At 68.6% G+C, this 459713-nt stretch carries 465 protein-coding genes, 3 tRNA genes and 1 rRNA gene; 204 read left to right on the top strand and 265 right to left on the bottom strand.

Features of this window, described 5'->3' with window-relative positions; all coding sequences use genetic code 11:
- Positions 1-381: 381 nt before the first annotated feature.
- The 3 genes from G7043_RS29500 to G7043_RS29490 all read right to left on the bottom strand — a co-directional run bounded on the left by G7043_RS29500 (position 382) and on the right by G7043_RS29490 (position 2714).
- On the bottom strand, positions 382-1509 hold the full coding sequence (locus G7043_RS29500) for a sensor histidine kinase (protein ID WP_166051020.1): 1128 nt from the start codon (positions 1507-1509) through the stop codon (positions 382-384).
- A gap of 16 nt (positions 1510-1525) precedes the next feature.
- Positions 1526-2209: a response regulator transcription factor gene (locus tag G7043_RS29495; RefSeq protein ID WP_166051018.1), complete on the bottom strand. Its 684-nt coding sequence runs from the start codon at positions 2207-2209 to the stop codon at positions 1526-1528.
- A gap of 64 nt (positions 2210-2273) precedes the next feature.
- Positions 2274-2714 (bottom strand): MarR family winged helix-turn-helix transcriptional regulator, encoded by a 441-nt coding sequence (locus G7043_RS29490; RefSeq protein ID WP_166051016.1) that lies wholly within the window; start codon positions 2712-2714, stop codon positions 2274-2276.
- A gap of 88 nt (positions 2715-2802) precedes the next feature.
- On the opposite strand from G7043_RS29490, the gene G7043_RS29485 reads away from it, so the two are divergent.
- Entirely contained in the window at positions 2803-3204 is a 402-nt protein-coding gene (locus tag G7043_RS29485; RefSeq protein WP_166051014.1) for a nuclear transport factor 2 family protein, read from the top strand.
- Here G7043_RS29485 and G7043_RS29480 read toward each other — a convergent pair whose 3' ends face one another.
- The 4 genes from G7043_RS29480 to G7043_RS29465 all read right to left on the bottom strand — a co-directional run bounded on the left by G7043_RS29480 (position 3205) and on the right by G7043_RS29465 (position 9229).
- Positions 3205-3846: an SPFH domain-containing protein gene (locus G7043_RS29480; protein WP_242642751.1), complete on the bottom strand. Its 642-nt coding sequence runs from the start codon at positions 3844-3846 to the stop codon at positions 3205-3207.
- Positions 3847-4074: 228 nt separating this feature from the next.
- Entirely contained in the window at positions 4075-5979 is a 1905-nt protein-coding gene (gene dxs / locus G7043_RS29475; protein WP_166051010.1) for a 1-deoxy-D-xylulose-5-phosphate synthase, read from the bottom strand.
- 62 nt (positions 5980-6041) lie between these two features.
- Positions 6042-7247 (bottom strand): class I SAM-dependent RNA methyltransferase, encoded by a 1206-nt coding sequence (locus tag G7043_RS29470; protein WP_166051008.1) that lies wholly within the window; start codon positions 7245-7247, stop codon positions 6042-6044.
- Positions 7244-9229, bottom strand: coding sequence for an APC family permease (locus G7043_RS29465; protein WP_166051006.1), 1986 nt, complete (start codon positions 9227-9229; stop codon positions 7244-7246). The genes G7043_RS29470 and G7043_RS29465 overlap by 4 nt, the downstream gene beginning before the upstream one ends.
- Before the next feature lie 82 nt (positions 9230-9311).
- Here G7043_RS29465 and G7043_RS29460 point away from each other — a divergent pair, with 82 nt between their 5' ends.
- Together G7043_RS29460 and G7043_RS29455 are read left to right on the top strand one after the other, a co-directional pair.
- The gene (locus G7043_RS29460; RefSeq protein WP_166051004.1) at positions 9312-9974 is read left to right on the top strand and encodes a potassium channel family protein; all 663 of its coding nucleotides are present in this window, start codon (positions 9312-9314) and stop codon (positions 9972-9974) included.
- Positions 9974-10630, top strand: coding sequence for a potassium channel family protein (locus G7043_RS29455; protein WP_166051002.1), 657 nt, complete (start codon positions 9974-9976; stop codon positions 10628-10630). The genes G7043_RS29460 and G7043_RS29455 overlap by 1 nt, the downstream gene beginning before the upstream one ends.
- On the opposite strand, the gene G7043_RS29450 is transcribed toward G7043_RS29455, so the two are convergent.
- Entirely contained in the window at positions 10627-11112 is a 486-nt protein-coding gene (locus G7043_RS29450; protein ID WP_166051000.1) for an RICIN domain-containing protein, read from the bottom strand. The genes G7043_RS29455 and G7043_RS29450 overlap by 4 nt on opposite strands.
- Before the next feature lie 165 nt (positions 11113-11277).
- On the opposite strand from G7043_RS29450, the gene G7043_RS29445 reads away from it, so the two are divergent.
- Both G7043_RS29445 and G7043_RS29440 read left to right on the top strand, forming a co-directional pair.
- Complete coding sequence (locus tag G7043_RS29445) at positions 11278-13821, top strand: LuxR family transcriptional regulator (protein WP_166050998.1); 2544 nt, start codon at positions 11278-11280, stop codon at positions 13819-13821.
- Positions 13822-13870: 49 nt separating this feature from the next.
- Positions 13871-16423, top strand: a complete 2553-nt coding sequence (locus tag G7043_RS29440; RefSeq protein ID WP_166050996.1) for a LuxR C-terminal-related transcriptional regulator — start codon at positions 13871-13873, stop codon at positions 16421-16423.
- Between the two features lie 67 nt (positions 16424-16490).
- Here the strand turns inward: G7043_RS29440 and G7043_RS29435 are convergent, their stop codons facing one another.
- Together G7043_RS29435 and G7043_RS29430 are read right to left on the bottom strand one after the other, a co-directional pair.
- Positions 16491-17243 (bottom strand): DUF3159 domain-containing protein, encoded by a 753-nt coding sequence (locus tag G7043_RS29435; RefSeq protein ID WP_166050994.1) that lies wholly within the window; start codon positions 17241-17243, stop codon positions 16491-16493.
- Positions 17240-17620, bottom strand: coding sequence for an OB-fold nucleic acid binding domain-containing protein (locus G7043_RS29430; RefSeq protein ID WP_030464824.1), 381 nt, complete (start codon positions 17618-17620; stop codon positions 17240-17242). Before G7043_RS29430 ends, G7043_RS29435 begins: the two co-directional genes overlap by 4 nt.
- A gap of 69 nt (positions 17621-17689) precedes the next feature.
- Here G7043_RS29430 and G7043_RS29425 point away from each other — a divergent pair, with 69 nt between their 5' ends.
- Positions 17690-18346, top strand: a complete 657-nt coding sequence (locus G7043_RS29425; RefSeq protein ID WP_166050992.1) for an alpha/beta fold hydrolase — start codon at positions 17690-17692, stop codon at positions 18344-18346.
- Here the strand turns inward: G7043_RS29425 and G7043_RS29420 are convergent.
- Together G7043_RS29420 and dut are read right to left on the bottom strand one after the other, a co-directional pair.
- Complete coding sequence (locus G7043_RS29420) at positions 18343-18957, bottom strand: DUF3710 domain-containing protein (protein WP_166050991.1); 615 nt, start codon at positions 18955-18957, stop codon at positions 18343-18345. The two genes, G7043_RS29425 and G7043_RS29420, sit on opposite strands and share 4 nt — an antisense overlap.
- 4 nt (positions 18958-18961) lie before the next feature.
- A complete protein-coding gene (gene dut / locus G7043_RS29415; RefSeq protein WP_166050989.1) occupies positions 18962-19435 on the bottom strand; it encodes a dUTP diphosphatase in 474 nt (157 codons plus the stop codon).
- 24 nt (positions 19436-19459) lie between these two features.
- On the opposite strand from dut, the gene G7043_RS29410 reads away from it, so the two are divergent.
- Positions 19460-19921 carry a DUF3093 domain-containing protein gene (locus G7043_RS29410; RefSeq protein WP_313888138.1) on the top strand — a complete coding sequence of 154 codons (462 nt, stop codon included), beginning with the start codon at positions 19460-19462 and terminating at the stop codon, positions 19919-19921.
- A gap of 86 nt (positions 19922-20007) precedes the next feature.
- On the opposite strand, the gene G7043_RS29405 is transcribed toward G7043_RS29410, so the two are convergent.
- Positions 20008-20307 carry a DUF4193 domain-containing protein gene (locus tag G7043_RS29405; protein ID WP_086667480.1) on the bottom strand — a complete coding sequence of 100 codons (300 nt, stop codon included), beginning with the start codon at positions 20305-20307 and terminating at the stop codon, positions 20008-20010.
- Between the two features lie 422 nt (positions 20308-20729).
- Between G7043_RS29405 and cei the strand changes: the two genes are divergently transcribed.
- Together cei and G7043_RS29395 are read left to right on the top strand one after the other, a co-directional pair.
- Positions 20730-21461, top strand: a complete 732-nt coding sequence (gene cei / locus G7043_RS29400; RefSeq protein WP_166050987.1) for an envelope integrity protein Cei — start codon at positions 20730-20732, stop codon at positions 21459-21461.
- An 18-nt stretch (positions 21462-21479) separates the two neighbouring features.
- Complete coding sequence (locus G7043_RS29395) at positions 21480-21926, top strand: hypothetical protein (RefSeq protein ID WP_166050985.1); 447 nt, start codon at positions 21480-21482, stop codon at positions 21924-21926.
- Between the two features lie 76 nt (positions 21927-22002).
- Here G7043_RS29395 and G7043_RS29390 read toward each other — a convergent pair whose 3' ends face one another.
- Complete coding sequence (locus G7043_RS29390) at positions 22003-22809, bottom strand: inositol monophosphatase family protein (RefSeq protein WP_166050982.1); 807 nt, start codon at positions 22807-22809, stop codon at positions 22003-22005.
- Between the two features lie 116 nt (positions 22810-22925).
- On the opposite strand from G7043_RS29390, the gene ppgK reads away from it, so the two are divergent.
- The 4 genes from ppgK (at position 22926) to G7043_RS48650 (ending at position 26867) form a co-directional block, all read left to right on the top strand.
- The gene (ppgK, locus tag G7043_RS29385) at positions 22926-23687 is read left to right on the top strand and encodes a polyphosphate--glucose phosphotransferase (protein ID WP_166050980.1); all 762 of its coding nucleotides are present in this window, start codon (positions 22926-22928) and stop codon (positions 23685-23687) included.
- A gap of 239 nt (positions 23688-23926) precedes the next feature.
- The gene (locus G7043_RS29380) at positions 23927-25255 is read left to right on the top strand and encodes an RNA polymerase sigma factor (protein WP_166050978.1); all 1329 of its coding nucleotides are present in this window, start codon (positions 23927-23929) and stop codon (positions 25253-25255) included.
- A 484-nt stretch (positions 25256-25739) separates the two neighbouring features.
- Positions 25740-26282 carry a helix-turn-helix domain-containing protein gene (locus G7043_RS29375; protein WP_166050976.1) on the top strand — a complete coding sequence of 181 codons (543 nt, stop codon included), beginning with the start codon at positions 25740-25742 and terminating at the stop codon, positions 26280-26282.
- A gap of 405 nt (positions 26283-26687) precedes the next feature.
- Positions 26688-26867 (top strand): DUF7455 domain-containing protein, encoded by a 180-nt coding sequence (locus G7043_RS48650; RefSeq protein ID WP_231642793.1) that lies wholly within the window; start codon positions 26688-26690, stop codon positions 26865-26867.
- A 62-nt stretch (positions 26868-26929) separates the two neighbouring features.
- Here G7043_RS48650 and G7043_RS29365 read toward each other — a convergent pair whose 3' ends face one another.
- From G7043_RS29365 to G7043_RS29345, 5 genes are all read right to left on the bottom strand, one after another.
- Positions 26930-28084 carry an ROK family protein gene (locus G7043_RS29365; protein WP_313888137.1) on the bottom strand — a complete coding sequence of 385 codons (1155 nt, stop codon included), beginning with the start codon at positions 28082-28084 and terminating at the stop codon, positions 26930-26932.
- A 4-nt stretch (positions 28085-28088) separates the two neighbouring features.
- A complete protein-coding gene (locus G7043_RS29360) occupies positions 28089-29519 on the bottom strand; it encodes a sugar ABC transporter permease (protein ID WP_166050973.1) in 1431 nt (476 codons plus the stop codon).
- A gap of 20 nt (positions 29520-29539) precedes the next feature.
- Positions 29540-30313 carry an ATP-binding cassette domain-containing protein gene (locus tag G7043_RS29355; RefSeq protein ID WP_166050971.1) on the bottom strand — a complete coding sequence of 258 codons (774 nt, stop codon included), beginning with the start codon at positions 30311-30313 and terminating at the stop codon, positions 29540-29542.
- 75 nt (positions 30314-30388) lie between these two features.
- Complete coding sequence (locus G7043_RS29350; RefSeq protein WP_166050968.1) at positions 30389-31513, bottom strand: sugar ABC transporter substrate-binding protein; 1125 nt, start codon at positions 31511-31513, stop codon at positions 30389-30391.
- Positions 31514-31643: 130 nt separating this feature from the next.
- Positions 31644-32240: a TetR/AcrR family transcriptional regulator gene (locus G7043_RS29345; RefSeq protein WP_166050966.1), complete on the bottom strand. Its 597-nt coding sequence runs from the start codon at positions 32238-32240 to the stop codon at positions 31644-31646.
- Positions 32241-32288: 48 nt separating this feature from the next.
- Here G7043_RS29345 and G7043_RS29340 point away from each other — a divergent pair, with 48 nt between their 5' ends.
- Positions 32289-33080 carry a class I SAM-dependent methyltransferase gene (locus G7043_RS29340; RefSeq protein WP_166050964.1) on the top strand — a complete coding sequence of 264 codons (792 nt, stop codon included), beginning with the start codon at positions 32289-32291 and terminating at the stop codon, positions 33078-33080.
- 16 nt (positions 33081-33096) lie between these two features.
- On the opposite strand, the gene G7043_RS29335 is transcribed toward G7043_RS29340, so the two are convergent.
- A complete protein-coding gene (locus tag G7043_RS29335) occupies positions 33097-34782 on the bottom strand; it encodes a DEAD/DEAH box helicase (protein ID WP_242642750.1) in 1686 nt (561 codons plus the stop codon).
- 156 nt (positions 34783-34938) lie between these two features.
- Here G7043_RS29335 and G7043_RS29330 point away from each other — a divergent pair, with 156 nt between their 5' ends.
- Positions 34939-36024: a YihY/virulence factor BrkB family protein gene (locus G7043_RS29330; RefSeq protein WP_242642749.1), complete on the top strand. Its 1086-nt coding sequence runs from the start codon at positions 34939-34941 to the stop codon at positions 36022-36024.
- Between the two features lie 53 nt (positions 36025-36077).
- Here G7043_RS29330 and G7043_RS48645 read toward each other — a convergent pair whose 3' ends face one another.
- The gene (locus G7043_RS48645) at positions 36078-36332 is read right to left on the bottom strand and encodes a DUF3039 domain-containing protein (RefSeq protein WP_166050960.1); all 255 of its coding nucleotides are present in this window, start codon (positions 36330-36332) and stop codon (positions 36078-36080) included.
- Positions 36333-36363: 31 nt separating this feature from the next.
- Between G7043_RS48645 and G7043_RS29320 the strand changes: the two genes are divergently transcribed.
- Together G7043_RS29320 and G7043_RS29315 are read left to right on the top strand one after the other, a co-directional pair.
- Positions 36364-37254, top strand: a complete 891-nt coding sequence (locus G7043_RS29320) for a pseudouridine-5'-phosphate glycosidase (RefSeq protein ID WP_166050958.1) — start codon at positions 36364-36366, stop codon at positions 37252-37254.
- Positions 37251-38129 (top strand): carbohydrate kinase family protein, encoded by an 879-nt coding sequence (locus G7043_RS29315; RefSeq protein ID WP_166050956.1) that lies wholly within the window; start codon positions 37251-37253, stop codon positions 38127-38129. Before G7043_RS29320 ends, G7043_RS29315 begins: the two co-directional genes overlap by 4 nt.
- A gap of 244 nt (positions 38130-38373) precedes the next feature.
- On the opposite strand, the gene G7043_RS29310 is transcribed toward G7043_RS29315, so the two are convergent.
- Positions 38374-38688: a DUF3099 domain-containing protein gene (locus G7043_RS29310; protein ID WP_166050955.1), complete on the bottom strand. Its 315-nt coding sequence runs from the start codon at positions 38686-38688 to the stop codon at positions 38374-38376.
- A gap of 93 nt (positions 38689-38781) precedes the next feature.
- On the opposite strand from G7043_RS29310, the gene G7043_RS29305 reads away from it, so the two are divergent.
- The 6 genes from G7043_RS29305 (at position 38782) to G7043_RS29280 (ending at position 45992) form a co-directional block, all read left to right on the top strand.
- Positions 38782-40266 carry a PucR family transcriptional regulator gene (locus G7043_RS29305; protein WP_166050953.1) on the top strand — a complete coding sequence of 495 codons (1485 nt, stop codon included), beginning with the start codon at positions 38782-38784 and terminating at the stop codon, positions 40264-40266.
- A gap of 28 nt (positions 40267-40294) precedes the next feature.
- Positions 40295-41764: a DUF7782 domain-containing protein gene (locus G7043_RS29300; protein ID WP_166050951.1), complete on the top strand. Its 1470-nt coding sequence runs from the start codon at positions 40295-40297 to the stop codon at positions 41762-41764.
- A complete protein-coding gene (gene dtd, locus G7043_RS29295) occupies positions 41761-42186 on the top strand; it encodes a D-aminoacyl-tRNA deacylase (RefSeq protein ID WP_166050949.1) in 426 nt (141 codons plus the stop codon). Before G7043_RS29300 ends, dtd begins: the two co-directional genes overlap by 4 nt.
- A 250-nt stretch (positions 42187-42436) precedes the next feature.
- The gene (locus G7043_RS29290; protein WP_166050947.1) at positions 42437-43423 is read left to right on the top strand and encodes a sigma-70 family RNA polymerase sigma factor; all 987 of its coding nucleotides are present in this window, start codon (positions 42437-42439) and stop codon (positions 43421-43423) included.
- Between the two features lie 286 nt (positions 43424-43709).
- Complete coding sequence (locus tag G7043_RS29285; protein WP_390828313.1) at positions 43710-45374, top strand: fumarate hydratase; 1665 nt, start codon at positions 43710-43712, stop codon at positions 45372-45374.
- Between the two features lie 222 nt (positions 45375-45596).
- Positions 45597-45992 (top strand): glyoxalase, encoded by a 396-nt coding sequence (locus tag G7043_RS29280; protein ID WP_242642748.1) that lies wholly within the window; start codon positions 45597-45599, stop codon positions 45990-45992.
- Here G7043_RS29280 and G7043_RS50020 read toward each other — a convergent pair.
- From G7043_RS50020 to G7043_RS29235, 10 genes are all read right to left on the bottom strand, one after another.
- Positions 45942-46427 (bottom strand): alpha/beta hydrolase, encoded by a 486-nt coding sequence (locus tag G7043_RS50020; protein ID WP_313888136.1) that lies wholly within the window; start codon positions 46425-46427, stop codon positions 45942-45944. The genes G7043_RS29280 and G7043_RS50020 overlap by 51 nt on opposite strands.
- 49 nt (positions 46428-46476) lie before the next feature.
- Positions 46477-46755, bottom strand: a complete 279-nt coding sequence (locus G7043_RS50015) for an alpha/beta fold hydrolase (protein WP_313888135.1) — start codon at positions 46753-46755, stop codon at positions 46477-46479.
- An 18-nt stretch (positions 46756-46773) separates the two neighbouring features.
- Positions 46774-47313, bottom strand: coding sequence for a hypothetical protein (locus G7043_RS29270; RefSeq protein WP_166050943.1), 540 nt, complete (start codon positions 47311-47313; stop codon positions 46774-46776).
- A 110-nt stretch (positions 47314-47423) separates the two neighbouring features.
- The gene (locus tag G7043_RS29265) at positions 47424-47894 is read right to left on the bottom strand and encodes a hypothetical protein (RefSeq protein WP_166050941.1); all 471 of its coding nucleotides are present in this window, start codon (positions 47892-47894) and stop codon (positions 47424-47426) included.
- Positions 47895-47947: 53 nt separating this feature from the next.
- Positions 47948-49087 (bottom strand): hypothetical protein, encoded by a 1140-nt coding sequence (locus G7043_RS29260; protein ID WP_313888134.1) that lies wholly within the window; start codon positions 49085-49087, stop codon positions 47948-47950.
- A complete protein-coding gene (locus G7043_RS29255; protein ID WP_166050939.1) occupies positions 49084-50343 on the bottom strand; it encodes a glucarate dehydratase family protein in 1260 nt (419 codons plus the stop codon). Before G7043_RS29255 ends, G7043_RS29260 begins: the two co-directional genes overlap by 4 nt.
- Positions 50340-51242 (bottom strand): 5-dehydro-4-deoxyglucarate dehydratase, encoded by a 903-nt coding sequence (locus tag G7043_RS29250; RefSeq protein ID WP_166050937.1) that lies wholly within the window; start codon positions 51240-51242, stop codon positions 50340-50342. Before G7043_RS29250 ends, G7043_RS29255 begins: the two co-directional genes overlap by 4 nt.
- Positions 51243-51251: 9 nt before the next feature.
- Positions 51252-52130 (bottom strand): carbohydrate ABC transporter permease, encoded by an 879-nt coding sequence (locus G7043_RS29245; protein WP_313888133.1) that lies wholly within the window; start codon positions 52128-52130, stop codon positions 51252-51254.
- Positions 52127-52966 carry a carbohydrate ABC transporter permease gene (locus G7043_RS29240; protein WP_207311826.1) on the bottom strand — a complete coding sequence of 280 codons (840 nt, stop codon included), beginning with the start codon at positions 52964-52966 and terminating at the stop codon, positions 52127-52129. The genes G7043_RS29245 and G7043_RS29240 overlap by 4 nt, the downstream gene beginning before the upstream one ends.
- 143 nt (positions 52967-53109) lie before the next feature.
- Positions 53110-54429 (bottom strand): ABC transporter substrate-binding protein, encoded by a 1320-nt coding sequence (locus G7043_RS29235; RefSeq protein ID WP_166050932.1) that lies wholly within the window; start codon positions 54427-54429, stop codon positions 53110-53112.
- Positions 54430-54574: 145 nt separating this feature from the next.
- Here G7043_RS29235 and G7043_RS50010 point away from each other — a divergent pair, with 145 nt between their 5' ends.
- The 4 genes from G7043_RS50010 to G7043_RS29215 all read left to right on the top strand — a co-directional run bounded on the left by G7043_RS50010 (position 54575) and on the right by G7043_RS29215 (position 58210).
- Positions 54575-55363, top strand: coding sequence for an IclR family transcriptional regulator (locus tag G7043_RS50010; protein WP_313888132.1), 789 nt, complete (start codon positions 54575-54577; stop codon positions 55361-55363).
- 46 nt (positions 55364-55409) lie between these two features.
- The gene (locus tag G7043_RS29225) at positions 55410-56237 is read left to right on the top strand and encodes an NAD-dependent epimerase/dehydratase family protein (RefSeq protein ID WP_166050930.1); all 828 of its coding nucleotides are present in this window, start codon (positions 55410-55412) and stop codon (positions 56235-56237) included.
- A complete protein-coding gene (locus tag G7043_RS29220) occupies positions 56234-57739 on the top strand; it encodes an aldehyde dehydrogenase (NADP(+)) (RefSeq protein ID WP_166050929.1) in 1506 nt (501 codons plus the stop codon). Before G7043_RS29225 ends, G7043_RS29220 begins: the two co-directional genes overlap by 4 nt.
- A gap of 102 nt (positions 57740-57841) precedes the next feature.
- The gene (locus tag G7043_RS29215) at positions 57842-58210 is read left to right on the top strand and encodes a heavy metal-responsive transcriptional regulator (RefSeq protein ID WP_166050927.1); all 369 of its coding nucleotides are present in this window, start codon (positions 57842-57844) and stop codon (positions 58208-58210) included.
- A gap of 140 nt (positions 58211-58350) precedes the next feature.
- Here G7043_RS29215 and cpt read toward each other — a convergent pair whose 3' ends face one another.
- Positions 58351-58896, bottom strand: a complete 546-nt coding sequence (gene cpt, locus G7043_RS29210; protein WP_313888131.1) for a chloramphenicol phosphotransferase CPT — start codon at positions 58894-58896, stop codon at positions 58351-58353.
- 209 nt (positions 58897-59105) lie between these two features.
- On the bottom strand, positions 59106-60425 hold the full coding sequence (locus G7043_RS29205; RefSeq protein ID WP_166050925.1) for an NAD(P)-binding domain-containing protein: 1320 nt from the start codon (positions 60423-60425) through the stop codon (positions 59106-59108).
- A 99-nt stretch (positions 60426-60524) separates the two neighbouring features.
- On the opposite strand from G7043_RS29205, the gene G7043_RS29200 reads away from it, so the two are divergent.
- The 6 genes from G7043_RS29200 to G7043_RS29175 all read left to right on the top strand — a co-directional run bounded on the left by G7043_RS29200 (position 60525) and on the right by G7043_RS29175 (position 65383).
- Complete coding sequence (locus G7043_RS29200; RefSeq protein ID WP_166050923.1) at positions 60525-61481, top strand: ATP-binding cassette domain-containing protein; 957 nt, start codon at positions 60525-60527, stop codon at positions 61479-61481.
- Entirely contained in the window at positions 61478-62278 is an 801-nt protein-coding gene (locus G7043_RS29195) for an ABC transporter permease (RefSeq protein ID WP_166050921.1), read from the top strand. Before G7043_RS29200 ends, G7043_RS29195 begins: the two co-directional genes overlap by 4 nt.
- A 48-nt stretch (positions 62279-62326) precedes the next feature.
- Positions 62327-63001: a hypothetical protein gene (locus tag G7043_RS29190; protein WP_166050919.1), complete on the top strand. Its 675-nt coding sequence runs from the start codon at positions 62327-62329 to the stop codon at positions 62999-63001.
- Between the two features lie 10 nt (positions 63002-63011).
- Entirely contained in the window at positions 63012-64190 is a 1179-nt protein-coding gene (locus tag G7043_RS29185) for an RtcB family protein (RefSeq protein ID WP_166050917.1), read from the top strand.
- A 70-nt stretch (positions 64191-64260) separates the two neighbouring features.
- Positions 64261-64851: a hypothetical protein gene (locus tag G7043_RS29180; RefSeq protein ID WP_166050915.1), complete on the top strand. Its 591-nt coding sequence runs from the start codon at positions 64261-64263 to the stop codon at positions 64849-64851.
- A 67-nt stretch (positions 64852-64918) separates the two neighbouring features.
- Positions 64919-65383 carry a hypothetical protein gene (locus G7043_RS29175; RefSeq protein ID WP_166050914.1) on the top strand — a complete coding sequence of 155 codons (465 nt, stop codon included), beginning with the start codon at positions 64919-64921 and terminating at the stop codon, positions 65381-65383.
- A 112-nt stretch (positions 65384-65495) separates the two neighbouring features.
- On the opposite strand, the gene G7043_RS29170 is transcribed toward G7043_RS29175, so the two are convergent.
- The 5 genes from G7043_RS29170 to G7043_RS29150 all read right to left on the bottom strand — a co-directional run bounded on the left by G7043_RS29170 (position 65496) and on the right by G7043_RS29150 (position 71884).
- A complete protein-coding gene (locus tag G7043_RS29170; RefSeq protein ID WP_207311825.1) occupies positions 65496-65891 on the bottom strand; it encodes a hypothetical protein in 396 nt (131 codons plus the stop codon).
- Between the two features lie 366 nt (positions 65892-66257).
- Positions 66258-67025 (bottom strand): GntR family transcriptional regulator, encoded by a 768-nt coding sequence (locus tag G7043_RS29165; RefSeq protein WP_166050912.1) that lies wholly within the window; start codon positions 67023-67025, stop codon positions 66258-66260.
- A 31-nt stretch (positions 67026-67056) separates the two neighbouring features.
- A complete protein-coding gene (locus G7043_RS29160; RefSeq protein ID WP_313888130.1) occupies positions 67057-67842 on the bottom strand; it encodes a glutamate ABC transporter substrate-binding protein in 786 nt (261 codons plus the stop codon).
- A gap of 193 nt (positions 67843-68035) precedes the next feature.
- Positions 68036-70705, bottom strand: coding sequence for a bifunctional acetate--CoA ligase family protein/GNAT family N-acetyltransferase (locus G7043_RS29155; protein WP_166050908.1), 2670 nt, complete (start codon positions 70703-70705; stop codon positions 68036-68038).
- Between the two features lie 6 nt (positions 70706-70711).
- A complete protein-coding gene (locus G7043_RS29150; RefSeq protein WP_166050905.1) occupies positions 70712-71884 on the bottom strand; it encodes an acetoin utilization protein AcuC in 1173 nt (390 codons plus the stop codon).
- A gap of 156 nt (positions 71885-72040) precedes the next feature.
- Here G7043_RS29150 and G7043_RS29145 point away from each other — a divergent pair, with 156 nt between their 5' ends.
- Positions 72041-72667, top strand: a complete 627-nt coding sequence (locus tag G7043_RS29145; RefSeq protein ID WP_166050904.1) for a hypothetical protein — start codon at positions 72041-72043, stop codon at positions 72665-72667.
- 46 nt (positions 72668-72713) lie between these two features.
- Here the strand turns inward: G7043_RS29145 and G7043_RS29140 are convergent, their stop codons facing one another.
- A complete protein-coding gene (locus G7043_RS29140) occupies positions 72714-73565 on the bottom strand; it encodes a sulfurtransferase (RefSeq protein WP_166050902.1) in 852 nt (283 codons plus the stop codon).
- Between the two features lie 78 nt (positions 73566-73643).
- Here G7043_RS29140 and G7043_RS29135 point away from each other — a divergent pair, with 78 nt between their 5' ends.
- Genes G7043_RS29135 through G7043_RS29120 form a run of 4 tightly spaced genes read left to right on the top strand, consistent with a single transcriptional unit; the run spans position 73644 to position 78520 of the window.
- On the top strand, positions 73644-74339 hold the full coding sequence (locus G7043_RS29135; RefSeq protein ID WP_166050900.1) for a metal-dependent transcriptional regulator: 696 nt from the start codon (positions 73644-73646) through the stop codon (positions 74337-74339).
- A complete protein-coding gene (gene galK, locus G7043_RS29130) occupies positions 74336-75511 on the top strand; it encodes a galactokinase (RefSeq protein ID WP_166050898.1) in 1176 nt (391 codons plus the stop codon). The genes G7043_RS29135 and galK overlap by 4 nt, the downstream gene beginning before the upstream one ends.
- A gap of 36 nt (positions 75512-75547) precedes the next feature.
- A complete protein-coding gene (gene galE / locus G7043_RS29125; RefSeq protein ID WP_166050896.1) occupies positions 75548-76510 on the top strand; it encodes a UDP-glucose 4-epimerase GalE in 963 nt (320 codons plus the stop codon).
- 6 nt (positions 76511-76516) lie between these two features.
- Positions 76517-78520: a S9 family peptidase gene (locus tag G7043_RS29120; protein ID WP_166050894.1), complete on the top strand. Its 2004-nt coding sequence runs from the start codon at positions 76517-76519 to the stop codon at positions 78518-78520.
- Here G7043_RS29120 and G7043_RS29115 read toward each other — a convergent pair.
- Positions 78490-79533 carry a DUF4192 domain-containing protein gene (locus G7043_RS29115; protein WP_166050892.1) on the bottom strand — a complete coding sequence of 348 codons (1044 nt, stop codon included), beginning with the start codon at positions 79531-79533 and terminating at the stop codon, positions 78490-78492. The two genes, G7043_RS29120 and G7043_RS29115, sit on opposite strands and share 31 nt — an antisense overlap.
- 181 nt (positions 79534-79714) lie before the next feature.
- Positions 79715-81514: a Xaa-Pro dipeptidyl-peptidase gene (locus G7043_RS29110; RefSeq protein ID WP_166050890.1), complete on the bottom strand. Its 1800-nt coding sequence runs from the start codon at positions 81512-81514 to the stop codon at positions 79715-79717.
- A gap of 107 nt (positions 81515-81621) precedes the next feature.
- Here G7043_RS29110 and add point away from each other — a divergent pair, with 107 nt between their 5' ends.
- A complete protein-coding gene (add, locus tag G7043_RS29105) occupies positions 81622-82623 on the top strand; it encodes an adenosine deaminase (protein ID WP_313888129.1) in 1002 nt (333 codons plus the stop codon).
- Complete coding sequence (cutA, locus tag G7043_RS29100; protein ID WP_166050889.1) at positions 82620-82934, top strand: divalent-cation tolerance protein CutA; 315 nt, start codon at positions 82620-82622, stop codon at positions 82932-82934. Before add ends, cutA begins: the two co-directional genes overlap by 4 nt.
- On the opposite strand, the gene G7043_RS29095 is transcribed toward cutA, so the two are convergent.
- Complete coding sequence (locus G7043_RS29095; RefSeq protein WP_313888128.1) at positions 82917-84854, bottom strand: helicase; 1938 nt, start codon at positions 84852-84854, stop codon at positions 82917-82919. The genes cutA and G7043_RS29095 overlap by 18 nt on opposite strands.
- Before the next feature lie 615 nt (positions 84855-85469).
- On the opposite strand from G7043_RS29095, the gene G7043_RS29090 reads away from it, so the two are divergent.
- Positions 85470-85829: a hypothetical protein gene (locus G7043_RS29090; RefSeq protein WP_166050274.1), complete on the top strand. Its 360-nt coding sequence runs from the start codon at positions 85470-85472 to the stop codon at positions 85827-85829.
- A gap of 62 nt (positions 85830-85891) precedes the next feature.
- A complete protein-coding gene (gene lspA / locus G7043_RS29085) occupies positions 85892-86377 on the top strand; it encodes a signal peptidase II (RefSeq protein ID WP_166050887.1) in 486 nt (161 codons plus the stop codon).
- On the opposite strand, the gene G7043_RS29080 is transcribed toward lspA, so the two are convergent.
- From G7043_RS29080 to G7043_RS29065, 4 genes are all read right to left on the bottom strand, one after another.
- Complete coding sequence (locus tag G7043_RS29080; protein ID WP_313888127.1) at positions 86349-87002, bottom strand: endonuclease V; 654 nt, start codon at positions 87000-87002, stop codon at positions 86349-86351. The genes lspA and G7043_RS29080 overlap by 29 nt on opposite strands.
- Positions 86980-87945 carry a DUF3500 domain-containing protein gene (locus G7043_RS29075; RefSeq protein ID WP_166050885.1) on the bottom strand — a complete coding sequence of 322 codons (966 nt, stop codon included), beginning with the start codon at positions 87943-87945 and terminating at the stop codon, positions 86980-86982. Before G7043_RS29075 ends, G7043_RS29080 begins: the two co-directional genes overlap by 23 nt.
- Positions 87945-88715 (bottom strand): Tat pathway signal sequence domain protein, encoded by a 771-nt coding sequence (locus G7043_RS29070; RefSeq protein WP_166050883.1) that lies wholly within the window; start codon positions 88713-88715, stop codon positions 87945-87947. The genes G7043_RS29075 and G7043_RS29070 overlap by 1 nt, the downstream gene beginning before the upstream one ends.
- A gap of 77 nt (positions 88716-88792) precedes the next feature.
- Complete coding sequence (locus tag G7043_RS29065) at positions 88793-89221, bottom strand: hypothetical protein (RefSeq protein WP_166050881.1); 429 nt, start codon at positions 89219-89221, stop codon at positions 88793-88795.
- Between the two features lie 61 nt (positions 89222-89282).
- On the opposite strand from G7043_RS29065, the gene G7043_RS29060 reads away from it, so the two are divergent.
- Together G7043_RS29060 and G7043_RS29055 are read left to right on the top strand one after the other, a co-directional pair.
- Positions 89283-89630 carry an ArsR/SmtB family transcription factor gene (locus tag G7043_RS29060; RefSeq protein ID WP_166050879.1) on the top strand — a complete coding sequence of 116 codons (348 nt, stop codon included), beginning with the start codon at positions 89283-89285 and terminating at the stop codon, positions 89628-89630.
- Positions 89614-90159 (top strand): SRPBCC domain-containing protein, encoded by a 546-nt coding sequence (locus G7043_RS29055; RefSeq protein WP_207311822.1) that lies wholly within the window; start codon positions 89614-89616, stop codon positions 90157-90159. Before G7043_RS29060 ends, G7043_RS29055 begins: the two co-directional genes overlap by 17 nt.
- Positions 90160-90458: 299 nt before the next feature.
- Here G7043_RS29055 and G7043_RS29050 read toward each other — a convergent pair whose 3' ends face one another.
- The 3 genes from G7043_RS29050 to G7043_RS29040 form a co-directional block, all read right to left on the bottom strand.
- Entirely contained in the window at positions 90459-90887 is a 429-nt protein-coding gene (locus G7043_RS29050) for a CBS domain-containing protein (protein WP_166050875.1), read from the bottom strand.
- A gap of 142 nt (positions 90888-91029) precedes the next feature.
- The gene (locus G7043_RS29045; protein ID WP_166050873.1) at positions 91030-91191 is read right to left on the bottom strand and encodes a hypothetical protein; all 162 of its coding nucleotides are present in this window, start codon (positions 91189-91191) and stop codon (positions 91030-91032) included.
- A gap of 187 nt (positions 91192-91378) precedes the next feature.
- The gene (locus G7043_RS29040) at positions 91379-92356 is read right to left on the bottom strand and encodes a DUF6923 family protein (RefSeq protein ID WP_166050871.1); all 978 of its coding nucleotides are present in this window, start codon (positions 92354-92356) and stop codon (positions 91379-91381) included.
- 315 nt (positions 92357-92671) lie between these two features.
- Between G7043_RS29040 and G7043_RS29035 the strand changes: the two genes are divergently transcribed.
- A complete protein-coding gene (locus G7043_RS29035) occupies positions 92672-93430 on the top strand; it encodes a bestrophin-like domain (protein ID WP_166050869.1) in 759 nt (252 codons plus the stop codon).
- Here G7043_RS29035 and G7043_RS29030 read toward each other — a convergent pair.
- Genes G7043_RS29030 through G7043_RS29020 form a run of 3 tightly spaced genes read right to left on the bottom strand, consistent with a single transcriptional unit; the run spans position 93427 to position 97489 of the window.
- Positions 93427-94083, bottom strand: coding sequence for an EcsC family protein (locus tag G7043_RS29030; protein WP_166050868.1), 657 nt, complete (start codon positions 94081-94083; stop codon positions 93427-93429). The two genes, G7043_RS29035 and G7043_RS29030, sit on opposite strands and share 4 nt — an antisense overlap.
- 10 nt (positions 94084-94093) lie before the next feature.
- On the bottom strand, positions 94094-96601 hold the full coding sequence (locus tag G7043_RS29025; RefSeq protein WP_166050866.1) for a PEP/pyruvate-binding domain-containing protein: 2508 nt from the start codon (positions 96599-96601) through the stop codon (positions 94094-94096).
- A gap of 51 nt (positions 96602-96652) precedes the next feature.
- Positions 96653-97489, bottom strand: a complete 837-nt coding sequence (locus tag G7043_RS29020; RefSeq protein WP_166050864.1) for an alpha/beta fold hydrolase — start codon at positions 97487-97489, stop codon at positions 96653-96655.
- A gap of 45 nt (positions 97490-97534) precedes the next feature.
- Between G7043_RS29020 and G7043_RS29015 the strand changes: the two genes are divergently transcribed.
- Positions 97535-97993: a CGNR zinc finger domain-containing protein gene (locus G7043_RS29015; RefSeq protein WP_166050862.1), complete on the top strand. Its 459-nt coding sequence runs from the start codon at positions 97535-97537 to the stop codon at positions 97991-97993.
- Here G7043_RS29015 and G7043_RS29010 read toward each other — a convergent pair whose 3' ends face one another.
- Complete coding sequence (locus G7043_RS29010) at positions 97994-98881, bottom strand: ADP-ribosylglycohydrolase family protein (RefSeq protein ID WP_166050861.1); 888 nt, start codon at positions 98879-98881, stop codon at positions 97994-97996. It lies immediately after the preceding gene.
- Positions 98882-98914: 33 nt separating this feature from the next.
- Entirely contained in the window at positions 98915-99466 is a 552-nt protein-coding gene (locus tag G7043_RS29005) for a hypothetical protein (RefSeq protein WP_166050859.1), read from the bottom strand.
- A gap of 95 nt (positions 99467-99561) precedes the next feature.
- On the opposite strand from G7043_RS29005, the gene G7043_RS29000 reads away from it, so the two are divergent.
- The gene (locus G7043_RS29000; protein ID WP_166050857.1) at positions 99562-100083 is read left to right on the top strand and encodes an HNH endonuclease; all 522 of its coding nucleotides are present in this window, start codon (positions 99562-99564) and stop codon (positions 100081-100083) included.
- A gap of 19 nt (positions 100084-100102) precedes the next feature.
- On the opposite strand, the gene G7043_RS28995 is transcribed toward G7043_RS29000, so the two are convergent.
- On the bottom strand, positions 100103-102928 hold the full coding sequence (locus G7043_RS28995) for a vitamin B12-dependent ribonucleotide reductase (protein WP_166050855.1): 2826 nt from the start codon (positions 102926-102928) through the stop codon (positions 100103-100105).
- Positions 102929-102992: 64 nt separating this feature from the next.
- On the bottom strand, positions 102993-103463 hold the full coding sequence (nrdR, locus tag G7043_RS28990; protein WP_030464916.1) for a transcriptional regulator NrdR: 471 nt from the start codon (positions 103461-103463) through the stop codon (positions 102993-102995).
- A gap of 306 nt (positions 103464-103769) precedes the next feature.
- Here nrdR and G7043_RS28985 point away from each other — a divergent pair, with 306 nt between their 5' ends.
- Positions 103770-104189 carry a hypothetical protein gene (locus G7043_RS28985; protein ID WP_166050853.1) on the top strand — a complete coding sequence of 140 codons (420 nt, stop codon included), beginning with the start codon at positions 103770-103772 and terminating at the stop codon, positions 104187-104189.
- Entirely contained in the window at positions 104162-107221 is a 3060-nt protein-coding gene (locus G7043_RS28980) for an AfsR/SARP family transcriptional regulator (protein ID WP_313888126.1), read from the top strand. Before G7043_RS28985 ends, G7043_RS28980 begins: the two co-directional genes overlap by 28 nt.
- A 272-nt stretch (positions 107222-107493) precedes the next feature.
- Here G7043_RS28980 and G7043_RS28975 read toward each other — a convergent pair whose 3' ends face one another.
- Complete coding sequence (locus G7043_RS28975) at positions 107494-107778, bottom strand: hypothetical protein (RefSeq protein ID WP_166050851.1); 285 nt, start codon at positions 107776-107778, stop codon at positions 107494-107496.
- 222 nt (positions 107779-108000) lie between these two features.
- Between G7043_RS28975 and lexA the strand changes: the two genes are divergently transcribed.
- On the top strand, positions 108001-108678 hold the full coding sequence (gene lexA / locus G7043_RS28970) for a transcriptional repressor LexA (RefSeq protein WP_313888140.1): 678 nt from the start codon (positions 108001-108003) through the stop codon (positions 108676-108678).
- Here lexA and G7043_RS28965 read toward each other — a convergent pair.
- The gene (locus tag G7043_RS28965; RefSeq protein WP_166050848.1) at positions 108653-109402 is read right to left on the bottom strand and encodes a GbsR/MarR family transcriptional regulator; all 750 of its coding nucleotides are present in this window, start codon (positions 109400-109402) and stop codon (positions 108653-108655) included. The genes lexA and G7043_RS28965 overlap by 26 nt on opposite strands.
- A gap of 109 nt (positions 109403-109511) precedes the next feature.
- Between G7043_RS28965 and G7043_RS28960 the strand changes: the two genes are divergently transcribed.
- Positions 109512-110621: a cytochrome P450 gene (locus G7043_RS28960; protein ID WP_242642747.1), complete on the top strand. Its 1110-nt coding sequence runs from the start codon at positions 109512-109514 to the stop codon at positions 110619-110621.
- A 143-nt stretch (positions 110622-110764) separates the two neighbouring features.
- Here G7043_RS28960 and G7043_RS28955 read toward each other — a convergent pair whose 3' ends face one another.
- From G7043_RS28955 to G7043_RS28945, 3 genes are read right to left on the bottom strand one after another with little or no spacing between them, the layout of a single operon-like run.
- On the bottom strand, positions 110765-111733 hold the full coding sequence (locus G7043_RS28955) for an esterase-like activity of phytase family protein (RefSeq protein ID WP_166050846.1): 969 nt from the start codon (positions 111731-111733) through the stop codon (positions 110765-110767).
- Positions 111730-113190 (bottom strand): GTPase HflX, encoded by a 1461-nt coding sequence (gene hflX / locus G7043_RS28950; RefSeq protein WP_166050844.1) that lies wholly within the window; start codon positions 113188-113190, stop codon positions 111730-111732. The genes G7043_RS28955 and hflX overlap by 4 nt, the downstream gene beginning before the upstream one ends.
- A gap of 25 nt (positions 113191-113215) precedes the next feature.
- On the bottom strand, positions 113216-113716 hold the full coding sequence (locus G7043_RS28945; protein ID WP_313888125.1) for an ArsR/SmtB family transcription factor: 501 nt from the start codon (positions 113714-113716) through the stop codon (positions 113216-113218).
- 54 nt (positions 113717-113770) lie between these two features.
- On the opposite strand from G7043_RS28945, the gene G7043_RS28940 reads away from it, so the two are divergent.
- Both G7043_RS28940 and G7043_RS28935 read left to right on the top strand, forming a co-directional pair.
- Positions 113771-115012: an MFS transporter gene (locus G7043_RS28940; RefSeq protein ID WP_166050842.1), complete on the top strand. Its 1242-nt coding sequence runs from the start codon at positions 113771-113773 to the stop codon at positions 115010-115012.
- Positions 115005-115925, top strand: coding sequence for an SMP-30/gluconolactonase/LRE family protein (locus G7043_RS28935; RefSeq protein ID WP_166050840.1), 921 nt, complete (start codon positions 115005-115007; stop codon positions 115923-115925). Before G7043_RS28940 ends, G7043_RS28935 begins: the two co-directional genes overlap by 8 nt.
- Positions 115926-115940: 15 nt before the next feature.
- On the opposite strand, the gene dapF is transcribed toward G7043_RS28935, so the two are convergent.
- Genes dapF through G7043_RS28920 form a run of 3 tightly spaced genes read right to left on the bottom strand, consistent with a single transcriptional unit; the run spans position 115941 to position 118338 of the window.
- Positions 115941-116765, bottom strand: coding sequence for a diaminopimelate epimerase (gene dapF / locus G7043_RS28930; RefSeq protein WP_166050838.1), 825 nt, complete (start codon positions 116763-116765; stop codon positions 115941-115943).
- The gene (miaA, locus tag G7043_RS28925; protein WP_313888124.1) at positions 116753-117661 is read right to left on the bottom strand and encodes a tRNA (adenosine(37)-N6)-dimethylallyltransferase MiaA; all 909 of its coding nucleotides are present in this window, start codon (positions 117659-117661) and stop codon (positions 116753-116755) included. Before miaA ends, dapF begins: the two co-directional genes overlap by 13 nt.
- Positions 117658-118338 carry a hypothetical protein gene (locus G7043_RS28920; RefSeq protein WP_166050836.1) on the bottom strand — a complete coding sequence of 227 codons (681 nt, stop codon included), beginning with the start codon at positions 118336-118338 and terminating at the stop codon, positions 117658-117660. The genes miaA and G7043_RS28920 overlap by 4 nt, the downstream gene beginning before the upstream one ends.
- Before the next feature lie 169 nt (positions 118339-118507).
- Here G7043_RS28920 and G7043_RS28915 point away from each other — a divergent pair, with 169 nt between their 5' ends.
- Positions 118508-119866 carry a DUF349 domain-containing protein gene (locus G7043_RS28915; RefSeq protein ID WP_166050834.1) on the top strand — a complete coding sequence of 453 codons (1359 nt, stop codon included), beginning with the start codon at positions 118508-118510 and terminating at the stop codon, positions 119864-119866.
- Between the two features lie 62 nt (positions 119867-119928).
- On the opposite strand, the gene G7043_RS28910 is transcribed toward G7043_RS28915, so the two are convergent.
- On the bottom strand, positions 119929-120408 hold the full coding sequence (locus tag G7043_RS28910) for an Rv2732c family membrane protein (RefSeq protein ID WP_166050833.1): 480 nt from the start codon (positions 120406-120408) through the stop codon (positions 119929-119931).
- Positions 120405-121886: a tRNA (N6-isopentenyl adenosine(37)-C2)-methylthiotransferase MiaB gene (gene miaB, locus G7043_RS28905; RefSeq protein ID WP_313888123.1), complete on the bottom strand. Its 1482-nt coding sequence runs from the start codon at positions 121884-121886 to the stop codon at positions 120405-120407. The genes G7043_RS28910 and miaB overlap by 4 nt, the downstream gene beginning before the upstream one ends.
- A 178-nt stretch (positions 121887-122064) precedes the next feature.
- Between miaB and G7043_RS28900 the strand changes: the two genes are divergently transcribed.
- On the top strand, positions 122065-122955 hold the full coding sequence (locus tag G7043_RS28900) for a TAXI family TRAP transporter solute-binding subunit (RefSeq protein ID WP_313888122.1): 891 nt from the start codon (positions 122065-122067) through the stop codon (positions 122953-122955).
- A gap of 39 nt (positions 122956-122994) precedes the next feature.
- On the opposite strand, the gene G7043_RS28895 is transcribed toward G7043_RS28900, so the two are convergent.
- The gene (locus G7043_RS28895; RefSeq protein WP_166050829.1) at positions 122995-124383 is read right to left on the bottom strand and encodes a sensor histidine kinase; all 1389 of its coding nucleotides are present in this window, start codon (positions 124381-124383) and stop codon (positions 122995-122997) included.
- A gap of 54 nt (positions 124384-124437) precedes the next feature.
- Positions 124438-125112 (bottom strand): response regulator transcription factor, encoded by a 675-nt coding sequence (locus G7043_RS28890; protein ID WP_030464939.1) that lies wholly within the window; start codon positions 125110-125112, stop codon positions 124438-124440.
- Between the two features lie 159 nt (positions 125113-125271).
- On the opposite strand from G7043_RS28890, the gene G7043_RS28885 reads away from it, so the two are divergent.
- The 4 genes from G7043_RS28885 (at position 125272) to G7043_RS28870 (ending at position 128549) form a co-directional block, all read left to right on the top strand.
- Complete coding sequence (locus G7043_RS28885) at positions 125272-126000, top strand: amino acid ABC transporter ATP-binding protein (protein WP_207311886.1); 729 nt, start codon at positions 125272-125274, stop codon at positions 125998-126000.
- A 39-nt stretch (positions 126001-126039) separates the two neighbouring features.
- Positions 126040-126930 (top strand): glutamate ABC transporter substrate-binding protein, encoded by an 891-nt coding sequence (locus G7043_RS28880; protein ID WP_166050827.1) that lies wholly within the window; start codon positions 126040-126042, stop codon positions 126928-126930.
- An 81-nt stretch (positions 126931-127011) separates the two neighbouring features.
- The gene (locus tag G7043_RS28875) at positions 127012-127659 is read left to right on the top strand and encodes an amino acid ABC transporter permease (RefSeq protein WP_166050825.1); all 648 of its coding nucleotides are present in this window, start codon (positions 127012-127014) and stop codon (positions 127657-127659) included.
- Positions 127656-128549, top strand: a complete 894-nt coding sequence (locus tag G7043_RS28870) for an amino acid ABC transporter permease (RefSeq protein ID WP_166050823.1) — start codon at positions 127656-127658, stop codon at positions 128547-128549. Before G7043_RS28875 ends, G7043_RS28870 begins: the two co-directional genes overlap by 4 nt.
- Before the next feature lie 64 nt (positions 128550-128613).
- On the opposite strand, the gene G7043_RS28865 is transcribed toward G7043_RS28870, so the two are convergent.
- Positions 128614-128892 carry a hypothetical protein gene (locus tag G7043_RS28865; RefSeq protein ID WP_166050821.1) on the bottom strand — a complete coding sequence of 93 codons (279 nt, stop codon included), beginning with the start codon at positions 128890-128892 and terminating at the stop codon, positions 128614-128616.
- A gap of 135 nt (positions 128893-129027) precedes the next feature.
- Between G7043_RS28865 and G7043_RS28860 the strand changes: the two genes are divergently transcribed.
- Positions 129028-129669: a response regulator transcription factor gene (locus G7043_RS28860; RefSeq protein ID WP_313888121.1), complete on the top strand. Its 642-nt coding sequence runs from the start codon at positions 129028-129030 to the stop codon at positions 129667-129669.
- Here the strand turns inward: G7043_RS28860 and G7043_RS28855 are convergent.
- From G7043_RS28855 to G7043_RS28840, 4 genes are all read right to left on the bottom strand, one after another.
- On the bottom strand, positions 129659-130405 hold the full coding sequence (locus G7043_RS28855) for a succinate dehydrogenase/fumarate reductase iron-sulfur subunit (RefSeq protein WP_166050819.1): 747 nt from the start codon (positions 130403-130405) through the stop codon (positions 129659-129661). The two genes, G7043_RS28860 and G7043_RS28855, sit on opposite strands and share 11 nt — an antisense overlap.
- The gene (locus G7043_RS28850; RefSeq protein ID WP_166050816.1) at positions 130402-132270 is read right to left on the bottom strand and encodes a fumarate reductase/succinate dehydrogenase flavoprotein subunit; all 1869 of its coding nucleotides are present in this window, start codon (positions 132268-132270) and stop codon (positions 130402-130404) included. Before G7043_RS28850 ends, G7043_RS28855 begins: the two co-directional genes overlap by 4 nt.
- A 9-nt stretch (positions 132271-132279) precedes the next feature.
- Positions 132280-133044: a hypothetical protein gene (locus G7043_RS28845; RefSeq protein WP_166050814.1), complete on the bottom strand. Its 765-nt coding sequence runs from the start codon at positions 133042-133044 to the stop codon at positions 132280-132282.
- 86 nt (positions 133045-133130) lie between these two features.
- Positions 133131-133421 (bottom strand): hypothetical protein, encoded by a 291-nt coding sequence (locus tag G7043_RS28840; RefSeq protein ID WP_166050812.1) that lies wholly within the window; start codon positions 133419-133421, stop codon positions 133131-133133.
- 227 nt (positions 133422-133648) lie between these two features.
- Here G7043_RS28840 and edd point away from each other — a divergent pair, with 227 nt between their 5' ends.
- The 4 genes from edd (at position 133649) to G7043_RS28820 (ending at position 139827) form a co-directional block, all read left to right on the top strand.
- A complete protein-coding gene (gene edd, locus G7043_RS28835; RefSeq protein ID WP_166050810.1) occupies positions 133649-135505 on the top strand; it encodes a phosphogluconate dehydratase in 1857 nt (618 codons plus the stop codon).
- A 286-nt stretch (positions 135506-135791) separates the two neighbouring features.
- Positions 135792-136415 (top strand): bifunctional 4-hydroxy-2-oxoglutarate aldolase/2-dehydro-3-deoxy-phosphogluconate aldolase, encoded by a 624-nt coding sequence (gene eda, locus G7043_RS28830; protein WP_313888120.1) that lies wholly within the window; start codon positions 135792-135794, stop codon positions 136413-136415.
- Between the two features lie 215 nt (positions 136416-136630).
- Complete coding sequence (locus tag G7043_RS28825; RefSeq protein ID WP_313888119.1) at positions 136631-138592, top strand: PEP/pyruvate-binding domain-containing protein; 1962 nt, start codon at positions 136631-136633, stop codon at positions 138590-138592.
- Entirely contained in the window at positions 138592-139827 is a 1236-nt protein-coding gene (locus tag G7043_RS28820) for an MFS transporter (RefSeq protein WP_166050806.1), read from the top strand. The genes G7043_RS28825 and G7043_RS28820 overlap by 1 nt, the downstream gene beginning before the upstream one ends.
- Here G7043_RS28820 and G7043_RS50005 read toward each other — a convergent pair.
- The 3 genes from G7043_RS50005 to G7043_RS28805 all read right to left on the bottom strand — a co-directional run bounded on the left by G7043_RS50005 (position 139787) and on the right by G7043_RS28805 (position 143513).
- Positions 139787-142327 (bottom strand): BREX system ATP-binding domain-containing protein, encoded by a 2541-nt coding sequence (locus G7043_RS50005; protein ID WP_166050804.1) that lies wholly within the window; start codon positions 142325-142327, stop codon positions 139787-139789. The two genes, G7043_RS28820 and G7043_RS50005, sit on opposite strands and share 41 nt — an antisense overlap.
- A gap of 234 nt (positions 142328-142561) precedes the next feature.
- Positions 142562-142885, bottom strand: coding sequence for a hypothetical protein (locus G7043_RS28810; protein WP_313888118.1), 324 nt, complete (start codon positions 142883-142885; stop codon positions 142562-142564).
- A gap of 100 nt (positions 142886-142985) precedes the next feature.
- Entirely contained in the window at positions 142986-143513 is a 528-nt protein-coding gene (locus G7043_RS28805) for a sigma-70 family RNA polymerase sigma factor (protein WP_166050799.1), read from the bottom strand.
- A gap of 185 nt (positions 143514-143698) precedes the next feature.
- Here G7043_RS28805 and G7043_RS28800 point away from each other — a divergent pair, with 185 nt between their 5' ends.
- The gene (locus G7043_RS28800; protein ID WP_313888117.1) at positions 143699-145000 is read left to right on the top strand and encodes a DUF4142 domain-containing protein; all 1302 of its coding nucleotides are present in this window, start codon (positions 143699-143701) and stop codon (positions 144998-145000) included.
- A 153-nt stretch (positions 145001-145153) separates the two neighbouring features.
- Here the strand turns inward: G7043_RS28800 and G7043_RS28795 are convergent, their stop codons facing one another.
- The 4 genes from G7043_RS28795 to G7043_RS28780 all read right to left on the bottom strand — a co-directional run bounded on the left by G7043_RS28795 (position 145154) and on the right by G7043_RS28780 (position 148308).
- Positions 145154-145543, bottom strand: coding sequence for a hypothetical protein (locus G7043_RS28795; protein ID WP_166050795.1), 390 nt, complete (start codon positions 145541-145543; stop codon positions 145154-145156).
- Positions 145544-145610: 67 nt separating this feature from the next.
- Positions 145611-146744, bottom strand: a complete 1134-nt coding sequence (locus G7043_RS28790) for an AAA family ATPase (RefSeq protein ID WP_166050793.1) — start codon at positions 146742-146744, stop codon at positions 145611-145613.
- Positions 146737-147504, bottom strand: coding sequence for an RNA ligase family protein (locus tag G7043_RS28785; protein ID WP_166050791.1), 768 nt, complete (start codon positions 147502-147504; stop codon positions 146737-146739). The genes G7043_RS28790 and G7043_RS28785 overlap by 8 nt, the downstream gene beginning before the upstream one ends.
- Before the next feature lie 42 nt (positions 147505-147546).
- Positions 147547-148308, bottom strand: a complete 762-nt coding sequence (locus G7043_RS28780; protein ID WP_166050789.1) for a hypothetical protein — start codon at positions 148306-148308, stop codon at positions 147547-147549.
- Between the two features lie 186 nt (positions 148309-148494).
- Here G7043_RS28780 and G7043_RS28775 point away from each other — a divergent pair, with 186 nt between their 5' ends.
- Positions 148495-149298, top strand: coding sequence for a S1 family peptidase (locus tag G7043_RS28775; RefSeq protein WP_166050787.1), 804 nt, complete (start codon positions 148495-148497; stop codon positions 149296-149298).
- A 51-nt stretch (positions 149299-149349) separates the two neighbouring features.
- Here G7043_RS28775 and G7043_RS28770 read toward each other — a convergent pair whose 3' ends face one another.
- The 7 genes from G7043_RS28770 to G7043_RS28740 all read right to left on the bottom strand — a co-directional run bounded on the left by G7043_RS28770 (position 149350) and on the right by G7043_RS28740 (position 155965).
- The gene (locus tag G7043_RS28770; protein WP_166050785.1) at positions 149350-150150 is read right to left on the bottom strand and encodes an alpha/beta fold hydrolase; all 801 of its coding nucleotides are present in this window, start codon (positions 150148-150150) and stop codon (positions 149350-149352) included.
- Between the two features lie 134 nt (positions 150151-150284).
- Positions 150285-150737: a MarR family winged helix-turn-helix transcriptional regulator gene (locus G7043_RS28765; protein ID WP_166050783.1), complete on the bottom strand. Its 453-nt coding sequence runs from the start codon at positions 150735-150737 to the stop codon at positions 150285-150287.
- A 105-nt stretch (positions 150738-150842) separates the two neighbouring features.
- Positions 150843-151352, bottom strand: coding sequence for a regulatory protein RecX (locus G7043_RS28760; protein WP_166050780.1), 510 nt, complete (start codon positions 151350-151352; stop codon positions 150843-150845).
- Between the two features lie 13 nt (positions 151353-151365).
- A complete protein-coding gene (gene recA / locus G7043_RS28755; RefSeq protein WP_166050778.1) occupies positions 151366-152412 on the bottom strand; it encodes a recombinase RecA in 1047 nt (348 codons plus the stop codon).
- A gap of 146 nt (positions 152413-152558) precedes the next feature.
- A complete protein-coding gene (locus G7043_RS28750) occupies positions 152559-152753 on the bottom strand; it encodes a DUF3046 domain-containing protein (RefSeq protein WP_166050776.1) in 195 nt (64 codons plus the stop codon).
- Between the two features lie 9 nt (positions 152754-152762).
- On the bottom strand, positions 152763-154016 hold the full coding sequence (locus G7043_RS28745) for an MFS transporter (RefSeq protein ID WP_166050774.1): 1254 nt from the start codon (positions 154014-154016) through the stop codon (positions 152763-152765).
- A 53-nt stretch (positions 154017-154069) separates the two neighbouring features.
- On the bottom strand, positions 154070-155965 hold the full coding sequence (locus G7043_RS28740) for an Hsp70 family protein (protein ID WP_166050772.1): 1896 nt from the start codon (positions 155963-155965) through the stop codon (positions 154070-154072).
- Positions 155966-156074: 109 nt separating this feature from the next.
- On the opposite strand from G7043_RS28740, the gene G7043_RS28735 reads away from it, so the two are divergent.
- Complete coding sequence (locus G7043_RS28735) at positions 156075-160619, top strand: ATP-dependent helicase (RefSeq protein ID WP_166051091.1); 4545 nt, start codon at positions 156075-156077, stop codon at positions 160617-160619.
- Positions 160620-160706: 87 nt separating this feature from the next.
- Here the strand turns inward: G7043_RS28735 and G7043_RS28730 are convergent, their stop codons facing one another.
- The 4 genes from G7043_RS28730 to G7043_RS28715 all read right to left on the bottom strand — a co-directional run bounded on the left by G7043_RS28730 (position 160707) and on the right by G7043_RS28715 (position 163458).
- A complete protein-coding gene (locus G7043_RS28730; protein ID WP_166050770.1) occupies positions 160707-161696 on the bottom strand; it encodes a 1-aminocyclopropane-1-carboxylate deaminase in 990 nt (329 codons plus the stop codon).
- The gene (locus G7043_RS28725) at positions 161693-162322 is read right to left on the bottom strand and encodes a GntR family transcriptional regulator (RefSeq protein WP_166050768.1); all 630 of its coding nucleotides are present in this window, start codon (positions 162320-162322) and stop codon (positions 161693-161695) included. The genes G7043_RS28730 and G7043_RS28725 overlap by 4 nt, the downstream gene beginning before the upstream one ends.
- A gap of 87 nt (positions 162323-162409) precedes the next feature.
- Positions 162410-162937, bottom strand: a complete 528-nt coding sequence (locus tag G7043_RS28720; RefSeq protein WP_166051089.1) for a GNAT family N-acetyltransferase — start codon at positions 162935-162937, stop codon at positions 162410-162412.
- Between the two features lie 32 nt (positions 162938-162969).
- Positions 162970-163458 carry a YbaK/EbsC family protein gene (locus tag G7043_RS28715; RefSeq protein ID WP_166050766.1) on the bottom strand — a complete coding sequence of 163 codons (489 nt, stop codon included), beginning with the start codon at positions 163456-163458 and terminating at the stop codon, positions 162970-162972.
- 203 nt (positions 163459-163661) lie between these two features.
- Between G7043_RS28715 and G7043_RS28710 the strand changes: the two genes are divergently transcribed.
- Both G7043_RS28710 and G7043_RS28705 read left to right on the top strand, forming a co-directional pair.
- Positions 163662-164081, top strand: coding sequence for an SAV_6107 family HEPN domain-containing protein (locus G7043_RS28710; protein WP_166050763.1), 420 nt, complete (start codon positions 163662-163664; stop codon positions 164079-164081).
- Positions 164078-164824, top strand: a complete 747-nt coding sequence (locus tag G7043_RS28705; protein ID WP_313888116.1) for a maleylpyruvate isomerase N-terminal domain-containing protein — start codon at positions 164078-164080, stop codon at positions 164822-164824. Before G7043_RS28710 ends, G7043_RS28705 begins: the two co-directional genes overlap by 4 nt.
- On the opposite strand, the gene G7043_RS28700 is transcribed toward G7043_RS28705, so the two are convergent.
- Entirely contained in the window at positions 164801-166378 is a 1578-nt protein-coding gene (locus G7043_RS28700; RefSeq protein ID WP_166050761.1) for an alkaline phosphatase D family protein, read from the bottom strand. The genes G7043_RS28705 and G7043_RS28700 overlap by 24 nt on opposite strands.
- Before the next feature lie 24 nt (positions 166379-166402).
- Here G7043_RS28700 and G7043_RS28695 point away from each other — a divergent pair, with 24 nt between their 5' ends.
- The gene (locus G7043_RS28695) at positions 166403-166897 is read left to right on the top strand and encodes a VOC family protein (RefSeq protein ID WP_166050759.1); all 495 of its coding nucleotides are present in this window, start codon (positions 166403-166405) and stop codon (positions 166895-166897) included.
- Positions 166898-167052: 155 nt separating this feature from the next.
- Here the strand turns inward: G7043_RS28695 and G7043_RS28690 are convergent, their stop codons facing one another.
- Positions 167053-168705 (bottom strand): DUF885 domain-containing protein, encoded by a 1653-nt coding sequence (locus G7043_RS28690; RefSeq protein ID WP_166050757.1) that lies wholly within the window; start codon positions 168703-168705, stop codon positions 167053-167055.
- A gap of 107 nt (positions 168706-168812) precedes the next feature.
- On the opposite strand from G7043_RS28690, the gene G7043_RS28685 reads away from it, so the two are divergent.
- Positions 168813-169466, top strand: coding sequence for a DUF3153 domain-containing protein (locus G7043_RS28685; protein WP_166050755.1), 654 nt, complete (start codon positions 168813-168815; stop codon positions 169464-169466).
- Here G7043_RS28685 and metF read toward each other — a convergent pair.
- Positions 169463-170344: a methylenetetrahydrofolate reductase [NAD(P)H] gene (gene metF, locus G7043_RS28680; protein WP_166050753.1), complete on the bottom strand. Its 882-nt coding sequence runs from the start codon at positions 170342-170344 to the stop codon at positions 169463-169465. The two genes, G7043_RS28685 and metF, sit on opposite strands and share 4 nt — an antisense overlap.
- Positions 170345-170470: 126 nt before the next feature.
- Here metF and G7043_RS28675 point away from each other — a divergent pair, with 126 nt between their 5' ends.
- The 3 genes from G7043_RS28675 to G7043_RS28665 all read left to right on the top strand — a co-directional run bounded on the left by G7043_RS28675 (position 170471) and on the right by G7043_RS28665 (position 174071).
- Positions 170471-171538: a polyprenyl synthetase family protein gene (locus G7043_RS28675; protein WP_390828264.1), complete on the top strand. Its 1068-nt coding sequence runs from the start codon at positions 170471-170473 to the stop codon at positions 171536-171538.
- 197 nt (positions 171539-171735) lie between these two features.
- Positions 171736-173184 carry a polyprenol phosphomannose-dependent alpha 1,6 mannosyltransferase MptB gene (gene mptB, locus G7043_RS28670; RefSeq protein WP_313888115.1) on the top strand — a complete coding sequence of 483 codons (1449 nt, stop codon included), beginning with the start codon at positions 171736-171738 and terminating at the stop codon, positions 173182-173184.
- On the top strand, positions 173181-174071 hold the full coding sequence (locus tag G7043_RS28665) for a phytoene/squalene synthase family protein (RefSeq protein WP_166050749.1): 891 nt from the start codon (positions 173181-173183) through the stop codon (positions 174069-174071). Before mptB ends, G7043_RS28665 begins: the two co-directional genes overlap by 4 nt.
- Positions 174072-174079: 8 nt before the next feature.
- Here the strand turns inward: G7043_RS28665 and G7043_RS28660 are convergent, their stop codons facing one another.
- Entirely contained in the window at positions 174080-174493 is a 414-nt protein-coding gene (locus G7043_RS28660) for a hypothetical protein (protein ID WP_166050747.1), read from the bottom strand.
- 69 nt (positions 174494-174562) lie between these two features.
- On the bottom strand, positions 174563-174928 hold the full coding sequence (locus G7043_RS28655) for an Rv2175c family DNA-binding protein (RefSeq protein WP_313888114.1): 366 nt from the start codon (positions 174926-174928) through the stop codon (positions 174563-174565).
- Positions 174929-175005: 77 nt separating this feature from the next.
- Here G7043_RS28655 and pknB point away from each other — a divergent pair, with 77 nt between their 5' ends.
- Positions 175006-177036 (top strand): Stk1 family PASTA domain-containing Ser/Thr kinase, encoded by a 2031-nt coding sequence (gene pknB, locus G7043_RS28650; protein ID WP_166050745.1) that lies wholly within the window; start codon positions 175006-175008, stop codon positions 177034-177036.
- Between the two features lie 72 nt (positions 177037-177108).
- Here the strand turns inward: pknB and G7043_RS28645 are convergent, their stop codons facing one another.
- Positions 177109-178497 carry a class II 3-deoxy-7-phosphoheptulonate synthase gene (locus G7043_RS28645; protein ID WP_166050743.1) on the bottom strand — a complete coding sequence of 463 codons (1389 nt, stop codon included), beginning with the start codon at positions 178495-178497 and terminating at the stop codon, positions 177109-177111.
- Positions 178498-178650: 153 nt separating this feature from the next.
- Here G7043_RS28645 and G7043_RS28640 point away from each other — a divergent pair, with 153 nt between their 5' ends.
- Positions 178651-179658, top strand: a complete 1008-nt coding sequence (locus G7043_RS28640) for a DUF2891 domain-containing protein (RefSeq protein WP_166050741.1) — start codon at positions 178651-178653, stop codon at positions 179656-179658.
- A 206-nt stretch (positions 179659-179864) separates the two neighbouring features.
- On the opposite strand, the gene G7043_RS28635 is transcribed toward G7043_RS28640, so the two are convergent.
- The 3 genes from G7043_RS28635 to G7043_RS28625 form a co-directional block, all read right to left on the bottom strand.
- Positions 179865-180893 carry a 6-phosphofructokinase gene (locus G7043_RS28635; protein WP_166050739.1) on the bottom strand — a complete coding sequence of 343 codons (1029 nt, stop codon included), beginning with the start codon at positions 180891-180893 and terminating at the stop codon, positions 179865-179867.
- Between the two features lie 76 nt (positions 180894-180969).
- Positions 180970-181482: a polyadenylate-specific 3'-exoribonuclease AS gene (locus G7043_RS28630; RefSeq protein WP_086667152.1), complete on the bottom strand. Its 513-nt coding sequence runs from the start codon at positions 181480-181482 to the stop codon at positions 180970-180972.
- A gap of 22 nt (positions 181483-181504) precedes the next feature.
- Positions 181505-182239 carry a lysophospholipid acyltransferase family protein gene (locus G7043_RS28625; RefSeq protein ID WP_166050737.1) on the bottom strand — a complete coding sequence of 245 codons (735 nt, stop codon included), beginning with the start codon at positions 182237-182239 and terminating at the stop codon, positions 181505-181507.
- 251 nt (positions 182240-182490) lie between these two features.
- Between G7043_RS28625 and G7043_RS28620 the strand changes: the two genes are divergently transcribed.
- Positions 182491-182997, top strand: a complete 507-nt coding sequence (locus G7043_RS28620) for a hypothetical protein (protein ID WP_242642746.1) — start codon at positions 182491-182493, stop codon at positions 182995-182997.
- A gap of 66 nt (positions 182998-183063) precedes the next feature.
- Entirely contained in the window at positions 183064-183195 is a 132-nt protein-coding gene (locus G7043_RS49535) for a hypothetical protein (protein ID WP_278185885.1), read from the top strand.
- Positions 183196-183475: 280 nt separating this feature from the next.
- On the opposite strand, the gene G7043_RS28615 is transcribed toward G7043_RS49535, so the two are convergent.
- Genes G7043_RS28615 through G7043_RS28590 form a run of 6 tightly spaced genes read right to left on the bottom strand, consistent with a single transcriptional unit; the run spans position 183476 to position 187740 of the window.
- Positions 183476-184435: an ROK family glucokinase gene (locus G7043_RS28615; protein ID WP_166051080.1), complete on the bottom strand. Its 960-nt coding sequence runs from the start codon at positions 184433-184435 to the stop codon at positions 183476-183478.
- A 14-nt stretch (positions 184436-184449) separates the two neighbouring features.
- Complete coding sequence (locus G7043_RS28610) at positions 184450-184803, bottom strand: hypothetical protein (RefSeq protein ID WP_166050735.1); 354 nt, start codon at positions 184801-184803, stop codon at positions 184450-184452.
- Positions 184804-184828: 25 nt separating this feature from the next.
- Positions 184829-186052, bottom strand: coding sequence for an ArsA family ATPase (locus tag G7043_RS28605; RefSeq protein WP_166050733.1), 1224 nt, complete (start codon positions 186050-186052; stop codon positions 184829-184831).
- Positions 186049-186489, bottom strand: coding sequence for an SRPBCC family protein (locus tag G7043_RS28600; RefSeq protein WP_086667148.1), 441 nt, complete (start codon positions 186487-186489; stop codon positions 186049-186051). The genes G7043_RS28605 and G7043_RS28600 overlap by 4 nt, the downstream gene beginning before the upstream one ends.
- Before the next feature lie 23 nt (positions 186490-186512).
- Positions 186513-187301, bottom strand: coding sequence for a metallophosphoesterase family protein (locus tag G7043_RS28595; RefSeq protein WP_313888112.1), 789 nt, complete (start codon positions 187299-187301; stop codon positions 186513-186515).
- Between the two features lie 58 nt (positions 187302-187359).
- The gene (locus G7043_RS28590) at positions 187360-187740 is read right to left on the bottom strand and encodes a polyketide cyclase / dehydrase and lipid transport (protein ID WP_166050731.1); all 381 of its coding nucleotides are present in this window, start codon (positions 187738-187740) and stop codon (positions 187360-187362) included.
- 98 nt (positions 187741-187838) lie between these two features.
- Between G7043_RS28590 and G7043_RS28585 the strand changes: the two genes are divergently transcribed.
- A complete protein-coding gene (locus G7043_RS28585) occupies positions 187839-189635 on the top strand; it encodes an AMP-dependent synthetase/ligase (RefSeq protein WP_166050729.1) in 1797 nt (598 codons plus the stop codon).
- Positions 189636-189894: 259 nt separating this feature from the next.
- On the top strand, positions 189895-192768 hold the full coding sequence (locus tag G7043_RS28580) for an AfsR/SARP family transcriptional regulator (RefSeq protein ID WP_166050727.1): 2874 nt from the start codon (positions 189895-189897) through the stop codon (positions 192766-192768).
- Positions 192769-192790: 22 nt separating this feature from the next.
- Here G7043_RS28580 and G7043_RS28575 read toward each other — a convergent pair whose 3' ends face one another.
- The 4 genes from G7043_RS28575 to G7043_RS28560 all read right to left on the bottom strand — a co-directional run bounded on the left by G7043_RS28575 (position 192791) and on the right by G7043_RS28560 (position 197101).
- Positions 192791-193894: a glycosyltransferase family 4 protein gene (locus G7043_RS28575; RefSeq protein ID WP_313888111.1), complete on the bottom strand. Its 1104-nt coding sequence runs from the start codon at positions 193892-193894 to the stop codon at positions 192791-192793.
- 10 nt (positions 193895-193904) lie between these two features.
- The gene (locus G7043_RS28570) at positions 193905-194543 is read right to left on the bottom strand and encodes a basic secretory protein-like protein (RefSeq protein WP_166050725.1); all 639 of its coding nucleotides are present in this window, start codon (positions 194541-194543) and stop codon (positions 193905-193907) included.
- 154 nt (positions 194544-194697) lie between these two features.
- Complete coding sequence (locus G7043_RS28565; protein ID WP_166050723.1) at positions 194698-195699, bottom strand: C40 family peptidase; 1002 nt, start codon at positions 195697-195699, stop codon at positions 194698-194700.
- A gap of 67 nt (positions 195700-195766) precedes the next feature.
- A complete protein-coding gene (locus tag G7043_RS28560; RefSeq protein ID WP_166050721.1) occupies positions 195767-197101 on the bottom strand; it encodes an NYN domain-containing protein in 1335 nt (444 codons plus the stop codon).
- 183 nt (positions 197102-197284) lie between these two features.
- Here G7043_RS28560 and G7043_RS28555 point away from each other — a divergent pair, with 183 nt between their 5' ends.
- Positions 197285-198985 (top strand): DEDD exonuclease domain-containing protein, encoded by a 1701-nt coding sequence (locus G7043_RS28555; protein WP_166050720.1) that lies wholly within the window; start codon positions 197285-197287, stop codon positions 198983-198985.
- Between the two features lie 53 nt (positions 198986-199038).
- Here G7043_RS28555 and G7043_RS28550 read toward each other — a convergent pair whose 3' ends face one another.
- A complete protein-coding gene (locus G7043_RS28550) occupies positions 199039-199845 on the bottom strand; it encodes a dioxygenase family protein (protein ID WP_166050718.1) in 807 nt (268 codons plus the stop codon).
- 151 nt (positions 199846-199996) lie between these two features.
- Here G7043_RS28550 and G7043_RS28545 point away from each other — a divergent pair, with 151 nt between their 5' ends.
- Entirely contained in the window at positions 199997-200284 is a 288-nt protein-coding gene (locus G7043_RS28545) for an Lrp/AsnC family transcriptional regulator (RefSeq protein WP_045309335.1), read from the top strand.
- Between the two features lie 62 nt (positions 200285-200346).
- On the opposite strand, the gene qcrB is transcribed toward G7043_RS28545, so the two are convergent.
- The 4 genes from qcrB to ctaE all read right to left on the bottom strand — a co-directional run bounded on the left by qcrB (position 200347) and on the right by ctaE (position 204614).
- Positions 200347-202011: a cytochrome bc1 complex cytochrome b subunit gene (gene qcrB, locus G7043_RS28540; RefSeq protein ID WP_166050716.1), complete on the bottom strand. Its 1665-nt coding sequence runs from the start codon at positions 202009-202011 to the stop codon at positions 200347-200349.
- A complete protein-coding gene (gene qcrA / locus G7043_RS28535; protein ID WP_166050714.1) occupies positions 202008-203135 on the bottom strand; it encodes a cytochrome bc1 complex Rieske iron-sulfur subunit in 1128 nt (375 codons plus the stop codon). The genes qcrB and qcrA overlap by 4 nt, the downstream gene beginning before the upstream one ends.
- A complete protein-coding gene (gene qcrC / locus G7043_RS28530; protein ID WP_166050712.1) occupies positions 203132-203944 on the bottom strand; it encodes a cytochrome bc1 complex diheme cytochrome c subunit in 813 nt (270 codons plus the stop codon). The genes qcrA and qcrC overlap by 4 nt, the downstream gene beginning before the upstream one ends.
- A gap of 61 nt (positions 203945-204005) precedes the next feature.
- Positions 204006-204614 (bottom strand): aa3-type cytochrome oxidase subunit III, encoded by a 609-nt coding sequence (ctaE, locus tag G7043_RS28525; RefSeq protein WP_166050710.1) that lies wholly within the window; start codon positions 204612-204614, stop codon positions 204006-204008.
- 94 nt (positions 204615-204708) lie between these two features.
- Here ctaE and G7043_RS28520 point away from each other — a divergent pair, with 94 nt between their 5' ends.
- From G7043_RS28520 to G7043_RS28505, 4 genes are all read left to right on the top strand, one after another.
- Positions 204709-205110, top strand: coding sequence for a hypothetical protein (locus tag G7043_RS28520; protein ID WP_166050708.1), 402 nt, complete (start codon positions 204709-204711; stop codon positions 205108-205110).
- A gap of 66 nt (positions 205111-205176) precedes the next feature.
- On the top strand, positions 205177-205587 hold the full coding sequence (locus tag G7043_RS28515) for a hypothetical protein (RefSeq protein WP_166050706.1): 411 nt from the start codon (positions 205177-205179) through the stop codon (positions 205585-205587).
- Positions 205588-205620: 33 nt separating this feature from the next.
- A complete protein-coding gene (gene trpD / locus G7043_RS28510; protein ID WP_166050704.1) occupies positions 205621-206655 on the top strand; it encodes an anthranilate phosphoribosyltransferase in 1035 nt (344 codons plus the stop codon).
- Positions 206656-206797: 142 nt separating this feature from the next.
- Entirely contained in the window at positions 206798-207469 is a 672-nt protein-coding gene (locus G7043_RS28505; protein ID WP_166050702.1) for a lysophospholipid acyltransferase family protein, read from the top strand.
- A 224-nt stretch (positions 207470-207693) separates the two neighbouring features.
- On the opposite strand, the gene G7043_RS28500 is transcribed toward G7043_RS28505, so the two are convergent.
- Together G7043_RS28500 and ctaC are read right to left on the bottom strand one after the other, a co-directional pair.
- Positions 207694-208110, bottom strand: coding sequence for a cytochrome c oxidase subunit 4 (locus tag G7043_RS28500; protein WP_166050700.1), 417 nt, complete (start codon positions 208108-208110; stop codon positions 207694-207696).
- 14 nt (positions 208111-208124) lie between these two features.
- Entirely contained in the window at positions 208125-209057 is a 933-nt protein-coding gene (gene ctaC / locus G7043_RS28495) for an aa3-type cytochrome oxidase subunit II (protein ID WP_313888110.1), read from the bottom strand.
- Positions 209058-209249: 192 nt separating this feature from the next.
- Here ctaC and asnB point away from each other — a divergent pair, with 192 nt between their 5' ends.
- Positions 209250-211178 carry an asparagine synthase (glutamine-hydrolyzing) gene (asnB, locus tag G7043_RS28490; RefSeq protein ID WP_166050698.1) on the top strand — a complete coding sequence of 643 codons (1929 nt, stop codon included), beginning with the start codon at positions 209250-209252 and terminating at the stop codon, positions 211176-211178.
- Positions 211179-211230: 52 nt separating this feature from the next.
- On the opposite strand, the gene G7043_RS28485 is transcribed toward asnB, so the two are convergent.
- On the bottom strand, positions 211231-211995 hold the full coding sequence (locus tag G7043_RS28485) for a class I SAM-dependent methyltransferase (RefSeq protein ID WP_166050696.1): 765 nt from the start codon (positions 211993-211995) through the stop codon (positions 211231-211233).
- Between the two features lie 76 nt (positions 211996-212071).
- Positions 212072-213004 (bottom strand): carbohydrate kinase family protein, encoded by a 933-nt coding sequence (locus G7043_RS28480; protein ID WP_166051072.1) that lies wholly within the window; start codon positions 213002-213004, stop codon positions 212072-212074.
- Positions 213005-213163: 159 nt separating this feature from the next.
- Here G7043_RS28480 and G7043_RS28475 point away from each other — a divergent pair, with 159 nt between their 5' ends.
- Positions 213164-213337 carry a hypothetical protein gene (locus tag G7043_RS28475; protein WP_166050272.1) on the top strand — a complete coding sequence of 58 codons (174 nt, stop codon included), beginning with the start codon at positions 213164-213166 and terminating at the stop codon, positions 213335-213337.
- Positions 213338-213438: 101 nt separating this feature from the next.
- On the opposite strand, the gene G7043_RS28470 is transcribed toward G7043_RS28475, so the two are convergent.
- Both G7043_RS28470 and G7043_RS28465 read right to left on the bottom strand, forming a co-directional pair.
- Positions 213439-213807 (bottom strand): HesB/IscA family protein, encoded by a 369-nt coding sequence (locus tag G7043_RS28470; RefSeq protein ID WP_030465027.1) that lies wholly within the window; start codon positions 213805-213807, stop codon positions 213439-213441.
- Positions 213808-213957: 150 nt separating this feature from the next.
- On the bottom strand, positions 213958-215019 hold the full coding sequence (locus G7043_RS28465; RefSeq protein ID WP_166050694.1) for a glycerate kinase family protein: 1062 nt from the start codon (positions 215017-215019) through the stop codon (positions 213958-213960).
- Between the two features lie 42 nt (positions 215020-215061).
- Between G7043_RS28465 and G7043_RS28460 the strand changes: the two genes are divergently transcribed.
- The 3 genes from G7043_RS28460 to G7043_RS28450 are packed head-to-tail and all read left to right on the top strand — an operon-like array spanning position 215062 to position 217343.
- A complete protein-coding gene (locus G7043_RS28460) occupies positions 215062-215691 on the top strand; it encodes a DUF3043 domain-containing protein (protein WP_166050692.1) in 630 nt (209 codons plus the stop codon).
- A complete protein-coding gene (locus tag G7043_RS28455; RefSeq protein ID WP_166050690.1) occupies positions 215691-216323 on the top strand; it encodes a class I SAM-dependent methyltransferase in 633 nt (210 codons plus the stop codon). Before G7043_RS28460 ends, G7043_RS28455 begins: the two co-directional genes overlap by 1 nt.
- A gap of 33 nt (positions 216324-216356) precedes the next feature.
- A complete protein-coding gene (locus G7043_RS28450) occupies positions 216357-217343 on the top strand; it encodes an aldo/keto reductase family protein (protein ID WP_166050688.1) in 987 nt (328 codons plus the stop codon).
- Positions 217344-217383: 40 nt separating this feature from the next.
- Here the strand turns inward: G7043_RS28450 and G7043_RS28445 are convergent, their stop codons facing one another.
- A complete protein-coding gene (locus G7043_RS28445) occupies positions 217384-217584 on the bottom strand; it encodes a hypothetical protein (protein ID WP_109640573.1) in 201 nt (66 codons plus the stop codon).
- A 16-nt stretch (positions 217585-217600) separates the two neighbouring features.
- Here G7043_RS28445 and cobU point away from each other — a divergent pair, with 16 nt between their 5' ends.
- From cobU to G7043_RS28430, 3 genes are read left to right on the top strand one after another with little or no spacing between them, the layout of a single operon-like run.
- Positions 217601-218140, top strand: coding sequence for a bifunctional adenosylcobinamide kinase/adenosylcobinamide-phosphate guanylyltransferase (gene cobU, locus G7043_RS28440; protein ID WP_166050686.1), 540 nt, complete (start codon positions 217601-217603; stop codon positions 218138-218140).
- A gap of 10 nt (positions 218141-218150) precedes the next feature.
- Complete coding sequence (gene cobT, locus G7043_RS28435; RefSeq protein WP_166050684.1) at positions 218151-219194, top strand: nicotinate-nucleotide--dimethylbenzimidazole phosphoribosyltransferase; 1044 nt, start codon at positions 218151-218153, stop codon at positions 219192-219194.
- Positions 219191-219892 carry an adenosylcobinamide-GDP ribazoletransferase gene (locus G7043_RS28430; protein WP_166050682.1) on the top strand — a complete coding sequence of 234 codons (702 nt, stop codon included), beginning with the start codon at positions 219191-219193 and terminating at the stop codon, positions 219890-219892. The genes cobT and G7043_RS28430 overlap by 4 nt, the downstream gene beginning before the upstream one ends.
- Here the strand turns inward: G7043_RS28430 and G7043_RS28425 are convergent.
- Positions 219889-220980: a branched-chain amino acid aminotransferase gene (locus G7043_RS28425; RefSeq protein ID WP_166050680.1), complete on the bottom strand. Its 1092-nt coding sequence runs from the start codon at positions 220978-220980 to the stop codon at positions 219889-219891. The two genes, G7043_RS28430 and G7043_RS28425, sit on opposite strands and share 4 nt — an antisense overlap.
- Positions 220981-221072: 92 nt before the next feature.
- On the opposite strand from G7043_RS28425, the gene G7043_RS28420 reads away from it, so the two are divergent.
- Positions 221073-221348 (top strand): hypothetical protein, encoded by a 276-nt coding sequence (locus tag G7043_RS28420; protein ID WP_166050678.1) that lies wholly within the window; start codon positions 221073-221075, stop codon positions 221346-221348.
- On the opposite strand, the gene G7043_RS28415 is transcribed toward G7043_RS28420, so the two are convergent.
- A complete protein-coding gene (locus tag G7043_RS28415) occupies positions 221281-222516 on the bottom strand; it encodes an APC family permease (protein WP_166050677.1) in 1236 nt (411 codons plus the stop codon). The two genes, G7043_RS28420 and G7043_RS28415, sit on opposite strands and share 68 nt — an antisense overlap.
- Positions 222517-222718: 202 nt before the next feature.
- On the opposite strand from G7043_RS28415, the gene G7043_RS28410 reads away from it, so the two are divergent.
- The 3 genes from G7043_RS28410 to G7043_RS28400 all read left to right on the top strand — a co-directional run bounded on the left by G7043_RS28410 (position 222719) and on the right by G7043_RS28400 (position 225349).
- On the top strand, positions 222719-224203 hold the full coding sequence (locus G7043_RS28410; protein ID WP_166050675.1) for a leucyl aminopeptidase: 1485 nt from the start codon (positions 222719-222721) through the stop codon (positions 224201-224203).
- Between the two features lie 250 nt (positions 224204-224453).
- Positions 224454-224804, top strand: coding sequence for a S1 RNA-binding domain-containing protein (locus G7043_RS28405; RefSeq protein ID WP_166050673.1), 351 nt, complete (start codon positions 224454-224456; stop codon positions 224802-224804).
- An 80-nt stretch (positions 224805-224884) separates the two neighbouring features.
- Positions 224885-225349 carry an OsmC family protein gene (locus G7043_RS28400; protein ID WP_166050671.1) on the top strand — a complete coding sequence of 155 codons (465 nt, stop codon included), beginning with the start codon at positions 224885-224887 and terminating at the stop codon, positions 225347-225349.
- On the opposite strand, the gene G7043_RS28395 is transcribed toward G7043_RS28400, so the two are convergent.
- The gene (locus tag G7043_RS28395) at positions 225346-225672 is read right to left on the bottom strand and encodes an oxidoreductase (protein WP_166050669.1); all 327 of its coding nucleotides are present in this window, start codon (positions 225670-225672) and stop codon (positions 225346-225348) included. The two genes, G7043_RS28400 and G7043_RS28395, sit on opposite strands and share 4 nt — an antisense overlap.
- Positions 225673-225851: 179 nt before the next feature.
- Here G7043_RS28395 and lpdA point away from each other — a divergent pair, with 179 nt between their 5' ends.
- From lpdA to G7043_RS28365, 6 genes are all read left to right on the top strand, one after another.
- Complete coding sequence (gene lpdA, locus G7043_RS28390) at positions 225852-227240, top strand: dihydrolipoyl dehydrogenase (RefSeq protein WP_313888109.1); 1389 nt, start codon at positions 225852-225854, stop codon at positions 227238-227240.
- Between the two features lie 51 nt (positions 227241-227291).
- Positions 227292-229034 (top strand): 2-oxoglutarate dehydrogenase, E2 component, dihydrolipoamide succinyltransferase, encoded by a 1743-nt coding sequence (sucB, locus tag G7043_RS28385; RefSeq protein ID WP_166050667.1) that lies wholly within the window; start codon positions 227292-227294, stop codon positions 229032-229034.
- A 158-nt stretch (positions 229035-229192) separates the two neighbouring features.
- A complete protein-coding gene (locus G7043_RS28380; protein WP_166050665.1) occupies positions 229193-230083 on the top strand; it encodes a TIGR01777 family oxidoreductase in 891 nt (296 codons plus the stop codon).
- Positions 230080-230673, top strand: a complete 594-nt coding sequence (locus G7043_RS28375) for a phosphatase PAP2 family protein (RefSeq protein WP_166050663.1) — start codon at positions 230080-230082, stop codon at positions 230671-230673. Before G7043_RS28380 ends, G7043_RS28375 begins: the two co-directional genes overlap by 4 nt.
- Positions 230630-231358 carry a lipoyl(octanoyl) transferase LipB gene (gene lipB / locus G7043_RS28370; RefSeq protein WP_166050661.1) on the top strand — a complete coding sequence of 243 codons (729 nt, stop codon included), beginning with the start codon at positions 230630-230632 and terminating at the stop codon, positions 231356-231358. Before G7043_RS28375 ends, lipB begins: the two co-directional genes overlap by 44 nt.
- Before the next feature lie 151 nt (positions 231359-231509).
- Entirely contained in the window at positions 231510-231908 is a 399-nt protein-coding gene (locus G7043_RS28365; protein WP_166050659.1) for a hypothetical protein, read from the top strand.
- A gap of 53 nt (positions 231909-231961) precedes the next feature.
- Here the strand turns inward: G7043_RS28365 and G7043_RS28360 are convergent, their stop codons facing one another.
- Genes G7043_RS28360 through G7043_RS28350 form a run of 3 tightly spaced genes read right to left on the bottom strand, consistent with a single transcriptional unit; the run spans position 231962 to position 234228 of the window.
- Positions 231962-232891, bottom strand: coding sequence for an LLM class F420-dependent oxidoreductase (locus G7043_RS28360; protein WP_166050656.1), 930 nt, complete (start codon positions 232889-232891; stop codon positions 231962-231964).
- A 57-nt stretch (positions 232892-232948) separates the two neighbouring features.
- The gene (locus G7043_RS28355; protein WP_449279974.1) at positions 232949-233938 is read right to left on the bottom strand and encodes a CaiB/BaiF CoA transferase family protein; all 990 of its coding nucleotides are present in this window, start codon (positions 233936-233938) and stop codon (positions 232949-232951) included.
- Positions 233938-234228: an antibiotic biosynthesis monooxygenase family protein gene (locus G7043_RS28350; protein WP_166050654.1), complete on the bottom strand. Its 291-nt coding sequence runs from the start codon at positions 234226-234228 to the stop codon at positions 233938-233940. Before G7043_RS28350 ends, G7043_RS28355 begins: the two co-directional genes overlap by 1 nt.
- 97 nt (positions 234229-234325) lie before the next feature.
- Between G7043_RS28350 and G7043_RS28345 the strand changes: the two genes are divergently transcribed.
- Positions 234326-235102 (top strand): cyclase family protein, encoded by a 777-nt coding sequence (locus G7043_RS28345; protein WP_166050653.1) that lies wholly within the window; start codon positions 234326-234328, stop codon positions 235100-235102.
- 152 nt (positions 235103-235254) lie between these two features.
- On the opposite strand, the gene G7043_RS28340 is transcribed toward G7043_RS28345, so the two are convergent.
- The 8 genes from G7043_RS28340 to G7043_RS28305 all read right to left on the bottom strand — a co-directional run bounded on the left by G7043_RS28340 (position 235255) and on the right by G7043_RS28305 (position 241829).
- Entirely contained in the window at positions 235255-236172 is a 918-nt protein-coding gene (locus G7043_RS28340; RefSeq protein WP_166050651.1) for an acyltransferase domain-containing protein, read from the bottom strand.
- 64 nt (positions 236173-236236) lie between these two features.
- Entirely contained in the window at positions 236237-237451 is a 1215-nt protein-coding gene (locus G7043_RS28335; protein ID WP_166050649.1) for a ketosynthase chain-length factor, read from the bottom strand.
- Entirely contained in the window at positions 237448-238716 is a 1269-nt protein-coding gene (locus G7043_RS28330) for a beta-ketoacyl-[acyl-carrier-protein] synthase family protein (RefSeq protein WP_166050646.1), read from the bottom strand. Before G7043_RS28330 ends, G7043_RS28335 begins: the two co-directional genes overlap by 4 nt.
- Positions 238713-239426, bottom strand: a complete 714-nt coding sequence (locus tag G7043_RS28325) for a hypothetical protein (protein WP_166050644.1) — start codon at positions 239424-239426, stop codon at positions 238713-238715. Before G7043_RS28325 ends, G7043_RS28330 begins: the two co-directional genes overlap by 4 nt.
- Positions 239427-239612, bottom strand: coding sequence for a hypothetical protein (locus G7043_RS28320; protein WP_086665220.1), 186 nt, complete (start codon positions 239610-239612; stop codon positions 239427-239429). It abuts the gene before it with no gap.
- Positions 239613-239631: 19 nt separating this feature from the next.
- Entirely contained in the window at positions 239632-240567 is a 936-nt protein-coding gene (locus G7043_RS28315; protein WP_166050642.1) for an aromatase/cyclase, read from the bottom strand.
- Between the two features lie 33 nt (positions 240568-240600).
- A complete protein-coding gene (locus tag G7043_RS28310; RefSeq protein WP_166050640.1) occupies positions 240601-240852 on the bottom strand; it encodes an acyl carrier protein in 252 nt (83 codons plus the stop codon).
- A gap of 167 nt (positions 240853-241019) precedes the next feature.
- The gene (locus G7043_RS28305) at positions 241020-241829 is read right to left on the bottom strand and encodes an AfsR/SARP family transcriptional regulator (RefSeq protein WP_166050638.1); all 810 of its coding nucleotides are present in this window, start codon (positions 241827-241829) and stop codon (positions 241020-241022) included.
- A 209-nt stretch (positions 241830-242038) separates the two neighbouring features.
- Between G7043_RS28305 and G7043_RS28300 the strand changes: the two genes are divergently transcribed.
- From G7043_RS28300 to G7043_RS28285, 4 genes are all read left to right on the top strand, one after another.
- Positions 242039-242215 carry a hypothetical protein gene (locus G7043_RS28300; protein WP_166050636.1) on the top strand — a complete coding sequence of 59 codons (177 nt, stop codon included), beginning with the start codon at positions 242039-242041 and terminating at the stop codon, positions 242213-242215.
- Positions 242212-244473 (top strand): TOMM precursor leader peptide-binding protein, encoded by a 2262-nt coding sequence (locus G7043_RS28295; protein ID WP_166050634.1) that lies wholly within the window; start codon positions 242212-242214, stop codon positions 244471-244473. Before G7043_RS28300 ends, G7043_RS28295 begins: the two co-directional genes overlap by 4 nt.
- 29 nt (positions 244474-244502) lie before the next feature.
- Positions 244503-245144 (top strand): hypothetical protein, encoded by a 642-nt coding sequence (locus tag G7043_RS28290; protein ID WP_166050632.1) that lies wholly within the window; start codon positions 244503-244505, stop codon positions 245142-245144.
- 129 nt (positions 245145-245273) lie between these two features.
- Positions 245274-247502, top strand: a complete 2229-nt coding sequence (locus tag G7043_RS28285; protein WP_166050630.1) for a sensor histidine kinase — start codon at positions 245274-245276, stop codon at positions 247500-247502.
- 124 nt (positions 247503-247626) lie between these two features.
- Here the strand turns inward: G7043_RS28285 and G7043_RS28280 are convergent, their stop codons facing one another.
- Entirely contained in the window at positions 247627-248232 is a 606-nt protein-coding gene (locus G7043_RS28280; protein WP_166050628.1) for a response regulator transcription factor, read from the bottom strand.
- A gap of 110 nt (positions 248233-248342) precedes the next feature.
- Between G7043_RS28280 and wrbA the strand changes: the two genes are divergently transcribed.
- The 6 genes from wrbA (at position 248343) to G7043_RS28250 (ending at position 253920) form a co-directional block, all read left to right on the top strand.
- The gene (wrbA, locus tag G7043_RS28275) at positions 248343-248930 is read left to right on the top strand and encodes an NAD(P)H:quinone oxidoreductase (RefSeq protein ID WP_166050626.1); all 588 of its coding nucleotides are present in this window, start codon (positions 248343-248345) and stop codon (positions 248928-248930) included.
- Positions 248931-249953: a ketoacyl-ACP synthase III family protein gene (locus tag G7043_RS28270; protein WP_166050624.1), complete on the top strand. Its 1023-nt coding sequence runs from the start codon at positions 248931-248933 to the stop codon at positions 249951-249953. It abuts the gene before it with no gap.
- A gap of 78 nt (positions 249954-250031) precedes the next feature.
- Positions 250032-250850 carry an SDR family NAD(P)-dependent oxidoreductase gene (locus G7043_RS28265; protein WP_166050622.1) on the top strand — a complete coding sequence of 273 codons (819 nt, stop codon included), beginning with the start codon at positions 250032-250034 and terminating at the stop codon, positions 250848-250850.
- 79 nt (positions 250851-250929) lie between these two features.
- Complete coding sequence (locus tag G7043_RS28260) at positions 250930-252003, top strand: winged helix DNA-binding domain-containing protein (protein ID WP_166050620.1); 1074 nt, start codon at positions 250930-250932, stop codon at positions 252001-252003.
- The gene (locus G7043_RS28255) at positions 252000-253061 is read left to right on the top strand and encodes a winged helix DNA-binding domain-containing protein (RefSeq protein ID WP_166050618.1); all 1062 of its coding nucleotides are present in this window, start codon (positions 252000-252002) and stop codon (positions 253059-253061) included. The genes G7043_RS28260 and G7043_RS28255 overlap by 4 nt, the downstream gene beginning before the upstream one ends.
- Before the next feature lie 25 nt (positions 253062-253086).
- On the top strand, positions 253087-253920 hold the full coding sequence (locus tag G7043_RS28250) for an SMP-30/gluconolactonase/LRE family protein (RefSeq protein WP_166050616.1): 834 nt from the start codon (positions 253087-253089) through the stop codon (positions 253918-253920).
- A gap of 50 nt (positions 253921-253970) precedes the next feature.
- Here the strand turns inward: G7043_RS28250 and G7043_RS28245 are convergent, their stop codons facing one another.
- Positions 253971-254561: a malonic semialdehyde reductase gene (locus G7043_RS28245; protein ID WP_166050614.1), complete on the bottom strand. Its 591-nt coding sequence runs from the start codon at positions 254559-254561 to the stop codon at positions 253971-253973.
- Positions 254551-255915 carry a GMC family oxidoreductase gene (locus tag G7043_RS28240; RefSeq protein ID WP_166050612.1) on the bottom strand — a complete coding sequence of 455 codons (1365 nt, stop codon included), beginning with the start codon at positions 255913-255915 and terminating at the stop codon, positions 254551-254553. Before G7043_RS28240 ends, G7043_RS28245 begins: the two co-directional genes overlap by 11 nt.
- 128 nt (positions 255916-256043) lie before the next feature.
- Between G7043_RS28240 and G7043_RS28235 the strand changes: the two genes are divergently transcribed.
- Positions 256044-257072, top strand: a complete 1029-nt coding sequence (locus G7043_RS28235; RefSeq protein WP_166050610.1) for an MDR family NADP-dependent oxidoreductase — start codon at positions 256044-256046, stop codon at positions 257070-257072.
- A 55-nt stretch (positions 257073-257127) separates the two neighbouring features.
- On the opposite strand, the gene G7043_RS28230 is transcribed toward G7043_RS28235, so the two are convergent.
- The 6 genes from G7043_RS28230 to G7043_RS28205 form a co-directional block, all read right to left on the bottom strand.
- Positions 257128-258300 carry a nucleotide disphospho-sugar-binding domain-containing protein gene (locus G7043_RS28230; RefSeq protein WP_166050608.1) on the bottom strand — a complete coding sequence of 391 codons (1173 nt, stop codon included), beginning with the start codon at positions 258298-258300 and terminating at the stop codon, positions 257128-257130.
- A gap of 13 nt (positions 258301-258313) precedes the next feature.
- A complete protein-coding gene (locus G7043_RS28225; protein ID WP_166050606.1) occupies positions 258314-259087 on the bottom strand; it encodes an NAD-dependent epimerase/dehydratase family protein in 774 nt (257 codons plus the stop codon).
- A 9-nt stretch (positions 259088-259096) separates the two neighbouring features.
- Positions 259097-259546 (bottom strand): ester cyclase, encoded by a 450-nt coding sequence (locus tag G7043_RS28220; protein WP_166050604.1) that lies wholly within the window; start codon positions 259544-259546, stop codon positions 259097-259099.
- Positions 259547-259645: 99 nt separating this feature from the next.
- Positions 259646-261238, bottom strand: coding sequence for an MFS transporter (locus tag G7043_RS28215; protein WP_166050602.1), 1593 nt, complete (start codon positions 261236-261238; stop codon positions 259646-259648).
- A 6-nt stretch (positions 261239-261244) separates the two neighbouring features.
- Positions 261245-262420 (bottom strand): nucleotide disphospho-sugar-binding domain-containing protein, encoded by a 1176-nt coding sequence (locus G7043_RS28210; RefSeq protein ID WP_166050600.1) that lies wholly within the window; start codon positions 262418-262420, stop codon positions 261245-261247.
- A gap of 110 nt (positions 262421-262530) precedes the next feature.
- Positions 262531-263940, bottom strand: coding sequence for an NDP-hexose 2,3-dehydratase family protein (locus G7043_RS28205; protein ID WP_313888108.1), 1410 nt, complete (start codon positions 263938-263940; stop codon positions 262531-262533).
- 168 nt (positions 263941-264108) lie between these two features.
- Here G7043_RS28205 and G7043_RS28200 point away from each other — a divergent pair, with 168 nt between their 5' ends.
- Positions 264109-265284, top strand: a complete 1176-nt coding sequence (locus tag G7043_RS28200; protein ID WP_207311812.1) for an acyltransferase family protein — start codon at positions 264109-264111, stop codon at positions 265282-265284.
- A gap of 52 nt (positions 265285-265336) precedes the next feature.
- Here the strand turns inward: G7043_RS28200 and G7043_RS28195 are convergent, their stop codons facing one another.
- Positions 265337-266548 carry a cytochrome P450 gene (locus tag G7043_RS28195; protein ID WP_166050596.1) on the bottom strand — a complete coding sequence of 404 codons (1212 nt, stop codon included), beginning with the start codon at positions 266546-266548 and terminating at the stop codon, positions 265337-265339.
- Between the two features lie 118 nt (positions 266549-266666).
- Here G7043_RS28195 and G7043_RS28190 point away from each other — a divergent pair, with 118 nt between their 5' ends.
- From G7043_RS28190 to G7043_RS28165, 6 genes are all read left to right on the top strand, one after another.
- A complete protein-coding gene (locus tag G7043_RS28190; protein WP_166050594.1) occupies positions 266667-267782 on the top strand; it encodes an epoxide hydrolase family protein in 1116 nt (371 codons plus the stop codon).
- A gap of 74 nt (positions 267783-267856) precedes the next feature.
- Entirely contained in the window at positions 267857-268408 is a 552-nt protein-coding gene (locus G7043_RS28185) for an RNA polymerase sigma factor (protein ID WP_166051065.1), read from the top strand.
- A complete protein-coding gene (locus tag G7043_RS28180; RefSeq protein WP_166050592.1) occupies positions 268405-269187 on the top strand; it encodes a zf-HC2 domain-containing protein in 783 nt (260 codons plus the stop codon). Before G7043_RS28185 ends, G7043_RS28180 begins: the two co-directional genes overlap by 4 nt.
- The gene (locus tag G7043_RS28175; protein WP_166050590.1) at positions 269187-269996 is read left to right on the top strand and encodes an ABC transporter ATP-binding protein; all 810 of its coding nucleotides are present in this window, start codon (positions 269187-269189) and stop codon (positions 269994-269996) included. The genes G7043_RS28180 and G7043_RS28175 overlap by 1 nt, the downstream gene beginning before the upstream one ends.
- Complete coding sequence (locus G7043_RS28170) at positions 269996-271342, top strand: hypothetical protein (RefSeq protein WP_166050588.1); 1347 nt, start codon at positions 269996-269998, stop codon at positions 271340-271342. The genes G7043_RS28175 and G7043_RS28170 overlap by 1 nt, the downstream gene beginning before the upstream one ends.
- Positions 271339-271902, top strand: a complete 564-nt coding sequence (locus tag G7043_RS28165; RefSeq protein WP_166050586.1) for a hypothetical protein — start codon at positions 271339-271341, stop codon at positions 271900-271902. Before G7043_RS28170 ends, G7043_RS28165 begins: the two co-directional genes overlap by 4 nt.
- 12 nt (positions 271903-271914) lie before the next feature.
- Here G7043_RS28165 and G7043_RS28160 read toward each other — a convergent pair whose 3' ends face one another.
- From G7043_RS28160 to G7043_RS28150, 3 genes are read right to left on the bottom strand one after another with little or no spacing between them, the layout of a single operon-like run.
- Complete coding sequence (locus G7043_RS28160) at positions 271915-273090, bottom strand: NAD(P)/FAD-dependent oxidoreductase (RefSeq protein ID WP_166050584.1); 1176 nt, start codon at positions 273088-273090, stop codon at positions 271915-271917.
- Positions 273090-273866 (bottom strand): SDR family NAD(P)-dependent oxidoreductase, encoded by a 777-nt coding sequence (locus tag G7043_RS28155; RefSeq protein ID WP_166050581.1) that lies wholly within the window; start codon positions 273864-273866, stop codon positions 273090-273092. Before G7043_RS28155 ends, G7043_RS28160 begins: the two co-directional genes overlap by 1 nt.
- A gap of 13 nt (positions 273867-273879) precedes the next feature.
- The gene (locus G7043_RS28150; RefSeq protein ID WP_166050579.1) at positions 273880-274203 is read right to left on the bottom strand and encodes a 2Fe-2S iron-sulfur cluster-binding protein; all 324 of its coding nucleotides are present in this window, start codon (positions 274201-274203) and stop codon (positions 273880-273882) included.
- 157 nt (positions 274204-274360) lie between these two features.
- On the opposite strand from G7043_RS28150, the gene G7043_RS28145 reads away from it, so the two are divergent.
- Positions 274361-275779: an alpha/beta fold hydrolase gene (locus G7043_RS28145; RefSeq protein ID WP_166050577.1), complete on the top strand. Its 1419-nt coding sequence runs from the start codon at positions 274361-274363 to the stop codon at positions 275777-275779.
- Positions 275780-275823: 44 nt separating this feature from the next.
- On the opposite strand, the gene G7043_RS28140 is transcribed toward G7043_RS28145, so the two are convergent.
- Genes G7043_RS28140 through G7043_RS28130 form a run of 3 tightly spaced genes read right to left on the bottom strand, consistent with a single transcriptional unit; the run spans position 275824 to position 278302 of the window.
- A complete protein-coding gene (locus G7043_RS28140) occupies positions 275824-276756 on the bottom strand; it encodes a Gfo/Idh/MocA family protein (protein ID WP_313888107.1) in 933 nt (310 codons plus the stop codon).
- Positions 276753-277844, bottom strand: a complete 1092-nt coding sequence (locus G7043_RS28135) for an acyl-CoA dehydrogenase family protein (RefSeq protein ID WP_166050573.1) — start codon at positions 277842-277844, stop codon at positions 276753-276755. The genes G7043_RS28140 and G7043_RS28135 overlap by 4 nt, the downstream gene beginning before the upstream one ends.
- Positions 277841-278302 carry a nuclear transport factor 2 family protein gene (locus G7043_RS28130; RefSeq protein WP_207311810.1) on the bottom strand — a complete coding sequence of 154 codons (462 nt, stop codon included), beginning with the start codon at positions 278300-278302 and terminating at the stop codon, positions 277841-277843. The genes G7043_RS28135 and G7043_RS28130 overlap by 4 nt, the downstream gene beginning before the upstream one ends.
- A gap of 152 nt (positions 278303-278454) precedes the next feature.
- On the opposite strand from G7043_RS28130, the gene G7043_RS28125 reads away from it, so the two are divergent.
- Positions 278455-278943, top strand: a complete 489-nt coding sequence (locus G7043_RS28125) for an SRPBCC family protein (protein WP_166050571.1) — start codon at positions 278455-278457, stop codon at positions 278941-278943.
- A 62-nt stretch (positions 278944-279005) separates the two neighbouring features.
- On the opposite strand, the gene G7043_RS28120 is transcribed toward G7043_RS28125, so the two are convergent.
- From G7043_RS28120 to G7043_RS28110, 3 genes are read right to left on the bottom strand one after another with little or no spacing between them, the layout of a single operon-like run.
- Positions 279006-279272, bottom strand: coding sequence for an ACT domain-containing protein (locus G7043_RS28120; RefSeq protein WP_086665182.1), 267 nt, complete (start codon positions 279270-279272; stop codon positions 279006-279008).
- Positions 279272-280984 carry an acetolactate synthase large subunit gene (locus tag G7043_RS28115; protein WP_390828216.1) on the bottom strand — a complete coding sequence of 571 codons (1713 nt, stop codon included), beginning with the start codon at positions 280982-280984 and terminating at the stop codon, positions 279272-279274. The genes G7043_RS28120 and G7043_RS28115 overlap by 1 nt, the downstream gene beginning before the upstream one ends.
- Positions 280985-281013: 29 nt before the next feature.
- Positions 281014-281829 (bottom strand): AfsR/SARP family transcriptional regulator, encoded by an 816-nt coding sequence (locus tag G7043_RS28110; RefSeq protein WP_166050567.1) that lies wholly within the window; start codon positions 281827-281829, stop codon positions 281014-281016.
- Between the two features lie 531 nt (positions 281830-282360).
- Between G7043_RS28110 and G7043_RS28105 the strand changes: the two genes are divergently transcribed.
- Entirely contained in the window at positions 282361-283347 is a 987-nt protein-coding gene (locus G7043_RS28105; RefSeq protein ID WP_166050565.1) for a sensor histidine kinase, read from the top strand.
- A 157-nt stretch (positions 283348-283504) separates the two neighbouring features.
- Here G7043_RS28105 and G7043_RS28100 read toward each other — a convergent pair whose 3' ends face one another.
- The 3 genes from G7043_RS28100 to G7043_RS28090 all read right to left on the bottom strand — a co-directional run bounded on the left by G7043_RS28100 (position 283505) and on the right by G7043_RS28090 (position 285755).
- Positions 283505-284110, bottom strand: coding sequence for a response regulator transcription factor (locus G7043_RS28100; RefSeq protein ID WP_086665901.1), 606 nt, complete (start codon positions 284108-284110; stop codon positions 283505-283507).
- A gap of 307 nt (positions 284111-284417) precedes the next feature.
- Positions 284418-285098, bottom strand: coding sequence for an SDR family NAD(P)-dependent oxidoreductase (locus G7043_RS28095; protein ID WP_166050563.1), 681 nt, complete (start codon positions 285096-285098; stop codon positions 284418-284420).
- A 66-nt stretch (positions 285099-285164) separates the two neighbouring features.
- Positions 285165-285755, bottom strand: a complete 591-nt coding sequence (locus G7043_RS28090) for a TetR/AcrR family transcriptional regulator (RefSeq protein ID WP_166050561.1) — start codon at positions 285753-285755, stop codon at positions 285165-285167.
- An 89-nt stretch (positions 285756-285844) separates the two neighbouring features.
- On the opposite strand from G7043_RS28090, the gene G7043_RS28085 reads away from it, so the two are divergent.
- The 3 genes from G7043_RS28085 (at position 285845) to lipA (ending at position 288272) form a co-directional block, all read left to right on the top strand.
- Entirely contained in the window at positions 285845-286153 is a 309-nt protein-coding gene (locus G7043_RS28085; RefSeq protein ID WP_166050559.1) for a hypothetical protein, read from the top strand.
- Positions 286150-287040, top strand: a complete 891-nt coding sequence (locus tag G7043_RS28080; RefSeq protein WP_166050557.1) for an oxidoreductase — start codon at positions 286150-286152, stop codon at positions 287038-287040. Before G7043_RS28085 ends, G7043_RS28080 begins: the two co-directional genes overlap by 4 nt.
- Before the next feature lie 230 nt (positions 287041-287270).
- Positions 287271-288272 (top strand): lipoyl synthase, encoded by a 1002-nt coding sequence (gene lipA, locus G7043_RS28075; RefSeq protein ID WP_166050555.1) that lies wholly within the window; start codon positions 287271-287273, stop codon positions 288270-288272.
- A gap of 40 nt (positions 288273-288312) precedes the next feature.
- Here lipA and G7043_RS28070 read toward each other — a convergent pair whose 3' ends face one another.
- The 11 genes from G7043_RS28070 to G7043_RS28020 form a co-directional block, all read right to left on the bottom strand.
- Complete coding sequence (locus G7043_RS28070) at positions 288313-289071, bottom strand: SDR family NAD(P)-dependent oxidoreductase (RefSeq protein ID WP_166050553.1); 759 nt, start codon at positions 289069-289071, stop codon at positions 288313-288315.
- A 14-nt stretch (positions 289072-289085) separates the two neighbouring features.
- Positions 289086-290072, bottom strand: a complete 987-nt coding sequence (locus G7043_RS28065; protein WP_166050550.1) for a transketolase family protein — start codon at positions 290070-290072, stop codon at positions 289086-289088.
- Complete coding sequence (locus tag G7043_RS28060) at positions 290069-290893, bottom strand: transketolase (RefSeq protein ID WP_166050548.1); 825 nt, start codon at positions 290891-290893, stop codon at positions 290069-290071. Before G7043_RS28060 ends, G7043_RS28065 begins: the two co-directional genes overlap by 4 nt.
- A complete protein-coding gene (locus G7043_RS28055) occupies positions 290886-292205 on the bottom strand; it encodes an MFS transporter (RefSeq protein ID WP_313888106.1) in 1320 nt (439 codons plus the stop codon). Before G7043_RS28055 ends, G7043_RS28060 begins: the two co-directional genes overlap by 8 nt.
- A gap of 123 nt (positions 292206-292328) precedes the next feature.
- Entirely contained in the window at positions 292329-292985 is a 657-nt protein-coding gene (locus G7043_RS28050; protein WP_313888105.1) for a GntR family transcriptional regulator, read from the bottom strand.
- A 35-nt stretch (positions 292986-293020) separates the two neighbouring features.
- On the bottom strand, positions 293021-294049 hold the full coding sequence (locus G7043_RS28045) for a saccharopine dehydrogenase family protein (RefSeq protein WP_166050546.1): 1029 nt from the start codon (positions 294047-294049) through the stop codon (positions 293021-293023).
- Positions 294050-294058: 9 nt separating this feature from the next.
- The gene (locus G7043_RS28040) at positions 294059-294352 is read right to left on the bottom strand and encodes a hypothetical protein (protein ID WP_166050544.1); all 294 of its coding nucleotides are present in this window, start codon (positions 294350-294352) and stop codon (positions 294059-294061) included.
- 76 nt (positions 294353-294428) lie between these two features.
- Entirely contained in the window at positions 294429-294923 is a 495-nt protein-coding gene (locus G7043_RS28035; protein WP_166050543.1) for a GNAT family N-acetyltransferase, read from the bottom strand.
- A gap of 15 nt (positions 294924-294938) precedes the next feature.
- On the bottom strand, positions 294939-296138 hold the full coding sequence (locus G7043_RS28030) for a cytochrome P450 (protein ID WP_166050541.1): 1200 nt from the start codon (positions 296136-296138) through the stop codon (positions 294939-294941).
- Positions 296139-296239: 101 nt separating this feature from the next.
- Positions 296240-297952 (bottom strand): hypothetical protein, encoded by a 1713-nt coding sequence (locus G7043_RS28025; RefSeq protein ID WP_166050539.1) that lies wholly within the window; start codon positions 297950-297952, stop codon positions 296240-296242.
- Positions 297953-297963: 11 nt separating this feature from the next.
- Positions 297964-299211, bottom strand: a complete 1248-nt coding sequence (locus G7043_RS28020; protein WP_166050537.1) for a hypothetical protein — start codon at positions 299209-299211, stop codon at positions 297964-297966.
- A 266-nt stretch (positions 299212-299477) separates the two neighbouring features.
- Here G7043_RS28020 and G7043_RS28015 point away from each other — a divergent pair, with 266 nt between their 5' ends.
- The gene (locus G7043_RS28015; RefSeq protein WP_207311808.1) at positions 299478-300968 is read left to right on the top strand and encodes a hypothetical protein; all 1491 of its coding nucleotides are present in this window, start codon (positions 299478-299480) and stop codon (positions 300966-300968) included.
- A gap of 54 nt (positions 300969-301022) precedes the next feature.
- Here the strand turns inward: G7043_RS28015 and G7043_RS28010 are convergent.
- The 3 genes from G7043_RS28010 to G7043_RS28000 form a co-directional block, all read right to left on the bottom strand.
- Positions 301023-301097 (bottom strand) — tRNA-Val (locus G7043_RS28010).
- Positions 301098-301133: 36 nt separating this feature from the next.
- Positions 301134-301598 (bottom strand): peroxiredoxin, encoded by a 465-nt coding sequence (locus G7043_RS28005; protein WP_166050534.1) that lies wholly within the window; start codon positions 301596-301598, stop codon positions 301134-301136.
- Positions 301599-301684: 86 nt separating this feature from the next.
- Positions 301685-302116: a DUF3052 domain-containing protein gene (locus G7043_RS28000; protein WP_086665815.1), complete on the bottom strand. Its 432-nt coding sequence runs from the start codon at positions 302114-302116 to the stop codon at positions 301685-301687.
- Positions 302117-302435: 319 nt separating this feature from the next.
- Between G7043_RS28000 and aceE the strand changes: the two genes are divergently transcribed.
- Positions 302436-305195 carry a pyruvate dehydrogenase (acetyl-transferring), homodimeric type gene (gene aceE / locus G7043_RS27995; RefSeq protein ID WP_166050532.1) on the top strand — a complete coding sequence of 920 codons (2760 nt, stop codon included), beginning with the start codon at positions 302436-302438 and terminating at the stop codon, positions 305193-305195.
- Positions 305196-305198: 3 nt separating this feature from the next.
- On the opposite strand, the gene G7043_RS27990 is transcribed toward aceE, so the two are convergent.
- From G7043_RS27990 to pnuC, 4 genes are all read right to left on the bottom strand, one after another.
- A complete protein-coding gene (locus G7043_RS27990; RefSeq protein ID WP_166050530.1) occupies positions 305199-305432 on the bottom strand; it encodes a hypothetical protein in 234 nt (77 codons plus the stop codon).
- A 19-nt stretch (positions 305433-305451) separates the two neighbouring features.
- Complete coding sequence (locus tag G7043_RS27985) at positions 305452-306141, bottom strand: hypothetical protein (RefSeq protein WP_166050528.1); 690 nt, start codon at positions 306139-306141, stop codon at positions 305452-305454.
- Between the two features lie 196 nt (positions 306142-306337).
- Positions 306338-307510 carry a M14 family zinc carboxypeptidase gene (locus tag G7043_RS27980; RefSeq protein ID WP_166050526.1) on the bottom strand — a complete coding sequence of 391 codons (1173 nt, stop codon included), beginning with the start codon at positions 307508-307510 and terminating at the stop codon, positions 306338-306340.
- A complete protein-coding gene (pnuC, locus tag G7043_RS27975; protein ID WP_166050524.1) occupies positions 307507-308130 on the bottom strand; it encodes a nicotinamide riboside transporter PnuC in 624 nt (207 codons plus the stop codon). Before pnuC ends, G7043_RS27980 begins: the two co-directional genes overlap by 4 nt.
- Before the next feature lie 55 nt (positions 308131-308185).
- Here pnuC and G7043_RS27970 point away from each other — a divergent pair, with 55 nt between their 5' ends.
- The gene (locus G7043_RS27970; protein ID WP_166050522.1) at positions 308186-309280 is read left to right on the top strand and encodes a phytase; all 1095 of its coding nucleotides are present in this window, start codon (positions 308186-308188) and stop codon (positions 309278-309280) included.
- Positions 309281-309290: 10 nt separating this feature from the next.
- Positions 309291-310331 (top strand): winged helix DNA-binding domain-containing protein, encoded by a 1041-nt coding sequence (locus G7043_RS27965; RefSeq protein WP_166050520.1) that lies wholly within the window; start codon positions 309291-309293, stop codon positions 310329-310331.
- Here G7043_RS27965 and rfbB read toward each other — a convergent pair.
- From rfbB to G7043_RS27945, 4 genes are all read right to left on the bottom strand, one after another.
- Positions 310321-311295, bottom strand: a complete 975-nt coding sequence (rfbB, locus tag G7043_RS27960; protein WP_166050518.1) for a dTDP-glucose 4,6-dehydratase — start codon at positions 311293-311295, stop codon at positions 310321-310323. The two genes, G7043_RS27965 and rfbB, sit on opposite strands and share 11 nt — an antisense overlap.
- Positions 311292-312347, bottom strand: a complete 1056-nt coding sequence (locus tag G7043_RS27955; RefSeq protein WP_166050516.1) for a glucose-1-phosphate thymidylyltransferase — start codon at positions 312345-312347, stop codon at positions 311292-311294. The genes rfbB and G7043_RS27955 overlap by 4 nt, the downstream gene beginning before the upstream one ends.
- A 127-nt stretch (positions 312348-312474) precedes the next feature.
- Entirely contained in the window at positions 312475-313248 is a 774-nt protein-coding gene (locus G7043_RS27950) for a mechanosensitive ion channel family protein (RefSeq protein WP_166050514.1), read from the bottom strand.
- Positions 313249-313454: 206 nt separating this feature from the next.
- A complete protein-coding gene (locus G7043_RS27945; protein WP_313888104.1) occupies positions 313455-314984 on the bottom strand; it encodes an alpha/beta fold hydrolase in 1530 nt (509 codons plus the stop codon).
- 153 nt (positions 314985-315137) lie between these two features.
- Here G7043_RS27945 and G7043_RS27940 point away from each other — a divergent pair, with 153 nt between their 5' ends.
- The 5 genes from G7043_RS27940 (at position 315138) to G7043_RS27920 (ending at position 319950) form a co-directional block, all read left to right on the top strand.
- Complete coding sequence (locus tag G7043_RS27940; RefSeq protein ID WP_166050512.1) at positions 315138-316337, top strand: PucR family transcriptional regulator; 1200 nt, start codon at positions 315138-315140, stop codon at positions 316335-316337.
- Positions 316338-316531: 194 nt separating this feature from the next.
- Complete coding sequence (locus G7043_RS27935) at positions 316532-317461, top strand: ACP S-malonyltransferase (protein WP_166050510.1); 930 nt, start codon at positions 316532-316534, stop codon at positions 317459-317461.
- On the top strand, positions 317458-318435 hold the full coding sequence (locus tag G7043_RS27930) for a beta-ketoacyl-ACP synthase III (RefSeq protein ID WP_166050508.1): 978 nt from the start codon (positions 317458-317460) through the stop codon (positions 318433-318435). Before G7043_RS27935 ends, G7043_RS27930 begins: the two co-directional genes overlap by 4 nt.
- 46 nt (positions 318436-318481) lie before the next feature.
- Positions 318482-318718: an acyl carrier protein gene (locus G7043_RS27925; protein ID WP_030465146.1), complete on the top strand. Its 237-nt coding sequence runs from the start codon at positions 318482-318484 to the stop codon at positions 318716-318718.
- The gene (locus G7043_RS27920; protein ID WP_166050506.1) at positions 318715-319950 is read left to right on the top strand and encodes a beta-ketoacyl-[acyl-carrier-protein] synthase family protein; all 1236 of its coding nucleotides are present in this window, start codon (positions 318715-318717) and stop codon (positions 319948-319950) included. Before G7043_RS27925 ends, G7043_RS27920 begins: the two co-directional genes overlap by 4 nt.
- 188 nt (positions 319951-320138) lie before the next feature.
- Here the strand turns inward: G7043_RS27920 and G7043_RS27915 are convergent, their stop codons facing one another.
- On the bottom strand, positions 320139-320702 hold the full coding sequence (locus G7043_RS27915) for a hypothetical protein (protein ID WP_166050504.1): 564 nt from the start codon (positions 320700-320702) through the stop codon (positions 320139-320141).
- A gap of 611 nt (positions 320703-321313) precedes the next feature.
- On the opposite strand from G7043_RS27915, the gene lanKC reads away from it, so the two are divergent.
- The 4 genes from lanKC (at position 321314) to G7043_RS27895 (ending at position 327557) form a co-directional block, all read left to right on the top strand.
- Positions 321314-323878, top strand: coding sequence for a class III lanthionine synthetase LanKC (gene lanKC, locus G7043_RS27910; protein ID WP_166050502.1), 2565 nt, complete (start codon positions 321314-321316; stop codon positions 323876-323878).
- A gap of 40 nt (positions 323879-323918) precedes the next feature.
- Positions 323919-324080 carry a SapB/AmfS family lanthipeptide gene (locus G7043_RS27905; protein ID WP_166050500.1) on the top strand — a complete coding sequence of 54 codons (162 nt, stop codon included), beginning with the start codon at positions 323919-323921 and terminating at the stop codon, positions 324078-324080.
- 142 nt (positions 324081-324222) lie between these two features.
- Complete coding sequence (locus tag G7043_RS27900) at positions 324223-325839, top strand: ABC transporter ATP-binding protein (RefSeq protein ID WP_166050498.1); 1617 nt, start codon at positions 324223-324225, stop codon at positions 325837-325839.
- Positions 325839-327557, top strand: a complete 1719-nt coding sequence (locus tag G7043_RS27895) for an ABC transporter ATP-binding protein (RefSeq protein WP_166050496.1) — start codon at positions 325839-325841, stop codon at positions 327555-327557. The genes G7043_RS27900 and G7043_RS27895 overlap by 1 nt, the downstream gene beginning before the upstream one ends.
- A 30-nt stretch (positions 327558-327587) precedes the next feature.
- Here G7043_RS27895 and G7043_RS27890 read toward each other — a convergent pair whose 3' ends face one another.
- A complete protein-coding gene (locus tag G7043_RS27890; RefSeq protein WP_089950817.1) occupies positions 327588-328091 on the bottom strand; it encodes a DUF3145 domain-containing protein in 504 nt (167 codons plus the stop codon).
- A gap of 200 nt (positions 328092-328291) precedes the next feature.
- Positions 328292-329632, bottom strand: coding sequence for a S8 family peptidase (locus G7043_RS27885; protein WP_166050495.1), 1341 nt, complete (start codon positions 329630-329632; stop codon positions 328292-328294).
- A 143-nt stretch (positions 329633-329775) separates the two neighbouring features.
- Between G7043_RS27885 and G7043_RS27880 the strand changes: the two genes are divergently transcribed.
- The 3 genes from G7043_RS27880 (at position 329776) to G7043_RS27870 (ending at position 332913) form a co-directional block, all read left to right on the top strand.
- On the top strand, positions 329776-331014 hold the full coding sequence (locus G7043_RS27880; RefSeq protein ID WP_166050494.1) for a hypothetical protein: 1239 nt from the start codon (positions 329776-329778) through the stop codon (positions 331012-331014).
- A 12-nt stretch (positions 331015-331026) separates the two neighbouring features.
- Positions 331027-331386 carry a VOC family protein gene (locus G7043_RS27875; protein WP_166050492.1) on the top strand — a complete coding sequence of 120 codons (360 nt, stop codon included), beginning with the start codon at positions 331027-331029 and terminating at the stop codon, positions 331384-331386.
- A gap of 186 nt (positions 331387-331572) precedes the next feature.
- Entirely contained in the window at positions 331573-332913 is a 1341-nt protein-coding gene (locus tag G7043_RS27870; protein ID WP_166050490.1) for a dihydrolipoyl dehydrogenase family protein, read from the top strand.
- Here the strand turns inward: G7043_RS27870 and G7043_RS27865 are convergent.
- Genes G7043_RS27865 through G7043_RS27860 form a run of 3 tightly spaced genes read right to left on the bottom strand, consistent with a single transcriptional unit; the run spans position 332901 to position 334444 of the window.
- Positions 332901-333638: a TetR/AcrR family transcriptional regulator gene (locus tag G7043_RS27865; protein ID WP_313888103.1), complete on the bottom strand. Its 738-nt coding sequence runs from the start codon at positions 333636-333638 to the stop codon at positions 332901-332903. The genes G7043_RS27870 and G7043_RS27865 overlap by 13 nt on opposite strands.
- A complete protein-coding gene (locus G7043_RS48640) occupies positions 333622-333840 on the bottom strand; it encodes a DUF6343 family protein (protein ID WP_313888102.1) in 219 nt (72 codons plus the stop codon). The genes G7043_RS27865 and G7043_RS48640 overlap by 17 nt, the downstream gene beginning before the upstream one ends.
- Position 333841: 1 nt before the next feature.
- A complete protein-coding gene (locus G7043_RS27860) occupies positions 333842-334444 on the bottom strand; it encodes a hypothetical protein (RefSeq protein ID WP_166050488.1) in 603 nt (200 codons plus the stop codon).
- A 135-nt stretch (positions 334445-334579) separates the two neighbouring features.
- Between G7043_RS27860 and G7043_RS27855 the strand changes: the two genes are divergently transcribed.
- The 4 genes from G7043_RS27855 (at position 334580) to G7043_RS27840 (ending at position 342621) form a co-directional block, all read left to right on the top strand.
- Positions 334580-335008, top strand: a complete 429-nt coding sequence (locus tag G7043_RS27855) for a MarR family winged helix-turn-helix transcriptional regulator (protein ID WP_166050486.1) — start codon at positions 334580-334582, stop codon at positions 335006-335008.
- 144 nt (positions 335009-335152) lie between these two features.
- Complete coding sequence (locus tag G7043_RS27850) at positions 335153-337384, top strand: HelD family protein (RefSeq protein ID WP_207311855.1); 2232 nt, start codon at positions 335153-335155, stop codon at positions 337382-337384.
- A 19-nt stretch (positions 337385-337403) separates the two neighbouring features.
- On the top strand, positions 337404-340010 hold the full coding sequence (locus tag G7043_RS27845) for an NACHT domain-containing protein (RefSeq protein ID WP_166050483.1): 2607 nt from the start codon (positions 337404-337406) through the stop codon (positions 340008-340010).
- A gap of 10 nt (positions 340011-340020) precedes the next feature.
- Positions 340021-342621, top strand: a complete 2601-nt coding sequence (locus G7043_RS27840; RefSeq protein WP_166050481.1) for an NACHT domain-containing protein — start codon at positions 340021-340023, stop codon at positions 342619-342621.
- Here G7043_RS27840 and crcB read toward each other — a convergent pair.
- Genes crcB through G7043_RS27825 form a run of 3 tightly spaced genes read right to left on the bottom strand, consistent with a single transcriptional unit; the run spans position 342566 to position 343696 of the window.
- Positions 342566-342904 carry a fluoride efflux transporter CrcB gene (gene crcB, locus G7043_RS27835; protein ID WP_166050479.1) on the bottom strand — a complete coding sequence of 113 codons (339 nt, stop codon included), beginning with the start codon at positions 342902-342904 and terminating at the stop codon, positions 342566-342568. The genes G7043_RS27840 and crcB overlap by 56 nt on opposite strands.
- Entirely contained in the window at positions 342901-343272 is a 372-nt protein-coding gene (locus G7043_RS27830; protein ID WP_166050478.1) for a fluoride efflux transporter FluC, read from the bottom strand. Before G7043_RS27830 ends, crcB begins: the two co-directional genes overlap by 4 nt.
- On the bottom strand, positions 343256-343696 hold the full coding sequence (locus G7043_RS27825) for a MarR family winged helix-turn-helix transcriptional regulator (protein WP_166050476.1): 441 nt from the start codon (positions 343694-343696) through the stop codon (positions 343256-343258). Before G7043_RS27825 ends, G7043_RS27830 begins: the two co-directional genes overlap by 17 nt.
- A gap of 57 nt (positions 343697-343753) precedes the next feature.
- On the opposite strand from G7043_RS27825, the gene G7043_RS27820 reads away from it, so the two are divergent.
- The 3 genes from G7043_RS27820 to G7043_RS27810 are packed head-to-tail and all read left to right on the top strand — an operon-like array spanning position 343754 to position 347629.
- Positions 343754-344788, top strand: a complete 1035-nt coding sequence (locus G7043_RS27820) for an MFS transporter (RefSeq protein ID WP_166050473.1) — start codon at positions 343754-343756, stop codon at positions 344786-344788.
- A 9-nt stretch (positions 344789-344797) separates the two neighbouring features.
- On the top strand, positions 344798-345601 hold the full coding sequence (locus G7043_RS27815) for an SAM-dependent methyltransferase (protein ID WP_166050471.1): 804 nt from the start codon (positions 344798-344800) through the stop codon (positions 345599-345601).
- 54 nt (positions 345602-345655) lie between these two features.
- On the top strand, positions 345656-347629 hold the full coding sequence (locus G7043_RS27810; protein WP_166050468.1) for a putative bifunctional diguanylate cyclase/phosphodiesterase: 1974 nt from the start codon (positions 345656-345658) through the stop codon (positions 347627-347629).
- Here the strand turns inward: G7043_RS27810 and G7043_RS27805 are convergent.
- The 6 genes from G7043_RS27805 to G7043_RS27780 all read right to left on the bottom strand — a co-directional run bounded on the left by G7043_RS27805 (position 347595) and on the right by G7043_RS27780 (position 353856).
- Positions 347595-348953: an NAD(P)(+) transhydrogenase (Re/Si-specific) subunit beta gene (locus G7043_RS27805; RefSeq protein WP_166050466.1), complete on the bottom strand. Its 1359-nt coding sequence runs from the start codon at positions 348951-348953 to the stop codon at positions 347595-347597. The two genes, G7043_RS27810 and G7043_RS27805, sit on opposite strands and share 35 nt — an antisense overlap.
- On the bottom strand, positions 348950-349216 hold the full coding sequence (locus G7043_RS27800; RefSeq protein ID WP_045309221.1) for an NAD(P) transhydrogenase subunit alpha: 267 nt from the start codon (positions 349214-349216) through the stop codon (positions 348950-348952). The genes G7043_RS27805 and G7043_RS27800 overlap by 4 nt, the downstream gene beginning before the upstream one ends.
- On the bottom strand, positions 349213-350310 hold the full coding sequence (locus tag G7043_RS27795) for an NAD(P) transhydrogenase subunit alpha (RefSeq protein WP_166050463.1): 1098 nt from the start codon (positions 350308-350310) through the stop codon (positions 349213-349215). Before G7043_RS27795 ends, G7043_RS27800 begins: the two co-directional genes overlap by 4 nt.
- 39 nt (positions 350311-350349) lie before the next feature.
- The gene (locus G7043_RS27790) at positions 350350-351414 is read right to left on the bottom strand and encodes an APC family permease (protein WP_207311853.1); all 1065 of its coding nucleotides are present in this window, start codon (positions 351412-351414) and stop codon (positions 350350-350352) included.
- 10 nt (positions 351415-351424) lie between these two features.
- On the bottom strand, positions 351425-352600 hold the full coding sequence (locus G7043_RS27785) for a nitric oxide synthase oxygenase (protein ID WP_166050461.1): 1176 nt from the start codon (positions 352598-352600) through the stop codon (positions 351425-351427).
- A 182-nt stretch (positions 352601-352782) separates the two neighbouring features.
- Positions 352783-353856, bottom strand: coding sequence for an FAD-dependent monooxygenase (locus tag G7043_RS27780; protein ID WP_166050459.1), 1074 nt, complete (start codon positions 353854-353856; stop codon positions 352783-352785).
- A gap of 72 nt (positions 353857-353928) precedes the next feature.
- On the opposite strand from G7043_RS27780, the gene G7043_RS27775 reads away from it, so the two are divergent.
- The 5 genes from G7043_RS27775 to G7043_RS27755 all read left to right on the top strand — a co-directional run bounded on the left by G7043_RS27775 (position 353929) and on the right by G7043_RS27755 (position 358453).
- Positions 353929-354465 carry a TetR/AcrR family transcriptional regulator gene (locus G7043_RS27775; protein ID WP_313888101.1) on the top strand — a complete coding sequence of 179 codons (537 nt, stop codon included), beginning with the start codon at positions 353929-353931 and terminating at the stop codon, positions 354463-354465.
- Between the two features lie 108 nt (positions 354466-354573).
- A complete protein-coding gene (locus G7043_RS27770; protein WP_166050458.1) occupies positions 354574-356169 on the top strand; it encodes an ABC-F family ATP-binding cassette domain-containing protein in 1596 nt (531 codons plus the stop codon).
- Positions 356166-357377 carry a cytochrome P450 gene (locus G7043_RS27765; RefSeq protein WP_166050456.1) on the top strand — a complete coding sequence of 404 codons (1212 nt, stop codon included), beginning with the start codon at positions 356166-356168 and terminating at the stop codon, positions 357375-357377. The genes G7043_RS27770 and G7043_RS27765 overlap by 4 nt, the downstream gene beginning before the upstream one ends.
- Positions 357374-357565, top strand: coding sequence for a ferredoxin (locus G7043_RS27760; protein WP_166050454.1), 192 nt, complete (start codon positions 357374-357376; stop codon positions 357563-357565). Before G7043_RS27765 ends, G7043_RS27760 begins: the two co-directional genes overlap by 4 nt.
- A gap of 87 nt (positions 357566-357652) precedes the next feature.
- On the top strand, positions 357653-358453 hold the full coding sequence (locus G7043_RS27755) for a phospholipid scramblase-related protein (protein WP_166050452.1): 801 nt from the start codon (positions 357653-357655) through the stop codon (positions 358451-358453).
- A gap of 166 nt (positions 358454-358619) precedes the next feature.
- On the opposite strand, the gene G7043_RS27750 is transcribed toward G7043_RS27755, so the two are convergent.
- The 8 genes from G7043_RS27750 to G7043_RS27720 all read right to left on the bottom strand — a co-directional run bounded on the left by G7043_RS27750 (position 358620) and on the right by G7043_RS27720 (position 367526).
- A complete protein-coding gene (locus G7043_RS27750; protein ID WP_166050449.1) occupies positions 358620-361544 on the bottom strand; it encodes an AfsR/SARP family transcriptional regulator in 2925 nt (974 codons plus the stop codon).
- A 294-nt stretch (positions 361545-361838) separates the two neighbouring features.
- Complete coding sequence (locus G7043_RS27745; RefSeq protein WP_166050447.1) at positions 361839-362768, bottom strand: hypothetical protein; 930 nt, start codon at positions 362766-362768, stop codon at positions 361839-361841.
- A gap of 308 nt (positions 362769-363076) precedes the next feature.
- Entirely contained in the window at positions 363077-363271 is a 195-nt protein-coding gene (locus G7043_RS48635; protein WP_166050445.1) for a ferredoxin, read from the bottom strand.
- Between the two features lie 2 nt (positions 363272-363273).
- Positions 363274-364467, bottom strand: a complete 1194-nt coding sequence (locus G7043_RS50000; RefSeq protein WP_166050443.1) for a cytochrome P450 — start codon at positions 364465-364467, stop codon at positions 363274-363276.
- 78 nt (positions 364468-364545) lie between these two features.
- Positions 364546-365109: a TetR/AcrR family transcriptional regulator gene (locus G7043_RS47730; protein WP_207311806.1), complete on the bottom strand. Its 564-nt coding sequence runs from the start codon at positions 365107-365109 to the stop codon at positions 364546-364548.
- Positions 365110-365131: 22 nt separating this feature from the next.
- Positions 365132-367024, bottom strand: coding sequence for a glycosyltransferase (locus tag G7043_RS27725; RefSeq protein ID WP_313888100.1), 1893 nt, complete (start codon positions 367022-367024; stop codon positions 365132-365134).
- Positions 367021-367146 carry a hypothetical protein gene (locus G7043_RS49530; RefSeq protein WP_278185883.1) on the bottom strand — a complete coding sequence of 42 codons (126 nt, stop codon included), beginning with the start codon at positions 367144-367146 and terminating at the stop codon, positions 367021-367023. Before G7043_RS49530 ends, G7043_RS27725 begins: the two co-directional genes overlap by 4 nt.
- The gene (locus G7043_RS27720; protein WP_166050441.1) at positions 367107-367526 is read right to left on the bottom strand and encodes a DUF6542 domain-containing protein; all 420 of its coding nucleotides are present in this window, start codon (positions 367524-367526) and stop codon (positions 367107-367109) included. The genes G7043_RS49530 and G7043_RS27720 overlap by 40 nt, the downstream gene beginning before the upstream one ends.
- Positions 367527-367644: 118 nt before the next feature.
- Here G7043_RS27720 and tnpB point away from each other — a divergent pair, with 118 nt between their 5' ends.
- Positions 367645-369006: an IS607 family element RNA-guided endonuclease TnpB gene (gene tnpB, locus G7043_RS27715; RefSeq protein ID WP_166050439.1), complete on the top strand. Its 1362-nt coding sequence runs from the start codon at positions 367645-367647 to the stop codon at positions 369004-369006.
- Positions 369007-369055: 49 nt separating this feature from the next.
- Positions 369056-370123, top strand: coding sequence for an LCP family protein (locus tag G7043_RS27710; protein WP_166050437.1), 1068 nt, complete (start codon positions 369056-369058; stop codon positions 370121-370123).
- Between the two features lie 68 nt (positions 370124-370191).
- Here G7043_RS27710 and G7043_RS27705 read toward each other — a convergent pair whose 3' ends face one another.
- A complete protein-coding gene (locus G7043_RS27705; RefSeq protein WP_166050436.1) occupies positions 370192-372375 on the bottom strand; it encodes an ATP-binding protein in 2184 nt (727 codons plus the stop codon).
- A 235-nt stretch (positions 372376-372610) separates the two neighbouring features.
- On the opposite strand from G7043_RS27705, the gene G7043_RS27700 reads away from it, so the two are divergent.
- The gene (locus G7043_RS27700) at positions 372611-373387 is read left to right on the top strand and encodes an STAS domain-containing protein (RefSeq protein ID WP_166050434.1); all 777 of its coding nucleotides are present in this window, start codon (positions 372611-372613) and stop codon (positions 373385-373387) included.
- Positions 373388-373401: 14 nt separating this feature from the next.
- Here G7043_RS27700 and G7043_RS27695 read toward each other — a convergent pair whose 3' ends face one another.
- Positions 373402-373773, bottom strand: a complete 372-nt coding sequence (locus G7043_RS27695) for a hypothetical protein (protein WP_166050432.1) — start codon at positions 373771-373773, stop codon at positions 373402-373404.
- A gap of 160 nt (positions 373774-373933) precedes the next feature.
- On the opposite strand from G7043_RS27695, the gene G7043_RS27690 reads away from it, so the two are divergent.
- From G7043_RS27690 to G7043_RS27675, 5 genes are all read left to right on the top strand, one after another.
- Positions 373934-374806: a hypothetical protein gene (locus G7043_RS27690; protein ID WP_166050430.1), complete on the top strand. Its 873-nt coding sequence runs from the start codon at positions 373934-373936 to the stop codon at positions 374804-374806.
- Between the two features lie 88 nt (positions 374807-374894).
- On the top strand, positions 374895-375257 hold the full coding sequence (locus G7043_RS27685; RefSeq protein ID WP_143466928.1) for a hypothetical protein: 363 nt from the start codon (positions 374895-374897) through the stop codon (positions 375255-375257).
- On the top strand, positions 375254-375385 hold the full coding sequence (locus G7043_RS49525) for a hypothetical protein (RefSeq protein WP_278185882.1): 132 nt from the start codon (positions 375254-375256) through the stop codon (positions 375383-375385). The genes G7043_RS27685 and G7043_RS49525 overlap by 4 nt, the downstream gene beginning before the upstream one ends.
- A 4-nt stretch (positions 375386-375389) precedes the next feature.
- Positions 375390-376061: a response regulator transcription factor gene (locus G7043_RS27680; protein ID WP_313888099.1), complete on the top strand. Its 672-nt coding sequence runs from the start codon at positions 375390-375392 to the stop codon at positions 376059-376061.
- Positions 376058-377356: a HAMP domain-containing sensor histidine kinase gene (locus tag G7043_RS27675; RefSeq protein ID WP_166050428.1), complete on the top strand. Its 1299-nt coding sequence runs from the start codon at positions 376058-376060 to the stop codon at positions 377354-377356. The genes G7043_RS27680 and G7043_RS27675 overlap by 4 nt, the downstream gene beginning before the upstream one ends.
- Here the strand turns inward: G7043_RS27675 and G7043_RS27670 are convergent.
- Positions 377334-378194 carry an exodeoxyribonuclease III gene (locus G7043_RS27670; protein ID WP_449279973.1) on the bottom strand — a complete coding sequence of 287 codons (861 nt, stop codon included), beginning with the start codon at positions 378192-378194 and terminating at the stop codon, positions 377334-377336. The genes G7043_RS27675 and G7043_RS27670 overlap by 23 nt on opposite strands.
- A gap of 23 nt (positions 378195-378217) precedes the next feature.
- Positions 378218-379330 carry an MFS transporter gene (locus G7043_RS27665; protein ID WP_166051043.1) on the bottom strand — a complete coding sequence of 371 codons (1113 nt, stop codon included), beginning with the start codon at positions 379328-379330 and terminating at the stop codon, positions 378218-378220.
- 75 nt (positions 379331-379405) lie between these two features.
- On the opposite strand from G7043_RS27665, the gene G7043_RS27660 reads away from it, so the two are divergent.
- Positions 379406-380137 carry an AraC family transcriptional regulator gene (locus G7043_RS27660; protein ID WP_166050424.1) on the top strand — a complete coding sequence of 244 codons (732 nt, stop codon included), beginning with the start codon at positions 379406-379408 and terminating at the stop codon, positions 380135-380137.
- On the opposite strand, the gene G7043_RS27655 is transcribed toward G7043_RS27660, so the two are convergent.
- Entirely contained in the window at positions 380134-380835 is a 702-nt protein-coding gene (locus G7043_RS27655) for an SDR family NAD(P)-dependent oxidoreductase (protein WP_166050422.1), read from the bottom strand. The genes G7043_RS27660 and G7043_RS27655 overlap by 4 nt on opposite strands.
- Positions 380836-380944: 109 nt before the next feature.
- On the opposite strand from G7043_RS27655, the gene G7043_RS27650 reads away from it, so the two are divergent.
- The 3 genes from G7043_RS27650 to G7043_RS27640 all read left to right on the top strand — a co-directional run bounded on the left by G7043_RS27650 (position 380945) and on the right by G7043_RS27640 (position 382665).
- The gene (locus G7043_RS27650) at positions 380945-381502 is read left to right on the top strand and encodes a TetR/AcrR family transcriptional regulator (protein ID WP_166050419.1); all 558 of its coding nucleotides are present in this window, start codon (positions 380945-380947) and stop codon (positions 381500-381502) included.
- Between the two features lie 73 nt (positions 381503-381575).
- Positions 381576-381734, top strand: coding sequence for a hypothetical protein (locus G7043_RS27645; protein ID WP_166050417.1), 159 nt, complete (start codon positions 381576-381578; stop codon positions 381732-381734).
- Between the two features lie 184 nt (positions 381735-381918).
- Positions 381919-382665, top strand: coding sequence for a hypothetical protein (locus G7043_RS27640; protein WP_166050415.1), 747 nt, complete (start codon positions 381919-381921; stop codon positions 382663-382665).
- On the opposite strand, the gene G7043_RS27635 is transcribed toward G7043_RS27640, so the two are convergent.
- Positions 382631-382708, bottom strand: a tRNA-Ile gene (locus G7043_RS27635). The genes G7043_RS27640 and G7043_RS27635 overlap by 35 nt on opposite strands.
- 105 nt (positions 382709-382813) lie before the next feature.
- On the opposite strand from G7043_RS27635, the gene G7043_RS27630 reads away from it, so the two are divergent.
- Entirely contained in the window at positions 382814-383275 is a 462-nt protein-coding gene (locus G7043_RS27630; RefSeq protein ID WP_166050413.1) for a GNAT family N-acetyltransferase, read from the top strand.
- Here G7043_RS27630 and G7043_RS27625 read toward each other — a convergent pair.
- Both G7043_RS27625 and G7043_RS27620 read right to left on the bottom strand, forming a co-directional pair.
- A complete protein-coding gene (locus G7043_RS27625) occupies positions 383230-384087 on the bottom strand; it encodes an oxygenase MpaB family protein (protein WP_313888097.1) in 858 nt (285 codons plus the stop codon). The two genes, G7043_RS27630 and G7043_RS27625, sit on opposite strands and share 46 nt — an antisense overlap.
- A 67-nt stretch (positions 384088-384154) precedes the next feature.
- A tRNA-Asn gene (locus G7043_RS27620) sits at positions 384155-384227 on the bottom strand.
- A 154-nt stretch (positions 384228-384381) separates the two neighbouring features.
- Between G7043_RS27620 and G7043_RS27615 the strand changes: the two genes are divergently transcribed.
- Positions 384382-384663, top strand: coding sequence for a YtxH domain-containing protein (locus G7043_RS27615; RefSeq protein ID WP_166050270.1), 282 nt, complete (start codon positions 384382-384384; stop codon positions 384661-384663).
- Between the two features lie 6 nt (positions 384664-384669).
- Here G7043_RS27615 and G7043_RS27610 read toward each other — a convergent pair whose 3' ends face one another.
- Genes G7043_RS27610 through dnaG form a run of 3 tightly spaced genes read right to left on the bottom strand, consistent with a single transcriptional unit; the run spans position 384670 to position 387815 of the window.
- Positions 384670-385410 (bottom strand): trans-aconitate 2-methyltransferase, encoded by a 741-nt coding sequence (locus G7043_RS27610; RefSeq protein WP_166050411.1) that lies wholly within the window; start codon positions 385408-385410, stop codon positions 384670-384672.
- A 24-nt stretch (positions 385411-385434) separates the two neighbouring features.
- Entirely contained in the window at positions 385435-385926 is a 492-nt protein-coding gene (locus G7043_RS27605) for a hypothetical protein (RefSeq protein WP_166050409.1), read from the bottom strand.
- On the bottom strand, positions 385926-387815 hold the full coding sequence (gene dnaG, locus G7043_RS27600; RefSeq protein WP_166050407.1) for a DNA primase: 1890 nt from the start codon (positions 387813-387815) through the stop codon (positions 385926-385928). The genes G7043_RS27605 and dnaG overlap by 1 nt, the downstream gene beginning before the upstream one ends.
- A 26-nt stretch (positions 387816-387841) precedes the next feature.
- Here dnaG and G7043_RS27595 point away from each other — a divergent pair, with 26 nt between their 5' ends.
- On the top strand, positions 387842-388726 hold the full coding sequence (locus G7043_RS27595; RefSeq protein ID WP_166051039.1) for a sigma-70 family RNA polymerase sigma factor: 885 nt from the start codon (positions 387842-387844) through the stop codon (positions 388724-388726).
- Positions 388727-388814: 88 nt separating this feature from the next.
- Positions 388815-389441, top strand: a complete 627-nt coding sequence (locus tag G7043_RS27590; RefSeq protein ID WP_166050405.1) for a dioxygenase family protein — start codon at positions 388815-388817, stop codon at positions 389439-389441.
- Here G7043_RS27590 and G7043_RS27585 read toward each other — a convergent pair whose 3' ends face one another.
- On the bottom strand, positions 389442-390254 hold the full coding sequence (locus G7043_RS27585) for a class I SAM-dependent methyltransferase (RefSeq protein ID WP_313888095.1): 813 nt from the start codon (positions 390252-390254) through the stop codon (positions 389442-389444). It lies immediately after the preceding gene.
- A gap of 4 nt (positions 390255-390258) precedes the next feature.
- Entirely contained in the window at positions 390259-390816 is a 558-nt protein-coding gene (locus tag G7043_RS27580) for a carboxymuconolactone decarboxylase family protein (protein ID WP_166050403.1), read from the bottom strand.
- A gap of 94 nt (positions 390817-390910) precedes the next feature.
- Here G7043_RS27580 and G7043_RS27575 point away from each other — a divergent pair, with 94 nt between their 5' ends.
- Entirely contained in the window at positions 390911-391090 is a 180-nt protein-coding gene (locus tag G7043_RS27575; protein WP_030472123.1) for a hypothetical protein, read from the top strand.
- On the opposite strand, the gene G7043_RS27570 is transcribed toward G7043_RS27575, so the two are convergent.
- The 4 genes from G7043_RS27570 to G7043_RS27555 all read right to left on the bottom strand — a co-directional run bounded on the left by G7043_RS27570 (position 391087) and on the right by G7043_RS27555 (position 394847).
- Positions 391087-391605, bottom strand: coding sequence for a Scr1 family TA system antitoxin-like transcriptional regulator (locus G7043_RS27570; protein WP_166050401.1), 519 nt, complete (start codon positions 391603-391605; stop codon positions 391087-391089). The genes G7043_RS27575 and G7043_RS27570 overlap by 4 nt on opposite strands.
- A 79-nt stretch (positions 391606-391684) precedes the next feature.
- A complete protein-coding gene (locus G7043_RS27565) occupies positions 391685-392692 on the bottom strand; it encodes a serpin family protein (protein ID WP_166050399.1) in 1008 nt (335 codons plus the stop codon).
- 242 nt (positions 392693-392934) lie between these two features.
- Positions 392935-394173, bottom strand: coding sequence for a deoxyguanosinetriphosphate triphosphohydrolase (locus G7043_RS27560; protein WP_166050398.1), 1239 nt, complete (start codon positions 394171-394173; stop codon positions 392935-392937).
- A complete protein-coding gene (locus G7043_RS27555) occupies positions 394173-394847 on the bottom strand; it encodes a YdcF family protein (protein WP_166050396.1) in 675 nt (224 codons plus the stop codon). Before G7043_RS27555 ends, G7043_RS27560 begins: the two co-directional genes overlap by 1 nt.
- A 66-nt stretch (positions 394848-394913) precedes the next feature.
- On the opposite strand from G7043_RS27555, the gene G7043_RS27550 reads away from it, so the two are divergent.
- Together G7043_RS27550 and G7043_RS48625 are read left to right on the top strand one after the other, a co-directional pair.
- On the top strand, positions 394914-395645 hold the full coding sequence (locus tag G7043_RS27550; RefSeq protein WP_166050394.1) for a Type 1 glutamine amidotransferase-like domain-containing protein: 732 nt from the start codon (positions 394914-394916) through the stop codon (positions 395643-395645).
- A gap of 16 nt (positions 395646-395661) precedes the next feature.
- Positions 395662-396564, top strand: a complete 903-nt coding sequence (locus tag G7043_RS48625) for a serine hydrolase (protein ID WP_166050392.1) — start codon at positions 395662-395664, stop codon at positions 396562-396564.
- Between the two features lie 13 nt (positions 396565-396577).
- Here G7043_RS48625 and G7043_RS27540 read toward each other — a convergent pair whose 3' ends face one another.
- The 3 genes from G7043_RS27540 to G7043_RS27530 form a co-directional block, all read right to left on the bottom strand.
- Positions 396578-397438 (bottom strand): hypothetical protein, encoded by an 861-nt coding sequence (locus tag G7043_RS27540; RefSeq protein ID WP_166050390.1) that lies wholly within the window; start codon positions 397436-397438, stop codon positions 396578-396580.
- 5 nt (positions 397439-397443) lie between these two features.
- Complete coding sequence (locus G7043_RS27535; RefSeq protein ID WP_166050388.1) at positions 397444-397740, bottom strand: hypothetical protein; 297 nt, start codon at positions 397738-397740, stop codon at positions 397444-397446.
- A gap of 69 nt (positions 397741-397809) precedes the next feature.
- The gene (locus G7043_RS27530; protein WP_086665917.1) at positions 397810-399195 is read right to left on the bottom strand and encodes a glycine--tRNA ligase; all 1386 of its coding nucleotides are present in this window, start codon (positions 399193-399195) and stop codon (positions 397810-397812) included.
- 93 nt (positions 399196-399288) lie between these two features.
- On the opposite strand from G7043_RS27530, the gene G7043_RS27525 reads away from it, so the two are divergent.
- The gene (locus G7043_RS27525; RefSeq protein WP_166050386.1) at positions 399289-399966 is read left to right on the top strand and encodes a hypothetical protein; all 678 of its coding nucleotides are present in this window, start codon (positions 399289-399291) and stop codon (positions 399964-399966) included.
- On the opposite strand, the gene G7043_RS27520 is transcribed toward G7043_RS27525, so the two are convergent.
- Positions 399953-400327, bottom strand: coding sequence for an antibiotic biosynthesis monooxygenase (locus G7043_RS27520; protein WP_166050384.1), 375 nt, complete (start codon positions 400325-400327; stop codon positions 399953-399955). The genes G7043_RS27525 and G7043_RS27520 overlap by 14 nt on opposite strands.
- Before the next feature lie 74 nt (positions 400328-400401).
- Between G7043_RS27520 and G7043_RS27515 the strand changes: the two genes are divergently transcribed.
- Genes G7043_RS27515 through G7043_RS27505 form a run of 3 tightly spaced genes read left to right on the top strand, consistent with a single transcriptional unit; the run spans position 400402 to position 401383 of the window.
- Entirely contained in the window at positions 400402-400623 is a 222-nt protein-coding gene (locus tag G7043_RS27515; RefSeq protein WP_166050382.1) for a hypothetical protein, read from the top strand.
- 11 nt (positions 400624-400634) lie between these two features.
- The gene (locus G7043_RS27510; RefSeq protein ID WP_166050380.1) at positions 400635-400985 is read left to right on the top strand and encodes an ArsR/SmtB family transcription factor; all 351 of its coding nucleotides are present in this window, start codon (positions 400635-400637) and stop codon (positions 400983-400985) included.
- Positions 400982-401383: a Fur family transcriptional regulator gene (locus G7043_RS27505; RefSeq protein ID WP_166050378.1), complete on the top strand. Its 402-nt coding sequence runs from the start codon at positions 400982-400984 to the stop codon at positions 401381-401383. The genes G7043_RS27510 and G7043_RS27505 overlap by 4 nt, the downstream gene beginning before the upstream one ends.
- A gap of 175 nt (positions 401384-401558) precedes the next feature.
- Here the strand turns inward: G7043_RS27505 and G7043_RS27500 are convergent, their stop codons facing one another.
- From G7043_RS27500 to G7043_RS27440, 13 genes are all read right to left on the bottom strand, one after another.
- Complete coding sequence (locus G7043_RS27500; protein ID WP_166050376.1) at positions 401559-402302, bottom strand: TIGR03943 family putative permease subunit; 744 nt, start codon at positions 402300-402302, stop codon at positions 401559-401561.
- Positions 402299-403309, bottom strand: coding sequence for a permease (locus tag G7043_RS27495; RefSeq protein WP_166050374.1), 1011 nt, complete (start codon positions 403307-403309; stop codon positions 402299-402301). Before G7043_RS27495 ends, G7043_RS27500 begins: the two co-directional genes overlap by 4 nt.
- Positions 403306-403737 carry a hypothetical protein gene (locus G7043_RS47725; RefSeq protein ID WP_207311805.1) on the bottom strand — a complete coding sequence of 144 codons (432 nt, stop codon included), beginning with the start codon at positions 403735-403737 and terminating at the stop codon, positions 403306-403308. The genes G7043_RS27495 and G7043_RS47725 overlap by 4 nt, the downstream gene beginning before the upstream one ends.
- A 23-nt stretch (positions 403738-403760) precedes the next feature.
- Entirely contained in the window at positions 403761-404159 is a 399-nt protein-coding gene (locus G7043_RS27485; protein ID WP_166050372.1) for a YbjN domain-containing protein, read from the bottom strand.
- Entirely contained in the window at positions 404156-404974 is an 819-nt protein-coding gene (locus G7043_RS27480; protein WP_166051036.1) for an isoprenyl transferase, read from the bottom strand. The genes G7043_RS27485 and G7043_RS27480 overlap by 4 nt, the downstream gene beginning before the upstream one ends.
- A gap of 50 nt (positions 404975-405024) precedes the next feature.
- Positions 405025-407901: an NACHT domain-containing protein gene (locus tag G7043_RS27475; RefSeq protein ID WP_166050370.1), complete on the bottom strand. Its 2877-nt coding sequence runs from the start codon at positions 407899-407901 to the stop codon at positions 405025-405027.
- A 59-nt stretch (positions 407902-407960) separates the two neighbouring features.
- A complete protein-coding gene (gene recO / locus G7043_RS27470; protein WP_166050368.1) occupies positions 407961-408719 on the bottom strand; it encodes a DNA repair protein RecO in 759 nt (252 codons plus the stop codon).
- 163 nt (positions 408720-408882) lie between these two features.
- Positions 408883-409779, bottom strand: a complete 897-nt coding sequence (gene era, locus G7043_RS27465) for a GTPase Era (RefSeq protein WP_166050366.1) — start codon at positions 409777-409779, stop codon at positions 408883-408885.
- A gap of 77 nt (positions 409780-409856) precedes the next feature.
- Positions 409857-410753 (bottom strand): carbohydrate-binding protein, encoded by an 897-nt coding sequence (locus tag G7043_RS27460; RefSeq protein ID WP_166050364.1) that lies wholly within the window; start codon positions 410751-410753, stop codon positions 409857-409859.
- 43 nt (positions 410754-410796) lie between these two features.
- Positions 410797-411132 (bottom strand): cytidine deaminase, encoded by a 336-nt coding sequence (locus G7043_RS27455; RefSeq protein WP_166050362.1) that lies wholly within the window; start codon positions 411130-411132, stop codon positions 410797-410799.
- Positions 411125-412414 carry a hemolysin family protein gene (locus G7043_RS27450; protein ID WP_166050360.1) on the bottom strand — a complete coding sequence of 430 codons (1290 nt, stop codon included), beginning with the start codon at positions 412412-412414 and terminating at the stop codon, positions 411125-411127. Before G7043_RS27450 ends, G7043_RS27455 begins: the two co-directional genes overlap by 8 nt.
- 5 nt (positions 412415-412419) lie before the next feature.
- A complete protein-coding gene (gene ybeY / locus G7043_RS27445) occupies positions 412420-412965 on the bottom strand; it encodes an rRNA maturation RNase YbeY (protein ID WP_086667736.1) in 546 nt (181 codons plus the stop codon).
- 5 nt (positions 412966-412970) lie between these two features.
- On the bottom strand, positions 412971-414020 hold the full coding sequence (locus tag G7043_RS27440; RefSeq protein ID WP_313888094.1) for a PhoH family protein: 1050 nt from the start codon (positions 414018-414020) through the stop codon (positions 412971-412973).
- A 144-nt stretch (positions 414021-414164) separates the two neighbouring features.
- Between G7043_RS27440 and G7043_RS27435 the strand changes: the two genes are divergently transcribed.
- Positions 414165-414923: a GNAT family N-acetyltransferase gene (locus G7043_RS27435; protein WP_166050359.1), complete on the top strand. Its 759-nt coding sequence runs from the start codon at positions 414165-414167 to the stop codon at positions 414921-414923.
- 3 nt (positions 414924-414926) lie between these two features.
- Here the strand turns inward: G7043_RS27435 and G7043_RS27430 are convergent, their stop codons facing one another.
- The 6 genes from G7043_RS27430 to hrcA all read right to left on the bottom strand — a co-directional run bounded on the left by G7043_RS27430 (position 414927) and on the right by hrcA (position 419936).
- The gene (locus G7043_RS27430) at positions 414927-415244 is read right to left on the bottom strand and encodes an HIT domain-containing protein (protein ID WP_166050357.1); all 318 of its coding nucleotides are present in this window, start codon (positions 415242-415244) and stop codon (positions 414927-414929) included.
- Between the two features lie 9 nt (positions 415245-415253).
- Positions 415254-415844 carry a TetR/AcrR family transcriptional regulator gene (locus G7043_RS27425; RefSeq protein WP_166050355.1) on the bottom strand — a complete coding sequence of 197 codons (591 nt, stop codon included), beginning with the start codon at positions 415842-415844 and terminating at the stop codon, positions 415254-415256.
- Between the two features lie 9 nt (positions 415845-415853).
- Positions 415854-416510: an alpha/beta hydrolase gene (locus G7043_RS27420; protein ID WP_166050353.1), complete on the bottom strand. Its 657-nt coding sequence runs from the start codon at positions 416508-416510 to the stop codon at positions 415854-415856.
- Between the two features lie 484 nt (positions 416511-416994).
- Positions 416995-417726, bottom strand: a complete 732-nt coding sequence (locus G7043_RS27415) for a 16S rRNA (uracil(1498)-N(3))-methyltransferase (RefSeq protein ID WP_166050351.1) — start codon at positions 417724-417726, stop codon at positions 416995-416997.
- Positions 417723-418871, bottom strand: a complete 1149-nt coding sequence (dnaJ, locus tag G7043_RS27410; protein ID WP_166051032.1) for a molecular chaperone DnaJ — start codon at positions 418869-418871, stop codon at positions 417723-417725. Before dnaJ ends, G7043_RS27415 begins: the two co-directional genes overlap by 4 nt.
- A gap of 42 nt (positions 418872-418913) precedes the next feature.
- Positions 418914-419936: a heat-inducible transcriptional repressor HrcA gene (hrcA, locus tag G7043_RS27405; RefSeq protein ID WP_166050349.1), complete on the bottom strand. Its 1023-nt coding sequence runs from the start codon at positions 419934-419936 to the stop codon at positions 418914-418916.
- Positions 419937-420110: 174 nt separating this feature from the next.
- On the opposite strand from hrcA, the gene G7043_RS27400 reads away from it, so the two are divergent.
- Both G7043_RS27400 and G7043_RS27395 read left to right on the top strand, forming a co-directional pair.
- Positions 420111-421832 (top strand): hypothetical protein, encoded by a 1722-nt coding sequence (locus G7043_RS27400; RefSeq protein WP_207311803.1) that lies wholly within the window; start codon positions 420111-420113, stop codon positions 421830-421832.
- Between the two features lie 34 nt (positions 421833-421866).
- Positions 421867-422091 carry a hypothetical protein gene (locus tag G7043_RS27395; protein WP_166050347.1) on the top strand — a complete coding sequence of 75 codons (225 nt, stop codon included), beginning with the start codon at positions 421867-421869 and terminating at the stop codon, positions 422089-422091.
- Here G7043_RS27395 and hemW read toward each other — a convergent pair whose 3' ends face one another.
- Positions 422092-423300, bottom strand: coding sequence for a radical SAM family heme chaperone HemW (hemW, locus tag G7043_RS27390; RefSeq protein WP_166050345.1), 1209 nt, complete (start codon positions 423298-423300; stop codon positions 422092-422094).
- 87 nt (positions 423301-423387) lie between these two features.
- On the opposite strand from hemW, the gene G7043_RS50445 reads away from it, so the two are divergent.
- From G7043_RS50445 to G7043_RS27335, 12 genes are all read left to right on the top strand, one after another.
- Positions 423388-423618 carry a putative leader peptide gene (locus tag G7043_RS50445; RefSeq protein ID WP_390828153.1) on the top strand — a complete coding sequence of 77 codons (231 nt, stop codon included), beginning with the start codon at positions 423388-423390 and terminating at the stop codon, positions 423616-423618.
- A 110-nt stretch (positions 423619-423728) separates the two neighbouring features.
- Positions 423729-425408 (top strand): nitrite/sulfite reductase, encoded by a 1680-nt coding sequence (locus tag G7043_RS27385; protein WP_278185881.1) that lies wholly within the window; start codon positions 423729-423731, stop codon positions 425406-425408.
- Entirely contained in the window at positions 425405-425563 is a 159-nt protein-coding gene (locus G7043_RS27380; protein ID WP_030472080.1) for a hypothetical protein, read from the top strand. The genes G7043_RS27385 and G7043_RS27380 overlap by 4 nt, the downstream gene beginning before the upstream one ends.
- Positions 425560-426255 carry a phosphoadenylyl-sulfate reductase gene (locus tag G7043_RS27375; protein ID WP_313888093.1) on the top strand — a complete coding sequence of 232 codons (696 nt, stop codon included), beginning with the start codon at positions 425560-425562 and terminating at the stop codon, positions 426253-426255. The genes G7043_RS27380 and G7043_RS27375 overlap by 4 nt, the downstream gene beginning before the upstream one ends.
- On the top strand, positions 426252-427169 hold the full coding sequence (gene cysD, locus G7043_RS27370; protein WP_166050342.1) for a sulfate adenylyltransferase subunit CysD: 918 nt from the start codon (positions 426252-426254) through the stop codon (positions 427167-427169). Before G7043_RS27375 ends, cysD begins: the two co-directional genes overlap by 4 nt.
- Complete coding sequence (locus G7043_RS27365; protein WP_166050340.1) at positions 427170-428510, top strand: sulfate adenylyltransferase subunit 1; 1341 nt, start codon at positions 427170-427172, stop codon at positions 428508-428510.
- Positions 428511-428524: 14 nt separating this feature from the next.
- On the top strand, positions 428525-429574 hold the full coding sequence (locus tag G7043_RS27360; protein ID WP_166050338.1) for an ABC transporter substrate-binding protein: 1050 nt from the start codon (positions 428525-428527) through the stop codon (positions 429572-429574).
- 21 nt (positions 429575-429595) lie between these two features.
- Positions 429596-430372 carry an ABC transporter ATP-binding protein gene (locus tag G7043_RS27355; RefSeq protein WP_166050336.1) on the top strand — a complete coding sequence of 259 codons (777 nt, stop codon included), beginning with the start codon at positions 429596-429598 and terminating at the stop codon, positions 430370-430372.
- Positions 430356-431228: an ABC transporter permease gene (locus G7043_RS27350; protein ID WP_166050334.1), complete on the top strand. Its 873-nt coding sequence runs from the start codon at positions 430356-430358 to the stop codon at positions 431226-431228. Before G7043_RS27355 ends, G7043_RS27350 begins: the two co-directional genes overlap by 17 nt.
- Complete coding sequence (locus G7043_RS27345) at positions 431225-431920, top strand: sirohydrochlorin chelatase (RefSeq protein ID WP_166050332.1); 696 nt, start codon at positions 431225-431227, stop codon at positions 431918-431920. The genes G7043_RS27350 and G7043_RS27345 overlap by 4 nt, the downstream gene beginning before the upstream one ends.
- 121 nt (positions 431921-432041) lie before the next feature.
- On the top strand, positions 432042-432368 hold the full coding sequence (locus G7043_RS27340) for a hypothetical protein (protein ID WP_166050330.1): 327 nt from the start codon (positions 432042-432044) through the stop codon (positions 432366-432368).
- A gap of 163 nt (positions 432369-432531) precedes the next feature.
- Positions 432532-433143, top strand: a complete 612-nt coding sequence (locus G7043_RS27335) for a cyclase (protein ID WP_166050328.1) — start codon at positions 432532-432534, stop codon at positions 433141-433143.
- A gap of 30 nt (positions 433144-433173) precedes the next feature.
- Here G7043_RS27335 and G7043_RS27330 read toward each other — a convergent pair whose 3' ends face one another.
- A complete protein-coding gene (locus G7043_RS27330) occupies positions 433174-433608 on the bottom strand; it encodes a MarR family winged helix-turn-helix transcriptional regulator (protein ID WP_313888092.1) in 435 nt (144 codons plus the stop codon).
- A 4-nt stretch (positions 433609-433612) separates the two neighbouring features.
- Positions 433613-434230 (bottom strand): DJ-1/PfpI family protein, encoded by a 618-nt coding sequence (locus tag G7043_RS27325; RefSeq protein WP_166050326.1) that lies wholly within the window; start codon positions 434228-434230, stop codon positions 433613-433615.
- A 62-nt stretch (positions 434231-434292) separates the two neighbouring features.
- On the opposite strand from G7043_RS27325, the gene G7043_RS27320 reads away from it, so the two are divergent.
- On the top strand, positions 434293-435069 hold the full coding sequence (locus G7043_RS27320; RefSeq protein WP_166050324.1) for an enoyl-CoA hydratase family protein: 777 nt from the start codon (positions 434293-434295) through the stop codon (positions 435067-435069).
- Here the strand turns inward: G7043_RS27320 and G7043_RS27315 are convergent.
- The 4 genes from G7043_RS27315 to G7043_RS27300 form a co-directional block, all read right to left on the bottom strand.
- Positions 435066-435425: a DUF2690 domain-containing protein gene (locus tag G7043_RS27315; protein WP_166050322.1), complete on the bottom strand. Its 360-nt coding sequence runs from the start codon at positions 435423-435425 to the stop codon at positions 435066-435068. The two genes, G7043_RS27320 and G7043_RS27315, sit on opposite strands and share 4 nt — an antisense overlap.
- Before the next feature lie 100 nt (positions 435426-435525).
- A complete protein-coding gene (locus tag G7043_RS27310) occupies positions 435526-435789 on the bottom strand; it encodes a barstar family protein (RefSeq protein ID WP_166050320.1) in 264 nt (87 codons plus the stop codon).
- Positions 435786-436232, bottom strand: coding sequence for a ribonuclease domain-containing protein (locus G7043_RS27305; RefSeq protein ID WP_166050317.1), 447 nt, complete (start codon positions 436230-436232; stop codon positions 435786-435788). The genes G7043_RS27310 and G7043_RS27305 overlap by 4 nt, the downstream gene beginning before the upstream one ends.
- Positions 436229-436441, bottom strand: coding sequence for a hypothetical protein (locus tag G7043_RS27300; RefSeq protein WP_166050315.1), 213 nt, complete (start codon positions 436439-436441; stop codon positions 436229-436231). Before G7043_RS27300 ends, G7043_RS27305 begins: the two co-directional genes overlap by 4 nt.
- Before the next feature lie 70 nt (positions 436442-436511).
- Here G7043_RS27300 and G7043_RS27295 point away from each other — a divergent pair, with 70 nt between their 5' ends.
- Together G7043_RS27295 and G7043_RS27290 are read left to right on the top strand one after the other, a co-directional pair.
- Positions 436512-437480 carry a zinc-binding dehydrogenase gene (locus tag G7043_RS27295; protein WP_166050313.1) on the top strand — a complete coding sequence of 323 codons (969 nt, stop codon included), beginning with the start codon at positions 436512-436514 and terminating at the stop codon, positions 437478-437480.
- 108 nt (positions 437481-437588) lie between these two features.
- Positions 437589-439004 (top strand): amino acid permease, encoded by a 1416-nt coding sequence (locus G7043_RS27290; RefSeq protein WP_166050311.1) that lies wholly within the window; start codon positions 437589-437591, stop codon positions 439002-439004.
- Here G7043_RS27290 and G7043_RS27285 read toward each other — a convergent pair.
- The 4 genes from G7043_RS27285 to G7043_RS27270 form a co-directional block, all read right to left on the bottom strand.
- Complete coding sequence (locus G7043_RS27285) at positions 438982-440505, bottom strand: DUF885 domain-containing protein (protein WP_166050309.1); 1524 nt, start codon at positions 440503-440505, stop codon at positions 438982-438984. The genes G7043_RS27290 and G7043_RS27285 overlap by 23 nt on opposite strands.
- Positions 440505-442028 (bottom strand): DUF885 domain-containing protein, encoded by a 1524-nt coding sequence (locus G7043_RS27280; RefSeq protein WP_313888091.1) that lies wholly within the window; start codon positions 442026-442028, stop codon positions 440505-440507. The genes G7043_RS27285 and G7043_RS27280 overlap by 1 nt, the downstream gene beginning before the upstream one ends.
- 10 nt (positions 442029-442038) lie before the next feature.
- A complete protein-coding gene (locus tag G7043_RS27275) occupies positions 442039-443085 on the bottom strand; it encodes a nitronate monooxygenase (protein ID WP_166050305.1) in 1047 nt (348 codons plus the stop codon).
- Between the two features lie 128 nt (positions 443086-443213).
- Positions 443214-444671: a chitinase gene (locus G7043_RS27270; RefSeq protein ID WP_166050303.1), complete on the bottom strand. Its 1458-nt coding sequence runs from the start codon at positions 444669-444671 to the stop codon at positions 443214-443216.
- A gap of 128 nt (positions 444672-444799) precedes the next feature.
- Here G7043_RS27270 and G7043_RS27265 point away from each other — a divergent pair, with 128 nt between their 5' ends.
- Both G7043_RS27265 and G7043_RS27260 read left to right on the top strand, forming a co-directional pair.
- On the top strand, positions 444800-445231 hold the full coding sequence (locus G7043_RS27265; RefSeq protein ID WP_390828141.1) for a phosphohydrolase: 432 nt from the start codon (positions 444800-444802) through the stop codon (positions 445229-445231).
- 74 nt (positions 445232-445305) lie between these two features.
- The gene (locus G7043_RS27260; RefSeq protein WP_166050299.1) at positions 445306-445530 is read left to right on the top strand and encodes a hypothetical protein; all 225 of its coding nucleotides are present in this window, start codon (positions 445306-445308) and stop codon (positions 445528-445530) included.
- 54 nt (positions 445531-445584) lie between these two features.
- On the opposite strand, the gene G7043_RS27255 is transcribed toward G7043_RS27260, so the two are convergent.
- Together G7043_RS27255 and G7043_RS27250 are read right to left on the bottom strand one after the other, a co-directional pair.
- Positions 445585-446196: a class I SAM-dependent methyltransferase gene (locus tag G7043_RS27255; RefSeq protein WP_166050297.1), complete on the bottom strand. Its 612-nt coding sequence runs from the start codon at positions 446194-446196 to the stop codon at positions 445585-445587.
- Between the two features lie 37 nt (positions 446197-446233).
- Entirely contained in the window at positions 446234-446695 is a 462-nt protein-coding gene (locus tag G7043_RS27250; protein ID WP_166050295.1) for a winged helix-turn-helix transcriptional regulator, read from the bottom strand.
- Positions 446696-446790: 95 nt separating this feature from the next.
- On the opposite strand from G7043_RS27250, the gene G7043_RS27245 reads away from it, so the two are divergent.
- Complete coding sequence (locus tag G7043_RS27245) at positions 446791-447381, top strand: dihydrofolate reductase family protein (RefSeq protein WP_166050292.1); 591 nt, start codon at positions 446791-446793, stop codon at positions 447379-447381.
- A gap of 8 nt (positions 447382-447389) precedes the next feature.
- Here the strand turns inward: G7043_RS27245 and G7043_RS27240 are convergent, their stop codons facing one another.
- Entirely contained in the window at positions 447390-448727 is a 1338-nt protein-coding gene (locus G7043_RS27240) for an FAD-binding oxidoreductase (protein WP_166050290.1), read from the bottom strand.
- A gap of 70 nt (positions 448728-448797) precedes the next feature.
- Between G7043_RS27240 and G7043_RS27235 the strand changes: the two genes are divergently transcribed.
- On the top strand, positions 448798-449646 hold the full coding sequence (locus G7043_RS27235) for a LysR family transcriptional regulator (protein WP_166050288.1): 849 nt from the start codon (positions 448798-448800) through the stop codon (positions 449644-449646).
- Positions 449647-449676: 30 nt separating this feature from the next.
- On the opposite strand, the gene G7043_RS27230 is transcribed toward G7043_RS27235, so the two are convergent.
- Together G7043_RS27230 and lepA are read right to left on the bottom strand one after the other, a co-directional pair.
- Positions 449677-450501, bottom strand: a complete 825-nt coding sequence (locus G7043_RS27230; protein ID WP_166051024.1) for a DUF72 domain-containing protein — start codon at positions 450499-450501, stop codon at positions 449677-449679.
- A gap of 32 nt (positions 450502-450533) precedes the next feature.
- Positions 450534-452369 carry a translation elongation factor 4 gene (lepA, locus tag G7043_RS27225; protein ID WP_166050286.1) on the bottom strand — a complete coding sequence of 612 codons (1836 nt, stop codon included), beginning with the start codon at positions 452367-452369 and terminating at the stop codon, positions 450534-450536.
- 89 nt (positions 452370-452458) lie between these two features.
- Here lepA and G7043_RS27220 point away from each other — a divergent pair, with 89 nt between their 5' ends.
- Positions 452459-452881 (top strand): type II toxin-antitoxin system PemK/MazF family toxin, encoded by a 423-nt coding sequence (locus G7043_RS27220; protein ID WP_207311832.1) that lies wholly within the window; start codon positions 452459-452461, stop codon positions 452879-452881.
- A gap of 45 nt (positions 452882-452926) precedes the next feature.
- Here G7043_RS27220 and G7043_RS27215 read toward each other — a convergent pair whose 3' ends face one another.
- Genes G7043_RS27215 through G7043_RS27205 form a run of 3 tightly spaced genes read right to left on the bottom strand, consistent with a single transcriptional unit; the run spans position 452927 to position 456362 of the window.
- Positions 452927-453769 (bottom strand): transglutaminase family protein, encoded by an 843-nt coding sequence (locus tag G7043_RS27215; RefSeq protein WP_166050282.1) that lies wholly within the window; start codon positions 453767-453769, stop codon positions 452927-452929.
- A gap of 2 nt (positions 453770-453771) precedes the next feature.
- Positions 453772-454719, bottom strand: a complete 948-nt coding sequence (locus G7043_RS27210; protein ID WP_166050280.1) for an alpha-E domain-containing protein — start codon at positions 454717-454719, stop codon at positions 453772-453774.
- 14 nt (positions 454720-454733) lie between these two features.
- Positions 454734-456362: a circularly permuted type 2 ATP-grasp protein gene (locus G7043_RS27205; RefSeq protein WP_242642745.1), complete on the bottom strand. Its 1629-nt coding sequence runs from the start codon at positions 456360-456362 to the stop codon at positions 454734-454736.
- Positions 456363-456452: 90 nt separating this feature from the next.
- On the opposite strand from G7043_RS27205, the gene G7043_RS27200 reads away from it, so the two are divergent.
- The gene (locus G7043_RS27200; protein ID WP_166050278.1) at positions 456453-458621 is read left to right on the top strand and encodes a P-loop NTPase fold protein; all 2169 of its coding nucleotides are present in this window, start codon (positions 456453-456455) and stop codon (positions 458619-458621) included.
- On the opposite strand, the gene G7043_RS27195 is transcribed toward G7043_RS27200, so the two are convergent.
- Together G7043_RS27195 and rrf are read right to left on the bottom strand one after the other, a co-directional pair.
- The gene (locus tag G7043_RS27195) at positions 458618-459439 is read right to left on the bottom strand and encodes an SMP-30/gluconolactonase/LRE family protein (RefSeq protein WP_166050276.1); all 822 of its coding nucleotides are present in this window, start codon (positions 459437-459439) and stop codon (positions 458618-458620) included. The two genes, G7043_RS27200 and G7043_RS27195, sit on opposite strands and share 4 nt — an antisense overlap.
- A 150-nt stretch (positions 459440-459589) precedes the next feature.
- A 5S ribosomal RNA gene (rrf, locus tag G7043_RS27190) occupies positions 459590-459706 on the bottom strand.
- Between the last annotated feature and the right edge of the window lie 7 nt (positions 459707-459713).

Below are 459713 nucleotides of genomic sequence, written 5' to 3'. Positions count from 1 at the left end.
GATCGCTCCAGACGGAATATGTCTGGCAATCTGGTATTACTCTCAAAGGAACTACCTCGACGAGGAGGTAATTCATATATTACTGGCTGTGTTTCGGCACGCTGTTGAGTTCTCAAAGAACACGCGCACACCGCAGCTCATCTCCGAGGAGAGTCACTTCCGGGGCTGTGTCAGGCTTAGAAGTCTTTCGCCGCGCTCCGTTCCGGTGTTTCCCGGCCCGTTCCGCGCTGGCAGAGAGAAATTTACACGGCGGTCTTCCAACATCCAAATCGGGGGTCACGTACGGCGTAACCCCAGGTCAGACGCCACGCGGACAGCCCAAACCCGGCAAGATCGACGCACAGTGTGACCGGGACCACGCCGACAATCTTGTATCCGGTGTCAGCGGGGTGCGGCCGGCAGGTGCACGGTGACCGACAGACCACCGGTCGGCACGGCCACTGCCTGCGCAAACCCGCCATGAGCGGCCACCGCGGCGCGCACGATCGAGAGCCCCAGACCGGTGCCGGACTGGCTCGTGCGGTCCTTGCCTCCGCGGCGGAAGGGCTCGAACAGCTCCTCGACGCGGTCCGGCGCGATGACCTGACCCGACGACGACACCCTCAACACCGACCACTGCGGCCCGGTCTCCACCACGGTCTCGATCCACCCACCGACGTGGTTGTGCCGGACGGCGTTCTCCAGCAGGTTGCCCGCGATGCGCTCCAACAGCGCGGGATCCCCTACCGCGAGCGCGGGCGCGCACCGGAAGACAGCGCGCACGTTGCGTGCCTCGGCCTCCGCGCGCACGGCCCTCCACGCGGACTCGACGACAGCGGAGAGATCGACCGGCTCACGCACCGCGAGCCCAAGACCGTCCGTGCGTGCGAGCAGCAGCAGCGCAGACACCAACTGCTCCGCGCGCTCCCCCGCCGCGCGCACGACGCCGGCCATGCGCCGCAGCTCTTCAACATCCGCGTCGGGATCGGACAGAGTCACGTCCAGCTCCGTGCGCACCACCGAGAGAGGGGTGCGCAGTTCGTGCGACGCGTTCGCCACGAACCGGCGTTGCGAGTCGAAGGCCGCTTCGAGCCGGTCGAGCATCGAGTCGAAGGTGTCCGCGAGCTCAGCGACCTCGTCCCGCGGCCCTTCCAGGCGCAACCGCGATCCCAAGGACTCCGCCGACAACCGGCGCGCGGCACCAGTGACGTCGTGCAGTGGCTTCAGCACACGGCCGGTGAACGTCCACGCCATCACAGCGGCGGCCACCACCATGCACGCGAACGCGATCACCCCCGCGCGCAGCAAGTCCTGCCGGGCCGCCACCGTCAACGCGTCCGTCAACACCGTCACGTCGACGTTGACTCCGTCAACCGTGACCTGAGTGTCTGAGGGGAACGACGGCGACGAGTCGAAGACCCGCCCCACCAGCGTCCACCCGAGGAACAGCAGCACAGCACTCACCACCGCGACGAGCGCGGTGGTGAGCAAAGTGATCCGGAGACGCAGTCCAGGCCCGCGCCGACGCATGCTCAGTCCCCAAGAATCAATCTTCGGCGAATCCGTTCGACGCACTCGGCACCCGGTACCCGGAGCCCACGACGGTGTCGATGATGCCCGGCTCGCCGAGCTTCTTGCGCAACGTCATGACGGTGACGCGAACGGTCGTGGTGAACGGGTCGGCGTTCTCGTCCCACACCCGCTCGAGCAGTTCCTCGCTGCTGACGACCGATCCCTTGGCCGCGAGCAGCACTTCGAGGACGCCGAACTCCTTGCGCGTCAGCTCGATCGGTTGCCCACCGCGAGACACGGTGCGACGCGCCGGGTCCAGCTCCACGTCCTGAGCGGCCAGCACGGGCGGGGTCGCCGGCGTCGCACGCCGAGCTAACGCCCGTACGCGCGCGACCAGCTCGGGGAACGCGAACGGCTTCGCGAGGTAGTCGTCCGCACCCAGTGACAGCCCGGACACGCGATCCTCGATGGACCCGCTGGCCGTCAGCATCATGACCCTGGTGAGCGCGCCGGAGCTGAGGATCTCCTTGCACAGCTCGTCGCCGGACATCCCGGGCAGGTCGCGGTCGAGCACAACCACGTCGTACCGCGTGACGGTCGACTTCTCGTGCCCGGTCTCGCCGTCGTAGGCGACGTCCACGGCCATACCTTCACGCCTCAGGCCGCGTGCGATCGCGTCGGCCAGGGGCGCCTCGTCCTCGACTACCAGAATCCGCACGCCACAAAGGTGCCATACGGACCTGAGAGGGCGCTTAACGGCACCTTCACGCGACCTGTCGGCCTCAAGCGCGCTGGTGGTGCGTGAGCAGCACTCCGAGCAGCCGGGTCAACGTCTGCCGGTCCTGCGCCGCGAGAGGCCCGAGCAGATCCTCCTGCGCCTGGTCGAGTGCCCGGTCCAGGCGGCACAGCTGAGTTCTGCCGAGTTCGGTGAGGGTCACCATGTTTCGTCTGCGGTCCTGCGGGTCCTGCGTCCGCTCGACGAATCCCCGCTCGGCCAGCTCGGTCACGGCCGCCACGACGTCACTGCGGTCCATGTTGCAGCGACGACCGAGTTCGGCCTGGCTGGCCACGCCGAACTCGTCCAGGGCGGCCAGGACGCGGTAGTGGTAACCGCGCGCTCCCGCCTCGGCGAAGCCCTCGGAGGCCAGCCGGTGCGCGTGCACCGCCAGCTGGGTGAGCAGCCAGCTCGGCTTACCGGCAAGGCGTTCTGGGGTCTCCTCCACGCCGTCATCCTAAATCGTTGGCGCAACCAACAACGGCATGTATGTTGGTGGCGCCAACGTTGGCGCCACCAACCATTGAGGAGCTCCCGTGTCCACGACCGACCGCGTCGAGATCGCCGACCTGTTCAGCCGCCTCTCGCGACTGCTCGACGAGAAGCGCTGGGACGACGCGCACACCGTCTACGCCCAGGACTGCTCGGTGTTCTCACCCCGCAACGGCGAGCTGAACGGCATCGACGAAATCATCGGCGCCCTGCGACGAGCCGAAAACCCCGGCGAGCACACCCAGCACATGACCACGGATCTGCTGGTGGACGTGGACGGCGACAAGGCCGCCGCCTCGGCGAACTCGGTCGTCTACTTCTTCCGTGACGGCGAAGCGCCCTTCCGGACCGCAGGACTACGCCTGAGCTGTGTCGTGGTCAGGACGTCTGCGGGCTGGCGGCTGCGCGAGTTGCGGAACAATCTCGTCTGGCTGCGCGGGCAGTGATCAGGACTTCCGGGCGGGGCGGTCCACCACGACGGTCGAGGCCGCCTGCAGCGCGCGGAGCTCCAGCAACGCCGGGTGCTCCTCCGCGAGGCGGGCCGCGTTCAGCAACGACCGCAACGCGGCCGTCTCGCCACGCGCCCGCTCCAGGGCCGCACGTCCCTCGGACGCCGCCACCAGCTCGGCGAGCGCGGCCCGCCGCAGCTCACCGGGCATGACGACATCACGAACGGCGATGTCGTCAACAGTGATCCCCAACTGCTCCGCGCGCGCCGCGACACCAGCCATCATCTCGGCCGCGACGGCCTCCCGCTCAGGGTCCACCGCCGTGTGCGCACGCGTGACGACCGCACCGCGCAGTGCCAGCTGCACGGCGGTGTACAGGTCGGCCTCAGGCTCTGCCGACTCCATCACGAACTTCGTCGGCGAGGTCACGGCCCATCGCACCACAACCGTCACTCGCACCAGGACACCGTCGGCTGTCGGAACGTCCTGAGCCGCCGGGGTCATCGTGCGTGATCGGACATCGACGCGGGTCAGCACGGTCCGCATAGGCATCCGGTGCCGGCCGGGGCCGAGCTCACCGACCAGCACACCGCGGTCGAACCGGACGCCCCGCTCCCACGGGTACAACATGCGCTTCATCGTCTCCCCCCGTCCAGACAGGCCACGACCCCGGTCGGCGAGGCGAGGAACGGGAGTCCACATGGGACTCGCAAAGTTCCGCACCCCCGTGTGCGACCGGGGTCGTGGCGTCAGGATTTGAACCTGGTCTTTACAGAACCAACGCGTCCGCCCAATCGCGGGACCCAAGCCAGGAAGACCTGCTGGGCCGCTTGCGGCGAACGCTCACGAGGGCAGACGTTAGCCGAACTACTTCTCCGCGGGCGCGTCAATTTCGACTGGCAGGCACTCCAGCCGAGCGGCCCACTCCGTCACGCGGCGTGCCACGTCCTGCGCGGTGATGCCGCACAACGCCAGCACCTCGGCGCGCTCGCCGTGGTCGTGGAACTGCTGCGGCAGCGCGATGTCCCGCAACGGCACCTCCACGTCGGCGTCGCGCAACGCGGCAGCGAACGCCGAACCGAAACCACCGTGCCGGCCACCGTCCTCAACGGTCACCACGAGCTTGTGCGACGCGGCCATCTCCACGAGGTCCACCGACATCGGGTAGATCCACCGCGGGTCGACGACGGTCACGCCGATGCCCTGGTCCTCCAGCCGTTGCGCGGCCTCGAGCCCGAGCTCGCCCAACGCACCGACGGTCACCAACAGCACGTCGTTGCCTGACCGGCGAAGCACGTCAACGGGACCAACGCGCTCAAGAGCCGGCAGGTCCGCGCCGACGGAGGCCTTGGGGTAGCGGATCACCGACGGCGCGTTCGAGATCGCCACGGCCTCGCGCAGCTCCTCGGCCAGCGTGCCGGCGTCCCGCGGGGCCGCGACGTGGATGCCGGGGATGACGCCGAGGATCGACATGTCCCACATGCCGTGGTGCGACGCGCCGTCCGGGCCGGTGACGCCGGCACGGTCCAGCACGACCGTCACGCCCTGCTCGTGCAGTGCGACGTCCATCAGCAGCTGGTCGAACGCCCGGTTGAGGAACGTCGCGTAGACGGCCACGACGGGGTGCAGGCCGCCCATCGCCAGACCGGTGGCGGACGTCATCGCGTGCTGCTCGGCGATGCCGACGTCGTAGAAGCGCTCCGGGAACGCCTTGGCGAACGCGTCCAGGCCGGTGGGCCCCTGCATCGCGGCGGTGATCGCCACGACGTCGGAACGCTCGCGGCCGATCTCCACCAGGGAGTCGGAGAACACGTGCGTCCAGGTGCGCTTGGTCGGCTTGACGTTCTCGCCGGTGATCGGGTCGATGACGCCGGTGGCGTGCATCTGGTCGGCCTCGTGGTTCTCGGCCGGCGCGAACCCCATGCCCTTGCGGGTGACCGCGTGCACGATCACCGGTCCGCCGAACGACTTCGCGCGCTGCAGAGCGGACTCCAGCGTCGCCATGTCGTGGCCGTCGACCGGGCCGATGTACTTGAGGCCGAGGTCCTCGAACATCGCCTGCGGCGCCAGTGCGTCCTTGATGCCGCGCTTGGCGGCGTGCAGGGCGGCGTACAGCGGCTTGCCGAAGAACGGCGTCTGCTGAAGTGCGCTCTTGCCCTTCTCCAGCAGCTGCTCGTAGCCCGGACGCAGCCGCAGCGACGACAGGTGGTCGGCGAGACCACCGATCGTCGGCGAGTACGAACGGCCGTTGTCGTTGACCACGATCACGACCGGACGCGTCTTGTCCGCCGCGATGTTGTTCAACGCCTCCCAGCACATACCGCCGGTCAGCGCGCCATCGCCGACAACAGCGATCACGTGGCCGTTGGTGCCGTTGAGCTGCTTCGCCTTCGCCAGGCCGTCCGCGTAGGACAGCGCCGTCGACGCGTGGCTGTTGCCCTGCACGTCGTGCGCGGACTCCGTGCGCGACGGGTAGCCGGACATCCCGCCCTTCTGCCGAAGGTCGTCGAAGCCGTCGCGACGGCCGGTGACGATCTTGTGCACGTAGGACTGGTGTCCGGTGTCGTACACGATCGGGTCCTGCGGCGAGTCGAACACGCGGTGCAACGCCACCGTCAGCTCGACCACGCCCAGGTTCGGGCCGAGGTGCCCGCCGGTCTTGGAGACCTTGTCGACCAGAAAACGCCGGATCTCGGCGCAGAGCTGCTGCAGCTCCGCCTCGTTCATCCGTTTCAGATCAGCCGGTCCGTGCACGGACTCCAGCAGGGTCACCACGCCCACCTCACTCCTGAAGACTTCGGCTCAGTCTACGGAGACTCACCTGAGAGGCTTTGTCACCTGGTGCCAGGAACGAGCAGCGCGATGCATTCCACATGGTGGGTCATCGGGAACGCGTCGAACGCGCGCAGTTCCTCGAGCCGATACCCCTGAACAGTGAATTCGGCCAGGTCACGCGCCAGCGCGGCGGGGTCGCAAGCCACGTAGACGACCCGCTGAGGACGGCGTCGTGCGACTTCAGCCACAACGACCTTCCCCGCACCCTTGCGAGGCGGGTCGAGCACCACGACGTGAGGGTCCTCAACGGGCAGTCGGCGCGTCACGGCGCGCTCCACCTTGTCCACCACCCACTCGACCCTGGGCATGCGGCGAAGGTTGCGCCGGCCGTCCTCCACGGCACCGGGGAAAGACTCCACGACCAGCACGGATCCGGTCTCGCCGACCTGCCGTGCGAGCACCGACGCGAAGAGTCCCGCACCGCCGTAGAGGTCCCACGCGCGTTGGCCCGGCTCAGCAGCAGCCCACTCCCCCACGACCGTGGCGAACGTGTCGGCGGCGGCCGGGTGGACCTGCCAGAAACCTTCCGCGGAGATTCGCCACTTTCGTTGGGCGGCGGTCTCCACGGCCGTACCGGTTCCGGCGCGTCGCGCGGTGTGTCGGCCACGCACCTCACCCACATGACGGTTGCCGTCACCGTCCTGGACGATCGTCAGCTCCTGGGCTCGCCACTTTCGGTCCGCCACCGCCTCGACCATGCCCGGCCGGGAGATCACACAGTGGTCGACCGGAATCACATCGTGGGAACGAGTGCCGCGGAAACCGGGCCTTCCGTCGCGGTCGACGGCCATCCGGATCCGGGTCCGCCACTCCAGCGGGCCACCCGGCAGCGCCTCCACGACCACGTCGCGTTCGATCTTGGCCAGGCGGCTCAGCTGCTCACGGACGACCTGGGCCTTGAGCTCCCGTTGCGCCTCCCACGACACATGCTGGAAGTCGCAGCCACCGCACAGCCCCGGTCCGCTGAACGGGCACGGCGGCTCCACTCGATCCGGTGACGGCGAGAGGATCTCCACGGCGTCCGCACGGCAGAACGAGCCGCCGTTGTCCTCGTACACCGACGCCACAACGCGCTCACCGGGCAGTGCGTGACGCACGAACAGAACGCGTCCCTCATGCCGTGCAACGAAATGCCCGCCGTGTGCGACAGCGCCCACTTCTACTTCGAACTGCTGGCCGGTCCAGTCTTCTTTGGCCGAGCTCATCGGTCGTCAAGTCCCCTTCGGACAGCGCCGGGCGCGATGACGTCCTTGTCCTTGACCTTCACCGAAGACTCGAGCTGCCACGGCACACTGGTCACCATCACACCCGGCTGGAAAAGCAGCCTTCCCTTGAGCCGCAACGCGCTCTGGTTGTGCAGCAGCTGCTCCCACCAGTGGCCGACGACGTACTCGGGGATGAACACCGTAACAACGTCGCGCGGGTTGTCCGACTTGACGCGCTTGACGTAGTCGAGAACGGGCTTGGTGATCTCCCGGTAGGGCGACTCGATCACCTTCAGCGGGATCTTGAAGTTCTCCTTCTCCCACTCCGCGACGAGCTTGCGCGTGTCACCGTCGTCGACGTTGACCGTGACGGCCTCCAGCACGTCCGGCCGCGTGGCCTTGGCGTAGGACAACGCCCGCAGCGTCGGCATGTGCAGTTTGGACACCAGCACCATCGCGTGGTTGCGCGCCGGCATCGTGCGCACGCGCTCCTGCTTGCGGAGCTCCTCGGCGACGGTGTCGTAGTGCTTGCGGATCGCCGTCATCAACGCGTAGATGGCCGCCATCGCGGCGATGGCGATCCACGCGCCCTTGGTGAACTTGGTGATCAGCACGACGATCAGCACGGTCGCGGTCATGGCGAGACCGAACGTGTTGATCGCCTGCGAGCGGCGCATCCGGCTGCGCGCCTGGAGGTCTTCCTCGGTCTTGAGCAGCCGCTTCCAGTGCCTGATCATGCCGAGCTGGCTCAGCGTGAACGAGACGAACACCCCGACGATGTAGAGCTGGATCAGCCGGGTGACCTCGGCGTCGAACGCGATCACCAGCACGATCGCGAACCCGGCCAGGAAGACGATGCCGTTGGAGAACGCCAGCCGGTCGCCGCGGGTGTGCAGCTGGCGCGGCAGGTAGCGGTCCTGGGCGAGGATCGAGCCGAGCACCGGGAAGCCGTTGAACGCGGTGTTCGCGGCGAGCACCAGGATCAGCGCGGTGACGCCGGCGATGAAGTAGAAGCCGGGCGGGAAGTTGTCGAAGACGGCGTGCGCGACCTGCGCCACCATCGTCTTCTGCTCGTAGTCCTTCGGCGCGTTCGCGATCTGGTCCTGCGGGAACTCGGCCATCCGCACGTCGGTCAGCTGAGCGAGCACGATCAGGCCCATCAGCATGGTCACCGAGATGGTGCCCATCATCAGCAGCGTGGTGGCGGCGTTGCGGGACTTGGGCTTGCGGAACGCGGGCACGCCGTTGCTGATCGCCTCGACGCCCGTGAGGGCCGCACAGCCGGATGAGAACGCACGCAACACGAGGAACACGAACGCGAGGCCCATGAGGTGGTCCTGCTCGGCGTGGATCTCGAACCCGGAACTCTCCGCACGCATCTCGTCACCCAGCACGAGCCCGCGGAACAGGCCCCAGGCGATCAGGACCATGATGCCGATCATGAACGCGTAGGTGGGGATCGCGAACGCGCTGCCGGACTCGCGGATGCCGCGCAGGTTGATCGCCGTGAGGACGACGATCGCCGCCACCGCGAACAACGCCTTGTGCTCCGCGACGAACGGGATGGCCGACCCGATGTTCGCCGCCGCCGCCGAGATCGACACGGCGACGGTGAGGATGTAGTCCACGAGCAGGGCGCTCGCCACGGTGAGCCCTGCTCTGCGTCCGAGGTTGACCGTCGCGACCTCGTAGTCGCCGCCGCCCGACGGGTAGGCGTGCACGTTCTGGCGGTAGCTGGCGACCACGGTGAGCATGACCACGACGACCGCGACGCCCACCCACGGCGCCAGCGCGTAGGCGCTCAGCCCCGCCACCGACAGCATCAGGAGGATCTCCTCCGGCGCGTACGCGACCGACGACATGGCGTCGGAGGCGAACACCGGGAGGGCTATTCGTTTGGGCAGCAGGGTGTGAGCGAGGCGATCACTGCGGAACGGCCGTCCGACCAGGAGGCGTTTGGCAGCGGTGGCGAGCTTGGACACGGCCAGAGCGTAAGGGGTCCGCTCACCGGGACGGGCTAATGCTCGGTAGGTTCTGCGCAGAGTTCGCCTGAGGAGGCATGTCGTGCACGTGGTGATCATGGGGTGTGGCCGGGTGGGAGCGTCCCTGGCCAGGGCCCTCGAGCGACTCGACCACCAGGTCGCCGTGATCGACAAGGACCCGCAGTCGTTCCGCCGGCTGGGCAGCGACTTCCACGGGCAGCAGGTCATCGGCAACGGTTTCGACCGCAACGTCCTGATCGAGGCCGGCGTCGAGCGCGCGGGCGCGTTCGCGGCGGTCTCCAGCGGCGACAACTCGAACATCATCTCGGCGCGGGTCGCGCGCGAGACGTTCGGCGTCGAGCACGTCGTGGCCCGCATCTACGACCACAAGCGCGCCGCCGTGTACGAGCGGTTGGGCATCCCGACCGTGGCGACCGTGCCGTGGTCGACCGACCGCTTCCTGCGGATGTTGCTGCCCGAGGGCGCGGCGACCGCGTGGCGCGACCCGTCCGGCACCGTGGCGGTGCTGCCGATCGAGGTGTCCGAGGACTGGGTCGGGCGTCCCGTGTTCGAACTGGAGGCGGCCGTCGGCGCCCGCGTGGCGTTCCTGATGCGGTTCGGCACGGGCGTGCTGCCGGACGCAAAGACCATCGTGCAGGCCGACGACACCATCTACGTGGCGGCGCTGTCCGGCACGATCACCGACGTCGCGGCGGCGGCGCTGCAGGCACCGGAGGAGAGCTGATGCGGGTCGCGATCGCGGGTGCGGGCGCCGTCGGGCGGTCCATCGCGCAGGAGCTCGTGCAGGACGGGCACCAGGTCATGCTGATCGAGCGGGATCGGGCGCACTTCGACCCGAACTCGGTCGAGCAGGCCGAGTGGGTGCAGGCCGATGCGTGCGAGCTGTCCTCTTTGGAGGACGCCGGCATGCAGCTGTGCGACGTGGTGATCGCCGCGACCGGTGACGACAAGGTCAACCTCGTGGTGTCGCTGCTGGCCAAGACCGAGTTCGCGGTGCGTCGTGTCGTCGCGCGCGTGAACGACCCGACGAACGAATGGCTCTTCACCGAGTCGTGGGGCGTCGACGTCGCGGTTTCCACGCCACGGCTGTTGGCCGCCATGGTCGAGGAGTCCGTGACGATCGGTGACGTCGTGCGGCTGCTGACGTTGCGGCAGGGTCAGGCGAATCTCGTCGAGATCACGCTCGACGAGTCGACGCCGTTCGCCGGCCGGGCGGTCTCGGAGCTGACGCTGCCCCGCGACTGCGCGCTCGTGACGATCCTGCGCGGCGGGCGGGTCATCGTGCCGCAGCCGGACGACACGCTCGAGGGCGGCGATGAGCTGTTGTTCGTCACCACCGCCGCCGTCGAGCAGGACATCAAGACCGCGCTGGGGTACTAGACCCACCAGTACTGGTTGCCGCCGCCGTGGCAGTCCCACAGTTGCACGGACGCACCCTGCCACCAGTTCGCGCCGGCGATCTCGACGCACCGGTAGCCCGGCATCATCACCCGGATCCGCCCGACCTCGGAGCTGTTCGAGGCCGGGCGGTAGAAGGTCTGGTAGCCGGGCCTGTTCGGGTCGCAGTCGTACATCTGCAGGTGGGCGCCGTTGTCACCGTTGCCCCAGGCGGCGGTGAGGCATCTGCCGCCGTCGGCGTTGCGCAACCGCAGCCCGTCCCAGTACCAGCGCTGGGTCAGCGCGTTCACGCAGTCGACCATGATGACGCCGGCGCCGTTCTGCCCGGTGGCGGCGGTCATGCACCGGCCGTTGAACCGCGACTGGACGTAGTTCCCCGTCTGCGCGCCCGCCGAGGCGGACGTGCTGACCATCAGGCCGCCCGACACGAGCGCGAGCGAGGCCAGGAGTGCGACTTTCCGCATGAAAGGTTTCATGCGGTCCCGACGCTCGCCGCACACGCGCTGATACACACACTTTGTGCTTGATTCCGGCACCGGCGACATCCTTTGGGGGCAACGCGGTGTCTTCCTGGACACGACCGTGCTCAACTTGGGTATCTGCGCAACGGAAGCGAGCACTTACCAGCTGTGAGCGATCAGTTGCCCCTGGTCGGGCGCGAGGGTGAGCTGCGGGCCGCGCTGCGGGCGCTGGCCGGGGACGGCGCGGTGCTGTTGTCCGGTCCGCCGGGGGTCGGCAAGACCCGCCTGGCCGCGGAGGTGCTCGCCGCCGCGCCGCACCCCGCCGTGCGGTGCTACGCCACGGTCGCCACGTCCCGGATCCCGCTGGGCGCGATCGCGTCGCTCGTCCCCACGGACCTGCCTGCGATCGGAGGGACGATCCTGCCCTCATCGTCCGTGCGTGCCGCAGCCGAGCATCTCTCTCGTGGCGGTCGACGGGTGTTGTCGATCGACGACGCGCATCTGCTCGACGACACGTCGTTGTTGGTCTTGCAGCACGTTGTGCGCCACAAGCTGACGCGTGTCGTCTGCACGGCGCGGCCTGGTTGGGGCGCGGAAGGACTGACCGTCGTCCACGTCGACGCGCTCGACCGGGAACGCGCGGACACGTTGCTGGCGTCCGCTCTGGGCGGGCCCGCGGACGCGTCGACCCGGCACCTGGTGTGGGCGAACAGCCAGGGAAACCCGTTGTACCTCAAGGAACTCGTGGCGGCCGGGCTGCACTCGGGCGCGCTCACCGAGACCGAGGGCGGCTGGAACTGGAGCGGGCCGCTGGAGCTGTCCGGGCGGCTCGCCGAGCTCGTCGACCTGACGCTGGGACGGCTCGCGGAACCGCAACGGCGGGCGCTGGAGCTGCTCGCGTACGGGGAGCCGTTGGAGCCGGAGCTGATGCCGGTTCCTGCTGATCTCGTGGACATGGGGTTCGTGCGTGTCGGTGACGACGGACGCGCGCGCATCGCGCATCCGCTCTTCAGCGCGCGCCTGCGGGCGACGTGTCCGACGTTGAGAGCTCGCGCGCATCGAAGATCGCTGGCGGACCGGTTGGAGGCGGAGGGCGCGGCCCGGCGCGGTGACGCGGTGCGGGTGGCGACGTGGCGGCTGGACAGCGGGACGGCCGAGTCGCCGGACGTGCTCGCGCGGGCCGCTGAGCAGGCGCTGTCCGCGCAGGACTGGGAGCTCGCCGAACGGCTCTCGCGCGCGGCCGTGGCGCGTGGAACGACCTCGCGCGTGGGGCTCGTGCTCGGGCTCGTGCTGATGTACCAACGTCAGTGCGCACAGGCCGAGGAGGTGCTCGCCGAGACGATGGCGGCGGGCGGCGACATGCTCACGGTGATCCAGGTGGGCTGTACGCGCGCGTTCAACCTGTTCTTCGGTCTCGGCGACGAGGACGCGGCGGTGGCGGTGCTGGACGAGGTCACCGCCCAGGAGCTGCCGGCCGAGCTGGAGCACGCGGTGTTGTTCTTCGCGCTGACCTTCGCGCTGGAGGCCGCGCCGTTGCGGATCGCGCGGCTCGGTGGCGAGCTGCTGATCGCCGAGGGCGGCTGGGCGGAGACGGCGGGACGGCAGGTGCTGGCGTTCGCCGACCAGTTCGCCGGCCGCTACACCGAGGCGATCGCGCGGATCGAGGACAACCACGAGGCCGTGCTGGCGACGGCCGGGCGGTTCCCGTCGCTGATCAACGCGGCGACCGGGGTGCGCAACGAGAGCACGCTGCGCTGCGGTGACCTGGCGGGCGCCGAGACACGGGCCGCGCAGGCGCTGGCCGAGGTGATCGAGGAAGACCGCTGGTCGGTCACCCAGGTGCCGCCGCGGGTGCTGTTGAGCCAGAGTGCGCGTTTGCGCGGTCAGGCCGCTTCGGCGGTGCGGATCACCGCGGAGGGTGTTCCCGAGTCCGGTGTGCAGCCGATGATGTGGGACGTGCTGCTGCTGGCCGAGTTCGCCGCCGGTGCCGCGTTGCAGGGTCAGTCAGAACGTGCGGAACGAGCGTTGGCACGCGCTGAGGCCGGGTTGCGGCCGGCGTGGCGGATCGCGCAGTTCGCCGTGGGGGCTGCACGGTCGTGGGTGCTTGCTGGTGGTGGGCGCGTCAACGAGGCGATGCAAGCCGCTCTGGACAACGCCGCCACCGCTCGTGCGCACGGCGCGCACTCTGAGGAGATCGTGTCGCTGCACGACGCCGCACGGTTCGGCGCGGACACCTCGCCGCGTTTGTTGGAGCTCGCGAAATCACGCAAGGACCCGCTAACGACCGCGTATGCCTCGCACGCTCAGGCGCGCGCGTTGCGTGACCCGGCGGGGCTGGAGGAGGTGGCTGCGGCGTTCACGGCGTGCGGCGCCACCTTGTACGCGGCAGAGGCGCTCGCGGAGGCCAGCAGGCTGTCGCGGTTGCACGACCGGCCACGTGACGCGGACCGGTTGGAGCGGCAGGCGTCGGCGCTCGCGGAGTCGTTCGACGGCGCGACGACGCCCGGTCTGGTGGTGACGAGCACGCTCGCCGCGCTGACGCCGCGTCAGCTGGAGATCGCGCGTCTGGCCGTGGCGGGGCTGACGAACGTGGAGATCGCAGAACGTCTGGCGATCGCCAAACGCACGGTCGACAACCATCTGCACACCACCTACGCGGCGGTGGGTGTCACCGGGCGGGGCGGACTGCGGGCGTTGTTCGGCCAAGGGTGAGGGCAAAACGATGTGCGCCGTGGGCCGGGACTTCGGCACACTGCGAGTTGTGTGGCCGTTCGTGGGCAGGGTGCGTGAGCTCGAGGACGTGATGTCCGCGCTCACGTCGGCCGACGCGAAGGGTGCCGCGCTCGTGGGTCCCGCCGGTGTCGGCAAGACGCGGCTCGCGGACGAGGCCGTGGCCAGGCTGGAGCAGTCCGGCTGCACCGTGCGGCGCTGCTACGCGACCGTGGCGACGTCGTCGATCCCGTTCGGGGCGCTGGCCGCGATGCTGCCCGCCGACATGCGCACCGCGAACCCGCTGGGCCGCGCCGTCGAGCACCTGGTGGCCGAGCCGCAGCCGTTGGCGATCGTGGTGGACGACGCGCATCTGCTCGACGACGCGTCCATCGCGTTGTTGCACCACGTGATCCGGCACGGGTTCGCACGGGTGCTGGTGACCTCACGGCCCGGTGAGCGCGCTGAGCTGTGGCAGGAGGGGCTGCTGCGGCGCTATCCGCTGGGCGACCTGTCCCGGGCCGAGTCCGATCTCCTGCTGGAACGGGCGCTGGACGGGCCGGTCGACACGCGCTCGGCGGCGTTGCTGTGGTCGGGCAGCGCCGGGAATCCGTTGTACCTCAGGGAACTCGTGGTATCCGGGCGCGCGGTGGGGGCGTTGCGCGTGGCCGAGGGGATCTGGTCGTGGCACGGCGCGATCGAGCTCGGCGGACGGCTCGGGGAGCTCGTGCAGGAGAACCTCGGCCGACTGGAGCCGTCGCACCGGCACGCGTTGGAGTTGCTCGCCTATTCCGAGCCGGTGGAACTGGACCTGCTGGCGTCGCTGGTGCAGGAGGAGGCGCTCGACGACCTGGAGACCCGCTCGCTGATCCGGGTGGAATCGTCGGGGCGCCGCACGGTCGTGCGGCTCGGGCATCCGTTGTACGGCAGCCTGCTTCGCGCGACGTGTCCTGCGTTGCGCGCGCAGTCGCACCAACGCGCGTTGGCCGCCGGTCTCGAGGCGACAGGCGCACGCCGCCGTGAAGACTTGATGCGCATCGCGACGTGGCGCCTCGACGGCGGTTCGCCGATCTCGCTGGACCTCCTGGCCGCGGCCGCCGAACAGGCGTGGGCCGCGCGGGACGTGACGCTCGCGGAACGCCTCTGCCGCGCCGCCGTCGACGCGGGCGGTCTGGTCCAGGTCGGGCACGTGTTCGGTCAGGTGCTGATGTACGGCCGTGCGCCGGACCAGGCCGAGGCGACGCTCGCGGACGTGATGACCGGACCGTTGTCGACGGCGGACCTGAGCCGCCTGGGCGCCACCAGGTCCATGAACCTCCACTTCGGACTGGGCGACGCGGACGCCGCGGCCGCGATGCTCGATGCCGTCGACGTGCCCGATCTGCCGGAGGAACTGCGGGATTGGCTGAAGGTCGTCCGCACGCTGGAGGACGCGCAGCACCGGCACGTCGCCGAGGTGCTGGAGAGCACCTACCAGCCGGTGGCGCCGCAGCTGTCCATCCACATGCGACGCACCAGGGCGTTGTGTCTCCTGCAGGCGGGCCGCTACCGCGAAGTCGAGGTCGAGGTCGCCGCCTGTGAGGCGCTCGCGGCGGGCGATGAGTCGCCCGATGACTACGGCACCATGCGCATGCGGTGTTTCGCGCTGGCGTACAGCGGCCGTCTCGCCGCGGCGGAGAGCCTCGCGCTGAAGCTGCACGACTCGTTGTTCGACGATTTGGCCTTCACCGGCACGACATCGGTCTACAGCGTGTTGTCGTTCTGCGCGCGCATGCGTGGCCACGGTGCGCAAGCCCTGCGCCTGGCCCGCGAAGGCAGGCCGAACTCATCGGTGAGTCCGCTGATGTTCGACACGATCGGGCTCGTCGGCCTGGCGAGCGCCGCGGCGCTCTGCGGTGACGGTGCGCTGGCGACGGAAGCCCTGGCCCGCGCCAAGAAGTCCCGCCGCCCAGCGTGGCGACTGACCGGCACGACGGTGTCGGTGGCCCGCGCCTGGGTGCTCGCCGGCGTGGGCGACGTCCACGCCGCCGCCGACGCAGCGATGGCGGCCGCCGACGAATGCGCCGAACTCGGCCTGCACAGCGGCGAGGCCATGGCCCTGCACGACGCGGCCCGCTTCGGCGTCGACACGTCCCTGCGCCTGGCGGCCCTCACCTCCACCATGGACGACCCGATGACCTCGGCCTACGCGGCACACGCGACCGCACTCGCGCACACCGCACCGACCGTCCTGGAGGCCACGGCGACGGACTTCCTGCGCCTCGGCGCCACCCTCTACGCCGCCGAAGCCCTGGCCTCCGCCGCCCGTCTGCACCGAGCCCAGGACAACCCCCGCGCCGCCTCCCAGGCGTCGGCCCGCCAGGCGTTGCTGATGCGCGACTTCGACGGCGCCCGCACCCCGGCCCTGCGCGTCGACGGCCTGACCCACCTGACCCGCCGCCAGGTGGAGGTCGCCCGGCTCGCGACGTCCGGCCTCACGAACCAGCAGATCGCCGAGAAGCTCCACACCTCGAAGCGCACGGTCGACAACCACCTGCACGCGATCTACGGCGTGCTCGGCGTGACGGGACGCGACGAGCTCCGCACCGCGCTCGGCCCGTCCTGACCACGGCGAAAAACACGGCCGGTGCCTCTCGAAAGAGGCGCCGGCCGCGGAGAAACACGAAAAGCGGTCAGTCGCGGGACTTGTCGCGAGACTCCTTCTCCACCACGCGCTGGAGCTCGTCCATGTCCGGGGTGAGCAGGTCGTCGGCCGTACGGGCCAGGACCTCCTCCGCGGCAGTCTCGGCCTCGCGGGCCTCCTCGGCCGCCTTCAGACGCTTGTCGGCCCGGCGGACCGCCCAGACCGTGGCGACCAGCGCGATGGCCATCAGCGGGTAGCCCATACCGAGGCGGGCCACGGCCAGCCAGCCGACCTGGTCCTCCTCGTAGAGCCAGCGCTGCACCACGAAGCGGGCGAAGAAGACGAGGGCCCAGACGAAGGTCGCGATGTCGTAGTCGCGGACTGTGGCCTTGTCGGAGCGCCAGGAGCGGTCGCGGCCGTTGAGGAACGTCCAGATCACGCCGGCCAGGGGCCAGCGCAGGATGATCGAGAGCAGGAAGGCGCCGCCGTAGACGACGCTCTGCCAGATGCCGAAGAGGAAGAAGCCCTTGGCCTCACCCGTCTTGTAGGCGATGAACGCCGCGATGCCCACGCCGAACACGGCGGAGATGGCGGGCTGGATGGTGCCCTTGCGGATCGCCAGGGCCACGCCGATCACGACAGCGGCGACGAGCGCGCTGATGATCGCGGCCATCAGGTTCTTGGTGGCGAAGTTGACGATGACGAAGATGACGACGGGCAGCGACGAGTAGAGCATTCCGCTCACGCCGCCCATCTGCTCGAGGACGGTGGGCTGCTTTTCTTCGGTCTCAGCTGAGGTCATGAAGCGTTCTGCAACTCGTAATAGGGGTTGTAGAGCACCTTGCGCCCGTCGCGCACGGCGATGCGGCCACGAGCCTTGATCGTCCGACCAGGCTCGATGCCCGCGATGCGACGGCGGCCGAGCCAGACGAGGGTCACGCCCTCGGTGCCGTCGTAGAGCTCGGCTTCCAGGGTGGCGGCCGCGTCCCGGGGGCAGAGCTCCACGCTGCGGAGCCTGCCGAGGACGGTGACCTCCTCACCGGACTTGCAGTCGCAGGCCTTCACCGCGCCGACGGCCTCCGCTTTTCGCGAGAGGTCGTCCGCGTCGAGCTCGGCGACGTCACTGGTCAAGCGACGCACCAAGCGGCGCCAATAGCCGCTCATCCCCGACTCCTGCATTGCTCAAGTGGCCCCGTGGTGTGGACCGTCTGTGAGTGAGGGTACGCACGAGGGCCGACAATCTCGGTTGTGCCTGCCGAGACTGTCCTCCTCCTGCCCGGAACCGCCTCTGACGAGGTATTTGTCCGTTCCGTGTTCGCCGAGCCGTTGTCGCAGGTCGGCGCCGTTCTGACCGCTCCGCGCGTGCGCACACTCAGTGAACGGTTGACGGCCCTCGAAAATGCCTCGGCAGGCCACCCGATCGTGGTGGGCGGCGTCTCACTCGGCGCGCACGTCGCCGCGAGGTGGGCGGCCCGCAATCCGGGCAGGTGCGCCGGGCTGATCCTGGCGCTCCCGGCGTGGACCGGCGATCCCGGTGACGCACCCGCGGCCCAGGCCGCGAGGGCCAGCGCGGAGATCGTCACGCACCACGGCCTCGACACGGCTCTCGAAGGCACCACGGGCTGGCTGCGTGACGAGCTGACCCGAGCCTGGCGTGCTTATGGCGACCAGCTCGTGCCGCACCTCGAAGAAGCCGCCGGGTCACCGGCCCCCACGCTCGATGAGCTGAAGAGCCTGAACGTGCCCACGGGGATCGTCGGGTGCACCGACGACCCGGTGCACCCGATCGAGGTCGCCGAGCAGTGGGCGGACGCGATTCCACGCGCCGTGCTGACGACAACGACGCTCAACGCCTACCCGCACGCGCTGGGGCGTGCGGTGCAGGCGTGGCGAGAAGCGTGTTAGCCCTGCTGCTGGATGTGCCGGGCGATCGCTTCCGGCAGTTCGACCGGCAGCGGGGTGCGGGGCGGCATCGGCTGCTCACCGCGCACGACCACGGTGCCGCGCAGCATCTCCCGCAGCGCTGCGGAGTTCTGCTCGAAGTGCTCCTCGGGACCGGCGGCGACACCGCGCAGCATCCAGCGCGGCCCGTCGACGCCGACGAAGAGGATCTGCACGCCCTGGTTGCGCGCGGTGATCTCCTCGCCCCACTCGCCGTTCTCGCGGTTGATGCGGGCGCCGTCCTCCTTGAGGCCCTGGATCAGCTCGGCGCCGACCTCCCGCCAGAGGCCACCCGACTTCGGCGCGGCGAACGCGCTGACCGTCAGCTGACCGACGGACGTGAGGACGTGCACCGCGCGCACGGAACCGCTCTGCTGGTCCATCTCGACCTGCAACTGGGCCTCGGCCGGCATCGGCAGCAGCACCGAGCCCAGGTCGAGCCGGTCCACGTCGTCCTGGGGCGCCACCGTCGAGTCCCACGGACCGTCGACGTCCTCGAACTCCTCGTCGAGCTCCGGGCCGGTGTCGACCGCTCCGGTGGCGTGACGACCGCGCTTGCGGCGCCTTCCGAACATGCCCCTACCCCTCCGCCTTCATCCGGGCGAGCACCACGTGCCCGCCGGTCGAGCCATAGCCTCCCGCACCGCGCTCCGTCTCCGGCAGCTCAGTGACCTCGCGGAACACCGCGTGCTCGACGCGTTGCACGACGAGCTGCGCGATCCGGTCACCCCGCGACAGCACGATCGGCTCACGGAGATCATGGTTCACGAGGCAAACGCGGATCTCACCGCGGTAGCCGGAGTCGATCGTGCCGGGCGTGTTGACCACGCTCAGCCCGACCCGCGCGGCCAGTCCGGAACGGGGGTGCACGAACCCGGCGAACCCCACCGGGAGCGCGATGGCGACACCGGTGCCGACCACGGCGCGCTCGCCTGGTGGAATGACCACGTCCGACGTGGTGACCAGATCGGCGCCCGCGTCGCCGGGACGGGCGTAGGCGGGCACGGGAACCCCCGGATCGAGCCGGGTCAGCAACACCTCGACGCTGGACACGGCGGCCGAGATTACCCTGACGACGTGAGTGAGACTGCCGTGACCGCCCCTACGACCTTCCGCGAACGCCTGTACGTGACGTGGTGGATCTGGCCGCTGCCGCTGCTGGCGGCCGGGCTGCTCGCCGCCGAGGTGCACATGGGCTTCCCCGGCGTGCGGTCCTGGCTGCCGTACGTGATCCTGCTGCCGCTGACGATCGTGCTGATCGTGCGCATGGGGTCCACGAAGGTCGAGGTGGCCGACGGTGAGCTGCGGGCAGGCGAGGCCCACATCCCCCTCGCCCTGCTGGGCGACGTCGAGATCATCGCCCCGCAGGACCGGCGCAAGGCCATGGGCCCGCACCTCGACCCGGCGGCGTTCGTCGTGCACCGCGGCTGGGTCAAGCCGCTCGTGCGGGTGCGCGTGACCGACCCGGAGGACCCGACGCCCTACTGGCTGATCAGCACGCGGCGCCCGGAAGAGCTCGCCGCCGCGATCAAGTCCTGAACGACCGGCCGGAAAACACAACTGGGCGCCACCCGTGCGGGTGAGCGCCCAGTGTTTGTCGGCGGACGGTGGTCAGGCCCTGAAAATCAGGCGCAGTCGCGGCAGATGTACACACCGCCGTTGTCCTCGGCAAGCCTGCTGCGGTGGTGCACCAGGAAGCACTTCGAGCACGTGAACTCGTCGGCCTGCTTGGGCAGGACCTTGAACGTGAGCTCCTCGCCGGACAGATCGGCGCCCGGGAGCTCGAAGTTCTCCGCGCTCGCGTCCTCGTCGACGTCGACGACGCCGGACTGCGTCTCGTTCCGCCGGGCCTTCAACTCCTCGAGGGAGTCCTCAGCGAGTTCGTCCGCCTCGCTGCGACGCGGCGCGTCGTAGTCGGTCGCCATCTTCTTCACCCCTGCGGTCTACGGAGACTGTTCGTGTCGCTGGTTAACGCTCCAGCGACCTCTTTTGTGCCCCACGTCAAGGTGACGTAGGTCTCTCACACCCGAGCGCCAAGCCAACCCCCGTGACGTGACCGTCGGCTTGATCCACATGTGTGCGGAGCGCGCAGAGGGTAGCTCATTGCCCGAGTGACTCGACATCGGGTTACCCCTTACCGACCGGACGGGTGACACAACCTTTCTACGCTGGACCGATACCCTGTGCGGGAGCACGTGAACCCCGGCGTGCAACCTGGCGCCGGGCCGGTACCGTCCTGACTGTGAGCAATCAGGAGGGTGCGTTGGGTCACGCCCGTCGGGGCGCGCGACAGCCGGGCAAGGCCTAGGCTGATCACAGGGGACGGAACACGGGGAGGGCTTCGGACGTGGGACCCGGTTCGGGAAGCTTGACGCCCTACAAGCGGCGTCGGCCCGTGCCCGCGCTCGTCCTGTTCGCGGTGCTGTTGGTCAGTTCCGTGTTCGTGTGGGTGAAGGTGCTGGGCAATGCCAGCGACGTGGACGCCGCCATCAGGTGCAACGCGCCCGGTCACGTCCAGACGTCGGAGACCGCCGCAGCCGATCCGGTGGCCAACGCGGGCGGCACGCCGACCGCGCCCCCGCCCGCCCTGGGCACCGTGCTGGAACACGACGCGCTGGACCGCACGAACCCGGTGCCGCTCGGTGACGTCAACTTCAAGGTCGTCAACGCCTCGACGCAGCGCAACCACGCCAAGACCGTGGCGACACAACTCGCCGATCTGGGCCTGAAGCAGGCGGCCGAGCCGGGCAACGACGCGATCTACCCCGCCGGCGACATGAACTGCCGCGGCCAGATCCGCTTCGGCGCGCCCGGCTCGCAGGCGGCCAGGACCCTGTCGCTGCTGGAACCGTGCCTGGAACTCGTGCGCGACGACCGCCAGGACGCGACGGTCGACGTCGCCGTCGGCAAGAAGTTCGACGAGGTCAAGCCGAACAGCGACGCCCGCAAGGTGCTCGACCAGCTCAAGGAGTGGGCCGAGCAGCAGCCGGAGCAGCAGGGCGGCCAGGTCGCCGCGGCCGCTCCGCCCACCCTGAACGCGGACAACCTGTCCGGCGCCCGCGACGTCACCTGCAACTGACTTCCCGCTCGCCCTTGGATGCGGTTCAGTCTGAAGTTCAACGCAGTCGCATTGGTCGTCGTCACGGCCGTCGCCGCTCTGCTGCACCTGTGGCAGGACGCGAGCGAGCCCTGGTTCAACGTGCAGGTACTCCTCGTCGCGTTCGTCGCGCCCGAGGTCGTCCGTTTCACCGAACCGTTCGTGTGGCGCTACTTCACGCTGCACCGCACGACCTACTACGTCACCAACCAACGCGTCGTGTCCACACCCGGTAGGCGAACGCGCGCCACACGCCTGACAGCGGTTGACGCCTTGATGGTGGTGGAAGAACCAGACGGCTCCGGGTACGTACGAGTGGACCGGCGGATCATGCCCGACGGGTTCCAGCACCGCACGGTCACCGAACTGCTCCACGTGCCCGACGTGCGTGAAGTCGTCAACCTGCTCTCAACGTTGACTGGACGGACACCCGTCAACATTGACTGAATCAACGTCGATGTTGATTCAGTCAACCTCGACGTTGATCCTCCACGTTGATTCAGGCGTTGATTCAGGCGTTGATTCAGACCTTGCCGAACCCCGACTCGACCAGCGCGCCGTACATGGCGTCGGCGATGCCCGGCGCCGCCGCGAACGTCGCGTCCTCCCCCAGCTCGGGCAACGACCCCGGCAACCGCACCACGGCACCGGCCTCGGCGGCGATCAACCCGCCGGCCGCCCAGTCCCAGCGGCCCAGCCCGTGCTCGGCGTAGGCGTCGAGCCGGCCGGCGGCCACCGAGCAGAGGTCCAGCGAGGCCGCACCAGCACGACGCAGGTCGCGCACGCGCGTCGCCATCGACGCCCACGTGTCGGCCTGACGCTGACGGCGCTCCGGCCGGTACGCGAACCCGTACCCCAGCAAGGACAGCGACAGATCTGTGGTGGCGGACACGTGCAACGGCTCGCCGTCCAGGAAAGCGCCGTGGCCACGCGCGGCGGTCCACACGCGACCGGTCGCCGGCTCCACCACGGCACCCGCGACGGACTCGCCGTCGAGCTGCGCCGCGATCGACACCGAGTACCAGGGGATGCCGTAGAGGTAGTTGACGGTGCCGTCGATCGGGTCGACGACCCACGTCAGTCCCTCGACGTCCGCATCACCGTCGGGCCCGCCCTCCTCTTCACCGAGGATCGGCTCGCCGGGACGCAACTCGGACAGACGCGTCCGTACGAGTTGTTCTGAAGCGCGGTCGGCGGCCGTCACAACGTCCGTCGAAGTGCTCTTGGTGTCGAACGACACGACGGCGGAAGCACGCATGCGCTGAACAAGAGCGCCCGCCTCCCGTCCGATCGCCGTCGCGATGTCGACGAGTGGCCTGGGATCGAACACGACCGGTTCCCTCCTGCGTCACTAGCACGGGACTATCGGACAACGTCAGGCTAATGTCTGCGCACCACGGTTACTGAATCGAAGCAAGCAGGATCGAGTAGGAAGGACCACGGGGCATGGGCATCACCCGCGGGTTCGGTGTGGACATCGGCGGCTCCGGCGTCAAGGGCGGCCTGGTCGACCTCGAAGCAGGAGCACTGGACGGCGAACGCCTGCGCATCCCCACGCCTCAGCCCTCGACACCGGAAGCGGTCGCGGAGGTCGTCGCCGAGATCGTCGAGAAGTTCCAGTGGGACGGACCGGTCGGCGTCACGCTCCCGTGCGTGGTCAAGCACGGTGTCGCCCTCAGTGCCGCGAACGTGGACAAGGGCTGGATCGACTGCGACGCGCAGCAACTGTTCGCCGAGCGTCTCAAGCGCAAGCCCGAGGACATCGTCGTGATGAACGACGCGGACGCGGCCGGCATCGCCGAGATGTCGTTCGGCGCGGGCGTCGGCAAGGACGGGACCGTGGTGCTGCTGACGTTCGGCACGGGCATCGGCAGCGCGGTGTTCCTCGACGGCAAGCTCGTCCCGAACACCGAGTTCGGTCACCTCCAGGTCGACGGGCACGACGCGGAGAAGCGCGCCGCCGCCTCGGTGAAGGAGGACAAGGGCCTGTCGTGGGAGGAGTGGACGCCTCGGGTCACCCGGTACATCAACGTGCTCGAGGACCTCATCTGGCCCGACCTGATCATCGCCGGCGGCGGTGTGAGCAAGAAGGCGCAGAAATGGTTGCCGTTGCTCAAGGTTCGCACCGAGGTCGTCGCGGCCGCGTTGAAGAACGACGCGGGCATCGTCGGGGCCGCGTGGGCGGCCGCGCACGGCATCAGGCCCTGAACAAGGGCTCCGCGACCATTCGACACCGAAACGTGTCCGACTCGCCTTACTCGATCTAGCTGCGAGAACGCAGGTGAGAGCGCCTCGAACCACCTCGGGGCGCAACACCGCGTCACCGACGTCGTTACAATGGAACGCACACCCGCCAAGCAAGATCGGCGGGGAGATCCCCTGAACTCTGGCGACCGAGGTTTCGCGCCCTCTGGTTTGCCTTGAACGACCGTCGCGAAAGGGCGTACGTGGCAGCCGCAGAAACCGCATCCCGACGCTCCAGCTCCGCCGCGAGCGCCGCCAAGACGACCAAGGCGACCGCGGCCGGCGAGGCCGAGGAGAAGCCGAAGCGCAAGACGACCGCGACGGCCGCGGCCAAGAAGCCCGCCGCCGCAGCCGCCAAGGGCGCCCGCAAGCCGGCCACGAAGGCCGCTCCCGCCAAGGGCGCGACGACCAAGAAGGCCGACGGCGAAGAGCCGGAGGACATGGAAGGCGCTCCGGGCGCCGAGGACCTGGTCGAAGACGTCGAAATCGTCGACGAGCCGGTCGTCGACGAGCCCGAGGAGGCGGAGGACCCCAAGAACGAGGGTGACTTCGTCTGGGACGAGGAAGAGTCCGAGGCCCTGCGCCAGGCGCGCAAGGACGCGGAGCTCACCGCCTCGGCCGACTCCGTCCGCGCCTACCTCAAGCAGATCGGCAAGGTCGCCCTCCTCAACGCCGAGGAGGAAGTCGAGCTCGCCAAGCGCATCGAGGCAGGCCTGTACGCCGCCGAGCGCGTGCGCCGTTCCGAGGAGGAGCAGGAGAAGCTCACCCCGCAGCTGCGCCGCGACCTCCGCTGGATCGTCCGCGACGGCGAGCGCGCCAAGAACCACCTGCTCGAGGCGAACCTCCGCCTCGTCGTCTCGCTGGCCAAGCGCTACACCGGCCGCGGCATGGCGTTCCTGGACCTGATCCAGGAGGGCAACCTGGGTCTGATCCGCGCCGTCGAGAAGTTCGACTACACCAAGGGCTACAAGTTCTCCACGTACGCCACCTGGTGGATCCGGCAGGCGATCACCCGCGCCATGGCCGACCAGGCCCGCACCATCCGCATCCCGGTGCACATGGTCGAGGTCATCAACAAGCTGGGTCGCATCCAGCGCGAGCTGCTGCAGGACCTGGGCCGCGAGCCCACTCCCGAAGAGCTCGCCAAGGAAATGGACATCACGCCCGAGAAGGTGCTGGAGATCCAGCAGTACGCGCGTGAGCCCATCTCGCTGGACCAGACGATCGGTGACGAGGGCGACAGCCAGCTCGGCGACTTCATCGAGGACTCCGAAGCCGTCGTCGCGGTGGACGCCGTCTCGTTCACGTTGCTGCAGGATCAGCTCCAGTCCGTGCTCGCGACGCTGTCCGAGCGCGAGGCGGGCGTCGTCCGGTTGCGTTTCGGCCTCACCGACGGCCAGCCGCGCACGCTGGACGAGATCGGCCAGGTCTACGGCGTCACGCGTGAGCGCATCCGCCAGATCGAGTCCAAGACGATGTCGAAGCTGCGTCACCCGTCGCGTTCGCAGGTTCTGCGCGACTACCTCGACTAGGTCTCACTCAGGCATACGCACACAGCCCCGCACCGGTTCGGTGCGGGGCTGTTGTGATTTTCCCGATGTGTTTTCATGCGGCGTGTTCCAGACCGAGGTCATCCACGCCGGCGAACGCGCCTTCGCCGGACTGCCCGCGGTCGTCGAGATCTGCAACGAGGCACATGTGGCCTCTGGTAGGAGGAGCGCTTCGGGGCTCCCTGCGCCCTACCCATCTACCGAGGTGCCATCGACTCGTTCGCGGCAACCACGTGCTGCGTGGCCCCCGCGACGTGTACGAGACCAAAGACCCGGCGATGGCGCGGGCAGTGGCCGGAACTCACGATCCTCCCCTGGCCGTGACCAGGCGTGATCGTGCGCATGCAAAAGATGAGTACCCATGTACTCATGTGCCGCCTATGCATCCGCGACAGCATCAGTGTGTGGCTGTGCCGGAGGGGTGCACAGGGACAGTTCCGGACATCGGAACGAGGGGGCAGGAAACATGGGCAGGTCAGTACTCGAAGGGGCTTTCTCGCTGCTGGACAAGCTGATGGACGAGGGTGAGCTGGGGCTCACGCAACTCGCCGACCGCTGCGAGATGCCGAAGACGACGGTGCACCGCCTTCTGGACCAGATGGAGGTGCTCGGCGCGGTGGAGAACGTGCGCGGCCGCTACCGCATCGGCGCGCAGATGTTCCGGCTCGGGCACGCGTGGGAGCCGGCCGCGGGCGTCCTGCAGGTCGCGCGGCAGCCGTTGCGCGCGTTGTCCGCGACGATCAGGACGTCGACGATCCTCGCGGTGCCGCGGCGTGACCGGGTGCTCGTCGCGGCGGCGAGCATCGTGCGGGCCGAGGACGTGGCCCGGTTGCGGCCTGGGGCGACGGTGCCGGCGGGCATGGAGTTCGTCAGCGCTCCGGTGCGCACGCCGACCAGCAGTGTCATCGGCACGGTGTCCGCGGTGCTCGACAACGGGCGCAGCGCCACCGCCCTGCGGGAGGCTGTCGGGCACGCCGCACGGGCGATCAGCGCGGCCCTCGCGAGCTGATCGAAAAGCGCACGGCCGGGAGTTCGATCACGGTTCCGCGTCCGAATCGTGGGACGTTCGTGACCTGTTCGCTGCGGGCGGACAAAGGCAACCGATATCACACTCCCGGTCGCACGCAACCGACCGAACGGCCTTAACTTGCTGCTCCACCAGCGGGTTTCCGATTGCGCAGAGTGCCTGTCAAGACGGTGAACCGGTGGCGAACACGTGTGTAAGTCTGCTGCAGGCGGGTAAATCGCATAGTGACGCGAGTCGCCACGCACACGGGAACACTGACTATCGCGAGAACGTCTGTCAGAGTGGAGCCAGCGAGCACCGCGCACCAGCCAGGGGCGCTGTGGTCGCAGCTTGGTAAGAGGGCACCGGGACACTTCGTTCCGTTGCTGGGACGGAGGGAGATTCATCATGACTGCAGCACTCACCCGCCCCGAGTTGACCGCTGCCGACCGCTGCGACCGCTGCGGGGCTGCTGCCCAGGTTCGCGCTTTGCTCCCGTCCGGGGGCGAGCTGCTGTTCTGCGGGCACCACGCCCGGGCGCACAGTGAGAAATTGCGCGAACTCGCTGCTGAGATTCAGCAGGGCTGACTTCCACCCCACCTAGCCGCTCGGGGCGGAGATCCGAAAGGATCTCCGCCCCCTTCGCTTTTCTAGATGGTGTCGAGAACGGGCTCGAACGCGAGTTCCGCCGCGCCGATCAGCTTCGCGTCCCGGCCCAGCGGTGATGTCACGACCTGGGTTCCGCCGACCGCGCGCGACACGAGGCTGCGTCGCTGCACCGCGGAGCTCACCGCTTCGACGACGGAGTCCGGCAGCGCCGTGTAGAGATCGCCGAGCACGACCAGTTCCGGGCCGAGCACGTTGACGATGTTCGCGAGCCCCAGTGCCAGCCAGCCGGCGAACTCGGTGAGCGCCGCCGGATCGTCCAACGCCCGAAGCGTCGCGACCACGGCACCGCGCGGCGCGTCGTCCGGCAGGCCCAGTGCCCGGCACAGCGCCGGTTCGCCGACCTCGGTCTCCCAGCAGCCATCACAACCGCAGTAGCAGCGCCGGCCGTTCGGGTTGACCACCATGTGCCCCAGCTCGCCGACGTAGCCGCCGGTGCCGCGCAACGGTTGCCCGGACAGGATCACTCCGCCGCCGACGCCGACGTCCGCGGAGATGTAGACCATGTCCGACGACGACTGGGCCGCGCCGCGCACGTGTTCCGCCAGCGCGCCGAGCTCCGCGTCGTTGCCGACCTGGACCGGCAGCTTCAGCACCGCTTCCAGGCGTTTGCCGAGGGCCACGTCCGTCCAGTGCAGGTTCGGCGCCTCGTGCACGTGGCCGTCGGCCCGCCGCACGACGCCCGGCACCGACACCCCGACGCCGACCGCGGTGACGTCGAGGTCTTCGGCCATGAGGCGCGCCGACTCGACGATGTGCGTGATCACCTCACCCGGATCACGTGTCCGGTGCAGGTTCCAGCTGTCCCGGCCGAGGATCTCCCCGCCGAGGCCGACGAACCCCATCGCCACGTGCTCCACCCGCACGTCGATCGCCATGACGACCGCGGCCTGCGGCTGGGGCAGGACCAGCAACGACGGACGGCCCGCTCCGCTGCGCAGAGCGGGCACGCGTTCGGCGACCACACCGGCTTCGGCGAGGCCGTCCACCAGGGCCTTGATCGTGCTGCGGTTGAGCCCGAGCTCAGCCGCGAGCGACGCCCTGGTGGACGGTCCGTCGACGTGCAGGCGGCGCAGCAGCGCCGTCCTGTTGTGCCTGCGGATCTCGTCGGGACGGGTGCCGGAGATTGGTCCCGTCACCGCGTCAGCGAGCCGAGTTCGCTGCCCGGCGACGAGACAACGCGTCGACGCTCGCGGCGAGCAGCAGGACCAGGCCGGTCACGATGAACACGACGGCAGCGGGCTGGTTGAGCAGGCCCATGCCGTTCTGGATGATCGCGAGGACCGCGCCACCAATGACCGCGTCGCGCAGGCGGCCCTTGCCACCGAACAGCGACGTGCCACCGATGACCGCCGCACCGACCGACAGCAGCAGCGTGTTGCCGGCGCCGGCGTTCGGGTCGACCGAGCCGACCTTCGACGAGTACACGATCGCGCCGATCGCGGCCGCCGAGGAGGCGATCACGAAGACGCTCATCCGGATGCGCTCGACGTTGATACCGGCGCGGCGCGCGGCTTCCTTGTTGCCGCCCACGGCGTAGATGTGGCGGCCGTAGGAGGTGCGGTCGAGCACGAACGTGCCGATCACGAGCAGGACGAGCACCACCGGCACGACGTACGGCACGCCCTCGATCACGATGAGGTTGCTCGCTGCCCGGTTCAGGGACAACGCGTACGTGATGACCGCGGCCAGCACCGCGAGGGCGCCGATCTTGGCCAGCACCAGTGACGTCGGCTGGGCCACGAGTCCCTTGCGCAGCCGGGAGAAGTGCCGGGTGAGCACGACCGCCGCGTAACCGCCGACGGCGACGACGAACAACACCCACGAGCCCACGAAGTTCAGGTTGCCGTTGGCGACGTTGAAGATCGTGTCGTCGCGCAGGCCGAGCGTGCCGCCCTGGCCGATGAGCTGCAGCACGACACCGCCCCAGACGAGGAACAGCGCCAGGGTCACGACGAACGACGGGATGCCGACCTTCGCGACCAGGAAGCCGGTGACGCAGCCGATGGCCGCGCCGACGCAGACCGCGAGCAGCATCTCCAGCCAGGCGTTCGCGGGAACGCCGACCGCGGCGATGATCAGCGCGACGGCCGACAGCGCCGTACCGGCCCAGATCTTCATCCACGCCGAGAGCGCGATCGCCAGCACCAGCAAGCCGCAGAACACGTAGAAGACCGTGTCGCCCATGCCGCCGAGCAGGTTGCCGTTGTGGATCAGGTGCAGCGCCATCACCGACGCGGTCACACCGGACGCGGTACCGGCGGACAGGTCGATCTCGCCCAGCAGCAGCACGAACACCAGGCCCATGGCGATGATCGTGATGCTGGCGCCCTGCTGGAGCAGGTTGGCGAGGTTGCCGAGGGTGAAGAACGTGTCGGACAACGAACTGAACACGATGAGCAGCACGATCAGTCCGAGCAGCGCGGGCAGTGCGCCGAGCTCGCCGCCGCGGACCCTGGCCCAGTAGTCGCGGACGGCCTCGCCGGTGGACTGGGACGTCGTGTCGATGCCGAAGTCGGAGATGGCGCCCGGTTGCGGGGTCTCCTGCTCGTGCTTTTCGGTGGTGTCGGTCATGCTCGCCTCTTCGGAACTCATCAGATCGTCGCCGCCTCGGGGCGGGCGATGCCCAGGTCACCGGAACGACCGGCGGTGATCAGCTCGACCACCTGGCCGTGTGTGACTTCCTTGGATCCCACGACGGCGGCCATGCGGCCGAGGTAGAGGCACGCGATCTTGTCGGCGACCTCGAAGACGTCGTTCATGTTGTGGCTGATCAGCACGACGCCCAGGCCCTGCTCCGCGAGCCGGCGGACCAGGTCGAGCACCTGCCGGGTCTGCGCGACGCCGAGTGCCGCGGTGGGCTCGTCGAGCAGCACGACCTTGCTGTTCCACAGCACGGCCTTGGCGATCGCGACGGTCTGGCGCTGGCCACCGGACAGCGACGAGACCTGGGTGCGCACCGACTTGACCGTCCGCACGGACAGCGACGCCAGCGTCTTGCGCGCCGCCTGTTCCATGTCCGTCTCGTCGAGCAGGCCACCCTTGGTGCGCTCACGGCCGAGGAACATGTTCTGGACGATGTCGAGGTTGTCGGCCAGCGCGAGGTCCTGGTAGACGACCTCGATTCCGAGCTCCGCGGCGTCGCGCGGGCCCTTGATGTGCACCGGCTCGCCCTGGAACAGGACCTCACCCGAGTCGGTCGGGTGGATGCCCGCGATGCACTTGACCAGCGTCGACTTGCCCGCGCCGTTGTCGCCGACGAGGGCGGTGACCTCGCCTGGGTTGACGGTGAGGTCGATGTCGTGCAGGACGTGCACGGGGCCGAAGCTCTTGTTGATGCCGCGCAGCTCGAGAATCGGCTCGCTCACTGGGGTTCCTCCGTGGTTACCACGCGGCGAGAGGCGGGACGCGCCGGACGCGTCCCGCCTTCACCGCGAGCGGTGTTACTTGATGCCGAGCTGGTCGCAGGCGGCCTTGGTGTCGGCCACGCAGATCTCCGACGCCTTGACGAAGCCGGCGTCCACGACGGACTTGACCTTGTCCTTGGTGATCAGCTGCGCGGACAGCAGGACGGACTTGACGTCGCGGTTGCCCTTGTCGTCCTTCGTCTTGCCGGTCGCGAGGGCGTCGGCGGCGGCGGTGTCGCCCTTGGCGAGAGCGGCGGCCAGCTTGGCGGCGGCCTCGGCCTCGTCCTTGATGGGCTTGAACACGGTCATGTACTGGTCACCGCGGAGCACGGCCTGCAGACCGTCCGGGGTGGCGTCCTGACCGGTGACCGGCACCTTGCCGTTCAGGCCGACCTTCTTCAGCACCGTGATCACGGCGCCGGCGAGGCCGTCGTTCGCGGCGACGACGCCGTCGACCTTGCCCTGGTTGCTGGTCAGGATCTGCTCGAAGACCTGACCACCCTTCTGGTTGTCCCAGTTGTCGATCGGCTGGGACTGGACCAGCTTGAGCTTGCCCGAGTCGTAGAGCGGCTGCAGGACCTTCTTCTGGCCCTGGGTGAAGAGCGTCGCGTTGTTGTCCGTCGGCGCGCCCTCGATCTCGATGACGTTGGCGCCCTGCGGCTTCTCCTTCAGCGCGTCCGCGAGGCCCTGGCCCTGCAGCTCGCCGACCTTCACGTTGTCGAACGACACGTAGTAGGACGAGGAGCCACCGGTGTTCAGGCGGTCGTAGTCGATGACCTGAATGCCCTGGGCCTGCGCCTTCTTGGCGACGGACGCACCGACCTCGCTGTTGGGCGTGGCGATGATCAGGACCTTGACGCCGGCGTTGATCATGCCGTCGGCCAGGGTGCTGAACTTCTGGACGTCACCCTGGGCGTTCTGGATGTCGGGGACGAGCCCCTCCTTCTCCAGAGCGGCCTTCAGGAGCGGCTTGTCGAAGCCCTCCCAACGAGCGGAGGAGGCGGTCTCAGGAAGGATCACGCCGACCTTCGCGCCATTGCCGCTGCCAGAGTTCGTGTCGGTGCTTCCTCCGGTGTTGGAGGACGTGTTGGCGCCGCACGCCGAGACCGCCAGGGCGAGGCCCGCGGTAACGGCGATGGAAGCGAGAGTCTTGCTGCGCATCCGCCATCCCTTTCACTGCGCTGTGTCACAGAGAATGTTGTGGCGCACAACGTATGCCCGACATATGCGTGACCGGAACCACACTGGATCGATTAAGTCGCAACGATGCGGTAACCGTGGCGTCATTTAGTCACTCAGAGTTGTGAGAGCGTAACCACGGCGCTACAACGCTTGCGACCATTCGGCGCACGACGTCCGGAGGGGGCGGTGCGTCCCGGTCGACGAAGAGCAGGTGCGCGGTCCCGATGAGCACGGGTGCGACCCCTTCGGGATCGAGGTCACCGACGCGGCCCAGCTCCCGTTCCCGCGCCAGGTAGTCCTGGATCATGATCGCGGCGTCGGTCAGCACCGGTATTCCCGCGGGCCAGGTGTCGCGCAGCCGCCTGCGCAGGTCGTCGCGGAACGTCACGAGAGCGACGATCGCAACGGCGACCGACTCGAACACGGCGGTGATCGCTTCCGCGAGGTTGTCGACGACGGTTCCGGCGCCCGCCGCCCCGAGGAGCGCCTTCGCCCGCGCGTCCATCTTGTCGACGCGGTCGAGGACGAACTCCGCGAGAAACGCGTCGAAGTCGTCGAAGTGCCGGTGCAGGACACCCTTGGCGACACCGGCCTCGGTCGTCACCGCGCGGCTGGTGAGCGCGCTCGGCCCGCCTTCGACCAGCAGGCGATCGGCGGCGCCGAACAGCTGTTCCCGCACGTCACGCAGGTGCACACCGGTGGGCACGCGGAAATCTCCTAGCTGAAGTGGGCGCTTGCCCACTACGGTGGGCGCATGCCCACTTTAAACGATGAGACCGGCAAGCGACTCGCCGCTTCGTTCGGCGCGGAGGCCGCTCGCTACGACCGCACCCGCCCGCCTTACCCCGACGAGCTGATCGACCGGATCGTCGCGGCGAGCCCCGGACCACGCGTCGTCGACATCGGTTGCGGCACCGGCAAGCTGTCCCGTCAACTCCAGGCGGCCGGGTTCGAGGTGATCGGAGTCGAGCACGACGAGCTCATGGCCGAGTTCGCCCGTGGCACGGGAGTGCCGGTGGAGGTGTCGAAGTTCGAGGCCTGGGATCCCGCCGGCCGCCAGTTCGACGCCGTCGTCGCCGGGCAGGCGTGGCACTGGGTCGACCCCGAGGAGGGACGGCGCCAGGTCGCGCGAGTGCTGCGGCCCGGCGGCGTGTTCGTGGCGCTGTGGCACGTGTTCGCGATGCCGGACTCGGTCGCGGAGGCGATGGCCGAGGTCTACCGGAGGATCGCGCCGGAGATGCCGTTCCGCATCGGGCACAACGGCGCGGAGGCGCTGGCGGCCTACCGGTCGGGCTGTGAGCAGACCGCGGAGACGTTCGTCGGCACCGGCGAGTTCTCCGGCTCCGAGCAGTGGAGCGGCCGGTGGGACCAGACCTACACGACCGCCGAGTACGTCGATCTGATGCTCACCATGAGCCCGCTGGGCCTGCTCACGAAGGAGCAGGTCACCGAAGTGCTGGACTGCCTCGGCACCGCCATCGAGGCCGTCGGCGGGAGCTTCACGATGAGCTACGACACGCTCGCGGTCGCCGTCACGCGCGCCTGACCTACCCAGGAACGCCCTACCAGGAACGCAGCGTCGCGATGCGCTCTTCCAGTTGCTCGATGGTGGCCATCGCGGTCGGCGGGCCGCCGCAGTACTCGCGCAGCTGGTTGTGAATCTTGCCGTGCGGCTTCTTCGTGCGGTGGTGGTGCATCGCGACGAGGGTGTTGAGTTCCTTGCGCAGTGACGTGAGGCGTTCCTGCACGCCCACGGGCCTGGCCTCCCGGACGGCGACCTCGGGCTTGGGGCGCTTGGCCGCGGAGGCCATCTGCTCTTCCTGGCGCTGCAGCAACAGGGTGCGCACCTGGTCGGGTTCGAGGAGGCCCGGCAGGCCGAGGTACTCCTGTTCCTCCTCGGAGCCGGCGTGGGTCGGTGCGCCGAACGACGAGCCGTCGAAGATCACCTGGTCGAGCTCGGCCGTGGTGCCCAGCGCGGTGAAGGCGCGCTCGTCCTCACCGGGCTCGTCCTTGGCCTGGTTGGCCGCGGCCATGAGCTCGTCGTCCCAGCCGTCCTTCTCGCGGTGCGGCTTGCCGAGAACGTGGTCGCGCTCGGCCTCCAGCTCGGACGCGAGCTGGAGCAGCACCGGCACCGACGGCAGGAACACGGTGGCGGTCTCGCCGGGCTTCCGGTTGCGCACGAAGCGGCCGACGGCCTGGGCGAAGAACAACGGGGTCGACGACGACGTGGCGTACACGCCGACCGCGAGCCGCGGCACGTCGACGCCTTCGGACACCATGCGGACCGCGATCATCCAGCGCTCGTTCGTCGCGGAGAACTCCGCGATCTTGCCGGACGCCTTCGGGTCGTCGGAGAGGACGAGCGTGGGGATCTGGCCCGTGACGCGCTGCAGCACCTGCGCGTAGGCCTTCGCCACGGTCTGGTCGGTGGCGATCACCAGGCCACCCGCGTCCGGCAGACCGTTCTCCCGCTTCTGGGTGAGCCGCTGGTCGGCGGCGCGCAGCACGGACGCCATCCAGTCGCCGGCCGGGTCCAGCGCCGTGCGCCACGCCCGCGCGGTCTGCTCCTGCGTCAGCGGTTCGCCCAGGCGTGCGGTGTACTCCTCGCCCGCGCTGGTCCGCCACGACGCCTCACCGGAGTACGCCAGGAACAGCACGGGCCGGACGACGCCGTCGCGCAGCGCGTCGGAGTAGCCGTAGGTGTGGTCCGCCTTGGAGGTCTTGAAGCCGCCGTTGCTCTCCTCGTACTGCACGAACGGGATCGGCGAGTCGTCGGAGCGGAACGGCGTGCCGGTGAGGCAGAGGCGGCGGGTGGCGGGCGTGAACGCCTCGCGGATCGCGTCACCCCACGACTTGGCGTCGCCGCCGTGGTGCACCTCGTCGAGCAGCACCAGCGTCTTGCGGTTCTCCGTGCGCACCCGGTGCAACGTCGGATGGGCGGCGACCTGCGCGTACGTCACGGCCACGCCGTGGTAGTCGCGGGAGGTCATCGCGTTGGTGTTGCGGAAGTTCGAGTCGATGTGGATGCCCTGCTCGGCGGCGGCCTTCGCCCACTGGTGCTTGAGGTGCTCGGTGGGGGTGACGATCGTGACGGCCTCGATCGTCCGGTCGGCCAGCAGTTCGGCGGCCACCCGCAGTCCGAAGGTCGTCTTGCCCGCGCCCGGCGTCGCGACGGCGAGGAAGTCCTGCGGCTTGGCGGCGAGGTACTTGGTCAGCGCGCGGCGCTGCCAGGCCCGCAGCGGTCGCATTGCTGCTGTCGCTGTCACAGACGTGTTTCTCCTCATTTGTGCAGGTCACACATGGTTGTGCCCTCAGGCAGACCGTGGCCGAGGGCAACGAGAGCCTACCTGTTCCGGGCGTCGATGCCGCGAAACGTGGCCCCATGCACCATGCTTGTCACTGCGATGGGTTCGCCTACCGACAACGACGCACGCAGGTCCGGCCGCAAGGGGCCGCTGCGTCTACTCGCGCGCACGCTGTCGAAGGCGTGGCAGGGCAACATCTTCTCAGAAGCCGCCGAGGCGGCGTTCTGGCAGACGCTGTCGTTTCCCCCGCTGCTGCTCGGAGTGCTGGGCGCCATGGGTTATTTCGGCGACTGGTTCGGTGCCGAGGTGGTGTCCGCCGTCCAGGAGAAGATCATCGGGTTCACCCGGACGATCTTCAGCGCGGACGTCGTCAACGACGTGATCCAGCCCACGGTCGCGGAGATCCTCACGACCGGCAAGGGCGAGATCGTCTCCGTCGGCTTCCTGATCTCGCTGTGGGCGGGTTCGTCGGCGATGTCGTCGTTCGTCGACGCGATCACGGTCGCGCACGGCCAGTACGGCGTGCGCAACGAGTTGTGGCAGCGCATCTTCGCCCTGCTGCTCTACATGGTGTCGTTGGTGGCACTGGTGATCGGCCTGCCGGTGCTGGCGCTGGGCCCGGACGTGCTGCCGCAGTTCTTCCCGACGTCCTGGCAGCCCTACATCGAGACGTGGGTCGGCCGGTTCTACTACCCCGGCGTCGCGTTGTTGCTCGTGCTGTCGCTGTCGCTGCTCTACAAGGTCGCGCTGCCGCGAAGGCTGCCGTACCACCGGGTGCTGCCCGGCGCGGTCCTCGCGATGGCCGTGTTCATCCTGTCGTCCATCGGCCTGCGGCTGTACATCCAGTGGATCACCACGACCGGCTACACCTACGGCGCTCTCGCGACCCCGATCGCGTTCCTGCTGTTCGTGTTCTTCATCGGCCTGGCGATCACGATCGGCGCGTACTTCAACAGCGCGATCCAGGACGAGTGGCCGGCCCGGATGACCCGCCGTCAGCGCCGGCGGTGGCGGCGGCTGGAGATGGAGCGCGCGGCGTCGCGCATCCGCTCCGAGGCCGAGGACCCCGAACCCGAGACCACCACCAGCTACTCGGCGCCGTCCCCGGCCGACACGCAGCTGACCACCCCGCTGAAGATCCAGGAGCCGCCGACCTCGCCCGAAGAACAAAAACAGCGGGGGTAGCCGAAGCCACCCCCGCTGCTCGTCGAAGCTCGCGGAGTTCTACCTGCTGCGGCTCACTCGCCGCCGTCGCCGCCCTTGGGCAGGCCCTCGTAGATCTTCTTGCAGTCCGGGCACACCGGCGAACCGGGCTTAGGCGACCGCGTGACCGGGAAGACCTCGCCGCACAACGCGACCACGTGCGTTCCCATGACGGCGCTCTCGGCGATCTTCGCCTTGCGCACGTAGTGGAACATCTTCGGGGTGTCGTCCCCGGTGTGGTCGGTGCCTTCCGGCCGGACGTCGACCTCGGGGAGAGTCTGGGTGCTCACCCGCCCAGAGTACCTGGGATGATGTCCCCTCGTGACCACGCTGCACATCGCCGACGAAGTAGCCACCGCACTGGCCGAGAACCGGCCTGTCGTCGCTCTTGAGAGCACCATCCTGTCCCACGGGCTGCCTGCCCCGCGCAATCTCGCCGTGGCCGCACGCCTGGAGAAGGTGGTCCGGGAAGCCGGTGCCGTCCCCGCGACGATCGCCGTGCTCGACGGCGTACCGCACATCGGCCTTTCCTCCGCCCAGCTAGACCACGTGTGCACCGCGGGCGATCTCGCGAAGCTCTCGCTGCGCGACCTCGGCCCCGCCTACGCGCTCGGCCGCAGCGGCGCGACGACCGTGGCGTCGACCACGGCGCTCGCGCACCAGGCCGGCATCCGCGTCTTCGCGACCGGCGGTCTCGGCGGCGTGCACCGCGGCGCGCGCGAGACGTGGGACGTGTCGGCCGACCTCGACGTGGTCGCCACTACGCCGGTGCTGATCGTCTGCTCGGGCGTGAAGTCGATCCTGGACATGGGCGCGACCCTGGAGGTGCTGGAGACCCGCTCGGTGCCGGTCGTCGGCTACCGCACCTCGCGTTTCCCCGCCTTCTACCGCCGCGAGTCCGAGTTCGAGGTGCCGTGGCGCGTCGAGAACGCCGCCGAGGCCGCCGCGGTGTTCGCCGAGGGCGGTCGCGGCATGCTCCTGGCGAACCCGATCCCCGCCGCGTTCGAGATGGACTCCGCCCTGCACGACCGCCTGCTGGCCGAGGGCCTGCAGAAGCTGGTCGACGAGAACGTGCGCGGCAAGGACGTCTCCCCCGTCCTGCTGGAGCACTTCCACACCGCGAGCGCCGGCGTGAGCCTCGACGCGAACGAGGAACTCGTCGTCAACAACGCCTCCGTCGCAGCCGCCGTCGCCGTCGAGCTGTTCCAGTGAGGCCTGTGATCGTCGTGGGCGACGCCGGCCTGGACGTCGTCGCCCGCCACTCCGGCCCCATCGCCCACGGCGGTGACGTGCGCGCGAAGGTGACCATCGAGCCAGGCGGCGCGGGCGCGAACACGGCCGTGTGGCTGGCCGCGTGCGGTGCGTCGCCGATCCTGGTGGCCCGCGTCGGCGCCGACTCGGCCGGCCGCCAGGTCCACGCCGAACTGACCGCCGCGGGCGTCCAGTGCGCCTTCGCCGTCGACCCGGACCTGGCCACCTGCTGCGTGGTCGTGCTCGTCGACGACGACGGCCAACGCTCGATGCTGCCCGACCGCGGCGCGAACGCCCGCTTCTCCCCGGCGGACCTCGACCCGGGCCTGCTCGCCGCCTCGCACGGCCACCTGCACCTGTCGGGCTACGTGCTGCTCGACGCCACCTCCCGCCCGGCCGGCCTGGCCGCGCTGGAGGCAGCGCGGGCCGCCGGGTGGACGACGTCGGTGGACCCGCAGGCGGCAGTGCTGATCCACTCCGCCGAGGCCTTCCTGGAGGACGTGCGCGGCGTCGACATCCTCATGCCGAACGCCGACGAACTGCTCGCCCTGACCGGCTCGTCCGACCCCACCGCCGGCAAGGACCTGCTGACCCACGTCGGCACCGTCGTGGTGACAACGGGCCCGGACGGCGCGTCGTGGGTGGACTCCGACGAACTCATCTCGGTCCCCGCTGAAGCCACCGAGTGCGTCGACTCGACCGGCGCGGGCGACGCCTTCGACGCCGGCTTCCTCGCCGCCTGGCTCTCCGGCGCCTCCAAGCACGACGCCCTGCTCGGCGGTGTCCGCGCAGGCTCTCGCGCGGTCAGCGTCGTAGGCGCCCAGCCACCCCGCTAGGCCCCCGCACCGATATATCAGTTCCCATATATCAGTTGCCCGCCCACCCGGATGCAAAAACCGTTTGCGGACGAAGTCAAAAGACTCATTGCAAAGGCTGACTGAGCAGGCCCTTAGCAATGACTCTTTGGACTTCGTCCGCAAAAGACTCGTTGCTAAGGGGCGGACAGCGTTCGGCGACAGTCGGACTTGAGGACTTCGCAGACGGGTCGACGATGGGTTCGGCGGCGGGATTCGGCGCGCGTCAGCCGTCGATGATGGTGGTGCTCTTGGGGGCGATGGCGCGGCGCTCGGCCTCGTGGCGGTTGACCTTCTCGGTCTTGCGCGGCGGCCTGTCGTTCGCGATCAGCACGGCCATCCATGGCAACGGCACGGACAGCACGATGAAGAAGAGCGCGAGCCACCAGGTCTGGGCGAAGAGTGCCGCGAGGATGAGGCACGGGAAGCGCAGGCTCATCATGATCGCGTACTTCTTGCGCCGGGCGGCGTGCTGTTCCTCGTAGGACGGGGCCGCCTCGGTGATCAACACCGGGGTGTCGTTCCGGTCAGGACTGCTCACGACACCACCCTCTTAACTCTTTCTGGCTACGTGCTCCATGGTCCCACGTCCGAGTGACGGCCGGGACACCCGGTCGGCGGTTAACATCCGCGAGTGGTCGCCCTTGATCGCCTCGTGGACGTGCTCGGCAGTCTGGGCACGCATCTGGCGTGCGCGCCGAAGGGCCGTGACGCCGAACTCCGTGGGGTTGCCCTGCACGATCCGGCGGAAAACGTGCCGGCCGCCGCAGGAGACGTACTTCTGGGGCTGGGCACGCCTTCGGTCGCCGCGGCCGTGCGTCTCGTGTCCTCGACTGCGGCGTCGGCGGTGGTGCTGCACGGCAAGCCGCCGCTCGACGAGCGTGTGGTCGCTGCGGCGAAGAAGTCCGGTGCGGCCGTGTTGCTCGTGGATCCGTCTGTGCCGTGGAGCCAGCTTGCGAACGTCACGCAGACGCTGGTCAACGGCGGCACACGCACCGGAGACCTGTTCGGCCTCGCCGATGTGATCGCGGGTGTGGTGGGCGGCCCGGTGACCATCGAGGACCAGCAGTCCCGCGTGCTCGCGTACTCCTATCGGCAGGAGGACGTCGACCCGGTGCGCGTGCAGACCATCCTCGGCCGGCGCGTGCCGGAGGAGGCGCGGCGCGCACTCGACGAGTTCGGGGTGTTCACGCACCTCGCGTCGTCCGACGAGCCGATCTTCGTCCCCAAGCTGACCCCGCAGTTGGGCAACCGGCTCGTCGCCGCCGTGCGTGCGGGACGTGAGCTGCTCGGGTCGGTCTGGGTCGAGGTGACGGGACCGGTCGACGCCGCGCGTTCGGCCGCGTTGGTCGACGGGGCGCGGACGGCGGCGTTGCACCTGTTGCGGTCGCGGGCGTCGACGGATCTCGAACGCCAGGCCGAGGCGGACCTGGTGATCAGGCTGCTCGAACATCCGGAGTCCGCCGACGTGGCCCGCCTCGGCCTGCCGTCCGCCGACCTGCGAGTGATCGCCGTGCAGGCCCACGCCGGCGAGGGCGAGCACGGCGCGGCGGTGCTCGCGTTCCAGCGGGCCACCGCGGGCTTCGGCTGGTCGCGGCCTGGACGCAGCGCGCTGTTCGGCAACGTCCTCTACACCGTCATCCCCGCCGCCGACGATGCCGTCGGCTGGGTGCGTTCGCTGGTCCGCGAGCTGCCTGCCGAGGCCACCGTGCTGGCCGGCATCGGAGGTCCGGCCGAGGCGACGCAACTGCCGACTTCGCGACAGGAGGCTGATGAATGCCTCGCGCTCTCAACCGGTGCACCGGTTGTGTACGACGACGCCTGGGCGCAGGTCCTGTTGCACCGGCTCGCGGCCGTCGCCGAGGCTGGACGTCTCCCGACCCGTGGACCGATATCCAATATATTGCGATACGACGCCGAGTACGGGACGCAGTACGCGACGACGTTGAGAGCGTGGCTCGCCGCCCAGGGCGACGTACGGACGGCGGCACGGGAGCTCAACGTGCACCCGAACACGTTGCGGTATCGCATGCAGAAGATGACCGAGGTGACACCGCTCCCCCTCGACGATCCCGCTCAACGGCTGGCGATGGCCATCGCCCTCCAGATCACGCGGTGAACCACGGGGCGTGACAGCATCTCCACCCGTGCACCCCGATCTTTCTGCCGATCTCTGCGCCCGGCTGCGCGAGGCTTTCCTGAACACCGGCTACACCGCGGACGGCGTCGTCGACGCGCTCGGCGGGCAGGCCCACGCCGCGCTCGGCCGCGGCGAGCCGGAGCCCGCCCGCCGCGCCAGCAAGGACGCCGGGACGCTCGGCACGCTGATCCGCCTGTTCCTGCTGGGCGACCAGGAGCCGGAGCAGGACGTCCGCAAGGCACTCGACGGGGTCGACATCGACGACGCCGTCAAGAACGAGATCCTCATTGCTGACACCAACGCCGGAGATTTCCGGGCCGGGCTCGACGTGCGGCCGTACGAGGACAACTGGTGGGTCATCGCCGACCTCGACTCCGACCTGCGCGGCGGAGCGGTCTCCGAGGACCACGTGCTCGGCGTCGGCCACGCGTCCATCAGCCTCGCCCGCGCGACCAAGCGCACGCCGGTCGGCACGCTCCTCGACCTCGGCACCGGCTGCGGCGTCCAGGCGCTGCACGCCAGCACGCACGCCGAACGCATCACGGCGACCGACCTGTCCGAGCGTGCGCTGAGGCTCGCGCAGGGCACGTTCCGCATCAACAGGCTCGATGTCGAAACGCTGCAGGGCGAGTGGTTCGGCCCGGTCCGCAACCGGCGGTTCGACCAGGTCGTGTGCAATCCGCCGTTCGTCGTCGGCCCGCCGCGGGTGGACTACGTGTACCGGGACTCCGGGCTCGGCGGTGACGACGCGTCCGCGCTGGTCATCCGGCAGTTGCCCGCGTTCCTCAACGAGGGCGGCGTGGGTCAGTTGCTCGCGTCGTGGGTGCACCGCAGGGGCGAGGACTGGGAAGAGCGCGTCTCCGGCTGGCTGCCGCGCGGCGGGATCGACGCGTGGTTCGTGCAGCGCGACATCGCCGAGCCGGCCCTGTACGTCGGCACGTGGCTCAAGGACGCGGGCGTCGACCCGCGCAGCCCCGAGGGTCGGGCGAAGGCGGCCGCGTGGCTGGATTGGTTCGAGGAGAACCAGGTCGAAGGCGTCGGCTTCGGTTACGTCACGCTGCGGCGCACCGACGAGATGCACTCCCAGGTCGTGTGTGAAGACCTGCGCCACGCCTACGACGACCCGCTGGGTCCGGAGGCCGCGCGCTGGCTCGACAACGTCGCGTGGCTGCGCGCGAACCCCGACCTGCTGAGCCACCGTTTCCGGGTGGCGGACACCGTGCTGCTCGAAGAGGTGTCCGAGCCGAGCGAGGACGGCTGGCGCAAGGTCGTCGCCCGGCTGCACCGCACCGACGGGCCCGGCTGGCAGCACGAGGTGGACGAGGCGACGGCCAAGCTCATCGCCGGTTGCAACGGCGCGCTGCCGCTGGAGGACCTGCTCTCACTGCTCGAGTTCGCTTACGGGGAAATCGACGCGGAAGCGGCCTTGCCGATCGTTCGTGATCTCATCCGGCACGGAATGTTGATTCCCTCGTGAAAGCAGTTGTGGCGCGCGTCACAGAGGCGAGCGTCGAAGTCGAAGGGGCGATCGTCGGCGCGATCGACGAGCCCGGATTGCTGGTGCTGCTCGGCGTCCACCACGACGACACGGCCGACCACGCCCGCAAAATGGCGCAGAAGCTGCACGGGCTGCGCATCCTCGGCGACGAGCAGTCATGTGAGTCGACCGGCGCTCCGCTGCTGGTCGTCAGCCAGTTCACGCTTTACGGAGACACGCGCAAGGGCCGCCGTCCGTCCTGGACGGCGGCCGCGCGGCCCGAGCACGCCGAGCCTTTAGTGAACGCCGTCGTGCAGGAACTCCGCCAAAAGGGCGCGCGGGTCGAAACGGGACGATTCAGGGCCGAGATGAAGGTACGGAGCGTGAACGACGGTCCGTTCACCGTGCTCGTCGAGGTGTGACTAAACGGTTCTCAGCCAATCCTCAGATTAGTCGCGCAACCGCTGTGACTGCGGTGACGTCTTCAGGTCATGGAAGTCGGGAACGAATTCGGAATCGTCTTCGTTACCCAGGTATCAGCCAGCTAGCGATGGGATCCCGAGCGGGCCCGCCGCAACCGGCAGCCAGGGCGCAGCGCCGCGCCGCCTTGACCACCTAGCGCGACTGTCCTGACCGACAGCAGCGTGGCCCGCAGCAGGGGGAGGGAGATCCATGACCGTCACGAGGATCTCCGACCGTGAAGTCGGAGAGAACACGCCCGTCGTCGAGCACGAACTCGACGCCCAGGGTCCAGCAGCCGACCTCGTTCGAGTCTACCTGAACGGAATCGGCAAGACCGCGCTCCTCACCGCCGAGGAGGAGGTGGAGCTCGCCAAGCGCATCGAGGCCGGTGTGTTCGCGCAGCACGTCCTCGAGACGGCCAAGCGCCTCACGCCGACCCGCCGCGACGAGATGGGGGAACTCGTCCGCGACGGTCGCCGCGCCAAGGACCACCTGCTCAAGGCGAACCTGCGTCTCGTCGTGTCGCTGGCCAAGCGCTACACCGGCCGCGGCATGCCGCTGCTGGACCTGATCCAGGAAGGCAACCTGGGTCTGATCCGGGCGGTCGAGAAGTTCGACTACACCAAGGGTTTCAAGTTCTCGACCTACGCGACGTGGTGGATCCGCCAGGCCATCACCCGCGGCATGGCCGACCAGGGCCGCACCATCCGTCTCCCCGTCCACCTCGTCGAGCAGGTGAACAAGCTCGCGCGGATCAAGCGCGACCTGCACCAGACGCTCGGCCGCGAGGCGACGAACGAGGAGCTCGCGAAGGAAGCGGGTCTCAACGTCGACAAGGTCGCCGACCTGCTCGACCACGCGCGTGACCCGGTATCGCTGGACATGCCGGTCGGCACGGAGGAGGACGCTCCCCTCGGTGACTTCATCGAGGACTCGGACGCGACCGACGCCGAGAGCGCCGTCATCTCCGGTCTGCTGCAGGACGACCTGCGTCGCGTGCTCGCCACGCTGGAGCCGCGCGAGCAGGCCGTGATCCGGCTGCGCTACGGCCTCGAGGACGGTCAGCCGCGCACCCTGGACCAGATCGGCAAGCGGTTCGGGTTGTCGCGGGAGCGGGTGCGGCAGATCGAGCGCGAGGTCATGTCGAAGCTCCGCCAGGGCGAACGCGCCGCGAAGCTGCGCGCGTACGCCTCGTAGTTCCAAGAGGAGTTCCAAGAGGAGTTACGGTCGGGTGTCACTCGTCCGGCAGTATTGACTTGTGACTCAACTCACGGCACGGTCGGGCGTTACCAGAGCCACGCGACGCCCGCCGTGAGTCGGGTTTCGCACGCGAAGGAAGGTCGCGGCAGCCGGGGGCTGCCGCGGCCTTCCGCGTTTGCACCCTCCTGTGGGGCACGGAACAGCGCGGTGGTCGGGGATCACATCAATACGTCCCTTTGATGGCGGTACGGTTTTCTGATCCGAACTGCACACCGTTGGAGCTGTGTACGCCGTGCCCACCACTTTCGAGTACACCGACGTCCTTCCGCTCGCGAAGGACACCGAGACCGAGTACCGCCTCGTCACGTCGGACGGGGTGAAGCTGATCGAGGCCGGTGACCGCAAGTTCCTCGAGATCGCCCCCGAGACGCTGACGCTGCTCGCCAAGGAAGCCGTCCGCGACATCCAGCACCTGCTGCGCCCGTCGCACCTCGCCCAGCTGCGCAAGATCATCGATGACCCCGAGGCCTCGGGCAACGACCGCTTCGTCGCGATGGACCTGCTGCGCAACGCGGCCATCTCGTCGGGCGGTGTGCTGCCGATGTGCCAGGACACCGGCACGGCGATCATCATGGGCAAGCGCTCGGAGACCGTCCTGACCGGCGGCGACGACGAGGAGGCCCTCGCCAGGGGCGTCTTCGAGGCCTACCAGGAACTCAACCTGCGCTACTCGCAGATGGCGCCGCTGACGTTCTGGGACGAGAAGAACACCGGCACGAACCTGCCCGCGCAGATCGAGGTGTTCCACAAGCCGGGCCAGGAACCGGTCTACGAGTTCCTGTTCATGGCCAAGGGCGGCGGTAGTGCGAACAAGACGTTCCTCTACCAGGAGACCAAGGCCGTTCTGAACCCGAAGCGCCTCGCGTCGTTCCTCGACGAGAAGCTCCGCTCGCTCGGCACCGCAGCGTGCCCGCCGTACCACCTGGCCGTGGTGGTGGGCGGTCTGTCCGCCGAGCAGAACCTGAAGGTCGCGAAGCTCGCCTCGGCTCGCTACCTCGACAACCTGCCGACGGAGGGCTCGCCGTCGGGCCACGCGTTCCGCGACAAGGACCTCGAACAGCAGGTCCTGGAGCTGACCCGCAACTTCGGCATCGGCGCCCAGTTCGGCGGCAAGTACTTCTGCCACGACGTGCGCGTCATCCGCCTGCCCCGCCACGGCGCGTCCCTGCCGGTCGGTGTCGCGGTCTCGTGCTCGGCCGACCGCCAGGCCAAGGCCCGCATCACGCCCGAGGGCGTGTTCCTGGAGCAGCTGGAGCGCGACCCGGCCCAGTTCCTGCCCGAGATCGAGGGCGAGGACCTGTCCGACGAGGTCGTCCGCATCGACCTCACCCGCCCGATGGCGGAGATCCGCGAGGTCCTCACCAAGCTCCCGGTGAAGACCCGCGTCTCGCTGACGGGTCCGCTGGTCGTGGCCCGCGACATCGCGCACGCCAAGATCAAGGAACGCCTCGACGCCGGCGAGGAGATGCCGCAGTACCTCAAGGACCACCCGGTCTACTACGCCGGCCCGGCCAAGACACCCGAGGGTTACGCCTCCGGTTCGTTCGGCCCGACCACCGCCGGGCGGATGGACTCCTACGTCGAGCAGTTCCAGGCCGCGGGCGGCTCGCTGGTGATGCTGGCCAAGGGCAACCGCTCCAAGCAGGTCACCTCGGCCTGCAACACCCACGGCGGTTTCTACCTGGGCTCCATCGGCGGCCCGGCGGCGCGCCTGGCCCAGGACTGCATCCGCAAGGTCGAGGTGCTCGAGTACCCCGAACTCGGTATGGAAGCCGTCTGGAAGATCGAGGTCGAGGACTTCCCGGCGTTCGTCGTCGTCGACGACAAGGGCAACGACTTCTTCGCCGAGACGTCCACTCCGACCCTGCAGATCAGCTTCCGCCGCTAGCCGCCGGTCATCCCCGACAGCCGGGTCCACTGATATCCGATATATCAGTGGACCCGGCTGTCGTGCTTCCACGCCTGCCCGAGACCTTTGCAATGAGTCTTTTGACTTCGTCCGCAAACGTTTTTTGCATCCGACGGACGGAAGGGTGAGGCAAGCGAAGGCGCGGACAGAACGGCCGAGCAAACCGTACGCTTGTCCTGTATACGGCCGAGTGGAGGTGTCGTGGTGATTCATCACGTGCAGGTGACCTGTCCGACAGGTGCCGAGGACGAGCAGCGCGGGTTCTACACAGGCGTGCTCGGGTGGACCGAACTGCCGAAGCCGCCGCTGCTCGCCGCGCGAGGCGGGTGCTGGTTCGAGGTGCCGGGCGGTGGCGAGGTGCACGTGAGCGTCGAGGACGACTTCCGGCCCGCGCGCAAGGCTCACCCGGCGTTCGTCGTCGACGTCGAGCAGGTCGCCGAGGCGGTCGAGGCGGCAGGCCATCCCGTGGTGTGGGCCGACCCGGCCGAGATCCCCGGCCGACTCCGCTTCCACACGTTCGACGCGGTCGGCAACCGCGTCGAGTTCCTAGCGAGCCAGAAGCCAGTCGAGGGCGGCGTCGGCGTGGTTCAGCACTGAGATGTGGCCGTCGTCCGAACTCAGGCGGAGTTCGGCGCCGGGGATCCGGGAGGCGAGCCACCGGCTGTGCGAGGCCGGGACCATGCCGTCGCGCTCGCCGTGCAACAGCAGGGTCGGCACGCGGATGGAGGCCGGGTCGAAGCCCCACGGCGTGACGTAGGCGAGGTCGTCGTCGATCGACGGGCCGGGTCCGTTGGCCAGGGCGGGACCGACCACCTTGCCGAACCACGACCAAGGGCCACTCAGCGCTTCGAGATCAGCCGGAATGAACTCCGGGTCGTACAGAGCCCCGGAAGTCTCGTAGGCCTCTTTCGCCTCACGGCCCGCAGCCGCCGCCCGCAGCGAAGCCTCACCCGAGGCGATCATGCCTTCGAACCACGAGAGGCCTGCGGCGTCGAACGGTGCCACAGAGGCAGCGGCGACGGCGGCGGTCACGCGGTCCGGCAGCAAGGCTGCGCACGCGAGGGCGTGTGGTGCCTTGTACTTAAAAACTACAGGCTGAGTGACCGAACACCGCGAACTGCCCAAGCCCCAAAGCGTCCGCGATATGCGATATATCAGTTGCCGCCGATCCCACCGTCCGGCCTGGTACGGGCGTTGAAGTGCCGTGGCCGGGGCGGTCGTAGGAGATCCAGCGGACGCCCGGACGGAACAGCGGTTCCGGGGGCAGGCCGAGGTTGGGTGTGCCGTGGTGCCAGAACACCGGCACACCGTCGCCGACGTCGTGGACGTGGAGCCGCCGCTCCCCCAGTTGAAGATCCACGAACTCAGGATCTCACCGTCAGCCGGTCTCCTCACGGGATTCGAGAACCAACCGGCGGTCACCGAGGGGCGCGTCCAGCCGGACGGTCAGCGGCACCTGGCGGATCTCCTGGGTGCACAACGTGCCCGGAGGCTGCTTGGTGATCGTGACCAGCGTGATCTGGACGACCTCGGCGGACTGCCCGGTCACCTCGGCACGAGCCTCCTTGCAGCCACCGCCCACGCCGAAGACCTCGACGTCCCGGCCGTCGCCGAAGACGTAGGCCTCATCGCGGTAGGTGTCTGACAACGTTGTCGTGTCGACTTTTTCCTTGGGGATCGGCGTCACGCCGGGTGGCACGACCGGCTTCTCCTCCGAGATCGAGACCGGAGGCTGGACCGGGGCCGTGGGGTTCGCGCCGGACGAACCGGTGGAACCGGGCGCGGACGTGCCCGTGGTGGGCGCGCCGTGGGAAGAGCCGGAGGATCCCGGCGCGCCGGACTGCGTGCCGGACGAGCAGCCGGCAAGCCCAGTGGTGACTACAGCGGCGAGAGCAACGGCAGCAACGACGTGTCTCATGCGCACCATCCTTGCAAACCAGGCCAAGGGGCCAGGTGAAACAACACGGCGGAGGAAAGAGGTGCCCGGCCGACGGGGCAGATGCCGACCGGGCACCGTGGGAGGAAGGTCTACTTCTGTTCCTGCCGCGACGTCAGCGCGACCGTGCGCTCACCGAGGGGTTCGGTCAGCTGCACCGTCAGCGGTGGGAAGCGGATGTCCATCGTGCAGGCCTTCTTGTCGAGCGGGAGCGTCTCGACGAGCTCGATCTTCACCACCGAAGCCGACTGCTCCAGCACGGACGCGCTGGCCTTCCCGCACCCGCCCTCCTGGCCGATGACACCGACGGTCTTCCCGTCGCCCTGTGTCCACACAGTGCGCGGATACTCCGACGACAAAGCGTTGGTGTCCAGCTTCGTCACGGGTTTGCCGTCCGGCGGAATCTCTCCGGGCGCGACGCCCGGTGGCACTTCAGAGGGTGAGGTGGCGGTCGGCAACGTCGGACCGCCACCTGCCCCAGTGCCCGCGTTCTGCGCACTGCCACAGGCCGAGATCACCAGCAGCAGGACGCCAGTGCCAACTACGGTTCCTATGTGCCTCATGGTCAGAGGACGGAACCGCGCTCACAGCGGGTTGCAGTGACTTCGCTTCACAGTTACCGGGATACCGCGGCCACGGCCTCGCGCAACGCTTCGAGACGAGCGGCTGAGGCCAAACCACCGTGGTAGAGGTGGAACTCCTCGACCCCCGCGTCCAGGTAGGCCAGCCACTCCTTCGCCAGCGCCGCACCGTCCGCGGGCTTCGGCGGCAACCCCAGCACGTACGCGGCGATCCGCGTGTCCGGTGCGGCCGCACGCAGTGCCTCGATGCCGGGAACCGCGACGTCCGGGCCGGGCCAGCACATCGTCGTCAGCACGTCGACGTCCGCGTCCAGACCACCCGCGACCGTGGCGAACGGCCCGGTGCCCCACGGGTCCGCCGTCACGTGCATGCCAATCCGAACGGACGGCGCGGCGGCACGGATCTCGCCGACCAGCCTCTGCCGCAACGACCGCACGATCCCGGTGCGCACGGCCTGAACGTCCTCCGCGAGCGCACCCAGCGCTTCCTCGACGCTGCGACTTTCTCTGGGTGCACCGCGATCAACCCCGGCCCGGACCGCTTCACGCAGGGCATCCGGGTCGGCGTACAAAGCGGTGCACGAAGAACAGAAGCACAGCGACAACAGCTTCTGCTGCACCGGATTCCAGTCCGTGCCGTCGGTCTTCTCGTGGTGACCGCCGTGGAAGAACCCCAGCGGACCACAGGCTTCGAGGATGATCCCGTCCGGCGCACCGAGTTCCAGCACCTCGGACACGAGCACCGACGTGTACTCGACGACATCGGGCTGAGAAGTGCACAACGCGTACGGGTAGCGATCCCCGAAGGCGTTCACCACGGTCACATCGGGGTGCAGGTCGCCCAGGCGCGAGTTGTGCGTCAGAACAGTCCACGCGTACACCGGCAACCCGGCCGCGCGAACCAGGTCCGCTGCCTCACCGAAGGAGTTCGAACCGTCCATCCAGGACGGTTCCGCCGGCACCAACCGGCCGAAGTTCGCCTCCCGGACCGGCAGGTAGAACGCCGCGTGCCGCGCATCGACCAACCGATGCCGCGGGTGCAACGGCGTCGCTGCCCGCACGGTGTGATACGAGGCGGCAAGCGCGATCGCGTCGACTCCGAGACCCTGATACCGCGCAACGGCCTCAGGGTCTCCGATCAGGTCCCACGGATAGGCGTGGACAACCGACTTCACCACCGGGGACGCTTCCTCTCGTAGCTCGGGTCGAACTTCTGCATGTAGCCCGTGTCGTCTCGCGAAGTGATGCCACAGCGAACGTAGTTCTCGGCCAGGCGCGCCAACGCGTCACGGTCCAGCGTCACACCGAGCCCCGGCGTGGTGGACACCGGCACCGCACCATCCACAAAGGACAGAACGCCCGGCTCGACGACCTCGTCGGCCGCGTTCCACGGGTAGTGCGTGTCGCACGCGTAGTTCAGGTTCGGCGTAGCGGCCGCCAGGTGCGTCATCGCGGCCAGCGAGATGCCCAGGTGCGAGTTCGAGTGCATCGACAGGCCGATGCCGAACGTCTGGCAGATCATGCCCAGCTGCCGCGACCGCTGCAGCCCGCCCCAGTAGTGGTGGTCGGACAGCAGCACCTGCACCGCGTCCTGTTCCACCGACGGCTTGAGGTGCTCGAACGCGACCACGCACATGTTGGTGGCCAACGGCATCGGCGCCTTCGCGGCCACCTCGGCCATCCCGGAGATCTCGGGCGCCGGATCCTCCAGGTACTCGAGCACGCCGTCCAGCTCCGCCGCGACCTTCAACGACGTCGCGGGCGACCAGGCCGCGTTCGGGTCGAGCCGCAGCGGGTGGTTCGGGAACGCCTCGCGCAGCGCGCGGATCGCCTCGATCTCCTGCTCGGGCGGGAACACGCCGCCCTTGAGCTTGATCGACCCGAACCCGTACTCACCGATCATCTTCCGGGCCTGCGCCACGATGCCGGCGGGGTCGATCGCCTCGCCCCACTCGTCCGGCTCGGCGCCGGGGTGCCCGTCCCACTTGTAGAACAGGTAAGCGGAGTACGGCACGGACGACCGGATCGCGCCGCCCAGCAGGTCGTGCACCGGACGTCCCAGAGCTTTGCCCTGGATGTCCAGGCACGCGACCTCGAACGGCGAGTACACGCGGTCGACGGTGCTCTCGGCCGTGATCTTCCCGGTCAGCCCGTGCTTGTCCGGCCCGACCTCACCGCCCAGGACCGAAGCAACCCGCGCGTGCATCTCGTTCAACGCGAAGACGTCGAGCCCGACCAGAGAGTCCACAACGGACCGCGAGCGCTCCAGGTGCGCGAGGTCGCCGTAGGTCTCCCCCAGCCCCGAGATGCCTTCGTCGGTGTGCACCTCGACGATCGTGCGCAGCGCCCACGGCTCGTGCACACCAGCGGCGTTCAGCAGCGGCGGATCGCGGAACGCGATCGGCGTCAGAACAATCTCGGTGATCTTCATGCCAGCAGAGCCTTACCCGCGGCGATGATCTTGTCCAGGGCGGCGAGGTGCTCGTCCAGCGGGTCGATCAGCGGCGGGCGGACGCCACCGACGTCGAGCCCGTTCGCGCGCACCGCGGCCTTCACCAGGGCAACCGCATATCCGGGAACCTTGTCCCGCAGTTCGACCAGAGGCTTGTAGAACTCGAGAAGAAAGCGGTTCACCAGCTGGGTGTCACCCGCCTGCACGGCGTTGTAGAAGCCCAGCGAGATCTCCGGCGCGAAGCAGAACACCGCGGACGAGTACAGCTCGACGCCGATGCCCCGGTACGCGAGCTGCGTCATCTCCGCGGTCGGCAGGCCGTTGAAGAACTGGAACGGCTTGTCGACGCCCGCACGGACCGCCAGCACGATCCGCTGCATCTGGTCGAGGTCGCCGATGCCGTCCTTGAAGCCCACGACGTTCGGGATCCGCGCGGCCTCGACGGCGGTCTCCGGCGTGAACCGCGCGTTGTTGCGCTGGTACACGATGATCGGCAGCTCGGTGGCGCCCGCGACCTCGGCGACGTACCGCACGAGCCCGGCAGCCGGGTTGGTCACCAGGTACGGCGGCAGCAGCAGGATGCCCTGAGCACCGGCGCGTTCGGCGGCCTGCACGAACTGCTTGGTCGCCACGACCGACCCGCCCGCGCCGGCGAACACCGGCACCTTGCCGGCGGTCGCCTCGACCGCGACGGCCACCGCGCGCTCGAACTCCTCCAGCCCCAACGCGTGGAACTCGCCGGTGCCGCAGGCGACGAACACCGCGCCTGGCCCGGCGGAGACACCGTGCTTGACGTGCTCAGCCAGCACGTCGAACGCGATGTTCCCCTCGGTGTCGAACGGGGTCACCGGAAAGAACAGCACACCATCGAGTTGCATACCAGACACTCATCCCTTGATCGCTCCGGTGGTGATCCCACGCAGGAAGGACTTCTGCAGCGACAGGTACACGACCAGGCTCGGTACCAGCGCCAGCAACGCTCCGGCCAGCACGATGCCCGTCCCGACCATGTCGTCGGACCGCAGGGCGAGAAGTGCGACCGTGAGCGTGTAATCGGAGGGGTCAGCGGCGACGATCAGGGGAAGCAGGTACTGCTCCCAAATCATGTTGAAGCCGAACACGGCGATCACACCGAGCGCGGGCCTGCACAGCGGGAGAATGATCTGCGCGAACAGGCGCAGCTCCCCGGCACCGTCCACTTTGGCCGCCTCCTCCAGTTCGGCGGGGATCTCCTTCATGAACTCCGTCATGACGAAGATGGAGAAACCCCACGCCCCCAGCGGGAGGATGACGCCGAGCAGCGTGCCCTTCAAACTCACGTGCACCAGCGGTAGGTCTCCGATCACCAGCGACAGCGGGATCGCGATGACCTCCTCCGGCAACATCATCGTGGCGAGGATGACCAGCAGTGCGATGGCCTGACCGCGGAACTTCTTGCGCGCCAACGCGTAAGCGGCGAACACGCTCACCGCCAGCTGCAACAGCAGCGCGCCACCGGCGATGATCAACGAGTTCGTCAGGTAGTGCCAGATCTTGTTCTCCGCCGCGACCTGGAAGTTGATCAGCGACGGGTTGTCCGGGATCACCGACAGCTTGGTCGGGTCCGGGTTGTGGTCGAACGCGCCGGAGAAGATGACCAGCAGCGGACCGCAGAAAAGGATTACCGCGAGGGCGCTCAAAAGCAGCCGAACGCCTTTGCTGATCCACGCGTCGGGACGGGTGGACCAGCCGATGGCGCTGTCGAAGCGGCTCGAGTTGACGCTCACCGCGCCTCCTTCCTGCGGCGGTACCACTGCACGCTGACCGTGAGAACCAAGGTAACCAGGAACAACAGCACGGAACCAGCCGAGGCGAGACCGGCCTCGGACTGTTCGAACGCCGTTGTGTAGACGCGCGTCATCCAGACGTCCGTCGATCCGGCCGGACCGCCGCCGGTCAGGACGTACACCTCGGTGAAGACGCGCAGGCCGCGGATCGCCGCCAGCGTCAGCAGGATCGTGATGACGGGACGCAGCGCGGGCAGGGTGACGTTCCAGATCCGTTGCGGCGTCGAGGCTCCGTCGATCGCGGCGGCCTCGTACTGCTGACGGTCGATACCGGCGAGCCCGGCGAGGATCAGCACCATGTCGTACGGCGCGTGCTTCCAGATACCGACGAACATGACCGACACCAGCGAGGTGTCCGTGCTGTGGATGTACTCCCAAGGACCGAGGCCGATCCACGAGATGACCTCGTTGAGGAAGCCTTCCGGCGCCGGGTAGAAGAACAGCCGCCAGATCTCACCGATGACGGCGGTCGCCGCGACCACGGGCAGGAACACCGCGGAGCGCACGAACCACAACGACTTGGCGTGGCCTTCGAGCAGCAGGGCAAGGAAGAAGCCGATGAGCATCGCACCGAGCGTCTGCCCACCGGCCAGGACCAGGGTGTGCCACGAGGCCGTCAGGAACTTCTCGTCCTGCAGGATCGTGGCGTAGTTCTTGAAGCCGACGAAGATGTCGCCGAGGAAAGGCCGGACCTCGAACAGCGAGAGCCGGATTCCCTCGGCCATCGGGATGAACTTGAAGACCAGGAAGATCAGCGCGGCGGGGAGCAGGAACAACCACGGGACCCAGACATTTCCTCTTGGGGTGGCTCCCGTGAGGCGGCGCCGGCGGCGCCGCCTCACGGGGTGGGTTTCGACGGCACCGCCGCCACTAGCCGTCGAGCCCACGTCTTGGGTGTCCCAGTGATGCTGAACTGCCGTCACTGCGACGCCTTCTGGTTCTCGAGTTCCTTCTTCAGCGCCTCCGCCAGCGTCTTGAGCTCGGCCGACGAGTCGGCTGGGCACTTGGCGAAGATCGAGTTCAGGGTCTCCGAGGTCTTCTGCCGGAAGGGCGTGAAGTTCGGAACGCTGGGGAACGGCCGCGCCTCGCTCTTGTACACGCCCGCCACGGTCGCCCAGCGCGGGTCGTTGTACGTCGCGTTGACGTCGACGTTCTTGTTGACGGGCAGGCGGACCACTGGCTGCGGGTCGCCCTTCATGCCGGCCTGCTGCGCCTCGGGCGTGATCATGTACTCGGCGAGCTTCTTCTGGTCGGCGGTCTTCGCGGAGCCGGCCATCAGGTAGATGTCCTCGCCCTCACCGAGCACGGTGGCACCGGCCGGGCCGCGCGGGGAGGCGATGACCTCGTACTTGTCCTTGCCGACCGACTTGTCGAAGCGGCCGATCATGTACGGGCCGGTCAGGTAGATGCCGCTCTTGCCCGACTCGAACAGCGGGTGCGCGTCGTTCGTGCTCAGCGTCAGCGAGCCCGGCTGCATGACCTTGTCCTCGCAGAAGAGCTTGCGCAGGCGTTCGATCGCCTTGGTCGACTCGGGCGAGTCGATGCCGACGGAGAACTTGCCGCCGCCGTCCTCGTCGAGGATGTCGCCGCCGCCCTGCCAGATGTAGCTGGCCGCCCACCAGGCGAGGTAGCCGCGGTCGACCGTTCCGGGGACGAGCATGCCGTACGTGTCGTTCTGCCCGTTTCCATCAGGGTCGTTACGGGTGAACGCACGCGCGAGATCGTCTAACTCTTCCCACGTCGTCGGGATCGGCTTGCCGAGCTTCTCCCGCCAGTCCTTGCGGATCAGCGTGACCATCGCCTGCGTGGAGTACGGGATGGCGTAGAACTTGCCGTCCGCGCCCTTGCCGTTGTTCCAGGCCCGGTCGACGATGTCGCCGCCGCCCGCGATGTCCTCGCGCTTGATCTCCGTCGTCCAGCCCTGCTTGACGAAGTTGCCGAGCGAACCGGTGTCGGTCACGACCACGTCGGGGAGGTCCTTGGACGCGGCGCGCTGCTGCACCTGCTTGTCGAAGTCGTTGAAGATCGGCTTGTAGTCGACCTGCACACCGGTCTTCTCGGTGAACGACTTGAAGATCTTCTCGTAGACCTTCGCCGTTGCCTCCGTCGAGCGGGTCCACACCTCGAGAGGCTTGTTCGGGTCCTTGGTCGACGCCGCCGTGTTGCCACTGCTGCCACAGCCTGCGAGCAGCAATGCCACGCCGAGCGTGGCGATTGTGGTGGCGGTTCTACGGCGCATCGTCGGAGCCCTTCATGTTCAGATATATGAACTGGGGTCGTACTTGTGAACCTGATGCAGGACTGTAAGAATCAGCACAGCAACGTGTCAAGGGTGAGTTGGGCAAGTTGCTTACCGGTTTCCAGAAGACGGCCGAGGAGGCCAGGTGGCGTCGCCGATCGACAAGGGCACGGCCCGTCCGGGCGCGGTGAAGTCCGCGGACCGCACGGTGGAGCTGCTCGAAGTGCTCTCCGCGTCCGACCGCAGGCTGACGCTCACCGAGTTGCACCGCGAGCTCAGCTACCCCAAGTCCAGCCTGTACATGCTGCTGCAGACGCTGGTCGCGCGCGGCTGGGTGGAGGTCGACTCGGACCGGGGCACGTACGGCATCGGCGTGCGCGCGCTGCTCGTCGGTACGTCCTATTTGGACCACGACCCGGTGGTGCGCGCGGCGATCCGCGTGATGGAGCAGGTGCGGCAGGACATCAACGAGACCGTGCACCTTGCCCGTTTGGACGGCGCGGACGTCGTCTACCTGGCGAGCCGCGAGTCCGAGCACCACCTGCGCGTCGTCTCACGCGTCGGCCGCCGGCTGCCCGCGCACTCGACGTCGCTGGGCAAGGCCGTGCTCTCGACGCGCACGCCGGAGGAGGTCGACAGCATCCTCCCGGACATGCTGACGCCGCTGACCCCGAACACCGTGACCGATCGGGCGGCGCTGCACGAGCAGCTCGCCGGCTTCCGGAATGTCGGATATGCCCACGAACGTGAGGAGAACACGCCGGGGCTCGGTTGCTTCGCCGTCGCCTTGCCGTACCGAAACCCCGTTCTGGACGCTATGAGTTGCTCGGTCCCACTGGGCAGACTGGACCCCGAGCACGAGCGGCAGGTCATCTCCGCTCTGCTGGACGCCGCCCGGACGATCACCGAGCTCCTCCGCCAGTTCGGTCGCTGATCCGAGCACCGCCGAAACATCTGCACAAGACGGAGGGGTCCAACCCGTGACCGCACGCATCCTGATCACCGGCGCCGGTGGCGGGGTGGGAACGCTCATGCGCACCCGCCTCGCGACGGAGGGCCGCGTCCTGCGGCTGCTGGACATCGCGGAGCTACCCGCGGCCGCCGACGGCGAGAACGTCGAGCTCGTCCAGGCCACCGTGACCGACATGGACGCGATGGAAGCCGCGATGAAGGACGTCGACGCCGTGATCCACCTCGGCGGCCACAGCCTCGAGGAGGCGTGGGACAAGATCCTCAGCGTGAACATCGACGGCACGCACACCGTGCTGGAGGCCGCGCGGCGTTCCGGTGTGCGCCGAGTGATCCTGGCCAGCTCCAACCACGCCGTGGGCTACGTGGAGCGCGCCGATGGCGAGGCCGGTGACTACGTCTTCCCGCGCCCGGACACCTACTACGGTGTGTCCAAGGTGGCGTTGGAGGCGTTGGGGTCGCTGTACGCCGACCGCTACGGCATGGACGTGATCGCGATCCGCATCGGTTCGTGCTTCGAGAAACCGCGTGACGTGCGGATGCTGTCGACGTGGATGTCGCCGGACGACGGCGCACGCCTGTTCGAGGCGTGTCTTTCCGTTGCGTCGCCGGGGTTCCGGATCGTGTGGGGCGTTTCGGACAACAAGCGCGGCTGGTTCTCGCTGGACGAGGCTCGCGCGCTGGGTTACGAGCCGCAGGACGACTCCGAGGTGTACGCCGCGGAAGTGCTGGAGAAGCACGGCGGTGAACTCGACCCCTCGTCGTACGCGGCGAAGTACGTGGGCGGGGCCTGGTGCGGCCCCGATTACGACACGGCAGTCAAGGAGGCAGGGCGTTGAGCCACGTCGTTCAGGGATACAACCCGCGCACCGGTGAGCCGTTCGGCGAGCCGGTTGCGAAGACCCCCGACAGCGAGGTGGACCGGATCGCCTCGGCCGCGGCCGTCGCGTTCTCCGCCTGGTCGGTCGTTCCAGCGGCGGACCGCGCGGTGGCGCTGGAGAAGGTCGCGGACGCGCTGGACGCCGAGTCGTCGTTGCTGGTCTCCACGGCCGACAGCGAGACGGCGCTGGGTGTGCCGCGGCTGACCACCGAGTTGAAGCGCACCACGAACCAGCTGCGGTTGTTCGCGGAGGTGTTGCGCGAGGGCAGCTACGTCGAGGCCACTTTGGACACGGCGAACCCGGACATCATCCCGCCGCGTCCGGTGCTGCGGCGCGTTCTCCGTCCTCTTGGGACGGTGGCGGTGTTCTCCGCGTCGAACTTCCCGTTCGCGTTCTCGGTGGCCGGTGGTGACACGGCGTCCGCGTTGGCGTCCGGCTGTTCCGTTGTGGTGAAAGCACATTCCGCGCACCCGTCGACGTCTCGGGAGACCTCTCGGGTTGTCGTGGACGCGCTGCGCGAGGCCGGTGCGCCCGAGGGCGTGTTCGGCATCGTGTACGGCACCGAGTCCGGTGTCGCGCTGGTGAAGCACCCGGCGGTGCGCGCGGTCGGTTTCACCGGGTCGACCGGTGGCGGGCGGGCGTTGTTCGACCTGGCGCAGGGCCGGCCGGACCCGATCCCGTTCTACGGCGAGCTGGGCAGTGTGAACCCGACGGTGATCCTGCCGGGTGCGGCTGAGCGTGAGGACATCGCCGCGGGGTTCGCGGCGTCGTTGACGATGGGTGTGGGGCAGTTCTGCACGAACCCCGGTCTGGTGTTCACGCCCGCGTCGCTGGTGCCGGCGCTGGGTGAGGCCGTCGCGGCGACCGCCGGTGGCGCGATGCTGAACGAGCGGATGTGCGACTCCTACACGGCTTCGACGGACGCGCTGGCCGCGTCGGACCTGGTGTCCGTCGTGTCCACGGGTACGCGTCCGGACGAGGCGTGGGCGGTGGCGCCGCGGCTGTTCAGCGTGCCGGTGTCGGTGTTCGAGGAGAACCTCGAGAAGCTGACCGAGGAGCACTTCGGTCCGGCGGCGCTGGCCATCACGTACTCGTCGCCCGAGGAACTGCATTCGGTGCTGGCGAAGCTGCCGGGCACGCTGACCGGCACGGTGCACGCCGAGGAGTCGGACCACGCGGAGGCTGGTGCCATCGCGGAGGTGCTGCGCCATGTCGCGGGCCGGATCATCTTCAACGCGTGGCCGACCGGTGTCGCGGTGGCGTGGGGCCAGCACCACGGTGGTCCGTGGCCGTCGACGACGAACCCGCTGCACACGTCGGTGGGCGCCACGTCGATCCGCCGGTGGATCGCCCCGGTGACGTACCAGTCGTGGCCGGACGCGTTGCTGCCGCCGGAACTGCAGGACGCGAACCCGCTGGGCATCCCGCGCCGCGTCGACGGCGTGCTGGGCGTGCACTGATCGGTTTTGCGAGCGGGGCCGCTGACGTGACGTCGGCGGCCCCGCTTTTCGTTGGGATGACGCTTGACCTTGGAGTGCGCTCACAGGTTTAGCGTTGGGTGCATGAGAGTCGCCGAGCTCGCACGCCAGGTCGGGGTCCGGCCCGACACGGTGCGGTACTACGAACGCGCGGGGCTGATCGCACCGCCGCCGCGCACGTCGTCGGGGTATCGGCAGTACCCGTCGTCGGCCGCCGATCGGATCCGGTTCATCCGCGACTGCCAGCGCCTCGGGCTGACGTTGCGGGAGATCTCGTCGTTGCTCGCCGTCCGCGACACCGGCGAGTGCCCGTGCGAGCCGGCCGGGGAGTTGCTGCGGCGGCACATCGACGAGATCGACGCCGAAATGGCCCGGCTCGCGCGACTCCGCTCGGATCTGGTGGACATGGTCGGTACCGACTGTCCACCGTGGTGCCCGCCGGAGGGGAGGTGAACGGGATGGACGACTGCTGCACGAGTTGCGACTGCTGCTGACCGCCGATCGATTCGGACGGTTGACACCAATCCGGCGTGGCGCCCGCCGGATTCGGCTGTTCATCGGCGGTCACGGTGCCGTGGCCATCCCATCCGCTTCTAGAGCCTCGCGGCGATGACCCTCGCGCACTCGATCGCCTCGCACCGCGCGGTGTCGACTTCGACGTCGTAGGTCATCCCCCGATGCACCAGATCGGCCTGCACCTCGGCCATCCCGGCAACCCGATCGCCGCGCGCAAGCTCCCGGCCCGCGGCGACAGCGGGATCACACCGCACGCCGACCCACAGCACGACGAACCCGTCCAGCACCTTCTCCCACCGCTGCCGCGACTCGGGCCCACCCAGGAACACGTCGTCCACGATCACCCGCGCCCCCGCGCGCACCATCGCGGCGACCCCCTCCATCCACGCGTCCTCGAGCAACCGGAACTCGCCCCCGACGGTGACCTCACCGTCCTGCGCGAACCCGATCCCCTCGGACCCGAGCCGCAACCGCGCGGGCATCACGTCGATCAACGTGTCGACCCCGATCGCCAGCCACGCGTCGGGCAACAGGGCCTGCAGACACCGCGCGATCCCCGACTTGCCGGAGCTCGACCCGCCGTTGAGCACGATCACCTGAGCACTAGCCGCCTCGACATCCACCGGCCGACCGTACCCACGCCTCCCTCCCACCACGATCCGTTTCGCCGTCCCGCCACGCCCTTAGCAATGGGTCTTTTGACGACGTCGTCAAAAGACCCATTGCTAAACCCCAGCTCACAGCCGTCTCGCAACTGATATATCGCTGCCTCGGCCCGCCCGGATGCAAAAAACGTTTGCGGACGAAGTCAAAAGACTCATTGCAAAGAGGGTCAGCGGCGGGCGGCGCCGGCCCGGCGTTCCTCCTGCAGCTCCCGCTGGTACCCGAGGAAGTCGACCTCCAGGGTGTGCCGCTTGGACTTCACGTACCGGCTTCGCAGCGACTCCCGGTAAGCGGTGATCTCCGCCTTCATCTCCGGCGCCGAAGGCAACGCCGCACGCCCCGACACCAGATCGGCGATCCACTCCGCCTGCGCCTCGGCCAGCGGCATGATCGCCCCCAGCGGCTGGATCAGCCCGAGGAAGTACAGCCCGGGGTGCGCCGGATCCACGACCCGGCGATACAGCGACACCTCGTTGTCCGCGGACGACACGGCGGGGAACGCGGCGGAGTCCAGGAACGGGAACTCGACCTTGTACCCGGTGCAGTAAACGATGACGTCGACGTCCTCACGACTGCCGTCAGCGAAGACCACACCGGACCCGTCCAGCCGGGCGACGTTCGGCTTCACCGTGATGTCGCCGTGCCCGAGCCGGGTCAGCAGGTCGTCGGACACCGTCGGGTGCGCCGCCAAGATCCCGTGCGAGGGCTCGGGCAGCCCGTAGTCGGAGAGCTTGCCCCGCGCCAGCCGCAGCATCGCCCGCAGGGACAGCGCCTGCAGCCAGGCCGGCGCGAACCGGGCGAGCGGCGAGGTCGTCAGATGATCGGTCGGCATCCCGAACAGGTATTTGGGCATGATGTGCGCGCCGCGGCGCATCGCCAGAAACGTCCGGGAAGACACCCGCGACGACTCGACCGCGATGTCGCACGCCGAGTTCCCGATACCGAGAACCAGCACCCTCTTGTCCGCGAAACGCTCCGGCGTCTTGTAGAAGTGCGCGTGCAGCTCCTCGCCGTCGAACGAGCCGGGAAAGGCGGGTTCCGGCATCCGCGGCGACCAGTGATGCCCGTTCGCGACGATGACCGAGCTGTACGAGGACGAACCTTCCGAACCCGTGTCGCGGTCGCGCGTGGTGACCGAATACCCACCCGAAGCTGCCGAAACCGAGACGACCTCGGTCCGGAACCGGATGCGGTCGCGGAATCCGTGGTGCTTCACGAAGTCGTCGAAGTACTCGGCGATCTGGAAGTGCGACGGGTAGGCCGGGAGGTTCGCGGACATCGGGAAGGACTTGAACTCCATCATCTGCCGCGAGGTGTTGATGTGGAGCGAACGGTAGGCGGACGACATGCCGTTGTCGTTGAGGTAGCGCCAGTTGCCGCCGATCTCGGAACCCGACTCGAAGCAGTCGTACTCGATGCCGCGGGCGCTGAGCACCTGACATGCGGCGATGCCGGAAGAGCCTGCCCCGATGACGCACACGCGGTCCATGAGGATGAAGTATTTTCACGTTCAGACCGGCTGTCAATCGCCCCGGCGCAAATGCCGAAACCGGACGAAATTGTCGGACCTGAACGACATGATGCCCGCATGACAGACGCGATCGTGGCCGAAGGCCTGGTCAAACGCTACGGGTCGGTCGTCGCACTCAACGGCCTGAACCTCAAAGTGCCCGAGGGCACCATCACGGGTCTGCTCGGCCCCAACGGCGCGGGCAAGACGACGGCGGTGCGGGTGTTCACCACCCTGCTCGACGCCGACGAGGGGGCGGCACGCGTCGCCGGCCTCGACGTCCGCAAGCAAGCCGGCGAACTCCGCAAGAGCATCGGCCTGTCCGGCCAGTACGCCGCGGTCGACGACAACCTGACGGGGTTCGAGAACCTCGACATGGTCGGCCGCCTCTACCACCTCGGGCGCGCCAGGAGTCGCGAACGTGCCCGCGAACTGCTCGCCCGGTTCGACCTCGAGGACGCCGCCGACCGTCCCGTGAAGGGCTACTCCGGCGGCATGCGTCGCAGGCTCGACCTCGCGGGCGCGCTCGTCGCGAAGCCGTCGGTGCTGTTCCTCGACGAACCCACCACGGGCCTCGATCCCCGCTCACGCCTCGGCATGTGGGACGTCATCGAGGAACTCGTCAAAGGCGGCACCACGGTTCTCCTCACCACCCAGTACCTCGAGGAGGCCGACCGCCTCGCCGACCAGATCGCCGTGATCGACCGGGGCAAGGTGATCGCCGAGGGCACCTCCGACCAACTGAAGGAACAGGTCGGCGGCGAACGGCTCGAACTCTCCGTCGCCACCAACGCCGAACTCGGCATCTCCCGGACAGCGCTGGCCGATCTCGCCGTCGGCGCGATGGAGTCCGACGAACGCCAGCACCACCTCACCGTGCCGGTCGCCGGCGGGTCCTCGGTGCTGATGGAGGCGATCCGGCGGCTCGACGCCGAGTCGGTGAAGGTGCTCGACGTCGGACTGCGCAGGCCGACGCTCGACGACGTGTTCCTGACCCTGACCGGCCACCACGCGGAAGACGAGGACGAGAAGTGAAGCTGCTGCAAGCGCTCGCCGACGGGTCGGTCGTCGCCAAGCGCAACCTGATCAAGATCAAGCGGGTGCCGGACCTGCTGGTGTTCTCGACCGCCGCGCCGATCATGTTCGTGCTGCTGTTCGCCTACGTGTTCGGCGGCTCGATCGAGATCCCCGGCATGGACTACCGCGAGTTCCTGATGGCCGGCATCTTCGCGCAGACCGTGCTGTTCGGCGCCACCATCACCGGCAGCGGACTCGCCGAGGACATGACCAAGGGCATCATCGACAGGTTCCGCTCGCTGCCGATGGCGCGCTCGGCTGTCCTGGTGGGCCGCACGACGTCCGACCTGGTCAACAACGCGCTGGTCGTCGTCATCATGATGATCACCGGTCTGATCGTCGGCTGGCGCATCCACTCGTCACCCCTGGAGGCGCTCGCCGGAGTCGCGATCCTGCTGCTGTTCGCCTACGCGTTCTCGTGGGCGATGGCGTGGATCGGGCTCCTGGTGCGCAGCCCCGAGGTGTTCAACAACGCGAGCTTCATCTTCATCTTCCCGATCACCTACATCGCGAACACGTTCGTGCAGTCGGAGAAGCTGCCGTCGGTGCTGCGGCACATCGCGGAGTGGAACCCGGTGTCGGCGGTGACGCTGGCCGCCCGCGAGCTCTTCGGCAACACCTCGCCGTTGCAGGCACCGCCGGACGCCTGGCCGTTGCAGCACCCGGTGCTCGCGTCACTCGGCTGGGTGGTGATCTTCCTGCTGGTCTTCGTTCCGCTGGCCAACTACCAGTACAAACGCGCGGTGGCCCGCTGAGTGGAACGGGGTATGCCCGAGGCACCCCGGGCCAATACGTTGTGCCCCATGCGAAAGCTTCTGGTGGCAGTCACGTCGGTACTGGCGATCACGGTCTCCACGGGCACGGCGGCGGGCGAACCGCTGCCGTGCCCGGAGATCTTCGCGACGAACAACACCGCGATCATCACCGACCCCGATGATCCGCGCCTGCAGGACAAGCTGGTCAAGTTCGACCGCGAGGTGCGCGGCATCGTGCGCGCCAACGGCGGCGTCACCACCCGGTCCACGCTGCTCGACGGCGTGTTCTGGTCGAGCGATCTGCGGCAGACGACGTTCGAACGCTCGCGCAAGTTCGACGTCACCCTCAACGAGGAAAGCCTGCGGCACACGGCCTCGACGATCAGCAAGCAGTTCAGGCAGGAGTCGGTGCTCACGTTCCGCTTCCTGCCCGCGAACTCGCCGAAGGTCGACGCCGTCCAGGTCGAGGTCGACGGCATCACCGCCCAGCAGGTCCGCGAGGGCCTCCTCAACGACGCCGTCGCCCGCGAGAAGCTCGGCGGCGGCAGCGTCACGTTGCGGAACAAGGCGATCCTCATCGCGGACGTCAACGACCTCCCGACCGTGCGCGCGTTCGTCACCGACATCGGCGGGGACATGAGCAAGGCCAAGGTGCGCAAGGGTGCCTGGGAGTTCGTCGGCGCAGAAGAAACTCCTTTGTGGATCCAGCAAAACGCCGCCTAACCTCGTAGGCATGGCAGCAACTGTGGTCCGCGGCCAGAACGTGGACATCCGAATGTGGACTCGACCGGACGAGGTCGAGGAGTTCGCCATGCAACAGCTCCAGAACATCTCCGCGTTGCCGTGGGCCGTCAAGCACATCGCCGTGATGCCCGACGTGCACTACGGAAAGGGCGCCACGGTGGGATCGGTGATCGCGTTGCGCGACGCCGTCTCCCCCGCGGCGGTCGGCGTGGACATCGGCTGCGGCATGGCCGCCGTGCGCACCTCGCTCACGGCGAGCGACCTGCCGGCGACGTTGCGCGGCCTGCGGTCGCGCATGGAGGCCGTGGTCCCCGTCGGTTTCGGTCAGCACAAGGCGACCGCCTTCACCGAAAGGGACGCGGCCGACTGGACGCCGTTCTGGAGGAAGTTCGACGACCTGACGCCTGCCGTGAAGGCGCGCGCCGACAAGGCGATGCACCAGATGGGCACGCTCGGCGGCGGCAACCACTTCCTCGAGGTCTGCCTGGACACCGACCAGCAGGTGTGGGTCATGCTGCACTCCGGGTCGCGCGGGATCGGCAACGAGCTGGCGCAGCATCACATCGCGGCGGCGCGCAAGCTCGCGCACAACGCCGAGCTGCCGGACCCGGACCTCGCCGTGTTCCTCGCGGGCACGCCCGAGATGGCGGCGTACCGGCACGACTTGTACTGGGCGCAGGACTACGCGCGGCGTAACCGCGCGGTCATGCTGCGTTTGGTCTGCGACGTGCTGCGCGCCGACTTCCCGCACATCCGGTTCGAGGAGCCGATCTCGTGTCACCACAACTACGTCTCCGAGGAGAACCACTTCGGTGAGGACGTCCTGGTGACCCGCAAGGGCGCGATCCGGGCCGGACGCGGCGAGCTGGGCATCATCCCGGGCTCGATGGGCACCGGCTCGTACATCGTGCGCGGTCTCGGGAACCCGGACTCGTTCGAGTCGGCGTCGCACGGCGCCGGCCGGAAGATGTCGCGCAACAAGGCCCGCAAGACGTTCACGACCCAGGATCTCGCCGCCCAGACAAGTGGTGTCGAGTGCCGCAAGGACTCCGGCGTGGTGGACGAGATTCCGGGCGCCTACAAGGACATCGACACCGTGATGGCGAACCAGTCCGACCTCGTGGAAGTCGTGGCCAAGCTCAAGCAGGTGGTTTGTATCAAGGGTTGATGTTTCCCTTTCGGGAAGCAGGGAAAGCCTCCAGGACAGCAGAGACATTTGCCTGTCTTGGAGGTTTTCCATGTCAACGGGCGCCATCATCGGCCTGGTGGTCGCGGTTCTCGTGGTGCTGGTCGTCCTCGTGTTCGTGCTGAGGCCCGCCATGCAGCGCAAGAAGCTGCGCGATCGCTTCGGCCCCGAGTACGACCACGCGGTCGAGCGCAACGACAGCAGAACGGCCGCGGAGAAGGAGCTCGCCGAGCGGGAGCACCGTCACAGCGAGTTCGACCTGAAGCCGCTTTCCGCTACGGCGCAGGACAGTTACCGCCGGCACTGGGCGAACGTGCAGGCGAAGTTCGTCGATTCGCCGGAGAGCGCCATCGCGGACGCCGACCGGCTGGTGACGGACCTGATGGCCGAGCGCGGCTATCCCACCGAGGGTTACGAAGCGCAGCTGAGCGTGCTGTCCGTGGAACACGCACGGACCCTGGAGCACTACCGCAAGGCGCACGACATCTCCGAACGCCAGGAGATCGGCGAGGCGAGCACCGAGGACCTGCGCACCGCGATGGTGCACTACCGCGAGCTGTTCACCGACCTGCTCGAACGAGGTGCGGCGCCACGCAAGGACAAGGACCGTGAGGCCGTGCGGAAGGAGAAGACGGATGTCTGAGGCACCTACCCACTCGGCGGCGGTTCCGGCTCGCCCCCAGCAGACTTCGCAGCAGAATCCTCAGCAGATGCCACAGCAGACTGAGCGTTCCCCGCAGACCGAACGCGTGCAGCAGGCGGAACGTCAGGCGGAGAAGCAGGCTGAGCGGCACGAGGAGCGCACGCCGCAGTCACAGACCCAGACTCAGTCCCAGCCGCCGCGTGCCGACCAGCGCGAGCACCGCGCCGAGCGCCAGGAACAGCGCGAGCAGCGCACCGAACAGCGTGAGCAGCGCACAGAACAGCGCGAGCAGCGGACGTCCAGCAGGCTCGAAGACGAGTGGCAGGCCGTGCAGTACGAGTTCGTCGACGACCCGAAGGCGGCCGTGCGCAAGGCGGACGAGCTCGTGACGCGAGCGCTGGAGGAGCTCAACACCCGTCACCGCTCCCTCACCGACCAGCTCAAGGGAAACGGTGATCCACAGACCGAGGACCTGCGACTGGCTCTCCACCGTTATCGGGAACTGTTCAAGTCGCTCGTCGCCGTCAAATAGATGTGGCAGCCCCGGCGCCGCGGCCGTAACAGGTGGCGGCGCCGGCAGGCATGTCCTCAGCTGTGTCTGATCAGCTGTGTCTGATCAGCTGTGTCTGATCAGCTGTGTCTGATCAGCTGGGCAGCTCGCGGATCTCCATCTCCAGCACGTCGATCTCGTCGCTGATGGCCTCGTCGAGCATGTCGTCGAGCAACTTGCGGCACTCCGCCGATCCGCAACGCGGCAGTCCCGTGCCGAACCTGGGCACCTGCTCCCACCACACCGCCGGGTTGTTCCAGAACGACCCGGAACCCTGGTCGACGCCCTCGAGACAGCGCAGCTTCTGGTCGCTCTCCGGAAGAGCCCGCACGAACTCGATGAACAACGCCAACGCGTCGGGATTGCTCACCGGGACCGCGCCGTAGCCGCGCAGGCAGTCTTCGAGTTCAGCGAGGAACTCCGCCTTGAAGGACACGGCACACCCCCGCTCCTCCGCACCGTTGCGGACGTTCTGAATTCGTAGCGTCAACAGTACCTCCGCAGCCTGAACCGGAAACGAGTGCGAACGGGCGGTATCTTCTTGTGCCCGCAGAGGGTCCGGTGACCCGCAGTCACTTCACCCACTGGTCACCCACGTTCGTTCGTGGCGTGCCGAGACACGAGAAACCCGTTGCTGAGCTTGACGATCTGGCCCCGACCAGCTCGTCGGCCGGTGCACACCGGACGTGCCGCTCGCTCAGGGACGGGCGACCGTCAGCCTCCCGGACGCGCCGGGGAGTCACGCAAAGTGCGCGGCACATATCCGTTGGGGCCCGAAAGGAATTCCGCGCACAGTGTCTATTTTGGACACTTGAGTGCATTTTCTTCGCGCATTGAGCTGCACGCGAATCTGTTCCTAACGATCCGCGTGCAGCCTCGCGACGAAGCTGAATCGATCACCGCGGTACAGCGACCGGGCGCGTTCGATCGGGTGACCCTCGACGTCGTAGGAGACGCGGTGCAGCAGCAACATCGGCAGCGCCGGGTTGGTGCCGATCAACAACGCCTCGCGCGGCGTCGCGAGCACCGTCTCGACGCGCTCCTCGGCCTCGGCGAAACGCACGCCGAGGCGTTCGGTGAGGCATGCGTAGAGCGACCCGGCGGGGTCGAGCTTCTCCAGCAGACCCGGGAAGCGGCCGAGGCTGAGATAGGTCGATTCGAGGCCGATGCGCTCGTCGTCGGCGAGCAGGACGCGTTCGAGGTGAACGACCGGGTCGCCGGGTTCGAGCACGAGATCGCGGGCGAGGCCGTCGTCGGCGCCGATCTCCTCGACCGTGATCACCGTGCGGTTCGGCTCGACGCCCTGACGGCGCATGCCCTCGGTGTAGCTGACGAGCGACAGCGGCTGGACGAGCTTCGGCGGCGCGACGAAAGTGCCACTGCCCTGACGGCGGATGAGCAGCCCTTCGAGCACCAGTTCGCTGACGGCCTGGCGGAGCGTGACGCGCGAGACGGAGAACCGTTCGGCGAGCTCGCGTTCGGACGGCAGGACGGTGCCTTCGCCGAGGGTCTCGACGAGGTCGAAGAGCTCGGCCTTGACCGCGTAGTAGCGCGGGACTCGGCCGTGTTCGGGAATGCCCGCGCGAACGGGTCGATCAGCGCGGTGCGGCGGGACGCGGTTCACGTGGCGTGAGCCTACGTCACGCCCCGTGTGTTCAGGACGCGAGCTTCGGCGGATCGGGGATCTTGTAGCCGGAAGATCCGATGTTCGTCTCCAGCGACTTGCGCCACGCGCCCGTGTCGATCATCTTCTGCAGCGCTGCCTGGACCTTGGCCTTGCTGCTGGGGTCGTCGCGGTGCAGGCCGACGCCGTACTCCTCCTTGCTGAACGGGTCACCGACCACGCGCAGCAGTTCGGGGTTCTGGGCGGCGTAACCGGCGAGCAGCACGTCGTCGGTCGTGACGGCGTCGACGTTGTCGGCCAGCAGCGCGGTGACGCAGTCGCTGAACTTGGCGTACTCGACCAGGTTCACGTCCTTGGCGAACTGCTCCTTGACGTACGCCGCCGAGGTGGAGCCCGCGGTGGAACACAGGCGCAGGCTCGCGTTGAGCGACTTGGGGCCGTCGATGCGCGTCTCGTTCATGCGCACCAGCAGGTCCTGGCCGGCGACGAAGTACGGGCCGACGAAGTCGACGATCTCCTTGCGCTTGTCCGTGATCGAGTAGGTGGAGACGACCATGTCGGCCTCACCGCTGGTCAGCAGCGTTTCCCGGTTGCCGGGCTGTGCTTCCTTCCAGGTGATGTTCTGCTCGTCGACACCCAGTTCGTTCGCGATGAACTTGGCGACGTCGACGTCGAAGCCGCGGTAGCTGCCGTCGAGCCTGCGCACCGCCATGCCAGGCTGGTCGAACGACACAGCGATGGTCATGCGGTCGTTCGAGCTGACCTTTCCCACCATGGTGGACTTGTCGCCTCCCGCGCAGGAGGCGAGAAGAAGCACGGCCGCACATGTTGTCGCCAGCAGGCGGAGGAGCGCTCTCGGCGTCATTCGTCCCTCTTACAGCGTGGATCGCGGGCATGCGCCGACGCACCATGGGCAATGTTGCTCGGCGATGCCGGAAACCTAAGCGGCGATGGGACGCATGTCCATACCTCTGGGTGAATGAAACGACGGAATCGTTGCGGTGGACAGGTCAGCGCAGGCGTCGCGGGCCGGCGTCGTGCAGGGACGGCGGCGGGCCGACGACTATGCGCGCGCTGCTGACGAAAGCCCCTGCGGCAGAAGCAAGAACAGGTTCGAGCTTCAACGACCGCACCTCCGGAAGGTCTTCGGCCAGTGCCGCCAAACGGAGTACCAGATCCTGAAGTGCTTTCAGGTCCGCGGGTTCGTCGCCGCGGTAACCAGTCAGCAGCGGCGCGGCTTTCGGTGCCGCAACGAGTTCGGCGGCGTCGGTGTCGGTGAGCGGTACCGCCCGGTAGGCACGGTCGCCGAGAAGGTCGCTGACCAGACCCGACAGTCCGAACCAGATCAGCGTGCCGAAGCTCGGGTCGTCCTGCAGGCCGAGGACGCAGCTGACTCCCTTGGGCGCCATGCGTTGCACGTACACGCCGGGTTTGCCGCTGAGCGCGGCGAGGTCGTGGTAGGCGGCCTTGACCGATTCTCGTTGCGCGATGTCGAGTCGCACTCCGACGAGATCGGTGCGGTGGCGGAGACGTTCGGTGGTGGCCTTCATCGCGACCGGGTAACCGAGTTCGTCGGCGGCTTCGGCTGCGTCTTCGGCGCTGTGGGCGATGCGGAACGGGACGACGTCGATGCCGTAGCAGTTCAGGAGTTCGACAGCGGTGTGGTCGTCGAGCAACTGTTCGGTGTCGGTGTTGTCCACAATGGACCGGGCCCGGTCGACGTCGATGCCCTCCGGTCGCGTGAAGTTGCCCTGGGGCGCGGCACGCCAGCGGGCGTAGCGGACGGCGCGGGCCAATGCGAGAACGGCGCGTTCCGGACTGGCGTAGCTGGGGATCGAGCCCTTCCCCGGCATTTTCAGCTCGTCTGGAATTCCCTCGACCGCGAGGAACGTCGAGACGATCGGCTTCGTGCGGTGCGCGGCCTCTTTGAGCGCGCGGGCGTAGGCGGCGCCGGGGACCGCGATCGGTGGCACGAACACGACGACGAGCGCGTCGGTGTCCGCGCGGTCGAGGGCCTCCTCCACCGCCTTCGCGAACTCCTCGGGGGTGGCCTGGGCGCCGACGTCGACGGGGTCGCCCGCGAGATCGAGGTCCTGGGCGAGCAGCGTGTCGGCGGCGAGCAGGCCGATGGCGGTGGAGTTGCCGACGACGGCGACGCGCTTGCCCTTGGGCAGCGGCTGGTGAGCCAGCAGCAGAGCGGTGTCGAACAGCTGGGCCAGCGAGTCGACCCTGATCACGCCGGCCTGCTCGAACAACGCCTGGACGCTCGCCTCGTCGACCTTCGCGGCGGTGGCGGCGAGGCCCGGGACGACGGCGTGCCGGCCGGACTTGACCGCGACGATGGGCTTGGTGCGGCCGAGCCGTCTGGCGAGCCTCGCGAACTTGCGGGGGTTGCCGAACGACTCCAGGTAGAGCAGGACGACGTCGGTGGCGGGGTCGGTCTCCCAGTACTGCAGCAGGTCGTTGCCGGAGACGTCGGCCCGGTTTCCCGCCGAGACGAACGTGGACAGGCCGAGGCCCCAGCCGGCGGCGTTGGCGAGGATGGCCGTGCCGAGGGCGCCTGACTGGCAGAAGAAGCCCGCGCGGCCTCGTGCCGGGAGTTTCGGGGCGAGGCTCGCGTTGAGGCGGATCTTGGGGTCGAGGTTGAGCACGCCGAGTGCGTTCGGTCCGACAACGCGCATGCCGTGCGCTCTCGCCTCGGCCGCGAGCCTGCGTTCGGCTGACAGACCGTCCGGGCCCGTCTCGCCGTAGCCGGAGCTCACGACGACGAGCGCCTTCACGCCCTTCGCGAGGCACGCGTCCATGACCTCGTCGACGCTGGCCGCGGGGACGGCGACGACGGCGAGGTCGACGTCGTCGGGGATGTCGAGCACGGTCGGGTACGCCCTGACGCCCCTGACGGCGCGATGCTCGGCGTTGACCGGGTAGACGGGGCCGTTGAAGTCGGCTTCGAGGAGGTTCTTCAGGACCGCGTGCCCGATCTTGGTCGGGTCGGTGGAGGCGCCGATGACCGCGACTGACCTGGGGTGCAGCAGGTTGTGCACGCTGCGGGCCTCGGCGGCCTGCTCGCGGGCCCTGGCGACGGCGACGGACTCCTCGGTGGGGTCGATCGCGAACTCCAGGTGCAGCACGCCGTCCTCGAACGCCCTGCTGACCTGGTAGCCGGCGTCGCGGAACACCCGGACCATCTGCCCGTTCTCGGCCAGCACCTCGGCCTCGAACCGCGTCAGCCCGACCTCCCTGGCCGCCGCGGCGAGGTGTTCGAGCAGGATGCTGCCCAGCCCACGCCCCTGGTGCCCGTCCTCGACGACGAACGCGACCTCGGCGCTGTTTCCCTGATGGTTGCCGCCGTGGAGCCGGTCGAACCTGCCGACGGCGACGATGTCGTCGCCGAGCAACGCGATGAGCGCCACCCGGTCGTGGTGGTCGACAGTGCTGAACCGTTCGAGGTCCCGCTGCGGGATCCGCGGGTAGGGCCCGAAGTAGCGGAAGTACCGCGTCCGCTCGGACAGCCGGCCGTGGAACTCCCTGAGTCTCTCGCCGTCGCCCGGCGTGATGGGTCGCAGGTGGACGGTGCCGCCGTCGCTGAGGACGACGTCCGCCTCCCACTGCCGCGGGAAGTCGAACGGATCTCTGGCAGCGTCCCCGTGACCGTCGTTGACAGCGTCCGTTTCCGGCATTCGGCTTCAGTCCCTGGGGTCGTCGGGATCAAGTCCGTGCAGCGGGAACACCGCACGGCGAGTGTCACGGATCGCCTTGTCCACCGGCTCCTCCGTGTCGCCGCCCCACGGCTGGTGTCCAGCGTCGCATCCATCGGTCATGGACGTGGGCAACGGCCAGTCGGGCGCGATGCGTGTCGCGTGTGCCACCCACTCCGCCGGCAACGGCCGGTTGGGGTCCACGTCGCGGTCCAGCACCGTCGCCAGCAGGTGCGTCCACGACCGCGGCACGACCCTGAGCAGCTCGTACCCACCGCCGCCCAGCGCGAGCCACTTGAACCCGTGCTCGTTCACCAGTTCCCGGAACGCCTGGTAGATCGCCCGATGCCCGTCCACGCTCAACGCCAGATCCGCGAGCGGGTCCTCCTTGTGGGTGTCCACACCGCACTGGGTAACCAGTACCTGCGGCCTGAACGCCTTCACCAACGCCGGCACCGTCGCGTGGAACGCCCGCATCCACCCGCCGTCCCGCGTCCCGGCCGGCAACGGAACGTTGACCGCACTCCCCTCGGCGCCCGCGCCGCCGACCTCACCGGCCCACCCGGTCCCCGGCCACAGGCTCATCGGATGCTGGTGCAACGAGATCGTCAGCACCCGCGGGTCGTTCCAGAACGCCGTCTGCACCCCATCCCCGTGGTGCACGTCAACATCGACGTACGCGATGCGCTCGACCCCGCTGCGCAACAACCACTCGATCGCCACCGCACAGTCGTTGTAAACGCAGAACCCGGCCGCGCTGTCCGGCATCGCGTGGTGCAAGCCACCGGCGATGTTGACCGCCCGGTCCGCCTCACCCGACGCAATGGCCCGCGCCGCCGCCAACGACCCGCCGACCACCAACGCCGAAGCCTCGTGCATCCGCTCGAAGACAGGGTTGTCCGGCGTCCCCAACCCGTGGCCGACGTCCCACCCGGCCGTGGGCGCCGCCTGCACAGCGCTCAAGTACCCGGGCCTGTGCACCAGCTCGATCTCTTCGTCACTGGCCGCCTCGGGCACCCGCAACTCGACGCCCTCGAGCACCCCGAGCGCCGTGGCGAGCCGAACCGTCAGGTCGAGCCGGACGGGATTGAGCGGATGGTCGCCACCGAGGTCGTACCCGAGGAAGGACCGATCCCAGACAACAGCGGCTGGCTTACCCATGCCCAGCAACCTACCCACCGATCGGCTCAACCGGTGATCACGATTGGTCGCCGCGCGCCCGCCGCTCCGTGCCCACAGCCGCACCGCCGCCTACAGTCCCCACTCGCCGGGCCCCGAACCCGGAACCGAACTCACCGAACAGGGGTCAGACGCGACATGCACCTGCGACCAGCGGCCAACGCCCTCGCGCTGTACCTGTCTCTGGGCCTCTCCCTGGGTCTGACCCTCACCGCCGTCACAGGCTGCAGCGAACAGGTCAAGGGCTCCGCGATAGCCGACACCAACGCGGCGCCGGAACCCGCCGACCCCACCTCGACCTCGAAGAAGCCGCCCGTCAGCACCTCGGCCACGAAGCCCGCCGACCCCACCACCCAGAAGCCGGGCGACGTGAAGATCACCACCAAGAAGAAGGCCGCGGGCCTCGAAACCTGCGGCGTCCTCAAAGCCGCGGACATCGAAGCCGCGACCGGCGGCAAGTCCTCAGCGGACGGCGGCTGCATCCACAGCACCACCGGCCCGTCCACCGTCATCACCCAGATGGTCACGGTCCCCGACGTGGTGGGCTCGGACGGCGAGAAGAAGCAGATCGAGATCGGTGGCAACACCGCGTGGCAGGTCGCCGCCTCCAAGGAGGACTGCCAGGTCACCGTCATGCTGACCGACGACCCGACGGTCATCACCCCGGCCTTCTCGGTGAGCGTCCTGGCGATCGACGACCTGGACACCTGCGCCACCGCCCTGAAACTCGCCACCGAGGGCTTCAACCGCATCCCCGCCGCCTGACCACCCCAGCAGAACGCCCCAGCAGAACGACCTCAGCCGAACGACCTCAGCCGCCGGTAGCGACCTCCCGGTCCAGCGCACACCAGTTGGACCACGACCCGGCGTACAGCGCCGCCGGCTTCTCGGCCGACGTGATCCCGGCAACCTCCAGCGCCAGCACGACGGACGACGCGGTCACACCAGACCCGCAGTACGCGCCCACGGCCACGTCACCCGACACCCCGAGCTCGGCGAACCGCGCGGCCAGCTCCGGCCCGCCGAGCCACCGCCCGTCCGCGCCGACGTGCCCGGTCGACGGCGCGTTGAGCGCACCCGGAACGTGCCCGGCTTTGGGATCCACCGGCTCGGTCTCGCCGCGATACCGCGCCGCCGCCCGTGCGTCGAGCAGCACGCCTTCCTGCGCGAGCGCCGCCGCCCCGTCCGCGTCCAGCACGGGCATCTGCCCCGCCCGCACCACCACGTCCCCGGCCGCATCACCCGTCAGGCGCACCGGCTCCTCCGCGGTCACCGGCAGCCCGGCCGCCTCCCACGCGGCGAACCCGCCGTCCAGCACCGCCACCTCGCCGTAACCGGCCCACCGCAACAGCCACCACACCCGCGCGGCGACCGAACCGTCCCCAGCGTCGTACGCCACGACCTGGCCGCCCTCGCGCACGCCCGCGCGGCGCAGCACCTCCTGCAGCCGCTCCGGATCCGGCAGCGGATGCCGGCCACCCACACCGGGCGGAGCGGACAACTCGGTGTCCAGATCCACGTACACCGCGCCAGGCACATGGCTGACCTCGTAGTCTTGGCGTCCGGGTGGTCCGCCGAGACGCCACCGCACGTCCAGCACGACAGTGGCCGGACGCGCACGCAGCGCATCGGCGAGGGCCTCAGGAGTGATCAAGGGATGCACGGCTCACATCCTGCACCCGCGCGGACACCTGTGTCCCCCGGCACGACTACCATTGACACCATAAGAAGGGGAGCGGGTGTGAACGACCTCATCGACACGACGGAGATGTATCTCCGCACGATCTACGAGCTCGAGGAAGAGGGCGTGGTGCCACTGCGCGCCCGCATCGCCGAGCGGCTCGGCCAAAGTGGACCGACGGTCAGCCAGACGGTGGGCCGCATGGAACGCGACGGCCTGGTGGTCGTGGCGGAGGACCGCCACCTCGAGCTCACCGAGCAGGGCCGCAACCTCGCGATCGCCGTCATGCGCAAGCACCGGCTCGCCGAGCGCCTCCTCGTGGACATCATCGGGCTCGAATGGGAGCACGTGCACAGCGAGGCATGCCGCTGGGAGCACGTGATGAGCGAGGCGGTCGAACGCAAGCTCATCAAGCTGCTCGGCAACCCCACCACCTCGCCCTACGGCAACCCGATCCCCGGCCTCGACAAGCTGGGCGACGGCGAGCCCGCCCCGCCCGCCGAGGCGGACCTGGTGCGCGTGGACGAGGTGGCCCGCCGCGGCGGCGGACGCGTCGAGGTGCGCCGCATCGCCGAGCACGTCCAGCTCGACCCGGACCTGATGGCCGAACTGAAGGACGCAGGCGTCGTGCCGGGCGGCACCGTAGAGGTCGGGGCGCTCGGTGGCGCCAAGGTCGTCCAGGTGCGCGGCGGCAACGGCAACACCGCCGAGCTCGACCCCGCGGTCGCTCACGCAGTCCTGGTGCTCGCCCGGTGACCCAGACGACGACACCGGCGGCGAAGGCGACCGACGCCTTCCAGCGACTACACGGACGCGCCCCCGAAGGGGTCTGGTCGGCACCCGGCCGCGTCAACCTCATCGGTGAGCACACCGACTACAACGACGGCTACGTGCTGCCGTTCGCGTTGCCCCACCGCATCGCGGTCGCGGCGTCGCCGCGTGCCGACGGCGTGATGACCGTCAGCACGCTCGGCGACGACGGCGGGGTGCAGGGCGCGGACCCGGTCGTCGTGGCCGACCTAGTCCCCGGAACCGTCAAGGGGTGGGCCGCGTACCCCAGCGGCGTTGCCTGGGCCCTGCGCGAGCAGGGGATTCCCGTCACCGGAGGTGCCGACCTCGTCATCGCGGGCGACGTGCCCGCGGGGGCCGGTCTCTCCTCGTCGCACGCTCTGGAGTGCGCCGTCGCTCTCGCGCTGCTCGGCCTCGCCGGCGTCGACGCCGAGCGGCCGGACATCGCGCGCTGGGTGCAGCGCTCCGAGAACGACTTCGTGGGCGCGCCGACCGGCATCCTCGACCAGACCGCGTCGCTGTGCTGCATCGAAGCGCACGCCCTGTTTTACGACGTGCGCTCCGGCAAGCCGGAACAGGTCGCGTTCGACGCGGCTGCCAGCGGGCTCGAGGTTCTCGTCGTCGACACGCGTGCCAGCCACGCTCTCGTCGACGGCGGCTACGGCGCCCGGCGGGCGGGCTGCGAACGTGCCGCGGGCATCCTCGGCGTTCCCGCGCTGCGCGACGTCGACTTCGCCGAGCTCGACGAGGCGCTCGTCCGGCTGCCCGAAGAGCTGCGTCCGCTGGTGCGGCACGTCGTGACCGAGAACGACCGAGTCCTGCGCACCGTCGAACTGCTCCGCGCGGGCAAGCTCGCCGACGTCGGCCCCCACCTCTCGGCTTCCCACGCGAGCCTCCGGGACGACTACCGCGTCTCCTGCCTGGAACTCGACGTCGCCGTCGAGTCCGCGATGGCCGCGGGCGCTCTCGGCGCCAGGATGGTCGGCGGCGGCTTCGGCGGTTCGGCCATCGCCCTCGTGCCCGTCGAACGGCACGACGAGGTCGAACGGTCCGTGCTCGCCGGCTTCGCCTCGCGTTCGCTCACGCGACCGAGGCTCTTCACGGCGGTTCCGTCCGCAGGTGCGGACAGGGACCGGTAGCGAACAACGATCTTTACCAGGAATGCGAGGACTGTGGTGAAGCTGCTCGTCACGGGCGGAGCCGGATACGTCGGCAGCGTGTGCGCCGCCAGACTGCTCGAAGCCGAGCACGAGGTGGTCGTCCTCGACGACCTCTCGACCGGCCACGAGGACGCCGTCCCCGCGGGAGCGCGCTTCATCCGGGGTGACATCGCCGAGGTGATCGGCGATGTCCTCGCGGAAGGGTTCGACGGAGTTCTGCACTTCGCGGCGAAGTCCCTCGTCGGCGAGTCCATGCAGGACCCCGGCAAGTATTGGACGGGCAACGTCCTTACCGCGATTCATCTGCTCGACGCGATGAAGGATCACGGCACGCCGAAGCTCGTCTTCTCCTCGACTGCCGCGACCTACGGCGAGCCGCGGGAGGTGCCGATCCCCGAGACCGCGCCGACCGCGCCCACCAACACCTACGGCGCCACCAAGCTGGCCATCGACCACGCGATCACGTCGTACGCCGCCGCGCACGGCCTGGCGGCGACGAGTCTGCGGTACTTCAACGTCGCCGGCGCCTACGGCAGCATCGGTGAGCGGCACGCGACCGAGACCCACCTGATCCCGCTCGTGCTCCAGGTCGCCCTCGGGCAGCGGGAGCACATCTCGATCTACGGCGAGGACTGGCCCACCGAGGACGGCACCTGCGTCCGCGACTACATCCACGTCACGGACCTCGCGGACGCCCACCTCCTCGCACTCGACCACGCCACCGCGGGCGAGCACCGGATCTACAACCTCGGCAACGGCACCGGCTTCTCCGTCAAGCAGGTCATCGACACCTGCCGCGAGGTCACCGGCCACCCGATCCCCGCCGTCGTCGCCCCCAGGCGCGCCGGCGACCCGGCCGTCCTCGTCGCCTCCGCCGAGCGGGCCCGCACGGACCTCGGCTGGAAGCCCGAGCGCGCCGACCTCGCCGGCATCGTCCGCGACGCGTGGGAGTTCACCCGCGCCCGGCACGGAGCCTGAGCCGGCATGACCGACTTCGCCTCCTTCGAGAGCTACAACTCCACCCCGCGACTCGCATCGCTCGCGCTGTCCCCGGACGGCACCCGGCTCGTCACGGTCGTCTCCTCCCTCGCCCCGGACGGCAAGACGTGGCAGGGCGCTCTCTGGGAGGTCGACCCCACCGGCGAGCGGGACGCCGTCCAGCTGACCCGCTCCGCCAAGGGCGACTCGTCCCCGGTGTTCGCGGCGGACGGATCGCTGCTGTTCCTGTCGGCCCGCCCGGATCCGCTCGCGAAACCGGGTGAGAGCAACGACAAGAAGGCGCTGTGGCGGCTTCCGGTCCGCGGTGAGGCCGCCGAGATCCTGCGGCCGGGGAGCGGAGTCGGTCAGCTGCGGGCCGCCGGTGAGACGGTGCTGTTCACGTCGTCGGCGTACCGCTTCACGGAGTTCGGCGACGACGACAACGCCAAGCGCAAGGCTCGCGAGGACGCGGGCGTGACAGCGATCCTGCACGAGTCGTACCCGATCCGGTACTGGGACGCGGATCTCGGTCCCGCCTACCCGCGGTTGTTCGCGGCTCCTCTCACGGACGTCTGTGCCGAGAAGGTCACCACCCTCAGCGAAGACTCCGAAAGCCGGCTCAGCGACGAGGACGTCGCTCTCAGTCCAGACGGGAAGTGGGCCGTCTACGGCCACGCCGTGGACGTCAGCGCCGCTTACGGTCGCAGGATCGAACTGCGGCTCGTGGCCACGACCGGCGGCACGTCGCGGGTCATCGCTTCCGAGGAGGGGTTCTCCTTCTCGGACGCCACGTTCATGCCCGATTCCTCCGCTGTGATCGCGATCCGGTTCCGCGAGTCCACTCCGGACTCCCCATACCGGCGTGACCTGGTGCGCATCGACCTGGCCGATGACTCGATCACACCAATCGCGCCCGGCTTCCAGGAGGAGCCGGATCATCCGGTGGTGAGCCCGGACGGGTCGGCGGTCTTCTTCACCGCCAGCCACCTCGGGCACCAGCCGCTCTGGCGGCTTGATCTGGCCACGGGCGAGATCACAAAGCTGACGGTCTCGGGTTACTACAGCGACCTGGTCGTGAGCCCGGACAGCAAGGCGCTGTACGCACTGCGCAACTCGGTCGACCACCCGCCACAGCCCGTGCGGTTCTCCCCCACCGGAGCCGACCAGGAGCCAGAACGGCTGCGCGCTCCCGGCGCTATCCCCGAGGTGCCCGGCACACTCACCGAGATCTCCACCGTCGTCGCCGACGGCAGGACCGTGCGCTCCTGGCTGGTGCTGCCGGAAGGTGCCTCGGCCGACTCCCCCGCTCCGCTGGTCCTGTGGGTCCACGGCGGTCCGGTGATGAGCTGGAACGGCTGGACCTGGCGCTGGAACCCCTGGCTGATGGCCGCTCGCGGCTATGCCGTCCTGCTGCCCGACCCCGCCCTGTCCACCGGCTACGGACCCGACTTCATCAAGGCCGGCTGGGGCCGCTGGGGCGCCGAGCCCTACACCGACCTCATGGCCATCACGGACGTCGCGGTCGAGCGGGCCGACATCGACGCCTCGCGCACCGCCGCCATGGGCGGGTCGTTCGGTGGCTACATGGCCAACTGGATCGCCACCCAGACCGACCGGTTCCGCGCGATCGTCACGCACGCGTCCCTGTGGCACCTCGACGCGTTCTCCGGCGGCACCGACAGCTCCTACTTCTGGATGCGGGAGATGGGCGACCCCCTCACCCAGCCGGAGCGGATCCAAGCCAACTCCCCGCACCTGCGGGTCGCCGACATCAAGACCCCGATGCTCGTCATCCACGGGGACAAGGACTACCGGGTTCCCATCGGCGAGGGGCATCGGCTGTACTTCGACCTCGTCCGACACGGGGTCACTGCGAAATACCTTTACTACCCAACCGAAAACCACTGGATCCTCACCCCCGGCAACTCTCGGGTCTGGTACGAGACGGTGTGGGCGTTCCTGGCCGAGCACGTCCTGGATCAGGACTGGGAGCGGCCAGAACTGCTCTGAGAGCCGGTCGCGAGCAACTGACGGGCGCTGTCCATGTACTTCGTGGACAGCGCCCTCATCTCTTCCGGCGGGAACGCGGCGCTGAGGGCAGTGCGGAGGAGCTTGCTCAACGCATGGCCCGGACAGGCCTCATCGGCCGCGTCGAGCGCGATGGACGCGATCCCGCCGTCACCACGCTGATAGGCGTAGAACGCGAGCAGGCACGCGGGCTCCGCTCGTTCCGGTGCCGGGCACGACCTGGTGAGCTCCAGCCACAGATGCTCGGCCTGCCTGGACCTGGCCCCCACGGCGAAACCCATGCTCGCGTCACGCACTTCGGGCACGGCCAAGGCCCTCGCCAACGCGACGATCTCCGTGTCCGGCAACGGTCCCTTGCGCTCTGGCACAGCGTCGATCGCATCGCGCACCCGGTGCAGTTCGGTGCACGGATCGGGCTCACCGGAGTTCGTCATGAGGTCGTCGAGCAACGAGGATCTGCGTTCCAGCGCGTCGGGTGAGTCCAAAGCGGCGATCGCGGCCATGGCCGCGCGCGACTCGAACGTCACGTTGCCCTCGTGCGCCGATGCGGCGGCCAGCGCCGACAACCGGGGGTCCGGCAAGGTTCCGTGGCAGTCGATGTCGAGGTAGCAGAGCCACGGCGCGTCCTTCTCACACGAAGGTAGCCAGACGGCTTCGACGACCTCGATGCCCACGCCGCCCAGCCTGTGCTTGAGTGCGTCGACCAGTGGTGTGTGCGGTAGTTCCTCGGGCATGTGCTCCGACGGCGCGCACACGACGGCGAGGATCACCTCGGTCGCGCCTTGTTCGAGCAGCGGCGCTTCCAGCTGGGCGGCGAGCATGCCCCTGTGTCGTGGGCGCGGCAGGTCGACGCGCATGGTCATGCTGATCAGATGGTCTTTCAGCACCAGCACGACGAGTGAGTCGGTCGGGTGAAACCCCATCAGGTGCGGGATCGCGGCGTAGAGGTCGCCGGGGGCTCGGACTCGGACGGGTTTCGGGACGGTTGTGGGCATGGGCCCACAGTGGTGGGTGGAGTGGGGTCGGCAGCGGGGTGGCGGGGAAACTGTGGACAACTCGGCGGTTGTGGACAGGTTGAGATCTTGGAGCGCCTGGGGACGGGGTTTGGTCGGGGGTGTGTGCTAGGTTGTCGCGCTTCGGTCCCCGAGCGAGCGAGGACCGAAGCGCGACATGACGTCAGAACGTCTGGAACACCGTGCGCCAGCCACCGACGACCGGCAGTTCCACCGACGTCCGGGCGAGGTCCAGCGACAGACCGGCACCGGGCTTCGGGCGCAACGTGTAGTCGTAGTCGCTGGAGATCACCACGAACTCGAGCCGGTGCCCCGTCTGCAGGATGTAGTCGTCCGGCACGATCGGCACCGCGACGTCGTAGAACTTGCCGGGCTTGATCGGCGTCGTCCTGTCCGGCCGCTCCCTGTTCTGCGGGTCGGTCGAGCCGCGCGTGATGACGTGCGACCTGCCGTCCGGGGCCCGGTCGACGAGCAGCGTCGTCACGTTCGCCGCGGGACGGTCGAACGCGAGCCGCAGATGCGCCGTTGACTTGCCGGACAACCGCAACGGCTTCTGCGTCGGCTCCGAGGTGTAGGAGAGCCGGTTCGGCGAAGTCGCCTGGTCGATCAAGGACTCAGCGGTCTTCGTGGCGTCGTCGGTCAGCTTCTCGACGCCGCGGCCGGGCCAGATCCCCAGGCCTCCCTTGGCGGATCCCCCCGCGGACAGCCGCAGCCGCACGTCGGACGTGCCGGGCGCCGGCCAGTCCTTCTCGTCGACCCACGTCTTGTCCTCGCGCTGGATCGTCGCCTTCGGGTCCTTGTCGACGCCGTTGCGATGGCCCCAGAGGTACTGGGTGAACCAGCGGTTCAGCGTGCGGCGCCACTCGACCGAACGCAGCGTGTCGGCGTCCGTGTGCCCGGACTGGTGCAGCCAGATCTTGTGTGGCACACCGACCTTCTTCAACGCCGAGTACCACTGCTCGACGTGCGTCATCTTGACGTTCCAGTCGTTGAGCCCGTGGACCGCCAGCACGGCCGCACGGACCTTGTGGACGTCGTTCAGGTAGTTCCGCTTGTCCCAGAACTTGCTGTAGTCGCCGGTGATCCGGTCCTGGTCCTTCGCGATCTCGGCGATGATCGGCTTGCAGATCTCCCTGTCCGCGCGCGTGTAGACGTACTCGGCGAGCACATCGGCGTCTTCACCCTGGAAAGTGCCGGGCGCGACGACGGCGCCGTCCGCGCGGTAGTAGTCGTACCAGCTGGAGATCGCGGCGATCGGCACGATCGCTTCCAGGCCGCGGACACCGGTGGAGGCGACGGCGTTGGGCAGCGTTCCGTTGTAGGAGACGCCCATCATGCCGGTCTTGCCCGTCGACCAGGTCGCCTTGATCGCCTCGCCCGTTGCGGTGCGGGCTGACGCACGGCCGTTGAGCCAGTCGACGACGACGCGCGCGCCGATCGTCTCGTTGACGTCTCCGGTCGTCGGACAGCCCGTCGACTTGCCGGTGCCGAGCGATTCGGCGTAGACGACGGCGTAGCCGCGTGCGATGAAGTAGGCCTCGTAGCGACCCGACGTGATCGGGTTGGGGCCGAGGGCAGCGGTGATGCGTTCGTCGGAGGAGGACTTCAGCAAACGGCCGTTGCGCTTGTCCGGCACGTAAAGCTCGACGTCGACGTTGTGGTTGGCGACGTCGTTGCCGCCCGAGAAGTACGGGCTGACCATGTACACGACCGGCACCTTGAGGCCGCGTTCGGTGGCCCGCGGCCGGACGACTTCGGCGTAGACCTCGTCGTCCTTGCCGTCGCGGTCGCTGTCGACCGGTGCCCGAACCCAGAGGCTCTCCTTCACCACGTCCTTCGGGTCGAAGACGGGTTGCGCCTCGCCGTCGGAGAAGACCGGTCCTTCGGCGGCTTGGGCCGTCGTCGGCAGGAAAGGCAGGACAAGCACCGCTGTCAGCAGTGCGACTCTTCGTGCGCCCCTCACGAGGCACCCCCAATACAAGGCCAGGTACAGGGATTCGCCCTGCACCCTTCCCCTTGACTGCAAGACATGTCACCCGTCGAACGGCTCTTGACCTGAGAGCATGGGCCGTGCACATTTCCGACTTCGTCCACGCGCTGCCGAAGGCCGAGCTGCACGTCCACCTCGTGGGCGCGGCTTCCGTCGACACCGTTCTCGCGCTCGCCCGCAACCACCCCGACGGGCCGGTGCCGACCGACGAGGCCGCGCTGCGGAAGTTCTACGAGTTCACGGACTTCCGGCATTTCATCAACGTGTACGGCGTCGTCAACGACCTCGTCACCACCGGCGAGGACGTCCGCACCCTCGTCGTCGGGTACGCCCGTGACGCCGCGCGAACCAATATCCGATATGCGGAGCTGACGATCAGCGCGACGAGCCACCTGCGGGCGGGGATCGCGCCCGACGAACTCGTCGAGGCTTTGGCGGCAGGGCGCGAGGAGGCGCTCGCGGTCCACGGCGTGGCGTTGCAGTGGATCTTCGACGTGCCCGGCATCTGGGATCGCGACTGGGGCATGACGAGCGCGCGGTTCGCGTCCGAGTACCGGCCGGAGGGACTGGTCGGGTTCGGCCTGGGCGGATTCGAGTCGGACTCGCCGAGAGCCAAGTTCCGGGAGGCGTTCGCGATGGCGCGGGACGCGGGACTGCACATGGTGCCGCATGCCGGCGAGACGACGCCGCCCAGCGAGATCTGGTCCGCGCTGCGCGACCTGCGTGCCGAACGGATCGGGCACGGTGTCAGCGCAGTGCAGGATCCCGAGTTGCTGCGGCATCTCGCAGGCGAGGGCGTCGTCGTCGAGGTGTGCCCGACGTCGAACCTCCGCACCGGCGCGGTGAAGTCGCTGGACGAGCACCACTTGCCAGGACTTGTGGAAGCCGGGGTCCCGGTGACGATCAGCACCGATGACCCTGGCATGTTCCACACCGATCTCGACCGCGAGTACCTGTTGTGCCACGAACGGTTCGGGTTCAGCCGCGACGAACTCGCCGGCCTCGCGCGGGCCGCGGTGCGCGCGTCGTTCGCGCCCGTTGAGCTCAAAGATCAGTTGTTGAAGGAGATCGACGCGTTATGAGCGGTGCCGTCGTGGTGACGACGACCGTCGACTCCGCCGAGGTGGCGGAGTCGCTCGCGAGGGGCATCGTCGAGGCGCGACTCGGGGCGTGCGTGCAGATCGCCCCTGTTCGCAGTGTCTACCGGTGGGAGGGCGAGGTGCGCGTCGACGCGGAGTGGCAGTGCGTTGTGAAGACGTCCGCCATCCGCGCCGACGAACTCGTCGCGCACATCAAGGCCCACCACAGCTATGACGTGCCCGAGGTCGTCGTCACCCCCGTGGTCGGGGGCAACGACGACTACCTCGCATGGGTCTCAGAGGAGACCTCGTAGGTGACGCGGCAACGGTTCGGTGTGCAGGACGCCGAGCCGTTGCGTCGCCCTCGTCAACGCCACGTACAGCTCGCTGGGCGACATGCGTTGCGGTTCGACGACGAGGACGACGTCGAACTCCAGGCCCTTCGACGCGCGCGGCGGCATCCAGCGATCGCCGATGACGGCGATCGTGCGGCCGTCGCATGCCTCGCCGTGCGCGTCGAGTTCGTCGCGCACGGCCGCCGATATATCAGTCACGCGGCGGGCCCACGGGCGCACGCCGGTTTTGCGCACGGACACCGGCGCCGACGCGTCGGGGTCGACGAGCTTCAGGACCGGCGTGGCAACGGCCATGATCTCTCCGGGCGTGCGGTAGTTGACCTCGAGCCGGCGGTAGGTGAACCGGTCGAACATCGAGCCCCAGCTGCGGACGCCACCCGCGGCCTGACGCTGGGCCAGGTCGCCGACGACCGTCATGGACTTGTTGGGGCACCTGCGCAGCAGCACGCGCCAGTCCATTGCAGACAGTTCTTGTGCCTCGTCGACGACGACGTGGCCGTATGTCCACGTGCGGTCGTCGGCGGCGCGTTCGGCGAGGGTGCGGTGGTCGCGCACCTCGTGCCGTGCGGCCAGCACCTCCGCGTTGACGAAGTCGGTGACGATGTACTCGTCGCTGTCCGCGCGCTTGTCGATCGACAGAACGTCCATCACGCCACGGGCATATTCGAGCTGTTCCTCCTCCTCACGCCGCGCCGCCCGTTCCGCCGAGCCGTCTGAACCGAGCAGCTCGGCGAGTTCGTCGAGCAGCGGCACGTCGGACACCGTCCACGCCTCGGCGTCCTCCCGGTACAGCTCCGGCACACCGATCCGGAAGCAACGGCCCGCGTACAGGTCGGCGAGCAACTGCTCCGGCGTGAGCAGCGGCCACAGCCGGTCGACGGCGTCGCGCAACACGGTGCTGTTGCGGAGTTCGTGGCGCACGTCGTCCTCGATCTCCGGCCAGTCGACGCCGATCAGCCGCAACGCCGGCGCGACGAGTTCCTCGGCGAGCGCGAGGAAGAAGTACTTGCGGGCGGCGTTGTGGGGCAGTCCGTAGTAGCGCGTCTTCTCGCGCGCGACGGCGGCGATGTGCGCGTCGAGCGGGACGACGACGTCCTCCAGTTCGATCTCGACGGGCTCGTCGGGAAGCTCCTGCCGGTCGGCGACGGCGACGGCGAGCAGGTCCAGAACTGATATATCGCCTTTCAGCCGTTGCAACGACGGGACGTCCTCGACGTCGGTGAAAACTCCGGGATAGAGCTCGCCGGGCGTCGCGAACACGACGTCGGTCTCCCCCAGCGACGGCAGAACGTCGCCGACGTAGTGGAGAAAGCCGGTGTTCGGTCCGACGATCAGCACACCGTGCCGCGACAGGCGTTCACGGCGGGTGTACAGCAGGTATGCCACGCGGTGCAGGGCCACGGCGGTCTTGCCGGTGCCGGGGCCACCCTCGATCACCAGCACGCCGGGGCCCGAGTAACGGATGATCTCGTCCTGCTCGGCTTGGATGGTCGAAACGATGTCGCGCATCGTCGCGGTCCGCGGCGCGTTGAGGGCGTCGAGCAATGCGGTCGTGTCAGTCAGCAGTTCGTCGTCGTGGAAGTCGCGCAGTTCGCGGTCACGTACGCGGAAGTGCCGACGCAACACGACGCCTTCCGGATTCGCGGCGGTCGCGGTGTAGAACGGCCGCGCCGCCGGCGCCCGCCAGTCCAGCAGCAGTGGTTCGAAGTGCTCGTCGAACAAGCCGACGCGTCCGATGTAGGTGCGTTCGCCTTTCTCCGAGTCGATGCGGCCGAAGACCAGCCCCTCCTCCGCCGCCCGGTACTTCCCGACCTCCCTGGTCAGCACACCGGCCGCGGCTTCGCGGTCCAGTCTCTGGGTGATGGTGTCTCTCAGCACGGCCGCAAGATCAGCAGCCGCTTTGTTCCGTTCCTGATCGAGCTTTTCATACAGAGAGGTGATCCGTGCCTGTTCGCTCGCCAACACCTTGCCCCCTGTGATACAATAGTTCTGTCTTCCCGGAAAATTCATTCCGAAAATACAAAGCCATTCTTTGTATCACGGATCAGTCGCGCGCGGAACCCCTATTGCGACCCCCTGAGCTGCCGTGACCTCACCTGCAGCGTCGGCACCGTCATCGCAACCGGATCCACCAGCGCTTCGGCAAGAATGTGCACCCGTCCAGCCGTGCAGCCTCCAGCAATTCTTCGCACCGCACCTGAAATGTGCGATCCGGGGACGCAGTCCGCACTGCAGAAAACCGGGAGTGGAGGTGTTCGCTGACCGGTCACCCGGCCACGTCACGAGGTCGTGCAGCACGATGGCGACGCGACCCGGCTCGCGGCCGCCCGCGGTGTCCTCGACGAGGCAGTGCGTGCGCGGGCGCGATGTGCTGCCGGGCCTGCTCGCCGACACCGAACGGCTGGAATCGTTCGAGGAAGGCAAGCTCTTCGGCACTGACTGGCTGCGGACACTGGGCGCTGTCCCGACGAGTACCTGCGCACTACTTCACGCGTGTTTCGCGCCGGCGGACCCGCGAAGCAGGTGTTCGGGTTCGCCGACTACTCGGACCAGATCGAGAAGTGGTTCGCCGACCTCGCCGACCGCGGCAGCTCGGTGAGCATCTCGTTCCGGTTCGTCGAGCGCATCGCTTCGAACGACGTCGCGAGCGAGCGCGGCATCTTCCAGATGGTGTCGAAGCGTGCGGACGGGGACGGGCGCACGTTCTACGGCCGCTTCCACACATATGCACGGCGCACCGACGGACGGGGGCGCATCTGCGTCGACTACGACACCGACGAACGGTCAGCGACGCTGGAGGAGGAGTTTCTCGCGGCAATCGATGTGGACGACGTCGACGCGTTCGCGGCGTGACCAGCGCCTGACTCCGGGGTCTGATGCCGAGCGGTGGCGTTCTTAACTACGCTCGACCGCAAATGGACACCACCACCTCTCGCCGCGTGCCGCTCGTGATGGGCATCGCCGTGCTCGTGCTGCTGCTGGACCAGGCCACGAAGTTCTGGGCCGAGAGCGCGCTGACTGGTCGCGCGCCCATTCCCGTGCTCGGGGAGTTCCTGCAGCTCAGGCTCCTCTACAACCCCGGTGCCGCGTTCTCGATCGGCGCGGGGTCGACGTGGGTCTTCACCATCGTCGCGGCCGTCGCCGTTGTGCTGCTCGCGCGGTACGGCATGCAGCCGCAGACCAGGCTGCGTGCGGCCGCGCTCGCGTTGATGCTCGGTGGCGCGACGACGCACCTGCTCGACCGGCTGTTCCGGCAGCCGGGCTTCGCGCGCGGGCACGTCGTCGACTTCATCGACTACAACGGCTGGTTCGTCGGCAACGTCGCGGACATCGCGCTCGTCTGCGGCGCGATCCTGCTCGTGCTGCTGAGCTTCACACCGACGAAGCAGCCTGCCGCGTGAGCGTGTCGGCGCGGCGGGTCGTCTCCGGCAGCCGGTAGCGCGGAGCGAGACGCAGCACTTCGGCGCACGCCCGGTCCAGGTCGATCTTGTGGCCGACGGACACGAAGACCGGTTTCACGCCGTTCTGCGTCCGCAACGCCCTGCCGACGACCGCGTCCTCCATGACGAGGTCACTCATCGACCCGCGCGAGTGACCGGGCGGGTCGAACGTCCCCATCGCGTTCTTCGCGACGCCGATGCTCGGGATGCCCGTGTGCACGCCGAGGTGGCACGCCAGACCGAACCGCCGCGGGTGCGCGAGGCCTTGACCGTCCGCGACCAACAGATCCGGCGCGACGGTCACCCGATCGAGAGCGCGCAGCAGCACGGGCATCTCCCGGAACGCGAAGAGCCCGGCAATATATGGGAAGTCCGTCGTGTCCTCGACGACAACCTCGTCGAGGACGACCAGCGTTTTTGCATCGAACACCACGCAAACGCCCGCAACTGTGTCATTGCTACGGTAGCCGACGTCCAGGCCCGCGACAGTGTCTATGCGCAGGTCAGGGGCGCTTCGGGTGATCACCTGAGTGCGCAGGCGTTCTTGCAGGGCGACGGCGTCTTCAACCGTTTTGGGCCAGTCCACGGGCGACAGTGTGCCGTGACGCGTCGTAGTGGGCGGCGAGGAGGTCGTCGCCGAAGTCACTCGAATGACGACGCCACACGGTGTGGACGTGGTTGGCCTCGTTGGCCGTGTTGTCGTACTCGATGAGCAGTTCAGGGCCCTGGACGCGGTAGTAGTGGCCCTCGCCGCGACGCAGTGAGCCCTCCCACGAGAAGTGCAGGTGTTCAGGGTCGATGCGCGCGAACTCCTCGTCGGCGAGCTCGAACGCGAGCCGGTCGAGGTAGAAGCGGACGATGTCGACGAGCAGTTCGGCGGCGGGCTTGCCGAGCTGTGCCGGCGTCACGCCGACCGGCTCGGACGGGCTGACGCGCGGGGAGTTGCCGCTGCGGATGTCGTGCGGCGCGGTGTCGGACACGACGGCGAGACGGCGGGCGGTCGGGCCCATGCGATCGAGAAGTTCGCGGGCGAGTTCCTCTTCGAGTCGTAGTGGCTGGCCGACGACGTGCCCGCGATACGTCACACGCGCAGGGTTCGCGCCGAGGAAGAACGGTGTCGCCGACACGCGTCCGTCGGCGATGACGACGTTCACCGACAGGTGATGCCCTTCGACGCGCCATCCCCACGGCTCGTCGCCACCGGGCGTGCCGAAGAGCACCGTCCAGAAGTCGCCGCTGTGGCGGTCGCGGTGCCCGCCCTCACGGTGGTCAAGCACGTCTTCCAGCGCCATCACCGCCGCGGCCTGCGCATAGGCGTGTGGGCTGAGCACGGTCGCGAGCATTCTGTGCACAGCCTTGCGCTGGTCGCGCCTGAGGTCACCGAGCACGAGGCCGGGTCGTGCACCGGGCGTGTACGCCCAGCGATGCCTCAGGTCGTCGTCGGTGACCGCGCGAATCGCGTGTTCGCGCTGGTCACCAGCGAGCAAACTAATATATTGGTGCGTGGCGTCAGCGACGTCGTGCAGCATCATTCGAACTTATAGGCCTTGAGGTTGCGCAGCAGCAGGTAGCAGTTCTGCAGCGCGCCCGAAGTGTCGCCGAGTGAGCGGTAGATGCCCCACTTCGGGCGCAACCGGTCGTCGAGCCACGTGTCGACGTCGTTCTTCGTCGCGTCGAGCACCGTGCGACCGCCTTCGCGGACGACCCAGCGGACGCGCCCGGTGCCGTTGCCGACCTTGATCTCCACCTCGGTGTCGATCCACTTGTTGTGCAGCGGCTCGAGGTTCACCTCGCCGACGAGCACGTTGCCCTCGGTCACCTTGAACTCGATCTTCTGCACGCCACCGGTGCGGCGCAGCGACATGACCGTCACAGGCGCGGAGCCGAGCCCCGGCATCTTCGTCTGCATGATGTGCGAGAACGACGTCGTGGACTTCAGCGAGCTCGGGATGAACATGGAGTAGGTCCACTTCCACGTCTCGCCGTTGTCGATCTCGAGGTTCTGGCCGCCCGCTCTCATGCCCCGGACCTCGTTGCGCTGCCGGTCAGTCGACGTGTCCCGATCGCGAGTGTGCATGTCGAACCGGTAGTCGTTGCCCGACACGTAGATGTGCTTCGTGCCCGGATGCGAGCCGGCCCGGTCGTCCTCGACGCCCTCGAAGGCGCCGAGGCCGTCCTTGTTCGCCTGCGGGTTCCACTTCAGCTTCCAGGTGGCCGCCCGCGCGACCCCGGAACCAGCCATGAACAGTGGAACTGCCGCCATCCCACCGATCAACGCCGAACGCCGAGAGATCTCCACGCCCGTTCCTCCCCAACATCCATGGCGGCGGATTTAGGGAAAAGGTCTGCACCAACTCGGGTGCGGGCGTGATCACATCACTGACTGACTCGGGAGTCAATCTTCCGGCCGGTCCTCAGCGTCAACGGCAGGAGCGCCAGCGGGATCAGCACCACCGCGACCAGCGAGACGACGTTGCCGACCTGGTCGGCGAACGGCATGTGCGACAGGTGCCCCAGGTGGAAGATCAGGTGCGGCACGGCGTACACGAGATAGCCGACCAGCGCCGCCTGGATCAGCCTGCGCTCCATCGTCACCGCCGCGAACACGAGCACCACGCACAAGGCGAGGTTGAGCGACCCGAAGTCCCGGAGCAGGTGCTCGTTGAACGGCGGGAAGTAGGCCACCCACTGGTTCGTCGGCAGCGGGAAGTTGTCGTAGAAGAGCTTCGGGGCGAGCAGCGGCCAGCCACCGATGATCGCCTGGACGAGGGCGAGGAACGCAAGACCTGCGCGAAGAGTGCTCATGCCGTACGGACGAGACAGGGCCTCGACTTGTGACCTGATCAGGTGCTAAAAAGCTTACGTAATGAAGTTGCCACATGATGACGACGCCGTCTGGCGCGCCCTGGCGAACCCGCTGCGGCGCGCGATCCTCGACGTCCTGCGTGCCGGCCCACGCACCACGGGTGAGCTGGTGGAGGCGCTGGAGACGAGCCGGCACGTCGTCATGCAGCACCTCGGTGTGCTCCGCGAGGCCGACCTGGTGCTCGTCGAGCCGCGGGGCCGGAAGCGGGTCAACCACCTGAATCCCGTGCCCATCCAGCAGATCCACCAGCGGTGGGTCGCGCAGTACGAACAGAACTGGGCAGCGGCGCTGGTCGGCCTGAAGCACGCGGTCGAGAGCGCCGAACAGGAGGATGAGGACGTTGGCTGAACCCGGCAGCGAGCTGGTGCACAGCATCGTGATCGCCGCGCCCATCGAGAAGGTGTGGGCGGAGATCACCAAACTCGACGGCAAGCAGCGCGCCATGATGGACGCCGTTCTCGATTCCGAACTGAAGCCGGGCGCGCCGCTGTACTACCGGTCGACCGACGGCAAACGGGTCTTCGTCGTCGGGCGTGTCGTCGAGGTCGAGCCGCCGCGACTGCTCTCCCACACGCAACGACTCACCATGCGCGACGACCCGTGGACCGTCGTCTCGTGGGAGTTGGAAGAGGTCGACGGCGGCACGCGCGTCACGCTGCGCAACTCGGGTTGGCCCGCGGACGTCGAGCGTCTCGACAAGGTCGACGCCACCTGGAAGGGCATCCTCGCCGCGCTCAAGCAGGTCGTCGAGTCCGGCGACATCGGCACCGGCCTGAAGCTCCAGTACGCCATGATGCGCGCCTTCATGTGGGCGATGCCGTCGGACACCAAGACCGAGAACGTCCCCGAGCCGCCCGGCATCGATCAGGCCGGCTGAAACGCGAATCCTGTTTTAGCAATGAGTCTTTTGACGACGCAGTCCAAAGACTCATTGCTAAGCAGCAGGTCAGGCGGGGCAGCAAACCGATATATTGGTTGGCGGCGGGGTCGCTGGTGATGCTGCTCTCGGCGTGGGCAGCGCACGACGACGCCACCGAGACGGACAACGCGGGGTTGCGCGCCTCGGTGGACGTTGTGTCGGCTAGCGGCAGCGGGTCGTCGAAGCCGGCGACCACGCGGTGTTGTTGATCATCCTGGGGCCGTCGGACTGGATGTTGGTGTGGTTCCCTGGCGGGATCAGCCCTGGGCGATGTAGGCCTGCAGCTGGTCCTGCGACTGCTCCAACTGCCCGATGCGACTCTTCACGACGTCGCCGATGCTGACGATCCCCACCAGCTGCCCGTCGGACACAACAGGTACGTGGCGGAAGCGCCGTTCGGTCATCACGACCGTCAGGCTGTCCACCGTGTCCGACGGCGAGCAGGTGAACACGTCGGCGGTCATGATCGCCGACACGGGGGAAGACAGCAGGTCAGCACCTGATTCGTGCAGACGGCGCACGACGTCGCGCTCGGACACGATCCCCGCCATGCCGGACGGGCCGACGACGACGATCGCGCCGATGTTGTGTTCGGCGAGCGATCTGAGCAGCTCGGACACCGGTACGTCCGGGTCGATCGTCGCGACCGCCGATCCCTTGGTCCGCAAAACGTCAGCGATCCTCACCTGGCGCCTCCGATCCTGTCGGTCCGGTAGCACCTCAGGCTAGATCGGATCACGACAGAACGGGAGATCGAACCACGAAGGGAGCAGGGGATGCGCTCGAGTGAACGCATCCCCTGCGGTGTCGCGCCCGGTTCGGCGTCGGCTACGCGGATCCACCGCGGCGACGGGCCATGAACTGGCGCGGCTGGACTACCGGCACCCGCTGCTGTGGCAGCTGGAAGTGCGGGTTCTGATCGTTCTTGCCCCGCTTCTGCGCACGACGCGCAGCGCGGTTGGACGGCTCGGGCGGGGTGGTCGCAGGCATGCGAAAACCTCCTCGTGACGAGGGCGTGCAAGGACACGGCGGAAGACAGCCGTGAGAGAAGGACCCGCTAACAGGGTCACCTGGGCGACAACGAGGTCGCGGAGCAGCGTCAAGAGCGCCGCAGGGCTTCATCAGATGAAGAACATGTCCGCAACGCTAGCGGCGCGGCCGAGTCACGCCAACCGATTTATCCGCGGGCCCTCGCGGCGGCGGCTCCCGCGCCCAGCATCACCAGGATGATCGTCACCATCGCCCACTTGCGGGACTTCGTCAGCGGCGTGGTCTCGGCGTCGAGCGGAAGGTCCTTGCGCGGCTCGGTCTTCTGGCGCGCCGCACGCACCGGAACCGGTTGCGGCGCAACGGAAGACGGCGGCGGCGTGGTGACCGGAGGCGGCGGGACGACCGGTGACGGAACACGTGCCGCGACAGGTGCCGCGACAGGCGCCGGTGTCGGCGCGGGAGCGGGAGGCGGCGGGGGTGGCGGCACCTCGGGGCGGGGCGCGGGCGGGTCGATGCGGGGCGGCATCGGGTTCGGCAGGCAGCCCGCCGCGTCGATCATGCCCAGCTGCGGGCCCGCCGTCAGCTCCACCGCGGTACCGGACACCCGATAGATGCGGCTGCGGCCGTGGTAGCCGTTGTTGGTGGCGTAGACGGTGCCGGCCGAGTCGATCACGACGGCGCCGTAGGTGGATTTCCCTGGCAGCTCAGCGACTTCCGTCCGGCTGAGCAGCCGTCCGGACACCGGGTCGAACGTCACGACCTCGCCCGGTCCCCCGCCCGCCGCCGACACCCCGGTCAGCTTGCCGGTCGCCGGGTCCACGGCGAAGTCGTCGAGGGTCAGCGCGGGCCAGTCCAGCACGACGGTGCGCACGATCTTGAGGTAGGACGCGCTCGCGGGGTCGATGTCGATCGCGTGCAGCCGGGCGTTGTCGCGCACGTAGAACGTGGTGCCGACGACTGCGCCAGCGGACACGTCGTCGGTGCGGAACCAGTGCGCGTCAACGGGTCCGAGATCGCTGACCACGCCTTTGGTGTCGATCAGCACGACGTGCGACGGGTTCTTCCACCAGTGGTGGCCCTTCGACGTGAGACCAACCAGACGGCCCAACGCCGACGAGTACCCCAGCGCGTTCACCGCGTAGTCCAGCCGAGCTAGTTCCGTCACCCCACCGGATGACGCGTCGAACTTCGTCAACGTGGAGAACTCGCCACGATTGGATGAACGCACTTGAAATGCGTCACAGTTCGGCGGTGCAGCATGAGCAACGGCGCTGGTGAACGGCGCGGAAAGCACCAACAGGGACGAGACGGTGCTCAACGCCAGCAATTCCTGGCGCCACCGGAATGGAGCAGTCCAATACGACAACCGGGTATCACTGCTGTTGCCGCGCATTCCCACCTGACCATTGCTCGTTAACCAGACCGTGCTGTACCGGCCACAGTAGACCGTGGTCTAATCCCACACCAGAAAGGAGCCGAATTGAGCATTTACCTCACCGGCACGCTCTGGGTTGTCGGCGCCGCCGTCATCTCCACCGTCCTGGTCGTCGTCACCCGTCGGTTCGGCTCGGAGGAAGTCGGGGAGAAGAACCTCGGCGCGGGCGGATCGGTGTTCAGCATCGTCGCCGGCCTGCACGCCGTGCTGGTCGCGTTCATCCTGATCTCGCTGTTCGACGCGTCCAACGGCGCGGAGGAGCAGGTGCAGAAGGAGGCCAACGCGCTCGTCGCGGTCGACTGGTCGTCCGACTCGCTGCCGGAACCCGCGAAGACCAAGGTGGAGCAGCTGATCCGGGACTACGTCTCGACCGTCGTGGACGACGAGTGGCCGCGGATGCGCGAGGGCCAGGACGTGGACAACCGGGGCTGGACCACGCTGAACCAGCTCAGGGACACGATCGCGACGGCGGCACCGGACGGTGGCTGGCAGGAGGACCGCAAGGCCGAGGCGGCGAACCAGCTGTGGGAGGTCTACCAGGCCAGGCAGGAACGGCTGGACGCGGCGGGCAACGGCGTCAACCCGGTGGTGTGGCTCGCGCTGCTGATCGGCACCGGTCTGTCGCTGCTGTTCCCGTTCCTGTTCGGCGGGCCGAACCTGATCTCGCAGCTGCTCATCACCATCACGCTGAGCTCGACGCTGGTTCTGCTGTTGTTCGCGATCTACCAACTGCAGAACCCGTTCAGCGGCGGTGTGCACATCCAGCCGGACGCCTTCACCTCCGCGCTGGACCGGCTGAGCTAGCGCGAATCGGTCATTCCGTCCGCTTCTTCGATCTCGACCGAGAGCACCTCGCCGTCGATGACCTTCGGCAACACGTCCGTGTGAGTGAAGTAGCGATTTGCGAATGCGCCGACCGCTCTGGTGGAGGCGGCGTCGACGCCACCGCCGATGACGCCGCCCAGCAGCGGAACACCCTTCGCGGCGATCGTGCCGAGCTTCTTTGTACCGTATTTTGTGATGAGTGCCGCGGCGGCTTTCTTGGTGAACTGCTTGATGCCGACTTTTTTGAACAGTTCGGTTCCGGCGTTGCCGAGCAGGCACAGCAGGATGGCCGTCTGCACCTCTTCGCTGTCCACGTCGTGACCGCGCACCGACGCGATCGACGCGATGAGGTGCGTCTGGATCACGTACGCGGCCGCGACGTTGGACGGCAGGGAGATCGGCAGCGTGATCAGCCCGCCGAGGTTCGTGATGAAACCCTGCGCGCCGGCCAGCGCCACGTGCGTGCGGATGAGGTGCTTGATGGCGTCGTTCTCGTCGCCCTTTTTGACGAGCGCGTCGGACGCCGCGTCACGTGCGCTCTTGAACGGGCCGAACCCGTCCACGCCGGCCCGCAGCAGGTAGTCGGCGAGGCCCTGCTGGACCTTGTTCAGCTCACCCTTGGACTCAGCCACAAACCCGAGGTTACGCGGTCAGGTCCGCGAGTGTGGTCACGGCGCCCGTGCTGCCGTCGACGGTGATCCGCTCACCGGTCTTGATCCGCGTCACGGCCTCGCGCACACCCACCACCGCGGGAATCCCGTACTCGCGGGCGACAACCGCGCCGTGCGAGTTCGCGCCGCCCATCTCCATCACGAGCCCGCCGGCCGTCAGGAACAACGGTGTCCAGCCCGGATCCGTCGACGGCGCCACGAGGATCTCGCCGGGTTCGAGGTGCGCGCCGACCGGGTCCATCACGACCCGCGCGATGCCGGTGATCGTGCCCGCCGACGCCGGGGTGCCGACGAGGTCGCCCTCCGCCGGGGCGCCGTGGTGCACGGCTTCGGGCTCGGTGCCGTCCGAGAGCAGCACGCGCGGGATGTGCCTGCGCCGCATCTCGCGGTCGTAGACCTCACGCCGCCGTGCCACGATCGAACGCAGATCTCCTTCCGCGGAACGCATTTCCTCGAAGGTGAGGAAGTAGACGTCGTCGGTCTGGGCGAGCCTGCCCTGGTCCACCAACGCGGCACCGAGGTCTGCGACGCGCTTCCGGAGTACCCCGAACAGGGTGATGATCAGGTACTTCGGGTACTCCCGCAGACCGGCGAGCAACCTGGTGCGGCGCAACGCGAAGCGCACGAACCAGCCGCGGCCCCAGGCGCGCCTGGCCAGAGTCTCGATCATCGCTTCCGCTTCCGCGGCTCCCCGCGCGAAGACGGCATCCGCCGCGGCGTTCTCGTCCTCCAGCCGCAGGAAGTTCCGCACCACGCCGAGAACGTAGGTCGGGTCGTCGGACCACCTGGGCAGGCCGAGGTCGATCTCCGCGACGGCGCGGTGCCCCCACTTCGCGAGGAAGCGGTCGAGGGCCGCGGGGCGTTCGCCGTTCCGGAACTGGCTCAGCGCAACGGGATCACGTCTGATCTCCTGCGCGAGATCCCACATCGCCAGGTCCATCTCGGTGGTGATGTTGTTGGGCAGGCCGCGCAGGACGGTCTGCAACTCGCCCGGCTTGACCTTGACCACCTTGCCGACGAGCGCGAGCATCGCGAACCCGATCAGCGCGGTCGGCGCGAGTCCCGGCAGCACCGGCATCACGCACTGCCGCAACGCCTGTTCGATCGAGAGGTTCGCGGACTTCTCCAGGATGTCGCGCTCCATCAGCAACGCGTTCCGCACCGCCTTCTCCGGGTTCACCAACGCCTTCGCGGCCGTCACCGGCACGTGGAAGCGCCGCGCGAGCCGCAGAACTCGCTTCAGCGCGGGCGTGGGCGACGAGTTCCTGATCGCGAACCTCGGGTCGGCGAACAGGTCGCGCAGCACTTCGGAGGAACGCGCCTCCATCACGCCGAGCAGCCGGGTCACGAACTCGCGGCCGACGCGGCTCTGCAGAACCTTGGTGACGTCGAAGAAGATGCGCTCACCGTTCTCCACATAGGACTGGCTTTTCGGGTCGCCGATCACGATCTCGAAGGCCGACTTGGCGATCTCGCGGAACGCCGCGCGGCCCATCGGCGTGATCGGGCGTTCGAGGCCCTGCGCGAGGCTGAAGCAGAAGTAGACGTGGGCACCGCCGTCGGGGTTGTCCGGCAACGGGAACAGCGTAGTGATCGGCCGGGCCTGGGTGAGGTGCAGCTCGCCGTCGGCGTCGATCGCCCACTCGGTGTCCTGCGGTGAACCGTAGTGCCGCTGCACCTTGCGGCCGAGGACGGCGAGCGCGTGGATCTGCCCGTCGGTCAGGCAGGGCTCGTCGTTCTCGCCGACCTCGACGTGCTCGGTGCCGCCGCCCGGCAGCGAGCGGATGACGAACTTCTTGTCCCCCAACCGCCTTTCGACGATCTCGGACCCGTCGACGACGAAGTGGTCCGGGTTGACCGCGCCCGACACCACCGCCTCGCCCAGACCTGGGCTCGCGTCGATGACGATCTGGTCGCGCGTGCCGGTGACCGGGTTCGCCGTGAACATCACGCCGGAAACCGCGGACTGCACCATCCGTTGCACCACAACGGCGAGGTAGGTCGTGGTGTGGTCGATGCCGTTCGTCTCGCGGTAACTGACCGCGCGGTCCGTCCACAACGAGGCCCAGCAGCGGCGCACGGCGTCGACCACCGCGTCCTCGCCGACGACGTTGAGGAACGTGTCCTGCTGGCCGGCGAAGCTCGCGAACGGCAGGTCCTCGGCCGTCGCGCTCGACCGCACGGCGACCGGGACGTTCTCACCGAGCTTGCGGTACCCGGCGACGATCGCGTCCCGGATCTCCTGCGGCACCGGGGTTTCGACCAACGTCCTGCGGGCGTTCTCCGGGGTGGTGCTCGCCAGCTCGTCGGCCGCCGCGACCGCCCGGTACGCCCCGGTGGTGACGCAGAAGCCCTGCGGCACCGGCAAACCCGCCCTGGTGAGCTCACCCAGGTTCGCCGCCTTGCCGCCCACGGTCGCGAGCATCGTGCCGTCGACGGCCCCGAAGTCCACCACGAAATCCGCGCAGTAGTCGTCCATGGCTCTGAGGCTACGAGCGTCCGACCAAAAACTCAACACGTGATGAATAAATCACACCGTTGGGATGAACGCCCTGATCAGCGCGGCGATCTCGGCCAGGTTCTCCTCCAGCGCGAAGTGGCCGGTGTCGAACAGGTGCAGCCGCGCGCCGGGCAGGTCGCGCAGGTACGCCTTCGCGCCGGGCTCGAGGAAGAACGGGTCGCCGCGGCCCCACGCGATGAGCGTCGGCGGCCGGTGTTCACGCAGGTAGGCCTGCCACTCCGGATACTTCGCGACGTTGCTGTGGTAGTCGAGGGCGAGATCGATCTGGGGCTGCGGACGCAGGTCGAGGTAGTGCTGGTCGAGGGTCCACGTGTCGGGCGAGATCGCCTCGGGGTCGCGCACGCCTTCGAGATAGCCGAACTTCGTGCACTCCAGGGCGAGCATGTCGCGGGCGACCTGCGGGTCGCGGTTGCCGATGAAGTCCCGCGCGAGGTCCGAGAGGCCGTCCTCGTAGGCGTTGCCGTTCTGGACGATCAGGCTCTTGATCCACTCGGGGTGGCGGGTCGCGATCCGGAAGCCGACCGGGGCGCCGAAGTCGAAGACGTACATCGAGAAGCCGGTGAAGTCGATGGCCAGCAGGAACTTCTCGATCGTGTCGGCGAGGAAGTCGAACGTGCAGGGCCGCTCAGGAGCGTCGCTGTGGCCGGAGCCGGGGTGGTCGGGCGCGATGACGTGGAACTCGTCCTTGAGCTCCTCGATGAGCCGCGCGTATTGGTGTGAGGCGGACGGAAAGCCGTGCAGGAGCAGGAGCTTGGGCGCGGCCGGGTCGCCCGCCTCCCGGTAGAAGAGCTTGATGCCGTCCACGTCGACGAACCGATGCCTCGTCACATGCGTCTTTGTCGTCATGTTGCATTAGACTAATGGGTACTTGTCGTGATGTACAGTTAGATGGTGCTCGCGCTGGAGTTCGTCAACACGCTGACGTCCGAGGAAGACCACTTGGACGAGTGGCTGTCCTCGCGGGATTTGCCCTGTTCAGAAGCCCTGAGAGAGCTGCGCGGGCACGTCGAGGCGGCGGTGCTCGCGGCACGGGAGGGTCTGGAGCCGGACCTGGCGCCGTTGAACGCGGCGTTGCGCGGCGCTCCGGCTTACGACGTGCTGTCGTGGTCCGGCGTGGTGGAGGTCGCCCGCGAACGGGACGGTGACGAGGTCGCGCGGGCGCTCGCGCTGCTGGCGGGCGCGGCGGGCGAACTGCTGGCGTCACCGGCCGTGCGGAAGGTGAAGACGTGCGAAGGGCCGGGATGCCGGCTGCTGTTCGTGCCCGCGCACCCGCGACGCCGGTGGTGCGACCCCGCGACGTGCGGGAACCGGGTGCGGGTGGCGCGGTACTACCAGCGGCACAAGGACTAGCTACCCGAGGCGGCGCACCCAGTCCGGGAGTTCTTCGCGTTCCCGGCGCCACTCCGGCGGAGGTGTCGCGATGATGCCGCCGACGATCGCGGCGGTCGTGTCGACGTCACCGCCCGCTTTGACGCACGCCGTGATGGCGGCGCGGTAGTCGTCGAGGTGGTGGGCGGCGACCCAGAGCGTGAACGGCACGGTGTCCTGCGCCGTCACGCGTGAGCCGTTGCCGAGGACGTAGGCCGCCTCCTCGGCGTTCTCGATCTTGCGGGCCTTCTCGATCCCCTTGCGCACGAACGAGTCTTCGAGGTGGTCGAGAACGCTGCCGAGCAGGTCCCGCGGTGGTGATCCGGACAGCCGGGCCCTCGCCGCGAGAGCGGCGGCGTGCGCCACGGCCACACCGCCCGCGATGCCCTCCGGGTGCTGGTGCGTGACCTCGCTCGCCCGGATCGCTTGCTCCGTCACGGTTTTCGGATCGTCGGCGAAGTAGGCGCCGAGCGGCGCAATCCGCATAGCGGCGCCGTTGCCGCACGAACCCTGCCCGTCGAACGCGCTGCCGGCCGCCTCTTTCCACGGCGTGCCTTGGCGGATCTTGCGCAGGATGATGAACGCTCCCGCGCCGTACCCGCGATAGGGCTCGCAGCGGTCGGCGAAGATCGCCGCGAGCCGGTTCTGGTCGACGTCGCCGTGATCACGAAGCTCGGCGACGAGGTTGCAGGCCATTTCGGTGTCGTCGGTCCACTCCCACGGCCCTCGTGGCGGCTTGCCGGCCACGAGGTCGGGCAGCGAGCGGCCGACCATGAAGAACTGTGCGCCCAGAGCGTCACCGACGGAGAGCCCGTCGAGCGAGTCGTATGCGAGGTCCAGGCGCGCACGTGCATGCAGAACAATGCGCATCACCTGCGATTTTACCTTGGCGGGCAACAGGTTTCAGCGCAGTTGCCCGGCAGGCGTGAAGACGAAGCTGTCGCGGAACCCGCCGTCACCGCGCCGCGTCGCCATCAGCCGCAGCTCCGGCATGAAGTGGAAGAACACGAGCGAACCCGACCGATCCGGATAGGCGAGCGTCTTCGAGTACTTCGGGTTGGTGCCGCCCAGCCACAACGGCGGTTCGCCGTACTCGGCGATCACGTCGTCGAGCACGCAGTCCCGTTCGCCCAGCACACCGGGAATCCGGCTGTCCGCGTCCAGCGACAACCAGCCCTGCCGATGCGCGAGATCCGCGTACACCGAGGCCATGACGTCCTCACTGCGGTGACCGAGCACCTCGTGCACCGCGCCGCTCACCATCGCCGCGTTGGCCGCACCGCGTGCCACCAGCGCGTCGAGCTCGACCTGCCACCGGTCCGTGCGGTCGTCGGCGAACGCCAGCGCGTCGAGCAGGGTGAGGATCACCGCCTCGCCGCCGTACATGCCAGGTCGCCGGACAGCGGCGTTGAGCTGGCCGAGCAGGTAGCGGCGTAAATCGTCGAACGAGCGCATCTGTTCCCCTCCGCCGTTTTTCTATCAGTTGAGCGAGGGTGAAACGCAATCGCCGTGGTCACCGACAGGAAGGTCAACTCAACTGGGGAGGACACGTGAGCGTCGGCAACGAGCAGATCGTCGGGTACTGGGTCGAGCACGAGATCGACCTGGCCATCGACTGGAGCGAGGCGCACGAACGGTGCTGGCGCTGCGGGTACAAGGCCGAGCTGGAGCAGTGCCCCGTCGTGCCCGCGGCACTGGGCGGCACCGACACGGCCGACAACCTGGTCCTGCTGTGCGGGCGGTGCCGTCGCGAGGCCCCCAGCCACCAGGACCCGCAGTACCTGTGGAGGTGGCTGCGGGCGACGTCCGTCTCGTCCTACGACACCTACTGGACGATGCGCGGCTGGAAGGAGTTCGAGGTCATCTTCGGCCGCAAACCGCTGGAGTGCTTCAAGGAGGCCGAGATCGACCACCGCTCGCTGAACGCCGAATGCCGTGCGCTGGCGGCGGACGAGTTCGCGAAGACCGTCATCCACTTCGGCGAGGGGCGGCTCAACCCGTCGACGATCGCGTGCGTGATCGCGGAGATCGAGAAGAAACTGGCGGACCGCCACGGCATCGAGCTGCCGTGACGGTCCGCCGGGTGTTCGATCAGCTGCAGCCGGACGTGCTGCCGCAGCCCTCGCACAGGTAGCACGAGCCGGCCGGGCGCATCTTCGTGCCGCAGGTCATGCACAGCGGCGCGTCAGCGGCCTTGCCCAGGTGCAGCTCCAGCAGCTCGGTCGAGCTGCCCACCTGCTTCGGAGCCTCGACGGCGGCCTCGACCTGCTTCGGAGCGGCCTCCACCGAACCGCGCAGACCCTCCAGGTCCACATCGGACGACGCGGGGGCGCCGTACTCGCCGGCGACCTGCGCGGAACGCTCGTCGGCGGTGAAGATGCCGAGCTGCGCGCGCTTGTCGTACGGCAGGTAGTCGAGCGCCAGGCGGCGGAACAGGTAGTCCAGCACCGACGTCGCGATGCGCACGTCCGGGTCGTCGGTCATGCCCGCCGGCTCGAAACGCAGGTTCTGGAACTTCGAGACGTAGAACTCGAGCGGGATGCCGTACTGCAGACCCACGGAGATGGACATCGAGAACGCGTCCATCACGCCGGCCAGCGTCGAGCCCTGCTTGCCGAGCTTGACGAAGATCTCGCCGAGGCCGTTGTCCGGGTAGGAACCGGCGTGCAGGTAGCCCTCGGCGCCACCGACCGTGAATGACACGGTCTGCGACGGGCGCTTCTTCGGCAGCCGCTTGCGGACCGGGCGGTACTCGACGACCGTGTCCGACTTCTTCTCCTCAGCGGCCTTCGCGCCCTTGCCCGCCGACAACGGCTGGCCGACCTTGCAGTTGTCGCGGTAGATCGCGAGCGCCTTCAGGCCGAGCTTCCAGCCCTGGTAGTAGATCTCCTCGACGTCGGCGATCGTCGCCGTCTCCGGCATGTTGACCGTCTTGGAGATCGCGCCGGACAGGAACGGCTGCGTGGCCGCCATCATCCGCACGTGGCCCATGGGCGCGATCGAACGCTCGCCCATCGCGCAGTCGAAGACCTCGTAGTGCTCGCGGCGCAGGCCCGGCGCGTCGACGACGTGGCCGTGCTCGCCGATGAACTCGACGATCGCCTCGATCTGCTCTTCCTGGTAGCCCAACGCCTTCAGCGCGCGCGGCACCGTCTGGTTGACGATCTGCATCGAGCCGCCGCCGACGAGCTTCTTGAACTTGACCAGGGCCAGGTCCGGCTCGATACCGGTGGTGTCGCAGTCCATCATCAGGCCGATGGTGCCGGTCGGGGCCAGCACGGACGCCTGGGCGTTGCGCCAGCCGTTCTTCGCGCCGATCTCCAGCGCCTGCTGCCACGCCTCGGTCGCGACCTTGTGCACCGACGAGTCGTTCGCGTGGTAGGTGCGGATCAGGTCGTTGGCGGCGGCGTGCTTGCGCATGACGCGCTGGTGCGCCGTGGCGTTGCGCTTGTAACCGTCGTACGCGCCGACCGTGCCCGCGAGTTCCGCGGAACGGCGGTACGAGACACCGGTCATCAGCGAGGTGATGGTCGCGGCGAGCGCGCGGCCGCCCTCGGAGTCGTACGCGTGGCCGGTCGCCATCAGCAGCGCGCCGAGGTTGGCGTAGCCGATGCCGAGCTGGCGGAACTTGCGGGTGGTGTCCGCGATCGGCTCGGTCGGGAAGTCCGCGAAGCAGATCGAGATGTCCATCGCGGTGATGATCAGCTCGACGGCCTTGGCGAACGTGACGGCGTCGAAGCGGCCGTCGTCACCGAGGAACTTCATGAGGTTCAGCGACGCGAGGTTGCAGCTCGAGTTGTCGAGGTGCATGTACTCCGAACACGGGTTGGACGCGGTGATGCGACCCGACTCGGGGCAGGTGTGCCAGTCGTTGATCGTGTCGTCGTACTGGATGCCGGGGTCGGCGCACTCCCACGCGGCCTTCGCGAGCTTGCCGAACAGCTCCTTGGCGTCGACGCGCTCGATGACCTCGCCGGTCTGCCGGCCGCGCAGGCCGAAGTCGCCGCCGCTCTCGTAGGCGTGCATGAACTCGTCCGACACGCGGATGGAGTTGTTCGCGTTCTGGTACTGCACCGACACGATGTCCGCGCCGCCGAGGTCCATGTCGAACCCGGCGTCGCGCAGCGCGCGGATCTTGTCCTCTTCGCGCGCCTTGGTCTCGATGAACTCCACGACGTCCGGGTGGTCGACGTCGAGGACGACCATCTTGGCCGCGCGGCGGGTGGCGCCACCGGACTTGATGGTGCCCGCGGACGCGTCGGCGCCGCGCATGAACGACACCGGGCCGGACGCGGTGCCGCCGGAGGACAGCAGCTCCTTGGACGACCGGATGCGCGAGAGGTTCAGGCCGGCACCGGAGCCGCCCTTGAAGATCAGGCCCTCCTCGCGGTACCAGTTCAGGATCGACTCCATGGTGTCGTCGACCGCGAGGATGAAGCACGCGCTGACCTGCTGCGGCGAGCTCGTGCCGACGTTGAACCACACCGGCGAGTTGAAGCTGAACACCTGGTGCAGAAGCATGTAGGTGAGCTCGTGCTCGAAGATCTCCGCGTCCTGCTCGGAGCCGAAGTAGCCGTGCTCCTTGCCCGCGCCCACGTAGGTCTTCACGACGCGGTCGATCAGCTGGCGCAGCGACTGCTCGCGCACCTCGCTGCCGACGGCACCGCGGAAGTACTTGCTGGTGACGATGTTGGTGGCGTTCACCGACCAGGAAGCGGGGAACTCGACGCCGCGCTGCTCGAAGTTCACCGAGCCGTCGCGCCAGTTCGTCATGACGACGTCGCGGCGTTCCCAGGTGACCTCGTCGTAGGGGTGGCGGCCCTCGGTGGTGTAGACGCGCTGGACCTTCAGCGCGGCAGGCTTGGCAGCCGCCCGTGCGGCTGTCTTCTTGGCTGAGCCGCCGACGGTCTCGGTCACGGTGGATCTCCCTCGTGCTGGTGCTTCGAAAGTTGTTGTCAGCACGCGCTTTCACGCGTGTAGATCACTGCTCGGCCGGTGCTTCCTCGGCCCGCGCAGTGCGAAGATCAAGAATTTCCTTCTCGAAGTCCTCGACGGACGAGAAGGATCTGTAAACGCTCGCGAAGCGCAGATATGCGACCTCGTCGAGTTCACGCAAGGGGCCGAGAATGGCGAGGCCCACCTCGTGACTGGCGATTTCCGCGCAACCCGTCGACCGGATCGACTCTTCCACTCGCTGGGCGAGCTGCTGGAACGCGTCCTCGTCGACCGGGCGGCCCTGGCACGCCCTGCGCACGCCGACGACAACCTTGTCGCGGCTGAACGGCTCCGTCACCCCGGAGCGCTTGACCACGGCGAGAACCGCTTCTTCGACCGTGGTGAACCTGCGGCTGCAGCTGTTGCAGGAGCGACGGCGACGGATCACCTGCCCCTCGTCGACCTCGCGGGAATCGACCACCCGTGAGTCCGAATGACGGCAAAACGGACACCGCACGCCTGTTCACCCCTCCCCGGCGCAGCACCCGTCGCAGCAGTCACACAGGGTCGGGGTTACCCACAACCTGTGGACTACTTACAACGGTGTAACCACTAGATGTAGGGGTAGAACCTAGATCGCAACGCAAGAGGTTGCAACTCGACACGGCGTGTCGGGCGACACTCGGATGGAGGAATCCTGGGTGAACTGCGGCTACTACGCACCGGCATCGGCACGTGACCCTCGCGCAACCTCCGAGGCGACCCTCGCGTGATAATCCTGTGACGTGTCACTCGGGTGGCGCAACGACAGAGGGAGATCATCTTGGGGGCTGGGGTGAAGAGGGCGGCGATGCTTGCCCTGCTGGTGGTCGCGAGCGGCGCACCGGCACCTGCGGCACAGGCCGTCACGCTGTCCGTGACCGCGAAGTGCACGGAGGGAGACTTCAGCGGCAAGTTCACGCTGCGGTACGACCGCGGCACCGAGTACCGGCTCGTGAGGGGCACGGGCGCGGCCGGTCCGTACATCGCCGACTCCGGCGTGATGGGCGTCAAGGTCTACCACCGCGTGGGCTCCACGCAGACCGCGATGCTGGAGCGGACGAAGTCCGGCCTGAAGTCGGACGAGGTCGGCGAGGTGGCCGTCAACGGCACGAGGGTGCCCATCTCGGGGCGTGCCTGGCTCGAGGTGAAGTTCTCCGACCGCGGTGGCGCGAAGTGCACCGGCGTAGCGAACCTGCGCTGAGGTATCTGCTGCTCGGACCGGTCACGGTCCTCGGTCCGGCCGGGCCAGTGCGCCCGGCCGGACCGAAACAGGCGTCGGTGCTGGCGGCGCTGCTGCTCAGCCCCGGCCGGGTCGTGCCGGAGGACCGGCTGATCGACCTGACCTGGGGTGAGCAGGCGCCGCGCAGCGCCCGCGGGCGGCTGCAGGTGCACGTGTCGGACCTGCGCAAGCTGCTCGGCGCCGACGTGATCACGCGCGGTGCGTCCGGCTACTCGATCGAGGTCGCGCCCGGCGAACGCGACCTCGACCTGGTCGACGACGCCGTCGCCCACGCGAGGATCCTGACCGGTGAGGCCGCCATCGCACGGCTGCGCGAGGCACTCGCGTTGTGGACGGGCACGCCGCTGGACGGCGTGAGTGACGAGCTGGCCGAACTGGAACGCCCGGCGCTGGTCGAGCGACGGCTCGCGATCGTCGAGGAACTGCACGAGCTCCAGATCGCCGAAGGTCACCACGCGGAAGCGGCCGGCGGGCTGCGCAAGCTCGTCGACGAGCACCCGTATCGCGAACGGCTGCGCGCCGCGCTGATGCTCGCGCTGCACCGGTGCGGACGGACGGCCGAGGCGCTGGAGGTCTACTCGCAGGGGCACGACCTGCTGGCGTCCGAGCTCGGCATCGAGCCGGGACAGGCGTTGCGAGACGCACAGCTGCGCGTTCTGCGCGGCGAGGATCAAGCTCCCGCCCAGGCTTTCACCGAGGTGCGACCGGCCGAACTCCCTTTGGCCGCACGGGGTTTCGCGGGCCGCACCGCCGAGCTGGCCGCGCTGGAGGACGGCGAGGACGGCGTGTGGCTGATCACCGGCACCGCCGGGGTCGGCAAGACCGCGCTCGCCGTGCGGTGGGCGCACGCGGCGCGCGACCGCTACCCCGACGGGCAGCTGTACGTGAACCTGCGCGGGTTCGACGCCGACGACGAACCGCTCAGCCCGACCGCCGCGCTGGCGCGGCTGCTGCGCGCGCTCGGCGCCACACCGTCCGAATCGGACGACCAAAGTGGACTTTTCCGGTCGCTGCTCGCGGACCGGAAATCGTTGGTGGTGCTGGACAACGCGCGCGATGCCGCTCAGGTGCTGCCGCTCCTGCCGTCGTCCGGCCGCGTGCTCGTGACCAGCAGGCACCGGCTGGGCGATCTGGTCGCCCGCACCGGTGCCCGCACGATCACCCTGGCACAGCTGCCGGAACAGGACTCGCACGCGCTGCTCGTCGCGGCGCTCGGCGCGGACCGCGTGGCGGCCGAACCCGTTGCCGCGGCCGAGCTCGCCGACGTGTGCGGGCACCACCCGCTGGCGTTGCGCATCGCCGCGGCCAACGTGGGCACGAGCATCGGAGCCAGAAACATCGAGTCAGCGGTCGCGGAGCTGCGCGCCGACCCGCTGCTCGCCTTCGACGGCGCGGAGCAGAGCGCGGTCGCCGCGGCGTTCTCCGTTTCCTACCAAGCACTTCCCGCCGACCAGCAGCGGCTGTTCCGGCTGCTCGGGGTCGTCCCGGGACCGGACTTCACGCCGTACGAGGCGGCCGCGCTGCTCGGTACCGGCGCCGCCGCGGCGACCCGGTTGCTGCGGGGTCTGAGTGCCGCGAACCTGGTCGAGGCGCATGCGCCGGGCCGTTACCGGTTCCACGACCTGGTGCGTCACTACGCCGAGGAGCGTTCGGGCACCGAGGAGACCACGCCCGCGTGGGAGAGGTTGTTCGCCGGTTACCTCGCGACTGCCGACGCGGCCGTGGCGGAGCTGGGCAAGCGGGTCGTGTCGCTCCCCCGCGACGACGAACCGGCCGAAAGCCCTGTGCGGTTCGCGAACAAAGCGGAAGCCGTGGCGTGGCTGGACGTCGAGGCGCCCAACCTGGTCGCCGCGTTGCGCCGGGCCGCGGTGACCGGCCCCCGTCCGCAGGTCTGGTACCTGGCCGACGCGGTGCGGAGGTTCTTCCACGACCACGGCAGGCGTGCCGAGTGGCTGGAGCTCGCGTCGGTGCTGTTGCCGGCGGCCCGGCGACATGGCGCGCACGCCGCGGAAGCGTTGCTGCGCTTGACGATGGGCGGCGCCGCGTTCCGAGAGGGACGGCACACCGACGGCGTCGCGCACACCGAGGAGGCGGCGCGGGCCAGTCGCACGTGCTGCTGGCGCGAGTGCGAGGCGACGGCCGTGTCGAACCTCGGGTCGATGCTGGACTGGACGGGCAGGCTCGCCGAGGCGGTCGAGCACAGCCTGCGCGCGATCGAGCTGTTCCGCGAGCTGGGCAACCCGTCCGGCGAGAGTCACGCGTTGAACTCATTGAGCTGCCACTACCGGCAGCTCGGCAGGCTGGCCGAGGCCAGGGAGTGCCTCGACGAGTCGATCCACTTGTGCCGCAAGAACTCTCTCGCTTTCTGGGAGGCCGCCAACCTGGCGGACCTGGGTTCGGTGCTGCTGGCGCTCGGTGACGTCGCGGACGCCGAGCACACGCTCCTGCTCGCGCTGGAGTCGTTCCGCGAGCAGGGATCCCGCTTCGGTGAGGCGACCGCGCTCAGCGGGCTGAGCGCGGTGCACCTGGCCCGCGACGACCACGACACCGCCCGCCTGACCGCCGCCGAGGCGCTGGAGTGCGCCCGTCAGGACGGTGATCAGCAGGCCGAGGCGGTGGCGTTGATCGGACTGGGCCGCGCGACGTCCGAACGGGAACATCTGGTGCGGGCGTTGGAAATCGCGGCGCGGTCCGGCCTGCGCGGATCGGAGGCGGAGGCGTCCGCCGCCCTCGCCCACGTCCTCTCCGCGACCGATTCGCCGACGGCGCGGACGCATGCGACCGCCGCCCTCGACGTGGCGCGCGCGGGCGGGATGCGGCTCCTGGAGGCGGAGGCACTGCTCGCCGTCGCCGCCGTGGAGTCCGCCTCCGGGGAAAGCGCGCAGGCCGGACACGCGGTGCGGGAGGCCCTGCGCATCTGGCGCGACGCCGGACACGTCACCGGCGCCGCACGTGCGACACGCGCCCTGGAAGGCCTCACCGCGCGGTCGTGAGCGGGTTCCGCTCACAACCATGCTCAGATCAGGCTTCGTCCGTGTCGGTGTCGCAGCACTTGGGTGCGGCGTGCGCGGGAGCAGCGCTGATCGTGCTCACCGCGGGCACCACGCCGATCATCGCGCGTCTCATCGAGACGTCAGGGCGTCACCGGGGTGCTCGGTCTGCTTCGTCATGGTGCCTCCGCGCTGGTCTCGACTGTCACACCGAATGGTGGACAGGACCACTTCCGCGAGGCTTCGGTTTCGCTTCGGTCTTCTTCGCTTCGGTCTTACGGGGTGACGCCGGCCTGCTGGAGGTAGAGCACGCCGAGGGCGATGATCGTCAACGCGCTCAGCACACCGACGGCGAGAAGTTCGAGCGCGGACTCCCGCTTGGGCCGGACCTCGCACGAACTGGAGTCACGCGACGAGGGCACCGCGACCGGGCGCGGCTTGGTCGCCGGGCGCCGCGGCATGACACGAGGACCCGAACGGAGTGGGCGTCCCGCTGCGACGTCCGCGTCTTCGACAACGCGCAACCGCTTCTCGACGAGCACCGCCATGACGACCTCCATCGCAGGTCAACCACCATGATCGAACAGGGGTTCGATCGAACGTCCGTGCGAATTTCTACCACGCCGAATCGCCGGACGCCACAACACGCGCCCAAATACCTCGAACAGGTGTTTGATCTGTGCAGCAAACACGACTACCGTCGACCACGAAGATCGACGGAGGCCGGAATCCCACTCGAACTGGGGGCGGCAAGGAGGACAGCGACCGTGGCAGGCAAGACGATCGACCCAGACCCCGCTCTTGCTGAGACAGAGGTAAGCGAGATCGCGGGCAACGCCGGCCTGACCCTGCGCCAGCGCAAGGTGCTCGACGTGATCCGTGACTGGGTCGACCGCTTCGGTTACCCGCCGAGCGTGCGTGAGATCGGCGAGGCCGTCGGCCTGACGTCGACCTCCTCGGTCGCGTACCAGTTGCGCGCGCTGGAGCGGAAGGGCTTCCTGCGCCGCGACGCGAACCGCCCGCGCGCGGTGGGCATGCTGCCGCCCGAGATCGATCCCGGTCTCGACCCGATGTCCAAGCCGACGCCCGCGTACGTGCCGATGGTCGGCCGCATCGCCGCCGGTGGCCCGATCCTGGCCGAGGAGTCGATCGAGGACGTGTTCCCGCTGCCGCGCGAGATCGTCGGCGAGGGCGAGCTGTTCCTGCTGCGCGTCGTCGGCGACTCGATGATCGACGCCGCGATCACCGACGGCGACTGGGTCGTGATCCGCAAGCAGCCGACCGCGGACCAGGGCGAGATCGTCGCCGCCATGATCGACGGCGAGGCGACGGTGAAGACGTTCAAGCGCAAGGACGGCCACGTGTGGCTGATGCCGCACAACCCGGCCTACCAGCCGATCAACGGCGACGAGGCCACCATTCTCGGCAAGGTCGTCACGGTGTTGCGGCGTCTTCCGTAGCTTTCTCGCAGGCCCGTTTCTTCTTCTCGAAGAAGTCGAGCCACTTCTTCCTGGTGGACTCCATGTCCACCACGACGAACGCGAAGAACTGGCCCATGTCCTTGAGGCGTGCACCCACTGGCGTGTCGAGCCCGAAGATCTCGGCACCGTCCAGTGCGGTGTGCGCCCACACGGAGTTGCGTTCGGCGCTGGACAGCCACGCTCGGTACCAGAGGTCGTCGTCCAGGAAGTAGCGCATGCGCTTGCCGTCGCGCTCGCTGCGCAACAACCCGAGGTTCTGCAGGTAGGCCGTCGAACGCGACACAGTGCCGGGGCTGACCGACAGCCTGAGCACGAGCTCGGTCGCGGACAGACTGCCCTTGTCGACCATGAAGACCTCGGCCAGAATCCGCGCGGCCGTCTTCGGTATGCCGGTCTGCGCGAACGACGTGACGAGCCTCAGGTGGAACTCCTGCACCTCGCCCGGACTGCGCCCGAACGAGTACGCCTCTTCGTCGACGTCGAGATCGTCCACAGCGGGCAGCCGGCGCATCGCCCGCTCGCTCGCCGCCCGGTGCGCGGCACCCGGCCGGTAGTTGTTGTGGCCCCCGTTGCGGACCACCTCGCGCTGGATCGTGGACGCCGGCCTTTGCAACCGCCTCCCGATTTCGGAGTAGCCCAGCCCATCCCACAGGAACTGGGCGATGAGCTGCCGTTCCTCTTCGTCTAGCCGCTTACCAGGCACAACCCCATCGTGCCTTGCGCGTCAAGCCATTGCAATGAGTCTTTTGACTTCGTCCGCAAACGTTTTTAGCTTGCAAGAAGGGGAAAGACCTCGTTGCAAGGGGGAGGCAATGCCACTCAGTCCGATGACGTACCCGGACGGGCACGTCGGCTGGCGCGCGCACGACCACGCGACCGTGCGCGCCGTGCTCGCGGACCACCGTTTCAGCGTCAGGCCGGACCTGATGCACAACCCGTTCGGCCCCGGCAGCCCCGGCGACGCGCCGCCGTCGCCGCCCGGCGTGTTCACCGACCACGACCCGCCGGACCACACCCGCTACCGCGGCAAGCTGACCGGTCAGTTCACCGTCCGCCGCATGCGGCTGCTCGCCGAGCGGCTCGAAGCGATCACGGCCGAGCACCTGGACGCACTCGCGGCGCAGGGCTCGCCCGCGGACCTCGTCGAGCACTTCGCGGTGCCGGTGCCGGGCCTGATGATCTGCGAGCTGTTGGGCGTCCCGTACGAACGCCGCACGGAGTTCCAACAGGACGCGATGGTGCTGACCGGTGGCAGCGGCGCCGAGGCTGGCGAGGCCGCGGCGATGTTCGCCGCGTTCGACCGGCTTCAGCGGTTCATGCTGGAAATGGTGGCCGCCAAGCACACCGATCCGACCGACGACCTGCTCAGCGACCTCGTCAACTCCGGAAGCGACCTGACCGACGACGAGATGGCCGCGATGGGCATGGCGTTGCTCGGCGGCGGCCTCGACACGACGACGAACATGTTGTCGCTCGGCACGCTGGAACTCATGCGTTCGTCGGCGAGGGTGGACGCGCTGCTGGCGAATCCCGACGCCGCCGTCGAGGAGCTCCTGCGATATATCAGTCTGACGCCGGCGACCGCCCGCACCGCGTTGGACGACGTCGAGGTCGACGGCGTCCTCGTGCGCAAGGGCGACACCGTGTTCGTCGAGCTGGGCTCGGCCAACCGCGACCCGGCGCGCTACGCCGACCCCGACGTCCTCGACCTGGCTCGCGGCACGACCGGGCACGTCGCGTTCGGCCACGGCATCCACCAGTGCATCGGCCAGCACCTCGCTCGGATCGAGCTGAAGATCGCCTTCCCCGGTCTCTTCACCCGGTTCCCCAAGCTGCGCCTGGCCGTACCGGAGGACGAGCTGCCGCACCGCGCGAGCCTGGTGATCGGCGGCCTGGAACGCCTGCCCGTCGCCTGGGACTAGCCACCCGAAACCGATATATCAGTTCGCCGCAGCCTGCCCGTTCACCCTTAGCAATGAGTCTTTTGACGACGAAGTCCAAAGACTCATTGCTAAGGGGCAGGTCAGCGGGGGCTCGGGAAAGTCGAGAAAGCGCTTGGGCTGGGTCAGGCGCGGCGGCGGAAGCGGAGGCCGATGACGAGGGCGGCGATGAGGACGAGGCCGCCGAGGGTCAGAGCCAGGGGCCAGTTCTGCCACGACGAGCTCGACGAGTCCGCGGGCGCGGAGGACTGGGGCTGGTCGGCGGCCGGAGGGGGTGCCGTGGTCGTCGGCGCCGGTGGCTGGGCCAGGGCGGCGGCGCCTGCCACGGCGCGGATCGGGGTGCCGGCGCCTTCGGAGGCCGAGAGCAGGGTGCCGTCCGGGTCGAAGGCGATGGCTTCGCCCTGGGGTTCGTTCGGCAGGGGGACGCGGACCGGGTCGCCGGAGAGAGCTTTGACTATCGCGTCTTTGGGATCCCCGTCGGGGACCGGGTACAGGTAAGCGTCAGTGTAGGTGCGCAGGGCGATGACGGAGCCGTCGGACATGGCGGCCGCGCCGGTCACCAGGCGCGAGTCGAGGGTGCCTTCCAGGGGGCCGCCTGGGGTGTCGGTCGTCGACAGCGACACGCGTGCCACCTGCTCCAACGGGACTGATATATCGGTTCGGAGCGGGGCTGTGGGGCGATATACCAGTGCGGAGCCCAGGGGTTCCTTGGTGACGATGTACGGGGTGCCGGACTTGTCGATGAACAAGGCCTCGGCGTCGTGTTTGCCGTCCGGGTACGTGACGCGGTACCGCTCCACGGCGCCTGAAGGTGAGACCTTGTGCAGGGCGACCGTGGAGCGGGACTTGTTGTTGTCGCCGGTGTCGGAGGCCCAGAGGGTGCCGTCCGGCGTCATCGCGAGGTCTTCGACGTCGTAGGGGTCGACGGGCGCGGTGATCGTGCGTGTCACCACGCAGTCGCGGCCCATGACCTGGATGCGCAGCGTGCCGTTGTCGCTGTCGCTGACGGCGAAGAACTGCTTGCCGTCGGACGTGAGCCCGGAGAGCTCCTGCATGGCTACCGGGCACACGTCCACCGGCGGAGGCGGGATCAAGCAGGCGTCCCGTTCGTCGCGAACTCCTCGAGCACGCCGGCGAGGTCCGGGCGCACGCGAGCACTGAGCAACGTGCCCGACTCCGTGTGCTTCTCGGACAGCACCTCGCCGTCGCGGTGCACGCGGGCGACGACCTCGCCACGCGCGTACGGCACGAGGGCCTCGACGACGACCTCGGGGCGTGGCATCAGCTCGGCGATGCGGACCCGCAGCTCCTCGATGCCGAGGCCCGAGTGCGCCGACACGAACGACGCGTCCGGGAACAGGTGCCGCAGCCGGGCCAGGCCCAGGTCGCCCACGGCGTCGATCTTGTTCACGACGAGCAGCTCGCGCGGCATCGGCGTGCCGGTCTCCTCGTTGATCTCGGAGATGACCTCGCGCACGGCGCTGACCTGCTTCTCCGGCATGCCGTCGGAGCCGTCGACCACGTGTACGAGCAGGTCGGCCTGGCCGACCTCCTCCAGCGTGGAGCGGAACGCCTCGACCAGCTGGTGCGGCAGGTGCCGGACGAAGCCGACCGTGTCCGTCAGCGTGTACGGCAGGCCCTCGGGCGTCACCGCGCGGCGTGTCGTCGGGTCGAGGGTGGCGAACAGCGCGTCCTCCACCAGGACACCGGCGCCCGTCAGCGCGTTGAGCAGCGAGGACTTGCCCGCGTTCGTGTAGCCCGCGATGGCGATGCTCGGGATCTCGTTCGCCGTGCGGCGGCCCCGCTTGGTCTCGCGGATGACGCCGATCGCGGCGATCTCGCGGCGCAGCTTGGCGATGCGCGCACGGATCCGGCGGCGGTCGGTCTCGATCTTGGTTTCACCAGGACCGCGCAGACCCACACCGCCGTTGCCGCCGCCGGCACGACCACCGGCCTGCCTCGACAACGTCTCACCCCAGCCGCGCAGGCGCGGCATCAGGTACTGCAGCTGGGCCAGCTCGACCTGTGCCTTGCCCTCTTTGGACCGCGCGTGCTGCGCGAAGATGTCCAGGATGAGCGCGGTGCGGTCGATGACCTTGACCTTGAGCTTCTCCTCCAGCTGACGCAGCTGGCCTGGCGAGAGCTCACCGTCGCAGATCACGGTGTCCGCGCCGGTCGCCTGCACCACGTCGCGCAGCTCGGAGACCTTGCCTGAACCGATGTACGTCGCGGCGTCCGGCTTGTCGCGCCGCTGCACCACGCCCTCGAGCACCTCGGAACCAGCGGTTTCCGCGAGGCGGGCGAGCTCTGCCATCGAGGCGTCGGAGTCCGCAGCCGTGCCCTCGGTCCACACCCCGACGAGCACGACCCGCTCCAGGCGAAGCTGCCGGTACTCGACCTCGGTGATGTCCTCGAGCTCGGTGGACAACCCGGCGACACGACGCAACGCGGCACGTTCGACGCGTTCGTAGTCACCCGTCGAGAAGTCGTCTTCTTCCCACGTCGAGTCGAACTCGGGGTCGAACTCTGTGCTCTGGATGTTTTCCGTCATTTGCCCTTCATCGTCCCATGGACCGTCAGTCCCCCGGATACACCGCGAGGTAGATCGCCACACGGGGAACATCCGGCTTGACCGGTTGTGCGGCCAGCTCATCCATCAACGACGAGAGCCGCTGCTTTAGTTCCTCGGGGTCGACCGTGACGACCAGGCGGCTCTGATCCACGTTCTCGAGCCCGATGTCGGCAACCTCGCCGAGGAAAGCGTGCAGCATCGCCTCACCGACGGCGACCGCATTTTCGCTGTTGTCGAGCTGCCACGACAGTCCGGTCGACCGATAGGGGATTTCTTTCGCACCCCGGTTGCCCGCGCGTGGTGGCATCGCCTCCAGGAATCCGGCGGCGACGAGCTTGCGGACGTGGTGCAGCGTCGTGGCCGGGTCCTTGCCGAGCCGCTGCGCCAGCTCCTTGTTGGTGAGCGGGCGGTCGAACGTCATGCGGATCATCCTCAGCCGCAGGTCAGAGCTGAGGGCCGCGGCTTCTTCCGTCGTCGCGGGACGGCGCTTGCGCGAGAGGGGCACGAACCCAGTCTAAGTGATTGACAGTTTCCAATCACTCGGCGCAGACTCGTCGGCATGGCGCTTTGGGGGCACCCTGACTTCCGCCGGCTCTGGGTCGGCGACACGATCAGCCAGTTCGGCGCGAACGTCGGCATGACGGTGATCCCGCTGCTCGCGGTGGGTGTGCTGAACGCGACACCGTTCGAGATGGGTCTGCTGGCCGCGGCGAGCACGATCGCGTTCCTGCTGATCGGACTGCCCGCGGGCGTCTGGGTCGACCGGATGCGCCGCAAACCGCTGATGATCGCGATGGACGTCGCCCGCGCCGCGCTGATGGTGAGCGTGCCCGTCGCGTGGTGGCTGGGCCTGCTCGACCTGCCGCAGCTGATCGTCGTGAGTCTCGCGGTGGGCGTGTGCACGGTGTTCTTCGACGTCGCCTACCAGTCGTACCTGCCCTCACTGGTCGGTCGCGGCCAGCTCGTCGAGGGCAACTCGAAGCTGCAGGCCAGCCTGTCGGTCGCGGAGGTGTCGGGACCCGCGATCGGCGGTTACGCGGCACAGTTCCTCGGCGCGGCCAACGGCGTGCTCGCGACCGGGCTCGGCTACCTGAGCTCCGCGTTCTTCCTGGTCCGGATCAAGACCGTGGAGCCTGCGCCGGAACGTCACCCCGACCCTCATCTGCGCCGCGAGATCGCGGAGGGGCTGCGGTTCGTCTTCGGCAACGTCACCCTGCGCATGATCGTGGCCTGCACCGGCACGTCGAACTTCTTCCACGGCATCCAGAACGCCGTGTTGGTGCTGTTCCTGCTGCAGACCGTCGGACTGAGCGAGGGCACGGCCGGGCTGGTGCTCAGCGCGGGCGGCGTCGGCGGAGTGCTCGGCGCGGCGTTCGCGTACCGGATCGGCGTACTGGTCGGACAGGCCAGGATGATCTGGCTCATCCCCCTGCTGACCTGGCCGTTCACCCTGGCGCTGCCGTTCGTCTCGGACGGCTGGGGCCTGGTGCTGCCGATGGCCGGCCTCGCGGTGAACGTGTTCGGGATCGTCGTCTACAACGTCGGCCAGGTGAGCTACCGGCAGGCGATCTGCCCCGACCACCTGCTGGGCCGGATGAACGCCTCGATCCGCTGGGTGGTGTGGGGCACGACGCCACTGGGCGCACTGCTGGGCGGCGGGCTCGGTTCGTGGATCGGCATCGTGCCGACGCTGTGGGTCTCGGTGCTCGGCTCGGTGCTCGGGATGGTGTGGCTGCTGCTCTCCCCGTTGCGGTCTATGCGTGACCTGCCGGCCACGTCTAGCGTCGAGGCCCATGGCTGACACCACGGTGCTGCGGGACGGTCTTCACTTCGGCGAGGGACCGCGACGCGGCCCCGACGGTCGCCTCTACTACTCCGACTTCTACGCGGGCGAAGTGCACGCACTCGACCTCGCGACGGGCGAGGACGAGGTCGTCGTCGCCTTCGACGGCCAGCCCTCAGGTCTCGGCTGGCTGCCCGACGGACGCCTGCTGGTCGTCTCGATGCTCGACCGCACGGTGCGGCGCCTTGAGGGCGGTAACTCAAAGGACGGGGACCTGGTCCTGCACGCCGATATATCGGATATCGCGACCTTCCACGCCAACGACATGCTCGTTGACGGCGAGGGCCGCGCGTACGTCGGCAACTTCGGCTTCGACCTGCACGGCCTGATCGACGAGGTTGGCATCCCGCGGCTGCTCGAACCGGACTTCGACCCTCCGGGCGCCGCGCTCGCGCTCGTCCAGCCCGACGGCCCAGAAGGCGTCACCGTTTCCGTCGTCGCCGAGGACCTCAAGTTCCCGAACGGCATGGCTCTGTTGCCCGACCCGACGGGCGAGGCTGAATCCACTTCTGGGAGCGGCACCATGTTGGTCGTCGCCGAGACCCTTGCGTTCAGGCTGACTTCGTTTTCGGTCGACCGAAACGGATCGTTGCAAAACCGCAGGGTGTGGGCCGACGTGAAGGAGTTCGGGATCGCGCCGGACGGGATCGCGGGCGACGGGGACGGCGTGTGGGTGGCGCCGGCGTTGCAGGCGGCGGTGTTCCGGGTGACCGAGGGCGGGAAGATCACGCACCGGGTCGAGACGACGCAGACGTGCTTCGCCGTCGCCGTCGTCGACGACAAGCTCGTGTGCTTGACGGCGCCGGATTCGAACCCGAGCGTGGTCAAGCCCGAGAGGCTCGGGAAGGTCGAGGTCTACGAGCTCGGCTGATATATCGGATATCGGTTAAGCGAGAGCGTCCCACCAGGACTTGTCGAGCTCGCCGCGCGCGACGAGCACGGCCGGTCCGGTGAGCGTCGACGTCGTCGGCTCGATCGTCACGAAGACCTGGCCGCCAAGGACGTCGACGGTCGCCGAGCCGGTCGTGCGGCCCTGGCCCGCGAGCCAGGAGGCGACGGAGGCGACGGTGCCGGTGCCGCAGGAGCGGGTCTCTCCGACGCCGCGCTCGTAGACGCGCATCTTCAACGCACCACCGCGCGGCGAGTCAGCGTCGGTTTCTCCCGGATCGAGGACGTTGATCAGCTCGACGTTGACGCCGTGCGGGAAGAAGACCGGGTCGAAGCCGGGCGGCACGGTCAGGTCGAAGCCGTCGACGTCGACGTCGGTGACGCACGCCAGGTGCGGGTTGCCGACGTCGACCGCGAAGCCGCCGATGCCGTGACCGTCGACCGCCGCGATGGACGTGCCGGTCACCCGCACGGGGCCCATGTCGTTGGTGACGGAACCGTCCGGGTGGGTGATGACCGTGCGATCCCCCGCCCGCGTGCCGACGACGAACGAACCCTGCGGCTGGTGGCCCGCGTCGACGAGGTAGCGGGCGAAGACGCGCAGGCCGTTGCCGCACATCTCGGCGATGGAGCCGTCGGCGTTGCGGTAGTCCATGAACCACTTGCCTTCAACCCGCACGACGCGCAGCACGCCGTCCGCGCCCAGGCCGCGCTGCCGGTCGCACAGCGCCCGCACGCGCGCCACCGTCAGGTCCAGCTGGTCATCGAGGTCGGGCAGGATGACGAAGTCGTTCTCCGTGCCGTGCCCCTTCACGAACTCCACGGCACCAGGTTACCGGCGGCTTCCAAGAGATCCGGCCGCGCACCGTCGAGCCAGGTGATGCGCTGGTCACGCCGGAACCACGACCGCTGCCGGCGCACGAACCGGCGGGTGGCGCGCTTGGTCTCCTCCGCGGCGAAGTCGATCGTGCACGCTCCGTCCATTGCGGACAGCACCTGCTGGTAGCCCAGCGCGCGCGAGGCGGTCTTGCCGTCCCGCAGGCCCAGCCGGACCAGGGCGCGCACCTCGTCCTCCAAACCGGAGCCGAACATCACGTCCACCCGCCGGTCGACGCGGGAGTCCAGTTCGGACACCTCGCGGTCGACACCGATCTGGACGGTGTCGTACCGCGCCGGTCCCGGCTTGGGGAGGTTCGCCGAGAACGGTTGCCCGGTCAGCTCGATGACCTCCAGCGCGCGCACGATGCGGCGGCCGTTGGACGGCAGGATCGCGATCGCGGCGGCGGGGTCCAGCGACTGCAGCCGCTGGTGCAGTGCTTCCGGGCCGACCGCCGCCAGTTCCGCTTCGAAGCGCTCGCGCACCGCGTCGTCGGTACCGGGGAACTTCAGGTCGTCGAGCACCGCCTGGACGTAAAGCCCCGAACCACCGACCAGGATCGGCGGGCGTCCGGCGGCCAGCAGCCCCTCGACGACGGCGCGGGTTTCGCGCTGGTAGGCCGCAACGGACGCGGTCTCGGTGACGGAGAGGACGTCGAGCAGGTGGTGCGGGATCCCGCGTCGCTCGGCCAGGGTCATCTTCGCCGTACCGATGTCCATGCCGCGGTAGAGCTGCATGGCGTCGGCGTTGACGACCTCTCCCCCGAACCGTTCCGCCAGTGCGACGGCCAGGTCGGACTTCCCGGTCGCGGTGGGTCCGACAACAGCGATAGGCGTGATCACGGGCGCTCCCAGACGGCGACGTGGTAGCCCACGCCGAACGGTGCGAAGAACTCGGCGCCGGCACAGCGCCACGGTCCGGGCACGCCGGCGAGGACCTGCCACGCCGCGCGCCCCTGGGCGCCCAGCTCACGGGCGAGTTCGAGGTCGAGGTCGAGCAGGCCGTCCACATCGGCGGCCGCCAGCAAGGAGTGCACGTGCTCGTCGAACGGTCCCGAACGCTCGTCGTGGGAACCTGGCGAACGCAGGCCGTGTCGAGTGGATCCGTCACCGAGGATCAGCAGCCCGGCGTCTTCCGCGGCGAGTTGTTGTCCAAACGAGACACAGTCGGCGGGAGCCAGATCGGGCGGCACGAGTTCAACGCGTGACACCTCGACCGCGCAGTGTTCCCGCAGCCACGCGGTGATTAGCACTGGCAACGGAATTCGCGGGTCCGGGCGCAGGTCACCGCCGAGTGACACAGGTACATCAACACCGAAACCGAGAAAAGTTCCCGACAACGGCGGCACGACGGTCGCGGGTCCGCTGTCGTCGGCCGCGACCGCGATCCACGGACCGGGCAGTTTTCCTGCTGCGGCAAGGGTTGCGGCGCGCACGGGCGCGGTTTCGGCGGCGGCTCCCGCGACCAGCTCCGGGACCAGAAGAGGCGGGTGGGGCACCACCGCGGCACGGGTGATCACGACGAACCAGGCTACCTATCGTGGACTCCCAGTACCGAGTCGAGCTCTGACCTGTTTGAATGCGCGCGGGGAATGGGGACGGGAGACGTCTCCAGCGCCCGTATTGCATCGGCCCCGCCGCGGCGGGGCGCCCGTGGCAGGCACGGGCGTCAGATGGGAGGAACCGGCGATGTCGGAGCAGGACAGCACACCGGAGGCCGTGGTCGAGACCGCCCCCGCGCAGGGCGCAGTCGCGGCTGCCGCCGAGGGTGGAGTCGAGGAGACGCCGAAGGAGACCGCGCAGGCGACGCCTCCGGCCGTCCCCGTGGCGTCGGACCACCCTGACCGCTGGGGGCGCGTTGACGCCGACGGCACCGTGTACGTGAAGACCGAGGACGGCGAGCGCGCCGTCGGGTCGTGGCAGGCGGGCGAACCGGTCGAGGGCCTCGCGCACTTCGCGCGGCGCTTCGACGACCTGCGCACCGAGGTCGAGCTGCTGGTGACGCGGCTCGCGTCCGGTGCCGGTGACCCGAAGCACGCGATGACCAGCGCGAAGCACGTCAAGGAGCAGCTCGCGGAAGCCGCCGTGGTCGGCGACCTCGCGGCGCTCGCCCGGCGCGTGGACTTCGTGCTGGAGCGTGCCGAGGCGGGCATGGAGAAGGCGAAGGAGGCCAAGGAGGCCGCCCGCGCCCAGTCCGTCGCCCGCAAGCAGGCGCTGGTCGACGAGGCCGAGTCGATCGCGAACGAGTCGACCCAGTGGAAGGTCGCCGGCGACCGGCTGCGCGCGATCCTCGACGAGTGGAAGACGATCCGCGGTGTCGACCGCAAGACCGACGAGCAGCTGTGGCGCCGGTTCTCGAAGGCGCGCGACGCGTTCAACCGCCGTCGTGGCTCGCACTTCGCGGACCTCGACCGGCAGCGTTCGGTGGCGAAGTCCTCCAAGCAGGCGCTCGTCGAAGAGGCCGAGAAGCTGGTCGACTCCGACGACTGGGGCCCCACGGCCGGTCGCTACAAGGAGCTGATGGTCGAGTGGAAGGCCGCCGGGCGTGCGCCCAAGGAGGCCGACGACGCGCTGTGGCAGCGGTTCCGGGCCGCGCAGGACGCGTTCTTCCAGAAGCGTTCCGAGGCCTTCAGCGAGCGTGACGCCGAGTTCACGGCCAACGCGAAGCTGAAGGAGGAACTGCTCGCCGAGGCCGAGACGATCGACCCGTCGGCCGACCTCGAGGCAGCCCGCAACCACCTTTACAAGATCCAGGAGCGGTGGGACGCCATCGGCAAGGTGCCGCGCGAGCGCATTCGCGAGCTCGAGGGCAAGCTCCGCGCGATCGAGGAGAAGGTCCGCGGCGCGGTCGACGCGCAGTGGCGTCGCTCCGACCCCGAGGCCGAGGCCCGCGTGGCGCAGTTCCGCGAGCGCGTGGAGCAGTTCGAGGCGCAGGCCGCGAAGGCCAGGGCCGCGGGCGACAAGCGCCGCACGGAGCAGGCCGAGGCGCAGGCCGCGCAGTGGCGCGAGTGGCTCGCCGCCGCTGAGCAGGCGCTGGCGACCCGCTAGTCCGGCACGCGCTGAGGGCCTCCTCTCCCGAGCGGAGAGGAGGCCCTCAGCGTGTTCGGCGGTCAGAGCTGGGGCGGGCGGGAAGCCGCGATCCTGACCCACTTCACCAGCAGCACGATCACCGCGATCACCGCGATGATCAGGCCGACGCCCGGACCCGGTCCGATCGTCTTGTTGCTCGTGGTCGTCTGCTGCGTCCAGATCGACAGCACGCCCGTCACCGAGCCCGCGAACAGGCCCAGCGAGCACACCCACGCGAGGCCCCAGCGGCGCACCGCGAGCGTGATGCCGGAGCCGAGCACGCCGACGCCGAGCGCGAAGAACGAGAACAGCCGCGGGACGAAGCTCTCGGACTCGCCGAGCACCACGCTGAGTCCGGTCTTGTCGCCGATCCACGGCAGCACGAGCGACACCAGCAACGCCAGCACGGCGATGGAGATCGTCAACGCGCCGGTGCCGGGATCGATGCGCTTGGCCGCCTGCTGCTCCACCGCGTCGATCTCCTTGCGCAGGTACTCGTCGTCGGACTTCGGGTCGCTCACTGGGCCGCGCACCCGGACACGGCGGGCAGCGGCGCGGGCGCCCCGAACGACGGCAGGCCGAGGCCGATGCCCGCGGTCTTGGGCTTGATGCCCGCCTCGGACCGGTCACCGGCCTTGGTGCGCCGCCACGACAGCGGTTCGCCGTCCGCGACGAGGTAGTGCGGGGCCGCGTAGGTCACGACGGTCTCGACGACGTCACCGGGACGCGGGGCCGTGTCGCCGGGCGTGAAGTGCACGAGGCGTCCGTCGCGGGCCCTGCCGCTCATGCGGTGCGTCTCGGCGTCGCGCTTGCCCTCACCGGTGGCGACGAGGACCTCGACGGTGCGGCCGACCTGCTCGATGTTCAACGAGTGGGTCATCTCGTTCTGCAACGCCACGAGCCGGTCGAAGCGCTCCTGCACGACGGCCTTGGGCAGCTGGTCCGGCAGCTCCGCGGCGGGGGTGCCGGGACGCTTGGAGTACTGGAACGTGAAGGCCGAGGAGAACCTGGCCTGGCGCACGACGTCGAGCGTGCCCTGGAAGTCCTCCTCGGTCTCGCCGGGGAAGCCGACGATGATGTCCGTGGTGATCGCGGCGTCCGGCATGGCGGCGCGGACCTTGTCGATGATGCCGAGGTACTTCTCGGTGCGGTAGGAGCGGCGCATCGCCTTGAGCAGGCGGTCCGACCCGGACTGCAGCGGCATGTGCAGGCTGTGGCACACGTTCGGCGTCTCGGCCATCGCGGCGATAACGTCGTCGGTGAAGTCCTTGGGGTGCGGCGAGGTGAAGCGCACGCGCTCCAGGCCATCGATGTCACCGCACGCGCGCAGCAGCTTGCCGAACGCCAGCCGGTCGCCGAACTCGACACCGTAGGAGTTGACGTTCTGACCGAGCAGCGTCACCTCCAGCACGCCTTCGTCCACCAGCGTCTGGACCTCGGCGAGCACGTCACCGGGGCGGCGGTCCTTCTCCTTGCCGCGCAGGGACGGCACGATGCAGAACGTGCAGGTGTTGTTGCAGCCCACCGAGATCGACACCCAGCCCGAGTAGGCGGAGTCGCGCGCGGCCGGCAGCGACGACGGGAACGTCTCCAGCGCGTCGAGGATCTCGACCTGCGCCTCCTCGTTGTGGCGCGCTCGTTCGAGCAACACCGGCAGCGAACCGATGTTGTGCGTGCCGAACACGACGTCGACCCACGGGGCGCGACGGACGATCTCGCTGCGGTCCTTCTGCGCGAGGCAGCCGCCGACCGCGATCTGCATGCCGGGCTTCGCCGCCTTCTGCGGGGCGAGGTGGCCGAGCGTGCCGTACAGCTTGTTGTCGGCGTTCTCGCGGACCGCGCAGGTGTTGAAGACGACGACGTCGGCCTGCTCGTCCCCGGTGGCCCGCTCGTAGCCGGCGTCTTCCAGCAGTCCGGCGAGCCGCTCGGAGTCGTGCACGTTCATCTGACAACCGAACGTGCGAATCTGGAAGGTCTTCGGAACCTGCACGGTACTCACGGTCAACACCATAACCCCTGCTCAGAGCCCCAACTCACGCGGACCGGGCAGAGGTGGACGCAGGTGCGCCTTGACCAGGCACGACCGGGTGAGCGCGAGAAGTGGACCTTTCGTCGGGTGCAAGCGGGTGACACCGCCGTGGCACGATGCGGTGGTGCTGGGACGAGTGCATGCAGCCGTGAGCCTGTTGACCGCCGCGACGGTCCTGACGGGCTGTGGCAGCACGGTGGAGAACATCAAGATCACGATGGCCACCGGCAGCGAGAGCGGCGTCTACTACGCGCTCGGCAACGGCCTCGCGGATGTCTGGAGCGGGCGGCTCGGCATCGTGCGTCCCCAGGTCGTCGCGACGGACGGGTCGATCGACAACGTCACCCGGCTGGTCAACAACCAGGCCGAGGTCGGTTTCTCGCAGGCCGACGCGCTCGATGAGGTGGACGGTGCCTCCCGGTTGCGCGCGCTGGCCCGCATGCACGACGACTACCTGCAGGTCATCATCCGCAACGACCTGCCGGTGACGAAGCTGAGCGAGCTGTCGGGCAGGCGCGTGTCGATCGGCGCGAAGGGCTCGGGGGTCGAGATCATCGCGAACAAGCTGCTGGGGGCCGAGAACGTGACGCCCCAGAAGGTGAACCTCGGCCTCGACGAGTCCGCCCAGGCGATGGAGGAGGGCAAGCTCGACGCGTTGTTCTGGTCGGGCGGGCTGCCGACGAAGAAGATCACCGATCTCGCCAAGGGCCTCGGCGTGCGCATGCTCGACCTGAACGACGTGCTGTCGAAGTTCCGCCAGCAATATCCCGTGTACGGCTCGGCCACGCTGCCCGCGTCCACCTACAACCTGCAGTCCGGACCGGTCATCACGCTCGTGGTGCGCAACTTCCTGCTCGTCCACGAGAACATGCCCGACGACGTGGCCGAGGCGCTCGTGCGCCAGCTGTTCGAAGGACAGCCCGAACTGGTCAAAGCGCACTCGGCGGCACGGACGATAGAGCAGCGGTCCGCGATCGAGACGTCACCGGTGCCGCTGCACAACGGCGCCATGCGCTACTACCGCGAAGCCAAAGTGTAGTTCGACCCGATATCCAATATCCGATATATCAGTTCCGGCTCAGGTCGCCGCGGGCAGCTCGATCACGACCTTGAGGCCACCGTCCTCAGGCGATTCGAGGCGGACGTTGCCGTCGACGCGCTCGACGACCAGACGCACGATCGACAGCCCGAGCCCCGAGCCCGGCACGTTCTGGTGGGCCGGGCTGCGCCAGAACCGGTCGGTCGCCCGTTCGAGCTCGTCGGGCTGCAGACCGGGCCCGTGGTCGGCGACCGAGAGCCGGACGACGCCGTCGGACTTGCGGACGTCCACCACGATCAGCGTGCCCTCAGGCGTGAACTTCAGCGCGTTGTCCAGCAGCGCGTCGAGAATCGTCTCGACCCCGCGCGGCGGCGCGAGGGCCATGCCGACGCGTTGCCCGTCGAGCACGAGGTGGACCTCCTTCGAGGCCGCGGCCGCCTGCCACGCCGACAGCCGCGCCGCCACGGACTTGTCGACGTCCACCGGCATCGGGTCCACGGAGCTCGACTCGGCGCGCGCCATGGCGAGCAGCTCGTCGAGGATCCGGTTCAGCCGGTCGGTCTCGCTCAACGCCTCGATCTGGTGCACCTCGGCCTCGGCGTCGACGTGACCCTCCAGGTTGGACAGTCGCAGTTTCAAGGCGGTCAACGGATTCCGCAGCTGATGCGAGGCGTCGGCGACGAAGGCCCGTTGCGCGGCAAGCACATCGCTCACGTTCGCGGCCATCTGGTCGAACGACTTCGAGAGCTGCCGCAGTTCCGGCGGCCCGCTCTCCGCGCCCACCGGCGGCACCGGCCGGCCCGACACGACCGCGCCCAGCAGCTTGCCCGTCGCGTCGTCGAGCGCCTGCACCGGGCGCAACGTCCAGCGCACCACCGGTAAAGCCAGCAGCACCGCGAGCGCCAGCACCAGCAGCGACGCCGCCAGCAGCAAACCCCACCACGCCAGCACCTCGAAGCTGGTCTTCGACGTCGGCGAGAACGTGATCACCGCCCCGCGCACCTCGCCGTCGACCAGCACGGGTTCGGCGAGCACCATCTTCGTGTCGCTCCACGGCATGAAGAACGGCGGCGCGACCGGCAGCCGTCCCGCGAGCGCCTTGCTCACCAGGTCCTGCACCGCGTTGTCGCCGAGCGCGAGGTCGTTGCGCGACGCCACCACCGCGACGGTCGGCGCGTCCCGGGCGACGACCGCCACGCCGATGTCGTAGAGCTCGTCGTAGCGCTCCAGCTCGGCCCGCAGCAGATCCGGTTTGTTGTCGATCAGCGGCCGCTGCGCCAGCGAGGCGAACCGGCTGGTGTCGGTGAGCCGGTCCAGGAACATCTCCTGCTGCTCCGCGGCCGCCACGCCACGGCCCAGCGGCACGCCGAGACCGACGAGCACCAGCACGATCAGGGCGAGCACCACGCCCAGCAGTCGGGACCTCACGAACCGTCACCCCGCCCTGCGACGACACGCCGACGAAAGATCACCCAATGGAGTTCACACCTGCCCCAGCCGGTATCCGACGCCGCGCACGGTCTCCAGCAGCGCGGGCCGCCCCAGCTTGGTCCGCAACGTCGCGACGTGCACGTCGAGGGTCCGGTTCGCGCCGGACCACGTCCGGCCCCACACCTCGGCCAGGATCCGCTCCCGCGTGCACACCGCGCCACCCGCCGCCATCACCAGCGCGAGCACCTGGAACTCCTTGCGGGACAGCGCGACGGATTCACCCGCGACGGTGACTTCGTGCCGCCCCAGGTCGACCCGCACGTCACCGGTTTCGAACACCTCCGTGGACACCGCGCCCACGCCCACCGGATCCGCGCCGCGACGGCGCCGGACGGCGTGCACGCGCGCCACGAGTTCTCCCACGTCGTAAGGCTTCACGAGGTAGTCGTCGGCCCCGGCGTGCAGGCCGAGGATCCGGTCGTCGATCTCCCCTCGCGCCGACACCACGATGATCGCGACGTCCGACGCCGCGCGGATGGCGCGGCACAGCGTCACACCGTCCATGTCGGGCAGTCCGAGGTCGAGCAGCACCACGTCGACGCCGGTGAGGCGGTCGAGCGTGCCGCGGCCCGTGGCCTGCCGATCCACGTGGAAACCCCGTCTGGTCAGGGCTGGGACCAAGGCCTCTGCGACCCTGTCGTCGTCCTCGACGAGCAGCACGCGCACTTTCGCTACCTCCCGGGCAACCGATGTCTGCCTGTGACAGAGTTGAGACCCTAAGTCTTGCTCAATGTCCTGGACTGGTGTGGTGGCGGACACCTAGGTTTCCGCCAACGCCGACGACCCCAAATGGAGGACTGGATGACTGCCGCCTCTGCCCCGCCGATGATTCGTGTGGCGGGCGTGGACAAGTTCTTCGGCCCGTTGCACGTGCTCAAGAACGTGCAGCTGGAAGTGCCGAAGGGGCAGGTCGTGGTCGTGCTGGGGCCGTCGGGTTCCGGTAAGTCGACCCTGTGCCGGACCATCAACCGCCTCGAACCGATTGATTCCGGTGTCATCGAGGTCGACGGGCAGCCGCTTCCCGCCGAAGGAAAAGAACTGGCCCGCCTGCGCGCCGATGTCGGCATGGTGTTCCAGTCGTTCAACCTTTTCGCGCACAAAACCATCGTCGAGAACGTGATGCTCGCTCCGACGAAGGTGCGCAAGACCCCGGCGGCCGAAGCGCGCAAGACCGCGATGGAACTGCTGGAGCGGGTCGGGATCGCCAACCAGGCGGAGAAGTACCCGGCTCAGCTCTCGGGTGGACAGCAGCAGCGCGCCGCGATCGCCCGCGCGCTCGCGATGAAGCCCAAGGTGATGCTGTTCGACGAGCCCACGTCCGCGCTCGACCCGGAGATGGTCCAGGAGGTCCTGGACGTCATGACGGGCCTCGCGAAGGACGGCATGACGATGCTGGTCGTCACGCACGAGATGGGCTTCGCCCGCAAGGCCGCGGACCGGGTGATCTTCATGTCCGACGGCGAGGTCGTCGAGGATTCGACCCCGGAAGAGTTCTTCTCGGCCCCGAAGTCCAACCGCGCGAAGGACTTCCTTGGCAAGATCCTGACTCACTAGTAGTCAGCCCACTTTCGAACGAATGGCAGGAGAAGGACGATGAGGGTTCGCACCCTTGCGGCGGTGCTGCTCACGAGCGCACTGGCCCTGGCCGCGTGTGGCAAGGAGGGCAGCCCGACCGACCAGGCTGCGCCCGCCGGCCTCTTCGAGGTCGCCAAGGACGTCAAGGTCGAGGGCTCGCCCACGTTCGAGAAGGTCAAGGCGCGCGGCAACCTCGTCATCGGTGTCAAGGAAGACCAGCCGGGTCTCGGCTACAAGGACCCGACGACGAACAAGTACAGCGGCTTCGACATCGACATCGCGCGGCTGATCTCCGCGAAGCTGGGCTTCGACCCGGAGAAGATCCAGTTCAAGACGGTCCAGTCCGCCGCCCGCGAGCAGGCGCTGATCAACGGTGACGTCGACTACTACGTCGGCACCTACACGATCAACGCCGGCCGCAAGGAGAAGGTCAGCTTCGCCGGACCGTACTTCGTCGCCGGTCAGGACCTGCTGATCAAGGCCGACAACACGACGATCACCGGCAAGGACACCCTCAAGGGCAAGAAGGTGTGCTCGGTGACCGGCTCCACGCCGGCCAAGCGCATCAAGGACGAGGGCCTGACCGAGGCGGCCAACGTCATCGAGTTCCAGGGCTACTCGCAGTGCGTCACCAAGCTCCTCGAGGGTGAGGTCGACGCGGTCACCACGGACGACGCGATCCTCAAGGGCTACGCGGCCGCTGAGGAGGGCAAGCTGAAGGTCGTCGGCAAGACGTTCTCCAGCGAGCCGTACGGCATCGGCCTGCCCAAGGAGGACAAGGCCCTGCGCGACAAGGTGAACGACATCCTGCAGGCCTCGCTGGACGACGGCACCTGGCAGAAGATCTACGAGGGCACTCTGGGCAAGTCGGGTTCGCCCGCCGAGAAGCCGAAGATCGACCGGTACTGACCGGGGGAGTTCACGTGGCCGGTGGATCCCACGTGGGTCCACCGGCCGTTCCTTTGAAGGCGGACGACGGCAAGGAAACCGATGAGCGTCCTCACCAACAACCTCCCGCTCTTCCTGGACCTGTTCTGGAAGACACTCCAACTCTTCGCGGTCTCCGCGGTGCTGTCGCTGGTGCTGGGCACGATCCTCGCCGCGCTGCGGGTCAGCCCGGTACCGGTGTTCCGGGGCATCGGCACGGGATACGTGACCGTGCTGCGCAACACGCCGCTGACGCTGGTGTTCGTGTTCTTCGTCTTCGCGTATCCGCTGCTGGACATCCTGAAGATCGAGAACTACACCGCGGCCGTGGTGGCGTTGTCGCTCTACACGGCGGCTTTCGTCTGCGAGGTCGTGCGATCGGGCATCAACACCGTGCCGGTCGGCCAGGCCGAGGCGTCCCGCGCCCTCGGGCTCACGTTCGTGCAGATGCTCGGCAACGTGGTGCTGCCACAGGCACTGCGCTCGGTGGTGCCACCGATGACGAGCACCATGATCGCGTTGCTGAAGAACACGACGGTGGCGTCCGGTTTCGCCGTCGCCCAGGCCGGCAACATCCGCGACTCGCTGTCGGAGCAGGGTGAGAACGTCCTGTTCGGACTCCTGTGGGTGGCACTCGGATTCGTCATCCTGGTCATGCCGCTGACGTACGTGCAGCAGGTCTTCGAGAAGCGGTGGAGCGTGGCCCGATGAGCATGGTGCTGTTCGACGTCCCCGGCCCGAAGGCCCGCGCTCGTCACAAGATCATGGCCGTCATCGGCATCGCGGCGGTGCTCGCGGGCCTGGTGTACGTGGCGATGCGCTTCATCGCCACCAACCAGTTCTCCTCCCGCAGGCTCGACTGGATCAACTACAAGCAGATCCAGCTCTCGCTCGTCGAGGCCATCGGCAACACGCTCAGCGCGTTCGCCGTCGGCGCGGCGCTCGCGCTCGCGTTCGGTGCGATCTTCGCCGCGGCCCGGCTCTCCGACCACGCGTGGGTGCGCGCGCCCGCGGCGGTGATCGTCGAGATCTTCCGCGCGATCCCGCTCGTGATCATGATGTTCTTCTTCTACTACGGCCTTCCCGTGGCCGGCGTGAAGCTGAGCGCGTTCACGGCGGTCGTGGTGAGCCTGATGCTCTACAACGGCTCGGTGCTCGCGGAGATCTTCCGCGCGGGCATCAACTCGTTGCCGAAGGGGCAGAGCGAGGCGGCGTACGCGCTGGGCATGCGCAAGACGCAGGTGATGACGTTCGTGCTGCTGCCGCAGGCGTTGCGGGCGATGCTGCCGACCATCATCAGCCAGCTCGTCGTGCTGCTGAAGGACACCGCGCTCGGGTTCCTCATCACCTTCGAGGAGCTGCTGAGGTGGGGTACCCGCATCGGTGGTGACGCGGTGAACTTCGGTCGCCCGATGATCTCGGTGATGATCGTGGTCGCGCTGATCTACATCGGTCTGTGCCTGTTGCTGACGTGGCTCGCGACCTACCTGGAGAAGCGCAACCGCCGCAACAAGAAGGTCATCCACCTCGATGACGACGCGGCCGGTCAGGTCCAGCTCGGCAACGCGTCGACCACGGTCGGCGCCGGGCTCGCCGTCTGACGCCGAAACCGCTGAACGGGGGTGTGTCCACATCGGACACACCCCTCTTTCGGTTCCAGCGCACTCAGCCGTGGACGTTCCAGTCGACGACACCGCACCAGTCCTGCGCGGACCCCACGACGTCGAGCGAGAAAGTGGTGCCGGCGCGGAAGTTCGACCCCAGGCAGCGGCGCGAGCGATCCCCGGCGGGAAACAGCACGGGACTGCCGGCCAACCGGCGGTCGCCGTCGCGGTACCAGCGGATCTCCAGGTCGACGGGACTGGACGTGACCCGCAGGTAGACGTCCGAGCCGTCGACGGTGATCGTGCGGACGGCGAGCAGGTCGGCCGATGCGGTGCGCATGCAGCGCAACGTATCGACGCGAGCGGAACCGGGTCGTCTCACGAAGAGTGGATCTCCCGTCAACTTTCGCGGTACGCTCTGAGTTGGGGGATCTACCGCGGTGACGTCACATGAATGAGGGGCATTGTGACGCGCGTGCTCGTTGTCGACGACCAGCCGTTGTTCAGAGCGGGTCTGGTCGCGTTGCTGAACGCTTCACCTGATCTGACCGTCGTCGGCGAGGCCGCGGACGGCGACACCGCCGTGCGGCTGGCCGAGTCGTCGAGTCCGGACGTGATCCTGCTGGACATCCGCCTGCCGGGGATCGTGGCGCTCAAACGCGTCGCGACGGCCGCGCGGTTGCTGGTGCTGACCACGTTCGACCTGGACGAGCACGTCCACGAGGCGTTGCGCCTGGGCGCCGCCGGGTTCGTGCTGAAGGAGTCGGAACCGGCCCGGCTGATCGCCGCGATCGCCGCCGTCGCGTCCGGGGAAATGCAGTTCAGCCCCACGGTGATGCGGCGGCTCGTGGCCGCGTACCTGCGAGGTGATACGGGCGTCTCCCCGTCGGGCTCGGTCGGTCTGGACGGGCTGACCGACCGCGAACGCGAAGTGTTGCGGCTCGTCGGCACCGGCCTGACGAACGCCGCGATCGCGACCAGGCTGACCGTCACGGAGGGCACGGTGAAGACCCACCTGAACCGCGTGATGACGAAGCTGCGGCTGACCAGCCGGGCGCAGGCCGTGGTGATGGCCTACGAGTCCCGGCTGGTCGTACCGCAGGCCGTTACCGCCTGAACAGCTTGTTGCCGAGCCAGACGATCGGGTCGTACTTGCGGTCGGCGACGCGCTCCTTCATCGGGATGAGCGCGTTGTCGGTGATGTGGATGTGTTCGGGGCACACCTCGCTGCAGCATTTGGTGATGTTGCAGTACCCGAGCCCGTGGTCGTCCTGCGCCTGGTCGACGCGGTCGGCGGTGTCGAGCGGGTGCATCTCCAGTTCGGCGACCCGCATGAGGAACCGCGGTCCCGAGAACGCCTCCTTGTTCTCCTCGTGGTCACGCACCACGTGGCAGGTGTTCTGGCACAGGAAGCACTCGATGCACTTGCGGAACTCCTGCGAGCGCTCGACGTCGACCTGCTGCATCCGGTACTCGCCGGGCGCCAGGTCCTTCGGCGGCGCGAACGACGGGACCTCGCGTGCCTTGGTGTAGTTGAAGGACACGTCGGTGACGAGGTCGCGGATGATCGGGAACGTCCGCATCGGCGTGACCGTGATCGTCTCCGACTCCTCGAAGACCGACATCCGGGTCATGCACAGCAGGCGCGGGCGTCCGTTGATCTCCGCGGAGCACGAGCCGCACTTGCCCGCCTTGCAGTTCCACCGCACCGCGAGGTCCGGTGCCTGCGTGGCCTGCAGCCGGTGGATGATGTCGAGCACGACCTCACCCTCGTTGACCTCGACGGTGAAGTCCTCCAGCGCACCGCCGGAGTCGTCACCGCGCCACACCCGGAACTTCCCCTGGTAGCTCATGACAACTCCTCCGCGGTGAGGTACTTCTCCAGTTCGGTGCGGTCGAACAGGTCCAGCAGGTCGCCGCGGATCGGGATCTGCGGTTTCTCCTCCACCGAGACACGGTCCCCGTCCACGTTGCACACCAACAGCTTTCGCCGCCACTCCGCGTCCATCGACGGGTGGTCGTCGCGGGTGTGACCGCCGCGGGACTCCGTGCGCAGCAGTGCCGCCTTCGCCACGCATTCCGACACCAGCAGCATGTTGCGCAGGTCGAGCGCGAGGTGCCAGCCGGGGTTGAACTGCTGGTGTCCCTCGACCGTCAGCGACTGGGCCCGCTCCTTGAGTTTCTCCAGGCGCTGCAGGGCTTCTTCCATCTCGCCCTGGCGGCGGATGATGCCGACGAGGTCGTTCATCGACTGCTGCAGCTCCATGTGCAGCGTGTACGGGTTCTCGCCGCCTTCCTGCTGGAACGGCTTGAGCGCGGTGGCCCGTGCCTCGGTGACGGTCTCCTCCGGCACGGCCGGCCTGGAGTCGAGTGCCCGCACGTACTCCGAGGCACCCGCACCGGCCCTGCGTCCGAACACGAGCAGGTCCGACAACGAGTTGCCACCCAGGCGGTTCGAGCCGTGCATGCCGCCGGACACCTCGCCGGCGGCGTAAAGCCCTGCCACCGAAGAGGATCCGGTGTCCGGGTCGACCTCGACGCCACCCATCACGTAGTGACAGGTCGGGCCGACCTCCATCGGCTGCGCGGTGATGTCCACATCGGCCAGTTCCTTGAACTGGTGGTGCATGGACGGCAGCCGCTTGCGGATCTCCTCGGCGGGCAGACGCGTTGACACGTCGAGGAAAACGCCGCCGTGCGGTGATCCGCGGCCGGCCTTGACCTCGGAGTTGATCGCACGCGCGACCTCGTCACGCGGCAGCAGTTCCGGTGGGCGCCGGTTGTTCGCCTGGTCGGTGTACCAACGGTCGCCCTCCTCCTCGTTGTCGGCGTACTTGTCCTTGAACACCTCGGGGATGTAGTCGAACATGAACCGCTTGCCCTCGGAGTTGCGCAGCACGCCACCGTCACCGCGCACGGACTCGGTGACGAGGATGCCCTTGACCGACGGCGGCCAGACCATTCCGGTGGGGTGGAACTGGATGAACTCCATGTTGATCAGCGAGGCGCCCGCGCGCAGTGCCAGCGCGTGGCCGTCGCCGGTGTACTCCCACGAGTTCGAGGTGACCTTGAACGACTTGCCGATGCCGCCGGTCGCGAGGATCACCGCGGGTGCCTCGAACAGCACGAACCGGCCGGACTCGCGCCAGTAGCCGAACACGCCGGCGATGCGGTCCCCGTCCTTGACGAGGTCGGTGACGGTGAACTCCTGGAACACCCGCAGGCGTTCCTCGTAGTCACCGAACTCCTTGAAGTCCTCCTGTTGCAGCGACACGATCTTCTGCTGCAGCGTGCGGATCAGTTCGAGACCGGTGCGGTCACCGACGTGCGCGAGGCGCGGGTACTCGTGGCCGCCGAAGTTGCGCTGCGAGATGCGGCCGTCCTTCGTGCGGTCGAACAGCGCGCCGTACGTCTCGAGTTCCCAAACTCGTTGCGGTGCTTCCTGCGCGTGCAGTTCGGCCATCCGCCAGTTGTTGAGGAACTTGCCGCCGCGCATGGTGTCGCGGAAGTGCACCTGCCAGCTGTCGCTCGAGTTCACGTTGCCCATGGCGGCGGCGATGCCACCCTCGGCCATCACCGTGTGGGCCTTGCCGAACAACGACTTGCAGAGAACGGCGGTGCGCATGCCGTGCTCACGGGCCTCGATCGCGGCACGTAGTCCGGCACCACCGGCGCCGATCACGAGAACGTCGAACGAGTGCCTTTCCAGCTCGGGCAAAACCACTCCTTAGTTGATGAAGCGGAGGTCGGAGATCGTTCCCGAGGCGACCAGCGCGACGTACAGGTCCGTGAGGCAGACGAAGATCAGCGAAGCCCAGGCCAGCTGCATGTGCCGGTTGTTCAGCTTCGAGATCTGCGTCCACATCCAGTAGCGGACCGGGTGCTTGGAGAAGTGCTTGAGCCGCCCGCCCGCGATGTGGCGGCACGAGTGGCAGGACAGCGTGTACGCGCCGAGCAGCGCGACGTTCGCGAGCAGGATGATGTTGCCGAGGCCGACACCGGTGCCGAACGCGAGGATCGCGTCGTAGATGTTGATCAGTAGCAGGAGCGAGGCCGCGTAGAAGAAGTAGCGGTGCAGGTTCTGCGCGATCAGCGGGAACCGGGTCTCACCGGTGTACTTGCTGTGCGGCTCGGCCACGGCGCACGCGGGCGGTGACGCCCAGGCGGCCCGGTAGTAGGCCTTGCGGTAGTAGTAGCAGGTGATCCGGAACCCCAGCAGGAACGGGATGATGATCACCGGCGGGGTCAGGAAGCCGGGCAGTGCCGGGAACCACTGACCGAAGTGCGAGGCGGCCGGGACGCACTCCTCGGTGAGACACGGCGAGTACATCGGTGTGAGGTAGTGGTACTGGTCGACCCAGTAGTAGTCCCCCTGGAACGTGCGGAACGCCGCGTAGATCGAGATGAGCAGCAGGCCGACGAATGTCGTCAGCGGCGGCAACCACCATCGGTCCGTGCGCAGAGTCCTGGCGGCGATCTCTGCCCTCGCCATTACTCACCTTTCTGGGGGTCCACGTCGTTGTGGAAGAAACGCCGAACGGCCCCCGCGTCAGGCGGGGGCCGTGTGGTCACGTCGGCTCAGGATCGGTTGCGGTAGCCACCGAGTCCTTCGTCGTCTGCGTCCTTCCAAAGCGACTCGTCGTAGGGCGTGTCGGGCACGACCACGACCTCGCGTTCCACTCGAGGAGCTTCACGCTGCCTCGGGGTGCTGAGGTCGACGAGTTCGGTGGCGTCGATGTCCATGCGTTCAACGTCGTTGGCAAGGCGCTGAACCGCTGCCACGTCGCCATACCTGGCACGCAGCGCGCTGACGGCATGCCGCATCTGACCGATGACCCGGCGCAGTTCGACGATCTCCGTGGACGTCATGGGACACCTCCGTTCCAAGGTCGTGCCCCGCACTCTGCCCAATCTCAAGCCATGTGACAAGCACCACACGCCAAGATTCAAAACTGGTTCCCTCCCAGTTACTGAATCGTTTTTGTGCTTACCACCAGCCATGACTTACTGTGTGTGGCGTCACGCCCGTCCGTGGGACGCCACCGTTGTCGTCTCGTAAGGGCCCCACCACGGCCCGTGATGACCCGGAGACCACCATGACCGAACTGCATCCTGTCCTGACAGAGGTCACGCGCCGGATCGCCGCCCGAAGCGCCGATTCCCGTCGTGTGTACCTCGAACGAGTGGCCGCGGCCGCGCAGGACGGCACGTCCCGGTCCGGCTTCGCGTGCAGCAACCTGGCGCACGGCTTCGCCGGAATCACCGGCGGCGACAAGGCGGCGCTGCGGGCGCTGCGCAAGTCCAACGTCGCGATCGTGTCGTCCTACAACGACATGCTGTCCGCCCACCAGCCGTTCCAGGAGTACCCGGCCTGGATCAAGGACGCGGTCCGTTCGGCGGGTGGCGTGTCCCAGTTCGCGGGCGGTGTGCCCGCGATGTGCGACGGCATCACCCAGGGCCGGGACGGCATGGAGCTGTCGCTGTTCAGCCGTGACGTCATCGCGATGTCCACCGGCGTGGCCCTGTCGCACGAGATGTTCGACGCCGCGGTGCTGCTGGGCGTCTGCGACAAGATCGTGCCGGGCCTGCTGATCGGCGCGCTGTCGTTCGGGCACCTGCCGTCGATCCTGGTGCCCGCGGGCCCGATGTCGTCCGGCCTGTCCAACAAGGAGAAGGCCCGCGTCCGGCAGCTCTACGCGGAGGGCAAGGCGTCGCGCGAGGACCTGCTGGAGGCCGAGGCCGCCTCGTACCACTCCCCCGGCACCTGCACGTTCTACGGCACCGCGAACTCGAACCAGATGGTCGTCGAGGTCATGGGCCTGCACCTGCCGGGCGCCTCGTTCGTGCCGCCGGGCACCTCGTTGCGACGCGCGCTGACCGAGCACGCCGGCCGCCGCGCCGTCGAGATGGCCCGCGGTGACGACTACACCCCGATCGCGCACATCGTCGACGAGAAGGCCGTGGTCAACGGCGTGGTCGCCCTGCTGGCCACCGGTGGCTCCACCAACCACACGATGCACCTGGTCGCCATCGCCGCCGCCGCGGGCATCGAGCTGAGCTGGGACGACCTGAACGACCTGTCGTCGATCGTGCCGCTGATCGCGCGGGTCTACCCGAACGGCAGCGCCGACATCAACCACTTCCAGGCCGCGGGCGGCGTCCAGTTCGTCGTCGGCACCTTGCTGGACGCCGGCTTGCTGCACGCCGACGTCAACACCGTGGCCGGTCACGGCCTCGACCGCTACCGCCAGGAACCGACGCTGGTCGACGGCTCGGTGGTCTGGGTGGACGGCCCCGGCCGCTCGCTGGACCTCGAAGTCCTGCGCCCCGCCTCCGACCCGTTCGCCGCCGACGGTGGCCTGCGGATGCTCACCGGCAACCTCGGCCGCTCGGTCATCAAGGTCTCGGCCGTGGCTTCCGAAAACCACGTCGTCGAGGCGCCTGCCCGCGTGTTCACCACGCAGGAAGCCTTCCAGGAGGCCTTCCAGGCAGGCGAACTCGACCGCGACGTGGTCGTCGTCGTCCGCCAGCAGGGCCCGCAGGCCAACGGCATGCCCGAACTGCACAAGCTGACCCCGCCGCTGGGCGTCCTGATGGACCGCGGCTACAAGGTGGCCCTGGTGACCGACGGCCGCATGTCCGGTGCCTCGGGCAAGATCCCGGCCGCCATCCAGGTGACCCCGGAAGCCGCAGTGGGCGGCCCGCTCGGCCGCGTCCGCGACGGCGACGTCGTGCGGCTGGACGCCTCCGCCGGAACGCTGGAGGCCCACGTGTCCGCGGGCGAACTGGCGTCGCGGCCCCTCGTGGACTTCCCGCCGACCGGCCGCGAATGGGTCGGCACGGGCCGCGAACTGTTCGCCGCACTGCGCCGCACCGTCGGCCCCGCTGACCGCGGCGCGACGGTGTTCGGCCCCATCACCGCCGACCACTTCGCCCCGGTCACGCACCACTGACCCCCTGCACCACCAATATATTACTTTTCCACTACCGCTGACCTGCCCTTTAGCAATGAGACTTTGGACTTCGTCCGCAAAAGACCCATTGCAAAGGCGGCGACGCCGACCCAGCCCGTCGCCGTACCCGCCCCATCGGCCCCGGCAGTCCGACCCTGCAGGGCTTGCCCAACAGCCTTTGCAATGAGTCTTTTGACTTCGTCCGCAAACGTCTTTTGCATCCGGGTGGGCGCGAGGCAGGTGTGACAGCATGCGATATATCGGTTTCCGATCAAGGAGAGCAGCAGTGACAACCGGCGCGGACCTTCTCACGCTGTCGCCCGTCATCCCCGTCGTCGTGGTCGACGACGCCGACCACGCGGTGCCGCTCGCCCAGGCGCTGCTGCGCGGTGGCGTTCGCGTCATCGAGCTCACACTGCGCACGCCGGCCGCGCTCGCCGCGATCGAGAACGTCGCGCGCGAAGTGCCGGACATCGTGATCGGCGCCGGCACCGTCACGGCGCCCGAGCACGCCGAGCAGGCGGCGAAGGCCGGAGCGGCGTTCCTCGTCACGCCCGGCACGACCGACCGGGTGCTCGACGCCGCCGACGCAACCGGTCTGCCGTACCTGCCGGGCGCGGCGACGGTGTCCGAGGTGATGCGCCTGGCCGAGCGCGGGCTGAGCGCGTTGAAGTTCTTCCCGGCCGAGGCGGCGGGCGGGGTCGACTACCTGAAGTCGATCGGCGGGCCGATCCCGCACGTGAAGTTCTGCCCGACCGGTGGCATCACGCCGCAGACCGCGCCGAACTACCTCGCGCTGCCGAACGTCGGCTGCGTCGGTGGTTCGTGGCTGGCGCCGAAGGACGCGCTGGCGAACGGCGACTGGGACCGCATCGAGACGCTCGCCCGGGAAGCGAGCCGGCTCGGGTAATCCAGGTCACGGACCGGAAATTCGGCTCGCATCACGAGACCGGCGTCCCACCACGTTGGATTCTTCACCCAACAGGAGGTGACGCCGGTCTCCAATTAACGGGAGTTTGAGGAAAGGTGAACGGAACCATCACCTGTTGAGATTTCTTCCGGGAACAACGATCAGCACCCCGGTGTCACACTTGCTCGTTGCAATGGCGCACGAGAGGAGCGGGTGTGGCTGTCCAGGAAGCCGACGTGGCGGGGCTGGTCGGAGAACAGCTGACGATGTCGGCATTCAACCAGCTGTCCGGCAGTCTGGGTGGTTATTCCTTCGTCAAGGTGGTCGTCGACCGACACAACGAGACGATCCATTTTCTGAACAACGCGCGTCACGAGTTCCACGCCCTTTACATCGGGCAAGAGGTTCTCGGCATCGGCGGCGAGGAGATGCGCGCGCGGATCGACGAGTTCAACCAGAGCTTCTACCACGCCTCTGACCGGCGGTTCTTCCTCGGCGTCCTGTCGCTGCACAAGCGCGAGGACAAGCGCATGTTCTCGCTGGAGACGGTCGAGGTCGACACCATGTCGGCGGACATGATCGAGTACTTCTACGCCGAAGTGCGCAAGAACGTCGACTCCGCGACGCCGTTGTTCTTCAAGCCCGCCAACCACCTCCAGGAACAGGCCGTGGCGGAGCTTCCCTTGGAAAGGCTTCCACGAATCCTTGCGCACGAATTGTTCTCCACCGCCGAGTTCGTGGCGTTGAACCCCGGCACGACGAAGGGCCGGTTGCGCGCATTCCGCACCGAGCAGGAGTATCGCGAGAACTCGCTGGAGTGGTTCGACATCGTGGTGATGCACCGCGTTCCCGACGACATTCCGCGACTCGCCGGCATCATCAACGCGAGCCACACCACTCCCCTGTCGCACACGAACGTTCTCGCGACCGGATGGTCCATTCCGAACGCCATCCAGCTCGGCGCGTTCGACCTGATCGACCGGGAGAACCTCGACGGCCAGTGGGTCGAGTACGAGGTGTCGCCGAAGAGCGCCGAGGTCGGTCTGCGGCTGATCGACGAGCCGGCTGACATCGGCCAGCGCCCCGCCTGGTACGCGCAGCGCGTCACGCTCGAGGAGCCCGAGGACACCTACAACCCGATCCTCGACCTCGGCAAGATCCGCTACAACGACAGCCACCGCTACGGCACCAAGGCCGCGAACCTCGGCGAGCTGCACCACGTGCTCGCCGCGGAATCGCCGCGTCGGCTGCTCGGTTTCTTCTCGGTGCCGCGCCCGCCGCGTGACAACCTCATGCCGTACCTCGCGAAGCTGCTCGACAGTGAAGGCGACCTGCTCACCGCCTCTCAGCAGCTGCTCGCCGAACGGGTCCGGGTGCCGCGCGGCATCGCCCTCCCCTTCTCGATGCACCAGGGCTTCCTGGAGTCGTCGCCGAAGATCCAACAGGCCATCGGCAAGCTGAAGATGGCCCTGGAGCTCAACGCCCGCGAGATCGAACCGCTGTGCGTCGAGCTGCAGCAGCTGATCCGCAAGACCCGCGTGCCCGACTACCTGCTGTCCGAACTGGACACCGCGCTCGTCGAGAACCTCGCGGGCGTGCGGACCTTCGTGGTGCGCAGCTCGTCGAACGCCGAGGACCTGGCCGGGTTCTCCGCCGCGGGCATCTACGAGTCGTACAACCACGTCACCAACGCCGAGAAGATCGTGGCGTCGGTCAAGGAGGTGTGGGCCTCGCTCGTGTCGGCGCGCAGCGTGCGCCTGCGGCAGCAGGCCGGCATCTCGTTGGACGACTGCTTCATGGGCGTCGTGATCCAGGAGCAGGTCAAGGCGGACTTCGGCGGTGTCATGGTCACGACGAATCCCATGAACCGCAACGACTTCCGCAACGTCTACATCAACGTCTCGCCGAACGTCACCGACGTCGTCGAGGGCTCGAAGCAGCCGATGCAGTACCTCTACTCCACTGTGGAGGGTGGCGGCCGCACGGTGTCCCTCGGTGACGCTGAGGAGGACTTGACCACAAAAGGGCACGCGCAGCTGCAGCGGCTCGCGATCGTGGGCCGGTTGCTGCAGTCGCACTTCTCGCCGGACTACACGTTCGACTCGCCGGTCGACATCGAGTGGCTCGCCACCGACGAGGTCCTGTACGTCCTGCAGCTCCGGCCGTACTCGATCTGATGCTGGGTCTTCGCGTACCGGCGACTCCGGAAGTGGCGCGTGCCGTCCGCCTGACGTACGGCTTCCAGTTCTTCTTCGGGCTGCTGCTGTGGATCCCGATCTTCTACGAGTACCAGAAGCAGCTCGGGCTGAGCGACGCCGAGATCTTCGGCATCCAGTCGATCTACTACATCGCGTTCTGCCTCATGGAGATCCCGACCGGCATGGTCGCGGACCGCTTCGACTACCGCACGTCGTTGTGGCTCGGCGCGGGCGTGCTGGTCTTCGCGAACATGGTGCCGGTGTTCGCCGGCAACTACACCGGGTTCCTGGTCCACTTCCTGTTGATCGCGCTGGCCAGGTCGTTGATCTCGGGCGCCCAGAGCGCGTACCTGTACGAGTACCTCAACGCGCACAACGCCGGGCACCTCTACCTCAAGGTCGAGGGCGTCGGACGGTCCTACAGCCTCGTCGGCAAGATCGTGTACTGGCCGGTGATCGGTTTGCTGATGCAGTGGAACATGCCGTCGCCGTATTGGCTCACCGCGATCAACGCCGCGATCGCGGTCGTGCTGGCGCTGAAACTGCCACCGATTCCGGGCTGGCAACGACCTGAAGGCAAGACGTCGAAGCTGCTCGCGGGCGTCGGCGGTGCGTTCAGCTCACTCAAAGCCTCACGCTGGCTGTTGCTGTTGATGGTGCAGGGCATCGCGATGTTCACGCTGGTGCGGATCCTGCAGGTGAACCTGTTCCAGCCGGTGCTCGACTCGAAGGACGTCTCGGTCACCTGGTACGGCTCGGTGCTCGCCGCGATGACGATCTTCGAGGCCGTCGCCGCCGCGCGCCCGCACTGGCTGTCGAAGAAGATCGGGCCGGCGAAGTCGGTGTTCCTGCTGACCGTCGTGATGGCGTTGGCGATCGGCTTCATCGTGCCGTCCGGTGGCGTCGTGACGATCGTGTTGCTGTGCCTGTTCTCCGTGACGGCGGGCATGAGTTTCCCCATCCAGAAGAAGCTGCTCAACGACGCGATCCCGGATTCCCGCTACCGCGCAACGCTTCTGTCGATGGAGTCCATCATGGACCGTGCCGTGTGCGCGGTCGTCGCAGTCGTGCTCGGCGTCTACCTCGCCGGCGGGCGGCTCAACGAGTTCCTGGTGCTGTCGTCCGTCGTCACCGTGATCCTGATGGCGTTGCTGGCGGGCTTGCTGATCGTCGTCAGGACCACAAGGCGGCGACGAGCTCAGCTCGTCCCGTGATGCCGAGCTTGCGGTAGGCGCTCGACAGGTGCAGTTCCACCGTGCGGCGGGTGAGGTGCAGGGTCTCGGCGATCTGCCGGTTCGTCAGACCTTGCACCGCCATCCGCGCGACGCGGTTCTCCTGCTTGGTCAGGCCCTGGACCTGGTCGTCCCCGTCCCGGACCTCGTCACCGGCGAGCTTGGCCAGCGGGTGCGCGCTGAGGTGGCGGGCCAGTTCGAACGCCTGACGCAGGTGCGGGGCGGCCGCGTCGGTGCGGCCCTTGCGGCGCAGGTGGTGGCCGAGCCAGTACGACGACTGGGCGTGCAGCAGCCGGTGCGGTGACGAGGCGAGAAGTTGTTCTGCCTCAGCGAGGACGTCGACGTCGTCGGTGCTGATGCCCACGCTCATCAGCGCGGTTCCCACGACACGGGTGGAGCCCCACCTCTTGGCCAGGTCGAGCTCTTCGTGCGCGAGCCGCGCGGCGTCGTCGCGGTTGCCCAACGCCAAATACGCGCGCACGGCGTGGTGCCGCCAGGCGACCAGCGCCGGGTTCGGCATCTCCCGCGCGGCGAGCCGCCGTCCCGCTTCGAGCAGGTCTTCGAGCGCGCCCTCCGCGTGGCACGACGCGAGCTTGAGCCGGCCGCGGGCGTAGACGACGTTGATGTGCTGCAACAGATCGCCGTCTTCGGTGACCAGCGGCGCGGCCTCGTCGAACTGCCCCATCTCGACGCACACCTCGGCCAGTTTCGCGCTCGCCAGCAGGACCGACGGGCAGTCGAGGTTGCCGGTCGAGACCGGTGGCGTCAGGAACGTGTAGGCGCGGGCGAGGTCACCGCTGTTGTGGAAGGCGGTGGCGCGGGCGATCATGCTGAGCATGCCGCGGCGCAGGTGCGGGTCGTGCGAGACCGGCGCGGTGCTGTGCGAGAGCCAGAGCTTGTTGATGTGCGCGGGATCGTCGCCGAGCACCGGCACCAGGAACGTGAACAGGTACGACTCGCCGAACACGTCGACCCATTCGCCGTCGAGTGCCTCCAGCGCGTGCTTGACGGCGTCCGCGGACGAGTCGCCGTTGCGGGCGTTGCCGACGGCGAGCAACGCCGACCGCGCGCGCTTCAGGTTCGGGTCCTGCGGGATGTCGCCGATGAGGTCGCCGAAGTACTTGCCGGCGCAGTTCGCCATCCGGGCGTCGCGGTTGGCGGCGAGGAGATAGGTGGTGCAGACGAGGTTCCAGACCAGGTCGCGGTCCTCGGGCAGCAGCCGGGCGATGACCATGATCGCCAGCGAGACCGCGAAGTGCGCGTCCGAACCCGTGCACATGCGCTGGATCAACGACAGCGTGACGCTCGCGGCGAGCCGCGGGTCCTCGCACTTGACCAGCGCGTCGCGGACGCGGTCGCGGCCGAGGGCGTTGTTCTTCAGGTGTTCCGCGTGACCGAGCTCGACCTCGATCGACAGGCGGTCCTCGTCGGACAGATGTTCCTCGAGCGCCCGTTCCAGGTGCTCGACACCGCCGACCTCCCGCAACAGGTCGACCGACCACGGCAAGCGGACCGACCTGGCCTTCAGCACGTGCTCGGCGACACGCTCGTCGGGGGCGTCCGACTCGAACAGCAGCCAGGCGGCGCGGGCGTGCGCGGCGGAACGGACCGCGACCGGCATGTCGGCGAGGATGCTGTTGCGCACGAACGGATGCCTGAACGTCAGCGGGTCGGTGTCGGCGAGCACACCGAGACGGACGAGCGTGTCGACGGCGGGCAACGCGTCGAAGCCGGTGAGCGCGGACAGCAGTTCGAGGCCGGCGTCACCGTCCAGCACGGCGGCGGAACGGGCGACCTCGGCGGTCCCGGTGTACTCGCGCAACCGCATGCCGATCATCTCGCCGACGGCGGCAGACCCCTCGCCTTCCTCACGTAGCAAGGCTTGTAGCAGATAGGGGTTGCCGCCGGTGAGTTCGTGGCAGCGCGCCGCGTCCCGGTCCGGGAGGTTCTCGGTGAGGCGTTCGACAGCCGCGATGTCGAGGCCGTCGAGGTCGATGCGGTGCGGGTGGCCACCGGCGATCTCGGGCAGCGTCACCTCGTCCGTGGACAGGTAGCCCTGCGACGCGCCGAACGCGATGACGACCGGCATGTGCTGCAGCCGCGGGCGCAGGTACGCGAGCGCGCGCTTGGAGAAGGTGTCGGCGACGTGCACGTCGTCGATGACCATCAGGATCGGTGCCCTGCGGGCGGAGTTCGCGGCGCGCGCGTACAGCTCTTCGAGGTCGTGCTCGTTCGCGAGGCACGGCGCGAGCTGGCGGACCACCGCGCCGGGCAGGTGGCTCTCCAGGCGCGCGCTCTTGGCCAGCCGGACGGTGAAGCCGCGCTCGCGGGCCTCGGCGGTGAAGGCCTCCAGCAGCGCGGACTTGCCGATGCCGAACCCGCCGGTGACGACCACGCACGAGCCGGTTCCCTGCACCGCGTCGTCGAGCAAACGTCCGAGAGCAGCGAGTTCCGCGTCCCGGCCGAGTAGTGGAGATGTCACCTCTGTCTACCCCTGCCTTCGGTACCGAGAGGACCGCAGGTCGAACGTTTCGGTGTTCCTTCGGTGAGGACCGTAGAGACCTGCGCTTCGTCGTCGGGCAAACTTACCCACAGGTAACGGTGAACGGAACTGTGAGCTGTGCGGGAGCGAGCGATGATCTGGGCCAGGCTGGTGCGCGGGTGGCTCCGCCTCGCCTGCCTGCTCGCTGACCCGGGCACTGCCCCCGTCATCGGTTCAGACGCGCCAGAACAGCGGAAACGACTCATCGCGAACGGACTCCGCACGCGTGAGGTCGCTGATCTCCACCGGGTTCTCGAGCTGCGAGGACCACGACTCGACGACGGACAACACCGCGGCGAGGGCCACCACGAAGCCGGCCGCCACCAGCAGGATGCCGCGAGTGATGCGACAGGGCGGACGCCCCGTGGGCTGGCCGACCACCTGACGCAGCACCGGCGCGAACATGCCGAAGTCGGCCGCGTCGCGCTGGCAGCTCTCGCACCCGGCTAGGTGCCGGGAGAAGATCACGTGCTGGGCGGGCTCGAGAACCCCGAGCACATACGCCGCTACATCACCGCACGGCCCTTCCGGGCTCGTGCGGTTTTCGTCTTTTACTACGTGCGCGTCCTCATGATGTGGTTGACGGATCACCATCTCGCTAGCTCCTGTCCTGCAGCGCCCGGCGGATCGTGTGCATCGCCTTGTACAACCGGGACTTGACGGTTCCTTCCGGGACTCCGAGAACGATCGCGGCCTCCTTCACCGTTCGTCCCATGACATACGTTTCGTAGATAGCCGAACGGTGTTCATCACTCAATTGGCGTACCACATCGGTAATGACCATCACTGAAAGTGTCTGTTCGGTGTCGTCCGGAGATTCGGCGATGTCCGGGCGAAGCAATTCCACTTCCTGCGGACGTGCCTGTCGGCTGCGCCATCCGTCGATCACAATGCGACGAGCCACAGTACAAAGCCAACCGCGCAACATCCCCGGTTCACGAACGAGATGTGCGGAGTTCTGCCAAGCCCTGATCAACGTCTCCTGAACAACGTCTTCCGTCCACTGACGGTCGTAGTTGGTCAGGCACAGGACCTGCGAGAACAACATCCGCTGGAACTGCCCGTAGAGCAGCGTGAGCAATTCCTCGTCCTGATGGGCTTGTGCGACCCTGCCCTGATCAGCCATGAAGCTTGCGCCCTCCCCAGATATCGGCGACGTGTTCGCTTCGGGCGGCAGACCTAGCGACTCGGTGGCCGAGCGTGGAATCCATTGGATCCTACATCGTGAACACAAAATCCTCTCGGGTACGTAAATCAAGTCCGAATGGTTCGCAAGTTCTACTGTGATCCACATCACATAGACATCTCCGCATGTCGAATGAACCACAGCTCCACCAGCGCGTATCTCTTTCGAAGGCAGCTCGATCGCGGGGAGGAACGGGCACTATGCGTTACCGGTTGGGCACACTGGGACAGCACGCAGCGCTGTTTACCGCCCTAGCTCTCGTATTTCTCGGGGCCGTTGTGGGAGCCGTCCCGGCAAATGCGCAGTCCACGGAAGTACAGCCGTCGGACCGCTCTTTCATGGTGTCTCTGCGCCAGGCCGACTCCTGGCTGATACCGGTGAGCAAAGAAGTGCCCACGCGCACGACGAATGCGGGCATCAGCAACGCCGGAAGGGAGATCTTCGAAGGGCACTCACGCCTCGACGTCGATCTCCTCAAAGCCGCCACCGATCTCGGCGTGGTGCTGCCGAACGACGTGAGCAGTGAACACCAGTCACTCATCAACGAGATGGCAGGACGCACTGGTGACAACCACGACCGCGCCTACGCGACGATCGTCCGGCAGGCCCAGGGCGGGCTTCTCGTAATGGCCACGCAGACGCGAGCCACAACGCAGAACACCACCATCCGCACGCTCGCCCACCAAACCCTGCAGATGCTGATCCGCACGATGACGACCCTCGAGAACACCGGTCTTGTCGACCCGTCCGCGCTCGAACTGGTGACGGCCAAGGCGCAGGTGAACGCGGTTCGGGTGATCGGCCAGAGCGTGGAACCGTCGGATCGGGAATTGCTCATTCTGCTCGCCCAGCACTCGCTGTGGCAGAAACCAGCCAGCCGCGAGAGCTCTGACCGGGCCCGCGACGCCAAGGTCCGCAAGGTCGCGGGCCAGCTCGCCGCCGAGCACAGCCAGCTCACCGCGACGGTCGCCGAATCGGCCCGGCAACTGGGCGTGGATCTCCCGTCGGAGCCGACGACCGAGCAGAAGTCGTGGGCGAACGCCGTCTCGTCCAGTTCGGGCGACGAGCTCGACCGCATGTACGCGAACCTGCTGCGAGCGGCCGACGGCTCACTCATCGTCCAGGTCGCTCAGGCCCGCGCGACGACCAAGAACCTGCCCGCCCGCACCGCCGCGCAGACCGGCCTGACCCTCCTGCTCAAGCACATGCTGCTGCTGGAGGGCACCGGCCTGGTCAAGTCGAACTCGCTGCAGATGACCGACCCGGCCATCGCCCAGCCGAAGCCCAACTCCAGTCCGCAACCCCAGCCCGACGACTCCCCGACGAGCATCGGCTTCCTCACCGGCATCGCCGTCCTGGTCGCCGCCGCCGCCGGCACCCTCTGGCTCGTCCGCGCCGTAGGCCACCGCGGCGAACACCGACGCTAGCCCCCTGCCGACCGACCCACTGATATACCGGCTGCCGCCCTCGCCAACCGATATATCACCGCCCACGCCGGCCTTAGCAATGGGTCTTTTGACGACGTCGTCAAAAGACCCATTGCTAAGGAGCAGGTCAGCGGGCTGCCGGGGTTGCTGTGGTCAAGGTTGAAGGCGAAAAGTGCCGAGCACCTCGATGCCGGTCCGCCCGCCGTCGCGGTTGTCGCGGACGACGGCGACGTGGTCGGCGTCCGGTGGTGCGGGCACCACGACGGTGAGGACGTGTGGGGCGTCCTCACTGATATATGGATCTTGGGGGAACGTTTCGACGTTGCTGCCGAGGCCCGTCCACACCGGTACGCGGTTCACGGTCCGGCCCTCGCGGTTGCGGACCTCGACGTAGTCACCGGCCTGATCTCGGGAGGCACCGACAGTTATGTCTTTCGGTACGGTTTTCGGGACGTTGACCGGGTGCTGTTCCAGCAGCCGGACGCCGTCCGGGCCGAACTCGAAGATCAGGCGGACGGATCTGGCCGGCACGCCGTCGGGCATGGCGAGCTCCTCCCCACATCGGGACACTGCTCGGGCAGGTCTCCTCTAGGAGGCATCGGCGCCGGGGCTAGGTACGTGTCGAGGTTTGTCTTGTGTCCACCCGTTCGACGGCATGCGCCTCGGTGACGTCGACCGCTTCCCACTTGTCGCCGAGCCGGTCGATCACGGCGGCCGGCACCGGTTCCGGGCGAGCGCGGTTGCGGGCGTGGATCACGTCCTTCGGCGCTTCGAGCCCGACCAGGGTGATCCGGGCGCGGTAGTCCGCGGCGAGCCCGATGCACCGCTCGCGCAGCTGCCGCGAGATGTTGGTCGCGTTCCAGACGAACCGCTCCCCCGCCCTCAGCAACGTCCGCGCCTCCTCGAACGCCGCGGCCGCCACGGCTCGTTGGTCGCCGTCAGGGGCGATGTCGAGTCGTGAACGCACCGAGTCGAGGCTCACCACCGGCCAGCCCGGCCGATGCGTGGCGATCCAGTGGTCCTTGCCGACACCTGGCAGGCCGGACAACACCGTCACCTCGACGCGCGTGTCGTCGTACGCGGCGTAGTCCGGGTCGCGGCCCGGCGTGCGGAAGTACTGGAACCGCGCGTGGTCGGACGGGAACACGCGCGGCCGATCCAGGCAGTCGCGATCGCGGCAGTACTCCTCGAACAGCGCGATGTTCTCCAGCACCGACTCGGCGTCGCCGCAGATCCGGCCGAGGATGTCGGCGCGGGCCAACGTCGCCAGGTCGTCGTTGCGCGCGAGCAGGCTCACCCGGAACGCGATGCGGTCGAGGTCCGGTCGCTCCAGCGCCCAGAACGGCACCTGGTGGTGTCGTACCAGCGCGGCGACGTGCTCGCGCCAGGCGATCGGCCGTCCCATCTCCCACAACACCTTGCGCGCCAGGAGATCCCCAGCGCGGGAATGGCCGTGCGCGGTGATCCGGCCGTCGTCGATCTGGGTGCGGAACGGCTTCGCCACGTCGTGCAGCAGGACGGTGGCGAACAACCGCACCCGGTCCGGTTCCGGACGGGCGCGCCACTCCGGCAACGACACGAGCGCCTCGCACGCCATCCGGGTGTGCGTGGCGACGTCCCCCTCGGCGTGGTGGACCGGGTCCTGGGGCACGCCCTCCAGGGCGCGCACCCAGGCGAACGCCGAGCGCACGGCGTTCCAATCGAGCGTCCACTGTGGACCAGACGGGCAGAGTGACTCAAACACGGGGCACCACCCGGTTCGGCAGGATCGGGCGGTCCTGCCAGTGACTGCCCGAGTCGAGCACGGCGGTGAGGAAGGTCGGCCGCACCCACTTGTAGCGCTCGACCGTGCGCCCGTTCTCTTCCACCTTGATGTAGAGGCCTTCCATGTCGTCGTCCGAATCCGTTTCCGCGACAACGACATCCGGGTCCTGCCCCGCCGCCCGCGCCGCCTCGACCAGGACGTCACGCCAGCCGGGCGTGCGGCAGGTCGACGGTCCGACCAATGCGGTGAGGTCCTTCACCCCGCGCAACGGCCCCTCGTGCAGCACCGGCACGGAGACCACCGGCGTACCGGAGAGCAGCCGACGACGTTCCGGTGTGGACAGGAACTCGCCGGTCTCCCGGTCGAGCAGGTCGAACTCGCAGAAGTGGTGCGGCAGCGCGTCGTAGAACACGGTGTGCTTGGCGTACAACCACTCCCCGTAGAGCACGAAGCGAGTGCCGAGCCGTTCCCACAACACGCCCTGGTGCGTCGCGGCCCACGCCTTCAACGGCGCGAACTGCCTCTCTCGAGGTCCGCCGGTCAGGAAATGGCCGCGTGACTGCAACTTCAGCGCGCCACCTGAGTCGAAGCTGATGCCCGCGTTGGCGCCGTCGAGCTTCTCCTCGACGACGAGGTGCCGTCCCGCGATCACGCGGAACGGCACCTGGTCAAGGTCCTCGTCGCCCGGTTGCAGGCGCGAGCCCTCGAGGTGGGGCGTCCGCGGATACTTGCGCAACATGCCCCGATTTGTAACCCGTTCGAGCGCCCGCTGGCGAACGGTTTACGCCTGACCGACGAACGCGGCCTTGTCGGAGTTGAAACTCGGCTCGAACACGAGCTGCATCTCACCGGGCTGCGCGCCGACGGAGTACGCGACTTCGTAGGTGTAAGTCTTGCCGGGCAACACGGTCGCCGTGTCGAGCGTTCCGCCGCAAGCGCCGCTGGTGTCGAAGATCCGCTCGGCCTTCTGCCCGTTGAACTGCGCGTCGTTGCCCAGCGACAGCAGCGCTGTCTCGAACGCGGCACTCGTCCCGTTGGTGATGGTCACCTTGAACTTCACCGCGCGGACGATGTTCGGCGGCGCCGAGTACTGGCCGGGCGTGCACGCGACGGGCGGCACGACGTCGATCGAGAGACCGTTCGCCCACGTGTGCCGCTCGCCCCAGGTCGGAGGATCGACGAGCGCGTCCGGCTTCGGGGTCTCACCTCCGACGCCGGTCTGTCCCTGGTTGGTGCCGTCGAGGATCTTGTCGAGTTCCTCGACCGCGGACTGCTGCGCCAACACGGTGAACACGATCGCCGCGACACAAAGGACAACGCCGATGATCGCCAGAACCTTGCGCGTACCGAACAACGCGATGACGCCGAGCACGAGTCCGACGACCGCGGCGATCACGGTGAGGTTGTTGAAGATGATGATCGGCGAACCGACGACACCGACGATCCCGAGGATCAACGCGGTCCAGGCGAGCGCACCGAACCTCGTGGGCTTCGGCGGCGCGACCGGAGGCGGTGCGTAGACGGGCTGCGTCGGATAGGTCATCACGGCTCCTGGCGGTTGCGATGTGTGACCACGACGTCGATCGGTCTGCTTTACCCGTTAGCCCTCAACTACAGCGTCACTCGATCGAGTTACGAGCGGCACGTCAGCCGACTTCCGTCGGTAGCGAGATGGATACGATCCGTACAGGCTTGATGGCGGATGCCATCCCTGAAAGGAACCCTGCGCATGGCACTACGATTCGTCATTTCCTTGCTCGCGGCGATCACCGCGGTGGGCGTGACGACGGCACCCGCACAGGCCGCCGTCGACTTCACCGGCACCGTGAAACTCAGCAACTGCTCCGGATCCCTGGTCCGCCTGCCCAGTTCGACCTCCACGGACAAGGCGCTCGTGCTCACGAACGGGCACTGCGTCGAACTCATGAAGGCGGGCCAGGTGATCGTCGACAAGACGGTGAAGAGGCGCACTTTCGAGTTGCTCAACGGCTCCTCCTCGACGGTCGCGACACTGAGCAGCACCAAGATCGTCTACGCGACGATGACCGGCACCGACGCCGCGTTCTACCAACTCGACTCGACCTACGGCCAGATCCAGCAGCAGACGGGGATCCGCGGGCTGGAGCTGTCGGGCACGCATCCTGTTGCCAACACGGAGATCCGCGTCGTCTCCGGTTACTGGAAGCGGATCTACTCCTGCCAGGTCGACGGCTTCGTGCACCAGCTCAAGGAAGGCGACTGGACCTGGCGCGACTCGCTGCGCTACACGCCGTCGTGCAACACGATCGGCGGCACCTCGGGCTCGCCGATCATCGACAACGCGAGCGGCAAGGTCGTCGGCGTCAACAACACCGGCAACGAGAGCGGTGGCCGCTGCACGATGAACAACCCGTGCGAGGTCGACGCCGCCGGCAAGGTCACCGTCCGCAAGGGCATCAACTACGGCCAGCAGACGTTCGACTTCCTCTCCTGCTTCAACTCCGACCGGAAGCTCGACCTGTCGCTGCCGGGCTGCAAGGTCGCCAAGTCGTAGACAGGCGAAAGCCCGGGATGCCCCTGCAGCATCCCGGGCTTTCTGCTTCTACTAACGCGCCGCGCGCACGATCAGGTCAGCCACGGTTTCCGGCTGGGACACGGCCACCGAGTGCGAAGCGTCGCGGGCCTCGACGACGGCACGGGCGTGGGCGCGCTCGGCCATCCACTTCTGCGCCGCGACCGGGATGTTCTTGTCCTTGCCCGCCACCACGAAGTACGACGGGATGCTGTGCCACGCGGGCTCGCCGGCCTTCTCGGTCAGCGCGGTGTCGTTGACCGGCCGCTGTGTCGCCGCCGCCAGTGTCGCGTCCCTGCGGGACACGTCGGCCGCGAACTGCTGCCAGTACTTGTCCTGCCCGATCACCAGGTCCTTGCTGCCGTCACCGATGTCGATGGTCTGCAGCGTGTCGCCGAGGGTGCCGCCGGGGAACTTGTTCGACAGCTCGAGCGCGCTCTCGCCCTTCTCCGGCGCGAACGCCGCGACGTAGACGAGCGACTTCACGTTCGGGTTGCCGAGCGCGGCCTGCGACGCGACCATGCCGCCGTAGGAGTGTCCGGCGAGGACGATCGGCCCGTCGATCGAGGCCAGCACCTCGCGCAGGTAGTTCGCGTCACCGGTGAGGGACCGCAGCGGGTTCGCCACCGCGACTACCGTGAATCCCTTGCGCTGTAGGCGTTCCACGACACCATTCCAGCTGGACGCGTCCGCGAACGCACCGTGCACCAGGACGATGGTCGGCTTCTTGGCGCCGGACTTCTCCGCGTCCTCCGAGGCACCCGCACCCGACGGCACGGAAGCGGCCAGGGCCAGCAGGGCTCCAAGAACGACGAACACCTTACGAACTCGCATCGGTCTCTCACTCTCGTCAGGCACCTTGATGGAGGTGCGTCGTGCTCGATTAGATCGTGCACGATGTAAGTTACCTGACGAGTTACCTCGTGTGCGATGTGTTTCAGGTCACCCGCTGGTCACGGGCATCGCGGTCAGCGTTCGGCGCCGTGCTTGACCCGGTTCAACGCCTTGCGCAGAACGGTGATCTCCTCGACCGTCATGCCCAGCGCCTTGCCGAGCTGGGTGGTCATCTCGGCACCGATCCACTGCAGGTCACGGCCCTTGTCGGTGAGCTGGACGAGCACGGAACGCTCGTCGTCGGGGTGCGTGACGCGGACCAGCAGGCCGCTCTTCTCCAGCCGCTTGATCAACGGCGACAGCGTGCTGTACTCGAGGTCGAGTTCCTGGACGAGCTCCCGGATCGGCCTCGAGTCCCGCTCCCACAGCAGGAGCATCACCAGGAACTGCGGGTAGGTGATGCCCGCCTTGTCCAGGATTGGGCGGTAGAAGCCGGTGACCGCTCGCGACGTCGTGTAGAGGTCGAAGCAGAGCAGGTCGGAGACTGTGGGGGTCTCCGTGGACGGCGCGTCGGGAGTGGTGCTCACAGCTGTCAGGCTACTCGGGGCGAACCGGCCAAGCGGCGAAGTTGGTTACGGAACGTCAACGGGATGCCGTCGGGACGCGCTGCGGTCGGCCTGGCGAGCCCCGCCCTACGACCAGGGCTCGTCCAACGCCGACGCCTCGTCACCGGCCGCGCGCAGTTCGTCGCGCACCACCCGGTAGGCGAGGCCCTCCGCGTATCCCTTGCGCGCCAACGCTCCCACGAGGCGACGGATCTTCGCCGTCTCGTCCACGCCGGACATCGTGCGCAGCCGTTTGCGGACCAGCTCGCGCGCCTTCTCCTCCTCGGCATCGCCGTCGACCGCGGCGACCGCTTCGGCCACCACCTCGTCGGCGACGCCCTTGCGGCGCAGCTCCATGGCCAGGGCGCGGCGGCCCAGGCCGTTGTAGTTGTGGCGGGAGCGCACCCACATCTCGGCGAACTCGGCGTCGTCGATCAGGCCGGCGCGGTCGAACTTGCCGAGGACGACCTCGGCGGCGCCGGCGCTGATTCCCTTGCGCAGCAACGCGTCGTGCAACTCTTGCCGGGAACGGGCGCGAGCGGTGAGCAGCGCGTAGCAGATGTCCCGTGCTTTGCGCTGCTCCTCAGCCTCGTCCAAACCTCACGACCTCTTAGAACTCGACGGGCGCGGCGGGAGCCGACTCGTCGGCGTCGAGCGTGGCGCCGATGCCGAGCTTGTCCTTGATGCGCTTCTCGACCTCGTTCGCGATGTCCGGGTTGTCCAGCAGGAACTTGCGGGCGTTCTCCTTGCCCTGGCCCAACTGGTCGCCCTCGTAGGTGTACCAGGCACCGGACTTGCGCAGGATGCCCTGGTCGACGCCCATGTCGATGAGCGAGCCCTCGCGGCTGATGCCCTTGCCGTAGAGGATGTCGAACTCGGCCTGCTTGAACGGCGGCGCGACCTTGTTCTTCACGACCTTGACCCTGGTGCGGTTGCCGACGGGCTCGCCGCCGTCCTTCAGGGTCTCGATGCGGCGCACGTCCAGACGCACGGAGGCGTAGAACTTCAGCGCCTTACCACCGGTCGTGGTCTCCGGGGAGCCGAACATCACGCCGATCTTCTCGCGCAGCTGGTTGATGAAGATCGCGGTGGTGTTGGACGCGTTGAGCGCACCGGTGATCTTGCGCAGCGCCTGGCTCATCAGGCGGGCCTGCAGACCGACGTGGTTGTCGCCCATCTCGCCCTCGATCTCGGCGCGCGGCACGAGGGCGGCGACCGAGTCGATGACCAGGATGTCGAGCGCGCCGGAGCGGACCAGCATGTCCGCGATCTCGAGCGCCTGCTCACCGGTGTCGGGCTGCGACACCAGCAATGCGTCGGTGTCGACGCCCAGCTTCTTCGCGTACTCGGGGTCGAGCGCGTGCTCCGCGTCGATGAACGCGGCGATGCCGCCGTTGCGCTGCGCGTTCGCCACGGCGTGCAGCGCGACGGTGGTCTTACCGGAGGACTCCGGACCGTAGATCTCGACGACACGACCCTTCGGCAGACCGCCGATGCCGAGCGCCACGTCCAGCGCGATGGCACCGGTCGGGATCACCTCGATCGGGGCGCGGCCCTCCTCGCCGAGGCGCATCACGGAGCCCTTGCCGAACTGCTTGTCGATCTGTGCCAGGGCCAGCTCGAGCGCCTTGTCCCGGTCGGGTGCTGCGGGTGCCATCTTGGGTCCACCTTTTGTCGTCTGCCGTTGCTTCGTCATGTTGGACCTGACGCTACTGGCGGGGTCTGACAATTTTGCGAAGCCGGGGTCGGGGCCACTGTAGCCGAACACGTGTTCGAGCACACGTGACACACCGAACCGGCAGCTCAACGCCGATTTTCAGGAATTTCGAACGCGTCGCAGACCGCGACCCAGACTTCCTTGGCGCCGAGCCCCGCTTCCAGCGCCTCGTCGGCGGTGCGCCCTCCCAGTGACGACAACACGTGGTCGCGGGCGATCATCTCGGCTCTGACCTGGCCGAACTCTCCGGCCATGAGTTTGCGGAACATGGTGATGCGCACCCGCAGACCCTAACGAACGGGCCTGCGCAGTGATGCGAAGAGGCACACGACCAGCAACGGCAGCGCGGTGAACCCGACGATCAGCCCGAGCGCCGCGTACGACCACGCCGTCACGACGATCCCCGACACGGCGCCACCAACGGCCCCGCCGACGTTCATCACCAGATCGGACAGTCCCTGCGCGGCCGGCCGGTCCTCCACCCGCACGGACTCCGTCAGCAGCGCGGACCCCGACACGAGCCCCGCCGACCAGCCGAACCCGAGCAGCGCCAGTCCCGCGGCGAGCTGCGGGGCGTCGTGCGACGGGGCCATCCCCGCGACCCCGGACGCCGCCACCACCAGCGACGCGCCGATCGCGAGCACCGGCACGCGGCCCAGCCGGTCCGCCATCCACCCGAACAACGGGCTCGCGGCGTACATCGCGGCAACGTGCAGGCTGATCACCACGCCGACCACGCGCAACGACGACCCTGCGTGGTTCATGTGCACGGGTGTCATCGACATCAGCCCGACCATCGCGGTGTGGCACAACATCACACCAACGAGTGCAAGTCGCGCCATCGGCCCGAGCGAGCCCCAGATCCGCAGCCCGCCAGGGGATCCGCTGCCTCCGGCGCAGTGCGGGGATTCAACCGGTCGGGTGCTCTTCACGACGACCAGCGGGTCCGGCCGTAGCCCGAACTGGATCACCAGCACGGCGACCCCGAGCACCAGCGCGGCCAGCAGGAACGGCCCCGCCCCGACCGGGAGGCCCAGCCAGGCCGCCAGCCGTCCGGCGGGGTCGGCGAGGTTGGGCCCGATGATCGCGCCGATCATGGCCGCCCACACCACGCGTGAGAGCTCCCGCGCACGGCGTTGAGGATCCGCCAGATCCGTTGCGGCATAACGAGCCGCATAGTTCGCGCTGGACGCCCCTCCGAACAGAAGGAGCCCTACCAACAACACTTGCCACAAACCGAAGCTCACGGCGACGGCGGCGACCAACGCACCAAGTGCGCCCATGCCGTAGCCGAGAATCAGAGCGGGCCTGCGCCCACGCCGTTGCGCGAGACGAGCACCGGGCAGGGCGAGCACCGCGGCACCGGCGACGGCGGCGGTCTGCGCAAGCCCGCCGACGGCGTCGGACCCGGACAGCGACGCGGCGATCAGCGTGCTGATCGCGAGGCCGATCGTCACCGCCGCCGACCCCAGGATCTGGGTGCCGGTCAGCACGCGGACGACCTTGCGCTGCACGCGTTCGACCTGCGGCGCGACGGTCACCATGATCGCGATGGTGGCACGCGGCGACCCGCTGCCGACAGGTCCATCAGGGGCGGTTAGTCACCCGGTTGCACGGACTTCTCGAAGAAATCGGCCATTTCGTCCGGCTTGAGCTCGTCCGCGTTCTCCTCGGCGTTCTTCGTGAGGATGCCGAACATGGGCCGGCCCTTGGCGGTGAACACCAGCACGCCGGTGCCGCTCGAGGTGGCCGCGCGGTAGTCGCCCTCCAGGCCGTTGCCGGTCCAGTCGGCCTCGACGCGGTCGGTCTGGAACGACTTCGCGATGGCGGCGGCGTTGTTCTCGGCGCCGGTGACGCTGTCGGTGAGGATGTACTGGACCGAGTAACCGTCGCGGATCGTGCAGCTGACGACCGTGCCCTTGATCTCCTCCATGCCGGTGATCTGCGCGGAGTCGGCCTTCTCGCAGCCGCCGCCGTCCGGCACGTGGCCCGCGAGCTGACGCAGGCACTTGGTGAAGCCCTGACCGTCCTGGGCCGTGTCGTCCTTGCACTCGTCCGCGGTGGGCAGGTCCGGGCCGGAGAACGCGAACACCGCGCCGATGACGCCTGCCAGCACGAGGACCGCGGCACCGACACCGAACAGGACCTTCTTGTTGTCCTTCTTCGGGGCCTGCTGCTGCGGGAAGTTCATCGGGTAGCTGCCGCTGACGTTCGGGTTCACCTGGTAGGGCCCGGTCACCGGGTAGCTGCCGCTCGCCGAGTACGGCCCGCTCACGTTCGGGTTGGGGAACGATCCGCTGACGACGGGGTTCGGGCCGCTGGCGTTCGGGTTGGGGAACGACCCGCTGATCACCGGGTTCGGGCCGCTGACGTTCGGGTTGACCGGGTGCGGGCCGGTCACGGCGGGGCTGACCGGCGCGGTCACGACCGTGGGCGGTTCGACGAACTTGGGCTTGTCGTCCTCGGGCTTGAGCGTGATCATCGCCCGGTCCACGACCTGCGCGCCGGACGCGACGATCGTCTCCGGGTGGTCGGGGTTGGTCGGGACGATGCCGACCTTCTCCGCGATGACCTGCGCGACCAGCGGCATCCGGCAGGAGCCGCCGACGAGGTAGACGTGCTCGGGCGTGATGCCGGCCTTGCGGACGGTGGAGATGAGGAGCTCGGCGCTGCGGATCAGGCTCGGCCGGATCAGCGCCTCCAGCTCGCCGCGCGTGACGACGACCTTCTCGAACGGCTCCGGCATCAGCACCTCGACCTGGGGCAGCTCGGAGAGGTCCTCCTTCGCGAGCCGCAGCTCCTCACGCAGGCCGAGGCGGGCGCGATGGTCGTCGACGGTGGTCGGCCGCAGCAGCCGCTGCCAGCCTGCCGGGTCCTTGTGCGAGACGCTGCGGCCGATGTGTTCCAGCAACGCCTGGTCGATGTCGAGACCGCCGACGTCGCTGAGGCTGCCGTCGGCGAGGATGCGGTGCTGGGAGTCGAGCATGGAGACGTCGAACGTGTCGGCGCCGAAGTCGTAGACCGCGAGCGGGCGGCCGCCGCCGAGCGAGGCCACCGCGATGGCCTCGGGAACGGGCACCAGCTCGCCGGTCATGCCCGCGAGCCTGGCCGAGGACAGCAGCTTGTTGCGCCTGCTCGGGCCCCATTCGGCGGGGTGCGTCAGGCGGATCTCGTCGAGCCCGGCGTCACCGAGCAACGGCGTGACGGCTTCCATCACGCGCGCGTAGATGGCCGCGAGCGCGTCGTTGACCGGCAGGTTCTGCTCGCCGAGCTTGATCGTCGCCTTGTCGATGTGGCGCTTCGGGTTCGGCTCGTAGCGCGACGGGTCCTGACGCGACCGCCGCTCGGCTTCCCTGCCGACGCGCAGGGTGCCGTCCTCGTCGAGGTAGACGGACGAGGGCATGGTGGGCCCACCGTCCACATCCACCACACCGTGGTCGGACAGCACCGCAACCGTGTTGGCGGTGCCCAGGTCGACGGACAGGACGCGCACCGTGCTCCCCTCGAAGGACGTACCGGGTGATCGTGCCACAGCGGGCTTCGGCGGGTGCCCGGACCTGCGCAATCAGAAATTGTCAGACCCCGGCGTCATGATGGTCGCCATGGACGTGATGAAGGCATTCTCACCGGCGACCAGGCAGTGGTTCGCCGGGGCCTTCGCCGCGCCCACCCAGGCGCAGACGGGTGCGTGGGCGGCCGCGGCGGCGGGCGAGCACGCGCTGGTCATCGCCCCGACGGGGTCGGGCAAGACGCTGGCCGCGTTCCTGTGGGCGCTGGACCGGCTGGCTTCTTCTCCCCCGGTCCCGGAGCCGAAACGACGGTGCCGGGTGCTCTACGTGTCGCCGTTGAAAGCGCTGGCGGTGGACGTCGAGCGAAATCTGCGCGCGCCGCTGGCCGGTATCCGGCAGGCCGCGCACCGGCTGAACCTCACCGAACCCTCGATCACCGTGGGCATGCGGACGGGTGACACGTCTCCGGAGGAACGGCGGGCGTTCGGGCGCACTCCCCCGGACGTGCTGGTGACCACCCCGGAGTCGTTGTTCCTGCTGCTCACGTCGTCGGCGCGCGAGTCGTTGCGCGGCGTGGAGACGGTGATCGTCGACGAGGTGCACGCGGTGGCGGGCACCAAACGCGGCGCGCACCTGGCGTTGTCGCTCGAACGGCTGGACGCGCTGCTCGACCGGCCGGCGCAGCGGATCGGGCTGTCGGCGACCGTGCGGCCGGTCGAGGAGATCAGCACGTTCCTCTCCGGCGGCCGGCCGGTGAGGGTGGTGCAGCCGAAGACGCCCAAGACCATCCAGGTCGAGGTGGAGGTGCCGGTCGAGGACATGGCGCTGCTCGGCCAGCCGACGGGTGAGGTGTCGGGATCGGCCGCCGGAGCCGAGCAACGCACCTCCATCTGGCCATCGGTCGAGGCGCGGGTGCTCGAACTGGTGCGGGCGCACCGGTCCACGATCGTGTTCGCGAACTCGCGGCGGCTCGCGGAACGGCTGACCGCGCGCCTCAACGAGCTCGCCGAAGAGGCCACCGAGCTGGAGTCGTTCCCCGCCGAGGCCATCGGCCAGTCGGGGCTCACGGTGCAGAAGACCGCTTCGGTGGCCCGTGCGCACCACGGATCGATGTCGCGAGAGCAACGCACGGCCGTGGAAGAGGATCTGAAGTCCGGCCGGCTGCCGTGCGTGGTGGCCACGTCGTCGTTGGAGCTCGGCATCGACATGGGCTCGGTCGACCTGGTGGTGCAGGTGGAGGCGCCGCCGTCGGTCGCGTCGGGCCTGCAGCGCGTCGGTCGCGCCGGGCACCAGGTCGGCGCGGTGTCGCGAGGCGTGATGTTCCCGAAGTTCCGCGGCGACCTGGTGTCGTGCGCGGTGGTGGCGGAACGGATGCGGGACGGCGCGATCGAGGCCGTGAGGTTCCCGCGCAACCCGCTGGACGTGCTGGCGCAGCACGTCGTCGCGATGGTGGCGATGGAGACGTGGACGGTCGAGGAGCTGACCGCGCTGGTGCGGCGGGCGGCGCCGTTCGCGGGGCTGCCGGACTCGGCGCTGCACGCGGTGCTCGACATGCTGTCGGGGCGGTACCCGTCCGAGGAGTTCGGCGAGCTGCGGCCACGGATCACCTGGGACCGGGTGAACTCCGAGCTGCGCGGGCGTCCTGGTTCGCAACGGCTGGCGGTCACGTCCGGCGGCACGATTCCCGACCGCGGGTTGTTCGCGGTGATGACGCCGCCGTCGGAGAACGGTCCCGGCTCACGCGTGGGTGAGCTGGACGAGGAGATGGTCTACGAGTCGCGGGTCGGCGACACGTTCCTGCTGGGCACGTCGTCGTGGCGGGTCGAGGACATCACCCACGACCGGGTGATCGTGGTGCCTGCTCCCGGTCAGCCCGCGCGGATGCCGTTCTGGAAGGGCGACGCGCCGGGCCGTCCGCTGGAACTCGGCCGGGCGATGGGCAAGTTCCTGCGCGAAGTGTCCACGATGGAGGATTCGGCCGCTCGCGAACGGGCCGTGTCCGCCGGTCTCGACGAGTGGGCCACGGACAACCTGCTCGCGTACCTGGGCGAGCAGAGGGAGGCCACGCGGCACGTCCCGAACGACAGAACCGTTCTGGTGGAACGGTTCCGCGACGAGCTGGGCGACTGGCGGCTCGTGGTGCACTCGCCGTTCGGTGCCCAGGTCAACGCGCCGTGGGCGTTGGCGATCGCCGCGCGGCTGCGCGAACGCCGTGGTGTCGAGGTGCAGGCGGCGCACTCCGACGACGGCATCGTGCTGCGGCTGCCCGACGCGCTCGACTTCGAGGGCCTGGAGGTGACGGCGAGCGCCGAGGACGTGCTGCTGGATCCGGACGAGGTCGAGCAGATCGTGGTCGCGGAGGTCGGTGGTTCGGCGTTGTTCGCGGCCCGGTTCCGCGAGTGCGCGGCCCGTTCGCTGCTGCTCCCCCGCCGTGATCCGAAGCGGCGCACCCCGTTGTGGCAGCAGCGGCAACGCTCGGCCCAGCTGCTGTCGGTGGCCGCGAAGTACGAACGCTTCCCGGTGGTCCTGGAGGCGATGCGCGAGTGCCTGCAGGACGTCTACGACGTGCCGGGCCTGCGCGAGCTGATGTCGGACGTCCGCGCGCGCCGGGTACGCGTGGTCGAGGTCGAGACGCAGTCGCCGTCGCCGTTCGCCCGCAGCCTGCTGTTCGGTTACGTGGGCATGTTCCTCTACGAGCTGGACGCTCCTCTGGCGGAACGCCGTGCGGCGGCGCTGTCCCTGGACTCGACGCTGCTGGCCGAGCTGCTCGGGTCGGAGGCGATCCGCGAGCTGCTCGACCCCGAGGTCGTGGCCGAGGTCGAACGCAGCCTGCAGCGCCTCACCGAGGACCGCCGGCCGCGGCACGCCGAGGACACCGCGGACCTGTTGCGGTTCCTGGGAGATCTCTCCGACGCGGAGGCGCTCGACCGCGGCGTGCCCCGCGAGTGGCTGGACGAGCTGGTGGCCCAGCGCCGGGTGATCCGCGTGCGGATCGCCGGTGAGGAACGCTCGATCTCGATCGAGGACGCGGGCAGGGTCCGCGACGCGCTCGGGGTCGCCCTGCCCGTCGGTGTCCCGGAGGCCTTCACCGAACCGGTGGCGGATCCGCTGGGCGAGCTGCTGAGCCGCTACGCCCGCACGCACGGCCCGTTCGCCGCTGCCGAGCCCGCTGCCCGGTTCGGGCTGGGCGTGGCCGTGGTGACCGGTGTCCTGGAACGGATGGCCGCCACCGGCCGGCTGGTGCGCGGCGAGTTGCGGCCCGGTGGCACGCACACCGAGTACTGCGACGCGGACGTGCTGCGCCGCCTGCGCCGGGCCTCGCTGGCCCGGCTGCGTTCCGAGGTGGAACCGGTCGAACCCGCGGCGCTGGGCCGGTTCCTGCCGTCGTGGCACGGGCTGGGTCGCCGGCTGCGCTCGGCGCCCACGGTCGATGACGTGTTCTCGGTGGTGGAACAGCTCGCGGGAGCACCACTTCCCGCGAGTGCGCTGGAATCACTGCTGTTCCCGTCCCGGCTGCCGGGCTACTACCCCGCGCTGCTGGACGAGCTGACCGCGTCCGGCGAGGTGACCTGGACGGGGTGTGGCGCGCTGGCCGGTGGCGACGGGTGGATCGCGCTGGCACCGACCGACGTGGCCGACCTGCTGCTGCCGGATCTGGTGCCGGAGTCGATCCCGGAGTCACCGCTGCACACGGCGGTCCTGGAAGCCCTGTCCGGCGGCGCGTTGTTCTTCCGCCAGGTGGTCGACCGGGCCTCGCTGTCCGTGACGTGCACGGACGCCGAAGTCGTCGGCACGCTGTGGGATCTGGTGTGGGCGGGCCTGATCACGAACGACACGCTGTCGCCGTTGCGCGCGCTGGTGTCCGGTGGCGGCGCGGCCCACAAGCCTCGCCGCAGCGCTCCGCGGGGTCGCTACGCCCGGCTGCGCGCCGCTCGCCCGGACATGCCTTCGCGCACGGGCCCGCCGACGGCCGCGGGCCGGTGGTCGCTGGCCGTGAGACCGGCGGAGGATCCGACCCGCCGGGCGCACGCCCGTGCCGAGGCTTTCCTGGAACGCCACGGCGTGCTGACCCGCGGCGCCCTGGACACCGAACGCGTGACGGGTGGGTTCAGCGGCGTCTACAAGGTGCTGCGGGCGATGGAGGAGTCGGGTCAGGTCATCCGCGGCTACGTCGTCGAGGGGCTGGGCGCCGCCCAGTTCGCGGCGCGGGGTGCGGTGGACCGGCTGCGGGCGTTGTCGCGCCCACCAGGGCAACCCGCGCAGTCCGACCAGGATGCGGTGGTGCTCGCCGCGGCCGATCCCGCCCAGCCCTACGGTGCCGCGCTGGCGTGGCCGGATCCGTTGGGAGAGGGCAAACACCGGCCGGCCCGCAAAGCCGGTGCGCTGGCGGTGCTGGTCGACGGCACGCCGGCGCTGTACGTCGAGCGGGGCGGTAAGTCCCTGCTGTCGTTCACCGACGACGACCCGACCCTGCGCACCGCCGCGAACGCCCTGAGCCGGGCGGTCCGCGACGGCTGGCTGGGCCAGCTGGCGGTCCAGCGAGCCGACGGTGAGGTCGCGCTGACCTCGCACCTCGCGACAGTGCTCCAAGAGGCGGGTTTCCGCGCCACGCCGAAGGGACTGCGCTTGAGAGCTTGAGCTGCCGCCAGTGTGCGCGCAGAGCCGCGGCATAGATGCGCTCATGGCGTTGGTCGACCGCGCGCTCGACGGCGTCGAACTACCCGACTACGAGGCTGGGAAGAGCGAGCTGTAGGCGTTCAACGCCGGCTGACCACCGAGGTGGGCGTAGAGGACCGTGGAGTCGCGGTCGATCTCGCCCGAGGACACCAGGTGGATGAGCCCTGCCAGGGACTTCCCCTCGTACACCGGGTCGGTGATCATGCCTTCGAGGCTGGCGCCCAGGCGCATGGCGTCCACTGTGGACTGGTCGGCGATGCCGTAGGTGCCGGCGTGGAAGCGGTCGTCGAGGAGGATGTCCTCTTCGGACACCTCGACCTCGCGGAGCTTGGCGGTGTTGTGCGCGATGCGGGTGATCTGGTCGAGGGTCTCGGCCGGTTTGGCGGAGGCGTCGATGCCGAGCACGCGGCGGTTGGTGTCGTTCGCGAACCCCGCGACCATGCCGGCCTGGGTGCTGCCGGTGACCGAGCAGACGATGATGGTGTCGAAGAAGACGCCCAGCTGGGCTTCCTGCAGGCGGACCTCGTCGGCCCAGTTCGCGAAGCCCATGCCGCCCAGCGGGTGGTCGGAGGCGCCGGCCGGGATCGGGTAGGGCTTGCCGCCGGAGGCGCGGACGTCCTCGATGGCCTGTTCCCAGGCGGGTTTCACGCCGATGCCGAACTCGGCGTTCACCAGGCGGACGTCGGCTCCCATCATGCGGCTGAGCAGGATGTTGCCCACCCGGTCACTGCCCACGTCGGTCCAGTCGACCCAGCTCTCCTGCACCAGCACGGCTTTCAGGCCAGCGCGTGCCGCCGCGGCCGCGACCTGGCGGGTGTGGTTCGACTGGATGCCGCCGATCGACACGAGCGTGTCGCAGCCGGTGGCCAGCGCGTCGGCGACGAGGTACTCGAGCTTGCGGGTCTTGTTGCCGCCGTAGGCGAGACCGGAGTTGCAGTCCTCGCGCTTCGCCCAGACCGCCGCGCCACCGAGGTGGGTCGTCAGGCGGTCCAGGCGGTGGATCGGCGAGGGTCCGAAGAGGAGCGGATATCTGTTCACAGTTCCTCCTGCAAGGTGCTCCAGTTCTGGTCGACCAAGGTCGTGGCCAGCGAGTAGTCGCCCTGCTCGCACGCCTCGATGATCTGCTGGTGCTGCGTGACGGAATGCCGGGCGTTCGGTGAGGAGAACCGGCTGTGCTCGATCCTGCGCACCAGCGGGGTGAAGCGGTCGATCGTCGCGGCGATTGCGAAGTTGCCGCAGCAGTGGACCGCCACCGCGTGGAACTCGTCGTCGGCGGCCAGCGCGGCAACAGCGTCGTCGGCGTCGAGCGCCTTCTTGAAGGCCTTGTTCGCGGTGCGCATCGCGGCGATGTCCTCGGCCGTCATCTTCGGCACGGCCAGGCCGACGGCGAGAGCGTGCATCGCCTGCACGACGACGAGAGCGTCGCGCACCGGCTCCGCTTCCAGCGCGGTGACGCGGGTGTACGCGTGCGGCTTGGTCTCGACGAGGCCCTCATCGGTCAGCGTGGCGAGCGCCTCGCGCACCGGAGTGCGGGACAAGCCAAGCTTCTCCGCCAGTTCGACGTCCTTGATGGCCGTGCCGGGTTCGAGGTCGCCGCGCACGATGGCCGATCGGATCTCGGCCGCCGCCCGCTCCTTCAGTGACCCATATCCAATATATTGCATATTGGTCAGCGTAGGTCGTGGTCCAGGTGATCGCAACAGCAAAGCCCCCGAGCCGCGTCGCGACTCGGGGGCTTGCGAGTGGATGAACTAGACGATCGGCAGAACGCGTCCGAGCACCGCGAACGGACGCGGGTCGCCGGTGAACTGGTAGTGCCGCAACACGTCGACGAAGCCGACGCGGCGGTAGAGCTTCCACGCCTTGCTCGGACCCTCGGGCGTGGACAGCAGCACGCGGGAGGACGACACGCCCTCCAGCAGCCGGCGCAACAGGTCCTCGCCGAGACCACGTCCCTGCGCGCGCGGCAGCACGTGCAACTCGGTCAACTCGAAGTAGTCGGTGAGCCAGTCGTCGACGACGGCGAGCGGCGAGACGGCCATCAGCCCGCGCCGCACCTGTTCGTGCCACCACTGGCCAGCCGCGCCGCGGTAGCCGTAGCCGATGCCGACGAGTTCGTCCTGCTCCCCCAGCGCGACGACGCAACGCCAGTCCTCGCGCATCATGTGCGCGAGCCACATCGGGGCGCGCTGTTCGACGGTGCCGGGCGGGTAGTTCATCGCGGTCACGTACAGCGCCAGCGCCTCGCCCAGCCGCACGTTCAGCTCGGAGGCGGTCATCTCGACGATGCGCTCCAGGCGCGGCGACGCCGTCACGCCGACACCACCGCCACGCGTCCGCCGGTCAGCGCCACCAGCTCCGCGAAGGTCGTGGGGTAGACGGCGTGCGGATGTCCCGCCGCCGCCCAGATCTCCTCGTACCCGGACAACGACTCGTCCACCAGGGTCTCGATCGGCGCGGGATGCCCGACGGGCGACACACCGCCGATCACCTGGCCCGTGTGCTCGCGCACGAACTCCGGGTCGGCGCGCTTCACCGCGTCCGCGCCCACCAGTTCGGCGACCAGCGACGTGTCCGCCCGGTGCGCGCCCGAGGTCAGCACCAGCAGCGGGGCCGCCACGCCGTCGCGCACCGCGGCGAACAGCAGGCTGTTCGCGATCGCGCCCGCCTGCACCCCCACCGCCTCTGCCGCTGCCGCCGCGGTCCGCACCGCGTCCGGCAGCACGACGATGCGTTCGGCGGTCGCGGGTGGCAGGGCGTCCGCGACCTTGCGGATTCCGGGGTGTTCGAGCGCACTCACATCACCATCAGACCACGACTCGCGCCCACGTGGTGGGGCGGGTTGAGGAATCCATCGGCCGGGAGCTACGCTGAGCAGGACTCGAACATGTGTTCGAGTCGCACCATGCCTCGGAGGTGGGGTGGGGGAAGCACCCCACCTCCGAGAGCCGCCGGCTTCCCCTCGGCGGTGACGTCGTTCACCGACGCCACGAGGAGGCCGAGATGACAGCTGAGATTTCGAATCCGGCAGCCTTCCCCATCCCGTTGCCACCCGCGTCCGCGCTCGCGCTGCTGCAGCAGGCCCGCGACTCGCTCGCCGAATCCGAACGCACACCAGAGCCGTCCGAACGGTTCGCGACCACTTATCTCGCCGCGTTGCGTGCTGCCGCCGCGGTGCTCGCCTTACGTGGACGGCCCCATCGCGGGCGTTCGAGGCCGACCAGCGCGTGGGTGCTGCTCGCCGCGATGGCGCCGGAAATGAGTGAGTGGGCGGCCTTCTTCGCGTCGTGGTCGTCCACGAGGGCCGCCGTGCTCGCGGGCATCACCCGGAACGTCAACGGGCGCACTGCTGACGACCTGGTGCGCCAGACCGGTCAGTTCGTGACGCTCGTCGACCGCGTGATGAGTGAGGCGAGGCGGTGAACTCGCTCGACATCTTGCGGCGTGAGGCCGAACTGCTCGCGATGTCCGCCATCGGCCAGCCGCCGCACAAGGGCGTGCCCGCCTGCCCGGGGCTGAACCTCGGGGAGACCGTGCGGCACGTCGGCAGCGGCTATCGCAGCGCGCTGGCGTGGATCACGCTCGGCCGCGAACCCCAGGACGGGGAGTGGCAGGACTATCCCGTGCAAGGGGAAGACCCGCTGGAGTTCATGCGGTCGGGTGCGGAGGCCGTGCTCGCGGAACTCGGCGCACACGAAGAAGACGACCCGTGCGCGACGTGGTGGCCGGATCGGCAGAACTACGGGTTCTGGCGGCGACGGCTCGCGCACGAGACCACGTTGCACCGCATGGACGTCCAGGGCGCCGCCGGCATGGAGGTCGGCGCCGTCACCGACGAGGTCGCGATCGACGGTGTCGACGAGGTGCTCACGTTGTGGCTGGGGCACAAGCTGGACGTGCTCGGGGTGCGAGGGTCGCGGGACAGTCTGGTCGCCGTCCAGGTCGGGGAACACGTGTGGCTCACGCGTTGTGGTCCGCACGGCTCGTCGGCGTGGCGGGTGGTCGACCCGGAGGACGCCCACGTCGCCGACGCGCAGGTGTCGGCGAGCCCGATGACGATGTACCGCTGGTTGTGGGGACGACTGCCCGACCGGATGGTCGAGGTGATCGGCGACCACGACGCGATCGCACAGCTGTGGGCGCTACTGCGGCTCGCGACCAAGTGACACCGACGCCGTCTCCGTGACATTTCCTGGGCCCGCTGCCGAGAACAACCGGTAGCGGGCGCGGCGGCCGTCGAAGTCCAGCAGTGCCACGGAGTTCCCGAAGTGGGGCCCACTGGTCTTGCGCCAGCGCATCAGGTCCTCCGGCACACCCGCGAGCGTCGCGAGCCGGCGGAACACCCACGCGGCGGGGCGGGACCACGACAACCGGAAGGCGGGCTCGAACACCTTCGGCGGTTCGTTGTGCACCGGCGAACACACGAGCTGCGCGACCGTGGCCTTCGTCGGCGTGGGGAACTCGGCTTCGGCGACGTAGCTGTGGTGGACGTCGCCGGACAGCACGCAGATCGTCGCGGAGCCGTTGTTCGCGGCCTTCTCGATCATCCGGCTGAGCCGGTCGAACGACGCGCGGAACGCCGGCCAGTGCTCGAGATCGGCCGCCTGCCGGATCGCCTCGGCGGCCTTGCCCTGCCAGCCGGGTTTGCGCGCGCCGACCTCGTTGAGGGACTGGAGATGGCTGAGCGCGTGTGGCATCAGCCACGGCAACGACGTGCCGATCAGCAGGTGGTCGAAATCGCCTTCGGAGTTGCGTTCGATCCACTCGAACTCCTCGTCGCTGACCATCTGCCGCTTGTCGTCGGCGAGAATGCGGCCGCAGCGCGTGTCGACCATCAGCAGCCGGGCGCGGCCGAAGTCGCGGCGGAAGCTCCACCACGTGGACTTGCGGCCGTCGACCTCCTTGTCCGCCTCCTCGGCGAACTCCTCCAGCAACGGCAAAACGTCCGTGCCCTGAGCCTTCACCTTGGCGTACAAGGGATCCCGAGCGAGCTCGTCCGGGCCGAGGTTGCCGAGGTGCTGGTACACCCAGTAAGAGGCGATGGCGCCGCGAATCCTGTCGCGCCACCAGGGTTTGCCCGCCATCTCCTGACGCCACACCGCGGAGGTGTTCCAGTCGTCGCGCACGTCGTGGTCGTCGAAGATCATCGACGTCGGGACGACCGACAGCAGCCAGCGGATCTCCGGGTCGCCCCAGGTCTCGTGGTAGAGGCGGGCGTACTCGGAGAAGTGCACGACCTCGCCGTCGGGTTCTTCCGTGCCGTGCCGGTGGTCGCGCAACCACTGCTTGGTGGCCTCGGTGGGTTCATCGGCGTAGACCTGGTCTCCCAACAGGATCAGCGCCTGCGGCCACTCTTCTTCGGGGGCGCTCATCAGCCGTTGCGCGAAGGCGTCGAGGGCGTCGGGGCCGACCGGTTGGTGCGGCGCGGCACGGCACGACCCGAAGGCGATCCTGCGGACCTCGGCGGTGCGGATGACCGGCCTGGGGAACGCGCTGTCCGGCTCCGGCCAGACGACGTCGTTGTTCAGCCGGACGTCGTATTCCGTGCGCGGGCCGAGGTTTTCCAGTCTGACGAGGGCGAAGTGCTGGCTGCCCGCCTGGAACGTGCGCGCGGTGTGGCCCGCGATCGTGACATCACAGGACTCGTCCGTCTCGACCCACACGGTCGCGGACTTTTCGTTGACATACCTGAGGAGCGGTCCGAGCACCAGCTTCGCCACCCGCGAGACAGTACCCTCGCACGGGTGGAAATCACGTTCGAGGCCGCCGATCCTCCCGCCCTGGCCGCGTTCTGGTCCGAGTTCGCCGGCGACGAGATCGAGTTGACGTTCGTGTGGAGCGACGCCCCGAAGATCGAGAAGAACCGGGTCCACATCGACCTGGCCTCCACCTCGCCCGAACACCAGGCCGACCTCGTGGCGCGGGCGGTGAAGCTCGGCGCCGAACACGCCGACATCGGCCAGCGCGACGTCCCGTGGATCGTGCTCCGAGATCCGCAGGGCAACGAGTTCTGCGTCCTGGAACCCCGGCCCGAGTACCCCGGAGTGATCGCCGCGGTGGTCGTCGACTCCCCGGATCCACTCGCGTCGGCTCAGGCCACCGGACACCCGGTGGTGCGCAGCGGTGACGGGTTCGCCTCGGTACGTCCGGAGCCCGGTCCCTGGCTCGAGTTCGTGCGGACCGACGACCCCGAACCCATCACGAACCGCGTCCGCGTGCGCTGGGCCGACCCTGCCTGATCCCTGGGCCTGATCCCTGGGCCTGATCCCCCGATATCCAATATCCGATATATGGGTTATGCAAAATACGTTTGCGGACGTCCGCAAACGTATTTTGCATAAGGGTGGGTCAGCGCTGGTCAGAGCGTTGCAACGAGGTCGGCCCGGAAGACGTGTCAGAGAGCGGCGAGGCGGTCCCGGAGGGTGTCGAGGCCCATCGAGCCCATCTCCAGGGCGTCCTTGTGGAACTGCTTGAGGTCGAAGTCGGCGCCCTTGCGGGCCCGCGCGTCCTCACGGGCGGCCAGCCACAGGCGCTCGCCGAGCTTGTACGCCGGCGCCTGGCCCGGCCAGCCGAGGTAGCGGTCGATCTCGTCGCGGGAGGCCGCGGGCTCCTGCAGCGTCCTGGTCAGCATGAACTCCAGGCCCAGCTCCGGGGTCCAGCGCTCGCCGGGGTGGAAGCCGGTGCCGGCCGGGATCTCGAGCTCCAGGTGCATGCCGATGTCGATGATCACGCGGGCCGCGCGGAACAGGTGTGCGTCGAGCATGCCGAGCAGGTCGCCGTCGTCGTCGAGGTAGCCGAGCTCGCGCATGAGGCGTTCCGAGTACAGCGCCCAGCCCTCGCCGTGGCCCGACACCCAGCACATCAGGCGCTGGAAGTCGTTCAGCGTCTCCGACTGGTACACCGCCGTCGCGCACTGGAGGTGATGGCCCGGCACGCCCTCGTGGTAGACCGTCGAGGTCTCGCGCCAGGTCGGGAACACCGTCTTGCCCTCGTCGACCGACCACCACATGCGGCCGGGGCGGGAGAAGTCGGCGGTCGGCGGCGTGTAGTAGGCGCCGACGCCACCGCCGGGCGGCGCGATCTTGCACTCGAGCTTCATCAGCGCGTCCGGCAGGTCGAAGTGCACGTCGCGCAGGTCGAGCAGGGCCTTGTCGGACAGTTCCTGCATCCAGGCCCGCAGCCCGTCCTTGCCGTGCACCTGGTAGCGCGGCTGCTCGTCGAGGAACGCGGCGGTCTCCACCAGGGTGGCACCCGGCTTCAGGCGGGCGGCGACCTTCTTCATCTCCGCCTCGATGCCGAGGAACTCGTCCCAGCCCCACGCGTAGGCCTCGGTCAGGTCGAGCCGCGACCCGGTGAAGTAGCGCGAGCCGAGGCGGTACCGCTCCTCGCCGACGGCGTCCTTCGCCGGTGCCTTGGGAGCCAGCGAAGTGCGCAGGAAGGAAGCGAACTCGGCGTAGGCGGAGGACGCCGCGGCGGCGCCGGCGTCCAACGACGACCGCACCGAACCGTCGACGTCGGCCGACGCGACGAACGAGGTGAAGAACGTCGAGGCCCAGACGTCGCACTGATCGGCGACCTTGGTCACCTGGCGCAGCGCGGAAACGTGACCACGGGACGCGGCGTGCGAGAGAGAGGCGCGCAGACCTTCCAGTGCGGCGGGCACGGCCGAGAGACGACGACCGATCGTGGCCCAGTCATCGGGCGTGTCGGTCGGCATCTGGTCGAAGATGTCGCGCACCGACTGGATCGGGCTGGCGATCACGTTCAACGAGGACTCGGTCTCACCGGCCTCGTACCGCTCGTGCTCCAGGCCTGTCCGTTCCAGGAAGACGGCTCGCGCGGCGTCCTCCGAGGCATCCGCGGGCTCGGCGGCCGTGATGTCGGCGAGCGCGCGGACGGCGAGTTCGTCGCGCGCCGCGTGCCCTTCCGGGGAGAGGTCCGTCAGCTTGTCATCGGATCCCGCGAAGCCCAGGTTGGTGGCGGTGATCGGGTCCAGCGCAACGTAGTCGCTGACGTACTTGTTGCTGATTTCGTGCACGGATGCCATGCGCCGAGACGCTACCTCGCGCTTCTCGACGCGAAAAGGTAGTTAGTCAAGCTCACGACTTCCGACGGGGCCTGCGTCGTTTGGACCGTGCTGGCAGGATGTCCGCCGTGCGTCGATCCCGGGCACTGCTGCTGCCGGTCTTCTTGCTGCTCACCCTGTTTTCACTGAGTGGTTGTGTTCGCGTGTACGCGGCCATGGCCGTGTCCGACGACGACCGCATCTCCGGGGAGATCGTCGCGGCCACGCCGCCCACGCAGGACAACGACCCCGGGCCTCAGCTCAAGGTGCCGCCGGAGCTCGCGAGCCGGGTCACCACCAAGCCGTACCGGGTGGAGGCGTACGCCGGCACGCAGCTGTTCTTCAACGGCCTGTCGTTCGACGAGATGCGCACGCTGTCGATGTCGACCAGCTCGTCGAACAGCCGCTACAGCCTCAACTTCCGCCGGTCGGGTGATCTTGTCACGCTGTCGGGGTCGGTCGACCTGACCCAGGTGCCCGTGGAACGCGCGGACATCCAGATCAAGGTGAGCTTCCCCGGCAAGATCGTGAACACCAACGGCCGCGAGGAGGAGAACAACACGATCGCGTGGTCTCCCAAACCCGGTCAGGCGTCGATGCTCCAGGCGACCGTGCAGTACGCGGGCGAGGAGTCCACCTCGTTCCTCGGCTGGACGCTGCTCGTCGCCGGGCTCACCGGCGGAGCGGCGCTGATCGTGGTCGTGCTCGCCCTCATCGCGCACAAACGGAACGTGACGGTCTAGGCGCGGGCCACCAAACCCAGGCGCCCCAACACTTCCTTCGTCGCCTTCGACCGGTTCATCGTGTAGAAGTGCAGCGCCGGCACGCCCTCGTCGAGCAACCGCTGGCACATCTCCGTCGCGATGTCGATGCCGGTCGCGCGGAATCCCGCGACGTCGTCGGCGTACGGCTCCAGCCGGCGCGAGACGTCCAGCGGCAGGTCCGCGCCGGACAGCTCCACGATCTTGGACAACCCGCGCGGCGACAGCATCGGCATGATGCCCGGCAGGATCGCCGCCGAGCAGCCCGCGGCCGCCACCCGGTCACGCATGCGCAGGAACGGCTCCGGCGCGTGGAACAGCTGCGCCACCGCGTAGTCCGCGCCCGCGTTGAGCTTGCGCAGCAGGAACTTCAGGTCGGTGTCGAGATCGGCCGAACGCGGGTGCCCGTACGGGAAGGCCGCCACGCCCACGCAGAAGTCGCCGAGCTCGCGGACCAGCCGCACCAGCTCGTCGGCGTAGTTGAGGCCGTCCGGGTGCGCGACCCACTCGCCCATCGGGTCGCCGGGAGGGTCGCCGCGCAGCGCGAGGACGTTGCGCACGCCGATCGCCGCGTACCAGCCGATCACGTTGCGCAGCTCGGCCACCGAGTGGTCGACGGCGGTCAGGTGCGCGACCGGCAGCAGCGTCGTCTCCTGCGCGATGCGGCCGGTGGCGCGGATCGTGCGGTCCCGGCGCGACCCGCCGGCGCCGTAGGTGATCGACACGAACGCCGGGTCGAGGCCCTCCAGTTCGCGGACCGCCTTCCAGAGGATCTTCTCGTCCTCGGCGTCCCGCGGTGGCAGGAACTCCACCGAGAACTTGGGTGACTCCCCTTGGAGCCGCTCGACCACCGACGTCATGGGAACAACCCTAGTGGTATTTCCGCCAGGTGAGACTTCCGCTCAGCATGTGGTATCGCGGCCCCGCCGAGGTGGTATCCAGGCCCCGCCATGCGGGTGGCCCGGGACACAGCGGACCATGGGGGTGTGCCCCACCACCCCATCGATGTCGCGCTGCCCCAGCACGTCGAAGAAGCGTTGACCACGTACCTGGCCTCCCGGCGCGCGTCGGGCGAGGCGATGGACCCGAGCTTCGCGAGTGCGGTGGACGCGCTCTCCGACTTCGTGCTGGGCGGTGGCAAGCGCATCCGTCCGACCTACGCGTGGTGGGGCTGGCGCGCGGCCGGTGGCGACCCCGACGGTGAGCTCGCGGACGAGGTCCTCACGGCGGTGAGCTCGCTGGAGCTGATCCAGGCGTGCGCACTGATCCACGACGACCTGATGGACGCCTCGTCGGTGCGCCGGGGCAAGCCGACGGTGCACATCGCGTTCGGCGCGAGGCACTGCGAGCAGGGCTGGCTCGGTTCGTCGGAGCGGTTCGGCATGTCGGCGGCGGTCCTGATCGGCGACATCGCGCTGGCGTGGGCGGACGACATGCTCTTCGCCGCCGGGCTGCCGTCCGAGGTGCTGCGGCGGATGAGCGAGCCGTGGCGGGACATGCGCACCGAGATGCTCGCCGGCCAGTACCTGGACGTGCTGACGCAGGCGCGGGGCGACTCGTCCCCGGACGCGGCGCTGCGGATCGACCGGCTCAAGACGGCCGCGTACACCGTCGAACGGCCGTTGCACATGGGCGCGGCGATGGCGGGCGGCTCGCCCGAGCTGATCAACGGGCTGCGGGCGTTCGGCGCCGACATCGGTGTCGCGTTCCAGCTGCGCGACGACCTGCTCGGTGTGTTCGGGGACCCCGAGGTGACCGGCAAGCCCGCGGGTGACGACCTCGCCGAGGGCAAGCGCACCCTGCTCGTGGCCCTGGGCATGCAGTTCGGTGCCGATATATTGGATATCGCGCTGGGCAAGCCCGACCTCGACCTCGACACCATCGAAGAGGTGCGGCGCGCGCTGGTGAAGGTCGGCGCCGTCGACGCCGTCGAGGAGCGCATCGAGGAGCTGACGAAAAGCGCTCTGGCCGCACTGGACGGGGCCGCGGTGCCCGAACCCGCGGCGACCAAGCTGGCCGATCTCGCGATCAGTTCCACCAGGCGCACTTTCTAGGGCGCACTTTCCAGGGCGGGGCTTTCTGAAGTCTCGGCGCTTTCCGAACTACCAGGGTTGATTAACTCCTCGTGACCGTGTGGGCCGTTGCTTGCTGACGCTTCCGCGCCTTGTGCAACGATGTTCGGGCGATGGCAGCAACTCCGTCCCTCCCCCGCACGAGCTCCGAGGCGTCTCCACAGGAGCTTTCACCTGTCGTGCGCGCGAACACCTACGCCATCCCCATCCGCACCACCATGCTCGGCCTGCTGGGCGTGGCGCTGATCGCGCTGGGCGGCATGGGCGCGGGCGCGATCCTCGAGCGCGACCCCCTGCTCGCCCAGGTCGGGCTGAGCTGGCTGCGCTACGGCCACGGTCACGACCTCGCGAGCATGGTGCTGTATCTGGGCCTGGGCCTCGTCATCTGGGCGTGGGTCCGGCTCGGCCGGCTCGTGCGGTGGGGTGAGATCGGCGACTTCGCGGTGCTGGTCGCGGTGACGGTCTGGACGTTGCCGCTGCTGTTCGCGCCGCCCTTGTTCAGCAAGGACATCTACAGCTACCTGGCGCAGGGCCAGCTCGCGCTGACCGGGTACGACCCGTACGTGGTCGGTCCGTCCGTGCTGCAGAGCACGCTCAGCGAGAACGTCAGCTGGGTGTGGCAGCACACGCCGGCGCCGTACGGGCCGTTGTTCATCCTGGTCGCCAAGGCGATCGTCTGGGTGACGAACGCGAGCGTGATCCTCGGCGTCGTCGCGATGCGGTTGGCGCTCGCGGGCGGGCTGGTGCTGCTGTGCTGGGCGCTGCCGGGCCTGAGCCGGCACCTCGGCGGCAAGTCGGCGATCGCGCTGTGGCTGGTGGCGGCGAACCCGTTGCTGCTGATCCACCTGGTCGGCGGCGCGCACAACGACCTGCTGATGATCGGGCTGATGGCCGCGGGCGTGCTGCTGGTGCTCGACCGCCGGCACGTGCTCGGGTTCGTCCTGCTCGCGCTCGCGTTCTCGGTGAAGGCGACGGCGATCGTGATCGTGCCGTTCCTCGTCTGGATCTGGGCGGCGCGGCTCGAGGGCGACAAGCGCGCCCAGTTCCGCAAGGCGCTCCTGCCGGGCCTGGTGGCGTTCCTCGGGACGTTCGCGGTGTGCACGCTGGTCGCCGGGGTGAGCCTCGGCTGGATCCCGGCGCTGCGCAGCTCGTCGATGATCATCAACTGGCTGTCGATCCCGAGCGCGGTCGGCGACTTCGTGCGCATGGTCGTGAACTGGTTCGTCTACGTCGACGGCGGCATCTTCATCGGCGTCGCGCGGGCGCTCGGCTCGGTGGTGCTGATCTGGATCGCGTACACGCAGTGGTGGGCGGCGCGCGACGGTGACGTCCGCGACGGCATCCGGCGCGGCACGCTCACGATGCTGGCCGTGGCGCTGCTCTCCCCCGCGACGCTGCCGTGGTACTTCAGCTGGCCGCTGGCGCTCGCGGCCGGGTTCGCGTGGAGCACGGGAGCGCTCGTCACGATGACGGTCGCGTCGGTCTTCCTGCTGCTGGTGACATTCCCGAACGGCGACACGGCCCTGTACTCGTGGGGCTACCTGTTCTTCGCGCTGATGGTGTCGGTGCTGGCGGCGCGGTCGCTGGTGAAGCCGGACCCGTTCGGCCTGTCCACGCGCTACGAATGAGCCCGCCGCGAACAAACCCAGGTACAGCGAGCCTGGCCTCCGCCTACGCCGCGTGTCGCCGGGTGAACGCGCGGTACGGCAAGACGTTCTTCCTGGCCACGACCCTGCTGCGGCCCGAACAACGGCCCGCGGTGCACGCGCTGTACGCGTTCGCGCGGTGGGCCGACGAGATCGTCGACGCGGCCGGCGTCGACGACCGCGCGGGTGAGCTCGATCGACTCGAGCGGCTCCTGGAGAAGGCCCCGTCGAACCCGGTCCTGCACGCGCTGGCGGACACGATGCGCCGCTACGACATCGACCGGTCGCTGTTCACCGACTTCCTCACGTCGATGCGGATGGACCTCGACGTCACCGAGTACGCCGACCTCGACGCCCTCGGCGTCTACATGCACGGCTCGGCGGAGGTCATCGGGCTGCAGATGCTGCCGGTGCTCGGCACCGTCGTGCCCCGCGCGGACGCCGAACCGTACGCCGCCCGGCTCGGGGTGGCGTTCCAGCTGACGAACTTCCTGCGCGACGTCGGCGAGGACCTCGATCGCGGCCGGGTCTACCTGCCGAAGGACGTCCTCGACGCGCACGGCGTCGACCGCGAGCTTTTGCAATGGTGTCGTCGTCATCGTCGCGCAAACGACCGGGTGCAAAGGGCGCTCGACGACCTCGTCGCGCACTCATATGCGATATATCAGTCGGCCGAGCCGGGGATCGAGATGCTGTCGCCGTCGTCGCGGCCCTGCATGCGGACCGCGTACACGCTGTATCGCGACATCCTCGCGCTCGTCGGCTGCGAGGTGCTGTGGCGACGGGTGGCGGTGCCGAACGCCAGGAGGCTCGCGGTGGCAGTGCCCGGAGCCGGCCGGGCACTGCTCGCACGTGCGATGACGAGATGAGACCGGTTTTAGATGATCACGACGCCGACGATGTTGGACGTCGCGGAGGCGTAGACGCTCGTGCCGGGGAAGTAGAGGCGCAGGTCCGCGGACGCGTCGATGGTCAGCTTCGCGGTGAACGTCGAGTTCGGCTGACAGCTCTTGGTGTAGATGCTGGACCAGGTCGAGGCTCCGACCCTGATCTGCGCGAACACGTCGAGTCCCAGCGTCAGCTGACGCTGGGCGCCCTGGGCGCCGAGCTTGCCCTTGATCTGGAGCTGGTTGCCCTTCTTCAGCTTGACCTTCGCGCCACCCGCGTCGAGTTCCAGGGTGGTCGGCTTGGCCTGCACGGTGGGGGCCGCCCCAGCGATTCCAGGCGCCGCGACCGGCGAGAGGAGCATGCCGACAGCGGTGAGACCGGCAAGCAGTGTCTTGGTGATCATGCACACCAGTTCAGGGGTTCCAGACGTCTCTCGCCTGCGGAGACGCCTGGAACCGCTGCATCGGGTGAACTAGAAGCCCATGGCTTGCGCGCGTCGCTTTACCTCACGCCCACGGTCTCCGCGCAATGCTTCGATCGGAGTGCCAGGGAGGCTTTCGTCCTCCGTGAAGAGCCAGCGCAGAATCTCGTCCGTGGAGAAGCCCTGGTCGCGCAGCACCGTGATGGTGCCGGGCAGACCCTTGACCACCGTTCCGGCGGCAAGGAACGCTTCGGGAACGACGAGGACGCCGTCCCGCCGCTCGGCGAGCAGTTGCCCGTCGCGCAGCAGTTGGTGGACCCGGGTGACCGGAAGTCCCATTCGGTCGGCCACCTCGGGGAGAGGAAGAACCTCCAGGTCGGCAGCCAGTACATCCGCAGCGGCAGGAATCGCACTCACGGGGGTCACGATGCCATAACCGAACTGGGAACGCCCTTCCGCCAACCGGGTCATCCTGAGCTTTACCATCTCGCACTGTGGAGAGGTCGGTTTCGAACGTGATGGGTGGACTGCTCGAGCAGCGCTACCGGGTGGACGCTGTGCTCGCGCGCGGTGGCATGTCCACCGTCTATCGAGGTCGCGACACTCGCCTCGATCGCGATGTGGCCATCAAGGTGATGGATCCGCACCTGACGGCGGACCCGGCGTTCGTCGCGCGCTTCGAGCGCGAAGCACGCGCGGCGGCCCAGTTGCATCACCCGGCCGTGGTGTCCGTGCACGACCAGGGCGTCGACGGTGACCAGGTGTACCTGGTGATGGAGCTGATCGACGGCGGCAACCTCCGTGACCTGCTCAACCAGCGCGGCAAGCTCGCTCCCGCGATCGCGTTGAGCGTCCTCGGCCCGGTGCTGTCGGCGTTGGGCGCCGCTCATCGCGCCGGACTGGTGCACCGCGACGTGAAGCCGGAGAACGTGCTGATCGGGCCGGGTGGCCAGGTGAAGGTGGCGGACTTCGGGCTCGCCCGCGCGATCGCCGAGAACGGCGTCACGAGCGACAGTGAGATCCTCGGCACCGTCGCCTACCTGTCACCCGAACAGGTGGAAACGGGCGCCGCGGACGCGCGCAGTGACGTCTATTCGGCCGGCATCGTGCTCTACGAGATGCTGGCGGGGCAGGCCCCGTATCGCGGCGAGACGGCCATCTCGGTGGCCTATCAGCACGTGAACTCGGACGTCCCGTCGGTTCCGGAGATCCCGCTGGCGCTCGACACGCTGGTGCGCAAGGCGACGCGGCGCGATCCGTCGTTGCGTCCGCCGAACGCCGAAGCGTTCCTCGGCGAACTCGAGCGCGTGGGCGCGGAACTGGGGCTCACCCCGCAACCGGTGCCCGTTCCCGGCAGTGCGCCCGAGAACGACAGGACGGTCGTCATGCGGCCGGTCCCGGTCGCGGTCGGCGCCACTCCCCCGTCGGCCGCCGAGCTGACCAGGCCGGTGGCCCCGAAGCCGCCAATGGCCCAGCAGATGGCGTCGGCGATGACGACCATCAACACCGGCCCGCCGACGCCTCCACCCGGCATCGCGGGCACGCGCACGATGCAGCGGCCGGAGCAGCCGCGGCGTCGTCCCCCGCAGAAGAAGAAGCCCAAGGTCGACCCGGTCGAGGAAGAGCGCAAGCGCCGGAAGAGGCTCTTCATCATCTGGGGCTCCGTGGTCGCCGTGCTGGCGCTGATCGTCGGCTTGTTCTCCTGGTACCTCGGCGCGGGCCGCTGGACGGCGGTGCCGGCGGTGGTCGGCCAGTCCGAGACGAACGCGACACGGCTGATGACGAGCGCGGACCTGACAGCGCTGATCGACAAGGTCCCGTCGGACGACGTGCCGAACGGCCAGGTCATCAGCAGCGAGCCCGGCGAGGGCACGGAGCTGCGCAAGGGCCAGTCGGTGAAGCTCGTCGTGTCGCGCGGCAGGCCCCTGGTGCCGTTCATCAACGTCGGTGCCGAGGTGGCCGCCGCGACCAAGGAGATCGAGGCAGCCGGCCTGAAGACGGTCACGGACCCCACGAAGGACGCGTTCCACGACACCGTGCCGATCGGCAAGGTCGTGGCGCTGGACCCGCGTCCGGGAACGTCGCTCAAGATCAACGACCCGGTGACCCTCGTGCTCAGCAAGGGCCCGTCGCCGCGCACGCCGGTGCCGAACGTCTCGGGCAAGACGAAGGACGAGGCGTTCGCGGAACTGCAGCGCGCCGGGCTGGAGCCGGTCGAGGCGGGCGGCGAGGACGCCGCCGAGAACGGTGACTCACGTGTGGCGCGGACGGATCCGCCCGCGGGCACGGTGCTGGAGGGGACGGGGAACAAGCGCGTCACCGTGTTCTTCCAGAACAACCGCGAGGCCGAGGTCCCCGACGTGACCAGGAAGAAGGTGCGCGAGGCCAAGGAAGAGCTCGAGCGGGCCGGCTTCAGGGTCAAGGTCGAGTTCAACAAGAGCAACAACGCGACCGTCGTGAACCAGTCGGTCCCGCCGGGCACCCGTGCGAAGCGCGGTACCGAGATCACGATCGTCGGTCTCTAGGCACGGAAAGGCGAAGGGCCCCGCGTTCTCGACGCGGGGCCCTTCGTTCTTCAGCTCGTCTTCAGGAAAGACCTACGAGCGCAGCATCTCGGCGACGAGGAACGCGAGCTCCAGCGACTGCTGCGTGTTCAGGCGCGGGTCGCACGCCGTCTCGTAGCGGCCGGCGAGGTCGTCGTCGGAGATCTCCTGGGCGCCACCGAGGCACTCGGTGACGTCCTCACCCGTGAGCTCGATGTGAATGCCACCGGGGTGCGTGCCGAGGCGGCGGTGCACCTCGAAGAAGCCCTGGACCTCGTCGACGATCCGGTCGAAGTGCCGGGTCTTGTAACCGGTGCTCGACTCGTGCGTGTTGCCGTGCATCGGGTCGCACTGCCAGATGACCTTGTGGCCGCTCGCCTCGACCTTCTCGATGATGGCGGGCAGCACGTCGCGCACCTTCTGGTTGCCCATGCGCGAGATGAGCGTCAGGCGGCCCGGCTCGCCCCGCGGGTCGAGGCGCTCGACGTACTCGACGGCCAGCTCCGGCGACGTCGTCGGGCCGATCTTCAGGCCGATCGGGTTCGCCAGCATCTCGGCGAACGCGATGTGCGCGCCGTCGAGCTGACGGGTGCGCTCACCGATCCACACGAAGTGCGACGACAGGTCGTACAGCCGCGGCTCGTCGCCCGTCGTGTCGAGGCGCAGCAGCGCGCGCTCGTAGTCGAGGAGCAGTGCCTCGTGCGAGGCGAAGATCTCCGTGCCGTGCAGCGACTGGTCGTTCACGCCACACGCCGACATGAACTTCAGGCCGCGGTCGATCTCGCCGGCCAGCGCCTCGTAGCGCTCGCCCGCGGGCGAGGTGCGCACGAAGTCGCGGTTCCAGTCGTGCACGCGGTGCAGGTCGGCCAGACCCGCGCCGGTGAGCGCCCGCAGCAGGTTCATGGCCGCGCCGGCGTTGGCGTAGGCGCGGATCATGCGACCGGGGTCGGGGATCCTGGCCTCCGGCGTGGCGACCAGGGAGTTGATGATGTCGCCGCGGTAGGACGGCAGGCCGAGCGCGTCGATGTTCGACGAACGCGGCTTGGCGTACTGGCCGGCGATGCGGCCGACCTTCACCACCGGCAGGCTCGCGCCGTAGGTCAACACCACGGCCATCTGCAGCAGGGTCCGGATGTTCGCGCGGATGTGCGGCTCGGTGTTGTCCGCGAACGTCTCCGCGCAGTCACCGCCCTGCAGGAGAAACGCCTCACCGTTCGCGACCTGCGCCAGTTGCGTGTGCAGCCGGTCGATCTCGGCGGGCACGGTGATCGGCGGCACGCTCTCGAGCACGGTCCGCACGCGACGCACCTGTTCGGCGTCAGGCCATTCGGGCTGCTGGGCAGCCGGGCGCGACAGGGCGTCGTCCAGGCGCTTGCGCATCTCGGGAGGCAGCGGCGGAAGCTCGGGAAGCGTGTCGATGGGCACGTCCACGGTCCAGTTCACGCTGCTCATCCTAGTTGTCCCACACTGAGAGACCGGGCCGGGCCTGTCAGGCGAGCGACAGGCTCTCCGCGAGCGCGTCCGGCGAGTGAAGTCTGTTACTTGTCAACTGTCGACCTCTGCCCTATTGAGACATCGCACTGCATGATGTGGGCCATGAACGCCACCCGATTGGATGACAGCACCGCGACCCGGCTGCTGGGCATCGCGATCGACAACATCCAGCGCGACCACCCGGTGCATTGGACGCACGTCATCGACGGCGACCACCGGCTGGTGCCGCAGCGGGTGCTGCACCCGGTGTTCGCCGGGTCGTTCGACTGGCACTCCTGCGTGCACCAGACGTGGCTCGCCGTGCGCCTGCTGCGCCTGCGCCCGTCGCTCTCCGGCGCCGACCTGGCCCGTGACGCGCTGGACAAGCTGATCACGCACGACAACTGCGTCGTGGAGGCCGAGTTCTTCGCCTCGCCGGCGGGGCGGTACTGGGAGCGGCCCTACGGCTGGGCGTGGCTGCTGCTGCTCGACGCGGAACTGCGGACGTCGGGCCTGGCGTGGTCGGTGGCACCGATCGCGGACGTGCTGCGCAACCGGTGGCTGGAGTGGATCTCGGCGGCCCGCCTGCCGATCCGGACGGGCACCCACAGCAACACCGCCTTCGCGACCGGCCTGGTGTTCGACGCCGCGCAGGTGACCGGCGACTCCGAACTGGCCTCCGCGTGCATCGACGCGGCCCTGCGGTGGCACCGGGACGAGGTCGCGTACGGCGGGTTCGAGCCGGACGCCGCCGACTTCCTCTCGCCCGCGCTGACGACGGCCGACCTGATGCGCCGCGCGCTGGACGGCCCGGAGTTCGCCGCGTGGCTGGACGCGTACCTGCCTGAGCTCGAGTCGGAACGGTGGCGCGTGCTGCGCGAGCCCTACCCGGTCGACGATCCCAGCGACCCCTACGGCTCGCACCTCGCGGGCCTCGCCCTGTCGCGCGCCTGGAACTGGGAGGCCATCGCGGAGGCGCTGCCGGCCGGGCACCGCTACGTCGAGCTCGCCCGAGCCGCTTCGGCCGCGCACCGCGAGGCCGGGTGGACCTACGTGTTCGGCGGACACGGGTACATGGCCGACCACTGGCTCGGCACGTTCGGCGCCTACCTCGACGTGAAGGCCTTCTGAGCAAAACCTTCTGACCTGCGCAAACCCATCCTTATGCAAAAGACGTTTGCGGACGTCCGCAAACGTCTTTTGCATAACTGATATATCGGTGGGCTCAGCAGAGTGAAGCGGGGCGGCCGACTCACCGACCTCGACCTCACACGCCGAAAGTGCCGGGTGCCGACAGTTCGTCAGCACCCGGCACCCCTGAAGCAATATGCGATATATCAGGCTCCGAAGAAGACCTCGGCCTCTTCGTAGCGCTCGGCCGGAACCGTCTTGAGCTCGGCCGTCGCCTCCGACAGCTTCACGCGGACGATCTCGGTGCCGCGCAGCGCGACCATGGTGCCGAAGTCACCGGCGGCGACGGCGTCGACGGCGTGCAGGCCGAAACGGGTCGCGAGCACGCGGTCGTACGCGGTCGGCGTGCCACCGCGCTGGATGTGGCCGAGGACGGCCGCGCGGGACTCCTTGCCGGTGCGGTCCGCGATCTCCTCCGCGAGCCACTGGCCGACGCCACCGAGGCGGACGTGACCGAAGGCGTCGCGCTCACCGGAGTGCAGCACCTCGGCGCCACCCTCGGGGATCGCGCCCTCGGCGACGACGATGATCGGCGCGAACTCGCTCTCGAAGCGGCGCTCGACCCACTCGACGACCTTGTCGACGCTGAACGGGCGCTCCGGGACGAGGATGACGTTCGCGCCACCGGCGAGACCGGAGTGCAGCGCGATCCAGCCCGCGTGGCGGCCCATGACCTCGACGACGAGCGCACGGTGGTGCGACTCGGCCGTGGTGCGCAGGCGGTCGATGGCCTCGGTCGCGATGTGCACGGCCGTGTCGAAGCCGAACGTGTAGTCCGTGGCGCCGAGGTCGTTGTCGATCGTCTTCGGCACACCCACGACGCCGATGCCGTCGTCGGTGAGGCGCTTGGCGACACCGAGGGTGTCCTCGCCGCCGATCGCGATGATGGCGTCGATCTGGTTCTCCGCGATGGTCTCGCGGATGCGGTCGACACCGCCCTCGACCTTGTACGGGTTCGTGCGAGACGAGCCCAGGATCGTGCCACCGCGGGTGAGGATCTCCTCGACGTCCGTGAGGTCGATCGACTTGGTGAGGTTCTCGATCGGGCCCTGCCACCCGTTGCGGAACCCGACGATCTCCCAGCCGTGTGCCTTGATGCCCTTGCGGACCACGGCCCGGATCACGGCGTTCAGACCGGGGCAGTCACCACCGCCAGTGAGCACACCGATGCGCATCTGCTTGCCCAATCTCTCGTGTTCTGTGTCACTCAGACTTTCACGAGCTGTATCGGTGCAGCAACGCGGGTCTCACTTACCGGACAGGAAACCCGATTTTCCGCCGATGTTCCTCGATCACCTTCCACCGCGCGAGGTTGTGGCGCGCGTCGGCGAGGGCGTCGTGGGCGTCCGCGGGAGGGGACGGCAGCTTGGGCCTGCCGACGTCGTCCCAGCGTTGCCGCAGGTCGCGGGTGAATCGGGGCAGGGCACGCGGCAACGCCGGCATCGCACCCCACAGCTGCGCCAGCGCCACGTGGTCGTAGGCGGCGAACCACGCCCACAGCTCCACCTCGTCGCGGGCGGCGTTGCGGGCACCGAGGAAGTCGAGCAGGTCCTCGCGGATGCGATCGCGGCTGCGCCAGGCCTTGTCCGCGGGCGAGGGCAGCTGGTTGAGGACGTTCTGCCGCACCCAGGGACCCGCGCGCTCGGGATCGAACTCGGTGGACACGGCGTAGAACTCGCGGCCTTCCTCGTCGACCACACCGATCGACACCAGGTCGATCGTCACCCCGTCCTCGATGAACTCACAGTCGTAGAAGAACCGCACCGCGACACCCTAGGGGGTGCGGTCAGCTCGCCTTCTTCTCGGGCACCCGGTCGGCGCCCTTGCCCTGCTCCGGCACCGGCGTGGCCTGTTCCTTCGCCTTCGCCGCGTAGACGTCGACGTACTCCTGACCGGAGAGCTCCATCAACGCGTACATGATCTCGTCGGTGATCGACCGCAGCACGAACCGGTCGCCGGACAGCCCCTCGTAGCGGGAGAAGTCGAGCGGCTTGCCGATCTTGATGCGGATCGGGTACGGCCGCCACATCTTCGAGCCGATGGGGTTGGCCTTGTCCGTGCCGAACATCGCGACCGGGATGACCGGCGCACCGGACTCCAGTGCGATCCACGCGACACCGACCTTGCCCTTGTACAGCCGGCTGTCGGGCGAACGCGTGCCCTCGGGGTAGATGCCGAGCAGCTTGCCCTCGCGCACGATCCGCACGCCCGTGTCGAGCGCACCCTGCGCGGCCGAGGCGCTGGACCGGTCGATCGGCACCTGGCCGACGCCGGAGAAGAACCACTTCTGCAGCTTGCCCTTGAGCCCGGTGCCGGTGAAGTACTCGATCTTGGCGGGGAAGGTCACGCGCCGCGACAGCATCAGCGGCAGAAAGAAGGAGTCGGACACGGCGAGGTGGTTGCTCGCCAGGATCGCGCCGCCCTCCTTGGGGATGTTCTCGGCACCCTCGATGATCTTCGGCTGGAAGAACAGCCGCAGAATCGGTCCCAGGAGGACGTGCTTCATCAACCAGTACAGCACTTTGGGAAGCGCCTCCCTAGACCCCGCGAACCTTGATCCCGGCAACCAGCCTACGGAGCCGACCGCACCTCACACAACGAGTCCCAAGTTAGTGCGTCACGGCCGTGCCGGAGAGTGTGACCAGGAGCGCGATCAGTGACACGACGGGGAGCGCTCCAGGGAGTACGCCAGGGAGTACGACTGAGCCGACTGCCGTAACCCGCAACACATCCCGCCCGTGCAACGATGTGGGGTCAAGAGGGTTGCGGCACATGGAGAGGCTCTGGATGAACGCCCGGCGCGACTCGACCGACGGCCCCGAGAACGTCGACGAGCTCTTTGCCGAGATCGTCGCGGGTCTCGAACGGGACGGGGTCGGCAAGGACTGGCTCGACCTCGACGAGGCGAGCCCGGATGCCGTCGACCAGGACCGCGAACGACGCGGCGAACCGGCCGACGACCTGGTGGACGTCACGGCCTCCGACGTCACCACCGACCTCGTGGACGAGCCCGAACGCCGAGATCGGGACGACGAGGACCACTACGTGCCCCCGGAGCCGCCGCCTTTCCCGGTGCTCCGCGCGTCCACGCTCGCGGCGCTCGGCCTGTTCGTGCTGGGCATCGTCCTACTGGTCGCTCCGGGCCTGTTCGGGTTGCAGCCGCGGATCGGCACCCCGCTGTCCCTCGTGGCCCTGTGCGCGGGCGTCGGCTGGCTGATCCTGCGCATGCGCAACACCCCGCCGCCCGACTCGGGATGGGACGACGGCGCTCAGGTGTGACGCGTCACGTCCCACTTGGTAACGACGTGATAACGGCCACTCAAACCTTCAGATAACGATTCGGTCATGCTTACGGTGTCGGGCATGGACCAGATGCAGCACCTGATGATGGCCCGCGCCATGGCGACCTTGAGCAAGAAGGACGCGGAGCGCGCCAAGCGCCGCCGCCCGCGCATCCTGCGCCTGCTCGGCCGCTAGCCCCTGGGCCGGCCCGAGATGGGCCGGTCGTTCCAGCTGGGTGTTCGCGGCGGGCGAACAGACCCCGACACGCCCGCCGCGACACTCCTCAAAGCGATATATCAGTCGCGCTGACCAGCACCCTTGCAACAGGTCTTTTGACTTCGTCCGCAAAAGACTCATTGCTAAGGCGCCGCCAAGGCCCGATCTCAGCCCGACGACGGGGGCGCGACGAGGGCGTAGGGCGAACGGCTTGTGCACCGCGTCGGCTAAGTGCCCAGCGGGCGGAACAGCCGCGTTTTCAGGAGCGGCGGGAGTGGTTCCGAGTCATCGACGTCGCCATCTCACGGGCCAGGGTCGCCGCGCCCACGATGCCGGCGTCGTCGCCGAGCTGGGCGGTGCGGATCCGGGCCAGCGGGCGGTGGCCCGCGCCGGTCACGACGGAGGCGTAGCGCTCGCGGGCGTCGTCGAGGAACAGCGGCGCCGAGGTCGACACCCCTCCCCCGATGACGATTACCTCGGGGTCGTAGACGTCGGCGACCAGGGCCAGGCCCTCGCCGAGCCAGCGGGCCAGGTCGGCCATCGCGCGCTGGGCCAGCGGGTCGCCGTCACGGGCCGCTCCGGCCACCCGGCGGCCGGTCACCGCGCGGGAGTCACCGGCGGCCTCACGCGCCAGCACGGTGGAGACACCGGGGTGCTTGGCCAGCAGTTCCACCGCGGTGGCCGAAAGAGCGGTGCCGCTGCAGTAGCGCTCCCAACAGCCGTTCTTGCCACACGGGCAGGGGCGGCCATCCGGCACCACGCGCAGGTGACCCAGCTCGGGGGCCACGCCGTGGGCGCCGCGGAAGACCTCGCCGTTGAGCAGTAAAGCGGCGCCGATGCCCGTACCGATGGCGACCAACACGGCCGTGCGAGCTCCACGGGCCGCGCCGAAGCGGTGTTCGGCCAGGGCGGCGGCGTTCGCGTCGTGTTCCAGGACCACGGGCATGCCCAGGCGGTCGCTCATGCGGTCGGCCACGTCGGCCTGCCGCCACGCCAGGTGCGGCGCGAAACGCACCGTGCGGCGATCTGAGGCGATGAAGCCCGCCACAGCCAGACCGACGGCGTTCACCGCGTGCCGGTTCGCCACTTCCTCCACGGCGGCGACGATCGCGTCTTCCAGAGCGCGTTCGCCGGCCGGCGTTGGTGCGCGTGAGGTGTCCAGGACCGAACCACGCGCGTCCACGACACCAGCGCGCACGCTGGTGCCACCGATGTCCACTCCGACGGTGAGCACTAGTCGGTCTTCCTGACGACCTTGATGTGCTGCACCCGCTGCCCGGCGTCAGGAGCGGGCTCGTCATCACCGGCCGGGGGCGGAGGCGGCGGGGTGCCGGGCTCGCGCAAGGCGGCCCGCAGCACCGCGACCAGGCCGGCGGCGTGCTCGGCCGCCTTCGCGGCCAGCTCCGAACGGTCACCGCGCAGCAGCGCCACGCCGTTGCACAGAGGGCACCAGCCGCACGTCTCGGGCATGTGCGAGCCGTCGCCCGCCTCCGCCACGCGCTGCAGCCACGGCTGCATGCGCTCAGCCGCCGTGTCGATGAGCAGCCGCAGCTCCTCGGCGAGCTTGCCGGTGTTGTCCTGGGTCATTGAGAACTCCTGATCAGCGCCCGAGTCAACGCCACAGCGCCGGGTCCGGGCGGAACCCCACCGTCACGCCGCCCGAGTCCATCTCCGCACCGGTCACGATGCAGCGCCTGAGCAACGACGGCAGCGCCACGAGCCGACGCCGGCCGTCGACGGTCAACGCGAGGTCGTCGCCCACGCGGGCGAGGTCCAGTTCGGTGTCGTCGGCCAGCGGCAACGCGATCCGCAGCGAGTATCGGGCGTCGAGGCCACGCCCGCTGCCCGACACCTCCAGCAACGACCCTCGAACATCAGAAGCAGGCACAGCGGCTCCGGGCAGCGGGTCCTCGGAGCCGTACAGCTGCTCGGCGACCTCCAGCAGCGCCGGCACCCCCACGGGTTCCGACGCGCGGTGGTCGACCGTGCGGATCTCACCGATGCCGGTCAGCTCGGCCAGCACCGCGTCCTGCTCGTGCCGGCGCGTGCGCAACCACGTGGCGGCGGCACCCCGCGCGGCTCCCGGCGACGGCACCAGCCGGTTCGCGATCACGCTGTCGACGCGGATTCCCTGCAGCGCCAACGCGGTCAACGTCCGTCGCGTCTCGGCGGCCACCACACGTTCCGGCGTCAGCACCAGCCGCACCGAACACGAAGAAGGATCCGCGAGCATCGTGCGCAACGCGTCCAGCCTCTCGGCAAGACGACTCAACGCGTCCGCGGTCGCGTCCCACTTCTCCACGGTCCCGGTGCCCGCGACACCCGCGAGCAGCCCGCGCACCACGCGCCGGTGCGTCGGGAAGAGCCGTTCGAGGTACCCCGCGAACGCCTCGGGCAGCGACAACAACCGCAACGTCTCCGCGGTCGGCCCGCAGTCGACGACCACGACCTCCCACGGGCCGGTGGACGCGAGCCGCCGCACCTCCGCCAGCGCGAGCAGTTCCTCGACGCCGGGCAGCACGGTGAGCTCCTCGGCGTCGAGCTCGTCGACACCAGCACCCGCCAGCACGGTCCGCAGATGGCCGCGCAGCTCGCCCCACGCCTCGTCGACGAGGCCGCGCGGGTCGATCTGGCATGCGAACAAGCCGTCCGAACCATCCACTTCGGACGGTTCGGAGCCGAGACGCGCGTCGAGCGCGTCGCCCAGCGAGTGAGCGGGATCGGTGGAGACCACGAGCGCCTTGCGGCCGTGCGCGGCCAACGAGGCCGCGGTGGCGGCCGACAGCGTCGTCTTGCCGACCCCGCCCTTGCCGGTGAAGAGCAGGACCCGGCTCAAGCCGCCTTCTCCGCGCGCTTCTTGAGCTCCTTGAGCGCGGTGTCGAGGATCAGCTTCTCGGCCTTGCGGCGGAACAGCCCGATCATCGGGATCACCAGCTGCACCGACAGCGTGTAGGTCACCTTGGTCCCGGTGCCGGACGGCGCCAGCACGTAGCTGCCCTGCTGCGCCTTCTGCATGGTGCCCTTGACGAGCTCCCACTTCACCGAGAGGCCGTCGGCGGCCCAGTCGTACTTCAGGGTGTACTCGTCCTTCACGGGACCTTGGTCGATCGCGAACCGCACCTGCTCGGCACGGCCGTCGGAACCGGTGTCGAGAACCTCGACCTCTTTCATCCCGTTCGCCCAGTCCGGGTACGACGGGAAGTCCGCGATGATCGCCATGATCTTCTCAGGCGGAGCGTCGATGACGATGGACTGAGTGGACTCGTCGGCCATGAGTGAGGAGGTTACTCGCGTCTTTACCAGTTGAGGACGTGAGGCTTGCCGCTGCGCTGGAAGTGCCCGACGTTGATGCACTCGGTGTAGCCGATCCGCACTCGCCGGGCCAACGGCTGGTGCACGTGCCCGAACACCGACCAGCGCGGACGTTCGGCGACGATCTTCTCCAGCGCCGCCCGCGATCCCCACTCGGGACGCCGCGCGACGACGTCGTAGGCGAGTTCCGGCACAAGTGGCGGGATGTGCGTGCACAGCACGTCGACCTGGCCCATCCGCTCCAGCGCGGCCGCCAGGTCGGCCTCCGTGCGCAGGTACGGGTACCAGGGCGCCCTGGGGTTGCGGACGTGACCGGGCAGCATCAGCCCGCCGCCCGCGAAGCCGAACGTCAACCCGCCGATCTCCGCGGCCTCGCCGTCGAGCACGTGCACCCCGTCGCCGGCGAACTGCGGCCACAGGTGCGGACTGTCCACATTGCCCGGTGTGGCGTACGTCGGCGCGCTCATCGCGGCGAACAACGCGTGGTACTGCTCCAGCACCGCTTCTTCCACCACGGAACGGGCGTCCGCGAGACCGTCCCACAGCGAACGGATGTAGCCCGCCGTGTCCGCGCGCTTGGTGCCGCGTCTCAGCTCGGCGAAGATCCCCACCTTCTCGGGCCCGAAGACGCGCCCGAGGATCCCCTTGGAATGGTCGTGGTAGTCGACGAAGTCGATGAGATCGCCGAGCACGACGAGCGCGTCGGCCCCGTCACCGGCGCGCGCGAGCGCCTCCGCGTTGCCGTGCACATCCGAGACCACGTGAACCCGCACGGTTCCCAACCTAGTTCACCGGGAGAAGGGTGGTTTCTGAGACGCGCGTCAAGCAAGATCACCCTTGCGGCGGGCAGCCAGGCGGACGACCGTCCTCCAGAGTCAGCTTCAGGCCCAGCGCGACGGACTTCGCGTCGAGCTGACGGCGTTGCACCTCACGCCGGGCGTTGCGCGGGGTGAGCGAGCCCGCCGGTGGATCAGCTCGGAGGAAGTAGTGCAGCACGGTGCCGTCGAGCATGGGCTCGAGCCAGATCTCCATGGTGCCGACGAGCGCGCCGCCGACAGTCCAGCGCAGTCCCTCGTCACCGCGGTCGGCGTAGACGTCGAGTTCGAGATCGGGCCAGAAACCGCGCCACGACGACGGCGCGGCGAAGGCGGCGGCGACCACGCTGGGGGGCACCGCCAGAAACGTCTCGTCAACCACGTCCACGCTGGCCATGACGACAAAAGGTAACGGAAGGGCGTACCAGCCTTTGTATCGCCGGAATCACACGCTAGGTTTCCCCACCAGTAACATTTCACCGTACGGAGGTTGACGTGCGCGAGTTCAGCGTCCCCGCCACCGCCGCTGTGGCTCCGGAGGAGAACCTCACCGACATGGTGTGGGCCAACGCGGAGCGCTTCGGCAACGCCGTCAGCTTCCGCAGGCAGGTCGACGGCACCTGGGTCGACATCACGGCGCGTGATTTCGCCGCGCAGGTCACGGCGGTCGCCAAGGGCATGATCGCGGCCGGCATCGAGCACGGCGACCGCATCGGCCTGGTCTCCAAGACCCGCTACGAGTGGCAGCTGTTCGACTTCGCCATCTGGGCGGCGGGCGGCGTCACCGTGCCGATCTACGAGACGTCGTCGGCGGACCAGATCGAGTGGATCCTGTCGGACTCCGGCGCGAAGGCGGTGTTCGTCGAGACGTCGTCGCACCGCGCGCTGGTCGACGAGGTCGTCGGCAAGCTGCCGGAGCTGCGGCACGTGTGGCAGATCGAGGGCTCGGCCGCCGCGGTCGACGAGCTGACCGCGCTGGGCGCCGAGATCACCGACGAGCAGGTGCACGAGCGCCGCGGGCAGGTGAAGGCGGACGAGACGGCGACGCTCGTCTACACGTCCGGCACCACCGGCCGTCCCAAGGGCTGCACCCTGACGCACCGCAACCTGCTGTCCGAGGTGCGGTCGGCGCTGTCGCGGTTCCCGGAGATCCTCACCGCGGGCAACTCGCTGCTGGAGTTCCTGCCGCTCGCGCACATCCTGGCGCGCGCTCTGGCGCTGGCGTGCGTGTACTCGCGTGCGACGCTGGGCCACACCGCCGACGTGAAGAACCTGGTTGCGGACCTGGGCCAGTTCCGCCCGACGTTCGTCGTCGCGGTGCCGCGCGTGTTCGAGAAGGTCTACAACGGCGCCAAGCAGAAGGCGCACGCGGGCGGCAAGGGCAAGATCTTCGACGCGGCCGAGGCGACCGCCGTCGAGTACTCGAGCGCGCTGGACAACGGCGGCCCCGGCCTGGTGCTGCGGCTCAAGCACGCGGTGTTCGACAAGCTGGTGTTCTCGAAGCTGCGCGCTGCCCTCGGCGGCCGCGCGATCGCGGCGGTCTCCGGTGGCGCGCCGCTGGGCGACCGGCTGTCGCACTTCTTCCGCGGTTGCGGCATCCCCGTCTACGAGGGCTACGGCCTCACCGAGACGTCGGCTGCGGCGTGCGTGACCTTCCGCGGCCAGGAGAAGGTCGGCACGGTCGGCCTGCCGGTGCCCGGCACGTCGATCCGGATCGCCGAGGACGGCGAGATCCTCATCAAGGGCGACATCGTCTTCACCGGCTACTGGAACAACGAGGCCGCCACCAAGGAGGCCCTCGAGGACGGCTGGTTCCACACCGGTGACATCGGTGAGCTCGACGGCGACGGGTTCCTGAAGATCACGGGCCGCAAGAAGGAGATCATCGTCACCGCCGGTGGCAAGAACGTCTCCCCCGCGCAGCTCGAGGACCGCATCCGGGCGCACCCGCTGATCTCGCAGTGCATGGTCGTCGGTGACAAGCAGCCGTTCATCGGCGCGCTGATCACGATCGACCCGGAGTTCTTCCCGACGTGGAAGGAGTCGCACGGCAAGCCGGCGTCGGCCGAGGTCCCCGACCTGATCGAGGACGCGGACCTGCTGGCCGAGATCCAGGCCGTGGTGGACGAGGCGAACAAGTCGGTGTCCAAGGCCGAGGCGATCCGCAAGTTCCGCGTGCTGCCGGTCGACTTCACCGAGGCGGGTGGCGAGATGACGCCGTCGCTGAAGCTGAAGCGCTCTGTCGTGGCGACGACCTACTCGTCGGACATCGACGCGATCTACGCGAAGTAAGAGGGTCCAATGCGCGAAAGGCCCAGGAGCTCGGAAGAGCTCCTGGGCCTTTCGACCCCCAGCGATCGTGATCCGCGAAGCTTTCGCGGAACCCGAGAAGTTTGTTGCCCCGGCCCCCCGACCGGGACATGAAGAAGATTGCCGTACGGCGCTGACGTATCGCTGACGCGCCGATGTCACTCGGCGACAGTGCGCTAATAGGCTGTCCGGTAGACGGGGATCACCGGCAGTGAGTCACTAGGGGCGCGAGGGGACGGCAATGGCTTCGGGTCCGCAGTTCCGGCTGCTCGGCCCGATGGAGGTGCGCCTGGACGGCACCTCGGTGGTGCTCCGCGCGGGCAAGCACAGAGCGTTGCTGGCGGCGCTGCTGCTGCGACCGAACCGCGTGGTGCCCGTGACGGAACTCGTCGAGCACGTGTGGGGCGTCACACCGCCCGCGCGCACTCGTGGCACGTTGCAGACCTATGTGATGCGGCTGCGGGCGGCGCTGGGCGACCCGTCGTTGATCCAGACGGCCGCGGACGGCTATCGGATGCGCGTCGACCCGCTGGCCGTGGACGTGCACCAGTTCGCGGACCTGGCTGCTCGCGGACGTGCGGCAGCGGCGGCGGACGACCTGGTCACGGCGCGGAAAGCGTTTGCCGAGGCGTTGGAGCTGTGGCGCGGGCCGGTGCTGTCGGACGTGCCGTCGGAGACGCTGTACGCCGAGCACGCGCCGCGGCTCACCGAGCTGCTGATGACCGTGCACGAGCAGCGGATCGACGTGGAGCTCGCGCTGGGCGACCACGCGGACCTGGTGCCGGAACTGTTCGCGCTGACGCGGGATCACCCGTTGCGCGAGCGGTTCTGGGGTCAGTTGATGATCGCGCTGTACCGCAGCAGCAGGCAGGCGGAGGCGCTGGAGGCGTTCCGGCAGCTCGACCGGACGCTCGACGAGCAGCTCGGCATCGACCCGTCGGAGGAGCTGCGGGCGCTGCACCAGGCGATCCTGGTGGGATCGCCGGAACTGGCGGCGCCGACGGCCCGGCGGGAACCGGAACGCGTGCCCGCGGCACCGATGCGGCTGCCGGACGACATCGCGGACTTCACCGGGCGCGCCTGGCACGTCGAACGGATCTCCGGGCTGATCACGGGCGGTGCGGTGCCAATCGTGACGCTGGCGGGACAGCCCGGCGTGGGCAAGACCACGCTGGCGGTGCACGTGGCGCACCTGCTGCGCGACCGGTTCCCGGACGGTCAGCTGTACGTCGACCTGCGCGGGTACGCGCTGGGGCCGCCCGCGGACGGGATGGACGTGCTGTCGCGGTTCCTGCGGGCGCTCGGCGTGCCGCCGGACGAGATCCCGCCGGACGCGGACGAACAGAGCACGATGCTGCGGTCGTTGCTGTCGGGCCGGCGGATGCTGCTGGTGCTCGACAACGCCTCGGCACCGGACCAGGTGCGGCCGCTGCTGCCGGGAACGGCGTCGTGCCGGGTGATCGTGACGTCGCGGGACGACCTGCGCGGGCTGATCGCGATGAACGGCGCGCGGACCGTGCCGGTGGACGTGTTCTCCCCCGCGGAGTCCGCGTCGTTGCTGTCGGCGCTGCTGGGGCCGGGTGATCACGCGGAGCTGGCGGCGCGGTGCGGGCACCTGCCGCTGGCGTTGCGGGTGGCGGCGGCGTATCTGGCCGGGCGGGACGACGTGACGATCTCGGGCTCGCCGATCGAGCTGGCCTACGCCGCGCTGCCGCCCGCGCCGCAGCGCTTGTTCCGGCTGTTGTCGCTGGTGCCGGGGCCGGACTTCACCGCGGAGGCCGCGTCCGCGCTGGCCGACGTGGACGCCGAGGGCCTGCTGACGGTGCTGGCGATCGCGAACCTGGTCGCCGTCCCGAAATCAACTTCAGCACCTGGGCGCTACCGGTTCCACGACGAGCTGATGCGCTACGCCGCCGCGTTGCGCGAGGAGTCGGACAGCCCCGCCGAGCAGCGGGCGGCGTGGACGGCGCTGATGAACCACTACGTGCTCGGTGTCGAACGGTGCGCCGAGCTGCTCTACCCCGGGATCGTGCGGCTGCCGTCGTCCGCCTCGGGCCCGCCGCCGCGGATCACGACCTCGGCCGAGGCACTGGCGTGGCTCGACGCCGAGCGCCCGAACCTGACCGCCGCGATCCGGCACGCGGCCGAGCACGGTCCGGCCCCCCTGGCCTGGCAGCTGGCCGACGGGCTGCGCGGGTACCTGTGGATCGGCCAGCACGTCGGCGAGTGGCTCGCGACGGCGCACCACGGTCTGCAGGCCGCCCAGGCGTCCGCGCACCGCCCGGCCGAGGCCGCGATGCACGCCAACCTCGGCACCCTCTACCTGCGGCTGGGCGAGTACGCGTTGTCCGTGGAGCACCACAACCAGGCGATCGAGCTGTACCGGGCGCTGGGCGACAAGGACGCCGAGGCGAGCGTGCTGAACAACCTCAGCCTCGTGCACCGCCGCTCGGGAGAGCTGAGGGCCGCGAAGGACGCGCTGGTCCGCTGCCTGGAGATGTTGCGCTCGGAGGAAAGCGTCACCATCGGCCTGCACAACCTCGGTCAGCTCGCCGTGGAACTCGGCGAGATCGACGAGGCGGTCGAGCACTTCTCCCAGGCGCTGGCGCTGGCGCCGAACGCCGACAGCCACACCTATCTCGGCATGGCGCTGCGGCTGCAGGGGCGGCTGGACGACGCGCGCGCCCATCTGGAGCGGGCCCTGGAGCTCGGCAACGTCCCCGCCGGTGAGGCCGAGACGCTGGAGAACCTCGCGGCGCTCTCACTCTCCTCGGGCGATCACGAGGCCGCGCTCTCGCTCGCCTCCCGGGCCTTGGCGCTGGTCGCGGACGGCGGGGACCAGCAGGTGGCGACGTCGGTGCGGGTCACGCTCGGTGAGGTCCAGCGTGCCCGGTCCGACTTCCGCGGCGCGGCGGAGTTGTTCGAGCAGGCGCTGGCGACGGCCCGGCGGATCGGGTACGCCTCCGGCGAGGTCCGGGCGTTGATCGGGCTGGCCGTGGTGTGGCGGGATCTCGACCGCCCCGACGACTCCCGTTCCGCCGCCGAGCAGGCCGTGCGGCGCAGTACCGAACTGGGGCTGCGCGCGTTGGAGAACCGGGCCCTCGAACTCAGCTGATATATCGGATATCGGATATCACTTAGCCGATCAGGCCTTCGAGGCGGTGAGCGAGCTGGTCCCACCGCCAGTTCTCGCTCACCCACTCCCGCCCGGCGCGGCCCATCTTGGCCGCCATCTCGGGATCGGCGAGCAGTGCGGTGACCCTGGCGGCGACGTCCTCGACGTCGCGGCCGTCGACGATGTTGCCGGTGGTGCCGTTGAGCACGGTCTCCGGCGCGCCACCGGACCGTCCGGCCACCACGGGCAGCCCGGTCGCCGAGGCCTCCAGGTACACGATGCCGAGGCCTTCGACGTCGAGGCCGCGACCACGTGTGCGGCACGGCATCGCGAAGACGTCGCCGGCGTTGTAGTGCGCGGGCAGTTCCTCCCAGGGCACCGAGCCGGTCAGCACGACGTCCTTGTTGCCGACGGCCAGCTTCTCGAGCGTTCCCCGGTACGGTCCGCCGCCGACGATCAGCAGCGCGGCGTCCGGCACGGCGCGCTGGATCAACGGCAGCGCGCGGATCAACATGTCCTGTCCCTTGCGCGGCACCAGGCGTGACACGCACACGATCACCGGACGGTCCGCGAGCCCGTACCGCTGCCGCATCTCGGCGCGTGCGGCGGGATCCGGGCGGTACAGCTCGGTGTCCACACCGGACGGAAGGTGTTCGAGCGCTGCCATCGGACCGAACGCCGCGGCGAACCGCGAACGGGTGTACTTGCTGACGTACGTCACGACGTCCACACCGGACCCGATGGCCCGCAACGCCTGCCGCGCCACCGGCAGCATCGACCAGCCGACCTCGTGGCCGTGCGTGCACGCCACCGCGCGGCTCAGGCCGAGCTTCGGAGCCAGCAGCGCGAGCGGTGCCGCCGCCCCGAACCACGCGGCGTCGCACGCCTCGGCGCGGGCGATGTCACGGGCGCGGTTCAGCACGTCCGGCGTCGGCAGCATCAACGACGTCGGATGCCGCACCACGGGGAACGGCTGCTGTGCGTCGAACTCCTCCGCACCCTTCCACTTCGGGGCATACACAACGAGCGAGTCCGCGGGCAGCCGTGTCGCCAACGCGTGCAGGTAGGACTGGATGCCACCGGGACGCGGCGGGAAGTCGTTGGTCACCAGCAAGGTTCGGCGCACGAACCCAACGCTATCCGATGCTCGTTTTCAGGAACTCGCGCCAGCCCGCCAGGTCGATCGCGCTCGTTCTTCCTGGGCCGGGGTCCACAGCGGACATCGCCGCGTGCTGGAGGAAGAAGTCCACGACACCGCGCTCCCCCAGCCGTGACTCCAGGTAGACCATGATCGAGTACGCCTGCTGGTAGGCCAGGTCGCGTCCGGGGCCGCCGAAGTCCGCGGGCAGCGCCGAGACGTCCGAGGTGAGCTTCGGCGCGGCCTGGCGCAGCGAGAGCCCCAGCCCGTGGAACGCCACCCAGTCCGCGAACCCCTCCACCAGCCACAGCGGCGCCGAGTCCGACGTCAGGTCACGCGTCGCGACGTGCGTGATCTCGTGCCGCAACAGCACGCGCAACTCCATGTCCGACAACGACGCCGCACGCACCCGGTTGATGACCACGCGCTGCCCGGAACCGTCGCGAATCGCGATCCCGGCCATGTCCGCGAAGGCCGGTCCGACGAGCGACACCAGTTCCGAATCGGACGCCGGAACGACGACGTCGACCCGCTTCGCCCAGCTGATATCCAATATATCGGCGACCCCGCGCACCGATTCGTCCAGCAACCCCGACAACCGGCCAGCCAGCTCGGCGTCACACGAACTGCTCGTCACACTGCCGGTCGCAACCCTCTGAACAGCCTCTTTGCAATGGACCGTTTCAGTCGACCGCAACTCAACGGGCCGCATTGCAATGCTGAGGCCCAGCAGGAACGTCATGGCGATGGTGACCGCCATCAACGTCCGGAGGTGCTTCACCGGCGCAACGCTAGCCCTCAATGCGCCGAATGGTCGCGATGGGCCCGATGGCGTCGATCGGTGCGATCTTCACGGGCTGACCTTCAGTCGAGGCGTGCACGGCCCTGGCGTTGTCGACCGCCATGGCGACGTGCGACCGGCTCGAGTAGTAGATGATCAGGTCGCCCGCACGGATCTCGGGACGGGTCACGACGCGTCCGACGCCGGCCTGTCCACCGGAGGTGCGCGGAATCGAGAACCCGGCTGCCGCGTAGGCCTTCATCGTCAGCCCGGCGCAGTCCCACTCGTTCGGTCCGGTGCCGCCGTAGCGGTAGGCGTCGCCGCGGCGCGCCAGTGCAAACGTCAGCGCGATCCCCGCGGTCCCGGCGGGCACGCTGATCGCCGACCGGTCGCCCGGATCGCGCAGTTGCGCGGTGACCGGCGCCGGCAGCCGGGTGAGGGCCGCCCGCACCTCGGTGATCTGGGCCTGCAACGCCTGGTTGCGCGCGTCCAGGTCGGCCTTGAGCTTCTCGGCGGCCGCGGCGGCCTCAGCGGCACGGGTGCGCGCCTCTTCCGCCACCTGGTGCGCCTGCCGGGCCTTCTCCACCGCGCCGGAGAGCCGCGCCAGCGACTCCGCCTTGTCCGCGGCCAGCATCCGCATCATCTCGAGGCGGTTCAGGAAGTCCTGCTGCGAGTCCGCGACGAGCAGCGCCGACAGCTGGTTGAACCGCGCGCCCTCGAACGAGGCCTGGGCGATCAGGTCGACCTGGCTCTGGAAGTCACCCTCGTCGGCCTTGGCCTGCCGCTCGATCTGCTGCGCCGCCGCAACGGTCCCGGTCGCCCGGTCGAGTTCGGCCCTCCGCTGGACGAGATCCTCCTGCGCACGCAGGACTTCCTCGTTGAGCTTCGTCGCCTGCGCCGTCAGATCGGCGTACTGGCGCGCCGGATCAGCCGGCTGGGCGGCTGAAGAAACGGCGGGCATGGCCGCGAGCAGCACTACAACCAGAAAACCACGGGTGAGTTTGAGCGACATAGAGGTCGCCGATCCCCTTCGCGAGAACAACACCGTCAAGATCGACGGGCGTCAGGCTACCGGGTGATCAAACGCGCCCGAGACGGGCCAGCAACACTGCGGACGGCACCGGGTGCGCACCACGTCGGCGCACCGAGTCCGCAACCGCTCGGTCCGAGGTCACCACCACCACGGGCCGCCCCTCCGGCTCCGCGGTGACCAGCGCACGGATCACGTCGTCAGCCAGAACACCGGGGTCGCTGAAAAGCACGCGCACGCCACGAGGCGCCGCTGCGGGCACGGCCACCACCCCAGCGCCGTCGAACACCAACGTCACTTCTGCCCCTGTGCGCGCCGCCAGCACGGCCAGCTGATGCACGAGCCGATCGCGCTGGTCCGACAGCGACAACTCCGGATAGCCGGTCTTCGTGACGTTGTAGCCGTCCACCACCAGGTGCACCGCCGGCAACGCCAACAGCCGGTCGAGCGCCGCGGGGTCCTCCACCCGTCCCACGGCCCCCTGCGACGCGCTGGCTCCCCGCACGAGGTCGGCGGGACGTGGGCCGCTGCCGCCCCCCAGGGCCAGTTCGCGGCGCAGGCCCGTCACGGCGCCGTCGAGGGTGTCCACGAGCAACGCGAGCCGCACCTCGTCCGCCTGCCGGGCCTCTCGGGCGGACTGCCGGGCGACCTCGGCGTCCGCGATCGCCCGTTGTGCCTTGCCCCGCTCGGCCTCGGCCCGTTCGCGCTCCCGGTCGCGCTCGGCGGTGAGGCGTTTGACCTCGTCCGCGGTGCGCACCTGGACCCGTTCGACCTCGGCGGCCGCGGCCTCGGCGGCGTCCTTGGCCTCGCGCAGTTTCACGCCCTGCTCGCGCAACCGCTTGCGCAGGCGTTCCAGCTCGATCTCGGCGTCCGCGCGGATCCGTTCGGCGGCGCCGTCGAGCTGGCTGCGTTCGGTCCGGAGCCGCTCCAGTTCGCCTTCGAGCCGTTCCGAGCGGATCACCGCGGCGTCGCGTTCGGCCCGCAGCGTCGCGTCGCCGACCCGTCGCGACACTAGCTCCACGTAGTGCGGCGCGACGTCGTCACCGGTCAGCACCGCCGCCGCGGCGGCCGTCACCGGGTCCGGCGACGTCACCTCCAGCGTCGACGGCCTGTTCTTGCGCAACCACTCCACGACGGCGGTGCGGAAGTTCGCCGAGCCCCGCAGACCCGCCACGACCTGCGCGCCACCGAGCCGCGCGCGTTTGGTGGGCGCGAACTTCGCGACCGGCCGCAGGTGCTGCGGCACGTCGACCTTCGCCATCTCGCCCAGCGCGTCGGCGCCCAACTCCGCCAGCCTCACCCGCAACGGCTCCGGCAGGGCCGACCAGTCCACAGCGGACTCGCCTACCTCCTCGGCAGGCTGGTCGAACTCGGGCTCGGGCATCGGGTCTGGCACCCCAACAGGCTAGAGCCCTCGTGCTTGAGCAGCGCACGGACGTGACCGCCCTTCGGAACAACGATCTGGAAAAGATCACCCGCCCGCCACTCCAATGGAGCAACCGCAGGTCAGAGCAGCTCGAAAGATCACCACCGAAAATTGTCAGACCCCGTCGCTAACGTCAGCGCGGTGACCGGTCAACTGTCCTTCGACGAGCTCGGCACGCCCCTGCGCGACACGACGTTCGTCGTCTTCGACCTGGAGACGACGGGCGGGAGTGCCGAGGAGGACGCGATCACCGAGATCGGCGCGGTGAAGGTGCGCGCGGGCGAGGTGCTCGGCGAGTTCGCCACGCTCGTCGACCCCGAACGCGGCATCCCTCCCCTGGTGGCGCAACTGACCGGCATCACGCAGCTGATGGTGACGGGCGCGCCCCGCCTGGAGACGGTGCTGCCCGCGTTCCTGGAGTTCGCGGCGGGAGCGGTGCTGGTGGCGCACAACTCCGGCTTCGACATCAGCTTCCTCAAGGCGGCCTGCGAGCGGCAGGGCTACCGGTGGCCGAAACCGTCGGTGGTCTGCACGGTGAAGCTCGCCCGCCGCGTGCTGAGCCGCGACGAGGCGCCGTCGTGCCGGCTCTCCGCCCTGTCCGACCTCTTCCACACCTCTACCAAACCCACACACCGCGCCCTGGCCGACGCGCGGACGACGGTCGAGGTGCTGCACGCACTGCTGGAGCGCGTCGGCAACGTCGGCGTGCACTCCCTGGAGGAGCTGCTGGCGTACCTGCCTGAGGTGACGCCGGAACAACGCCGCAAGCGCTCCCTGGCCGCCCATCTGCCGTCCAAACCGGGCGTCTACCTCTTCCGCGGCCCCAAGGAAGAGGTGCTCTACGTGGGCACCGCGTCAGACCTGCGCCGCCGGGTGCGGCAGTACTTCACCGCCAGCGAAGGCCGCCGCAGGCTGCGCGAGATGGTCGCTCTCGCCGTCCGCGTCGACGCCGTGGAATGCGCCCACTCGCTGGAAGCCGAAGTGCGGGAGCTGCGGCTGCTCCGCGCACACCGTCCCGCCTACAACCGTCGCTCCAAGAACCCGCATCACGCGTGGTGGCTGGTGCTCACCGACGAGCCCTTCCCCCGCCTCTCGATGGTCAGGAACCCGCGCGACGGCGCGCTGGGCCCGTTCCGCACCCGCCAGGCAGCAGAGTCGGTGGCGGACGCGCTGCTCGACGCCGTACCGCTGCGCTCCTGCACCATCAAGATCCCCGCGACGAACCAGCGCGCGTCCCCCTGCGCCTTGGCCGAACTGGACCGTTGCCAGGCCCCCTGCGCCGGCCGCCAGACAGTCGACGAGTACTCCCCTGCCGTGGTGGCCGTGCAGGACCTCGTCGTGGGCCGCAGCGCCGACCCGTTGCGCACCCTCATCAGCCAGCTCGGCGGCCTGGCCTCAGCCGAGCGCTTCGAGGAGGCCGCCCGCCGCCGCGACCGCCTGGCAGGCCTGGTCCGCTCCCTCGACCGCGCCCAGCGTCTGGCCGCCCTGGCCGCTCTGCCCCAACTCGTGGCCGCCCGCCCCGACCGGGAGGGCGGCTGGGAGTTCTCCGTGGTGCGCTACGGCCGGCTGGCTTCGGCCGGCATCGCCCGCCGCGGCACCCGCCCGATGCCGGTGGTCGACGCCCTGGTCGCCTCGGCCGAGACGGTCGTGCCCACCGCGGGCCCGCTCCGCGGCGCGCCGCCCGAGGAGACCGGCGTGGTCCTGCGCTGGCTGGACCAGCCCGGTACCCGCCTGGTGTACGCGGACGTGCCGTGGTCGTCCCCCGCCGGTGCCGCGGCGGCGTGGGTGCCGTGGGCAGAACAGGCAGCGGGCGCCCGCCCCCTGCACGACCGGTGGAACTGAGGAGGCGAGCGCCCGCACACAACTGAAAACCAGGCCGTCTAAAAACAGGGCCGTCAGGCCACCGGCGGCTCACCCGGAGGCGGGCCACCAGGGCCGCCCTGCGGACTGTCGTCGTCGCCCACCGCGGTGTCGGACAGGTCCAACCCGACGGTGAAGGTCGCCGCGTATCCACGCCCGCGCCGGTTCGGCCGCAGCAGCATCTGGTCGCCGACGCCGTTCGCGCTGTAGATGCCGTCCTGCGCGTTGGTGGTGTCCGGCGTTCCCTTGGCCGCGTACGGCGCCGCCGCCAGGTAGCCCGCCTTGAACTCCTCGGTGAAGTACAGCTGCGAGGTGAACTCGTACGGGTTGCCGTCCGTGCCGGTCGTCTGGACCTTCACGTGAATGTGCACGGTGCGGCCGCGATACCAACCGGGCAGGACGGTGGTGAACCGCGCCCACCCGGCCCGGTCGCTGGCCTGGTACCCGCGCAGGAAGTTCCGCCCGTCGGTGCCTTCCCGCGGCACGTCCGAGTAGAGGCCTGACGCGTCGCAGTGCCAGACGTCGACCACCGCGTCCTTCAGCGGCGTGCACCGACCGTCGGCGACTTGGAGCACGCGCAGGGCCAGCGCGAACGTGGCACCCTCCGCCACCACGCCGGTGGAGGTGTCCTCACGGATGTCCGACCGGTTCAGCCGCTCGTCGACGTAGTACGGGCCCTCCGTCATCTCCGGCCGGACGACGCAGTCCACGCAGTCGGCGGGATCGGCTTGGGCGACACCGGTCGAGCCCGCGACGGCCAGCGCCACACCGGACATGCCGAGCAGGGCGAGAGCCTGCCGCCGGCCCAGCACGCGGCCGACGAGCTCATCGTCGTTGTCCATCACATTCCTCACTGTTCGGGAACAGGTGAACACGGAACGTAATGAGCGAAGTTGTGCGGACGCTCTGCGCGAGCTGTGAATCAGCTGGGCGGCCGGTAGGGCAGACTACGAGTGCTTTGGACACCCGTGCAGAAACCCCGAGGAGGACGCCGTGGTCACCGCCATCGTGCTGATCCAGGCCGCCGCCGAACGCATTCCCGAGGCCGCGCAGGAGATCGCCGACATCGACGGAGTCACGGAGGTGTACTCCTGCGCAGGTGACGTGGACCTGATCGCGCTGGTGCGGGTCAGCAAGCACGAGGACCTCGCCGCGCTGGTGCCCGGCAAGATCAGCAAGGTCGCGGGTGTGCTGAACACCGACACGCACATCGCCTTCCGCAGCTACTCGAAGCGCGACGACGAGGCCGCGTTCGCCATCGGCCTCGACGACGCCCAGTAAGTCCGGACAAGCGAAAGGCCCCCGTGAAGTTCACGGGGGCCTTTCGCTTGTCCAGCTGAAGGTCAGGCCTTCGGGTCGGCCGGCTTGCCCGCGAGCTCGCCTGCCTTGTCCTCCGCGCTGATCTCCTCGGAGACGTGCTTCTTCCTGCGCGCGTTCTCCAGCGCCACGGTCTCCTCGACCGGGTCCGGCGACCACGTGCTGCCGGCGACCGGGTGACCGGCCGAGCCGAGCTTGTTCATCTTCTTCGGCACCGACGCGCCCTGGTAGGCGAGCGGCAGCGGGTGGCCGTGGTCGTCCACCGGGCCGAGCGGCTGGTGGATCTCGATGAACTCGCCGTGCGGCAGGCGCTTGATGATGCCGGTCTCGACACCGTGCTCCAGCACCTCGCGGTCGCCGCGCTGCAGGCCGATGCAGATGCGGTAGGCCACGAAGTAGGCGATCGGCGGCAGGATCAGCATGCCGATCCGGCCCATCCACGTCGTCAGGTTCAACGAGATGTCGAACTGGTACGCGAAGATGTCGTTGCCGCCCATGAGCAGCAGGACCATGAAGTACGTGATCGCCATCCAGCCGAGCGCGGTGCGGACGGGGACGTCACGCGGGCGCTGCAGCAGGTTGTGGTGCGCGTAGTCCTTGGTCATCTTGCGCTCGATCCACGGGTACACCGCCGCGATGCCGGTCAGCAGCGGCAGACCGAGGATGAACGGCAGGAACGGCGCCGGGATCGTGTAGTTGCCCAGGTAGAACTCCCACGCGGGCCAGATGCGGACCAGGCCGTCGGTCCAGCCCATGTACCAGTCGGGCTGCGAACCGGCGGAGATCTGCGCGGGGTTGTACGGGCCGAAGTTCCAGATGGGGTTGATCTGGAAGACGCCACCCATGATCGCGATGACACCGACGACGATGGCGAAGAAGCCGCCGCCCTTGGCCGCGAACACCGGCATGATGCGGACGCCGACGACGTTGGTCTCCTTGCGGCCCACGCCCGGGAACTGCGTGTGCTTCTGGTACCAGACCAGCGCGAGGTGCGCCGCGATCAGGCCGAGGATGATCGCCGGGATCAGCAGGATGTGCGCGGTGTAGAGCATCGGGATGATGTCCGTGCCGGGGAACTCCCCGCCGAACATCAGCCAGTTGAGCCACGTGCCGATGACCGGGAACGAGATCAGCAGCGCCGCCATCACGCGGAGGCCGGTGCCCGAGAGCAGGTCGTCCGGCAGCGAGTAGCCGAGGAAGCCCTCGATCGCGCCGAGCATGAACAGCACGATGCCGATGACCCAGTTGATCTCACGCGGCTTGCGGAACGCGCCGGTGAAGAAGATCCGGAACATGTGCACGACGATCGCGGCCATGAACAGCAGCGCCGCCCAGTGGTGCACCTGGCGGACGAACAGGCCACCGCGGATCTCGAACGAGATGTCGAGCGTCGAGGCGAACGCGCGCGACATCTCGATGCCGCGCAGGTTCTCGAACGCGCCGTTGTAGGTGACCTCGGTCATCGACGGGTCGAAGAACAGGGCGAGGTACGTGCCCGACAACAGCAACACGATGAAGCTGTAGAGCGCGATCTCACCGAGCAGGAACGACCAGTGCGTCGGGAAGACCTTGTTCAGCTGTTTGCGCAGGCCAGAGGCCGCGTGGTACCGCTCGTCGGCAGCGTTGGCCGCCGCCCCTGCGACGCGCGCGGCGGCGTTGGCCGGCTTCGTCGGCGTGGTGATGGCACTCATGACTTCCGCTCCCAGAACGCCGGACCCACAGCCTCGATGAAGTCGCTGCGGGCAACCAAGTATCCGTCTTCGTCCACCGTGATCGGAAGCTGGGGCAGAGGACGGGTTGCCGGACCGAACCGCGGCTTGGCGTACTCGAACACGTCGAACTGCGACTGGTGGCACGGGCAGAGCAGCAGACCGGTCTGCTGCTCGAACAGCGACGTCGGGCAACCCAGGTGCGTGCAGATCTTGGAGTACGCGTACAGGTCGCCGAAGTTGAAGTCTTCCTGACCGGCTCGCTTGGTGACCGCCTGGTTCGGGCGCAGGCGGATGAGCATGACCGGCGCGTCGGCCCGCTTGAGGGCCGCGACCAGGGCGTGCTCGTCGTCGCGCTCGGACTCCCGGAACGGGAACACCGTCTCGAAGCCGCCGGGCTCGACGTCCTCGGGACGCACCAGCGAGACCTCGTGGAAGTTGCCCGTGTGGCGACGGAGGTAGACCTTCTCGCCCTTTTCGGCCTTCCAGCCGGTGTGCCACAGCGAGTTCTTGGTCTCGCTGTCCGAGTGCGGGTTCTTGATGAGCGCGCCCAGCGGGACGGCCGCCACGCCCAGGCCCAGCACGCCGGCGCCGAGGCCCGCGGTGCGCTTGATCAGGCTGCGGCGGGCGATGCCGCTGCGCTCACCGGCGTCGGCGAGCTCCGCGACCAGGGTGGCGCGGTCGACCTCGGCCGACGGGCCGTCGTGCCGCTGCTGCACCGCGAGCTCGTCGGGGATGAACTTCTTGGTGTAGAGCAGCGCGCCCACGCCCAGACCCACCACCGACAGGCCCAGGAACAGGCCGATCAGCGGGTTGTAGAGCATGTGCAGCAGGTGGCCGTGTTCGTTCGAGGGGGCCTCGTACTGCCACGGCCAGAACAGGAACACGCCGAGGAACGCGAGACCCGACAGCGCGGAGATCATGAACCACAGCGCGACCGTGCGCTGGGCCCGACGCTCGGCGCGGGTGCCGGGAACCGGGAACTTCTCCTCGTAGTGGACGAGCTCGACGCCGTCCATCTTGGTGCCGAGCTTGACGAGGTCGTCCCGGCTCATCTCCGCGAGCTCTGCCTCGCTGGGCAGCTCGATCGGCTTGTCGCCGCTCATGCCTTGGCTCCGATCCAGAGGGTCACGCCGATGAGCGCGGCGATGCCCACGATGAACGCGATCAAGCCTTCCGAGACGGGTCCGAACCCGCCCAGGGGGTTACCGCCGGAGTTGTTGTTCCCGTCGGTGACCGACTTGACGTACGCGATGATGTCTTTCTTCTCTTCCGGCGTGAGCTGGCGCTCGCCGAACTTCGGCATGTTCTGCGGGCCCGTCAGCATCGCCGTGTAGATCTGGTCCTCGGTGACGCCGTCGAGCGCCGGCGCGAACTTGCCGGACGACAGCGCGCCACCACGACCCGTGAAGTTGTGGCAGCTCGAGCAGTTGAGGCGGAAGAGCTCGCCACCACGCGCCGGGTTGTCGCCGCGCAGGCCCTCACCGGACTCGGAGGGCTTCTTCGGGCCCTCGCCACCGTTCGCGGTGATGTAGGCCATCAGCGCGTTGATCTGCTCGGGGGAGAGCTTCGCGGGCTTGCGGATGGCCTGCGCCTCCTGCCGCGCCATGGGCATGCGGCCGGAGGAAGTCTGGAAGTAGACCGCGGCGTCGCCGACGCCGACCAGGCTCGGCCCGCGGTCCTTGACACCCTGCAGAGACTCGCCGTGGCAACTCAGGCAGGTGTTCAGGTAGATCTGCTCGCCCTGGCGGACCAGGGCGTCCTGCTGCTGCGCCGAGGCGGTCTGCGCCTGGGGGGCGAACGCGGCGAACAGCATGCCGGCGCTGAGCAGGGCGAAGCCCAGCGCGAGCAGACCGGCGACCCTGCGACGCAGCTTCGTGCGGGCGCCGCGCGGGCGTTTCGTAGTGGTGGTCATGGTGTGCGGCAACCCTTGCTGTCAGTTCGGGAGCTCGTGGCTTGGCTGCGTGCTGACTAGGTCAGGGCACGATGTAGATGATGGCGAACAGGCCGATCCACACGACGTCGACGAAGTGCCAGTAGTACGACACGACGATCGATGCGGTGGCCTGTGCCGGCGTGAACTTGCTGAGCTTCGTCCGGATCAACAGGAAGACGAACGCGATCAGACCGCCGATGACGTGCAGGCCGTGGAAGCCGGTCGTCAGGAAGAAGACCGTGCCGTAGGCCGACGACGGGATCGTGGTGCCGTGCTCCACGAGCTCGATGTACTCACCCGCCTGGCCGGCGACGAAGATCGCTCCCATGATCAGCGTCACGATGTACCAGCGACGCAGGCCGAAGACGTCACCGCGCTCCGCCGCGAAGACGCCCCACTGACACGTGAAGGACGACGCGACCAGGATGATCGTGAAGACCGACGCGTAGGGGACGTTCAGGTGGGTGGGGGGCGGGGGCCAAGGTCCCTCGTTCTGGGCCTTCACCGTGAAGAACATGGCGAAGAGGCCAGCGAAGAACATGAGCTCGCTGGACAGCCAGACGATCGTGCCGACGCTGACCATGTTCGGGCGGTTCAGCGAGTGCACGCGCTGGCCGATTGAAGGCGCTGCCGTGGTCACGCGCAGCATTATTGCCTGCGGAATTTCCGTCCGCCCATCGGGTCCTGCGCGGATCATGGGTCGGCTGGGTCACACGGCGGGTGATCGCGAGGGAGATCAACGGATGGGCTTGCTGGGCCGATTGCGGGACATGCTGCGCCAACTCGTGGGGCGAGAGGACGAACCGGCGTTGTCGATCGACGACCCGACGCTCGTCGTGGTCGTCGAGGCGTTCGACATCGTCGAGGCCGACTCGGCCGCTCTGGCCCGTTCCCCGCGGTGGCGTCCCGACGAGCTCGCGGTGCTCCGGCACCACGTGCGCATCCCCGCTGACCAGGTAGAACGCGCGCGAGAGTTGCTGACGCCGGACGGCTGGGTGCTTGTCGAAGGTGATATATCGCATATCAGTCGAGTGCAGAAACTGGATGCGTTGCACTGCTCCCAGGAGCGTTCGCGGATGGCGTCGCTCGCCCAGCGACTGGGCGGGGAAGCCCTGGGGTGGGACGCGCTGCAACCCGCCCGATAGCATCGCGGCGACCTTGACCGCTCTTGGGGTCACTCTCTTTGGGGTCACTTTCTGGAGGATCGTGAGATGAGCACGCAGACCACGAAGATCCTGGTGTTCAGCCACCGGCCCGAGGTGCGTGAGACGATCATCACTGCCGTCGGCCGCCGTCCGGCGCCGGACCTCTCGCGCGTCGACTTCGTCGAGGCCGGTGCGATCGCCGACGTCCTCTACGAGGTGGACAACGGCACCGTCGACCTGCTGATCCTCGACGGCGAGGCGCAGCCGACCGGTGGCATGGGCCTGTCCCGTCAGCTCAAGGACGAGATCACCAACTGCCCGCCGATCGTCGTGGCGGTGCGCCGCAAGGACGACCGCTGGCTCGCGACCTGGTCACAGGCCGACGCGGTGCTCGTGCACCCGCTCGACCCGCTGGCCGCCGCCGAGACCGTGGCCGAGGTGCTGCGGGGCTCGGCTGTTCCCGTCGTCAAGGGCTGAGCCGTGCCAGGAGATGCGTCAGAAAGTGCGCCGGTGCGCACGTGGCCTTCGCTGCTCAACAGACTGCTGGACGGTGTCGACCTGACCGCCGACGACACGGCCTGGGGCATGGACCGGGTCATGTCGGGCGAGGCGACGCCCGCGCAGATCGCGGCGTTCGTCGTCGCGTTGCGCGCCAAGGGCGAGACGCCGGAGGAGATCGACGGCCTCGCCACGATGATGCTCAACCACGCCCGGCGGTTCGAGGTGGGCGTGCGGGCGACGGACATCGTGGGCACCGGCGGTGATCATTCCGGTTCGGTGAACATTTCGACGATGGCCGCGATCGTCACGGCCGCCGCCGGTGTGCCGGTGGTGAAGCACGGCAACCGCGCGGCGTCGTCGCAGTGCGGCACGGCGGACGTGCTGGAGGCGCTGGGCGTCGCGATCGACCTGCCGCCCGACGGCGTGCGGGCGACCGTGGCCGAACTGGGCATCGGTTTCTGCTTCGCGCCGGTGTTCCACCCCGGCTTCCGGCACGCCGGTCCGGTGCGGCGCGAGATCGGCATCCCGACGTCGTTCAACCTGCTCGGCCCGCTGACGAACCCGGCACAGCCCCAGGTCGGCCTGATCGGCTGCGCCCGTGCCGCCGCGGCGCCGCTGATCGCCGGCGTGTTCGCCCGCCGCCGCCACACCGCGCTGGTGGTGCGCGGCGACGACGGCCTCGACGAGATCACCACGACCACGACGACGTCCGCGTGGCTCGCGCAGGACGGCGAGGTGCGCGCGGAGACCATCGACCCGGTGGTGCTCGGCGTGAAGCCCGCTCGCGAGGAGGACCTGAAGGGCGGCGACGCGTCCGTCAACGCTCAGGTGGTCCGCGATCTCGTGGCCGGCAAGGCCGGTTCGGTGCGCGACGCGGTGCTCGTGAACGCCGCCGGGGCCATCGCGGCGCACGGCGGGTTCTCCGACGACCTGCACGCCGACCTGTCGGCCTCGCTGAGCCGCGCGGCCGACGCCATCGACTCAGGTAACGCGGCGACGCTGTTGAGCCGCTGGGTGGAACTCTCAGCCTCTTTGAAGGGGTAGCGGGCGTTTCGGTCACGCGTCGTCGTCGGCGCGTGACCGTCCTCGCACGGCCGCCGCATCGGGGTAGTCCGAGCGAGTGACGGGCCGGAGATGCGCACCACGTGGTAACGCGGCGGCAATCGCCACCTGGAATGCTGGAGGCATGGTCCTCTACCCGGTGATGAAGCATGTCGTCGCGCGCGCAGCCCGTGTCGTCTACCGCCCTGTGGTGGAAGGGCTGGAGAACATCCCCACCGACGGCCCGGTCATCCTGGCGGCGAACCACCTCAGCTTCATCGACAGCGTCGTGATGCCCATGGTGGTGCCGCGGCGTGTGTCGTTCCTCGCGAAGGCGGAGTACTTCACCGGCACCGGGGTGAAGGGGTCGCTCTCTCGCTGGTTCTTCTCCTCGATGGGCCACGTGCCGGTGCACCGCGGCAAGGGCCGTGACGCGCGCGCCGCGCTCGACACCGCCGCCGAGATCCTCGCGCGCGGCGACGCCTTCGCGATCTACCCGGAGGGCACCCGCTCGCTCGACGGCAAGCTCCACCGCGGCCGCACGGGCGTCGCCCGCATGGCACTGGAGTCCGGGGCTCCGGTCGTGCCGGTCGGCATCATCGGCACGGACAAGGTGCAGCCGGTCGGCAGCAGGTTCCCGAAGATCGTCCCGGTGACGGTCCGCTTCGGTGAGCCGCTCGACTTCAGCCGCTACGACGGCATGCAGGAGTCGCTGCCGGTCCTGCGCAGCGTCACCGACGAGATCATCTACCGCATCCTGGACCTGAGTGGCCAGGAGTACGTCGACGCGTACCAAAAGACGCCGGTCGCCGCGTAACGCTGCAGAGGCTCACTGAGGACCCGAGAAAGGCCCGTCCCGCCGTGATGGCGGGACGGGCCTTTCTCGCGATATGCGATATATCGGACACGGCATATCGGGCATGGCAATCCGATATGCAATACATCACATACTGGATATCGGTTCGCGGAAACGGCTGAGGCCCCCTCCGCGAACGGAGAGGGCCTCAGCCAAGCGATATCCGATATACCGGATATCGGTTGTCAGTCGTGGTTCGGGCCGGTGTGGTACTCGAACACCAGGCCGCCGACCATGATCAGCACCAGGACGACGCCGATCACCAGCAGCCACACGTGCCAGAACGCCACGCCGACAGCCGCGGTTCCCGCGGCGGCCGCGAGACCGACCGGCCAGTACGAGCCGGGGCTGAAGAAGCCCAGCTCACCAGCGCCGTCGGACACCTCGGCGTCGGGGTTGTCCTCCGGCCGCACCTCGATGCGGCGGGCGACGAACCGGAAGTAGGTGCCGGTGATGAGGGCCAGGCCACCGGTCAGCGCGAGCGCCACCGTGCCGGTGGGCTCGACGTGGCCGGTCGCCAGGTGCGTCCAGTAGCCGTAGACGACGGCCATCAGGAACGAGAAGGCCATCACCAGGTCGAATACGCGAGCTTCGATCTTCATCGCGGGGCGTGTCCCTACTTCTGACCCGCGCCGGAGGCCTCACGGGCCGTCCGGTCGGTGTTGAACGGGGTGGTCGTCGTGGCCAGCGGCGCGCACAGCTCACCGCAGTTGACCTGCGAGAGCGCCTCAGCCGTGGTGTACGGCTTGCCCGTCTTGGCGTTCACTTCCTTGCGGAGCTCGATGTACTTGTCGAAGTCGGCCTCGTTCAGGGCGCGGACCTCGAAGTTCATCACCGCGTGGTACGAGCCGCAGAGCTCGGCGCAACGGCCGACGAACGCACCCGGACGGTCGATCTGGTCGATCTGGAAGACGTTGTCCTGGTTGTTCTTCTCCGGCTGCGGGAAGACGTCCCGCTTGAAGTGGAACTCCGGCACGAAGAACGAGTGGATGACGTCCGTCGAGCGCAGCGTGAACTGGATGCGCTTGTGCGCCGGCAGCACCATGATCGGGACCTCACCCGAGGTGCCGACCGTGCTGACGACCTTGCCCTCTTCGGTCTTGTGGTCCGGGTACTGGAACTCCCAGTTCCACTGGAACGCGATCACGTCGACGTTCACGTCGGGCTTGCCCGACTTGTCCGTGACGTAGTTCTGCGTGACCGCGGTGAAGTAGAACAGCACCGCCACGATCACCGTCGGCACGACGATGAGCACGATCTCCAGCGGGAGGTTGTACGCCGTCTGACGCGGCAGCTCCTCCGACTTCTTGCGGTGGAACACCACGGACCACAGGATCAGGCCCCACACGATGACGCCGACGACGAGCGCGGCGATCACGGACCAGGTCCAGAGCTCGCGCATCTTGTCGGCCTGCGGCGTGACGGCCTCCGGCCATCCGAAGCGCAGCACCTCGTCCGTGGAGCAACCGGTGGCCCCGATACCGACCAGGCCGACCAGCCCGGCGGTCTTCGCCAGCCGGGATGCCCTGGTGCCCTCCTTCAGGCCCACTGCTCGCCCGCCTCCTCGTTCACAACTACTGGCCGTGCCAACGGATCAAGCGGGAGCGTAGCCCAGCGCAACCGCGCTCACCCCTTGGGGGCACCGCCGCTGCGGTGCAGTTTCGGTCACACAGAGCCGCTTCGGCATACTGAGGTCTCCCCGTGGACTTCCCCGTCGTGTTTCTTGAGAGGTGCGAGAGCCTTGTGCGGCCTGGCAGGACTTGTTTGCCCTAGCGAGAACGAGGCCGAGAGCGCCCGCCCGGCGGTGGAGGCCGCTCTGCGCTGCATGCGGCACCGCGGCCCCGACGAGAGCGGCACCCGGCGGGTCGACGAGGTCGTGTTCGGCTTCAACCGCCTCGCCATCATCGACATCGAGCACTCCCACCAGCCCCTGACGTGGGGCCCGCCGGAGTCGCCGAGCCGGTACACGATCAACTTCAACGGCGAGATCTACAACTACCTGGAGCTGCGCGCCGAGCTCACCGAGAAGTACGGCGCGGTCTTCCACACCGACGGCGACACCGAGACCATCGTCGCGGCCTACCACTACTTCGGCGCCGCGGCGATCACGAAGCTGCGCGGCATGTTCGCCTTCATCATCTGGGACGCCGAGCGCAAGATGCTGTTCGGCGGCCGCGACCCGTTCGGCATCAAGCCGCTGTACTGGGCGCAGGGCCAGCTCGGCGTCGGGTTCTCCAGCGAGAAGAAGATCCTGCTGGAGCTCGCCCGCACGCTCGCGATCAACCCGCAGATGAACGTCAAGGGCCTGCAGCACTACCTGACCCTGCAGTACGTGCCCGAGCCCGCCTCGCTGCACGACCAGATCTTCCGCGTCGAGTCCGGCCACTCGTTCACGCTGGTGCCGGGCGAGACGCCGCAGTTCGAGCGCTACTTCCCCGCGAACTTCAGGGTGCGCACGGTCCGCAGCGAGGCCGAGGCGGACGCGCTGTACGACGAGATCACCTCGGCGTTGCGCGACTCGGTCGCCAAGCACATGCGCGCGGACGTGACGGTCGGCTCGTTCCTGTCCGGCGGCATCGACTCGACCGTGGTCGCGGCGCTCGCCAAGGAGCACAACCCGGACCTGATCACGTTCACCACCGGTTTCGAGCGCCAGGGCTTCTCCGAGGTCGACGTGGCCGCCGAGTCCGCGGCGCTGATCGGCGTGAAGCACGTGGTCCGCACGGTCAGCGCGCAGGAGATGATGGACTCCCTGCCGTTGATCACCTGGTACCTCGACGACCCGGTGGCCGACCCGGCGCTGGTGCCGTTGTGGTTCATCGCCCGTGAGGCGCGTCAGCACGTGAAGGTCGTGTTGTCCGGTGAGGGCGCGGACGAGCTGTTCGGCGGGTACACGATCTACCGCGAGCCGTTGTCGCTGTCGGCGTTCGAGAAGGTGCCCGGTGCGCTGCGCAAGGCGATGGGCAAGGTCTCGACGAAGATCCCGCACGGCGTGCGCGGCAAGGACCTGCTGCGTCGTGGCGCGCTCACGCTGGAGGAGCGCTACTACGGCAACGCGCGCATCTTCCTCGACGACCACCTGCGCCAGGTGTTGCGCACGTACGACCCGAACGTGTCGCACATGGACGTCACGGCTCAGCCGTACCGCGAGTCGAGCAACTGGGACCCGGTCACGCGCATGCAGCACGTCGACCTGTTCACATGGCTGCGCGGCGACATCCTGGTCAAGGCCGACAAGATGACCATGGCGAACTCGCTGGAGCTGCGCGTCCCGTTCCTGGACCCCGAGGTCTTCAAGATCGCCTCGCAGATCCCGAGCGAGTTGAAGATCACGCCGGACACCACGAAGTTCGCGCTGCGCAAGGCGATCCGCGACATCGTGCCGGCGCACGTGCTGAACCGCCGCAAGCTCGGCTTCCCGGTGCCGATCCGGCACTGGCTCAAGGACGAGATGCACGACTGGGCCGTCGACGTCGTGCGCAGCTCGCAGACCGACCAGTACCTCGACAAGACCGCGGTGCTGCGGCTGATCGAGGAGCACCGTTCCGGCGTGCTCGACCACAGCCGCCGCATCTGGGCGCTGCTGGTGTTCATGATCTGGCACGGCATCTTCGTCGAGGACCGCATCAAGCCGGTGGTGCCGGAACCGCACTACCCGGTCAAGCTCTAGCGGATCAGGGCCCCTCTGCGGAGGGGCCCTTTCTCATCTCCGTCCCTAGCTCTTATCGACGACCTTGCGCGCTGCAGATCGCGTACGAGCTGACGACGGTCTCCGGTGACGCCATGAGCTCGAGATAGCGGTCGAACTCCTCGTCGGAGAGCGGCAGCCGGTCCCGTACCTTGCGCGCGGTCGTGGCGAGCAGGCGGCACCCCGCTGAGCCGCCCTCCCACTCCTGCACCTCGCGGGAGCCGCTGACGTCGTTGAGGCCGGTGTCGAGCAGCGCCTTCTCGATGCGCGCGCCCCACGCGAGCTCCGCGCCGGCGTGGTCGAGCAACGTCAGCAGGGCGTTCTTCACCCGCATGATCAGCTTTGCGTCGTCGGGTGCCGCCGAGAGCACTTCGAGCGGGAGGCAGTCGAACTCCTCCAGCACGAGCCAGCCGCCGGGACGCAACGAGTCGCGCAGCTTGCGCAGGACGGCGTCGCGGGCGGGGAGGTGGAACAGCACCAGACGGGCGTGGACCAGGTCGAACGCGTTTCCCGGCAATATATTGGATACTACGTCGTGCTCCAGGACGGTGACGTTGTCGCGTTCCTCGAGTCGCGCCACGTCGAGGTCGGTGACCGTCACGTGGCCGGACGGGGCGACGACGTCGGCGAGCCAGTTCGCCACCGATCCCCCACCACCCCCGACCTCCAGGCAGCGCCAGCCGTCGGCCACGCCGAGCTGCTCGACGCGGGCGAACGTGCCCGCGTCGAGCAAGGCGCTCAGCGCGTCGAAGTGCGGACCGTGCAATTCACCGGCGTCACCGAACAGGTACGTCCCCATTGTCCGATCATGGCAGGACTGTCCCCGATCTTGGACCCCGATCTTGGACCCGATCACGGATCGATCTTGGCTCCGATCACGGCAGGACCGGGGCGATCTCCTCCGCAGCTTCGTCGCCGAACGCACCACGAATGCGGGCGAGCGCCGACTCGCGCTCCAGCACCCACTCCTGCGTGCCGACGGTTTCGAGCACCTCGACGGCGATCAGCGAACCGAGCTGAGCGGCGCGTTCGATGCCCAGGCCCGCGGTGATGCCCGCGAGGAAGCCCGCGCGGAAACCGTCGCCGACACCGGTCGGGTCGGTCTTCGCGACCTCGGGGACCGCGGGGACGTGCAGCGAGAAGCCGTCGCGGTCGACGATCTCGACACCCTTGGCGCCGAGCGTGGTGACGCGCTTGCCGACGCGGGCGAGGACGTCGGCCTCGGTCCAGCCGGTCTTCTGCAGCAGCAGTTCCCACTCGTAGTCGTTGCTGAAGAGGTACTCGGCACCCTCGACGAACGCGCGTGCCTGCTCACCGTCCATGCGGGCGAGCTGCTGCGACGGGTCGACGGCGAACGTGAAACCGCGCTGACGGCACTCCTCGGCGTGCCGGAGCATCGCCGCGGGGTCGTCGGGGCTGATCACGACGAGCTCGAGGTTCTCGACGCGGTTCGCGATCGGCGCGAGCTCGATGTTGCGCGCCTCGGCCATCGCGCCGGCGTAGAAGGAGGCGATCTGGCACATGTCGTCGTCCGTCGTGCAGACGAACCGCGCGGTGTGCGCGACCTCGGACACGTACACGCCGGACGTGTCGACACCGTGCCGCTCGAGCCACGAGCGGTAGTCGTCGAAGTCCTTGCCGACGGCGCCGACGAGCACCGGCCGCACGCCGAGCACGCCGAGGCCGAACGCGATGTTCGCGCCGATGCCACCGCGACGGACCACGAGGTCGTCGACCAGGAAGCTCAGTGACACCCGGTCGAGACGCTCCGCGACCAGTTGGTCCGCGAATCGGCCCGGAAAGTGCATCAGATGGTCGGTCGCGATGCTGCCGCACACGGCTACCGGCACGTCGGCTCTCCCTTTACCTTGTTGCGCTACGTGACAACTCACCCGGATGAGTGCAGCTGTGAAGACTACCGTTTGGTAGGGCTACCGCAGGTCAGACCGCCGACATACGGTCAGGACGTGACGATCCCCGAGGCGACCACGATGCGTGAGCTGATCGACGACTGCGCACAGCTCCCCTTCGCGCTGACCCATCCCGAGCACCCCTTGCCCTCCCCTCGAGCGGCCGCGCCTTGGCAGGTCGACGACCGGTGCACGCACCAGGTCGAGGGCCTCGCCGAGTATGGCGTCTGAACACTGGACTGACGTCCAGTTCGACCAAGAGGTTCTTGCCGGACACAGCGCGAGGCCGCGTTCCCGTCTGATCGGGGAACGCGGCCTCGCGCGTGTTCGCCTTAGTGGAACGAGTCGCCGCAGGCGCAGGACCCGCCGGCGTTCGGGTTGTCGATCGTGAAGCCCTGCTTCTCGATCGTGTCCACGAAGTCGATGACAGCACCTTCGACGTACGGCGCGCTCATGCGGTCAACGGCGACCTTCATGCCGTTGAAGTCGACCAGCGCGTCACCGTCGAGCGAGCGCTCGTCGAAGAACAGCTGGTAGCGCAGACCAGCGCAACCGCCGGGCTGGACGGCGATGCGCAAGTGCATGTCGTCGCGGCCCTCCTGGTCGAGCAGCGCCTTGGCCTTGACGGCGGCCGCATCGGTCAGCGTCACGCCGTGGCTCGGCGCCTCGGAGGTCGAAGCGGCATCCTGAGCGGTCGTCATGGCTCTCCTAAGAGGTCCTTTGCGGGCGGTTCGCCCTTCAACAACACGGGCGTTCCCCGCTTTGTTCCACTTCTATGGTCCCACAGCGCCGGCTCATGTCGAACGTCACGTAGACCACCCTCAAGCCAACCGATATATCAGCGGGCTCGACTAACGCGACCACTGCGTGGCCACGTGCCGTGCCGTTGCAATGAGACTTTTGCGGGCGTCCGCAATCGACTTTTGCACGGAGCCGACGTGGTCGGACACCGAGTAGGCGTCCTGGACGCCCGCGGCGCCCATCTCACGGCGGCCGACGCTGACCTGGCCTGCGATGGCGATGCACGGGACACCGCGTTCGGCGGCACCGCCCGCGACGGCGGTGATGAGCTTGCCCCGCAGCGACTGCCAGTCGAAGCTGCCTTCGCCGGTGACGACGACGTCGGCGTCGTCGAGGGCGGCGTCCAGGCCGGTGAGTTCGCGGACGAGTCCGGCGCCCGACGTCACCGTCGCCCCCAGCGAGAGGAGCGCCGCGCCCAGGCCGCCTGCCGCGCCGGCACCCGGTATGTCGGACACGGGTTTGAGGACATCCATCGCGGCGAGTTTCGCTTCGAGGCGTTCGACGGCTTCCGGGGACGCGCCCTTCTGCGGGCCGAACGTGCGCGCGGCGCCGTGCGGGCCGAGGAGCGGGTTCTCGACGTCGGACGCCGCCACCAGCGATATATCAGTCAGGTCTACTTCCGCGTCGGACAGCGCGGCGAGCATGCCGGCGCCGCCGTCGGTCGTGCCGGAGCCGCCGAGACCGACCGTGATGACATCGTTGTCAAGCGCGGCTGCCGCAATCAGTTCGCCGACGCCGCGCGTTGTCGCCGTCTCGCAGGACTGCGGGCGGAGTTCGGCGGGGATGAGGTGGAGACCGCAGGCTTCGGCGGACTCGATGTAGGCAACGCGTCGACCGTCCGCGTGCACGCTGAGCCAGCGCGCCTCTACGGGCTTGCCGAGCGGGCCGGTGACGGTGATATATCGGATATCGCCGCCCCTGGAAGCAGACCCTCCGACATCAGGCAGGGCGGCGTGCAGGACGTCGACGAAGCCGGGGCCGCCGTCGGCCAGTGGACGTTCGACGACGACGTCGTCGGGTTTGGCCTCGCGCCAGCCGGTGGCGATGGCGTCGGCGGCCTCGCGGGCGGTCAGGGTGCCGCCGAAGCAGTCCGGAGCGATGAGTACGCGCACCTCGCGAAAGGTACAGAAGAACCACTGTCCTACCCTTGTGCGGTGAGGTTCCTGCGCCGCAACTCCGCCGACACCGAAGCCCCGGCCACCGAGGCCGCGGCCGACGACGCCACCGACTCCACCCGCACGGCGGGCAAGGGCCGGCCCACGCCCAAGCGGCGTGAGGCGCAGGGCAGGCGTACCGGGCCCGTTCCGCCGCCTCCCCGCACGCAGCGCGAGGCGTTCAAGCGCATGCGCGGCAACAAGGTGAGCAAGGAAGAGCGCCGTGCCGCGGCCACCGAGCGTCGGCAGCGCATGATGGCCGGTGAGGACAAGTACCTGCTGCCGCGCGACCGCGGTCCGGTGAAGGCGTACATCCGCGACCTCGTCGACTCGCGCCGCAACCTCATGGGCCTGTTCATGCCGCTCGCGATCCTGGTGTTCGTGGCGCTGCTGACGCCGTCGCTCGCCGTGCAGCGGTACGCGACGCTGGCGACGACGTTCATGCTGATCGCGATGGTCATCGAGGGCCTCGTCCTCGGCCGGCTCGTCACGAAGAAGGTGCGGGCGAAGTTCCCGGCGGAGCCGATCAAGGGCATCTCCATCGGCTGGTACTCGTTCATCCGCGCGAGCCAGCTGCGTCGCCTGCGCGTCCCGAAGCCGCGCGTGAAGCCGGGCGAAGCCATCAAGTAGTGCGCAGGAAACAGCGCAAGCTTCAGCTGCCGGAGAAGCTGCGGTGGAACCACAACGAGTGGTACCGCCGCTGGCTGCTCCGGCAGTTGCCGTCCCGGGTCGAGTCGGCGCTGGACGTCGGCTGCGGCCTCGGTGATCTGGCTCGATCGCTGAAAGCCGACCGGGTCACCGCCATCGACGCCAGCGCACGCATGATCGAACGGGCGAGCGCCACGAGCGACCGGATCACGTGGATCCACGGCAACGTGCTGACCCACGACCTCGGGCGCTACGACCTCGTCACCGCTGAGGCGAGCTTGCACCACTTGCCGTTGCGAGAGGGTCTCACCAGGCTCGCCGAGCTGACCAAGCCCGGCGGCACGCTGATCATCATCGGGCTCTACCTGACGGCGACGCCGGCGGACATGGCGATGGAGCTCGTGACGTTGCCCGCGAACGCCGTCGTCGGTCTCGCCAAAGCGATCAACGGCACCGGTGGCAAGCCGCACGACACCGAGATGCCGATGGTGATGACCGCGCCGACGTTGCCGGAGATCCGCGCGGCGGCAGCGGAGATCGTGCCCGGCGCGCGCATCCGCAGGCATCTGTTCTGGCGGTACTCGCTGGTCTGGCGCGCACCCGAAGTTCATTAGCAGCACGAACGATTTCGGTTTAAGCTCCGATGTATGAAGTTCCGTCGACTCGGCCGCAGCGGCCTGTCCATCAGCGAGATCTCGTACGGCAACTGGCTCACCCACGGCTCGCAGGTTGAGGAAGAGCAGGCGCACGCCTGTGTGAAGGCGGCCCTGGAATCGGGCATCACCACCTTCGACACAGCCGACGTCTACGCCAACACCGCCGCGGAGTCGGTGCTCGGCAGGGCACTCAAGGGCGAGCGGCGCGAGTCTCTGGAGATCCTGACCAAGGTCTACTGGCCGACCGGTCCCGGCGGTCCCAACGACCGCGGGCTGGGTCGCAAGCACGTCATGGAGTCGGCCAACGCTTCGCTGAAGCGCCTGCAGACCGACTACGTCGACCTCTACCAGGCCCACCGGTACGACTACAGCGTGCCGCTGGAAGAGACGATGCTGGCGTTCGCCGACCTCGTCCGCCAGGGCAAGGTGCTCTACGTCGGCGTCTCCGAGTGGACCGCCGAGCAGATCACCCGCGGTGCCGCGCTGGCCCGTGAGCTGCAGGTCCCGTTCGTGTCGCACCAGCCGCAGTACTCGATGCTGTGGCGCGTCATCGAGCCGCAGGTCATCCCGACGTGCGAGCGCGAGGGCCTCAGCCAGATCGTCTTCTCCCCCGTCGCGCAGGGCATCCTGACCGGCAAGTACCTGCCGGGTGCCGAGGTGCCGGAGGGCTCGCGCCTGGCCGACGCGCGCGGTTCGCAGATGATCTCGCGCTGGATCCGGGACGACGTGCTCAACGCCGTGCAGCAGCTCAAGCCGATCGCCGAGGAAGCCGGCATCACGATGGCTCAGCTCGCGGTGGCGTGGGTGCTCAAGAACCCGAACGTCGCGTCCGCGATCATCGGCGCGTCGCGTCCCGAGCAGGTCTTCGAGAACGTCAAGGCGATCGACGTCGAACTCGACGACGACGTGCTCAAGCAGATCGACAACGTCCTCGAGGGCGTCATCACGGACGACCCGAGGCTCACCGCCCAGGGCTAGTTCACTGGGCTAGTTCACTGGGCTGGTTCACTGGGCTAGTTCACTGGGCGGGGTGGAGGCTCATCGGGCCGTACACCTCGGATTCCGAGCGCAGCAGCGTGACCTGCTCGACCCCGGCGTCGAGCAGGTCACGCCACTCGGCGCTGAACCACTCCTCAGCCTCTGTCTGGTCGGCGAACGCCACATCCGGGCCCGCGACGTCGCGGCCTTGTGCATCCTGGTAGCGCCAGCGGAACTCCATGGACGAAGGCTAACTCTTGTCATCTAGGACTCTGGTGCTCGGCGGAGCGCGTTCAGGCAAGTCAGCGCACGCGGAAGGCCTGCTCACCGACCCGGCCGTGACTTACGTCGCAACCGCTCGCAGATACCCCGACGACCCGGACTGGGACGCGCGCATCGCGTTGCACGTCGCGCGGCGTCCGTCCACTTGGCACACGGTCGAGGCGTCCGCGCCGTCGGACCTGCCCGCGTTGCTCACCGCGACGCAGTACGAGGACCCGCCGATCCTGGTCGACGACCTGTCGACGTGGCTGGTCGGCGTGCTGGACGATGCCGACGCGTGGGAAGAAAACGGCGCGGGAGCGGTGGAGAGCAACGTCGACGAACTCGTGCGCTCGGTCGCCACGTGCCGGACGCGGCTGGTGCTCGTGACCGCTGAGGTCGGCCTCGGCGTCATTCCGTCGACGCGCTCAGGCAGACTCTTCCGCGATCACCTCGGTGCGCTCAACGCGCGCGTCGCCGAGGTGTGCGACGAGGTCACGCTGCTCGTCGCGGGCATCCCGTTGAAACTGCGCTAAGGAGCCACAGGTGAGCACCGAGTTCCCGCCCGTCGAACCGCCGGACGAGACCGTTCTGCTCGAGGCCGAGGCCCGGCACGCGGTGCTGACCAAGCCGGTCGGCTCGCTCGGACGGCTCGAGGAGCTGGGCAACTGGATCGCGGCGTGCCAGGGCGTCGTGCCGCCGAAGCCGTTCGTGCGGCCTCGCGTCGTCGTGTTCGCGGGTGATCACGGCGTCACCGCGCAGGGCGTCTCGGCGTACCCGAGCGAGGTGACCGGCCAGATGGTCGCGAACTTCCTCACCGGCGGCGCTGCGGTGAACGTGCTCGCCCAGGTCGCGGGCGCCACGGTGCGCGTGGTCGACATGGCCGTCGACGCGGACACCCCGGCCGCGGTCAGCGCGCACAAGGTGCGGCGCTCGTCCGGGTCGATCGACCGCGAGGACGCGCTGACCCGTGAGGAGTGCGAGCTCGCGATCGCGGCCGGCCGCGCCATCGCCGACGAGGAGGTCGACGCGGGCGCCGACGTGCTCGTCGCGGGCGACATGGGCATCGGCAACACGACGCCGGCCGCCGTGCTGATCGCGTCGCTGACCGGGTCGGAGCCGGTCGCGGTCGTCGGCCGCGGCACGGGCATCGACGACCAGGCGTGGATGCGCAAGACGGCGGCGATCCGCGACGCGCTGCGCCGGGCCCGCCTGGTGATCAGCGACCCGATCGCGTTGCTGGCCACGGCCGGTGGCGCGGACCTGGCGGCGATGGCCGGGTTCGTGGCGCAGGCCGCCGTGCGACGGACTCCGGTGGTGCTCGACGGCGTCGTCGTCGGTGCGGCCGCGGTCGTCGCCGAGGAGCTGGCGCCGGGTGCGCGCGAGTGGTGGGTGGCCGGGCACCAGTCGGCCGAGCCCGCGCACGCGATCGCGCTCGGGCACCTGAACCTGAAGCCGCTGCTGGAGTTCGAGATGCGGCTCGGCGAGGGTTCCGGTGCGGTGGCGGCGCTGCCGTTGCTGATCTCGGCGGTGAAGGTGCTCGCCGAGATGGCGACCTTCGACAGCGCCGGCGTCACGAACAAGGAATGAAGCTCGCGTTCTCCTGGCTGACCGTCTTGCCGCTGCGCGTCGACGACGTCGACCGCAAAGCGGCGGGACGGGCCATCGCATGGACGCCGGTCGTCGGCGTCGTGCTCGGCGCGTTCGTCGTCGGCGTGCTGAAGCTGCTGGCGATATCCAATATATCGGCGCTGGTGGCCGGGTTCCTGGTCGTCGGCGTCGTCGCGCTGTCCACGCGCGGCATGCACCTCGACGGACTCGCCGACGTCGCCGACGGGCTCGGTTGCTACGGGCCGCCGGAACGCGCGCTCAAGGTCATGAAGGACGGCGGCGCGGGGCCGTTCGGGGTCGTCTCGCTGATCGTCGTGCTGGGTGCGCAGGCCGCGGCACTTCCCAACGCTCACTGGGGTGTCGTGCTCCTCGCGTTCGCGACGAGCCGCGCGGCGTTCGGCATCTGCTGCATGCATGGCGTGCCCGCCGCACGGCCTGAGGGGCTGGGTGCGCTCGTTGCGGGCACACAACATCCGTTGATGGTCATCGGAACGTGGGTGGCGCTCGCCGCCGCAGCGGTTCCGCTCGGTTGGCGCGCGGTCGTCGCCGTCGTCATCGCGTTCGCACTGGTGTGGGGGCTCGTGAAGCACACCGGAAAGCGTTTCGGCGGCATCACCGGTGATGTGCTCGGTGCTGCCGCCGAAATCGCGCTTCTGGCCGTGCTGGTGATCGCCTAGCCGAAGAGCTTGGTCATCCAGCCGTGGGTGTCGGCGACGTGGCCGTGCTGGAGGCCGGTCAGGCGCTCGCGCAGCTTCATCGTCACCGCACCGGTGCCGCCGTCGGCGATGTCGAACTCGCCACCGGCGTGCTTGACGTGGCCGACCGGCGTGATGACCGCGGCCGTGCCACAGGCGAAGACCTCGGTGAGCTCACCGGAGGCGTTGGCCTTCTCCCACTCGTCGGTCGAGATGCGACGCTCCTCCACGGACAGTCCGAGGTCGGAGGCCAGCGCCAGCAACGAGTTGCGGGTGATGCCCGGCAGCAGCGTGCCGGTCAGCTCCGGGGTGACGACCTTGTCGCCGAAGACGAAGAACAGGTTCATCCCGCCCATCTCCTCGACCCAGCGGCGTTCCACCGCGTCGAGCCAGACGACCTGGTCGCAGCCCTTCTCGGCGGCCTGGGCCTGCGCCACGAGGGACGCGGCGTAGTTGCCGGCGAACTTGGCCGCGCCGGTGCCACCGGGGGCCGCGCGGACGTACTCGGTCGAGAGCCACACGCTCACCGGGCGGACGCCGCCCGCGAAGTAGGAGCCGGCGGGTGAGGCGATCAGCACGTACAGGTACTCGGACGCGGGTCGCACGCCGAGGCCCTTCTCCGTGGAGATCATGAACGGCCGCAGGTAGAGGGACTCCTCCTCGGCCGACGGCACCCAGCGGTCGTCGACCGCGAGGATCTGCCGGACGGACTCCAGGAAGAGCTCGTCGGGAAGTTCGGGCATCGCCATGCGGCGGGCCGAGGAGCGGAAGCGCTCGGCGTTGGCCTCAGGGCGGAAGGACGCGATCGAACCGTCGGGCTGCCGGTAGGCCTTGAGCCCTTCGAAGATCGCCTGGCCGTAGTGCAGCACCATTGCCGCGGGGTCCAGTGCGAGGGTGGAGTACGGGCCGACTTCAGCGTCGTGCCAGCCCTTCTCGCGGTTCCAGCGGATCGTCACCATGTGGTCGGTGAAGTGCTGCCCGAAGCCCGGCTTGGCAAGTACCTCCGCTACGCGCTCCGGGGTCGCCGGGTGCGGGTGGGGAGTCCGGGTGAAAGGCAACGCGCTCGTCATGTGAGCACGGTAACCCGCTGGTCGGGATACGGAAAATCGTCTTCCCAAAACTCGGACGTCCTACTAACTCGGACTCGCTAGAGTGCCCGCCCATGACCGAGGCGGAAAGATCTTCGAGGGGTGCGGACGTCCGCACCGTGCTGCAGGCCGCGCTGCTCGTTCTGGGCACCGGCATGACTTTGCTGGACGGCTGGGTTCTCGGCGGTGTCGGCGGTGTGGTGGGCGCCGTGTTCGCCGCCGCGATCTTCCTGGTCGTCTACTGGGCGCTCACCAAGGAAAGCGAGTCCACCAACGGCCGCATCATCGGGCTTGCGGTGTGCGTTGGCGTGACGCTGCTCGTTTTCCTCTCAGTAACGCTGTCAGGCTGATGATGCCGGTGCCGGCGCCCAGTCCCGCGAGCGAGATGAGCAGTGCGGGCACCGGCATGCTCATCGCGAGCAGCACCGAGAGCCCCAGTCCGAGACAAGCGGTGCGCATGGGCCACGTGCGGTCGTTCTGCAGCAGGACGCGCGCCGACGCGTTGCTGAAGGCGTAGTAGAACAACGTCCCGCACGCCGCCACGCCCAGTGCTGTCGCCATCGGCATGAGGACTACCGCGAGAGCGCTGGCGACGACTACGACGAGGGAAAGCGCACCGGGCTTGAGGCGCGTCGGCAGGTCGCCGTCCTCGGTGAGACCGGTCAGCGTGCGGTGTGCGGACGCGAGAACGAAGTGCAGTGCCGACACACCGGCCACCGCCGCGGCGATCTGCACGAGCGGCACCAACGCGGACGCGTCCGCGGCGACGAGCGCGTCTCGCAGCGGTGCGGGCGACAACGCGAGGCGCGCGCTGCCGAGCTGTCGCAGCACACCGGCGCCCACGGCCAGGTAGACCACGAAGGACAGTCCGATGAGGACTGGAATCGCGACCTTGAGCGCGGCCGGCGAGCGGTGCGGTTCACCGCGGTGCGGGGCGGTGATGCGTTCGAAACCCGCGAACGCCATGAACATCAGGCCCGCGACGCCGACGAGCTCGTTGACCGAACCGGTCTCTCCCGCCGACGGCACCGGTTCGATCGAGAAGCTCGACGCCACCACGAGAGCCAGCACGCCGAGTACGACCAGGGACACGAGAACACTGACGCCCGTGCTGAAGCGGAACCCGACCGCGCCGAGCACCGCCGTCGCGACGATGAGGGCGAGCGCGCCGATCACCGGCTGGTCCGGCACGACGTACGCGCCGAACATCGACGCCACTGCCGCCGCCATCGCCGCTCTGCCGAGCAGGTGGGCGCTCGCCGTCATCCGTGCGGGCCACAAACCGAGCTGTGCGCGCACATGTCCGTAACCGCCGCCGACGTCCGGATAGGCACGGGACTGGTCCGCGGTCGAGAAGGCCGAGCACAACGCGGCGAGCGCGGAAATGGCCAGCGCCGGGAGCACCCACCAGCCCGCAAGGCTTGCGGCTGGGGCGAATCCGGCGAAAACCCCCGCACCGAGCACCGCGGGAAGACCGAGCGCGACCGTGGCAACGATCTCGCGAGGCGTGTGGGTCACCGGTACACAGTCGCAGATGCGGCATCCGGCCGTAACCACCCGGTCGACTGATGCGGGAAACGGGCGAATCGCCACCGTGAGCAACTGTCAACGTCACGGATTGCGGCGAACGTGGCGGGCCTGGGCATTAGTGGGAGTGTCCGACCTTTAGCATGGGTCACGATTCCGAGCACCCCTACCACGTACAACCCTGGAGCAGCACGTGACAGCCCCGAAGCTGGCCCTCACCGAAGGTGACCTGAGCACCACCGCCGCTGACGCAGTCGTCGTGGGAACCCTGCAGGGTGCGGACGGTCTGGAGCTCGCGCCCGGCGCCGACGCTGTCAACGCCGCGTTCGACGGCGCGCTGCTCGAGGTGCTGGGCACCCTGCGCGCGTCGGGCAAGGCCGACGAGCTCGTGAAGGTCCCGACGTTCGGCAAGCTCGCCGCCCCGCTCGTGCTGGCTGTCGGGCTCGGCAAGTCGCCAGAAAATGGTGTCGGTGAGGAGCAGGTGCGGCGCGCGTCCGGTGTCGCCGCCCGCGCGCTGGCCGGCAAGAAGCGCGCGCTGAACACGCTGGCTTCGCTGCACGTGGCCGCCGCGGCCGAGGGCACGCTGCTGGGCGCCTACACGTTCACCGAGTACAAGTCGGACAAGGGGGAGGGCCCGGTCGCGAAGGTCGACCTGATCGCGGCCGGCTCCAAGGAGAACAAGGCCGCGCTGAAGGCCGCCGTCGCGATCGCCGAGGCCGTCGCCATCGCGCGTGACTTCATCAACACGCCGCCGAACGACCTCTATCCCGGCTCGTTCGCCGACCGCGCTTCGAAGCTGGCCACCGCCGCGGGTCTCGACGTCGAGGTGCTCGACGAGAAGGCGCTGAAGAAGCAGGGCTTCGGCGGCATCCTGGGCGTCGGCGGCGGTTCGACGCGCCAGCCGCGGCTCGTGCGCATCTCCTACAAGGGCGCCAAGGCCACGAAGAAGGTCGCGCTCGTCGGCAAGGGCATCACGTTCGACACCGGCGGCATCTCGATCAAGCCGGCCGCGGGCATGGACGAGATGACCTCGGACATGTCGGGCGCCGCCGCGATCGTCGCCACGATGGTGCTGGCCGCGAAGCTCAAGTACCCGCTGGAGATCATCGCGTCGATCCCGATGGCGGAGAACATGCCGTCCGGTGACGCCTACCGCCCCGGCGACGTGCTGACCATGTACGGCGGCAAGACGGTCGAGGTGCTCAACACCGACGCCGAGGGCCGCCTGATCCTGTCCGACGCCATCGTGCGCGCGTGCGAGGACGGCCCGGACTACCTGATCGAGACCGCGACCCTCACCGGCGCGCAGGTCGTGGCCCTGGGCAAGCGCACCGCGGGCGTCATGGGCTCCGACGAGTTCCGCGACCGCGTGGCCGCCATCGGCACCGCGGTCGGCGAGTCGGCCTGGCCGATGCCGCTGCCCGAGGAGCTGCGCGCGGACCTCGACTCGCGCCTGGCGGACCTCGCGAACGTCACCGGCCACCGCTGGGGCGGCATGCTCGCGGCGGGCCTGTTCCTGCGCGAGTTCGTGGCCGAGGGCGTCCAGTGGGCGCACATCGACATCGCGGGCCCGGCGTACCACACGGGTGGCGCGTACGGGTACACCGCGAAGGGCGGCACCGGCGTTCCGGTGCGGACCATCGCGGCCGTGCTGGCGGACATCGCGGCCAACGGCTGATCTCCCTTCTTCGACACGGGCGGAGTTCCTTCGGGGACTCCGCCCGTTCGCTGTGACCGTCCTCGTTGGACGAACCCTCCTGCACCGTCCAACGAGGACGATCCGCCTCCGGCCGACGCCTGCCCAGGCCTTTGCAACGAGTCTTTTGCGGACGAAGTCCAAAGAGTCATTGCTAAGGTGCAGGTCGCAGGGGTGGGCGAAACTGATATATCGGTGCCGCTGGAGTGGGCGAGGCGGTTTACTCGGCTGCGTGTCAGCTGTTCGCAACTTCTTGAAAGGCATGCGCAGGGGCTCGGTGGTGAGCGGGACCGTCGGGTCGATCCACCACTTCGGGGTGTTCGTCCACCTCGACGGCGAGCCCGATCCCGATGATCCGATCGGGTTCGTCCGGGTTCCCGAGATCACCTGGCGCCACTTCGACGAGGTGGAGGAGGTGCTCGCGACCGGTGATCGCGTGCGCGGCGTGGTGATCGACGTCGATGAGCGGCGCAGGCAGGTGTGCGTCTCGCTCAAGGCGCTGCAGCCGGATCCGCCTCCGGTTCGGGAGATGACCGAGAACGACGTGAGGTTGGAGGCGTTGCGGCGCAAGTTGCTCGACTGAGCGCTGACGGCGGGCGGCTGATCGGAGACACACCTCTCACCGGACTAGGCGACAGGGCTCCGTGAGAGAAGAATTTCCACATGGGGACGCATCGGTACGAAGTTGACGTCGTCTGGACCGGGAACACCGGGAGCGGGACTTCCGGGTACAAGGCTTATGAGCGGGCGCACGAGGTTCGGGCCGAGGGCAAGGAAATGATCCTCGGGTCGTCGGATCCGTCGTTCCGGGGTGATCGCTCCCGCTACAACCCCGAGGAGCTGCTCGTCGCGTCGCTGTCGCAGTGCCACATGCTCTGGTACCTGCACCTCGCGTCGGTCAACGGCGTCGTCGTCACCGACTACAGCGATCACGCGACCGGGACGATGGCCGAGCACCCGGACGGGTCCGGGCGGTTCACCGAGGTGATTCTCAATCCCGTGGTGACCATCGCCGATCCCACGACTCGGGAGACGGCTCAGGCGTTGCACGAGAAAGCTCACTCGATGTGCTTCATCGCGGCGAGCGTCAATTTTCCCGTGCGGCACGAACCGTCGGTGAAGGTTTAGAGATCGCCCGAGGCCTTTTTGCGCGCGGTGTAGTCGCGCATGCGCTTGGGGTAGCCGACGATGCCGGCGTCGTAGATCGGCATGCCGAGTTTGCGGGCGAACGAACGCGCGGCGTCCGGGGACGCGACTCGGCGGCGGGTCCACTCGCCGTCGTGAGCGACCAAAACCACAGTGGTTTCGGTCACCGTCGTCTTCGGCTCCACATAGGCCTCGACGCCCTGACGGCTCTTCGTCCACTGCTCGAGGTGGCTCGTGTCCTGGGTGGAGGCGGTCCTGAGCACTCCTGGACGCGGCTTCCTGCGAAAACGATCGAACAGCCCCATCGGGCACCTCCTGCGCTTCCCTCCACCATGGTGCCAGGTAGGGGTGTTATGAGTAGGTGAATGATCAGAGACGGGCATGGTGTCCCATGCCGGATCACCATGCTCCGGCAACTAGTGACAAGATGGCCGCGTACCTCGCGCGCACCCGCGCGTAGTAAGTAATCCCGAGGAGATCCGAAGTGACTTCGCCGGAACTGGAGTCGGCCACCAACGCCGATCTCGTCATCCTCGGCGGTGGTTCAGGTGGCTACGCCTGCGCGTTCCGCGCGGCTGAGCTCGGCCTGTCCGTCGTCCTGGTCGAGAAGGACAAGCTGGGTGGCACGTGCCTGCATCGCGGCTGCATCCCGACCAAGGCGCTGCTGCACGCGGCCGAGGTCGCGGACAACGCGCGTGAAGGCGACCAGTTCGGTGTGAAGAGCTCGCTCGAGGGCATCGACATCGCGGGCGTCAACTCGTACAAGGACGGCGTGATCTCGCGGCTCTACAAGGGCCTGCAGGGGCTCGCGAAGGCCAACAAGGTCACCCTGGTCGAGGGCGCGGGCACGTTCGTCGGCCCGAACACCGTCGTCGTGAACGGTCAGCGCTACGTCGGCAAGAACGTGGTCCTCGCGACCGGTTCGTACGCCCGCAGCCTGCCCGGGCTGGAGATCGGCGGCCGGGTCATCACCAGCGACCAGGCGCTCAACCTGGACTTCATCCCGGAGAAGGTCGTCGTCCTGGGCGGCGGCGTCATCGGCGTGGAGTTCGCCAGCGTGTGGCGGTCGTTCGGCGCGGACGTCACCATCGTCGAGGCCCTGCCCCGCCTGGTGCCGGCCGAGGACGAGTACGCGTCCAAGCAGCTCGAGCGCGCGTTCCGCAAGCGCGGCATCAAGTTCAAGACCGGCGTGAAGTTCACCGGCGCCACCCAGTCCGACTCCGGCGTGTCGATCACGCTGGAGAACGGCGACGTCCTCGACGCCGACCTGCTGCTCGTCGCGGTCGGCCGCGGCCCGAACAGCGCGGGCCACGGCTACGAGGAGGCCGGCGTCACGATCGACCGCGGGTTCGTCATCACCGACGAGCGCCTGCGCACGAACCTGCCGAACGTCTACGCCGTCGGCGACATCGTGCCGGGCCTGCAGCTCGCGCACCGCGGTTTCCAGCAGGGCATCTTCGTGGCCGAGGAGATCGCGGGCCAGAACCCGAAGGTGATCGACGAGGCGGGCATCCCGCGCGTCACCTACTGCAAGCCCGAGGTCGCCTCCGTCGGTCTCTCCGAGGCCGCGGCCAAGGAGAAGTACGGTTCCGCCGAGGTGTTCATCTACGACCTCGCGGGCAACGGCAAGAGCCAGATCCTCAAGACCGCCGGTGGCGTGAAGCTCATCAAGGCGCCCGACGGCCCCGTCGTCGGCGTGACCATGGTCGGCGAGCGCGTCGGCGAGCTGATCGGTGAGGCCCAGCTGATCTACAGCTGGGAGGCTTACCCGGAGGACGTGGCTCCGCTGATCCACGCCCACCCGACCCAGACTGAAGCCCTCGGCGAGGCCTTCCTCGCCCTGGCCGGCAAGCCGCTGCACGTGCACGGCTGACCGTTCCCCACACAAAGTCAGCCACACGAGAGCACGAGGAGTCAGCGAACAATGGCCTTCTCCGTCCAGATGCCCGCACTCGGTGAGAGTGTCACCGAGGGCACGGTCACCCGGTGGTTGAAGCAGGAAGGCGACCGGGTGGAGGTGGACGAGCCGTTGCTCGAGGTGTCCACCGACAAGGTCGACACCGAGATCCCGTCCCCGGCGGCCGGCGTCCTGCAGAAGATCGTCGCGCAGGAGGACGACACCGTCGAGGTCGGCGGCGAGCTCGCGGTCATCGGTGACGGTGACAGCGGTTCCGCCGCGCCGGCACCGGCTCCGGCCCAGGAGTCCGCGCCCCAGGAAACGTCACAGCCCGAGCCCGAGCAGACGCAGCCTTCCGCGCAGCCCGCCGAGGCCGCTCAGGAAGCTCCGGCTCCCGCCCAGTCGGGTGGTTCCGCCGAGGGCACCGACGTCACGATGCCGGCGCTCGGCGAGTCCGTCACCGAGGGCACCGTCACCCGCTGGCTCAAGCAGGTCGGCGACAGCGTCGAGGTCGACGAGCCGCTGCTCGAGGTCTCGACCGACAAGGTCGACACCGAGATCCCGTCGCCGGTCGCGGGCACGCTGCTCGAGATCACCGCCGGTGAGGACGAGACCGTCGAGGTCGGCGGCAAGCTCGCCGTCATCGGTTCGGGCAGCCCGGCTCCGGCCGCCGCTCCCGCCCCTGCCCCGGCGCCCGCTCCCCAGCAGGCTGCTCCGGCTCCCGCGCCCGCCCCAGCTCCTGCCCCGCAGGCCGCTCCGGCACCTGCCCCGGCCGCTCCGGCTCCGCAGGTCGCGCCCGCCGCGTCTTCTTCCGACGACGCCAACGGCACGCCGTACGTCACTCCGCTCGTGCGCAAGCTCGCGTCGGAGAACGGCATCGACCTGGGCTCGCTGAAGGGCACCGGCGTCGGTGGCCGCATCCGCAAGCAGGACGTGCTCGCCGCCGTCGAGGCCAAGAAGGCCCCGGCTCCGGCGCCCGCCGCCGCTCCGGCTGCCACCGCTCCGGCCGCTCGCACCGCTGCCCCGGCCGCGGTCGACAACTCGGGCAAGCGCGGCACCGTGCAGAAGCTCCCGCGCCTGCGCCAGATCGTCGCGCAGCGCACGCGTGAGTCGCTGCAGATGTCGGCCCAGCTCACCCAGGTGTTCGAGGTCGACGTGACCAAGATCGCCCGGCTGCGCAACCAGGCGAAGAAGGCGTTCGAGGCTCGTGAGGGCGCGAAGCTCACGTTCCTGCCGTTCTTCGCCAAGGCCGCCATCGAGGCCCTCAAGGCCCACCCGGTGCTCAACGCGTCAATCGACGAGGAGCGCAAGGAGGTCACCTACCACGGTGCCGAGCACCTCGGTCTGGCGATCGACACGGAGCGCGGCCTGCTCAACGCCGTGATCCACAACGCCGGTGACCTGAACCTGTCGGGCATCGCCCACAAGATCGGTGACCTGGCCGGGCGCGCCCGTTCGAACAAGCTCACCCCGGACGAGCTCACCGGCGGCACGTTCTCGCTGACCAACCTCGGCAGCAACGGCGCCCTCTTCGACACCCCGATCATCCAGCAGCCGCAGGTCGGCATCCTGGGCGTCGGCGTCGTCAAGAAGCGCGCGGTCGTCATGACCGACGAGGACGGCAACGACACCATCGCGATCCGCTCGATGATGTACCTCGCGCTCACCTACGACCACCGCCTGGTCGACGGTGCCGACGCGGGCCGTTTCCTCACGACGGTGAAGAACCGTCTCGAGGAGGGCGCGTTCGAGGCCGACCTCGGTCTCTGACAGCCGCTGAGCAGTACTGATATCCGATATATCGGATATCGGCGAAGAGTGTGATCTGAAGGCCACTCCGGTTTGCCGGGGTGGCCTTCAGCACATCCTGGGTCACGTAGGGGATCTGTGGCTGTGCATGCGGTGCTGGAGTGGGGAACGATCTACACATGCGAGTTGTCATCGCGGGATCGTCGGGCCTGATCGGAACGAGCCTGGTGGCGTCGATGCGCGCCGCCGGCCACGAGGTGCTGCGGCTGGTGCGCCGCAAAGCCGCCGCTCCTGACGAGCGCGGGTGGGACCCGTACGCCGGGCGCATCGACGAGGGCACGTTCGAGGGCGTCGACGCCGTCGTCAACCTGTGTGGTGCGGGCATCGGCGACAAGCGGTGGGACGACGCGCGCAAGCAGGTGCTGCACGACAGCCGGGTCGTGCCGGCCGAGGTGCTGTCGGCGGCGGTCGTCGAGCACGGCGTGCCGACGCTGGTGAACTCGTCGGGCGCCCACTTCTACGGCGACACCGGGTCACGGCTCGCGGACGAGGACGCACCCGGCGGCCACACGTTCATGTCGCGGCTGACCCAGGACTGGGAGGCGGCGACGTCGGTGGCGCAGGAAGGCGGCGTGCGGGTCGTGCTCATGCGCACCGCTGTCGTCATCTCGCCGTCGGGTGGGGTGTTCGGCCGGCTGAAGCCGGTGTTCCAGTTCTTCCTGGGCGGCAAGCTCGGGACCGGCGAGCAGTTCTTCCCGTGGGTGTCGCTGGACGACGTCGTGTCCGCGTACCGCTTCGTCGTGGAGAACGAGGAGATCAGCGGCCCTGTGAACGTCGCGGGTCCGACGCCGGTGACGAACGCCGAGTTCACCAAGGCAGTAGGCACAGCGCTGCACCGGCCGACGCCGTGGGTGGTGCCGGCGTTCGCGCTGAAGACGTTGCTCGGCGGTGAGATGGCCGAGGAGTTGCTGCTCAGCGGGCCGGGGCTGACACCGAAGGTGCTGGAGAGCCGCGGCTTCCACTTCATGCATCCGGCGTTGCCGTCGGCGTTGAACGCGGCGGTCGCATGACGCGTGTGGTGGCGGCTGTACTGGTGATCTCGTGGGTGTTGCTCGGAATGCCCGAGCTCACCGCGCTCGACGTGTGGGTGCACGACGCGCTTCCGCGTCCGGAGTGGCTGCGCGCGACGGCCGCCGTGGTGACCGTGGTGCTCGGGCCGACGCTCGGGTGGGCGTTCGCGGCTGTGTTGTTCGTGCTCGCGTGGCGGCGGCGCGACCTACGGCTGTGGAAGGCGTTGGCGTTGCACGGACTGTGTTGCGCGACGTTGCTGACGCGGTGGCTGTTCGACCGGGTACGCCCAATCGAGTACCACCTGCCGAGCTACCCGAGCGGGCACACGGTGGCGGTCGCCTCGGTCGGGTTCACGATGGTGGTGCTGCTCCGACGCGGTGTCCTGTGGGCTGTAGTTTTGTCGGCTGTGCTCGCCGTGCTCGTGGCCGGGTTCGCCAGGGTCGTGCTGGAGATGCACTGGGTCACCGACGTCATCGGCGCGGTGCTGGGTGTGACGGGTGTTGGACTCGTGGCAGCGCTCGCGCTGGGGTTGGTAACGTCGGGTCGTGAACTCGTGCCGGACCTCGTCAGACCCCGTCGTCATCCGTGAGCTGGGGCTCATCGACTACATGGCGGCGTGGGACCTCCAGAAGGAGCTCGCGGAGGAGCGCGCCGCCGGCACTGGTCCGGACACGCTGCTGTTGCTGGAGCACCCGCCGGTCTACACCTGCGGCCGGCGCACCCTCGACGAGGAACGCCCGCGCGGTGGCAGCACCCCGGTCATCGACGTCGACCGCGGCGGCAAGATCACCTGGCACGGACCGGGGCAGCTGGTCGGCTACCCGATCGTCAGGCTGGCCGAGCCGATGGACGTCGTGGAGTACGTGCGACGCATCGAGCAGGGCCTGATCGACGTCTGCGACCGGCTCGGCGTGCACACCGGCCGGATCGAGGGCCGCAGCGGCGTGTGGATTCCCGCCGACGACCGCGGTCCCGAGCGCAAGGTCGCCGCCATCGGCATCCGCGTGCAGCGCGGCGTGACCATGCACGGCTTCGAGATCAACTGCAACGCGAGCCTTGAGGCGTTCGGCGACATCATCCCGTGCGGCATCAAGGACGCGGGCGTCGCTTCGCTCTCGCACGAGCTGGGCCGGGACGTCACGGTGGCCGAGGTGCTGCCGCTGGCCCGTGACGCTGTGCTCGCGGCGCTCGACGGAACTCTCCCCCTGACGGACCGCACTTTGACCCGCAGTGGCCCCGTCGCGCCGGGGATCACCTTCGCTAGCATTCCGTAGCCCCGCGGCGGGGAGCTCGCGGGATCGCGGAGGAGGGTGCGTCGTGAGACTTTCTCGACGCCAGTTGTTCACGGCTGCCGGTGTCACGGCGCTCGCGTCATCAGGAACGTTCTCGGGTGCGGCGGCGGCGCCAAAGAAAGTCACCGCACCCGTGCGCACTTGGAGTGGCGAGATCAGCGTCGGCGACTGGGAGCAGTACTACCTCGGGCTCGACGGTGGAGCTCACCAAAAGGCGCTCAGCGCATTGGACATCGCCTATCGCGACGGCGTTCGCGCGGACGAGCCGTACCTGACGGTGCCGGTCGAGTCCGTGCGGCGGGCCGCGCTGGAGTTCGGCGACCACGCGGCCGCCGACGTGTTGCGCGACCGCTTCGACCTCGACTCGCCGTCCATGCTCGGGCGCGGGTTGCAGCTGGTGTTCGGGGAGGACGGGCTGGAAAAGCGCTTCCTCGACGATCCCGCGTTGCAGCTGCGATATATCGGATATCGGCGGCGCTTCGCGAAGTACGTCATGCCGATGCCGGCCGAGGTGCGCAAAGCGCTCGCCTGATATCCAATATCCAGCATCTGATATCCGATACCCGATATCCAGAATCCGATGTATTAGAGCTGGGGCGCGACGTCCGCGGCGATCTCGGTGATGTGGTCGAGGTCGGCCAGGTCCAGCGTCTGCAGGTACACGCGCTGGACACCGGTCGCCTCACGCCAGGTGCCGATGCGGTCGACGACCTCGGCAGCAGTGCCGGCTAGGCCGTTCTGCTTGAGCTCGTCGACCTCACGGCCGATCGCGGCCGCGCGGCGGGCGACGTCGGCGTCGGTGCGGCCGACGCAGGCGACGAGCGCGACCGAGCGGATGATCTCGCGAGGGTCGCGGCCGATCTCCTCGCAGGCGGCGTCGACCCGGGCGAACTGCTCGACGGCGGCGTCGACGCCGGCGAACGGCAGGTTGAACTCGGTGGCGTAGGACGCGGCCAGCGCCGGCGTCCGGCGAGCACCCATGCCACCGATCAGCACCGGGACGCGCTCTTGCGCCGGCTTGGGCAGTGCGGGCGAGTCGGTCAGCGTGTAGTGCTTGCCCTCGAACGAGAAGGTGCCGCCGAGCGGGGTCTCCCACAGGCCGGTGATGACCGCGAGCTGCTCCTCGTAGCGCTCGAAGCGCTCACCCAGCGACGGGAACGGGATGCCGTACGCGGTGTGCTCGCCCTCGTACCAGCCCGCGCCGATGCCGAACTCCACCCGGCCGCCGGACATCTGGTCGACCTGGGCGACGCTGATGGCGAGCGGGCCGGGGTAGCGGAACGTCGCCGCCGTCATCAGCGTGCCCAGGCGGATCGTGGTCGTGTCGCGGGCCAGGCCGGCGAAGGTGATCCACGGGTCCGTCGGGCCGGGCAGACCGTCGACCGGTCCCATCTTGAGGTAGTGGTCGGAGCGGAAGAAGGCGCCGTACCCGGCGTCCTCGGCCGTCCTGGCCACGCGGAGCAGGTCGTCGTAGCTCGCCCCCTGCTGGGGCTCGGTGAAGATGCGCAGTTCCACGACAAAGAACTTAGTCCTGCGAACGACATCCGGCGAGGGCACACCCCGGCGGCCAAGCTAGAGAAAGCGCGGTGCCGGGGCAGCGGCACCGTCCGAAGTGAACACGCCGCGTGCCACCAGATGCGGGTGCGCGGCCGCTTCCTCCAAGGTCAGCACCGGTGTCACGCAGGCGTCGGAAGCAGCGAACACCTCCGCCCACTCGTCGCGGGTGCGCGTGCGGAACACCTCGGCGAACGTCTTGCGCAGCAACGGCCACCCGTCACGGTCCAGCTGAGCCGGAAGATCGTCCGCGGACAACTCCAATCCGGACAACAACAACGCGTAGAACTGCGGTTCCAAAGACCCCACGGCGACCGAACGGCCGTCCGCACACTCGTAGATCGAGTAGAACGGGCATCCGCCGTCGAGCAGGTTGGCGTCCGGCGCGTCCTCCCACACCGACTGCGCCTTCATCGACCAGATCATCTGCGCCAGCGACGCCACCCCGTCGACGATCGCCGCGTCCACGACCTGACCGAGGCCGGTGCGCTGGCGTTCCCACAACGCCGCCAGCACGCCCAGCACGAGGTACAGGGACCCGCCGCCGAAGTCGCCGACCAGGTTCAGCGGCGGCTTGCCGATCGCGTGCAGCACCCCGGTCACCGACAGGTAGTTGATGTCGTGGCCGGCCCGATCAGCCAGCGGCCCGGACTGGCCCCAGCCGGTCATCCGCGCGTAGACCAGTCCGGGATTGACCGCGAGACAGTCGGAAGGCCCCAGCCCCAGCCGCTCCAGCACGCCGGGCCGGAAGCCCTCGATCACCACGTCGGCTGCGGCGATCAGCGACAGCACCGAGGCGCGGCCCTCCGCCGACTTCAGGTCCGCGGACACCGAACGCCTGCCGCGCAACAGGAAGTCGCGGGAGGCGTCCGGCACCACGGACAGCCCGCCGGACGGACGCTCGACGCGCACGACCTCCGCGCCGAGGTCCGCGAGCAGCATGGCACCGTGCGGACCGGGCCCGATGCCGCCGAACTCGACGACCTTCAGACCTTCCAGAGGAGCCATCAGGCTTCGAACGAGAGGCGCGGGGCGAAGATCGCGCCCGACGACTCGGCCAGACCGCGCATCGCCTTGGCGTGGTTGCCGAAGTCCGGGTGCGCCAGAGCGGCGCGCAGCGCGTCGGCGCTCTCCCACAACGCGATGTTGACGTACGAAGCCGGGTCGTCCAGCTGTCGCGACAGCGTGTACTTGATCAGGCCCGGCTGTTCCCGCAGGAACGCCGCCGTCTCGTCGAAGGCCTTCTCGAACTCCTCGGGGTCACCGGTGAGCGTGAAGCGGTTGACGAAGGTGATCATGCCAGGCACTCCCCTACAGGAAACGGTGTCAGCTGCACCAAAACCATGCACACCGCGTCTTGAGACGTGCTCAAGGAACGCCCGCCACTCTCGGTCCATGCGCATCATCGATCTGTCTTCCCACATTGACGCAGCCGCGTACGAAGCGGACCCGGTGACGCACGAGGTGCTCACGGCCGCCCAGGGTGCCGAACACATGGCCGAGCAGCTCAAGGCACGGCTGGGCATCGAGTTCGACGTGTCCGTGCTGCGGGACTCCGAGTTCCTGACGCTGGACCGGATCAGCCTGACCTCCCACACCGGCACGCACGTGGACGCCCCGAGTCACTACGGCTCGAAAACCACGTACGGCAACGGAATCCCGCGCCACATCGACGAGATGCCGTTGGAGTGGTTCCACAACCCCGGCGTGAAGCTCGACGTCCGCGGTCACGGCACCGGCGTCATCGGGCCCGAAGTCCTCGAAAAGGAGTTCGCCCGCATCGGTTACACGCCGAAGCCGATGGACGTCGTCATCCTCGACACCGGCGCCGCCGAGCACGCGGGCACCCAGACCTACTTCACCGACTACACCGGACTCGACGGCCCCGCCACGAACTTCCTGCTGGACCTGGGAGTCAAGGTGATCGGCACCGACGCGTTCAGCCTCGACGCGCCGTTCCCGGACATCGTCAAGCGCTACCTGACGACCAAGGACGAGAGCGTGCTGTGGCCCGCGCACTTCGCCGGCCGCGACCGCGAGTACTGCCAGATCGAACGGCTCGCGAACCTGGAGGCGTTGCCGGACTTCGGGTTCACCGTCGTCGCGTTCCCGGTCAAGATCAAGGGCGCCGGCGCGGGCTGGACCAGGGCCGTCGCGCTTCTCGACGACTAGCTCTCAAGTGAGAGCTGAATCACCGTACTTACCTTGAAAAGCATGGAAAACAACGAAACACCACCCGAGAACGAAGACCACATCGTCCGCGGCATCGACTAGATGCCCGCCAAAGGGCCGCCCTCCAGCCGAGGGCGGCCCTTTTATACGTTCTAGACCAACCGAGCGCGAGCAGCCTCAACGGAATCCGTGGCGTCCAGCAACGGCAACACCTGAGAAGCCCCGTGCCGCACCGCCTTCGTGCGACGCGCGAAGGACGTCAAGGTCTGACCGGGGCCGGCCTCGACCAGCAGCACGTCGTACATCGCCAGCAGGTCGTTCAACGCCGGTCCGAAGTAGACGGCGTCGGTCAGCTGACGAGTCCAGAACCGCGCGGACAGCGCGTCCTCCGGAGTCATCAACGTGCCCGTGTACCCCGAGTACACCGGCATCCGCGGAGCGCGCGGCGAGACGTTCCACGCCGCCAGCGCCGAATCCACGGCGGGCTGCATCGCCGGGCTGTGGAACGGCGTGGTGGCCGGCACGGTCACCACGATGAACTCGTCCGCCTCCAACCGCGCCCGGACCTGAGCCAACGGCTCGTCCGACCCCGCCAGCATCGTCTGCCGCGCGGAGTTCACCGCCGCGATCGCCACGTCGCCAGCCAGATAGGGCAGCAGCTCGGCCTCGGAAGCCGCCACCGCCAGCATCCCGCCGGACGGGATCGACACGGCCGACACGACCCGGTCCCGCACCAGCGACACCGCTTCCTCCAACGAGAAAACGCCCGCCAGCGTCGCCGCGACGACCTCACCCGCGGAGTGCCCGATCAACGCGACGGGCTTCACTCCCCACGACAAAACCATGCGCCCCAACGCGTAGTCGACCGCGAACAGCAACGGCTGCGCGCGGGACACGTGATCGACATCAGCCCCGGACAGCCAGTCCTCACAAGCGACCGAACCGACTTCACCGAACAGCTCGAACACCTCGTCGATCACCGAGGTGAACACGGCGTCCGTGCCGTACAGCGACGCCGCCATCCGCGGGTACTGCGAGCCCTGGCCCGGAAACATCAGTGCTACGTCCACAACACGCCTCCAGAAACGGCTCAAGGCCGTGAAGGGAACACCTTCACGGCCTTGAGGCATGACATCACCTGTACTCGCGAACCACCATCGCGGAGTTGAACCCGCCCTTGCCGCGCCCGAGCACCAGAGCGGCCTTGACCTTGCCGTGCCGCGCCTCGTTCATCACGAGGTCGATCTCGTACTCCGGCACCGGGTTCTCGACGTTGACGGTCGGCGGGATCGCGCTCCAGTAGATGGAGAGGATCGCCGACGCCACGTCCAGGGACCCGCCACCGGCGAACAGCCGTCCGGTCATGGTCTTCGGGGCCGTCACCGGCACGCCGAACGGCCCGAAGATGCCCTTGATCGCCTCGGCCTCTGCCTTGTCGAGCTCGGGAATGCCCGCCGCGTCGGCGAACACCACGTCGATCTCCGAGGCGTCCATGCCGGCGTCGCGCAACGCCAGTTCGGCCGCACGCTTCAGCCCCGGCTCCCGCGAGGGCATCCGCGAGTCGAACGTCGAGGCGTACCCGACGATCTCGCCGTAGATCCGGGTGCCCGGACGTTCGGCCGCCGACTCCGGCGTCTCCAGCACCATGATCGCGCCGCCCTCGCCCGCCACGTACCCGGACGCGTCGCGGTCGAACGGCAGGTACGCACGGCGAGGGTTGTTGTTGCGGGACAGGCAACCCGACGCCTGGTGCGCCACCCACGCCCACGGGCACAGCGAGGAGTCCATGCCACCCGTCAGCGCCAGCTGCACGCCCTTGCGCAGCTGACGACGGGCGTGCCCGATGGAGTCGATGCCACCGGCCTGCTCGGACACCACCACCGCGCCAGGACCGCGTGTGCCGTGACGGATGGAGATCTGGCCCGTGTTGACCGCGTAGAACCACGCGAACGACTGGTACGCCGAGACGTACTCAGGGCCCTGGTGCCACAGCTTCTGCAGCTCCCGCTGACCGAACTCGTACCCGCCCGCCGTCGCCGCGGTGATCACCGCGATGTCGGTGTCCGGGATGTCGTTGGGCTGCACACCCGCGCCGCGCAACGCCCAGTCCGTGCCCACCAGGGTCAACCGCGTCATGTGGTCCGTCTGCGGCAGCAGCCGGCCCTGCAGGTGCCGGCCTGCCTCGAAGCCCGGCACCTCACCGGCGATCTTCGCCCAGTAGTTGGCACTGTCGAACCGGGTGATCGGCTTGATCGCCGCCTCCCCGTGCAGGGTCGCCCGCCAGTACGCGGTCGGCCCCAGCCCGTTCGGCGACGCGATGCCGATTCCCGTCACCACCGCCCGAGTCACCGGCCTGCCCCTTCCACCTTCTTGAGCACCATCGCGCTCTGGAATCCACCGAAACCACTGCCCACGGTCAGGACCGTGTCGACCTTCTTCTCCCGCGCGACCAGCGGCGTGTAGTCGAGGTCGCACTCGGGGTCCGGCTCGTGCAGGTTCGCCGTCGGCGGGATGAGGTCCTCCTCGAACGCCAGCAGCGAGCCGACGATCTCCAGCGAACCGATCGCGCCGAGCGAGTGCCCGATCATCGACTTGAAGCCCGACACCGGCGTCTTGTACGCGTGCGCGCCCAACGAACGCTTGAACGCCGCCGTCTCGTGCAGGTCGTTCTGCTTGGTGCCCGACCCGTGCGCGTTGATGTAACCGACGTCCGTGGCGTCCGCCCGCGCCTGCTTCAGCGCGATGTTGATGGCGTCGGACATCTCGATGCCCTCTGGGTGCAGGCCCGTCATGTGGTAGGCGTTGCACCGCGAGGCGAAGCCGGCGACTTCACCGTAGATGTGCGCACCGCGAGCACGGGCGTGCTCCAGCTCCTCGAGCACGATGATCGCGCAACCCTCGCCCAGCACCAGGCCGTCGCGGGTCTTGTCGAACGGCCGGCACGCGGTGGTGGGGTCGTCGTTGCGGGTGCTGGACGCGCGGATGACGTCGAAGCACACCACGGTGATCGGGGAGAGCGGGGCCTCGGTGCCGCCGGTCACGACGACGTCCGCGGAGCCCTCCATGATCAGCTCGGCGGCGTAACCCACCGAGTCCAACCCCGAGGTGCAGCCGGTCGAGACCACCGAGACCGGACCTTCGGCGCCCACGGTCCACGCCAGCTCCGTCGCCATCGAGGACGGCGTGAAGTAGTCGTAGAGGTGCGGGACGGCGTAGGACTGATCGACCTCCCAGTACTTGCCCCGGTCGGAACCGACGATGAACTCGCGTTCCAACGAGGTCGTGCACCCGACCGCGGTGCCGAGCGAGACACCGATGCGGCCCGGGTCGAGCTGGTCGAACTCGATGCCGGAGTCGGACATCGCCTCCCGGCCCGCGACGACCGCGAACTGCGCGGCCCGGTCGAGCCTGCGGATCTCCTGCGGCGTAAGGCCTTCGCGGACTGGGTCGAAGTCCGCTTCACCCGCCATGCGCGAGCGGTACGGAGACGCGTCGAAGTGCGTGATGATGCGAGTCGCCGTACGCCCTTCGGACAGCAGTTTCCAATACGCCTTCGTTCCGATGCCACCAGGTGCGACCACGCCCACCCCGGTGATGACGGCGCGACGACTCATCGGACACCTCCAATCGCCTTCTGTGCGGACACGGTCTGCTCCAATCTCGGACAGGGCACGGGAGCGATACCTGTTTCTGCCGAATGAACCGATGGTGAGACGGCCCGATCGAGGCCACCTCGAACGACGGCGTAGGACCCCTGGACGAGCCCAGCCCCCGCATCGGCCGCGAACAGCTGCTTCGCCGCCGATCCGCCGCCGTCGGGACAACCGAAACCAAGGGGCACACCGGTTTCCGCGACCGTCTCGACGATCTCGCCGATCTGGTCGGGCCACAACGCACCCGCGGTGTCGTGCAGCAACACGGTTTCCGCCCCTGCCTCCGCGGCTGTCAGCACGACCTCCAAAGCGTGTTCGGGGTCGATCAGCCAGCCGTCGAAGAAGTCCCGCGCCTCGACGATCACTCGTCGTTCGGCGCGCACGAGTTGACGTACGGCTTCGCGGAGGACCGAGAAGCCGTGCTCCTGAACAACCATCGTCACCACGGGGGTTTCCGCGGCGAGCAACGCGGTGAGGTCCCGCGCACCGCCGGAAGCGACGAGGGTGGCGGCCCGCAGCCGGAGCTCGATCGCGGCCCTCGCGTAGAACCACCGGCCGGGCCGGCCTCCGTCGACGAACGCGACGCCGAGCGCGTCGAGACGCCGCGCCGCGACCAGCCTGTCGGTGATGGACAGACCGGTGCGACGCAGCGAGATGTCGTAGAGCCTCATCTAGAACCCCGACAGCAGTACGCGGGAGGCCTCGATCTCGTAAGCACAGGGCGCCACCTCGGAGGGACATCCCTTGCGCTGGTGCTCGACCGCCGCCTTCTCCAGGTACATCGACACCACGTACAGACCGTTGCGACTCGCGGCACGGGCCGCGGCGGTCAACAGGTCCACGCCGACCAACCCCATCGCCCACTCACCTCACAGATCAGCCGTTCTCGGCGAACTCCTTGGCGTGCCTCAGGGTCGTGAGGCTGTTGGTCCCCAACGCGTGGCGGATCAGCTCACGTGCGCGCTCGATCGTGCCGTCCGGGCCGAGCACCTCCGGCACGACCTCAGGCCGGATGACCACGGTGTGGTGCGAGGTCGCCTCGATGCCGGCCTCGATGCCGTCGCCGATGTCCCGCAACGTCCACCGGCCGACGTGCGCGGCCATGATCGGCGGCGTCCTGGTCTGCTTGTAGACGATCGTGTCGTGCGGAGTGCACACCCGCACGGAGTGCGTCGTGTGGATCGAGCCGTCCGGGCTGCGCGTGTCCATCTCCATGGACTGCACACCGGTGACGGCCTCGGTGAGGTCGAGCCGGGCGACGTGCGGCAACCGCTGCGGCCACAGGTCCGACCGGTACAGGAACTCGTAGACGTCCCTGCGGGTCGCGTGGATCGTGATGCTGTCCGAGAACGACAGCACGTACTTGTCGTAGTCGTCGCCGAGCTCGGCGGCGCGCTTGAGCGCCGCGAGCTCGGCGTCGCTGTTGTTGTTCACCGCCTTCAGGACCAGCTCGACGGCTTCCGGCTGCGCGGTGGTGAAGTGGTGCAGCAGGTCGACGCGGGTGGCCGAGTCGGCGATCGGCACGATTCGCCACTCCCCTCCCATCGACTTCACGGGTGCCGCCGAACGCTCCTGCTCGAACTTGACGTGCAGGTTCGCCGAGTCCAGCTCACGGCGAGACGTCCACGTGCGCACGTCACCGTTGGCGAAGGCGTGCAGCCGCAACCGTTCGGTGGTCCCGTCGGTCTCGAACACCTCGGCGTGCACCGTGGGCCCGAAGATGTACGGCCAGCGCGTCACGTCCGCGATCAGGTCGTACACCACCTTGGCGGGGGCACCGATCATGACCGTGTGCGTGGTGGTGTGGGTCATGTCCCCGTGTCTCCGTTCTCGGCTCGCCGGCGGTCAGGCCGCGAGGTCTCCGTTGACCTTGGACAGCAGTTCGCGCGGGGTCTCGATGTCCGCAAGCTCGTCGTCGCCGACACCGACGCCGTACCGGCGCTTGATCAGTGCCACCGTCTCCAGCAGGGCCAGCGAGTCGAAGCCCAGCTCGAGGAACGGAGTGTCGAGAATGTCCTGGCCGGCTTTGAACGAGTCGTCCTCGCCGGCGGCCTCGTTGAGAATCTCCTTGAGAGCCTCGATGGTCAGTGCGCTCACGGCTTTTTCCTTTCCTCACCGGGCGTTTCCGCTCGCCCACGAAGTGAGGTTGCCAGGGCGCACTGGTAGGCCAGTGGAGGTTTCCTCGAACAACATGCCAAGAAAACGTTGCCACACAACGAGAAACGGCCCCCGCCACAGTGTGGCGGGGGCCGCTGGAGTCTGGATCAGGCGAGAAGTCCTTGCAGCTGACGGGCTTCCGCACGGTCGAGCCGCGGATCGGACGTGACGATCGCGTGCTGCAGCTGTTGCAGGCGTGCCGACGGCTCGACGCCGAGCTCGTCGACCAACGTGCGGCGCAACGCCCGGAACGCGTCCAGTGCCTGCCACTGCCGTCCCGCGCGGAACAGCGAGATCATGTACTGCGCGCACAGGTTCTCGTTCATCGGGTTCTGCACCGTCAGCACGGAAAGCTCGCTCAGCAACGCCTTGTGCTTGCCCATCCGCATGTCCGCCTCGATGCGCATCTCCAGCACGCCGAGTCGAGACTCCTCCAGGCGCACGACCTCGACGCTGAGCGGCATGCCCGGCCGAACGTCGACGACGGCCGGCCCGCGCCACATCTCCAGCGCCGAGCGCAACAGCCGGGACGCGGACGCGTAGTCGTCGGCGTCGTAGGCGTTCTGGCCGGACCGCGCCAGTCGTTCGAACTCGTGCACGTCAACCGCGTCCTCGGGCACGTCGAGCAGGTAGCCGCCGTACCGGGTGACGAGCACTTCCTTGGCGCCGTTCTCGTCGGACTCTGCCAGTGCGTCGCCGATGAGCCGGCGCAGCTGCAGGATGTAGGTCTGCAGCGTGGTGCGCGCACTGCGCGGCGGGCGGTCGTCCCACAGCTCCTCGATCAGCGTCGGCACGGACACCACGGAGCCGGAGTGCAACGCGAGCAGCGCCAGGATCTGCCTCGGTTTGGCCGCGGACGGCGTGACCGATCGACCGTTCACCTTGGCCTCCACCGGCCCCAGGACCTTGATCTGCATCGCCGTCCCCCTTCTGCTCGAACTTGAGAACCAGTGTGGTCCGCAGGTGGGGGCGGCGTTAGTGCACCAGCCATCGATGTCAGGTGAGTTCTCCCCGGCGCGGGTATGAGAACTTCATACCGGGGCGCATTAGCCGGTAACTACCGATCCATTACCGCTGGTCGGCACCATTACCCCCGACACTCGACACGTAAACATCGGAGATGCACATGTACCCCACCGTCACCGTGGAGCACCTGGCTTCCGTTTCCGCCACCGACGCCTCGGACGACCTGAAGATCTACGAGTTCGACCGTGAGACCACCGTGGACTTCGGCAGCGGCTGGTCGGCCACCATGCCCGGCGGCAGGTCCTTCGTCAGGTACGAAGAAGTCCTCGCGGCATGAGAAGAGACCTGGCCGAACCGGGCGAGCAACGCATCGGTTTCAGACGACACCTCCGGCCGCAGATCGTGCGGGGCGAAGCGGTGTACCTCTTCGGGGAGTCCGGGGTCACCGCGATCCAGGGCCCGCACGTGGAGACGCTCGCGCTCCTGCTCGACGGCACCCGCGACCTCGCCGGGCTGCTCCGCGACGCGTCCGCGGACCTGACCGCGGACCAGGTCGAGCGCATGCTCGCCCGGCTGGCCGCGGCAGGCCTGATCGGCAGCAGGGGCACGGAGGACGGTTCGGCCGACATCGAGGCCTCACTCGCGTACTGGGACGCGGCGGGCCTCGATCCCGCGGACGCGGTGGCGGCGACAACGACGTCGCTCGTCTCCGTGGTCGCGATCGGCGAGATCGATCGCGACTCGCTCGTGGACGCCTTGTGCCGCAACGGACTCACGGTCACCTCGGGGAGTGGTGACCTCACGGTCGTGGCGTGTGCGGACTACCTGGCACCCGAGCTCCGCGACATCGACGCCGCGCACCGCGCCGCCGGCACGCCGTGGTTGCTGGTCAAGCCGGTCGGCGCGCAGGTGCGCGTGGGTCCCTTCTTCACCCCTGGCGACGGCCCGTGCTGGCGTTGCCTGGCCACCCGGCTGTCGGCCAACCGGTCGGCGGAGGCCCACGTGCGGGCGCGCTGCGGAGAGCGCGGCCCCGCACCGCGGGCGGCGATCGGGTTGCCGTCGCTGCGGGCGACCGCGCTGGAGATCGCCTCGGTCGAGGCGATCAAGTGGCTCGCGGGACTGCGCCAGGACACGCAGCGGTCCGTCTGGAGCTACGACAGCCTGACCATGAAGGTCACGCAGCACGAGGTGCGGGCACGCCCGCAGTGCCCCGGCTGCGGTGATCCGGAGATGGTCGCGCGCAGGGCGTTCCAGCCGGTCGTCCTGACGAGCCGGGTGAAGCGCTCCTGCGACGGCGGCGGCCACCGGTCGTCGTCGCCGCAGGAGGTGCTCGGCACCTACCGGCACCTCATCGGCCCGCTCACCGGGATCGTGCGGGACATCCGCCGCAACGACGACGGACCCGCGTTCTTCAACTCCTTCTGGTCCGGTTCGAACATCGCGGCCTCGGGTGAAGGCCTCGAAGGACTGCGCTCGTCCCTGCGGGCGGAGACCGGCGGCAAGGGCGTGACGGCGCTCGACGCCGAGGTCGGCGCGCTGTGCGAGGCCGTCGAACGACGCAGCGGCGCGTTCTGCGGCGACGAGGCCCAGGTGAGCGGCAGCTACCGGTCGCTGGGCGAGCCGGCGATCCATCCCGACACCGTGCAGCAGTACCACCCGCGCCAGTTCGTGGACCGCGACGCCTGGAACGCGAGCCACTCGAAGTTCCAGCACGTCACCACCCCGTTCGACGACGACGAGGTGATGAGCTGGACCCCGTACTGGTCGCTCACCGAACAAAGGCACAAGTTCCTGCCCACCGGCATGTCCTACTTCGGCGCCCCCTGCCCGCCGAGTGTCACGTCGAACTCCAACGGCTGCGCCGCCGGCAGCAGCCTGGAGGACGCGGTGCTGCAGGCCCTGCTGGAGCTCGTCGAACGCGACGCGGTCGCCATCTGGTGGTACAACCGCACGCCGCTGCCGGGCGTGGACCTGGACTCGTTCCACGACCGGTGGATCGACGAGTGCCGCGAGGTGCACGCACGCCTCGGCCGCGAGATGTGGCTGCTCGACGTCACCTCCGACCTGGGCGTGCCGGTGATGGTGGCGGTGTCGCGGCGCACCAACGGCCCGCGGGAGGACATCATGCTCGGCTGCGGGGCCCATCTGGATCCGCGGATCGCGGCCCGCCGGGCGCTCACCGAGCTCAACCAGTGCATGCCGATGGTCTGCGAGCCGGTCCGGCTGGAGAAGTTCGACGTCGACACGCGGTTCTGGTTCGAGCACGCCCGCGTCGCCGAGCAGTCCTGGCTGGTCCCCGACCCCGCCGTGCCGCCGCGGCACGCGATGCACCACGGCTACCAGCACCGGCGCGACCTGGCCGACGACGTCCGCGCTGTCCAGGACACCCTGGAAAGCCGCGGGATGGAGGTGCTGGTGCTCGACCAGACGAGGCCCGACATCGGGCTTCCCGTCGTCCGGGTGGTCGTGCCGGGACTGCGCCACTTCTGGTCGAGGTTCGCTCAAGGGCGCCTCTACGACGTGCCGGTACAACTTGGTCGACTGGACCGGCCTCGAAGATACGTTGAGCTCAACCCGATCCCGTTGTTCATGTGACTCATCACCTGCCGGAGCGGAGGCGCGCCGTGGTGCCCACGCAATCGCACATCCCAACGGGTCGCCCGCTGTGGTCGTTGCTCGAGGACGCGTTCGTCGACGAGGGCGCGGAGCACCTCACCGTGCACGGCCGGTGGGGTGCGATCCAGCTCGCCGACACCAGCCCGGTCGTCCGGGAGGCGCTGCACCGGATGAGCCTCGGCCCGGTCGCGCTGGAGAACATCTCCGCGCTGCACGACAACTTCGTGCGCTGGAAGACCGGCAGCGGACCGTGCCTCGTCTGGCGCAGGCTGAAGAACACGCTCGACCAGCTCGGTGGTTGCGTCGTGCCGTCGCTCGGCATGGACGACGGCGCCGGGCCGATCCTCTCGGTCGTGGCGGTGACCGGTGACGCCGTGTTCACGTTGCCGCACATCGAGGACGACGAGGCCGTCACGATGCGGCCGGGTACCGAGATCGAGAGGCTGAACGGCGACCAGGCGCTGACCTGCGTGGGCCAGCAGTACCAGGCGATCCTGCACAGCGCGCCGGCGACGGAGATCGCGAAGTCGTTGCTCGGCGGCGAAACCACGATCACGCACATCGCGGACGCGCTGCAGATCAGCCGGACGCTGGTCGCCGACGTCGTCGCCTACCTCGCCGGTGCGCAACTCGTCGTGGCGAGGTGTTGAGCCGTAGTCATGTTGCTCCGAACGAGGTTCGCGAAACGCGAGATTTCCCAGGAAGCGCCCGTATCATGGCCGCGTCCAGACCCTCGCGCGGGAGCTGCTGCTGTGACACTGCGACAGGAACGCTCATCGGTGTCCCGTCGCTTGGCGTACGTCGTGATCAGCATCGTGTTCGCCAACTACCTCGGCAACGCCTTCTTCTACGTCCTGCAGGCCGGCACGACGCCGGTGCGGATCGTCGCCTCGCTCGCCTGCCTGCTGACGATCGGCTACCTGCAGCTGCGGGTGTTCTCGCGGCCGGGCGCCGACCTGCGGTCCGCCCAGGCACACCTGGCGCTGGGCGCGATGGCGTTGCTCGTCTTCGTGCCGGTGCTCTTCTTCCCCAACGCGTGGTCCGGCATGCCCGGGTTCTTCGCGGGCAGCGCGTTGCTGGTCCTGCCCGGCCGGGTGCGGTGGCTCGTGTTCGGCGCGGTGGCGGTCACCAACGGCTTCATCAAGTACGTGCACGTCGCCAACGTCGCCGAGCTCGTCTACTACGTGCTGACCCCGGTGGTGTCCGGCCTGGTCGTCTACGGCCTGTCCCGGCTGCCCTCGCTGGTCCGGCAACTGGAGACCGCCAGGTCCGAACTCGCCGAGCTGGCCGTGTCGCAGGAACGGCTGCGGTTCGCCCGCGACCTGCACGACCTGCTCGGGTTCAGCCTGTCCGCGATCACGCTGAAGGTGGAGCTGGCTCGCAAACTGGTCGGCGAACACACCGAACGCGCGTTGCGCGAGCTGGCCGAGATCCTCGGCATCGCCCGCGAGGCGTTGACGGACGTGCGTGCGGTGGCGTCGAGCTACCGGGAGCTGTCGCTGTCGGACGAGATCGAGTCGGCGCGGTCCGTGCTGGCCGCGGCGGGGGTCGCGACGACGATCGAGGGCGAGTGCGCCGAACTGTCGCCGCGCTCCCGAACCGTGCTCGCGACGGTGCTGCGCGAGGGCGTGACGAACCTGCTGCGGCACAGCGACGCCACCCGTTGCTCGATCACGATCTCCTGCGACGGACAGCTGGTGTCCATCGACATCACCAACGACGGCGCGCCCAGCGAGGCCGCGGCCGACCGGGGCAGCGGTCTCACCAACCTCGCCGCCCGCACCACGGCCGTCGGCGGATCCCTGCACGCCCAGGCGTCCCCGGACGGCACGTACCGGTTGCACGCGGAGGTGCCGGCGACGCCCGCGCCGGAGGAACCGGCGAGCGAGCTGGGTGCGGCGGGTCCGCCGATCGCGACGCAGTTCGCGCAGGTGCTGCTCACGACCGTGGTGATCGGCTACGGCTTGATGGCCACCACGCTGGCGTTCCACGACTACAGCCTGCTCGGGCCGCTCGGGATCGCGGTCGCCGCGGTCAGCGTCGCGGGCATGGTCGCGCTGGTGCTGGGCATCGTCAGCCGTCCGCACCTCCAGCTGACCCCGGTGCAGACCGCGGCGGTGCTCGCGGGGGTCGCGATCTGCGTGTACGCGCCGCAGTTCGTGTACGGCAGCCCGTTCATCGGGGTGCCGGGCTTCGTGGCCGGGTCGGCGGCGCTCCTGCTGCCCCGCGCGGCGGGCTGGGTCGGGTTCATCGCCGTCGTCGCCGGGCAGGGTGTCGTCTTCGGCGTCCTCGGTCAGGGCCCCGTGTACATCGCGTGGGGCGTCATGGCCACGATGAACCACGGCCTGGTGCTGTACGCGTTGAGCCGGTTGCGGTCCATGGTGACCGAGCTGCACGAGGCGCGGGAGGAACTGGCGACGGCGGCGGTGACGCAGGAGCGGTTGCGGTTCGCGCGCGACCTGCACGACCTGCTCGGCTACAGTCTGTCCGCGATCACGTTGAAGAGCGAGCTCACGCACCGGCTGCTCACGATCGACCCCGGCCGGGCCCGCCAGGAGCTCACCGAGGTGCTGGACATCTCCCGGCAGGCGCTGGCGGACGTGCGGTCGGTGGCGTTGAGCTATCGCGAGCTGTCGTTGAACGAGGAGACCCAGTCGGCGCAGGCGTTGCTGTGCGCGGCCGACATCGAGGTGACCGTGCGGATCGACGCGTGCGACGAGCTGCCCACGGACGTGCGGGTGACGCTCGCGACGGTGTTGCGCGAGGGCGTGACGAACCTGCTGCGGCACAGCAAGGCCGAGCGCTGCGAGATCGTGCTGTCCAGCTCACCGCAGCTCGTCACGATGGACATCATCAACGACGGGCTCGCGGCGACGGACCGGAACTCCCGCAACGGCAGCGGTATCGGCAACCTCACCACCCGCGTCTGCGCGCTGGGCGGGAGCCTGGACGCCGGCCCCACGTCCGAGCGCACCTTCCGCCTGCACGCCGAAATCCCCCTCGCCTAACCCTGCTGCCGGTCGGCACGCGGGGCCCTTTCGTACTGTCACGTAGTACGAAAGGGCCCCGCGTGCCGAAAAGTGGGGCTGGTGGGGTTCGTGTGGGTGAACGGGTTGGGAGTTGGGGCGGGAGTTAGATCCAGCCGGCTTCTTCGGCTATGCGGATGGCGTCTACGCGGTTGCGGCCGTTCAGCTTGGTGATGATGGTCGTCATGTAGTTGCGGATGGTGCCGGTCGACAACGACAGTGCGGTCGCGATCTCCGGGGCGTCCGAACCCGCCGCGGCGAGCCGCAGCACCTCCAGTTCGCGGTCGGTCAGCGGGCATTCCCCCCGGTCCCAGGCCGCGAGCGCCAGCTGGGAGTCGACCACCCGCTTGCCGGCGGCCACGTCGCGGATCGCGTCGGCGAGCTGGCCGGGCGGGGCGTCCTTGAGCAGGAAGCCGTCCACGCGGGCGGCCAGCGCCTTGCGCAGCGTGCCGGGGCGGCCGAGCGACGTGAGCATCAGCGTGCGGACCTCCGGCATCGTCTCCCGGATCTTCGCGGCGGCGCTGAGCCCGTCGAGGATCGGCAGGTCGATGTCGATCACCGCGACGTCCGGTTTGTGCTGCCGCGCCATCGGCAGGATCTTGTCCCCCGAGCTCACCTCGGCGACGACTTCGATGTCCGGTTCGAGGTTGAGCAGCGCGATGAGGGCACCGCGCACCATGTGCATGTCCTCGGCCAGCAGAACCCTGATCATTGCGCCCTCCGGCGACACACCATATCCCGCGGCGTTCAGGCCGCGCTCGACGCCGCGTCGAGGTGTACCGGCAACGGTGGTGGGGACCTGCCTGCGAAAGGGATCCCGCCATGGAACGCAGCGTCAACGTCACCGTCGTGTACTACTCGTCCACCGGGACGATCCACCGCATCGCCACCGAGATCGCCGAGACGGCGGAGAAGGCGGGAGCCGAGGTCAGGCTGGTCAGGGCGGCCGAGCTCGCGCCACGGGCCGCCGTGGACTCGCGGCCCGCGTGGGCGGAGCACCTGAAGGCGACCGAGGACGTGCCGATCGCCCAGGTCGACGACGTCCTGTGGGGCGACGCGGTCCTGTTCGGCACGCCCACGCGGTTCGGCAACATGTCCGCGCAGCTCAAGCAGTTCATCGACACGCTGGGACCCGCGTGGTTCCAGGGACGTCTGGCGAACAAGGTGTACAGCGCTTTCACCTCCGGCGGCAGCACGCACGGCGGCATGGAGACCACGATCGTGTCCATCTACAACATGGTCTGCCACTTCGGCGGGATCATCGTGCCGCCGGGGTTGAACGAGAACCCGTACGGCACCTCCCACGTGCTCGGTTCGGACAGCGCACCGGTCAGCGAGATCGCGTTGCAGTCGGCTCGGGTGCAGGCCGACCGGGTCGTGCGCGTCGCCCGTGCGCTGAAGGAGGCCTGAGTGCGCGTCGACGGCATCTACCTGCGGGGCAACGGGATCCGGCTCCCCGCGACGCTGAACGTGCAGGACGCCATCGACTCCGGCGAGTGCGAACCGAAGCTGGTCGCGCGCACGGACGTCACCAGCGTCGCGTACTCCCCCGACGAGTCGGCCGCGGAGATGGGCGTGCGCGCGGCCCAGCAGGCGCTCACGAGGGCCGGCAGCACCGGCGAGGACGTAGAACTGATCCTGCACGCCACGACCTACCACCAGGGGCAGGACCTGTGGCCGGTCGGCAGCTACATCCAGCGCGAGACCGTCCGCAACAGCTGTCTGGCGTTGGAGATCCGGCAGATGTCCAACGGTGGCATGGCCGCGCTGGACCTCGCCGTGCGCTACCTGAGCCCCGGTCGTGACGCACTGCTCACCACGGCCGACCGGTTCTGCCTGCCCGGCATCGACCGGTGGCGCACCGACCCCGGCACGCCGTACGCCGACGGCGCGAGCGCGGTCGTGCTGTCCCGGCGCGGCGGATACGCGCGACTGCTTTCATTGGCCATCAACGCGGATTCCGAGCTGGAGCCGTTGCACCGCGGTGACGAACCGATGGGGCTCGCGCCGTTCGAGCACCGCATGCCGGTGGACTTCGAGGCCGCCAAGCACGCGTTCGCCAAGCGGTTCGGGCTCTCCTTCGGCATCAACCGGGCCAACGCGGGACAGGCGGCCGCGGTCGAGGAGGCGTTGGCGGACGCGGACATGAAGCTCGGTGACGCGGACTGGGTGGTGCTGCCGCACTTCGGCCGGCGCCGCCTGGACGTGAACTACCTGCGGCCCTACGACATCGACCCCGCGCGCACGACGTGGGAGTGGAGCCGCACGATCGGGCATCTCGGTGCGGGCGACCAGTTCGCGGGACTCGGCCACCTCGTCGACACCGGACAGGCCCGGCCGGGACAGCGGATCGTGCTGTTCGGCGTGGGTGCCGGTTACAGCTGGGGATGCGCCGTCATCGAGATCGACGCGAAGCCGTCCTGGGCGGCCTGAGCGCCGTTCAAGCGGGATACCAGACGGTTTTGGCTGGATAGGTGCCACACCCGTTGGCTTTCGAAAGGAACCCAGACCATGTCCGACCAGCCGTTTGAAGGCCAGCGAGTCGTCGTCACCGGTGGTGGCACCGGAATCGGCAAGCACGCGGCCGTCGAGTTCGCGAAGCTCGGTGCCGCGAGTGTGATCATCACCGGTCGCCGCAAGGTTCGGCTGGACGAGGTCGCCGAGCTGCACCCGAACATCGTTCCCGTGGCCGCCGACGTCACGACCGCCGAGGGCGCGCAGGCCGTCGCCGACGCCGTCGAGACCAACGGTGCCAAGCTGGACGTGCTGGTGCACAACGCCGGCATCTTCCGCAACACGCTCGCCGAGTACTTCGACGAGAAGGCCAGCAACGAACTGCTCAACATCAACCTGCTCGGCCCGGTCCGCCTCACCGGCGCGCTGTACCGGTTCCTCGCCAAGCCCGGCGGCAACATCGTGTTCGTCTCCTCGGTCGCGGGCCACAACCCCGAGCCCGGCGCCGCGCTGTACGCGGCCAGCAAGGCGGGCATGCACAGCCTGACGCTGACGTGGGCGCGCGAGCTCGCCCCGCTCGGGATCCGGGTCAACGCCGTCGCCCCGGCCGGCGTGCGCACCGAGGTCTACGCGGCCAACGGGCTCAACGAGGAGGAGACCGACGGCATCTTCGCGACGCTGGCGGACATCATGCCGCTCGGCCGCACCGGCACGGTCGAGGACATCACGCCGTGGATCACGCAGCTCGCGAGCCCTGCCAGCTCCTGGGTCACCGGCCAGATCATCACGATCGACGGAGGCCAGGACCTCACCGCCGGCACCGACCACCTGTTCATGTCGTGGTTCCGCTCCCGCCTCGAAGGCGATGCGGCCTGATCAGCACCGTCACCAGAGCGGTCGTCACCGGTAGATTCCGGTGACGGCCGCGTTTCCGCGTTTACAGAAAGGCCATCCCGTGCTGGACCGCCGCGCGATCAACCGTGCCACCCTCGCGCGCCAACTTCTGCTGCAGCGTCACGACCTGGGCGTGCTCGAAGCGACCGAACAGCTCGTCGGGCTGCAGGCGCAGCTGCCGTTCCCGCCCTACATCGGACTGTGGGCGCGCCTGCGGAGCTTCGACCACGACGAGCTGTCGAAGCTCATCCTGGACCGCCAGATCGTGCGGTCGTCGCTCATGCGCTACACCATGCACCTCGTGACCACGCCGGATCTGCTGTGGCTGCGGCCGTTGCTCCAGCCGGTGCTCAACCGGGCGCAGAAAGGCTTCTTCGGCCGCCAGACCGAGGGCCTGGACCTCGGTGAGATCGCCGCGCACGGCCGGAAGCTGCTGCGCGGCAAGGCCCTCACCCAGGTGCAGCTGCGCGAGTCGATGAGCGAGAGGTTCCCCGGCCGCGATCCCCTGTCGCTGGCCTACTCCGTGCAGTACCTGGTGCCGCTGGTGCACGTGCCGCCGTGGGGCAAGGGCGGTTCGGTGCCGTCGACGCTCGCGGAACCGTTCCTGGACCAGGAGTTCGTCTCGGATCCGGACCCGAAGCAGCTGGTGCGCCGTTACCTCGCCGCGTACGGCCCGGCCACCGTGAAGGATCTCCAGGCGTTCAGCGGTCTCACGTTCATGGCCAAGGTGTTCAAGGACATGGGCGACGAGCTGGAGGTCCTCGTTTCCGACACCGGCCAGGAGCTCTACGACCTGCCCGACGCACCGCGGCCGGACGGTGACACGCCGGCGCCGGTCCGGTTCCTACCCGAGTACGACAACCTGATGGTGTCGCACTTCGACCGCACGCGGGTGATGGACGACGACGTCCGCAAGCGGGTCTGCGTCGGCGCGGGCATCGCGGCCACACTGCTGGTCGACGGGTTCGTGCGCGGGTTGTGGAAGCTCAAGGAGCAGAAGAAGACCGCGACCCTGACGCTCACTCTGTTCCAGCCCTTGTCCAAAAAGGATCTGAAGGCGGTCGAGAAGGAAGCCGACGGGGTGTTGCGGTTCGCGGCACCGGACGCGACGACGCGGGAGTTCGTGGTCGAGTGAAGCTCAGCGCACGGCAGCTGAACCGGGCGTTGCTGGCCCGGCAGTTCCTCCTGGAACGCGCTGCGAAAACCCCGATCGAGGTCGTGGAACACCTGGTGGGCATGCAGTCCCAGGTCCCGCTCTCGCCGTACGTGGGCCTGTGGTCGCGGGTGAGCGGTTTTCAGCCTGCCGACCTCGCCGGGACCCTGGAGAGCCGCGAAACGGTCCGGATCGTGCTGATGAGAGGCACGATCCACCTCGTGAGTGCCCGCGACGCGCTGCTGTTGCGGCCGTTGCTGAAACCCGTGCTGGACCGCGTGAACTTCACCGGCCACAACGGAAAGCAGATCGCGGGCATCGATCCCGACGAGCTCGCACAACGCGGTCGAGAGCTGCTCGAAGCGCAACCGTGCACCCGCGAGGACCTCGGCAAGCTGCTGAAGGAGCGCTGGACGGGCCACCAGGCGACGGCGCTGGCCTACGCGGTGCAACTACTCGTCCCGCTCGCCCAGATCCCGCCACGCGGCGTCTGGGGCGTCGCGCAAGGCCGTGGCGACCACGCCACCCTGAACACCTGGCTGGGTGCCGAATCCCTGCCCGAACCGTCGATCACCGAGGTGGTTTCCCGTTACCTCAGGGCGTTCGGGCCGGCGAGCGTCCAGGACGCGCAGACGTGGTCCGGTCTGACGAGACTGTCCGAGGTGTTCGACCGGTTGCCGCTCAGGCAGTTCAGCGACGAGAACGGCCGGACGCTCTTCGACCACGAGGACTCGCCACGGCCGGACGAGGACACCCCGGCGCCGCCGCGGTTCCTGCCCGAGTTCGACAACATCGCGCTCTCACACGCCGGCCGCACCCGGATCATCTCCCCCGGCTTCAACGGTTCGTCCACCCGCGGCAGCTTCACCGTCGACGGGTTCGTCAGCGGTACCTGGAAGGTGGCGAAGGGGACCCTGCTCATCGCGCCGTACCAGCGGTTGCCCAAGCGGGACAGCGCCCAGGTCGAGGCCGAGGGACGCCGGTTGCTGGAGTTTGCCGCACCGGACGCCGGGCACGCCGTGGTGTTCGAGCAAACCTAGAGCACGCTGCGGTTTTCTGGCCGGTATGACGACGATCGCGCTGCCGGACGGATTCCGGCCAGAGTCGATGACGATCGGGCCCGGTCCGTTCGCGTACTTCGGTTCGCTGGCCGACGGGTCCATCTACCGCGCGGACCTGATCACCGGCGAGGGCCGGACCATCCACCCCGGACCCGGCACCGCCGCGGCCGGCGTGAAGATCGACCGCCGGGGCCGCCTGTTCATCGCGGGCGGCTTCGCCGGCGACGCCCACGTGATCCACGCGGCCTCCGGCGCCACCCTGGCGTCCTACCCGCTCGCGGGACTGGTCAACGACTTCGCGCTGACCCCGACGGCCGCGTGGGCCACCGACTCGGTGCTGCCGGTGCTGTGGAAGCTGCCACTGGGCGGCAACGGCGAGCTGCCCGAACCGGAGCAGGTCGAACGGCTGGAGCTCACCGGCGACATCCGGTACCTCGAAGAAGGCTTCAACGCCAACGGGATCTGCCGCACCCCGGACGGCACGGCGTTGCTCGTCAACCAGTCCAACACCGGCGGACTGTTCCACGTGGACACCACCACCGGCCGCGCCACCAGCGTCGACCTCGGTGGCGAGGACCTGATGGACTGCGACGGCATGGTGCTCGACGGCGAGCTGCTGTACGTGGCGATGGGCGTGCGCAACGAGGTCGTGCTCGTGCGGCTCAACCACGAGGGCACGGTCGGCAAGATCCTGCGCCGGGTGAGCGACCCCCGGTTCGACATCCCGAGCTCGCTCGCCCTGCACGACGACCTGCTGTACGTGATCAACGGCAGGTTCACCACCGAGGCCACGCCGGAGACGGCCTACACGTCGATCGCGGTTCCCCGCCCCAGGTAGCGCAAGGAGCCCCCGCCGGACCGGCGGGGGCTCCTTCTTCGTACGACAGGTCAGGCGGCGGTGACGACCTCGTCGTACTCGAGCCGTGGCGACCGCGGCCACCAGGCGTTCTCCCCCGGCTTGCCGATGTTCATGACCAGCAGCACCTTCTGCTTGCCGTCCGGGAAGAACTCGCGGTTCACGGCGTCGGCGTCGAACCCGATCATCGGACCCGCGCACAGTCCGGCGGCGCGGATGCCGAGCAGGAAGTACGCGGCCTGCATCGTGCCGTTCTGCACGGCGGAGGCCTCGCGGATCGCCGGGTCCGCGAACATGTCCTTGGCCTCGGGGAAGTGCGGGAACAGCTTCGGCATCAGCTCGTGGAACTCGAGGTCCGCGGCCAGGATCGCGACCAGCGGCGCCTGTGCGACCTTGGCGCCGTTCGGCCCGTACATGGTCTTCACCAGCCGTTCGCGGGCGTCCTCGGAGCGGATCAGCACGATCCGCAGCGGCTGCTGGTTCATCGACGTCGGGGCGTACTTGACCAGGTCGTAGACGGCCTGCAGCGTCTCGTCGGAGACCGGTTCGGACGAGAACGTGTTGGCCGTGCGGGCCTCCCGGAACAGCAGGTCCTGGGCGGCGGCGTCCAGCTCAAGCGACATGGCGCGACTCCTCGATCAGTACCGCGGAGATGCGCTCCGCGAGCATCATGGTGGGCAGATTCGTGTTGGCGGCGGGAACTTCCGGGATGACCGAGGCGTCGGCGACCCACAGGCCGTTCACGCCGAGCACCTGCCCGTCGGGTGACACCACGGAACCCATCGCGCAGGTGCCGACCGCGTGGTGGTACGTGCCGACGTTCGCGAAGATCCACCGGTCCAGCGCCTGGTCGTCCGAGAGGTCGGCCGGTGGGCTGTTGAGCGGCGGGCCGTCGATCTCCCCGGCGAACGGCTTGGTGCCGACCAACCGCAGCAGGTCACGCACACCGGACCGCATCAGCGCCCTGTCCTCATAGGACCGCAGCAGGCCGAGGTCGATGAGCGGCGCGTCGGTCGGGTCGGCCGACCGCAGCCGCACCTTGCCCCGCGAGGAGGGCTTGAGCAGCGCCACCGAGATGATCAGGTTCGCGCCGGTCGTCTCGGCGGGTGACGGCGTGCCCGGCAGGAACTGCAGGCCGGAGGACGTCGTCGCGACCGCCTGGTACAGCGCGGGGCCGCGGCCCATCAGCTTCACCGTGACGAGCGGGTGGTCCTGCAGCCCCTGCCCCACCGGCAGATCCGCGACGACCGCGATGCCGAGCGCCGACAACGCCGTGGCCGGCCCGATCCCGGACCGCATCAGCACGGCGGGCGAACCGTACGCGCCCGCGGCGACCACGATGTTGTGCGCCGACACCGTCTCGCCGCCCAGGAGCACCACGCCGACGGCCCTGCCGTCCCGGACGAGCACCTTGCACACCAGGGAGTTCGGCCGGATCGTCAGGTTGCCCCTGGACCTCGCGGCCGCGAGATAGGTGACGGCGGTGCTCTGCCGCACGCCGTCGATCTCGTTCAACGGCACCGGTCCCGCACCGATCGCGCCGGGTGCGTTGTGGTCCTCGACCCGTTCCATGCCCAGAGAAACCGCGGTCTCGATGAACGTCCGGTTGGTGGACGTCATGTCCTCGGCGGGCCGGCGGATCGGCACCACCGCCTCCACGGCCTCGAAATAGCGCTGTGCCAGGTCGAACGACCACGAGCCGGGCCACGCGTCGTAGTCGGCAGGCGCACCGCGCAGGGCGATGCACGCGTTGACCGCCGAGCACCCGCCGACGATCTTGCCGCGCGGCAGGTTCAGCGGCTCGCCGCCGATCTGCGGCTCGGACCGGTACATCCAGTTGTGCGTCGGGCCCGCAACGGGGTCGTCCGGTCCCGCTTCCAGCAGCAGCACGCGCCGAGATGGGTCCTCCGACAGCCGTGCCGCCAGAACGCCGCCCGCCGAGCCGCTGCCGACCACGATGACGTCGAAGTCAGCCATGGCCCCTAGTCAGCCAGTGTTCTCTGCATCCCGGCTCGCACGTGCCTTGAGATGGCTCAGGTTCCTCTCAAGGCACGCAATGCCGTGGCCGGGGACGGTGGAAACCCCACTGTGAAAAGGAGATCCGTATGAGCGCCGAAGCGATTCCTGCGACGTCGCGGGAGCTGCGCCTGGTTTCGCGTCCGGCGGACCGGCTGACCCAGGAGAACTTCGAGCTCGTCGAGGTGCCGACACCTACCCCCGGCGACGGCGAGGTGTTGGTGCGCAACGAGTGGATGTTCCTCGGCTCGGTGTACCGCGATCTGATGAACTCAGAGACCGCGCTGCCGATCCCCAACTACGAGATCGGCAAGACCCCGTGGTGCACCACCGTCGGCACGGTCGTGGTGTCCAACAACGAGGAACTCCCGGTGGGCACGTTCATCCTGCACTACGAGGGCTGGCGCGAGTGGGCGGTCGTGAGCCCCGGGTTCGGCGTGAAGAAGCTCGACCGCTCGCTGCTGCCCGGCGCGGAGTACTACCTCGCCAACGGCCCCACCGCGTGGCGCGGCATCGTCGAGATGGCGGACGCCGGCGAGGGTGACGTCGTGTTCGTGTCCGGCGCGACCGGCGCGGTCGGCACGCTGGCCGGCCAGATCGCGAAGGCCCGCGGCGCCAAGCTCGTCATCGGTTCCACCGGCAGCAAGGAGAAGGTCGACTTCCTGCTGAACGAGGCCGGCTTCGACGCGGCGTTCGACTACCACGACGGCCCGGTGCTGGACCGGCTGCGCGAGCTCGCTCCCGACGGCATCACGGTGTGCTTCGACAACGTCGGCGGCGACCAGTTCGAGGCCGCCGTCGAACACGCCCAGCCCGGCGCCCGGTTCGCCCTGTGCGGCGCGCTGAGCGGCCAGATCGGTGGCACGGACGGCGACCACCCGCGCCTCGCCCTGATGCGCGCCATCGCGAAGCAGCTGACGTTCCGCGGGTTCGCCACCTTCGACACCGAAGAGCAGCTGGCGGCCTGGAACCAGACGTTCGCCACCTGGCTGAACGAGGGCAAGATCTCCTTCGCCCACACCGTCGTGAAGGGCGGTGTGCCGGTCGCGGCGGAGGCGTTCATCGCGTTGCTGGACAAGAAGTACGCGGGCACCGTCGTGCTCCAGCTCAACGACTGAGCCACCTCACGAAGAAGCCCCCGGCCGAAACCGGGGGCTTCTTCGCGTCCGGAGTTCAGACGCCCGCGAGGGCCTCCAGCTCCGGCACCAACGCCGCCGGGGACGGCGCGTTGTGGATCTCGTGCTGCAGTGCCAACGAAGCCTCCTTGGCCTCGGGCTTGTGGATCAGCTCTTCCAGGCGGTCCTGGATGAAGCTCACGTCCCGCTGCTTCTCCACACCCTCGACGTACGCACCGGCACCGGTGGCTTCCAGCCGCTCCGCCCACGGGAAGTGGTCGGCGAACTGCGGCAGCACCAGCTGTGGCGTGGCGGCGTTCAGCGCGGTGAGGCCCGTGCCGGAACCGCCGTGGTGCACGATCACCGAGCACGTCCGCATGAACAGGTTCAGCGGCAGGTGCGAGGACGAGATGACCTTGTCCGCGATCACCGAGTGGTCCTCGGCGTCGATCCCGTTCGGCACGGCGAGCACGACCTCGACGTCACCGAGGCGCGCGATGGCCTCGTAGACCCAGCCCAGCACCTTGCGCATGCCGAGCTCCTTGGGCATCGAGCCGAACGACACGCAGATCCGCGGCTTCGACGGCTGCTCCAGCGCCCAGTCGGGCACGGCGCCGAACCCGTTGGACGGCAGGTACCGCACGGGGCGGCCCTTCTCCAGTCCCGGCAGCTGGAACGACGGCGGGCACGGGTCGATGGTCAGCTCCGGCTCCGGCAGCCCGGTCAGGCCCATCTGCTGCGCCACCGGGTCGAGGACCATGTGCGCGGTCTCCTCGAACGCCTCGGTCAACGGGTCGACGCCCCAGCGGTGCCGCACGACCGGCACCCCGAGGACGCCGCCGAGCAGCCGCCCGGACAGGTCCATCGGGTCCGTCAGGATCAGGTCGGGCGCGAACGCCTTCGCCTTCTCCAGCTGCAGCGGGAGGATCTCCGCGGTGCGGCCGGCGGGACCGTAGGCGATGTTGCCCCAGAACTGGCGGTCCGGCCGCGGCAGCGCCTCGGCCGGGGAGGCGTTCTCACCGGCCTGCTGGATGATGCCCTGCAGCATCATCTTCTGGTCCTGCTCCTCGCCGAGCGCGATCGCGTCGAGGCCGGTGGACTTCACGAAGGGCACCAGGTGCTGTGGTGTGGTGACGATGACCTCGTGACCGGCACCGCGCAGTGCCCAGCTCAGTGGGACGATCGGCTGCAGGTGCCCGCTCGCCGGCCACGTGCTGATCAGTACTCGCATTGCCGTTGCTCCTTCATCCGGCTGACGGTAGGTCTTCGAGCGGCACGCCGGTCGTGGCGCTGAGATAGCGGTCGACGACGCGCCGGTAGTAGTCGGGGCCGAAGCCCAGCTCGCGCACGACTGGTGCGAGGCGGGTGAGCTTGGCCAGGGAGATGTCGTGCCGCGCGTACGCCTCGCGGTAGGTCTTCCGCAACGGCACGCGCAGCCGGTTTTCCAGGTGTTCCACCACGTCCTCGACGGGGACGGGCACGCCGCTGGCGACGTTGACGACCTCGTCCGACATCCGGATGGTCAGCAACGCGTCGAGCAGCCGCACCACGTCGAGCACGTCGATCAGATCGCGGTGCGCTCCCCGCCAGACCTCGATCTCGCCGGAACGCACCTGTGCCACCAGAGTCGGCATCATCTGATGTGGACGCTGGTCGGGACCGACGAGATGTCCCAGGCGCACCACCAGGTACGCCACCCCGGAGGCGCGGATCAGCGCCTCCATCGCGAGCTTGTGGCGGCCGTAGGCGTTGCCGGGGAACACCGGCCCGTCCTCCGTGCCCGGCGAGTCCGGTGAGCCGTACATGGCGGCGGACGCGGTGGAGAAGTAGACGAACAGCTTGCCTTCGGCCCGGCATCTGCGGATCTCTTGGTGCAGCATGCCGGTTTCGCGGCCGAACTCGTCCGACGACGTGGCGACGGTCGAGGAGGATCCGGCCGCGAACGCGACGACGTCATGATGCTTTCCCGCGATGCGTGCGAGGTTCATGGCCAGGAAGCCACGCCCGATGACGTCCATGGAAGTCCCTTACTGGGAGATGTCCTGCTCGCTGCGGACACCGATGTGTTGCACGAGCAGACCGTCGCGGCCCTCGAAGAAGTGCGCCTGCGCGTAGGTGAAGCGCGTGCCGACGGGAGCCGGCTGGCCCTCCTCGGTCTCGGTGCCGGTGAAGCGCACGCGCAGCACGACCGTGGTGCCCTCGGCGACGGCCTGCTGCACCTCCCACTTCGCGTCCTTGAAGCGGCGGTTCAGCCACAGGATGTGCTGCCGCACGCCTTCCGGGCCGTCGGGGAACATTCCGGGCGGGCCGGTGACGTCGAAGAAGTCGTCGTGGATGAGCCCGTCGACCAGGCTGAGGTCCTGGGTGTTCAACGCGACCTGGAGCTTGAGCGCGAGGTCCTTGTAGTGCTCGCTGATCGACTTCCGGTACGTCGCGGCGAGCGCGACGTCCACAGAAGGTTCTGTGACGGCCGTCATTTGAGTCTCCCTCGAAGATTCCTGGAAAAGAGCCCATCACGGGCGGAAGGCCCGCCGATCGCGATGATCGGCGAGCCTTCCGGAAATCCGGTGTGTCAGTTACTTCTTGGCGTCCGCGCTCCACTCGGCGGCGGCAGCAGTGTCGTTGCTGTCTCCACCGCCCCATTGCGCGGCGGCCTCGGCACTCCACTCACCGCCACCGTCGCCGCCTTCCCACTGGGACGGGTCCCACGCGGGCTTCGGCATCTTCGGCAGGAAGAAGATCAGCCCGGCCGCCGCGGCCTCCAGGGCCACGACCACCCAGATGCTGGTCTCGATCGCCGGCAGGTAACCAGAACCGCCGACCACCGCGAAGAACACGGTGCCGAGGACCGCGACACCCAAGGCGCCACCGAACTGCTGCACCGAGGTCAGCGTGCCGGACGCCGAACCCGTCTCCTGCGGGTCGACACCCGCGAGGATCAGCTCGAAGAACGGCGCCATCGCGAGACCCATGCCGATGCCCGCGAAGAACAGCGACGGGGACATCGCCCAGCCACCGACGTCCGGACCGCCCAGCTTGATCGTGAGGTAGAACGCGACCAGGCCGACGATCATGCCCGCGAGTCCGATGTGGATCAGGCGACGGCCGAGCTTCGCGGCCAGCCCGGCGCCGGACGCGGCGAAGCCGAACGTGGAACCGATCGCCTGCGGCAGCACCGCGAGCGACGCGCCGAGCGCGGTGAACCCGAGGCCCAGCTGCAGGTAGATGCTCAGCACCAGCGAGAAACCGGTGAGCGCGGAGAACAGCGCGAGACCGGCGACCAGACCGCCGTTGAACGCCTTCTTCTTGAACAGCGACGGCACGACGAGCGGCTCGCCGCCCAACTTGTCGCGGCGCCCCTCGTACCAGCCGAACACGAAGAACGTGAGCACACCGGCCACGATGGACACGAAGGTCCACGCCGGCCAGCCCTCTTCACGTCCCTGCACGACCGGGAAGACCAGCAGCGCGGCACCGCCGGAGGCGAGCAACGCGCCGACGAGGTCCAGCTTCTTGGCCGTCTTGGTGGCCTTCGGGAAGCACTTGATGGCACCGAAGATCGCCAGCAGGCCGAGCGGCAGGTTGATCAGGAAGATCATCCGCCAGCCGGTGCCGAACAGGTCGAGGTTGATCAGCCAGCCGCCGAGGATCGGGCCGCCGATGGTCGCGAGACCGAGGATCGGGCCGTAGGCGCCGAACGCCTTGGCCATCTCCTTGGGCGGGAACACCTCGGTGATGACGCCGAGCCCCTGCGGCAGCATCATCGCGCCGAACAGGCCCTGGAACACGCGGGCGGTCACCAGGACGGCCGGTGTCGTCGCGACGCTGCACAGCGCCGAAGCGGCGGTGAAGCCGATGGCACCGACGACGAACATCTGCTTCTTGCCGAAGATGTCGCCCAGCCGTCCACCGATGATCAGACCACACGCCATGGCGAGCGTGTAACCGGCGCCCAGCCACTGGATGAAGGTCGCGCCACCGCCGATGTCCGCCACGATGGACGGAGCGGCGATGACCGTGATCAGCGAGTCGAGAATGTCCATCGCGGTGGCCAGCAGGATGACGCCGAGTGCCAGCCAGCGCCATTTGAACGGCTCACCCTGGCTCGCGTTGGCTCCCGGCCAACCCTGCGCACCCGAATCCGGCGCCGCGTCGATGTTCTGGGTCATAGCTCCTCACTCAGTTTCTTCCGCTGCGCCAACGGCGCGGTGACGGACGAAGTCCTCGATCACCGGCACGACCGCGCCGGGCGAGGGCATTTCCTCTATCGCTTGCTTCAACCGGCTCGCCCGATCCCGGTAGGACGCGTCCTCCAGCAACGCCCGGCAGGCCTCGAGCACCTCGGCCGGTTCCACCTCCTGTGACTGGAGCTGCCTGGCAGCACCGAAGTCGCAGAGACGTCGTGCGGAATCCCGTTGCTCCGCCATGACTCCCGGAGCGAGCAGCTGCGGAAGTCCGGCGATCAGGGAGGACATGGTCGATCCCCCACCCGCGTGGTGCACCGTGAGATCACAGGCGGGCAGCACGGAGGTGAGCGGCATCCACCCGGCGGCGACGACGGCGTCGGGCAGCGGAGCGAGCTTGGCGACCGCCTCGTCCGGCATCGCGAGCACGAGCTCCACACCCAGCGAGGGCAGGGTGCGGACCAGCTCGTCGAAGATGGCCGGGCCCGCGGGGGAGTTCGGCAGGATGGTGCCGAGCGTGATCATGATGCGCGGGCGGTCGCGTTTTTCGAAGACCCACGAGGGGACCGGGGCCGGCGTGTCGTACTGGACACACCGCATCGGTTGTCCCGCAACGACATCTTCCGGACGGATGAGCGCGGGACACGTGTCGAGCACCATGTCCGGCTCCGGCAGGGAGTCGAACCCGAGCCTCTCCAGCTCGGGGGCGAACTCCACGGCCGTCCAGCCGTCGATGTCGGAGCGGTAACCGATGCCGATGCCGTTCTCGAACCACGGAATCCCGTGGAGCTTCGCGGCCACACCGGCGGAGAACGCGTGCGCCTCGCCGATGATCGCGTCCGGTTGCCAGGCCTCGGTGATGGCGAGCATGCCGTCGATCGTGCGGGCGGCGAGCCGGCCGAACCCGCGGCCGACCTGCTCCAGCAGGCCTTCCTCGGTGCCGGCCTGCGCGAGCTGGTTGCCCGCTCGGTCGTGCAGCATGACCTCGCGCATGTGCATGGGCCCGTAGGTGGCCACGTGCGGGAGCCCGGAGCCGTTGACCGTGGCGGCCATGCTCTCCGGGCTCGCGACGAGCACCTCGTGACCCGCCGCCCGCAAGGCCCACGCCAGCGGGACGACCGGGAAGTAGAGGCCGAACGACGGACCGCTACTCACTAGGATCTTCATGCTGACCACGCTATTCAAGCCGGATCGGGTGGCACTCGAACCGCACTGGAGCCGGATAACCCGATCGTGTCTTTCGGACCTGGGAGCGGTACCATTTCCGGTCGCTTCGACTAGCCCAGCGCGTTGAGCGCCGCCACCAGCGTCCTGGCCTGCACGTTCACGTAACGGCCGTGCCGCAACAGATCCGTCAACTGCCCGACGGTGACCCACGTGTACTGCGGCGGGACATCGGCGGGGAAATCCTCGTCCGCCTCGACGACGAGATAGTCGCTCTCGGTGTCGAGGAATCGCCCACCTTCCTCGGAATGCACCGTCGAGTAGTGGATTCTCGACTTCTCCGCGGCCAGCACGTGGTCGAGGAACGGCGGCCGTTCGGCGTCGTGGTAGTTGCCTGGCACGCACTGCACGGTCGGCCCCAGCTCCACCGTGTCGAGGAACCCACCCTCCAGCCGCGCGTGCACCAGCACGTGCAGCACGCCGGCGAACTGCTTCACGATGAACGCCGCGACGCCCCTGCCGTGCTGCTCGAACAGCGGCTGCGTCCAGCTGGTCACCTCGCGGTTGCCGGCGATCGCCCGCACCGCCACGCACCGGAAGAACTTCCCGTCCTCACGGCTGATCTCGTCCTCGGTGCGGATCCAGCCGGGCACCTCGCCCAGCGGCACGCGCGAGACGTCGATGTCGTGGTCGGCGCGCTGCCCGGTGAACCAGCTCAGCACGTCCGGTGTCGCCGACAGCGCGCCGGCGTGCGGGTCGCGGGAGGCCAGCAGCGCGGCCTGGAAGTCGTTCGCGGGCTCCGCGTAACCCGGTGCCGGCAGGCAGGAGAGCACCGTGCGCGAGTCCATGTTGACGAGGTTGTCCCGGTGCAGCAACGTGTTCACCTGGCCGAGGGTGAGCCAGCAGAAGTCGTCGTCGAGCGGGACGTCCTCGGTCACCTCGACGACGATGTTGCGGTTGCTCTTGCGGTAGAACCAGGACCCGTGCTCGGACTGCAGCACGTCGACGATCACCTTGCCGCGCTGGGCACCCTCGGCGAAGTACTCCAGGTACTTCACCTTGGCGCCCTTGTGCACGCGGGTGTAGTTCGACTTGGTGGCCTGCACGGTCGGGGAGAGCTGCAGCAGGTTCGGGTTGCCGGGCTCCATCTTCGCCTGCATCAGGCAGTGCAGGACGCCGTTGAACTCCTTGACGAGGATGCCGAGCATCCCGACCTCGGGCTGCCGGATGATCGGCTGGCTCCACGACCGCGTCGGCGTGTCGACCTTCAGGCCCTCGACGGTGAAGAACTTGCCGCTCTGGTGCCGGATGTTGCCGGTCTCCTGCTCCGTGTACCAGAGGTCCAGGTCGGCGAACGGGATGCGCTCGACGCGGAACGCGTTGGCGAGCCAGCGTTCGGTGAGCCAGAGGTCGAAGTGCTCGGTCTGCAGGAACGCGCCCTGCTCGGTGGCGGCGGACTTCGCGAGCCTCGTCGGGAGGTCGGTGTCCTCCCGCCTGCGCAGCTCCGTGGTGGACGGTGTCACGGCAACCTCCTGGGGACTCCCTCGACTCCGAAACGGTGTCCGCGCGCGCTCGAGCGTGAATCGGGAAGTGGCTGAGGAAAAGGGTTTCGAGCAGGTCGCGAGCCATTCGCGTTGGCGGGTTCTCACCATCGGGCGACCCAACATCGTCGTTTCCGAAAGGTCCCCACCGTGTCGAGCCAAGTAGCGAGTTCGTCGAGACTCCCGTCGCTGACGGGCATGCGGTTCGTCGCCGCGGCAATGGTCTTCGTCTTCCACGGCAGCCTGGAGTTCCTCTTCAGGACTCCTGAAGTGGGCTTCCTGTACATGATCGCGACGAGCACCGCCGGGTTCGTCGGCGTGTCGTTCTTCTTCATCCTCAGCGGGTTCGTGCTGACCTACTCGGCGCGGCCCGGCGACACGAAGGGGAACTTCTTCCGGCGGCGGTTCGCGAAGATCCTGCCCAACCACGTCGTCACCTTCGTCGCGGCGATCGTCCTGCTGCTGGTGTTCCGCCAGGCGGTCGACCCGGCCTCCGCGGTCGCGAACCTGTTCCTGGTGCAGTCGTGGATCCCGGACTACGACGTGCTGCTGTCCGGCAACGGTGTCGCGTGGTCGCTGTCCGTCGAGGCGATCTTCTACCTGTCGTTCCCGTTCCTGCTGGTGCTGATCAACAAGATCCGCCCGTCGCGGCTGTGGTTCTACGCCGGCCTCACGGTCCTCGCGGTGCTGCTGGTGCCGTTGCTGGCCAAGGCTCTGCTGCCGTCCACGCCGGTGTGGCCGTGGGGTCCCGCCTCCTACGCCCAGATCTGGTTCGTCTACAACTTCCCGGTCACGCGCCTGTTCGAGTTCGCGCTCGGCATCATCCTGGCGCGGATCGTCATGACCGGGCGGTGGATCGGCCTGGGCGTCAAGTGGGGCATCGCGCTCGCGTTCGCCGGCTACGTCGCCTCGCTGTTCGTGCCGTTCCTGTACGCGTTCGTCGGCGCGACGATCATCCCGCTGGCCCTGCTGATCCCGGCCGCCGCGGTCGCGGACGTCAAGGGGCGCAGGACGTTCTTCGCGCGGCCGAGCATGGTGTGGCTGGGTGAGGTGTCGTTCGCGTTCTACCTGGTGCACCGGCTGGTGCTGACGTACGGGCACTGGGCGTTCGGCACGGAGATCAACGCGTTCGGCGCGCTGGGCGGCAAGGCCTGGTCGGCACCGGTCGCGCTGGCGTTCCTGGTGGCGGCCTTCGCGGTGTCCCTGCTGCTCTCCTGGGCGTTGTTCTCCTGGGTGGAGACGCCGTTCATGCGCCGGTTCGGCCGTACGCAGGTGTTGCCCCTGCAGACCTCGCCGCAGGAGGACGTCGTTGGCGCGGTTCGCTGAGCAGGACACGAGAAAGGCCCGCCGGTCGGACCGGCGGGCCTTTCTCGTTCCGTCACCAGGTGACGGGCATCTCGTAGACGCCGTACATGACCGCGCCGTCCTTGTACTGCAGCTCGTTCCACGGCTTGGCGAGCTTGAGGTTCGGGATGCGCTGGAACAGCTTGGTGAGCACCACGGTGAGCTCGACGCGGGCGATCTCAGCGCCGATGCAGTGGTGCACGCCGTAGCCGAACGCGACGTGGTTGCGCGCGTTCGGGCGGGTGATGTCGAACTTGTCGGGCTCGGGGAAGGCCTCGGGGTCGCGGTTGGCCGCGCCCCCGCAGATGATCATGCCCTCGCCCTCCTTGATGGTGACCGGGCCGGCGTCGATGTCGGCCAGGGCAACACGGGAGGACGCGAGGTCGCCCGGCGTGAGGTAGCGCAGCAGCTCCTCGACGGCGTTGGGCGCGAGGCTCCAGTCGTTCTTCAGCTTCTCCAGCTGGTCGGGGTGCTCCAGCAGGGTCATGGCGCCGATCGCGATCATCGCGGCGCTGGTCTCGTGGCCGCCGTTGAGCAGCAGGCGGACCAGGTTGACGAGCTCGCGGCTGTCGTAGAGACCGGCCTCGTGGAAGCGGACGACGATGCGGCTGATCAGGTCCTCGCCCGGCTCCTTGAGCTTCTTCTCGAGCAGGTCAGCCAGGTAGCCGTTGAGCTCGGTGATCGCGGCCATCCGGACCTCGGCGGAGGACTTGCCGCCGAACAGCTTGTCGGTGCGGTCGTGCAGGTAGTCGTGGTCCTGGTGCGGGATGCCGAGGATCTCGCAGACGATCGTCAGCGGCACCGGCAGCGCGAGCGCCGTGACGAGGTCGACCACCGGCCCCTGCTCCAGCATCGCGTCGATCCGCTCGTCGACGATCTGCTCGATGCGGGGCAGCATCGCGCGGACGCGCTGCTTGGTGAACTCACCCGACACGGCGGCCATCCGGCGGTAGGCCGTGTGCTTGGGCGGGTCCCAGCCGATGAACGAGCCCTCGGTGCGGAACTGCGGCGGGATGTCGATGTAGTACGGGAAACCCTCGTGGCCGCGGTCGGAGCTCGCGTTCGGCTCGGTGAGGAGCTTGCGCACGTGCTCGTAGCTCGTGACCACGTACGCCTCGCGACCGGTGCGGAGCCCGACCTTCGCGATGGGTGTTTCCGGCCGGAGCTGCGCGTATTCCTCCGGGGGCTGGTACGGGCACTTGCGGTGCCAGGGGAAAGGCGTCAGCTCTGTCTCGGCGTTGGTCATGGCGGTTCCCTTCTCGTCAGCCGCGCTTGACCGTGCCAGCCCCGCGTGGAGATGCCCTGGATGTCCGCTCAACCGCTTTCGAGGGCCCTTCGAGGCCACGTCCGTAACGTGCCCACGCATGAACGTCACCGAGTTCGAGGTCGCCGTCCCTGAGTCCTCTGTGGACGATCTGCGCAGCCGTCTGTCGCTGACCCGCTGGCCCGACGCGGAGACGGTGTCCGACTGGTCGCAGGGCGCGCCGCTGTCCTTCGTCCGGTCCCTCGCGGAGCACTGGGAGCACAAGTACGACTGGCGTTCGGTCGAGTCACGGCTGAACGCGCTGCCCCAGTTCCGCGCGGAGATCGACGGGCTGGGCATCCACTTCCTCCACGTCCGCTCCCCGCACGCCGGCGCCACGCCGTTGCTGCTCACGCACGGCTGGCCGGGTTCGGTGCTGGAGTTCCTGGAGGTGCTGGAACCCCTGACGAACCCCGCTGACCCCGCCGACGCGTTCCACGTCGTCGTGCCCTCCCTGCCGGGTTACGGGTTCTCCGACAAGCCCACCGAGACCGGTTGGGGCGTCGAGAGGATCGCGCGCGCCTGGTCGTCGTTGATGACCGGGCTGGGCTACGAGCGCTATGCCGCGCACGGCGGCGACTGGGGTTCGTTCGTCACCGCGGAACTGGGCCACGTCGACGCTTCCAGGCTCATCGGCATCCACCTGACGATGGTGTTCGCCGGACCACCTGAGGAGCAGGTCGAGCTGACCCAGCGCGACTACGCCGGATTGGCCGCTCTCAAGGAGTTCCAGGCTCGCGAAGCCGGTTACTCCGCGATCCAGATGACCAAGCCGCAGACCATCGGCTACGGCCTCCACGACTCCCCCGTCGCGCTGCTGGCGTGGATCGCCGAGAAGTACTACTCCTGGACCGACCACGACCGCCCCTTCGAGGAGTTGGTCCCGGTCGACAAGCTGCTCGACGCGGTCTCGATCTACTGGTTCACCGGCACGGCCACCTCTGCCGCCCGCCTGTACTGGGAGTCGCACAACCGCGTGCCGATGCACCAGGTGTCCGTGCCGACCGGCGTGACGATCTTCCCGAAGGACGCCCGCATGCCCAAGGCGTGGATCGAGGCCAGGTTCGCCGACCTGCGCTACTGGAACGACGCCGAGGCGGGCGGCCACTTCCCCGGCATCGAACGCCCGGACGTCCTCGTCTCCGAGCTCCGCACCTTCTTCCGCCACGTCCGCTGAACAGACTGTGACGCACACCACAGCAGAATGAGAACCTGATTGCGGATCTCCGCGTCTTGCGGGGTGTGAGAGCAATCCGGGGTGAGCCGGTCGGCCTGGACGAGGAGCAGCTCGTGCGCCGTGTCGCACGAGGTGACCGCAGGGCGTTCGAAGAGCTCTACCGCCGCACCTCGCCGTGGCTGACGGTGCGGTTGCGCAGGCGGTGTTCGGACGAGCAGATCGTCGCCGAGGTGCTCCAGGAGACCTACCTCGCGGTGTGGCGGGCCGCCGGCGCGTTCGCCGGCACCGCCGCGGGCGGCAGCGCGGTCGGCTGGCTGTGGTCCATCGCCGCCCGCAGGCTGGTCGACGCGTTTCGCCGGCGTGCGCACCACGCCCAGCCGCCCGCCACCGCGGCCCCCGAGCACAGCGTGCGCGCCGCCGAGGACGAGGCGCTCGACGCCGTGCTCGGGGACGAGATCGGCGACGCGTTGCGGACGCTCGCCCCGGAGCTGCGACAGGTCCTGCGGGCAATGGTGCTCGACGGGTTGTCGGTGCGGGAGACCTCGGCCCTGCTCGGAGTGCCGGAGGGCACCGTCAAGACCCGTGCGAGGCGGGCGCGAATCGCGTTGCGGGAGGCCCTGTCATGACCGCGCACCACCCCGGCGAGCAGCTGTTGCGCCAATACGTGCGAGGTGACGACGTCCCCGCCGACCAACTGTGGGCGGTCGAGGCGCACCTCGAGAGCTGTGCTCCGTGCCGCGGCCGCCTCGCTCCCGACCCGATCGCCGAGCAGGTGTGGGCCGATCTCGCACCTGTGCTGGACCGAACCCCGCAGATGCCGCCGGCACGATCTTGGTTGCGGCACGTCAGCCACTGGGTGTCCCCCGTGGCCGGGCCGTGGCTCGCGATGATCCTCCTCGTCACCGCCGTCGCCGTGGCTCTGGACCAAGCGGGATCGGTGGCACGCGGGCAGATCTCACTGGTGCTGCTGGTGGCGCCGGTGCTGCCGGTGCTCGGTGTCGCCGCGTCCTGGGGCCGTGCCATGGACCCCGCCCACGAACTCACCGCCGCCACGCCGCGGGCCGGTCTGCCGTTGGTGTTCCGCCGAACCGTGGCGGTGCTCGCCGTGGTCGTGCCGGGTCTGCTGGTGGCGAGTCAGCTGACCGGAGCCTCGCTCACCCAGTGGATGCTGCCGTGCCTCGCGTTCACCACGTGCACGCTCGCGCTCGGTGGCCTGATCGGCATCACCCGTGCCGCCATCACGCTCATCGCGGGGTGGGCCGCCGGGATCGTCCTGCCGACGATCGCGCTCAGCCGCACGTCCGTCGCGCTCGACGTCGCCGCCACACCGGTGTGGGCGGCCGTCCTCGCGGCAGGGCTGATCGTGATCGCCGTCCGTTTCCGTACACAGTCGAGGAGTTCGTGATGCGTGCAGTGGGAGCCGAGGAGGTCGCACCGACCTCCCATCCCTGGGAGATCCAGGCCGACGGCCTGGTGGTACGGGTGGGTGGCAGGCGTGGCCGCAACGCGGTGAACGAGCTGACCCTGCGACTGGGCAGGGGCGTGCACGGACTGCTCGGCCCGAACGGCGCGGGGAAGACGACGCTGATCAGGACGCTGGCGACGGTGCAGAAGCCGAGCGCGGGCTCGTTGTCGCTGCTCGGCACCCCGCTCGGCCGTGCCACCGGACTGCGGCCGCTGCGCCGGCGGCTGGGTTACCTGCCGCAGCACTTCGGCTACTACAAGCGGTTCACGGTGCGGGAGTTCGTCGAGTATCTGGCGTGGTTGAAGGAGATGCCGCCGGAGGCGATCCCGGGCGCGGTGCAGCGCGCGCTGGAGAAGGTCGGGCTGGCCGACCGCGCCGACGACCGGCTCAAGACGTTGTCCGGTGGCATGGTCCGCCGCGCGGGCATCGCGCAGGCGATCGTCAACGACCCCGAGGTCCTGCTGCTGGACGAACCGACCGTGGGCCTGGATCCGGCGCAGCGGCTGAGTTTCCGCGAGCTCGTGGCCGAACTGGGGCAGCAGGCGTGCGTGCTGATCTCGACGCACCTGGTCGAGGACGTCGCGGCGGCGTGCACGGACGTGGTGCTCGTGTCGGAGGGATCGCTGGTGTTCCAGGGAACTCCCGCCGAGCTCGCCGCCGCGGGGACGACGGACCACGTGGGCGACAGCCCGATCGAGCGCGGCTACACGGCGTTGCTCAGCGCGGGGCCGGGAAGGAGTGGCTGGTGATGGGGCTGCGAATCGAGCTGCGGCGGTCGTCCGCGCTCTGGGCCGGGCTGCTCGTGGTCGTGTCCGGCACGGCGATGCTGCTGCTGCTCACGACGACGGCCGCGAAGTGGCAGGACAACTCGACTTCGGCGGTGCTGGAGCTGCGCAAGCCGCTGGCGTACGTGTGGGCGCTCGTGGTCGGTCTGGCCGTTCTGCAGGGCATGCGGGACGGCCGGGCACGGGTGAACGAACTGTTCGCCACCACCTCCCGTCCCGGCTGGGTCCGGCTCGGCACGCTCGCCTCCGCGGTGGCGGGTGTGGTCGCTGCGGCCACGTTGCTGCTGTGCGTCGGCGTGATCGTTCGCGTCGCGGCCGGCGGCGGGTTCGTCTCGGCCGGGTTCGTCCCGCTGATGCTGACCGTGGTGCTCGCCTTGGCGGGCAGCGTCGTCCTCGGCCTCGCGGTGGGACGGCTGCTGCCGCACCCGCTGGCCGTGCCGGTGGCGTTGGTGGCGACGTTCACGCTGGCCATGACGGCCGCCCAGGCGCAGGACGTGCGGTCCTCCGACGGCGTGATACCCCGCTTGGCGCTGCTGGTGCCCGTTCTCAACCCGCCGAGTTCGGACCTGGTGACCACCTCCACGTCGGTGGACCTCGGTCAGATCGTGTGGTTCACCGGACTCGGGGTCACGGCGTTGCTGTTGCTGGTGTCGCGGTCGTGGCGCGGACGTCTGGTGGCGCTGGTTCCCGCCGGGCTCGCGCTGGCGCTCGCGGTCTCGATCCTGCCGGCCAGGTTGTCCGACGTGCTGGTGACCGACTCGATCGCCGGACAGCTGGTCTGCGACGGTGAGGTGTGCGTGAGCCGGGTGCACGAGGCCGGGCTTCCCGCAGCCGCCGCGGTGGGCCGCGACGTGCTGAAGAAGCTGTCGGTGCTGCCCCATCCGCCCACCGCGGTCCGGGAGGACACGTCGGCGATGGCTCACTTCGAGGTGCCGCGCCGCAGCGGCGATGTCGTCTACCTGAACTCACAGCTCCATCCCTCCGTGCTGACGATGTCGCCGGAGCAGATGCGGCTCGAGATGTTCGCCGGAGCGGGAGTTCCTCCTTGCGCCGAACCGAACTCCTCCGACAGCCGGGAGTCCGCGGTGCGCTACCTGACCGCCGCCTACTTCACCGGGGAACTGACCGCGCTGCCGTCGGACCCGTACGTCTGGGGCAGCTCGTCCATGCGCTCCGCCGTCGAGGAGGACTGGCGGGCGTTCCGGAGCCAGTCGCCGTCTGAGCAGCTGGGCCGGGTGGCGAAGGTGCGGGAGATGTTGCTGACGTGCCAGGATCCCGCGCGGATCCACGACGTGCTGGTGGCGCGATGAGGCCGGTTGCTTTGTACGCGCGCTCTCGCAGTGTGCCCGCTGCCCTTGCGGCACTGCCGGTGGTGGTGTTCCTCGCGTGGTCTGCGATGCACTCGCCGTGGACGCCGTTGAGCGCGTCGCTGACATCGCTGGCGGCGGTGCTGGTGATCACGGCCGGTCTCGCCGGTCAGGACCCCGAGCTGGACCGGTCCACCGCGGTGCCGTGGCCGGCGTGGCGGTTCTGGCACCTGGTGCTCGCGGGCGTGCTGGCGGCGATCCCGGTGCTGCTGGTGCAGGAACTCGGGCCCGAGACGTTCGGCTTCGAGTTCGTCGTGCGCGACACGGCGGGCATGGTCGGTCTGGCGGGGCTGGCCGCGACGGTGATCGGGGCGAGGTTCGCCGCCGCGGCACCGGTGTTGTGGTGGGCCGTGAGCGCGATCATGCCGCCCACCCGGTCGGTGTCCGGCCGGGTTCTCACGTGGCCGCAGTGTCCTCCTGACGACGCGGTGGCGATGTGGACGGCGGGTGTGCTGTTCCTGAGCGGTGTCACCGCTTACGTGGTGCGCGGCGGTCGGCGCTGAGCTGCTGAGGGCTCACGCCGCGGTGCGCAGGTCGAAGCCGGGGACGGCGACCATCTCGGGCCGGATCGGGCAGTTCGCCGCGATCAGCCGCCGGGCGAGGACGTGGTCGACCGGCTTGTTGACGGACTCCACCCCGAGCAGCTTGTCGCCGGCGAAGCAGAACACCGAGAACGCGCCCGTCGTCGGATCTCCGGTCACCACAACGTTGTCGTGGCCGTCGGTGACTCCCGCGATCTGCACCTTCATCGCGTACTGGTCGCTCCAGAACCACGGCACCTGCGCGTACGGCTCGGCCGATCCGGTGATGACCGCGGCGACCGCACTGGCCTGGTCGACGGCGTTCTGCACGCACTCCAGCCGGATCTGCCGCGCCCCGTGGTGGAACCGCGCGCAGTCGCCCACCGCGAAGATCGCCGGGTCGGACGTGCGCAGCCACGGGTCGACCACGATCCCGTCGTCGACGGTCAGCCCGGCCTCGGCGGCCAGTTCGGCGTTCGGCACCACGCCGATGCCGGCCACGACGAGATCGGCGGGCAGCACCGTGCCGTCCGCGAGCACGACCTCGCCGGGCCGCACCTCGGACACGGTGGCGTTGAAGAGGAACTTCACCCCGCGCCGCCGATGCACCTGCACGACGTGTTCGGCGGTCTCCGAGGACAACACCCTTGACAGCGCACGAGGTTGTGCCTCGATCACCGTGACGTCACACCCGGCTTCGCTTGCCACAGCGGCGTATTCGAGCCCGATGAACCCGGCGCCGATCGCGACCACCCGACCCTCAGGACGCGCGGAGTCGGCGTCGGCGATGGTGCGGATCGTGTGCGCACCGGGAATCGGCCGCGGCCGTGATCCCGTGGCCAGCACGAGGTTCTCGTACCCGACGGCACGGCCGGAGCGCAGCACCACGCACCGGGCCGCGCGGTCGACGGAGACCGCGGCGTCGTCGAGCACGAGGGTGATGTCGTGCTCGGCGTAGTAGGTCTCCGGGCGGAACACCAGGTCGCCGAACCCGATGTCCCCTTGCAGGTAGGCCTTCGTGAGCGGCGGACGTTGGTAGGGCAGCACACCCTCGTCGCCGATCAGCGTGATGGTGCCGCGGTGTCCCCGTTCTCGCAGGGACACCGCGGCCTGGCACCCCGCCTGCCCGGCTCCCACGATGACAACAGCCGAGTCAGGACCGTCGGTCATCAGTAGTTCCCCAGGCCACCGCAGACGTTGAGCGCCTGCGCGGTGATGGAGTTCGCGGTCTCCGTGGTCAGGTACGTGACCAGGCCGGCGACCTCCTCGGGGGTGGAGTAGCGGCCGAGCGGGATCTTGGCGTTGAACCTCTCCAGGACGTCGTCCTCGGTGATGCCCCAGTGGTTGGCGTAGCCCTGGCGCACCTTGCCGGCCATCGGCGTCTCGACGTAGCCGGGGCAGACGGCGTTGACCGTGATGCCGGTCTTCGCGAGCTCCAGCCCGACGGCCTTGGTGAAGCCGACGACACCGTGCTTCGACGCGCTGTACGGGGAGGCGTAGATGACGCCCTGCTTGCCACCGGTGGACGCGATGTTGATGACCCGGCCCCAGTCGCCCTGGTTCATCCTGCCGGTGGACAGGACTTCCTTGGTGACGCGGAAGACGCTGTGCAGGTTGGTGTCGATGACGTCGGTCCAGATGTCCTCGTCGAGCGTCGCGATCTCGCCACCGCCGCCGCGACCGGCGTTGTTCACGAGGATCTCGATGCGGCCGAACGTCTCCACGGCCTTCGTGACGGCCTTGCGGATGTCCTCTGTGGACTTGACGTCACAGGTCGTGCCGTCGGCCTCGTACCCCTCCTCGCGGAGCTGTTTGACCGTCGAGGCGACGTTCTCCGCGTCGCGCGCGACCACGAACACCGCGTGGCCCGCCGCGCCGAGCGACTCCGCGACGGAGAGGCCGATTCCGCTGGTTGCGCCCGTGACGAAGGCGACCCGTCGAGTCATGGTTCAACGCTCCTCAGAGTTGCTTCTCGGGAAGGTGCACGACGAGCCCGTCCAGCTCCTCGGTGACCGGGATCTGGCAGCTCAGCCGGCTGTTGTCCTGACGGGGGCTCGCGGTCACACACAACAGCCCGTCCTCCAGGTCGTGCATGGCGGGCAACGGCCTGGTGTTGTCCTTGTCCACGTAGATGTGGCAGGTCCCGCACGTCGCGCCACCGCCGCACTGGGCGAGGATGCCCTCGACGCCGGCGAGCTTGGCCCCCCGCATGATCGAGTTGCCCGGCTCGACGTCGACGACCGACGACGTCCCGTCCGGGTGGACATAGGTGATCTTGGCCATCGCGGTGTCTCCCCACGGAAATCGGCTCGCCGGACTCCAGTCACAGTGCCCACCCGCCCTGGGGATCGCCTGGAACCGCGCTGGAACGCGTTCGAGACCTCCTCTAGGGCCTTTTGCGACCCTCACAACCCGACGCAACCGACGCGGAGGTCTTACCGTGCCCGACGCACTGCACGAGTTCCACGAACAGCGACCACAATGGTCCGCGCCGTCGGCGGAGGACGGACTCGAACGCGCCACCATCTCGGTGCCGCGCGACTACAACGACCCGCACGGCGTTCAGCTGACGATCGCGCTTTCCCGCCTCCGCGCGACGAACCCGGCCAAGCGCCGGGGTGTGCTGCTCTCGGTGAACGGCGGCCCCGGCGGCGACAACGGCGAGGGGATCAAGCTGCCGCTGGAGTTCCCGGCCGAGGTGCGCGCGTGCTACGACCTGATCGGGTTCGACCCGCGCGGCATCGGTGAGTCCACCAAGCTCTACAGCGAGGTCGCGGTGCCCGTCGCGCCGTTCGACTCGCGGCCGCCGGACTCGCTGTTCGACCAGATCGCCATCGACATGCGCGAGCGCGAGCTGGCGTGCGCGCGGGCGGGTGGCGACCTGCGCCCGCACATCACCACCCGCAACATCGCGCGGGACATGGACGTCATCCGCTGCGTGCTGGGCGAGGACCGGATCAGCTTCGTCGGATACGCCTACGGCACGCTCGTCGGCGCGGTCTACGGGTCGATGTTCCCGGCACGCCTGGACCGCAGCGTGCTCGACTCGTGCGTGAACCCGAACTGGACGTGGCGCGAGCAGTTCGTCACGCAGGCCGAGGCCGTGTACCGCAACGTGCAGAAGTGGGCACAGTGGACGGCCGAGCGCAACGTCCACTTCGGACTCGGTCGATCCGCCGCCGCGGTGCTGGAGACCGTCGAGGAGGTCGTCTCCGCGCTGGAGGAGATGGGCGCCATCCACCTGCGCACGTTGTTCGACGGCGCCGTGGGCACGCGCGCCACCGACCGCGCGCAGTGGGACTCGCTGGGCTACCTGGTCGGCGACCTGCGCAAGGCCGAAGACGTCGCCACCGCGCAGAAGCTGATCGCGGGCAACGGCACGTGGCGCCCGCAGGACACGACCGGCGAGCTCCGGATCGGGGTGCTGGAGGCCATCACGATGGAAACGGAGTGGCCGACCGACCTCGAGGTCTACTTCGCCGACATGCGTTACCACCGCGAGCACCACCCGTACGGCTTCGGCGTCTTGCGCGCGCAACCGTGGGTCGGCGCGTTCCGCACGTTCGAGAACCTCGAGGAGCCGACGTACCTCAAGCGGGTCGGCTACCCGGTCGGGCTGGTCGTGCAGGCCGACGGTGATCAGTACGACCGTTACGAGGGCGGTGTCGCGATGGCCGAGCGGCTCGGCCACCACCTGGTCGTCGTCGAGGACTCCGGTGACCACGAGGTGTACGCGTTCGCGGGCAACACCGCGCTCGACGACATCGTCAACGCCTACCTGGTCGACGGTGTGCTGCCGGACAAACGCATCGGCGTGCCGGGTTCGACCCCGCGGCCGGACATCCCCGCGGATGCCTGAACACGAAGAAGGGGCCCGGAGTGATCCGGGCCCCTTCTTCGTGTTCACCTGGCTGCGTCTCTCACCGCGTCCACGAGCTGGGCCAGCTCCACCGACTCGCCGGAGGTGGGACCGCCGGTCCGGACCGCGGACACGAAGCTGCGGGCCGCGTTCGTGTACTGGTCGTCGGGTTCGAGCGAGAGCTCCTCGCCACCGAGCCGCACGATCGGCGTGAGGTCAGCCGGCGGAGCATAGGCGCGGTCGACGGTGATGTGGCTTTCGCTGCCCCACACCGCGTAGTTCGCCCGGTAGGTGTGCTCCATGCCGAACGTGAGCTGCGCCGTGACGCCACCAGGTGCCCCCAGCAGCACCGATCCCGAGACGTCCACGCCGTAGGTGCTGTCGACCTTCAGGCTCGCGCCGAGCACCCGCAGACCGGGGCCGAGCATCAGCATCGCGGCCTTGAGCGGGTAGACGCCGACGTCGAGCAACGCGCCGCCGGCGAGGTCCTTGCGGTACCTGATGTCCCCGGACGGCCGGGGCGGGATCGTGAAGGCAGCCTCGAACGACCGCACCTCACCGACCGCGCCCGCGAGGACGAGCCGGCGCACCTCGTGGTGCTGGGAGTGGAACGGGAACAGGAAGTTCTCCCGCAGGACGAGCCCGCGCTCCCTGGCCTGGGCCACGAGGTCGGCGGTCTCCTCCAGCGACGGCGTGACCGGTTTCTCGGCCAGCACGTGCTTTCCGGCACGCAACGCACGTTCGATCCACACCGCGTGATGCGCCGCGGGCAGCGGCACGTAGACCGCGTCGAGGTCCATGCCGAGCAACCTGTCGTACCCAGTGACGGCCTCGCAGCCGTAGTCGGCCGCGAGCTTGCCGGCCTTCTCGCCGTCCCGGCTCGCCACCGCGACGATGTCCACATCGGACAGTCCGGCGAACGCGGGCAGCATCCGGCGGCGGGCGATGTCCGCGCAGCCGACGACCCCGAGCCTCACTCGCCGATCAACGCCGCTGGCCATGTCCGCGCTACCGCCGTCTCGTACCGCAACGCGACGTGGCTCGACGCGCTGACGATGTCGCGCCAGAACCGCTGCAACGGCGAGTTCTCGCTGAACCCGCTCGTGCCCGCCGCCCTGACGAGGGTGCCTGCCGCGTCGACGAGGCTGTCCGCGGTGAAGGCGGCGTTGCGCTCGCAGCGCGCCATCAGCCTCGGCGTGAACGTGCGCTCGTCGAGCACCTGTGCGTTCTGCTCCACCAGGAACCGCGCGGAGTCGATCTGCGCGGACGCCCGGCAGAGGTCGACCCCCTGGGTGGTGTTGATCTTCTTGCCCCGCATGGCGTTCACGGCCGCGTTCAGCGCGCCGTACGCGGCACCGACCGCGGGAGCGACGAACGTAAGGCCGCCGACCGCCTGGAACGGCGCGTTGTGCGCCGGCAGGTCGCTCGTGGTGTTCTGGCCGGAGATGAAGTCCGCGCGCAGAAACGACAGGTGCTCCGGCACGAACACGTCGTCGACGATCACGGTGTGACTGCTGGTGGCGCGCATGCCCGCGTTGTCCCAGCCTTCGACGACAATGAAGTCCTTGCGCGGCAACGCGAAGAAGCGCGCCTCGGGTTCACCGCCGGTCGCGACCATGCCGCAGACCAACGCCCAGTCCGCGAAGTCGACACCGCTGACGTACGCCCAGCGGCCGCTCAGCCGGTGACCGCCCTGGGTCGTCGTCGCCTTGCCGAGCGGAGGCTGCGCGGTGACGACGAACGCGTCCGGGCTGGTGCCCCACAGTTCGTCGTGCCCCAGCTGCGGGAGATGCGTGGCATATCGGGCGGAAAGCGCGGACAGCGACGCGCACCAGGCCGTCGAGGCACAGCCCTCGCCGACCGCGATGACGGCCTGGGTGAGCTCGCCGAACCCGCCTTCGCTGCCGCCGTAGGACTTCGCGACGAAGTGCCGGGCGAACCCTGCCTCCCGCACGGCCGCCACGACCTCCGGCGCGAGCTTGCGCGTCCGGTCGGCTTCCTGGGCGTGCTCGGCGGCGAGCGCGCCGACCTTCTCCGCTACCGGAACGAGACCGGTGTCGCTCATGCGGCTCCTTCCCTGGCCGCCGCCGCTGCGGCGATGGCGACGGGCGAGGGCTCGTCGCGGTGGATCGTGCGAGACCGGGCCTGCAGCCCGCCGTCGACGCGGACCAGCACGTCCTCGATGAAGAACGTGGGCTCGAACGTGACGTTGCCGGCCTTGTCGGTCCTGGTGACCAGCGAGCAGTACGAGACGTTGAGCGTGTTCTCGTCGACTTCTTCGATGACGTAGTGGTCGTTCCAGTGCCGCACGGCGGCACCGGCGTAGCGCGGCAGTGCGGCGTTGGCGCCGGCGATGAGCGCTGCCCTGCCCTCGACCTTCTCGCCGCGGTGGGCGTGGTCGGTGACGCCGTCCTCGGTGAAGGTAGCCGCGTACCCCTCGATGTCGAGCGCATCGAGCAGCCGCATCTGCAGCGCGTAGAAAGTCTTCACCTCGATGTAGGTGTGCACGCTGACTGGGGACACTACGACTCCCTCCTCCTGTGATCTGTGCCATCGACGATCCACACCGGTGCTGGAAGACCGGTGGAGGACGTCTCGTTCGAGGGCGCTTCTAGTTGGCGTGCAGTGGTTTCGCGGAAGCTGGGTCCGATTTGTCCATCACACCTGGAGGGCTCATGTCGGAGGCAACTCCCGATGTCGCCAAGTCCGTCACGGTCGAGTGCTCGATCGAGCAGGCGTTCGCGATCTTCGCGGAGCACCCGCTCGACTGGTGGCCGGAGAAGCACGTTTTCGTGCAAGATCGGCAATCCATCACCATCGAGCCCGTCGTGGGCGGCCGTTACTACGAGACCGGCGCCGACGGCCAGGAGATCGCCTGGGGCACGATCACCGAGTGGGACCCGCCGAACCGCCTGGTCATGACGTGGCGCGTCGGCCCCGGCTGGCAGCCGATCTACGAGGACACCAAGGCGTCGTTCATCAAGGTGGACTTCAAGGCCGTAGGCCCGAACACCACGAAGGTGACGCTGACGCACGCCGACCTGGACCGCCACGGCCAGCCGCTGGCCGGCCAGATCTTCGGCGCGCTGAACGGTCCCAGCCCTGGCGACACGCTTGCCAAGTACGCGACGGCGGTGCTGAAGCACGCACCCGCGAAGGTGTGACCCCTGCAGCGATTCGAAGCGGCCCACCACCCCGGAGGCTTGGGGTGGTGGGCCGCTTCTTCTCAGGCGCCGATCTGGTCCCGTGCGGGATCGGCGACCGCCACGACGCTCTTCACGTCGACCAACCGGGAAAGCTGCTTCACCAGCTGATCGGGAGAACGTCCGGCCGGCAGCCCCACCACCACGTCCATCCGGGAGACGTCGCCGCGCTCGGTGGGGTCGAGGCTGAGCGACTCCACGTCGACGCCGCGAGTGGAGAACAGCACCACGACCCTGGCGAGTGCGCCGGGAACGTTGCTCAGCACCATCGACAACGCATGTCTGGTCATCACAGATCCTCGTCGAACAGGGGCTTGATGCCCCGGACGGTCATGATCTCGTCGTTGCCGGTGCCCGCGGCCACCATCGGCCACACCTGGGCGTCCTCGCCGACCACGAAGTCGACGACCACCGGCCGGTCCCGCACCTCCATGGCGCGCATGATCACATCGTCCACTTCGGACTTCTCGGCGCACCGCAACCCGACGCAGCCCAAGGCTTCGGCGAGTGCGACGAAGTCGGGCACGCGCTGATGGGTGGACAGGCCGGTGTTGGAGTAACGGCCGCGGTAGAAGAGGTTCTGCCACTGGCGGACCATGCCGAGGTTGCCGTTGTTGATGATGGCGACCTTGATCGGGATGTTCTCCAGCGCGCAGGTGACGAGCTCCTGGTTGGTCATCTGGAAGCAGCCGTCACCGTCGATCGCCCACACCGCGCGGTCAGGCACGCCGCACTGCGCGCCCATGGCGGCGGGTACCGCGAAGCCCATGGTGCCGAGACCACCGGAGTTGATGAACGAACCCGGCCGCTCGTAACCGACGTACTGCGCCGCCCACATCTGGTGCTGGCCGACGCCCGCGGTGTAGATCGCCTCGGGGCCGACGAGCGTGCCGATGCGTTCGATCACGTACTGCGGCGCGAGTTTGCCGTCGGCCGGCCAGTCGTAGCCGAGCGGGAACCGGTCGCGCAGGCCGTCGAGGTACGCCCACCACGACGTGAGCACCGGGGCCCGCCGCACGGCCGCGTTCAGCGAGACCAGCACGTCCTTGCAGTCGCCGACGATCGGCACGTCCGCCTTGCGGTTCTTGGAGATCTCGGCGGGGTCGATGTCGGCGTGGATCACCGCGGCGTTCGGGGCGAACAGTTCCAGCACACCCGTGACGCGGTCGTCGAACCGGGTGCCGAGCGCGATCAGCAGGTCGGCCTGTTGCAACGCGGCGACGGCGGGCACCGTGCCGTGCATGCCCGGCATGCCGAGGTGCTGGCGGTGCGAGTCGGGGAACGCGCCGCGAGCCATCAGCGTGGTCACGACCGGGATGCCGGTGCGTTCGGCGAGCGTCCGCAGCTCGGCGGCGGCGCCAGCGCGGACCACTCCGCCGCCGATGTAGAACACCGGCCGTCGTGAGGAGGCGATCAGGTTGGCCGCGCGGCGGATCTCGTTGGCCGCGGGCGTGACCCGCGGGTTCCGGACAGGGGGTGCGGGTGTGTACGTGGTGGTGGCGGCCAGGACGTCCTTGGGGATGTCGACCAGCACCGGACCGGGCCGTCCACCCGCGGCGAGCGCGAACGCCTCCGCGATCACCGCCGGGATGTCCGCCGGATCCGTCACCTGGAACGCGTGCTTGGTGATCGGCAGGGAGATGGAACGGATGTCGGCTTCCTGGAAGGCGTCCGTGCCGATCACCGATCTGCTGACCTGGCCGGTGATCGCCACGATCGGCACGGAGTCCATGTAGGCGTCGGCGAGCGGCGTGACGAGGTTCGTCGCGCCGGGACCCGAGGTCGCGACGCACACCCCGACCCGGCCCGTGGCCTGCGCATAACCCGACGCGGCGTGCCCTGCGCCCTGCTCGTGCCGCACGAGCACGTGCCGGATCTTCATCGAGTCCAGCAGCGGGTCGTACGCGGGCAGGATGGCCCCGCCGGGAATGCCGAAGATCACTTCACACCCGGCGTCCTCGAGCGCGCGGACCAGCGAGCTCGCACCGGTGACGGTATCCACTTTTCTGGCTCTCCCCGATCGAATGCCGATCAACCGGCGAGCTGACGCTCCAGCTGAAATGCGGACGTCGGACCGTTCAGCGTGGGCTCGGAGCTGAGGATCGCGCACTGCAGCTGACGCAGGCGCTCCGACGGCTCCAGGCCGAGCTCCTCGATCAGGGTGTCGCGCAACGACTGGTACGCCTCCAGGGCACGCCACTGACGTCCAGCGCGGTAGAGCGCGAGCATGTACTGCGCGCACAGGTTCTCGTGCATCGGGTGTTGCGCGGTCAGCACGGACAGCTCGCTCAGCAACGACTGGTGCTTGCCCAGCCGCAGGTCCGCCTCGATCCGGGCCTCCAGCACGCCGAGCCGCGACTCCTGCAGCCGCGTGACCTCCATGCCCAGCCGGACACCGATCTGCACGTCCACGAGCACCGGCCCGCGCCACACGTCGGTGGCCGAACGCAGCAGCCGCGACGCAGACTCGAGGTCGCCGACCTCCAGCGCGCGCTGCCCGGCGACGGCGAGCCGCTCGTAGCTGCGCACGTCGATGGTCTCCGGCGCGACGTCGAGCATGTAGCCGCCGTAGCGGGTGACGAGCACGTTCTTCGCAGCACCCGCGCTGCCCTCCGGCAACGCCGCCTCGATGCGACGGCGCACCTGGAGCACGTATGTCTGCAGTGTGGTGAGCGCGCTTCTCGGCGGCGTGACCCCCCAGAGCTCTTCGATCAGCGTGGGCACGGTGACGACGTGCCCGGCCTGCAACGCGAGCAGGGACAACACCTGTCGCGGCTTGACCGCGCTCGGCGTGATCGAGATGCCGTTCTCCCGTGCCTCCAGCGGTCCGAGAACTTTGATCTCCATGATGGGAGCCCTCCCCAGTTCCAGTTTCAGCGTCCAGTTTCAGCGGCGGCTTGCTGTTGTTGTGCCATCAAGTTCACCTGAGGCGGGCTATCGAACGCCACGTAGCGCGGCACGACTCCGAGATGGCGAACTACCACTGCAGGCGTGAGATATTCACGGGGCCGGACGTACCCAAACAAACCCTATGGGTAATCACTCGAACACCCCTCGTGAGCAAACCGAAAAATACTCGTCCTTTTGAGCGAAATCTGCCCGGACGATGAACAGTCGCAGTATGCTCTGTACCGTTTCAGAACTTGAGCCGCGACAGGACCGCACTGTCTAGCATTTGCCCTGGGTTCGCCGAGTGGCCGGAGGAGCGAGCTCGGCTCCCTTGGGGGAATCGTGAATGAGTCGTCCGAACCGCCGAGACCCGGCAGGATCATCCACGCCCCAGTAGTGGGTACGGCGGTGATGATCTGTCTGGCCGACCTCGCGCGGCTTCTTCTGAGCGACCGGGAAACGACTCATTCCGCCATATATCTCATCGCATTGACGTCAGTTCTCGCACTGCAGGCACTCCAATTCGGCCAACTGAACGCACCCGCCCGCCGCATCGCGCTGGCCACCCAGGTCCTGCTCACATTCCTGCCGTTCCTGCTGGTCGGCCACATGTGGATCGCGGTGCCGGGTCTGGTCGCCGGCAACGCACTGGCCCTCTTCCCGCCGATCGCGGGCTGGACCACTTTCGGCGTGACGGTCGCGGCGACGACCCTCCTGCAAACCCCGCTCCACCCGTCTTCGGCGCTGGTCGCCGCGATCGCGACGACCGCGACGGGCCTGCTCGTCTCCATCATCGGGTTCCGCCCGCTCGCCTCACCCAAGCCGGACTGCGCGCCGCTGGCGGAGGAACACCCCGATGAACATCTCCGCCTGGCCCGCGACCTGCACGACCTGCTCGGCTACAGCCTCAGCGCGATCAAGCTGAAGAGCGAACTGGCCCACCGCCTGACCGCCGACCAGCCGGACCGCGCCCAGGAGCATCTCGCCGATATATTGGACATCACCGGACGCGCCCTTTCCGACGTGCGCGCACTGGCCCGCAGCTACCGCCGCCTGTCGCTGTCCGACACGTCCGTCTCGGCGAAGACCATGCTGGCCGCCGCGAACATCGTCGTCCGCGTCGAGCTCGACCACGCCCCGCTGCCGGAAGCGATCGAAACCGTGCTGGCCACGGTCCTGCGCGAGGCGGTCACCAACGTGCTGCGCCACAGCGACGCCGAGAACTGCGCCATCACCGTCCGCCAGGCCGCCGGCACGGTGGAGCTCGACGTCGTCAACGACGGCGCCGCCGACCGCCCGATCTCCTCCGACTGCAACGGCGTCCGCAACCAGGCCGAACGCGTCCAGGCGGCCGGCGGCATCTTCCTCGCCCACCACGTGGGCAGCGACCGCTTCCACGTCCACGCGTCCATCCCGACCGCCGCCCTGGCCCCCTCGCACCCACCGATATATCAGCTCCCCGCCACCCCGCCCTGACCTGCACAAACCCACCCTTATGCAAAAGACGTTTGTGGTCGTCCGCAAACGTCTTTTGCATAAGGGTGGGCAGGCAGGGCTCCGAGCTGGGCTTATGCAACTGTGGGTTGCGGTCGACCGCAAACGATCGTTGCAACACCAGGCGGGGATCAGGCGGTCAGAACCAGCCGGCTTTGCGGGCGATGCGGACGGCGTCGACGCGGTTGCGGGCGTCGAGCTTGGCCGTCGCCGCCGTCAGGTAGTTGCGGATGGTGCCGACGGACAGGAACAGGGTGGTGGCGATCTCCATGGCGTCCGCCCCGTCGGAGGCCAGCCGGAGCACTTCTAGCTCGCGCGGCGTCAGCGGGCACTCGTCGGTGTCCCACGCGGAGAGCGCCAGCTGTGAATCGATGACCCGGCGGCCGACGGAGACACCGCGGATGGCGTCGGCGAGTTCGTTGACGGGGGCGTCCTTGAGGATGAATCCGTTGACCCTGGCGTTGAGGGCGCGGCGCAGGGTTCCCGGGCGGCCGAGACTCGTCAGGATCAAGGTGCGCGTGCCGGGCGCCGTGTCGTGGATGACGGTCGCGGCCGAAAGGCCGTCCATACCGGGAAGGTCGATGTCGAGGACGGCGACGTCCGGTTGACTCTTTGCGACGGCGGGCACGATTTCGTCACCTGTTGCCACTGAGGCGACGACCTCAATATCTGGTTCGAGATTCAACAAGGCGACCAATGCACCGCGGACCATTTGCACGTCCTCGGCGAGTAAGACCCTGATCATCATCAGCCCCCTTGCGCGGTCCCCCTGTCCACTTTTCGAGTTTTACACTCGGTGACCGTACCGGACAAGCATTTGAGCGCAGCTCGCCTTTTACTACTCCGAATGCGCTAGAGATAATTCACAACGTCTATAGGCTGATGACGTCCAGTCACGGCACGCTGACACATAGACACGACTCCGGTCACGCACCAGCGGAACTCCAGCGGCCGGCCATATCGGCAATACGACTCCCGCATCGCGTCCGATGAACAAGACAACCGGTCCGGCCGACGGACATCGGCCGGACCGGAACGCCTCGGCGAATCGTTCAGCGCGTCTCTCCCCACCGCTCCAGCAGTTCGAGCCCGCCGTCGACGGTGATCACCTGGCCCTGGATCCACGCGGCCTCGTCGGCGCACAGCAGCGCCACCGCGTTCGCCACGTCCTCGGGGAGCGTCACCCGGCCGGACGGACTCTTGATCGCGAGCCGGTCCACCAGTTCCGGGTCGATGTTCATCGGGCCGTTGTCGATCACGGTCGTCACGACCGCGTTCACCGCCACCCGGTACCAGGCCATCTCCAGCGCCAGCGTGCGGATCACGCCGTGCACGGGCGTCACCGTGTAGCCGGCGATGACGACACGGCCACCGTCGACGAACGCCTTCGCGAGCGGTTCCACGACGTTCAGCAGCGGCGTCATGTCCGGGGAGACCGCGTGATGCACGAACAGGTCGAGCCGACCGCGTTCCAGCTTCACCTGTTCGAGGAGCACCCGCACCGCGTGCTCGTCCTGGATGTCCAGCGGCACCACGGACGCCGAACCCGGCTTGCCCCCGAGCACGAGCAGGGCGCGTTCGGCGTCGACGTCGCCGGGGGACGTGGTGATGATGACGTGTGCGCCGTTGTCGCAGAGCTTGCTCGCGATGGCGAGCCCAAGGCCGTGCGTTCCCGACGTGACCAGAGCGATCTTGCCGTCGAGTCCCAGGCGCGTGTTGACCGGTTCGATCATGATGCTGACCACCTCGTTGTCCGCGTGGTGATCGACGGTGCGCCCGGTCGCTAGGGCCGAACTCGACTACTTCTTGCGCAAACCCTCCAAAACCCGCAGGATCGCGCGTTCGACCTCGCGCCCGGTGCGCTTCGGATCGGACGAGCTCGCGATGGTGCTGGCGCTCGCGGAGAGTGCTCCGAACAGCAGCCGGGCCATGATCTCGACGGGCAGGTCCTCTATCTCCCCCGCGTCCACGAGCAGCTGCACGGCCGTGCGGAGCAAACCGAAGCTGAAGTGCTCTTCCGCCTCACGCCAGCGTTCCCAGCCCATCACGACCGGCGCCTCGTGGACGATGATCCGCTGGTACTCCGGTTCCAGGCACTTGCGGACGTACGCGCGCAGACCCGCGATCGCCGTCTCCCACGCGTCGCCCTCGCCGGTGACCACCGCGGTCAGCGATTCGATCGACTGGGTCTCGACCTGCGTGAAAGCCGCCTCGAACAACGCCTGCTTGCCGCTGAAGTGGTGGTAGAGCGCGCCTTTGGTCACGCGGGCGCGCTTGACGACCTCGTCGAGGGAGGTGCCCGCGTAGCCGCGTTTGGTGAAGAGGTCTACCGCGCTGTCGACGAGCGCCTGCCTGGTCGACTCCGAGTACTCGGCGCGTCGTGTTCGCACGGTCGAAAGCTATCTCACATACCGGCGGTACGTACCGGTGGTATGGTCGTGTCATACCGAGAGTATGCGAGAGACCGGGGGTACGAGACATGGGCTGGACAGACCACTACCGCCGCCGTGACGCGCTCGACGCCGTGCTGCGCGACGCCCGTCGCGACCCGTCCGCTCCGCTGATCGTGGATCCGGACGTGTTCGGATCGCTGCACGAACTGCTGCTGGCACTCGACCACCGCTGGCAGAACAAGCTGACCGCCCGCATGGAGGCCGCCGCGCTGGAAGGCCCGGTGGACGAGCACGTCGTCACCGCGGAACTGGCCGCCGACGAGCCGGTGTTGCGTGCCGTGCTCGACGCACACCTATCGCTCGGCAGTTACCGGACGGTAGGAATGACTCCATGAGTCGTTGGACCGAAGCCGACATCCCCGACCAGACCGGCCGCATCGTCCTGGTGACCGGTGCGAACTCCGGTCTCGGCCTGCGCACCGCCCAGGTGCTCGCGGGCAGAGGGGCCCACGTGATCATGGGGTGTCGCTCCGTCCAACGAGGTCAAGAGGCGCGGCGAGCCGTGCAGGGGTCGGCCGAGGTCCTCGAACTCGACCTCGCCGACCTCAGCTCGGTGCGCGCCGCGGCCGAGCAGGTCGACCAGCTCGACGTGCTCATCAACAACGCGGGCATCATGGCCGTCCCGCTCGGCAAGACCGTCGACGGCTTCGAGCGCCAGTTCGGCACCAACCACCTGGGTCACGCGGCGCTGACATGGCTGCTGCTGCCCGCACTGAGGCAACGTCCGGGCGCACGCGTCGTCACTGTCGCCTCTCTCGCGCACCAGTACGGCCGCATCGACTTCGACGACCCGAACTGGGAGCGTCGCGCGTACACCCTCCGCGGCTCGTACGGCCAGTCGAAGCTCGCCAACATCTTGTTCGCGCGCGAGTTGGAGCGCCGTTCATCGGACGTCACGTCCATCGCGGCACATCCCGGCGTGACGGTCACCGAGCTGACCAACAACATGGCCGACGCGCACAGGTCGTTGTTCCTGCGGATCGGCGGCAAGATCAGCCACCTGTTCTCGCAGTCCGTCGAGATGGGCGCGCTGCCGCAGCTCTACGCGGCGACGTCCCCCGACGCGCGCGGTGGCGAGTACTACGGCCCGGACAGCTTCAACGGGTACCGCGGTCACCCCACCGTCGCGCGGATGACCGCCGCTGCCCGGGACGACCTCGCCGCGAGCCGTCTCTGGGATCTCACGATCAAGTTGACCGGCATCACGCCCGACCTGCCCTGAGGTGCCGGCGCCCTCGCCTGGGGGGAGTTGGGAAGGCGCCGGCGGGGCCCGGTCGTCACCTCCGGGCTGCGCACATCTTCGTCCGGCCGATGTTGTTCATGTTCGACGCGACGTGCGTTAACAACAGATCGTGAACAACGAATCCTCGACCGGAAGCCCGGTTCTGGCACTTATCCTCGGTGAGACGTGCGTGACGCCGGACACGCGACGGCGCAGCGTAGGGTGAGGTGGTGACTGTGGTACCTGAGGGTCGGAAGCTGCTGCGGCTCGAGGTCCGCAACAGCCAGACGCCGATCGAGAAGAAGCCCTCGTGGATCAAGACGCGGGCGAAGATGGGCCCCGAGTACCGGGAGCTCAAGGGTCTGGTCAAGCGCGAGGGCCTGCACACGGTCTGCGAAGAGGCCGGCTGTCCCAACATCTACGAGTGCTGGGAAGACCGCGAGGCCACGTTCCTGATCGGCGGCGAGCAGTGCACCCGGCGCTGCGACTTCTGCCAGATCGACACGGGCAAGCCCGCCGACCTCGACCGCGACGAGCCCCGCCGGGTCGCCGAGTCGGTCCAGGCGATGGGCCTGCGCTACTCCACCGTCACCGGCGTCGCCCGGGACGACCTGGCCGACGGCGGCGCGTGGCTGTACGCCGAGACGGTCCGTCAGATCCACGAGATGAACCCCGGCACCGGCGTCGAGCTGCTGATCCCGGACTTCAACGCGGTCCCGGAGCAGCTGGCCGAGGTCTTCGAGTCCCGTCCCGAGGTGCTCGCGCACAACCTGGAGACCGTCCCGCGGATCTTCAAGCGCATCCGCCCAGCGTTCCGCTACGAGCGGTCCCTCGAGGTCATCACCAAGGCCCGTGAGTTCGGCCTGGTCACCAAGTCGAACCTGATCCTCGGCATGGGCGAGACCCCCGAGGAGGTCACCGAGGCGCTCAACGACCTCTACGACGCGGGCTGCGACATCATCACCATCACGCAGTACCTGCGCCCCTCCCCGCGCCACCACCCGGTCGAGCGCTGGGTGAAGCCGGAGGAGTTCGTCGAGCACAAGGAGATGGCCGAGAAGATCGGCTTCCTCGGTGTGATGGCGGGTCCGCTGGTGCGCTCCTCCTACCGCGCCGGCCGCCTCTACGCGCAGGCGAAGCAGGCGCGCGGTGAGGACCTCCCGGAGAACCTCCAGCACCTGCTGACCGTGTCGGCGTCGCAGGAGATCACCAGCCTGCTCGCACCCCGCTGAGTCCACGCGGAAGAGGCGGTCCGGCCCGCCTCTTCCGCGTTCAGTGGATGTGCGAACCGCCGTTGACGTCGTAGGTGGCGCCGGTGACGTAGCCGGTGTCCGGACGGCACAGGAACGCGATGACGTCGGCGACATCGGCAACGGCGCCGGTGCGCTGGACGGGGATGCCGGCCACCATCACGGCCTTGCGCTCGTCGGACAGCTTGCCCGCGGTGATGTCGGTGTCGATGAGGCCGGGCGCGACGGAGTTGACCGTGACACCGTTCGGGCCGAGTTCCCGCGCCAGCGCACGGGAGAACCCGAGCAGCGCGGCCTTGGCCGCCGAGTAGGCGACGCCGCCGAACACACCGCCGCCGCGTTCCGCCGACACCGACGACAGCATGACGATCCGGCCGAACTCGCGCTCGGCCATGCCCGGAGCGATCCGCCGCGTCATCAGATAGCTGCCGCGGACGTTCACCTCGAACACCCGGTCCCACTCGGTGTCGTCGACGTCGAGGAAGCGCACCGGCGAGGTGATGCCCGCGTTGTTCACCAGCGCCCCGATCGGTGCCAGCGTCGACTCCACTGTGGACACTGCGGCGTCCACCTCGTCGCGATCGGTCACGTTGGCGCGCAAGCCGATCGCACGCACGCCGTGGAGACCGGAGACCTCGTCGGCGGCGGCCTTCGCGCCGGCCTCGTCGAGATCGAGGACCGCGATCTCCCACCCGGCCGCGGCCAGTGCGTGGGCCGTGGCCCTGCCGATGCCGCGTTCGGACGCCGCGCCGGTGATCACAGCGGTGCGTATGGGGGTCATGAGGGCTCTCCTGCTCAGAGTTCGGCGCGCACGCGCGCGGTGATGGCGTCGACGGACAGGCCGTAGCGGTCGTGCAGGGTCGGCAGCGCACCCGCGGCGAGGAACTCGTCCGGCAGCGCGATCGGCACGATTCGCCTGCCTCGTCCCGCGAACGCCAGGCAGGAGGCCACCGACTCGGCGAGACCGCCCACCACCGAGTGGTTCTCCAGGGTGACAACGAGCCGTTCGCCCGCCGTTTCCCGCAGGACCGTCCCGGTGTCGAACGGCTTGATGGTCGGCGCGTGCAGCACGGCGACGTCGACGTGGTCACGCTCAAGTTGTCGCGCTGCTTGGAGTGCGCGCATGGTCATGAGTCCGGTGGAGATCATGAGCACGTCCCGGCCAGGACGCAGCAGCGCGGCTTTGCCGAGTTCGAACGTGTAGTCGTACTCGTCGAGCACCGTCGGCACGTTGCCGCGCAACAACCTCATGTAGGTGGGGCCGGGTGCCGCGGCGAGCGCGGGCACGGCCTGCTCGATGTCGAGCGAGTCGCACGGGTCGACGATCGTCAGGTTCGGCATCGCCCGCAGGATCGCGAGGTCCTCGGTGGCCTGGTGGCTCGGCCCGTACCCGGTCGTCAGCCCTGGCAGCGCTCCCACAACGTTGACGTTCAACGCCGGTTCGGCGATGTCCAGGCACAGGAAGTCGTACGCACGCCGAGTCGCGAACACCGAGTAGGTCGACGCGAACGGCACCAGCCCGACCTCGGCCATCCCCGCCGCGGCACCGAGCATCACCTGCTCCGCCATGCCCATCTGGAAGAACCGCTCCGGGAACGCCTCGCGGAACACGTGCATGTCGGTGTACTTGGCGAGGTCGGCGGACAGGCCCACGACGTCGGTGCGCTCCTGTGCGAGCCGGACCAGTGCCTGACCGAACGGCGCCTTCGCGGTGCGCTGGCCCTCGTCGGCGAACGAGGCGATCATCGCCGAGGTGGTGAGCCTCTTCGTCGGGGTCGTCATGCGGGAACCTCCAGCGCCTCGCGGGCGAGCTGCCACTCGTGCGGCTCGACGGGCATGAAGTGGGCTTTGGGCCTGGTTTCGAGGAACGGCACGCCGTGGCCGATCTTGGTGTCGCAGATCAGCACGGAGGGCGCGGCGCGGTGTTCGGCGAGCAGGTCGAACGCGGTGACCAGCTGACCGATGTCGTTGCCGTCGACCCTCACCGCACGCCAGCCGAACGACTTCCACTTGTCCAGCAACGGTTCCGTGCGCAAGACACCAGCAGTCGGGCCGTCCGCCTGCAACGCGTTGACGTCGACGATCGCCGTGACGTTGCCGAGGCCGTGGTGCGCGCATGCGAGCGCGGCCTCCCAGGTGGAGCCCTCGTCCAGTTCACCGTCGGAGAGCAGGGTGAACACCCGCGCGTCGCTGCCCCGGTACCGCAGACCGAGCGCCATGCCGGTGGCGACGCCCAGTCCGTGGCCGAGCGATCCCCCGGAGATCTCCATGCCCGGCGTGTACGAGGCCATCCCGGACATCGGCAGGCGGGAGTCGTCACAGCCGTAGGTCCGCAACTCCGCCACGTCGAGCACACCGGCCTCGGCGAGCGCCGCGTACAGCGCGATGGCGTAGTGCCCGATGGACAACAGGAACCGGTCGCGGCCGTCCCACTCCGGGTCGTCCGGGCGGAACCTCAGCTGATCGCCGTAGGCCACGGCCAGCACGTCGGCGACGCCCAGCGCCTGGCCGATGTAGCCCTGGCCCTGCACCTCCCCCATGTCGAGCGCGTACCGCCGGATCCGCCGTGCCGACTCCTGGAGCCGGCGCACTCGCTCAGACAACCGCTTCTTCCTTTCGTGTCACCACGTTCTGCCGCTGGGCGGGTCCCCACGTCTCGCGCGTGGTGGTCGCGGCGAGCAGTCCCAGAAGTCCGTAGCCGGAGAACAGCAGGGCCGGCCCGATCCACCCGGTGCCCGCGTAGAGCGCCGTCGCGATCAGCGGGGTGAACCCGGAGACGACCGCCGAGATCTGGTAGGCCAGCGACACTCCCGCCGTGCGGGTCCTGGTGTCGAACAACTCCGAGAACCACGCGCCCTGCACCCCGGCCAGCGAGTTCTGGCAGACCGCGTAGCTGATGACGAACGCGACCACGATCAGCGCCGCCGCACCGGTGTTCACCGTCAGGAACAGCGGCACGCCCCAGGCGAGCGTGATCAGGCAGCCGAGCAGGTAGATCGGCCGGCGCCCGACGTGGTCCGACGCGTGCCCCCACAACGTGGTCGCCGCGATGCCGACGGCCGCCGCGGTGGTGAGCGCGAACAGGCTGAGCGAGCCGGACACCAGCGGTTCGTCGCCCATCTTCAGGTAGGACAGCATGAACGTGACCGACACCGCGTAGCCCGCCGTCTCCGCGATCCGCAGGCAGAAGGCCCGCAGCACGTTGCGCCAGTCGTCGCGCAGGACCTCCCACAGCGGGTTCTTCGCGCGCTGACCGGATTCCTTGAGCTCCTCGAACTCCGGCGACTCGTCGATCTTGAGCCGGATCAGGATCCCGACGACGATCAGCACCGCGGACAGCAGGAACGGCAACCGCCACGCCCACGTGCCGGGCAGCTGCGCGCTGAACAGGAACGCGAGGTTCGCGAGCAGCAACCCGACCGGGAAGCCTGCCTGGGTGATGCCGGTGTACAGCCCTTTTCGCCGCTGCGGCGCGTGCTCGAACGTCATCAGGATCGCGCCGCCCCACTCGGCGCCGAACGCGAGCCCCTGCACGACGCGCACGGCGACGAGCAGCACCGGGGCCAGCACGCCCACCGTCTCGTAGGTGGGCAGACAGCCGATCAGCACCGTCGCCACGCCCATCAGCAACAACGACGCGACCAGCACCGGCTTGCGCCCGATCCGGTCACCGAGGTGGCCGGCGATGATCCCGCCGATCGGGCGTACCGCGAACCCGATGCCGAGCGTGGCGAACGAGAGCAGCGACGCCGACAGCGGGTCGGACGACGGGAAGAACGCGTGGCCGAAGTAGAGCGCGGCGGCCGTCCCGAACCCGATGAAGTCGTAGGTCTCGATGGTCGCGCCGATTCCGCAGCCGACGGCGACCCGCATCTTCTGAGGGCTGCCGTCGGCAAGTCTCTGAGAACTCTCCACGCGAGCCTCCTTGCTCAGTGTTGAGTGTCAACAGTCGAGTGTTGGGAGGGAGTCTGCGCGTCTGAGTGTTCGACTGTCAACACCCAACAGTCGAGGCGCCACCCCGATCGATCAGCTCGGTGATCAGGACTGGACGGTCAGCCTCTCGGCCGCTTCCAGCATGTGCTCGTCGATGACCGCCCGCGCGGCCTGCGCGTCACCCTGCTCGATCGCGCGCACGATCGGCCGGTGATGATCAGCGGACAGCGTGACCTCGCGGTCCTGTCCGGCCGCGGCACTCATGACGACCACCCGCGTCGGTCCTTCCAGCTGCCGCCACGCCTTGAGCAGCATGGTGTTGCCGGACAGCTCGCAGAGCAGCGCGTGGAACCCGAGGTCGAGATCGATCCGCTCGACGAGGCCGGTCGCGCCGTTCAGCTTCACCAGCGCCGCTTCCAGCGCCCCGACCGCCTCCTGCCGGCGCGGCGACGCGATGAGCTCGGTGACCGCCAGCGCCTCCAGGGCACCGCGCACCCGATACAGCTCACGTACCTCGTCCGGCGACAGCACGCGGACCCGCAACATGCCCCGCAACCCAGCCGTGACCAGCCCCTCCTGTTCGAGGTGGCGCAGTGCCTCGCGGACCGTGCCCCGGCTGATCGACAGACGGCTCGCGATCTCGACCTCGCCGAGGTGGTCGCCCGGCGCGTACTGCCCGGAGAAGATCGCGGACCGCAGCACCACCAGCGCCCGCTCCCGCAGGGTCGAACGGTCGAGGCTCGGCAGGGCGTCTGTGCTCACGTTTCCGATCGTATCCGAATGTCGACAGTCAACGTTCAGTCGGCGATGCGGACCTCGCTCGCGACCACGCCGTCGAGCTCGCGCACGAAGTCCGCGCCGAACGCGCTGGACGGCGTGTGCGAGCCGGGCGCGACGCCGTTGATCTTGCCGATGGCGCGCAGCACCGAGTCCGCGGTGAGGCTGTAGGCGTTGGGCGTGGTGATCGCGTATTCGACCTTGGTCCGCGCGTCCCACGCCTCGCCGAACACCTCGGCCCTGGTGTTCGCGCGCTTGCGCTCGTCGGGACCCTTCACCTTCCCGGCGACGGACTTCGCGACGCTCTGCACGAGCGGTGTCTGCAACACGGGCGCGAACAGCTGCTGCAGCTGTCCGAGCACGCCGGGCACGATCGTGAACGTCGTGATGTTCGGTATGCCGGTCGAACGGTAAGCGGTCGACACGTCACCCCACGGGATGCTGCCCACCTCACGCGGCCCCGACCGGAAGTTCGCGGTGCGCCTGCGGTGTCCGATGCGGACGCTCTTCAGGTCGCCGTTCTCGCGAATCCGCCCACCGACGGCGGCGGCCTCCACGGACGTCTTGGTCGTGCCCGCGCTCGCTCCTCCTCCGACGACGAACGCGAGGTCGAGGTGCGTGGCGCTCGGTAGTGCGTTCTTCAGGATCGCGGCGACACAGTCCGTGGGCACGACATCGAACCCAGCACCGGGCAACAACACGATGCCGGCCTTGCGCGCGTCGATGTCCCTCTGCCCGATGGACTCGAAAACGTCAATCTCGCCCGTGATGTCGAGGTAGTGCGTGCGGGTCTTGAGACACGCATCGACCATCGCGCTCGAGGTGTGCGCGAACGGGCCGGCGCAGTGCACGACGGCGTCGACGTCCTCGAGGTGTGCCGGCGCCTGGCTCAGGTCGAACGCGCGGTGCTCGAGCCCCAGCGCGGCCGCGATCGGCTCGATCTTCTCCCGCGTGCGCCCGGCGAGGATCGGCCGTTCCCCGCGCTTGACCGCGAGCTCGGCGATGAGGCGTCCGGTGTAGCCGTTGGCCCCGTAGACCATCCACGTCATGCCGCGACCTTACCGGCGGGTAGAGGTGCGCGGAGCGACCAAAGAGCCGATCAGCAGTAGTGCCCCGAACCCGATCAGCGGCAACGACCAGAGCAGTCTGCGATGCCTCAAATCGGCGCAGATGTCCACATAGGCCGGACTGACCGCCGCGGCCGCCGGCTGGTCGAAACCGAAGCCCAGCCCGTTTCCGCACGGAACCAGCGCACCGTTCGGCGCCTCGACGGCCAGCATCACGAACAGGATCGCTCCCCCGCCCAGCAAGAAGGCGAGGCCGACCACGACGGCGAAGGTGCGCACTGACATGGAAGAAAGTTACGTCTCAAATGGACCTGGGGATAGCCCTGGTCAGACGCATTGGGGTTGATCCCCTAATCCCCGGCTAAACGCTCTCACGCCCCGTGTCCCGCTGCGCGAGCGAGAACGAATATCGCTGCTCCACCCGGCCGTTGCGCGGATGCGGCGCAGGGTCGCCGACCTTGATCCATCCGAGGCGTTCGTAAAGCCGCACACCCCTGACGTTGTCGACGTAGACCAACAGCTGTGCCGCCCCGTATCCGTTCTTGACCAACGCATCAGGCAACGCGCGCAGCAACGCCTCCCCGACACCCTTCCCCCACGCTTCGGGGTGCACGCCCACGTAGTTGATGTAGGCGACACCGGTCTCTTGTGGACCGCCGGCGAGAAACCCCACCGCCTCACCGTTTTGTTGCGCGAGCAGCAACAGCGACGGCTCGTCCTTCAGCGCGTTCTGGATGCCCGGACGCGCTTGTTCGAGTGTCGGAACCTCGTCGTAGCCGTCCCTGACCGCGACCGCGTGCGCCCAGATCAGCGCGGCCACGTCGACGTGCTCCGGTCCCCCTTGAATGATCTCCACGCAGGCCAGCGTAGGTCAGCGACGCAGCACCACGGGAAGCGATTTGAGGCTGACCATGATGTCGTTGTCCGTCACTTCTGGCTGCTCGTCGCCCGAGTAGACGGTGCGCGGGAACCGGGCGGTGAGCTGCCGCAGCACGGTCTCGGCCTCCAGCCGGGCGAGCGCCGAGCCGAGACAGAAGTGCGGGCCGTGACCGAACGTCGCGTGCCCGGTCGCGTCGCGGTCGACCCGGTACTGCGCGGCGTCCTCGTGCGCCCGCGGGCACCGTCCCGCGGAGCCGAGGTTGATCAGCAGCAGGGTGTCCTCCGGAACGGTCGTGCCGTCGATCTCGACGGGCTCCGTGGTGATGCGGTGCGTGGCGCTGCGGACCGGTGAGTTGTGCCGCAGCGTCTCCTCGACGAGCGCCGGCACCAGCCCGGGCTCAGCGGCCGCCTTCTCCCACAGCCCGTTGTCCAACGCGTCGTGGGCGACGTTCGCGATGAGGCCCGCCGTCGTCTCGTGTCCCGCCACGACCAGAAGGAACGCCATCGCCATCAGTTCGTCGTGTGTGAGGTGGTCACCACCGTCGTCGGCAGCAACCAACGCGCCGAACAACGAGCCCTCGTCCAACGCGCCACCCGTGAGCAAGCCGTGGAAGTAGCCGCCCAGCGCGTCGCTCGCGGGAAGGGAGACCTCGTGGTCCATCGACATCATGGTCTCGATCAACGTGCGAACCCGCGCGCGGTCTTGCTCCGGCACACCGAGCACCTCGCCGATGATGTGCAACGGCATCGGCACGGCGAGCGCCTTGACGAGGTCGATCTCCGTGTTGGCCGGGAGTCGGTCGATCAGTTCCGTGGTGATCTCTTCGATGCGTGGCGCCAACTCCTGCACCGCCTGGCCGTTGAACGCCTTCACCGCGAGCGCTCGCAACCGCGCGTGCTTCGGGTTGTCGCTGTTGAGCATGCTCGGCCCGAACAGCCCGGCAAGGTCCGTCTGCGCGCTGCCGAGCTCGGCGAGCTGACGCTTGATCTCTTTTTGCAACGCATCGCTGTCCTTGGACAGCCTGCGGTCCGCTAACAGCTTGCGGGTGAGCTCCAGCCCAACCGTGACCACTTGCACTTCGACCCCGTTGGGCAACGTCACGGGATGCAGGGGCCCCTCTGCCCGTGCGTCGTCCTCGATCCGATGGTGCTCACGCGCGCGCAAATCGCCGCCGGTCAGCAGGTTGGACATTGGTCGCAGCCTCCAGAAACGTGACTACCGCAGTGCGCGATCGTTTCTACCGCAGGCGACCGCGGCGGAGGCGCGGCTATCGACTTTCGTTCCAACGTGAGTCAGCACTCGTCCTTGGGCCCGTCGAGCTGGGTCTGTGCGGTGACCTCGACCGCCTTGTTCACCACCTTGAGCTGTGCGCTCCAGGTCTTCTTGCACGAACCCGCGCCCTCGTAGGACTGCCACCTGACCTGGAAGTTGCCGCCGCTCACCTCCAGTCGCTGCACGGAGGCCTTCTCCGACGACGCTGAGAGCTTCCCCAGGTCGACCTGGCCCAGGACGCCCAGTCCGTCGTCGTAGAGCACGACGTTGTCCGGCCAGCCGACGCCGCCCTGAGAGCACTGGAAGACGGCGGCCATCTCCGCCTTGCCGTCGCCGGTGACGTCACCGGTCGCGATCAGGTCTTTCGCCTGTTTCGGCGCGGACGCGGCCGCCAGTGACACGAATCCCTGGGACTCCGGAATGTCAGGCAGCTTCCCGTCCCGCAGGGTGCCTTCGGCGTGCCCGCACAGGCTCGGCACCCGAACGCTCTTCAGCCTCTCCACCGCCGACAGGTCGGGCTTGGGCAGCGGCTCACTGCTCACCGCCGGCGGCGCGTAGACCCTCAGCACCCCGGTGGCCACGTCGGTCCGCCGGCCGTCCCGGACGACCTGCAGCTTGCCGAGGTGGCAGTAGCTCTGCGGGTCGGGCTCCGTGACCGGGCCGACGCAGTCCGGGATGCTCAGGACCGCACGGCTGTTGTCGCTGAGCGGACGCACGACCGTGGCGGGGCTGTCGTCTTCGAGGACCCACTTCCGTCCGTCGAGCTTCCACAGCTTGGACGGCGAGTGCAGCACCTTCTTGCTCGTGTGATCCTGCTTCGTCTCGTCACACGTCCACGAGGCGATCGTGGCGTGCAACGTCCGTGAGTTGTCCCACCAGAGGTCGCGCACGTCGATCCCCTGCGCCTTGTTGGGGACGAATCCGGGCGGCGCGGCGGCGCCCCAGTCGGTGTCCTCGAACTGACCTTCCGCATCCAGCAGGCGAATCGGGAAGTCGGCCTCGCACAGGCCGGGGTTGTTCCGCACCGCGATGGCGAAGGTCGTGTCGGCCGCGGTGGGCCCGGAGATGCCCGTGGCGGGGATGTAGATGTTGGAGTCGACCACACCGACGTCGAGGCGCTGCTCCCCCTCCGGCGACAAAAGCTCCAGTCTCGCTCCGTAGGTGCTGTTGCCGGTGTAGACCTGGCCGGCCGTCAGCGTCAGGTCCCGCGTGCCCGCGAGAAAGACGCGGAGGTACTTGTCGGCCTTGGCTTGGTCGAGCTCGGTCCCGTCGGCACGGTCTGCGTCGCTCAGGACGAACTTCCGGAACTTCTTCCCGTCGTTGGCCAGGACCTCGTCGGCCCCGACCGCGGCGATGTAGCTGCACCTCGGACACCGGAACTCGTGCTTGTCACCGGTCTTGGTGTCGACGGCGACCAGCCGTTCGTTGTCCACGTCCTCCCCCAGCCACTGGGCGCCCGCGAGGAAAGCGACGTACCTCCCGTCGTTAGACCAGACCACCTGGTTGTTGAGCGAGTCCGTTTTGTCGAACGGCCGGTTCACCTTGGTGAGCACTTTGTCGCCGCGCATCACCACGAGTTCGGTGAGCGACGCGTACGCATAGGCGGGAGCCGCCAGGTCGGCCTCAGGCCGATCCGCCTCACCAGTCCGGTCGAACCTCAGCACCACGACCGTCACGAGCACGGCGACCAGGCACGCGGCGACCGTGAGGAAAACCAATTTCTTGAGCGACATGAGAGCAGCCCCTACGGCCCTTCCGGCGAATTCGGGTCGACGGCTTTCCACGAAAGCGAGACGTCCTGGCGGTACACCTTCTGATAGCCGGAATACAGCGCTTCCGCATTCTTCTTCGGCGCCAGTCCGGTCACCTCGAACCGCTTGTCCCGCGCGTCCACGTCCTGCACCACAGTCCCGTTCGCCGTCGCGACGACGAGTTGCAGCTTGAACTTGCAGTACCTGTTCTTCGTGTACGCGCCGACGGTCAGCACTTCCGTCTCGCCGGGGCCGAGTTCGATGGTGTGCGCGGAGAAGTAGTTGCGGCCCATTCCCTGCAGCCCGTCGTCGAGGGTGGTCATCTGTTCCGGGAAGGGCTTCGGGTCGTCCAGGTTGAACCCGATCTTGATCGTCTCGTGTTCGCCGCCCGCCGTGTACCCCTGGAGAAACGCGCCGTCGAGCGGCACGGAGCACTGCGCGTCGATCTTCATGTCGGTGATGTGGACGGGTTTGCTGTCGTTGCCCTGGACCGTGATGTTGGTGTACCCGGACCCCAGCGCGGTGCCGCCGTGCTTCTGATACCACGAGTCAAAGCTCTCGGCCGTCTCGTTGGCCGCGGGAGCGCCCGGCGGCGGCAGCTCGGCCACCGGCTCGGACAGCGCATAGCGCAAATCCCGGACGCGGTTCTGGAAGACCGTGACGTTCTGGATCTTCACCGGCTCCGACGAAGCCGACGTGCTCTTGAGGTCGCCACCCTCATTCGGCCCGCCGCTCCTCACCAGCTTCGCGACGACGAGCGTGGCGCCGACCACCACGACCACGGCGCTGACGAGCGCGACAGCTGCGGTGGCAGGTTTGACCACGCGCCTGCGCCCGGCCGGCGCCTCCACGGCGTCCAGATTGGCCAGCAACGACGCCACGTTGTCGCGCGATTCCACTTTGATGCGAATGTCCTGGCCGACCAGAACCGCGGCCAGCGACCGCCTGAGCTCGCCCGTCCGCGCCCGAATCGCGACGTCACCGGCAATTCCGGCCATGCGCCCCAACCGGCCCAGCACGGCCGGATAATCGGCTTCGGGCTCCGCGTGCGCGTCCAGGTTGAACAGAATCAGCGCCGCTTCGGTCCTGCTCAATTTCCCGAACGGCCCGTCGAGCGCCTCGATGCCATCACGGAGCACGCGTTCCGCGGCCGCCCCGTCCCACTCCCCGGAATGGGATCGTGCCCAGATCTTCCGCAGTTCGGGCAACTCGAGCGAGCTGTCGCCGTCACGTCGTGCCATTCGATCGAGTTCATCCGCGACAACGCCGACCAGAGCTTCACTCGCCACGCGCCGAGTATGCACGGCCCGGCCAACGGTTGGTCGACTTCGTCGAAGAGTCGATGAGCTCGTCGAGCGCCGCCAAGCCGGCACCAGCGCCTGGGCGATGCGTGGGAGTGACGACCTCCAGGTCATCACGGTGCTGGTGCTTCCGCCTTAACTCATCTGCCTGGCTGCTGAATGGCTGACACAGGCGTTTTCGGCAGCCGCGGACACTCCCAGTCGACATGCTCCAGGCCCGAGAGCGCGCCGACCCGACCTCGCCGCGTGCCCAGGTGAAGAGGGAGAAGAGCTACACCATGCAGGACGACGAAATCCCCTTTGGTGTTCCACGGCGGCGCCAGAACAGGCTCATGGGGTGGTCCCTACGCCTCATCGGCCTCGTGCTGCTTCCCCTGTCGACCATCATGTTCTTCGGGGCGTCGCGCAACCTGGGCCAGGCCGTCTTCCCCAACCCATTTCTTCACAATGACCCCGGCGAATCTTTTCTCATTGCGCTCGCGCTTTTCGCTGCCAGCATCCTCGGCTACAATTTCAGCCGCATGCTGAGACGTCATGGCCGAAGGCACAGCGTCCCCGTCCTGCGCACCCTGAAATCCGCCAAGGAAGAACCGTACGTGCTGTACTTGAGGCCATTCGCATCCGACGCGGTCGGGGCAATGATGGAGCAGGGCAGGGTTGTCTTCGGAAGGGCCAGCACGATGACGGTGGAGGAGAGATTGGCGGACGCTTTCAAGTTGTTCGGCCGTCTTATCGCCGTCGGGCAACCTGACGACCGGCTTCCCCAGCCGGGTGCGGCCCGCCTGTATCTCCCCATGTACGGCTGGCAGCAGATCGTCAGCTCGCTGGTCAAGGACGCACGGCTCATCTTGCTCACAACAGGCACCAGCGAAGGCACACTGTGGGAGCTCCGCCAGGTTGTGCGGACCCGCAAGCCTCACAACGTGGTCCTCGTCGTCCTCACCGACGAAGCAGAGTACGGAGAGTTCCAGAAGCGAGCCAACCAGATCTTCGCCGAAGAAGTAGCTCCACCAGAGTCACGAGACCATGCGCCGGTTTTCCCGGACTACCCAAAGCTCTGGAACCCGTTCGCAAACCGGAAGCTGCCGCTACCGCGCGGGTTCATCCGGTTCAACGAGGACTGGTCGCCGCAGTTCGTCAGGCTTGACCCCACCGCCGTCCAGTCGCGACGAAGCAAGCGCGCGGTTCGGGAGATGTACAAGTTCCAGCTCGACGGCTTGTTCGAGAAGGTCCTCGCGGCACGGGTTGCAGAAGACCAGCAAGTACTACGACTGGACACGAGCCAGCGGGCGACCTTGCGACAAATTGAGGCTTTTATCGATGACCTCGCCGGCGACGAGCAGGACAGGAACTTTCTACTCCGCTTCGAGCTCACCTCCCTCCGGGGCCTCAAAACGCCAACGCGGATCCGTTCGCGCTCCGACACATCAGAACCAGCAGACACCCCTGCATCGATCACCATTTCCAGTGGCGGCAACGCTACCTGGCGGTCGACAGATGTTTCGTTCTTGACGGACGGCGGCACGCTCACGGTGGACATGCCGGCCAGCACGGTCTTCGAGACCATACAAAACGCGCGGTCTCGCGGGGCCGCGGACTCGGACACTTTCAGCTTGAGCATCAATGTGTGGGGTTCCGTAAAGCTGACTGCGGACCCGTCCAACGTGAAGTTCCATCTCGCTCATCGATCCGACTGAAAGCCGATGAGCGTCGCCCATCGCGACCAGCGAGAGGGCGGAAACAAGAACATGTGGTGGGCGCGACAGGGATCGAACCTGCGACCGCTCGGGTGTAAACCGAGTGCTCTTCCGCTGAGCTACACGCCCCAACCCCACGCCCGAAGACGCGGGGGTACAGCTACATCATGCCTTGAGCGAGGCCACGGCCTTCTTCCAGGCGTCCTGATCGCGGGCTTCACCCGGCGCGTTCACCTCGGCGAAGCGCACGACACCGGCGGTGTCGATCAGGAACGTGCCCCGCAGCGCCATGCCCACGGCCTCGTTGAACACGCCGTACGCCTGCGCGACGGCGCCGTGCGGCCAGAAGTCCGACAGCAGCGGGAACTGGTAGCCCTCCTGGTTCGCCCAGGCCTTCAGGGCGAACGGGGAGTCCACCGAGACACCCAGCACCTGGACGTTCTCGTCCTCGTACGTCGCGAGTTCGTCGCGGAGCTGGCAGAGCTCGCCGTTGCAGATGCCGCTGAACGCGAACGGGTAGAAGACCAGGAGCACGTTCTTCGCGCCGCGGAACGACGACAGCGTCACAGGCTGCTTGTTGTAGTCGTTGAGCGTGAAGTCCGGGGCTTCCGAACCGACCTCGACCGCCATGAAAACAGACCCCTCCGGTTGACCAGGACGAACCACGGGCGACGCCAAAGCGCCCGTGGATCAACCCTATGTCAGCCGGCCGGACGTCAGCGCTTGGCCTTGGCGGACTTCGGCCACACCAGGCGGGTGCCGGCCCAGTCGTCGGCCACGCTGATGTTCGAGGTCTGCGAGAGGCCCGCCGTGGGCACGGCCTCGGCGATGTCGCTCGGCTCGACGTGCCCAGGGCGGCCCGTCTTGGGGGTGAGAACCCAGATCACGCCGTCCTCGGCGAGCACGCCGGTAGCTTCCAGCAAGGCGTCGACCAGGTCACCGTCGTCTTCCCGCCACCAGAGCAGCACGATGCTCACAGTCTCGTCGGCATCCTCGTCGAGGAGGTCGCCCCCGATCTGCTCCTCGACTGCGGCACGGAGGTTGTCGTCGACGTCCTCGTCCCAGCCGAGTTCCTGGACGACCATGCCCGATTCGATCCCGAGCTTCTCGGCGACGCCGATCTTGCCGGCGTCTTCCGCGGCGACCACGGTTTTCACTCCTCCAACTACGCAAGAGCGACAGCCCTAAGACTGCCGCCGAAGTCCGTTACTCGCGCTAGCGAACACTGTCAGCTACCTCCGGCGCAACTGTTGACCACGTGACACGCCGTAACAGGGACCCCTGTGGAGATCCCCGGACCGGCATGAGGCACGCTCTACATACCTCTTATCGCGCGCGCGTGAGCGACACGATCCAGAACTACCGATCAGTAGCGGTGACGAAGTCGTCGCGCAAGGACAACGATAGGAGCGCGTGGCACGGTTTCCGGGCCACGCGAGGTACCGCCAACGAAGCCGAGGAGACACCTTGAGCCCGCAGAACACCGGCCCCGAGCGGGTACGTGTCATTCGCGACGGCATGGCCGCGCACCTGCCGGACATCGACCCCGAAGAGACGTCCGAGTGGCTCGAGTCGTTCGACGAGGTGCTCAAGGGTGGCGGTCAGCAGCGGGCCCGGTACCTGATGCTGCGTCTGCTGGAGCGTGCGCGTGAGAACCACGTCGGCATGCCCTCGCTGACCAGCACGGACTACGTGAACACCATCCCCACCGAGCGGGAGCCCTGGTTCCCCGGTGACGAGGAGGTGGAGCGCCGCTACCGCGCGTGGATCCGCTGGAACGCCGCGATGACGGTGCACCGCGCGCAGCGGCCGGGTGTGGGTGTCGGTGGACACATTTCGACGTACGCGTCCAGCGCCTCGCTCTACGAGGTCGGCTTCAACCACTTCTTCCGCGGCAAGAACCACCCCGGTGGCGGCGACCAGGTCTTCATCCAGGGCCACGCCTCCCCCGGTGTCTACGCGCGCGCGTTCCTCGAGGGCCGGCTGTCCGAGCACCAGCTCGACGGCTTCCGCCAGGAGTACTCGCACGCCGGTCCGGGTGGCGGCCTGCCGTCGTACCCGCACCCGCGCCTGATGCCGGACTTCTGGGAGTTCCCCACGGTCTCCATGGGCATCGGCCCGATGAACGCGATCTACCAGGCGCGGTTCAACCGCTACCTGCGCGACCGCGGCTTCAAGGACACGTCCGACCAGCACGTGTGGGCGTTCCTCGGCGACGGCGAGATGGACGAGCCGGAGTCGCGCGGCCTGCTGCAGATCGCCGCGAACGAGCAGCTCGACAACCTCACGTTCGTGGTCAACTGCAACCTGCAGCGTCTCGACGGCCCGGTGCGCGGCAACGGCAAGATCATCCAGGAGCTGGAGTCGTTCTTCCGCGGCGCCGGCTGGAACGTCATCAAGGTCGTCTGGGGCCGCGAGTGGGACGCGCTGCTGCACGCCGACCGCGACGGCGCGCTCGTCAACCTGATGAACGCCACGCCCGACGGTGACTACCAGACCTACAAGGCCAACGACGGCGCGTACATCAAGGAGCACTTCTTCGGCCGCGACCCGCGGACGAAGGCGCTCGTCGACGCCATGAGCGACGACGAGGTGTGGAACCTCAAGCGCGGTGGCCACGACTACCGCAAGGTCTACGCGGCCTACAAGGCGGCCACCGAGACCGTCGGCCAGCCGACCGTCATCCTCGCCAAGACCATCAAGGGCTACTCGCTCGGCCCGCACTTCGCGGCCCGCAACGCGACGCACCAGATGAAGAAGATGACCCTGGAGGACCTCAAGGGCTTCCGGGACAGCCTGCGCATCCCGATCTCCGACGAGGTGCTCGAGAAGGACCCGTACCTGCCGCCGTACTACCACCCCGGGCAGGACTCGCAGGAGATCCAGTACATGCTGGAGCGCCGCCGTCAGCTCGGCGGTTTCGTGCCGGAGCGCCGCACGAAGTCCAAGGCTCTGGTGCTGCCGGGCGACAAGGTCTACGACGGCATCAAGCGCGGCTCCGGCAAGCAGGAGGTCGCCACGACGATGGCGTTCGTCCGGCTCGTCCGCGACCTCGCGAAGGACCCGGAGATCGGCCCGCGCATCGTCCCGATCATCCCGGACGAGGCGCGCACGTTCGGCATGGACTCCATGTTCCCGACGCAGAAGATCTACAACCCGAACGGCCAGGCGTACACCTCGGTGGACGCCGGCCTGATGCTCGCCTACAAGGAGTCCGAGCAGGGCCAGATCCTGCACGAGGGCATCAACGAGGCGGGTTCCACGGCGTCGTTCACGGCGGTCGGCACGTCCTACGCCACGCAGGGCGAGCCGATGATCCCGATCTACATCTTCTACTCGATGTTCGGCTTCCAGCGCACGGGCGACGGCCTGTGGGCGGCGGCTGACCAGATGGCGCGCGGCTTCGTGCTCGGCGCCACCGCGGGCCGCACCACGCTGACCGGTGAGGGCCTGCAGCACGCCGACGGCCACTCGCTGCTGCTGGCGCACACGAACCCTGCCGTGATCGCCTACGACCCGGCGTGGTCGTTCGAGGTGGCGCACATCGTCAAGGACGGTCTGCGGAGGATGTACGGCGAGAACGCCGAGAACGTCTTCTACTACATGACGGTCTACAACGAGCCGTACGTGCAGCCGGCCGAGCCGGAGGGCCTGGACGTGGAGGGCCTCCTGCGCGGCCTCTACCGCTACCAGGAGGGCCCGCAGACCGGTGGCCCGCGTGCCCAGATCCTCGGCTCCGGCGTGGGCCTCCCGTGGGCGCTCAAGGCCCAGCAGCTGCTGGCCGACGAGTGGGGCGTCTCCGCGGACGTGTGGTCCGCCACGTCGTACTCGGAGCTGCGCCGCGACGCCGTCGACACCGACCGCCACAACCTGCTGCACCCGGACGCCGAGCCGCGCGTGCCGTACGTGACGCAGGTGCTGAAGGACGTGCAGGGCCCGGTGGTCGCCGTGTCCGACTGGGCGTCGGCGATCCCGGACCTGATCCGCCCGTACGTCCCGACCGACATGACGACCCTGGGCACGGACGGCTTCGGCTTCTCCGACACCCGCCCGGCCGCCCGCCGCCACTTCCTGGTGGACGCGGAGTCCGTCGTCGTCGCCACGCTGGCCGCCCTGGCCAAGCGCGGCGAGGTGGACCAGGCCAAGGTCGTCGAGGCCGCCCGCAAGTACCGCATCGACGACGTGCAGGCCGCGGGGCCGTCCACGGGCGACGCGGGCCTGGCGTAGCTCTCAGAGCCCTTTGAGGGGCCGTTCCGCTTCGACGGGGCGGCCCCTCGGCGTTTCGGGAGCCCGCCCGCCGGTCAATGCGGCTGGATCCCGCCTGAGGTGCTCGGCCATGTTCCGCAACATCGTGTCGGCGTCAGCGATGTCGTCGAACACGATCACCTCCGGATGTCGTTCCGGCCGCACCCGAAACGAGCAGTCGATCATCTGACCGTGCGACGTCTTGAGGCCCTCGCTCACGAACGCTCCTTCGAGGTCGCTATTCATGATCACGAAGATGCCGCAGTCCGCGTGAGGTGGCGAAGCTGACCTCGCCGTGGAACAGGACTCGTCCAACTTGCGCGAAATCTGTGACTCGTAAGCGGGAGAGATCCGCGTTCCCGTGGACGACGCCGTTCTCCCAGTTCAAGCTGCGCACTGCGAGCGACCGCAGCATCGGGTTGACCAACGTCGTGCGGGAAAGATTCAAATCCATGTCCGCCCAGCGCTTCGGCTCCACAGCCCGCTGGTCAGGATCACCCAGGTGCTCCCAGAACATGGCTTGGATCGTGCGCCGCACCTCCAGCTCGGCGCGGATCTTCGCGTTGTCCGGACCTGCCGGCAGGTCCGGCTCTGGCGGCTCGAACGGCAACCGGAGGTACGAGCAGAAGACGTCGACGACAGTCTGCCGGTGGCCGACGTGCTCCTGAGCGAGGCGTTCGAGCGAATAGATCGCTCCCAGCCGCACCGCTGCCTTCTCGTGGCCGAGTTGCTCGATCGCCTTGCTGCACTGCTCGGTGATGCGACGCTCGGCGCTGTCGACAACTGTGGTCGTCGACACCTCGCGCTGGAGCACCAGCGTCTGCTCCGCTGACCGTTGACGCCTCGTCGCGAGCCAGAGCGCGAACAGCCCTCCCGTGCCGACCCCGACGGTCATGGACAACGCGACCGCCGCCCATGCGAACACCACCAACGGACGCAGGACGGGATCAACGGACTTCTTGTCAGCCGGAGCAGGCTCACGGCTCCAGATTGCCGTTCAGCCGGCCTGCGCGGGGCGCACACAACCGATATATCAGTGCGCCAATATATTGGTTATGCAAAGGACGTTTGCGGACGACCGCAAACGTCCTTTGCATCCGGTGGAGAAAGTGCAGGTCAGAGGGCTAGCACTGGGCTGCGGGCTGGGCTGCCAGGAGCGGTCCGTCGGCGCGGGCGTCCAGCAACAGCGGGACCAGGGCGCGGCCCTCCTGCTTCAGCGGCACGATGCGGTCACCGCCGCGGAGGTACTGCGACTTGATGCCGTGCAGGGCGAGTTCGTCGGAAACCTCGCGGTACTGGGCGCCGGTCACCACGTACCCGCACGGTGGGGTCGTCAGGACGTCCGAGGGGTCCGGGGCCTGGTTGTCGGCGCCGCCGAAGTACAGCGGTCCGGTCCGGACCGAACGCGACGCGGCGTTGGCGGCCTCGATGGCGGCACGCCGATCGCGCACGAACGACTGGGTGCCGTCCAGAGCCTTCAGGTGCGAGTCGACGCGGTAGACGGGGGTGCCGTCGACGTTGGTCTCGACCAAGAGCCCCATGCCGTGCTTGAGGCCGCCGGTGTTGCGGAGGATGCGCTCCTGGTGGTCACCAGCCACCTGACGGATCGGTTCGCCGGTCACCGGGTCGACGTAGATGCCGTAGACGCCCGAGGTGCGGCCGGCGGCTTCGACCGACGGACGAATGTACGAACGGGACAGCGTCTCGGACAACGAGTGCACGCCGTCGGCGACGTTGAGGTTGCGCGGCCACAGCCAGAGGACGTCCTTCACGTAGTAGGGCGCGGTGGGGCCGAACTCGTGCAGGTCGTGGATGACGTCGGGCTTCCAGTCGCGGATCACCGAGGCCATCGCGCGGGCCTCGGCCGACCGCAGCAGCAGGTGGTCGCGGTTGATGTCGATGCCGTCGGAGTTGCCGCGGGTGTCGAGAACGCGGCCGTCCGGGTTGGCGTTCGGGACGAACAGGTACGTCACCGAGGACGAGCGCGGCAGCGAGCGCATGCGGATGAGGCACGCCTCGCGGCCGGCAGGCTCGTCGCCGTGCTGCGAGCAGATGAAGAGCACGACCGTGCGGGCCGACGACGGGCCGACGCGCACCAGTTGGACGGGACGGCCTTGGGCGGTCGTCCCGATCGTCGAGACGGGGAGTCCGGTGGCGCGCAGGTAGGCCTGTTCCTCGGCCTCGGTGGTCCAGTTGCCGGTGAGTTCGAACCCGGTCCGCGGCGGCTCCGGAGCAGCCAGCGCGGGAACAGGCACCAGTAACGAAGCAGCTGCCAGTAGTGCGATCAGTCCCCTCATAGAGGAGACTTTGCCGCCTTTGTCAACCTTTGGGCGGTACGCGTCCAGTCGATGAAACCGTGGATCACCAGGCCCGCGAAGATCAGGTAGACGAACGCGCTGAAGTACAGGCCGGACTGGATCTGCAGCGGCACGCCGACGGCGTCGACCACCAGCCACACCAGCCAGAACTCGACCAGGCCCAGGCCCTGCAGCGCGAAGGCCAGGATCGTGCCGACGAAGATCGCGGCGTCCGGCCACGGCGCCCACGAGGCGTCCAACGCATCGAGCACCAGCGCGAACGCCACTGTGCCGACGACGAAAACGCCCGCCACCGCAGCGCGTTCACGCCACGAGCCCGCCCGCACCACGACGCCGAACACCGGGTCACGGCGACGCACCCACGCGTACCAGCCGTACACGGCGATCAGGCCCACGACGACCTGACGGGTCGCGAGGCCGCCGAGGTGCGCGGACAGGTAGACGGTGAAGAGCAAGGCCACCGAGACCAGTTGAACGGGCCAGGTCAAGAGTGAACGGCGCTGCGCCAGGAACACGACAGCGAGCGCCAGCACCTGTCCGACCAGTTCCGTGTACGCGATCTTCTGGCCGAAGATCGTCAATCCCACCTCGTACCACACGGCATGTTCCCCCGAGGTTCAGTTGCCGTATACCGGCGTTTCCTACGTTGCCACCATGTCACCTTCCCTAGCACTGGCGCTCGTGCCTTTGTTCCTCACCGGGCCGATTTCTGGACCAACTACGCCGGTGATCACCCCAACGGTGGTCACACAGACGTTCGAAGAGCCCGCCGACGCGGACGACCCGGCCATCTGGGCGAACCCGCGCAACACCGAACGCAGTGTGGTCCTGGGCACGCTCAAGGAAGGCGGCTTGGCGGCGTTCGACCTGAACGGCCGCACGATCGGCGTCTACCCGGCGCCGCAGCCACCCACGCCGGACGCGAAGCCCGGCCGTTACAACAACGTCGACGTCCTCGGGAACCTGGCGTTCGTCAGCGACCGCGGCCGTGACCGCGTCCGGGTGTTCCAAGTGGACGAACGCGGCGCGAAGGACGTCACGAACCCCGCCACCAAGCCGGTGTTCAGCAAGACCGAGCAAGAGGTCGACGACCAGCACAACGTCTACGGCCTCGCCGCCGGGCACGTCAACGGCAAGGACGTCGTCGTCACGAGCCGGCGCAACGAGACCACCATCGCGCTCCTCCAGGTCACCAAAGACAACGACACCAAGAAGGTGTCCACTCTGGACCTCCCGAGCACCTTCACCCTCCCGAACGGCAAGCAGTGGACGGTGTGCGGCGAACCCGGCGAGGGCCCGCAGGTCGAGGGCATGGTGATCGACGAGCGCACGAACACCCTGTACGCCGCGCAGGAGGACGTCGGCATCTGGCGCATCCCGCTGCGCGCCAACGGCTTCGGCAAGCCGCAGCTGGTCGACAAGGTCCGCTCGTGGGGTGCACCGCAGAAGTACAACCCCGAGACCGAGGAGTGCGAGGCGGACGGCCCCGACCCCGGCTTCGGCGGCCAGTGGCTCGAAGCCGACGCCGAGGGCCTGACCATCGCGGACGGCGTGCTGCTCGCGTCCAGCCAGGGCGACTCGCGGTTCGTGGCCTACCGCAAGGCGGACATGCGGCCGCTCGAGGACTTCAAGATCAAGGACGTCGAGCACTCCGACGGCGCCGACATCGTCCTCGGCAAGCTCAACCTGCTCGTGGTGCACGACGGCGAACGCCCGAACGGCACCGGTTTCGCGTTCATCAGGTTCTAACCTGTCCCCCATGGGGATCCTGAGCCAGCACGCCCTGAACCGGGCGCTGATCGAACGCCAGATGCTGCGCGAGCGCGCTGACCTCGGCGCGTTCGCCACCATCGAACGTCTCGTCGGCATCCAGGCGCAGGAACCGAAGTCGCCCTACATCGGCCTGTGGACCCGGCTCCAGAACTTCCAGCCTCAGGAGCTCGAAGACCTGCTCGTCAGCAGGCACGTCGTCCGCATCCTGCTCATGCGAGGCACGATCCACCTGGTCAGCGCGCAGGACGCACTCACGCTCCGGCCGCACATGCAGCTCCGGCTGGACCGCGAGCTGCAAAGCGGCCCGTTCGCGAAAAGACTCGAAGGACTCGACCTCGACGAGGTCGCCGAAGCCGGCCGCAAGATCCTCGACGAGGCCCCGCAGGGCACCGCGGACGCCGGCAAGCTGCTCCAGCCGCGCTGGCCGGACCGCGAGCACACCGTCCTCGGCAACGCGCTGCGCAACAAGCTCGCCCTCGTCCAGCTCCCGCCGCGTGGCCTGTGGCACCGCAGCGGCCGCGCGATCTGCACGACCCTCGAAACCTGGCTCGACCAGGAACAGCACGCCATGCCCCGCGAACGGCTCGTGCTGCGCTACCTCAAGGCGTTCGGCCCCGCGACCGTGATGGACGCCCAGCAGTGGTCCGGCCTCACCAAGCTCGCCGAGGTGTTCGAAGCACTGCGCCCGCAGCTCGTGACGTTCCGAAACGAGGCCGGCAAGGAGCTCTTCGACCTGCCCGACGCGCCACGCCCCGACCCGGAAACACCGCTGCCGGTCCGGCTGCTGCCCGAGTTCGACAACATCCTGCTCGCGCACGCCGACCGCCGGCGAGTGATCGCGGACGACCGGCTCGGCGTGGTCGTCGGCGGCAAACCGACGGTCCTCGTCGACGGCTACGTCGTCGCCACCTGGACGATCAGCAAAGACAAGACCATCACCGTCGACTACATCGACGAACTGCCGCGAAGCAGGAAGAAGGCGGTCGCCGAGGAGTGCGACCGCCTTCAGGACTGGCTCAGGACGTGAGGTCCCGCAACGGCTTCCACCAGGCCGGGTGGTCGCGGTACCAGGCGACGGTGTCCGCCAGCCCCTGCTCGAACGACACCAGCGGCTCGTAACCGAGCTCGGCGCGGATCTTCGTGTCGTCCAGCGCGTACCGCTGGTCGTGTCCGAGCCGGTCCGCCACCCGCTTGACCAGCGCGGGCCCCGCGCTGCACAGGTCCAGCAGCGCCTCGGTGATCTGCAGGTTGGTGCGCTCGTTGCCGCCGCCGACGTTGTAGATCTCGCCGGCCCGCCCCGAGGTGAGCACCAGCTGGATCGCCCGGCAGTGGTCGGACACGTGCAGCCACTCCCGCACGTTCGACCCGTCCCCGTACAGCGGCACCTGAAGGCCGTTGAACAGGTTCGTGATGAACAACGGGATCAGCTTCTCCGGGTGCTGGTAGGGCCCGTAGTTGTTGGAGCAGCGCGTGATCGACACGTCGAGACCGTGCGTCCGCCAGTACGCGCGGGCGATCAGGTCACTGGACGCTTTCGAGGCGGCGTAAGGAGAGTTCGGCTGCAGCGGCCACGTCTCGGTCCAGGCACCCTCGTCGATCGACCCGTACACCTCGTCCGTCGACACGTGCACGACCCGCGACACGCCGGCCCGGCGGCAGGCTTCCAGCAACGTCTGCGTGCCGAGAACGTTGGTGAGCACGAAGTCCGCGGCCGCCGTCAGCGAACGGTCCACATGCGACTCGGCCGCGAAGTGCACCACCGCGTCGTGGCCGGGCAGCAGCTCCAGCAACAGCTCCAGGTCGCAGATGTCGCCTTCCACGAACGACATCCGCGGGTGTGTCTCCGGCAGGTTCGCGCGGTTTCCCGCGTACGTCAGCTTGTCCAGCACGGTTACGTGCGCGTCCTCGTAACCCGCGTACCCGCCGTCGAGCAGCGTGCGGACGTAGTGCGAGCCGATGAACCCGGCCGCTCCGGTGACCAGCAGCTTCACGCCGCCACCTCCACATGTGCGTCGTCACCGACGACCAGCCGGTGTTGTTTCGCCGACCCGACCCGGGCCTTCCTTCCGATCAACGAGGTCTCGATGCCGGAGACGTTGTGCACGAAGGCACCGGACAGCACGATCGAGTCGGACACCCCGGACTCGGTGATCCTGCAGTCCGCGCCGATCGCCGTGTACGGCCCCACGATCGACTCCTCGACCAGGGTGCCGGCGCCGATGATCGCGGGCCCGACGATGCACGACCGCACGACGCGCGCACCCTCCTCGACGACGACCTCCCCGATGAGCGTGCTCTCCTCGTCGACGATGCCCTGGACGTCCGTGCGCATCCGCTGCAGCACCTCGCGGTTGCACTCCAGCACGTCCTCGACCTTGCCGGTGTCCTTCCAGAACCCCGAGTAGATCCGCGCCCGCACGTCTCGGTCGTGCGTCACCAGCCACTGCAACGCGTCGGTGATCTCCAGCTCGCCGCGCCACGACGGCTCGATCGCGTCCACGGCCTCGTGGATGCGCGGGGTGAAGAAGTACACGCCGATCATGGCGAGATCGCTGCGCGGCTCCTGCGGCTTCTCCACCAGCCGCGTCACGCGCGAGTTCTCGTCCACCTCCGCGACGCCGAACGCCCGCGGGTCCGGCACCTTGTAGACGACGACCTGCGCGGACGGCCGCACCGCCGCGAACTCGTCGGCGATCTCGGAGATGCCCTCGACGAGCATGTTGTCGCCCAGGTACATCACGAAGTCGTCGTCGCCCAGGAACGGCCGGGCGATCTTCACGCAGTGCGCGAGTCCCAGCGGTGCGTCCTGCGGGATGTACGTGATCGCCACGCCCAGTGCGGAGCCGTCGCCCAGCACGTCGGAGATCTCGTGAGCGCGGTCGCCGACGATGATGCCGATCTCGGTGACCCCGATCTCGCGCAGGTTCTCCACCACGTACTCGAGCACCGGCTTGTTGGCGATCGGGATCAGTTGTTTCGGCATCGAATAGCTGAATGGTCGCAGGCGTGTTCCCGCGCCTCCGGACAGCACCAGGGCCTTCATGGAACGTCTCCTCCACCGTCACGTGGCATCGAGGTTCGCCGCCCGTGGTGGACCACAACTGGAGAACGGCCTCAACAACGAAGAAGGGGCCCGCGCTGTCCGCGCGAGCCCCTTCCCACAAGAAGAACTACCTGTCCGACATCGGCATGCCCGACGGCGGCGTCGGCGCGTCACCGGCACGGCCACCCATGTTGGCGGGCATCTCCTGCGACGCGCGCGGCATCGGCGACTGGGCGGCCGCGGCCTCGTCCTGCACGCGGTTCAGCCAGCCCTCCCAGCGCGACTGCATCGGGCGGACCAGGCCGCCACCCACGCCGATGACGATCACGCCGGCGACGGTGGCGAGCACGGTGATCAGCACCGGCATGGTCACCGAGATCGCGATGCCCAGCTGGTTGAGCGCCGCGATGACGCCCAGCGCCATGACGAAGCCGTAGGTGATGTTGCCCATGATCTTCGTGTACGAGCGCTGGCCCAGCGCACCGGTCACGAGGCCGCGCAACGCCGTGCCGATCGCCGACGCGACGATCACGAGCACCATCGCCACGACGATCCGCGGCAGGTACGCGATGACCTCGTTGAGCAGCGTGCTGACGGGGTTCGACGCCCCGAACACGCCGAACGCCAGCTGCAGGGCGATCAGCAGCACGAAGTAGTAGACGATCTTGGCGATGAGGCCGGTCGCGTCCATCGACGACTGGCGCATCGCGCCGTTCAGGCCCGACTTCTCGACGAGCTTCTCGAAGCCGACGCGCTTGAGCAGGAACTGCACGCCCTTGGCGAGCGCCTTGGCGATGAACCAGCCGATGACCAGAACGAGCAGGAAGCCGAGCAGCTTCGGCACGAACGTGGCGACCATCGCCCACGCCTGGCCCAGGCCCTCGGTGATTTGCGAGCCCACGGGCCCTCCTAGAACAAAGTTGCGGTGAGTGAAGATCCGACCAGTTGATCGTTTCGTGGATCACATCGCTCCACAACTTCGACACCGCTACACGAAAGGGTGGCTGACGTGGATTTTTGTCTCAATACAGTCCAGAGTGGAAGTACCGGTGGGGACCGGGGAGAGGGAAGCGCCCGCCACGCTCTGTGTCGGGCGCTTCCACATTTCTACGGCCTTCCCGCGCTCAGACCGCGCCCGTCCAGGTAGGTCTGGATCCGGTCCGCGGACAACGCCGGGGCCGCCCCTGCTTGACCGTCCTTCGGCACGTCCGGCCGCGGGTCGCCCGCGCATTCGGAACTGCTGCCGGGCAGCACCCCGTCGATCAGGTACCGGTTGACCTTGCCGTCGACGCACGGGTTGCCGCCGTGGTAGATGCTGTGCTTGCCCTCGTCGACGACGGTGATCAGGTTGTGCCCGAGCCGCGCCGCCATCGCCGGGCCGCTCGCGTACTGGGTCTGCGTGTCACCCTCGGACTGCACGACGACGCCGACCGGGTAGCCGTTGCGCCCGATCTTCACCGCCTCCTCCGGCGGCGTGAACGAGCGGAACGTGCACGTCATCGGGGCGGCACGGACGACGCCGAAGCCGTACGGGTAGCGCTCGCGGAAGGTGCGCATGTCCTCGTAGTAGTTGTGCAGGTCGGTCGGCCAAGCCGATTCACAGGTGACCGTGTCGAACACCCCGGACCGCAGTTCCTGCAGGCTGGTCCGCGCGAGCACCTGCCCGGCCTTGGCGCCCTCGGCGTTCTCCGGCTTCTCCCCCGACCGCAGCTTGGTCACGATCGCCGCCAGGTCCGACCACAGTGGACGGTAGCGGGCACCCACACCCATCGCCCCGTCGAAGGAAGACCGGTTGTACTCACCGATCGGCGTGGTGTTCAGCTTCGCGGCGACCTTCTCGACCTCGGCCAGCACCTCGGCCTGCGACTTGCCCAGCGCGAACTTCTCGTTGCGCTGCCCCACCCAGGTCGCCCACGTGTCGACGTCCTGCCGGTACGCGACGGCCTGCTGGCGGAGCTGCTCGCGCCAGATCCACTCCGGGTGCACCGCCGAGTCGAGCACGCTGCGGTCCAGGCGCTTCGGGAACAAAGTCCCGTACACCGCGCCCAGGTAGGTGCCGTAGGAGTAGCCCAAGTAGTTGATCTTCGGCTCACCCAGCACCGTCCGCACGACGTCCATGTCCCGCGCGGTGTTGGCGGTGCTGATGAACTGGCGGATCCCGCCGGACGACCGCTGACACGCCTCCTCGGCCTCGCGCGCCTCGGCCGCCCACTTGCCGAACTCGGCGTCCGCGGGCCTGGAGTCCAGCTCGGCGATCGCCGGTGCGGCCCGGCAGTTCAGCGCTGTGGAACCGCCGACGCCACGCGGGTCGAAGCCGATGAGGTCGTAGACCTGTGCGAGCTCCGAGTTGGCCAGGAACTGCGGCACGCCGACCCCGGAGCCCCCAGGTCCACCCGGATTGGTGAACAGCACGCCGCGCCTGCGGTCCTGCGCCGCCGCCTTCCTGCGGCTGATCATCAGCTTGATCCGGTCGCCCGCCGGGGCGGCGTAGTCGAGCGGCGCGACGAGCGTCGCGCACTCCAGCTCGCTCAGCGTTCCGCCGCACGGCGCCCACTTGACCGGTTGGGCGTGGAACTCGGCGAGAGGGTCGGGAGGATCGGCTGTGGCGGTCGTGCTCGTGATCAGCAGCGCTGCCACGCTCAGAGCAAGAGCCGGGAACCTACGCAAGACGAAAACCTCCGCGCCGGACGAAAAGACCTCTGCTGCGGCGAAGGTATGGCCGTTCAAACGGTTCCACGGGATCTGTCACCCGTCCCGGTGATGTCACCTCCAACGCCTTAAGCTGCGGGTATGACCACCACGAAGGCGAAGGAGGAGCACCCGCCCACCCTCTCCGCCCGCACGATGCGCAAGATCGAACGCGCGTCCGGCTCACTCGCCACGGCCAGCGTGTCCGAGATGGAACAGCGGTTGCCGTGGTTCGCCCGGATGCCCGCTGACCAGCGCGCGAGCGTGCTGCTGCTGATCCAGAACGGCGTGGCGGGGTTCGTCGAGTGGCTGCACGACCGGCAGCAGGCGATCCGGCTCACCGCGGACGCTTTCCGGTCGGCCCCGAAGGACATCTCCCGCTGGGTGAGCCTGCGCCAGACCGTCGAGCTCGTCCGGATAGCGCTGGAGCTGTTCGAGGACCGGATGCCGGCGATGGCGGCGACCGAGGCCGAACGCGCGCTGCTGATGGAGGGCGTGCTGCGGTACGGACGGGAGATCGCCTTCTCCGCCGCCACCTCCTACGCGGCGGCCGCCGAGGCGCGCGGCGCGTGGGACGCCCGGCTGGAGGCGCTGGTCGTGGACGGCATCGTGCGTGGCGACCCCGAGGAGTCACTTCTCAGCAGGGCCGCGGCGCTCGGCTGGGACCCGGCGCTCGAAGCCACCGTGCTGGTCGGCAATCCCGGCGGCGAGGACCCGCCGACGATCGTCTACTCGGTGCGCAGCAAGGCCGCCCGCGCGGGACGGCAGGTGCTGCTGTCCGTGCAGGGCTCCCGGCTGGTGGTCGTGCTCGGCGGGCCGACGGAGACCGGTGAGGACGTGCTGGGGCGCATCGCCGAGGGGTTCGGCGAGGGACCCGTGGTGGCGGGGCCCACGGTGGCCAGCCTGTCCGAGGCGCACCGCAGCGCCAGTGACGCACTGAGCGGACTGCGGGCGGTCGTGGGCTGGCCGGCCGCACCACGTCCCGTCCGTTCGCTCGACCTGTTGCCGGAACGGGCTCTGGCGGGCGATCCGGAGGCCGAATGGCAGCTCGTCGACCGGGTCGCGCGGCCGCTGGAGGACGCCGGCGGCGCGCTGCTGGAGACGGTGGACGCGTTCCTGGAGGTCGGTGGCGTGCTGGAGACGTGCGCCAAAAGGCTGTTCGTGCACCCGAACACGGTCAGATATCGCCTTCGGCGCGTTCAGGAAATGACGGGAAGAAATGCACATGACGCTCGAGACGCGCTTGTGCTTCGCGTCGCTTTGTCTGTAGGACGCCTTGCACGCTCCCGGGGCCTGTGGTAGCTCGCCGCCTGTGACGGAGTTCGCACACATCCGTTAGGGTGAGGGCCAAACGACCAGGTGACCCGCTGAGCTGGGCAGACGTCGAGCTGAGTTCACCTGGCAGACACTTTTGTAGGGTCTCTACAAACACGATCGCCGTACTTCGTTCTTTACGGCATGGGGTACCGGTGGGTTCACCAGCTTTAGTAATCGACGTGATCGCACTCCTCGCGCCCGGACAAGGGTCCCAGACGCCCGGCATGCTCACCCCCTGGCTCGAACTGGAGGGGGCGGAGAAGCAGGTCCGCACCTGGTCGGAGATCACGGGCCTGGACCTGGTGCGTCTCGGCACCACCGCGGAGGCCGACGAGATCGTCGACACCGCGATCACCCAGCCGCTGGTCGTGGCGCTCGCGCTGCTCGCGTTCGGTGAGCTGCGCCGCCGCGTCGAGCTGCCCGCCGACGTGATCGTCGCGGGCCACTCGGTCGGTGAGCTGGCCGCCGCGTCGATCGCGGGCGTCATCAGCGCCGACGACGCGGTCGCCCTGGCCGGTGTGCGCGGTGCCGCGATGGCACAGGCGTGCGCGCTCGAGCCGACCGGCATGGCCGCGGTGCTCGGCGGCGACGAGCAGGAGGTGCTCGCGCGCCTCGAGGAGCTCGGCCTGGTGCCCGCCAACCGCAACGGCGCCGGCCAGATCGTCGCGGCCGGTCCGCGTGACGCGCTCGACGGGCTCGCGGCGACCCCGCCGGGCACGGCGAAGGTCCGCAAGCTGGCCGTCGCGGGTGCGTTCCACACGAAGTACATGGCGCCCGCCGAAGAAGCCGTGCGCGCGCGTGCCGCCGAAGTCACCACGCACGACCCGTCGATGCCGCTGCTGTCCAACAAGGACGGTCAGGCCGTCACCGAGGGCACCGAGGTGCTGAGCCGCCTGGTCTCCCAGGTCACCAGCCCGGTCCGGTGGGACGTCTGCCAGGCGACCCTCGTCGAGAAGGGCGTCGCCGGGTCGGTCGAGCTGCCGCCCGCCGGCGCGCTCACCGGTCTCGCCAAGCGTGCGATGAAGGGCACCGCCACCCTCGCCCTCAAGACCCCCGACCAGCTCGAGAAGGTCACCGAGCTGATCGACACCGTTGGAGCCAATCAGTGACGACCTTCCAGGCCCCGCAAGCATCTGCGGGTAGCCGCATCATCGGCCTCGGCAGCTATCAGCCCGAGACGGTGGTGAGCAACCACGACCTCGCCGCTCGCATGGACACCTCCGACGAGTGGATCCGCGAGCGCGTCGGCATCGTGAACCGGCGCGTCGCGAACAAGGACGAGGGCGTCGTGGACATGTCGGTCGCCGCGGGCACCAAGGCGATCGAGGACGCGGGCCTCACCCCGGCCGACATCGGCGGCGTGATCGTGGCGACGTGCACCATGCCGTCGACGATCCCGAACGCCGCCGCGCAGGTCGCCACCAAGATCGGCATCAAGGCCGCCGCCGCGTTCGACCTGAACGCCGCGTGCGCGGGCTTCTGCTACGCCCTCGCGACCGCGTCGGACATCGTCCGCGCGGGCACGGTCAAGAACATCCTCGTCATCGGCGCGGAGAAGCTCACCGACTGGACCCACCAGGACGACCGCTCGACCGCGATCATCTTCGCGGACGGCGCGGGTGCCGTCGTCGTGGGCGCCAGCGAGGAGAACCACATCGGCCCCGTCGCGTGGGGTTCGGACGGCGAGATGTCCGAGGTCATCAGGATCGACGACCGCGACTCGTTCATCCACCAGGAAGGCCAGACGGTCTTCCGCTGGGCGACGACCCAGATCGCGCCCGTCGCGATCCGCGCCGCCGAACTCGCGGGTGTCGAACTGTCCGATGTGGACGTTTTCGCCCCGCACCAGGCCAATCTCCGCATCATCGAGGCGATCGCCAAGCGCCTGCGCAAGTATGGTGCGCGGGAGGACCTGAAGGTCGCTCGAGACATCGTCGAATCCGGCAACACCTCCTCGGCCTCGATCCCCATGGCGCTCGACCACATGAGGACGGCGGGCGAGATCTCCAGCGGAGACGTGGTGCTGATGGTCGGGTTCGGCGCGGGCCTGTCCTACGCGGGACAGGTGGTCAGGTGCCCGTGAGTACCACCCAGAGTTTTTCCATCGTTTCAATCGAAAGGGAACTTCAGTGAGCGACAACGTCCTGTCCGGTCTTGCCGAGATCGTCGAAGAGGTCGCCGGTGTGGCCGCCGACGACGTCACCGCTGAGAAGTCCTTCGTGGACGACCTCGACATCGACTCGCTGTCGATGGTCGAGATCGCCGTCCAGGCTGAGGACAAGTTCGGCGTGAAGATCCCGGACGACGAGCTGGCCAACCTCAAGACCGTTGGTGACGCGGTGAACTACATCACCAGCAACAAGTGACTTCCGGCATCGAGGTCGTCATCACCGGGCTGGGTGCCACCACCCCGCTCGGTGGTGACGTCACGTCGACCTGGGACGCGCTCCTGGCCGGCAAGTCCGGGGTCCGCCCCATGACCCACGACTGGGTCGAGAAGTACGACCTGCCGGTCAAAATCGCTTCACAGCTCGTCGTCGACCCGACCGAGGTGCTCCCCCGAGTCGAGGCCCGCCGCCTGGACCGCTCCGAGCAGGTCGCCATCGTGGCGTCCCGCCAGGCGTGGTCCGACGCAGGCCACAACGACGACACCGTCGACAAGCAGCGCCTGGCCGTCATCATCGGCACCGGCATCGGCGGCGCGATCACCCTCCTGACCCAGGACGACCTCCTGGAACAGCAGGGCCTGCGCAAGGTGTCGCCACTGACCGTCCCGATGCTGATGCCGAACGGCCCAGCAGCCCACGTGGGCCTGGAACTCAAGGCCCAGGCAGGCGTGCACGCCCCGGTCTCCGCCTGCGCGTCAGGCGCAGAGGCCATCGCGTGGGCCTACCGCATGATCATGTCCGGCGAAGCCGACGTGGTGGTGGCAGGCGGCGCGGAAGCGTGCATCACGGCAATCCCGGTGGCGGGCTTCTCCCAGGCCCGCACCATGAGCACCCGCAACGACGAGCCGGAAAAGGCCTCGCGCCCGTTCGACACGGGCCGCGACGGCTTCGTCCTGGGCGAAGGCGCGGGCGTAATGGTCCTGGAACGCCGCGAGTTCGCCGAAGCCCGAGGCGCCAAGATCTACGGCCGCCTGGCAGGCATCGGCACCTCGGCCGACGGCTACCACATCACCGCCCCGGACCCCGAGGGCGTGGGCCAGTCCCGAGCGATCGCCGCCTCCTTGCGCTCCGGCGGCATCGACCCGGCTGACGTGGGCCACGTGAACTGCCACGCCACCTCCACCCCGGTGGGCGACGTCGCGGAAACCGTGGCAATCCGCAAGGCGATCGGCGACCACCCGGTCCTGACCGCCCCGAAGGGCGCCCTGGGCCACCTCCTGGGCGCGGCAGGCGCAGTAGAAGCCATCGTGACCGTCCTGTCGATCCGCGACGGCGTGGTTCCCCAAACGCTGAACCTGGAGAACCTCGACCCGGCCGTCACGCTGGACGTGGTCGCGGGCGAACCCCGCAAGATCAAGCTGGAAGCCGCCGTGAACGACTCGTTCGGCTTCGGCGGCCACAACGTGGCACTGGCCTTCACTCCGGCCTGACCCACCCCCACAACGCCCCGGCCCGCACCAGCGGGCCGGGGCGTTGTGCTTGAGGCGACGGCGGAGCCGAGCTGACTGAAACTCGTGCGGTTCCGGTGGGGTGGTCCCGTCACGATTCGTGCCATCAAGCCGCCCGCAAGCCAACCACCCTCAAAGCCGCGCCCCACAACGCAACCCTGCGCAACCCCTCAACACTTCTCCATCTGGGGAGTCCGACTCTCAGGCGCCAGATCCACCTTCAACTCCCCACCCTCCCACACCATCACATAAACAACCCGCCACCGAACACACCGCTCCGGCACCAAAGGCGGAGCCTTGGCAACGTCCTGAGTGGACACGAACGACAACAGCACCCGCAACCGCCGCCCCACCACATCAGACTCGACCCGCTGCACCACCATCCCGCCATCCCGGGTGGTCTCGTAGTCGGCCAACCAAGCCGCCTCCCGAGTAGTGGCAACCCGCTGAGCCGACACCACCGACCGCCACCCGGCGAAGTCCCGCTCGTTGATCGAGTCGAAGTACTTCTGCAGCACCGTCTGCACCGCGGTCCGATCGGGATGTGTGAACGCGTCCGGGCTCAAGCGAACCTCCGCGGACCCCGGCAACGGCCCGGCAACGGACGAAGACGGCACGACCGGCGACCCCTTCGCCTCCGCGGGACGTGAGTAGATCGTCCGCCCCACCATCCCGGCCGCCACCGCGGCGCCGGTGATCACCACCACGGCCGGCACCAGCCAGCGGCTAGCCACGCTCCCCACCCCCGCAGCCTAGCCCGCACCGGGCACCGCACAGCAGAGGGCCGCTCACAAAACCGCGCCTGTTACATCAAAACATAAACTTCAGCCGAAAGACTATATTCCACGCAGATGCAACTTGCATGTAGCAAGACAATGATTGATACACAAATGCAGAGGCGCAATCCCATACTCCGGATGGGTTCCTTCGGGCGAGCGCCTACCGCCGATCGGTCGTATCAAACACGCATTGGCAGCCATTTTTGGCTTCACTCGAAAAGAGTACGGAACACAGTGCGTACATGACGGTTGCCCACCCCTAACTATACGTCGAGATCGACTTGGAATATCGCAGCTCACCGGCACGCACCGAAACTGAACGATACAGTCCCGTTTAGCAAAACACCAAGACAGGTGCGTTGACTGGCCAATCAGCAAACCTCGCAGGCGGGTGAGATGGCTCCAAACCTCGTCACAAAGCGTCACATACGCACCGGTAACCCTGCATCATTCGGACACGAACAGGGTACCCATATACCTCGAATGGCGGATTGGCCATAGCCGCCGAATTGTGCGGGAATATTCGGCGTCAACGAAATCGCAAAACGGTCGAGGAGGGAATTTCGGTGGACCTCAGATACGAGGCGTTCTGCTTCGCAGATCGACGGTTCTACGATCTGCAGAGCAGCACCGAAAGCGACCTCCCAGGCGACGACTTTTCGCGTGAGCTGCCCGAACTGCCCGTCGACTGGGTGCAGGTCGAGCGCAATGTGTGGAGGCACCTGCACCCGCACGGGGTGCAGCTGCCGAAGCAGGGCTGGAAGATTCACGTCTCCGCAGGTCTCGACAACGCGGCCAGGGTTCTCAAGGCCACCTTCGACTACTGCGTCGAGCGGCGGATCCCGTTCAAGTACCTGCCGACGATCTCGATCGTGCTGGCCCGCAACTCGAAGTACGCACCTCGCGAGGGCAGCGGCAAGCTGATCACGATCTACCCGACGGACACGGACCAGCTCCGGCAGATCTGCACCGAGCTCGGCGCGATCCTCGACGGCGAGCACGGCGCCTACGTCCTCAGCGACCTGCGGTTCGGCAAGGGACCGCTGTACGTGCGCTACGGCGGGTTCTCCGAGCAGTGGCTCGAGATCGACGGTCAGCAGGTGCTCGCGATCGAAGGGCCGGACGGCGAGCTCGTCGCCGACAAGCGCAGGCCGGTCTTCAGCGTGCCGGAGTGGGTCGAGCTGCCGGAGTTCCTGGCGCCGCACCTCGCCGAGCGCAACGCCGGCGACCCCGAGCAGTTCCCTTACCAGATCAAGAATTCACTGCACTTCTCCAACGGTGGTGGCGTCTACCTGGCGACCCGCAAGAGCGACGGCAAGGAGGTCGTGCTCAAGGAGGCGCGGCCGCACGCCGGGCTCGACCGCGAGGGCCGCGACGCCGTGGCACGGCTGGAGCGCGAGTACGAGATCCTCACCAAGCTCAAGGGCGTCAAGGGCGTGCCGGAGGTGTACGACCGCTTCATCGAGTGGGAGCACCTGTTCGTCGCGATGGAGTTCATGCCCGGCCGCTCGCTCGGGCAGTGGCTCGGCCACAACTACCCCTTGACGCACAAGGACACCGACGACGAGAAGCTCGCCGAGTACCGCGAACGCGCGCTCGATCTCGTCGGCAAGGTCGAAGAGCTGATGGCACGGGTGCACGAGCGCGGGGTCGTGTTCGGCGACCTGCACACGCTCAACATCCTGGTCGACGAGGACGACGAGATCTCGCTGATCGACTTCGAGCTGTCGTCCACGATCGAGGACGTGCACCGGCCCACGCTCGGCGCCCCCGGTTTCCAGGCGCCCAAAGACCGCGAGGGCTTCGAGATCGACGAGCACCCGCTCGCGGCGCTCAAGCTGTGGATCTTCCTGCCGCTCAACACGGTGCTGGAGCTCGCACCCGCGAAACTCCCCCAGCACGTCAAAGTCATCCAGCAACGCTTCGGGCTCAGCGACGAATACGGCCAGGCGATCATCGACGTGCTCAGGCCGCGCGTCGACCCGCCGTCGGACCCGGCCTTCACGCAGTTCGACGAGGAGAACCCGGACTGGACGGTCGTGCGCAAGGAGATCGCCACCGCGATCCTGCACAGCGCGACTCCACAACGGACGGACCGGCTGTTCCCCGGCGACATCGAGCAGTTCGAGGTCGGCGGCACATGCTTCGGGTACGGCGCGGCCGGTGTGCTGCACGCCCTCGACGTCAGCGGTGAAGGCCGCTATGCCGAGCACGAGGACTGGCTGATCAAGGCCGTGCGGAAGGATCCGCCGAAGCAGGCGGGGTTCTTCGTCGGCGCCCACGGCATCGCGCACGTGCTGGAGAACTTCGGCCATCACGACCTCGCGACCGAACTCGTCGAGAGCTACGCCGCGCTCGTTCCGACCACGCAGGACCACGGGCTGAGCGCGGGTTTGTCCGGCATCGGGCTCAACCTGCTGCACTTCGCGGACACCCGCCAGGACGACGGCTTCGCGGTCAAGGCCGAGGAGCTCGCCGAACGACTCGCCAAGCAGCTGGCCGACGCACCCGGACCGGGTGACAAGGCGAAGGCCGGCCTGCTGCACGGCTGGTCCGGACCCGCGTTGTTCTTCCTGCGGATGTTCGGCCACACCACCGAACGACGCTGGCTCAAGCTCGCGGAGCAGGCGCTCGAACGCGACCTGGCCGAGACGATGGTCGCGCTGGACGGTTCGCTGCAGGTGCGGGACGGCACGTTCCGGAGCTTGCCGTACGTCGGCATCGGCGGCGCGGGCATCGCGTTGGCGCTCACCGAGTTCGCCGCAGTGGCTCCCGAACGCCCGTGCGTCGAGAAGCTGCCCGAACTGCTCAGCGGCTGCACCGGCGAGTTCGTCATCCAGCCGGCGTTCACGCTGGGCAGGGCCGGTCTGATGGCCACGCTCGCCCACGCGACGCGGCACCGGCCGGACGAACAGCTGGAGCGCTCGGTGCAAACGCACCTGCGAGCACTCGGCTGGCACGCCGTGCGCTTCGGTGCCGGGATCGCGTTCCCCGGCGTCCAGCTGCGCCGGCTCTCCATGGACCTCAACACCGGCGGCGCGGGCGTTCTGCTCGCCATCGCGTCCACTGTGGACGGCCTGCCACCACTGCCCTTCCTGGGCTCACGAACGCCGGTTCTCACCGACCGGTAGCAGTAAACACAGATCGATCCCTCGAAATTAGGAGATTGTCATGGGCTTCATCCTCGACATGCAGGAGCTCGAGACCCCCGAGGCGCCGAGCAACGCGATGGCGTCGGGTGGCGGCGGCGGTGGCGGCGGCTCCACGACCGCGTCGAACGCGTCGCTGCTGCTCCCCTGCTCGCACAGCACCGTCAGCCTGCTGGCCTGCTGATCTGCGCCTAACTGAAACACCGCGGTGAGTGAGCGGCATAGGCGAAGTATGCCGCTCACCCGCCAACTGCAGGGCCCGGCAGCCGGCCAGCTGTCGGGCCCTCGCTCATGATGCGCCCTCATGACCTCCGGAGGAACAGCCGATGGCCAAACCCGGTGACGCTCTGCTGTTCTCCGTCGTGCGGCGAGACGTGCGCCCGTGGCTGTTGCTGCTCAACGCCGCTGTGGCCACCACGGCCGGTCTGCTGCTCCCCACCGCGCTCGCAGGCGCCGTCGACATGGCGTTGGGCGGAACGTTCGTGCTGGTCACCGTCCTGTGGCTGCTGCTGCTCGCGGCCACCGAGATCATCGGCGACGCGATCGGCATCGTGCTCGCCGCGAGCATCACCGCCCGCGCCACCGCGTGGCTGCGCAAACGCCTCTCCCGCCACCTGCTCGCGCTCGGCCATCCGCCGCGGTTCGCCGCGGGTGACTCGGTGAGCCGGTTGACCGGCGACTGCGGCAACGCGGGCAGTGTCGTGGTCACCGTGATGTCCCTGATCATCGCCGCGGTGTCCTCGGTCGGCTCGGTCGTGGCGCTGGCGTTGCTGGACTGGCGGCTCGCGGCGGTGTTCGCGGTCAGCGTGCCGCTGGCGATGCTCCTCGTCCGCTCGCACATGCAGCTCACCGCCGACGACGTGCTGGCCTACCAGGAGGTCTCCGGCGAGATCTCGGCCCGCCTGGTCGACGCGGTGGCCGGCCGGCACACGATCGCCGCCGCGGGCATCGCCGACCGCGAGTCCGGCCGGGTGTTGCAGCCACTTCCCCGTCTCGCCGCGGCGGGCGGCGGCATGTGGCGCACCCAGGCGAAGATGATGTGGCGCGCGGGACTCCTGCTGCCGGCCGTGGAACTGGCCGTGCTCGTCGCCGCCGGGTTCGGCATCCTCCAGGGCAGGCTGAGCACCGGTGACGTGCTCGCCGCCCTCGGCTACACCGCCCTCGGCATGGGCATCGTCGGGCAGATCCCGCAGCTCACCGCGCTGGAACGCACCCGTGCCTCCGCCACCCGGATCGCCGAGGTCCTCGACACCCCGCCGGCACCTCGACCAACCCCCCAGCCCTCCGACGGGAGCATCGAACTCCGCAACGTCAGCATCAACGGCGTCCTGCACGACGTGAGCCTCACGATCCCCGAAGGCGCGTTCGCCGCGGTCGTCGGCAGCTCCGGAGCGGGCAAGTCGACGCTGGCCGCGGTGCTCGGCGGACTGTCCGCTGTGGACGACGGCGACATCGCGCGGGACGGCCAGGTCGGTTACGCCTTCGAACGTCCCGCGTTGCTGGGCACGACGATCGGTCGTTCGATCGGGTACGGAACGGACGCGGACGAGATCCAGGTGCGCGACGCGGCGGTGGCCGCGCAGGTCCACGACGCGCTGATCCGCCTGCCGCAGGGGTACGAGACCCCGCTCTCCGACGCCCCGCTCTCGGGCGGTGAGGCACAACGGATCGGCCTGGCGCGCGCGATCGTGCGGGATCCGCAGGTCCTCGTGCTCGACGACGCCACCGCGAGTCTGGACACGGTGACCGAGGCCAAAGTGGACAAGGCGCTCACCACCGCGTTGCCCGGCCGCACACGGGTCGTGGTGACGCACCGCCCCGCGACGGCGGCACGGGCCGATGTCGTGGTGTGGCTGGAAAACGGCCGGGTCAGAGGCACCGGCACCCACGCCGAGCTGTGGGACGACGAGGACTACCGCGCTGTGTTCACCGGGGGCGAGTGATGCGTTTCTACCTCTCCACGCTGGCCGGACACCGCAGAGGTGTCCTGATCCTGCTCGGCTGGTCGATGCTCGAAGGCGTACCGGCGTTCTTCAGCGGCAAGCTCGTCGGCACGGCCGTCGACAAGGGCTTCGCAGCGGGAAACCCGCTGGCCGGTGTGCTGTGGCTGCTCGCGTTCGCCGCGCTCGCGGTGGTGGGAGCGCTCGGCCAGCGACAGGTGTTCGCCCGGCTCGGCGACGTCGTCGAACCCATGCGCGACGCCCTGGTCACGCGGATCGTCAAGGGCGTGCTGAACGACCCGACGCACCGCAGGACCCCGGACGCCAGCGCGGTCGCCATGATCACCCGGCATGTCGAGGTGGTTCGCGACGCCACCGCCGGTGTGCTCGTCCAGGCTCGTGCCCTTTTGGTCACCACGATCGCCGCGCTCATCGGCCTCGCGACCACGGCGGCCGCGTTGATCTGGCTGGTCGTGCTCCCGATCGTGGCCGCGCTGGTGCTCTTCGGCCTCATGCTTCCGTCACTGGCGAAACGCCAGCGCGACGCCGTGATGGCCGACGAGCGCACCGCCGAAGCGTCCGGCGCGGTGCTCACCGGACTGCGAGACGTCGCCGCCTGCGACGCGTCCGACGAGGCGTACGAAGACATCGCCACGCAGATCAACCAGCAGGCCAGCGCCACGATCACGGTCGCCTGGGCGAACTCGTTGCGCGCCACGGTGATCGCCATCGGCGGCTTCGCACCGATCGTGCTGCTCGTGGCGTTCGCTCCCCCGCTGGTCGCGTCCGGCCAGCTCACCGAAGGCGCGACGCTGGCTGCGGTCGTGTACCTCACCAACAGCGTGAACCCCGCGCTGCACGGCCTCGCGCGCACCACCAGCACGGTCGTCATGCGTCTCATGGTTGCGCTCAAACGACTTCAAGAAGCTGCACCGCAGACACGCACGGAAGTCGGCGAGGAAGTTCCGTCCAACGGCGAATTCGCCCTGCGTGACGTCACGTTCGGCTGGAGCCCGGACGCGGAACCGGTGCTGCGCGGCCTGTCGCTGGACCTGCGCCCCGGCGACCACCTCGCCGTGGTCGGGCCTTCCGGCATCGGCAAGTCCACAATGGCCAGTCTGCTCACCGGCCTGATGCCGCCCGACAACGGCCGCGTCCTGTTCGGCGGCGCCCCGGTCGACTTGGTCGCCCCGACGATCAGGCACCACGCGATCGCGCTGATTCCGCAGGAGACGTACCTCTTCACCGGCACCGTGCGGGAAAATCTCACCCTGCTCGCGCCGTGGGTGACCGACGAGGATCTCACCGAAGCGGTGAAGAAGGTCGGCGCCACAGCACTTCTGAACCGGCTGGGCGGTCTGGACGCCGCGCTCGGTCACGCCGGCGAGGGGCTTTCCGCTGGTGAGGCCCAGCTTCTCGCGCTCGCACGGGTCTACGTCACGTCCGCGAGCGTCGTGATCCTCGACGAGGCGACCTCACACCTGGACCCGGCCGCGGAAGCGCGCGTCGAGCGGGCTTTCGCGGAACGGGAAGGAATTCTCGTGGTGATCGCACACCGGTTGAGCTCGGCGCTGCGGGCAAACCGCGTGCTGGTCATGGACGGCGGCAAGCCGTTGCTGGGCACCCACGAGAACCTGCTGAAGACGTCGCCGCTCTACGGGCAGCTCATGCTGGCCTGGGATCCCACCCACCACGAGGAAACCCCGCTGCCCAAACGGTGAGCGGGGTCCACTCAGGACTAACAGATCCAGTTAGCCGACACGGTGCAGCCAGGTGACCGGCGCGCCGTCGCCCGCGCGGCGGAACGGTTCCAGGGCGTCGTCCCACGCGGCGCCGAGCAGCTCGTCCACACCGTGCGCGAACGACTCCCCGCCACGGGCCCTGACCGCGAGCGCACGCAGCTGGTCCTCGTTGACCACGATGTCACCGTTGGCCGAGGTGCGGGCGTGCCACAGTCCCAGAACCGGCGCGAAGCAGAAGCGTTCGCCGTCCTGACCAGGTGACGGTTCCTCGGTCACCTCGAAGCGAAGCATTGGCCACGCGCGCAGCGCAGCCACGAGTTTCGCGCCGGTGCCGGCGTCTCCGGTCCATGCGCATTCAGCGCGCAACTGGCCTGGTGCCGCGGGTTGCGCTGCCCACCTGAGGTCCACTCTGACACCGAGGGTGCCCGAGATCGCCCACTCGACGTGCGGACAGACCGCAGACGGCGACGAGTGGACGTAGACCACGCCACTGGTGCTGCCACGGGTGCTCACTGCTGACCTCCGCTACTCGACGAGGGACGTCTTCCCCTACGCCTTTGCCGAGTGAGGTGATCTCCATGAAATCCCGTTCGCTGCATTCTGCCTTGACTTGAGCCATGTCCGCCATAAGAACCAGCTCGATCATCACCCGACCGGGGCAGATACAGGCCATAAGTCCCGATCTCCCCGGCCGAGTGATGCGCGATCGTGATCTACAGGACGTTTACCGCGGCGACGACGTCCACCAGACCCGTTCCCTTGTCGAACGACGAGGTGAAGGGCCCGACCGGCTGGTAACCGGTGCCGTACTTGTGGGCCGTCGACTTGAGCGCGCGCTCGATGTCGGCGGGCGTCGCGGAAGGCTTGGCCTGGAACAGCTGTGCGACGATGCCGGCGATGTGCGGTGCCGCCATCGACGTGCCGCTGATCGTGTTGAACGTGCCCAGGTCGAGCAGTCCGGGACCGTTCTGCGGGTCCAGCCCGGTCGCGCAGATCGGCAGGTACAGGCGGCAGGACGAGGTGATGTTCTCACCGGGTGCCGAGATGTCCGGCCACGTCGCGGAGTTCGTGGCGAGACCGCGCGACGAGAAGTCCGACAGCGCACCGTCCCTGCTGCCGGTGCCCTGGTCGTTGTAGGAGGCCACCGAGATCACGCCGGGCGTCGGGTCGGTGCCGGGCGGGTTCGACAGGTTCGCCGAGCCGTCACCACCGTCGTTGCCGTTCGCCCACACCACGACGACTCCTTCGGCCACGAGCTGGCGCTGGAGCTTGACCGTCACCGACTCCGGGTCGAACGCGCCGCCGCCGGACGGCCCGTAGGAGTTGTTGATCACCTTGATCGGCGGGCAGGTCGACGCGGGGACACCGGCCCCGCACGGAGCGTTGTGGTTCTCCAGCACCCAGTTCAGCGCGGCGTCCGCGCCGAGGATGAGGATCGCCGCACCGGTGGAGATCACGACGCCCTTCGCGCCCGGCGCCGCGCCGCGGATCACCGGGCCGCCGGTGGTCTGCACGTCACCGCCGATCGCGATGCCCGTGACGTGGGTGCCGTGGCCGCCCAGCGACGTGGTGTCCGTGTCGACGAAGTTCGGCACCGGCACGATGCAGCTGGAGTCCGACGCCCCGTCCAGGCACAGGCTCTTGAGGTTGCGGACGATCCGGCCGCCGAACGAGGGGTGCGTCGGGTCGACGCCGGAGTCGATCACGGCGACCGACACGCCCGCGCCGGTGAGCCCGAGGCTGTTGCGGGCGTCCAGGCCGCGGGTGGCGGTGTGCGAGGTCGACCCGAGGAACTTGATCGGTTTCTGGACCTCGACGCGCGTCACCCCGGTCTTGGCGCGGGCGGACGAGATCCGCGTGGAGTCACCCCGCGCGGCGACCACGCCGATCTTGCGGAAACTGGTCAGCTTCTGCAGGCCGGCGGCCGCCACCGCCTGTTCGGCGGCGGCGATGTCGGTCCCGTGGACGTAGACCGTGGAGGTCGGCGCGGCCGTCGCGACAGGGGATGAGGCGGCCACGAGCAGTACGGCGAACAGGGCGGCGCGTTTGTACATGGACCCTCCGTGAACTTAGGCAGGCAATCCATCTAACGAGTGATCCACTTATCGGTGACGGGCATCACGCAACGTCTCGACTGGCTGCATCGGAATGACCCCGGACCGCTACCGTGTCCCCCCGTGCGGAAAGGTAGGGACTCGTGCGGCTGATCCGTCTGGGCGCTGAGCCTTCGGCCATTGGGGCGGACGTCCGCGCCGCCCTCACGGCCTGCGGCGCGGGTACTCAAGCTCTGGGTGGTGTCGCGCTGATCGGCGTGCAGCCACCGGACTGCCCCATGCCGCTCGACGCGATCGTGGTGCTGCCCAAGGGTGTGCTGGTCATCGTCGGTGTCGACCTGCCCGACCCCGCGGTGAAGCTCGAGGCGCCGCTCGGCGGTCAGTGGAAGATCGACGGCTGGCCGCTCGTCAGCCAGGACGGCGCGCCGAACCCCGCGGCCGAGGCCGTGGCGGCGGCGACCGCGGTGGCGCAGCGGATCCAGGCGATGCGCGCCGAGCCGTTGCCGGTCAGCACGGTCGTGGCGGTCGGCCCGTTCGTGAGCCAGGTCGTCCAGCCGACCGTCGACCTCAACCGCGGCGTGCGCGTACTGCACCCCAAACCGTCCACTGTGCTCACCGCGGCTCGTGAGCTCGCGACGTCGACGGTGCCCTGCACAGCCGACCACGCGGTGAAACTCCTCGCGATCCTGCAGACCACCGGCACACCACCGGACGCGCGGGCCCTGCTCGCCGAGGGCTTCAGCGACGCGGTCTCCCCCGATCTCGCGTCCGCCAGCACGATGCTGATCCCCAAGGTCCAGGCCCGGCCGAAGATCACGCGCAAACGCTTGCTGCAGACCAGGACGCTGGCGGGGCTCGGCGCCGTCGCGATCATCACGCTGGTCCTGCTGGTGTGGCTGATGACCCTGTTGTCCGGCGGGGACGACAACGCGAACGGGGCGACGACGGCACCGACGGTGCCGCAGCCGACGACGGTGGTCGTGGACGGCACGACGTTCGTGCCGAAGGAGACCAAGAAGGACAAGGACTGCCAGGCGCAGGCGTTCGGGGACGTCAAGGCGTGGCTGATCGCGAACGAGTGCGCGGAGCTCCTGCGCGCCACCTACGAGACGACGGTGCAGGGCAAGCCGGCGACCGTGCTGGTGGCGGACCTGGACCTGCTCGACTCACCGAGCGCGAAGGCGTTGCTGTCGGTAGTCGCCCTGCCGGGGTCCGGCGGCGTGCACGGGCCGGACGGCAAACCGCTGCAGAACGCGGCGTTCGCGAGCGGCGTGAAGGGCAGCCACGTGCAGCTGGCGTTCGTGATCTGGTCCGGCGGCGCGGGGGACCAAGCGCTTGACCCGATTGCCAAGCAGGCGTTGCGGCTGCCCGCCACCCGGTAGAGGGTGGAGGGCATGGTCGGACAACTTCGCTCTGTCGTGCTCGACTGCCCGAACCCCTCCGAGCTGGCGTCGTTCTACGAGAAACTGCTCGGCGCCGAACGCCTCGCCGGTGAGGACGACACCTGGGTGGTGATCGTCGCTTCCGGCACGCGCATCGCGTTCCAGCTCGCACCTGAGTACCAGCCGCCGACGTTCCCCGATCCGCACGGCTCGCAGCAGTTCCACCTCGACGTGCTGGTCGAAGACATCGAGGAAGCGGAACAGAAAACGCTGGAGATCGGCGCACGGTTGGTGCAGAAGGACGACGACGACAACTTCCGGGTCTACGCGGACCCGGTCGGGCACACCTTCTGCCTCGTGTGGCTCACCTAGAACGCGCAGGCGCTGCGCCACGGGTCTCGTTCGATGAGAGTCGCGGCTGAGGTGGTTTCTGGTGGTGCGGGCGGCTGACCCGCATACCGGTGTTGTATTCGGGTCAGCCGCCCGTGCCGCCAGGGGCCGCCTCAGCCCCGGCTATCGCGAACACGGACCCGTGGCGCAGCGCCTACTGTGGCTGCCATGGACTTCGACGTCATCGTCATCGGTGGTGGCCCTGTTGGTGAGAACGTGGCCTGGCGGACGGCCGCGGGTGGCCTGTCCACCGCCATGATCGAGAAGGAGCTGGTCGGCGGCGAGTGCTCGTACTGGGCCTGCATGCCGTCGAAGGCGCTGCTCCGGCCCGGTCACGCGCTCGCGGCCGCCCAGCGCGTGCAGGGCGTGAACGCGGGTTCGCTGGACCCGAAGGAAGTGCTCGCGCGGCGCACCGGGTTTACCTCGAACTGGGACGACTCCGGCCAGGTCAAGTGGGCGGAGTCGGAGAACATCCACGTCATCCGCGGTGACGGCGAGGTGACCGGCGAACGCGAGGTCACCGTCGGAAACGAGGTGTACCGGGCGCGTCAGGCCGTCGTGGTGTGCACCGGCAGCGTGCCGAAGATGCCGCCGCTGGACGGCATCGCGGACACTCCCGTGTGGACTTCGCGGGAGGCCACGTCTGCCCGTGAGGTGCCGGACTCGCTGGTGGTGCTCGGCGGTGGCGTGGTCGGCGTCGAGATGGCGCAGGCGTGGGCGCGGCTCGGGTCCAAGGTGACGCTGGTGGTGTCCGGCGACCGGCCGTTGCCGCGGCTGGAGGAGTTCGTCGGGCCGCTGGTCGTCGAGGGCCTGCGGGCCGACGGCGTCGAGGTGCTGCTGGGCGCCCGTGCGTCGGCTGTCGCGCCGGGTGCGTTGACGTTGCAGGACGGCCGGGTCCTGAAGGGGTCGGAGATCCTCGTCGCCACCGGACGCGTGCCAGCGACCAAGGACGGCAAGCCGCTGACCATCGACGACTCCGGCCTGGTGTCCGGTGTGGACGGACGCTGGCTGTACGCGGCGGGTGACGTCACCGGACGTGCGTTGCTGACGCACCAGGGCAAGTACCAGGCACGCGCGGTCGGCACGGCGATCCTGGAGCGCTCACGCGGGTTCGAACCCAAGCAGTGGTCGGCCGGCCAGGCGTGGGCGGACCACGTGGCGGTGCCGCAGGTCGTGTTCACCGATCCCGAGGTGGCGTTCGTCGGGCACACCGCCGAGGAAGCGCGCAAGGCCGGGCGGGACGTCAAGGTGGTCGACCTCGACATCGCGGTCGCCGGCTCGTCGCTGCACGCGGACGGGTACAAGGGCAGGACGCGGATGGTCGTGGACGAGCGCACGCGGACGCTGGTCGGCGTCACGTTCGTCGGTCAGGACGTGGCCGAGCTGCTGCACTCGGCGACCGTCGCGATCGTCGGAGAGGTGACCGTGGACCGGTTGTGGCACGCGGTGCCCTCGTACCCGACGATCAGCGAGGTCTGGCTGCGGATGCTCGAGGCCTACGGTCTCTGAGCCCGTTCCTGGGGCGCCTCCAGCACTGATCCCAGCATGCTTGCGAGCAGTTCGTTCGCCGTGCCGACCACGTACGCGCGGTCGTCCTCGTCGACCCGTTCGGCGAGCTTGAACAGCGCGTCCGCGGTCTGCACGGCGATCCGGAAGGTCAGCGTCACCGGGGCGTCGCCGTGCGCGCCGAACCGGTTGACGAACATCTCCGCGAGCCGTTCCGCCATGAGCTCGTACTGGTCGACGCTGGAGTCGAGCCGGTGGCTGTCCAGCATGTCGCTGAACCGCACCCGCCCGAAGCCCGGCACCTCGGTCAGCATCCTCAGGTACACGCTGATGATCTGGGTCATGGCCTCGCGCCACGTGTCCGCGATCAGATCATCGGCGAACAGCCCCTCGACCTCGCGGAGATAGGTCTCCATCCCGCGAAGTGCCAAAGCGTGCACAACGGACCTTTTGTCCGGGAAGTACTGATAGAAGGAACCAATGGGTACGCCGGCCACATCGACGATGCGCGCCGTGGTGATGTCGTCGTAGTCGTATTCGTTCAGCAGGCTCGCGCAAGCGTCAAGGATCGCGGAGACAGTTGCCGCGCCACGCTGTTGCACCGGCTGTCGACGCATCACCCTGGCTAATCTGCCTTTGGCCGGGTCTTCATGCACACGAACATCTTTATCCATACGAGCGATGTGCCCAAGCACAGGTTCCCGACAGGTTTCAGCCAGGATCGCCACGACGTTTGCGGTGAACTACCCAACCGAAGTCCACAACGCAAACCAAGGCGAGTAGTAAAAGCACGATTCCGAGCCAGACGAGGTCAGCTCGCAGCGCCAGCCACCCGGCGACCGAGTTGAAGACCAGCCCGAACCCGGCGAGCCACAACCGCAGTGTCAGCGCACTGCGCGGGGGCGCCGGGGGTGGCAGGTAGTCGTTCACGTCATCCGGTTTCCCGCAGCAGGGGTGCGTCAACCCGCCTGAGCGGCCGCGGCGGTTTCGTCACATAGGGCCTAATGAGACGCGTCAGGGCCAGACCGGGCGCGATGAGGGGGACGACGGCGGTCAGCACGGCGGCCGTGATGCCGGCGCGCAGCACGTCCTTGGGGATGACGGCGACGCGGTCGACGACGAACGCGCGCCGCCCGGTGAGCGACACGGCCGCGAGGATGACCAGGAACACGACCATGCTGAGCATCGCCCGCTGGACCGCGTGCTGGTATCCCGCCGCTTCCCCCGCGACCAGCACCGCGAACCAGCCCGCGAGCGCCGGCAGCTGACCTCGTTCGGTGGTGGCCGCCCAGCTCAGACCCCCTATCGTCGCGAACCAGGCGAGGATCTCGACGCGTTCGCGCGCCCATAGGGATGCCGAATCGAGCGGAATGCCGGTCCAGGCGAGCACGCCGAGCGGAGTGAGAGGGCGCTCGGCGAGCTGGCCCAGCACCCACGCGAGTGTCCACGCGGAGAGCAGGACCGCCACGACGAGCTGCCACCTGGGCCGGCGCACCACGCAACGGGCGAGCCGGACGATCTCCGCACGCGTCATACCCCCACCATGCCGCCTCCAGGTGGTTTGCGGAGAAACGTCACCCCAACGCTCACCCGCACGGCGCTGGTCCAGGCGCGTTCATCACGCAGCGCTATCCACGATCGGGGGACAGATCTTTTCTATGCTGACTACATGAGCATTGATCAGCTTCTGCATCTCCCCAGCTACCTGATGCTCCAGCTGGTCAGGGAAGCCCGCAGGCTCGCGCGCAACAGCCTGCGCGGCCCTCACGTGACGGTGCTGGCGTTCCTGGTGGACCAGGAGGCGGTGGCGCAGAAGCGGATCAGCGACGGGGTGCGGATGGACCCGAGCGACCTGGTGTCGGTGCTCGACGATCTCGAACGGCAGGGGTTCGCCCAGCGCAAACGGGACGACCGGGACCGGAGACGGTTCACCGTGGCGATCACCGACGCGGGCAGAGAGGCACTACGCGACCGCCTGGACGCGGCTCGGGCACATGAAGAGGAGTTGCTGGCGCCGTTGACGACGCAGGAGCGCGTTGAACTCACCACACTGCTGCGGAAGGCGTACCTGCATCACGCCGATATGCGTGTAGATTAGACAGTCTGCGCTCACGCGGGACGGGGTGCGGGCAGGCAGTGTTTAATTAACTGCATACGGCCGAGGATTCGGAATTCGACGCCGTATTGTATCGAGAAATGAGGCAAGTTGTCAAGCCCCTCCGATGACCTCCGGCTCGCCGAAATGGAGCCGGAGCAGGAATACGTGGCCATGTTGTACGGCCGGCTCGACGACCTCCGCGAACAGACGTCGAAACGACTCGCACAATCGTTGCGACAAACTGGCGGCACGCACCAGATGCGGTCCGAGCGAGACACCTCCGTCGCCATGTACACGGATCAATTGGCTCAGTACAGCGCGGTGGAGAACGGCCTGGCGTTCGGCCGGCTCGATTTTCACAACGGTGACCGCTTCTACATCGGCCGAATCGGTCTCTTCGACGAGGACAAGGAATACGAGCCGCTGCTGATGGACTGGCGCGCACCCGCCGCCAGGCCGTTCTACCTCGCCACCGCGGCCTCGCCCGACGGCGTGCGGCGGCGCCGGCACCTGCGGACGCGCTCGCGCAAGGTGATCGGCCTCGACGACGAGGTGCTCGACATCAACTCGGCCGACGTGACCCGCAGCGAGTCGCTGACCGGCGAGGCGACGCTGCTCGCCGCGTTGAACGAGTCGCGCACCGGCCAGATGAGCGACATCGTCGCGACGATCCAGGCCGAGCAGGACGTCATCATCCGGTCCGAGCTCAACGGCGTCGTCGTCGTGCAGGGCGGTCCGGGTACCGGCAAGACCGCGGTGGCCCTGCACCGTGCCGCCTACCTGCTGTACACGCACCGTCGGCAGCTGGCGAAACGCGGCGTGCTCGTGGTCGGCCCGAACACGACGTTCCTGCGTTACATCAGTCAGGTCCTGCCGTCGCTGGGTGAGACCGGCGTGCTGCTGTCCACCGTCGGCGAGCTCTACCCCAACCTGACGGCGACCGGTCGCGAGTCCGCTGCCGCCGCGGCCATCAAGGGCCGGATCCAGATGGCGGACGTGATCGCCGCGGCCGTGCGCGACCGCCAGGAGGCGCCGCCTTCCGTCGAGATCCGCTTCGACAACGACGTGCTGCGCCTGGACCGCCGGGCGATCGCCGACGCGCGAGGCAGGGCGCGCCGGACGCGCCGCCCGCACAACGAGGCCCGCCGCACGTTCGCCCGCGAGATCATCTCGACGCTGTCCGGCATGGTCGCCAACCGGTTGGGCGGGCACCTGCTCGACAAGGCGGACATGGACGACATCCGCCGCGAGCTCCGCGAGTCCGAGGAGGTGCAGGCCGCGATCTCGTCGCTGTGGCCGGTGCTGACCCCGTTCTCGCTGCTCTCGGAGCTGTACGCGAACCCGAAGCGCCGCAATCGCGCGATGTCGAAGTTCACCCGCGAGGAACGCGACCTGCTGCAGCGCACCTCGGACGACTGGACCCCGGCGGACGTGCCGTTGCTGGACGAGGCCGCCGAACTGCTCGGCGAGGACGACACCGAGGCCAAGGCCCGTGCCGAACGCCAGCGCCGCCAGGCCATCGAGTACGCCCAGGGCGTTCTCGACATCCTCGACCTCGAGGACGACGCGGACCCGGACATCCTGATGGCCACGGACCTGATGGACGCCTACCGCCTGGCCGAGCGCCACGGCGTGGACCGCTACGAGACCGCCGCGGAACGTGCCGCCGCCGACCGCACGTGGACGTTCGGCCACATCATCGTGGACGAGGCCCAGGAGCTGTCGGCGATGGCGTGGCGCACGCTGATGCGCCGCTGTCCCAGCAAGTCCATGACGGTCGTGGGCGACATCGCGCAGACCGGTGACATCGGCGGCGCCACGTCGTGGGGTTCGGTGCTGTCCCCCTACGTGCAGAACCGCTGGCGCCTCACCGAGCTCTCGGTCAACTACCGCACGCCCGCCGAGATCATGGAGGTGGCCGCGGACGTGCTCGCGTCGGTGGACTCCGCCCTGGTGCCGCCGACGTCCGTGCGCGAAACCGGGGTGCCGCCCTGGGTCTCGTCGGTGTCGTCGTTCGCCGCCGAGGTGCCCGCGCTGATCTCCGGTGAGGTCGCCGCGGTCGGTGACGGCAAGGTGGCGGTGATCGTGCCGGCCGCCCTGCTGTCGCCGGTGGGCGAGGCCGTGGTCTCCGCCGTGCCGGGGTCGTCGCTGGGCAACGACCTGGAAGAGGCCCAGGTCGTGGTGCTCGGCGTGACCGACGCGAAGGGCCTGGAGTTCGATTCGGTGGTCGTGGTCGACCCGGACGGAATCCTCGAGGAGTCCCCGCGCGGCGCGTCGGACCTGTACGTCGCGCTGACCCGGGCCACACAACGACTCGGCGTCGTGCACACCGGAACGCTGCCCGATGTGCTATCCCGGCTGAAGGACGTTTCGTAACGAACGTTTGGAGGCCTGGGTGGCGAGTCTGGACGCGGCGGTCGGCCGCATCGTCGTGTCCGTCAGCAACCAGCTCGCCCCCAGGCTCTCCCAGCTCGTTCCTCCCCCGCCCGACCTCGACCCGGTCCTCCTGAGCTACCTGGAGTCCCCGGACTTCGCCGAGATCGCCCGCCAGGTGGTGCTGTGGCGGGCGATGCGCGGCTCGGTCGATCCCGGCCTGTCCGCCGACCTGCGCGAACAGATCGTCCAGGGCCTGCGCCTGTCCGGTGCGTCGGCCGATCCCAAGGGCCTGTTCGAGGCGTTGGTCTCGGTTGAGCCGTTGCAGGCCAACGATCTCGACACCCCCACCGCGGTAGGCGTCGCGCACCTGGCCAGTGCCGTCAAGAACAACACGCTCGTGCTGCGACGCGCGCCGACGTTGGCGGACTTCCACTCCTACGCGGCGCAGCTGCGTGCGCGCGTGGCGGCCATGCACGGCGAGATGCGGTTACCGCACATCGGGGTCAGCCGCTCCGTGCCGTACGACGAGCTGTACGTGCGCCCGACCCTGTCGCCCGACCTCGCCGTCTCCTCCCTGACCTCGCCCGGCCGCCGCACCGTGCTGCTCGGCGACCCCGGCGCCGGAAAGTCCACGCTGACCGGAAAACTGACCCACGACATCGCCCTGGACGCGACCGAGCGCGTGCCGTTCCTGCTGGTGCTGCGCGACTTCACCGCCTCGTTCCGCACCGGCGGCCGCGAGCTGCTGAAGTACCTCGAACACATCTGCAGCGACCCCTACAACCTCACTCCCCCACGCGACGCCGTGGAATACCTGCTGCGCAACGGCCGCGCGGTGGTGGTGTTGGACGGCCTGGACGAACTGGTGCAACCCGAACTGCGCCGCCGCGTGGTCCGTCTCGTCGAGGGCTTCGCCCACCAGTACCCGCTGACCCCGATCGTCGTGACCGCGCGCAAGGTCGGTTACTCGGAAGCACCCCTGAGCTCGACGCTCTTCACCGCGGGCACCGTCGACGACTTCGACTCCGGCCAGGTGGCCGACTACGCCACCCGCTGGTTCGCCCTGGACGCCGCAACGCCCGCCCACGAGCGGGCCCGGCTTGCCGAGGCGTTCCTCAGCGAGAGCACCGAGATCGAGGAGCTGCGCCGCAACCCGTTGCTGCTGGCCCTGTTGTGCGCCATGTACTCCAGCGAGCACTACCTGCCGCGCAACCTCGCCCAGGTCTACGAACGTTGCGCCGTGATGCTTTTCGACCGCTGGGACTCCATGCGCGGCATCACCCTGCCCGTGCAGTTCCAGGGCCGTCTGCGCGCCGCCGTGCAACACCTGGCCTGGTACCTGTTCGACGGCCCTGAGCTCGCGGGCGCGTTGCCGCGCAGCCGAATCGTGCGGCTGCTGACCAACTACCTGGTGGCGAAGTCCTTCGACCCGGACGAGGCCGAGGGCGCCGCCGAACGCTTCACCGAGTTCTGCACCGGCCGCGCCTGGATCCTGACCGACGTGGGCGCGAACGCTTCCGAGCCGTTGTTCGGCTTCACGCACCGCACCTTCATGGAGTACTTCGCCGCAGAACACCTGGTGCGCAAGCACACCACGGCTTCTTCTTTGTGGTCGGCTCTGCGTTCCCACGTCAACGAAGGCGCCTGGGACGTCGTCTCGCGAGTGGCTCTGCAGCTGCACGACCGCAACGTCGAGGACGGGGCCGACGACGTGCTGTCCCACGCGATCCACGACGGCGAACTGGACTTCGCCGCTCGCACACTCGGCTACCTGACTCCTCGACCGGACGTCGTGCGCGGCATCGCGATCGCCGCCCTCCGCCAAGCCGTCGCCGCCCCTCACGACAGCCGGACTTCGTACTCCGCGTTCAGCTTCATCCTCGTCGAGGACATCGCCCTGGAGTACTGCCTGTCGACGAGCCTGCCCACCAACCGCGACAACGTTCGCCGGGCGGTGGTCGAGGACGCCGCCCGGCTGTACGACGAACGCAACCCCGGCATTCCCGTGCTCGTCCGCGGGCTGCTCGGATGCACAGGCGTCGACGCGGAGCTGCGCTCGGAACTCCACGACATCTACTGGCGCGCACCCGATGGCGACTCGCCCCGCACGCCGTGGCCTTGGCTGCGCGACATGGACGACCTCACCGACCTCAACACACTCGTAACGCTCCGGGGCAATCACTCGCTCTTCGAGCACGTCTCGTTCCTCGGCGAGATCATCCCGGCACCGGTCACGACCCTGCTCTCCCCGGACGACGCCAGCTCAGTCGACGAGGCCGAGGCACGCCGGCTGGCCGCACAGATGGCCCGGTCCAAACAGGCGTGGATCTCCTACAACGACTGGATTCTCAACCACGACCTGGCGCTGCCCCTGCGGCTCGCGCCGCGCGGCAAGCTGTGTCCCGACCTCGAGTTCCTGCTGTGCCTGCCTTACCTGGAGGCCTACGTCGACTTCGGCTTCACCCTGCCGTTCGCGCCGACCACAGTGCTCAGCGAACTCGCCGAGAGCCGCGCTGCGGAACACAGGGGCCCGGCCTTCCACTGGATGCTGTTCGAAGCCCTGTCCGGGGAAGTGGCCGACCTGCTGGGTCTGTGGACCACCAGGGACTTCAACGTCTTCGAATAGGAGCCTTCCGTTGCCCAGCATCGAGTCGGCGGTCATCCGCGTCGTCGTGAACGTGAGCGACCAGCTGTCCCCACGGCTGGCGGGCGAGGTCGAACTCCACCGGCCCGCGGCCACGACGGCGGCGACCGAAGCACTCTTCGTCGACCTGCCTCGTCCGGACGTGGAAGCGTTGGAGGCCTATCTCGACTCCCCCGACTTCGCCACGGTCGTCGTTCAAAAGCGCATCGGCAACATGATGGGCAAAGCAGCGAAAGACCAGCTGCGCGAAGGACTCCGGCTCGCCGGCCTGTCCAGCCACCTGCTGACGCGGGTCACCGACGTCGTGCACGACGTGATGGTCGCCGCCTGTCAGAAAACGGCCCCGCACTTCGGCGACCCCAACACCAAGATCGACCAAAGCGACCTCTACACCGCCGCCTCCGTCAACAGCGTCATGCTCAAGCGCCTCAAGTCGCTCACCCGGATCCACGCCTTCGCGGCCCGCATGCGGGGGCAGGTGGCCGCGCTGCACAGCAGAATCCGAATGCCGCACATCGGCGTCAGCAGATCCGTTCGGTACGACCAGTTGTACGTGGAACCCACGCTGACCTCGCCGGCCCTGGTGAGGCTCGGCGCACCCGGCGAGCGAGTCCTGGTGCAGGGCGACCCCGGCGCCGGCAAGTCGACGCTGGCCGCGAAGTTCGCGCACGACATCGCGGTCGACGGATCTGGACGGGTGCCGTTCCTGTTGGTGCTGCGGGAGTTCGCCACCTCGTTCGACGAGGGTGGGCGCGATCTCCTGCACTACCTGGAGAAGCTGTGCCAGGCGCCCTACAACGTGAAACCACCGCGCGACGGCGTCGAGTACCTGCTGCGCACCGGCCGTGCCGTCGTCATCCTCGACGGACTGGACGAGTTGGTGCAGACCGAGTTGCGCCGCCGAGTCGTCTCGCTGGTCGAGGGGTTCGCACACCTGCACCCGTTGGTGCCGATCCTGGTCACCGCGCGAAGGGTCGGCTACGAGGACGCGCCGCTCAGCGGCGACCTGTTCGTTCCCAGCCACATAGCGGAGTTCGACGCGGAGCAGGTCTCCAGTTACGTCACGCGGTGGTTCGAGCTGGATGAGGCCACCTCGCCGGCTGAGCGCGAACTGCTGTCCCGTTCCTTCATGGAGGACAGCGCGCAGATCCCCGAGCTGCGCAGCAACCCGTTGTTGTTGACCTTGTTGTGCGCCATGTACTCCAGTGACCGGTATCTGCCGGTCAACCTGGCGCAGGTGTACGAACGGTGCGCGCTGATGCTGTTCGAGCAGTGGGACTCGAAGCGCGGCATCCCTTTACCTCTGCGGTTTCAGGGCCGTTTGCGGGGCGCCGTGCAGCACCTCGCGTGGCGGATGTTCACCGCGGCCGAGTCGGGCAAGCCCCTTCCTCGGACGAGGATCATCAACACCCTGACCACCTATCTGGACACCAAGCTCGACGACCACGACGAGTCCGTGGCGATGGCGGAGGAGTTCCTGCTGTTCTGCACAGGACGTGCGTGGATCCTCACCGACGTCGGCGCCACGGCGTCCGAACCGCAGTTCGGCTTCACCCATCGCACGTTCCTGGAGTACTTCGCGGCCGAGCACATCGCACGAACCCACCGCACCGCCGCCGACCTGTGGGCGACGCTCAAACCGAACATCAGCCAGTGGGACGTCGTCGCCCAGATCGTGCTCCAGCTCTACGAGCGCAACGTCGACGGCGGAGCCGACGAACTGCTGACCGAAGCGCTCGACGACGGCGGACTCGCCTTCGCGGCCCGCGCACTGCATCACCTGAACCCGAGTGATCGCACGGTCCGTGCGATCACCATTGCGGCGTTGGAAAGATCTGTGCACGCCCCGCCAGAAGCGCGCGCCAACTGGGACGCCTTCGAAGGGGTGGCCGAGGACAAACCGCTGTACGACTGCGTCTTCAGCTCCTCCTCTGCGAACCTGCCGATCGTCCAGCAGACCCTGGTCAATCACTTCGACGTGCTCATCTCACGCGGTGACGCCGGCACCACTCTGTTGCTGGACACCCTTCCCCACTTCGCACCCGTGGACGAAGAGAATCCCTGGACCGAACTGCTGCACGACCTGCGGCAACGCCACCACGCAAACCTGCTGGAACTGAGGAAGTCCTCGCCGTGGGCGCTCTGGGCGGTTTCGGACCCGGATGCCCTGGATGCGATCGTCCGCAGCTTCGGAGCAAGGTCCCTGTACGCGAGATGCAACTACGGCACGAACACGTACGTCGGAGCTGCTTACTCGCTGCTACGCGACCGGTATGAGTTTCCCCAGGCCGCAGCGGACCGCCTTGCCACGACGATTGCTTCGCTTCCCGTGCCGTGGGCCGAGCGCGAGCTGTTCAGGCGGCTGGACTGGAACAAGGAACTGACCTGCGACAGCGACAGCCTCAGGATGATGCTGTCACTGCCTTATCTGGAGATCGAGGCTTTCCACAAAAGGATCTTGCCGGTCGAATGGCTCGATCTTGGCGGTGTTCCGCCCGCTGTTCGCGAGTTCCTGCTGCGCTGGGAACGCGGTGAGTTCAACTTGACACACCAAGACCCACCGCCGCGGCCCCTATTCCCAGCACAACGCTGACCACCACGTTGAGCAGTGCCGCGCGGTACTTCTCCGTCTCCAGCAGCTTCACCGTCTCGTAGCTGAACGTCGAATAAGTCGTGAGCCCACCGCAGAACCCGACCCCGAGCAGCGGCATCCAAGACGTCCCAACGAGAAACCCGATGAGAAAGCAACCAAGAACGTTGACCGTCAAAGTCCCCCAAGGGAAATCGGACTCGTGCCGCGACTGCACGAACCGGTCCAGCAGGTATCGGCAAGGAGCCCCGAGCGCGGCCCCGAAGAACACCGCGAGCACGGTCATCGCGTCACCCGCACCCCGGCGAACGCCGCCACCACGGCACAAACCGGCGTAGCCACCAACGCCCAGGACCACGACGCCGCGTACGACGAAAAGGTCGTGAAGCCGCCGAGGATCCCCACCCCGAAGAACGCCCGCACCAACGGCTTCGGGACCGTCCCCATCAGCACACCGATCAGAAACGACCCCAGCACGTTGATGACGAACAGCCCCCACGCGCCCGGCACGAGCAACGACAGCCCGTAGCGCGCCACGCCACCGAGCCCGCCGCCCAAGGAGACCAGCGCCACGAACGGCAGGTGCAGCTCGGCGCGCTGGGCCGGGACGTGCAGGTCGACGTCGGAGTCGATCGGATCAGGTTGGTTCGGCAAGGTGCTCCACCAGGTGGTCCAAGGCTTTCAGGGCGCGCACCACGTCCTCGCGCTCGGAAGCCTCCAGCTTGCCCAGGGCGGCGCCGATCCGCTTCTCGTGTTCACGCTGCCAGACGAGCAGCTGTTCGTGTCCACGGGGTGAGACGGATAGCCGTGCTACCCGTCTGTCCTTGGGGTCTCCGCCGCGTACGACGAGACCCGAGTCGATCAGTTGGGACACCAGCCCGGACACAGTGTTGGGGGCGAGCTTCAAGATCGCGGCAAGGTCGCCGACCTTCATCGGCGGGCGTTCCGCGAGGGTCTGCAGCAGCTCTACCTGCGCCATCGGCAGGGATTCCCACGGCCAGTCCGCCCGGATGCTCGTCCGCAGCGCCCGGCGCAGGCGAGTGACGACGTCGGTGAGCGTGCGGGCTTCGTCTGACATGCAGAAATAGTACTGAACTCACGACAATAGCTCTGTGTCAGATATAATCGGACCACGATGAACTGGTTCGTCACGGAGTCGCCCAGGCCGGCGTGGATCGCACGCCGGTCGTACGCGCCTTGGCTGGTCATCGCGACGGTCTGCTTCGGGGCGTTCATGGGGCAGCTCGACGCCTCGATCGTCACGCTGGCGTTCCCCGCGATCAGTACGCACTTCGACGCCGATCCCGAGTGGATCTCGCTCAGCTACCTGATCACGCTCGTGGCGCTGCTCGTCCCAATGGGCAGGATCGCGGACAGAGTGGGCCGCAAGATCGTCTACATCTACGGGTTCGCGTTGTTCACCGGAGCGTCCATCGCGTGCGTGTACGCGCCGGGGTTCGACGCTCTCATCGCCGCCCGCGTGGCCCAGGCGGTCGGCGCGGCGATGTTGCAGGCCAACAGCGTCGCGCTGGTGACCACGGCGGTCGCGCCCGAGCAGAGGAGAAAAGCACTCGGTGTCCAGGCCGCCGCACAGGCAGCAGGTCTCGCCGCCGGCCCGCTCCTCGGCGGGTACCTCACCGAGCACCACGGGTGGCAGGCCGTGTTCGCGATCAACGTGCCGATCGGCGTCATCGCCCTGATCGCCGGGCACTACCTGCTCCCCCGCACGAAGACCAAGCCCGAACGCGGGAAGCCGAACTGGAAGGTCCTGCCCGGACTGACGGGTGTGCTGCTCGCCTACGCCGCGTTGTTCGCGCCGATGACGCTGTTGCCGTTCACCATGCAGCAACCGCTGCAACAGATAGGACTCACGATCGCGGTGCTGCCGCTCGGGTTCGCCCTGGCGGCAACGGCTCTGCACAAACCGGGCATCGTCACCGGGGCGTTGATCACCGCCACGGCGTTGATCCTCCCTGTGCCGCAAGTGCTTCAGCTCCTCACGGCCGGCATCGGGCTCGGCATCGTCGCGCCCGCCTGCACGAAACGGGTGATGAGCGCACTGCCGGAGGCGTCCGCGGGGGTCGGGAGCGGGCTGGTGAACGTCGCGCGAGGACTCGGCACCGCGTTGGGCGTCGCGGTCGCGACGGTGCTGGTGCACGCGTTCCAGTAGCCTTCGGCCATGTCCGAACGGGTGAGCTGGGTTCCTGAAGGTCTCGACACCGGAAAGCCCAGCGCGGCCAGACTCTACGACTACCTGCTCGGCGGCGGGCACAACTTCGCGGGCGACCGGGCTCTCGCGGAGAAGTTCCTGCAGGCCCAGCCGAACGCCCGCACGATCGCGCGGCTGAACAGGGCGTTCCTGCGCAGGGCCGTGCTGTTCATGATGGACCACGGGATCCGCCAGTTCCTCGACCTCGGTTCGGGCATCCCAACGGTCGGCAACGTGCACGAGATCGCGCAGAAGGCCGACCCCGAGACCCACGTCGTCTACGTGGACTTCGAGGAGGTCGCGGTCGCGCACAGCCAGCTCATCCTGGAGGGTGAGCCGCGCGCGACGATCATCCAGGAGGACATGACCAAGCCGGCCGCCGTGCTGAACGCGGCGGAGGAGAGCGGTCTCATCGACTTCGGCCGGCCTGTCGGGGTGCTGACGGTCGGGGTCTTCCACTTCGTGCCACCGGAGGCCGACCCGCGCGCGATCGTGGCCGCCTACCGCGACGCCGTGCCCGCGGGCAGCTACCTGGGGTTCTCGCAGTTCACCCAGGACCTGCAGCCCGAGGAGATGGCCGGCGTCGTCGAGGTCATGAAGAAGAGCCAGAACCCGATGTTCCCGCGCACCAAGCCGGAGATCGAGGGGCTCTTCGACGGGTTCGCGCTCGTCGAGCCCGGCATCGTGCCACTGCCGCTGTGGCAGCCCGAGGGCGCGAACCTGGATGATCCGGACAAGGCGGGCATCTACGCGGCGGTGGGCCGCAAGTTGTAGCGCGATTTGCTGATGTTGGCCTGACCGCGCGAGGTCCGTACGCTCTGTCACAGCATGGAACTTCCGGACCTCGCCCGCCGCTGGATGAACGCGCTGACCGCGACCGCGTACATCCCGCTGTCCCATGCCGAAATCGAGCAGGCCCTGCTCGACTCGCTGATCGAGTTGCCGGCGGAACCTGAATCGGTTGGCTATCGATTGGTGTCACTGCATGCAACCGGCCCGGACTCCTTGCAGGTCACGATCGACGTTCTTTCGTCGGCGTTCGAACTTCCCGTGCTCGCGAGGTTGAGCTCCGCGTACGCACAGGCCATGCGGATGGACGCGTTCGACCAGCAGGAGCAGATCAAGGTCGCGATCGTGCGGGCCAAACAGCGGGTCGAGCGCACGCTGAAGGTCAGCCAGGCGCGGTTCCAGGAGGTGTTCGACTCCGCCGCGCTGGGCATCGCGATCACCGACTTCGCCGGCCGGTGCGTCGAGGCGAACGACGCGCTCGCCGAGATCGTCGGCCTGGAGTCGGGCGCCGACCTGCACGAACGCGACCTGACCGACTTCTACCACCCCGACGACGTGGCGTCCCTGAGCGCCTCGTACCGGAAGGTGCGTGAGGGGCACGTCGACCGGTTCCGCGACCAGCGCAAGCTCATCCGCGCGGACGGCGAGCCGGTCTGGGTGCACCTCGCGGTGTCGTTGCTGCGTGACGCGGACGGCGAGCCGACGCATTTCGTGACGATGGTCGAGGACATCAGCGAGCTGCACCTGTTGCAACGCAGTCTCGACCACCAGCTGCTGCACGACTCGCTGACCGGCCTGTCGAACCGCCAGCACTTCGTCACCCAGGTGGAACGCCGGGTCGAGAGCGATCCGATCACGTTGTACCACCTGGGTTTGGACGCGTTCTCGGTCGTCAACAACGGCCTGGGCCACGAGACCGGCGACAAGCTGCTCAAGATCGTCGCGGCCCGGCTCCGCAAGCTCGCCGACGAGAAGAAGGCGATCGTCGCCCGGATCGGCGGCGACGAGTTCGCCCTCCTGACGATCGCGGACAACGTCACCTCGACCGTCGAGGAGATCCAGGACGCGCTCGCCGAACCGACCTTTGTGGACGATCACGGCATCGCGCTGTCGGCGAGCATCGGTGTGGTGGACCGGCCCCCGGCGTTCACGACCGCCGCGGAACTGATGCGGTGCGCCAATGCCGCGCTGCGCCAGGCGAAAGCACGGGGAAAGCGGCAGTGGGCGTTGCACGACCCGCACGACGACGCCCGCCGCCGCGGCCGCTACGCGCTGGCCGCTTCGATGCCGGGCGCGTGGGAGCACGGCGAGATCGAGATCGTCTACGCGCCCGTGCACGACCTCGAGACCCGCGAGGTGCTCGGCGCCGTCGCCAGGCTGCACTGGGAAGACCTGAGCCACAACGACACCATGGCACTGGCCGACTCGACGGGCCTGTCGCTGCCGATCGGCAAGTGGCTGCTGCGCGAGGCGTGCGCTCAAGCCGCGCGATGGGTGGCGGAGTTCGGCGACGGGGCACCGACGCTCCACCTGGCGCTGGGCGCGCTGCAGTCCCGCGACGAGGACCTGGTCGGGGACGTCAAGCGAGCGCTCGACGAAACCGGCCTGCCGCCGGAGCGGTTGCGGATCGCGCTCGACATCTCGTCGGTGCTGGCGGGCGACGACAACGCGGTGGTGCTGCACGACAGCGGCATCGTGACGGCGCTGGACGGGTTCCACGGCGGACACGACGAACTGACCGTGCTGACCGAGGTGCCGGTCCGCACGGTGATCACCCGCGCGCCCGCGCCGCACCCGGATTCCCCGCTGTACCAAGCGATGCGCGACCTGATCGCGGCGGTGCACAGCTTCGGTGTGCGGTTCGGCGTCGACGAGGTGCACACCCTCGAGGACGCCGAACACTGGCGGTCCGCCGGCGCGGACGGCGTGATCGGGCTGCTGCCCGCCCTCGCCGCCGCCGAGGTGACCGACCTGCTGACTAAAGCTGTTTCACCGCCGCCAGAAGCTTCGTGAGCGACTCCTTCGCGTCACCGAACAGCAGCGTGGTCTTCGGGTTGTACAGCAACTCGTTGTCCACACCGGCGAACCCGGGCCGCATCGACCGTTTCATGAACACCACGGACTTCGCGCGGTCGACGTCGAAGATCGGCATGCCGTAGATCGGGCTGGCCGGCTCGTCCCGCGCGCCCGGATTCACCACGTCGTTCGCCCCGACCACCACGGCCACGTCGACCGACGTGATCCCGGGGTTGACGTCGTCGAGCTCCTTGAGCTGCTCGTACGGCACGTCTGCCTCCGCCAGCAACACGTTCATGTGGCCCGGCATGCGGCCCGCGACGGGGTGAATCCCGTACGACACCGACACTCCACGCCGTTCGAGCTGCGCCACGAGCTCACGCACGGCGTGCTGCGCCTGGGCGACGGCCAGCCCGTATCCGGGCACCACGACGACGTTGTTCGCGTACCCCAACAGGATCGCGACGTCCTCGACGGTGCCGGACTTGACCGTCCGCTGCTCTTCCCCTTGCGCGACAACCGCGGTGACCTTGAAAGCACCGAACAGGATGTTCGCCAGCGACCGCCCCATCGCCTGTGCCATCAACCGGGTCAGGATGGTGCCGGACGCGCCGACGAGCGTGCCCGCGACGATCAGCAGCGTGTTCGCCAGCACGTACCCGGACGCGGCCACGGCAAGACCCGTGAACGCGTTGAGCAACGAGATCGCGATCGGCACGTCCGCGCCACCCACCGGCAGCACGAACAGCACACCGAGCGCCAGCCCGACGGCCGCCAGCAACCACAGCAGGAACCCGTTCGGCACCGCCATCGTCAAGGCGCACAAGGCGACCGACGACACGGCGGCGGCGATCGCGAGCTGCTGCCCGGCCGGCAACAACACCGGCCGCGTGGTCATCAGCTCCTGCAGCTTGAGGAACGTGACCACGGAACCGGAGAAGCTGACCGAGCCGATCAGCACCGTCAGCACGGTCGCGAGCCGGAACAGCACGCCGGTCTCCGGCACGGCGAAGAACTCCGCCAACGCCACCAGAGCCGCCGCGGCGCCACCGACACCGTTGAACAGCGCCACCATCTGCGGGATCGCGGTCATCTTCACCGACCGCGCGGCCGGAATGCCCACCACCACACCGAGTGCGACGGCGATCAGGATCCACAGTCCGTTGTGGACGACACCGTGCACGTACGCGGTGACGACCGCGACGAGCATGCCGAACGCGCCGATGAAGTTGCCGTAGCGCGCGTATTTGGGCGAGCTCAAGCCTTTCAGCGCCAGGATGAAGCACAGCGCCGCGACGAGGTACATCAGCTGGACGATCATTTGCGGAACATCTCCAGCATCCGGTCGGTCACCACGAACCCGCCGACCACGTTCACCGTGGCCAGGAAGACCGCGAGCAGCCCCAAAACCAGCTCCAGGGTGCTCTCGGCGGACCCGGTGATCAGGATCGCGCCGACGAGGATCACGCCGTGGATGGCGTTGGCGCCGGACATCAGCGGCGTGTGCAGGATCGTCGACACCTTCGAGACCACCTCGAAGCCCACGAACACGGCCAGTACGAAGATCGTCAGCAGGTCGATCACGGCGACTCCTTGCGGATCTGACCGTCGTGGGTGAGGCAGCAGCCGTCGAGCACCTCGTCGGAGAGGTTCGGCGCCACCGTCCCGTCCGCGATCATCAGCTTGAGCAGGTTGAGCACGTTGCGCGAGTACAGCCGGCTCGCGTGCACGGGCATCGACGACGGCAGGTTGAGCGCGCCGTGCACCAGCACCTCGCCGACCCAGGTCTCCTCGCCGGCAACCGAACCGGCGTAGTTGCCGCCGGACTCCGCGGCCAGGTCGACCACCACGGAACCGGGCGCCATCGCCTTGAGCATGTCGGTCGTGACGAGCACCGGGGCCTTGCGGCCGGGGATGGCGGCCGTGGTGATCACGACGTCGGACTGGGCAACGTGCTCGCCGATGAGTTCTCGCTGGCGTTCCAGGAACTCCTCGGACTGCGCGGACGCGTAGACACCGGACTGCGTCTCCAGGTCGAGCTCGAGGAACTTCGCGCCGAGACTGCGGACCTCCTCGCCCGCGGCCTTGCGCACGTCGTACGCCTCGACGACGGCACCGAGACGGCGTGCGGTCGCGATCGCCTGCAGCCCGGCGACACCGGCGCCCAGGACGAGCACCTTGGCCGGCGGCACCGTGCCCGCGGCGGTGGTGAACATGGGCAGGAAGCGCGGTAGTCGTTCGGCGGCGACCAGGACGGCCCGGTAGCCCGCCACCAGCGCCTGCGACGACAGGGCGTCCGCGCTCTGGGCACGCGTGACCCGTGGCAGCAGGTCGAAGCTGAACGACGTGACGCGGCGGTCGCGGTAGACCTCGAGCAACGCGCGTTCGTTCGCGGGCTGCAGGAAGCTGATCGTGATGGCGCCGGGTTTGAGCAATCCGGCCTGGTCGAGGGTCAACGGCTGCACGGACACGACGACGTCGGACTCCGGCGTCGGATCCTCGGGCGTCACGGTCGCCCCGGCCGCGCGGTAGGCGGCGTCGGGGGCGTGGGCATGACGCCCGGCACCTTCTTGGACGTGCACGGTCAGTCCAGCGTCGACCAGCGACGACACCGTTTCCGGTACGCAGGCGACTCGGCGCTCGGCGGGCCGCGACTCTGCGGGAGCTCCCACTTTCACCGTACGCACGTTACGCGATCAAAGGTGACCTGGGCCACATCACAGTTGCCAGAGCACCGCACCGGCGAGCGTCAGGCACCCCACCAGCCCAATCGCGGGTACGACGCGTTTACCGAGCGTCCACGCACTGGCGTTGGCGATCGCGTAGTAGAGCAGCACGCAGAACGAGCTGAACACGATCGCGCGTGTGACATCCACGGCGAGCACCAGCCCGATCGCGACGAGCCCGGTGGCGATCTCGGCGAGGCGCAGGTCGGCCAGGAACCCAGGCAGCCTGCGGTCACGAGCCATCGCCAGCGCGGTTCTGCTGACCCCCAGTTGCAGCGACAGCAGGGAGCCGAGCGCGGCCAGGCACGCGGCGACCCGGATGACGGGCGCCAGCGCGGGAGACACGTCCGCCAGGGTCTTCGTGGCCAGGTCCGCGCCCAGTGCGCTCAGGGCGGTGAGCGCGACGGCGGCGTAGACGACGAGGGTGATCGCGAGGGCGATGACCACCGCTCTGGGGATGGTCCGTTGCGGGTCCTTGACCTCCTCTCCGAGCGTCGCGATGCGCGCGTAGCCGGCGAACGCGAAGAAGAGCAGCGCGGCGGCGGGAAGGATTCCTGAGCCCAGGAACTCCGCCGGCTGCGTGGCTTCTTGCGCGGTGACCGCGGTGGCCGCGAGGACGAGCAGCACCGCGATCACGATGATCCTCGTGACCAGCGCGGACTTCTGGACGCCGGTCAGGTTGAGCACGGTCAGCGCCACGATCGCGGCAACGCCAACGAGTTTGGGGGCACCAACGTAGGTGCCGACCGTCAGCGCCATGGCCGCGCACGACGCCGTCTTGCCGAGCACGAACGCCCAGCCGGCCAGGTCGCCCCAGATCCGGCCGAGCCGTTCGCGACCGTAGACGTAGGTGCCGCCGGACTGCGGGTACTTCGCGGCCAGCCAGGCGCTCGACAACGCGTTGCAGCAGGCGATCACGCCCGCGATGAGGAGGCTGACGAGCAGTGCGGACCCGGCCGCCGCCGCGGCCGGGGCGAACACCGCGAAAACACCCGCGCCGATCATCGAGCCGAGCCCGACGAAGACGGCGTCGGACAGGTTCAGGCTTCGAGTCAGCTGCACCCGGTCATTGTGTGACAGGACATCCGGAAGGCTTCGCGGCGGGGAAGAAGTTCGGCAGCAGTTCACCCGAGTCGTAGTAGCGGTGATAAACCGGCGTGATCCCGCCCGACACGGGGGGCACGATCCAGGACCACTCCGCCGGGCACGAACGCCCGGCCGCCTCCTCCTTCTCGAGGTGGGTGAGGAACCGCTGCGACTCGGTGTGGTGATCGGTGATCGTGACCCCGGCCTCGCCGAACGAGTGCAGGACGGCGCGATTGAGCTCGATCAGTGCTCGGTCGCGCCACAACGTCGCCTCCGACGACATGTCCAGGCCCATTCGTTTGGCGATGTACGGCAGCAGGTCGTACCGGTCGTGGTCGGCGAGGTTGCGGGCGCCGATCTCCGTGCCCATGTACCAGCCGTTGAACGGCGCCGACGGGTAGTCGATGCCGCCGATGCGCAGCCGCATGTTGCTGATCGCGGGGACGGCGTGCCACTTCACGCCGAGCGTGGCCAGCCACGGCAGTTCCGGGTGGGAGAGCGGGACTTCGAGCACCGCGTCGGCGGGGATGTCGACGAGTGCGGGGTCGTGTCCCTTGCAGGACACCATGAGCGGCAGCACGTCGAAGGGGCCGCGGTTGGCCGGGGGTTGCCAGCCGCGCTTCAACGCGAGCTCGGTCAGCGCCAGGTTCCGCGCGTCCCCGAGCACGCCGCCGTCCGTGCCGCGGTAGGCGGCGTAGCGGACGATCTGCTCGTTGAGGATCTGCGGCGCCGGCATGCCGGGCTCGACCGGGGCGAAGATCGTGATGACGGGCCGGATCTTGCCCTTGTTGGTGGCCACGCGGAGGTGTTCGACGCATTGCGCGGCCACGTCGGCGGGTGTGGACGTCTCACGCTGGTCGCGCACTTTCAAGCTGCGCCAGTACAGGCGGCCGATGCAGCGGGAGCTGTTGCGCCAGGCCACGCGGGCGCCGAAGGTCAGTTCGGCGGCCGTGTGGCGGTAGGTGCCGGTCGCGGCGATCTCCGCGTGCACCTCGGCGAGTCTGGCCTCGACGGGACCGAGGTCCGGGTGTTCGGCGTGGTGTTGCCGGACGAAGTCCTCTGCCTCGGGGATGTCGATCTCGCCGAGCTTCTCGACCTGCGCCGGGGGGAGCGCTGTGAGGGAACGGGGCATCACATCAGTCGGGACGGGGGTCATGGCGAGGCACCGTAGTTGCGCTTTCGGGTACGGGAAACCGCCTCTAGCGCTACGCCATCTGGATCACTGGACCGCGTCCGACACGCTCAGCGAGTGCTTGATACCGCAACCGGGTGACAAAGGGCGCGACAAAGGGTGGTTTTGGACTGTTATCTGCCCGAAACCAAACATTGACCAGTGATCTAGTTCACTGGTGGATTCGACCCGTTCGAGTGAACTTGGTCGGGCACCTCCCAGGCGGAGAACCGCGTCATCCCGCGCACCGCCAGCGTTGGCGGCAACGCGCGGAAAGCGAAGTCGCGCAACGCCGACGCGATCGGCGACCGCACCTCGATCCCGAACTTCCCCGCCATCCGCGAGCCCTTCCACACCGTCTGCGTGCGCGGCCTCCGCAACGCGTCGTACCGGGCGAGATCACCGTTGCACACGGCCAAGGTCACCGCGTCCTCCAGTGCCATGCACGCCCCCTGCCCCAGGTACGGCGTCATCGCGTGCGCCGCGTCGCCGAGCAACGCCACCCGTCCGGACACGAACGTCGGCAACAGCGGCAGCTCGTAGATGTCGTGCCGCAGCACGTCCGGAGTCGACCTCAACAACGACGGCAGCGGCTCGTGCCAGCCGGCGAACAGCTCCAGCGGGTCCAGGTCCGCCGCCGCGGGCGCCACCGCGGCCACGTACCAGCAGACCCTGCCGTCGCCCAGCGGCAGGATCCCCGCCTCGCCGCCGGGACCGAGCGTCTGCGAGATGGGCAGGTCGTAGGGACCCGGCGCCACCCCTCGCCACGCCGTGGCCCCCGCGTACACCGGTCCCGGCGCGTCGGGCAGCAGCACCCCGCGCAGGCGGCTGTTGATGCCGTCCGCCGCCACCACGAGGTCCGCGTCCAGCTCCTCGACGCCGGTGACCTCGACGTCGTTGAAAAGAATCTCGGACGGCAGTGCGCGCAGCAGCACGCCGTGCAGATCGGCCCGGTGCATCGCGATGACCTTCTCCTGGCCGACGTCCGGTAAGTGCACCAGCCAGCGGCCGTCGGAGGCGCGAACACCACCGGACACGCGCGGCGTGCCGAGCCGGCGCACCTCGTCCGCGAGCCCCATCCACTCCAGCGCGCGCAACGCGTTCGGCATCACGCCCACGCCGGCGCCGATCTCGCCGAAAGCGGAGGCCCGTTCCAGCACCTGGACCTCCCAGCCGACGCGGCGCAACGACACCGCCGCCGCCAGTCCGCCGATGCCGCCACCGACCACGATCGCCTTCATCCCAGCCTCCTCTACAGATGTAGAGGACTCTACACCTGTAGACTACAGCTGTAGAGCGAGACGAGGAGCACAGTGCGCAGGGACCTGATCACCGACGCCGCGATCGCACTCGTGGCCGAACACGGCATGCGCGGGCTCACCCACCGCGCGGTCGACCGCCGGGCCGGCCTGCCGGAGGGCTCGACCAGCGCGTACTTCCGCACGCGCAAGGCGTTGATCGAGGGGTTCGTGGCGAGGCTCGCCGAGCAGGAGCAGCAGGAGATCGTCCTCGATCCCACCGACCTCGCGGGCGGCATCGCGAGGACGATCGACGGCTGGCTCGTCGAACGGAACCGCACGCTCGCCAGGTACGCGGCGATGCTGGAGGCCACTCACCACCCAGAGCTCAAGACGATCATGGTCCACTCGCCGCGGGAACAGGCGACAGCGCTCGCCGAGGCCCTGGGCCACGAGGATCCGGAGCGGGCGGGAGCGCATTTCACGGCGTTCATCGAGGGCCTGCTCTTCTACCGGCTCGTCGGCGGGGGCAGCACGGCCGGGCCGGCGCCGGGCACCGAGGAGAGCGTGCGGGATCTCAAGAACGCGGTCGAAAAGGCGTTGCGACCGTAGGTACGGTGGGTTTCATGGGATTCGGGTACGGGGTCTTCTACCTCTGATTCAGGACGTGTGCCACCACGCATCACGTCCTGATTTCGCGTACCCAAAAGAGGATCCCGCATGCGCTCGCATGTTCATTTGACGACCCAAGATCTCACCAAGGGCTATGAGGCCGGCCCTGTCGTCGACGGCATCTCGCTGAAAGTCTCCGCAGGCCAACGCCTTGGCATCATCGGCGAGAACGGTCGCGGCAAGACCACGCTCCTGCGGTTGCTCGCCGACGACCTGACACCGGACCAGGGAACTGTCACGCGCCACGGTTCGTTGAGCCTCGTGCAACAGGAAATGCCGTTCCACGAAAGCGAAACGGTGGGGGACCTGCTGAACGAGGCGCTGCACGAAAGCCGTAAGGCACTGTCCGAACTGGACAGCGCGGCGGAGCCGTTCGACGAGCAACGCTACGAGAAAGCGTTGGCGCACGCGGAGAACATCGAGGCGTGGGACGCCGAACGCCGCGCCGAAATCGCACTCGAAGCGCTTGGCGCCGACCACCCCAGGTCCACGCGGCTGCGGCAACTCAGCGTGGGACAACGCTATCGGGTGCGGCTCGCCTGCCTGCTCGCCGAACGCGCGGACGTCCTGCTGCTCGACGAACCGACCAACCACCTCGACGCGAACGCGTTGGACTTCCTGACCGAACGCCTGCGGCAACACCACGGCGTCGTGGTTCTCGTGAGCCACGACCGCACGTTGCTGGACGACGTCTGCACGCAGCTGCTCGACCTCGACCCGACGCCCGACGGCGAGGTGCACCTGCACGGCGGCGGCTACCGGGCGTTCAAGGAGGCCAAGCGCGCCGAACGCCAGCGCTGGGAACAGCGGTTCGCCCAGGAGGAAGCCGAGCACGACGAGCTGACCGACAAGGTCGAGCGCGCCCAGTCACGCCTCAAGGACGCCTGGCGCCCGCCGAAGGGCGCGTTCAAGCACAAGCGCAGCACGCGCGCGGCGAACAAGATGCGCAACGTCGCCCGCCGGCTGGAGGAGCTGGACGGCCACCGGCTGGACGCTCCCCCACCACCGTTGCGCTTCACCCCGCCCGAACTGGAGGCCAGCGGCGACCTGCTGCACGCCACCCCGCTCGAAGTACCCGGACGGGTGAACCTCACCGAGCCGATCTCGCTCAGCGCGGGCGAGAAGCTGCTGATCACCGGCCCGAACGGCGCCGGCAAGTCGACGCTGCTCACCGTCCTGGCGGGCCGCCTGACCCCGGCGACGGGAACGGTGCACCACGTCGGCCGGGTGGCCCTGCTCGCCCAGGAGTCGTCGTTCGAGAACGAGGACGCCACCGCGGCACAGTTGTGTTCGCGCGTGGAGGAACTCGGTCTGCTGAGCGGAAAAGACCTCGCGCGCCCGGTCAGCCGCCTGTCCACTGGACAACGACGCAGGCTGGAGCTGGCGATCCTGCTGAGCACCGGCCCGCACGTCCTGCTGCTCGACGAACCGACGAACCACCTGTCCATCGCACTGGTCGACGAACTGACCGAAGCGCTGCACCAGACGAAGGCGGCCGTGGCCGTCGCGACCCACGACCGGCAGATGCGGACAGATTTCCGGTCGTGGCGGTCCGTGACCCTCGATTCACCTTCACGAAGTCATGAAAATTCTGTAGCTTCGGAAGTAGGTCCTCTAGTGAGCACTGGGAGGTGTGCGAGATGACCGAACTGATCTCCGACGAACTGCCGACCACGCGCCAGAACCCGTTCGACCCGCCCGCCGAGATCACCGGCATCCGCGAGCAGGCCCGCATCAGCAGGCTGAAGTTCGCCGACGGTCACCTCGGCTGGCTGGTCACGGGCCACCACCAGGTGCGCGAGATCCTGGGCAGTCCGAAGTTCACCAACAACCCGGAGAAGCACCACCTGCTCGACAAGCGGTTCCAGGGCGACGTGCCCGAGGACAAGCGCAAGGCCGAGCCGGGCATGTTCCTGAGCCAGGACCCGCCGGATCACACCCGCCTGCGCAAGATGCTGCAGGGGCAGTTCACGGTCCGGCGGATGAACCAGCTGTCCGAGTGGATCGCCACGATCGTCGACGACCAGCTCGCGCACATGCGGTCGCTCGGCAACCGCGCGGACCTCGTCAAGGAGTTCGCGCTACCGGTGCCGTCACTGGTGATCTGCGCGTTGCTCGGCGTCGACTACGACGAGCGGCACAGGTTCCAGGAGGACACGGCGAAGATGCTGAGCCTGGACAGCACGTTCAAGGAGGCCATGGACGCAATGGCGCGCATTCAGGACTTCATGCGCGAGCTGATCGCCCGCAAGAAGGCGAACCCCGGCGGCGACGACATGATCAGCGATCTGCTCGCCACCGGGGAACCGACCGACGAGGAAGCGTCGAACATGGCGCTGCTGCTCCTCCTCGCCGGCCACGAGACCACGGCGAACATGCTGGGCATCGGCACGTTCACGCTGCTGCAGCACCCCGACCAGCTCAAGATCCTCAAGGACGAGCCCGAGGTCATCGACAACGCCGTCGAGGAGCTGATGCGGTACCTGTCGATCATCCACTTCGGACCGGTGCGCACCGCGACCGAGGACGTGGAGATCGACGGCCACCTGATCAAGGCGGGCGACACCGTGCTGATGCACGTGCCGACGGCGAACCGCGACCCGGAGAAGTTCCCCGGCAACCCCGAGGAACTCGACCTGCGCCGCCCCGCGTCGGGCCACGTCGCGTTCGGGCACGGCATCCACCAGTGCCTGGGTCAGCAGCTCGCGCGCATCGAGATGCGCATCGGGTTCACGAAGCTGTTCCAGGACTTCCCCGACCTCCGGCTGGACATCGCCCCGGAGGAGGTGCCGCTGCGCACGGACATGGGGATCTACGGAGTCCACTCGTTGCCAGTAGCGTGGTCGTCATGAGGATTTCCGTCGACCAGTCGAAGTGCTGCGGTTCGGGGATGTGCGTGCTGACCGACCCGGATCTCTTCGACCAGAACGAAGACGACGGCACGGTCGTGCTGCTGGTGGAGCACCCCGACGCCACGCACGAGGCCACCGCGAAGGAGGCGGCCGGCCTGTGCCCGGCGAGCGCGATCACGATCAGTTGACGCGCTGACCGTTGGAGAGCTGCCAGGCGACAACATGTGCCCTGTCGCCTGGCACCAACGGCTGTCGTCAAGTCGTACGCTCACGACATGAACACCGCGCCAGGCTGGTACCCGGACAACGCCGATCCGCGCTTCGTCCGCTGGTGGGACGGCGCCCAGTGGACGCCCCACACCCAGCCGCGCCAGCAACAGACCGACGCCCATCACATGGAGATGCAGATGGGCGGCACCGGCCAGGACCGCGTGGCGCACCAGGTCCAGCGCGCCGGCATCGGGCAACCCGTGCAGGGTGGCGGCGGCACGCTGTTCACCGAGCCCGTCCTGGTGGTGAACCAGAAGGCGAAGCTCATCGAGATGTCGAACTCCTACGTCATCTACGACCAGCACGCCCGCCACATCGGCACCGTGGAACAGGTCGGCCAGTCCGGGGCCGCCAAAGCGTTGCGCGCCTTCACGAAGATGGACTCGATGCTGGACGTCCGGCTGGAGATCCGGGACGTGCAGGGGCATCCGCTGCTCCGGCTGGTCCGGCCCGCGACCATGTGGAAGTCCAAGGTGATCGTCGAGCGCGGTGACGGCATGCCGATCGGCGAGATCGTCCAGGAGAACGTGTTCGGCAAGGTCCGCTTCGCCTACGTCTGCAACGGGATGAAGGTCGGCGGCATCTACGCGGAGAACTGGCGCGCGTGGAACTTCTCGCTGCAGGACCACACGGAGACCGAGGTCGCGCGCATCACCAAGACGTGGCAGGGCATGTCGAAAGCTCTGTTCTCCACGGCCGACAACTACGTCGTGCAGTTCCACCGGCAGGTGCCGGACCCGTTGCTCAGCATGATCGTGGCGTCCGGCGTCACCGTGGACACGGTGCTCAGCCAGAACCAGGGGTAGCGCGTCCCTGTCCCAACTTCACGCGCAAAGACTCGGCCCGCACGGAGACATCGCCAAAACGCCGCCGTGGTCGAATTCCCCTGATGCGTCTGGGCAGGTGGCACCCCCTGCTCGACCCGATGGAGAGCTGACACAGGGCTGAGCCAGAACCAGGGCTGAGCCTGGGTCAGGACATCGCCAGGCGGAGTTCGTCGACCTCCGCCTGGAACCCCGCCGCCGTCAGCGTCTCCTCCGCCTGCCGCCAGTGCTCCCGAGCCTCCTCCAACCGCCCGGCCCGTTCCAGCGCGTCGCCCAGCACCCGCAACGACCGCCCGAACTCCGGCGGCGAGTCCATCTCGCGGACCTGGTCCATCGCCAGCGTGGCCAGCCGCACCGCCTCCTCGGGCGTCTCGGCCAACGCGGATCTCAGGCGCCACACCCAGATGCGGCCGTGCTGGTCGTTGTGCTCCTCGAAGTACTCCCAGGCCTGGCGCAGCTGTTCCTCGGCGAGCGGGAGCTGGCGGGAGCGGATCAGCGTGTCGGCGAGGAACACCCGCATGTTCGCGGCGAAGTCCGGGTCGCCGAGCTTCTGCGCGGCGGCCAGTGACGACCGCAGGAACGCCGCCGACATCTCCAGCTCGCCGGTGAACTGGTGCAACCGTCCCAGTTCCAGCGTCGCCATCAGTTCGCTCTGCTCGTCGCCCAGCTGACGGGCGATCCGCCGGGCCCGCTCCAGGTACTCCTGCGCCGCGGCCAGGCCGCCGGCACGTCGTTCGATGGCGCCCAGCGAACACAGCACCTCGACCTCGCCGTGCGGGTTTCCCGATGCCACGAACCGGGTCATGGCCTCGCGGTGCGCCTCGCGGGCCTCGGCGGAACGGCCGCTCCACTCGTGCATCCACCCCATGCCGTACCACGCGTAGGCCTCACCCCACACGTCTCCGGCGAGGGCGAAACCCTCCTGCGCGGCGGCGAAGTCGGCGGACGCCTCGACGTACCTGTGCAAGCGGCCGTGCAGGATTCCCCGCTGCTGCAACAGGATCGGCTTGCGCTCCGGCGGTGCACAGGACAACCCGAGTTCGTTGATCTGCTCCCAGTCGTCGAACCGGGCCCGCAGATCGCAGAACGCGGCCGACCGGATGGTCAGCTCGGCGGCCAGCGCGCCCAGGCCGAGTGCGGCGGCCTGGGTGATCACGGCGTGGATGTTCTGCCACTCGGCGTCGAACCACTCGGCCGCGTCACCGAGGTCGAAGCGTTCCAGCGCAAGCGGTTCCGGCCGGATCGCCTGGTGCGGCAGCTCCACGTCGGCCCGCGTGGCCAGGTCCAGCCACTGCTCGAACAACGCCTTCAGCGCCACCGCCGGGTCCTCGTCCGCGGCCTCCCGTCCGAACGCCCTCAGCAGGTCGTGCAGCCGATACCGCACCTGCCCCAACGAGTCGCGTCCCGCGTAGTCGACCAGGCGGGCGTCGACCAACGCCTCGACGTGGTCCTCGGCGTCGTCCAGATCCAGCCCCAGCAGCGGTGAAGCCATCCAGGCCGGGAAGTCGGGGGTGTCGACCAGCGACAGCAACCGGAACGCCGTGCGGTGCGACTCGTCCAGGCCGTCGTAGGACAGGGCCAGCGAAGCCCGCACGTCCAGATCACCCAGTGACAGCTCGTCGAACCGTCGCCGCTCGTCGGACAACCGCCCGGCGAGCTTCGCCAGCTGCCAGTGCGGACGCGCCACCAACCGGGCCGCGGCCACCCGCAACGCCAGGGGCAGCTGCCCGCAGTAGGTCACGATCGCCTGAGCCGCAACAGGTTCCGCGGCGATCCGAGCCTCGCCCACCGCGGCCCGCAGCAACGCCAGCGCGTCGGTGGACGGCAACACGTCCAACGGCACGACGTGAGCGGCCTCGAGGCCGGCCAGCGCCGCCCGGGAGGTCACCAGAGCCGCGCCCGAGGTGGTGCCGGGCAGCAACGGCCGAACCTGGGCCTCGTTGATCGCGTTGTCCAGCACGACCAGGATCCGCCGGTCGGACAGCAGATCGCGGTAGAGATCGACTCGATCCTCCACAGAGGACGGAATCGCGCCGCCGGACACGCCGAGGCCGCGCAGCAACCGGTCCAGCGCCGCGGCGGGTCCGACGGGCTTCTGCTCGCCACCGCGCAGGTTCAGGTACAGCTGCCCGTCCGGGAACGCGTCCCGCACGACGTGAGCGCAGTGCACGGCCAGCGAGGTCTTGCCCACACCGCCGGGACCGGTGATCGTCCACGTCCCGCCGGAACGCAGGCCGGCGGTGAGCCGCACGACCTCGTCGGACCGGCCGGAGAAGTCGCCGACCGCGGGAGGCAGCCACGACGGCCCCGACTGGACGGCGATCGGCGCGGAGGACCCGGCGAGGACCTCCATGTGCAGGGCGCGCAGTTCGGCGTTCGGGTCGATGCCGAGCTCGTCGGCGAGCACCTCGCTGGCGCGGCGGAACACGTCCAGCGCCTGCGCCTGCTGGCCGGTGCGGTGCAGGGCGAGCATCAGCTGGTACCAGAAGCGTTCGCGCAGCGGGTGTTGCGCGACCAGGGAGCGCAGCTCGTCGACGATCTGGTCGTGGCGGCCGAGCTGCAGCTCGGCGTCGTTGCGGCGTTCCAGCACCTCCCAGCGCTGCTCGTTCAGCCGCTGCACGTCGGTCTGTTCCATTCGCAGCGACGAGATCTGGTCCAGCGCGGGCCCCCGCCACAACGCGGCGGCCTCGCCCAGCAACCGCGCCTCGGTCTCCAGGTCGGGCGCGCGGCGGGCCTCGGCGCGCAACCGCTGGAACGTCAGCAGGTCGAGCTGGTCGTCGTCCACGTGGATCGAGTAGCCGGTCGGCCACGTGCGGACGAGCTTGCGGTCCGCGAGGTCGTCCAGCGACTGTCGCAAACGCATGACGTACGTCTGCAGGGTCGCGCGCGCTGCGCCTGAGGGCTCTTCACCCCAGAGGTGTTCCATCAGCTCGTACGACGACACCGGCGCGTTGGCCTTCATCAGCAACGCCGCAAGCAGGACACGCTGTTTGGCCGCGCGGAGCTCCACCACCCGGCCCGAGTCGATGACCTGCAACGATCCGAGAACCCTGAACCCCCACCGCCGTTGCATGGGCCAGATCCTAACCAGCCGGTAACCCCAGGTGTCAGCGAAATGTCAGCGGGTGACGTGATGCTTCTCGCCCATGGAGCGGACAACCTTCAACGCCGCCGGTGCGTCGGTTCTCGGAGTCGGGCAGGACTCCGGCGCCACGACCTGTGCGGTGCACACCGACGTCCGCTGCTGAGGAAAAACACCAGACGCCGAGCAGCGCTGAGGCCCCCCAGCTGGGCGCTGTTCGGGCACATGGTGTCGCCGGGGCCCGAAGCCCAAACCTCTCCTCGGGCCCCGGCGGCGCCTTCCAGCTCAGGCTGCTCCCTGCGACGCCGAGATGAACTTCCCCAGCCTCGACGCCAACTCGTCCGCGGCCTCGTTGCCCCGCAACCGGTCCGCCTCCTGCTTCAACGGCCGCATCCGGTCGCGGGTGCGGGCGGAACGGATCGGCCCGGACACCGCGATCGCCTGTTCCCCGATGTCCCGCGCCTGTTCGGCCTCGTTCTGCACCAGGTAGTTCACTGCCAGCGCGGCCAGCCGGAACGACTGGCTGCGCGACGTCTCCTCTCCCCCGGCGGAGATGGCCCTGGTCAGCAACGGGATCGCGGACCGCGCGTACTTCACGTCGCACGTGCGCGCGAGTTCCGTGTGGACCATGCCGCCGATCGACACCAGATCGGCCAGGTCGAAGAACCGCGCCCACGGCGGTGCGTCTTCGGCTTCCGCGCGTTCGAACTCCTCCTCCGCGCGGGCGAACTGACGCAACGCCTGTCGCTCGGCGCCCATCTTCGCGAACGCCCACGCCTCGTTGGCGTGCAGGATCGACACGGCCAAGGTGGACCCACTGGCCTGTGCAATGGGCAATCCACGTTGGAACGACGCCAAAGCGTCCTCAGCCAGCTCGTAGTGCAGATGCACGCGACCCATGCGGTAGTGGATGTTCGCTTCCAACGCGCTGTTGCCCGACGCACGCGCGAGACCCATCGCACGGCCGAAGTGCAGATGTGCGGATTCCAGCAAGCCCATGTCGAACGACGCCCAGCCAGCCAGGTTGTGCAGGTCCGCGATGGCGACCTGGAGCCGTTGCAGCACGTGTCCGGACGAGCCGGTGTCGAGCAACGGGTTCGCCCAGTTCAGCAAAGCGACGCAGGCATCGCGACAGGCGCCGCCGCCATATTCGTAGTCCAACGCCCGCAGTGCGCTGGTCAGAGTTTCGACATGCCGCACGTCGGTTTTGTCCACGCGAGCTGGAAATGCATCGCCGTTGAACATAGCTGGTCCTCCTGACGTGCGCCGCGCACCCGCTGCACAGGTACCCGCTACACACCGCCGGTATTCACCGCGCCGTCGCCACCATCCCGCTGTTCGGCCTGGTCGGGAAGGGTCTTTCGACTCTCCACCAGCGCATGGACGCGGCCACCACAACGCCGTGGTGGCCGCGTTTACGATTCTGGACGAACAGCGTGATCGGAAAGGGGCCAACGAGGTGTCAGCACAGAGGCACTGAATCAATTCCCGGTGATGGCGCCTCACCGGATCGGCCGATCAAGTCACTCTTCCAGGCCCACCGCCTGCGCCGGGCACCTGTCGACCGCGTCACGAACGCCCGGCAACAGGTCAGCGGGTGGTTCGGCGATCATGACGAAGCCGAGCCCGTCGTCGTCCGACTGGTCGAAGACGTCCGGTGCGGCGAGCACGCACTGGCCAGATCCGATGCACCTCGTCCGGTCTATCCGGACCGTCACGCTCACCACTCCACCGGGATCGACGCGGCGCCGTAGGTGATCATGTCGGTGCGGTAGCTCATCTGGGTGACAGGCACCGCCGGGCGCACGTTCGGGAACCGGGTGAAGAGCGTCCGCAGCCCGATCTGCAGCTCCGCCCGCGCCAGGTTGGCGCCCAGGCACTGGTGCGGCCCGAAGCCGAACCCCAGGTGCGACACGGTCTCGCGGTCCAGGTCGAGCTCCGCGGCGCGCGGGCACAGCTCCTCGTCGAGGTTCGCCAGCAGCGACACGCTCACCCAGTCGCCTGCCTTGATCAGCACACCGTCGACCTCGACGTCCGCGGTCGCCCGGCGAGTCAGGCCGGCGCCGCCGAGATGGCCGACCGTGTAGCGCATCAGCTCCTCGACCATCACGTCCGCGCGGGCCGGATCGCCCTGGAGGATCGCCCGCTGCTCGGGCTGCTCGAACAGGTGCAGCGTGAACAGGCCGAGGAAGTTCGACGTGGTCTCGTGCCCGGCGGCGAGCAACCCGATGCACAGGAAGATCAGCTCGTCCATGCTGAAGTCGGTGTCGTTGACCATCAGGCCGATGAGGTCGTCGTTCGTGCCGGCGTCCTTCTTCCCGGCCACGATCGGAGCGAGCACGTCGGCGAGCTTGGTCGCGTGGGCGACGTACTCGTCCTTCGACCCGTTCTTGCCGAAGATGTCGGTCGCGGTCACCTGGAACAGCTCCTGGTGCTCCGGCGGCACGCCCAGCAGTTCGGCGATCACCAGCGACGGCAGCGGCAGGCACAACGAGGTGACCAGGTCGGCGGGCGCGCCCTTGGCCTCCATGACGTCGAGGTGCTCGTCGACGATCTGCTGGATCCGCGGGCGCAGCGCGTTCATGCGCTTGACCATGAAGCCGCGCGAGAGAGGACGGCGCAACCGCAGGTGCGCCTCGCCGTCGATGGCGTTGATGTTGCCCGGCTGGTCGGCGTCGAGGACGGGCTCGCCGGAGTCCGTGCGCATCTCCGGATGGCCGCCCTTGCGGGTGACGAAGCGGGGGTCGGACAGCACCTGGCGGGCACCGGCGTAGCTCGACACCACCCATGCCTCGACACCGTTGGGCCACAGCATCTTCACGGGTCCGTCGCTGACGGCCTCGGCGAATCCGGTCGGGCCGTGCAGCGGGTGGTCGCGTTCGTGCAGGACGGGGCAGACGGCAGCTTCGGTCACGGAAGTTCCCCTCAACAGAACAAAACTGTTCTTTTGAAACCATGACCGAACGTAGCGAAGAAACTACGACCTGACGAGTTATTTGGCCCGAAAGGTGCCGATCAACGGCCTCAGCAGGCCGTCGACGATGCCATCGACCACGCCCCGTTCCTCGGAGCGCAGGACGAACGTCGAGATCAGCGCGGTGATGAGCATGCCGGCGTCGAGGGACTCCGGCAGCTCGCCGCGGCTCTTCGCCCGGTCGACGGCCACCTGGAGCTGCTCGGTGTAGGCACGGTCGACGTACTCCTCGCGCAGGCCCGCGAGATCCGCGTCCTGGCGGCTGCCCTCGAGCAGCCCGAGGAAGATCCCGGCGATGTCGAACGGCACCGGCTCGCCCCACGACCGCAGGATCTGGCGGACGTCCTCGGCGAACGTGCCCTCGTCCGGCTGCGGCAGGTCGGGCAGGTTCGCCTTCAGCGCGTCCGTGATCAGCCGGGCCTTGGACGGCCAGCGCTGGTAGAGGCTCGCCTTGCTGGCGCGCGCTCTGGACGCGACGAGGTCCATGTTGAACCGGGCGTAGCCGACCTCGGCGAGCACACCGAGCACGGCGGAGAAGACCTCTTGCTGACGGGCAGGCGTGTCCAGGGGCGTGCGGCCCACCGTGCTCCTTGAAATGCCGGGACTAAGTGACGTGCACCGTACCGCCGGGTGCGTCCGCGAGCCGACCCGTGCGCCGCACCGACATCCACCGCAGCTGCGTGCCGTGCAGCGCCGTCACCAACGACTGGATGACCACGGCGTACATGAGCTGCCGGTACACGAGCTGCTGCAACGGAAACGCCCACAACGGTTTGAGCGACTCGCCGTCGAGCCTCAGCGCGTAGCCCGCACTCGCGGTCTGGATCAGCAGGAACACCGTCCACACGATCGCCGCGAGCGGTGCGTCCGCCACGAGGAACCCGTACAGCACGTACATGTCCATCACTGGAGCGAGCAGCGGCAGCAGCAGGTGGAACGCCAACAGGTAGATGAGTCCGTACCGGCCCATCGGCCCGTTCTCCACCAACGCGCCACGGTTTTTCCACATCGCCTGGAAAGTCCCGTACGACCACCGATAACGCTGCCGGAACAGGCCGCGGACGGTCACCGGCGCCTCGGTCCACGCCCTCGCCTGTGGACGGTAGGCGACCCGCCAGCCCGCACGGGTGACCGCCATCGTGAGGTCGGTGTCCTCGGCGAGCGTGTGGTCGCTGACGCCGCCGACATCGGTGAGCGCGGCCTTGCGGAACGCCCCGACCGCGCCCGGCACCGTCGGGATGCACCGCAGCGCGTGCAGGATCTGCCGGTCCAGGTTGGACCCCGCGCAGTACTCCAGGTGCTGCCACCGTCCGAGCAGGCCCTGCCGGTTGCCGACCTTCGCGTTGCCGGCGACCGCGCCGACATCGGTGTCCGCGAACGGCTGCACCAGCTGGCCGATCGTGTCCGGCTCGAAGATCGTGTCGCCGTCGAGCAACACCAGCACGTCGTGCTTCGCCTGGCGGATGCCCGCGTTCAGCGCCGCGGGCTTGCCCTGGTTGTCCTGCCGCAGCACGGTGACGCCGGGCAGGTCCAACTCCTCGACGCGGTCCGCGGTGCCGTCCGTCGAACCGTCGTCGACCACGATCACCTCGACGTCGGCGAGGTGGTTGTTCGCGGCGATCGACCTCACCGTGGCGGCGATGTTCAACGCCTCGTTGTACGCCGGAATGACCACCGAGACCGGTGGCGCGATCCACGGCGGCGGCTCCTGCTCGCCCTCACGCCGCAGCCGGCGGTCGGTGTGCGCGAGGCCGAGCTGCATGAGCGTGCGCAGGAGGCCGAGCAGGGCGGCGATCCCGATGGCCGTGCCGAGCAGCGTGAGCACGAGGCCGCCGTTGCGCTGCGACCACGTGGTGACCGAGGCGGCGAACCGCTGCGGCCCGGTCACCTCGGCCGTGCCACCGCCGGGAACAGGGATGAACCGGTAGCCAGGCTCCTTGGCCAGCCTTCGGGCGATGTCCCCGCCGATGCTGCCGTCGTCGTGCAGCCGGACCACGCCTTTGCCTTCGCGCAACGACATCTGCACCAGCGCGCCGATGTCCTGGTGCGTGCGGTCGCCGCTGTCGACCTCGACCGGCGCGCCGACCAGTCGCGCGTGGACACCGAGCACGTCGGCGAGCGCCGCCTGCGCGAACGCCAGGTTCAGCGAGTCCGCCCAGTCGCCCTCGGCGCGGAAGCCGTCGATGCCGATCTGGTGGCCCTCGGCCACGATCCGCCGGACCACCTCGGGGTTGCGGGTGACCTGGACGCCGGTGACGAAGAACGTCGCCTGGACGCCGGAGTCCCGCAGCCTGTCCAGTGCCCGCGGGGTCCACTTCGGATGAGGGCCGCCGTGGAACGCCAGCGCGAGCGTGCGTTCCGGCAGCTCCAGGACGTCTCGGGAGTGCCGAACGGGCTCGGGCCTGATCGCGGTGTAGGCGTGGAACGACACCACGCCCATCAACACCAGCAGCCCTAACAGGATCGAGATCCAGTGCAGCCGCGGGGCGCGCGTCACCACGCTCCCAGCAGCGCGCCGCCGACCACCGCGGCGAACCCGATCAGTCCACTCGCGACGATCAGGCTCACCAGCCGCGCGACTACCCGTCTAGCGCCGTTGTCGTCGACGAAGACCTGCATTTCCTCTTCCCCCCACAAATGCCTCGGACGAGCGCGACCAGCAGAGCCGCACCGACCGCACCCGCCATCCACGGGAACCCGTTGACGAACCACGGGACCGCGTCCGCGGCGAGCTCCTTGGTACTCCCCCACCAGGCCTGTCGCCGGGACTGCCGCTCCCAGGCCGCGTTGCCCACCGCCACGACGACGAACACGAGAGGCGGCGCCGGTACCACCGTCCACAGACCGACCCGGCGCACGAGCGCCGAAGCGATCACCGCGCCCGCCACCAGCCAGCCGCCGAAGGCCCAGCCGAGGTCGTCGCCGTCGACCCAGACACCCGTCTGCGCGAAGACCGCCAGCATCGCGACCGCCGCGAGAGTCGGCAGCTGAACCCCCATGACCGCGTAGAATAGATGAGGGGTCGTAGCTGCTTGGTGGAGCGTGAGCAACGCGAAGTCGTGAGTGTCTGCGTGGCCGGGCGGGGTTGTCGGTGCTGGCCGCTACGGTGTCGGTGAGATGGTCACGGTGATCCAGGCGTATCGATTTGCGCTCGATCCGACTGCGGGGCAACAGGTGGCCCTGCGGTCGCATTGTGGTGCGCAGCGGTACGCGTTCAATTGGGGTTTGGCCAGGATCAAGGCGAACCTGTCCCAGCGGGCCGCCGAGAAGACCTACGATCTACCCGACGATCAGCTCACCCCGTCGTTGTCGTGGTCGGCCTACAACCTGCGCAAGGACTGGAACCAGGCCAAGAACATCGTCGCCGCATGGTGGGGCGAGAACTCCAAAGAGGCCTATTCGTCCGGCCTGGCCAACCTCGCGACCGCGCTCGGGAACTGGGCCGGCTCCACGAAGGGCACACGAAAGGGATCCAGGCTCGGGTTCCCGAGGTTCAAGGGTCGCCGGTCTGGGGTGTCGTGCCGGTTCACCACTGGCGCGTTCGGTCTCGCCGACGACCGACGGTACGTGAAGCTGCCCCGCATCGGGCTGGTCCGCACCCACGAGTCCACCCGCAAACTGGCTCGCCACGTCGAGCGCGGCACCGCCCGCATCCGCTCCGCGACTGTGTCGTACCGGGCTGGGCGGTGGTTCGTGTCGTTCTCCGTGGAGATCACCCGATCCGATCCGGCGCCCGCACGGCCCAGGAACGCGGTGGGTGTCGACGTGGGCGTGAAGTCCCTGGCGGTGCTGTCGAGCGGCGAGACGATCCCGAACCCGCGGCACCTGGAGACCGCGCTACGGGAACTGCGCCGCCTGCAACGTCAGGCCGCGCGCCGCGTCAGCCCAGACCGACGTACCCAGCGGCGGCCCTCGGCCCGGTGGCGCAGGACCCAGGCCCGCGTCGCGCGGCTGCACACAGCGGTCGCGAACGCCCGCCGGGACTGTCTGCACAAGCTGTCAACCCGGCTGGTCCGCACCCACGGCACGATCGTGGTCGAGGACCTGAACGTGGCCGGCATGATGCGCAACCGGCGGCTGGCCCGCCACATCGCCGGTGTCGGCATGGCCGAACTGCGCCGCCAGATCGAGTACAAGGCCCAGTGGGCTGGCGTGCATGTGCACGTTGCCGACCGGTGGTATCCCAGCTCCAAAACGTGTTCGGGCTGTGGCGTGGTGAAAGCCAAACTGCGCCTGTCCGAACGCACCTTCCGCTGCGACGAGTGCGACCTGGTCTGCGACCGCGACCTCAATGCCGCGCGTAACCTCGCCGCGCTCGTGCACCGCGAGACGTCCTCCCCGAGTTGCGGGGCGACACAAAACGAGCCCGCTGGAAACCCACGTAAGACCCGCGCCACGCGGGCAACGGGTACCGCCACGGGAAGACCCGCACCAACCGGTACGGGCCAACGCCGACGCCGCAAGGCGACGGCTGCCTAAACACAGCGAACTCACACTCGCTCACAACTCAGGTAACGGTTTCAGGTTCATGCAATCACGTGGTGGCCATCACCGCACCGGCTTTCACGTCCTGTTCCGCGCCGTCTGGGCGTGCCTGTGTGCGGCCGTGCTCGCCGCCGCCGGCATCGCGTGGTCGACGGTGTCCACGATCTCGACGGGCGTCGAACGGTCGTACGCGATCCCGGACGACGCGCCGCGGTCGGTGTCCGGGACGAACATCCTGATCATGGGTCTCACCACGCGGCTGGACCTGCACGGCGAACCGCTGCCGGACGACGTGTTGCGGCGCCTGCAGGCGGGGGAGAGCGACCGCGGCGGCTACAACGCGAACACGTTGATGCTGCTGCACATCCCCGCTTCCGGGCCCGCGGTGGCGATGTCGGTGCCGCGGGACGACCTGGTGCCGCTGTCCTCCGGCGGCGAGGGCAAGATCAAGGAGGCCTACGGGCGGGCCAAGGTCGCCGAGGAGAACCGGCTGCGCGCCGCCGGGACGCACGACCGGCGGGAGCTGGAACGCGCCGGGCGTGAGGCCGGGCGCCGCGCCCAGGCGCGGACGGTGTCGGAGTTCCTGAACCAGCCGATCGACCACCTCGTGGAGCTGTCGCTGATCGGGTTCTTCCACATCGCCGAGGGGCTCGGCGGCGTGGACGTGTGCCTCAAGAAGGCCACCGCGGATCCGTTGTCCGGCGCGAACTTCCCGGCCGGGCCGCAGCACCTCGACGCGGGACAGGCGCTGTCGTTCGTGCGGCAGCGGCACGGGTTGCCGAACGGCGATCTCGATCGCACGCGGCGGCAGCAGGCGTTCCTGTCCGCCGTGGCGAAGCGGGTGAAGGGCGCGGACCTGGCCGCGGTGCAGGCGTTGATCGACATGGCGAAGCAGGACGTCGTGCTGGACGCGCGGTTCGACCTGACCGAGTTCGCCCGCAGGCTGCCGTCCGAGGTGCGGTTCGACACGCTGCCGATCGAGGGCGGCGCCACTCTCGGCCCTCTCAACGTGAACAAGGTCGACCGGGACAAGGTGCGTGCGAAGGTCACCGAACTGGCCACCGCCCCACCGCCCCCACCACCCAACGATGGGATTCCTTGCGTGGACTGACGTTGATGAGGGGAGCTTTCTTAAACCCCAGGTTTAAGAAAGCTCCCCTCATCAACCACCCGATCGGGTTAGTTGCGGCGTTCGGTGACCCAGGTGGCGATCTGCGCGCGTGAGGTGAAGCCGAGCTTCTGCAGGATCCGCTCGACGTGCCCCTCCGCGGTCCTGCGCGCGATGACCAGTTTGGCCGCGATCTCCTTGTTGGACATGCCACCCGCGATGAGGTCGGCCACCTGCTGCTCGCGCCGCGTCAACGGGGTGGGCGGCTCGAAGGTCGGCCGCGGCGCTGGGATCAGCTCCTCGCCGATGGCGAGCGCGATGGCGTCCTCCAGTTCGAGGTCCATGCCCTTGCGGAACATCGCGCGGAACTCCTGCTCGCCCAGCGCGAGGATGGCCGCCGACTCGCATTCGCCGTGCGGGGCGCCGAAGTACCGCGACCCGAACATGGGGTAGCCCACCGACTGCCAGATCTCGTTGGTGGCGCCCAGCAGCGTCGCCGCGCGCGCCGCGTTGCCCTGCGAGGCCGCGATCCAGGCCAGCACCTCGATCGCGAGCACGATGCCGAGCAGGTCGTGGAACGAACGCTTGATCCGCAGGCACTCCCGGCCGAGCCGGTCGGCTCGTACGAAGTCACCGCTGATCCACGCGCACAACGCCAGCACGTAGATCGCATACGCCTGCGCCCACAGTTCGCCGTGCTCCTCGCCGACGGCCTTCGCCTCGACGCAGAGCCGTTCCGCAGTGGCGAAGTCGTGCTGGAACGTCGCCGAGATCGCGAGCTCGATGCCGGCCAGCATGGTGTGGCTGTTGACCGTGCCCTGGCCGCGGTAGAGGCTCATGGCCTTCGCGAACCCCTCGTCCGCCAGGTCGAGGTCGTCGCCGACCAGATGGGTGCAGGCGAGGCGGTGGGTCGAGTAGGCCAGCGCCGGTCCGTCGCCGGACTCGACGGCGTACTCGTAGCATTCCTTCAGCATTCGGGTGGAGGCGGTGAGGTCTCCTTGCAACGTCGCGACGTACCCGTTGACCCACAGGGCCTTCGCACGCAGCGGTCCCGGCGCCGAACTCTCCAGGGCGCGGTCCAGCCAATGGCGTCCCTCACCGAGCATGCCGCAGCCCGCCCAGTAGAACCACAGCGTGCTCGCGAGGTGCACGCCATCCTCGCCGTCGTGGTCGAAGCAGAAGTCCAGGGCTGACCGCAGATTCGCGTGTTCCAGGCGGGTGAGGGCGAAGATCTGCGGCTGCGCCGGGCCGAACCACTCCTTCTCCCGTCGCTCGGCCCACTCGATGAAGTGGTCGCGGTGCCGTTCGCGCATCACCTGTTCCCGGCCGGCGCCGCGCAGCAACTCCAGGCCGTACTGGCGCAACGGCTCCAGCAGCCGGAAGCGCGTGCCGGACGGGTGCTGTTCGGCGACCACGACCGACTTGTCGACCAGTCCGCTCAAGGAGCGCACGACGTCGCGCTGCTCGACGCTGTCTCCGGAGCAGACCCGTTCCGCCGCCTCGAGGTCGAACGTGCCGGAGAACACCGACGCCCGCGCCCACAGGATCTGTTCGGACCGCGTGCACAGGTGGAAGCTCCAGTCCACCGCGGCCTGCAGCGTCTGGTGCCGCGGGTCGCCGCCGCGCTTGCCCTCCGCGAGCACCCGGAACGTGTCGTCCAATCTGGACAGGAGGTGGTCGAGCGTCAGCACCCGCAGGCGCACCGCGGCCAGTTCGACGGCCAGCGGGATTCCGCCCAGCAGCGCGCAGATCTGGCTGACCTTGTCGTGGTTTTCCTCGGTCAGCGCGAAACCCGGCTCGACGGCCGCCGCCCGTTCGGCGAACAACGCCAGCGCGGGGTCCTGCGGCAGTGGCGCCACCTGCCACAGGTGTTCGCCGTCGACGCCGAGGCGTTCCCGGCTCGTCGCCAGCATGCGCAGACCGGGGGCACTGCGCAGCAACGCGTCCACCAAGCCGGCGGTGGCCGCGACGACGTGCTCGCAGTTGTCCAGCACCATCAGCATCTGCCGGTCGCGGAGGTGTTCCACCAGGACCGTGCGGTGCGGGCGGACCGTGTCGTCGTGGACTCCCAACTGCTCCAGGACCGTGTGCACGACCAGGTCGGGATCGGTGACGCCGCCCAGGTCGACGAACCACACCCCGTCGCGGAAAGCCCGGTGCGTCTCGGCGGCCGCCCGCAACGCCAGCCGCGTCTTTCCGACCCCACCAACACCCGTAAGAGTGACAAGGCGAGATTCGGACAGCAGTCGTCGCACCTCGGCGACATCGTGCCTGCGGCCGACGAAAGTAGTTGTGTCAGCAGGCAAATTGCCTTTACGACTTGGGGAAAGCGAACCGCCCACAGCGGCACCCTAGGTCGGCGCGATCTCCCGCTGCAACGCGGTCCCCCGTAGGCACCAACGCCGAAACACGGGTAGTTACCCCCTAGGGCTCCGGTCGTGACGTCGCCAGGGTTGAGGCTGGGGGCGCGCTCGCGAGAGGGGACGGATCATGGTCGACGGCAGTCTCGAAGTGGACGTCCGGGAGCAGAACGGCGTGCTCGTCGTCAGGTTCGGCGGGCGCCTCGACTGGTCGACGTACATGCGCGTGCAGGACGTGCTGCTCGACTGCGCCACAAAGGAACTCGTCGGCGTCGTGGTGGAGCTCGACGGGCTCGTCGCGGAGTCTCCCGCGCTGCTCGTGGTGTTCGACGTCGTGTGGCTGTCCGCGGCGCGCTGGCCGGGCATCTCGCTGAGCCTCGTCGTGAGTGATCACCAGTTGCGGGCGACGCTGGAGTCGCGCGGCCTGCCCCGGCACATCCCGATGCACTCGACGACGTCCGCCGCCGTGGCCTCGGTCGTCCGATTGCGGCACGAGGACCGGGTGGACGCGGCGCTGCCCACGTGCCGCTGCCTGCCGCACGTGGCCGAGCGGATCACCGAACGCGCCTGCGAGCGGTGGGGCGCTCAGTCCATGCTCGACGTCGCGCCACAGGTCGCCGTTGAGCTCGTGTCGCACGTCGAGGACGACAACCCTCTCGCGCTGCTGCTGCGCATGCGTGGCGACAAGTTGTCCGTTGCCGTACGCACGACCGCACGTCTCGACCTCAGGCAGTGGCACGTGATGCGGCGCAACGTCGCGTCAATCGCCGTCTGCAACTTCAGCATGGGCGAGACGCCTGCGGGCGGTGGCCGGCACATCATCTGGGCGTTGCTCGACGTGCCGGAGAACAGCCAGCGGCCTCCGAGCTATCTCCCGGAGGCTGCCGTCTTCACCCACCAGGCTTAACACTTCTGGGTCGTTCACAGTGCGCGTACATGGGCGTGACTCGCCGCGAGGCTGGTGCGGCACGCCCTGACGACCTGGCGATTCGCCGCCGTGTCCGGCGTTCCGGTGCCGCACCTGGGACAGAAAAGGCGTGCGGTCGTCTCGTCGACGAACACCTCGAGAGGGCTGCCGCACGGGCGGCACCAGCGATGACCCGTGACCGGGATGACGTGGTCGGGCGAGCCAACGCACTCGTGCAACCAGCGACGATGCAGGCCGCAGGTGACTCGGGCGTGGGGATCGAGACCGAGCTCCTCCGCGAGGTCCTCGGCGCTGAGGACCGCCGTCAACGTCGGATCTCCGGCCTCGTGGGAGGTCACCAGCCGCAAGTGGGCGCGTCGCCTCATGATGAGCACAATGCCCCTGGTGGCCGGGGCAGGTATACCCGCATTTATACCTGTTTAATCGCGGCTTGCGTCGAATTCCACGCGACTTAGAAGCCTCTTCTCACTCGCGCGCGGGCACCCTACGCTCGAAATCCAACGGCGCGGAGCAGAGGTATTCCACATGGCTGATCCTGCGTACTTCCCTCCCCCGCACTCCGCCCGCATCGGCATGAGCGATGTGGAACAGCTGGAGTCGCAGACGCGTTCCCTCAGGTCGGTCGACTACCAGTTCGGCGGAGGAGCGTGCCGGGACGCCGTGATAGTGCGGATCTACTGGGCGCACCAGCTGCTGGCGGCCGAAGCCACCGATGCCGTGCGTGCGCGTTTGCTGTCGGCCGTCGCGGATCTGCACAACCTGGCCGGGTGGACGTCGTTCGACTGCGGTCAGGTCGGGGCCGCGTACCACCATTTCGACCGTGCGCTGGATTTCGCGCGGCACGACGAGGATCTGACGACCAACATCGTTTACCGGCGTGGGCGCGTGCATCTGCATCACGGCGCACCGGGTGATGCGCTGGCGTACTTCCAGAGGGGCGCCTTCGCGCCGTTGGCGGCCAGCATCATGCATTCGAACGAGGCGTGGGCGTACGCGCGCCAGGCCCGTTCCGCGGAGGCGTTGCGGGCGATGGGGAAGGCGCAGGACTCGTTCGCGAGCGCCGACCTGGCGCACGTGCCGGACTGGGCGCGGTTCCACGACGAGACCGACCTGACCGCGATGATCGGCACCATCTACGCGGAGCTCGGCGACACCCGGAAGGCGATTCCGGCACTGTCCACGGCGATCGAGCGGTTCGGACCGGCGATGGCGCGCAGCGGCACGTTCTGCCTGATCGCGCTGGCGTCGTGCCACTTCCTCGACGGTGACACGGATCAGGGACAGGTGATCGGGATGCGGGCGGTGCACGCGGCCGAGGCACTGCGGTCCGAGCGGGTGTGGGACCGGATGCGCCCGATGATGCAGGCGGCGGCGGTGCGCGGAGTGGCGCTGCGGTGATCGCTGGGGTGATCGCTGGGGTGATCTTTGCAGAACCCGAACATTCGGCGGACCCGTCTCTGACGCTGCGCGGTCATCGTTCTGTGCCATGAACATTTCGCGAATCGGTGGGCTCGTGCTGGGAATGCTGCTGCTGGGCGCGGGAACCGCGTCGGCGCAGGAACCGATCACGATCAGCCCCGAGAAGGTGCAACAGATCTGCTCGAACCGCGTTCCGCGCGTCGAGGCGCGTGTGAAAGCCCTGACCGACCGCATCAACGGCACGCCCGAGACGTTGGGGTCGAAGAAGTGGATCGAGCAGAAGGCCGCCGACGCGCGCAAGGCCGGCAACACAGCGCGCGCCGACGTGCTGGACGCACGGCTGAAGCTGCGTGACGCGCAACTTGTGAAGCTGTCGAAGGCCGGCGAGCGGATCGGCAAGTTCAAGTCCGAGCACTGCGGGTCCAAGTGAGGTGGGCCGCGGCCCTGGTCCTGCTGGTGTCACTGACGGCGTGCCGGGGCGAGGCGCCGGTGCCGGACCTCGATGATGTGGAATCAACGCTGAACAGCATCGAGTCGGACATCAACCAGCCGGGGTGAACGCGTGGAACGTGGCCTGGTGCTCGTCGTGGAGGACGAACCGGCGATCGCCGAACTCGTGGCGCTGTACCTGCGCCGCGACGGTTTCGGCGTGCACCTGGAGTCCTCGGGGGACGCGGCACTGGCCGCGATCCGCTCCCTGTCGCCGGTGGCGGTCGTCCTGGACGTCGGCCTGCCCGTCCTGAACGGCATCGAGGTGTGCCGCGCGATGCGCGCCGCCGGCGACTGGACCCCGGTGCTGTTCGTGACGGCCCGCGACGACGAGGTGGACCGCTTGCTGGGGTTGGAACTGGGCGCCGACGACTACATCACCAAGCCTTTCAGCCCTCGCGAGCTCGCCCTCCGCGTGCGCACGGTCCTACGACGTTCGTCCGGGGGTGTGTCGGACGTACTGCAGGTGGGTTCCGTACGGCTGGACGTCGGCGAACGGCGCGCTTTCGCTGGGTCTGACGAAGTGTCGCTGACCTCGACGGAGTTCGGCCTGCTCGCCTACCTGATGAAGTCCCCGCGCCAGGTCTTCTCGCGCGAGCAGCTGCTGAGCGCGGTGTGGGGCTACTCCTCGGTGGCCGGCACCCGCACCGTCGACGTGCACGTGGCCCAGCTACGAGCGAAGTTCGGTGCGTCGAGTCCTATTCGGACGGTGCGCGGCGTCGGCTACTCGGCGGACGCGTCGTGAACCTCGCCGCCCGGATCGCCTTGCTGTGCCTGGGAGTGGCGTTCGTCGCCGTCCTGGTGGCGGGCGTGGTCTCCCTCCGTCTGGTGCTCTCCACCTCACAGCAGGTGAGCCGCGAGTTCCTGCGCTCCCAGGCCGACGTGGTGGCTGGCCAGATCTCCAACAACCGCATCGAACAGGTCCTCGAAGGCCAGGGCATAGCGATCGTCCGCATCTCTCCTTCGGGCGAGCTGTCGGGAACGGACCGTGCCGCGGTCCGCGCGGCCCGTGAAGTCGGCGCCGGCGACGCGCTTTCGGGTTCCGCGGTGTCCAAGGTGAGCGGCCGCCTGAACGTGGAAGCCCGCAAGTCGGGCGCGGGCGCCTTCGCCCTGGTGCAGGAAACCGAGACCAGCGGCACCTACCGCAAACTGGTCCGCAACATCCTCTTCGCCCTGGGCATAGGCCTGGTCGTCGCCTGCCTGGCGGGCCTGGCCCTGGGCACCTTCCTGGCCCGCCCGCTGCGCCGCGTCGCCACCGTGGCCCACGCGATGACCACCGGCCGCCGCGACCTGCGCGTCCCGATCTCCGGCCCTCACGAACTAGCCGAGGTGGCCGGCTCGGTCAACGCGCTGGCCGATGCCTTGCAGCGCAGCGAATCCCGCCAACGCGACTTCCTGCTCTCCGTCTCCCACGAACTGCGCACCCCTCTCACCGCCGTGACCGGCTTCGCCGAATCGCTGGCCGACGGCGTGGTGTCCGGTACCCAGGTAGCCCCGGTCGGCACCGTGATCCTCGACGAGGCCCGCCGCCTGGACCGCCTGGTGACCGACCTGCTGGACCTGGCCCGCCTGGGCGCCGACGACTTCCGCCTGGACCTGGCCGCCGTAGCCCTGGAACCCGTGGTCCGCTCGGCCGCCGAGGTCTGGCACGCCCGCTCCCACGCCCGCGGCGTGCTCTTCTCGCTGGAAATCTCCGCTTCACCCGTCGCTCTGGCGGACGCGCGGCGCCTGCGTCAGGTCATCGACGGCCTGATGGAGAACGCCCTGCGCGTGACCCCCGCCGGACGCCCGGTCGTGCTCGCCCTGTCGTCCGTGCTGGAGGTGCGCGACGGTGGGCCCGGGCTGGCGCCGGAGGACTACGCCGTGGCGTTCGATCGTGGGGTGCTGCACGCCCGGTACCAGGAGTCGCGGCCGGTGGGCACCGGGGTGGGGCTCGCGTTGGTGCACGGGCTGGTGACGCGGATGGGCGGCACGATCAAGGCCGGTCCGGCACCGGAAGGCGGGGCCGCCTTCACCGTCACTTTGCCTGCGGCAACTTGACCTTCTTCTTCCCACCCGGCGACGACGGTGGCGGCACCACGGGCCCGATGTCCCCGTCCGGCGCCTCGTCCAGGTCCACGATCACCGGCGCGTGGTCGCTGGGCCCGGTGCCCTTGCGCGCGTGCCGGTCGATCCACGCCGCCCGGACCCGCGGCGCCACGCTGTCGCTCGCGAGGATCAGGTCGATCCGCATGCCCAGGTCGCGGTGGAACATGCCCGCGCGGTAGTCCCAGTAGCTGAAGACCCGCTCGTTCGGCCACCGGTCGCGCACGACGTCGTGGAACCCCAACGCCTTGATGGCCTCCAACGCGGCGCGTTCGGGTTCGGTGACGTGGGTCTGGCCGATGTAGGCCTCGGGGTCGAACACGTCGGCGTCGGTGGGGGCGATGTTGATGTCGCCGCACACCAAGGCGTCCGCGGGCCCGGCTTCCAGGACATCGCGCAACGAAGCGAGCCATTCGAGTTTGTACTTGTAGTGGTCCGACTCGGGCTCACGGCCGTTGGGGACGTACAGCGAGTGCACGCGCACGCCGCCGCACGTGGCCGCTACGGCGCGTGCCTCGATGTGTGGGAAGCCCGGTGCGCCGGCCACACCGACCGCGATGTCGTCCAGGCCCACTCGGGACAGCAGGGCGACGCCGTTCCACTGGGTTTCGCCGAACAACGCGAACTCGTAGCCGCGCTCCCCCAACGCGTCGCCCAGCAGGGCAGTGAAGGCGTCGTCGGCCAGCTTGGTCTCCTGCAGGCACACGACGTCGGGCTTCCGCTGGTCCAGCCAGGGAAGCAACCGAGGCACGCGCTGCTTGACCGAGTTCACGTTCCAGGTCACCACTCGCACGCACCCAACCGTAGTCACCGCATCTAGAGCGCGCATCGAACCGGCTCGGCCAGGCCTCGGGCGGCCACCCATGCGACCAGCGGCAACACCAACAACGCCAGCAGAGCCCACTGCAGCGACACGGCTGAGGCGAACGCGCCGATCGCGGGCGAGGCCAGTCCCCCGACGCTGACGGCGAGGCCGAGGGTCACGCCGCTGGCCGTGCCGAGCCGGTTCGGCAGGTAGTCCTGGCCGAGTGTCGTGTGCAGGGAGAATGGCACGTACAACGTCAACGCGGTGAGCGCGACGAACACGTACACGGCTGGTCCCGGCACCAGCGCGATGCCTGCCACTGCCGGTATGCCGAGCACGTACGAGGTGCGCACCACCCGGATCCGACCCCAACGCTCGGCGAGCACGCCGCCGAGCAGCGTGCCGAGAGCACCGACGCCGAAGAGCACGACCAAAGCGACCGAACCCGCGATAAAGCCGCCGACCCGTTGCGATACCCAGATCGCGAGGAACGTGCCGAGGCCGAACGTCACCATCGACCGTGCGATGACCACGACCGTTAGGCGTCCGAACTGCCGCCAGTCGTCTCGGCCACTACGTGCCACAACAGCGTCCACACCCCGCACACCGCGCAGCGCGGCCAACGTCAGAAAACCGCCGATCAGAGCCGGGATCATCAACAACGGGCTCGCCGAAAGACCGCCGATCGCCAGCACGGGTGTCACGAGCACAGGTCCCAACGCGAACCCCGCGTTGCCGCCCAAAGCGAACCAGCTCATCCCCACATGACCGTCGCGGGCGACCCGGCGGGCGAGACGGGCCGCCTCCGGGTGGTACGCGGCGACCCCGAGGCCGGACAGTGCGATCGCGAGCCACGTGACCACGTACGAGTCGCTCAGGCCGCACAGCCCGATGCCCACGCCGGCGACCATCATGCCGACGGGGACCAGCCACGGCATGGGGCGCCGATCGGTCAGCACGCCGAACAACGGCTGCACGACCGACGACAGCAACGTCGCGGCGACCGTGATGCCGGCCGCCGCGAGGTAGCTGTAGGACCGTTCGGCGACGAGGAACGGCACGACGGCCGGGACGGCTCCCTGGTAGAGGTCGTCCACCGCGTGCCCGGCGACCAGGACCGTCATCCGCCAACGAGAGGTGTTCACGCATCGATCGTCGCGGCCCCAGGAATGTTCGCGATTCCGATATTCTGCCGATGTATGTCGAATTCTCGCCACCAGCCGACAGCGCCGACCGCGATCCGCGAACTGGCGGCTGCGGCCGGTGTCACCGCGCACTGGCACGACGAGCACCAGATCGTCTATGCCAGCCGTGGTGTCGTGGCCGTGCACACCGAGACGTCGCGCTGGATCGCGCCCGCCCACCGTGCGTTGTGGATCCCCGCCGGCACCGTGCACGCACATCGCGCGTATGGCGTCACACGGCTGCACTTTCTCGGACTCACCCAGAACCCGTTGAAGCTCCACGAACCGACAGCGCTCACAGTCAGCCCTCTGCTGCGCGAACTGCTGATCGCCTACACATCCCTCAACGACCGAGAAACCCCTGCGGGCAAACGGATGCGCTCAGTGCTGCTCGACCAGCTCACCACCGCGTCCGAACAACCCGTGCGCGTGCCGGCCGCAAGCGACCCACGGCTCGCGGCGGTCTGCGCGTTGCTCGAGACCGACCCCTCGGATTCACGCGGTCTCGAAGCGCTCGGCCGCGAGGCGGGCGCGAGCGGCCGGACGCTGACCCGGCTGTTCCGCGAGGACCTCGGCATGAGCTTTCCCCAGTGGCGCACACAACTGCGCCTCTACCACGCACTGCGCCTGCTGGCCGAGGGCCGGCCGGTCACCACCGTGGCCCAGCAGTGCGGGTTCGCCACCGCGAGCGCGTTCATCGACGTCTTCCGCCGCTCGCTCGGCCACACCCCCGGTTCGTACCTCTAAAGGACGTTGAACACTTCCTCCGCCCGGTCGCGCTTGACGAACATCTGCCAAGCCGCCTCGGCGATGTCGTCGGGGTCGAGCGTGTGCCCGGCCAGACCGCCGAACCGCTCGGGACTGGACTCCACCAGCTTGTGGATGTCGCCGCGTTCGATGACACCACCGATGGTCAACGTGCCCGCGTACACGTCCTTGTCGGCAAGCGCCGCGTTGAGCGTCAACGCGTAATTGCGCAGCGCTGCCGAAGAAAGCGCCAGTGCACCGAGCATCGGCAACGGCACCACCGAACTCAGCCCACCGGCGATCACTACGCCACCGCCGCGTTCGACCACGCCGGGCAACACGTGCCCAACAACGTCCACCACGGGGTAGACCCACTCCATCGCGGTGCGCAGCTCGGCGGAGGTGGCCGTCGTGATCTCGTTGGGCATGTCGTCGAGGTTCGTGCCCCCCGGCCCGTAGTAGACGACGTCCACCGGCCCGATTTCGTCCAAAGTGGACAGAAGCCGCACACGGTCCTTGAGATCAACGGCGAACGCCGTCGCACGAACGCCCGCACCGGTCAACTCGGCCAGGTAACCGGCGTGCCGGTCACCACTGCGCGACACCAGCACGACGTCATAGTCCTCACGTCCGAACCGGTGTGCGATGGACATGCCGAGCCCGGGACCAACCCCGAGCACAAGTGCTTTGGGAGACATGGCTTTCGTCCTTCCAAACGCTAATTCGAGGCAACCCTCGACTTATGCGGTCGACGCTACCACAGAATTCGAGGGCACCCTCGACTTAGTCGCTGAGTAGGATCCGCACATGGTCACCGCGTCGAGGCCCCTGCGTGCGGACGCGGCACGCAACCGGGAGAAGCTGCTGGCAGCGGCCACGGCATTGTTCGCGGAGCGCGGCCTCGACGTGCCGATGGAACACATCGCCCGCAAGGCCGAAGTCAGCATCGGCACGCTCTACAAGCACTTCCCGACCCGCGAGGACCTCGTCACGGCGATCTTCCCCGAGCGCCTCGCCGCCCTGGACGTGATCGGCGAGAAGGCCCTGGCCGACCCGGACCCGTGGCACGCGTTCGCCGGCTACCTCGACGACCTCTACGCCCTGCAGGCCGAGGACCGCGGCCTGAACGACGTCCTGGCGCGCGACCTGCCGAACGCCCCGCAGGTGGTCTCGGCCTGTCACCGCAGCGCCGGCCACGTCGAAACCCTGATCATGCGGGCCATCACGGCCGGGGTCCTGCGCGCCGACTTCTCGATCGCGGACATGGCCACCCTGACCAGGGCGATGGCCCAGGTGATCAGGGACGTGCCCGGCGAGTGGCGCCGCTTCCTGTCCATCTACGTGGAAGGTCTGCGCGGGCCTTAGTTTTCGAACAGTCCTGGGGGACCTGATGAGGTACATCGCACTGCTCGACCGGGATCGCCCCATCTAGAACCCGTTGCTGGTCGTGCGCGTCCACGGCCGCCACGAGGAGATGTTCGTGCCCGGCCTCTTCCGCGGGCAGTGGAAACGCCTCGATCCGGTGTACCGCACGTGGTTCGTGAACGTCGCGATCACCGACGAGCACGCCAAGCGACTACGCGATCGAGACGCCTGAGCACCCGTTCGACGATCCGCTGACCGTCATCAGGCAGCACTGGACCAGCGACCAGGAGTCGATCTTCACACCGGACCTCGTCTGGCGGCTGGCCAAGCAGGACGGCAGACGCATCCGCATCACCCAGGACGACACACGAGCGTTCGAGGAGATCCAGTCACGACGCGTTTTCGGCAACGCCCCGGTGCGCTACTTCGCGATCACCACCCCGTTCGACCAGGACCCGGACGACCCACCCGTGATCGCTCGCGAGCGGATCGACGACGACGGCACCGTCCACGAGGAGCGCTACGACGGCACCTGGGTCCGCTCCAGCGCGATCGACAGCGTCCGGAGCAACCGGAAGGACGGCAAGCTCACCCGACTGACCGAGGAGACCGCCGCCCGCCTCGCCGCGCGCTGGCGGCCGCGCCCCGACCGCTCCGGCTACTACGCGTGTCTGGACAAGGCGGCGCCCTCGCTGGGCAAACCCTCGATGGTTCTCCGCCTGGAGGACGACGGCGGCATCGGCGGCAGCCGGTACAACTCCAACGGCGACTGGCACGTCGTGAACGTCTGGACGACGCTGCGGGAGTACGAGCTCGTGGCGATCGACGACGCCACCCGCGAACGACTGATCGAGCACATCGACAACCGCGGCGCCTTCTCACGACCGGACGACGTCAAGTACCGCTACTGGGCGATCGTCTGGAACGAGGCGACCGAGGACGTGCTGGAGGCCAGCGCTCTGCTCCGCTCGTGGGGTGGCAAAGACGGCACCACGTTCGAGGAGAGGTTGCACCCGGACGTCAACAGGTGGCGCCGCTCGATCATGCTCTACGAGATCCGCTTCGGGCACCGCTCCGACGACGCCGTGGAGATCACCGAAGAGGTGGCCCGGCGGCTTCAGGAGAAGCTGGTGGGGCAGGTCGGATTCGAACCGACAACCTGACAGATTATGAGTCTGCTGCTCTGACCGGTTGAGCTACTGCCCCCTCGCAGCGGCGGACCCGACCCGCTAACGCTGCGTGGTGGAGGATACCGATCACGCCGAACGGGCCTTGCGCGCCCCCGTGGCGAGCGACACATAGGCTGCACGCGTGCGTTTGACCCTCCGCGACTTCACCCCGGCGGACGAGCCCGAGGTGCTGAGGCTGTTCGCCGACTGCGACGACTGGTTCCAGGCTGCCACGGGACACCCGTCCGGGCCCGGTGACGTGCAGAGCCTCTTCTACGCGTTGCCGGAGGGGGTGGTGTTCGAGCAGAAGCACCTGCTGATCGCCCAGGCCGAGGGCATGATCGGGTTCGTCGACCTCGTGCTGGACCACCCGGAGCCGAACCACGCCAGCGTCGGGTTCTTCCTCGTGCCGCGGGATCTGCGCAGGTGGGGCATCGGCCGCGAGATGGTCAGGGCGCTCACCGAGCGTTTCCCGAGCCTCACGCACGTGCACGCGCGGCTCGACGACTTCAAGCCCGGCAACGAGTTCCTCAAGGCCATGGGCTTCACGCTGAACGGTCAGAGCGCGGTGCTGGAGCTCGCCCCGAGGTCCGACGGCCGGTAGCCGTCCGGGTAGCCGGGATACGTGCGGTTGCGCGCCCGCGTGAGCTTCAACGAACGGCGCACCGGCAGGCGCCGCACCACCAGGGCCCGCACGCGCAGCGCCAGCCGTCCCACCGCACCGACCCAGGCAGGCGGTGCGGTGAACCCGAACGCGCGGACCATCAGCGGGTCCAGCATCGCGACCACGGCTCGGGAGACCACCGGGCGGGCGATCGACGGGTACCAGGAGCAGAACAGGTCCAGCGTGTACTGGCCGATGCGCCGGTTCGACTCGGCGAACACGAAGTGCGTCCGCTCGTAGTCCTGTTTGAAGGCCCGGAACTCGTCGAAGTCCGCCGGGATGGAGCGAATCCCCATCCGGGTACCGACCGCGCGGTAGAAGTGGAACGCAGCCAGTTGTTCGTTGCGGGTCAACGGCCGCCAGCCGTACAGACACAACCACTCGATCGGGTCGTAGATGAACGTCGACAGCACGTACAGCATGTCGTCGTTCGAGATGTCGTAACGGCCGTGCTGCCGGTTGACGACCCGCAATGCCTCACGTCCGCGTGGGGAGTCGTAGCCGTGCTCCACGAGTTCGGCCATCAGGACCGCGGTGTCGTCATAACGCTTCTGCGGTCGGCGTTCGAACTCGCCGGTGCGCTCCAGCAGGCCCGAGATCGTCGGGACGCAGTACGTGCGGAACAGCGCCATCTCCAACGACTTCTGGTAGTCCCACGGGAAGTCGAAGCCGGCCGAGATCCGCATGATCTCTTCGTGGTCGGCGACCGGGTCCAGGGAGGAGATGCGGCGGAGGTTCGTGAAGCGGGGCACACACCCAAGGTCACGTACGGGCCCTCAAAGCAAAAGACCCCAGTCGGTGGACTAGGGTCTTCGAAAGCTCCCCCAACTGGACTCGAACCAGTAACCCTGCGATTAACAGTCGCATGCTCTGCCAATTGAGCTATGGGGGAATGTTCTGTTGTGTCTTGCCTGTCAGGCTTGGTTCCTCCTGACAGTGGGTAACTCTACATGAGCCTCAAAACGGGTTCTGCAACCACCCCCCACTTTGTGGCAACTGTGCGGCAAGATGGGGTTTGACCAGGCACGATGTGAGAGGAGACCCGCATGAAGGGCATCTTGGTCGGTGCGGCGATCGGCTACGTGCTCGGCGCGAAGGCCGGACGGGAGCGCTACGACCAGATCGTGCGCCTGTGGCACCGCTTCACCTCCAACCCCACGGTGCGCCGGACGGCGAGCCAGGCCAAGGACAAGGCGTTCGAGGCGGCCCACCAGGCAAAAGACCTCGCTGCGGACGCTGCGGAAAAGGCCGCCGAGAAGGCTCCGTGGCGTCACCACGAGGAGGCCAACGGGCGTCCTGTCACGCCTCCGGCCACGCCTCGGGCGTGACGATCTTCACACTCGCGCCACCGCGAAGATCCGCCTGAACGGGAACCACGTCGTGCCGTCGGCTCGCTGCGGGTACGCCTCGCGCAGCCGCGGCGCGAGTTCCGCGACGTAGGCGTCCCAGTCCGCTGAGGACAGTGCCGCGCGCACCGGCCGCAAAGCCGTGCCGCTGACCCATTCGAGCACCGGGTCGGGTCCGGACAGCCGCTGCACGTACGTGGTCTCCCAGGCGTCCACAGCGGAGCAGTCCGCCAGCAACGAGGCGTACTCCACCGGGTCCAGCACCGGCTTCTCCGCGCGGAAGACGTGCTCCAGCGACGGGCCGGCGACCTCGCGGATCAGTCGATGCGAGGCGTCCGCGTAGTTGCCCGGCACCTGGAACGCCAGCCAGGCGCCCGAAGGCAGCGCCGAAGCCCACCGCGACACGATCGAGGGGTGCGACGGCACCCACTGCAGCACCGCGTTGGACACCACGACATCGGTGTCGGGCAACGGTTCCCACGCCGTCACGTCGTCAACCCGAGCATCCACTCCCACAGCACGAGCGGCCTCGACCATCTCCGGCGACGAGTCGAACGCCTCGACCACGGCAGAAGGCCACCGCGCGGACAGCGACAGGGTCAGGTTGCCGGGCCCGCAGCCCACGTCGACCACGCGGCGAGGCTCCTCGGCCCCCACCCGTGCCAGGAGTTCGTAGAACGGCCGCGCCCGGTGATCGGCGAAGGCCAGGTACTGCGCCGGATCCCACATACGACTAACAGTACACGCGTACTGCTAGCCCGCAAGCTTCGCGGCGAACGTCGAAACGGCCTCACGCACGGCGGCGAGATCCACCCCGGCGTCGCCGCGCGCCTGCCACACGAAGCCGTCCTGACCGGGGATCTTGCGCTGCAGGATCCACACGCCGGGTGACTCGACGCGTTCGCGGTGCCGGATCGACCCCTCCACGCGCTGGCTGATCGCCCGCAGCACGCGGCCGGGATCGTCGACGGCGAACCGTTGCGCGGGAAGGTCTTCCAGCAGCACGACCGGGCCCTCGGTCGAGGCCTCGGTCGCCTCGACCACCCGCAGCGCGCCCTCCCACTTCACCTTGCTGATCAGGTGCCACCCGATCCGGCGCGGCCCCGGCACCCACAGCCCGAGCGACGTCACGACCAGGTGACCGTCCCGCACGGGAGTAGAAGCGATCACCGTCTCCTCGGGTTCCAACGTGCCGGTGAACCCGTCCGGCGCACCAGAGCCGAACAACCGCCGAAACAGCCCCACTACAGCACTCCAGCGCTCTGCTGCAGAAGCGCCTTGCGGTACTCCTCCAGCGCCACCAGGTCGCCCCACAGCGACCGGTACTCGTCGGCGTCCTTGATCGGGGACAGCCGCCGCAGCCGCGACTTCACGTCCTCGACCTGCTTGCCGACCTGCACCTCCTGCAGTCGCGCGATCACCATCGACACGTAGCGGAACTCGTCGTTCTGCTTGACGGTCAACGGTTCCACCGCGAGCTCGGTCAGCACCGACCGCACCGACGCGTGCGAGCACGCCTGCGAGATCGCGTCCAGGTACGCCGTGCCCGCGAGCCCGCAGGACGCGCCACCGGCGGCGCGGATCGCGCGGTGCAGCGCCACGTACGCGGGGTCCGTGAAGGCCTCGTCCGGCAGCGAGTCGTACAGCGGACCGGCGTACTCGGGCAGCCGCAGTGCGACCTTGAGCACCTCGCGCTCGGGCAGCAGACGCGGGTCGCGCGGGTTCGGCCGGGCCGGTCCGTCGACCTCCACGCCCAGCGCCATCTGGTTCGGGTCGACGCGCTGTGCCTGGGCGACCGGCGTCTTGCCGCCGGAGACCTGCCGGACCCGGCGCACGACCATCGCCTCGTCGTCCCAGCCGACCCACCAGGCGAGCCGCGTCGCGTACCCGTCCCGCTTGGCGCGGTCCTTGATCTGCGCGACGAACGGCACCATCTTCTTCAACGCCTCGACGCGCCCGTCGACGGAGTCGAGGTCGTACGCCTTGAGCTGCGCCTTGATCGCGAACTCGATCAACGGCGTGCGCCGCGCCACGAGATCGCGCACCGCGACGTCACCCTTGGCCTGCCGCAGCTCGCACGGGTCCATGTTGTCCGGCGCCACCGCGATGTAGGTCTGCGCGGAGAACTGCTGCTCCCCCTCGAACGCCTTCAGCGCGGCCTTCTGGCCCGCCTCGTCGCCGTCGAAGGTGAAGATGACCTCGCCGTTCACGTCGTCGTCGATCAGCAGCCGGCGCAGCACGTTCATGTGGTCGGTGCCGAACGCCGTGCCGCACGACGCGACCGCCGTCGGCACGCCGGCCAGGTGCATGGCCATCACGTCGGTGTAGCCCTCGACGATGACCGCCTGCTTGCGCTTCGCGATCTCCCGCTTGGCCTGGTCGAGCCCGAACAGCACCTGCGACTTCTTGTAGATCATCGACTCGCTGGTGTTGAGGTACTTCGCCTGGATCGGGTCGTCGTCGAAGATCCGCCGCGCGCCGAACCCGACGACGTCGCCACTGATCTCCTTGATCGGCCACAGCAGCCGCCGGTGGAACCGGTCGATCGGCCCCTGCTTGCCCTCCTTGGTGAGCTGCGACTTGATCAGCTCCTGCAGCTCGAACCCCCGGCCCAGCAGGTGCTTGGTGAGCTTGTCCCAGCCACCGGGCGCGAAGCCGCAGCCGAACTGACGCGCGGCGGCCTCGTCGAAGCCGCGCTCGGCCAGGAACTCCCGGGCCTGCTGCGCCTCCGGCGTCGCGAGCTGCTCGGCGTAGTACTCGGCGGCCGCCTTGTGCGCCTCGATGAGCCTGCTGCGGGTGCCGCGATCGCGCTGGATCGTGGCACCGCCGCCTTCGTAGACGAGCTGGATGCCCGCGCGGTCCGCGAGCCGCTCGACGGCCTCCACGAACGACAGGTGCTCGACCTTCATCACGAAGGCGATCACGTCGCCGCCCTCGCCGCAGCCGAAGCAGTGGAACGTGCCGTGCGACGGGCGCACGTTGAACGACGGCGTCTTCTCGTCGTGGAAGGGGCACAACCCCTTGAGTGCGCCACCACCGGCCCGCTTCAGCGAGACCTGGTCACCGACCACCTCGTCGATTCGGCTGCGCTCACGCACCAACGCGATGTCGCTCTCCCTGATGCGTCCTGCCACGTCCCCGAGTCTAATCCCCTGGCAAACTGCCACCCGTGACCACGGCCGACGACTTCGGACTCCATCGAACGCACCTCGTGGGCGTCGCGTACCGGCTGACCGGCAGCGTTGCCGACGCCGAGGACGCCGTGCAGGAGGCGTGGCTGCGGTTCTCGGTGGCCGAGGGCATCCGGGACGTGCGCGGCTGGCTCACGACCGTGGTGAGCCGCATCTGCCTCGACCGGTTGCGGTCCGCGGCCGTGCGCCGGGAGACCTACGTGGGCTCGTGGTTGCCGGAACCGCTGCTCACCACCGGCGAGGACGCGGACCCGCTGGCGTCCGTCGTGCGGGACGACGGCGTGCGCATGGCGGCGCTGGTCGTGCTCGACCGGCTCACCCCGGACCAGCGCGTCGCGTTCGTGCTGCACGACGCGTTCTCCTTGCCGTTCAACGAGATCGCCGAGGTGCTGCAGGTGTCGGAGGCCTCCGCGCGCCAGCACGCCTCGCGTGCCCGCAAGGCCGTCGCGGACGCCGACCCACCGCCCCGCGCCGCGCTGGCGGAGCAGCAGGAGGTGCTGGAGAAGTTCCTGCGGGCCATGGCGAGCGGGAACATCGACGGCGTGCTCGAACTGCTGCACCCGGACGCGGTGATGATCGGCGACGGCGGCGGCAAGGCGCGCACCGCGGTCAACACGATCACCGGCGCGGACAAGGTCGCCCGCTTCTTCCTCGGCCTGATGCGCAAGTACGGCTACCCGGAGGAGCACCGGCCGGTGTTCGTCAACGGCGAACTCGGCGTGGCCCTGCCCGCGTACGGCGAGGTGTCCGCGCGTGTGACGTCGTTCACCGTGCACGAGGGCAAGGTCCTTGCCGTCTACGACATCGCGAACCCGGACAAGCTCAAGCACGTGGACTTTTGGTCTGGACCGTAACTGGTCCCGGAATCGTTTCGACGCTAACGTTTTGCCGTTGGTCCAGCCCAAGCCCCCTGCCGCGGGTTGCAACCACCGGAGTTCGATCATGCCCGAACACGACCACCCCACCCGCCGGACGTTCCTGGCGACCAGTGCGGCCGCGGCGATCGCCCTGACCGCCGCCGGTACCACCACCGCTCGCAGCGCCCCTCTTCCCCTCACCCCGACCTGCGTCGATGACGACGACACACCGTCGAACATCGAAGGTCCCTACTTCAAGCGGAACTCCCCGCAACGCACGAACCTGCGCACGCCCGGCGTCACCGGCGTCGTGCTGAGCATCACCGGGTTCGTCTACACGATGAAGTGCGCGCCGATTCCCAACGCACTGCTGGACTTCTGGCAAGCCGACGATCGCGGCGCGTACGACAACACCACGTTCAAGATGCGCGGACACCAGTTCACCAACGCTTCCGGCGCGTACGTGCTGGAAACGATCGTTCCGAAGGACTACCCGGGCCGCACCCCGCACATCCACGTCAAGGTGCAGGCCCGCGGCGGTCCGATCCTCACCACGCAGCTGTTCTTCCCGGACGACCTCAAGGCGTACGGGATGAACGTGGCCGCGCTGAACCGGCGCGACGCCTACCTCGACCGCGAGTGCGAGGTCGAACTGGGCCCGCTCGTCGGAAACCGCTACACCGCCAAGTTCGACTTCGTCATCGACAGCTAGTCACCAGCGCAGTCGCAGCAACTTCCCGACGTCGCGGAGCTTCGGGATCGCGCTGACGATCTTCATCTGGATCCTGCCGGACCTGGGCAACGCGTCCAGGTGCGGCAGGTCCACGCTGCGCAAGGCGTCCACTGTGGTCAGTCCGGGCCGCAGCGCCTCGATCTCGCGCGGATCGTCGACGCCCCAGTGCAACGTCGCCCCGGCGTTGCGCACGGCCGGAACGAGCTTCTGCAGCTTGATGCCCCACGAGCCGTAGACGTCGAACAACAGCTCACCACCGGTGAACCGGCTGGTGATCCGGCTGATCAACGCGTGGCCCTCCGCCTGCGTGAGGTACATCGAGAGGCCCTCGAACACGGCCACCGCCGGGCGATCGGCGGGCACGTCCGCGAGCCACGCGTCCTCGGTGACCGACGACGCCACGAGCCGGTAGTCGCCGCTCGGCTCCGGCAACAGCTTGTGCCGCAACGCGACGACGTCCGGCATGTCGACGTCGATCCACCGCACCGTGTCCGGCCGTTCGATCCGGTGCACGCGGGTGTCCAGCCCGCAGGCCAGGTGCAGCACCGTGCAGGACGGGTTGCGCCGGATGAAGTCGCGCGTCCAGTCGTCGAGCGTCTTCGCCCGGATGGCGACGCCGACCGCGCTCGTCGTGTTCATCCCGGTCTTGCTGAAGTCGTAGTCGATGCGGTCGACCGCACGCTGCGCCTCGTCGTCGTGCAGCACCGAGGTGGACCGCCCGCTGTCCACCGCCCGGCCGTACAGCGTGGCGAGCATGGTCTCCTGGGCACCCGTCAGGGTGATCTTCTCCACGTGCCTATTTTGTCGGCACCCGGCAGGCGTCACCACTGGTGAATCCCTGGTCCTTGATCTCGAACGCGCTGTTGAACCGCGCCCGCTGGTTCTCCAGGGCGATCTGGTAGGTCAGCGCGATCAGTTCCTTGCGTCCCAGCAGCTTCTCCAGCTCGGCGACCTGCTCGTCCGTGACGCTGACGGGCGTGTCGGTCATCGCGTCGGCGTAGGCGAGCGCCTTGCGTTCGACGTCGGTGAAGAGTTCCGAGGTGGCGTACGAGTCGATGTGCTTCAACCGCTCGATGTCCAGGCCACCGTGCTTCATCAGCATCGCGCCGAAGTCCACACACCACGAGCAGCCGAGCTTCACGGCCGTGCGGTACACACAGAGCTCGAACAACGGCCCGTGAACCGCCTTTTTGACCGCCAGTTCGTGCCGGCCGCTCGCGATCAGCAGTTTCGGGTGGTGCGCCATCACCGTGACCGGTTCGGGCACGGCACCGAACTCCCTCCGCGCGAACCAGTACAGGGCCTTGGTGAGCAGGCCCGCGTCCTTCTTGGCGACTCCCTTGATCCTCGTCATGACCTGTGGACGAGGCGGCCCCCAAGAACGTGACAGAGAATGTGACACCTTTGGGTGACTGGGTTGCGAGGCGGCCAGCTCATAGGGTCCATCCATGAGCAACGACTTCGTGCTGGACATCGATCACGAGTCGGCCGGCCTGCTGGCGGGGACCTTGCTGGCGGGCGACTCGTGTGCGGTGCCGGTGCGGCACCAGAACGTCCGACTGCTGCTGTGCGCGCTGCCCGGCGAGGACGGCATGCGGCTGTTCCTGCGTCGCAACACGCCGAACTAACGGTCGTACACGGCCACGTACTCCATGAGCAGGTCGCGCGAACGCTCGTTGTCGAGCGCAACGGCGTGCATGCGCTGAAAGACGAGCACGGCCCGTTCGACGGTCGCCGTGTCGCTGACGAGCACCCAGTTCGCGAGGTAGACCAGCGGCGGCTCGTGCTCGTACTGGACCAGCGCGTAGTCCAGCCCGACCGCCGCCGCCCCGCCCGCGCTGGCCGGCACGATCCGGATCGACGGCGCGTGGAACAGCAGGTGCAGGACCTGGTCCTCCATCAACCGGTCGTTGCCCACGACCGTGCGCAACGCGTACTCGTGGATGAAGAACACGCACTGCGGCAGCACGCCGTCGCGCTGCAGCTCCGGCGACGGTGTGAGACCGAGCGCGCTCGCCAGCGCCTTCGAGTAGCACTCGGTCCGCAGGAGGACGGGAATGGTGACGCCGCTGAAGCAGGTGATCCGCGTGGCGCCCGCCGCGGCGAGCACGACGAGCTGCTCGCCGGCACCGTGCTGGGTCATGCCTGGAACGGTAAAGCCATGATCATGATCTCGCCGCGCGAAACGCTCGCCCATCAGGGCGAATGCCGTCAGAAAATGATCACGGACGGGCGATCTGCGCGAGGAAGTAGACCGCGCCGGACCGGGCGTGCCGCACGGCCAGCAGGAACGGCCGGTCGACGGTCACCACGATCGGCTCGGTCGGGATCTCGAACGACACCGTCCGGAAGGTGATCGCGGTGGCCGCCGCGCCCTCCAGCCCCTCTTCGTCCAGGCGCAGCACGGCCTCGTGGATCACCTCGTCCACGAACAGGCGCTCGTCCGGCGAGAGTCCGCTGAAGTCCGCGTCGCGCGCGAACATGCGCCGGACCCCCAGTCGTTCCAGCACGCCCTTGAGGTGGAACTTCTCCCGAACGTCCACTTTGGGCAGTGACAGCTCCAGGTTCACCCGGTTCGAGGTCTCGAAGACCGACGGGTCGAGCGGCTGCTCCAGTGAGGTGTCCGGCAGCAGGATCACGGCCTCGACCCCGGAGTCCGCCGGCAGCACGACGGTCTGCCAGCCGTTGCGGTGGGCGTAGCGGAACTTCTCGGTCACCTTCATCGTCGGCACGGAGATGTCGCCGCCGGGCGCGTGGAACGGCTGGTCAGCGGTCTCCCAGGCGGTGAACGGGTTGCGCCAGCCCACCTTGAGGTAGAGGGCGTTGACGATGATCGCCGCGGCGTCCGGGGACGGCGGGCTCGTCAGCAGTTCGGGGATCAGGCCGCGGGTGGTCTCGGCGACGTCGGTGTTGACGAGCTTGCGGACCGTCGCGGGGTCGGAGAACGCGGTGCGGCGCACCGACGAGGTCAGCGAGAAGTCCGGGTTCAACTTCAGGTAGTCGTCGGCCCACAACGTGTTCGCGACGGCCAGTTCCGGCACGTCCAGCGCGTCCGACGGGTCGAAGTCGGTCAGCAGCGCGTCGAGCTCGGCACGGGTCTCGCCGCGCGCGGCCTCGCGGGCCAACGCGAGCGCGCTGGCCACCGAGAAGGGCGACCAGCACGCGTTGATGGACGGATCAGGAACGGCGACGCGGTGCATGCTCAGGGCGAAGTCGGCCTGATCGGTCACGGGAACTCCCCTATTGGCGTGGATCTGGCAGTGACATCACGATCGGATCATCTGGGACGGGCCGCTCCCCCGCTCCTCCCATCGGCCCGAGAGGCTTGGGGTGACGGGGTTCGCGCACACCGGCGCTACCGTCGTCGTCATCACCCTGGTCGTCGAAGCCCACGGGCACGGCTTCTCTGGCTGGTCTGCGCCACGGCCATCTTCGGCCTGGCGGTCTGGATTCGTCCGCCATGCCTTCGAAGCTACGCCGATGCGCGGTGCCAGGCCACGGCCTGCGCGTCGGTGAGCAGCGCGACCTGGTCGATGACGACGCGAAGCCGTGCCGCGTAAGAGGAAGCGGCCGCGAACACCGGGCGGAACGCGGGGTCCAACAGCGTCGGGCGTTCCATCAGACGGGTGACGAGGTCGGCGATCAGGTCACGTTGCTTCGCCTGCATGGCCAGGCGGGCCGGGTCGCTCATCACGTAGCGGACGGCCATCGCCTTGAGCAGCGCCACTTCCGCGGCCACCTGCCGGGGGACCTCCAGCGACGCCGAGTAGCGGGTCAGCGCGCCGTCGCCGTGCACCTCGCGGGTCGCGGTGACCGCGGCGCTCGCGAACCGGCCGACCAGTTCGCTGGTGAGGTTCTTCAACGCCACCTGCGCGCCGAGCGAGCCGTCGTACTCGTGGTCGGTCCAGTACGCGATCACCGGCAGCGTGAGCAGTTCCTCGGCGGTGGCTTCGAGCGTGGTCACGGACTCGTCGGAGAACGTCTTCGCGGCGAGCGACGCGATGGCGCCGCGTTCGTCGGGCCGAGCCAGCGCGCCGAGGCTGATGCGGTGGGCCAGCACGCCGTCCTCGACGTCGTGCACCGAGTACGCCACGTCGTCGGACCAGTCCATCACTTGTGCCTCGATGCACTGCGCTCGTTCCGGTGCGCCTGCGCGCATCCAGTCGAACACCTCGAGGTCGTCGTCGTACACGCCGAACTTCACCACGCCCGGCGTGCGCGCCCACGGGTACTTGGTCGACGCGTCGAGCACCGCGCGCGTGAGGTTCAGTCCGTGGGCGGTCTTGGGTTCCAGGCGGGCGAGGATGCGGAACGTCTGCGCGTTGCCCTCGAAGCCACCGCACGGGCCCGCGAGTTCGTTCAGCGCCCTCTCGCCGTTGTGCCCGAACGGCGGATGTCCGATGTCGTGCGCGAGACCGGCGGTGTCGACGATGTCCGGATCGCAGCCCAGTTCCTCACCGATGCCACGGCCGATCTGTGCGACCTCCAGCGAGTGCGTGAGGCGCGTGCGCGGGACACCGGTGACTTCGGAGCCCTCGCCGGGGCCGACGACCTGGGTCTTGCCCGCGAGCCGGCGCAACGCCGCGGAGTGCAGCACGCGGGCCCGGTCCCGGGAGAACGGCGTGCGCGTGTCCTTGCGGGCACCCGGCAGCGCGGCGCTCTTGGGGTCTTCGGGCAGCAGCCGCTCCTCGTCGTGGCCGGTGTATCCCATCAGCCGATTTTAGGCATTTTGAGCTCGTCGAACACGCCGGCGTGCGCCTTCATCAGGCGGTAGTACAGCAGCGCTCCGGTCTCGCGCTTGATGTAGAACCACTGCGTCTCACGCGTCTGCACGTTCGGACCGCTGCGGGTCGGTGACGTCCACGCGTGCAGACCGGCGTCCTCTGCCATGGTGCGGGCGCGCAGCGAGTGCCACGGGTCGCTGACGATCACGGCGGTCGTCAGGTCGTGTTCCTTGGCGACCGACGCGACGGCCCTGAGCGACCCGAGCGTGTCCGCGCCCTCGCCGACCTGCAGCACGCGGTCCTCGGGAACCCCGCGCTTGACCAGCCACAGCTTGCCGACCTGGCCCTCGGTGAAGTTGTCGCCGGGCTGGCGGCCGCCGGTCGTGGCGACGTAGCCGACGACACCCGCCTCGTAGAGGCCGAGCGCGTGCTCCAGCCGGGCTTCGAGCACGTCGGACGGGACGCCGTTGTACTGGGCGGCGCCGAGGACGACGGCCAGGTCGGCCTTCGTCCAGTCGTCGACCCGCGCGACCTGCCACACCCGGAAAGCCGTGCCGCCCACCACGAGCACACCGACGATCAGCGCGCCGAACAACAGACGCAACACGATCCGACGAATTCTGGCCAAGGGTTTGAGGGGTGGGGTCCGCACCCCATGCATGGTTCCAGAACCGGGCGGGCCCTGCTTTGACGACCCTGCTTTGATGCTCCTGCGAGGATCATGGTCATGCCTGCTGAGCAGCCCACCATCCTCGCCACCTCCGGCGGCCTGCGCTCCGGTCACCGGACCTTCGTCGAATTCGGCAAGCTGATCCACTTCGCGCTGGACCTGTCCGGTGTCGAGGGCCGCAAGCCGCGGCTCTGCTACGTCGGGACGGCCGGCGGCGACCAGCGGTGGATGAACGCGAACATGGCGGAAGCGGGCAGCATCGCGGGCGTCGAGGTGTCCGTCCTGAACCTCTTCACCATGCCGCCGACCGACGACCTCGAGAGCTATGTGCTGTCGAACGACGTCGTCTGGGTGGGCGGCGGCTCGGTCGCGAACCTGCTCGCGGTGTGGGAGGTGCACGGGCTCGGCGCGATCTTCCGCAAGGCGTGGGAGGCCGGTGTGGTGCTCAGCGGCGTGTCGGCGGGCTCGATCTGCTGGCACGCGGGTGGGGCGACCGACTCGTTCGGCCCGGACCTGCGGATCGTCACGAACGGCCTCGGCTTCCTGCCCTACGGCAACGGCGTGCACTACGACTCCGAGGAGCAGCGCCGCCCGAAGATCCACGAGGCCGTCGCCACCGGGGTGCTGCCGACGACCTACTGCACCGACGACGGTGTCGGCCTGCTGTATCGGGGCACCGAACTCGTCGAGGCGGTGACGGAACGTCCCGGTTCTGGTGCATATGTCGTGGTCAGGGAGGATTCTTCAGCAACCGCACAGGAGGAAAAGCTCGACACCAGGCTCCTGTGAGACGGACCTTGGACGTGTGCGCTGGCTTCTGATCATCTTGCTCGCGGCGGGCGTTTTCGCCATCCCGGATGCCTCGCCGTGCCTCGCGCACGCGAAGCCGTCAGCTGATATATCGCGTGGCCCCGATGTATTGGATACGGATTCTGAATCCGATCCCGATATATCGCAGGCCAGCCCTGATATATCGGATACGAGTCCTGATGTGTCGGTGACCTCCGAACCGTCCGCGATATCCGATATATCGGCAGCGGACCTGACGGCTGCCGCCGCGGAGGGCGGCAAGTCCGACGTCGGCGTCGCCGTCATGGATCTCGACTCCGGCCAGGTGGTCTCGGAGCAGGGAGACCAGCCGTTCTACTCGGCGTCGCTGTCGAAGCTGATCCTCGCCGTCGACGCGTTGCAACAGCCGTTGTCCGACGACGACCAAGACCTGATCCACCGAGCGTTGAGCGCGAGCGACGACAACGCGATGGACGTGCTGTGGACGAGGTTCGACGGCATGGACGCGATCGGCCGTGTCGCCGCCGAAGCCGGCCTGACCGGCACCCACACCCCGGACGACCCGTCGCAGTGGGGAGAGGTCGTCATCACCGCGAACGACATGGTGCGGCTCTACCAGTACATCCTCGGCTCACCGGTGCGGGACACGATCGTCGCGGCGCTGTCGTCCGCGCCGGCCACCGCCGCCGACGGCTTCGACCAGGCATTCGGCCTGCTCGGCGTCACCGGGATCTACGCCAAGCAGGGCTGGATGTACTACCTGCCCAGCGACGTCTACCTGCACAGCGCGGGCGTCCTCGACAACCGCTACGCCGTCGCCGTGCTCACCACGAACCCGACCGGCTCCTGGACCATCGCCAGGCAGTCGATCGACGCCGTCACCAAGGCCGTCCTGGTGAAGCTCGGCGTCAACAGCTGAGCACACGGCCGACTCAACGGTTGGCCGCCCGCCTCGGTTCGCGCCAGGGCCGGTCCCACTGACCGGTGTACTCGCGCAGCACGACGAGCGCGACAACGAGGAGCACGATCGCGCCGAAGGTCAGCGCTCCGAACAGCATCCCCTCGACGCCGCCCACCGAACCGAACTTCGACACGGCGAACCCGCTGGCGCCGGGGACGATCAGGTACATGCCGACGTTGCGCCGCCTCGCCGAGTAGACGTCCGTGACCCGCGTCAGTCGCGCCCCGAGCAGCACCGGGGTGACCGTCACCAGCAGTCCGATCACCTCGAGCAACAGCCAGTCGGACGAAGCCGTGAACGTCACCGCCAACGCACCGGCCGACAGCGCGACCCCCACCGTGACGAGCACCGTGCCGAGCAGCCTGATCCGCTGCGCCGGCGCTCCGGAGCCGGAGTCCGTGACGATCGGCCCGAAGGCGTCGACGACGAACACGTGCACGGCTCGACTGTTCAGCACGGCGAGCACCAAGGAGATGCCCACCGGCACCGTGATCGCCAGCACGACCCCCAGGGCGAAGACTCCGCTCCCCTGCGCGGGCTCGACGCCCAGCCCGAACCAGTAGAACGGGAAGAACAGCGCCAGCGCGGTACCTTCGAGCACCACGAACACGTGCCGCAGCCGAGCGGCCGACGCCGCGTCGGTGATCCGCGTCGCCACCGCACCGCCCGCCACCGCGCACAGGCACACCAGTCCGCCGCTCACCGCGATGGCGACGAGCACGCGCGGATTCCCGACCTCGGCCAGCGCCGCGGCCACCACCATCCAGGCGATGAGTCCGACCCCCACCGCGGCCACCACCCGGCCGCGCCCCCTGAGCTGTTCCCCCGTCATGCCTTCTACACGCGAAACCGCCCGAGGATGTTGCCTGCGGCGCAGAACGCGACACCGCCCGGCACAACGACCGCGGCCAGCAACACCAGGTACACCGCCGACCAGGCGTCGACCGGCAGCGGGCTCATCACCTCGGCGAAGCCCGCGATCAGCACGCCGATCACGTTGATCGGGCTGTCCGCGCTCGGCAAAGCGAGTCCGACCGCGACGAGCGCGATCCCGAGCACCACCGCCGCGCCGAGCACGGGTGCGCCCGCCGCGCCCTGACCCGCTGGACGTGCGCGGCCGACACCCACACCCACTGCGGCGACTCACCCCGGCCGATGACGATCATCGGCCGAGGGTCCCACCGCCGCGGGAGAACCGACCGCTCAGCAGCCGATCAGGCGAGCGGCCAGGTAGGCCTCGAGCTGGTCCATCGCCACGCGCTCCTGCGACATCGTGTCGCGCTCCCGCACCGTCACGGCGAGGTCGGTGAGCGTGTCGAAGTCGACCGTGACGCAGAACGGCGTGCCGATCTCGTCCTGACGGCGGTAGCGGCGGCCGATGGCGCCGGCGTCGTCGAAGTCGACGTTCCAGTTGCGGCGCAGCGCGGTCGCCAGGTCGCGGGCCTTCGGCGAGAGGTCGGCGTTGCGCGACAGCGGCAGCACGGCGACCTTCACCGGGGCAAGCCTGCGGTCGAGCTTCAGCACGACGCGCTTGTCCACGCCGCCCTTGGCGTTCGGGGCCTCGTCCTCGGTGAACGCCTCGAGCAGGAACGCCATCATCGGGCGGCCGACACCGGCCGCCGGTTCGATGACGAACGGCTTGTAGCGCGAGTTCGTGGCCTGGTCGAAGTACGACAGGTCGACGCCCGAGTGGTTCGAGTGCGTGGTGAGGTCGAAGTCGGTGCGGTTCGCGATGCCCTCGAGCTCACCCCACTCCTGGCCGCCGAACTGGAAGCGGTACTCGATGTCGACGGTGCGCTTCGAGTAGTGGGAGAGCTTCTCCTTCGGGTGCTCGTAGTGCCGCAGGTTCTCCTTCGACACACCGAGATCCGTGTACCAGCGCGTGCGCTCGTCGATCCAGTACTGGTGCCATTCCTCGTCCGTCCCGGGCTCGACGAAGAACTCCATCTCCATCTGCTCGAACTCGCGGGTGCGGAAGATGAAGTTGCCCGGCGTGATCTCGTTGCGGAACGACTTGCCGATCTGGCCGATGCCGAACGGCGGCTTCTTGCGCGACGTCGTCTGCACGTTCAGGAAGTTCGTGAAGATGCCCTGCGCGGTCTCCGGGCGCAGGTAGTGCAGGCCTTCCTCGGTCTCGATCGGGCCGAGGTGCGTCTTCAGCAGGCCGTTGAACATCTTCGGCTCGGTGTACTGGCCGCGCACGCCGCAGTTGGGGCACGGCACGTCCGACACGTCGCCCTCGGCGATCTCCTTGCCGGTGCGCTCGGCGTACTCCTCGGACAGCGTGTCGGCGCGGAACCGCTTGTGGCACGACTCGCACTCGACCAGCGGGTCGACGAACGCCTCGACGTGACCGGAGGCGACCCACACGTCACGCGGCAGGATCACCGAGGAGTCCAGGCCCACGACGTCCTCGCGGCCGCGGACCATGAAGTTCCACCACTGGCGCTTGATGTTGTCCTTGAGCTCGACACCCAGAGGTCCGTAGTCCCACGCCGAGCGGGTACCGCCGTAGATCTCCCCACAGGGGTAGACGAACCCTCTGCGCTTGCAGAGGCTGACAACGGTCTCGATGCGATCGGCGGCCAACGGGAACTCCATCGGGGGAATGAGAATCGGGGGCCCAAGCCTAGCCCGTCACGTTGCGCCCCGAACGGGCGACCGTGGCCTTACGCTGCACGAATGGAAGACCGGCTGCGAGAGCTGTGGGACTTCGCCGACCTGGACGGCACCGAGGCGAGGTTCCGCGCGTTGTTCGACACCGTCGAGACCGACGACGAGCGCGCGGAGGTGCTGACCCAGCTCGCCCGCGTCGAGGGCCTGCGGGACAACTTCGCGGCAGGTCACGCTCTCGTCGACGAGGCGGACGTGCTCGCCGACGCGGACGGCACGGGCCGGGTGCGCGCCCTGCTCGAACGCGGGCGGCTCTTCCGCTCCGGCGGTGACTCCGAGAAGGCCCAGCCGCTGTTCGTGGCGTCGTTCGTGCTCGCGAAGAAGCGCGGCGACCTGTGGCTCGCCGCCGACGCCGCGCACATGGTCGCGCTGGTCGACGACCCGGAGAAGTGGACGCAGGTCGGCCTCGACCTCATCGCCGAGCACCCGGAGCTGGAGCACTGGCTCGGGCCGCTCTACAACAACCTCGGCTGGCACCACTTCGAGAACGAGCGCTTCGACGCCGCGCTCGCGGCGTTCGAGAAGACGCCCGCTCCCTACGCGGCCTACGGCAGAGCCAAGACGCTGCACCGGCTCGACCGGCCCGCGGAAGCCGCCCAGGCCGCGCGCGAGGCGTTGGAACTGCTGCCGGAAGGCTCCGACGAGGAGTTCCTCGAGGAGATGCGCAAGATCGCTAGCGAGGCTTAGCCGGCCCCGCCGCCTCGCCGAGCCGCACCGTGAACGCGTCCTCGGCGAGCAGGCTCGTGTGCTCCTCGACCTCGCCACCGGCGCTGGTCAGCGTCGGCTCGTACATCGCGGGCTCGTCGGTCAGCGCCTCGGACAGCAACGGGATCACGTGTTCGCGCACCGGGAACGGCGACATCGCCCGCCGGTAAGCCACCACGGAATCGAACTCGACCGTGAGCACCCACCGGTCGTCCTCGTCGGTGGACCGCGCCAAGGTGCCCCGCTCACACCCCGGCTGCGCGGTCAGGAGCTTCAACGCCTGCTCGACGCGCGAGGTGAACGTCTCGGGATCGGACACGCGGAACCGGCACACCAGCAGCACGGTGCAAGGATGGCACGGTGACCTCCAAGCGCCCTCTCCTGCCCGGCGAAGGCCCTCTCGCCCGCGTCCGCCCGGTGGTGGCGTTCGTGTTGGTGCTCGGGCTGTTCGTCACCGGTGTGCTCGTCGGCGGAACGGTCGGCGCGGTCCTGCTGGGCCTGCTGATCATCGGTGCCGGCGTGCTGCTGGCGGCCACCTGGAAGGTTCTTTCACCAGCTCACCGCACATTGCGCGTGGTGGTCCTGCTGGTACTGGTCGTCATCACCGTAGAATTGGTTGTGAAAATCCCTACCAGGTGAGGTGCGCCGTCATGACCGTCCAGCTGCACGGCGAGCACTCCCCCGAACGCGCGGCCCCCGCGCCCGCCCCGACTCGCGCCGCGCACACCCTCGCCGAGGCCGGCGACCTGTTGCGCGCGCTGGCCGCTCCGGTGCGCATCGCCATCGTGCTGCAACTGCGCGAGCACGACCGCTGCGTGCACGAACTGGTCGAGGCCCTGGGAGTGGCCCAGCCGCTGATCAGCCAGCACCTGCGGGTGCTGAAGTCGGCGGGCGTGGTGCACGGCGAGAGACACGGCCGCGAAGTCGTGTACCGACTGGTAGACGAACACCTGGCGCACATCGTCGTGGACGCTGTGACGCACGTCGAGGAGAAGTTGTGAGCGGACTGAGGTCCACCAAGCAGCGCACGGCCGTGTCGAACCTGCTCGACCAACTGGACGACTTCCGCAGCGCCCAGGAACTGCACGAGGAACTGCGCCGCCGCGGCGAGGGCATCGGCCTGACCACGGTCTACCGCACCCTGCAGTCCCTGGCCGACGCGGGCCAGGTCGACGTCCTGCGCACCGACTCGGGCGAGGCCATCTACCGCCGTTGCTCGGCGCACCACCACCATCACCTCGTGTGCCGCCACTGCGGCCGCACGGTCGAGGTGGAAGGCCCGGCCGTCGAGAAGTGGGCCGACCGCGTCGCCGCCGAGAACGGCTTCTCCGAGGTGAGCCACACCGTCGAGATCTTCGGCACGTGCGCGGAGTGCACGGCCAAGCTCAAGCAGGCCTGACCCGCGCCACAAGCCCCGCGCAGGCCACCCGCATCCGATATATCAGCACCGTCGCTGCCGCTCACCTGCGCCTTAGCAATGGGTCTTTGGACTTCGTCCGCAAAAGACTCGTTGCAAAGGGCTGGGCGAGCGGTCACGCGGTAGCTGATATATCGGATATCAGCGGGGTTTCGGGTCAGGACTCGTAGGGCTCGACCGGCTCGGCCACGGAGGTCGACGACTCCACCGTGAAGCTCGGCACCCACGAGTTCTTCTCGGACGCCGACTTCGGCACGACCTTGCCGGTCAGCTCCACCCACTGCTCGTTGGGCAGCGCGGGCACGTCCCCGGTCAGCCGGACCTTCAACGGCCGGGCGTCCGCGGCGCAACACGAGATCGCGAGCCGCGCGACGAACGTGTCGCTGTCCGCGCGTGTGAGGAAGCCGGTCAGCTTCACGCGGCGGTTGTCCAGCGTGCCGGACTCGTCCCACGCCGTGCGCGTGACGAACTCCGTCATGGACAGCGGGATGACGTCACCGGACGGCAGTTCACCGAGCAGGTTGCGGGATCGCTGCGTCTGGTTCGTGTCGGCGGCCGAGCTGACCACGTCGCCACCCAGCGCGGGCGGCGAGATCAGGAACACCGCCATCACCGGCAGCAGCATCAACCAGGTCGAGCGCGACGAGTGCGAGTGTGAATGCTGTTGCTCGTCACCGTCATGGCCGTCGTGACCGTCGTGGTCGCCCTCGGCAGCCGCCTTGGCCCGCCGGATGTCCTGCACGATCGCGAACACCGCCAGCCCGATCATGATCGTGCCGGCGGCGATCAGCAGCGGCAGCAGGCCCTTCTGCACGTAACGCAGGTACAGGCCCGAGAAGCTGATCTTCAGCAGCGCGCCGCCGAGCAGAACCAGCAGGATGTTCTGGGTTTCCCGCCTCACAGCAGCACCACTCCCGTCACGACAGCGCACAAGATCGCCACCACGAAGGTAGCGGGTGCGAAGCGGAAGGCGAAGGACTTGCCGAAAGCACCTGCCTGCAGCGCGATCAGCTTCACGTCGACGGCCGGGCCGACGACCAGGAACACCAGCCGCGGCAGCAACGGCAGCGCGGAGAAGGCGACGGCCACGAAAGCGTCCGCCTCCGAGCACAGCGCCAGGATCACCGCCAGGAAGGCCATCACCAGCACGCCCAGCACGATCTGGCCGCCCAGGGTCTGCATCCACGCGACCGGCACGAACGTCTTGAACGCCGCCGCGAACAGCCCGCCCAGGACGAGGAACCCGCCGGCGTCCACGAGGTCGTGGCGCGCGCTCTCGGCGAAGACGGCCCACTTGTTCTGACCGGAGTGGTCCCCGAGGCGTGCCAGCGCTCGCTCGGCGATCCACTCCATCTTGCCGAACCGCACCCACAGCCAGCCCATGACCATCGCGGTCAGCAGCGACCCGACGAACCGCGCGACGACCATCATCGGGGTGTCGTTGAACGCCACCGCGGTCGACACCAGCACGATCGGGTTCACCGCGGGCGCCGCCAGCAGGAACGTCAACGCGACGGCCGGCGCGACGCCCTGCTGCATCAACCTCCGGGCGACCGGCACCGAAGCGCACTCACACCCCGGCAGGGCCACGCCCGCGACACCGGCCACGGGCACGGCCAGAGCCGTCTTGGAAGGCAGCAACCGGCGCAGCGCCGAAGCCGGCACGAACGCCGCGATCGCGCCGGAGATCAGCACGCCCAGGACCAGGAACGGCATGGCCTGCACGCAGATCGCGACGAACACGGTCGACGCGGTGCGCAGCTTCGGCACGTCCAGCAGGTCGACCAGCCGTGACTGGAAGAGCAGTGCGAGAACGAGGATCCCGCACAGCACCTCCAGCGACGTGATCTTCAGCCGAGGCGGGCCCGAGCGCCGCTTCGACGAGCGGATCTCGCCGGTGATCGTCATTCCGCGTCCGCATCCAGGTCGAGCAGACGGCGGTAGGTGCGGGCCATGCCCTCGCGGATCTCCTCCGGCGACGGCGGCTCGGCGAACTCGGCCTCTTCTTCCTCGAGGTCCTCGTCGTCGTCGAAGTCGACGGGCGTGCCGTTGACCGTCTCCGCCTCGTCCTCTTCTTCGAGGGCGGCCTCACGCAGCTCCTCGATGGTGGCGGAGACGTCCTCGGCCGACAGCGCGGGCAGCATCGGCTTCACGATGGCCAGCACGCCGCCCTCGGCGTCGTCCAGCGCCACGGCCTCGGCCAGCGCGACGGCGTGGTCACGCTCGTACGGGCCGCAGATGAACGAGTCCCAGTCGTCGCCGCCCGACGGCTCGAACGTGACGGTCCACGGGAACTCGTTGACGTCCGAGTCCTCTTCCGGCTCGTAAATGATCACGCCACCCATCGAAGGGTCCTTTCTCAAGAAAAGCGGGAGAGGAGCTCGCCGCGCACCTGCGACGCGGTCGACACAACCAGCATGAGCAGCGTGCTCAGCGGTTCCGGCTTGAGACCGTCCGCCGGGAACGCGTACCGCAGCATCACGTCCGTGCCCCGGTCGGACGCGATGACGCCGAGCGTGCCGAACAGACCCTGACCAGCGCGTTCGGCCACCCACACGGCCACGTCGCCGACCAGGTCCCACGCGACCACGACCGTCAGCGAGAGCACCGTCAGACCGTCGGCCAGTTCCATGCCCTGCACGGCGCACGGCACGTCGCCGTGCCGGAAGCTCAACGCGCCGTCGTCGTCCACCGAGACGTCGTGGAAGAGCTCCAACGCCTTGCGCGCGGCCTCGAGAGCCTCACCGCTCGCGTTCACGACACCTCCGAATCGGGCTTGTCGATCGCACCACCGAAGCGGCGGTCGCGCTCGGCGAACTTCTCGACGGCGCGCCAGAGGTCGCGGCGGTCGAAGTCGGGCCACAGGATGTCCTGGAACACCAGCTCGGCGTACGCGGACTGCCAGAGCATGAAGTTCGACGTGCGCTGCTCCCCGGACGGCCGGATGAACAGGTCCACGTCCGGCATCTCGGGCTGGTAGAGGTAGCGCGCGAGGGTCTTCTCGTCGACCTTGTCCGGGTTGAGCTGCCCGGCGGCGGCGAGCCGTGCGATCTCGCGGGCGGCGTCACCGATCTCGGCGCGCCCGCCGTAGTTGATGCACATCGCGAGGTTGAGCCGGTCGTTGTCGCGGGTGCGCTCCTCCGCGATCTCCAGCTCCTTGATGACGCTGCGCCACAGCTTCGGCCGGCGCCCCGCCCAGCGCACCCGGACGCCCAGCTCGTCGAGCTCGTCGGTGCGGTGGTGGATCACGTCGCGCGAGAAGCCCATCAGAAACCGGACCTCTTCGGGGCTGCGGCGCCAGTTCTCGGTGGAGAAGGCGTACAGCGACAGCCACTTCACCCCCATCTCGATCGCACCCTTGGCGACCTCGACGACGACCTGCTCACCGCGCTTGTGGCCCTCGACCCGGGACAGTCCGCGCTGGTTGGCCCACCGGCCGTTGCCGTCCATCACGATCGCGATGTGCTTCGGCACGAACTCGGCGGGAATCTGCGGGGGCACCGCGCCGGACGGGTGCGGCTCCGGCGGGCGCGGGACGCGCTTCTCGCGTTCGGAGCGGCGGCGACGCAGCATGGGGCTCGGCATCCTTTCACCAGCGATCGGGATGCGCCGAACTCTAGTCGCTAGCGCCGTTTGCCCGTCTCCCATCCCCCGAGCCAGTGCCGGAACGCCTCCTGCCAGTGGTCACACGGCCCGGTCCGGCGCAGCAGCTCGGGGACGATCTCCCGCAGGTCCTCCGGCAGGATCCTCTTGCCGGTCCGGCCCGACAGCGCGCCGCGGCGCACGGCGTGCGCCCACGCGCGCAGACCGGGGATCCCCTGCACCACGGGTTCGACGTCGAGACCGTGCGACACGCCGGCGCACAACGTGAACAGGTACAGCCGGTGAAAGCCCGCGACGTGCTCGGCGGTCTTGCCGTCCTCCGGCGCGTACAGCGGGAACAGCTCGCTGATGTAGCTGAACCGCCTGGCCACCTCGATCAGGGCCGCGGTGACGGGAGCGGACATCCTCCGCACGCTCCGCACGTCCTGCGCGACGACCCGGAACATGTACTCCAGCTCGGGGTCGAGCCCACCGGACGAGAAGAACCGCCGCAGCGCGGTCGGCAGCGGCCCGTCGACGTCGTCCAGCAACACCTGCGGCCCCACGAGCTCGACGAGGTCACGTGCCTGCAGCAGGTCCCGCTCCCACATGCGGAGCACGACGTCCGGTGCCTTCTTGCTGAGCCGGCTCAGCTCACGCGCCGACGGCAGCACGTCGTCGGCGTCGCGGCGCAGCATGCTCAGCGGTGGCGTCCGCGGACCGCCGGGCACCGCGCGGCCCCACTGTCCGAGCAGCACGACGACGAGACCGGCACCGAACCGCGGCGACACCGATTCCTGGTCCGGCCCGGTGCCTTCGTACAGGAGCTCGTGGCAGAGCTTGCGCAGCAGCGGCCAGTTCTCCTCCGGCAGGTCGAGCAGCAGCGTCAGGACCGCGCTGTCGAGCGTGGTGCCGACGACGCGGACGGCCTGCCGGTACAGCGCCAGCTGCGTCTTGGGCGTCGGGCTCATGAACCGCAACGACCTCAGCGCGAACTCCAGCAGCACGGGGTTCTGCCTGCCCTCACCGTGCTGGTCGAACACCAGCAGCGTCAGGCAGTCGTCGATCGCCCGCACCAGCCGCCGGTCCAGCTCCTGGATCGCGATCTGCGGCACCACCTCGCTCTGCCCGCTCACGATCAACGGCCGGATGCGGCTGACCAGCTCATGCGCGCCGTTGCAGTGCCTCACCATGAAGCACGCGGCGAAGTACTCCATGAACGTCCGGTGGGTGAACCCGTAGAGCTTCTCCCCGCGGGCGCTCACGCCGGTCCTGGTCAGCAACCACGCCCGGCCGCCGCAGTAGTCGAGGAACTCCTGCGCGGCCGTCGTGGCCGCGGCTCCCCCGCGGCCGACGACGTTGCGCGCGAAGTAGTCCCCGATCAGATCGCGCAGCTTCGCCTCGGTCTCGCCGCCCTGCGAGTCGACCCGGTTGAAGAAGTAGAAGGCCAGCTCCTGCACCAGGTAGCGGTGCTGGTCCTTGGGCCGGTACGCGCCGGGCAGCTGCCGCACCCGGTCCCACCGCTCGAACAGCAGCTCGGCGCACTGCTCGTAGACCTGCGGCCGGTTCTCCGGGATGTAGCCGTCGTACTCGTAGATCATGCACAGCAGCGAGAGCATCAACGGGTTCGTGCGCAGGTCACCGACGTGCACGCTGTCCAGCAGGAACATCGCGACCCGCTGCTCGGGGTCGGCGTGGTGCGGGCCCGAGGTCAGCCGGAACCAGCGCCCGACGTAGGTCTCGACCTGCGGATCGGTGAAGTCGGGCAGGTGGAACACCGGGAAGAGGTCGGGGTCGAGCCGCGCGCTCGAATAGCCCTCCTCCCGTGCCGTCACGACCACGCGCACCAGCGGGTAGCGCAGGCAGAACGCCTCGATCGCCTCCACGGTCGCACGGCGCCGGTCGACGTCGCTGATCTCGTCGATGCCGTCGAACACGATCACCGCGAGCCCCAGTGCGAGCACGTCCCGCACCACGCCGACGTCGTAGTCGTGCTGCGTCAGCACGCCGAGCCGTTCCGCGAGCAACGTCGCGTAGGACTCGTCCAGCCGTTGGTGGTCCTTGAGCTCCAGCACCATCGGAGCGAGCCTGCTGTCCTCCACCGCGAGCTGGTACATCATCCGGCGGATGAACGTGCTCTTGCCCGCGCCGGGGTTGCCGATCACCACGAACCGGCGCTCGGCCAGGTCGTCCTCGGAGATCGCCGTCCCCACGGAGCCGGCCGACGACCACGGCGCCAGCACCCGGTTGACGTAGATGTCCTCGATGGGGACCCGGTAGTCCTCACGCGAGTGCGGCATCACCAGCTTCGCGAACCGCCTGCGCATCTCCTGCTTGATCGACTTCACGGCGGCGTGCGCGGCGTTGACGCGGCGGTGGTCCGCGGCGATCTCGATCCGGTCCACGACCACCTGCGAGATCGGGTGGCCATCGCTCGTCGTGCCCGGCCGTTGGACGATCCGGGTCGCGTGGACCAGGTCGTTCTCGTCGAGCGCACCCGTCTGCTTCAGCTCGACGACCGCGAGCCGGACCGTGTCGCGCAGCTGCACCCACAACGCCGTGCCGATCGCGGTGGCCCGCTCGCCCGGCAGGTCCAGCTCGGCCGCCAACTCCTCGACGAACGTCTCCGCGAGCTTGTCCTGCTCCTCGGTGCGGTCGCCGGCCGAGAGCTCGAGGAAGGTGAAGAGCTCCAGCAGTCCGGCGCAGAGTCGTCCCGAGAGGTAGCCGGCCACGGCGTCCTGGTGCGCGCGGGCGAGCTCCAGCTCGGCCCACGCCGTGTTCTCCCGCACGGCCTCCGGTGCCGGCAGGACGGCGTCGAGCGACTCCTTCCACCCCTTCGCGGAAGCGCGGACGGCGATCACCCCAACGGCTTCCGCCGCCGACTGCCCCGCGAGTGCCAACAGCGCCGGATCTGCCACGCGGCGAAACTACAGAGATCTTGAGCGGCATTTCCGCTCGTGACGCGAACTTGGCCCGATCAGCCCAGCGGGCCGTCGTCCTTGGCCTTGCGTTCGACCAGGGGCAGGGACCTGAGCTGGCGCTCCAGGTGCCACTGCAGGTGTGCCGCGACCAGGCCACTCGCGTCCCGCCGGGCCACGTGGGGGATCTCGTCGACCACGTTCCACTGGCCGTGCAACAACGCCGAGAGCAACGTCAGCGTGTCCGACGAGGGCGACGCCGAGCCGGGCGGACGGCAGTTCGGGCAGCACGTGCCGCCGGCCTGGACGCTGAACGCCCGGTGCGGGCCCGGAGTGCCGCACTTGGCGCATTCGTTCACCGCGGGCGCCCAACCGGCGAACGCCATGGCACGCATGAGAAACGCGTCCAGCAGCAGCGACGGATCACGTTCGCCGGCCGACAACGCGCGCAGCGCACCCGTGACGAGCAGATAGAGCCGCACGACCGGTTCGCCCTCTTCGGCGGTGAGGCGGTCAGCGGTCTCCAAGATGGCGCACGCGGCCGTGTAGCGCTGGTAGTCGGTGACGATGCCAACGCCGAACGCGTCCAGCGTCTGCACCTGGGTGATGATGTCGAGCGACCGGCCGGGATGGAACTGCACGTCGACGTGGCAGAACGGCTCCAGCCGCGCGCCGAACTTCGACGACGTGCGGCGCACGCCCTTCGCCACGGCCCGGAGCTTGCCGTGCCGCTGGGACAGGAAGGTGATGATCCGGTCCGCTTCACCGAGCTTCTGCACGCGCAGCACGATGCCGGTGTCGCGGTACAGGTTGGCCATAGTGCCGTGACCTCCAGCCTTTGCCTCGTATTTCGCCGTTCAGACGGGTGCGTCGTGGTGCCGGCCCCGCATCCTCATCCTGGTTGGCTGTGGGTGCGGGGCCGGTGCCGCGAGGTGCCCTGCTGAGCGCCGGAAGGCGCGGCGAAGGCTGGTGGTCGCGGCACTAGAACCCCAGGCGGCGCAGCTGTTTCGGGTCGCGCTGCCAGTCCTTGGCGATCTTGATGTGCAGGTCCAGGTAGACGCGGCTGCCCAGCAGCGCCTCGATCTGCTTGCGCGCGGCCATGCCGACCTGCTTGAGCCGCTCGCCCCGGTGCCCCAGGATGATCGCCTTCTGCGACGGCCGTTCGACGAACACGAACGCGTGGATGTCGATCAGGTCGTTGCGGCCCTCGCGCGGCTGCATCTCCTCCACCACCACGGCGATGGAGTGCGGCAGTTCGTCGCGCACGCCCTCGAGCGCGGCCTCGCGGATCAGCTCGGCGACCAGGGTCTGCTCCGGCTCGTCGGTCAGGTCGCCGTCCGGGAACAGCTGCGGGCCCTCCGGCAGCTTCTGCAGCAGCAGGTCGCTCAGCTTGTCGACCTGGAAGCCGTCGACCGCAGAGACCGGGATGATCTCGGCGAACTCCATGACCTTCTGCAACGCGAGCAGCTGTTCCATCACCTGCTGCTGCGACACCAGGTCGGTCTTGGTGACGATGCCGACCACGGGCGTGCGCTTGGCGACCTTCTCGAGCTCGGCGGCGATGAACTTGTCGCCGGGGCCGACCTTCTGGTCCGCGGGCACGCAGAAGCCGACGACGTCGACCTCCGACCACGTCTCGCGCACCAGGTCGTTGAGCCGCTGGCCGAGCAGCGTGCGCGGCCGGTGCAGGCCGGGCGTGTCCACGAGCACCAGCTGGCCGTCCTCGCGGTGCACGATGCCGCGGATCGTGTGACGGGTCGTCTGCGGCTTGCTGGACGTGATGGCGACCTTGGTGCCCACCAGCGCGTTCGTCAGCGTCGACTTCCCTGCGTTCGGCCGGCCGACGAAGCACGCGAACCCGGAGCGGTAACCATCCATCCGTCCATTGTCCCCGGCACCGGCAACAGGGTTGTCGCCGGTCCCGGGATCTGCTATTCCGTCACGTCCGCGACAGGTCAGTACCAGGCCTTCTGGTGAACTGCCTGATCGTTTCCGGTGACGAAAGCGTCGATGCGGTTCGGACCCCACGACACGGTGCCGACGCCGGACGACAGCACACCGCCGTGCCACTCCCAGTCGTGCCACACGGTGTCGAACGCCTTGTGGTACAGCGCGTTGTCCGTGCCACGCGCGAAGACGTCGAGCCTGCCGGGCGCCCACGACGCAACGCCAGGCCCTTGGGCGATGCGACCGCCCAGCGACTCCCACGAACCCCACACGCCGTTGTCGGCCCACGTGTGATGCAGCGAGTCGTCGTCGCCCTTGGCGAAGACGTCGATCCGGCCGGCGTGCCACGACACCGCGGCGGGCGTCGAGGTGAGGTTGCCGCCCAGCGACGTCCAGTCGGACCAGGTGCCGTTCTCCAGGCTCTTCACGTAGAGCTTGTTGTCATCGGCGCCCGCGCGTCCGACGGTGAAGAGGTCGAGCCTGCCCGGCCCGCGCGACGAGATGGACGCGCCGTACCGGTACGTGCCGGTGTCGATCGTCTCCCACGGGTGCCACACGCCGTCGTACACGAGGCGTTGCACTCCGCCGTGCGCGTTGCCGGCCACGACGTCGATGCGGCCCGGTCCCCACGCCACCGCCGACGGCGACGTGGTGAGGTGACCGCCGAGCGACTCCCAGTCGAGCCAACGGCCGTTCTCGTACACGCGGTGCTTCAACGTGTAGTCGATGCCCACCGCGAACACGTCGAGCCGGCCGGGACCCCACGTGGTGACGGTGGGCGTGCCGTACATCTTCCCGCCGTGGCCGGTCCAGTCGCTCCACGTCGCGTGCGCCGCAGGCGCGGAAAAGAAAAGCGTGCCCGCGGCGATCGCGAGCACGCTGAACAAGGCAGACAACCGTCTCATGAGCACTTCCCCCCAGGTCAGTGCGGGTCAAGCCCGCTGGGGGCTAGCGAACCACCTCGGCGACGGTCCCGGCCGAAGTTGCACGGAAAACCGGCGCAGTTGCCGCGAGGTCCCGCACCGCGGACACCGAGCCCTCGTCGAGCGAGTCCGCGTCGGTCACCACGGCCGCGGCCTCGATGCCCTCGGCACCGCTCGACACCGCGGCGGCGATGGCGGCCTGCAGCGCGGTGAGCTTCAGCGACGGCAACGCGACGGTGGACGCGTTGTACGTGCGGCCGTCGAGGTCCCGCACTGCCGCACCCTCCGCAGCGCCGTTACGGGCGCGAACAGACCGTGCGAGCGTCACGAGTTTCGCGTCTTCAGCACCGATGTCAGTCATTTTCTTCGTTCTCCTTGTTCACCGGACGCACGAGCACAGTGGTGACCCGGATGCGGCCGCGTTCGTCCTTGCCACCCTCGGCCCGCATGCGCAGGCCCGCGATCTCGGCCTCGGTGCCGGGCAGCGGCACGCGCCCGAGCCGTTGCGCGAGCAGGCCGCCGACGGTCTCGACCTCGTGGTCGTCGAGCTCGGTGCCGAACAACGCGTCGAGGTCGTCGACCGGCAGGCGCGCGCTGACCCGCACCGCGCCGTCCTCGAGGTGCTCGACCGGCGGGCGGTCGTCGGTGTCGGACTCGTCGGTGATCTCGCCGACGATCTCCTCGAGGATGTCCTCGATCGTCAGCAGGCCCGCGGTGCCGCCGTACTCGTCGACCACGATCGCCATGTGCTTGCGGGACACCTGCATCTCGCGCAGCAGGTCCGCGATCGGCTTCGAGTCCGGGATGAAGCTCGTCGGCCGCATCAGCTCGGAGACGCACTTCGGGTCCTCGTCCTCGGCGAGCGTGGCCCGCATGAGGTCCTTCAGGTTCACCACGCCGAGCACGTCGTCGACGCTCTCGCCGATCACCGGGACGCGGGTGTAGCCGGTGCGCAACGACAGCGCGAGCGCCTGGCGCAGCGACTTGGCCTGCTCGATCCACACGATCTCGGTGCGCGGCACCATGATCTCGCGCGCGATGGTGTCACCCAGCTCGAACACCGAGTGGATCATCTCGCGCTCGCCCTCGTCGACGACGCCGCGTTCCTGCGCCATGTCGACGAGCTCGCGGAGCTCCACCTCGGACGAGAACGGGCCCTCGCGGAAGCCCTTGCCGGGCGTGATCGCGTTACCGATGAGGATCAGCAACTTGCTCAACGGCCCGAGCACGCGGCCGAGCTGCCGGACCGTGCCCGCCGCGATCAGGCTCACGCCGTACGGGTGCTGACGGCCGATCGTGCGCGGTCCGACACCGACGAGCACGTACGACACGACGAGCATGCTCAGGCACGAGTACAGAACGGCGAGCCAGTCCTGTTCCACGTACTGCAGGTACACGCCCGTGACGAGCACCGTCGCGAACAGCTCGCAGAACAGGCGCAGCAGCAGCAACAGGTTGACGTGCCGCGGCCGGTCGTTGAGGACCTGCAGCAGCTGCCCGGTGCCCCAGCGGCCCTGTCGTTGCAGCGCCTCCACCCGTGCTCGTGACACGGTGCCGAGCGCGGCGTCCACACACGCGAAGACACCGGCGGCGAGCACGAGCAGAACGGCCAGCACGATCACACTGGCAGGGTTCTCGCTCATCGGACTCAGGCTTCTTCGTTCTTCTCGTCCAGGCCGACCGCGCCGAGCACCTTGTCGTCCGTGCTGCGCTGGTGCGCCGCCCGTTCGGCCTCGTCGCGAGCGTTGCGGAAGTCCGCGAGGATGCGGTTCTGCAGCGTGAACATCTCGCGTTCCTCAGCCGGCTCGGCGTGGTCGTAGCCGAGCAGGTGCAGCACGCCGTGCACGGTCAGCAGGTGCAGCTCGTCCAGCAGGCCGTGGCCCGCCTTCTTGGCCTGGTCCTTGGCGAACGCGGGGCACAGCACGATGTCCCCGAGCAGCGCCGGACCGAGGCCCGCCGCGTCGGGCCGGCGCGCGGAGTCCAGCTCGTCCATGGGGAAGGCCATGACGTCCGTCGGGCCCGGCAGGTCCATCCAGCGCTCGTGCAGGTCGGCCATCACGTCCAGCTCGACCAGCAGGACGGACAGCTCGGCCAGCGGGCTCACGCCCATGCGGTCCAGCGCGAAGCGGGCGGCGGAGACGATGGAACCCTCGTCGACTCCGACACCCGACTCGTTGGCGATCTCGATGCTCACGGCGCCTATCGTCCCCGGCGCTGGTTCCCCCGGCGTGCACCGGGTCCGTGGTGTGGCCCGTTCTGGTCCAGGACGTCCTGCTGGACCTGCCACTTCTCGTACGCGTCGACGATGTCGCCGACCAGGCGGTGGCGCACCACGTCCTGGCTGGTCAGCACGGAGAAGTGCACGTCGTCGACACCTTCGAGGATGTCCTTGACGACCTTCAGGCCGCTGCGCTGACCGCCGGGGAGGTCGACCTGGGTGATGTCGCCGGTCACCACGACCTTGGAGCCGAAGCCCAGCCGGGTGAGGAACATCTTCATCTGCTCGGGCGTCGTGTTCTGCGCCTCGTCGAGGATGATGAACGCGTCATTGAGCGTCCTACCGCGCATGTAGGCGAGGGGTGCGACCTCGATCGTGCCCGCCTGGGTGAGGCGTGGGATCGACTCCGGGTCGACCATGTCGTGCAGCGCGTCGTAGAGCGGGCGCAGGTACGGGTCGATCTTCTCGTAGAGCGTGCCCGGCAGGTAGCCGAGGCGCTCGCCGGCCTCGACGGCCGGGCGGGTGAGGATGATCCGGTTGACCTGTTTGGCCTGCAGCGCCTGCACGGCCTTGGCCATGGCGAGGTACGTCTTGCCGGTGCCTGCGGGGCCGATGCCGAACACGATGGTGTTCTTGTCGATCGCGTCGACGTAGTGCTTCTGGTTCAGCGTCTTCGGCCTGATCGTGCGGCCGCGGCGGCTGATGATGTCCAGGCTCAGGACCTCGGCGGGCGAGGCGTCGGCGTTCGCGCTCAGCATCGCGACGGTGCGGCGGACCGTGTTCTGGTCGACGGCCTGGCCGCGGCTCGCGAGGGTGACGAGCTCGGAGAAGACGCGCTCGGCGAAGGCCACGTCGGCGGGGTCGCCGGACAAGGTGATCTCGTTCCCGCGCACGTGGACGTCGGCGTCGAGCAGTTCCTCCGCGAGCCGGAGGTTCTCGTCACGCGACCCCAGCAGGCTGAGCACCGCGCCGTCTGGCACGGCGAACCGGGACTGACCTTCCTTGGTGCTCTGCTGTGTTTCTTCGGCCACGTGGCCCCGGCCTGCTTCCTGTCGCTCGGATCTGATGCGTCGATGCTAGTCCGGGCGAAAATGAGTGGCTACCGCTTTGCTCACCGTGTGTGCTCACCGACTGTGGAGATCCGCAGGCTTGGTGTCGACGACATACCCGAGTGCATGAAACTCATCACGGACCGAGGTTGGACGTGGACCTCGGCGCAGTGGGAGCTGATGCTCTCACTCGGCCCGGGCCTCGGCGCCTTTGACGGCGGGGCCCTCTTGGGCACGGCGCTGTCGACCCCGTATCCCGAAGCGCAGGCGATCAGCGGCGTACTGGTCGGCACCTGGGCCGAACGCCGGGGTGTCGGAACCGCGTTGATGTCCAACATATTGGATATCAGTCCGACGCCGGTGTCCGTGCTGTATGCGACGGCCATGGGTGAGCCGCTGTACGCCAAGCTCGGCTTTCACCCGGTCGAGGTGACGACCGAGTACCACGGCGTGCTCACCGGCGCGGCGGCCGGCGTGACCCGGCCGGTCACCGAGGCCGACCTGCCCGTGTTGGCAGCGCTGGACCGGGAGGTGTCCGGGTACTCGCGGACAGCGTTCTGGGACTTCGCGCCGTCGAAGTACTCGCTGCACGTCGCGGAGTTCGCCGGAGGACTCGGCGTGGTCGGCACCCGCGCGCTGGCGAACGGCCGCGCGGTCGGCCCGTTGATCGCGCCCACCGCGGCGGACGCGTGCGCGATGATCTCCGACGTGGTCGTCGGCGAGCAGTCGTTCCGCATCGACACCACGAACGCCGATGTCGCCGCCTACCTGCTGGCCGGCGGGTTCGAGCCGCGCAAGGGCTGCAGTCTGATGGTGTACGGCGCGACGGAGGCGCCGGGAGATCGGTCGAGGTACTTCACGCCCGCCTCGCTCGCGCTCGGGTGAGAGTCAGAGCTTCTCGCCGCCCAGCAGGTGCAGGTGGGCGTGAAAGATCACCTGCCCGCTGTCCGGCCCGGTGTTGAACAGCAACCGGTAGCCGCTCTCCGACACACCTTCGGCTTCGGCGACCTCTCGCGCGGCGGCGAAGAGGTCGCCGAGCTGTTCGCCGTTCAGGTCGACGGCGTTCGGCACGTGCTCGCGCGGAATGAGCAGCACGTGCACCGGCGCCTTCGGGTGGAGGTCGCGGAAGGCGAGCGTCGTCTTGGTCTCGTGCACGATCGTCGCGGGAACCTCACCGTCGACGATGCGGCAGAACAAACAGGACATGCCCTCCAGCTAAGCGAAGATGGCGTCCAGTTGCTCGTCGACGGCCTCGATCATGTCGTCGGCGGTGAGTTCCTCGGGCCCGAGCCCGTGGTGGATGTTGAGTCCGTCGATCAGCACGATCAGCCGCCGCGCCGACTTCATCGGCACAACACCGTCCCGCAGTTGCCCTGCCTTCTGAGCAGCGGTGAGAAGGCCCGCGATCTCGCCGTACAAATGTCGCGTGCCGTAGCGCTCCAACTCGTGCAACGACGGTTCGACCATCGCGCGCGGCAAGAACGACAACAACACGGCGGCCTCAACGCGCCGTTCGTCGTCCAGGGCGAGCAATTCGTGCGCGACGGCCCTCAACAACTCGCGGTTGCCGACCGAGGTGTCGAGCTTCTCCAACCGTGCGATGAACCGCCGGTACGCGAGCTCCATCGCGAACCCGAGCAACGCGTCCTGCGTCGGGAAGTAATGGCGCAACGACCCGCTCGACCACCCGGACTCGGCCGCGACGGCACGCACGGAGGCGTGGTCGATCCCGTCGCGCTGCACGATGCGCCACACGGCCTCGGCAAGCTCGCGGCGACGTTCCTCGTGGTCGACAACCTTCGGCACCGGCCCTTTTTAGCAGTCGCGAGCAAGCCGAACGACAGCCGCGCGGGACCTCTCCCACGACTCCGTGCCCGGCGTGATCATGTCCATGTGCCCGCCCCCGGCCACCACGACGAGTTCGGCCTGCGGCTCGACCTCGCAGAAGCCGATGCTCTGCGCGACCGGCACGTCCTCGTCCTGATCGCCGTGCACGCAGATCACCGGCTTGCCGATGGGCACGAGCGCGGCCGGCGAGGCCTCCGCGAACTGCTCTTCGGAACACAACTCCAGCGCCCGCGGCGTGACGTGCCGGGTGAAGTCGAGCACGGCCGCCTGAGCGACAGCTCCGACCACTCGCGCGCTGTGCTTGGCCGCCCACACAGCGAGATGGCCTCCGGCGCTGTGTCCGAGCGTCACCACGGGCCCGATGTCGACGGCGTTGATGGCGGCGAGCACGTCCTCCCCGGTTTGCGGCCATCCCCCACCGCCGCTCACACGCCGGTATTCGATGTTCCAGACGGCAAATCCGTCGGCGACAAGGGTGTCCGCGAGGGGCCGCCCGAGTTCCAGCCCGTAGCGCTGGTGCCAAAAACCACCGTGAATGACGACAACAGCACCCTGAGTCGCGCCCTCGGGAAAATGAAGCTCGCCGAACTGACTGGGGTGATCACCGTAAGCAATCCGCTGCACACGCAGAACTTACGCGAACGCCAACAATTAGCCGGGAAGCAAGGCCAACGCGGGGAGACGCGGTGAGATGCGGAGGGATGCAGGCGGCGCGAAGATTTTGACAGGGCCTGCCGACGCCGAAGGCGAGGCGGCCCATGGGGGTCCGGGGGCTTGCCCCCGGCGTGGGGTTTGGGGGCTCGGCCCCCAAAAGACACGCTTTTGGTGCTGGCCGCGAAGGCGCGCCAGCGCCGAGCAGCCTGCACCAAAACCAAAAGGGGCGCCTCGCGGTCCGAAGCCTGGGGGTCGCTTCGCCGCGAGGCGCCGACGCCGGACCGAGGGGGGAGGTGTCCGGCGAGTCCTTTGGTGTGAAGGGTCTAATGGTCTACTCCGTTTCCGGATAGACCAATCAACCCCTCTGCAAACTAGGGTAACCCCATCGGCCTGCGATTCGCTACAACTTGCGTCAAGCCAATCCATCCGATGTTCACCTTCGGAGTGAACTGGATCACCAGCGCGCGGTGAGTACCCCGAGCGCACCAAGAGCAACCGCCGCAGCGGTAGATGCACGCAGAACGGTTGGGCCCAATCGGACGATCCGCGCGCCCGAAGATCGCAAGGCGTCCAGTTCCTCCGGCGTGATCCCACCTTCCGGACCGACCACCAGCAGCACGTCCCCGGCAGCCGGCAACGGAACGTCGGCGAGCCGTTCGGTCGCGCTCTCGTGCAACACGAGCGTCAGCGCCGACGACGACACGCGCTGGGAAAGCTGGGTCGTGCTCACGGGTTCGTCGACGAACGGCACCCGCGCACGGCGGGCCTGCTTGGCCGCCTCACGAACCGTGGATCGCCAGCGCCCCAACGCTTTCGTGCCGCGCGGGCCGTCCTCCCACTTCGCCACGCACCGGGAGGCTCGCCACGGCACCACACCGTCCACACCGGCCTCGGTGGCCAGCTCGACGGCGAGTTCGCCGCGGTCGCCCTTCACCAACGCCTGGGCGAGCACGACGCGCGGCGTCGGTTCGGGCTCCACGGAACGCTCGACCACGCGCAGCGACAACGCATCGCGCTCGACCGCGACCACCGAACACCGCACGAGCGCGCCGGAACCGTCGGACAGCACGAGCTCCTCGCCCGCGCGCAGCCGGCGCACCGTGGCGGCGTGCCGGCCTTCGGGGCCGTCCAGCACGAACTCCTCGCCCGGCGGGAGCGCCGGGACGAGGAAGACCGGCAGCGTCACCGGTGGCCGCGCGAGGCGCGCAGCCGGGAGAACAGTCCGCCTCCGCCCTTGCCGTTGTGCGACAACGAGGGCTCGTTCTCACCGCGCAGCTCGGCGAGGTCGCGCAGCAGCGACGCCTGCGCGGCGTCGAGCTTCGTCGGCACGACGACCTCGAGGTGCACGTGCAGGTCGCCGCGACCGTCGACGCGGCCGGTGGAGCGCAGCTTCGGCATGCCGCGGCCAGTCATCACGAGCTGCGTGTTCGGCTGCGTACCGGGCTCGATCTGCAGTTCTTCCTCGCCGTCCAGCGTCTTCAACGGCAGGGTGGCGCCCAGCGCGGCCGTCGTCATCGGGATCTGCACCACGCAGTGCAGGTCGGCGCCGTCGCGTTCGAAGATCTCGTGCGGGTGCTCCTCGACCTCGACGTAGAGGTCGCCGGCCGGGCCACCGCCGGGGCCGACCTCGCCCTGGCCCGCGAGGCGCACGCGCATGCCCTCGGCGACACCGGCGGGGATGTTCACGGAGATCGTGCGGCGCGACCGCGTGCGGCCGTCACCGGCGCACTGCTGGCACGGGTCGGGGATGACCTCGCCGAAGCCGCGGCACACCGGGCACGGGCGCGACGTCACGACCTGGCCCAGGAACGAGCGCTGCACGGACTGGACCTCGCCGCGGCCGTTGCAGGTGTCGCATTGGACCGGCTTGGAGTTGTTCTGGGTGCCGGCGCCGTGGCAGCGGTCGCACAGGATCGCGGTGTCGACGGTCAGCTCACGGGTCGCGCCGGCCGCGCACTCCTCCAGCGTCATGTCGAGCCGGATCAACGCGTCGGAGCCCGGCTGCACGCGGCTGCGCGGACCACGACCGCCGCCGGTCGAGGCGCCGAAGAAGGCGTCCATGATGTCGCCGAGGCCGAAGCCCGCGAACGGGTCACCGCCGGGGCGGCCACCGCCGCCCGAGTCGAGCGGGTCGCCTCCCAGGTCGACGACGCGGCGCTTCTCGGGGTTCGACAACACCTCGTAGGCGGCCGTCACCTCCTTGAAGCGGGCCTCCTCGTTGGGATTGACGTCCGGGTGCAGCTGCCTGGCGAGCTTGCGATAGGCGCGCTTGATCTCATCCTGTGTCGCATTCTGCGAGACACCGAGGATGCCGTAGTAATCCCTGGCCACCTTGTTCGCTTTCGTGTTCATCTCAGTGCAAGAAGTTTCTGGTCAACGACCGGTCAGGATCTCACCGACGTAGTTGGCAACCGCGCGGACGGCCGCCATTGTTCCGGGGTAGTCCATGCGCGTCGGTCCCACGACGCCCAGACCCCCGAGCGGATTGTCACGGCTGCCGTAGCCGATGGACACCACGGAAGTGCTGCGCATCTCAGCCGCCTCGTTCTCCTCGCCGATGCGCACCAGCACGCGACCGGGGTCGCGGGAGGCGGCGAGCAGCTTGAGCACGATCACCTGTTCCTCGAGCGCTTCCAGCACCTGCCGCAGCGATCCGGGGAAGTCCGTGATGTTGCGGGTGAGGTTCGCGGTGCCGCCGAGCACCAGCCGTTCCTCCGGGTGCTCGACCAGCGTCTCGATGAGCACGGTAGCGACTCGCAGCATCGGGTCGCGCAGGTTCGGCGGAACCTCGTCGGGGAGTTCGGCGACCTTGGCCGAGGCGTCGGCCAGGCGCTGGCCCGCCATCGCGGTGTTCAGCACCCCGCGCAGCTGGGCCGTGTGCTCCTCGCTGATCACGTCGCCCAGCTCGACGATCCGCTGGTCGACGCGGCCGGTGTCGGTGATCAGCACCAGCATCAGCCGGGACGGCGTGATCGGCAGCACCTCGAGGTGCCGCACGGCCGCGCGGGACAGGGTCGGCACCTGGATCACCGCGACCTGCCGGGTGAGCTGTGCGAGCAACCGCACGCTGCGGCGCATCACGTCGTCGAGGTCGAGCGCCCCGTCGAGGAAGCTCCGGATGGCCCGCTTCTCCGCCTGCGAGAGCGGCTTGATCTCGCTCAGCTTGTCGACGAACAGCCGGTAGCCCTTGTCCGTCGGCACCCGACCGGCGCTGGTGTGCGGCTGGGCGATGTAGCCCTCGTCCTCCAGGGCGGCCATGTCGTTGCGCACGGTCGCGCTCGACACACCCAGGTTGTGCCGCTCGACCAGGGCTTTCGACCCGACGGGCTCCTGGTTGGACACGTAGTCGGCGACGATGGCGCGCAGCACCTCGAACCGACGCTCATCGGCGTTCACGCTGTTCACCTCCGTGTCCCGTACTCCCGAGTTTACCCAGCCGGTTTCCCGCCTGGTCCCGGCTCTGAGGTCCACCGAATGTAAACACCGCAGAACTCGCCGGTTCCCTTGACCGACCGCTCAACCGAACCGTTGGGTTAGAGCGCCGTCGCCCCGGTCAAGTGAGGGGTGCGCATGCGCAAGTTCTGGTGTCTGTTCCTGGCGGTGATGCTGCTCTCGCCACCTGGCGTCGCGGCGGCGCACGACTCGATCCGGGGCTGGACGATCCTCTCCGACAGCGACGCGGGCGCCGACGAGGTGATCGCGTCCGCGAAGAAGTACCGGGTCAACCACCTGCAGCTGTCCCACGAGGTGGTGCACGACCTGCAGGAGGTCCGCGACCCGCGCAGACAGGCGCAGGTGAACCGGCTCACCTCACTGGCCCACGCGTCGGGCATCAGGGAGGTCGCGGCCTGGGACCACGCCCTCTACAACCTGACCTACTACCCAGCCGAGTTCCGCACCGGCCCCGGCGGCACGATCGACCTCGACAACCCGGCGTTCTGGGAGTGGTTCCGGGGCGACTACCGCGCGATGCTCGACCTGGTGCCGCAGGTGGACTCGATCATCCTGACGTTCATCGAGACCGGTGCCCGTGTCGAGAACCAGCACTCCACCCGTTTGAAGACCGCCGAGGAGAAGCTCGCCTACCTCGTCGACCAGATCGCATCCGTGATCGACGAGCGCGGCATGCTGCTGTACCTGCGCACGTTCGGCTACTACCCCGTCGAGATGGACCGCACGATCGGCGCGATCGACCGCGTCCAGAACAAGCGCGTGCGCGTCATGGCCAAGGCGCAGCCGCACGACTTCTTCCTCACCCACCCAGTCGACGTCACGGTGCCGCGCATCAAACGCCCGGTGCTCATCGAGTACGACACCACCGGCGAGTACAACGGCCAGGGCAAGATCGCGAACGCGTTCGTCGCCGAGCACGCCGACCGGCTCCGGCACTACCGCAAGCTCCCCAACGTGATCGGTTACGTCGCCCGCACCGACCGCTACGCCGAGTCGCGGATCGTGGGCACGCCCACCGAGATCAACCTGTTCGCGTTGAAGCGCGCTTCGGAAGGAGCCTCGAACTCGCAGATCTACCTGGAGTTCGCGGCCCGCAGGTACGGCCTGCTCGCTTCACCTCACGTCGCCCGTGCCCTCGCCCGGTCGCCGGAAATCATCACCTCGACGCTCTACACGTTGGGCAGCAACAGCGCGAACCACTCACGGCTGGACTACGACCCGTACTGCTCCAGCTACCACCGCAGCGTGTCCGGCAAGTGGATCGACCCACCCGAGACGTTCGTGCGGCACGGCGTCAACAAGAAGTTCCACTACTGGATCGACGTCGCGAACCACCTGTCGCCGCCGCACTGCAAGACCGACGGCGTCCTGCGGCGCGAGGCCGGCTACGTGCTCGACCGCGGCTGGGTCACACCCGGCAACCTGATGACTTCGGAGTACCTCTCGTACCTCAAAGTCGAGAAGGACCACGGCGTCCAGCTCGCCGAAGCGTCGTTGCGCGATGTCGAGCGCGTCCGGAAGTTGCTGCGTCCCAACGACTATGCGCAGCTGAAGTCCTACTTCGAACGTACGGTGCTGACCGCGAAGCTGCATCGGGCGGTCGCGAAGGCGTACTTCGGTTACCGGATCTACGTGCAGCAGCCGTCCACCGAGCTCGCGCGCACGATCTGGACCGGGCTCGACGAGGCGCAAATCGTTGCGGCGCAGGTGAAGGCGTATCCGGCGCCACCGACCGGAGAGTGGAACTGGGTGGTCGACGCCAACCAGGCCGAGCTGTACTTCAAACGGATCTCGGAGGGCTGGGACCGCTACGCCGGCATCAAGGTCCCTCGACCCTAGCGTTTCTGTCGGTGGTGGTCGCTAGGGTCCAAACGTGGACAACGTGGTGTGGCTGCGGCCACCCGATGGAGAGCCGCCCGATGGGGAGCAGCCCGGCAAGGCGTGCCTGGTGCACAGCGACGACGAGTGGTGGGAGGGCACCGTCGTCTGGGAGGAGGCCCGCCGGGAGGACGGGTTGTGGTGGGGCACGGTGACGTATCGCAAGGACGGGCAGGAGATCACCGAGGTGCGCAGCCAGCACGACCTGCGCGCCCGCTGATCACGGCAACAGCCGCCTGACCACGGCGTCGGCCAGCAGTCGGCCCCGGTCGGTCAGCACGCAGCGATCGTCGAACGGTTCGAGCAGCCCGTCGGCGATCGCCTGCTTCGCTTCCTCACGCCCGGCGTCGTCCAGCACGTCGAGAGGCAACCCAGAGGCGAGGCGCAGCTCCAGCAGCACCCGCTCGACCCGCTGGTCCTCGTCCGACAACACCTCGCGCCCGGCCGCGGGCGAGAGCCCCTCGGCCAGCAGCGACGAGTAGCGCGCCGGGTGCTTCACGTTCCAGAACCGAACTCCGCCGACGTGGCTGTGCGCTCCCGGGCCGAAGCCCCACCAGTCGGCGCCCTTCCAGTACAGGACGTTGTGCTGGCACTGCGCCTCGACAGTAGTTGCCCAGTTCGACACCTCGTACCAGGAGAAACCGGCACCGGACAGCACGGAGTCGACCATCTCGTAGGACGACGCCAGCACGTCGTCGTCCGGCATCGGCAGGTCACCACGACGGATGCGGCGGGCGAGTCCGGTGCCGTCCTCCACGATCAACGCGTACGCGGACACGTGGTCGACGCCCGACTCCAGGACGGCGTCCAGGGAGGTGGCCAGATCCGAGGGGCGCTCCCCCGGCGTGCCGTAGATCAGGTCCAGGTTCACGTGCTCGAAGCCGGCGGCGCGGGCCTCGCGCGCGGCGTCGACCGGACGTCCTGGCGTGTGCTTGCGGTCGAGCACCTGCAACACGTGCCGGGCCGCGGACTGCATGCCCAGCGACACGCGCGTGTAGCCGGCCGAGCGGATGCCCTCGAAGAACGAGGGCGACGTCGACTCCGGGTTCGACTCGGTCGTCACCTCGGCGCCCGCGGCCAGGCCGAACGACTGATATATCGCATCCAATACATCAGTCAGGCCCGAGGCGCCCAGCAGCGACGGGGTGCCGCCGCCCACGAAGACGGTCGAAGCGGGCGGGGGCGAACCGAGAACGGAGGCCGCCAGGTCCAGTTCGCGGCGCAGGCCCTCCAGCCACGACTCGGGCGACGCGGAGGTGCCCAGCTCGCCGGGCGTGTAGGTGTTGAAGTCGCAGTAGCCGCAGCGGGTCGCGCAGAACGGCACGTGCACGTAGATGCCGAACGGGCGGGAACCGACACCGGCGAGGGCGGAAGGGGGAAGCGAACCGTCGGCGGGCGCGGGCTCGCCTTCGGGCAAAGCGGAGGGCATGACGTTCAGTGTCCACCACCAGGGCCTGTATCGAAGTCTGGACCCGGCTATCGCGGATCCAGACTTCGATACAGGCCCTAGCCCCGGATGGCGGTGTCCAGCCAGGCGTTGTGTCTGTCGGTGACAGACACATCACGGAGCGAAACCAGCCTAGGATGTCAACTTCCCCTCGTCAATCCCAGCATTCGGTTGGCGGTGGACCATGCACTGGACGCCAGGCACACTGAGGTCATGCATTCGACTGGAGTCCGCCTCGTGGCCCGCCGCCACGTCGACTTCCGTCGTGTCTCCAGCGCGATGTGCCGTCGCTCGGCATAACCGCGCGCTGATTTGTTCCCGTCGGCGCTTGGTGCGCTGACGAGACCCCCACCACAAGCACCTCTGGGCTCGCACGCGCACGAAGCGCCTCGAAACCCCGGAGGATGGCGATGGTCCCGCCGCAGACGTCACCGCGCGCCAAGCAGCGTCGCGGCGAGGGGCAGTGGGCGCTCGGTTACCGAGAGCCGCTGAACCCCAACGAGCGGAGCAAGAAGGACGACAACCCGCTCAACGTCCGCGCCCGCATCGAGAACATCTACGCCCACGGCGGTTTCGACTCGATCGACCCGGCCGACCTGCGCGGACGGTTCCGGTGGTACGGCCTGTACACGCAGCGCAAGCCCGGTATCGACGGCGGCCGCACGGCCACGCTGGAGCCGGAAGAGCTGGACGACGAGTTCTTCATGATGCGCGTCCGCAGTGACGGTGGCGCACTCACCACTCAGCAGCTCAAGGTGCTCGGCGAGATCTCGCAGACCTACGCGCGCGACACCGCCGACATCACCGACCGGCAGAACATCCAGTACCACTGGATCCAGGTCGAGGACGTTCCCACCATCTGGCAGAAGCTGGAAGCGGTCGGGCTCACCACGATGGAGGCGTGCGGCGACAGCCCGCGCGTCATCCTCGGCTCGCCGGTCGCGGGCATCTCGGAGAACGAGATCATCAACGGTCAGCCGGCGATCGACACCATCCTCGAGCGCTACATCGGCGACCCGCGGTTCTCCAACCTGCCGCGCAAGTTCAAGACCGCCATCTCCGGGCTGCAGGACGTCGCGCACGAGATCCACGACATCGCGTTCGTCGGCGTGAACCACCCCGAGCACGGTCCCGGCTTCGACCTCTGGGTCGGCGGCGGCCTGTCCACGAACCCCATGCTGGGCAAGCGGCTCGGCGCCTGGGTGCCGCTGGACGAGGTCCCGGACGTGTGGGAAGCCGTCATCAGCGTCTTCCGCGACTACGGCTACCGCCGGCTCCGGCACCGCGCGCGCATCAAGTTCCTCGTCGCGGACTGGGGTCCGGAGAAGTTCCGCCAGGTCGTGGAGGACGAGTACCTCAAGCGCAAGATGATCGACGGCCCGGCGCCGGAAGTCCTCAGCCAGCAGCTCGACCACATCGGAGTGAACAAGCAGAAGGACGGCCTGTTCTACGTCGGCGCCGCGCCGGTCGCGGGCCGGGTCTCGGGCTCGATCCTGGTCGAGGTCGCGAAGATCGCCGAACGGGCGGGCTCCCAGCGCGTCCGGTTCACGCCGCAGCAGAAGATCATCGTGCTGGACGTGCCCGAGGCCGAGGTCCCCACGCTCAAGAGCGACCTCGCCAAGCTGGGCCTGCAGGTCGACCCGTCGCCGTGGCGCCGGGGCATCATGGCCTGCACCGGCATCGAGTTCTGCAAGCTCGCGATCGTCGAGACCAAGGCCCGCGCCAACGACCTCGTCACGCAGCTCGAAGCCAACCTGAAGGACATCGTCGACGGCGTCACCGCGCCGATCACCGTGCACATCAACGGCTGCCCCAACTCCTGCGCCCGCATCCAGACCGCGGACATCGGCCTGAAGGGCCAGATCGTCACGGACGAGCAGGGCAACCAGGTCGAGGGCTTCCAGGTGCACCTCGGCGGCGGCCTCGGTCTGGACGCCGGGTTCGGCCGGAAGCTGCGCGGCCACAAGGTCACCGCGAACGAGCTGCCCGAGTACGTCGAGCGGGTCGTGCGGAACTTCGTCGCCCAGCGCGAGGAGGACGAGCGTTTCGCCCAGTGGGTCGGCCGCGCCGAGGAGGCATCGCTTCGATGAGCGAACGCGCGACGCCGTTCTACTGCCCCTACTGCGGTGACGAGGACCTTCGCCCGCAGGAGGAACCCAGCTACGCGTGGCTGTGCACCGGATGCCGCCGCGTCTTCAAGGTCTCGTTCGTCGGGCTCAACCTGCCGCAGGAGGTGAAGAAGTGAGCGATCTCAAGGAAGACCTCAAGATCGTCGCTGAGGCCGCGGAACTGGAGCTGAAGGACGCGAGCGCCGAAGAGGCGCTGGAGTGGGTCGCGCGGACGTTCGGCGACAGCTACATCGTCGCTTCCAACATGCAGGACGCCGTGCTGATCGACCTCGCCGCCAAGGTGAAGCCGGACTTCGACGTGCTGTTCCTGGAAACGGGTTACCACTTCCCGGAGACCATCGGTGTGCGCGACGCCGTCGGGGTCGTCTACCCGGACGTGCGCATCGTGAACGCCGCCGCCGAGCAGTCGGTCGAGGACCAGGAACGCGAGTTCGGCCTGCTGTACCAGTCGGATCCAGCGAAGTGCTGCAACCTGCGCAAGGTCGTGCCGCTGCGCCGCGAGCTCGCGAAGTACGACGCCTGGGTCACCGGTGTGCGCCGCGTCGACGCGCCCACCCGCGCGAACACGCCGATCGTGCAGTGGGACGAGCGCAACGGCCTGGTGAAGATCAACCCGATCGCGCCGTGGAGCGATGACGAGTTCAACGCCTACATCCGCGAGAAGGGCATCCTCGAGAACTTGCTGGTGCAGGAGGGGTATCCCTCCATCGGCTGCCTGCCGTGCACCGCGAAGCCGTTGCCGGGGCAGGACGCCCGCAGCGGCCGGTGGGCCGGCCAGTCGAAGACGGAATGTGGGTTGCACGGATGACTGCCAAAATTGCAACTAGCACAGCACTGGACACCCTGGGGCGCCTCGAATCGGAGGCGATCCACATCTTCCGCGAGGTCGCGGGCGAGTTCGACCGGCCGGTGATCCTCTTCTCCGGTGGCAAGGACTCGACGCTGCTGCTGCACCTCGCGATCAAGGCGTTCTACCCGGCGCCGGTGCCGTTCCCGCTGCTGCACGTCGACACCGGGCACAACTTCGACGAGGTCATCGAGTTCCGCGACCGCGTGGTGGCACAGCACGGTCTGCGCCTCGAGGTCGCGAAGGTCCAGGACTGGATCGACGACGGCCGCCTCGAGGAGCGCCCGGACGGCACCCGCAACCCGCTGCAGACCGTGCCGCTGCTGGACTCCATCACGCAGCACAAGTTCGACGCGGTGTTCGGCGGCGGTCGCCGGGACGAGGAACGCGCCCGCGCCAAGGAGCGGATCTTCAGCCTGCGCACGGCGTTCGGCCAGTGGGACCCGAAGCGCCAGCGCCCCGAGCTGTGGAACCTCTACAACGGCCGGCACCGCGCCGGTGAGCACGTCCGCGTGTTCCCGCTGTCCAACTGGACCGAGCTCGACGTGTGGAACTACATCGAGCGCGAGGGCATCGAGCTGCCGGACATCTACTACTCGCACGAGCGCGAGGTGTTCCTGCGCGACGGCATGTGGCTCGCCGAGGGCCCGTGGGGTACCGCGCGTGAGGGCGAGACGTTGCAGCGCAAGGTGGTTCGCTACCGCACGGTCGGCGACGGCTCCTGCACGGGCGCCGTCGAGTCCGACGCCGCCGACATCCACGCGGTGATCGCCGAGGTCGCCGCGTCCCGACTGACCGAGCGCGGCGCCACGCGGGCCGACGACCGGTTGTCCGAGGCCGCCATGGAAGACCGCAAGCGGGAGGGTTACTTCTAAATGAGCGACCTGTTGAGGCTGGCTACCGCAGGCAGCGTGGACGACGGAAAGTCCACGCTCGTCGGCAGGCTGCTCTACGACACCAAGTCCGTGCTCGCCGACACGCTCGACGCCGTGCACCGCGCGTCCGCCGACCGCGGGCTCGCGACGCCGGACCTGTCGCTGCTGGTCGACGGCCTGCGGTCGGAGCGCGAGCAGGGCATCACGATCGACGTGGCGTACCGCTACTTCGCGACGCCCAAGCGGTCGTTCGTGCTCGCGGACACCCCGGGCCACGTGCAGTACACCCGCAACACGGTCACCGGCGCCTCCACCGCGCAGCTCGCGGTCCTGCTCGTCGACGCGCGCAAGGGCGTCATCGAGCAGACCCGGCGGCACGCGGCGGTGCTCGCGCTGCTGGGCGTGCCCCGGCTCGTCCTCGCGGTCAACAAGATCGACCTCGTGGATTACGACGAGGTGACGTTCTCCCGCATCGCCAAGGAGTTCACGGCGCACGCGACGGCGCTCGGCTACACCGAGGACGCCGTGGTCGAGATCCCGGTGTCCGCGCTGGCCGGCGACAACGTCGTGGAGAAGTCCGCGAACACGCCGTGGTACGAGGGCCCGACCCTGTTGGAGCACCTGGAGAACGTGCCGGTCGAGCCCGACCCGCACGACGCGCCGTTCCGGTTCCCGGTGCAGTACGTGATCCGCCCGCGCACCGCCGAGCACCTCGACTACCGCGGCTACGCCGGTCTGGTCGCGGCCGGCACGATCAAGCCGGGCGACGAGATCGTCGTGCTGCCGTCGGGCCGTCGCTCGACCGTCACGAAGATCGACACGGCCGACGGCGAACTGACGGAGGCCGCGGCGGGTCAGTCCGTGACGTTGCTGCTGGCCGACGACATCGACATCTCGCGCGGCGACCTGATCTCGGTGGCGGGCAACGAGCCCAAGGTCACCGACGAGCTGGACGCCACGCTGTGCTGGCTCGCGGAGAAGCCTCTCCGCGCCGGTGCCCGAGTCCTCGTCAAGCACGGCACGCGCACCGTGCAGGCGATGGTCACCGAACTGCGCGACCGCTTCGACGAGCAGAAGTTGTCCAGTGTGGACAGCCCCAGCTCGCTGGAGCTCAACGAGATCGGCCGAGTGGCTCTGCGGCTGGCAGAGCCCGTTCCGCTGGACGACTACAGCTTCAGCCGGCGCACCGGATCGTTCCTGGTGATCGACGCCGCGGACGGCAGCACTCTCGCCGCCGGACTGGTCGGCGCGCCGCTGCCGGAGTTGGACGCGGCGAGCTGTACCGAGGGCGGCGACATCGCTGCCCAGGACGACCGCGCCCTCGTCTCCCCCGGTCCCTGAAAGGCCTCAGTCCCGTGAACCTCAAGCCCGCAGTCGCCATCGCCCTCATCGCCCTGACAGCACTGTCCGGTTGCAGCCGCCGCGGCACCGAAGAAGCGCCCGTCGCCCAGTCCAAGGGTGCCGCGACCGAGGTTCGCCTCGGGTACTTCCCGAACGTGACGCACGCCGCCGCGTTGATCGGCGTCGAAAAGGGCCTGTTCACCAAGGAGCTCGGCAACACCAAGCTCACGACGCAGACGTTCAACGCGGGCCCGGACGAGGTGAACGCGCTGCTGGGCGAGTCACTTGACATCGCCTACATCGGTTCCGGCCCGGCGATCAACGCCTACGCGAAGTCCAAGGGCGAGGCCGTGAAGCTCATCGCGGGCGCGACCTCGGGTGGCGCGCAGCTCGTGGTGAAGCCCGAGATCAACTCGATCGAGGACCTCAAGGGCAAGGTCGTCGCCACGCCGCAGCTCGCGAACACCCAGGACGTGTCGCTGAAGAAGTACCTGGCGGAGAAGAACCTCACCGGCCAGGTCACCGTCCAGAACGTCGAGAACGCGCAGTCGCTCGACCTGTTCAAGAAGGGCGACATCCAGGGCGCGTGGTCTCCGGAGCCGTGGTCGTCGCGCCTGGTCGCCGAGGCGGGCGCGAAGGTGCTGCTGGACGAGAAGACGCTGTGGGAGGGCGGGCAGTTCCCGACCACCGTGGTGATCGTGCGGACGAAGTTCCTGCAGGAGCACCCGGAAACCGTCGAGGCCGTGCTCAAGGGCCACGTCGCCGCCGTCGACTGGGCCAAGGCCAACTCCGGCGACGCGAAGAAGACCGTGAACGCCGCGCTGGAGAAGCTCACGTCCAAGAAGCTCGGCGAGAAGATCCTCGACTCCGCGTGGGACCACATCGAGCTGACCACCGACGCACAGGCCAAGACCTTCCCGCAGCTCGCGAAGGACGCCGTGACCGCGGGCGTGGCCAAGGAGGCGGCGAACGTCGCCGGGTACGCCGACTTCACGTTGCTGAACAAGGTTCTTCAGGCACAGGGCAAGCCGCAGGTGCAAGCAGCCGGACTGGACCAGAAGTAACTTTCCGAGGGGAACACGGACATGACCGCCACGCTCGAGACCACTGTTTCGTCTACTGTGGACACTGCCGTCGAACTGGCCGGCGTTCGCAAGGTGTTCGGCCACGGCAGCTCGGCCGTGGTGGCGCTCGACGGCGTCGACCTCAAGGTCAAGCCGGGTGAGTTCGTGTGTCTCCTCGGTGCGTCGGGCTGCGGCAAGAGCACGCTGCTGAACATCGTCGCCGGCCTGGACGGCGCGACGTCGGGTGAGCTGCAGCTCAACACGTCGCGCCCGGCCGTGATGTTCCAGGAACCCGCTTTGATGCCGTGGCTGACCGCTGCCCGCAACGTCGAACTGGCGTTGCGCTTCGCCGGCGTCGGCCGGTTGGCGCGCAAGCGTCGTGCGCTGGAGCTGCTGGAACTGGTGCGGCTCGGCGACGTCGCGGACAAGCGTCCGCACGAGCTTTCCGGTGGTATGCGTCAGCGCGTGGCTCTGGCTCGCGCGCTGGCGTCCACCACCGTGTCCCCGGACGGCGCTCCGGCCCTGTTGCTGATGGACGAGCCGTTCGCGGCGTTGGACGCCATCACGCGGGACGTGCTGCAGAGCGAACTGCTGCGCGTGTGGGAGACCACGAACACCGCGATCATCTTCGTGACGCACGACGTGCGCGAGGCCGTGCGCCTCGGCCAGCGCGTCGTGCTGCTGTCCTCGCGTCCCGGCCGCGTCGTGCGCGAGTGGGACGTCACGGACTCCTCGAACGAGGTGCTCGACGAGATCAACACCCATCTGCGAGAGGTCATCAGTGGCCACGCCTCCTGACACGCTCGACAAGGTCGGCGCCGGCCTCGACGCGCTGGACGTGCCCGTAGAGGCACAAAAGCCGCCGTTGTGGCGCCGTTTCCTCAAAACGGGCGTGCCACCGATCATCGCGTTCGCACTGCTTTTGGGCGTGTGGCAGGCGTTGTGGGCTTCGGCTCTGCTGCCGGAGTTCCAGCTGCCCGCCCCGGTCAACGTGTGGAACGAGCTGGTCAGCTCGATCGCCTCCGGCGAGGCGTTCAGCATTCTCTGGACCTCGTTGCACCGCGCGGTGTTCGGGTTCATCGCGGCGGTGCTGATCGCGACACCGCTCGGATTGCTGATCGCCAAGGTGCGGGTGGTGCGCGCGGCGATCGGGTCGCTGCTGACCGGCCTGCAGTCACTTCCTTCGGTGGCTTGGGTTCCGGCGGCGATCCTGTGGTTCGGCGTGACGCCGTCCACGATCTACTTCGTGGTGCTGATGGGTTCGGTGCCGTCGATCGCCAACGGTCTGGTGGCCGGCATCGACCAGATCCCGCCGCTGCTGCCGCGCGTGGGACGGGCTCTGGGCGCGGGGCGACTGGCCTCGGCGCGACACATCCTGTTGCCCGCCGCGCTGCCCGGTTACCTGGCCGGTCTGAAGCAGGGCTGGGCGTTCTCGTGGCGGTCGCTGATGGCCGCGGAGATCATCGCGACCTCGCCGCAGCTCGGCGTCGGGCTCGGCCAGTATCTGCACAACGGGTCGTCGTTGAACGACATCAACATGGTGATCGCGGCGATCTTCCTGATCCTGTTGGTGGGCATCGGCATCGAACTGCTGCTGTTCCGCCCGTTGGAGCGCGCGGTGCTGCGGGCCCGCGGATTGACGGGTGCGCTGTGACGCCGTTGATCGCCGTCGCGCACGGCAGCCGTGATCCCCGTTCGGCCGCGTCGATCCACGCTCTGTTGGACGTCGTGCGGTCGCTGCGGCCGGAGCTGGACGTCCGCGGGGGCTTCCTCGACCTGTGCGCGCCTCGGTTGAACGACGTGCTGCGCGAACCCGCGGTGGTCGTGCCTTTGTTGCTGGGCAAGGCCTATCACGCACGGGTCGACGTGCCGGCCGCCGTTGCCGAGTCTCGGGTGCCTGCCGTGGTCACCGATGTGCTGGGGCCGGATCCACGGCTGGAGTCGGCGGCCTTGCGACGGCTTTCCGAGGCCGGGGTTTCGTTCGGCGACAGGTCCTTGGGCGTGGTGCTGGCCGGTGCCGGGTCCTCGCACGCCCCCGCGAACGAGGCCGTGGCGCGCGTCGCCCGGCGGTGGGCTCGCGAGTCCGGCTGGGCCGGCGTGGAGCCCGCGTTCGCGTCGATCGCGTCGCCTGACGTGCCCACCGCCGTCGAGCGGTTGAAGGCTCGTGGGGCCACGCGGATCGCCGTCGCGTCCTGGTTCCTCGCACCCGGTCTGCTGCCGGACAAGGTGGCGTCCCTGGCTGGTGACGCCGTGGTGGCGCGGCCGTTGGGTGACGACGTCGAGGTGGCTCAGCTCGTGCTGGACCGCTACGACTCCGCGTTGGCACGCCAGACGGTCGCCGCTTAGCTCCTCTGGCTGGACAGGTACCCGACCGTGGTTGGCCCTCGCCGCCGGCCTGATCCGTCGAAACGCCACGACACGGGGCCATAGCGTGGTATCAACTGCGCAAACGGCACCGGGGGGCACCATGCACGATTTCGGCCACGGCGGCTTCTCGCGCAGACGACGCCGTTCCGGCCACCACCACGACCTGTCCGGGGCACCCTTGTGGGTCAAGGCGTTCGTGTGGGCGGGCACCCTCCTGGCGATAGCCGGCCTCGGTGTCGTCATGTACGGCGTCCTGATGCCCACGGACGTGCCTGTCCCCGCTCCGCCGGGCTTCCCCTCCCCACCGCACCGCCCGACCCCCAGCGTCGGAGGGCCCAACCTGCCGCTGGGCTTTGGTCTCTTCTTCGCCGGCTTCGTGCTGACGGCGATCGGCACGCTGGGCCACAGCACCTCGAAGCGGCGCTGACCCGCTCGGACTCGCCACTTCCGGCCGCCGCCACAAGATCGAATCCACAGCGCCGTTCGGGCGATGTGAAGTGTGAACTGTTGACGTGAAAACCTACTCATGAGTAGTCAAGGGTTACGCCGCGTGCTGGAAATGTCCCTCGTCCACTCATCGGGGAGAGGTCATGAAGCTAGCCGGAATTGCAGCAGCCGCACTGGTACCGATGCTGTTGTTCGCCACCAACGCGTCAGCAGCACCGCAGACCATCACCTACAAGCTCCGGGCGAGCGCCGCCGGGCAGTCGTCGGACTTCACGCTCGACCAGGGTGTTGACGCCAGTGCACCGGCGACGGTCGCGCCCAACGGCACCCTCAAGGTCACCATCGACCCCGCGCCGAACAAGATCCCGACCGAGGCCGGCGGGCGGCAGGTGCGGGAGATCAAAGGACTCGCGCTGAAGCTGCCGGTGCCCGGCAACTCGAAGTTCCAGTCCGCCTCGCTGTCCGGCGGCGCGGGACTGGGCGGCACGCCGACGATCGCCTTGCAGGGCAACGACGTCGTGCTCAGCGTTCCCGGGCCGATCAAGGGCGGGGCGGACTTCGAGCTGCCCACCGTGACGATCAACCTGCAGGCCGGCGGCACCGGCACCATCACCACGAAGCTCGGCGGCACCAGTTACGACGCGCCCGGCCTCACCTTCACCGCGGTCGTCACGGTCATCGGGATCCCGATCAACGCCGCCGCGAAGGGTTACCCGGACCCGAGCCCCGTGCTCACCACCACCACGATCGGCTAGCACTCCTGATGCCCCAACCCCTGCCGGGCATCAGGAGGTAGCCGCGACCAGAGCGGTCATCGTGGCGAGCGTCGTGCGCAGGTCTTCCAGTGAGACCTGCGCACTGACGCGGTTCGCCCACTCGTGCTGCGCTTCCCGCAACCGCTCGATGGCCGCGTAACCCTCCTCGGTCGGCCGCACCAACTTGGCCCGCTGATGCGCCGGGTTCGGCAGGTATTCGGCCAAACCCTTGTCCACCAACAGGTCCGCGATCCGTTGCACGGACTGGCGGGCCAGCCCCATCTCGCGGGCGATGCCCGAGACCGACAGCGGTTCGCGCAGCACCGCGCCCAGCACCTGCCACCACGCCGCGGTCAGACCGACCGGCTTCGTCATCACCTCGGCCGCGTCGAGAAACGCTCCGTACAAACGGAAAGTCCTCATCACGACGTCGGTCAGCACGTCACCTGATTCAGTCCTGGGCACCGACTCACTCCTGGACACTCGCCACCAGCTTCCCGAACGCCTCGGCGGTGTCGTCGCGGTTGAACTCGTACCAAGCAGTCAAAGTCTTGGGAGAGAACGTCTCCAGCTCCGCCAGCACCTCCCGCGCGAACTCCAGCGAGCTCGCGCCACCCGCCGTGATCACGCCATCAGCGCGCACGACCCGTTCGTCGCGGTACAGCGCCGCGCCGCCGTAAGAACCAAGTCCCTGAGGGAAGTTCGACGTGTGCGCCACGTCGTCCAGCAGCCCCTCGGCCGCGAGCCCCACCGTCGCACCGCAGATCGCCGCCACCGGCTTGCCCGCCTCGCGGAACCGCCGCGCGAGCTTCCCGAACGCCGCCAGCGCGCCGGTCTCCCACCCGTCGCCACCCGGCAGCACGAGCATCGCGGCGTCGTCCAGCGAAACGTCGGACAGAGCGACGTCCGGCAGCATCCGCACACCACCCAGAGTGCGGATCGGGTCGAGCGTGAGCCCGACCGTCTTGATCTCGTAGCGCCCTGGCCGCACCTGGAACTGCTGCATGCTCACCTGCGCGGCCACATGGCCGTACTCCCAGTCCGCGAGCTCGTCGTAGAGGCCGAGGTACACCGTCTGCGTTGTCATGACAGTAGACTGTCATATTCGACAGCATGCTGTCAAGAAGGAGCCCGGCTAAGGTCAGCGACATGGCAGACGAGCTGGTCCACTACGAGGTGCGGCGTGGCATCGCGACGATCACGCTGGACTCTCCCCACAACCGCAACGCCCTGTCCGCGCAGCTGCGCCGGGAGCTCAAGGAGCACCTGACCGCGGCCGCAAGCGACGACCAGGTGCGGGTGGTCGTGCTGACCCACACGGGCACCGTGTTCTGCTCCGGCATGGACCTCAAGGAGGCCGCCGGCGCGAGCGCGGGAGACCAGGGCGTCAACGAGTTCCCCGCGATCCTCGAGCAGCTCTGGACCAGTCCGAAACCGGTCGTCGCCGCGCTCAAGGGCCCGGCCCGCGCGGGCGGCGTCGGCATCGTCGCGGCCTGCGACATCGCCGTCGCCGCGAACGAGGCGACGTTCGCGTTCAGCGAGGTCCGGATCGGTGTCGTGCCGGCCGTGATCTCGGTGACCGTGCTGCCGCGCCTGCTCCCCCGCCAGGCCCACGAGCTGTTCCTCACCGGCGAGGCCTTCGACGCCCAGCGCGCCAAGGAGATCGGCCTGCTCAACTCCGCCGTGCCGGTCGACGGCGTGGACGCCGAGGTCCGCCGCTACACCGACATGCTCGCGCTCGGCGCCCCCAACGCGCTCGCCGCGACCAAGGAGATGCTGCAGCAGGAACGGTCCACGAACCTCGGCGAGGTCTTCGCGGACATGCTCAAGCTCTCGGCGCAACACTTCGGCGGACCGGAGGGCCAGGAGGGCATCACGGCGTTCAAGGAGAAGCGCAAGCCCTCCTGGGTTCCCACAGAAGGCTAGAACCAGCCGGTGCACTCGATGACGCCCTGCGACGAACCGCAGGCGCGCATCACCTTGCCGTCGTTCTTGAACGCCTCCGTGTACTTGGCCGAGCCGGAGTCGATCCGCGTGTACCCGAGGAACCCCTCGTGCGAGTTGGCCGAGGGGTCCTTGCGGTCGGTCCAGATCTCCTCGCCCGGCGTGCCGTAGGAGATGCGGCCCCAGGCACACTTGGACTTGTTCGACGCCCGCAGCTCGATCACGCGGCCGTTCTGCATGGTCACCGGGTTGTCGCCGTCGATCGTCTCGAACGGCGTGAACGGCCCCTCCTGCGAGCAGTCGGGGTCACCGGCGAACGAGACCGCCGGACAAAGCACACCAACAACTGCAACGACGCTGAGCACACAGCTCAAGCGGCGGAATTGCGTTCCCATGGGTCTGCACTGTCCACTCCGGACAGCAAAAGCGCAGCCCAAGTCACCGTTCTGTGCGAATCACCCGCAGTTTTCGGTCACCTGATTCAGCGGTCCGTTTCGCAGCGTCACGCAGGACCTCCGAAACGGAAGAGTCCAAATCAGCGGGCACGACCAGAACGTACTCACCCTCGGGCAGCCACGAGAGATCGCTCAGGCTGTCGTACAACGCGTCCAGGTTCTGCCCGAACCAGTCCGGGAAGTCCAAAGCCTGCGCAATGGCAGCGATAGCCGCCTGCTTTTCCGAAACGAGAATGTGCCGTTTCATTTGCTCACGTCCACGACGACGAACGTCGAATAGTGGTCGCCGGTGTAGAAGACTTCCTTTTCCGAACCGGTCACGATCCGGCGGGCGCCGCGGTCCGGGCTACCGGGCGTCGGCACGGTGTACTCCTTGTAGTACCCGGACTTCTGCTGCGGCAGCCGCTTCTCGCGGTTCTCGAACGTCACGCCGTCGTTGCGCGGGTACGGGAACGGACCCTTCGCCTCGATCAGCTTCCACGTCTTCGCGGCCTCGACCGGCAGCTTCGAAAGAGCCTGCACGTCCAGTTTCGAAGACGACGCACCAGGTACGGCGAGCTGCGAGGCCGACGGCGAGCTGCTCGCGGGCGGCGTCTCGGGGTTGGCGACGTTGTCCTTGACGAACCACCCGACCACGACCAGCGCGATCAGGCCGACCAGGGCAACGGTCAGGCGACGACCAGGACTCACGCGGCGACCTTCTCCGACTCGGGCTCGGGTTCGGGCTCAGGAGCCGACGCGGGGTTCTTCGCGCCCCAGTCCGCAACCCTGTCGATGAGGCGCGCCACGCCGAGACAGGCCGGCAGCACCACGATCATCACGACGGGGAACTGCACGGCGACGGGCAGCTGCACGACCCACAGCTCGACCCCGTCCCACCACTGCACCAGCCAGTCCACCCGCCCCACCCTAGTCCCGTGACCGGTGTCACGGCATTTGGCCAGCCCCCGGATGGGTATGTTGCGAACCATGTTCGCCGTTTACGCAGCAGAACCCAGTCCCGAGAACCCGCTGGCCTCGCTTCGCGTCGGCGAGCGCCCCGAGCCCGAGGTCCCGGACGGGTGGGTGCGCGTCGCCGTGAAGGCGGCCAGCCTCAACATGCACGACCTGTGGACGTTGCGCGGCGTCGGCATCAAGCCCGAGCAGTTCCCGATGATCCTGGGCTGCGACGGTGCCGGCGTTCTCGACGACGGCACCGAGGTGGTGCTGCACTCCGTCATCGGCGACCCGAGCTGGTCCGGTGAGGAGACGCTCGACCCGAAGCGCACGCTGCTCACCGAGAAGCACCAGGGCACGTTCGCCGACTACGTGGTCGTGCCGGCCCGCAACGCGCTGCCCAAGCCCGCCGACCTGTCGTTCGCCGAGGCCGCCTGCATGGGCACGGCGTGGCTGACCGCGTACCGGATGCTGTTCGTGAAGTCGGGCCTGCGTCCCGGCCAGACGATGCTGGTGCAGGGCGCGTCGGGCGGTGTGTCGACCGCGCTCATCCAGCTCGGCCGCGCTGCCGGGTTCCGCGTCTGGGTCACCGGCCGCAGCGAGGAGAAGCGCGCGCTGGCCACCTCCCTCGGCGCCCACGACGTGTTCGAGTCCGGTGCCAGGCTGCCCGAACGGGTCGACGCGGTCTTCGAGACGGTCGGCAAGGCCACCTGGTCGCACTCGATGAAGGCGTTGAAGCCCGGCGGCATCGTGGTGATCTCGGGCGCGACGTCCGGTGACGCTACCGCGGCCGAACTCCAGCGGCTGTTCTTCCTGCAGCTGCGCGTGGTCGGCTCGACCATGGGCACCCGCGAGGAGCTGGGCGACCTGATCCGGTTCTGCGCGCTCAACGACCTCAAGCCGCAGATCGGCGCCGAGCTGAAGTTCGAGGACGCCGAGCAGGGCCTGAAAGCGATGCTGGACGGCGAAACGGCGGGCAAGATCGTCCTCAGCAGGCCGTAAACAGCACGAAGGGCCAAAAATCGGCTCTCTGATTGGTGGGTTCGGACAAACCGCGTGACAGTTGACGCGAATAAGTTCGCCCGGACCCACCATCAAGGGAGCTGAGGCATGACTACCCAGGGCGTCTTCCGGCGCAAGCCCATCGACCAGATCGCCGAGGACAAGGGCGAGGGGCTCACCAGAACGCTGGGCCTGTGGCAGCTGACCGCGATCGGCATCGGCGGCATCATCGGTGCGGGCATCTTCTCGCTCGCCGGCGCCGTCGCGAACAAGACGGCGGGCCCGGCCGTGCTGATCTCGTTCCTGGTGGCCGGCGTCGCGAGTGCGGCGGCGGCGTTCTCGTACGCGGAGTTCGCGGGCCTGATCCCCAAGGCGGGCAGCGCTTACACCTACGGCTACGCGGTGCTCGGGGAGATCGTCGGCTGGTTCATCGGCTGGGACCTCCTGCTCGAGTACACCGCGATCGTGGCGGTGGTCGCGATCGGCATCTCGGGCTACTTCACCGAGCTGCTCAGCCTCCTCAACATCCAGCTCCCGCAATGGATGCTGGGTGCGCCCGGCACAGAAGGGCAAGGCGTCGAACCGGGAAGCTACAAGGTCAACCTGTTCGCGGTGGTCCTCTGCCTGCTGATCGCGTACGTGCTGAACCTCGGCATGAAGAACGCGGCGCGGTTCGAGACCACGTTGGTGTACCTGAAGGTCGCCGTGGTGCTGCTGGTGATCGGCGTCGGCGTCTTCCACATCGACACCGACAACTACAACCCGTTCTTCCCGTTCGGCTTGAGCGGCGCTTTCACCGGTGCCGCAACGGTTTTCTTCGCGGTGTTCGGTTACGACGCGATGAGCACCGCGGCGGAGGAGTCGAAGGACTCCCAGCGGCACATGCCGAAGGCGATCATCTACTCGCTGGCGATCTCGATGGTCCTGTACGTGCTGGCCTGCCTCGTGCTGACCGGCATGGTCAACTACAAGGACGTCGACGCCGAAAGCGCGTTCGCCACGGCGTTCGCGGACATCGGCTTCCACTGGCTGGGCATCATCATCAGCGTCGGCGCGATCCTCGGCATCACGACGGTGCTCTTCACGTTCCTCCTGGGCGCGGCCCGCGTCGGCTACTCGATGAGCCGCGACGGCCTGCTGCCCCAATGGTTCGCGAAGACGCACCCGGTGAAGCACGTGCCGTCGCGCATCACCTGGGTGCTGGGCATCGCCTCCGCGGTCATCGCCGGGTTCCTGCCGATCGCGGAGGCCGCCGAGCTCACCAACATCGGCATCCTGCTGGCGTTCGTCGTCGTGTGCATCGCCGTGATCGTGTTGCGCTACAAGCAGCCCGACCTGCCGCGCACGTTCAAGACGCCGGGCATGCCGGTGGTGCCGATCATCGGCGTGATCTTCTCCATCTGGCTGATCACGTTCCTCACCCCGGAGACCTGGCTGCGGTTCGCGGTCTGGTTCGTGATCGGCCTGGTGATCTACTTCGCCTACTCGAAGCGCAACTCCGTCATGGAGAAGTCCGAGCGGTGACCTGCTGGTCGAGCACGGACAGCGGCACCGGTCCGAGCCCGATCACGAGGTCGTGGAACTCCCTGACGTCGAAGCGGTCGCCCAGCCGGGCGGCCGCTTCGGCACGAACGCGCTGGATCTCCAGGCGCCCCACCATGTACGCCAGCGCCTGGCCCGGCGTCTCGATGTACCGGTCGACCTCGGAGTTGATCTCGGGCTCGGTCATGACGGTGTTCTCGCGCAGGAAGTCGACGGCCTGCTGCCGGGTCCAGCCGAACGCGTGCAGGCCGGTGTCGACGACCAACCGGCCGGCGCGCATCGCGTCGAGGCTGAGCATCCCGAAGCGTTGTTCGTCCGACGAGTACAGGCCCATCTCGTCGGCCAGCCGTTCGGTGTAGAGGCCCCAGCCCTCCAGGTAGGCCTCGATGAACGCGAACCGCCGCATGTTGTGCAGGTCCGTCTCGGCCGCGACGGTGAGCTGGTAGTGGTGGCCCGGCACGGCCTCGTGGAACGCCGTCACCTCGGACAGCGTGCGGCTGCGTTCGGTGGCGCCCAACGGGTTCAGCCAGTACGTGCCGGGACGGCTGCCGTCCACCGGCGCGGGCTGGTAGAACGCGATCGCGGCCGTCTGCCGTTCCGCCTCGTCGACGGGACGCACCTGGCAGCCGACCGCCGGCATGCGGCCGAACCAGTTCGGTGCCTCGGCCTCGGCCCGCGCGATCGCCTCGACCGCGTGCGCCACCATCTCGTCCTCGCCTGCCCACAACAGTTCCGTGCGCAGCCGGTGGAAGATCTCCGGCACGTCACGCGTCCCCCACACCCGTGAGCCGATCTCCGCGTACTCCTCGCGCAGCCCGGCGATCAGGTCGAGCCCGAGCCGGTGCAGTTCGTCGGGGGTGTACGAGGCGGTCGTGTAGTTGCGGACCAGGTTGGCGTAGTTCTGCTCGCCCTCGGGCAGCCAGCAGAGGCCCGGCTGGTCGTCGGAACGGCCTTCGGTCGACGCCAGCACGTCGCGGTACCCGGCGATGGCGGTGCGGATCTCGCCGGAGAACTCGCCCTCCCACTCCTGCGCCGGCGAGGCGAGGAACCTCTCCAGCCGCGTGGTGGCGGTCTGGAGGTGCCGGCGCATCGGCAAGCGGTCGGAGTCGCGGACGCGGGCACCCGCCTGCTCGACGTACCGCGCCATCTTGTCCAGCCGCTGCGACACGTCCAGCTGCGACGCGACCATCAGCAGGCCGGTCACCGGCGCGCTCAAGCCCGTCGCGACGGTGTGCTCGACCAGCCTGGCGTCGATCCTGGCCACGATGGACTCGCCCTGGTGCTTGATCACGGCGAGCGTGACGGGGTCCTCGTCGCTGGTCTCGACGCGGCGCAGGACGTCGGCGATCCGCGCCCGCAACGCCTGTTCGCCCTCGACGCTCAGCTCTTCGAGCTTGTCGTCCCAGCCTTCCAGCCCGTACATCGTGGCCATGAACGGCGCCCAGTCCATGGTCGCCTGGAACATCTCGTCAGCGAGCGACATCAGGGCCTCCCCGCCCAGTCGGTGACCAGGTCGGCGAGCGTGGACAGCGGCAGCACGCCGTTCTCCAGGACCAGGTCGTGGAACGCTTTCACGTCGAACCGCGAACCCATCTTCTCCTCGGCCTCGGCACGGACCCGCTGGATTTCCAGGCGCCCCACCATGTACGCCAGCGCCTGGCCCGGCGTCTCGATGTACCGGTCGACCTCGGAGCTGATCTCCGTGTGGTCCATCACGGTGTTCTCGCTCAGGTAGTCGACGGCCTGTTGCCGCGACCAGCCGAGCGCGTGGATGCCCGTGTCGACCACGAGCCGGCCGGCGCGCATCGCGTCGAGCCCCAGCATGCCGAGCCGTGCCTCGTCCGACGAGTACAGGCCCATCTCGTCCGCCAGGCGTTCGGTGTAGAGGCCCCAGCCCTCGATGTAGGAGTCGATGAACGCGAACTTGCGCAGGTTCGACAGTTCGGTCTCGGCGGCGATCGAGAGCTGGAAGTGGTGGCCCGGAATGGCCTCGTGGAACGCCGTCACTTCGGACACCGTGCGGCTGCGTCCGGTGGCGTTCAACGGGTTCACGAAGTAGACGCCGGGACGGGACCCGTCGAGCGCGGCGTCCTCGTAGTAGGCGAACGCGGCGTTCTGGCGGTCGATCTCCGGCACGAACCGGACCTCGCAACGCGCCAACGGCTGCCGCCCGAACCAGTTCGGTGCCTCGGCCTCGGCCCGCGCGACGGTTTTCACCGCGTCCACGAGCATGTCGTCCTCATTGGCCCACAACAGATCCGTCCGCAACCGCCGGAAGATCTCCGGCACGTCGCCCGTCCCCCACACCCGCGAGCCGATCTCCGCGTACTCCTCGCGCAGCCCGGCGATCAGGTCGAGCCCGAGCTGATGCAGTTCGGCCGGGGTGTAGGAAGCGGTCGTGTAGTCGCGGACGAGCTTGCGGTAGTTCTCCTCGCCGTCGGGCAGCCAGCAGAGTCCCGCCTGCTCGTCGTCGCGTCCTGGAAGGCCGAGCAGGACCTCGCGATAGCGGGCGAACGCCGGGCGCAGGTCCGCGTCGCCCTCCCACTCCTGGCGCGGCGAGGCGAGGAACCGTTCGACGTAGGCAGCCCCGCCCTGCACGTGCCGGCGCAACGGCCTGCGGTCGGTGTTGAGCAGCCGTTGCCCGGCCTGGTCGAGGAAGTGCGGAACGAGGTGCCGCCGCTGCGAGAAGTCGACCTGGGAAGCGGACCTGAGCAGGCCCGCGACCGGAGCGTTCAACCCGCGCGACACGGTGTGCTCGACCAGCCGCGCGTCGATCCTCGTGATGATCGAGGTGGCCTGGTGCCTGATCACGTCCCGGGCGACCGCGTCCTCGTCGCTCTCCTCGACGCGGGCGAGGACGTCCGTCAGCCTGGCCCGCAGGGACTGCTGGCCGTCGACGCTGATGTCTTCGAGCCGGTCGTCCCAGCCGGGCACGCCGACGAGCGTGGCGAAGATCGGCGAGAAGTCCATCATCGCCTGGAACGTCTCTTCGGAGAGCGAGGTCACGCCCTCCTTCTTAGCTGCGCTTGAAGCGCTCCGCCAAGGAATTGACCACATCCGTGAGCTCGTCGTGGAGCCTTCGCACGATGTCGCCCGCCGGTTCGGCCGTCGCGAGCGGGTACGTGGTGCCCGCCCAGAGCGACATGACCTCCAGCTCGCCGGTCGCGCGCACGGGCTTGGTGAGGTGGTGCACGTTCGGGTACGCGGCGGGCGCGTACGGGCCCTGCTCGATCAGGAATCGGTTCACCAGACCCCGCGCGGGCCGTCCGCTGAACGCCCGCGTGAGTGCCGTCCTGCGGGCCCCTTCCGCGAGCGCTTCCCGCTGTGCCACCGCGGTTCCCGCCTCGGGGCAGCCCAGGAAGGCGGTGCCGAACTGCGCCGCGACCGCACCCGCCGCCAGCACGGCGGCGACGTCCGCGCCGTTGATGAGGCCGCCGGCCGCGATCACCGGCAGGTCGACCGTGCTCTTCACCAGCCTCACCGCGGCCAGCGTCCCGTACAGCTCGCCACCGCCGGGCGAGATGCCGTCGTCGGTGAACGTGCCGCGGTGACCTCCGGCGTCCGATCCCTGCACGCACAGCACGTCCGCGCCGATCTGCTGCGCCTGCCGTGCCTCACTCGGTGTGGTGACCGTCACGACGATCGTGGTACCGGTCGCCTTGAGCCGCTGCACGTCGTCCGCGTCGGGCAGCCCGAACGTGAACGACACCACCGGAACCCGCAGCGCCAGCACCAGTTCGAGCTTCGCCGCGTAGTTGTCGTCGTCCCAGCGCGGTTCGCCCGGCACCACGCCGATCTTGGCCGCGCAGGCCTTGACCCGGTCCACGTAAGACGAGATGTCCGCGGTCGGCCGCGTGCCGGGCACGAACAGGTTGACCCCGAACGGCTTGCTGGTCAGCTGGCTCGTCTGGGCGATCTTCTCCGCGAGCTGCTCGACGGTGATGTAGCCGGCTGCCAGGAACCCGAACCCGCCCGCGTCGCTCACCGCGGCGACCAGTTCGGGAGTGGAGGCGCCGCCCGCCATGGGCGCTGCGATCACGGGCACGGCCAGCGTGTGGAACATGAGCCCAACCTAGTTGGACGAAGGGGTGGATGCCCGGCGAAACCCCTGTGTCGTTGATGACGCAAGCGTTGCTCCGAACGGCCTCGGCGTCACGTCCACTGTGGACGTGACGCCGAGGTGTCCATCACCTAGGGCAGGGAGTCCAGGTGAGGGGCGATCGTGTTGGCGAACTGCCAGTTGTTCGAGGCGTCCCAGTTGATCGACCACGTCATGGCGCCCCGGATGGACGGCCAGGTCGTGCTCGGCTTGAACGTGCCGCAGCTGGTGCCGCGGGCGAGGCAGCTGAGCGCGTTGTTGACGTTGGACGGCGACTGGTACCCACCACCGGCGCCCGACGGTGACGCGGGCAGGCCGAGGCCGACCTGGTCGGGCCGCAGGCCGCTCTGCAGCTGGATGCACGCGAGCGCGGTCAGGAAGTTGACCGTGCCCTGGCTGTAGACCTGCTGGTCGCAGCCGAGCATCGAGCCGGAGTTGTAGTACTGCATGTTCACGATGGTCAGGATGTCCTTGACCGCCAACGCCAGCTTGAAGTACTCGGCGCCGGTGTTCTGCATGTCGATCGTCTGCGGCGCCATGGTGATGACGGTGCCGCCGCCGGCGTGGATGCTGCGCAGCGCCTGTGCCATGTAGGTGGCGTTGACGCCGTTCTCCAGGTCGATGTCGACGCCGTTGAAGCCGTAGTTGGAGATCAGGCTCCGAACGCTGTTGGCGAAGTTCGTCGCCGCCGTGGAGTTGCCGACGCTGATCGTGCCCTTCTCACCACCGACGGAGATGATCACCTTCTGGCTGCGGTTCTGCAGGGTCCTGACGTCGGCCTTGAACTGCGCGTCGGTGTAGCCGCCGAGCTGGCTGCTCAGCCCAGGGTCGAGGTTGAACGCGACCTGTCCCTGCACGGCCGTCGCGTCGGCGAACGAAACCGCGACGATGTCGTAGGTGGTGGGGACGTCCGACAACCTGAGTGCGCGCGCACCGTTGTAGAAGTTCTGCCAGTAGCCCGTCAGCACGTGCTTGGGCAGACCGGTGTTCGGCGGGTTGCTGGTCGTAGTAGTGGTTGTGGTTGTTGTGGTGGACGTCGTGGTGCTCGTGGTCGTCGGCGGTGTGCCGGGGCCGTCGAGGTTGACGTCGTCCGCGTAGTAGGCGGGCTGGCCGTACCAGCCGTGCAGGTAGATGGTCACGCTGGTGGCGCCGCCGCTGTTGAAGTCGACGGTGAGCTGGGTGAAGCTGCTCGCCCCCGGCGTCCAGGTGCTCTTCTCGACGCCGCCGGTGACACCGAGGTAGACGTAGCTGCCCTGCACCCACGCGGACAGCTTGTAGGCCGTGTTCGGTTGCACCGTCACGGTTTGCTGGCAACGCGCGTTGCTCTGACCGGCGGGCGCACCCTGCAGCGCGTAGGTGCCGCTGCGCTTGGTGCTCGTGGTGGCGCTGGTGCCCTCGGTGCAGGTCCAGCCGCTCAGGTTGCCGGCCTCGAAGCCGCTGTTGGCCGCGAGGTTCGCGGCGACGGCGTTGCCGTTGATCACCAACACCAGACCGGCGCAGGCGAACAGCGCGGACAGCAGCGCTACCGCTGCTCGTCTGGTCTTGGACATGGTCCACCTCCACACATCATGCGGCGGCCATGTTGTGAGTTGTCCTAAAAATGGACTAGACCACTACGTCCGGTCAAGCACTGCGCTGGTCATCGGATGTATCAAGTTGATCCGTTAGCTTGATGCGCGTGTTCACCCTCGAAGACGCCATCGCGCTCGCCACCTCCACCCACGACGGTCAGGTGGACAAGTCGGGCCGCCCGTACATCGGACATCCGCTGCGGGTGATGGCATCGGTGACGGGTGAACACGCGAAGATGGCCGCCGTCCTGCACGACGTCATCGAGGACACCCCGGTGACCGCTCATGATCTGCTCGCTCGCGGCTGCCCCACCGTCGTGGTCGACGCCGTCGTCGCGCTGTCGCACCTGCCCGACGAACCGCAGGACGTCTACCTGCGCCGCGTCGCCGCGAACCCGTTGGCACTCTCCGTGAAGCGCGCCGACATCGCCGACAACCTCTCGCCGGCCCGCATGGCCCGCCTCGACGCCGCGCTGCAGGAGCGCCTGCAGACCAAGTACGCGAGCGCGCTGAGGTTGCTCGACGAGTTCGTGAGTTAACTAACCTTCTTCATCGGTACAGGCCACGTGAGCAGGGTGTATTATCGATTCGTAACCAAGATTGGAAGGACAAGATGACCCGCCACGACCTGTCCGTGAAGTCCCTGCGCACGAGCCTGGCCTCCCGCCGTGACGCTCGCCTGAAGCGCCGGAGCCTGGAGCGGCAGTTGGCCAGCTACACCACCGAGAGCGACCGGCTCGAGCTGGACGCCATCCTCTCCCGCCACAGCGCCGAGGAGACGGGCGAGCTCCGCTCGATCATCAACCGCCAGGCGATGGACCGCTTGATCCGCGCCTGACGAGTAACCCCCTGGGCCACCCCGGCAACGTTGCCGCGGGTGGCCTTCGCGTTTCTAGAACAGGCGCTTGACGGTCAGCACGTTGTCCTTGCGCGTCTCCTCCTGACCGTCCGGCCCGACGAGAGGCCGCTCGACCACCTCGTCCGTGACGACGATCCAGTTGTCCGCGAGCTTGAGGTGGTCGAGCACGTCCTTGGTCGTCGGGAAGTAGTAGTCCTGGTGCTCGGACCACGACGGCGCCCCCGCGTGCCCGCCGACGATCAGGTGTCCGCCGGGCGCCACCGCCTCCGACGCCCGCCGCAGGATGCTGTTGCGCTCCCCGTCCTCCTCCACGGGCGAGTGCAGGAACTGAGCGCTGACCAGGTCGTACAACCCCTCGGGGAACGTGACCTTGAGATCGTGCTGCTCCACCGAGATCTCGACGCCGGCCTCGAACGCGTGCTTCACCGCCCGGTCCAGCGCCACCTGCGACACGTCGACGCCCAGCACCCGCCAGCCCCGCTTGGCCAGCCAGACGGCGTCGCCACCCTCGGCGCACCCGATGTCCAGCGCGCTGCCCGGCGTGAGCCGCTCGGCCTCCCGCACCAGCAACGGGTTCGGTTTGCCGGACCAGACCTGGTCCCGCTCCGAGTAGAAGGTCTCCCAGAACTCCTGCGCAGTCGTCATGGTTCGAAGATGCGCCAGGCCGTGCGAAATCGGCAACCTATGTTGCCGTTCCAGCAACGCCCGGGCCCGGCAGCAGGTCGACGTCATCCGCCCGCATCGGCTCGCCGCAGTGGTCACAACGCAGCTCGACGTCCGCGATCTCTCCGCACGCGTGATGCCGGTACAGCACCGGCGGGCCCGCCTCGCCCGCGAGCCACCGGTCGCCCCAGCCCTTCATGACCATGAGCAGGTCGACGAGCTCGGCGCCCTTCCGCGTCAGCACGTACTCGTACCGCGGCCGCCGGTCGTACGGGCGGCGCTCCAGCACCCCCTGCTCGACGAGGTGGTTCAGCCGTTCGGTCAGCACCTTGCGCGAGATCCCGAGATCGGCCTGGAGCTGCTCGAACCGGTTCATCCCGACCCACACGTCGCGCAGGATCAGCGGCGACCAGGGCTCCCCGATCACGTCGAGCGTGCGCGCGATCGAGCACGCCATCCCACTGAAGCTCGTGCGTTGCATGCCGCCAGCCTAGCAACTCGGGGTTCCCTTAAGGAACTTAACCCTGCTACGGTTCCCAGCGTCTCTTGAAGGAACTCAGAAACGGGGTCACGACGATGAGCAAGGTCCTGAGCGCCCACTCGGTCTCGGTCGACGGCTACATCACCGGCCGCAATCCTCGCGCCGGCCACGGTCTCGGCGACGGTGGCGTGCTCTTCGACTGGTACTTCGGCGGCGACACCCCGAGCCAGGTCTTCGACGGCTTCAAGCTGAGCGAGGCCAGCGCGCCGCTGTTCGACTCGCTGGCCGCTCGCGTGGGCGCCATGGTCGCCGGCCGCAACACCTACGAGGACTCCGAACGGTTCGGCGGCGGCAGCCCGGTCCCGAACGCACGCCTGGTCCTGCTGAGCCACGACCAGATCGAGGTCAGCGACCAGCAAACCCTCGTGACCACCGGCATCGAGGACGCGATCGCTCAAGCGCGCGAACTCGCACAGGGCAAGGACGTCGGCCTGATGGGCGGCGGTGTGCTGGCCGCGGCGCTCAAGGCCGGCTTGGTGGACGAGATCGTGCTGCACCAGGTGCCGGTCCTGCTGGGCGGCGGCCGCCCGTTCTTCCAGGAACTGCCCGAACACGTGCGCCTGAACCTCGTCGAGGTCGTCCCGGCGCTGGGCGTCACCCACCTCCATTACGAGGTGCGGCGGTAAGCGGGTCGTCATGCTCGGCCGTGATGGGTGCGGAACATGTCGTGCGGGTCGACGATGCGTTTGATGGCGACGAGCCGGTCGAAGTCGCCGGGGAGGTAGCCGGTGGCGAGCTCGGTGGCGGTGATGTCGGGGCCGGACAGGAAGTTCACGCAGACGCCGCCGGTGCTCCAGGGGTTCATCGCGGTGAACAGCCGGGTGAACGCCGTGCGCAGTGCCGGTAGCTCTGCGGGTTGTGCGGCAGCTCCGGCGTAGAGGACGTACTGGCCGTCGCGGCGAGCGAGCGCGCTGGGGACCGCGCCGGGCCGGTTCAGAGCGCCGCCGGTGTGGCGCAGCTCGACGAGGTAGGGGGCGTCGGCATCAGGGCCGGCGTGGCGCAACAGCTCCGTGACGGCAGCGGGGTCCAGCGATTCCAGCATGGTGTTGCGGGCGTGGAACGGCACCGGGGTGGTGGGTTCGGCGTGGATGGTGCCGACGGCGCTGTAGGGCATCTCGGTGACGGTGTCGGTGATCGGTCCGAGCTCGCGGAACGGGTGGACGAGCTGCTTTCCGTCGTCGGCGGAGCCGGTGTAGGCGAACCGCAGATGCAGCAGGTAGCGGCCGCGCAGGGTGTCGGGCAGGGCGGGGAGGTCCGGCATCCGGATGAGCAGCACCGAAGAGCTCATCTCCTCGGGGACGGTGCGGGTCCACTCCGCCCAGGTGGCGAGGACGCGCTCGGCGGTGTCGGCGGCGAAGTGCATGCCGCCGCCGTAGAGCCGGGTGATCGGGTGCAGGTCGATCTCCAGGGCGGTGACGACGCCGAAGGTTCCTTTGCCGCCGCCGCGCAACGCCCAGAACAGGTCCGGGTCCTCGGTTGCGGTGACGCGGCGCAGCTCGACGTGGCCGGACGCGTCGGCGGTGACGATCTCGACGGCGCGGACGTGGTCGACGGCCCAGCCGAGGCTGCGGCCGAGAATCCCCAGCCCGCCGCCGAGGTGGTAGGAGACCGCGCCGACCTCGGGTGAGGAGCCGTTGAGCGGTGCGAGTCCGTGTTCGGCCGCGGCACGCACCAACGCTCCGCCGCGCACTCCGGCCTCGATCCGGGCGGTGCGGGCGTGCGGGTCGATGGTGATCCCGTCGAGCCGCGAGGTGGTGATCAGGACCTGGCCGTAGGCGCTGCGGGACGGGCCGTGCCCGGTGGCCTGGACGGCGACGCCCAGGCCGTGCGCGGCGGCGTGGCGGACGGCGGCGATCACGTCGTCGACGGAGGCTGCCGGAACGACGACCGCAGGCCGGTGCTCGACGGAGAGGTTGTAGCCGAGGCGCTCGGTGTCGTAGCCGGGATCGGTCTTGGTGAGGTAATCGGTCATGACACGATCCTGTCTGCGCTGAGCTGCGGGAACAACGTCAGATCAAGCATCGACTGATAACCTGGAAGTTATGGAACGGCGTGAGATCGAGATCTTCCTGGCGCTCGCGGAGGAGCTCCATTTCGGTCGCACGGCGCAGCGGTTGCTGGTGTCGCAGGCGCGCGTGAGCCAGACGATCGCCCGGCTGGAACGCCGGTTCGGGGTGGCCCTGTTCGAGCGCACCAGCCGGCGGGTCGCGCTCACCCCGGTCGGCGCCGCCCTCTACGCCGACGTCCGCGCGGGACACGACCGCATCGAACGCGGGGTCGCCGCCGCCGTCGCGGCCGGCCGCGGGATCACCGGCGTGCTCACCGTCGGTCTGGAAGCACCCGCGGTCGCCGAGCTCGCCGCCCCGGTGTTCACCCGGTTCCGCGAGAAGAACCCCGGTGTCGAGATCGTCTTCCGCGAGACCGGCTTCACCGACCCGCTCGACCTGCTGCGCTCCGGCGAGGTCGACGTCGCCGTCACCAACGCACCCGTCGGCCCGGACGAAGCCGGGCTCGAGGAAGGCCCGCTCCTGTACACCGAACCGGTCGTGCTCGCCGTGGCACGCGAGCACCGGCTGGCCGCCCGCACCGCAGTGACGCTCGACGATCTCGACGGCGAGGTGGTGTTCCGGGCCGGCCGTCGTGCCGCGCCCTACCGCCGCGATCCCGAACCGCCTGCTCCGGCGACCCTGTTGGACCTGATGGCGCGGGTCGCCGCCGGGGAGGGCGTGTGCCCGCTGGCCGCGCACGCCGCCGACTACTTCGCCCGGCCCACTCTCGCGATGGTGCCCTTCGCCGCGGGCTCGCCACCCGTGCGCTGGGTGCTGTGCTGGCGTACCGGCGCCCGCACCGCCAGGGTCGCCGCGCTCGCCGCCGCGACTGCCCAACCGTGAAAAGCCGGACCCGACAAGCGGATCCGGCGCTCAGAACAGCGTCGCCGGCTCGACCGGCTCGGGCTCGGGTAGTGCGTCGAGGTCTGGCACGAGCGTTCGCACGTCGTCGTGGAACCGGCGGGCGAGCGCGGGCGCGTCGTCGTTGTCGGGGGTGTGCAGGAACACCGTCGGCGACCGGCCCTCCCGCAGCCAGTCGGCGACCACCTCGGTCCACGGCCGCCACCCCTCGACCGTTTCCTCGACCGAGTCCCGGCCCAGGTAGCGGACGATCGGCTGGTCGGTCAGCGCCCGCGTCCGCCGCGGCAACCGCGGTTTCCTGTCCCAGGCCTCCCGCTCGGCCTCGCTGGTCGGCGGGCTCTGGAAGAAGACCGTGGTGTCGAACGGAACCCACTCGGCGTCCGCGCCGGCGAGCGCCCCCTCCAGCAACGACGTCGCGCCGGCGTCGGTGAAGAACTTCGGGTGACGCACCTCCACGGCACGCTGGAGGCCGACGGGCAGCCTGCGCAGGAAGCGGGCCAGGGCGTCGACCTCCGTCGGGCCGAACGAGCCGGGCATCTGGGTCCACAGGACCGCACGTTCGCCGAGGGGTTCGATCGCGTCCAGGAACGCCCGCATCTGCACCTCGACGCCTGCCAGCCGACGCTCGTGCGTGACGACCTTGGGCAGCTTGACCACGAACCGGAAGCCGGGATCGGTCTGCTGCGCCCAGGTCGCGACGGTCTTCCGGGCGGGCGTCGCGTAGAACGTGGTGTTGCCCTCGACGGCGTTGCACCAGCCGGCGTAGGCCCGCAGTCGCTCCCCTGCGGGAAGCGACTGCGGCAGGAACCGCCCGAGCCACGCCTTGTGGTTCCACATGGCGCAGCCGACCTGAAGACGCGCCACTGCGCCTACTTCTTGCCCTTCGGCTCGTCCGTGGACAGCGCGGCGACGAAGGCCTCCTGCGGCACCTCGACCCGGCCGACCATCTTCATGCGCTTCTTGCCTTCCTTCTGCTTCTCCAGCAGCTTGCGCTTACGGGTGATGTCACCGCCGTAGCACTTGGCCAGAACGTCCTTGCGGATCGCGCGAATCGTCTCGCGGGCGATGACCCGAGCGCCGATGGCGGCCTGGATCGGCACCTCGAACTGCTGCCGCGGGATGAGTTCGCGCAGCTTGGTGGCCATCCGCGTGCCGTACGCGTAGGCGTAGTCCTTGTGCACGATCGCGCTGAACGCGTCGACGGCCTCGCCCTGCAGCAGGATGTCGACCTTGACCAGGTCCGCCATCATCTCGCCCGACTCTTCGTAGTCCAGCGACGCGTAGCCACGCGTACGGGACTTCAGCGAGTCGAAGAAGTCGAAGATGATCTCACCGAGCGGCATCGTGTAGCGCAGCTCGACGCGGTCCTCGGACAGGTAGTCCATGCCGCCCAGCTGACCGCGCTTGGTCTGGCACAGCTCCATGATCGCGCCGATGTAGTCCGACGGCGCGATGATCGTGCACTTCGTGACGGGCTCGTACACCTCGGCGCGCTTGCCCTCGGGCCAGTCGGACGGGTTCGTCACGACGATCTCGGTGCCGTCCTCCATGACCACGCGGTAGACCACGTTGGGGGCCGTGGAGATGAGGTCGAGACCGTACTCGCGCTCCAGGCGGTCGCGCGTGATCTCCAGGTGCAGCAGGCCGAGGAAGCCGCAGCGGAAACCGAACCCGAGCGCGGCCGACGTCTCCGGTTCGAACGTGAGCGCGGCGTCGTTGAGCTGCAGCTTGTCCAGCGCCTCGCGGAGCTCCGGGTAGTCGGAGCCGTCGACCGGGTACAGGCCCGAGTAGACCATCGGCCGCGGCTCGCGGTAGCCGGCCAACGGCTCGGCGGCGCCCTTCTTCTCGGACGTCACCGTGTCGCCGACCTTGGACTGGCGGACGTCCTTCACGCCGGTGATCAGGTAGCCCACCTCGCCGACCCCGAGGCCGCGGGACGGCTTCGGCTCGGGCGAGACGATGCCGACCTCGAGGATCTCGTGGGTCGCACCGGTGGACATCATCTTGATGCGCTCGCGCGGCGTGATCTTGCCGTCGACGACCCTGATGTACGTCACGACGCCGCGGTAGGTGTCGTAGACCGAGTCGAAGATCATGGCGCGCGCCGGGGAGTTCGCCTCGCCGACCGGGGCCGGGACCTTCTTCACGACCTCGTTCAGCAGCTCACCGACGCCGAGACCGGTCTTCGCGGAGACCCGCAGCACCTCCTCCGGCTCACAGCCGGTGATGTGCGCGATCTCCTTGGCGTACTTGTCCGGGTCCGCGGCGGGCAGGTCGATCTTGTTCAGCACCGGGATGATGGTGAGGTCGTTCTCCATCGCCAGGTACAGGTTCGCGAGCGTCTGCGCCTCGATGCCCTGCGCGGCGTCCACCAGCAGCACGGCGCCTTCGCAGGCCTCCAGCGCGCGGGACACCTCGTAGGTGAAGTCGACGTGGCCAGGCGTGTCGATCATGTGCAGGACGTGGTCCTGCCCGTCGACCTGCCACGGAAGGCGCACGTTCTGCGCCTTGATGGTGATACCGCGCTCACGCTCGATATCCATGCGATCGAGGTACTGAGCGCGCATCGCCCGCGCCTCGACCACGCCGGTGATCTGCAGCATCCGGTCGGCCAGCGTGGACTTGCCGTGGTCGATGTGCGCGATGATGCAGAAGTTCCGGATGAGCTCCGGCGGCGTGAAGGTCGTGTCGGCGAACGTGGTCAAGGTGGTCCTCAGCAGGAAATCGGACGGGTGTCCCCTCATGGTCCCATAGCGGCCGGTGTGCCCTGCACCACTAGGGTGCGTTCGTGCTGATGAACGGTGAGGACCCCCGCCCCGCCAAGGGCGCGGTGCGCGAGATTTTCGACGCGGCCAGGGCCGCGAAGCTGGACTACTCCCCCACCGTGGACGGCGACGCCGACCCCGGCGAGGTCGTGTGGGCCTGGGTGCCGTTCGAGGAGGACGCCTCCCGCGGCAAGGACCGTCCGCTTCTGGTCGTCGGGCACGCGAACGGCGATCTCGTGGCGCTGATGCTCTCCTCGAAAGAGCCGCGCGACGACTTCCTGGAACTGGGCGCGGGCGCCTGGGACCGCGATGGCCGGCCGTCCTACCTGCGCCTCGACCGCGTGTTCGCCCTGGACTCGGACGACGACATCCGGCGTGAGGGCGCCGTGCTGGCACCCGCCGCCTTCGGCCAGGTCGTGGACGCCCTGCGCGAACGTCACGGCTGGCGCTGAACGTGACGCGGGCGCGCTGAACCTCAGCGTGCCCGCGCCTGCGTGCTACGCAAGGCGGGTGATGTCGACCGTCACCTCAAGCGCGGTCGCCGCCCCACCCGAGTAGATCCCCTTCAACGGTGCAACGTCCGCATAGTCGCGCCCAAGTGCCACCCACACGTGCCGTGGCCCGACAGGCATCGCGTTCGTGGGGTCGTACCCCCACCACCCGCCAGTCCACGCCTCGATCCACGCGTGCGACTCGCCACGCACCGTCTCTCGCGGCGCGCCGTCCTTCTTCGTGTGCAGGTACCCGGACACATAGCGCGCCGGAATCCCCATACCGCGCAACAACACCAATGTCAGATGCGCGAAGTCCTGACACACGCCCTTGCGTTCCTGCCACGCGTCAACGGCCGAACTGTGCACACCGGTCGACCCCGGCTGGTACTTCAACTGCTCCCACACCCACTGTGACGCCGCCAGCACCGCGTCCGACGGCGACTGGCCCTTCTTCAACTCCCGCGCCACCGCCAGCAACTCGCGGTCGCGCGGCGTGTAGCGCGTGGGTTCCAAGAACTCCGTGTACCGGTCCACGAGGTTGTCCGCGCGCATGTCACCCCACGTACCAGTGGTGACGGGTTCGATCTCCGCGCTCGTCTCGACCACCGACGACGCGACGACCTTCAGTTCCTTGTGTGGCGCGTGCAGGTCGAACGAGGTGACCTCAGTCCCCCAGTAGTCCGTGTAGCGATAGGCACGCGTAGCCGGTGTGGTCTCAACGCGCGAGACAACGACGTTCTGACGCCTGTCCCCACGCGGAGTCAGCCGCGCCTCGTTGTACGACTGCACAACCGGTGCCTCATACCGATAACCCGTCGTGTGCACGACACGCACTCGCCAGCTCATGGTCAGCCCACCTCGGTGTTCGTCCAGGCGACCCACGGCGCCACGTGGAAGTACTGCTGCGACACGGCTTCACCAACATCTCGAACCGTCTTCTGCAACGCCGCAAGACGTTTCGGCAAGTCGTCCAGCAAGTCGTGCGGCCTGAGGAACTCCAGCTCGCTCCGCGCCTTGCCCAACAACCTCAGCGCCTCTGCCCGTGCCCCAACGCGCACAGACGGCTGGTTCTCCAACTGCTCCAAACAAGACTCAGCCTGCCTAAGCGCATGAAACACCGACCGCGGAAACAGCCTGTCCAACAACAAGAACTGCACAACGCGAGACGCGTCCAACGCGCCCCTGTACGTCCGCAGGTACGTGTCATGCGCGCCGGCCGACCGCAGCACGGTGACCCACCCAGGCGACGAAGCCCGGTCCCCCACGCGAGCGAGGAGCAGCCGCACGATCATGTCGACACGCTCGACCGACCGCCCCAGCACGAGGAACCGCCACCCGTCATCGCGCGACATCGTGGAGTCGGCAAGTCCGGCGAACATCGCCGCCCGCTCCTCCACGAACGAGAAGAACGCGTGTGGCCCCATCGCGCGCGCGTAGGTCTGCCGTTCAGCAACGGCGTTCCACATCGCGTTGAGGCACTCCCACATTTCGGTCGACACGACCTCGCGCGCACCACGCGTGTTCTCTCGCGCGCTGTTCACCGACGCGACGATCGAACTGGGGTTGTCCTTGTTGTACGCCACCAGTTCCGTCAACGACCACACGTCGAACTGGTCAGCTCCAGCCGGCGGCGTGATGCCCAGAACCGTGAGGAGCTGGCGGGACGTGGCGTCCGGGTCGACCGTCGCGTCCTCCAACAGCTGATGGACCGAAACGTCCAGGATGCGCGCCGTGTCGTCCGCCCGTTCGACGTAGCGGCCGATCCAGTACAGCGACTCCGCGTTGCGTGCCAGCATTTTCGCGCGCCTCCCTACTGCTGCTGTTGCTGTTGCTGGGAGGTGGTCAGCTCCGGCCCCTGCTCGGCCGCCGCAGCCTCCATCTTGGACGTCCCGGCCAACCCGGGCTCCGCGAGTTCCCGCTCCTGCGTGGACGACTTGGCCGCCAGCACCCAGGTGTCCTTCGACCCGCCGCCCTGCGACGAGTTGACCACCAGACTGCCCTCGGGCAACGCCACCCGCGTCAACCCACCAGGCAGCACAAAGATGAAGTTCCCGTCGTTGACCGCAAACGGCCGTAGGTCAACATGCCGCGGCGCCAACTTGTCCCCGACCTTGGTGGGCACCGTCGACAGCTGCACCACCGGCTGCGCGATCCACCCGCGCGGGTTGCTCCGAATCCGCTTCCGCAACGAGTTCAACTCCCGCACCGTCGCGTCCGGCCCGAACACGATCCCGTACCCGCCCGACCCCTCGACCGGCTTGACCACCAGTTCGTCGAGCTTGTCGAGCACGTGCGCCCGCTCCTCCGGCAACCAGCACCGGAACGTGTCCACGTTGGGCAGCAACGGCTTCTCGCCGAGGTAGTACTGCACGATCTCCGGCAGGTAGGTGTAAACGAGCTTGTCGTCCGCCACCCCGTTGCCCACCGCGTTGGCCACGACGACATTGCCCGCCCGCGCCGCGTTCAGCAGACCGGCGATGCCCAGCACCGAGTCCGGCCGGAAGTGCACCGGATCCAGGAAGTCGTCATCGATGCGCCGATAGATGACATCAACCTGGCGCTCCCCCTCAGTCGTGCGGAGGTACACGAAGTTGTCGCGGCAGAACAGGTCCCGCCCCTCAACCAACTCCACGCCCATCTGCCGCGCCAACAACGAGTGCTCGAAGTACGCGCTGTTAGCCAACCCAGGCGTGAGGACAACAACGTTCGGATCCGCCGCGTTAGGCGCAGCGGCGTTACGGAGCGCTCGTAGTAGGTGAACCGCATAGTCACCCACGGCCCGCACGCGATGCCGCGCGAACAGATCCGGAAACACCCGAGCCATCGTCCGGCGGTTCTCCATCACGTAACTCACCCCGGACGGGCACCGCAGGTTGTCCTCGAGAACCCGGAACGTCCCCTGCTCGTCCCGCACCAGGTCGACCCCCGCCACGTGGATGCGCACACCGTTGGGCGGACTGATGCCGGCCGCCTCCCGGTGGAAGTGGTCGCACGACGTAATGAGACGCCGAGGCAACACTCCATCCCGGACGATCTGCGCGTCGCCGTAGATGTCCGCGAGGAACATCTCAAGCGCCCGCACCCGCTGAACGATGCCTTTCTCGAGCTTCGACCACTCACTCGCGGTGATGATCCGCGGAATCAGGTCGAGCGGGAACGGCCGTTCCTGCCCGGACAGTGAGAACGTGATGCCTTGGTCGACAAAGGCCCGGCCAAGGGCCTCACTCCGCGCGTTCAGCTCGTTGACCTGCGACGGAGCCACCGACTCGTACAACGCGCGGTAAGCAGACCGCACCCCGTTGTCCGTGGAGAACATCTCGTCGTAGGCGCCGGCGTGTGGCCTTTGAGGGTTGAGATAGCCGTTGAACAGCTCACCGAGCCTCGGCGTGGTGACCGTGCGGCTGCGGCGCAGTCCTGAGGTGCGGGCTCGGCGTTCCATGGTCCACATCTTCACCCTGTTGGTGCCGTTTTCGCACTACCCCGAGCGGACAGAAACCTGCCGGAAACGAAACTCGGTACTTTTCCAGGCGTGAGCTCAGCCGAACCGCGCGACCGCACGCCCCGGATGACGCTGGAACGCGCTGTCGAACTCAACAGTCCGATCACCGAGTTCGCAGTGAGCATGAGGCCGGCGGACGACCTGCTGATCAAGGTGAACGGCGTGGTGAACTTGCGCGCGAACACCGGCGAGCTCTACGAAGGCGTCGACGACATGACCTTCGTGCGCAGCTTCACCGGAGTTCGGCGGGTAACGCTGGGCGGCGTGACCGCGGAGGCCGTCGACGGCACCGTGAACCTCTCCAACGGCCTGAGCCTGAGCGCTCACACGTCCTCCATCACCACTCTCGGAATCTGCACCTCGGGCCGCGAGTTGCTGCTCATCTCGGCGAGCGAGGGCGGCAACATCAGGCTGTGGGACGTCCGCACCGGGCAGCAACGACGATTCGCCGCACAGCAGAGTCCCGCGACCTCCGTCCTGGACTACGTCGGACCGGACGGACGGCCTCGCATCGTGTCCGGAGGCCCCGACGGCACCCTGTACATCTGGGACCCGCGGCTGCCTGCGGCTCCCTTGGCCGGAGTGGTGTCCACGCGCGGTTTCAACGACCGAGTGGCCGTCCAGGACCTGCTCGACAGGCAGGCGCTGGTGACCGCGCTCACCGAGGTGCTCGAACCCGGTGACGGCCCGACGGTCATCACGCTGGAGGGCGCCTGGGGCTCTGGCAAGAGCACGGTGCTCGAGTTCGTGCGCGGCAAGCTGACGCGAGACCCCGACGAATCACGTCGTGGGCGGAAGCTGACGGCGTTCGCCGCTGACCTGATGTTGTACCGCCCGCCCAAACCCACCCGCTTCTTCAAGAACCCGGACAAGCCTCTGGTGGCGTTCTTCAACCCGTGGCAGCACCAGTCGAGTGAACAGGTCTGGGCGGGGCTGGCATCGGCGGTCACGACAGCCGCCGAACCGGCGATCATTCCCGACCAGAACGCCAAGGAGCAGTACTGGTTCGCGAAGAACGTGCACCGCGTGGACCGCATGCACCTGCGGCGTCAGATGTGGAAGCGGATCTACTCACCGCTGTTGTCGTTCGCCGGGCTGGGTTTCGGTCTCTCGCTACTAGGTGCGCTGACCAAGCTCAACCTCACGTGGGCCTGGTGGGCGACGGCAGGACTCGCCGGAGTCGGGCTGTTGCACACAGCGCGGCGCTACTTCTTCGGCCGAGCGTCAGCGTTCCTGCCTGGTGAGCTGTTCACCGGGCCGATCGCCAGTACCGCGTTCTCCGCACCGGGCACGGACCCGGTGCTCCGCGACCCGTACTACCGAGCGAAAGCCGGCTACCTGTATCTCGTGCAGCACGACGTCAAGACGTTGCTGGAGGATCTCGCGGGCCACGGATACCAGGTCGTGGTACTGATCGACGATCTCGACCGATGCACGCCTCGTACAACGGCACAGGTCTTCGAAGCGATCAACGTGTTCCTGTCGAACGACTTCCCCTACACGCGCTTCGTTCTGGGCGTGGACACATCGGTGGTGGCATCCCACGTCGACCACGCCTACAAGGAGCTGGCCGACGCTGAAGTCGTCGCCCACCCCGACGACCCGAGTCCAGGATGGACGTTCCTGCGAAAGCTCGTGCAACTGCCGGTGCGCCTGCCACGGACGACCGAGGACACGGTCGACGCGGTGCTGACCGCACACTTGGGGGAGATTCACCAAGAAGACGCCGAGGAACCCGTCCTGTTCGAAGGAACCAAGCCGACCATCCACAAGCAGGTGGACGACGTCATCGCCGACCAGCCTGAACAGGTGGTCGTCGTCATCGAACGGCACACTGAAGTCCGCACGCACCTGCGACGTCGGCTGGCCGCGCAGCCCGAACACTCCGTGCGGGAACAGAAGCGGCTGCTGAACGTCTGGCAGTTCTACCTGCGGGTGCTGGGTTCCTCGGACGTCACCCTGGCGTGCCACCTGGTCGTCGTCGCCGAGATCGCGGTCAGGTGGCCCGCCTACCTGCACCGGTTGCGCGGTGGCTGGCAGGTCCTGGCCGACGCGGTCGGCGACGACGTCCGGTGGGGCGCGACGATCGCCAGGCTCGGGTTCGCCTACTCTGACCGGAAAGCTGCGGCGAACCTGCGGGAACTGCTGCGCGACTGCGATGCGCAAGCGGTTGCGAGGTTGGCGAACAGGTTGTTCTAGAGGCGGACCTTCAGCACGGTGCCGGAGGCTTGGGTGACGAACATCGTGCGGGTGCCGGGCAGGAAGCGGGCCGCGGTCGGGTTCTTGAGGCCGTTGAGCAGGACGCAGTGGGCGCCGGTCCAGGGGTCGACCTTGATGATCTCGCCGCTGGTGTAGGTGGTGACGTAGAGCTTGCCGTCGGGGCCGACGGCGAGGTCGTCGAGGCCCTTGTCGGGGGCGCCGAGTTCGATGCGCGTTTGGCGGTTGCCGGTGATGCGGACGATGGCGGACCGCGGGTCGATGACGATGTTGGTGAAGACGGTGTTGCCGATGGTGACGATGCCGTTGGGGTAGGCGATGTCGAGGTGGCGGACCAAGGAGCCGCGACGGTCGAACTCGTAGAGGCCCGTGAAGGGGTCGGAGACGTAGAGGTGGCCGCGGGCGTCGAACTCGGCGCCGTTGGCGGAGCTCAGGACGTCACCGCCGATCCACACCTCGGGGTTGGGCGTGAGGCGGACCACGCCGGACGGTTGGGGGCGCGTCTCGGGGCTGTCGTTGCCGAAGTTGACGTGCAGGACGCCGTTCGGGCCCTTGCGGATCGCGCCGGGGGCACGGAGGTCGTGTTTCCGCAGGAAGGTGCCGTCCAGGCGGTACTGCTCGACGGCGTTGCCGGTCAGGTTGGAGAGCCAGATGGTGTTGCCGTCGAACTCCAGGTTCTCGTACCAGGTGTTGGCGGTGTGGAACGTGGAGACGGTCGGCTGGGGGCAGTGGATCGGTGAGGCGTTGGCGGGTGCGGCGGTCAGGGACAGCACGAGGCACAGCAGCGCGAGGATCCTCATGCGCTCGACGCTAGGGACTGGAGCCGGCGGGGCGCATCGGCTTTTCCGCCTACCGGTCCGTGGCGCCCACGCCGGCGATCAGCCGTCGGCAGAACGTGAAAAAGCCCTGCGGGGAGCGCTTTTGGCGCTCAACCCGCAGGGCTAAATTAAGTTCGGCGGCGACCTACTCTCCCACACCGTAACCAGTGCAGTACCATCGGCGCAGAAGGGCTTAACTACCGGGTTCGGAATGGGACCGGGTGTTTCCCCAACGCTATAACCACCGAAACACTAT

It is taken from the genome of Lentzea alba, assembly GCF_011067745.1.
GTDB lineage: Bacteria > Actinomycetota > Actinomycetes > Mycobacteriales > Pseudonocardiaceae > Lentzea > Lentzea alba.
This window is presented reverse-complemented; position numbering and strand designations above follow the sequence as displayed.

Bases quoted from the DNA above. Each gene is read 5' to 3' on its own strand.
- G7043_RS29455 (WP_166051002.1), top strand. From the start codon at position 9,974: ATGCGGGTCGCGATCGCGGGTGCGGGCGCCGTCGGGCGGTCCATCGCG.
- tnpB (WP_166050439.1), top strand. From the start codon at position 367,645: ATGGTCACGGTGATCCAGGCGTATCGATTTGCGCTCGATCCGACTGCG.
- G7043_RS29500 (WP_166051020.1), bottom strand. From the start codon at position 1,509: ATGCGTCGGCGCGGGCCTGGACTGCGTCTCCGGATCACTTTGCTCACC.
- G7043_RS29420 (WP_166050991.1), bottom strand. From the start codon at position 18,957: ATGTTCGGAAGGCGCCGCAAGCGCGGTCGTCACGCCACCGGAGCGGTC.
- qcrB (WP_166050716.1), bottom strand. From the start codon at position 202,011: ATGAGTGCCATCACCACGCCGACGAAGCCGGCCAACGCCGCCGCGCGC.
- G7043_RS29480 (WP_242642751.1), bottom strand. From the start codon at position 3,846: ATGAAGCGCATGTTGTACCCGTGGGAGCGGGGCGTCCGGTTCGACCGC.
- G7043_RS29330 (WP_242642749.1), top strand. From the start codon at position 34,939: ATGGGTTCGCCTACCGACAACGACGCACGCAGGTCCGGCCGCAAGGGG.
- G7043_RS27870 (WP_166050490.1), top strand. From the start codon at position 331,573: ATGGACTTCGACGTCATCGTCATCGGTGGTGGCCCTGTTGGTGAGAAC.
- G7043_RS27560 (WP_166050398.1), bottom strand. From the start codon at position 394,173: ATGGGATACACCGGCCACGACGAGGAGCGGCTGCTGCCCGAAGACCCC.
- G7043_RS27285 (WP_166050309.1), bottom strand. From the start codon at position 440,505: ATGTCGCTCGCTGACGAGATGTTCCAGGCGACCATGGACTGGGCGCCG.
- G7043_RS27955 (WP_166050516.1), bottom strand. From the start codon at position 312,347: ATGAAGGCCCTGGTGCTGTCCGGAGGCGCGGGAACACGCCTGCGACCA.
- G7043_RS28600 (WP_086667148.1), bottom strand. From the start codon at position 186,489: ATGGCCGACGAGTCCACTCAGTCCATCGTCATCGACGCTCCGCCTGAG.
- metF (WP_166050753.1), bottom strand. From the start codon at position 170,344: ATGACGTCGGTGGTCGAGCGGCTCCAAGGGGAGTCACCCAAGTTCTCG.
- G7043_RS28350 (WP_166050654.1), bottom strand. From the start codon at position 234,228: ATGATCACCTTCGTCAACCGCTTCACGCTCACCGGTGACCCCGAGGAG.
- sucB (WP_166050667.1), top strand. From the start codon at position 227,292: ATGGCCTTCTCCGTCCAGATGCCCGCACTCGGTGAGAGTGTCACCGAG.
- G7043_RS27850 (WP_207311855.1), top strand. From the start codon at position 335,153: ATGGAGCCGGAGCAGGAATACGTGGCCATGTTGTACGGCCGGCTCGAC.
- G7043_RS29020 (WP_166050864.1), bottom strand. From the start codon at position 97,489: ATGACGACAAAGACGCATGTGACGAGGCATCGGTTCGTCGACGTGGAC.
- G7043_RS27720 (WP_166050441.1), bottom strand. From the start codon at position 367,526: ATGGGGGTTCAGCTGCCGACTCTCGCGGCGGTCGCGATGCTGGCGGTC.
- G7043_RS28210 (WP_166050600.1), bottom strand. From the start codon at position 262,420: ATGAAGATCCTAGTGAGTAGCGGTCCGTCGTTCGGCCTCTACTTCCCG.
- G7043_RS50445 (WP_390828153.1), top strand. From the start codon at position 423,388: ATGGCGGTGTCCAGCCAGGCGTTGTGTCTGTCGGTGACAGACACATCA.
- G7043_RS27215 (WP_166050282.1), bottom strand. From the start codon at position 453,769: ATGAGCTGGCGAGTGCGTGTCGTGCACACGACGGGTTATCGGTATGAG.
- G7043_RS27430 (WP_166050357.1), bottom strand. From the start codon at position 415,244: ATGTCCTGTTTGTTCTGCCGCATCGTCGACGGTGAGGTTCCCGCGACG.
- G7043_RS28025 (WP_166050539.1), bottom strand. From the start codon at position 297,952: ATGTCGCTCAAGAAATTGGTTTTCCTCACGGTCGCCGCGTGCCTGGTC.
- G7043_RS27860 (WP_166050488.1), bottom strand. From the start codon at position 334,444: ATGACGCGTGCGGAGATCGTCCGGCTCGCCCGTTGCGTGGTGCGCCGG.
- G7043_RS28805 (WP_166050799.1), bottom strand. From the start codon at position 143,513: ATGGCTGATCAGGGCAGGGTCGCACAAGCCCATCAGGACGAGGAATTG.
- G7043_RS29250 (WP_166050937.1), bottom strand. From the start codon at position 51,242: ATGCAACTCGATGGTGTGCTGTTCTTTCCGGTGACCCCGTTCGACACC.
- G7043_RS28430 (WP_166050682.1), top strand. From the start codon at position 219,191: ATGAAGCTCGCGTTCTCCTGGCTGACCGTCTTGCCGCTGCGCGTCGAC.
- G7043_RS27270 (WP_166050303.1), bottom strand. From the start codon at position 444,671: ATGTCCAAGACCAGACGAGCAGCGGTAGCGCTGCTGTCCGCGCTGTTC.
- G7043_RS28880 (WP_166050827.1), top strand. From the start codon at position 126,040: ATGAGGGTTCGCACCCTTGCGGCGGTGCTGCTCACGAGCGCACTGGCC.
- G7043_RS28240 (WP_166050612.1), bottom strand. From the start codon at position 255,915: ATGGCTGACTTCGACGTCATCGTGGTCGGCAGCGGCTCGGCGGGCGGC.
- G7043_RS27480 (WP_166051036.1), bottom strand. From the start codon at position 404,974: ATGCTGCGTCGCCGCCGCTCCGAACGCGAGAAGCGCGTCCCGCGCCCG.
- G7043_RS27295 (WP_166050313.1), top strand. From the start codon at position 436,512: ATGTTCGCCGTTTACGCAGCAGAACCCAGTCCCGAGAACCCGCTGGCC.
- G7043_RS28735 (WP_166051091.1), top strand. From the start codon at position 156,075: ATGGACGTGATGAAGGCATTCTCACCGGCGACCAGGCAGTGGTTCGCC.
- G7043_RS27510 (WP_166050380.1), top strand. From the start codon at position 400,635: ATGACCGTCCAGCTGCACGGCGAGCACTCCCCCGAACGCGCGGCCCCC.
- G7043_RS28250 (WP_166050616.1), top strand. From the start codon at position 253,087: ATGACGACGATCGCGCTGCCGGACGGATTCCGGCCAGAGTCGATGACG.
- G7043_RS28960 (WP_242642747.1), top strand. From the start codon at position 109,512: ATGCCACTCAGTCCGATGACGTACCCGGACGGGCACGTCGGCTGGCGC.
- cutA (WP_166050889.1), top strand. From the start codon at position 82,620: ATGAGCGGTGCCGTCGTGGTGACGACGACCGTCGACTCCGCCGAGGTG.
- G7043_RS28480 (WP_166051072.1), bottom strand. From the start codon at position 213,004: ATGCACTTTCCGGGCCGATTCGCGGACCAACTGGTCGCGGAGCGTCTC.
- G7043_RS28870 (WP_166050823.1), top strand. From the start codon at position 127,656: ATGAGCATGGTGCTGTTCGACGTCCCCGGCCCGAAGGCCCGCGCTCGT.
- G7043_RS28845 (WP_166050814.1), bottom strand. From the start codon at position 133,044: ATGGCGAGGGCAGAGATCGCCGCCAGGACTCTGCGCACGGACCGATGG.
- G7043_RS27805 (WP_166050466.1), bottom strand. From the start codon at position 348,953: ATGATCGTCCAGCTGATGTACCTCGTCGCGGCGCTGTGCTTCATCCTG.
- G7043_RS28395 (WP_166050669.1), bottom strand. From the start codon at position 225,672: ATGGGGCTGTTCGATCGTTTTCGCAGGAAGCCGCGTCCAGGAGTGCTC.
- G7043_RS28180 (WP_166050592.1), top strand. From the start codon at position 268,405: ATGACCGCGCACCACCCCGGCGAGCAGCTGTTGCGCCAATACGTGCGA.
- G7043_RS27210 (WP_166050280.1), bottom strand. From the start codon at position 454,719: ATGCTGGCACGCAACGCGGAGTCGCTGTACTGGATCGGCCGCTACGTC.
- G7043_RS27710 (WP_166050437.1), top strand. From the start codon at position 369,056: ATGCAATCACGTGGTGGCCATCACCGCACCGGCTTTCACGTCCTGTTC.
- G7043_RS29190 (WP_166050919.1), top strand. From the start codon at position 62,327: ATGCGAAAGCTTCTGGTGGCAGTCACGTCGGTACTGGCGATCACGGTC.
- G7043_RS28100 (WP_086665901.1), bottom strand. From the start codon at position 284,110: ATGATCAGGGTCTTACTCGCCGAGGACGTGCAAATGGTCCGCGGTGCA.
- G7043_RS49530 (WP_278185883.1), bottom strand. From the start codon at position 367,146: ATGCAGGTCTTCGTCGACGACAACGGCGCTAGACGGGTAGTCGCGCGG.
- G7043_RS27755 (WP_166050452.1), top strand. From the start codon at position 357,653: ATGAACACCGCGCCAGGCTGGTACCCGGACAACGCCGATCCGCGCTTC.
- G7043_RS27525 (WP_166050386.1), top strand. From the start codon at position 399,289: ATGGAAGACCGGCTGCGAGAGCTGTGGGACTTCGCCGACCTGGACGGC.
- edd (WP_166050810.1), top strand. From the start codon at position 133,649: ATGACCGAACTGCATCCTGTCCTGACAGAGGTCACGCGCCGGATCGCC.
- G7043_RS28915 (WP_166050834.1), top strand. From the start codon at position 118,508: ATGTCGGAGCAGGACAGCACACCGGAGGCCGTGGTCGAGACCGCCCCC.
- G7043_RS27575 (WP_030472123.1), top strand. From the start codon at position 390,911: ATGAGCAACGACTTCGTGCTGGACATCGATCACGAGTCGGCCGGCCTG.
- G7043_RS29205 (WP_166050925.1), bottom strand. From the start codon at position 60,425: ATGGACCGCGTGTGCGTCATCGGGGCAGGCTCTTCCGGCATCGCCGCA.
- G7043_RS29470 (WP_166051008.1), bottom strand. From the start codon at position 7,247: ATGAGCTCGGCCAAAGAAGACTGGACCGGCCAGCAGTTCGAAGTAGAA.
- G7043_RS27325 (WP_166050326.1), bottom strand. From the start codon at position 434,230: ATGACAACGCAGACGGTGTACCTCGGCCTCTACGACGAGCTCGCGGAC.
- G7043_RS29375 (WP_166050976.1), top strand. From the start codon at position 25,740: ATGGGCAGGTCAGTACTCGAAGGGGCTTTCTCGCTGCTGGACAAGCTG.
- G7043_RS28560 (WP_166050721.1), bottom strand. From the start codon at position 197,101: ATGCCCGAGCCCGAGTTCGACCAGCCTGCCGAGGAGGTAGGCGAGTCC.
- G7043_RS27235 (WP_166050288.1), top strand. From the start codon at position 448,798: ATGGAACGGCGTGAGATCGAGATCTTCCTGGCGCTCGCGGAGGAGCTC.
- G7043_RS27205 (WP_242642745.1), bottom strand. From the start codon at position 456,362: ATGGAACGCCGAGCCCGCACCTCAGGACTGCGCCGCAGCCGCACGGTC.
- G7043_RS27570 (WP_166050401.1), bottom strand. From the start codon at position 391,605: ATGACCCAGCACGGTGCCGGCGAGCAGCTCGTCGTGCTCGCCGCGGCG.
- G7043_RS48650 (WP_231642793.1), top strand. From the start codon at position 26,688: ATGACTGCAGCACTCACCCGCCCCGAGTTGACCGCTGCCGACCGCTGC.
- G7043_RS49535 (WP_278185885.1), top strand. From the start codon at position 183,064: ATGCTTACGGTGTCGGGCATGGACCAGATGCAGCACCTGATGATGGCC.
- crcB (WP_166050479.1), bottom strand. From the start codon at position 342,904: ATGACCGTGCTCGCGGTGTTCTTCGGGGCCGCGCTCGGGGCTCCTTGC.
- G7043_RS27690 (WP_166050430.1), top strand. From the start codon at position 373,934: ATGGCTGATCCTGCGTACTTCCCTCCCCCGCACTCCGCCCGCATCGGC.
- G7043_RS27655 (WP_166050422.1), bottom strand. From the start codon at position 380,835: ATGTCTCCCAAAGCACTTGTGCTCGGGGTTGGTCCCGGGCTCGGCATG.
- G7043_RS28885 (WP_207311886.1), top strand. From the start codon at position 125,272: ATGATTCGTGTGGCGGGCGTGGACAAGTTCTTCGGCCCGTTGCACGTG.
- G7043_RS29045 (WP_166050873.1), bottom strand. From the start codon at position 91,191: ATGCCTGCGACCACCCCGCCCGAGCCGTCCAACCGCGCTGCGCGTCGT.
- G7043_RS29065 (WP_166050881.1), bottom strand. From the start codon at position 89,221: ATGAGCACTCTTCGCGCAGGTCTTGCGTTCCTCGCCCTCGTCCAGGCG.
- G7043_RS28500 (WP_166050700.1), bottom strand. From the start codon at position 208,110: ATGAAGATCGAAGCTCGCGTATTCGACCTGGTGATGGCCTTCTCGTTC.
- G7043_RS29155 (WP_166050908.1), bottom strand. From the start codon at position 70,705: ATGCCGGAAACGGACGCTGTCAACGACGGTCACGGGGACGCTGCCAGA.
- G7043_RS27665 (WP_166051043.1), bottom strand. From the start codon at position 379,330: ATGACGGTCCTGGTCGCCGGGCACGCGGTGGACGACCTCTACCAGGGA.
- G7043_RS28855 (WP_166050819.1), bottom strand. From the start codon at position 130,405: ATGAGCTACCAGGGGAAGTTCCGGGTGTGGCGCGGTGACGACTCCGGC.
- G7043_RS29405 (WP_086667480.1), bottom strand. From the start codon at position 20,307: ATGGCGACCGACTACGACGCGCCGCGTCGCAGCGAGGCGGACGAACTC.
- G7043_RS29255 (WP_166050939.1), bottom strand. From the start codon at position 50,343: ATGAAGATCACCGAGATTGTTCTGACGCCGATCGCGTTCCGCGATCCG.
- G7043_RS28160 (WP_166050584.1), bottom strand. From the start codon at position 273,090: ATGACCGACGGTCCTGACTCGGCTGTTGTCATCGTGGGAGCCGGGCAG.
- G7043_RS29055 (WP_207311822.1), top strand. From the start codon at position 89,614: ATGAGGACGTTGGCTGAACCCGGCAGCGAGCTGGTGCACAGCATCGTG.
- G7043_RS29145 (WP_166050904.1), top strand. From the start codon at position 72,041: ATGCACCTGCGACCAGCGGCCAACGCCCTCGCGCTGTACCTGTCTCTG.
- G7043_RS28485 (WP_166050696.1), bottom strand. From the start codon at position 211,995: ATGGGGACGTACCTGTTCGGTGACGCCGGTGAATTGCACGGTCCGCAC.
- G7043_RS28975 (WP_166050851.1), bottom strand. From the start codon at position 107,778: ATGGAGGTCGTCATGGCGGTGCTCGTCGAGAAGCGGTTGCGCGTTGTC.
- G7043_RS28795 (WP_166050795.1), bottom strand. From the start codon at position 145,543: ATGCCCGACGGCGTGCCGGCCAGATCCGTCCGCCTGATCTTCGAGTTC.
- G7043_RS28580 (WP_166050727.1), top strand. From the start codon at position 189,895: ATGGCTTCGGGTCCGCAGTTCCGGCTGCTCGGCCCGATGGAGGTGCGC.
- G7043_RS27195 (WP_166050276.1), bottom strand. From the start codon at position 459,439: ATGAGGATCCTCGCGCTGCTGTGCCTCGTGCTGTCCCTGACCGCCGCA.
- G7043_RS29175 (WP_166050914.1), top strand. From the start codon at position 64,919: ATGCCACAGCAGACTGAGCGTTCCCCGCAGACCGAACGCGTGCAGCAG.
- G7043_RS28470 (WP_030465027.1), bottom strand. From the start codon at position 213,807: ATGACGACCGCTCAGGATGCCGCTTCGACCTCCGAGGCGCCGAGCCAC.
- G7043_RS28780 (WP_166050789.1), bottom strand. From the start codon at position 148,308: ATGACCTATCCGACGCAGCCCGTCTACGCACCGCCTCCGGTCGCGCCG.
- G7043_RS29060 (WP_166050879.1), top strand. From the start codon at position 89,283: ATGAAGTTGCCACATGATGACGACGCCGTCTGGCGCGCCCTGGCGAAC.
- qcrC (WP_166050712.1), bottom strand. From the start codon at position 203,944: ATGACCACCACTACGAAACGCCCGCGCGGCGCCCGCACGAAGCTGCGT.
- G7043_RS27770 (WP_166050458.1), top strand. From the start codon at position 354,574: ATGCGCTCGCATGTTCATTTGACGACCCAAGATCTCACCAAGGGCTAT.
- G7043_RS28425 (WP_166050680.1), bottom strand. From the start codon at position 220,980: ATGACGAGCGCGTTGCCTTTCACCCGGACTCCCCACCCGCACCCGGCG.
- G7043_RS28040 (WP_166050544.1), bottom strand. From the start codon at position 294,352: ATGTCAGTGCGCACCTTCGCCGTCGTGGTCGGCCTCGCCTTCTTGCTG.
- G7043_RS29005 (WP_166050859.1), bottom strand. From the start codon at position 99,466: ATGCGCTCGTTCGACGATTTACGCCGCTACCTGCTCGGCCAGCTCAAC.
- G7043_RS29185 (WP_166050917.1), top strand. From the start codon at position 63,012: ATGGCAGCAACTGTGGTCCGCGGCCAGAACGTGGACATCCGAATGTGG.
- G7043_RS28450 (WP_166050688.1), top strand. From the start codon at position 216,357: ATGAAGTTCCGTCGACTCGGCCGCAGCGGCCTGTCCATCAGCGAGATC.
- G7043_RS28515 (WP_166050706.1), top strand. From the start codon at position 205,177: ATGAGCACGCAGACCACGAAGATCCTGGTGTTCAGCCACCGGCCCGAG.
- G7043_RS27885 (WP_166050495.1), bottom strand. From the start codon at position 329,632: ATGTACAAACGCGCCGCCCTGTTCGCCGTACTGCTCGTGGCCGCCTCA.
- qcrA (WP_166050714.1), bottom strand. From the start codon at position 203,135: ATGAGCGGCGACAAGCCGATCGAGCTGCCCAGCGAGGCAGAGCTCGCG.
- G7043_RS28785 (WP_166050791.1), bottom strand. From the start codon at position 147,504: ATGTTGCGCAAGTATCCGCGGACGCCCCACCTCGAGGGCTCGCGCCTG.
- G7043_RS28305 (WP_166050638.1), bottom strand. From the start codon at position 241,829: ATGCAGATCAAGGTCCTGGGGCCGGTGGAGGCCAAGGTGAACGGTCGA.
- G7043_RS28045 (WP_166050546.1), bottom strand. From the start codon at position 294,049: ATGACGTGGATGGTCTACGGGGCCAACGGCTACACCGGACGCCTCATC.
- G7043_RS28315 (WP_166050642.1), bottom strand. From the start codon at position 240,567: ATGACCCACACCACCACGCACACGGTCATGATCGGTGCCCCCGCCAAG.
- G7043_RS27540 (WP_166050390.1), bottom strand. From the start codon at position 397,438: ATGACGGGGGAACAGCTCAGGGGGCGCGGCCGGGTGGTGGCCGCGGTG.
- G7043_RS28190 (WP_166050594.1), top strand. From the start codon at position 266,667: ATGAACGTCACCGAGTTCGAGGTCGCCGTCCCTGAGTCCTCTGTGGAC.
- G7043_RS29120 (WP_166050894.1), top strand. From the start codon at position 76,517: ATGACCGACTTCGCCTCCTTCGAGAGCTACAACTCCACCCCGCGACTC.
- G7043_RS28235 (WP_166050610.1), top strand. From the start codon at position 256,044: ATGAGCGCCGAAGCGATTCCTGCGACGTCGCGGGAGCTGCGCCTGGTT.
- G7043_RS28345 (WP_166050653.1), top strand. From the start codon at position 234,326: ATGCGCATCATCGATCTGTCTTCCCACATTGACGCAGCCGCGTACGAA.
- G7043_RS29435 (WP_166050994.1), bottom strand. From the start codon at position 17,243: ATGACCTCAGCTGAGACCGAAGAAAAGCAGCCCACCGTCCTCGAGCAG.
- G7043_RS28935 (WP_166050840.1), top strand. From the start codon at position 115,005: ATGGCTGACACCACGGTGCTGCGGGACGGTCTTCACTTCGGCGAGGGA.
- G7043_RS27810 (WP_166050468.1), top strand. From the start codon at position 345,656: ATGGAACTTCCGGACCTCGCCCGCCGCTGGATGAACGCGCTGACCGCG.
- G7043_RS28265 (WP_166050622.1), top strand. From the start codon at position 250,032: ATGTCCGACCAGCCGTTTGAAGGCCAGCGAGTCGTCGTCACCGGTGGT.
- G7043_RS27700 (WP_166050434.1), top strand. From the start codon at position 372,611: ATGGTCGACGGCAGTCTCGAAGTGGACGTCCGGGAGCAGAACGGCGTG.
- G7043_RS28150 (WP_166050579.1), bottom strand. From the start codon at position 274,203: ATGGCCAAGATCACCTATGTCCACCCGGACGGGACGTCGTCGGTCGTC.
- G7043_RS27455 (WP_166050362.1), bottom strand. From the start codon at position 411,132: ATGACTGACATCGGTGCTGAAGACGCGAAACTCGTGACGCTCGCACGG.
- G7043_RS28710 (WP_166050763.1), top strand. From the start codon at position 163,662: ATGACAGCTGAGATTTCGAATCCGGCAGCCTTCCCCATCCCGTTGCCA.
- G7043_RS29340 (WP_166050964.1), top strand. From the start codon at position 32,289: ATGCCCACTTTAAACGATGAGACCGGCAAGCGACTCGCCGCTTCGTTC.
- G7043_RS28610 (WP_166050735.1), bottom strand. From the start codon at position 184,803: ATGACCCAGGACAACACCGGCAAGCTCGCCGAGGAGCTGCGGCTGCTC.
- G7043_RS27980 (WP_166050526.1), bottom strand. From the start codon at position 307,510: ATGAGGGGACTGATCGCACTACTGGCAGCTGCTTCGTTACTGGTGCCT.
- G7043_RS28020 (WP_166050537.1), bottom strand. From the start codon at position 299,211: ATGGCACGACGTGACGGCGACAGCTCGCTCGAGTTGCCCGAACTGCGG.
- G7043_RS28230 (WP_166050608.1), bottom strand. From the start codon at position 258,300: ATGCGAGTACTGATCAGCACGTGGCCGGCGAGCGGGCACCTGCAGCCG.
- G7043_RS28225 (WP_166050606.1), bottom strand. From the start codon at position 259,087: ATGGACGTCATCGGGCGTGGCTTCCTGGCCATGAACCTCGCACGCATC.
- G7043_RS29350 (WP_166050968.1), bottom strand. From the start codon at position 31,513: ATGCGCAGCAAGACTCTCGCTTCCATCGCCGTTACCGCGGGCCTCGCC.
- G7043_RS28775 (WP_166050787.1), top strand. From the start codon at position 148,495: ATGGCACTACGATTCGTCATTTCCTTGCTCGCGGCGATCACCGCGGTG.
- G7043_RS27940 (WP_166050512.1), top strand. From the start codon at position 315,138: ATGACCACCACGAAGGCGAAGGAGGAGCACCCGCCCACCCTCTCCGCC.
- G7043_RS29265 (WP_166050941.1), bottom strand. From the start codon at position 47,894: ATGAGGCACATAGGAACCGTAGTTGGCACTGGCGTCCTGCTGCTGGTG.
- G7043_RS28445 (WP_109640573.1), bottom strand. From the start codon at position 217,584: ATGGAGTTCCGCTGGCGCTACCAGGATGCACAAGGCCGCGACGTCGCG.
- G7043_RS28505 (WP_166050702.1), top strand. From the start codon at position 206,798: ATGGTCCTCTACCCGGTGATGAAGCATGTCGTCGCGCGCGCAGCCCGT.
- G7043_RS27355 (WP_166050336.1), top strand. From the start codon at position 429,596: ATGACCGCCACGCTCGAGACCACTGTTTCGTCTACTGTGGACACTGCC.
- G7043_RS27765 (WP_166050456.1), top strand. From the start codon at position 356,166: ATGACCGAACTGATCTCCGACGAACTGCCGACCACGCGCCAGAACCCG.
- G7043_RS28215 (WP_166050602.1), bottom strand. From the start codon at position 261,238: ATGACCCAGAACATCGACGCGGCGCCGGATTCGGGTGCGCAGGGTTGG.
- G7043_RS27785 (WP_166050461.1), bottom strand. From the start codon at position 352,600: ATGACCCCCGTCCCGACTGATGTGATGCCCCGTTCCCTCACAGCGCTC.
- G7043_RS28085 (WP_166050559.1), top strand. From the start codon at position 285,845: ATGGGCTGGACAGACCACTACCGCCGCCGTGACGCGCTCGACGCCGTG.
- G7043_RS28875 (WP_166050825.1), top strand. From the start codon at position 127,012: ATGAGCGTCCTCACCAACAACCTCCCGCTCTTCCTGGACCTGTTCTGG.
- G7043_RS28640 (WP_166050741.1), top strand. From the start codon at position 178,651: ATGAACGCCACCCGATTGGATGACAGCACCGCGACCCGGCTGCTGGGC.
- G7043_RS28770 (WP_166050785.1), bottom strand. From the start codon at position 150,150: ATGCGAGTTCGTAAGGTGTTCGTCGTTCTTGGAGCCCTGCTGGCCCTG.
- G7043_RS28725 (WP_166050768.1), bottom strand. From the start codon at position 162,322: ATGCAATATATTGGATATGGGTCACTGAAGGAGCGGGCGGCGGCCGAG.
- G7043_RS27610 (WP_166050411.1), bottom strand. From the start codon at position 385,410: ATGTGGGATCCGGCGCAGTACCTGGCCTTCGCCGATCACCGGGCGCGG.
- G7043_RS27450 (WP_166050360.1), bottom strand. From the start codon at position 412,414: ATGAGCGAGAACCCTGCCAGTGTGATCGTGCTGGCCGTTCTGCTCGTG.
- G7043_RS27230 (WP_166051024.1), bottom strand. From the start codon at position 450,501: ATGTGGAACCACAAGGCGTGGCTCGGGCGGTTCCTGCCGCAGTCGCTT.
- G7043_RS27290 (WP_166050311.1), top strand. From the start codon at position 437,589: ATGACTACCCAGGGCGTCTTCCGGCGCAAGCCCATCGACCAGATCGCC.
- G7043_RS28195 (WP_166050596.1), bottom strand. From the start codon at position 266,548: ATGACCAACGCCGAGACAGAGCTGACGCCTTTCCCCTGGCACCGCAAG.
- G7043_RS28635 (WP_166050739.1), bottom strand. From the start codon at position 180,893: ATGCGCATCGGTGTGCTCACTGGCGGTGGTGACTGCCCCGGTCTGAAC.
- G7043_RS28245 (WP_166050614.1), bottom strand. From the start codon at position 254,561: ATGTCGCTTGAGCTGGACGCCGCCGCCCAGGACCTGCTGTTCCGGGAG.
- G7043_RS28380 (WP_166050665.1), top strand. From the start codon at position 229,193: ATGCGAGTTGTCATCGCGGGATCGTCGGGCCTGATCGGAACGAGCCTG.
- era (WP_166050366.1), bottom strand. From the start codon at position 409,779: ATGGATGGTTACCGCTCCGGGTTCGCGTGCTTCGTCGGCCGGCCGAAC.
- G7043_RS27250 (WP_166050295.1), bottom strand. From the start codon at position 446,695: ATGCAACGCACGAGCTTCAGTGGGATGGCGTGCTCGATCGCGCGCACG.
- G7043_RS29075 (WP_166050885.1), bottom strand. From the start codon at position 87,945: ATGCTGCACGACGTCGCTGACGCCACGCACCAATATATTAGTTTGCTC.
- G7043_RS28375 (WP_166050663.1), top strand. From the start codon at position 230,080: ATGACGCGTGTGGTGGCGGCTGTACTGGTGATCTCGTGGGTGTTGCTC.
- G7043_RS29150 (WP_166050905.1), bottom strand. From the start codon at position 71,884: ATGGGTAAGCCAGCCGCTGTTGTCTGGGATCGGTCCTTCCTCGGGTAC.
- G7043_RS28620 (WP_242642746.1), top strand. From the start codon at position 182,491: ATGGAGAGGCTCTGGATGAACGCCCGGCGCGACTCGACCGACGGCCCC.
- G7043_RS29235 (WP_166050932.1), bottom strand. From the start codon at position 54,429: ATGCGCCGTAGAACCGCCACCACAATCGCCACGCTCGGCGTGGCATTG.
- G7043_RS27905 (WP_166050500.1), top strand. From the start codon at position 323,919: ATGGGCTTCATCCTCGACATGCAGGAGCTCGAGACCCCCGAGGCGCCG.
- G7043_RS28120 (WP_086665182.1), bottom strand. From the start codon at position 279,272: ATGACCAGACATGCGTTGTCGATGGTGCTGAGCAACGTTCCCGGCGCA.
- G7043_RS28175 (WP_166050590.1), top strand. From the start codon at position 269,187: ATGCGTGCAGTGGGAGCCGAGGAGGTCGCACCGACCTCCCATCCCTGG.
- G7043_RS28590 (WP_166050731.1), bottom strand. From the start codon at position 187,740: ATGGCCAGCGTGGACGTGGTTGACGAGACGTTTCTGGCGGTGCCCCCC.
- G7043_RS28355 (WP_449279974.1), bottom strand. From the start codon at position 233,938: ATGGCTCCTCTGGAAGGTCTGAAGGTCGTCGAGTTCGGCGGCATCGGG.
- G7043_RS28330 (WP_166050646.1), bottom strand. From the start codon at position 238,716: ATGAGTCGTCGCGCCGTCATCACCGGGGTGGGCGTGGTCGCACCTGGT.
- G7043_RS27365 (WP_166050340.1), top strand. From the start codon at position 427,170: ATGAGCGACCTGTTGAGGCTGGCTACCGCAGGCAGCGTGGACGACGGA.
- G7043_RS27255 (WP_166050297.1), bottom strand. From the start codon at position 446,196: ATGACGACTGCGCAGGAGTTCTGGGAGACCTTCTACTCGGAGCGGGAC.
- G7043_RS29010 (WP_166050861.1), bottom strand. From the start codon at position 98,881: ATGCGCATTGTTCTGCATGCACGTGCGCGCCTGGACCTCGCATACGAC.
- G7043_RS28280 (WP_166050628.1), bottom strand. From the start codon at position 248,232: ATGATCAGGGTTCTGCTGGCCGAGGACATGCACATGGTGCGCGGTGCC.
- G7043_RS27340 (WP_166050330.1), top strand. From the start codon at position 432,042: ATGCACGATTTCGGCCACGGCGGCTTCTCGCGCAGACGACGCCGTTCC.
- G7043_RS27590 (WP_166050405.1), top strand. From the start codon at position 388,815: ATGCCCGAACACGACCACCCCACCCGCCGGACGTTCCTGGCGACCAGT.
- G7043_RS27750 (WP_166050449.1), bottom strand. From the start codon at position 361,544: ATGCAACGGCGGTGGGGGTTCAGGGTTCTCGGATCGTTGCAGGTCATC.
- ctaE (WP_166050710.1), bottom strand. From the start codon at position 204,614: ATGCTGCGCGTGACCACGGCAGCGCCTTCAATCGGCCAGCGCGTGCAC.
- G7043_RS28690 (WP_166050757.1), bottom strand. From the start codon at position 168,705: ATGGCATCCGTGCACGAAATCAGCAACAAGTACGTCAGCGACTACGTT.
- G7043_RS27550 (WP_166050394.1), top strand. From the start codon at position 394,914: ATGCCTGCTGAGCAGCCCACCATCCTCGCCACCTCCGGCGGCCTGCGC.
- ppgK (WP_166050980.1), top strand. From the start codon at position 22,926: ATGGGCATCACCCGCGGGTTCGGTGTGGACATCGGCGGCTCCGGCGTC.
- G7043_RS28095 (WP_166050563.1), bottom strand. From the start codon at position 285,098: ATGATCGAACCGGTCAACACGCGCCTGGGACTCGACGGCAAGATCGCT.
- G7043_RS27650 (WP_166050419.1), top strand. From the start codon at position 380,945: ATGGTCACCGCGTCGAGGCCCCTGCGTGCGGACGCGGCACGCAACCGG.
- G7043_RS28520 (WP_166050708.1), top strand. From the start codon at position 204,709: ATGGGCTTGCTGGGCCGATTGCGGGACATGCTGCGCCAACTCGTGGGG.
- G7043_RS29025 (WP_166050866.1), bottom strand. From the start codon at position 96,601: ATGGACGACTACTGCGCGGATTTCGTGGTGGACTTCGGGGCCGTCGAC.
- G7043_RS28420 (WP_166050678.1), top strand. From the start codon at position 221,073: ATGACCGAGGCGGAAAGATCTTCGAGGGGTGCGGACGTCCGCACCGTG.
- G7043_RS29335 (WP_242642750.1), bottom strand. From the start codon at position 34,782: ATGCGACCGCTGCGGGCCTGGCAGCGCCGCGCGCTGACCAAGTACCTC.
- recA (WP_166050778.1), bottom strand. From the start codon at position 152,412: ATGGCACCCGCAGCACCCGACCGGGACAAGGCGCTCGAGCTGGCCCTG.
- G7043_RS28005 (WP_166050534.1), bottom strand. From the start codon at position 301,598: ATGGCGGTCGAGGTCGGTTCGGAAGCCCCGGACTTCACGCTCAACGAC.
- G7043_RS28070 (WP_166050553.1), bottom strand. From the start codon at position 289,071: ATGACCCCCATACGCACCGCTGTGATCACCGGCGCGGCGTCCGAACGC.
- G7043_RS28565 (WP_166050723.1), bottom strand. From the start codon at position 195,699: ATGTCGCTCAAACTCACCCGTGGTTTTCTGGTTGTAGTGCTGCTCGCG.
- hemW (WP_166050345.1), bottom strand. From the start codon at position 423,300: ATGCCCTCCGCTTTGCCCGAAGGCGAGCCCGCGCCCGCCGACGGTTCG.
- G7043_RS27495 (WP_166050374.1), bottom strand. From the start codon at position 403,309: ATGACGATCACCGGCGAGATCCGCTCGTCGAAGCGGCGCTCGGGCCCG.
- G7043_RS27240 (WP_166050290.1), bottom strand. From the start codon at position 448,727: ATGACCGATTACCTCACCAAGACCGATCCCGGCTACGACACCGAGCGC.
- G7043_RS28940 (WP_166050842.1), top strand. From the start codon at position 113,771: ATGGCGCTTTGGGGGCACCCTGACTTCCGCCGGCTCTGGGTCGGCGAC.
- G7043_RS28110 (WP_166050567.1), bottom strand. From the start codon at position 281,829: ATGGAGATCAAAGTTCTCGGACCGCTGGAGGCACGGGAGAACGGCATC.
- cysD (WP_166050342.1), top strand. From the start codon at position 426,252: ATGACTGCCAAAATTGCAACTAGCACAGCACTGGACACCCTGGGGCGC.
- G7043_RS28015 (WP_207311808.1), top strand. From the start codon at position 299,478: ATGCTCCAGGCCCGAGAGCGCGCCGACCCGACCTCGCCGCGTGCCCAG.
- G7043_RS27780 (WP_166050459.1), bottom strand. From the start codon at position 353,856: ATGAAGGCGATCGTGGTCGGTGGCGGCATCGGCGGACTGGCGGCGGCG.
- G7043_RS27555 (WP_166050396.1), bottom strand. From the start codon at position 394,847: ATGCATGGGGTGCGGACCCCACCCCTCAAACCCTTGGCCAGAATTCGT.
- G7043_RS28660 (WP_166050747.1), bottom strand. From the start codon at position 174,493: ATGATCACCAAGACACTGCTTGCCGGTCTCACCGCTGTCGGCATGCTC.
- G7043_RS27380 (WP_030472080.1), top strand. From the start codon at position 425,405: ATGAGCGAACGCGCGACGCCGTTCTACTGCCCCTACTGCGGTGACGAG.
- G7043_RS28300 (WP_166050636.1), top strand. From the start codon at position 242,039: ATGTACCCCACCGTCACCGTGGAGCACCTGGCTTCCGTTTCCGCCACC.
- G7043_RS29360 (WP_166050973.1), bottom strand. From the start codon at position 29,519: ATGACCGACACCACCGAAAAGCACGAGCAGGAGACCCCGCAACCGGGC.
- G7043_RS28135 (WP_166050573.1), bottom strand. From the start codon at position 277,844: ATGAGCGACACCGGTCTCGTTCCGGTAGCGGAGAAGGTCGGCGCGCTC.
- G7043_RS27275 (WP_166050305.1), bottom strand. From the start codon at position 443,085: ATGTTCCACACGCTGGCCGTGCCCGTGATCGCAGCGCCCATGGCGGGC.
- G7043_RS29290 (WP_166050947.1), top strand. From the start codon at position 42,437: ATGACCGTCACGAGGATCTCCGACCGTGAAGTCGGAGAGAACACGCCC.
- G7043_RS28400 (WP_166050671.1), top strand. From the start codon at position 224,885: ATGGGGACGCATCGGTACGAAGTTGACGTCGTCTGGACCGGGAACACC.
- G7043_RS27580 (WP_166050403.1), bottom strand. From the start codon at position 390,816: ATGACGAGGATCAAGGGAGTCGCCAAGAAGGACGCGGGCCTGCTCACC.
- G7043_RS29180 (WP_166050915.1), top strand. From the start codon at position 64,261: ATGTCAACGGGCGCCATCATCGGCCTGGTGGTCGCGGTTCTCGTGGTG.
- G7043_RS28800 (WP_313888117.1), top strand. From the start codon at position 143,699: ATGTCGAATGAACCACAGCTCCACCAGCGCGTATCTCTTTCGAAGGCA.
- G7043_RS27760 (WP_166050454.1), top strand. From the start codon at position 357,374: ATGAGGATTTCCGTCGACCAGTCGAAGTGCTGCGGTTCGGGGATGTGC.
- G7043_RS28125 (WP_166050571.1), top strand. From the start codon at position 278,455: ATGTCGGAGGCAACTCCCGATGTCGCCAAGTCCGTCACGGTCGAGTGC.
- G7043_RS28865 (WP_166050821.1), bottom strand. From the start codon at position 128,892: ATGCGCACCGCATCGGCCGACCTGCTCGCCGTCCGCACGATCACCGTC.
- recO (WP_166050368.1), bottom strand. From the start codon at position 408,719: ATGGCCAACCTGTACCGCGACACCGGCATCGTGCTGCGCGTGCAGAAG.
- G7043_RS29395 (WP_166050985.1), top strand. From the start codon at position 21,480: ATGCGGTTCAGTCTGAAGTTCAACGCAGTCGCATTGGTCGTCGTCACG.
- G7043_RS28325 (WP_166050644.1), bottom strand. From the start codon at position 239,426: ATGAGGCTCTACGACATCTCGCTGCGTCGCACCGGTCTGTCCATCACC.
- G7043_RS27970 (WP_166050522.1), top strand. From the start codon at position 308,186: ATGTCACCTTCCCTAGCACTGGCGCTCGTGCCTTTGTTCCTCACCGGG.
- G7043_RS27245 (WP_166050292.1), top strand. From the start codon at position 446,791: ATGAGCAAGGTCCTGAGCGCCCACTCGGTCTCGGTCGACGGCTACATC.
- G7043_RS28220 (WP_166050604.1), bottom strand. From the start codon at position 259,546: ATGACGGCCGTCACAGAACCTTCTGTGGACGTCGCGCTCGCCGCGACG.
- hflX (WP_166050844.1), bottom strand. From the start codon at position 113,190: ATGACGGAAAACATCCAGAGCACAGAGTTCGACCCCGAGTTCGACTCG.
- G7043_RS27220 (WP_207311832.1), top strand. From the start codon at position 452,459: ATGAACGGTGAGGACCCCCGCCCCGCCAAGGGCGCGGTGCGCGAGATT.
- G7043_RS27855 (WP_166050486.1), top strand. From the start codon at position 334,580: ATGAGCATTGATCAGCTTCTGCATCTCCCCAGCTACCTGATGCTCCAG.
- G7043_RS27310 (WP_166050320.1), bottom strand. From the start codon at position 435,789: ATGAAACGGCACATTCTCGTTTCGGAAAAGCAGGCGGCTATCGCTGCC.
- G7043_RS28820 (WP_166050806.1), top strand. From the start codon at position 138,592: ATGCTGGGTCTTCGCGTACCGGCGACTCCGGAAGTGGCGCGTGCCGTC.
- G7043_RS27875 (WP_166050492.1), top strand. From the start codon at position 331,027: ATGGTCGGACAACTTCGCTCTGTCGTGCTCGACTGCCCGAACCCCTCC.
- G7043_RS27900 (WP_166050498.1), top strand. From the start codon at position 324,223: ATGGCCAAACCCGGTGACGCTCTGCTGTTCTCCGTCGTGCGGCGAGAC.
- wrbA (WP_166050626.1), top strand. From the start codon at position 248,343: ATGGAACGCAGCGTCAACGTCACCGTCGTGTACTACTCGTCCACCGGG.
- G7043_RS28155 (WP_166050581.1), bottom strand. From the start codon at position 273,866: ATGACTCGACGGGTCGCCTTCGTCACGGGCGCAACCAGCGGAATCGGC.
- G7043_RS27615 (WP_166050270.1), top strand. From the start codon at position 384,382: ATGAAGGGCATCTTGGTCGGTGCGGCGATCGGCTACGTGCTCGGCGCG.
- G7043_RS27685 (WP_143466928.1), top strand. From the start codon at position 374,895: ATGAACATTTCGCGAATCGGTGGGCTCGTGCTGGGAATGCTGCTGCTG.
- G7043_RS28080 (WP_166050557.1), top strand. From the start codon at position 286,150: ATGAGTCGTTGGACCGAAGCCGACATCCCCGACCAGACCGGCCGCATC.
- G7043_RS27260 (WP_166050299.1), top strand. From the start codon at position 445,306: ATGACCCGCCACGACCTGTCCGTGAAGTCCCTGCGCACGAGCCTGGCC.
- G7043_RS28295 (WP_166050634.1), top strand. From the start codon at position 242,212: ATGAGAAGAGACCTGGCCGAACCGGGCGAGCAACGCATCGGTTTCAGA.
- G7043_RS27435 (WP_166050359.1), top strand. From the start codon at position 414,165: ATGAAACTCATCACGGACCGAGGTTGGACGTGGACCTCGGCGCAGTGG.
- G7043_RS27385 (WP_278185881.1), top strand. From the start codon at position 423,729: ATGGTCCCGCCGCAGACGTCACCGCGCGCCAAGCAGCGTCGCGGCGAG.
- G7043_RS29115 (WP_166050892.1), bottom strand. From the start codon at position 79,533: ATGCCCACAACCGTCCCGAAACCCGTCCGAGTCCGAGCCCCCGGCGAC.
- G7043_RS28840 (WP_166050812.1), bottom strand. From the start codon at position 133,421: ATGACGTCCACGGAGATCGTCGAACTGCGCCGGGTCATCGGTCAGATG.
- G7043_RS27460 (WP_166050364.1), bottom strand. From the start codon at position 410,753: ATGAGACGGTTGTCTGCCTTGTTCAGCGTGCTCGCGATCGCCGCGGGC.
- G7043_RS27965 (WP_166050520.1), top strand. From the start codon at position 309,291: ATGGGGATCCTGAGCCAGCACGCCCTGAACCGGGCGCTGATCGAACGC.
- G7043_RS28165 (WP_166050586.1), top strand. From the start codon at position 271,339: ATGAGGCCGGTTGCTTTGTACGCGCGCTCTCGCAGTGTGCCCGCTGCC.
- G7043_RS29270 (WP_166050943.1), bottom strand. From the start codon at position 47,313: ATGAGACACGTCGTTGCTGCCGTTGCTCTCGCCGCTGTAGTCACCACT.
- G7043_RS27820 (WP_166050473.1), top strand. From the start codon at position 343,754: ATGAACTGGTTCGTCACGGAGTCGCCCAGGCCGGCGTGGATCGCACGC.
- G7043_RS28745 (WP_166050774.1), bottom strand. From the start codon at position 154,016: ATGGTGACCGTCGCGCCGCAGGTCGAACGCGTGCAGCGCAAGGTCGTC.
- G7043_RS29430 (WP_030464824.1), bottom strand. From the start codon at position 17,620: ATGCAGGAGTCGGGGATGAGCGGCTATTGGCGCCGCTTGGTGCGTCGC.
- G7043_RS29215 (WP_166050927.1), top strand. From the start codon at position 57,842: ATGAGAGTCGCCGAGCTCGCACGCCAGGTCGGGGTCCGGCCCGACACG.
- G7043_RS28720 (WP_166051089.1), bottom strand. From the start codon at position 162,937: ATGACCGCCTCCGAGCTGAACGTGCGGCTGGGCGAGGCGCTGGCGCTG.
- G7043_RS27660 (WP_166050424.1), top strand. From the start codon at position 379,406: ATGTCGAATTCTCGCCACCAGCCGACAGCGCCGACCGCGATCCGCGAA.
- G7043_RS28665 (WP_166050749.1), top strand. From the start codon at position 173,181: ATGAGCCCGCCGCGAACAAACCCAGGTACAGCGAGCCTGGCCTCCGCC.
- G7043_RS28170 (WP_166050588.1), top strand. From the start codon at position 269,996: ATGGGGCTGCGAATCGAGCTGCGGCGGTCGTCCGCGCTCTGGGCCGGG.
- G7043_RS28550 (WP_166050718.1), bottom strand. From the start codon at position 199,845: ATGGACAACGACGATGAGCTCGTCGGCCGCGTGCTGGGCCGGCGGCAG.
- G7043_RS28320 (WP_086665220.1), bottom strand. From the start codon at position 239,612: ATGGGGTTGGTCGGCGTGGACCTGTTGACCGCCGCGGCCCGTGCCGCG.
- G7043_RS29450 (WP_166051000.1), bottom strand. From the start codon at position 11,112: ATGCGGAAAGTCGCACTCCTGGCCTCGCTCGCGCTCGTGTCGGGCGGC.
- G7043_RS27815 (WP_166050471.1), top strand. From the start codon at position 344,798: ATGTCCGAACGGGTGAGCTGGGTTCCTGAAGGTCTCGACACCGGAAAG.
- G7043_RS27335 (WP_166050328.1), top strand. From the start codon at position 432,532: ATGAAGCTAGCCGGAATTGCAGCAGCCGCACTGGTACCGATGCTGTTG.
- G7043_RS27320 (WP_166050324.1), top strand. From the start codon at position 434,293: ATGGCAGACGAGCTGGTCCACTACGAGGTGCGGCGTGGCATCGCGACG.
- G7043_RS27895 (WP_166050496.1), top strand. From the start codon at position 325,839: ATGCGTTTCTACCTCTCCACGCTGGCCGGACACCGCAGAGGTGTCCTG.
- G7043_RS28065 (WP_166050550.1), bottom strand. From the start codon at position 290,072: ATGACGACCCCGACGAAGAGGCTCACCACCTCGGCGATGATCGCCTCG.
- G7043_RS27400 (WP_207311803.1), top strand. From the start codon at position 420,111: ATGCGCAAGTTCTGGTGTCTGTTCCTGGCGGTGATGCTGCTCTCGCCA.
- G7043_RS27695 (WP_166050432.1), bottom strand. From the start codon at position 373,773: ATGAGGCGACGCGCCCACTTGCGGCTGGTGACCTCCCACGAGGCCGGA.
- G7043_RS29200 (WP_166050923.1), top strand. From the start codon at position 60,525: ATGACAGACGCGATCGTGGCCGAAGGCCTGGTCAAACGCTACGGGTCG.
- G7043_RS28030 (WP_166050541.1), bottom strand. From the start codon at position 296,138: ATGTCCAACCTGCTGACCGGCGGCGATTTGCGCGCGCGTGAGCACCAT.
- lspA (WP_166050887.1), top strand. From the start codon at position 85,892: ATGGACACCACCACCTCTCGCCGCGTGCCGCTCGTGATGGGCATCGCC.
- G7043_RS27825 (WP_166050476.1), bottom strand. From the start codon at position 343,696: ATGTCAGACGAAGCCCGCACGCTCACCGACGTCGTCACTCGCCTGCGC.